This window comes from Streptomyces sp. HPF1205 (assembly GCF_020400825.1).
In the GTDB taxonomy this organism is placed as follows: domain Bacteria; phylum Actinomycetota; class Actinomycetes; order Streptomycetales; family Streptomycetaceae; genus Actinacidiphila.
The window spans coordinates 57,672-422,720 of the sequence record NZ_JAINVH010000002.1; the positions used below are offsets into that span (position 1 = coordinate 57,672).

Genomic DNA, 365,049 nt, shown 5'->3' on the forward strand with positions numbered 1-365,049 from the left:
TACTCGTTGCTGCGCGGAAGTTCGTGAAGGGGTCTAGCTCGTCGGGCCTCGTATCCCAAAAGCGAGAGAGCCGGCAGCAGCAAATCCCTGAGAGGGGCATTCTGCCGATCCTTAGGTTCCCAGATCGCAAGGTTACGCCATTGTTCCAGCGCGTGTGCGGCCCGTGCCGCTTCGTCAGTGGACAGGCGACCATAGTCAAGTGCGGGCAGGTTTCGCACTCGGCTACCATTCCGCGCCGTCGTAACCAACGCCTTTGTGATGCCATCCGACAGTCCGGTCGGTACGGAGGGATAGAAGTCCCTGAGATGCGATTCCCCCGTCAGGATTTCCGGGACCTGCTCGCCCAGTTCGAGAAAGTAGACGAGGTCAGCTGCAGTCGCGAGCCCGTCGGTGTCCAGGTGGCGCAGTACCTGTGCCCGCTCGTCATCGGTGACCTTGGGAAGGGCGTCGAGTCGGGCACGCAGACGGTCGGCAGCCTCTTTGCGGTACTGCGGAAGAGACTGAGCCACCAAGTCGAGGTTGCGTCTGACGCTGCTCAGCTCACGCGGGGTACCGTCCTCTGTGGCCCCGGCGTCGGCGTCAGCCAGCAGCTCCTGTAGCGCCACGTCCTGGTCGTCGGAGAGCGCTCCGTCGGCCTGGGCACCTCGGAGTTCCGTAAGCAATTCCTCACGGCGCCGGGTCAGCTCCGAAGCGCGTCGGGACTCTAGATCCTGCAGCCACGCTCGCCGGGTGGTGTCGGGATACGCCGGAGCCGCGCCGGGCAGCGCACCACACGCCGCCAGGTCGAGTATCCGGTGCCCAGCACTGAAATCGTCCTGTGCTACCTGTAGTTCGAGGGCTTCATCCCACGTTCGATCGACTGCCGCCAGCAGGTCTTCCAGCGAAGGCTGCTGACCTGGGACAGCAGGAATTTTGAGCAATTCGGCATTGATCGCTTCGTACGCATCAACTTCTGTCCCCAGCCGCTGGACAGTGGTGCCGTGCTCGAGTTCACGAAAGAATTCGGTAAGCGAAATGTGTCCCGCAAGCGCCGCGGCGGCCGCAAACGGATACGGTCTGCCGGCCGCACGTTCAAGCTCGCGCAAAGCGTTGTCCTGCCTGTTGAGCACGGACTCTCGCATGGCCGAGATCTCCTGCACAGCCCAGGTGCTGTCCGCTGCCTTACGGTGTTTGAGGGCCTCGGTGACATCGAGCCACGCTTTCGCGCAGTCCACCGAACGCTCGACCAACTGCACTAGGTCCTGACGGCCAGGGCCTTGGAGGGGGCGGCTGCTCGGTCCGCGCAGCTCCCGGTCTGCCTTGTCGATCTCAGCATGGACCTCTGAGAGCCGAGTCAAACGCCCGATGGTCTCCCGCACCACGACATCGGTGTCGGGCAGCCCGTTCGCAATGCTCAGGAGCATCTCCCCGAGCATCCCGTCCTCCGCCAGCCATCGCTTGGCAATATGCGTAGCCCTGTTGAAGCGAAGCCGCGGTGGCTTGCAAAGCGCCTGAACCTGATCGACGGCCTCGCGCAGTCCAGCCTCTGTTGCGGAGACGCCGGCTATCACGGCCATGGGACGGGCAATCAGCAAAGCCCCGCTAAGTGCCCGGTCACCCACCGCTACCGCGATTTCGGCGAGACCTACAGGCAGCCGGGGAGCCAGGGCTCTCAATTGTGCGCCGACCATGTGTTCGCCGGTGATCAGGGCGGACCGGGCGAGCGCGGGCAGCAAGAGAAGCTCTGTCCCCTCCTGGCCACGAGATCCGAGGACATCCCAGCGCTGAAGCGCTTCGTCGACCAACCGGGCACCGCTGCCGGATCCCGGGCGGAGGGCAGCGCCAGCAGCCGCCAAGCGCAACGCAGCCGACTCGGCTTCGGAACGTCCAGCGGCCGACGAGATGTGGGCGGCGAGCCCGAAGCGCCTTTCGGAGACGAGACGGACCACGGCGCCATCGATCACGAGGTGGGCAGCGTCCACGGAAGCCGCCGCCGTGGGCCTCTCATCGGGCAGCGCGGGCTGACGCATGGGCTCAGCACCGTCAGGAGCGGCATCGAGGTTCCCTGATGCGGCGCTGGTGTCCACCTCGGCGGAGGCCTGGGTATCCATGTCGTCGGCGCCCAAGGGCGATTCGAGTGATCCAGGAGCGACAGGAGACGCGGGCAGAGGGGACGGAGTCACCTCTGCCACCGGCCCGGGCGTATCCACAGAAGGCGAGCTGGAACTGCTGCTTTCCACCATGGCAGATGCTGGAGGCAGCTCGGAAACAGTGGACACGACCGGTTCGGTGCGAGCGTCCTCGTTCGCCGTCTCCGCGGGGAGGCTCAACTCCGTGTACATCAGGGCAGCCATGGCGCACTCGGGCAGTGTTCGTCCCACCAGCTGCTGCCGTTTCATGATTTCCGGCAGAGCGTCCGGCCGCCCGCTCAGCTCGACAATCTCAGCAAGTGCGATGAGCGCTTCGGCCTGACTTCGCTCTGACTCGTCCCACAGCGGTTTCTCCCGCAAGTGCAGGGCCAGTTCCTGTGCCGCAAACAGAGCGACTGAAGCTGCCCCGTGACATGTTACGGCTAGCAGTATGTGCAGCCGCTCGCGTACCGCATGATCTCGATCGCGCTCCGCACGGTGTGCCTCGACAGCCTGGGCGAGGTCGTTGAGACGGAGCGGAACGCCACTCGTACCGACTGCCGCCAGGGCGTCTCGGATGCGGACAAAGGCAGGGACCACGGCGGACAGGTCCCGCAGATCCTCTTCGATCGGCGGAGATCCGTCTTCCAGCGCACCGGCGATACGGGTGATCGCATCTTGAGCCGTTGAGACTGATACTTTCAGCGCCTCGTATGCGTGGTATGGGTCGACGTACTCGCCATTGTCGGCAGTCCCGAGCGGGTCACCACTGGCAGTACCGCTTGCTGGCTCGTTCTCGACGGCTTCCGGCAGTGGCTGCGCAGCGACGCTCTCCTTCGCAGAGAGTAGTCGATCGGCTCCGTCCACAACCTGGTGAGTCGAGTCCTGTGCAAATGAGGACGTCACCTCTACGACCCGGGCCGCCGCCTCCCGCACGGCGTCAAGTTTGATGGTATTGATGTCGGCACCAAGGCCGAGCCACTGCCGCTCGGCCGCCCACAGGAGTACCTTCGCGTCGAACGCTGACGCCTGGCACCAGGTGAAGACGGCCAGCCGGGCGAGGGCGGAGTTCCATCGCGTCACCGGATCAACGACGGGGCGTCTGTTTTCCTCCGCCCCAACAGCTGCCGCCACATCGTTCATGACCCGACCCACTAGCACTCGCGTCGCGCACGTGCATCCGTGCTGCTTCAGCTCGCGACGCATCCGGGTCAGCACGTCCTGGCAAAGGGACTTGCTCGCCCGGCGCGGGGCAGCGAGGTTGATGCCCAGGTTACGCAAGAGTCGCTGGCGCTCTTTGGGGTTGATCGAGTTGAAAGCCAACTCGACCAGATCCGGGGTGAGCTCGTCTAACGCGTCCTGGACGAGGTTTCCGCTCGCGTTGAGGGCGTCGGCCAATGCTTCGAGTAGCTCACGTGGGGTGCCCGGCGGTGAGAGTGGTGGGTTCGCGTCGACGTGATAGCGATCGTGCATCCGTACTCCATCCTGGTGCGGTGAGGCGCGCGGGAAGCGTCAGCGGCCTCGGGTGTGCGGGGTGACGAAGGTGTAGCCGGGCGGCAGTTCCCATCCGTCGGGCTTGCCGAGCCTGCGGCAGTGCTCCCGGAAGGCTGCGACCTGTGCCTCACCAGGCGATCCGTCTGCCCCGATGCGCCGCAGGTGGCCGGGCACGTAGTACAGCGAGACTGCGCGGCGTCGCCCGCTGGGCTCGGAAATACGGCGTGCGGACGGCGTGGGCACGGGGTCAGGGTGGTAGCCGACGAGCGGGATGTTCTGCTCGCCGGTGCGAGGCGGGAAGTGCGGATGCCCGTCGACGCCACGGCTTCCCACAGCCCGGAACAGCCTCCCGTCCACGAGGAGCTCGTCCACCGCGCCGTCCAGGGCCTCGGCCTGGGCCGGCTTGGGCGTCTTCCCGTACACGGCGATGGGCAGTGAGGAGCGGTCGAGCAGGGCATGCCGGTCAGGGGTCAGCAGCCCGCAGCGGCGTACAGCCCTCATCACCAGCTCGCGCGGGGCGAGGCCGGCCGCCGAATCACGGGTACGGTCGCTGCCGGGGGCGTCTTCTCGGAGGAGGACGGCGTCGTCGTATCGATGCTCGATGATCCGGTCATCCACGGTTACCGGAGTGTCGAGCGGGGTGGTCGTGGCACGGATGACGCGACCGCCGCGAGGCCATTGCAGGTGGAGTTCGAGCCCGGGGAAGAAGTCCAGTGGCCATTCGACATCGCTCAGGCGGCTGACGCCGTCGTTGAGTAGGACGGTGAGGTCCTGGACCGCCTCGTATTCCTCCAGCTCATAGCCGGGGTGCGCCAGCTCCAGACGTACGGTGCTGTTGTCGCAGCCGAGATATCGCAGCTCGTCGGCGACGACCGGCCGCAGTGGCAGGTAGCCTTCTACGAGGTGAGCGAGCCTCAGGGGGAGGCGCCAGGCGACTTCGCTGTCGCTGATGCGCAGGTCCTGAGATGGCCCGAGAGCTTCATCATCCTCAAGTGGCGTGTCCACCGGTTCGGCGATGAGTTCGATGCCCGGCCCGCTGCCCGCGGATGCGGCTTCGTCAGGCATTAGGGATTGAGCGGTTGCCAGCCAACCAAGCCGTGCAGGCGTCAGCGGATCGCGGTCGGTGTCAGCATCACCCGGGTGGTGCGACCGCCAAACCCCGCCGCCCTCGAAACCGTCGTCAAGACCGACCCGCGTGCCGTCCTCGAAGAGACCGCTCTCGCTCTCGCCGCGGATGATGTCGCCAATTGCCAGATTGGCGCGGCACACTGCCGCCGCGTATCCGACTCCGGTTAAGAGCGGCTCGGCACCGGAGAAGTGCCGCAGCCGGGGGCCGACGGCAGTGTAGGCGGTGGCCCCGCTCGACAGGGCGTAACGGCGCCGCCTCGCCATCGGCTTGGCCGCATGTTGGATGCCCAGGGCAAGGGCGTTCATGTCCCTGCCCCCGAGCGGCCCGTCGTCACGCCAGCAGGCGGCGAGGGCGTCACACGTCATCGCGTACTGTCCCCACATGCGCAGCACGTCGCTCGACGCGAGCGCGCGGGATACCACCTCGAACAACCGGGTTAGCGCACCGTGCAACGTCTCATCGTCCTGCCCGCGTGCCAGTTCTGCGATTGACACGGGCACGAAGGGGCTGAGGAGCTGCTTGCGCGCGGTGGTCAGCAGATAGGCGCTGTAAGCCGCTGTGTCGTCCAGCTCAGCTGCCTCGGGCGAGGAGTATTCAGCGTCGACCAGGACGTGCCCGCGGTGATCGACCCAGCGCTCGCGAGTACGCAGGCGGTTCAGCTGGTTGGCTCCCAGACTCAGCGCGGCGCCGAATGCCTGGCTGTCGGGGACGAGGAGTTCCCTTCGTACCGGCCGGTCATCAGGGCAAGGCTTTCCCGGTGCTTGTGCGCCCGCCGGAGCCCCGGACACCCAGCCTGGCACGTCTCCGAGGGAGTCGATGCGCGGGTGCCGGCCCTCCTTGTAGACGATCTCCGCGTACAACGGTTCTGAACCTGTGGTGATGTGCACCATGGCACCGACAGGCAGCGCGGGAACCCGCTCGCCAAGGGTGACCACGGGAAACTCGTCCGGGTCCAGCGGGCTTGCGCCGTAGCCCTCTCCCCCGAGGTCGAAGCCGAAATAAGCGGCGTTGAAGGCAACAGCGACATGTACTGGGGCGCGGCGGGCCGCGACGACGGCCTCGAGGTATCGGCGCAACCGGTGCAGATCCGCAGCAGGCACGGATTCGTAACCGTCGGCCATGGCCGGGGTCAGCAGGAGGTCCTGTCCGTACGGCTGCCGTATCTCTTGCCGTATCGGCGTGGTCATGGCCTTCCTCCTGCGTTCTGTGTCTGGTGCTGCGGCATCGCGGTCGGTCTGCGACTGGCGCGCCATCGGCCGTCGTCAGTGGGTACGATCGCCGCCGTCTCGGCCAGCCGGACCAGACTTTTCTCGACCTCGCCGAAGGGGAGGCCGGCGCGCCCGCCGAAATGGCGGCTGTCCCGGAGCGATCGCGACAGCGGGATCCACGTCCTGGTCGTCGGCTGGTACGACGCCTCGTCGCCACGCAAGGCGTGCCACAGGGTTCGCGGATGCATGCCACGTGGCGCCAGCCGGATGAGGCGGTACGCCTGACCGTCGAGGCGTCTGGCCCGCACCGCCTGATCAGCCCCGCCGCCTTCGCGGGGAGCAGCGGTCTCGAACGCCTCAGCGACGGCGGGGCGGCGCTCGCTCCTCGGCCAGTCCGGTGTGATCCAGCATGCGGAACATCGGCATCGTTCGTTGGTGCAGCAGTCTTCCGGCAGTTCCGATACTCCGAAGTAGTCCGCAAAGATGCGCTGGGCGCAGGTGGTCGTGTCCTCGAAGAAGTGTCGGAGCTGGGCGAGTTCGGTGGCCGTCCGTGCGGAGCGACGAGTGAGGCGTGCCAGGAAGCCGTCCGGCAGTTGCTCGTGGTTCACGACGAGTCCGGTGACCTGCTTGCGGCTGGGGGCGGCCGACACGTCGAGGAGTCCGCGATCGTGCAGATCAGCGAGGATCTCCCAAGTACCTGCGGGGCCGTCCGACAACTCTCGGTAACCCTCGACGCTTCCTGCGAGCCGGTAGTCGAGGGCGTCGACACGCAGCCGTCCGAGGCCCGGGGAAGCGAGGACGGCCTCAACGATGCGGTGCTCCTGGGAATCGTCGTGCCCTGGCGGGTCCTGCACGGCCTTGACCGCGCACAGCGGTGGGTAGTCGCCGAGATCGGTTACCGCGTCCAGGTCGGCCAAGACGCTGAAGGCGCGCATGACCCCGGTGCGGTAACGGTCCGCGGTGTGACTCTCGCGCAATTCGGCCTCGGTGAGGAACCCCGCTGCCGCGTCCTCGGTCATGAGTCGCTCAGCCACCGCCGTGGTGTCCAGACTTCCCGACGTGCCGAGCACCGCTCGCCCCATCCGGCGCAGCAGGGACAGGGGCAGGTCCTGCCCGGTCATGAACTGCACGGTCCGCAGGCCGCGGCTGGTCGCAAGCGCGAGAGCGGCGTTGACGGGCCACTCGTCCCGCATCTCCTGCCCGGCCGTGTCGCGGCCCGCCCTGCCGATCTGCTGGTACAGAGCGGCGAGGTCGGTCGGCGGTGACACACAGAAGACTGTCCGGATGTCGGGCCGGTTGACGCCGAGCCCGAAAGCGGATGTGGCCACTGTGACGACCGGGGCAAAGCCGTCGTCGCCCTGCCTGGGCGCATCCCGAAACTCCGTCATGACGGCCGACTTCTCCGCCTCGGTGAGCCGCCCGTGGAAACGCAGCACCCTCATGCCTGCGTCGCCCACATACTCACGCAGGTGGGCGTAAAGCGTATTGACCTCCTTGACGGTCAGGCAGTATAAGATCGCGTGCCCGTCGAGCGCGTCTACGACCCGCTCGGCAAGGCCGACTGCTCCGGCGACGCCCGGCTGATGCAATGAGCGCCGAAAAATCGCGAGTTCGGGTCGGATCGGGTTCTCTCGTATGGTGACGAGCCCGCCGCGGGCGTCCGTACGGGTCGACTCCGCATGCTCCGCCTCGGAACCAGCGCCGGGCGGCTCGGGCTCCACGCCGAACAGGTTCTCCCGCAATGCGGCGTGTACAGGGTGGCTCGCGGTGGCCGTGACGGCAGTGACCGGCAGCCCGTAATCGGCACGTAATTCGGCCAGGAACCGCCCCACGCGCTGCATGCTGGGCCGGAAGTCCTCCCACTGGGCCATAGTGTGCGCCTCGTCGACAGCGATGCGCGTGATCCGGCCCGCGGCGACGGCCTGCCGTACAAGTTCTCGGAAACGGCGCTGGCACAGCCGCTCCGGGCTGACGTACACCAGCCGGATACCGTGCTCGGCGCGGCCTTGAAGCTGGTCTGCAACCTCGGTCTTCCCGGCGCGGCTGCTGGATTCCCGCAGTGGTGAGATCAGGGCGCGTACGGCTCCGCCGATGGACCGGTTCAGTTCGAGTGCTTGGTCGTGCATGAGCGCGACGAGCGGGCTGATCACGATGGTCGTGCCGGGCAGGACGAGCGCGGGCAGCTGGAAGGTGAAACTCTTGCCGAATCCGGTGGGGAGCAGCGCCAGGACGTTGCGCCCTTCCGCCGCCGCAGCGATGACCTTCTCCTGAGCAGGCTTGAGGGGGAGGGGGTCGTCGGAGAGGTTGAGCAACCCTCCGATCGTCGCAGCGTGCTCTAGGACGACATCGGCCAGCCGCCCCTCCTTCCGCAGTCGCTCGATCTCATCCTGAGTAAGGGCGAGGTCGCGGATGCGACGGGTGTGCGCGAGCACGGTATGACATTCCAGGGCATCGTCCGTGCACAGTTCGGTGGCTCGGTCGGCGGGCAGAAGGCCCTCGCGGGCCAGAAACTCCCAGATGCGCCGCCAGCCGTCCGCCATGGACGTCACGTTTCCGCCGCCGACCTCCCCAGTGTCCGGATCCGGGCGAAGGAGAGCCTCGTCGAGGCTCCCCAGGAAGGCACGCCGGTAGGAGCTGCGCAGGCCCGTGTGGCCGCCGAGCTTGCGGTCGCTGATGACGACCACCCCGCGGTGCCGGTCGGAGCGAATCAGCCGGCCGACCGCCTGGCGCAGCTGAAGGGCGGCGAGCGGCAGGTAGTACGCCTCGGTCGCGGTACCATCCGGGTCAGGGTCCCCGGCCGCTTCTGCGCGGTTCCGTACGGCGGCACGGCGGGCCTCGATGACCGGTGCAGCGAAGGGCGCGAACGGCAACTTGTTGATCCACACCAGACGCAGCCGCTCCTCGTCGGCGACATCGACGCCCTGCCACAGCCCCTTCGTGCCCACCAGGAATCCGCCCCCGTGCTCCCGGTCGGTGAACTCGGCGACGGCACGGCCGTTGCCGAGGGCAAGCGCGTCGACAACAGGAACGGAGAGCGAACGGGAGCGCAGCTCCCGTTCCAGCAGGTCGCCGATCCCGGCGGCGGTGGCACGGGCAGTGGTCAGCACCATGGCACCCCCGTCGTGTCCTTTGCCATCGGGGCGCCGCCGCGTCATCTCTTCTGCATAACCTGCGAGTTGGTGGGCGACCGTATGCATGGCGCCCTTCTCCTGCTCCGCCCAGGACGGGAAGTCGGTCAAGCAAACGAGCTCCGCCTGCCGCGCCAGGTCGAACGGAGAAGGCAGCGCCAGGGTAGGCAGGTCTTCGGGGAGCCCGAGGCGGTCGCGAACGAACGTCCACTCACGGGCCACACGCAAGGTCGCGGAAACGTAGTGGGCGCGGGCGAATGACTGCAGATAGCGCTGCCATTCGGGGTCGGCGGGCAAGTCAATGGGGCTGGACGCAATACGGAACCGATAGGCGCGCAGGCCCGGTTCGGGCTCGCCGAGCTCTTCCAGGAACACCACCCGCGACGGCGCTGCAGGGCCCTCGGTGTCACCAAGGGGAAGCGCGGCATTCAGGTAGAGGTCGATGTCGCCGGTCAGACGGTCGAGGGATGCCGTAGCGTCGTCCGCGCGGCGAGCGATACGCAGGGCCCGTTCGCGCACAAGGATGTCGAGAGTCCCGGCGTGCTCGCTGGCATAACGGCCAAGGGCTGCGGCGATCGCTCGCACGGCCCGGGAGATTTGGGTGAGGAGCCGCTGGATACGTCGAGTCTCCTGGCTGCCCGACGTGCCGGCGTACGGGCTCGCCAGTACGGCTGTACGACTGCCGATGCGTACGCCGACGCCCCTCGCACGGGCGTCGAACGCGCGAGCTGCCAGGTACGGCAACCGCTCGTCGTCCAGCAAATCCTCCAAGGCGCCGACCGCGGACGCAGTCCGATCGCGGCCAACCGGTTCCCGAGCGTCAGCGAGCCATGCCCGGCACTCGGCAAGCAGGTCCTCCAGATCGCGATAGTCGACTGCGACCGTGAGAGCAGAGGTGGCGGCGTTCTCCAACTCGTGGGCCTCGTCGACCATCAGCAGGGTGTCGGGGCCGAGCGCGCGCAGGTCGTCGAGGTGAGAGAGAGCGAGCGCATGATTCGCCAGGACTAGACGGTGACCGGCGATGGCCTCCCGTACGGAGTCGGTGTGGGCGGCGAGCGGGAGGTCGGCGCCTGGCTGGTAATCGCCGTCCCGCTGCGAGAGCGCCTGGAGCCACAGTGGTAGTACCCGCCCCACGTAGTCGGAGAAGAACGGGGGCAGGTCGACGGGGTCGACGGACCGGGCGGTCCACGACTGCGGTGCCTCGGCGCAGGCGCGCAAACGCAGCAGCAGGTAGAAGGCGAGCTCGCGGAAGCGTGGCCGTTCCACGAAACGTGACCGGCGGCGTGCAGCGCCACGGACCCGGGTGGCCTCGGCGAGCATCGAGGTCAGCCCCGCCAACGACAGCCGGTTGGACTGGCCCTTGACCAGATCAGCTACGGCGAGCACTCCCGGCAGAGCGCGTTCGAGGTCCTTCAGGTCTCGGGCCATCTGGCTCTGGAGTTGCTTGGTAAAGGTAGCGATGACCGCGGTACGGTCCGGCGCGCCGGCCAGCCATTCGAGTGCGGCAGCGAGCACGGCATAGCTCTTGCCCGTACCGGTAGGTGCTTCCAGCAGTCCGGAGGTGCCGTCGCTGGTCCAAGTGTGGAGAGTCTCGGCCATGCGTTGCTGAGCAGGTCTGGGTTCAGACCGGGAACCGTGGACGGCGGCGGCAAGTCGGGTGGGATCGACTCTTCCATCGTCCCCCCGCAGTGAGCCCGGGACAGTGAGTGAGGACCGGCCACCGCCAGATCCGTTCGCTACGCGCCTTGGCAGATGTCCCCCGATCTCGGCACCAACGAGTTCCGCTACGCGCTGGTGATCCCACGTCTGGGCGGCGTGGCTCGCAGCTCCGGATATTTCGATCAGCAGCCGCCACCCAGGGGAATCGGTGCAAGCATCTGCTGCCAGTTGCGTCAGTTCACGCTGCCACCTGGCCACCTCGTTCGATGCCCGCTGCACTAGCCGGACCAACAGTTCGGCATCGTCGGGAGCGCGGTGGCCGTAGAGGTCCGCCATGTGGATACCCACGTCCTCGGCCAGTGCATGAAGCCGGTGAGAGCTCGCGGCGGGCCATATCACGTGCGCCAGATACAGGGCGTCGGCAAGATCACACTTGGCAAACGGGTCTGGGATACCAGCCCGCTCGGCCGCCTCGCGTACCAGCGGGAAGTCCAGCCCAGTGCCGTTGTATGCGACGACGACATCAGCGTCGGCTATGTATGCGGCGAATTCTGCCCATGCCTGACCAGGTTCCAGGCACTCGTCGACAAGCCGCTGTCGTACAGCCGCGTCCCGGATCTCGGCCTCGCCACATGCCGGCCGCACATAAGACTCCCAGTGCGGCACCAGCCCCTTCCACTCCACGTCCGTGCCGAACCGTCTGGCCGCGACCTGGTACACGTGCCGCTCCAGATACGGCTCGGCGGCCACCGTTCGTACGATGCTCTCCAGGTCGATTGCGACGGCCCGCAACCCGCGCCGTCCGGTACCCGACGGCTGTGCCGTGATCTGTTGTGCTTCCTGTGCGGCGGGGGAGACGAGCCGACCGTTCGCTTCTTGCAACAGGCCTGCAGCGACCGCCTGCGCGACCAGCTTCGTCAATCGCGCTTCTGGCAGGCCAGCGTGCCTGCTCCGCGCCACCGCAGCGATGTCAGCCCTAGCAATGCCTTCCGGCGCTTCACCCACCAACTCGACGATCTTGCGGACGGCTCCCGGAATCCGTGCTTCCCCACCCATGGCTCCCCTCCTCCGTCGTGCGGGTCTCCCCACCTCGCAGACGGTGATCACGGCAGGTTATTACCTGTTCCTCACCGAGGGATAGGTTTCGGACATATTTCCTGGCAATGACCCCATCTGACGGCGGCCGCCGCCACCGCCTACTCACCACGGGATCTCCCGCTGGCTGACGGTCGCGCCCTCTCGGCGAGCTCAACGCCCGTTGGCGTTCTCCGGCGCATCCGGTGTGGGCTCACAGTCATCGTCAGGGCTGACGGAGGTCTTGGGCGGGGCGTCAGGCGTCAGAGTTTCCGCCCACTCGTCCCCTGCTTTGCCGACATGAGCGCCGCCGAATCCAACCAGTCAGCTTAGGCGTCGAGTTCGCCAGGTCTTCGAGACCGCGTCCCCGCTGACCGAGACATTGGTGCAGTGCACGATGTCGCCTGAGTGGCAGCCAGTGTGGGGACCCTCACGAGCGGCAGTCATGGACCTCGACCTTATCGGGGGCCGCCCTTCACTCCTACAGCCGATGGTTCGCACCGCGATACGCCTTCATCTCCGTCATCGTGGTCCGCGGGGTCATCCGGGCTGTCCGTTGCCGAGGAGCGACCGCGTCAAGGCAGCCACGGGGCAGCGAGGAGTAGATCGTGCGCGCCGCTGCGGTCGACGTTGCGGCTGCCTCCGTGTATGCGGATGCAAGTGTTGCGAGCTGGGCGCGATCGATGGGGAACCAGCGGTAGCGGACGGGGTGGGTCGGCGGGCGGTAGGTCGCGTCGTCTGTCACCAGGCGGGGGGTGAGGGCGGACAGGAGTTGCGGGGCGCGGGTGGCCAGGGTGGCGGCTGCCGAGGGGATGGGGTGGAGGGCGGCAGTCAGACGGTCGGGGGCGCCCGCTGCGTCCAGGATCTCTTGCGGTGAGCGGGGGATGGCTGAACCCGGGTGTTCGGGGAGCCACTCGCCCGTGAAGAGCAGGCGGCCTACCCGTACGGCCAGGTGATGGGCTTCCGTTATTGCGGGGTGGGCCGGAGGGCGAGGGAGCGGGGTGGGGCGGCCGGAGTGGCCGTATTGGTAGGGCTTCGATGGGTGGGAGGGTAGCTCGGCTGCTCGTGGGTCGCCCAGATCGACGATCCTGCTCCACGCCTGCGCTGTGGACTGCCAGGCCTGAGCCGCTTCCCGCAGGGCGGCACTGGGTTCGCCGAGTTCCGGGCCGATCGTGTGGAGGAGGCGGCTGGCCAGCAGGTGGGCCAGGGCCAACGGGCGGGCGATTTGGGTCAGGTCGGAGCCAGACAGGGCCGGGGCGCTGTCCGAGTGGGCCGCGCGGTCGGCTCCCTGCTGGAGGCGCTGGGCACCTTCGGCGATGAGGCAAAGGAGTTCCGCCGGGGTCTCGTCCGGCCGCAATGCCGCCGGGGTGAGGGACGCGGCCGTCGGCAGGGTGGCCAGCGTCGACGGGGCGCCCCTGGTGGCTGCCCTGACGATCGCGGTCACCCGGTCAAGGGCTTGCGCCCCCTCGGCCACTCGCGGCTGTTCGGCCAGCACCTCTGGCGGGGCTGCGGCCATGATGCGGCGCACGGCGGTCGCGGTGTGTCGGGCCACCTCGCCCATACGGGCCAGGATGTACAGGTGGGCGCCGGGCGTGCCGGCGATGCGGCCGTACGAGGTCAGCGGGGCTCCGTCGGCGTCGAAGTGGGTGCGGACCACGTCACGGCCGAGGCGCAGCAAGCGGGCCGCGTCCGCGAAGGGCTCCGCGACCGGGTGGGGTTCCACGCGGCCGGTCCGGACGGCGACGGACGTACGCAGGCGGGCGTGTGCCGTACGGATCCGGTGCAGCGGCTCGCGGATCACCTCGGCGGTCGGGGTACCGGCCCAGGCGTGCATGCCACTCGTCGGTGGTGCGCCGGCGCGCGAGGCGATCCAGATACGGGCCTCCCTCAGCACCTCGCAGGCGCCGGCCAGCAGGGCGTGGTACTCGCCGACGCTCAGGCGGTTCGAGGCCAAGGTCTGCGGGATCCGCGCCAGCCGATTCACGGCCTCTCCGAGGAAGTCGTCGAGTTCCGCCGTCACTGCGGCTCCGACGCCATCGCGCGCAGGCAGCCCGCCGCGTCCCGCGCGTGCGTCGCCGCGGTGTGCAGGGCCACGACCTGCGACGGGTCCTGCGCGTCGCGAGCCGCCGCGTCGAGTACCGTCGCCGCCCGGTCGAGCGCCCGCGCCACCGCTTCCGCATCGGCCGCCTCCAGCGCCGCCGGACTCCCGCCCGCGGGCAGCGGCAGAAGGTCGCGCCCCGCCGCGCACGCGGCACCGGCAGCCAGCGCGGACGCGGCGTCCACCCCGTCCTGCCAGGCCACCTCATCCGCCAGCCGCAGTCCGAGGTCGAACACCTCCCAGCAGGCGGCCAGCCGTTCGTCCAGGTCAGCCGCTGTCAACTGCCGTTCCATGTCGACGAGGAGTGTCACCATGCCCTCCGGTACGTGAGTTTGATTTCGTGCAGATGTACGTCAGCGTGCGGCCGAGGGCGCCCTGTTCGGAGCGCGTCTGTCCACATCTGTGGAAAACCCGGCCTGTGGCGTGGCGCTTCGGCGGCGCGGGCGTCCCCGTAGTACCTGGCTCACCGCCGCCTGGGCTCCCGCAACCGCACGACCCTCGCGGATCCAGTCCTCCTGCGCGCGCTGGCGCGGGGAGAGCTGGGAACGGCGGTTGACCTCGCGCAGCAGCGCTCCCGCGTGGTGGCCGAGGCCCTGGACGCGGGACCGTACGCGCTCGGCCTGCTCGCGGTAGTACGCGGCGTCCGCCGCCGAAGCCTGCAGCGCCCGTTCGACCAGTTCAGGGGCCGCACCCGAGGCCCGCAACCGCTCTACGACGGGGCCGCCGCCGTCCGCCGCCACATCCCGGTAGTCACGTGCCCGGCCGGCGGCCCGGTCGGCCGCGGCCTGGGCATCACGCAGGTTACGGAAAGTCTGGACAAGTTCGGCGTCCAGCCGCTGCTCGGTCAGCGACGCCGCCGGGCCGCCTGCCGTGATCCGGTCACTGGCCCGGCTGCCTTCGGGCGGCGGGGCGGAGACGGCCGCGTTCCCGAGCGCCACGGCGGCTCGCCACTCGCGGCCAGGTCGGTGCGTCTCCGCCTGGGCGGCCATGGTCCGCAGCACGCCCGCCGCCTACGGGCCGCACTGGGCCGCGACCTTGGCGTAACGGGCGCTGAATCGTACCGACTCCTCCGCCGTCCACGGGCGGATCGCCTCACGCACCGCGGTAGCGGCGGCTTCAGGCTCACGGCTCCACCGCGACGAGCCGTCCGGCAAGCGCGACGCATGGTTGAGGTAGAGGGCGGTGCCGTCCGGACGGAAGACGCTCACCGTGTCGGCGAGCGGCTCGTTGTCCACCAGGCGCAGTACGTCGGGCAGGCGGTCCTCGGGCAAAGGAGGTGGCGGTCCGCCGAGGTCCCTCTGCAGGTGGACGTCCAGGGCTGACAGCCGCCGTTGCGGTTCGCTCAGCGGTACGGCGGCCAGCTCCACCCGGAAGCCGGCGGTCCGGAACCGCCGCATCGCAGCCGCAAGAGCCTCCGGGTCAGCGGCCCTGGTGTGGACGACCGTGTCCAGGCCCTTCGCCCGCACATACTCCTCGGCGACGCGATACCGGGCAGCCGCATCCGCCGTCCCCGACGCATCGACCACCGCGCGCAGGGCATGGTCCGGCGGGAAACCCCGGCCGAGGGTGACCGGTTCGGAGCCGCGCCGGGCCAGCGCATCCCGTACGAGTACGGCCGCCGCCCCCGCGGCAACGGGATCACCCGCCACGAAGACGACCACCGGGCGCGGCCCCGACGCCACCTCCGCCGAAGGAGTCGCCGAAGCAGTCCGCTCCACGGCCGCCTGCAACTCAGCCGCGGCCCGTAGCGCCTCCTCCTGTACGGCGTGGTCGAAGATCCGCTGAGCCAGGTACGCCGCTCCGCCCCCGCCCGCGACCGTCAGGGCTTCCCGGGCCTCGGCGGGGCCGAAGCCCTCCGTCCAGGGCGCCACCGTGTCCGCCTCCGCCACGGCCAGCAGCTCGTCCACCGCCTCGCCCCGCGACCGCAGCGAGCGCACCGCCGCGAAAAGCACGCCGCACGCCCGGTTGGTGAAGCTGTGCGGGGTGAGCCGCTGCACCTCCGGCTCCTCCAGCAGCGCGGGCTCCCGTACAAGGGCAGCCACGAGAGCCGTCTCCCGGAGCATGGCCTCCGTCATCGGTACGGCCCCGGGCCCGCCGGCCACCCGCGCGGCCGTAACCTCCTCCTCGGTCGGCGGCACCTCCCTGTCAAGGGGCCGCCCCTCGTCCGAGAGCACGCCGGCGTCCAGCGCCGACTCCCCCGCCAGCTCGCCCGCCGCCCGCCGCGCGTCCGATGCGCCGACCGCCAAGTCCCGCACCGCCGAGCGGTCGTCGAGGTCAGCCTCCTCTGCCCGCCGCGCCAGCCGAATCGCCTGCTCACCGACCGCCCGGCGCAGTGCGTAGCGCACGACCAGCCGTCCGTAGTGCGGGATGTGGTCGGTACGCGGGCACGCTCCGGCGAGGGCGCTGACGTACGCGGGCGTCGCGCCCGGCACCGCCGCCCGTTCCGCGACCGCCCGGGGCCGATCGGCCGCGCGCTCATCGCCGTCGTCCACGTCCCCGGCGTCCTCAAGGTCGAGCACCGCCCGGTACACGGCCGCGTGCGTCCAGCTCCGGAAGTGCTCAGGGGTCAGCCACGGCCGAACCGCCGCCCGCGCCGCCCTGCTGAGCAACAACCCGCCCAGCAACGCCCGCTCCACCATGTGCGTGACCTGTGCGTGCGCGTCCTCCAGCCCCAGCGCGGCCACGTCCTCGGCTACGGGTTGGCTCACGGCACCTCCCCCTGCGCCGCGCTGACCGCCGCATCGGCCGCGGCCAAAGCCACCGCGTACTCGTCGAGCACGCCGGCCAGCTCCCGCGGCGCCCGCACATACCCGGCGCCGTACCGGACCCACCACTTGTCGCCGTACCGCACCTGCCCGCCGTCAGGAGTGAGCGCCCGAGCCTGGCCGATCGCGAGAGCCCCCAGGACCCGTTCCGTACGAGCGAGCTGGTCGCGGATGGCGAGGCAGCGGTCCCGAACGGCCCGCACGGCGGCACGCCAGTCCGGCCGCATCATGGCCCGGGCTGCGCCAAGTTCCTCGGCAAGAGCCCGCCAACGATCCGCCTCCGGCAGGTCCGGTACGGGCGCGCCGAGCGCCGTCGCCTCCTGAGCCACGCACCCCTCGATCACCTCATCGAGCAGGCGTTGCGCGGCTTCGTACGAGGCCGCGTCCGCGTGCGACCAGCCGGCGGGGCGGACGTCGGCGAGCACCGGGCGTTCGGACGGCCGGTCATACGTGGAGTCGGGTGCTGCCATGGTCACGGTCCCTCCCGAGGTTCAGGTCTGCGCGTCCGCCGGGTGCTGCCGTGCGGCCGCCTCGGGCGCGGGATGGCGGGCGGGCTGGGTGCCGAAGTCCGACGTCCACAGGTACGCGGCCAAGTCGTCCGCGGTCTCCGCGCGGCTCGCTCGCCGTACGGGCGGTTACTGGTGGCCGCCGCTGAGGCAGGTGGCGACCTGCAGATAAGGGGCGAAGTTGTGGAGGGTCGCGATCCACTCGGCTTCGGCGAGGTCCCGCCCTCCCCCGGCCTGGCCGTCCTCGGCGCAGTAGATACGGACCCACCCCACGTACAGCGCGGTCAGGTGCTCCCGTACCGGCGGGTGCAGGTACCAGCAGGGCGGAACCGTGTTGTGCAGCCAGTGGTTGTCGATCAGCCAGTCCACCCACTCGGCGAGCTCGCGCATACGGGCCCGCCGTTCGGCCGGCTCCATGGCGGCCCACACCCAGCCGGTGTGCGGCACGACCTCACCGACAAGCTCGTCGCCAACGAGCCCTTCCAGCTCACCGTCATCCCGCATCCGTCACCGCCTCCCGCTTCCCCGCCGCCACTCGCGGCTCCGGCACCTTCCCCGCCTCGCTCACGTACCGGCGCAGGTCCCGGTCCCGGAAGGTCAGCCGCATCCGCACCTTCACCGGCGGGCGGTTGGCGTACTGCGCGACCGCCGTGAAGTCGGGCATCTGCTGGAGGCTGTGGACGGGGGCCAGGTCAGTCTCGGTCGGGGAGGAGTTGGACGAGAACTCGCCGCGCGAGCGGCCGACCGACGTCCGTAGGACCTCAGTCCGGCCGAGCATTGTCTGGAAGTACCGCAGCGTCTCGGGGTCCGCGCAGCCCGGCAGCAGCATCCGCAGCCCGCTCGCGTTGAGGACCGTGTTGGCCTTCTGCTGCCCGAGCCGGTCGCGGAGCTGCGACAGGTCGTGCCAGACGGTCAGCAGCACGATGCCCATGCCGCGTCCCGTGGTGAGGATGTTGGGCAGCCGCGGATAGCGCAGCATGTTGCCGGCCTCGTCGACGAGCACGCCGAGCGCCGGGGCCAGCGCCTTGCCCGTCGCCGCATAACGCGCCTCCGCCCCATGGATGATCGACGCGATGAGCGAGGTCAGCAGCGGCGCGAAGCGTTCCGCGTCCGCCTCGCTCGCGATCAGGCAGACGGTCCCGCACTCGTCAAGCAACCGCTCGACGGTGAAGTCCGTCCCGGCGGCCGACTTCCGTACCTCCTCGTCCGCGTAGACGCGCGCGATGACGTTGAGGGTGAACTGGACGGAGCCGATGCCGTCCTCGTGCAGCCGCAGCCAGGGGGAGGCGTAGTCGTCGGCGACATCGCCGTAACCGTGGTCCAGCAGCACCGCCCGTACGTGGTCGACGGCGTCCTTGCCCAGACCGAGCCATCGGCGCATGTCGGTGACGCCGCCGCCCGACAGGTGCGCGGCCAGCAGGATGCCCTTCAGGACGCTGCGGGCCTGGTCGACCCAGGGCGCGGCCCGCTTGTCGTCGCCGGACGCCGACGCCTCGGCCATCCACGCGGCCATACGGTCGGCAGCGCGCGCGTCCGTGCAGTAGTCGACGGGCGACCAGCGGTGAGTGCTCCGCCCCGTCACCCCGGCGGGGGCAATCAGCCAGACCGGGCCCAGCGCCCGGCGCCGCTCGTAAATGACGTCGAGGTCGGCGGCCTTGGTGGTCGTGATCACCAGCGGCCCTTGCCACTCCGCCCCGTTCGGGAGAAGCAGCCCCGTCGTCTTCGACGAGCCCGGCGGCCCGAAGACGGTCGCGGAGATGTTCGGCTGGGCGGCGAGGATCCGTCGGGTACGCAAGCCGCGCCCGGCGGTCAGGCGGTTGGGCCGCTGCTCCGGCCGGGCAGGTGCCGCGAGCCGCCGCTCGACCGCCGCCCCACCCCACTGCGCCCCGCCGACGTGCCGCCCGCCTCCCCCGTACCGGACCCTGAGCCCCCAGCCGGCCGCCCCTGCCGCCGCCCACACCACCACCGTCAGCGCCCAGAACAACCAGGCGGGCGGGGCCGGGTCGAACGCCCGCCCGGGCCCATGCCCGAAGACCGTGAGCATGGTCGTCCCCGCGTCGTACCGCCGCCGGGCCATCCCCCGCCCCGCCAGCCACGACGCCACCGGCCCCGTGACCAGCGTGAACGCCACCGCACCCGCCCCGACCAGGATCAGCGCGGGAACCATGAGCGATTCGCCGGCCGCCGCCCGCGGCCTCGACGGGCCGCTCATGTCCGCACTGCCTTGGGCTGGTCGCGTGCAGGGCTGCCCGGATGCCCCGGCAGGCCAGCGCAGACAGGCGCCTCGCCACCGGCGACCGCAGCGCCCCTCCGGCCGGCCCCGTACGCACCAGGGCCGCCGCATACCTCGGCCGCCCGGCCTGCATCCGGCCGACTACCGGCACACCGTCCCGGGATACTGGCGTCGTGGCCGTCACCCAGCAGCTCGCCCGCGTCTCGGCGGAGTACCTTGCCGCGTGCCGCCAGTCCGCCGGCACGTCGCCGGACCGCGACCCTCACTGGGATCCGCCAGCGTCCGACGTGCTGGACCTGGGCTGGGCTCCGACGCTGCTGCAGCGACTCGGCGAGATAGCCGGGCTCGACGAGGTCCATCTGGATGCCCTCCGCAGGGCCACAGACGGCGGCACCGGCCTCGCCCTGGCCTTCCTCAACACCCACCCGCACGCCATCGCCCCCTTTGGGCCCGCCCCCACGGCCCTGTCCGCCCCTCAAGCGGCGCGTGTCTCCGACCTGCTCGGCCACATCGACATGCCCGCCCTCCTCGACACCCTGCCGACCGACGACCGCGAAGCCGCCTCCTTGATCGGGCACGGGGCGGCCAACATCACCGGCGATCCGAGGGCGTACCTGCTGAAGCACTTCCACGCCCTCCGCGACTTCTACATCGATGCGGCAAAGCGCCACCTGCTCGTCGTGCTCTGGTGGGACTGAACGGCGACCAAACCACGAGCTCATACGGTCATCCGTTCGTCCGTATGGAACAGCTCCTGCTCCAGCGCCGACAGGTGCAACTGGACCGGGTGGGAGCCCGCCTTCCCCACCCGCCACAGCGCCCGGCCCACGTGCGCCTTGCCCCACGAGCTGATCAGCTCGCACTCGGCGTCGGTCAGTCCGACCGCGTCCCGGATGGCTGCCAGCGGCCGTGTGTCCTGGGCGAGTTGGACCCGGGTGTCGCAGGAGCTGATCATGTCCTTGGCGATGGCGACCGCCTCGGAGTCGGCGGCGCCCACGCTCTCGAAGTCGGCGAGCCGGTGGGTGGCCAGCACCTGGATCGTGCCGTCGGCCCGCGAGAGCCGCAGGTCAGAGTCGATCTTGCGGACCTGCGAGGCACCGCCGGACCGCATCTGCCGCCACAGCTCGTCCCGTACGACGAGGCGCGGCGGCCCCGGGGTGTCGATCGCGGCCTGCGCCCAGGAGGACACGCAGGTCAGGATCATGGACACGATGTCGTCGCCGTAGGACTGCATGCGGGAGATGTCGACGCACTGGATGGGCGCCTCGAAGTCCAGGGCGGAGCTGGTCTCGTCGTCGAAGAGGCCGCCCAGGTGGCCGGTCACCATCGCGCCGAGGGCGGCCCGGATGGAGCGGGTGAGTTCGCGGGTGGTCTGCACGTCCTGGTCGCGCACGCGGAGCTCGTGGGCCATGGCCGGGGTCGGGTCCATCAGGGCCGCGTGTACGGCGGGCAGGGTCGGTGGGGCGAGGCGGCTGCTGCCCGCCAGCTCACCCGTGACCTCCCGGATGGCGGCCGAGACGGCTTCCTCCTCCTCGGCCAGAAGCGTTCGTCGCAGCTGAAGCTCCAGCAGGGCCTTCAGCAACGACAGGCGCCTACGGTGGATCTCGGTGAGGCGGGTGGCCAGGACGTGGCGGTCGCTGATCTGGTCCAGGCCCTGGCCGAGCGGGCCGGCGTCGAGCGGGTTCAGCCGGCCCGGCATCCCGGGGCCGAGCAGCAGCGGCTCGTGGCCGAGGTGCCGGCAGAGCCCCGCGTACTCGCCCTTTACGTCACCGGCGATCAGCGTCCGCGTACCGAAGGCCATCAGCCGCAACGCCAGCGCCTTGATGTGCGCGGACTTCCCGCTGCCGGGGATGCCGGTGATCATCACGTTGGGGTTGGTGACCAGCCCCGCGCCGACCCAGACCGACGGGTGCGCCGAGAAGGCCCGCATGGTCAGGACGTTCCAGCCGATGTACGCCCCGATGGGCGGCAGCGAGCCCGCGTGCAGGAAGGGGTAGAGGCCCGCGACCTGCGAGGTGTCGGCGCGGAAGACCTCAGGCCGCGCCTCGGACGCCGCCCGGCCCGCGTACGGCCCGGACCAGCCCAGCCGCCCGGGGTACGGGCCGAGGTTCGCCGACGCCGGGGCACTCGTCGGCGCAGGCTGGGCGGCGGGGCGCGGCCGGTCGCCCGCCAGCAAGTGCGCGACCCGCTGCGACGGCAGGACGGTCTCGTCCCCGGCCCTGACCCTCCCCGTACGGGACAGCAGCCGCATCACAGCACCGCCCGCCGCGCCGGAAGGCCCTGCCCGAGCGGCAGTGCGGCCGCCGCGAAGCCCGCGTCCTGCGCGCCCCACAGCCGCCGCAGCTCCAGCCCGGCCGCCGCCCCGTCCTGCTGCAGCTCGGCGCAGGCCGTCTCCAGGTCGGCCGGGTCGGTCACCGTGACCGTGACCAGCCCGGTGAACCGTACGATGCCGTGCCCGGCGGCCCGCGCCATGTCCTGCTCCAGGGCCCGGCTCATGTCTGCCCGTTCGTCCATCGACTCGATGCGGCCGGTACGCGCCCGCAGCCGCCGTGCCACGTCCCGCTTCGTCCGCTCCTTCGACAACTCCGCTCGCGCCCGGCGCGGCCCGAGCGGCTCGTACAGCAGCGTCAGGGACCGGGCGGCCGACGGGCGCGGCCGGAGGAGGGGCAGCAGGCAGGTGGCGTAGACGGAGGCCGCGGGCCAGCCGCGCACCTGGGAGGTGACGCTGATTGCGCCGTCGTGCCGGTACGAGCCCCAGGACGTCTCGGCGGCAGCCGGCCCCGCCAGGTCCGGGTCGACGCCCGCCCGTACCCCCTCCCAATCAGGGGCTCCGACAGCGGCATTGCGCATCGCCAACTCGGCCACCGCGTCCGGGTCGTAGCCGGTACGGATCACCTGGGCGAGCTCGCGCGGGCCGAGCTGGGACACGACGGTCAGGTCCGCCGCGGCCAGCGAGGACTGCATCGCGACCAGCTCCCGTACGAGCACCGCGCACGCGCCCAGCCGGCCGCCGCCCGCGCCCTTGATGGCGAGGCGCGCCCGGGCGGCGGAGAGGGTGATGGTCAGATACGTGCTGCGGTTGTTGGCGATCGGGCCGCCCTGCGCGGCCAGGTCCCTGACCAGGCCGACGGCTTCGGGAGGCGCGGACGGGTCCAGGTGCAGCTCGGTCCAGGACTGGAGCGCGGTCCCGTCGTCGGGCAGGGACCGCTCGTGCACGGCGATCCGTACGATCGGGCCGCCCTCGACGCACTGGGTGCGAAGGAACGCTCCCCAGGCGGCGACCCGGCGGTTGACGGTCTCGGTGTCCTCCAGCGCCAGGCCGGGATAGCGGATCTCGACGACCGCCGAGTACGTGCCCTCCAACGGGTCGTAGACCACAGCCAGTTCCTCGCCACCACCAATGGGGGCGTGGAGGATGCGGAGCCGGGCGAGGACGCCGGGCAGGTCGGTGGGCTGGGCGTCGTGGTCGGTACGGCGGCGCGGGGCGAAGACTCCGGACAGGAACACGCTGCGGCCTCCCGCCACGTTGATCTGATGCCGTACGGCCAGGACCGCCCACTCGTCGGCCGTCATGCCGAAGACCCGGGCCGTGGCGGTGACGAGCAGCAGTGCCGCGACGGGCAGCGCGACCAGCTCGCCGGACCAGTCCTGGGCATAGACGGGCATGAGCACGGTGAGGGCCGCCGACGCGACAAGGGCGCAGCCGGTGAGGGACATCTGGCCGAAGAAGCCGTGGCGTTCGGTCTGCCAGCCGGCGTAGGTGTGCGGTTCGGTCATGGTCAGGGCTCGCCTCCTTGGGTGTCGCTGGCCTGGGTGGGCGGCGAGGCCGGCGGGCGGACCGGCGCGGGCGGAAGCTGGGGGGTCGGCGGAGCCGGGGGGATCGCGGGCGGCTGTGCGCCTGGCGTGAGCTGGTCGTGGGGCGAGGTCCCGGTGATCGCGGTCTGCGCGGGGGGAACGGACAGTGGTGGGGGAGGCGGTACGTCGGGGCGGGGCGGCGTCGGCCTCGCGGCCTTGGTGGGGGCCGGGCGGCGGGCCGCCGGAACGGTGACCTGACCGCCCATGTCCTTGCCGGTACCGAGGTCGGCGTGCGCGGCCATCGCCTCCATGCCGCCCTCGGCCATCTCCTTGCCCGCCTTGGCCGCTTGGGCGACCGCCGCGACGGCGGCCAGCATCCCGGAGGCCGAACTGGCGGCCCTCCCGGCACCCGGCGTACGGGCGGCGCCCCGGGCCCAGGCGTCGTTCTCCGCCTCCACGGCCTTGGTGAATGCCTGCCCGCCGCCGATCGCCCCGGCGCCCGACGGCACTCCGCCACCGGTCCGTCCCCCGAACATGAACATCGACCCGGCCGTACCGCCCGCCGCCCCCAGCAGCCCGGACGCCAGCCCGCCACCGGAACCCACCGAGGTGAACGTCATGAACTTCGCCAGCGAGGGCCACGCCAGCGCCCCGAGCAGGATCGTCAGCAGCCCGACCAGGAACGGCCGCAGGTCCGCCGACTGCCCGGTCTCCCGGAATCCGATCACGAAGATCAGCACGACCACGGGCTTGACGAGGACGAGCGACACGACGGCGTTGCGAGCCTTCGGCCACCACTCCTTCGTGCCGTCCATCATGCTTCCGGCCGTGACCACGGGCATGACGACCAGCAGGACCTGGAGCGCCGCCTGCCGCAGCAGCATCTCGCCCCACAGCACCAGCACGACGAGGATCGCGAGCACCGCGAAGAGGAACACCATCGCGGTGTTCTCCTGCGGCGTGGTGAAGAAGTGCCCGAAGGCGTTGTTGATGCGGCGCTGGAAGTCCTTCTTGCCGTCGGCGTAGTACGAGCTGATGATCGCGTCGCTGACCTCGTCGCTCGCGGTGAGCGCGGTCTGCGTCACGGCGAGCGCGGCGATGCAGATCAGAGCCCACTTGGCGAGGCCCGTGATGGCCGTCGCGGCGGCCGCGCCCTGTCCGGTGAGCGCCAGTTTCGTGAACTGCCAGAGCAGGAGCAGCACGGCGACCGTCGCCGACAGTGCCCACGTCAGGCTGTACGTACTGCTGATCCCGGCGTGCCGTAGATCGATCGTGCTGACGTGGAGGAAGGCGGGCATGAGCTGCCCGAGGATGGCCGTGGCCGCCGACCCGAACTTGCGGGCCACGGCGTCGAACCCGGCCGAGGCGATGGCGCCGGCGGGGTCCTTGGCCACGTCGTACGCCTTCTTGGCGGCGTGGCCGGCGCCTTCGATGCCGTTGCAGACGGAGCCGAGTACGCCGTTGTTGACCTTGCAGCCGCCGTCGACGCCCTTCTGCCACCACCGGCAGACGGCGTTGGTGTCGAACAGCTCGGTGTGGGCCTGGCACTGCTTGACGGCCATGAGCTGGTAGTCGGCGCAAGGGTCGCCCTCGCCGGGGCTCGCCTTGGACTGCGCGCACTTCTGGTCCGTCCATAGCTTGGCGCACCCAGCACCCATGTCCTTGGCCTTGACGCAGTCCGCGAGAGTCGAAGGTGCAGCGGAGGCGCGTACCCCCGCCAGGAGCACCGCAGTGCAGGCGACGAGGAGGACCAGGAGGCGGCGGGCGAGGCTACTTCTCGTACGCAAGGGCCTGCCATCCTTCCCGCGCGGCCTGCGCGCTGCCAGGTTCCGCGGCCCGCGGAGCCGTACCCATCTGCTGGAGCACCGCCATCCGCCAGTCGCCGCCGGCCCAGACCATCACCGCGCCCACGACGCCCGTCCTGCTGTCCGGCAGCCCCTTGTCCGAGGTGCTGTCGTCCATGAGCAGCCACAACGCCACGCGGTCGGGCGATTCGGTGACTATCCGGAAGGCGCGGGCCTGCTGGGCGAAGTAGTCGGCGTTGTCGGAGGTGCCGTCGGGAGGCAGGCCGAAGGCGGTGCGGAGGCGTTCGGCGCCCGCTTTGGCCTGCAGCCCCATGGCGGTGGCGAAGCCGGGTTCGGCGATCACCTCGGCCTGCTGCTGGGCGGCGGCGGGGTCGAGGAGGTCGAGGGCCTCGTAATAGTGGGCGGCCGACGAGACGGCGCCGAGGGTGGTGTGCGGGTAGCCCATGGGGACGCCGTGCACGACGCGCCTCGGCTTGGGAAGGACGGTGACGCCGGTGCTCGGCGCGGGCGGGATGGTCGTTGGGGTGGTCGTACGGGCGGTGGCGCCGCGAGCGTCGGGGCGGTCGCTGTGGCCGTCGGACGTGACGGACAGCAGCGTGATGGCCGCCGCCGCGACCGCCGTCATGCCGGCCCCGGCGGCCACCAGCCGGCGCCTGGCCGTACGCCGGCGCTGCTCGTACTCGTCGGTCGGCGCCATCTCACGACCCCAGCCCGTAGAAGGCCTTGAGCAGCGCGAAGACCATGCCGACGCCCATGGCCGCCACGCAGGACCACATCACCGAGCGTTTGCCGCGCGCGGCCATCTCGGGGCGCTCGGAGTTGTTGCCGACGCCGACCAGGGCCCAGCCGAGGATGAAGCCGAGCATGCAGGCGATGAGGGCCGCGGTGATCGACCAGCCGATCAGAATGTCGGTCGCCGCGCCGAGCTTGCCGGGCAGGTTCTGCGCCGGGCGCGGCTGGAGCGGGTCGCTGCCGTCGGAGGGCGTGACGTCGGGCTTCGCCGTGGCGTCAGCGAGCAGTTGCCACGCGAGGAGTGTCGCGGACACGAGCGTCGGATCCTTCCTGTGGGAGGAACGCCGGTCGGGAGGCGGCGGGAAGCGTGTCACCCCAGGCCGCCCGGGCCAGTCGGCGGACGGCGTCGGCGAGTTCGCGGGCGGCCCGCAGGGTTCCGGGCCGCAGGCGGGCCGCCTCGCGCAGGCCGTACGCGCGGATGCCGGGGTCGTACGGGACGCGGACGACGGCGCCGAGCTTGCGGTCGAGCATGGTCAGAGCGGCCTTGACGGTGGCCGACGGGCGCCCGTTCCCGGGGGAGGAGACGGCGAGGACGGCGCGGTGCAGCGGCAGCCCCTCCGCCTCGGCCGCCATGACGGTGGTCTGGAGGGCGGCAATGTGCGCGCCCGAGGCCGTGGTGGTGAGGACGGGGATCGCGTACGGGAGGAGGCACCAGCGGGCGGTGAGGCCGGACCAGCCCTCGTAACGGGCGGAAACGATGTCGTGCGCGAGGGGGTGGTCGGTGTCGGCGACGACTGCCTGCCAGCCGCCGAGCGCGGCCAACTGGTGCCAGGCCTCAGGCGCGGTGGGGAGGCCGAGAGGTCCGGACTGCCACGGCTGGAGGTCGGTCAGCAGCTCCCAGGTCGTGGCGCCGGGGCCGGCGCACTGGGAAACAGCCGCGCGGATGGCGGCGGGGGTGAGGGGCTGGTCGGGCGGGAGGGCGGCGAGTCCGGCACCTCGGCGGGTGGCCCACTGCGGCCAGGGCGAGGCGAGCCGGGCGGCGGTGTCGAGTACGACGGTGCCACCGACGGCCGCGCTCGCGGCAAGTCCGCAGGCGAGCAGACCCGCGACGGTGGAGCGGCCTGAACCGCCGGTCGCTCCCATGACGGGCATGAGGACGCGGGCCTGCGCGCCGAGCGGGGTGCCGTAGGGCTGCTGCGCGGTCACCGTCTCGCCTCCCCAACACGCGCGAATGTTTGCTATAGCAAATCTAACGGCTTCCATGTGTACTGGATGGGGAACCCTCGCGTCACGGCCTTTCGTTGACCCAAGGGAGGGGCGGCCCAAACTAGCATGGCTCGTCGCGCACTTGACCTCACATGACTCTTACGAGTGAACGGGTGATCACACCACGTCGCCGCGCAGCCGCCACCCGAAGATCTTATTTACAGATGCGAATATCGTGGACTGCTCGCCGACCAACACCGGGGGACGACCTATGCCGAGCAAGGCCCTGACCGGCGCGAGCGCGGCCCTCGGGGTGCTCTTCGCCCTCCTGGTGGGGGTCGCCGTGGAGGCGACGACGGACAACGCCGCCGCCTCGACCGACCCCGCCACCGGCCCTCTCGGCGACAGCCTCAGGCCGGGCAGCGTCCCGGCCCCGTACGCGCTGTGGATCGAGAGGGAGCGGGCGCCTGCCCCGGCCTGCCCGCGCCCGTACTGGCCGCCCAACTCCACCAGGAATCCGGCTTCCAGCCCAACGCCGTCAGCGACGCGGGCGCGGAAGGCCTCGCCCAGTTCATGCCCGGTACGTGGACGGCTTGGGCATCGGACGCCGACGGTGACGGCATCGCCTCCCCGTTCGACCCCGCCGACGCCATCACCGCCCAGGGCCGCCTGATGTGCGCCCTGCTCCACAAGGGCCAGCGCAGCGGCTACCCCGACCCGCCGATCGAGCAGGCCCTGGCCGGCTACAACGCGGGCTGGGCGCGGGTCGTGCAGTACGAGGGCGTGCCGCCCGAGTCCTTCGCGGGTGGCCAGACGTGCCACTACGTCCACAGCATCATGGCGGCCGCCCACAGGTACGCGGGCGTCGCCGCCCCCGCCGACTCCGAGGTCGCCTTGCCCGCGGACTTCACCCTCCCGGGGTCAACCCCGCCCCCGGTCCGTGCCGCGATCGAGTGGGCTCTACGTCAACGCGACGCCCCGTACCGCGAAGGCGGCACCTGCACCGACGCCCACGGCACGGACCCGACCCGCTGGTGCGACTGCTCCAGCCTCGTCCAACAGGCTTACCGTGCAGCCGGCATCACCCTTCCCCGCACCAGCTACGCCCAGGTCCGAGTAGGCCAAGCCGTCACCGCCGACACCCCCCTCCCCGGCGACCTGCTCTTCACCCCAGGCACCAACGGCACCCCGACGACCCCGGGCCACGTCGCCCTCTACATCGGCAACGGCCTCCTGATCGAAGCGCCGCACACGGGCACCCCCATCCGCCTGACCCCGTACGAGGCGGTCCGCAACGCCTCTTCCCCCGAAAACCGCGTCGTCGCGATCCGCCGCGTCGTCCCCCAATGAAGGGAGCCAGCCCCATGCCCACCGATCCGTACTTCCACCCTTGGGGCACCGTCACCCCATCCTTCTGGCAACTCCCACCCACCGCCCCACCACCCCCGCGCCACCCACCCCAGCCCCAGCCGCCGGCCGACATTCCCCCGGACCTGCTCCCGGAGATCCAAGCCATCAACAAGGCGATCAACACGCGCCACTTCATCGAGGCCGCCGACCTCGCCGAAGCCTTAGAGACGCACATCACGACCACGTACGGCGAGACCCACCCCTACACCCACAACATCCGCGACCTGCGCGCCTTCATCATCCGCCTCGCGGAGGGTAGGAGGGGGCCGATCGACGAAAACGGCAGGCCATAGCGGCCAGGAAGCTGGAACTCGTCTCATCAGTCGTTCCCCGCGAACCGCTACCGGTACGGAATCCGGCACCGGAACATCTCAATGAGCTTCTTCGACGTGGCCACCGATCGGGTGACGGTCGGCGGTCTGCGACTGGCCAGCGACCACGGGCACTAGGGAGCGTATTCGGTTGTGATCAAGAGGCCGCTCGTGTGAGGTCCTTGATCCAGATCACACCCTGTTGATCGCCCGCTCGACGGTCTTCCGCTCCTTGTAACCGCTCGGTGCCGTGACTGACGGGCGGCCTCCGCTGCCCTTCTTCTTGCGATTTGGCGGCTTGGTCCTTTTTTCTCCGAGATGACCGCCTTGGTACGGCGTTTGTGCAGGTGGACACGGTTGCCGCGAGGCGAGTAGGCCTTGTCTCCGGTGACTGCGTCAGGTCGGGTGCGGGGCGGCCGACGGGCCCGCGCACCCGCACCTTCGCCAGGACGCGGATGAACTGTGGGCTGTCCGCTGCCTGGCCCGCGGTCAGGATGAACGCCAGCGGGCGACACTTGCGGTCGGCGGCGAGGTGGACCTTGCTGGTCTGCCCGCCCCTGGAGCGTCCGAGGAGGGCGGCCTTCAGCCGGAGTTCCGCCGACGCCGGACGCGTCGGCGTTCTTCCCGCGTGGGATCGCTTTCGGTCTCCTGCCCTCTTTGTCCTTCGAGGCCGCCCCCTTGGACCTGGCCTTCTCCTCCTCCGCGGCGGCTTTCTCCAGGGCGGTGACGAGCGTTGTCCATGATCACCCGGATCGAGCTATGGCCCAGCGCGTCCGTGATCATTCGGGTGTCGGTATCCCGCTCGGCTAGCACTCGCGCAGGTTGGGGAAGGGCGGGAGGCGAGTGGTCAGATCCGCCGCTCGAACGTTGCCCCAATAGTGATCGTTGTACGCCCAGTACCAGATCTTGTTGTCGTAGTCCTTCCCCCAGCAGATGAACGTGCTGGGGGCATCGGGGAGTTTGCCGACGACGTCGTCGGTGTTGCGGTGTCTGTACAACTTGATCCCTGCCGTGCCAGTGCAGGTCAGGTACCAGGCGTTCGTGTCGTCAAGGGCGGTCTTGCACATGGGGGTTTGGGCGGGAACGCTGGTGTCCGGTTGTCCATCAGGTCTGTCGGGCTTGGAAGTTGTAGGGGCAGGAGCCGACGTCTGCGGCGCTGCGTTGCTGACCGGGTCGCCCCCGCCGCCGCCCAACGCGGTAGTGGCAGCACTGACCACGCCGAACATCCCTCCACCGACGGTCGTAATGACAGCTGCGACGAGAGCGACCTTGCTGGCCTCGGTCAGGCCGCCGAACCACTCCCGCGCCCGGCGCAGGCGCGATCGCCGCCGGGGTAACGGCGCTGGTGCGGAACCCGAGTCGGGGGTTGGGTTCGGGCCGCTACCCGGAGAGGGCGATGAAGAGGACAACGAGTCTCCTGGCTTTTCCGTTGGCCGGTCGGGCTCAAGACAGTAGAAGATTCGCGTGACCAAGACCACAAGGCGAGGTCACCGCACGTAATGGGATCTTGGCTCAGAGCTGGAAGCGCCTCCCGGTGGGCTGCCCGATTGCCTCTGGTATTCGCTTTGACGGCGGTGCCTGGCGGAGCGCCCGGTGTAGCGCTAGCCGGCCGGGGCGCGCAGGAGGCGCTCTCGGGTGGCCTCGGACAACACCCGGCGCAGGACCGGTGCGGTCGAGCTGATGTAGGCGGCGAAGGCTGCGACGCGATCTTGCGGGACGCCGGCGGCGAAGGAGGCCGCCCACAGGCACGGTGCACCAAGTGTGGGCTGGGCCCACACCTGCCATCCTGCCGATCCCGCCTCGTCGGCCTCGACGGCCAGGGCGCGCGGGTCGACGTCCTGAAGAGGGGCGGGACCTCGCCGAGGCTGATCTGCGAGGTGAACGTCTGATCCGTCGCTGCCGCCTGGGGCAGGTCGATGTCGTAGAACCACCCGTGTGCTGCGACGGCGTCGAGGACCAGCTCAGGGCCGACGAGCGGAACGGCAGGCAGGAGCTACATCCGGAGGGATGCAAAATTGCCCCGGCGAAAAGGAGTCGGGACCCACGGAACCCGCTCCGGACTTCGACGAGTTGTGCCGTTGAAGCGATAGATTGGTCGAGCGGTGCGCTGTGGTCGGGGGAGGGATACACCGATGGCGAACCACCCAGGGAATGCCGGGGGCAATGGGGGAAGCGGCGGCGGGAACAGCGCCTGGAGCTACGTCATGGGGACCGGGGTGGTGTCCGTCCTGACCGCTCTCATCTACCAGGTGCACGGGTGCAGCGCCCACACTCCCCAGCCCACTCCGACAGTGGCCGAGACAACGACTCAGGACACAGAGGAAGAGACACCGTCCACACCTGCCGTGTCCGCTCATGTCGACAGCATCACCTCGATCGGTACCGACCGAGGCAATACCTCGTACTGGGACGAGAAGGTCGTCGTGTCCTTCACCGGGCTCCAAGGCCAGGACTGCACGGTCAAGTGGGTCTCCTACTATCCCGACGGAAGTGGCCAGGGGGGTACGGACACCGGCTACAGCGGGAAAAAGACGACCGGGCTGCTGCCTTACGACCCCACGGAGTGGACCGACACCATCGCCATGAACAAGGCTGAGTATTCCGGCTGGCGAGTGCACATCTTCGTGTACGGGCCGGACGGCACTTTGCTCACGGAGCGGGACGGTCCCACCGGCTGAGGGGCTCCCCGGGCCGAAACATCACATTCCGGTGGACGGTCCCGAAGTCCCTATCGGTATCGCCTTCGGGGATCACCGACGGAATGAGGAAGGCGCGCGCAAAGGCGTAGCCCTCCAGAAGCCCGCCAGGATCGCGCGTCGCGACCTGACAGAGCACATCCATCCACCGGCCGCCCGCCAGAGCCCGCACCAAGGTCCAGCGCGCGGCCTCCCGCGTGACGGGGTCGGCATCGGGCTGGTCGGCGTCGGCCGCCAGCGCCCGGGCGGTGCGCGCCCAGGCGGTTTCCTGCCGGCCTGCGCTCGGCACCTGCTCCAGGACCTCCCGGGCGGCGGACTGTTCGCCGGCGGCCGCCAGCGCACGCGTGGTCGCGATCGCAGCATCGAGGACGGCTTCCCCGAGGGCGAAGTCCGTGAGCGCCCGGTGGCTGTCCTGGGTGTGCCAGTATGCGGAGAGAAGCTGCGCCGCCTCCTCGGCTCGGCACACCGCCCAGTCCGGGGCGGTGGCCACCGCCCCGGCTGCCACTCCTGACAGAAGGACCAAGCGCACGACGTCCGGTGTGTCGGGGGACAGGCTCTCCACAGCTCGTACGACCCGGCCGAGCCCCTCCGCCCGGCAGAGCACCGCAGCGGCGGTCGCGACAGCGGAGGCCGGAGCCGTACCGAGCGTTCTCGGTGCGAGCGCGGCTGCGGCCTCAAGAGCTCCTTGGGCGCAGTGCGCGGCCGCTTCGCGGTCGAGGACGTCCAGGGCCCTGGCTGCGCGTGCCCACACGGGGAGCGCGGTCGCCGGTGCGTGGTACGTGTGCGCCTCGTCCAGTGCCTGCGTCAGCGTTTCCGCTGCCTTGGCCGTCGTACGGTCGGGAACCCGGCAGTGCTCCAACACCGCGGCCAGCGACTCCGCCCGTCGTATGCCGGAGGGCGTGTGACGCACGGCCCACTCCGCAGCCGCTTCGCGCAGTTCCCGCGCCCGGTCCTGGTCGTCATGCCCGGCTGCCGCCAGGACCGCCACGCATTCGGGGATCACGTCGGCGTCCTCGGCTGCCGAGAGCATGCCGGTGACGAGTCGCCGGGCTTCCTCCGGGCGCCCGGCCGCCACCGCCCCGGTGACAAGGGCCACCTTGATCCGTCGGATCCGCTCGGGGTCACGGACGGATTCCAGGGCGGACCGGGCGGCCTGGGTCTCACCGGCATGTGCCAGGACGACGGCGGCACGATCCCGGAGATCATCGGCGGGCGGGCGACCGTCCTCAGGCGCGTTCAGCCGGGTCGCCGCCCGGGCGGCCTCCGCCGCTTCCGCCGGCCGGGAGGCGAGCAACGCCTCGGCGAAGGCCATCAGCACGCGTGGACCGGATGCCGGGCTGAACCGGCCGGTCCGCGCGGTCGCTCCGGAGGCCGTCCGTTCGGCTTCGTCCGCCAAAGCAGCCGCGTGCTGCGCCTCCCGGTCGGCGATCGCGGCCGCCACGCGGGTGAGCGCGGAAGAGCGGTACTGCGGTGCGTCGATACGTCGCGCGAGGTTCGCGGCGGTCCGCCATTGTCCGAGTCCGGCACAGGCGGATGCCAGGGCGTGACGCCAGGCGTCGTTGCCGAAGACCGGGGACAGGAGGCCGACCGCTTCGGCGACCCGGTCCGGTTGCCGGGCCAGCACCCCGGCGACTTCCTCGGCTGTCAGGGCCGCGCTTCCGCCCTGAAAAGCCACCCAGGGCCAGCTGCGAGCGGCGGCGGGCAGCGTATTGCCGCTCGACCAGTAGGCCGCCAGTTCGCGCCAGCGGCCGGCCCGGGCGAGCGCCGCCGGCACCACCGCGTGCAGGCACTGCTCGTCTTCTTCGGAGAGCGTCCCGGGGAGCGTCGTCAGCAGTTCGTGCGCCAGCGGGGCAGCTCGCGGCTCGCCTTTGCGGGCTCCTGTGTACACCAGGGTCACCGCGGCGCGGACCCAGTCCCCAGGAGGGTCCTGGGCCCGGTAGTCCGCCAGTAACCGCTCGGCCTCCTGCCAGCGGCCGGCTTGCGCCAGGACCGTGAGGATCTGACGCCGTACCTCCGCGCGCGAGGAGCGGTCGTACGGAAGGGACGCCAGGGCCAGGGCCTCCTCCCAGCGGCCCAGGGCGCCCAGCGCCCGGACCCGCCAAGGTGCGCAGGTACCGCCGCAGGCCCACTGCGACGTGACGCCGTCGTGCGGACAGGCTTCCTCGATCAGGGACAACCCCTGACCGGCGCTGGGCATGTCCTTCGCCTGGGCCAGCAGCGCCAGCCGGCGGCGGGCAGGGTCGGCGACGGCCCGGGCCGCCCGCAGCGCCTGGTCCATGTCCCCGGCCCTGACGAAGGCGTCACGCATCGAAGCCAGCACCGCGTCCTCGTGCCCCGGGGGCACCTCCGCCAGCGCCTGCCACGCCTCCGCGCCCGAGCCGGTGGCGATCAGCGCAGGCGGCACGACCGCGCGTACCTCGGCACAGTCGGCGGGGGTGCCCGCCGATTCGCTGCGCAGCCGATCCAGTGCAGCGCGGTGTCCGTGCCGGATCAGAGCGGTGACGGCCGGCAGCAGAGCGGCCTCGCCCGCACCGGTGGCCTGGCGTGCGGCGGACCAGGCGGCACGGATGCCGCCCAGGTCCCCGGCCGAGCCGAAGGCCTGGGCCACCTCGGCGAGCAGCCGACGGTGCCAGGCGGGGTCTCCGGTTGGCGGACCACCGGGGTTGCGTGTGGCGGACCACTTGGCCACCAGGTCGAGTGCCGTATGCAGAGCGGCCGGCGCTTCCGGCGCTTTGAGGGCCAGCAGAGTGCAGCCGACCTGACATGCCGCTTCGGCAGCGACCGCCCGGTTCGACGAGGGTTCTTCGGCCAGCAGGTCGGCCAGCAGGCGTGCCGCTGCAAGCGCCAGGTCGAGCGCACGCTGCGGGTCCCGGCCGAGAAGGCTCTCCGCCAGACGGGCCAGGGCGTACAGCTTGTCCCATCCGTCCGGCCGCGCCGCAAGGAGCGCCTGCGCGCGGTCATCCTGGCGCAGCCTGGCCCGTAGCAACGCCAGGTCCGCGAAGTCCACGTCCCATGAACGGGCCAGTAGCCGATCGTGCGCGACGGCCAGGCGCACCATGGCGTCGAGCGGAACCTCGGGGCCACTGTCCCGCAACGCCCGGCGGGCGGCCCGGATCTCCGCGAGCGCCGGGCCGTCCCCCAGAACTCGGGTTGCCAGCCGGTCGTGCCGTGCGGGATCCGCGATGACCGCGGTGATCCGCTGCGGGTCCCGGGAGGCAAGCACCATGGGCCCGTACCCGCTCAGCAGGTAGTGCGGGGTGTCCTGCGGCCAGCCCTGCTCGCGGTAGGTTGCGGCCCATTGGTGGATCCGCTTCCGGTGCAGGGCCACCTCGTCCCCGAGCAGCCGGACGGCAGCCGACCGGAGAGTGTCATGGGCGAAAACGTGGACGCCGCGCGGCGCGGACAGCCCGTCCACGAAGACGGGCGACCGGCGCACCGACAGGCTGCGTCCCAGCACGGTCCGGATCAGCTCCGTCAGCCGGTGGACGGGCGTACCTGTCAGCTCGGCGAGTTCCTCACGGCTCAGCCCGGCGCCTGAGGCGGCGAGCAGCCCGATGACCTCCCGCGCGAGGGTCCCCTCGGCGAGGAGGCGTCCGAGTTCGTACTCGGCCTCGAAGCGCAACTGCCTGGCGTGCGGGGACGCGGTGAGGGCGCGCGGCTCGCAGGAACGCAGCGGATGGTCGCCCGGCAGGTCGACCGGCAGTCCCGGCTCGGGCCGGCTGGTGACCAGGACCGAGACGCCCTCGGGCAGATGCCGCGGGAGCAGTGACGCGATGCTGGGCAGCGGGGACGGGGCTTTGACCGATTCGTCCTCGTCGAGTCCGTCGACGACGATCAACAGACGCCGCCCGCCGGCGCGCAAGGCGTTCGCGGCGGCAGGCAGCAGCCGCTGCCATTCGCGCGCGTACGCCCCCGCCGTACCGCTCCCCCATACCGGCGACTCCCCCGCCACCGCGGCCAGTTGTTCGGCCATGGCCCGTGCGAAGGCGTCGCTGTCACACTGGTCCGCCTGGCGCCGCGTGACGAAGAAGGCGGCGACGACGGTCCCGGCGGGCGGGTGCGCGGCGAACCAGGCAGCGAGCGCGGTCTTCCCGTGCCAGGGGGGAGCCTGCCACCACTGGTATCCGCCGGGTCCCGCGCAGAACCGCACCAGTTCGCCGACCTCCAGGGCACGGTCCAGCAGCTTCAGCGGGGCGATGGAGCGGCTCTGCGCGAGATACCCCTCGGCCACGCGGCCGACTCCACTCGGCGGCACGACGTCCGGCAGCGGCCTGTCCAGGCCCAATCGCCGTAAGAGCCCGGTTTCGGGGTCGTGGCCCTGCCCGGCCCAGCTGTCGGTCCGGCTGACGGTGAGCGACCCCAGCCCCTCCGCGCGATGGTGCTCGACGACGACCCCGATGATCCGCTCGCCGGCCCACACCGCCGCGCCAGACATGCCCTGCCAGGGCGAGCGCTGCGGATCGGGATCGCGGTCGGGTGCCTCCACCCGGAACTCCAGGGTGCCGGTACGGCGGTTGGAGAGAACGGGGATGTGCCCCCATGCGTGGCACATGTCGCGGGCGCGCGAGCCGTCGTCGGGGTCCACCCGCATCTTGAAGAGCGGGAAGCCGAGCGCACTGCACCGCAGTACGGCGTCCCTCTCGCCCACCGTGCCGAAAAGGGCCGTGTCGACCGGCTGCCGGAACGGCCCGGACTCCGACGTCAGGGCCAGGAGAGCGACATCGGCCCGCTTCGCCCCGCACCACTCCACCCTGGCGTCGGAGCTCCACTCGCCCGGCCGGTCGGCCTCGAAACGCACACGTATGGTGTCGGCACCGCGGACCACGTGCGCTGCGGTCAGGACCAGGCCGCTCGCCACGAGATAGCCCGACCCCCGGCGCTGCCTCCCCTGAGGCAGGGTGACGACGACCTCGGCGGCGCGCTGCGCCTCCAGCCCGGCCACCATCGGGTCACCGCTCCTCGGGCACGCTGTCCCCCGCGATGGTCACCACGGTTGGATCCAGCGCTCCACGGCGGGCTTCCAGCGTGAGCCGCAAGGTCTGCGTGGCGATGTCGTCCCGCCTGGTGTCGGTCCCCAGCTCGGCCACCCAGAACTTCACCTTGCCGCTGCCGGCCACTTCCCGCTGCACGCTGACGGAGAGCTCCAGCTCGATCGGCCCGAGTACGAACCGCAGTTCCTCGTTCTCGCCGTCCGCCATCGCCCTGGCCAACTCGGACCGCAACTGGTGGATCATCTCGGCCAGCTCGACCACGCCACACCTCCGCACCCACCGAGAGCATGCACCCGCATGCTAACAGTGGGCTGCCTCAGCGTTGCCACTTTAGGGTGAGGACAGCCTTGGCGATTGATGTCATGCCCCAACCGAGACCTGCTTCACCAACTTCCATGAGCAGAACAGCTAGTCCTCAATTACCGGTCGGCACGGCGAGAGGAACGGATCGAGCCGGGTATGCACTTCGCCTCTGGCCATGAAGCGTACGCGAAAGGCGCCCGGGCCCGGTGGCTCGTCGAAGTCGTCCGAGCGTTCGTAGAGAACGCCCCAGGACCCTGGAAATCTGGCAGCGATGTACTGGACCAGGGAATTCAGCTCGTCCGCTTCGTCCCTTCGCCTGTTCATGAGGCCATTGACGGTCACAAAATACTCACCATTATGACTCTGCAACTCCACGCTGCCGGTCGCCCATCGGATGCCCTCTACTTGCTCGCGGAGCGAAACCACTCCTTGCGCGAGACTCCCCGAGTCCGATTCTTCGGGAGATTCCGCGATTCCGAACCATCCATGAAATTCGTACATGCCGTCTATCCCAGGGGTGTAGTGTCGATCACCGGCTCGATACCATAGCGCTGCCCGTACTCCAGCAGCTTGGATATCACATCGGGGTCGGGAGGTCCGTCGAAGTGGAAGTAGGGCGTACGGCCCGTTTGAAGTGCGGCCTCGAACGTCGCCTTCGCCTGGTTGCGGAAGGCACTCCCCATCCGGAACCCTGCGGGTTTGGATTGGGCCACATATTCATCGCTGATGGCATCGAACTCTCTGCCGTCGCTCTCGAATCGAACCCGCGATTCGCCGCCTATTCGCTCGGCCAGAGCATCGGCCGCGGGGTCCGGCTTGTTGACTTTCTGCAGCGGACCATCGTACGTGGGGCCGTCGCCACCGCCTGCCCCTCCTCGCCCTCCTCCCCGTCCGCCCGTTCTCGCCGGTGTACGGGCCTCGGTGTCGGCGAGTTCGCGTTCGAGGGTCTGGCTGACCTCGGTGGTTTCGGCGTCGACGGTTTCGAGTTCGGGTGCGCTGTCGGCGGCATCCTGGAGGTAGACCTCCAGGTCGGCGATCATCTCCGTACTGATGGTGCTCACGGCCTCGTCGAGGGCGACCTCGACCTCACCGAGGATGGCCGCAGCCTCGCCTGCGTCCAGGGCGCCCGCGGCGGCGTCGGAGCCGCCGAAGGTGAATACGGTGAGAGCGAAGCCGAGTGCGGTGGTGAAGCCGATGGCAATGCCCGCTTCACCGAGCTTCTGCTCGACCTGGCTGTGGGCGGTGTCGATGGCCTGGGCGAAGGCGTCGCAGGCTTTGGCGAGCTGGTCGCAGGCGTACTTGGCGGTGGACAGCGGGGCCTTGCCGCCGTCCGCGTCGTCCTTCCAGATCCTGGCCCAGAAGTCGGCCATCGCCGTGATCGAGTCCCCGGAGTTGTTGTCGGTGATGGACAGCACATGCCCGTGCAAGGTGGTGCCGAGGGTATCGATCGCGGACGAGGCGGTACGGAACGCGGTGGCGGCCGTACGCAGATTGTCCTGGTGGCCGTTGGGCCAGTATTTGGCGATGGCGTGCGGTACGGATGAGTGTCCCGGTCCGACCGCCGAGGGCGGGTCGGGGTAGAAGATGTCGGCGTAGACCACCGGTGGCTCGAACTGCTCGGGCGGAGTCGCCCCTGCCTTGGGATTGGAGTGGTGGTCGGCCTTGAGGTAGTTGTTCGCGGTCGTCGTCAGTCCGGTGGCGGCTTGCCCGATGGCGCGGTCGGCGGCGGACAGCGCGCCGAACAGTGCCTTGGCCGCCGGGTCGTAGGTGGTGGCGAACCCGTGGCCGTAGCTGTCGTCACCGGCCATGCCGGAGATGTTCTGCAGCGCCGTGTTCAAGGTGGTGGCGATCGTGTCGAGCGTGCTCTGACCGGCGGCGAATCTCAGTGAGACGAGGTAGAGGTCTTCCGGGTAGAGATTCAGCGGGGTGTCGCTGCCCCCGTCGTCGGCGGGGCGGCTCACCGTCGCCCCCACATGCGCAGGTTGGCGGTGTGCGCCGCGGTGTAATTGCCGTGAGCGGTCGTCAGGATCGTGTGCAGGTCGCGCAGAGCGCTGTGCAGATCACCGGAGGCGGTGCGCCACTGCCGGTAGTACGCACTGAACGCGTCCTGCGCCTCGCCCTCCCAGCCCTCGGTCACCCGCCTCACCGCACCGTCCAATTGCGTCAGGTGCTTCTGTAACCGCCCCACCAGGGTATCCAGGTCCTCGGCGTGCTGAGCCAGCTTCTCAACCCGGACCGCTATCCGTCCCGACATCCAGACCCCTCCCCACCGGTCAACTGCCAACTCTTTCAGGGTCGGTCTTTTCGGGACAGCCCAGAGTGGTTTCACAGTCGTAGCAGTTTTGTAAGTGTGCAGGTCGCAGTGCCAACGGTCGTGCAGCTCGACGCGATCGCCGTCACCGCCAATGTCCGCAGACGCATTCCCCGGAGCGCCACGAAGGTGATCCCGCCTGCGTGCAACCAGGACCCAGGACTGATGCCCTCTCAGTCGGCGGGATAGCCGGTTCATCGGCTTGAGGCTTCCCTCCCCCCATGAGTGCGCGGACTACGGAGACAACGGACTCCCTGGGGGCCCATCGCCTCACCCGTTCGGCCCAACATCCACGATCCACTCCTCAAGAGGTCTTGACGAGTCGCCATAAGCTGACACATAGTCATAGCAGGCGAGTCTTCACGAAGACCTGAAGACAGGATGTCTTGGAGAGACTGGCCTGCTGTGCCTGGAGAGCCGGTGACGCGGTGCTCCAGAAGCACCTGCGCCTTGAGAACTCCACAGAGTGCGCGAACGAGCGAGTGCTTTTGATCCCTGCGCGGCCCGCGTCGAATCGGCGCCGGTCGCGCAGGGGGTCATGACCACTCGTCTTCACGCGGGCCGGCGGCGGACGACAGGAGCCGGGTGGCCCGATCCCCTATCTGGAAGGAGTACGACCGTGCGTCTCGCCATCGGCGATGTCGTCCGCAACCGCAATGACCAGGCTCTCGGCACCGTGGCCGGTGTCGCCACGCATCCTGACGGGCCGCTCGTGGCCGTCCAGGTCAACGCCGACTTAGACGCCGTTTCTTATGGTGGGCTCCAGTTCGGGGTTTGTCCTGACAGAGGTCTGTGGGACGATCTGTTCCATGGACATCAAGCGAAAGGTTCATGCCGCGTAGGCGGCCTGGGCGTCTACGTGCCGAGCAACGACCTCGGCACCAGCCCCCGATCCCGCGGCCCGTTTTCCCGGGCTTGTCCTCGATGGCAACAGCTGAGGTCGTCAGGATCGAGCTCAGCCGGAAGTACCTGTGGCCGGGTTCCACGTACGCAGCAGTACTTGTCTGGAGCCGATTCGTACGCAGTCCGAACCGGCGGCTCTGGTCTCAGAACGATGAGTCCAACTGCAACATCTGGGAGTGCTGTGGCAGTCCCTTCGAGGCCCGCTACTTCCTGGAAGCCGTGGTCCGTGGCATGTCTCGGCAACGACGCTCCGAACTGCGCCGCATCGTCGACGAACTGGATGATCTCTACTGCTGACAGCCCCGGACGGCACCGTTCAGCGAACCAGGCGCCGGTAGTTGATGAGCAACGCCGCGATGCCGACGAAGGCGAGGAAGTGCTCGGCTTTGCGTTCATAGCGGCGGTGAAGCTGGCGGCAGCCGGCCAGCCAGGAGACGCTTCTTTCAACCACCCAGCGGTGGCGGCCGAGCCGCTGGGAGGACTCGATGCCCTTGCGGGCGATGCGGTGGCGTATGCCGCGGGCGCGGAGCCATCGGCGCAGATGGTCGTAGTCGTATCCCTTGTCACCGTGCAGCTTTCCGGGCCGCCTGCGGCGCGGGCCGCGGCGGGAGCGGATGGGCGGGATGCCGCTTACGAGCGGCTGCAGACCCTGGCTGTCGTGCAGGTTGGCGCCTGAGATCCCCAGCGACAGGGGCAGTCCGTTCCGGTCGGTGATCAGGTGAATCTTCGATCCGAGCTTGCCGCGATCGGTCGGATTCGGTCCCGTCAAAGGCCCCCTTTTGTGGCCCGGACACTTACGGAGTCGATCGCACATCGGGACCAGTCCAGCTCACCGCGGGCACCGAGTTCGTCGAGGATGACACGGTGCAGCCTGGCCCACACCCGGTCCCGGCTCCACTGCGCGAATCGCCGGTAGACCGTGGGCCACGCAGGGCCGAAGACCGGCGGGAGCTGCCGCCACGTACAGCCCGACGTCGCCACGAAGATGATCGCCGCCAACGTCTCGCGGTCACCCGCCCGGCGCCGGCCACCGCCCTGCGGACGTATGACCTACGTGGGAGGCACCACACGCCGAAACAGCTCCCACAACTCGTCCGGCACCAGCCGGTGCACCAGGTCTGCCATGCCCTGACCAACGACCGCCCCAACCAAAAGAAACGGCATCTTACGGCTGGCCGAGCCCGAGGACCTGGATGTCGTGGCCCGCGTCGCCGAGCCGGCGTTGCCCGGCAGCGGGGCGGTGGTTCAGCTCGGGTACGCCGTCGCGGTGCTGCTCGGCTGCGCTGCCGCGAACTCGGCCCGCGACATCGGTGGCGGCTGGGTGCTCAGCCTGCTCGCCGGGGTCGGCGGCGCCGCGGCCGTCCTGTGGCCGGTGCGCTGGAGCCTGCGGTTCCTCCTCCGCCCGCGCCGCTTCCGGGTCTGAACGGCCCCGAGCCTCAACCTCACCCGCCGCGTCCGGCTGCCTCCCGCTCACCCGTCCACCCGCCCGTACCACGTCAGGAACTCGCAACCATGTGTACGAACCCCTTCCTCGCCCACCCCCAGCCCTTAACTGAACCGCGCTCGCTCTTCCCGCACTTGTTCCTCGGGCCACCAGGTTGCAGGGACAACGCGCTTCCCTCGCTCACGCAGCGGCTGGAGACGGCATGACGCTCCCCGCTCCCACCGCCCGCGGCGTCGTGGCCGTGTACGGGCTCGTCGCCGTCTTCGTCCTCGGCGCCGTCGCTCACGCGGTCCGCACACTCAGCCGGCGCGCGCCCGACCCGGCGCGCACCCGCCGGAGGTGGTCACATGCTGACCTACGACGTGCGGATCTGGAGCGTCCGGAGCCGCCCGAGCAAGAGTTCACCCTTCCAACTGCGCTGGCGCGTGGGCCCCGAGGTCCACTACGAGGTGTTCGCCAACGCCGCCCTCGCCGACGGCCGCCGCTCGGAACTCATGTCCGCCGTCCGCAAAGGCGAGCAGTTCGACACAGAGACCGGGCTTCCCGCGAGCGAGTTACGCGAGCGGAAGAAACCGACCTGGTACGACCACGCCTGCGCTTACGCGCTGATGAAGTGGCCGCGCGCCGCCGCGAAGCACCGCGCCGGCATCGCCGAAGCCCTGACCACGGTCACGCTCGTCCTGGTCACCTCCGACAAGGGGATGCCGGACAAGCGGGTCCTGCGACGTGCCCTGCGCATGTGGGCCTTCCAGCTGTGCCGCACCGAAAGGGGACTGGTCGCGCGAAAGGACGCCGAGCCCGTACCGGAGCCGGAGGCCGCGGCCCTTGCCTGGGTCGCCAAGAACTCCCTCAAGATGACCGAGCTCGCACAGTCGGAGAAGCTCAGGACGGCCTTGACGGCGCTGTCCCTCAAACTCGACGGCACGACCGCCGCCGACAACACCATCCGCCGCAAGCGGACCACCTTCAACAACGCCCTCCGCTACGCCGTCGAACGAGACCTCCTCACAGTCAACCCACTCGCCCGCATCGACTGGGAACCGCCGCACACCGACGACGAAGTCGACTTCCAATACGTCCCCGACCCCGCACTCGCCGGCCGCCTCATCGAAGCCGTACGGGGCCAAGGTCCGCGAGGCGAGCACCTGATGGCCTTCTTCGGCTGCCTGTACTACGCCGCCATGCGACCGTCCGAGGCCGCCGCGCTCACCGGCAAGGCCTGTGCCCTTCCGGACGAGGCCGAGGAGGGAGCGTGGGGCGAACTCATCCTGTCCGAGAGCCGCCCCGAAGTCGGCGCAAACTGGACCGACGACGGCCTGCCGTACGAGAAGCGCGGTCTGAAGCGGCGCGCGCGCAAAGCGACCCGCTCCGTCCCGATCCCGCCCGTCCTCGTCCGCATGCTCCGCGACCACAGGGCGACGTACGGCACGACACCCGACGGACGCCTCTTCCGCGCAGCCGGAGGCGGCCGCGTCCGCTCCACCGAGTACACCGAAATCTGGCAGGCGGCACGGCAGAAAGTGCTCACGGCAGACGAACGGGAGACTCCCCTCGCCGAAGTCCCCTACTCCCTCCGCCAAGCCGGCGTGTCCCTGTGGATCAAGGCGGGAGTGGACCCGGTGGAGGTCGCCAGACGTGCCGGGCACAGCGTCGCCGTCCTGTTCCGGTTCTACGCGAAGATCCTCCGCGGTGGCCGGCAGCAGGCCAACGACATGATCACGCAGGCCCTCGCCGACCAGCAGTGATCGCGCACCGTGGTCACGTCCGGCCCGCCCGGAACCTGACCACAGGTTGGCCACACGCACTGGTCACCAGGGGCACGAAGGGGCACACAGGCGGGACGGGCAAGAAAACGGGGGCGGGTCTCGGTGAACCGAGACCCGCCCCCACCTGCGCGTTTGCTACCTGCGCGGAGGCTGTGGGATTTGAACCCACGGTGACATCGCTGCCACGACGGTTTTCAAGACCGTTCCCTTCGGCCGCTCGGGCAAGCCTCCCCGGGGCGCCCTTGGCCTCGGGAGGGAGGGGTGGGGCGCCGTCGGGGACAGCTTAGTGGAGGGGGTGGGGGGAAGGTCAGTTGGTGGAGTCGCCGACGCGGCTGCCGAGGGTGACGGTGGTGGTGTGGGTGGAGCCGTCACGGGTGTAGGTGACGGTGACCTTGTCGCCGGGGGAGTGGGTCCAGATCTCGCCGATCAGGGTCTGGCCGCTGTCGATGATGGTGCCGTCGAACTTGGTGATGACGTCGCCCGGCTTGAGGCCGGCCTGGGCGCCCGGGCCGCCCGGGGTGACGTCGTCGGCGGAGGGGCCGATGCGGGCTCCGTCGCCGTCGTAGGCGGTGTCGAGGCTGACCTTCATTACCGGGTAGACCGGTTGGCCGGTCTTGATGAGCTGGTCGGCGACGCGCTTGGCCTGGTTGATGGGGATCGCGAAACCGAGGCCGACGCTGCCGCCCTGGCTGCCCGGGGAGGTGTTGCCGGCGGGCTGGATCGCGGAGTTGATGCCGATGACGGCACCGTTGGCGTTCATCAGCGGGCCGCCGGAGTTGCCGGGGTTGATGGAGGCGTCGGTCTGGATCGCGCTCATGTACGAGGCCGGGCTCGACCCCTGGCCGTCGCTGGAGGCGACCGGGCGGTGGACGGCGCTGACGATGCCGGTGGTGACGGTGCCGGACAGCCCGAACGGCGCGCCGATGGCGATGGTCGCGTCTCCGACCCGGGCGTCGTCGGAGTTGCCCAGCGGGAGCGGGGTGAGCTTGACGCCACTGGCGCTCTTCAGCTTGACGACCGCAACGTCGTACCCCTGGGCGCGGCCGACCACCTCGGCGTCGTAGGTGTTGCCGTTGGAGAAGGTGACGGTGAGCTTGCCCCCGTTGGCCGCCGGGGCGACCACGTGGTTGTTGGTCAGGATGTGGCCCTGGGTGTCGTAGACGAACCCGGTGCCCGTGCCGCTCTCCTGACTGCCGCTGGCCTTGATCGTGACGACGCTGGGCAGCGCGCGGTTGGCGATGCCGGCCACGGAGTTGGGGGCCCGGTCGAGCGCCTTGATGCTGCTGGGGGCGGAGATGGTGGTGGAGCCGGAGTTGTCGTTGTTGTGCTTGGCCACCTCGTAGCCGATGCCGCCGCCCACGCCGCCGGCCACCAGCGCGGCCACCACGACCGCGGCGACCAGGGCGCCGACCCCGCGCCGCCGTCCGCCGGAGCCCGAACCGGAGCCGGATCCCGGGCCGGAGCCGAAGCCGAAACCGCCGGGACCGGTCCCCGAGCCGGAGCCGTCGCCGGACGGCACGGGAGCACCCCACACCGGGCCGCCGCCCCCGCCGCCGCCCCCGCCCTCGGACTGCGGCGCGCTCGTACCGCCGTACGCGCCCGCCGACGCGTACGCGGGCGTCGCCGGCACGGCGAAGGGATCGGCGACCGGGTTCGGGCCCGGGTTCGGGCCAGGGCCCGGGTTCGGGTTCGAGGCAGGGCCAGGCTGCGGGCCGGGGCCCGGCTGGGGAGCAGGGCCGGGGGCGGCTCCCGCCCCGTTCGCGTACGCCGAACCCGGCGGCGCGGGCTGAGGGGCGTGCGCCGGCTGGGAGGCCGGCGGTTCGGCCGGCGCGGCGGGCCGGTCCGCGGAACCGTACGCCTGCTTCGCGCCCTCGTACGCCCCCGACGGCGTCCCCGCCAGTTCGCCGGGCGGCGGGCCGTAGGGCGACGGCGGGCCGACCGGCGGCGGTGCCTGCAAGGGAAGCGCCTCGGTTCGCGGCTCGTCCGCCACCCGCGGGTCGGCCGGGGCGGTACTCGCGGGCGGCGCGGACGGGACCGGGGGCGCCTCGGAAGGAGCGGCAGGCGGAGCAGCCGGAGCCTGGGCACCGTCGGACGCGGCACCCTCACGCGCGACCGCCGCCGACTCCGCAGCCGGCTGGGCTGACCCGGCTTCGTTCTCGGTGCTCACAGCGAATCTCCTCAGGTTCAGGACAAAATCAAGGCTGAACACAGCATTTCCCACGGCGTGTCGGACCGCCGTAAGCGGTAGCTGTGCGTTCCGCGGCGGTGCGGCGCGCGCGGAAGCGTACGTGGCGGCACGCGCCGGCGCACCACCGCGCACGCGCGGTGCGGTACAGGTACGTACCACCCGCCGCGGCGGACCACGCCACCGGGCGGCCGCTCTCACCCCCGCCGGTGGCACCATGGCCCGGTGACGTTCGTACGCGCGGTCCCGGAGCCGTACCCCCACGGGCGGCCGGTCCAGGTCGTCGCCCACCGGGGCGCCTCCGAGGACGTACCAGAACATACGCTCGCCGCGTACCGGAAAGCCATCGAGGACGGCGCGGACGGGCTGGAATGCGATGTACGGCTCACCGCGGACGGCGAGCTGGTGTGCGTGCACGACTGGCGGGTGAACCGGACGTCCAACGGCAGGGGCGCGGTCTCCTCGCTGGAGCTGGCCGACCTGGCCGCGCTGGACTTCGGCTCGTGGAAGGGGCAGTACGCCGACCCGGAGACGCCCGAGCGGTACGACCCCGGCGAGCGCAGCCGCGTCCTGACCCTGCGCCGGCTGCTGGAGCTGGTCGCCGAGACCGAGCGCCGGGTGGAGCTGGCCATCGAGACCAAGCACCCCACCCGCTGGGCCGGCCAGGTCGAGGAGCGGCTGATCGACCTGCTGCGCGAGTTCGGCCTGCACCGTCCGCCGCCGGGTGAGCCCTCGCGGGTTCGGGTGATGAGTTTCTCGTCACGTTCGCTGCGCCGGATCCGCGTCGACGCGCCCGAGCTGCCGACCGTCTACCTCATGCAGTACGTCACACCGCGCCATCGCGACGGGCGGCTGCCCGCGGGGGTGCGGATCGCCGGGCCCAGCATGCGGATCGTGCGCGCGAACCCCGGTTACGTGGCCAAGGCGCACCAGCTCGGGCACCGCGTGCACGTCTGGACGGTGGACGAACCGGCCGACGTGGACCTGTGCGCGCGGCTCGGCGTCGACGCGGTCATCACGAACCGTCCGCGCGAGGTGCTCGACCGGCTGGGCCGCTGAAGCGCTGAGCACTGACGCCCTGACCCACTGACGCACTGACGCACCGCCGCGAACGCCCGGGGACGAACGGAGACGATCCGAGACGGCCCGAGACGACCGGAAACACCCGTAAAGGTCTTCTGACCAGCCATTGTCCCAATCACACGGGTAAGGGCGCTTACCGGGAGTGCCGGGGCGCGAGCGGAGCGTGGCGGCTCGCAAAGGATCGTGCCCGGGGCATAGGCATATGGGGGCCTCGCATGGAGTGCGTCAATAGATCGCGGTTGGGCCGTTTCCGGCCGAGTCCCGGAGGGCATTGACCCTGTGGCGTGGGGTGAAGGAGGTATCGGGGGTGTCGTCGATGGTGGCCCAAGAGGTGCCGACGTCCACGACCATGGCCCTGCCCCATGGTCCGACGGGCGTCGCGGAAGCGCGCAGAAGACTGCGTACGGATTTGTACGCGCGGGACGTACCGGAACCGGTCGTCGACGACGCGGTACTCATCCTCTCCGAACTGCTCAGCAATTCCTGCCGGCATGCCCGGCCCCTCGGCGATCGCGGTTGGGCCGGCGGTCGCCCCGGCGGCAGCGGCGAAGGCGGCGGTACGGTCCAGGCGGCGGGCGCGCAGGCGCCCGCCCGGCGTTTGTCCAGGCGCATGACCGGGGGAACGGGCGCGGGCGCGGACACCGGTGCGATCGCGGGCGCGGGTTCCGCCGCTGGCGTGGACATGGGCCTGGACACGGGCGCGAACACGGGCCTGGACACGGGCGCGGACGCCGGCGCGCTCGCGGACACGGGCGCGCGTGCGGAGAGGAGCGGGCGTACGGACAGGCGTGCGCGCCTCGTCGCCGGCACGGACATGGGCACAGGCACGCGCCTGGGCGTCGGCGGCGACGCGGGCGGCGCGCGCCTCATCCCCGATCAAGCCCCGGCCCCTGCCCTGGATCCCGCCCCCGGCGAGGACCCGGAGCCGGCCGCGGGCGGCATAAGGGCGTCGTGGTCGGTCGGCGCGGACGGGCTGCTGGTCCTGGAGGTAACGGACGGCGGCGGGCCCACCCGGCCCCGGCCGGCCAGCCCTTCCCTCACCGCGCACGGGGGCCGCGGCCTCGGCATCGTCTCCGCCCTCGCCCAGCGCTGGGGGGTACGGGACGCCCCGGGCGAAGTCACCGTATGGGTCGTGCTCCCCGTCCGCGGCCGTCACGCGCGCCGGGACGATCCCCCGACCGGCATCGGCCTGCCCCGCGGTGTCCCGCTGGAACTGCCGCTGGACCTGGCGGAGTCACTGGACGACCTGAGCTGACGATCTGAGCTGAGGCGGCCCCTGGCCGGGCGGCACCCCGGCCGGCACCCCGGCCGGCACCCCGCAGCCGGGAGTCGGGCCGGGAGTCGGGCCAGGAGGCCTCAGCCGCGAGCCGCCCGACCGACCGCGAGCCGACCGACCGCGAGCCGCGCCGGGCCGGCCGTGGTCAGGCCGGCCGTGGTCGGGCCTGGGGCGCGAGCGGGCCCCGGAGTGGGCCCGGGAGCGGGCCCCGGAACGGGCCCCGGAGCGGGCCCCGGAGCGGGCCCCGGCCCGAGCCGACCGCAAGGCGTTCACGTACCGCACCCGCCCACCCCGCTAGGCTCCCCCGGGAACACCGCCGTACCGGGAGAGACCCAGCCATGGCCAAGAAGCGCGCGACCACCACCAAGAGCAAGGCCACCAGCGGCACCGCGGGCGCGATCCCCGTGGTGGGCGCGCGGGAGCCCTGCCCGTGCGGCTCGGGCCGCCGGTACAAGGCATGCCACGGCCGCGAAGCCGCCCACGCGGTGACGGAGCTGGTCCGCCGCCCCTTCGAGGGACTGCCCGGTGAGTGCGACTGGGTGGCGCTGCGCGAACTCGTACCGGCCGCGACGGTGGAGCTCACGCTGAAGGACGGCCTGCCGCAGGGCGTGCCGTCGGTGACCCTGGCGACCGTGCTGCCGATGGCCTGGCCCGGCCTGCGCCGCGACACCGGGGGCGTCCTGCTCGGTCTGCAGAACGACGCCACGACCGGGGACATCAGCCGCGACCTGGCCGGCACCCTGCAGCGCACGCTGACCGCCGAGCCGGGCAACCCGGTGGAGGGCCGCCGCCCGGCCCCCGACGGCCCGCGGCTGCAGGACCTGCTCGACCTGGACGCCCCGTTCACGCCCGAGATCCACCCGGGCTTCGAGTTCTGGCTGGAGGACCCGGACGCCGCGACCGGCGAGGTGGCCGCTTCGCTGGAGCGCGCCAACCAGGCTGCGATCCCGACCGTCCGGCTGACCGGTGTGGAGGCTGGCTACTGGTGCCACACCCCGGAGAAGAACCACCTGCGGTGGGTCATGCCGCACCCGGAGGACGCGCTGCTGGACGCGCTGGCCCGGCTGCACGCGGCGGGCGCCTCGTCGCTCGGCGACGGGACGCGGCTGGTCGGCTCGTTCCGCGCGCACGGTCTGATGGTCCCGGTCTGGGACCTGCCGGCGGACATGCCGGCCGACGAGGTCGAGAAGCCGGCCGCGCAGTTCCAGGAGCGGCTCGCCGAGACGCTGGCCAACACCGGCCCGCTGAGCGCGGAGGAGCGCCGCGCCCGCAGCGGCTTCACCAACCGCCAGATCACCTTGAGCTGAACCGCCGGCAGAAGGGGGCCGTCGGCACCCCCGAACGGGGGTGCCGACTGAGCGTTCGCTCAGTGATGTCGATCACAACAGGCCGCAAAACCCCGGGAATTCGGCGGTCCCCTCCGGTTGCGGGATTTGCGAACGGCACAAGTCTTGTTACCGTTTGAGCAGCCCGGTCGCTGGTGCATCCCCCGTCGCCAGCGACCGGGCCTTTTGCTGTCCGCACGCCGCCGCCATTCCTCGTCGCATAGAAAGCCGACGTCACACAGGACGCGGACGTCATGGCGGGCGCGGTCGCCGCATAGGTCGCGGTCGCGAGGGCGCGACACAGCAGGCGGCGTCGGGACTCCGCACAGGGCGCGGATACGAACCCGCCGTATACGAACGGGTGTGGGCGCGCGGCCGCCGGGGATGGGGCGTCAGTAGGTGAGCCGGTCGCCGTCAGGCGCGGTCCGCCCCGCCCGCACCATGGCGTCGACCAAGGTGCCCAGCCTCGGCAGCCAGGGCGCGGTCCCGCCTGGCTCGACAACCGGCGGGCGCACCCAGCGCAACTGCCCCGCGCTGCTGCTGTACGGCGGCAGGGCCACGTACCCCCCGTCGCCGTGGTAGCGCAGGGACGTGGGCACCCACTCCTGGCTGTCGAGGAGCTCGCCCAACTCGGCGAAACGGTAGGGAGCGACAAGGAAGACGTAACGGGTGGGTGTGGCGACCACCGGGCCGAGGCGGAAGCCGAGTTCCTCGATCGCGTCCAGGGCGCGTGCCCCGGCGGCGGCGGGCAGGCTCGCGGCCGACACCTCGTCGCCGGTGGCGAGGACCACGGGTGCGTCCGGACGGTTGGTCCACCACCAGCGGACCATCCGCGGGTCGCGCGTGGCGGCGAGCAGTCCGGGGTCGAGAGGGTGCACGCCCGGCACCGGGCAACTGGGGTGCGGGCAGGCGCACGGAACGGGCCCGGCGGTCCGCCAGGCGCCCCGCCGGTCGAACCCGACACCGGGCACCACGCGCCATTTCCACTGCTCGGCGTAAGTGAGCGCCGCGTTGAGCAACGCGGCCCGCCCCTTGCGCTGGAGCTGGAGTGAGAGCTTGCGTCGCCTTCCGAGGATCTCGCGCATCAGCGCTCGTTCCTTTCCGTTAACGCCCATGGATCTGCCCATTGCACAACGTAATCGTGGAGCACACCGCATACGAGGCAGCGCGGCACGCGCTGCCGGCCGAGCGTGGAACGCGGCGGAGGGTGGCGCGTGCGAGGCGCTCATGTGCGGCGCACACAGCCCACGTCGTGAGCCACTGCCCGTGGTCCCGCTGGGCGCGGCACCCCTCACCACTCGGGGTTGGGTCGGCCGTCAACCGTTTACGTACGTACGACGCTGTAGCCGGACTTGGGGTTCCTACCCACCACCCGCGACATGACGCGCTGTTGGCTGGGATCAGTCGACAGGGCGCATGAACCGGGGGTAGCGGTTTTGAGCCAATGTCCCGTCAACTTACGTCGACCGGACCACGGGCCGCAAGCCTCCGACACCTTTCCGTGTACCGGGACAATCCTGGACATGCCCACGATCGTGCGTGTAGAAGTGGGGTCCTTGATAGCGGCGCAGCACGACATGGGGGTTTGCGATGCTATTCATGCAGTTGCTCCGCGCACCACGGCCGAAAAGCACCGATTGCCCCACTCGCCGTTCGCCCGGTACGCTGGCCGGAAGTCCCCGGCCATGAGTCCCGCGCACGTCAGAAAAGTGGCTGGAACCGAATCACCTTCTTCCGGCACGGCGCACACTGACGCCGTCACGGTGACGCAGGCGCCCGTGTCCGGATTCCCCGCCCCGCCGGCCGGCCACCCCGAGCGCATGCCGGCCCGCGGCACCCCCGATCACTCGCTCGCCGTCCAGGACCGGCTCGCCGCCTGGGTGTGCGACCTGTCGCTGCTCCACGAACTCACCGAGCGGCTCGCCCGCACCTCCCATCTCGACGGCGCCTTGCGCGAGGTGCTCCAGGCCGGCGCCACTCTCGTCGGCGCCAGCCGCGGCATGATCGCCCTCAACCCCGAGGACGGCCTCGGCCCCGAGTGCACTGTCGGCCTGGGGCTGACGCGCGCCGACCTCGGCACCCTGGAGACGGTTCCCGGGGCGGCGGGCGGGTCGTGGACGGCCCCCGCCGCCCCGACCGCGCCCTTGGTCGCGGACGCGCCCGCATCCCTGAATGCGCCCGCATCCCTGGAGGCGCCCGTCTCCCTGGAGGCGCCCGTCTCCTTGGACGCGCCCGCACCCGCGGCAGAGGGCGCGCCTCCTGCCGCGGGTGGAGCCCAGGCACCGCTCCCCACCTCCATCGACGAGATCCTGCACCGCGACCTGCGGGCCGAGCCGGGCCTGGCCCCGCGCCATCGCGAGGTCGCAGCGCAGCTCGGGCTCGCCGCCAGTTACGAACTGCGGCTGGCCGCCGACCCGGTCGGCCCGCTCGGCTCCGCGGTGTGGTTCTACGACGAGCCCGCGGAACCGGCCGACCGCCAGCGCCGCCTGGCAGGCCTGTACCTGCGCTTCGCCGCCGAGCACCTGGCCCGCTGCCTGGACCTGGCCCGCGCCCGGGGCGTCGCCGCGGCCCTCGCCACGGAACTGCTGCCCGCCCGCCTGCCCCGGGTGCCGGGCGTACGCATGGCCGTACGCCACCGGACCGGCCCGCGCGGCGGCGGGGACTGGTACGACGCGTTGCCGCTGCCCGAGGGGGCGCTCGGGCTGGCGGTCGGCGGGGTGACGGGAGCGGGGCCCGGCGCGGTCGCCGCGATGGGGCGGCTGCGGGCTTCGCTGCGGGCCTACGCCGTGATGGAGGGCGAGGACCCGGTCGCCGTGCTGTCCGACCTCGAACTGCTGATGCGGCTGACCGAGCCGGCCAGGTCGGCGACGGCGCTGTTCGCCTATGCCACGTCCGCTCCCGGAGGGCGCCGCCTGACCCTGGCCGGCGCGGGCCACTGCCCGCCGCTGGTGGTGGGCGACCGGCGCTGCGAGTACGTGGAGACCTCGCTGTCCGCCCCGCTCAACATGCTCAGTTGCTGGGAGGCGCCCAGCGTGGAGCTGTGCGCGCGCCCCGGGGAGAGCCTGCTGCTGTTCACCGACGGGCTGCTGCACCGCACCGGCGAGCCTGCCGACCGGGCCTTCGCGCGGCTGCACTCCGCCGCGCAGAGCGCCTCCCGTGCCGTCCGCGCCGACCCCGAGCGGCTCGCCGACCACGTCCTGCACACCATGCTGCCGGACGGCATGGACCGCACCGACGGGGCGGAGGACCTGGTCCTGCTGGTGGCCCTGTTCGACTGAACGGGCGGGGGCGGGGGCCGAGGGCGGACGGGCGAACGCGCGAGCGAGGCGGGGCCGGGCGCGCGCGGCCGGTCGGCGAGGCCGGTGGGCGGGTGCGCGCGGGGTTTTCCACAGGCGGCCGGCCGCCCTCCTCCGCCCCCGCCCGCACGCCCATACGATGGACGAAGGATTCATCGCGAGGAGGCAGGACGTGGCGGAGGCGGACCCGAAGACCCAGGACCAGCGGGAACAGGCACTTCAGGACCAGGGCGACCAGCAGGACCAGAAGGACCGGAAGGACCGGCAGGACGCCGAGGACGAGGCGATCAAGCAGCGCAAGAACCGGCTGTACCCCGCCGTGTCCGACGAGCTGACCGCCGTGATGAAGTCCGGCTGGGCCGACACCGAGCTGCGCGGCCTGGAGCCGGTCCCGCAGGCCGGGTACACGGCGGCGCGGCGCGCCGCGCTGTCCGCCCGCTTCCCCGGCGAGCGGATCGTGGTGCCGGCCGGCAAGCTGCGCACCCGGGCCAATGACACGGATTACCCCTTCCGCGCCGGCACCGAGTACGTCCACCTCACCGGCGACCAGACCGAGGACGGGGTGCTGGTCCTCGAACCGAGCGAGCAGGGCCACGAGGCGAGCCTCTACCTGCTGCCGCGCTCCGACCGGGACAACGGCGAGTTCTGGCTGAGCGGCCACGGCGAGCTGTGGGTCGGCAGGCGGCACAGCCTGGCCGAGGCCGAGCAGCTTGTGGGCATCCCCTGCAAGGACGTGCGCAAGGTCTGCGACGAGCTGCGGGCGGCGAAGGGCCCGGTCCGGGTGGTGCGCGGTTACGACCCCGACGTGGAGGCCGCCCTCACCGACAAGGTGACCGCCGAGCGCGACGCGGAACTGACCGAGTTCCTGTCCGAACTTCGCCTGGTCAAGGACGAGTTCGAGATCGGCGAGCTCCAGCAGGCGTGCGACTCCACGACCCGCGGCTTCGAGGACGTGGTGACGTCGCTCGACAAGGCGGTGGCCACCTCCGAGCGCTGGATCGAGGGCACGTTCTTCCTGCGCGCCCGCGTGGAGGGCAACGACGTGGGGTACGGCTCGATCTGCGCCGCCGGCCCGCACGCCACCACCCTGCACTGGGTACGCAACGACGGCCCGGTCCGCCCCGGCGAACTCCTGCTGCTGGACGCCGGCGTGGAGACCCGCACCCTCTACACCGCCGACGTCACCCGCACCCTGCCCATCAGCGGCACCTTCTCCCCGCTGCAGCGCCGGATCTACGACGCGGTGTACGACGCGCAGGAAGCGGGCATCGCCGCCGTCAAGCCGGGCGCCGCCTTCCGCGACTTCCACGACGCGGCCCAGCGGGTGCTCACCGAGCGGCTGGTGGAGTGGGGACTGATCGAGGGCCCGGTCGAGCGGGTGCTCGAACTCGGCCTCCAGCGCCGCTGGACGCTGCACGGCACCGGCCACATGCTCGGCCTGGACGTCCACGACTGCGCACACGCCCGCACCGAGACCTACGTGGGCTGCACCCTGGAGCCCGGCATGGTCCTCACCGTCGAGCCCGGACTGTACTTCCAGGCGGACGACCTCACGGTGCCCGCGGAGTACCGGGGCATAGGCGTCAGGATCGAGGACGACATCCTGGTCACGCCGGACGGCCACCGCAATCTCTCGGCGGCGCTGCCCCGCGAGGCCGGCGAGATCGAGACGTGGATGGCCTCGCTGCGGGCCCGGTGAGGAGCCGGTAAGGCCGGCAGGCCCCGGGAGGTACGGCTGATACAGCAGGCCCGGTGAGCCGAGCGGGGGCCGGACGGGCCCGGTGAGCCGAGCAGGCCCGGTGGGCCGGTGACCTGCCGGGCCCGGGTGGCCCGGGGTGCCCGTGACCTGCCAGGCCCGGGTGCCCCAGTGCGCGAGTGACCCGGTGGGCCCGTGGCCCGGTGAACCCGGGCCCGGTGGCCCGGGTTCACCCGGTCGACTCAGCGGCCCCGTGGGGCCCGTGGTCCGTGGCGGTGCGGTCGCTGTCCGCCGGCTCCGCGGTCAGGAGGCCTTGAGGAGCGCGCCGTCACGCCATTTGAGCACCTTGTCAAAAGAGACGACCGTCCCGTGTCCGGGACGGTCGTGGAAGTGGACGTGGTCCACCAACGCTTCGATCAGGAACAGCCCCCGCCCGTGCTCGGCGTGCTGGCCCCGGTGGGCCGGCGGCCGGGCCGGATGGCGGAGGAAGCGGTCGCGGGCGAAACCCGGTCCGGAGTCGGCCACCTCGATCCGGCAGCGCTCCCCGTCGATCTGCGCGGTGACGCTGTAGTTGGTGGCGGTTCCGGCGTGTTCCACGGCGTTCGCGCACGCCTCGGTGAGCGCCACCGAGAGGTCGAAGGAGATGTCGGGATCCACCCCGGCGGTCTCCATCGTCCCCAGGAGCAGTCTCCGGGCGAGCGGGACGCTCGCAGCCTCGCGCCGCAAATGGAGGGACCACCAGATGCTCATGCTCCAGCCTCCTGGTTGCGGCTCGACATACGGTTACGTATTGCCGCGAAAGGCAGCCGATAAGCGTGGCGTTGACGTGATACCGCTCATTCGGCCGACGCGGAGGCTCGCGGCGGCAGTGTAGGGACCACCTGGCGTAACGTCCGCGTAACGCGACAACCCACCCACACCGGGCACCCGCTGTGGGCCGCATGGGGCAGCGGTGAGAAGATGGCCGCCGTCATGGCTTCCCCCGCCACCTCCGTGCGCGCAGGCGCCGGCCTGAGACTGCTGCGGGCCGCGGTGTTCACCGCGGTCTGCGTCGTGCTGGCCGCGGCGGGGCACTCACTGGCCGCCGGCCGGCCGGTGCCGGGCACGTCGCTGGCGCTGGCCTGGCTGGCCGTCTTCGCCGTCGTCGCACCGCTCGCCGGGCGGGAGCGGTCGCTGCCGGGCATCGCGACGCTGCTGGCGCTGGGGCAGGTCGTCCTGCACGCGGTCTTCACGATCGGCCGGACGTGCGCCTACGCAGCCGGTGCGGGCGCGGCCGCGGGGACCACCCCCGGCTCGGCCGGGACCTCGGCCGGTGGCGGCCTGGCGGCGCTGGCCGCCCGGCTGACCTGCGGCCTTCACGGACAGCGGCTCACCCCGGCCGCCGCACGCGCCATCGTCAGCCGCGCGGGCCTGGACCCCTCGGCCTATGCGGCGGGTACGGGAGGCGGCCACCTGGCATGGGGGTCCTGGCCGACCGCGATGCCGGGGATGCCGGGCATGCCCTCCCCTTCCGCGGATGCCGACGGCGGCACGGCGGGCGTCGGCGGCGGCGCGTTCCGCGGCGCGCACTCCCTCCTGACCGCGCTCCCCTTCTGCTCGCTGCCCATGCTGCTCGGCCACTTGCTGGCCGCCGTGGTGGCGGGCTGGCTGCTGCGCCGCGGTGAGGCCGCGCTGTGGCGGCTGATCAGGTTGTCCCTGCGGGTCCGCGGCGCCCGTCCGCTGTCCCCGGCCGCCGCCCTGCGGCGCGCCCACGCGCTGCTGTCGGCCCTCGCGAGCCGGTCCCCGTACCCCTGGCCGCGCGGCCGGGCGGGTACGGATGCCGCCGCCCCGGGGCGGCACCGCACGGTCTGGCTGCGGCACTCGGTGGCCAGGCGCGGCCCTCCGGCGTTCGCCCTGGCGGCCTGACGCGGCATCGAATGTCCTGATCCATCCGGGAATCACCACTTTTACTACTGCACGCGGGTGATTCCCGGTCACTTCTCCGTTCCCGGTCGCGGGACGAGGGAGGGGACGGAAGGGACGGCGGCGCGCGGCCGGTCGGTCCGCCACACCACGCCACGCCACCGTCACGTGCCATTCCCCTCTCACCGTGGAGAACCCCTGCCATGAGCAGCTCACGCATGTCCCGTCCGCCCCGCCTCAGGGGCCGGGCCGTGACCGTCGCCGCGCTCGCCGGATCGGCCGTCCTGCTGACCGCGGTGCCCGCCTTCGCGCACGTCACCGTGCAGCCGGACACGGCCGCCAAGGGCAGCTACAGCACCGTGGACTTCAAGATCCCCAATGAGGAGGACAGCGCCTCCACCGTGAAGATCGAGGTCTTCCTGCCCACCGACCACCCCATCGCCTCGGTGTCGCTCCAGCCGGTGCCCGGCTGGACCGCCCAGGTCGCCACGTCGAAGCTGGCCACTCCGCTGAAGACGGACGACGGCACCGTCACCCAAGCGGTCAGCAAGATCACCTGGTCGGGTGGAAAGATCGGACCCGGTCAGTTCCAGCAGTTCCCGGTCTCCTTCGGCCCGCTGCCGGACGACACCGGCGCATTGTCGTTCAAGACCCTGCAGACGTACGACAACGGCGACATCGTGCGCTGGATCGACCTCCCCCAGGCGGGCCAGCCCGAGCCGGAACACCCCGCGCCGACCCTGACCCTGACGGCGGCAGCCCCCACCGGTACGAACGGCGCGCCCGGCTCCCCCGCCGGCGCTCCCGCGGCCGACGCCAAGGGCCCCCGGCAGGCCGCGGCCGGCCCATCGAGCGGCGGCACCGACACCACCGACGACACCGCCCGCGCCCTGGGCATCGCCGGCATCGTGGCCGGGCTGCTGGGCGTCGGCTTCGGCGTGTTCGCCGGCCGCCGCCGCGCCCCCGCCGCCACCTCGCCGGGCAGCACGCCGGGCACCTCGGACCCGTCCGCCTGAGCCGGCGCGGGCCGGGCGGCCGGCGTGCGCGTACACGAGGAGATCTCCTCCCACCCGTACGCCCGCCGGCCGCCCGGCTCCCAGACCGCCCGGACCGCCCAGACCGCCCGGACCGCCCGGATCGCCCGCCGTCCCGGAAGTCCCACGACCACCCGAACAGGACCCTGCACTCATGCGCACCACCGTCAAGCTCGGCGCGGCCGCCCTGGTCGCCGCCACCGCCCTCGCGCTCACCGGCTGCGGCAGTTCCTCCGGCGGCTCCGGCTCCTCCACCGCCTCCGGCGGCTCGGACGCCAATGTCGCCGCCGTCTCCGGCAGCGGCTCGGCCGGCACGCTGCTCGACACCCCGTTCCCCAAGCCGCACCTTGTCCTCACCGACAACCACGGCAAGCCGTTCGACCTGGTCAAGCAGACGGCCGGCCTGCCCACCCTGCTCTTCTTCGGTTACACCCACTGCCCCGACGTCTGCCCGACCACCATGAGCGACCTCGCGCTGGCCAAGTCCAGGCTGCCCGCAGCCGACCAGGCCAAGCTGCGCGTGATCATGGTCAGCTCCGACCCCGAGCGCGACACCCCGGCCCGGCTGAACGCCTGGCTCGGCGCCATGGACAAGAGCTTCATCGGCCTGACCGGCCGGTTCTCCGTCATCCGGGCCGCCGCCAAGTCGGTCGGCGTCGGCATCGACGCGCCGGTGAAGGAGAAGGACGGCAGCGTCACCGTGACCCATGGCGCCGAGGTGCTGGCCTTCTGGCCGAAGGACAACATGGGCCACATCCTGTACATGTCGGGCACCACCGCCGCGCAGTACCAGGCCGGGCTGCCCAGGATCATCAGGAGTGAGGCCCCGTGACGCGCCGCGGCCGCAGGCTCACCGGGGCGCTGACCGGTGCCGTCGCGGGAGGCGCGGCCGTCGCGGCGGCGGCCGTGGTGGCGCTGGGCGGCGGCTCCTCCTCCGCCGCCTCCCCCGCCCGGCTGTCGGTGACCGGCGGCTACGTACCGAGGCCCCTGCTCACCGACGTGGCGGCCGCGTACCTCACGGTGCGCAACACCGGCGGCACCCCGGCCGAGCTGACCTCGGTCACCACCCCGCTGGCGGCGCACGTCACGCTGCACACCACCGTCGGCACCACCATGCGCCAGGTACCCTCGCTCACCGTCCCCGCCCGCGGCCGCCTGTCGCTGGGCCTGGGCGCCGACCACCTGATGCTGGAGAACCTCACCCACAAGCCCGCGGTCGGTGACACGGTGACCCTCACGCTGCGCTTCGCCCATGCCACGCCGGCCACGGTGACCGTCACCGTCCCCGTGCGCCCGACAACGTACCGCCCCGGGGGCTGACCCAACGATGAACACATGGTCGTACGCGACACGCGGTCCGGCGGCGGACCGGCCCGGCGGAGTGGGGGTGAACGCACGGGTCGGCACACGGACCGGCGGACGAACGGGCGCACGGACCGGCGGACGGCGGCACGCGAAACGCCTCGCCGCTTTCGCACTCGCCTTCGGCGGCATGCTCGCCCTGTTGCTCGGCACCGCCGGGCCGGCGGACGCGCACGCCGCCCTGATCCGCGCCGACCCCGCCGAGGGCTCCGTCGTCAAGACGGCGCCGCAGCGGGTGGTGCTCACCTTCTCCGAGGGCGTGCTGCTGTCCGACGACAGCCTGCACGTGTACGACCCGCGCGGTACGGATGTGGCGGTGGGCACGCCGGGCCACGCCGACGGCGGCGGCGACTCCAAGGCGACCGCCACCGTGGCGCTGCGGCCGGGCATCGGCGACGGCACGTACACCGTCGCCTGGCGGGCCATCTCCCAGGACAGCCACCCCGTCGCGGGCGCCTTCACCTTCTCGGTCGGGGCGCCGTCGAGGACCACCGTCGACCTCTCGGGCGTCGCGGCGGCCGGTGGCGGGGCGGCGGCGTTCCTGTACGGGGTCGGGCGCTACGTCTCGTACCTCGGCTTCGCGCTGCTGGTCGGCGGCTCGGTGTTCCTGACCGTGTGCTGGCCGCGCGGCGCCCTGCTCGGCGCGATGCAGCGGCTGGTGGCCGGCGGCTGGGTGGCGATGGTGGCGGGCGCGATCGCGCTGATCATGCTGCGCGGCCCGTACGTCAACGGCAAGGGGCTCGGCCAGGTCTTCGACCCGGGCGTGATGCGCGCCCAGTTGGAGACCCGGCCGGGCGCCGCGCTGCTCTCCCGGCTGCTGCTGCTCGCCGCCGCGGCCGTCTTCCTGGCGGTGCTGTTCGGCAGTTACGCCAAACGGGAGGACCCCGCGGAGCGCGCCGACCTCGCCTGGGGCCTGGCCATCGGCGGCACCGTGGTGGCCGTCGGCATCGCCGCCACCTGGGCGATGGCCGAACACGCCTCGGTCGGCGTCCAGCGCAAGCTCGCGATGCCGGTCGACGTGGTCCACCTGCTGTCCATGGCGGTGTGGCTGGGCGGCCTGATCACCCTGCTCACCGCGTTGTGGGCGCCTTCGACGGCCGGGACGGTCGAACGCTGGGCGGTGCGCCGCTTCTCGCTGACCGCCCTGACCGCGATCACCCTCCTGGTCGGGACCGGAACGTACCAGGCGTGGCGGCAGATCGGCACGTGGCGGGCCTTCACCGACACCTCGTACGGGCGGCTGCTGCTCGTCAAGATCGGGCTGGTGTGTGCGCTGGTGGCGGTGGCCTGGTTCTCGCGGCGGTGGACGGGAGGGCTCGGGGCGGCGGGGGCGGCCGGCAGGGCCGGTACGGCTAATACAGCCGGTACAGCCGGTACAGCCGGTACGGCGAGGGGGACGGGGGCGAAGGCGTCCGCCCGGGTCTCCGCCGAGGCGTCCGGCGCCAAGGTCCGGGCGAAGGGGTCCGCGAAGAAGTCCGATGAGAAGACCGCGAAGCCGTCGGCCGTAGCCGCGGCTCCGGCTCCGGCGGCTACGGCTCCGGCGTCGTCGGCAGCGGCGGGGGAGCCGGATTCCGTCGCCGTACAGGAGTCGGGGGAGCCGGGGGAGCCGGGCGAAGCCGCCGTACCGCGGCAGGCGGGTAAGGCTGCGGACGAGACCCGCGACAAGGCTTCGGGCGAGGCCGGAAACAAGGGCGGCGGCGCAACCCGTGACACGTCCGGCGCCACGTCCGGCGCCACGTCCGGCGCCACGTCCGGCCGGACCGGCGGCACCGTACCGGCCGCCTCTCGCGAGCGCGCCGCGCAGTTGCGGCGTCAGCAGGCGGCGCGCTCGGCCGCCCGGGCGCGCAAGGCACGGGACGCGGATCCGGCGCGAACGGCCCTGCGCCGCAGTGTCCTGGCGGAAGCCGGCATCGCGGTGGTCCTGCTGACGGTGACGACGATGCTCACCGGGTCCCAGCCGGGACGCGCGGCGGAGGAGCAGAAGGGGCTGGCGCCCGCCCCCGCGGCCTCGGCGACGGGGACGCCCGGGACGGGCTCCTCCTCGGACCTCTCCCTCACCGTCCCGTTCGACACGGGCGGTACGAACGGCAAGGGCACCGCGGCGGTCGGCATGTCGCCGGTCGCGGCGGGCCTGCCCGGGGTCGTGCACGTGATCCTCAGCGACCCGGCGGGCAAGCCCATGGAGGTGCCCGAGGTGCGGCTGTCTTTCACGCTGCCCGCCAAGAACCTCGGCCCGATCCAGGTGCCCCTCAAGCGGTTCGCGGCCGGCCACTGGATCGCCTCCGGCGTCCGCCTCCCCCTGGCCGGCGGTTGGCAGATGTCCCTGACCGTCCGCACCTCCGACATCGACGAGGTGACCCGGACGAGGAACGTGCAGGTCGCCCCATGAAGCCGCTGAAGCCGACGAAGCCGACGACAACAGCCACGCCGGCCACGACAGCCACGACAGCCACGACAGGCACGACAGCCACGACAGGCAGGGCAGACGTGGCAGCCAGGGCGGGAACGGCGGGGTCCACGACCGAAGCGTCCCCCTCCGCCGCGATCAGCCGACGGCGGCTGCTCGGTACCGCGGGGGCCGCGGGCGCGGCCGGGCTCGTGGCCGGCGGCGGGGCGGGGGCCGCGGCCGGCCGCGCCGTCGCGGACCGGCCGACCGCGCTGACCACGGTCGGGTCCTCGTACATACCCTTCGAGGGTCCGCATCAGGCCGGGATCGTGGAGCCGGCGCAGGCGCGCGGGCACCTGGTGGCGTTCGATCTGGCGGCCGGTGCGGACCGGCGGGCGGCGGCCGGGCTGATGCGCCGCTGGTCGGACGCGGCACGGGCGATGACGCGCGCGACGCCGACGACCCCGGCGGCGTACGACGACCAGGTCGCGGGGGACGCCGGGCCGTCCTCGCTTACCGTCACCTTCGGGTTCGGGCGCGGCTTCTTCACCCGCACCGGGCTGACCGCGCGGCTGCCCGAGGCGCTCGCCCCGCTCCCCGCCTTCTCCGCCGACGCGCTCGATCCCCGGCGCAGCGACGGCGACCTGTGGGTGCAGATCAGCGCCGACGACGCGCTCGTGGCCTTTCACGCGCTGCGGGTGATCCAGAAGTCGGCCCGGGACACCGCCTTCGTGCGCTGGCAGATGAGTGGCTTCAACCGCACCCCGGGCGCCACCGCGCACCCGACGACCGGCCGCAACCTGATGGGGCAGATCGACGGCACCAACAACCCCAAGCCGGCCGACCCCGACTTCGACCGGAAGGTGTTCGTACCGGCCGGCGGCTCGCCGGAGTGGATGGCCGGGGGCTCGTACGCCGTCGTGCGCCGGATCCGGATGCTGCTCGACGACTGGGACCACCTGCCCGTGGAACGGCAGGAGAAGGTGATCGGCCGCCGCAAGTCCGACGGGGCGCCGCTGTCGGGCGGCACCGAGACGACTCCGGTCGACCTGGACAAGTTCCTGCCGGACAGGTCGCTCGCCGTCCCCGCCGACGCGCACATCCGGGTCGCCGCCCCGGCCTCCAACGGCGGCGCGACGATGCTGCGGCGCGCGTTCTCGTACCACGACGGCATCGGCACGGACGGCGCCCCGGACGCCGGGCTGCTGTTCGTGGCCTGGCAGGCGGACCCCCTGCGCGGCTTCGTACCCGTGCAGCGCAAGCTCGACAGCGGCGACGGCCTGTCCCGGTTCCTGCGGCACGAGGCGAGCGGCCTGTTCGCCGTGCCGGGCGGGGTGGGCCCCGGCGAGTACGTGGGCCAGCGGCTGCTGGAGGGCTGACGGCGGAGTACCGCCGGGTCGCCGGAGTACCGCCCGGTCAGGAGGTGACGGCGCCCCGGGCGTACGGAAGCGGTGTCCCGCCGCGCTGGCGTACGGCGACCGCACCGCGCGCGGGCGTATGTGACAGTGCTCGGGGCGCGGGTGGTCGGGCGGGCGGCGCGTGATGCGGGCGCGCGCCCCGCGCGTGCTCGCGCGACTGGTACGGCCGACGGCGTGCGGGCCGTTAGGCTGATTGCATGTCGCCGGCGAGCCGCTACACGTATCTGGGACCTGAGGGCACGTTCACGGAGGCAGCGCTGCGGACGCTGCCGGAGGCCGCCACACGCGAACTGGTGCCGATGGTGTCGGTGGCCGCCGCGCTGGACGCGGTACGCGGCGGCGAGGCGGGCGGGGCGCTGGTCCCGATCGAGAACTCGGTGGAGGGCGGCATCACCGCCACCCTGGACGAGCTGGCCTTCGGCGAACCGCTGATGATCTACCGCGAGGTGCTGCTGCCGATCGCGTTCGCGCTGCTGGTCAGGCCGGGCACCACGCTCGCGGACGTCAAGACGGTGACCGGGCATCCGGCCGCCCAGGTGCAGGTGCGCAAGTGGATGGCCGAGAGCCTGCCCGACGCCCAGTGGGAGTCGGCGGCGTCCAACGCGGACGGCGCGCGGCTGGTGCAGGAGGGCCGGTTCGACGGGGCCTTCGCGGGCGAGTTCGCCGCGCCGGTGTACGGGCTGGAACCGCTGGCCACCGACATCCACGACGCGCAGAACGCCACCACCCGGTTCGTCCTGGTCGGCCGGCCGGCCCGGCTGGCGGCGCCGACCGGAGCGGACAAGACGTCGGCCGTCTTCTGGCTGCGCGACGACCACCCGGGTGCCCTGCTCGAACTTCTGCAGGAGTTCGCGATCCGCGGGGTCAACCTCATGCGCATCGAGTCCCGTCCCACGGGTGAGGGACTCGGCCGGTACTGCTTCTCGGTGGACGCCGAGGGACACCTGACCGACCGGCGGGTCGGCGAGGCTCTGATGGGTCTGCGCCGGCGCTGCCTGAACGTACGCTTCCTCGGTTCGTACCCACGCGCCGACGAGGTCGCGGCACGGGTGACGCGGGGCACGACGGACGCGGAGTTCCTCGACGCGGCGGACTGGCTGAACCGGGCGCTCGACGGGCGCGCCTGAGCGGAGGCCGGGGCGGGCCTGGTCCGCACCCCCGCGACCGAGGCGGCCCGGGCGGCGGACGCGGCCGAGGCGACCAAGGCGACCGACGCGAGCAAGGCGACCGGCGCGGCCGAGGCGACCAAGGCGGCCAAGGCGGCCGAGGTGCCCACAGACCGTACGGATCGACCGCGCGCCGGCCCCCACAGGCGCGGGGCAAGGGTTCACCCCCCGTCCACCTGCTGTTTCGTCGCCCAGTTGTCCACCGAAGTTATCCACAGGCAGCCCGATCTGCCTGTGGGTAACTGGGGACAAGTCGACAGGCCGGCCCGACGAAGTCGACAAATTGGTACACAGACACCAGCCCCTCCCGGAGTGATGCAGGTCACCCCCCGTCAGCCCAATTCGCCCGATGAATCCTCTTGAGGGAACACTTCTCACTCGAAAGGGAGTGTGGAACGGGTTTGAACGGGGAATCCATCGCCGAACATCTCCCCCTGGAAATGATCTCACCCCTTCTCCACAGGCTGCCCCCGCGACCTGTGGACAACGTGCGGCAATCCGACCCCGGCCTGTGGATAACTCCCCCTGGAATGCGTGATCAATTCCGGTTCTCCACAGGGCCGGTACCCTCGGCGGAGGGATCGGACGAATAGCGTTGACGCGAGGCTTTCCTCGCTCTTTTCCGCATTTTCCTCGCATAAATACCGAAGCGGACATAAGACACATTGCGCCGCTAAGTTGTCGCGCCGTGAGGCCGCGCCCCGGTAGCCTGTGACCGTGATTGACCTTCGCCTGCTCCGTGAGGATCCCGACCGCGTGCGCGCCTCGCAGCGCGCCCGAGGAGAGGACGTCGGCCTCGTCGACTCCCTCCTGTCCGCCGACGAGCGGCGCCGGGCGTCCGGTACCCGCTTCGACGAGCTGCGGGCGGAGCAGAAGCAGTTGGGCAAGCTGATCCCCAAGGCGCAGGGCGACGAGCGGGCCGAACTGCTGCGGCGCACCGGTGAGCTGGCCGCCGCCGTCAAGGCCGCCGACGCCGAGCAGCACGAGGCCGCCGAGGAGGCGCAGCGGCTCCTGCTTCAGCTCGGCAACCTGGTCCACCCCGACGCGCCCGTCGGCGGCGAGGAGGACTTCACCGTCGTCGAGGAGGTCGGAACCCCGCGCGACTTCGCCGCCGAGGGCTTCGAGCCGCGCGACCACCTGGCGCTGGGCGAGCTGCTCGGCGCGATCGACGTCGACCGCGGCGCCAAGGTCTCCGGGTCGCGCTTCTACTACCTCACCGGCGTCGGCGCACTGCTGGAGCTCGCGCTGGTCAACGCGGCGATCGCCCAGGCCACCGCGGCCGGGTTCACCCCCGTCCTGACCCCCACGCTCGTCAAGCCCGCCGCCATGGCCGGTACCGGCTACCTCGGCCAGGTGGAGGACGACGTCTACTACCTGGAGAAGGACGAGCTGTACCTGGTCGGCACCTCCGAAGTGCCGCTGGCCGCGTACCACATGGACGAGATCATCGACGCCGGCCGGCTGCCGCTGCGGTACGCGGGCTTCTCGCCCTGCTACCGGCGCGAGGCGGGCTCGTACGGAAAGGACACCCGCGGCATCATCCGGGTGCACCAGTTCGACAAGGTGGAGATGTTCGTCTACACCGCTCCCGAGGACGCCGAGGCCGAGCACCAGCGGCTGGTGGAGTGGGAGAAGCAGTGGCTGACCTCGCTCGGCCTGCCGTTCCGGGTGATCGAGCTGGCTTCGGGCGACCTCGGCGCGTCGGCTTCTCGGAAGTTCGACTGCGAGGCGTGGATCCCGACCCAGGGCAAGTACCGCGAGCTGACCTCGACCTCCAACACGACCGAGTTCCAGGCCCGGCGGCTGAACATCCGGCTGCGCGACACGGCCGGCACCCGGCCGCTGGCCACGCTCAACGGCACGCTGTGCGCGGTGCCCCGCACCATCGTGGCGATCCTGGAGAACCACCAGCAGGCGGACGGTTCGGTGCGCGTGCCGGAGGTCCTGCGGCCGTACCTGGGCGGGCGCGAGCTGCTGGAGCCGACCGCCACGGCGGCGGGACCCACCGGTTCGGGCCGTTCAGCCGGCACGAGCGGCTCGGCGGGCCCGACCGGCTCCGCGAGGTGAGCGGCCCGCCCTACCGGCTGGTCGCGACCGATCTGGACGGCACCCTGCTGCGCAGCGACGCCACCGTTTCCGCGAGGTCGCGCGAGACGCTCGCCGCCGTGACGGCGGCGGGCGCGGCGCACATCGTGGTCACCGGGCGGTCGGTGCCCTGGTGCCGGCACGTCCTGGACGACCTCGGGTACGAGGGGCTCGCGGTGTGCGGCCAGGGCGCCCAGGTGTACGACGCCGGCGCGCACCGGCTGCTCACCTCGGTCACCCTGGACCGGCAGCTCGCCGCCCTCGCGCTGGCCAAGATCGAGGCCGAGGTGGGGCCGCTGGCGGTCGCCGCGAGCCAGGACGGCCTGACCGGCGAGGTGCTGATCGGCGAGGGGTACGTCTACAATCCCGAGCTGCCGGTCGTGCACATGACGGACCCTGCCGAGCTGTGGGCCGAGCCGATCAACAAGCTCTACATACAGCATCCGGGCGGCCTGGACGACGACGCCCTGGCGGAGGCCGCCCAGGCGGCGGCCGGCGGCCTGGTCGGCGTGACCGTCGCGGGCGAGGGGATCGTCGAGGTGCTGCCGCTCGGGCTCACCAAGGCGACCGGCCTCGCGCTGGCCGCGCGGCGGCTGGGGGTGGCGCCGGGCGAGACCCTCGCCTTCGGCGACATGCCCAACGACCTGCCGATGCTCACCTGGTCCGGCTACGGCGTGGCGATGGCGAACGCCCATCCCGACCTGAAGGCCGTCGCCGACGAGGTCACCGCCTCCAACGACGAGGACGGCATCGCGGTGGTGCTGGAACGTCTCTTCGGCCTCGCCTGATCACCGGCCGTCCCCCCCGCCCCCGTTCCCGCTCCCGTTCCCGTTCCAGGCGTCCTTCCCGTCCCGGTCGCCGTTCCCATCCCGGTTCCCGCTCCCCCTCCCGTGTCCTGCCCGGCGGTGTCAGCACCCAGCAGCCCAGACCGAGCAGCACGGCGGTCAGGTGGCCCAGGTCGGTGAAAGTGCCGTCGTTCGCCACCTGGTAGCCCCCGTACGCGAGGACCGCGGTCAGGTAGCCCCACCGCCACGGCCGCGGCACCCGGTACGTCAGGACGCCGATGACGCCCGCCAGGCCGTAGCTGACCCCTATGTCGACGGTGTGCGCCAGCGAGTGCGGCAGCCGCTGGTCCCTGATGCCCAGACGCACCGCCTTCTGGCTGATCAGGGTCGCGCCCACGTGCGCGACCGCCACGACCAGCAGCCACCGCCAGGTGCCCAGCCAGCGCTCGGCCGTGGCGTGCACCAGCTCGAACAGCGCCACGTAGAACACGAAGCCGGACGGCGTCTCGATCCACAAGGCGCTGCCGATCAGTACCCTGATCGGGTGATGGCGCAGCTCGACCAGGTTGGTGCTCACGCTGTGCAGCAGGTACGACCGCAGGGCCGGCGAGGAGACCGCCACGACGACAGTGGTGACGGCGAGTATCCCCAGCCAGATGTGGGTGCCGGGCGTGGACCGCACCCATTGCCGCGCCCTCCGCGCGGCCGGCCCGGCGCATGGCCCCCGCCGCCCCGCCACCGAGGTCGCGCGGCCGCGCCGCAGGGCGAGCGGCGGGCCGGCGCGGTCCTGCGGGGACGGGGGCTCGGAGGTCTCCGGTATCTGCGGGGCCATCGCCACCAGTGTCGGCCGGTCGGCTGTGAGCCGCCTGGGGGGGATCCGTCAGGCGGCTCACGCGGCCGGCGAGCGGCCCCCGTACTCCTCGTCGCTCCCCTCGTCGCGTCCCGTGCCGCTTCCGGCGTCACTCCTCGCCGGCGATCTTCAGCGTGCGCAGCTTGCGAGTGGCGAACCAGGTGGCCGCGGTGGTGACCACGACCAGCAGCACGACCGCCGTGGGCAGGCTCACGTCCGAGGCGACCAGGTCCCCCTTGGCGACCTTCTGGGCGATGGCCACGGCCCACTGCTGGACGCTAAGGGTGCGGGCGCCGGGCACCACGTTGCCGATCACGCCCTCCCACAGCAGCGCGTAGACCAGGCCGACCACCACGGCGTGCCGGGTGATCACGCCGAGCATCAGGAAGATCGCCGCATAGGCGACGCACGCCACGGCGGCGGCCAAGGCGTACGCGGAGGCCAGCCGCTGCCCGTTGCCGTTGAGGACGTATCCCGCGAGCAGGGTGGGTATCGCGCAGAACGCGACGGTGACGCCTATGGCGACGATCAGCTTGGTGGCGATGATGGTGCCGCGCCGGATCGGTTTGGCCAGCAGGTAGACGATCGAGCCGTCGTCGATCTCGGGGCCGATCGCCCCGGTTCCGGCGATCACCCCGACCAGCGGTACGACGCCGCTGAGCGCGAAGCCCTGCAGCAGGTCGTGCGCGGTGGCGTCGTCGGCCCCGGTCAGGCCGCGCACGGCCCCGGCGATGACCAGCAGCAGCGCGGGCAGCGCGAACAGCAGCAGGGCGCGGCGGCGGCCCAGCAGCGCCCGGTAGGTGAGCCGGCCCACGGTGCGGTGGAACAGCGCGGCGGCCGGGGCGGCGCCCGCGGCCCGGGAGGCGGACGGCTCCGGGGGGCGGGGCGGCCGCGTGGCAGTGGTGGCGGACATCTCGTGCGGCTCCTTATGCCGTGACCAGGTAGGAGAAGACGCTCTCCAGGGACTCGTCCGAGGGCGAGACCGTGAAGAGCCGGATGCCGTGGTCGCGGGCGATCCGGGGCAGGAACTCGGTGAAGCCCGCGAAGTCCACGGCCTGGATGAGCAGCGCCCTTTCGGTGCGGTCCAGCTCGATCCCGGCCGTGGAGCCGTGCGCTATCAGTGCCGACGCGAGCCGCCGGTCGTCGCTGGACCGTACGAGGTAGCGGTGCGGGCGGTCGGTCATCAGGCGGCGGATCTTGCGGAAGTCGCCGGAGGCGGCGTGCCGGCCGGCCACCACGACCTCGATGTGGTGGGCGAGCTGCTCGACCTCCTCCAGGATGTGGGAGGAGAACAGCACGGTCCGCCCCTGCGCGCCCATCCGCCGCAGCAGGTCCATGAGCTGCAGCCGCTGCCTGGGGTCCATGCCGTTGAACGGCTCGTCGAGCAGCAGCACCGACGGGTCGTGGACCAGCGCGGACGCCATCTTGGCGCGCTGCCGCATGCCCTTGCTGTAGGTGTCGATCCGCCGGTCCTGGGCGTACTCCATCTCCACCGTGGCCAGCGCGCGCTGGGCGGCGGCGCCCGGGTCGGGCAGGCCGTGCAGCTCGGCGTTGGCGACGACGAACTCGCGCGCGGTCAGGAAGTCGTACATCGCCTCGCGTTCGGGGACGATGCCGATCTGGCGGTACACCTGCTCGTTGCGCCAGATGGTGGTGCCGTCGAGGGTCACGGAGCCGCTGGAGGGGGCGAGGAAGCCCGCCATCATGTTGATGAGGGTGGACTTGCCCGCGCCATTGGGGCCGAGCAGGCCGGTGACGCCGGGGCCGATGGTCATCGTGATGTCGTTGACGGCCACCACGTTGCCGAACCAGCGGGACACCTTGTCGATGCCGATCGTCGTCATGACAGGCCCACCTTCTTGTAGCGGCGCATCAGCAGGCCGAAGCAGCCCGCTGTGGCGCCGACGAGGACCAGCAGGTAGACCAGGCCGGCGAGCGTGCTCGACGGGCCCGAGGCGTGCGGGAAGGCGGAGGTCGCGCCGAGGAACCAGGTCTGGAAGCCGTCGATGAGGGTGATCGGCGAGAAGACCCCGAGCCAGCCGATCACGTGGTAGCGCTCCTGGTTCTGGGCGATGCCCTGGACGCTGGAGACGGCGGCGTAGGTGATCACGAACACGGCGATGATCGCGGCCACTCCGAAGCCCCGCCGCGGGGTGACGGCCGCGATGACCAGGCTTATCCCGGCGAACAGGAGGGAGAGGAGGAGTGCGGACACCAGGCTCTTCGCAAACCCGGCGGTCTGGTGGGCGAAGCCGAGCTTCGCCAGCAGCGCGCCGACGTAGAGGATGACGAGTGGCAGCGCCGTCAGCAGGAACAGCGCGGTGGCCAGCGCCGCGTACTTCGCCGACACGTAGTCGACGCGCTCTATCGGACGCGAGAAGTACAGCGGGGTGGTCTTGAACCGCAGGTCGCGCGAGACGGACTGCGGCGCCTGGGAGGCGACGAAGAGGGTGATGACGGCCTGGAGCAGCACCGCGTACCGCGTGTACTCGACCGGCAGCTTGTCCATGTGCGTGAAGATCGTGACGGCCACCATGATCAGTGCCGGCGCGCACATCACGCCGAGCAGGATCATCGGCAGCACCTTGGACTTGGCACTGCGCCCCAGGCCGTAGGCACCGCGCAGGCTCTGGCTGAACAGGGACAGCCGGGCGTAGCCGCGGCCGAGGCGCGGGCCGTCGTACGTGCGGTACCCGATGTCGTGGATGACGTCGGCGGGCGGCGCGGCGGCGGGCGCGGGCGCCGGCGGTCCGGCCACCTTCCCCCCTGCCGTCGCGACCACGTCAGGCTGCGACACGGCTTTCTCCTTCCTGTGCTGCGGCTTCCCGGTCGTCCTCGTCGGTGAACAGTTCGGCGATGCGGTGGCGGCGCTGCTCCATGCGGACCAGGCCGACGCCGAGTCCGGCCACGGCGTCCCGGACCGCGTCGTACGTCTCCTCACCCGCTATGTCGACCATCAGCAGGTGGCCGGCCGGCTGGACGGTGAGGCCGGCGGCCTTCAGCACGTCGAGCAGTTCCCGCTCGCGGTCGGTGACCTCGACCGCCAGGGAGGCGGTGGCCTGCGTGAACTCGCTGGTGGAGGAGGCCCGCAGCAGCTTTCCGCCGTCGATGACGACGATGTGGTCGCTGGTGCGCTCCAACTCGCCCAGCAGGTGGGAGGTGACCAGCACCGAGATGCCGAAGTCGGTCCACACCCGGCGGATGAGACCGAGCATCTCGTCGCGGCCCACCGGGTCCAGGCCGTTGGTCGGCTCGTCCAGCAGCACCAGCTTGGGGTCGTGGACCAGCGCTTGGGCGAGCTTCACGCGCTGCTTCATGCCGGTGGAATAGCCGCCCATCGGGCGGTACCGCTCCTCGTAGAGCCCCACGTGGCGCAGGGTGTCGGCGGTGCGCTCGCGCGCCGCGGTCGGCGGCAGCCCCGACATGCGGGCCATGTGGACGACGAACTCCGTCGCCGACACGTCCGGCGGCAGGCAGTCGTGCTCGGGCATGTAGCCGACGAGCCCGCGGATGCGCGCGCCCTCGGTGGCCACGTCCAGTCCCAGCACGGCGGCTCGACCCTCGCTGGCCGGGGAGAGCCCCAGCAGGATCTTGATCAGGGTCGACTTGCCGGCCCCGTTGGCACCCACCAGTCCGGTCACGCCGGAGGTGACGTCCACGGTCAGCCGGTCGAGAGCGGTCACCCTCGGGTACCGCTTGCTCAGACTTTCGGTAGCGATCACATTCACGTGTTCGAAGGTAGTGGCGCGCGCCACACCGGTCGTCCCTCCGTGGTCTGGCATCGCGCCACGCTCAGCTACTCCTCGGGGCTGACCTCCCGTAGGGGAACTCACTCCTGTGGGTGTCAGGGATCAGGGTCGGTGTCGGGAATCGAGTTATCCACAGGCGTGGAGCGGGGCCTTGAAACTCGCATCGGACGATGTCACATTGAGTGATGTCAGTGTGGAACGAGGCCGAGGAAGGCCGAGGAAGGCCGGGAGGGCCGAAGGGCTGGGGGGGGTGAGGACATGGACGGCGTGTCCGAGGGGCTGGACGAGGTCCCCGAAAGCGGGGGCGGCGCGACCGGGCCGGAGCAGGCGGAAAGCCCGCCGGAAGGACCGGCCCGGGATCCGGTGGTCGGGCGGATGCGGGAGCGGTTCGTCGCGGGCGCCGACGGGCTCCGGCTGTGCGTCGTGGAGTACGGCGAGTACGGGGAGAACGGGGAGCCCGGCGAGGACGGGAAGCACGGGACGGATACGGGAGGGCAGAAGCGGCCCACGGTGGTGCTGCTGCACGGCTACCCGGACAGCAAGGAGGTGTGGTCGCCGGTCGCCGAGCTGCTCGCCGAGCGGTTCCACGTGGTGCTCTACGACGTACGCGGGCACGGCCGCTCGGCGGCGCCCTCGCCGCTCAGAGGCGGCTTCACCCTGGAGAAGCTCACCGAGGACTTCCTGGCCGTGGCCGACGCGGTGAGCCCGGAGCGGCCGGTGCACCTGGTCGGACACGACTGGGGCTCCGTGCAGGGGTGGGAGTTCGTCACCGTGGCCGCCACCCGGGGCCGGATCGCCTCGTTCACCTCCGTCTCGGGCCCGTGCCTCGACCACTTCGGCCACTGGATCAGGCGCCGGGTGCGCCGCCCCACCCCGCGCCGCGCCGCCCAGGTGCTGCGCCAGGGTGCCAAGTCCTGGTACGTGTACGCGCTGCAGACCCCGGTCCTGCCCGAACTCGCCTGGCGCGGCGTGCTCGGCAGGCAGTGGCCCAAGATGCTGGCCCGGGCGGAAAAGCTGCCGCTCGATGGCTACCCGACCGCCTCGTTGCCGCGGGACGCCGTCCACGGCGCCTGGCTGTACCGGGACAACGTCCGCCGGCGCCTGGGCCGGCCCCGGGACGACGCCTACGCGCACGTCCCCGTACAGCTCGTGACTCCCACGGACGACGCCTTCCTGTCCGCCCATCTCCACGACGACCTGGAGGAGTGGGTGCCCCGGCTGACCCGGCGCACCCTGCCCGCCAAGCACTGGGTGCCGCGCTCCCGCCCCGGCCAACTGGCCCGGTGGATCACGGACTTCGTGGCCACCGCCGAGGCCGGCGGCGCGCCGGACGCCATCACGGCCGGCGCTCCGGAAGTGCCGTCGGTGCTGGGGAAGGCGCTGCCCGGGGCCAAGGAGCGGTTCGCGGGGCAGTTGGTGCTCGTGACCGGGGCGGCCAGCGGGATCGGGCGGGCCACGGCGTTCGCCTTCGCCGAGGCCGGCGCGCGGATCGTGGCGGTGGACCGGGACGCCGGGGGCGCCGCCCGTACCGCGGAGCTGGCCCGGCTGCTCGGAGCGCCCGAGGCATGGCCGGAGACGGTGGACGTGTCGGACGCGGTCGCCATGGAGAAGCTCGCCGCACGGACCGCCGGCGTCTACGGCGTGCCGGACGTAGTGGTGAACAACGCCGGGATCGGCCTGGCCGGCCGCTTCCTGGACACCACCCCCGAGGACTGGAAACAGGTGCTCGACGTCAACCTGTGGGGCGTCATCCACGGCTGCCGGCTGTTCGGCAGGCAGCTGGTCGAGCGTGGCCAGGGCGGCCACATCGTCAACGTCGCGTCCGCCGCCGCCTTCCAGCCCTCCCGCGCCCTGCCCGCGTACAGCACCTCCAAGGCCGCCGTCCTCATGCTCAGCGAGTGCCTGCGTGCGGAGCTGGCACCGCACGGCATCGGGGTCACCGCGATATGCCCCGGCATCGTCAACACCCCGATCGCCGCCTCCGCCCGGCACGTCGGGGTCGACGACGAGGAGCAGGAGCGCCGCAGGTCTCGCAGCGCCCGTCTCTACCGCCTGCGCAACTACCCGCCGGAGAAGGTAGCGAGGGCGGTCCTGCGCGCGGTGCGGCGCGATCTCGCGGTGGTGCCCGTCACGCCCGAGGCCCGCGGCGCGCGGCTGCTGTCGCGGCTCGCCCCCGGTTCACTGCGGGCCCTCGCCCGCGTCGATCCGCCGCTGTGAGCCCGGCGGGGCCCCGCGCCCGGCCGCCCGGCGCGGCGCCCCGACGCGCCGGGCCCCGGACACGGCGCGGGGCCGGACCGGAGCGGAGGAGGCGCCGGGACCTGTTCCGAAGCAGCCCAGGGGCAGTCACGGAGGAGTTCCGAGGGAATGCCGGAGGAGTCTTGAAGAAGCGCCGGAGGAGTCTGGAGAAGTGCCGGAGAGGGCCGGTGGAGTGAGGAGTGGGAGGTGACGAGGTGAGCATCGCCGCCGGGGAGCGCGCGTACCGGATCGAGGACCTGTCGCGGCTGAGCGGGACCACGGTCCGTACGATCCGCGCCTACACCGATCGCGGACTGCTGCCCAGGCCGGAGCGGCGGGGCCGGGCGAACGTGTACGACGACACACACCTGGCCCGGCTGCGGCGGATCGCCGCTCTGCTGGAGCGCGGGTACACCTTGGCCAGCATCAAGGAACTGCTGGCCGCCTGGGACGCCGGCACCGGCCTGGGCGGGGTGCTGGGACTGGTCGACGAGGTGGACCGCCCCTGGTCCGACGAGACGCCGGTCCGGATCACCTCGGAGGAGCTGACGGCCGTCTTCGGCGGTGTCACCGACCTGACCGCGATCGACGACGCCTTGGAGCTGGGCATCCTGGAACGGGTCCCGGGAGCGGACGACGAGTACCTGGTCCCCAGCCCCCGCGAGCTCGCCGTGGCCGAGGAGTTGCACGCGGCCGGCGTCCCGCTGTCGGCGATCTCCGGCCACCTGCGCGAGCTGCGGGGTCAGGTCGAGCACATTTCGGAGCGGTTCCTGGAGTTCACCACGGAGTACGTCTTCCAGCGGTTCCTCGGCCATCCTCCCAGCGACGCCGAGGCCGCGGAAGCCGCCGACCTGGTCCGCCGTCTGCGCCCGCTGGCCCGGCAGACGCTCGACGCCGAGCTCGCCCGCGCCATGAGCAAGGGCGCCTCGGAGGCGGTGCGCCGTCATCTGGGCGGCGTCCTCGCGACCCCTCCCGCCTCCCCCGCCCCGGCGGCGCCCCCGGCGTCCGACCGGCACCCCGTCGAGCCGCACACTGCCGAGCCGCCCGCGGCTCCTGCTCCCGCCGCGCTCCACGGCACGGACTCGCGCCCCGCCGAGCCGGATCCCGCTCGGCCGGATCCCACCGAGCCGCCCGCGGCCCCGAGCGGTGGGCTGTCGGCCGAGGCGTCCGGCCCTTCCGGTCCGGAGACGCCCGTGTCTCTCCCGGCCGGCACTGTCGCCGCGGTGCGTGAGCTGGTCGGCCCCGACCGCATAGCCGCGTTCGTGGCGGCGGCCACCGAGCGCGAGGTGGCGGCCCGCCGGATGGACGCCCTCGCGGGCGGCCGGTCCGGCGGCGCGGGCGCCCCCGGTTCTCCCGCGCCCCCCTGAGGGACCGGCACGTGGGGCCGCGCGTCGGCGGCCGGCGGGCCGGGGGACGTCGGCGGGCCGGAGGTCCGGCGGGCCGGGGGACGTCGGCGGCTGGGCACATCCCATCCCGCCCCGGCGCTTTACGCGAGCTGGGCGCGCGCCTCCGTGGCGATCGCCTCGAAGACCTCGGGGTCGCAGGCGAAGTCGGAGTCCGGGATGGGCCAGTGGATCACGATCTCGGTGATCCCGGCTTCCGCGTGCCGCCCGGCGAAATCGGTGAACGCGGCGACCGAGCTCAGCGGGTGCTGCCGGTCCGGCGTGAAACCGGTCAACAGGATCCTGGGGAAGTCCTCCGCGTCCCGCCCGGCCTCCGCCAGCGCCGCGGACAGCCGCTCGACCTGCCCGCGGATCGCGGCGAGCGACTGCTCGGGGGTCCCGGTCTCGTACAGCGCGGGGTCACCGGTGGTCACCCACCCCTGCCCGTACCGCGCGGCAAGCCGCATGCCGCGTGGGCCGGTGGCCGCCACCGCGAACGGGATCCGCGGGGTCTGTACGCAGCCGGGGATGGTCCGCGCCTCGTGGGCCGAGTAGAACGTCCCCTCGAACGACACCGCCGGGTTCGTCAGCAGCCGGTCGAGCAGGGCAGTGAACTCGGCGAAGCGGTCGGCGCGTTCACGGGCCTGCCACGGTTCGTGTCCGAACACCTCGGCGTCGAAGCCGGTCCCGCCGGCCCCGATGCCCAAGGTGACCCGCCCCCCACTGACGTCGTCCAGCGTCATCAGCTCCTTGGCCAGCGTCACCGGATGCCGGAAGTTGGGCGAGGTGACGAGGGTGCCGACGCGCATGCGGGAGGTGACGCTTGCCGCGGCCGTCAGCGTGGGCAGCGCCCCGTACCACGGTCCGTCCCGGAAGGTCCGCCACGACAAATGGTCGTACGTGTAGCCGGTGTCGAAGCCGAGGTCCTCGGCCCGCCGCCACACCTCCCGCCCCTGCGTGCCCCATCGGTAGATCGGCAGAATCACGGTGCTCAGACGCAGGTTCATGCGCCGAGCCTACGGCGCCGGACCGGACCGTCCCAGTGCGAAGGCCCGCGCCCCGCCCCGGCCGTGTGATGGCCAGGTCGTGCCCAGGTGATGCCAAGGTCGTGCCCACGTGGTGCCCAGTTCGGGGGCCAGGTCATGGCCAGGTGGTGGCCGTCGGCCGCATGGACGAGCATCGGCAGTGGACGAAAGGCTCGGCACGAGATGACCCGCACCGACTGGACGACGGCACACCTGGCGGCCATGGCTTGGGCGGACCCGGCGTCGACGCTCGTCCCGGGGCCCCGCGACATGGCCGGGCGGACCGTGCGCCAGTCCGTACGGCTGCGGCGCGGCGGCGACGCGCTCCGACTCGTACTGAGCAACGAGTACGGCGACCGGCCCCTGGTCATCGCCCGGGTCACGGCCCGCGCGGGCGGCGTCACCCGGGACGTACGCCTGCATGGCGCCGCACGCTGGGAGATCGCGGCCGGTGAGCGGGCGGCCAGTGATCCGGTCCCGCTCCCCACCACCGCCGGGGACGAGCTGCTTGTCGGCTGCTTCCTGCCCGGGCCCGGTCCGGCCCCCTCCACGACCTTCCTGCACTCCGCGCAGCGCACCGGCCTGCACGCGGCCGGCGACCGGCTGGACGAGCCGGTCATGCCGGGGGCCGAGCCGTTCACGTCGCTGTACTGGATCGCGCGGGTGCTGGTCGACGCGCCCGCGACCGGCCCGGTCGTCATCGCGTACGGCGACTCGATCACCCGCGGGGACGCCACCACCCCCGACCGCGACCAGCGCTACCCCGACCACCTGCAACTCCGGCTGCTCGCGGCGCGAACCCCCGGTACCGACGGCGCGGTGGTCCTCAACGCCGGCCTCGGCGGCAACCGGCTGCTCGGCCCTGGCATCGGCCCGTCCATGGCCGACCGGTTCGCCCGCGACGTCCTGGCCGTCCCCGAGGCGACCCACGTGATCATCATGGGCGGGGTCAACGACATCGCCTCCGCTCCCACCGACCGGCGCAGCCCCGCCGACGGCCAAGCGTCCCTCCCCGGGCGCGGCCCGGCCCGGGTGGACGGCCCCGTCCAGGAGGACGGCCGGGCCGACGAGCACGGCCGCGCCCGCCGCCCCCCGATCCTCGACGCCCGCCGCGACGCCATACTCGGCGGCCTGTACGGGCTGGCCGCCCGAGCCCGGCGGCACGGGATCCGGCCCGTCCTCGGCACCATCACCCCCTTCGGCGGCAGCCTCTTCGCCTTGGGCGCGGAAGAGGGCGAGGAGGTCCGGCGAGCGGTCAACGAGGCCCTCTCAGCCCAGCGCGACTGGCCGATCGCCGACTTCGCGGCGGCCGTCGCCGATCCCGCCGACCCCACCCGGCTCGCCGCGCCCTTCGACTCCGGTGACGGCGTCCACCCCTCCGACGCCGGCGCCGCGGCCCTCGCCGGGGCCGTCGACCTGGCGATACCGGGAATCGGCGGGCGATGACCCGTCGTCCGGCTGGCGGGATCGGGGGAGCGCGAGGAAGGTGGGCAGGGGGTGGTATGTGCCGCGCCGCCGACGGACGCCGGGCAGGGCCCGGGCAGACGCCGGAGAGGCGTCGGAGAGGCACCGTAGAGGCGTCAGGGAGGCGGACGCCGGGCGGGCGCGGTGGACGATCGCTGGGAGAGGGATGGGAGAGTCAGATGCCCGAAGTCACCACTCCGTACGAACCGGGGACGCCCTGCTGGATCGACGTGATGGTGCCCGACCAGCAAGCCGCGCTCGACTTCTACCGCGACCTGTTCGCCTGGCAGGGCACGGTCGGGCCGGAGGAGTTCGGCGGCTACTCGGTGTGCACGCTGAAAGGAAAGCCGGTCGCCGGGATCATGAAGGCCATGGCCATGGGGGACCAGGCCCCGCCCCCGCCGAACTGGACCACCTATTTCTCCACGGCCGACGCGGCCGGTACGCAGGCCGCCATCACTTCGAACGGCGGCAATGTGATCGCCCCGGTCGCCGAGGTCTCCGACCTGGGACGGATGCTGGTCGCCGCGGACCCGCAGGGAGCGGTGTTCGGCGTGTGGGAGCCGCGCGGGTTCCACGGCGCCGGGATCGTCAACGAACCGGGCGCGCTCGTCTGGAACCAACTGGCCACCACCGACCCCAAGGCGGCCGGCGCCTTCTACGAGGCCGCGCTCGGCCTGGCCGCCGCGCCGATGCCGGAGATGCCGGAGTTCACCGGCTTCCAGGTCAAGGGCCGGACCGTCGGCGGTGTCCAGGACATGACGAACATGCCCGAGGGCACCCCGCCGCACTGGCTGGTCAACTTCGCCGTGGACGACACGGACAGCACGGTGGACGCGCTGGTGCGCAGGGACGGCACGGTCCTGGCGCCCCCGTTCGACATGGAGAGGGTGGGCAGGATGGCCGTCGTCGCCGACCCGTGGGGCGCGACGTTCGCGGTCGTGGCGCTTGCTTCCTGACCTCCGTTCCTCCGCCGGACTCGCCCCGAATTGCCCCATCCGGGTGGCGTTGATGTGAATATCGCCGGACTCGGGGTGCGGGTCCGTGAAATCTGTGCTCGCTTCCCCATGATCGGACTAACAGCTCACCGCATCATGGGAAGGCAAGAAGGTCATGGCCACTGCCGACGTCAGGACGTTCTGGAGCGCGTTCGTCCGCGTGCTGCTCGCGTGCATCGCCGCGCTGGGGTTCGCCACCCCGGCCCGCACCCGGACCGCTGCCACCACCGCGGCTACCCCCGCCCCGACCGGGACCCCGGCCCCGGCCGACGCCGCCAACACTCAGGCGCGGACCGAAGCACGAGCCGGAACGCGAGCAGAAGCACGAGCCGAAGCACGAGCCCACGCACGAGCCGGAGCAAGGACCGGCGTCGTACGGGCCGGGGCACGAGCCGGGGCACGAGCCGAGGCCCGAGCCGGCGCCCAAGCGGAGGCCGACGCCCGGCCCGGCTCCCGCACGGTCCCGGCTCCCCGCGCCGCGTTCGGGTACCCGCCGCGCCGCGACCGGCGCAACCGTACCCTCCCGCCCACGATGAAGCAGCGCATCCAGGCCGAGGCACACGGCTCCACCCCCGCCGCCCGCAGCGTCGTCGCCCTCGACCTCCCGGGGGAGGAACTGGCCGCCCTGTCGGCGATGCCGACGGCATCCGGCGCGACCGCGGCGCCGGTCCGGTCCGCCCGGCGAGCCGGCGTCCTGACCGCCCCGCGGGCCCACGTACCCGCCCCCGCTCGTGCGGGCGCCCGTACCGCACACATCCCGGCGCCGCGCCCCCGCGCGCACGAAGCCCTCTGCGACTGACCCCGGCCCGAGCGGGCGTTCCTCCCCCGGAACCACAGGCTTCGGCGCACACCCGAGCGGTCGACCGCACCTTTGTGCGGGAAGCGATCCGCGATACGGGAGGATGGGGTGGTGACCCCAGCCGCTGAGCCCGAGCCGACGCCGAACCGACAGGACCCGACACCGCGAACGCCAGAGCCGACGCGGAACCGACCCGGCCCGACCACGATGGCGACCGAGCCGGCAACACCTGAACCAAAGGTTCCCGAACCAGCACCCGGACCAGCGGCACCCGAACCAGCACCCAGGCCGACACCCGGACCAGCAGCACCCGAACCGGCCCCCGGACCAGCGTCCAGGCCGACACCCGGACCACCGGCACCCGGACCGACAGCGGCCGACCCGGCGGCGTCGATCCCTGCCGTTCCCGCGCCGCGCCTGATCGCGACCGACCTCGACGGCACACTGCTGCGCGACGACAAGACCGTCTCGCAGCGCACGATCGACGCGCTCGCGGCCGCCGAAGCGGCCGGCATCGAGGTGTTCTTCGTCACCGGACGCCCGGCCCGCTGGATGAGCGTGGTCTCGGGCCACCTCGCCGGTCACGGCCTGGCGATCATCGCCAACGGCGCCGCGGTTCACGACCTGCGCGCGGGCGAACTGGTCGAGGCTTTTCCGCTCCCCGAGAGCGACGCGCTGGCTTTCGCGTCCGCGCTCCGCGAGGCCGTACCCGGTACGAGCTTCGCCGTCGAGCGCACCGACAGCTTCAGGCGCGAGCCCGAGTACGAGGCCATCGAGCCGGACCAGGCCCGGCTGCCGGCGCCCCTTGAGGAGCTGCTGATCGCCGATCCGGCCCGGCCGTTGCTGAAACTGCTGGCCAAGCATCCGGTACTCGATCCCGACGACTTCCTCGCCACCGCCGCGGCCCTGGCCGGTCACTCCTGCGAGGTCACCCGCTCCTCCGAATCCGCCCTGCTGGAGATCAGCGGCGCCGGAGTGAGCAAGGCGAGCACGCTCGCCAAGTGCTGCGCCGAACGCGGAGTGACGGCCGCCGAGGTCGTGGCCTTCGGCGACATGCCCAACGATCTGGCGATGCTGGAGTGGGCGGGTACGTCCTACGCCGTCGCCAACGCCCACCCGCGCGTCCTCGCCGCCACCACCCACCGCGCCCGGTCCAACGAGGAGGACGGCGTCGCGCGGGTCATCGAACGCCTGGTGGCCGGCCTCCGCGACTGAGAGCGAGCGGCGAGCCGCACTGTTCCCCGGCCGCCCGAGCCCGCGGGCCGTGGGACTTGGTCTCCGCGAGCCCGCGTCTGCGTGAGGCCGTCACACCGCAGGCAGCCGCGTGACCCCTGTGGGCCCCGGCCTTCGCTCCTGGAGCGGAGGCGGTACGGCGCCGGCGGTCATCCGCGCGCGCCCGCTCCCGCCGGCTGGAGCACGGCGTCGGCCGCGAGTTCCCGCTCCAGCGTGCGGCGGAACGGGCCTTCCGCGGCGGCAAGTTCCTCGTACGTGCCGCGTTGCGCGACCCGCCCGCCCTCCAGGACGACGATCTCGTCGACCGCGCCGTCCGCCAGGCCCGCGAGGCGGTGCGTGACGAGCAGGGTGGTACGGCCGCGGGTGGCCGCCAGCAGGTCGGCGGTCAGGGCGTCGGCCGTGGGCAGGTCGAGGTGCTCGGCGGGTTCGTCGAGGATCAGCACGGGGAAGTCGGCGAGCAGCGCGCGGGCCAGGGCCAGGCGCTGGCGCATGCCGCCGGACAGCCGGGCGCCGTGCTCACCCACTTCCGTGTCCAGATCGATGTCCAGCCGGGCCGCGGCCAGCGCCTGCCGCAGTTCGCCGTCCGACGCGCCGGGACGGGCGAGCCGCAGGTTCTCCCTGACCGTGCTGTCGAAGACGTGGGCGTCCTGCGCGCACAGCCCGACCAGCCGACGCACGTCGTCGCCGGCCAGCGCCCCGGCGGGCCGCCCGGCCAGCGTGTACGAGCCGGCTTCGGCGTCCAGGAACCGCAGGAGCACATGGGCGAGGGTCGTCTTGCCCGCCCCCGAATGCCCCACCACGGCGACCCGGCGCCCCGGCGTCAAGGTGAGGTCGACCCCGTCGAGCGCGAGGCCGCGCTGCCCCGGATGCCGGGCCTTCAGACCGCGTACGACCAGCGGGAACGGCGTCGCGGGCGGTTCCTCCGGCACCGTCGGTTCCGTCACGGGCACGGGCGCGTCCAGCACCTCCCGCACGCGCTCGGCGGCCTGCTTGCCGCGGCGCCTTTCCCGCGCGGCGACGGGCAGCCCGGCGACCGTCTCGAACGCGGCGAGCGGCAGCAGGACGAGGACGGCGAGCGTGACGCCGTGCTGCGCGCGTACCCCCACGAAGGCGGCGGCCGTCACCGTCAGACCGCTGATCAGCGTGGTCAGGCCGCTGCCGAGCGCGGTCGCGGCGGCCGACCGGGCGGCGATGGCGCGCAGCGCGCGGTCCGCGGCCGCGGCCTCCCGCCGGCGGTCAGGAAGCGCACCGGCCACCGTCAGCTCGGCGGTTCCGGTGAACAGCCCCAGCACCCGGGTCGACAGTTCACCCCGGGCGGGGGCCAGCCTGCGCTCGGTGCGCGACGCGACGGCGACCGACAAGGCGGGCACCCCGACCCCCGCGGCCAGCAGCCCGACCGCGAGGACCAGCCCGGCCGCGGGCAGCAGCCAGGCCGTGAACGCCACCGCCAGAGCCGCGGTCACCGCGCCGCTCACGGCGGGCAGCAGCCAGCGCAGGTAGTAGTCCTGCACCCCGTCCACGTCCGCGACCACCCGCGAGAGCAGGTCGCCGCGCGCGGTGCCGAAGCCGGCCGGGGCGAGCCGCTCCAGCCGCCGGAACACCCCGGCCCTGATCCCGGCCAGCCCGCGGAACACCGCGTCGTGGCCCACCAGCCGCTCCGCGTACCGGAACACCGCCCGCCCGATGCCGAACGCGCGCGTGGCCGTGACCGCCACCATCAGGTAGAGCACGGGCGGCTGCTGGGAGGCCCGGCTGATCAGCCAACCCGAGGTCCCCATGAGGCCCACGGCCGACCCCAGTGCCAGCGCCCCCAGAGCGCAGGCACCCGCGAACCGCCCCCAGAACCCCCGCCCGAGCCGGACGGCGTCCCGGCCCCGCCCGCCTGCTTCGAGCCGCTCTTCCTGTCCTTCCTGCCTTGCCTCCCCTGCCCGCGCCGGCTGCCCTTTTTGCCCGGCCACGGACGCCCCGGAAGCACCGGAAGCCGCGGACACGGCCGGTCCGTGCGCCCGGCCCCCGCCGTCCGGAACGCCCCCGCCGTCCGGAAGGCCCTCGCCGTACGCGAAGTCCGCGCCGTGCGAGACCTCTGCCTGCCGGACCCCGCCCCCGCCATCGAGGGGCTGACGGGCCGGTGGGAAGGACAGCCGGAGCACCCGGTCGGCCAGTGGCAGCAGCGCGGGGCGGTGGGCGGTGAAGAGGACGGTTCGGCCGGCCGCCGCCTCCCGCAGCGCGTCGGCGACGCGGCTTTCCGTGCCGGCGTCCAGGTGGGCCGTCGGCTCGTCGAGCAGGAGCAGGGGGCGGTCGGCGAGCAGGGCACGGGCCAGGGCGAGCCGCTGGCGCTGCCCCGCGGACAGGCCGCTGCCGTCCTCCCCGAGCAGGTCACCGGGCGCGGCGAACGCCAGGACACCGGCGGCCGCGAGCACGGCCGTCAGCTCGGCTTCGGAGGCGTCGGGACGCGCGAGCCGCACGTTGTCCGCGATGGTGCCGGCGAACAGGTGCGGCCGCTGCGGCACCCAGGCGATCTGCCGGTGCCAGCCGGCCGGGTCGATGTCCGCCAGGTCCACGCCGTCCACCAGGACGCGGCCCGAGGACGGCACGGCGAATCCGAGGACCGCGTTCAGCAGTGTGGACTTGCCCACCCCGCTGGGCCCGGTGACGGCCAGCACCTCCCCGGGCGCGAGCGAGAACGAGGTCTCGGCGAGTTGCCCGCCTTCCCGTACGGCCAGGCCCTCGACGCTGATCGTGGCCGTCCGCAGATCAGGCGCGGGCAGCAGGTCCGCCCGCCGGTGTCCGGCCGGCCCGGCGGACTCGGCCTCCAGCACGGCGAAGACCTCCTCGGCCGCCGCAAGGCCCTCCGCCGCCGCGTGGTACTGCGCTCCCACCTGGCGCAGCGGCAGATACGCCTCTGGGGCGAGGACCAGGACCAGCAGTCCGGTGCGCAGGTCCAGTTGGCCGTGGACCAGCCGCATGCCGATCCCGACGGCAACCAGCGCCACCGAGATCGTGGCGAGGAGTTCCAGGACGAAGGAGGACAGGAACGCCACGCGCAGGGTCCGCAGCGTGGCCCGCCGGTAGTCGCCGGTGATCCTGCGGATGTTGTCCGCCTGGACCTTGGCGCGCCCGAACACCTTCAGGGTGGGCAGCCCGGCCACCACGTCCAGGAAGTGCCCGGACAGCCGGCCGAGCAGCCGCCACTGCCGGTCCATGCGCTCCCTGGTGGCCCAGCCGACCAGCACCATGAACAGGGGGATCAGCGGCAGCGTCACCGCGATGGTCAGCGCCGAGATCCAGTCGGCGGCGGCGATGCGGGCGATCACGACGGCCGGCACCACAACCGCCAGCCCCAGCTGCGGCAGGTAGCGCGCGAAGTAGTCGTCCAGGGCGTCGATCCCGCGGGTGGCCAGCGTGGTCAGCTCACCGCTGCGCCTGCCGGTCAGCCAGCCCGGGCCCAGGTCGGTGGCACGTTCCAGGAGCCGTCCGCGCAGTTCCGACTTCACGGCGGCGCCGGAGCGGTGCGCGCACAGCTCGGTCAGCCAGGCCACCAGCGCGCGGCCCAGGGCCACGGCGACCAGTGCCCACAGCTCGCCGCGCAACCGCCCCGGCCCGTACCCGTGCTGGAAGCCGCCGACCACGACGTCGGCGATGAGTGCCGCCTGGGCGACGATCAGCGCGGCCCCGATGGCACCGAGCAGCACGGATCCGGCCAGGAACACCCGGGTGGTGCGCGCGTACCGGACAAGCCGCGGGTCGACGGGTTTCACGTGGAACATCCCCTTTCCTGTTCCACGTGGAACATCAGCCGTATTCGCCCGTGTTTCACGTGGAACATCCGGCCGCCGACGCCTCCCGCGCCACCGTCCGCCATCAGTGCGCCGCTTCCGCGATGTGCTGCGTACCGATGCGCTTGCGGAACACCCAGTAGGTCCACCCCTGGTAGAGCAGGACGAGCGGGGTGGCGGTCGCCGCGCACCAGGTCATGATCCGCAGCGTGTACGGGGTGGCCGACGCGTTGCCGACCGTCAGGCTCCAGGCGGGGTCGAGCGAGGACGGCATGACGTCGGGGAAGAGCGCGAGGAAGAACATGGCCACGGTCGCGGCGATCGTCACGCCGGAGAAGGCGAACGACCACCCCTCACGTCCGGCCCGGTTGGCCACCAGGGCCGCGACCAGCGCGGCGACGGCCACGATCAGCGCGGCCAGACTCCGCCCGTTGCCGGTGTGCGCCTGGGTCCAGATCAGGAAGACCGCGGCGAGGGCGGCGGCGAGGACACCGACCCGGGTGGCCAGTGCCCGTGCCCGCTGCCGTATGGGGCCGACCGTCTTCAGTGAGGCGAACACCGCGCCGTGGAAGGTGAACAGTGCCAGCGTCACCAGGCCGCCGAGCAGGGCGTACGGGTTGAGCAGGTCCCAGAAGCCGCCCACGTACTCCTTGTGCGCGTCGATCTTCACACCGCGCACGATGTCGGCGAAGGCCACGCCCCACAGCACAGCCGGCAGCAGGGAGGCCCAGAAGACGGCGTTCTCCCAGCCGCGCTGCCAGCGCTCGTCCGGCCGCTTGGACCGGTACTCGAAGGCCACCCCGCGCACGATCAGGCACACCACGATCAGCAGCAGCGGCAGGTAGAAGCCGGAGAACAGCGTGGCGTACCAGTCGGGGAAGGCCGCGAAGGTCGCGCCGCCCGCGGACAGCAGCCACACCTCGTTGCCGTCCCACACCGGCCCGATGGTGTTGATCAGCACCCGGCGCTCGGCGCGGTCCCGGGCCAGCAGCTTGGTGAGGACGCCGATCCCGAAGTCGAAGCCTTCCAGGAAGAAGTAGCCCGTCCACAGAACGGCGATGATGACGAACCAGGCGTCGTGGAGATGCATTGCTCTTTCCGTTCGCTCTTCGTTCCGCGATCAGTACGAGAAGGCCATCGGACGGTCGCTGTCCGCGTCGTCCGGGTCGCCGCCTATACGGGTGGGGGACCGGCGGTCCGCGTCGGTCAGCTCCGGCGGACCGGCCTTGACATACCTGGCCAGCAGCCGCACCTCGATCACGGCGAGCAGCGCGTACAGCAGGGTGAAGACGGTCAGCGAGGTCACAACCTCGCCGGTGGAGACGCCGGGGGAGACCGCGTCCTTGGTGCGCAGCACGCCGAACACCACCCAAGGCTGGCGGCCGGTCTCGGTGAAGATCCAGCCCCAGGAGTTGGCCAGCAGCGGGAAGACCATGGTCAGCAGGGCGATCCGCCAGTACCAGCGGGCGAGCGCCGGCTTGAGGGCCAGGTTCCTGGTGAGCATCAGCGCGGGCACGTCGTCCTCGCCGGTTCTGCGCTCGGGCGCGAGCCAGAACCGCCGCCTGGTCAGCCACAGCCCTGCCGCGCCCACCCCCATGGAAACGACGCCGAAGCCGATCATCCAGCGGAAGCCCCAGTAGGCGACCGGGATGTTCGGCCGGTAGTCGCCGGGGCCGAACTTCGCCTGCTCGGCCTTGTTCACGTCGTTGATGCCGGGGACGTAACTGGTGAAGGAGTCGTCGGCGAGGAAGGACAGCACGTTCGGGACCTCGACGGCCACCCGGTTGTGGCCCTTGCTGACGTCGCCTACGGCGAACAGGGAGAACGGCGCCCCCTTCTGCCCGTCCCACAGCGCCTCGGCGGCGGCCATCTTCATCGGCTGCTGCTTGAACATGACCTTGCCCAGCGTGTCGCCGCTGATCGCGGTGAACGCCCCCGCCACCACGGCGACGACCAGCGCCATCCGCAGCGAGGCGCGCATCACCGCGATGTGCTGCTTCCTGGCCAGGTGGTAGGCGCAGATGCCGATCATGAAGGCGGCGCCGGTGAGGAAGGCCGCGGACATGGTGTGGAAGAACTGCGCGAGTGCGGTGTTCTGGGTGAGCACCGCCCAGAAGTCGGTCAGCTCGGCGCGCTTCGTCCTCGGGTTGTAGCGGTAGCCGACCGGGTGCTGCATCCAGGAGTTGGCGGCCAGGATGAAGTACGCGGACAGGAAGGTGCCGATCGAGACCATCCATATGCAGGCCAGGTGGATCTTCCTCGGCAGCTTGTCCCAGCCGAAGATCCACAGCCCGATGAAGGTCGACTCGAAGAAGAAGGCGATCAGCGCCTCGAAGGCGAGCGGCGCGCCGAAGATGTCGCCGACGAAGCGGGAGTAGTCCGACCAGTTCATGCCGAACTGGAACTCCTGGACGATGCCGGTGACCACACCCATCGCGATGTTGATCAGGAACAGCTTGCCCCAGAACTTGGTGGCCCGCAGGTAGGTGTCCTTGCCCGTTCTCACCCAGGCGGTCTGCAGGCCGGCGGTCAGCGCGGACAGCGAGATCGTCAGCGGGACGAAGAGGAAGTGGTAGACGGTGGTGACGCCGAACTGCCAGCGGGCGACGTTCAGTGGCTCTAGGGCGAGCTGCACGATACGCCTCCTTTGCGTGCTGCTTGTGAACGTGAACTCATTCACAAGCTAGTATCACGCACAGCAGTTCGCCCCCTGCCACCGGGGGGTGACAAGGGGCGAATGTGCAGGTCAGATGGGGTTCAGATGGTTATGAGTGGAGTGGGCCCGACCTGGCCCGACCCAGCCCAACCAGCCCGGCCGGCCCGACCGCTCAGAGCTCCTTGCGGAACTCCTCCGCCGTACGGAGCAGCAGATCATTGGCCTCCGCTTCGCCCACCGTGATCCGGACGCCCTCGCCGGGGAACGGCCGCACGGTCACGCCCGCGCGCTCGGCCGCCGCCGCGAAGTCCATCGTGCGCTCCCCCAGCCGCAGCCAGACGAAGTTCGCCTGCGTCTCGGGCACGGTCCACCCCTGCCCGGCCAGCCCCTCCACCACCCGGGCGCGCTCGGCGACCAGCCCGGCCACCCGCTCCAGCAGCGCCGGCTCGGCCTTGAGGCTGGCGATGGCCGCGTCCTGCGCGAGCTGGCTCACCCCGAAGGGCACCGCCGTCTTGCGCAGCGCCGACGCCACCGGCTCGTGCGCGACCGCGAAGCCCACCCGCAGCCCGGCCAGCCCGTACGCCTTGGAGAAGGTGCGCAGCACCGCGACATTGGGCCGGTCCCGGTACAGCTCGATGCCGTCCGGCACCTCGGGGTCGGTGTTGAACTCCCGGTACGCCTCGTCCAGCACCACCAGCACGTCGCCCGGCACCCGGTCGAGGAACCGTTCCAGCGCCGCCCGCCGCACCACCGTGCCGGTCGGGTTGTTGGGGTTGCAGACGAAGATGAGCCGGGTCCGCTCGGTGACCGCGTCGGCCATGGCGTCCAGGTCGTGCGTCTCGCCGGGGCCCAGCGGTACCTGGACCGCCGCGGCACCGCTGATCCGTGTGATGATCGGATACGCCTCGAAGGACCGCCAGGCGTAGATCACCTCGTCGCCGGGTCCCGAGGTGGCCTGGAGCAGTTGCTGGGCGACGCCGACCGAGCCGGTGCCGGTGGCGACGTGCGCGGCCGGCACGCCGAACCGCGCGGCGAGCGCCTCGGTGAGCGCTGAGCAGGCCATGTCGGGGTAGCGGTTGAAGCTCGCCGCGGCGGCGGTGGCCGCCTCCAGCACACCGGGCAGCGGAGGGTACGGGTTCTCGTTCGAGGACAGCTTGAAGGCGCGAGCGCCCTCCTCGGCGGCCGGGGGTCGCCCGGGCTTGTACGTCGGGATGCCGTCCAGTTCCGCGCGCAGTTTCGGGGTGGTCATGGCCTCACCCTACGAGGGGCCGGACCGGCTGTGGAGCCCCCTTTTGCGACGGACCGGGGGGGCGCCGCGGACACCTGGCGCGCGCGGCGCGGCAACGCGCCCCGGTGGCGCACGCGGTGGCGCGCATCCCCCGTAGGAGTGAGTTGCCGTTGCCGGTGCCGGTGGGCCAACGGTCGGAATATCGCCAGAACCCTCCCCCTATCCCCGCCGACCTCGCGCTGCCGCCCGCATATTCCACCTTGCATACAGTTTTTGATCTTGCAGAAACCGTTCTTCCGGTCGGTTCAGCCGCTGGCAGCCGGACGGACCAGCCCCGCCCTACTATCGGCTCGCCATGACAGCAGCAGGGAACCATCAGGCGAGTCGACCCGTCGGACGCCGGCTGGAGCGGGCGGGGATCAGGGATGTCGCCGCCGCGGCCGGAGTCTCGATCACGACTGTCTCCGACGCGCTCAACGGCAAGGGCCGACTGCCCGACGCCACTCGCCGCCATGTCCGCGAGGTCGCCGACCGGCTGGGCTACCGCCCGTCCGCCGCCGCCCGCACGCTCCGCACCGGACGCTCCGGCCTGATCGGCCTGACGGTGACGACATACGGCGAAGAACCGTTCACCTTCACCGAGTTCGCGTACTTCGCCGAGATGGCCAGAGCCGCCACCTCGGCCGCGCTCGCCCGCGGGTACGCGCTGGTCATCCTGCCCGCCTCCTCCCGGCACGACGTGTGGGGCAACGTGGCGCTGGACGGCACCGTGGTGATCGACCCTTCCGACCAGGACCCCGTGGTCACCGAACTCGTCCGCCAGGGCGTGCCGGTGGTCAGCGACGGCCGCCCGGCCGGCAGCCTGCCCGTACAGGCCTGGGTCGACAACGACCACGAGGAGGCCGTCCTCGGCATCCTGGACCACCTCGCCGCCGCCGGCGCCCGCCGGATCGGCCTGCTCACCGGCACCAGCACCGACACGTACACCCGGCTGTCCACCACCGCCTACCTGGAGTGGTGCGAACGGGTCGGCCAGGAGCCGGTCTACGAGGCGTATCCCGCGCACGACCCCTGCGCGGGCGCGGTCGCCGCCGACCGGTTGCTCGCCCGCCCGGACCGCCCCGACGCCGTCTACGGCCTGTTCGACCCCAACGGCACCGATCTGCTCACCGCCGCCCGCCGCTACGGTTTACGCGTCCCCGACGACCTGCTGCTGGTCTGCTGCAGCGAGAGCGGCGGCTACGCGGGCACCGACCCGCCGATCACCACCCTGTCGCTCCAGCCGCGCAGGATCGGCACCGCGGTGGTGCAGTTGCTCATCGACGCCATCGAGGGCATCGGCCCCGCGCACCCGGTCCAGCAGGTGATGCCCACCGAACTGATCGTGCGCGCCTCCTCGCAGCGCCGGCTCCACCGCACCACCGTGAGCCCGCCGCGCACACCCGCGCACGGGGACTAAGAGCCGGTTTGTCTGGACCTTGCGAAAACCAGGTGCCTGGGTATGTCACAACGCGACAGCGTCATTCCTATGATGGGCGAATGGCGGCGCGATCGTGGAGGGGTCGATGACTCAGGGGGCAGGTCAGGGGTACGAACCCGGTTCCGGGTACCAGCCCGCGCCCGGCTACGGGTACCGGGCCGGGCACGACGCCGCCTCGTACGAGAACGACCCCGCCGCGTACGAGCAGGAGCCGTACCCGGCGTCCCGTGCGACGTACGAGGAGAGCCCCGCGCCGTACGAGGACAACCGGGTGCCGTACGACGGGCCGGGCGGCAGGCCGTACGACGCGCCCCCGCCCGCGTACGGTGGCGGGCCGGCGTACGACGCCTCCGCGCCCGCCCCGCCCGCGTACGAGCCGACCAGGCCCGATGCCCCGCTGGTCCCGCCGGAGTACACGCCGACCGCCCACGACCTGCCGGTGATCACCGCCGACACCGAGAAGGGCAGTGGCCCCGGGCCGCTCTACGTCGTCGGCGACGTGCACGGCTACCTCGCCGAACTGCTCGCCGCCCTGCGGGAGAACGGCCTGGTCGACGAGGAGGGCCACTGGTCGGCGGGCAGCGCCAGGCTGTGGTTCCTGGGCGACTTCACCGACCGCGGCCCGGACGGGATCGGCGTCATCGAGCTGGTCATGCAGTTGTCCGCCGAGGCAGCCGCGGCCGGCGGCTACTGCCGTGCCCTCATGGGCAATCACGAACTGCTGCTGCTGGGCGCCCACCGCTTCGGCGACACCCCCGTCAACTCGACCGGCGGCACCGCGTCCTTCCTGGCCGCCTGGCGGCTCAACGGCGGGCAGCCCTCCGACATGGAGCGCCTGGAGGACCGCCACCTGACCTGGATCTCCCGGCTGGACGCCGCGCACGTCACCGACGGGCACCTGCTGCTGCACTCCGACACCACGGCGTACCTCGACTACGGCAGCAGCATCGAGGAGATGAACGACGCCGTCACCGGTGTGCTGCAGCGCGGCGACGCCGACGAATGCTGGGACCTTTTCCGCAAGTTCACCAAGCGCTTCGCCTTCCGGGGCGACGGGGGCCCGCAGGCCGCCCGGGAGCTGCTCTCGACGTACGGGGGCAGCCGGGTGGTGCACGGCCACAGCCCGATCCCGTATCTGCTCGGCGAGGTCGGCGGCGAGTCCCCGGCCGACGCCGAGGAGCCGCACCCCATCAACGGCCCCATGGTCTACGCCGAGAACCTCGCCGTGGCGATGGACGGCGGCGTCACCATGGACGGCCGGCTGCTGGTCGCCCAACTGCCGCTCGTCCCCTGACGCGCGGGCCGGTGCAGGGGCCGGCGCGCGGTGGCCTGATTTCCGGCTCCCGAGGGTTTGGCGGGGTGTACATTTCCTGGTTGCACCCTGTCACCACCTGGCGTCCAGCCCTACCATCGGCTTGTATCCATAGCCACGCCGCTCCCCGTGCGTTTCGGGCCGGCGAGCCGGTTCCCCCGCGGGGAACACCCGGCCTCGCACGGGGGAGTCGGAGCATCGGGGGATGCACATGAACAGCGCTCCACACCTGCTCACCGAAGACCGCGCGGATTTCGAGCATGTCCTCGGCGACGCGCTGCGGATCGTCCTCGACGAGCGGGACGGCGGCTCCCCGCTGAACGCCGAGCAGTTGCGCACCAAGGCGCTGGCCGCGGCCGACGCCATCACCGCCATGGTCACACAGGAGTACGACAGCTACGTCACGCTGCGCGCCGGGGCGCGGGAGGCGGCCCGCGAGTCCGTACGGAGCAGGGAGAGGAGGGCGTTCGGCTACGCGGCCCTGGGAGTCGCCGACGGGGCGGGCTCCGGTGCCGGGATCGCCGCCGTCATGGCCGTCCTCACGCCGCTGCTCGCCGGGGCGGCGGCGGTCATCTTTCTGCTCATCGGATACATCCTGGGTGCGGTGTCGCCGGAGCCGGGAATCGCCCACCCGCTGCGTACGGCGGGCTGGTTCTTCGCCGCCGTCGCCGCGGCCGCCGTCCTGCTGGGCGGGGTGGGCCTGCTGCTGACGGCGCTGCGCGACTCCTCCTCCGCCGTCCGCGACGCGGCCGAGGCCCTTCCCCCCGAGGTCGCCGCCGCCCGTGCCGCGTGGCGTGAGGCACTGCTGGCCCGCGGCCTGCTGCCCTTCCTCACCGACGCGCTGGACCGGGCCGTCCCCGGCCCGGCACCCGCGCCCACGCCCGCGCCGACGCCCACATCGGCCCCCCATCTGCCGCGACTCGGCTACTCCCGGCCGGACTTCACCTCGCCCCAGACCCCGACCGCGGACGGCCGCACCGACTGACCGGCCACCGACCGGCCGACTGACCGACCGACTGACCGGCCGGCCGGAGCACAGGGCGCCGCGCCGACGGGGAAACCCGCCGGCGCGGCGCCTTCGAACTGTGGTCGGCGGATCAGGCGCGTCAGTCGGCCACCGGGAGGTAGACGCGGTTGCCCGCGGCCGCGAACTCCTCGGACTTGCGCAGCATTCCGGCCGCGATCTCGTCGTCCGTGGCGGCCGCGTCCGCTTCCCCGCCGAACCGCTCCGTGATGCTCCGGCTGATCTTCATGGAGCAGAACTTCGGCCCGCACATCGAGCAGAAGTGAGCGGTCTTGGCCGGCTCGGCCGGGAGCGTCTCGTCGTGGAAGGCGCGGGCCGAATCGGGGTCGAGGGCCAGGTTGAACTGGTCCTCCCAGCGGAACTCGAAGCGGGCGTCGGACAGAGCGTCGTCCCAGGCCTGCGCGCCCGGGTGCCCCTTGGCCAGGTCGGCGGCGTGGGCGGCGATCTTGTAGGTGATCACGCCGGTCTTGACGTCGTCGCGGTCCGGCAGGCCCAGGTGCTCCTTGGGGGTGACGTAGCAGAGCATCGCCGTTCCCCACCAGGCGATCATTGCGGCGCCGATGCCGGAGGTGATGTGGTCGTAGGCGGGCGCGATGTCGGTGGTGAGGGGGCCCAGGGTGTAGAAGGGGGCCTCCTCGCAGATCTCCTGCTGGAGGTCGATGTTCTCCTTGATCTTGTGCATGGGCACGTGGCCCGGGCCCTCGATCATGGTCTGGACGCCGTGCCGCTTGGCGACGGTGTTGAGTTCGCCGAGGGTGCGCAGTTCGGCGAACTGCGCCTCGTCGTTGGCGTCGGCGATGGAGCCGGGACGCAGGCCGTCGCCGAGGGAGTACGTGACGTCGTAGGCCGCGAGGATGTCGCAGAGCTCCTCGAAGTTCTCGTAGAGGAAGTTCTCCTTGTGGTGGGCCAGGCACCAGGCGGCCATGATCGAGCCGCCGCGGGAGACGATGCCGGTCTTGCGGCGCGCGGTCAGCGGGACGTAGCGCAGCAGCACCCCGGCGTGCACGGTCATGTAGTCGACGCCCTGCTCGGCCTGCTCGACGACCGTGTCCCGGTAGACGTCCCACGTCAGCTCCTCGGCGCGGCCGTCGACCTTCTCCAGCGCCTGGTAGAGCGGGACGGTGCCGATGGGTACGGGGGAGTTGCGCAGCACCCACTCGCGGGTGGTGTGGATGTTGCGGCCGGTGGACAGGTCCATGACGGTGTCGGCGCCCCAGCGGGTCGCCCAGGTCATCTTCTCGACCTCCTCCTCGATGGAGGAGGTGACCGCGGAGTTGCCGATGTTGGCGTTGACCTTCACCAGGAAGCGCTTGCCGATCACCATCGGCTCGATCTCCGGGTGGTTGACGTTGGCCGGCAGGACCGCGCGGCCGGCGGCGATCTCGTCGCGCACGACCTCGGGCGCCACGTTCTCGCGCAGCGCGGCGAATTCCATCTCGGGGGTGATCTCCCCGCGCCGCGCGTACGCGAGCTGGGTGACGGCTTGCCCGCCACGGGCGCGCCGGGGCAGCCGCGGGCGGCCGGGGAAGACGGCGTCGAGATTGCGCAGGCCCCCGCGCGGCGACGTGTGCTTGATCCCGTCGTCCTCGGGCCGCACCGGCCGCCCCGGGTACTCCTCGGTGTCCCCCCGTCCGGTGATCCAGGCCTCCCGTACCGGAGGCAGGCCCCGCCGTACGTCGGTGGTGACGTCAGGGTCGGTGTACGGGCCGGAGGTGTCGTACAGCGTCACGTCGCGGCCGTTGGTGAGGTGCACCCGGCGTACCGGAACCCGCAGGTCCGGCCGGGATCCGGTGAGGTACGACTTGTGCCAGCCGAGCGTGCGGGGCTCCTCGGCCCCTCGCGTACCGGTGGCCGCCTCGGCGTCGCCGTGGTCAGGCGTGCGCGCGTCCTGCATGGTCATGGGACCTACTCCCTACGCCGGCATTACCCGGTAACAGGTTCGGCGGTCGGCGCAGCAGTCGCCCTCGGCGAGTCAGCGCCCTCTCAGCCCGGTGCTCCGAGCTCCCGCGTGTGCAAAGGTGGCCCCACGGTAGCGGTTTGGCCCCGACGCACACCAGGGGCGGTCGACGACCGCCCCTTGGGCCCACCGTCCGCGTCCGGCGCCCGCGCCGGTTCAGCGGGCGGGCGTCACCAGTCGCGCCCGCTGCCGTTCGAGGAGGAGGTGACGCGCTTCACGACGAAGACGAGCGCGCCCACCAGCACCACGAAGACGATCACCTTGAACAGCAGGCCCACCACGAAGCTGATCAGGCTGGCGACCAGCGTGCCGAACACCACGAGGGCGATGACCGGGATGCCGATCCACTTGACCCACCACGGCAGGCTCTTCAGCAGCTTGTCCATGTCGGTGCAACTCTCCTTCGCCGCGACGCGTTCCCGCGTCGGTCCCGACGCGCTCCCCGGCGGCCTTCCGCCGGTACTTCGACTGTAGGGCCACCGGGGACCGTCGCGGGCGGCCGCGAGTCCGGATACGACCCTGAAATCCGCCCCTGAGGTCCCTCAGGACTCCGGGGGCGAGAAGACCACCATGACCCTGAGGTCCTCGCTGATGTGATGGAAGCGGTGCGGGGTGCCGGCCGGGACGTAGACGACGCTGCCGCGCGCGACCGTGGTGGTCTCCTCTCCCACGGTGATCGCCGCCCGCCCGCTGACCACCAGGTAGATCTCGTCCTGTGCGTGCGGCTTCTGCGGGTCGCTCTCGCCGGCCTTGAGCGCGTACAACCCCGCGGACATGGTGCGCTCGCGCAGGAACCGCAGGTAGGCCCCCTGGTTCGCCTCGCGCTGGGCATCCAGGTCGTCCAGCCGGAACACCTTCATCGTCCACTCCTCCGCTGCGGTCACGCTACGGTTCTGTCTCGGCTCTTGCCCTGGTGATCAGGTCTGCGGACGATCCCACCATGAAGAATTTCCTCGTCAAGACCCTGGCCAACGCGGGTGCCCTGGGAGTGGCGGTCTGGCTGGTCAAGGACATCACCTTGTCCGGTGGCTCGACCGCGCACAAGGTGCTCACCCTGATCCTGGTCGCGCTGGTCTTCGGGCTGGTGAACTGGCTGGTCAAGCCGGTGGTCAAGGTCCTGTCGTTCCCGCTGTTCATACTCACCCTCGGCCTGATCACCTTGGTGATCAACGCGCTGATGCTGCTGCTGACCTCGTGGCTGGCGGGCAAGCTCAGCCTGGACTTCCACGTCCACGGCTTCTGGACGGCCGTGCTCGGCGGCCTGATCGTGAGCATCGTCTCCTGGGCACTGCACGTCGTGCTCCCGGACGACGAGTGAGCGGGGTGCCGGGAGAACCGTCCGGGTACGGCGACAGCACGCGCAGTGTGCACGCCGGGCGGCCGCCCGCCGCCGCGTACCAGCCGTCGCTCCCCGGACCCGTCTTCGTCTCGCACTACCATCTGCCGGGCGAGGCGGCGGGCCCCTACAGGTACGGCAGGGACGAGAACCCGACGTGGACGCACCTGGAGCGGGCCATCGGGGAACTGGAGGCGCCCGGCGACCCGGACGTGACCGTGCTCGCCTTCGCCTCCGGCATGGCGGCGGTCGCGGCGGTGCTGCTGTCCCAGGTACGGGCCGGGCAGATCGTGCTGCTGCCGTCGGACAGCTACCAGACGACGCGTTCGCTGCGGGAACGCCTGGAGTCGTACGGCGTGGAGGTGCGGCTGGCGCCGACCGCGGGTGACGGGCAGCTCGCGGCGCTGGAAGGGGCGCGGCTGGTGTGGCTGGAGACCCCGTCGAACCCGGGCCTGGACGTGTGCGACATCCGGCGGCTGGCCGACGCCGCCCACGCGGCCGGCGCCCTGGTCGCCGTCGACAACACCCTGGCCACGCCCCTGGGGCAGCGCCCCCTCGACCTGGGCGCGGACTTCTCGCTGGCCAGCGGCACGAAGGCGCTCACCGGCCACGGCGACCTCCTGCTCGGCTACGTCGCCACACGCGACGCCACCCTGGCCGCGGGGGTGCGCACGTGGCGCAAGACGGTCGGCGCGATTCCCGGCCCGATGGAGGCATGGCTGGCCCACCGCTCGCTGGCCACCCTCGCGCTGCGGGTGGACCGGCAGGCGGCCAACGCCCTGGCGCTCGCCGAGGCCCTGCTGGCGCGCCCGGAGGTCGTGGACCTGCGGCACCCCGGACTGCCCTCCGACGCCGCGCATCCGGTGGCGGCGGCGCAGATGCGGCGCTTCGGCAGCGTGGTGTCGTTCACGCTGCCCGACCAGGCACACGCAGAGCGTTTCCTGTCCGCTCTGCGCGTCACCACCGAGGCGACGAGTTTCGGCAGTGTGCAGTGCACGGCCGAGCGCCGGGCGCGGTGGGGCGGCGACGCGGTGCCGCCCGGTTTCATCCGCTTCTCGGTGGGCGTCGAGGACGCGGACGACATCGTGGCGGACGTGCTGCGAGCGCTGGACGAGGCCGCGGGGGCGGTGGGGGTGTAGCGGTGCGCCGGACTGCGCTGGAGCGGAATCGGCACTCCGATTCGCCGCGGCGGACACGTTTGCCCCCGCCTTCGCCGCGGCAGATGTCTGGCATGCCTCCGGACACGCACTCCAGTCCCACCACCCGCCCGGTGGTCAAGCGCACGGCCCGCGCGATCCTGCTCGACGGTCCCGACCTGATCCTCATCAAGCGCAGCAAGCCCGGTCTCGCTCCCTACTGGATCACCCCGGGCGGTGGCATCGAGAGCGAGGACGCAAGCATCGTGGCGGCTCTCCACCGCGAGGTGGACGAGGAGCTCGGGGCGAAGATCACCGACGTGGTCCCGGTCTTCGTGGACACCGTCGAGCACATCGCGGACGACGGCTCCCACGGGGTGAAGGTGCAGTTCTTCTTCGCCTGCCGGCTGGAGTCGATGGACCTGTCGCTGCGGCACGGCCCGGAGATCGACTCGCCGGAAGGGGAGTACGAGGTGGTCCGGGTGCCCTTCAGCCGACTGGGCATCGCCTCGGTGGACATCGTCCCGCTGACCCTGCGCCACTACCTCGACGCGAACATCGAGGGCGTGCTGGGCCTGCTCGGGCCCGATCTGGGCTGACGGGCGAGCCGATCGCGGGCGACGTGATCGTTCGGCGATGTTCCACGTGGAACACTCAGCGTGAGCACTCCGGCACGCCGCCGGGGGGCAGCGCCGCGGGCGGGAACCGCCGGGTCGGGGGCGGGAACCGCCGGGTCGGCACCACCGAGATAGGTCGGTCACGAGATCATCCCGTAAAGAACCTATTTTGCTACGCTCGACGGCATGACCGCCGAGACCATGCCCCCTCCTCTCGCCGCCGAGGCCTCCGCCACGCCTTCCGCGGGCTCGGGCGCGGCCCCCGACCTGTCCTTCCTGCTGCAGCACACCGCCCATGTGCTGGCCACGCGGATGACGGCGGCGCTCGCGGACATCGGCATGTCGCCGCGGGCCCACTGCGTCCTGGCGCACGCGCGCGAGGCCGAGCGCACGCAGGCGCAGATCGCGGAGCTGTCCGACCTGGACAAGACCACGATGGTGGTGACCGTGGACCAGCTGGAGCGGGCCGGGCTGGCCGAGCGGGTGCCGTCGGCGACCGACCGCAGGGCCCGGATCATCAAGGTCACCGCGCGGGGTGAACAGGTGGCGGCGGACGGCCAGGCGATCGTCAACCAGGTCCACCAGGACGTCCTCGACGCCCTTCCGGAGGAGGAGCGCGCGGTCCTGGTCTCCGCGCTGACCCGGCTGGCCGGCGGCCACCTCGCCACCGCGGTGGAGTGCCCGGAGGGAGCCCAGGGGGCCCGACGGCCCCGTCAGTCCCGAACGTGAGCCGCGACCCCGAGCAGTACATCCGTACGAGATAGTCTTCAACGAAACTATCTGCTACGGTCGCTTCTGGCATCCCCCTTCGCCAGGAGGCGACCTCATGTACACGCGTTCCCGTCCCCCGCGATCCACCGGTTCCTCCGCCGAGTCCGGCGGCGGGCCCGCCGGGCACCCCGCGTCACCCGGCGTCCGGTCCCGCGGCGCGGCCCTCGCCGTCCTCAGCGCGGGCACGCTGATGATCATTCTGGACGGCACGATCGTCAACGTCGCGCTGCCGTCGATCCAGCGTGACCTGGGCTTCTCCCAGTCGAGCCTGGCCTGGGTCGTGAACGCCTACCTGATCGCCTTCGGCGGACTGCTGCTGCTGTCGGGCCGCCTCGGCGATCTGCTCGGCCGGCGCCGCATCTTGGTGTGGGGCCTGGCCGCGTTCACCGCGGCCTCCCTGGCGTGCGGTCTCGCCGACGACGCGGGCGTGCTGATCGCGGCCCGCTTCGTCCAGGGAGCGGCCGGCGCCATGGTCTCCGCGGTGAGTCTGGGCATGGTCCTCGCCCTGTACCCCGAACCGCGCGGCCGGGCACGGGCGATGGGCGTCTACAGCTTCACCCAGTCCGCCGGCGGCACCCTCGGCCTGGTGGCCGGCGGAGTCCTCACCCAGAGCCTCGACTGGCACTGGATCTTCTTCGTGAACCTGCCCATCGGTGCCGCCGCGACCGTCTTCAGCCTGCGGCTGCTGCCCGACGACCGGCCCGCCGCCGGCGGTTCGGCCCGGGGCGCCGACGCTCCCGGCGCCCTGCTGGTCACCGCCGCTTTGATGCTGGGCGTCTACACCATCGTCACGACCACCGACCGAGGCTGGGCCTCCCCGCACACCGCCGTCTTCGGCGCGGTGTCCCTGGCGCTGCTGGCCGCGTTCCTGGTACGCCAGGCCCGCGCCGCGCACCCGCTGATGCCTCTGCGGCTCTTCCGTTCCCGCCTGGTCGGCGGCGCCAACGTGGTGCTCGCGCTGATGGTCGCCGGCGGCTTCGGCTTCCAGTTCATGACCACGCTCTACTTGCAGCGGGTGCTCGGCTACGACGCCTTGCGGGTCGGCCTGGCGATAACGCCCACCGGGGTCGTCATCGGCGTGATGTCGCTGGCGCTGTCCGCACGGCTCGGCGCCAGGTTCGGCGAGCGTGCGGTACTGCTGCCCAGCCTGGTCCTGTTCGGCGGCGGGTTCCTGCTGCTGGCCAGGGCGCCGTCCGCACATGCCTCGTACGTCACGGACCTGCTGCCCGCGCTCCTGCTCTTCGGAGTCTCCTTCGGCCTGGCGATGCCCGCGCTGATGACGCTCGGGATGTCCGACGCGGCCCCCTCCGACTCCGGACTCGTCTCCGGGGTCTTCAACACCGCCCAGCAGATCGGCGGCGCCCTCGGCCTGGCCGTCCTCGCCGCGCTCGCCACCGCCCGCACCGACCACCGGCTGGCGGCGGGCCACTCCCAGCCCGCCGCCCTGACCAGCGGCTACCACCTGGCGTTCGTGGTCGCCGCCTGCCTTCTCGGGGCCGCCACCACAGTGGCGGCGGTACTGCTGCGCCCCTACCCGGTCGCTCTCAGCGCCACCCCGGGAAGCCGCCGGGCACCGGAGCCTTCGGGTCGTACGGCTCGCGCGTGAAGACGAAGGATCCCAGGTCGAGATGGCTGACGGAGCCGTCCTCGCGACGGACCGCCCGCAGCGTCTCCCCCGCGTAGTACCCCTCAAGACCGGTCCAGGTGCCGTCGTGTTCCACGTGGAACCGTGATCCGCGGCCCTGGCCGGTCAGGGGCGCCAGGTGCAGCTCACCCGAGGCGCGGACCCGCACGGCGAACGGCGCGGTGCCCCAGTACCAGGGCCCGGCCAGGTCCAGCAGGCCGGCGTCGAGCGAGGGCGCGGGACGCCAGGGCGCGGGGAAGCCGGGCTCGGCGTCCGCCACGATCTCCAGCAGATCGGCCGCGAGGGTGCCGACCTTCGGTCCCGACGTGCAGTTGGCCAGCGCCAGCGCACCGACCCCGTCCTCCACGCTCACCCACAGCGCCGCCAGGAACCCCGGCATCGACCCGGTGTGCCCGGCGAGCATCCGCTCACGGCGCCGCATGAGCTGCACGCCCAGCCCGTAGCCGTCGTCCGGGTCGGTCGCCTCGGGAGGCGCGGCCGGCTCGCGCATGGCCGCCACCGTCCGCGCGCTCAGCACCTTCTCGTGACCGGCCGCGAGGAAGGCCGCCCACCTGGCCAGGTCCGCCGCCGTGGACCACAACTGCCCGGCCGGCGCCATCCGCCCGGTCTCCTGTACGGCCTCCGGACGCATCACATCCGCCCACGGGTGGACGGCGAATCCACCGGCGGCCGGGTCCCGCGGCAGGAGCGTGGTCCGGGTCATCCCCAGGGGTTCCAGCACCTCGGCACGCAGCGCCTCACCCCACGGCATGCCGCGCAGCCGCTCCACCAGGGCGCCCAGCAGGGCGTACCCGGGGTTGGAGTAGTGGTGCCGGCTGCCCGCCGGATGCTTGACCGGGTCGTCGCCCAGCACATCGGCCAGTTCCGGCCGCAGGTCGCCCGGGGTGCGCTCCCACCACGGGCCCGGCGTCTCCGACGCGATCCCTGAGGTGTGCGCGAGCAACTGGCCCACCGTCAGCTCCCCCGCCACCACGCCCGCGTCCGGCAGATGCCTGCCCAGCGGATCCGTCAGGGCGAGCAGGCCCTCGTCGCGCAGCCGCATCACCAGTACGGCCACGAAGGTCTTGGTGAGCGAACCGATCCGGTACTGCGTGTCGGCGTCCGGCGCGTGCCCCTCGATCATGCTGCGCGATCCGCACCAGACCATCCGCCCGTCCCGTACCACCGCTCCCACCACCGAGGGCGCCCGGCCCTCGGACTGCGTCACTGCGACCCGGTGCAGCAGCGCCCGGCGCGTGGCGGGGAGAAGTTCCTCGGGGATTCCGGAGGTACCGGGGATTCCGGAAGTCCCGGGGGCCGTCGGTGTCCCGGGGGCCTCAGGGGTCCCGGGGGTCGTCGGTGTCCCGACAGCCTCGGGGGTCCCGGAGACCTTTGGGCTCCCGGGGTACAGGGCGTCATCCGTCACTCGTCGCTGCCTTCCCGCCGTCCGGCGTCGTCCCATGATTCCACGGGTCGGCCGCCCGCGCCGTCGTCACGATAATCCGCCCCGCCGAACCGCGCGGAGACGATCGTCATCCGCATCGACCGCAGCCCGGGGACGAGGTGGGAGACGGGAGCGATGGCGTACAGGCCACGGCCCCGGGGCAGCCGCAGGCTGCGGACCCGCGTGATCCGTGGCGAGGCGGCGGCCACTTTGCGGTACTCCGTGACGTCCATCCCCCACTCCCAGCGCGGCGCCCGGTACCCGCCGCCCGGCCCCGCCGTGGCGCCGGGCCCCTCGGCCTCACCGGCCCGGCCCGCCTGACCGGCGCCCTGGGGATCACCGGCCTGGCCGGCCTGGCTGCGGGCCACCATCGCGCGGGGCAGCGCGTCGAACAGGAACCACCCGCCGGGGAAGCGCTCGGCGCACGCGGCGATCAGCCCCTTGGCGTCCCGCTCCGGCAGGTACATCAACAGGCCCTGGGCCGTGACCAGGACGCCCTTGGCGACATCGGCCGGGTCCAGCGCGTCCATCCAGCCCAGGTCGAGCGCGGACCGGGCGAGCGTGCGACGCCTGGGCGGATCGCCGGGCAGCAGCCGGTCCCGCACCGCGGCCGACTCGGGCAGGTCCACGCTCAGCCACCGGACCCGGCCGTCGTCGACCCGCCAGAACTGCGTCTCCAGCCCTTCGCCCAGCGCGACCACCGTGCCGCCCGGACGCTCGGCGAGGAACCGCCGCACCTCGTCGTCCAGGCACCGCACCCGCAGCGCGTGCCACTGCGCCATCCGCTCGCCGAACCGCTCGAAGGGGTAGTCGATCCGCTCGACCAGTTCGACGGCCCGAGGATCGTCCAGCAGCCGCCGTCCGGCCGGCCGCCGGGCCTCCACCGCCCTGTTCCAGAGGTTCCAGAGCATCGTCTCGGGGACACCCGTCAGCTCGACCCCGACCTTCTCCTCCGCCATGACCCCAGGGTGCCCGTTCCTCCGCCCGCGCGGCACGCCGGCGACCGCGGTGGCGCGGGAAACGCCCGGTCGCCACCGCCCGCCGACCCGTCGGCCCATCGACTCCTTATCGCACCAAATACGGGCGTGACCGAGGTACGCACCAAAGGGGCAACGGGATGATCTTGAAGCACTGATCCGCTCGGATTTACCTGCGGCGACGTGCAGCGGGGTCGCGTTCGGCGACGTGCCGGGCGACCGAGTCGACGCCGGGGCGGGCGTAGCGCTCCAGGGAGCGGACGGAGGCGTGGCGGGAGCGGGCCAGCAGCATCGGGGTGGAGGTGCCGTCCTCCGCGTCGTGCGTCAGGGCACTGTGACGTAGCCGGTGAAGCGTCCAGCCGTCCAGGTCCTCGATGTCGTCGGGCGAGGCGAGGGGGTTTGCCAGCAGCCGGGTGTTCTACTCGAAGATCTCCTCGGCTCGGCGGTAGGAGAGTCGGGCCCGGCCGCTGTCGGGACACACGTCGAGCGTGGGTGTTCCGGCCGGGGCCTTGCGGTCGGTGAGGAACAGCGGGCCGCGGGTACGGCGGGCGATGAGGCGTGGCAGGAGCTGGGCGGTGCCGGACTGCCAGTGAATCCACTCGGTCGCCCCGCCCTTGGCGGTGATCCTGCCGCGCTTGTCCTGCGGGTAGAGGTCTTCCACGTTGAGGCACAGCACCTCGTCGGCCCGTGCGGCGGACTCGTAGAGCATCTTCCACTGCGTCTTTTCCCGCAGCGCGACGTCGAGGCGCCACAGGGCGGCGATCTGGTTCTCCGCGAGAGACTTGGTGCGGTCCGGCGGCGCCGGCCGCCGCTCGATGCCGATCGTCGGATCGCACTCGATCCAGCCTTGGCGCTGCCACCAGCCGATCGCCTTGCGCGCGATGGACAGCTCCCGGTTGACGGTGTCGGTGTCCATCTCGTCCGCCCGCGCCGCCGCCAGCTCGGCCAAGACCTCCGGCAGCGCCGGGTCGTCGATCGCGGCGACGGGGAAGACGGGCGGTTTCGCGCCTCGGCGGGCGGGTCCGGTCGGCGGCGGTTCGCCGGCGAGCATCCATCCCCACGTCGTGAGGGAGATCCGGTAGATCCGCGCGGAGGACTTCGCGATGCCCGCGCCGGTGAGGTACCGCTCGACCGCCGCGGTGTACGACGATGGCCGGGCGGACAGAGGTACGACCCGAGCGCGCGGCAACCGAAGTGCGCCCCCGCTCCCGAGTTCGGTCACCGGTTCGACCGTCACGCCGTCCCGCCCTTCCGGTACTGCCGCAGTAAATGCGTACACCTCGCCCCGGCGGCCGGATTGGTCCGCCGCAGGTCGCGGTGATCACGGTAGGGCCTCTGTCGCAGTAAATCCGGTATTTACTGCGGCAGTCATTCGGAAGCGTGGACATCGCCGGATCGCACCCGGCGACTGTCGCCAGCAACCTGCCGGAGGCGGGAGCTATGCAAGCAGGGCCTAGCGTCGCTATCGTTCCTACTGTATATAGTGTGCATGTACAGTTCGAGAGGAACGGAGGGCCGTCGTGCGGGTGGTGTTGTCCAACAGCAGCGGTGTACCGCTCTATCGGCAGATCAAAGAGCAGATCGGCGAAGCCATCCTGTCGGGGGACCTCGCCGAGGGCAGCGCCTTGCCCTCCGTCCGGGCCCTCGCTCGTGATCTGCGGATCAGCATCATCACCACCAACCGTGCCTACACCGAGCTGGCCGCCGAGGGGTTCATCGCCACGGTCCCCGGCAAGGGTGCCTACGTCCTGCCGCTGGACTCGGCGCTCGTGCGCGAGCAGTTGCTGCGACAGGTGGAGGAAGGCCTGCAGACCGCCTTGGATGCCGCCCGGAGGGCCGGCCTCGACCGCGAGGATCTCATCGAGGTCCTGGACGGGCTGATGCAGGCCGAGCACGAGCACGCGTGAGATCAGGAGGATCGGGTCAGTGCACAGTGATCTCGCCTTCGCCCTGCGGGGTGTGGGCTGCGCGGTGGGAGGCGGCTTCGCGTTGCGCGATGTGAGTTTCGAGCTGCCGACCGGCTATGTCATGGGCCTCATCGGCGCGAACGGTGCGGGTAAGACGACGACGATTCGTTGCCTGCTGGGCATGCGCGGGTTCGAGACCGGTGAGATCGAGTTGCTAGGCCACCGGGTGCCCGGCCCGGTCGCGTTGCGCCAGGACGTCGGGGTGGTGCTCGACCGCACCTATCTCGTGGGCGATTGGCGGCTGGCTGAGGTCGAGCGGACGCTGCGTCCCTTCTACGATTGTTGGGACGGCGACCGCTACCGGCAGTTGCTCGCGGAGTTCGGCCTGGATCTGCGGGCCAAGGTCAAGGACCTGTCCCGTGGAATGGCGATGAAGCTCATGATCGCCGTGGCGCTGTCGCACCGGGCGCGGTTGCTCGTCTTCGACGAGCCGACCAGTGGCCTGGATCCGGTCGCCCGGGACGAGCTTGTCGGCATCATCGGGGACTTCCTGCTCGACGAGGGGCACAGTGTCCTGTTCTCCACGCACATCACCTCCGATCTGGACCGCATCGGCGACTACGTGACGCTCATTCATGGGGGTCGCGTCGTTCGGACCGGCTCCAAGGACGAGATTCTGGAGGCCTACCGGGTGGTGCGGGGCGGCCCGGAGGACCTCAGCGGCCTGGTCGGCGTTGAGCTGATCGGCGTCAGACGGACGCAAGCCGGGGCGGAAGCTCTCGTGTCAACCGAGGAAGCCGGCCTGCTCGGCGGGGACGTCCTCGTCGAGGCGCCCACCCTGGAAGAGATTGCCATCCACATCGGATCGCGGTCGACGAAGCCCGCAGCAATGCGGAACGGTCGGCGCGGGGCGATCGCATGAGCGCCGTCGCCCGTATGGCCGTGTTGCACCTGCGTACCGTTGCGCCGTACCGGACCCAGGGCCTGCTCGTGTTCGGTCTGATGGTTCTGGTGCTCGCCCGCAACCCTGATCATGTTGTACCGGCGCTCGCGGTACTGCTCGCCCCGTTGATCGCCGTGCACCCATTCGTGATCGCCGACAAGGCGGGCCTGGAGACGCTGTACGCCGTCCTGCCCCTGCCTCGCCGCACGGTGCTTCTCGGGCACTACGCCTGGGCGCTGGCAAGCTTTGTCGCCACCGTCACCGCAGGTACGGCGCTGGCTGTTCTCCTCGCGCGGGCCGAGGACGTACAGTTCGGCGGTCGCACCATGGTGACGATGCTGACGCTGGCCTGGGCGCTGTTCGCCGTCAACATCGCGATCCAGTTCCCGCTGCTGATCCGGTTCGGGTACGCCCGCATCAGCGTCCTGGGTACCACCATGCCACTGGCGCTGATCATGCTGGCGGTCTACCGGCTGCACCTGACCATCGCCTCGATCCAGGCTTGGCTGCTGCTTGTCTGGGTGGCCGGCGCAGCCGCCATAGTGACGTCCGCAGTCCTGGCGGCGCATGCGCCAGGGCCGCGTACATAGCCGGACCGTGCGTACGGTGGCGGAGACAGCGGAGTCCTTCGGCACTCAGACGGCCTGGCCGAGGCTGGTGGTAGTCAGGTCCTGCTCGCGCAGCGGGGTGAAGTCGACGTCGAGCTTGGGGTCGTACGCGTCGGGTTGGATGCCGAGCTCGTGCGTGGAGTACTCGCCGAACCGGTTGATGTGTTCGGTCAGGTACGGCGAGATGTGGGCCAGGTCCTCCGGGTCGATTTCCCATCCTTCCTCCAGCAGCTGGCGGACGATCTCGGCGATGTCCAGGGCGTTGTGGAAGATAACGGCGTTGGTCAACAAGGCGTTGAACTTCATCGCCTTCTCCTGCTCGATGGGGTCGTTGTCGGCGATGACGCCGCGGTTGCCGAAGCCGATCCACTGGGAGAACCGGTTGAACGACTCGACCTTGTTGGTCGCCGCGGTCACCCGCCGGCGAAGCGGCGCGTCGGAGAGGTAGCTCAGCAGCTGGACGGTGCGGATCACGCGGCCGACCTCTCGGAAGGCTGCGTAGGTGGCGTTCTTCCTCGACCCCGACCGCAGGCGCTTGAGCAGTGTGGAGGAGGAGATGGTGCCCTCGCGTACGGAGACGGCCACGCGCATCAGGTGGCGGAACTGGGACTCGATCAGGTCGAACTCGATGACGTTCTTGCCTGACTCCCCGAACAGGGCGTCGATGTGCACGTACTCGCTCTGCTTGGAGGGCCGGTAGAAGGTCAGTTCCTTCCAGTTCCTGATCCTGGGCATCAAGTCGAAGCCCAGCAGGTGGGCGAGCGCAGAAACCGGGAAGCTCTGGCCCTGGGTATCCGCGTGCACCGTGGTCGGCTGCACCTCGCTGGTGTTCTTCAACAGGCCCTCGATGATGTAGACGGCCCCCACACCCCGCACGGGATGAAGTGCGTGAACAGCGCGATGTAGGTGTCCGAGACGTGGTGGTAGGCGATCCCGCCCGGCTTGCCGTACCTCACGCTTGTCTCGGAGACTGGGTTGTCGAGATACGTGTTCATGTGGGTGCCGTCCGCCGCCACCGTGGTTCCGTCGCCCCACGCCTGCGAGATGTCCAGACGGGCGTGCGCGTTCACCAGGTCGGCGACCGCCTCGTTCAGCAGCACGATCGAGAAGTGCTTGTTGGCGACGTACGACAGCTCGTGCCCGCTCACGCCGGGGATGTGCCGGGCGGCCTCGTACGGGCCGATGTTGGTGCCCTTGGCGAAGGTGACGAGCACGTACCGGCCCAGGGGATCGGTGAGCTTGGGCTCGTTGCCCGACGGCGGGCCGAAGCGGCGCCACCACTCCACCCAGTACGCGGTCCGGGCCACGATCCCCATTAGGGACCGCTCCGGCATCCTCGCCTTGATCTCCTGCTCCAGCCGCTTCGCCGACGGCCGCTGACCGTCAGCCCGGAACGCCTTCAGCGACGGGATGCCCGTCTCCGGATCGATGACCAGGCCGTCGTTCTCCGGATACCCGGCATCCGCTGCGGCGGCGGCGCCGCGCAGCTTGTCCTCCAGCTGCCGGCGAAAGAACTTCGCGTCGAACGTGGCACTCTCGCCCGACTCGGCGAGGCCGACCTCCACCAGGTAGGACCCCAAGGTCTCCTGGACAACCTCCCAGTCCAGCAGCTGCTCGGACCAGTCGGCGTACTCCTCCGAGCCGACCACCGCGACGTCGCCGGTGCGCAGTTCCTCGGCGAGCGCGGTGAAGACCATCGCCTCGAAGTGCTTGCGCACGAACTGCCGTACGGGTCTTGTCGACCACTGCCTTGCGCCAGTTCTGGGTGGCGAAGGAGATGTCGACCTCCTTGCCCTCCTCGTTGAAGGCGGTGATGTACTCGCCGCGGGCCGCCTGGTGTCGCTGGGCGTGCGCGAGGGCGTCCAGGACCGGGCTGTCCTCGCTGGTCGCGGTGAACTTCAGCTTGTCGTTGTCGGCCAGGTCGAACATCACCGCCCGGTCCCGGCCGATCTGGCCGTACAGCAGCACTTCCCAGAAGTTGCCGTGGTGGGCGGAGACCTTCTCAATCTGCTCGTACTGCTTTGCGAACCCTCCGAAGCCGTCCACCGCGCGGGTAACCGCGCCGAACCCGCCAGCCTGCACCACCTGGGCCTTCACCAAGGCGAGGACCGCCGGGGAGACCCTGCCCTCCAGCCGCTTCGCGACCTCGTCCACCGACACCTCTTCGTCCAGACCCTCCAGGGCCTGGCGAACTTCGGCGGTCATGGCCGCGGCCCTCGTGAGCGCCTCCTGGGCCGGGCCGCCCTCATCGATGTGCTTGAGCACCGTGCGGTAGTTCCCGATCAGGGACTCGACGATCTCCCGCTCGGCGAGCCGGATCTCCTCCAGCTCCGCCTTGGCCTTCTTGATCTTCGTCGCCACGCGCTTGCAGAACATCGTCGCCAGGTCGTCCCGCACCCGCATCCTGCGCTTGACAGGGACGAAGTCCCGCAGCTCCAAGGCATCCGCCGCGTCCGCCTCCCCGGCGAAGTCGGTGACCTTCCCCGCGGCGACACCCTCCATCCACACATCGGTGTCGCCGAGACCGTCCAGCCATTCCAGACGTTTGGTCAGGTTCTTGAAGTGCGACCAGGTCGGGCCCTTGGTGGGCTTCTTCAGCCGGTTGAACAGCGTCGTCCCGTCGCTGTCGCGCTCCTCCAGCAGCCGCATGAGCCCCGCCCGCTGAGCAGCGCTCATGCGGTCGTGGATGCCCGTACAGATCGAGGCGTTCACCTCGGTGCGGATCTTCGAGGCCATCTTGTCGAAGGTCGAGCACCCGGGCAGCTCCAGCCCGGCCTCCACCACCTTCTCCAGCGCGATGTTGATCAGATCCGCCGGGCGGTTCTTCGCCGCGGCCTCCTTGCGGATCGACTGCTCGACGATCCCGCGGGCCTTGGCCTGGTCGTACGTCACTCCGGCCTGCTTGCGGACCAGGCCCCGGTGGTGCTTGGCGGTCCGCTCCGCCCGGTACGCCGGCAGCGTGCCCTCCGGCAGCTCCACCGCACGCCGGACGAAGTCCACCACCATCTCAAAGACGTCCTCCAGCGCCGGGAAACATTCCATACGCCGGTACGACTTCAGCATCAGCAGCAGCGCCAGCAGATGCTCATCGCAGTCCGTGGCATCGGCCGCCCACTTCAGCTCATCGCGACTCGGGGAGAAGAACAGATGCAGCTCATGCGCGGTGATCAGCCGCTTGAACCGCGGATACGCGGTCCGTTCAATCGATGTCACAACCCACCCCAGGCCCCAGACGACGCTCAACATCACCACCAACGACACTGAGCCGAATGGGTGGCGGCCGACGGGTGCTCAGGGCTTCAAGATCATCCCGTTGCCCCTTTGGCGCGTATCTCGGTCACACCCCAAATAGGTATGATCCGGGCATGCGGCTGTACGGCAGGGACAGCGAACAGCGCGTGCTCGACGCGCTGGTGCGGGCCGCGGCAGACGGGCGCGGCGGGGCGCTGGCCCTGCGGGGCGAACCCGGCGCCGGAAAGACCGCGCTGCTGGACCACGCGGCCGGCCTCGGCGGCGGCGGCCCGGTCCTGCGGCATACCTGCACGCCGGCCCGGGCCCGGCTCCCGTACTCCGGCCTCGGCCTGCTGCTCCGTCCCCTGCTCCCGCTGGCCGAGCGCCTCCCCGCCCGCCGGCGCGAGGCCCTGCGTACCGCCCTCGCCCTGCCCGGCGCCCACCCGGCCGACGAAGACCAAGACGCCCGCTTCCTCGTCGGCCTAGCCGCGCTCTCCCTCTTGGCGCGAGCGGCGTCCGAAGGCCCCGACGGGAGCGGCGGCGGCCCGGTCCTGTGCCTCGTGGACGACGCCCAGTGGCTGGACGGGGCCTCGGCCGGCGCGCTGGGGTTCGCCGCGCGCCGGGTGGAGGCGGCGCGGGTGGCGATGGTCGTGGCCGTGGAGGACGGTACGGAACCGGACAGCGATCCGGACCGGGAGGCTGTCGCGAGCCCGTGGGACGCGGCGGTGCCCGTACCGGAGCGTCCGCCCGGCGCGCCCTTCGGACCGCCGCCGTTCCCCCGGCTGCCGCGGACCATGCGGGTGGAGGGGCTGGACGCGGCCGCGGCCGCGGCGCTCCTGGCCGGGCGGCGCGACGATCTGGACGAGGCCGCCCGCGAGCGGTTGCTGGCGCAGGCGGCCGGCAATCCCCTGGCCCTCCGCTACCTGCGGCCGGAGGGTGGCACCGAGCGGTTGACGCGGCGGCTGCTGGCGGCCTTCACCGAACGGGTGCGCGCGCTGCCGCCCGGCACGCGCGAGGCACTGCTGCTCACTGCGGCCGAGGGGACGGGCGATCAAGCGGTCGTACGGGCGGTGGGCGCGCCGCCGGCCGATCCGGAGGCGGCGGGCGGACTCCTCACGCCGGCCGGCTCGTTCCGGCACCCGCTGGCCGCCGCGGCCGTCCTTCACCACGCGCCGCCACGCGAACGCCGAGCAGCGCACCGGGCCCTGGCCGCCGCACTGGACCGCCCCGCGGACGCCGACCGGCGCGCGTGGCACCTGGCGTACGCGACTCCCGGCCAGGACGAGGCGGTGGCGGCCGAGTTGGAGCGCGCCGCCGTACGGGCCAGGCGGCGCGGCGCCTGGGAGGCGGCCGCCCGGGCCTACGAGGAGGCGGCCCGCCTCACCCCCGATCCCGGCGGCCGCGCCCGGCGCCTCACCCTGTCCGGTGAATCCGCCCTCAGCGCCGGTCTGCCCGCCCGGGCAAGCGCGGCGGCCGGGCGAGCGGTACTCGAACGGGCAGCGGCGGAAGAGGTGGCAGCGGCGGAAGGCCCGCCGACCCGGGCGGCGACCCGAAGCCCGGCGCCCGGACGACCCGCAGTTGAAGAGGCAGCGGCCGAACAGCCCACAACCGAACAGGCAGCACCGGGCCGGCCCGCGGCTGAACGGCCCCCCCTGACCGAACAGGCAGCATCCAGCCGGCCCACGACCGAACAGGCAGCGGCCGAGGAGGCCGCCGCGGCCCCCGGCCCCTCGACCGGGCCCGCGCGGGCCCGTCGTCAGCCCGTGCTCGCTGGCGAGGCGTGGCCGCGTGCGCGTATCGCGCGGTTGCGGGCGGCCGCGGACCTGGAGCTGGGCCGGCCTCGGCGGGCGCACGCCTTGCTGGTGGAGGGCGCGCGGTGGGCCGCCGACCCCCGGTCGCGACTGCGGATGGAGATCGGCGCGCTCGACGCGGCCTGGGCGGCCGATGACACCGACCTCCTCACGGTGACCGCCGACAGCCTCGCCGCCTTGCGGCTGCCGCACGGCGATCGCGACCCGCTGGCCACCGTACGGGCGCTGCTTCTGCGGCTGGCCGAACTCCCCTTGGACCGGCGGCTCGCGCCCGGCCCGTACCCATCGCTCGCCGAGGTGGTGGCACGGGCACGCGAAGGGGGCGTGCGCTCCTCCCGCGCGCTGTCCCTGATCGTGGGCGCCGGGCTGGTGACAGGGCACGAGCGCGAGACGCGGGACGCGGCGGCCGCGATGGCCGCGCGGTGCCGGGCACACGGCCGGTTCGACCCGCTGGCGGCGATGCTCGCGCTGCGCGCCGCCGCCGACGTGCTGCTGGACGAGCACACAGCGGCCCGGGCGGGCGGCCAAGAGGCCCTGCGGCTCGCCGAGGACACGGGGCAGGAGACCTGGGCACGGTACGCCGCCGGCCTGCTGGGCTTCCTGGCGGCGGTCGAGGGCGACGAAGCGGCGTGCCGGGTGCTGGTAGCACGTGCGGGTGGGGGTGCGGGTGGGGGTGGGGGTGGGGGTGGGGGTGGGGATGCGCCGTCGGAGGGCACCACGGACGGCGGTACGGCCAGCGGCGCCGTGGGATACGGCGGGCGTTCGCCCGGCGGCACTTGGGCCGACCGCGCTTCGGCCCTGCTCGACCTGGGGGCGGGGCGGTGGGAGGCCGCGGTGACCCGGCTCGACCCCGCGGCGGCGGGCCCGGCCGCCTTCTGCCCGCCGCTGAGCCGCGGGCTGCCGGACACGGTGGAGGCACTCGTAGCGCTGGGCCGCACCCCGGACGCCCGCGAGGTGACGGCCCGCGTCTCGGCCTGGGCCCACCGGCTGAATCTGGTGGTGTCGGAGGCGCTGCTCGCCCGCTGCCGCGCCCTGGCCGCCGTGACCGGAACGGAGGCCGAGACCTGCTTCCGTACCGCCCTCGACCTCCACACCGCCGACCCCCGGCCCTTCGAACGCGCCCGCACCGCGCTCCTGTACGGGGAGTGGCTCCGGCGCGGCGACCGCGCCGACGAGGCCCGCCCCCACCTCGCCTCGGCGCTGGCCGCCTTCACCCGGCTGTCGGCCGCTCCCTGGGCCGCCCGCGCCGCCCGCGCCCTCGCCCTCCCCCGCTCCTCCGCCGGGGCCGCCCACGGCAATTGAGCCGCCCTCACACGCGCGGCTCGGGCGTGCGGGGGCGCGCCGGCCAAGCGACGGATCCGCGGCTGATCCGCGGCTGATCCACCGAACGCAAGGACCGCGATGCGAGCTCGGATCGCGCACCGATGAGTTTCCCGCGGCGCGCCGGTCCGTAGGTGTGAGACCGACTCCCGGAAGGCTGGCGCCATGCGGAAACTGATCTACGCCATGAACCTGACCCTCGACGGCTACATCGCCGCGCCCGGCGACGACATCGGCTGGAGCGTGCCGAGCGACGAGCTGTTCCAGTTCTGGTCCGACCAGGTGCAGGCGACCGAGCTGTCGCTGTACGGGCGCAAGTTGTGGCAGACGATGAGCTCCCACTGGCCGACCGCCGACCAGCGGCCGGAGGCCACCCCGGCCGAGGTCGAGTTCGCGCGCCGCTGGCGGGACATGTCGAAGGTCGTGTTCTCCTCGACGATCGGCACGGTCGACTGGAACACCCGCCTGGTCACCGGCGACGCGGTCGCCGAGATCACCCGGCTCAAGGCCGAGGACGGCGGCCGGATGGACATCGCCGGCGCGACGCTCGCCGGGGCGGCCATGCGGGCCGGGCTGATCGACGAGTACGTGCTGGCCACCGCGCCGGTCCTGGTGGGCGGCGGTACGCCGTTCTTCACCGCGCTGGACAACTGGGTGAACCTGAACCTGACGGAGACGCGGACGTTTCCCGGCGGCGTGATCCTGACCAGGTACGAGACGAGGCGCTGAGCGCCCGTCACGCGACGCCGGGCCGCAGGGCGTCCAGCGCCTCGTGGGGTCACAAGCTCGCTGTCCCCAGGGAGCAGCAGGCGGGAGACGGGTCCCGCGTTTCGGCGTTCGCACGGCTGGGCGAGCCGAAGCGCGCCAGGCAATGCCAGACCCTTTTGAGCGCCCGCGGGTCGTACCGGCCTGTCCTGGCGGCGTCCCCGATGACCTCGCTGTCGAACCTGACCGGTCCGTCGATCTGCGCTCCGATATGGCCGTCCAGGGTATCAAAGCCGTCGGTCTCGGCCAGTTCGATGAGGGAGAAGCAGTTCGCGACTCCGAACGCCGAGGGTTCGGTCCACGCAGTGTGCCCGAGCGCCATGCCTTCCGATTACTGCGGCGGGGTGGCGCGAAGTCGTGGCCGGCCCACAGCAACGGGCCTGAGCAGCGCGGACACCCATGGTTTGCTCGGCCGGGCCGATCCGCTGGAACCCCTCCGAGCCAGACGGAGCTGAGCGGACCAGCCCCCGAACGCGCGAGCCACGAGCAGTTCGGTCGCCGGCGCGGAACCTGCAGCCCCGCCTCAGGTCTGGGCCATGTCGACGAAGCGGGAGTAGTGGCCCTGGAAGGCGACTGTGATGGTGGCCGTCGGGCCGTTGCGGTGCTTGGCCACGATCAGGTCGGCCTCGCCCGCGCGCGGGGACTCCTTCTCGTACGCGTCCTCGCGGTGGAGCAGGATGACGACGTCCGCGTCCTGCTCGATGGAACCCGACTCGCGCAGGTCGGAGACCATGGGCTTCTTGTCGGTGCGCTGTTCGGGGCCGCGGTTGAGCTGGGAGAGGGCGATGACCGGGACCTCCAGCTCCTTGGCGAGGAGCTTGAGGTTGCGGGACATGTCGGAGACCTCCTGCTGGCGGCTCTCGGGACGGCGGGAGCCGCCGGACTGCATCAGCTGGAGGTAGTCGATGACGACCAGCCGCAGGTCGTTGCGCTGTTTGAGACGGCGGCACTTGGCGCGGATCTCCATCATCGACAGGTTCGGCGAGTCGTCGATGTAGAGCGGTGCCTCGGTGACGTCGGCCATGCGGCGGGCGACCTTGGTCCAGTCGTCGTCGGTCATCGTGCCCGACCGCATGTGGTGCAGCGCGACCCGTGCCTCGGCCGACAGCAGCCGCATCGCGATCTCGTTGCGGCTCATCTCCAGCGAGAAGATGACGCTGGGCATCCGGTGGGCGATGGAGCAGGCCCGCGCGAAGTCCAGCGCGAGGGTCGACTTGCCCATGGCGGGGCGGGCGGCGACGACGATCATCTGGCCGGGGTGCAGGCCGTTGGTGAGGGAGTCGAGGTCGGCGAAACCCGTGGGGACGCCGGACATCTGGCCGCTTCGGGAGCCGATCGCCTCGATCTCGTCGAGGGCGCCTTCCATGATCTCGCTGAGCGGGAGGTAGTCCTCGGAGGTGCGCTGCTCGGTGACGGCGTAGATCTCGGCCTGCGCGCTGTTGACGATCTCGTCCACGTCACCGTCGGCCGCGTAACCCATCTGGGTGATACGGGTGCCGGCTTCGACCAGGCGGCGCAGAACGGCGCGCTCGTGGACGATCTCGGCGTAGTACTCGGCGTTGGCCGCCGTGGGCACGGCGTTGACGAGGGTGTGGAGGTAGGGGGAGCCGCCGACGCGGGCGATCTCACCGCGCTTGGTCAGCTCGGCCGCGGTGGTGATGGGGTCCGCGGGCTCGCCGCGGGCGTAGAGGTCGAGGATCGCGTTGTAGATGGTCTCGTGGGCCGGGCGGTAGAAGTCCCCGCCCTTGAGCACCTCGACGACGTCGGCGATGGCGTCCTTGGACAGCAGCATGCCGCCGAGCACCGACTGCTCGGCGTCGAGGTCCTGCGGCGGGACCCGCTCGAAACCGCCGCCGCCTTCCTGGAAGCGGCCGTCGTCCTGGGAGTTCTGCGCGGTCCTCTTGCGGAAGGGGCTGACCGCCGGGCGTTCGTCGGGCGGGAGTTCGTCCCAGTGGTCGCCGGCGGACGTGGGCTGGCTCATCCCCGGCACCTCCCCTCCCGTCCGGCCGCATGGCCGGATCCCGCTGTGCGTGTCACTCTTTCACGCACGCCACTGACTTCTGGGCCCCGCCCGGCCCTCCGCTCGCGGCGCGTCGGCGGACGGTCCGCGGCAGCCGGGGAGGCTCAACGGTAGGCCCCCCGGCCACCTCGACCAACCCCGTTATCCACAGGGGGTGTGGACGACGGCGGGATACCTGTGGAGAACTGCCCCCAACCTGTGTACAGCCCTTGGGACAGCGCTGTGGACAACTCGGCCGCTCGTTCCACACAGCCCATCTGACCTGCGACTTCTTCATCCATAGCCTGTGCAGGAGAAAAACTTTTGCCGCCGGCCCAAGATCGCCACAAACAACGCGGAGGAGATCACTCTGTGCAGTCATCAGTAATGAGCGGTACGGTGCTTCACCTCTTACTTGTGGACGATTAGGCTGTGCTTGTGAACCCGGTCGCCGATCCCTCCCAGCTCCCTGCCCGGCGTGGCTCCGCGCGCCTTCCGGCCGCCGTGCGCCGCCGGCACGACCGGGAGATCGTCGCCCTCGCGCTGCCCGCCTTCGGCGCCCTCGTGGCCGAGCCGCTGTTCGTCATGGCCGACAGCGCGGTCGTCGGCCACCTCGGCACCACGCAGCTCGCCGGGCTCGGCGTGGCGGCCGCCCTGCTCACCACCGCCGTCAACGTCTTCGTCTTCCTCGCGTACGCCACGACCGCGGCCGTCGCCCGCCGGGTCGGGGCCGGCGACATGCGCGCGGCGCTGCGCCAGGGCATGGACGGTGTCTGGCTCGCGCTCCTGCTCGGCGCCGTCGTGATCGCGGCCGTCCTGCCCGCCGCGCCCGCGCTCGTACGGCTGTCGGGCGCCTCCGGCACGGCCGCCCCGTACGCGGCGACGTACCTGAGGATCAGCGCGCTCGGAATTCCGGCGATGCTCGTCGTCCTCGCGGCCACCGGCGTCCTGCGCGGCCTGCAGAACACCCGCACACCGCTCTACGTCGCCGTCGCGGGCTTCTCGGTCAACGCCGGACTCAACGCCGCGTTGGTGTACGGCGCCGGGCTCGGGATCGCGGGCTCCGCCTGGGGCACGGTCATCGCCCAGAACGGCATGGCCGCCGCCTACCTGTCGGTGGTGGTACGCGGCGCCCGCGCCCACTTCCGCGAGGAGGTCCCGGGACCCGCGCGTTCCCGTTCCGGCCCGGGCGACTGGACATCCGTGCTGCGGCCCGACCCCGCGGGCATCCGCGCGTGCGCCCGCGCCGGGGTCCCGCTCCTGGTCCGTACGGTCAGCCTGCGCGCCATCCTGCTGCTCGCGACCGCCGTGGCCGCCCGGCTCGGCGACACGGCCGTCGCCGCCCACCAGATCACCCTCACCGTCTGGTCGCTGCTCGCCTTCGCCCTCGACGCCATCGCGATCGCCGGACAGGCCATCATCGGCCGCTACTTGGGCGCCGGGGACGCGGAGGGCGCACGGGCCGCCTGCCGGCGGATGATGCAGTGGGGCGTGGCCTGCGGGATCGTTCTCGGCCTGCTGGTGGCGCTGACCCGGCCGCTGATCGGGCCCATGTTCAGCTCCGACCCGGCGGTGCGTGCCGCCCTCATGTCCGCGCTGCTGGTCGTCGCCCTCGGCCAGCCGGTCTCCGGGGTGGTCTTCGTACTCGACGGCGTGCTGATGGGCGCGGGCGACGGGCCGTACCTCGCGTGGTCGATGCTGATCACGCTCCTGGTCTTCGCACCGGCCGCCTTCGCCGTGCCCGCCCTGGGCGCCGGGCTGACCGCCCTGTGGTGGGCGATGACGCTGATGATGCTCACGCGGCTGACCGCGCTGTGGCTGCGGGCCCGCTCCGGCCGCTGGGTGGTGACAGGCGCGGCACGCTGAGACCGGGCTGACGGGACGGGCGGCGGCCCGGCTGAACGGGGGCTGAACCGGCCGGACGGGCCTTCCCCGCGACAGCGGCCGCCAAGGCCGAAGGGCCCGGCCTCTCCCGTCCGTCGTCCGAACGGGAGAAACCGGACCCTTCGTGTTCCACGTGGAACAGTGGAACATGTGCCGCGTTACGCGGCCACGACCTCCAGGTCGAGGACGGCCTCGACCTCGGGGTGCAGCCGCACCGAGACCCGGTGGGCGCCGAGCGTCTTGATCGGCGCGGCCACCTCGATCCGGCGCTTGTCGACCGCCGGGCCGCCCGCGGCCTTGATCGCCGAGGCGATGTCGGCCGGGGTGATCGACCCGAAGAGACGGCCGCTGCCGCCGGCACGGGTGCTCAGCTTGACCTTGACGTCCTGCAGCTGCGCCTTGACGGTGTTCGCGTCCTCCAGCGAGTGGATCTCGCGGATGCGACGCGCGCGGCGGATCTGCTCGACGTCCTTCTCGCCACCCTTGGTCCACGCGATGGCGAAGCCCCGCGGGATCAGGTAGTTGCGGGCGTAGCCCGGCTTGACGTCGACGATGTCGCCTGCGGCGCCCAGGCCGCTGACCTCGTTGGTGAGGATGATCTTCGACATGCTTGCGTCACCCTCTCCTTATCGAGCCGTCGAGGTGTACGGCAGCAGCGCCATCTCACGGCTGTTCTTCACGGCCGTGGCGACGTCACGCTGGTGCTGCGTGCAGTTGCCGGTGACGCGGCGGGCACGGATCTTGCCGCGGTCGGAAATGAACTTCCGCAGCATGTTCGTGTCCTTGTAGTCCACGTACACGGTCTTGTCCTTGCAGAACGCGCAGACCTTCTTCTTCGGCTTGCGCGGGGGCGGCTTCGCCATGGTGATTCTCCTGTGCGATCAAGAAGTGTGTGAGGGGGCCCGCCCTCTAGAAGGGCGGTTCGTCCGAGTAGCCGCCGGAACCGGAGCCGCCGCCCCAGCCTCCGCCGCCACCGCCACCCTGCCCGCCGGCCGGCGCGCTGGTCGCCCACGGGTCGTCGGCGGGAGCACCGCCGCCGCCCTGCTGGCCGCCCCAGCCGCCGCCCTGGCCACCGCCAGCGCCGCCGCCGTAGCCGCCGCCACCCTGCTGACCGCGGCCGCCGCCGCTGGTCTTGGTGACCTTGGCCGTGGCGCTGCGCAGGCTGGCGCCGACCTCGTCGACGTCGAGTTCGTAGACCGTCCGCTTGACGCCCTCACGGTCCTCGTACGACCGCTGCTTCAGCCGGCCCTGCACGATGACGCGCATGCCGCGCTGGAGCGACTCGGCGACGTTCTCCGCCGCCTGCCGCCAGACCGAGCAGGTCAGGAACAGGCTCTCGCCGTCCTTCCACTCATTGGTCTGCCGGTCGAAGGTACGGGGAGTGGACGCGACGCGGAACTTCGCGACCGCCGCACCGGACGGGGTGAAACGCAGCTCGGGGTCGTCGACGAGATTGCCGACGACCGTGATGACGGTCTCGCCTGCCATTGGGATGACCTCTCGACTGGCTGTGGGCAGTGCTGGTGACTGCTGCTCGGAGTCCGGGACTAGTGCAGTTCCGGACGCAGGACCTTGGTCCGCAGCACCGACTCGTTCAGGTTGAGCTGGCGGTCCAGCTCCTTGACGACATCAGGCGTGGCCTTGAGGTCGATGACCGAGTAGATGCCCTCGGGCTTCTTGTTGATCTCGTAGGCGAGACGACGGCGGCCCCAGGTGTCGACCTTCTCCACGCTGCCGCCGCCGTTGCGGACGACGGACAGGAAGGACTCGATCAGCGGGGAGACAGCGCGCTCCTCCAGATCGGGGTCGAGAATGAGCATGAGCTCGTAGTGACGCATAGGGGAACCCACCTCCTTTGGACTCAGCGGCCACGGCGTTTCCGTGGCAGGAGGGTTTGTCTTGCGTCGCAACGGTAGCGCGGGGCACTGACAACGCCCCCGGACGCCTGTGGACAAGTACTCGGGGGAGAGGGGTCGGCCGGCGCGCACACCGGTGCAGACCGCCCAGCCTACCGGTCTTGGCCCTCCGGGTTGAAATCCGCCCCCTTATGCCCTCAATCTGTACACATCGGGTGTGTACGGCGCTACATCGCGCGACGACTCCGTCACGGAGGTGCCCCATGGCACAGCATGCGGAACGAACCCCCCAGCGAACCCACCACCTCACCTTCAACACCGACGGCCGGCCTCATCCGCTGGAGAACACCCTGGTCGCGGTGACCTTCGTCCTCGGCCTGGTCGCCGTCGTCACCTGCGGTTTCCGCAGCCTGCACATCCTCGCCTCGTGGACCGGGTTGGCCGGCCTCCTCACCGGTGGCTACGGCCAGTTCATCTCGGCCACCACCGCGGAGCGTTTCGCACTGATCATCAGCCTGGGCATGGCCGGGTTCGGCTTCTACATCGGCATGATGCACGGCGGCTTCGTATAAGCCGACCAGCGCCGCGGTTGTCCACAAGGGCTGGCGGGGCGCCTTCCCCCGGGCAGTAGGCTTCGGGCCAGTAGAAAAGCCCGCAGTCGTGAGCATGGGGAGCGCCCCGCATGAGCCTGACCCTGAGGACCATCAGCCGGGAGCAGCACCTGGCCTACATCCGGAGCCTGCCCTCCGCGAGTCACTGCCAGGTTCCGGCATGGGCTGATGTGAAGTCCGAGTGGCGCTCGGAGAACCTGGGCTGGTTCGACGCCTCGGGCCAGCTGGTCGGCACCGGGCTGGTGCTGTACCGGCAGCTTCCCAAGCTCAAGAGGTACCTGGCCTACCTCCCCGAGGGCCCGGTCATCAACTGGTACGCGCCGAACCTGGACGACTGGCTGCAGCCCATGCTCTCCCATCTGAAGAAGCAGGGCGCCTTCAGCGTCAAGATGGGTCCGCCGGTGATAATCCGCCGGTGGGACGCCGGCGCGGTCAAGGCGGGCATCGCCGACCCCGACGTCAAGCGGCTGCGCGACGTCGAGGCCACCTTCATCGAGCCGCGCGCCTTCGAGGTGGCCGAGCGGCTGCGCCGGATGGGCTGGCAGCAGGGCGAGGACGGCGGCGCGGGCTTCGGCGACGTCCAGCCGCGCTACGTCTACCAGGTCCCGCTGCAGAACCGCTCGCTGGACGACATCCTCAAGAACTTCAACCAGTTGTGGCGCCGCAACATCAAGAAGGCCGAGAAGGCCGGCGTCCAGGTGGTCCAGGGCGGTTACGACGACCTGCCGGTGTGGCAGCGGCTGTACGAGATCACCGCCGAGCGCGACCACTTCCGCCCGCGCCCCCTGTCCTACTTCCAGCGCATGTGGACCAAGCTCAACGACGAGGAGCCCGGCCGCATGCGGCTGTACCTGGCGGTCCACGAGGGCGAGGCGGTGGCCGCGGCCACCATGCTCACCGTCGGCGACCACGTCTGGTACTCCTACGGCGCCTCCGCCAACCACAAGCGCGAGGTGCGGCCGTCCAACGCGATGCAGTGGCGGATGCTGCGCGACGCCTACGCGATGGGCGCGAGCGTGTACGACCTGCGCGGCATCAGCGACTCCCTGGACGAGAAGGACCACCTGTTCGGTCTGATCCAGTTCAAGGTGGGCACGGGCGGCCAGGCTGCCGAATACTTGGGCGAGTGGGACTTCCCTCTCAACAAGCTTCTCCACAAGGCACTCGACATCTACATGTCGCGCCGCTGACCGGCCGACTAGTCCCCCGGACCGGGTCCGGAGGAAACCCAGCAGAAAGGTCCGCTCCAGGCCATGGCGCTCACCCTGTACGTCGACACCGCCCGCTGGCGTGCCCACCAGCACACCGTGGTGGAACAGTTCCCCGGCCTCGTGCCCGTGTGCAAGGGGAACGGCTACGGCTTCGGGCACGAGCGTCTGGCCGACGAGGCCACCCGGCTGAAGTCCGACATGCTCGCGGTCGGCACCACGTACGAGGCCGCGAGGACCAAGGACTTCTTCAGCGGTGACCTGCTCGTCCTGACCCCCTACCGGCTCGGCGAGGAGCCGGTGCCGCTGCCGGACCGGGCGATCCGCTCGGTGTCCTCGGTGGAGGGCGTGCGCGGCCTGGTCGGCGCCCGGGTGGTCATCGAGGTGATGAGCTCGATGCGGCGGCACGGCGTCGCCGAGGACGACCTCGGCAAGCTGCACGCCGCGATCGACGACGTGCGCCTGGAGGGCTTCGCCATACACCTCCCGCTGGACCGCGCCGACGGCAGCGACGCGGTCGAGGAGGTCTTCTCCTGGATGGAGCGGCTGCGCACCGCCAGGCTGCCGCTGCACACCATGTTCGTCAGCCACCTGAAGGCCACCGAACAGGCGGCGCTGCAGCAGCAGTTCCCGCAGACCAGGTTCCGGGCCCGGATAGGCACCCGGCTGTGGCTGGGCGACCACGACGCGACCGAGTACCGGGGCGCGGTGCTGGACGTGACCCGGATCGCCAAGGGCGAGCGGTACGGCTACCGCCAGGAGAAGGCCGCCGCCGACGGCCACCTGGTGGTCGTCGCGGGCGGCACCTCGCACGGGGTGGGCCTGGAGGCGCCCAAGGCGCTGCACGGCCTGATGCCGCGCGCCAAGGGCGTGGCCCGCGCGGGGCTGGCGACGGTCAACCGCAACCTGTCGCCCTTCGTGTGGGCGGGCAAGCAGCGGTGGTTCGCCGAGCCGCCGCACATGCAGGTGTCGATCCTGTTCCTCCCCGGTGACGTGGCGCCGCCCGCGGTCGGCGACGAGCTGGTGGCCCACCTGCGGCACACCACCACCCAGTTCGACCGGCTCGTGGACCGGGCGCCGACGGCGTAGGGCGGTGCCCCCGGCCGCCGCGTAACCGCCCCCGGCAGCGGCCGGCGGGCCCGCTGCCCGCTGTCGGGCCGCCTCACGGCCGCGCGTACCGCTCCCGGTCCCCGTACGCGGTGTCCCCGGCTTCCGCGGCGTCCATGGCGTCCCGCGGCTCGTCGTACGGCTCGTGCGGCAGCGGGCCGAGGACGAACATGTCCTCGGCCCCGTCCAGGACGCCGCCGGCCGGGTCGTCCGAGCCGTCCTGCCGCAGCACGTCGTACTCGGGCCGCAGGATGTCGCGCACCACCAGCGCCGACAGGTAGAGGATGCCGAGCAGGTGCACCCCGATGGCCAGGTGGTAGGCGTCCGCGGTCAGGCCGTGGTGCTTGGCGCCGGTGACGTAGGCCAGCCGCATCCAGATGCCCAGGAAGTACAGTGCCTCCGCGCCCTGCCAGATCAGCAGGTCCCGCCAGCGCGGACGGGCGAGGACGGCCAGCGGCAGCAGCCACAGCACGTACTGCGGTGAGTAGACCTTGTTGCTGACCAGCAGCGCGGCCACCACCAGGAAGGCGAGCTGGCCCAGGCGCGGCCGGCGGCGGGCGTACAGGGCCAGTGCCGCGATGCCGCCGCACAGCAGCAGCATCAGGGCGGTCGCGTACGCGGTGACGCCGGTGAGTGGTTCGTGGCTGCGCTCCGCGATGATCAGCCACAGCGAGCCGTAGTCGGTCGGCCGGCTGCGGCTGAAGGTGTAGAACTGCGCCCAGCCCTCCCGGGCGAGCAGGATCACCGGCAGATTGACGGCGAGCCAGGCCCCGGCCGCGCCGAGCAGCGTCTTGCCGAAGGCCCGCAGCCGCCCGGCCCGCAGGCACAGCAGGAACAGGGCGCCCAGCAGCAGCACCGGATAGAGCTTGGCGGCCGTTGCCAGTCCGATCAGCACACCGGCGGCCACCGGCCTGCTGCGCGCCCACATCAGGATGCCCGCGGACGCCAGGGCGACGGCGAACAGGTCCCAGTTGATCGTCGCGGTCAGCGCCAGCGCGGGGGAGAGCGCGATGAACAGCCCGTCCCAGGGCCGCCCCCTGTTGGTCCGCGAGACGCACACCAGCACCACGATCGCGCAGACCAGCAGCATCCCGGAGTTGACCAGCCAGAAGTCCTGCGGCGGGTGCGGCTGGTCGCCGTGCGGGGTCAGCCAGGACGCGACCTCCATGAAGAGCCCGGTCAGCACCGGGTACTCCAGGTAGTGGATGTCCGGCGCCTGGGAGAGCTTCTCCGGGATGCTGTCGGCGTACGGGACCAGGTCCGCGGCGAAGCCACGCGTGGTGTACAGGTGCGGGATGTCGGAGTAGCAGGCGTGGATGTACTGCGGGTCGCCCGGCAGGAACCAGCCCTGGTGGTAGCACGACGACTTCTGGGCCATGCCGAGCGCGAACACGGCGACGAGCACCAGGACCATGATCCGCAGCGGATTCCACCAGCGGTGGCCGCCGGTAAGGGCCCTGCGGCCGGCCGGCCCGCCGAGGATCTCGCTGGCCGACGCGGCCAGCGGGTCCTCGTCCGTGGGACGTACGGAGGCCTCGGGGAGCTCTCGCGGCTCGTCCTGCTCGCGGTCACGCACGCTCGTCATGGCGCCATCCTGCCGTACCGGCCTGTGCGCGCGAGAGTCCCCGGGGCCGGTGTGCCCCGGGGACTCTCGTGTTTGCTCGCGCTCAGCCCTTCTTGCCGGGCGGGCCTCCGCTGGTCCCGTTGGTGGTCCCGCCGGTCGGCGGGGTGGTGCTCGGGCTCGGCGACTGGTTGCAGCCCAGGTTCCACGGCGGGCACGGGCCCGTCGGCGTGCCCGTCGGCGTCGGGGTCGTCGGCGGCGGGGTGGTGGTCGGCGGGGTGGTGACCGGCGTCGTCGGCGGGGTGGTGGCCGGCGTCGTCGTGGGCGGGGGCGTGGTGGCCGTCGGGCTCGGCGTCGGGCTCGACACGTTGCCGTAGACGACCTTGCCGATGTCGCCGGACGGCTTCTGGAAGTCCTCGGCCGGCGTCTCCTTCAGGACCGTGCTCATGTAGTCCCGCCAGATCTGCGCGGGGAACGAGTCACCGTGGACCTTTTCGGCGCCACCGGTCCCGTACATCTTCAGGAACGGGTTCTGGACCGCCTTGCCGGACTTGTCGGTGTGCTGCTGGTCGTCGCGCCGGTACATGACGACCGTGGTGACGAGCTGCGGGGTGTAGCCGTCGAACCAGGCGGACTTGTTGTCGTCGGTGGTACCGGTCTTGCCCGCCGCCGGCCGCCCGTCGGGGAGCTGGGCCGGGGTACCGGTGCCGTGCTTCACGACGTCCTGCAGCATCCCGGTGATGGTGTCCGCGACGTCGGCCTCGAAGGCCGACTTGGTGCGGAGCTGGTGCTTCCACATCACCCCGCCGTCGTGCTTGACCTGGGTGACGGAGAACGGCTCGTTCTGCCGGCCGTGGTTGTCGATGGTCGCGTAGGCGTCCGCCATCCGGATCGCGCTGGGGGAGGAGGTGCCGATCGAGTACGTGACGCTGTTCTTGTAGTCGTCCAGGCCGTTGAACGCGTCCGGCACCAGGCCCGCGGCGAGCGCCTCGTCGTGCACCTTGTCGGTGCCCACGTCCTGGCCGAGCTGGACGAAGGGGGCGTTCAGGGACTTGTCCAGCGCGACGCGCAGGGTCACGCGGGGGAAGTTGTCGCCGTCGTCGTTCGTCTGGCGCCACTGGAAGGGCTGGCCGTGCTGGTCGTGCCCGATCCAGGGTTTGCCCGTGTAGTCCGTGATGAGCTGCTTGTTCTTGCCGCTGAACATGCTGTCCGGCGAGACCTTGGTGCGGGTCTCGGGTCCTTGGACCGGCGGCCCGTTGGGGTCGCGCACCCCGTCCGTCATCGCCGCGGCCAGAACGAACGGCTTGAAGGTCGATCCGACCTGGGCACCGGTCTCGTCGGCGTTGTTGGTGAAGTGCTTGGTGGCGTCGGTGCCGCCGTAGATCGCCTCGATCGCCCCGGTTTTGGGATCGAGGGAGGCGCCGCCGAACTGGACGAACTTGTCCACGTCCTCCTTCTTGCCCGTGTCCGAGTTGTAGTGCATGTGGGTGCCGCCCGGCTTGATGTTCGCCTTCTGCACCCTCTTGACCGCCGCTTCCAGCGCGTCCACCTTGGGCTTCTGGAAGGTCGTGTAGATCTGGTAGCCGCCGTGGGCGAGCTGGTCCGCGGTGAGGATGTGGTTGTTGGTCACGTACCTCTTGGCCAGGTCGACCATGTAGCCGATCTGCCCGGCCATCTGCGCGTTCTTCTTGACCGGCTGCGGCATCGGGTACTTGGTGTACTTGGCGCGCTCGGTCGCGGTCATCCAGCCGTCCTTGACCTCGCGGTCCAGGATCCACCCCCAGCGCTCCTGGGAGCGCTTCAGGTTGGCCTCGGGCGTGGCGGCGGAGTCGATGTCGGCGTTGCCCGCCGGGTCGAAGTACGTGGGGCCCTTGAGTACCGCGGCGAGCACCGCGCACTGGCTCGGGTTGAGCTTGATCGCGTCGACGCCGTAGTACGTACGGGCCGCCGCCTGGATGCCGTAGGCGCCGCGGCCGAAGTAGGAGGTGTTCAGGTAGCCGGCCATGATGTCGGACTTCTTCATGGTCGCGCCGACCTTTATGGAGATGAACAGCTCCTTGAACTTGCGGCTGATGGTCTGCTGCTGGGTCAGCCGGGTGTTCTTCACGTACTGCTGGGTGATGGTCGAGCCGCCCTGCGTCTGGCCGCCCCTGGCCATGTTGTAGAGGGCGCGGGTGATGCCCATCGGGTCGACGCCCTTGTCGGTCCAGAACGTCTTGTTCTCCGCCGAGACGACGGCGTTCTGCATGCCCTTGGGGATGTCGTCGATGGAGACGATCTGGCGGTTGAGGCCGGCGCCGGTGGCGATCATCTGACTGCCGTCGGCCCAGTAGTAGACGTTGTTCTGCGAGGTGGCAGCGAGGTTGACGTTCGGCACGCTCACCATGGCGTAGGCGATGCCGACTATGCCGATGAGGGTGCCGAAGAACCCGACGCACATCGCCGTGACCTGCCGCCAGGAGGGCATCCAGCGGCGCCAGCCGGTCCTGCCGAAGCGCGGGTAGTCGATGAACCGCTTCTTGCCGGGGCGGCGGCCGCGGCCCCGGCCCGGGCCGGAACCCTGCGGGCCGATCGTGGTGGGTCCGCCCGGGCCGCCGGGGCCGCCGGGGCCTGCGGGCCCGCCCGGCCCGCTGCCACCCGCGCCGGCTCTGCGCCGGTGGCCGCGCCCCTGGGACGCGCGCCGGGCGGCGGCGCGGCCCTGGTAGGGCTCGCCGCCCGCGGGGCCGCTCGGGGAAGCGGTGGCCGAACCGCTGGGGACGCCGCCGGGGGAACCGCCGGGGGGCGTACCGCGTGATTCAGGGCGGGGGTCGCCGCCGGCACGCCGACCACCGACAGGAGGGGTCGGCTGCTGCCCGGTCGGCTGCTGTCCCCCGCGCCTTGCGGCTGCACGGCCGCCGGACGGCGACTGCGGCGGCTTGCGACGGTGCTCGCTCATGAACAGCTACTCCTCGACAGGCGGGATCGCCTGCAGGCATCGATGACTTTCGGGTCGGTCCCCCTGCGCGCGGCTGTGTCAGGCCGCACCGCACCGAGGATCAAGACGCACCCAGATGTTGCGGGGTTCCCGGCGCTACGCATGGCGAACAGAGTACGCAGCGCCAAAAGACACGCCATGCGAAGGATCACCGCAAACCGGGCAGTTGACCCCCCGTAGGTCCACGGATGTGACGCCGGTCACCAAGGCGCGCCTTGCGTGATGTGTCGAGCCGTTCTATCGTCGCGATGTATCGGCTCGATACATCGGGCCGACACACACTGCGGAACAAGGTAACCGGGCAGCCGGGTCAGCGGGCAGCCGGGTCGACGCGCGAACCACGGGACGAGGGGACGAGGGATTGAGCAAGCGCTCCGGAATCCTCGAATTCGCGATTCTCGGCCTGCTGCGTGAGTCCCCGATGCACGGTTACGAGCTGCGCAAGCGGCTCAACACTTCGCTCGGGGTGTTCCGCGCCTTCAGTTACGGGAGCCTTTATCCCTGCCTGAAGACGCTGGTCGCCCAGGGGTGGCTGATCGAGGAGACGGCACCGGACATCGATCCGGTGACCACGCCTCTGGCCGGCCGCCGGGCGAAGATCGTCTACCGGCTGACAGCCGCGGGCAAAGAGCACTTCGAGGAGCTGCTCGCCGCCTCCGGCCCGGACGCCTGGGAGGACGAGCACTTCGCCGCCCGCTTCGCCTTCTTCGGGCAGACCTCGAAGGACGTCCGGATGCGCGTCCTGGAAGGGCGGCGCAGCCGCCTTGAGGAGCGCCTGGAGAAGATGCGCGCGTCCCTCGCGCGCACCCGCGAACGGCTCGACGACTACACGCTGGAGCTCCAACGGCACGGCATGGAATCGGTGGAGCGCGAGGTCCGCTGGCTCAACGAGCTGATCGAGACCGAGCGGGCCGGGCGTACCGGACGCCCGGCCGGTGAGCGGGCCAGGACCGACCCCGGCAGCGACAGCGACCGCAGCAACGACAACAGCCAAGAGAACGGCGGCCGACCCGAAACCCGGGGAACCGCGTGACGATTACACAGGGAGCAACCGGTATGGGTTCGGTTCGCGTAGCCATCGTTGGCGTAGGCAACTGCGCCACGTCGCTGGTGCAGGGTGTCGAGTACTACAAGGACGCCGACCCGGACAGCAAGGTGCCTGGTCTCATGCACGTGCAGTTCGGCGACTACCACGTGCGTGACGTCGAGTTCGTCGCCGCCTTCGATGTCGACGCGAAGAAGGTCGGCCTCGACCTCGCGGACGCCATCGGAGCCAGCGAGAACAACACCATCAAGATCACCGACGTCCCGCAGACCGGTGTGACCGTGCAGCGCGGCCACACCCTCGACGGCCTCGGCAAGTACTACCGCGAGACCATCGAGGAGTCCTCCGAGGACCCGGTCGACGTCGTCCAGGTGCTCAAGGACCGCGAGGTCGACGTGCTGGTGTGCTACCTGCCCGTCGGCTCCGAGGACGCGGCCAAGTTCTACGCCCAGTGCGCCATCGACGCCAAGGTCGCCTTCGTCAACGCCCTGCCGGTCTTCATCGCCGGCACCAAGGAGTGGGCGGACAAGTTCACCGAGGCCGGTGTCCCGATCGTCGGCGACGACATCAAGTCCCAGGTGGGCGCGACCATCACGCACCGCGTGCTGGCCAAGCTCTTCGAGGACCGCGGCGTTGTGCTCGAGCGCACCATGCAGCTGAACGTCGGCGGCAACATGGACTTCAAGAACATGCTGGAGCGCGAGCGCCTGGAGTCCAAGAAGATCTCCAAGACGCAGGCCGTCACCTCGCAGATCCCGGACCGCGACCTGGGCGCGAAGAACGTCCACATCGGCCCCTCCGACTACGTGCAGTGGCTGGACGACCGCAAGTGGGCGTACGTCCGCCTGGAGGGCCGCGCGTTCGGCGACGTCCCGCTGAACCTGGAGTACAAGCTGGAGGTCTGGGACTCCCCGAACTCCGCGGGTGTCATCATCGACGCGCTGCGTGCCGCGAAGATCGCCAAGGACCGCGGCATCGGCGGCCCGATCCTCTCCGCGTCCTCCTACTTCATGAAGTCCCCGCCGGTGCAGTACTTCGACGACCAGGCGCGGGAGAACGTCGAGAAGTTCATCCGCGGCGAGGTCGAGCGCTGATCCGATCCCCACGGGGACGAGCGTCCCTACGGGGATGAGCCTCCCCACGGGGATGAGCGGACTACTGCCAGGGGCCCCGGGTCGTACACCCGGGGCCCCTGGCGTGTGAGGGTGTCTCCATGGGTGTTGTGGGCGATCTACGGGTACTGCTGCGACTGCCGGACTTCCGGCGGCTGCTCGTGGTGCGCCTGCTGTCGCAACTGTCCGACGGCGTCTTCCAGGTGGCGCTCGCCGCCTATGTGGTCTTCTCCCCCGAGAAACAGACCTCGGCCGCCGCTATCGCTTCGGCGATGGCCGTCCTGCTGCTGCCGTACTCGCTGCTGGGCCCCTTCACCGGGGTGCTGCTCGACCGGTGGCGGCGCCGGCAGGTCCTGCTGTACTGCAACCTGCTGCGGGCGGTGCTGTCCTGCGGTACCGCCGGACTGATACTCCTGCGTGTCCCGGACTGGCTGTTCTACCTGTCCGCGCTGTCGGTCACCGCGATCAACCGTTTCGTCCTGGCCGGGCTGTCCGCAGCGCTGCCAAGGGTGGTGGACGACGAGCGGCTGGTGATGGCGAACGCCCTGTCGCCCACCGCGGGAACCCTCGCCGCGGCCGCGGGCGGCGGCGTCGCCTTCGTCGTCCATCTCGCGGTGCCCTCGGGCGCGGGTGCCGACGCCGCGACCGTGCTGGCCGGTGCGCTGCTCTACCTCGGCGCGGGCCTGTCCGCGCTCGCCCTGGGCCGCGATCAGCTCGGACCCGACTCGCGTCCGGGCGATGCGGTACGCCTGCGCGAGGCGGTGGTCACGACCGCCCAGGGGCTGCGTTCGGGGCTGCTGCACCTGCGGGAGCGGCCGGCCGCGCGGCAGGCGATGGCCGCGATGACCGCCATGCGTTTCTGCTTCGGCGCCCTGACCGTGACTTTGCTCATGCTGTGCCGGTACGCCTGGGCCGACTCCTCCGACAGCGGCCACGGGCTGGCGCTGCTGGGCCTGGCGGTCGCACTCTCGGCCGCGGGCTTCTTCGTCGCGGCCGTCGTCACTCCCTGGGCCGTCGGCCGCCTGGGGACCGCGGGGTGGATCACCTGGTGCTCGGCCGGCTCCGCGCTGCTGCTGCCCCCGCTCGCCCTGCCCTTCCGGGTGGCGCCCATGATGCTGGCGTCCGTCGTCCTGGGGGTCACCACTCAGGGCGCCAAGATCGCCACGGACACCGTGGTGCAGACCCACGTGGACGACGGCTACCGGGGGCGGGTCTTCTCCCTCTACGACGTCTTCTTCAACGTCGCCTTCGTAGGGGCCGCGGCTGCCACCGCTCTCGTCCTGCCCTCCGACGGCCGCTCCTCCGGCCTGGTCCTCACTCTCGCCGTGTTCTACGCGGCCACGGCCGTCGCCATGGTGCGGGTGCGCGATGTTTCACGTGGAACACAGCGGGCGGGCTGAAGCGGCGGGTTCGTGTTCCACGTGGAACACGAACCCTGCCGATGTTCCACGTGGAACATGCCCCCGGACGCCCTCGCCACTGCCTCAGCCCTGCGCGGCCCACCACTCCCTGAGCGCCTCGGTCGCCCCCTCCTCGCCCAGCGGGCCGTGCTCCATCCGCAGATCGAGCAGGTGCTGGTAGGCCTTGCCGACCAGGGGGCCCGGCTTCAGGTCCAGGATCCGCATGATCTGGTTGCCGTCGAGGTCCGGGCGGATGGCGTCCAGCTCCTCCTGCTCCTGCAGTTCGGCGATCCGCGCCTCAAGGCCGTCGTACGTGCGCCACAGCGCCTCCGCCTTGCGCTTGTTGCGGGTCGTGCAGTCCGAGCGGGTCAGCTTGTGCAGTCGGCTCAGCAACGGGCCGGCGTCCCGTACGTAGCGGCGCACCGCCGAGTCGGTCCACTCGCCGGAACCGTAACCGTGGAACCGCAGGTGCAGCTCGACCAGTCGCGAGACGTCCTTGATCTGGTCGTTGGGGTACTTCAGCCGGGTCATCCGGGCCTTGGTCATTTTCGCGCCCACCATCTCGTGGTGGTGGAAGGAGACCCGGCCGTCCGGCTCGAAGCGGCGGGTCCTCGGCTTGCCGATGTCGTGCAGCAGGGCGGCCAGCCGCAACGTCAGGTCGGGGCCCTCCGTCTCCAGGTCGATCGCCTGCTCCAGCACGGTCAGCGTGTGCTCGTAGACGTCCTTGTGCCGGAAGTGCTCGTCGCGTTCCAGGCGCAGCGCCGACAGTTCGGGCAGCACCCGGTCGGCGAGTCCCGTGTCGACCAGGAGCCGCAGCCCTTTGCGCGGGTTGTCGGACAGCAGGAGCTTGTTGAGCTCGTCGCGGACCCGCTCGGCCGAGACGATCTCGATCCGGTCGGCCATGGCGGTCATCGCGGCGACCACCTCGGGGGCAACCTCGAAGTCGAGCTGCGCGGCGAACCTGGCCGCGCGCATCATCCGCAGGGGGTCGTCGGAGAAGGACGCCTCGGGTGTGCCGGGGGTGCGCAGCACGCGGGCCGCCAGGTCGTCGAGCCCGCCGTAGGGGTCGATGAACCGGGAGTCGGGAAGGGCGACGGCCATCGCGTTGACCGTGAAGTCCCGGCGGACCAGGTCGTCCTCGATGCTGTCGCCGTAGGAGACCTCGGGTTTGCGCGAGGTGCGGTCGTACGCCTCGGAGCGGTACGTCGTCACCTCGATCTGGAATTCCTTGGCCGTCCCGCCGTCACGGGCGCCCTTCAGCCCGCCCACGGTGCCGAACGCGATGCCGACCTCCCACACCGCGTCCGCCCACGGGCGCAGGATCCTCAGCACCTGCTCCGGGCGGGCGTCCGTGGTGAAGTCCAGGTCGTTGCCGAGTCTGCCCAGCAGCGTGTCGCGGACCGAGCCGCCGACGAGGGCGAGCTGGAATCCGGCGTCGCGGAAGCGCCGGCCGAGTTCCTCGGCTACGGGCTCCACCCGGTGGCGGGCCTGCGGGGTCTGGGCGGCATTGTTGGCATTCGGCACAACGTAAAAGGGTACGTGTCCCGGACCGCCCCCCGCGCGCCGGTTTCCCGTACCTTCCATCACGGCTCCCGAACACTGCGGCACCGCCCCGCTCGTTACCATGCGAGCACGCACTTCCGATGGACCGACCGACGACCGAACGAACACCAGGACGGGGCGAACGCGTGGGCGAGGCCGCACAAGCACCCGCAACACCCCCGCCGGCGCCCCGCCGGCGGACGCTGCGGTTCACCGCGCTGCTCGCCGGAGCGACCCTCCTCGCCGGGTTGCTGCAGACGGCCCAGGCCACCGGCTCCCAGGCGCAGAGCGCCACCGGCTCGCACACGGCCACCGTGACCCTGACCCGCCTCGATCCCCCCCTCCCGGCCAAGGGCGGCACGATCACGATCGCCGGCACGGTGACCAACAACAGCAAGACAGCGATCACCGACGCCCACGTCGGGGTGCGGATCGCCTCCGGCGGCCCGCTCACCACCCGCAGCGCCATGAAGGCCACGAGCACCAGGGGCAGCTTCGACGTATTCCTCGACGGCCAGGAGATCAACGGCCACACCGCGAAGGTCCGCACCGTCCCGGCCGGGGCGAGCGCCGCCTTCAGCCTCAAGGTCCCCCTCAGCGCCTTCGGTCTCGGTCAAACGGGCGTCTACCAGCTCGGCGTGACCCTGGACGGCCAGACGTCGGCGGAGCACTGGCAGCACGTCCTCGGCATCAGGCGGACCTTCCTGCCCTGGTACGACACCACGCAGACCCCGCAGCCCGCGCAGACCCGGATCAGCTACCTGTGGCCGCTGACCGACCGGCCGCACATGGCGGCGCGCGGCGACACGGACTCCCAGCAGAGCCCGATCTTCCTCGACGACGGCCTGGCCGCGGAACTCAAGCCGGGCGGGCGGCTGTGGACGATGGTGAGTCTGGCCCAGAAGCTCCAGGTGACCTGGATCGTCGACCCGGACCTGCTCGCCTCGGTCGACGCGATGGCCAAGAGCTACCGGGTCGCGGGTCCGGGCGGCGACGTGACCCGGACCACGCCCGGCACCGGCACCGCGTACGCCAACCAGTGGCTCGACGCCCTGAAGAGGGCCGTCTCCGGCGACCAGGTGGTCGCGCTGCCCTTCGGCGACACCGACATCGCCTCGGTGGCCCACCAGGGGCGGAACGTTCCGGGGACCGTGAGCCACCTCAAGACGGCCGAGTCGCTCGGCGCCATGACCGTCGCCACCGTGCTGGGGGCGACCACCGTGAAGACCCTCCAGGGCGGCAGGATCACCTCCGACGTCGCCTGGCCGGTGGACGGAGCGACCGACTCGTCCATCGTGTCCGTGGCGCGCTCCGGCGGCGCGAAGGACATCATCGCCCGCAGCGACAGCTTCCCGGACAACGCCCTGCGCTACACCCCCTCCGCGGCCCGCTCGCTGGGCGGCGGCACCACCGCGGTGGTCGCCGACGCGGCGCTGTCCACGGCGTTCTCCGGCGACATGACCAACGCCCAGAGCGTGAAGCTCGCGCTGCAGGACTTCCTCGCCCAGACCCTCCTGATCACCATGCAGGCCCCGGCGAAACAGCGCACGCTGCTGGTCGCCCCCCAGCGCATGCCCACGGTTCCGCAGGCGACGGCCCTGGCGAGGGCGATCACCATGACCGACAGCACCCCGTGGGCGGCAACTGTGCCGTTCGCCACGGCGGCGCACACCCGTCCCGACGCCCGCGCCGGGCACAAAGTGGCACCGGCGAGCGCGTATCCGGCGGCCCTGCGCAAGCAGGAGCTGACCCACCACACCTTCATGCAGACCTGGTCCACGCAGCGGAACCTGAACTCCTTCGTGGTGATCCTCACCCGCAAGGACCGGGTCACCGTGCCGTTCGGCAACGCCGTACTGCGGTCGATGTCCACCGAGTGGCGCGGCGACCGCCGGCAGGGCGACGACTTCCGCGCCTCCATCCGCGGCTATCTGCAGGACCTGATCGGTGCCGTCCACATCATCGACAAGACCACGACGCTGACCCTGTCGGGCCACAGCGGCACCATCCCGGTCACGGTCAAGAACGACCTCGGCCAGCCGATCACCGGCCTTGTGCTCAGGCTCACGTCCAGCCAGACCATCCGGCTGGAGATCCGCAGTCCCGAACAGCCGATCTCCATCGACGGCGGACATACCCGTACCCTGAAGTTCCGGACCACGGCCAGCGCCAACGGTCCGGCGCACCTCGTGGCCGGCCTGTACAACCGCAACGGCGGGCTGTACGGCCAGAGCGTCCGCTTCGACGTGAACATCACCAAGGTGACCGACCTGGTGATGCTCATCATCGCGGCGGGCTTGTTGCTGTTGGTGCTGGCGGGGGTACGCATCTACCGTCAGCGCAAGCGGCAGGCCGCGGCCGAGAGCGGCGACGGCGACCCCGGGACCGACGGTCCCGAGGACGCCACGAGCGGCGGCAACGACGGAGACGACGGCACTTCACGCGGCACCGCACCCGGACACCCGGGTGACCCTGCCGCTGACACCGGGCCGGAAAGCCCTGAGCCGTCCCCGGCAAGTGAGAAGGTGGACGGATAGCCAGCGGACATAAGGTGGGGCACTGATGAACGCGCCGTACGACGGTGATCGCGACGCTGCGGGCCGGGTGCCTCCTCCGCCCGAGCAGCACCCGACGCCCGACCCTTATCTGCAGGGCACCTACGCCTACGACCCGTACCGCCGGCAGGACCCCACCGCACAGGACCCGGTCGACGACGCCCTCTACGACCGCGCGGCCCATCCCCCGCCCCCGCCCGGCCCGTACCCCGACGGCAACGGCCAGTGGCAGAACGGCGAATACGTCGGCGTGGACGGGCTGATGGGCGCGCCCGCGCCCGACCAGCAGCCCTACGACGCCTACGACCACCTCTTCCGCGACCAGCGCCCCGCCCCCGCCCAGTCCGCCGCGCCGGACCCGCGCCAGGACTACGGCCAGTACCAGGACCAGCCGCAGGACCAGCCCCAGGGCGGTTCCTACGGCTACTACGAGCAGCAGGGGTACGGCCGGCAGGAGTACCAGCAGCCGGGCTACGACGCCGCTCAGCAGTACGGACAGCAGTACGGACAGCAGCAATACGGCGGCCAGGAGTACGGGCAGGAGTACGCGGGGCAGGAGTACGGCGGGCAGCAGGCGTACCAGGACGGCTACTACGGCGACCAGTACGGGCAGCAGTACGCCGACCCGCGCTACGCCTACCCGTTCGAGCAGCAGTACGGCGACCACCGGGACGGGACCCTGCCGCCACCGGACGAGACCGGGCAGATCCCGATCATCCAGGTGCCGATCCCCGCCCCCGCGCCCGCGGAGGGCGGCAAGGCCGGCGGCATCCTCAAGTCCAGCGCCCTGATGGCCGCGGGAACCCTGGTTTCACGTGTGACGGGCTTCGTCCGCACCCTGGTCATCGCCGCGGGCATCGGTGTCGCGACCCTCGGCGACGGGTACGCCGTGGCCAACACGCTGCCGACGATGATCTACATCCTCACCATCGGCGGCGGCCTCAACTCCGTCTTCGTCCCCCAGCTCGTCCGCGCCATGAAGGACGACGAGGACGGGGGAGCCGCCTACGCCAACCGTCTGCTCACCGTGGTGATGGTGGTGCTGGGCGGCGTCGTCGCGGTGACCGTGCTCGGCGCGCCTTTCCTGGTCCGGCTGATGTCCGCGAAGATCGCCGACAACCCGGACTCGTACAGCGTCGCCATCACCTTCGCCCGCTACTGCCTGCCCACCATCTTCTTCATGGGTGTGCACGTGGTCATGGGCCAGGTGCTCAACGCGCGCGGCAAGTTCGGCGCGATGATGTGGACGCCGGTCCTCAACAACATCGTGGTGATCTTCACCTTCGTGATGTTCATCTGGGTGTACGGCTCCTACAGCACCACGCGGATGGACGCCACCACGATCACCCCGGAGGGCGCCCGGCTGCTGGGTATCGGCACCCTGCTGGGCCTGGTGGTGCAGTCGCTGGCGATGCTGCCGTACCTGCGGGACGCCGGCTTCCGGTTCCGGCCGCGCTTCGACTGGCGCGGGCACGGCCTCGGCCACGCGGCCAAGCTCGCGAAGTGGACGTTCTTCTTCGTCCTGGCCAACCAGGCCGGCCTCATCGTCGTCACCCAGCTCGCCACCTGGGCGGGCGCCAACGCCGACAAGAACGGCTACCAGGGCACCGGCATCACCGCGTACAACAACGCGCTGCTGATCTGGCAGATGCCGCAGGCCATCATCACCGTCTCGGTGATGGCGGCGGTACTGCCGCGGATCTCCCGGGCGGCCGCCGACGGAGACATCTCCGCGGTCCGTGACGACATCTCCTACGGCCTGCGCACCTCGGCCGTGGCGATCGTGCCCGCCGCCTTCGCCTTCCTGGCGCTGGGCGTGCCCATGTGCGGCCTGCTGTACTCCGGCACCAACACCGAGTCCGCCCGCAACATCGGCTTCATCCTGATGGCGTTCGGCATCGGCCTGGTCCCCTACTCGGCCCAGTACGTGGTGCTGCGCGGGTTCTACGCCTTCGAGGACACCCGCACGCCCTTCTACAACACCGTCGTCGTGGCCGCCGTGAACGCCGCCACCTCGGCGCTGTGCTTCTTCGCCCTGCCCGCCCGCTGGGCCGTGGTCGGCATGGCCTTCTCCTACGGCCTGGCGTACGCGGTCGGAGTGCGGGTAGCCGCCAAACGTCTGCGGGCGCGGCTGCACGGGGACCTCGACGGACGCCGGGTGGTGCGTACCTACGCCCGGCTGGCGGGCGCGTGCGTCCCGGCCGCCGCGATCGCGGGCGTGGCCGTGTACATGGTCCTGCGCACGCTGGGCAGTGGCGCCACGGGCTCGCTGGCGGCGCTGGTGGTCGGCGGCGTGGTACTGGCCGTGCTGTTCCTCGCGGCCGCCAAGCGGATGCGGATCGAAGAACTCAACGCGATGATCGGCATGGTGCGCGGCCGCCTCGGACGCTGACCGGACGGGACGGCGAGGCTCGCGAGGCAACCATCACGGCCTGCCGTGTGTCGTGCATAGCGCGGGAGTGCGGGCACAATTGTCATCGGCTTGATGTGAGATCGCGCGATGGATGGGGAGGCAGGAACGACGGTGGCGGATCGGAGCACGGCCGCCGTCGGAGTGGCCAACGAGGGCGGCGCCACATCCGACGGGACGACGACGGACGACCAGACCAGCACCCCATCCGACGGCACCGACACCGCGGGCGCGACGCGGAACGCACCGGAGCGCGCCGCAGAACCGTCCGCCGACGAGTCCGACAAGCCCGAGGAGCGCGAGGAGCCCGACAAGTCCGAGGAGCCGGAGGAGAAGGAACGCGAGCCGGAGCCCGTCGAGGAGACCGTGCGACTGACCGAAGCCGTGGGCGCCGCCGAGCCCGACGCCGCCACCGAGCCCCTCTCCGTCGAGCCCCCGGCCGCGGCCGCCACCACCGTCGCTCAAGCCGCCGACGAAGTCCCTCGTGATCCCGGCGCCCAAGCCGCCGGCGCCCGATCCGAACCGGCACCGGACGCCCCTTCGCCGGCCCCTGTGAACGCGGGCGCCGGATCGGGTGGCCGGACCGACGCGGACACGGTCCCCATGGTTGGAGCCGTTGCCCGCCGTTCCACCGCTTCCGCCTCCACCGCGGCGAGCACCACGGGCACGACGGCCGCCAAGCGGCGTCCCAAGCCGCCCACCACGGCCCCGGACCTGCACAGCGGTCACAAGCTCGCCCGCCGCTACCAGTTGGAGGAATGCGTCACCCGGGTCGACGGCTTCAGCAGCTGGCGCGCGGTGGACGAGAAGCTGCGCCGGGCGGTGGGCATCCATGTTCTGCCCGCCGACCACGGGCGCGCCCGTCAGGTGCTGGCGGCGGCGCGCTCCGCCGCGCTGCTCGGCGACCCGCGCTTCGTGCAGGTCCTCGACGCGGTCGAGGACAACGAGCTCGTCTACGTCATCCACGAGTGGCTGCCCGACGCCACCCCACTCGCCGACCTGCTGGCCACCGGCCCGCTGGAGCCGCACGAGGCCTACCAGATGGTCAGCCAGGTGTCCCAGGGCATGGCGGCGGCCCACCGGGAGGGCCTGGCGCACCTGCGGCTGGACCCCGGCGACGTGCTGCGGACGATGTCCGGGCAGTACCGCATCCGCGGCCTGGCGGTCGCCGCCGCACTGCGCGGCCTCAGCTCCGACCGGCCGCAGCGCCAGGACACCGAGTCGATCGGCGCCCTGCTCTACGCGTCCTTGACCCAGCGCTGGCCGTACGAGGAGGACGCTCACGGCCTGAGCGGACTGCCCAAGGGAGTCGGCCTGGTCGCCCCCGACCAGGTACGGGCGGGGGTCCACCGCGGGCTGTCCGAGATCGCCATGCGGGCACTCGTCAACGACGGAGCGACCGCCTCCCGCGAGGAGCCGCCCTGCACCACCCCCGAGGAACTGGCGAAGGCCGTGGCGGCCGTGCCCCGGATCCGGCCCCCGGAGCAGCCGGCACCCGTCTACCGGCCCACGCCCTTCGCACCGTCCACACCGCCGCCCGGAGCCCCCGGGCGGACCGCCGTGGCCGCTCCGGCGCCACCCCCGGCGCTGCCCGGACGCACCGGTCAGGCCCTGAAGTGGGCGGTGGCCGCGCTGCTGATCGTCGCGATCGGGCTGGGGAGCTGGCAGCTCGCCGACACCCTCCAGTCCCGGGAGAACCAGCCCACCAAGCGGGCCACGCCCACCGGGCAGCGGGGCGGCAAGGACGCGACGCACCCGGCGACCGGAAAGCCGCTGCCGATCGCGACGGTGAAGGACTTCGACCCGCTGGGCAACGGCACCGAGAACCCGACGGACGTGTCGAAGGCCTACGACAACGACCCTTCCACGTACTGGGAGACCAGCTGGTACGCCTCGGCGGACCTCGGCAGCCTCAAGCCGGGTGTGGGCCTCATCGTGGACCTGGGCAGCGCCAGGGCGGTGAGCCAGGTGAAGGTGAACCTCATCGGCTCCACCGACGTGCAGCTGATGGCCGCCCCGGGCAGCTCCGCCACGCCCACCCGCCTCAACGCCTTCACCAAGGTGGCCACCGGGTCCGGCACGAATCTGACGCTCACCCTCCCGAGTAAAGTGACCTCCCGCTACCTGCTGGTCTGGCTGACCAAGCTCCCGCCGGCCGCGGACGGCAGCTACCGAGGCAAGATCTCCGAAATCCACGTCGTGGGCTGAACGAGCGGCGGACGGGGGAATCTGGTCGTGGAGGACAACCGGCTCGGCGGCGTGGGTGACGCCGAGCTCCTCGCCCGTCACGTCGCCGGCGACCCCGACGCCTTCGGGGAACTCGTCCGGCGGCACCGCGATCGGCTGTGGGCGGTCGCCCTGCGCACGCTGGGCGACCGTGAGGAAGCCGCCGACGCCGTCCAGGACGCGCTGGTGTCGGCGTTCCGGGCGGCCCATACCTTCCGCGGCCAGTCGGCCGTCACGACCTGGCTGCACCGGATCACGGTGAACGCCTGCCTGGACCGGGCCCGCAGGGCCGCCACCCGCCGGACCGCGCCCATGGCGGAAGAGGAGACCTTCGAGGCCCTCCTGGAGCCGCACGAGTCCGCCGAGGCGCCCGCCGAGCGGGACGAACTGCACCGGGAGCTGCTGGCCGCGCTCGCCACTTTGCCAGCCGACCAGCGGGCCGCACTCGTCCTGGTCGACATGCAGGGATACCCCGTCGCCGAAGCCGCCGAAGTCCTGGAGGTGCCGACGGGCACGGTGAAGAGCAGATGTGCCCGCGGCCGGGCCCGGCTCCTGCCGCTCCTGGCCCACCTGCGGGCAGGCGGCGGTGCCCGGGAAAACCCCGCCACTGCCATGGAACGGAACCAGGCGGAGGGGACCCCCGTCCCAGAGACGGGAGCGGAGAAGGGCGGAGGTGGCCACCGGTGACATCGACGAAGGGTACGGATGCGCATCCGGAGGTCGACGAGATCTCCTCCCTGTCCGAGGGCCTGCTGGCACCTGAGCGCGCCGCCGAGGTCAGGGAACATCTGGCGGACTGCGACCTTTGCGCGGACGTACTGGCCTCCCTGGAGGACATCCGGGGGCTGCTCGGCGACCTGCCGGAACCGGAGCGGATGCCCGACGACATCGTCGGACGGATCGACGCCGCGCTCGCGGCCGAGGCACACCTGGCAGAGGGCCGGGCCGGTGTTCCACGTGGAACACCGGTCAAGCGTGAAACCCCGGTCGATGTTCCACGTGGAACACCGACCGCTCCGGCAGGCCGGTCCGACGCCCCCACGGGACCAGGCGGTCGTGCCGGGACTCCCGCGGGTCCCGGCCGGACATCCGGTGGGAAGGGCCACCCGGCGGGGCTTCGCCGGCGGGGACGCACCCTGATCGCCTCGGTCTCGGCCGTCGCAGCCCTGGCTCTGGGCGGCATCGTCTACGCGGCCGTGGAGTCCGGGAGCAGCGACGCTTCGCAGGACAGCAGCGTGGCGGCATCGTCCGGCGGCTCCGGAGTGTCCGCGCAGGTCGGCTCCCAGGTGCGGCACCTGCTCGGTGACAGGTCGGCCGGCCGGGCCAACACCCCGATGTTCAGCGACCGCGCCGACGGCACCCCTTATGCTCCGGACAAGGCCTCGCCCGTTCCGGCATGCGTCCTGAAGGCGACCCACCGCATCCAGCAGCCCCTCGCGACCGCGCGTGAGCCCTTCCAGGGGACGGACGCCTACCTCGTGGTCCTGCCGCATCCTGGGTCCGACCGCACGGTGGACGCCTACGTCGTCAACGCCTCGTGCTCCTCCACGAGCCCCGGCACGGTGCTGTTCCGGGCCACCTACGCCCGTTAGGACCCAGGCGAGGACCACCTGCGAGCGGTGCGGGGCCCTGGGAATGCCGGACCCGTAGGATCCGTTAGGCAGGAACGAGAGTCCAGCCAGGGCCCGCAGCAGTTCGCAGAGACGAGGAATACACGTGAGCGACGTCCGTAACGTGATCATCATCGGTTCCGGGCCCGCGGGGTACACCGCGGCGCTCTACACCGCGCGTGCCTCTCTCAACCCTCTGGTCTTCGAGGGCTCGGTCACCGCGGGTGGTGCGCTCATGAACACCACGGAGGTCGAGAACTTCCCGGGGTTCCGTGACGGCATCCTCGGACCGGACCTGATGGACAACATGCGCGCACAGGCCGAGCGGTTCGGCGCCGAGCTCGTGGCGGACGACGTGACCGCGGTCGACCTCACCGGCGACATCAAGTCCGTCACCGACACCTCGGGCACCGTCCACCGGGCGAAGGCCGTGATCGTGGCGACCGGCTCGCAGCACCGCAAGCTGAACCTCCCCAACGAGGACCAGCTCTCCGGGCGCGGCGTCTCGTGGTGTGCCACCTGTGACGGCTTCTTCTTCCGCGACCACGACATCGTCGTGATCGGCGGCGGCGACACCGCGATGGAGGAGGCCACCTTCCTCTCCCGCTTCGCCAAGTCCGTGAAGATCGTGCACCGCAGGGACACGCTGCGGGCGTCCAAGGCGATGCAGGAGCGTGCCTTCGCCGACCCGAAGATCTCCTTCGTGTGGGACAGCGAGGTCGCCGCGATCAACGGTGACGGCAAGCTCTCCGGGCTGACCCTGCGCAACACCAAGACCGGTGAGACCTCCGAACTTCCCGTCACGGGTCTGTTCATCGCGATCGGCCACGACCCGCGGAGCGAGCTGTTCAAGGGCGTGCTCGACCTGGACGCCGAGGGCTACCTCACCGTGCAGGCGCCCAGTACCCGTACCAACATTCCCGGTGTCTTCGCCGCCGGAGACGTCGTGGACCACACCTACCGACAGGCGATCACCGCGGCCGGCACCGGTTGCTCCGCCGCTCTGGACGCCGAGCGGTACCTGGCGGCGCTCGCCGACGCCGAGAAGACCACCGCCGTCACCACCACCGTCTGACCGACCGCGTACCCACCCGCACGAATCACCGTCCGAACACCTGAGGAGACAGCCGTGGCCGGCAACATCAAGCACGTGACCGACGACACCTTCGCCGAGGAGGTGCTCGCCAGCGACAAGCCCGTCCTGGTGGACTTCTGGGCCGAGTGGTGCGGCCCGTGCCGCCAGATCGCCCCCTCCCTGGAGGCGATTGCCGCCCAGCACGCGGACCAGATCACCATCGTCAAGCTCAACATCGACGAGAACCCGGCGACCGCGGCCAAGTACGGCGTCATGTCCATCCCGACCCTGAACGTCTACAAGGGCGGTGAGGTCGCGAAGACCATCGTCGGCGCCAAGCCCAAGGCCGCCCTGGAGCGTGACCTGGCCGACTTCATCGGCTGAGCAACCGCCTCGCACGCGCCCGCACAGGCAGCGTGTCGCACCACACGAAGGCGGGCGATGTTCCACGTGGAACATCGCCCGCCTTCGTCGTTTCCGGTTTCCCACCGGTTCCCCACCGGCCCTGACATCCTCGCCTCTACAGCGGTCGCAGAGCCGGCTCCTTCTGTACCGCGCCCAGCAGCCGGTCGATCGCCATCTCGACGTCTTCCTTCCAGGAGATCGTCGAGCGCAGTTCCAGTCGCAGCCGGGGGTAGCGCGGGTGAGGGCGTACGGTCTTGAAGCCCACCGCCGTCAGGTGGTCGGCGGGCAGCACGCACGACGGGCCCTCCCATTTCGCGTCGCCGAACGCCTCTATGGCCTTGAAGCCCCGGCGGACCAGATCCTTGGCAACGGTCTGCACCAGCACCCGCCCGATGCCCTGGCCCTGATACCCGGGCAGGATCCGGGCGGTCATGAGCTGAACGGCGTCCCCCGAAACGGGACTGGTGGGAAAGGCGGTGGAGCGGGGGACGTAGGCGGCCGGGGCGTACAGAACGAACCCGGCCGGGACCTCGTCGACGTAGACGACCCGGCCGCAGGAGCCCCACTCCAGCAGGACCGCCGAGATCCACGCCTCCTTCTCCAGCTCGGGCCTGCCGGTCTGGACGGCGGCTTCACCGCTGACGGGGTCCAGTTCCCAGAAGACACAGCGGCGGCACGGCTTGGGTAGATCCGGAAGGTTGTCCAGTGTGAGTGGTACGAGCCGACGTCCCATGTGGCCTGGACCCCATTTCTGCCGTGCACCAACCGTGCCCTCAGGCACCCCGGCGGTTCCCACCGGGGTGCCGCCGCCTCATTCGGTGTCGTCCTCGGACTCCTCGTCCAGCGTGCTCTCCAGCACCTTGCCCTCGCCGGGTGCCATCGTTCCCAGGATGCGCTCCAGGTCCTCTATCGAGGCGAACTCCACGACGATCTTTCCCCGCTTTTGACCGAGGTCGACCTTCACCCTGGTGTCGAACCTGTCGGACAGCCGCGAGGCCAGATGGGTCAGCGCCGGGGACACCCGGCGGCCGGCCCGGGGAGCCGCGGCTTTGCGAGGGGCCGTCGGCTCGCTGTTCATGAGCGTGACGATTTCCTCGACCGTACGCACGGACAGACCCTCGGCCACGATGCGCAGCGCCAGCTTGTCCTGCTCCTCGGGGTCCTCCAGGGCCAGCAGTGCCCGGGCGTGCCCGAAGGAGATCACCCCGGCCGCGACCTTCCGCTGTACGGGAGCCGACAGCTTCAGCAGCCGCAGCGTGTTGGAGACCTGGGAGCGCGAGCGCCCGATCCGGTCCGCCAACTGCTCGTGGGTGCAGGCGAAGTCACGCAGCAACTGGTCGTAGGCCGCCGCTTCTTCCAGCGGGTTGAGCTGTGCCCTGTGCAGGTTCTCCAGAAGGGCGTCCAGGAGAAGCTTCTCGTCGTCCGTGTCGCGGACGATCGCGGGAATCCGCTCCAGGCCGGCCTCCTTGCAGGCCCGCCAGCGACGTTCGCCCATGATGAGCTCATAGCGGTCGGTGCCGATCTGCCGCACCACCACCGGCTGCAGCAGACCCACCTCCTTGATGGAGATGATGAGCTCGTTCAGGGCGTCCTCGTCGAAGACCTCACGTGGCTGACGCGGGTTCGGGGTGATGAGCCCCAGCTCCAGCTCGGCGAAGTAGGCACCGGTCACCGGGACCTTCGGAGCCGACGACGGCGAAGCGTCCGGCTCCGTTTCACGTGAAACCGGGATGTCCACCGACGGCGCACCGGCCTCGGGCGGCCTGCGGTCCACCAGGCCGGCCACCTTGGCCGCCGCGACGCCACGATCGGGCGCGAGGACAGGAACGGCCGCGGGTGACGTACTCGTCGACTGCGGCGCGGCGGGGATCAGCGCGCCGAGACCACGGCCGAGCCCTCTGCGTCGATCACTCACTGGATCCCCTCCGACATGCTGTGCGGGTTGTGCTCGCTGTGCTCGCCCTGCGGTGCGTAAGCACCGTTCGGGTCGTATTCGACGGAGACGCCGCCGGGCAGGCCACGCAGGGCCATCTCCCGGGCCGCCTCCAGGTACGACAGTGCGCCGCTGGAGCCCGGGTCGTAGGTCAGGACGGTCTGACCGTAGCTGGGCGCCTCCGAGATACGGACCGACCGCGGAATGCTGGTACGCAGCACCTCCTTGCCGAAGTGGGTGCGCACCTCCTCCGCTACTTGGGACGCCAGCCGGGTCCGGCCGTCGTACATGGTCAGCAGAATCGTGGAGACGTGCAGCCGCGGATTGAGGTGCGCACGGACCAGGTCCACGTTCTTCAGCAACTGGCCCAGTCCCTCCAGCGCGTAGTACTCGCACTGGATCGGGATGACCACTTCGGCGCCGGCCACCAAGGCGTTGACCGTGAGCAGGCCGAGTGAGGGCGGGCAGTCGATGAGGATGTAGTCGAGCGGCTGCTCGTAGGACTCGATGGCCTTCTGCAGCCGGCTCTCTCGGGCGACCAGGGAGACGAGTTCGATCTCGGCTCCCGCGAGGTCGATCGTGGCGGGAGCGCAGAACAGCCCCTCCACATCGGCTACCGGCTGCACGACGTCCGAGAGCGGCTTGCTCTCCACCAACACGTCGTAGATGGAAGGGACTTCGGAGTGGTGGTCGATGCCCAGGGCGGTGGAGGCGTTTCCCTGGGGGTCGAGGTCGATGACCAGGACCCGCCCACCATGGAGGGCGAGCGAGGCGGCCAGGTTGACCGTGGTGGTGGTCTTGCCGACCCCACCCTTCTGGTTGGCAACCACCATCACCCGGGTCTGGGGTGGTCGGGGGAGCCCCGCACCGGCACGGCCGAGCGCTTCGACAGCCAACTGGGCAGCGCGACCGATGGGGGTGTCATCCATGGGAGGCAATGTTTCACGTGAAACATCGCCCCCGAACCCCGGGGGCCCGGACACGGGTCCCCCGGCTGTTTCAGCAGAGCGGGGACCGGGGACCGGATCGGCCATCGGCCCCGCGATGTTGGCGTCGGACCGCAAGGACTCACTCTCCTCGACTTCAGGCTCGCGATGAGAAGAGCCTGCCATGCCTGAGGGGTGCTGAACCAGCGAGCCCCGGCCACCTGTGGATAAATCCCGGGAATTATCCACAGGGCCGGTCGTTTTAGCGGGTCTATTGGCGCGCGCCTCAGCCGCGGCACGACCTCGGCTGAGTACGCCTGGAAGCAGTGAGCGACGTTTCACGTGGAACACGATGACGAGCGCCGCGACCATTTCGACCGCCGACACTCCGATTTATGTCGGTTTGGTCGTTTGTATGGTGTATTTGGCGACCCGGAAACCGCCCCCACGGGACTCCCGGCCCACACCACTACCGTGAGGTCAGCGGCGCCGGCGGCCCGTTCCACCACGGGGTGCCCGGCTCGCACGGGCCGCCTTCGCCCGCCGGGTCGCCGCACGCACTCCGCCCGGGCTCTCGCCCACCACCACTCGTACAACTGTGGACAGCGGGTCCACGACGCCCTCGCCCACCTGGACGATCGTGGCATCCACCGCGCCGAGCCGGTGCAGGGCGGCACGGGCCGCCTTCAGTTCCTCCTCGGCGGTGTCCCCCTTGAGGACGGCCATCTCGCCGTGCGGACGCAGCAGCGGCAGCCCCCACCCGGCAAGCCGCTCCAGCGGCGCCACGGCCCGCGCGGTCACCACGTCCACGGGAGGCAGCTTGCCCATCACTTCCTCGGCCCGGCCGCGGACCACCGTCACATTGGCCAGCCCCAGCAGTTTGACGACCTCCTCCAGGAAGGTCGTCCTGCGCAGCAAAGGCTCCAGGAGGGTGATCGACAGGTCCGGCCGGAGCAGGGCCAGCGGGATGCCGGGCAGCCCGGCGCCGGAACCGACGTCGCACACCGACACGTCCGGGTCGATCACCTCGGACAGCACCGCGCAGTTCAGCAGGTGCCGCTCCCACAGCCGCGGCACCTCCCGAGGGCCGATCAGACCGCGCCGCACACCCGGGTCGGCGAGCAGCTCGGCATAGCGCACGGCATCGGCGAACCGGTCGCCGAAGAGTGTCCTGGCCTGCTCCGGCGGCGCGGGAAGCTCCGCTGCAGCCTCGGTCACGGGGGCGGTCCTTTCCTAGGTTCCACCGGGCTTATACGTTCAGGCTTACTACACGGCGCCGGACTCACAAGCCGCGGCCCCGCCTGCTGAACAGACGGGGCCGGTGGCGACGGCGACGGTTCTCAGGCGGGGAGGACGACCACCCGGCGGTGCGGCTCCTCGCCCTCGGACTCGCTGCGCAGCCCGGCAGCGGCCACCGCGTCGTGCACGACCTTCCGCTCGAACGGCGTCATCGGCTCCAGCTTCACCGGCGCGCCGGTCTCCTCGGCCTCCGCGGCCGCGCTCGTGCCCAGCTTCGTCAGCTCGGCGCGCTTGCGGGCCCGGAACCCGGCGATGTCCAGCATCAGCCTGCTGCGCTCACCGGTCTCCCGGTGCACCGCGAGCCGGGTCAGCTCCTGCAGCGCCTCCAGCACCTCGCCGTCCCGCCCCACCAGCTTGTTCAGCTCACGACTGGTGCCCTCGCCGATGATCGACACCGAGGCGCGCTCGCCCTCGACGTCCATGTCGATGTCACCGTCGAGGTCGGCGATGTCCAGCAGGCCCTCCAGGTAGTCCGCCGCGATCTCGCCCTCCTGCTCCAGGCGGGTCAGAGTCGCGGACGAGCCGCTGTCGGGTGCGGTGCTGGTGTTGACGTCGCTCACGCCTGGACTCTCCTCTTACTTCTTCTTGGACAGGTTGCTCGGCTTGGCCTTGGCGTCACCGGGCTGGCCGGGCTGCTTGCGCGGCGCGCCGCCGCCCTGCTTCCCCGCCCGTGGAGCCCCCGGCTTGCGAGCGCCCTGACCCGCCTTGGGGGCACCGGCCGCCTTCGCGGTCCCGGCGCCGGCGTCCGTACCCGTACCCGAGCCGGAGCTCGCGTCCTCGGCGTTGGCGGAGTCGGCACCGGAGCCGGACTCCGTGTCCGGGGCGTCCTTGGCCGCGCCCGCCCGCGGCGCGCCGCCGCCCGTCCTCGCCGTGCCGGCACCCGACGTCCGCTGCGCCTTGCTCTGCCGCTTGGGCTGGGAGCGGTTCGCCCGGGCTGCCTCGACCGCCGCCTTGGCCTTGACCTCCTCCGGCGGCTCCACCAGCTTGCCCTTGGCCCGCAGCCGCTCCTGGCGCTGCTGGAAGGCGAGGCTGCCCGGGGTCGGGTTGCGCCGAATGACGAACATCTGCTGGCCCATGGTCCAGACGTTGGTGGTCAGCCAGTAGATCAGGACACCGACCGGGAAGTTGATGCCGAAGACCGCGAAGATCAGCGGGAAGACGTACATCAGCATCTTCTGCTGCTGCATGAACGGCGTCTTCACCGTCATGTCCACGTTCTTCGTCATGAGCTGGCGCTGCGTGTAGAACTGCGACGCCGACATCAGGATGATCATCAGGATCGTGACGACCCGGACGTTGGTCAGCGTGGACCCCAGCTCGGCGGCCTTGGCCGCGCTGTCGGTGAACTTCGCCGCCAGGGGGGCGCCGAAGATGTGCGCCGCCTGCCCGCTGTCGACCTGCGCCTGGGTGAGGACGCCCACCTGGTGACCCTTGGCGATGTTGCTCAGCACGTGGTACAGCGCGAAGAAGAACGGCGACTGGGCGAGGATCGGAAGGCACGAGGAGAGCGGGTTGGTGCCCGTCTCCTTGTACAGCTTCATCATCTCTTCGGACTGCTTCTGCCGGTCGTTCTTGTAGCGCTCCTGGATCGCCTTCATCTTGGGCTGGAGCGCCTGCATGTTCCGCGTCGACTTGATCTGCTTGACGAACAGCGGGATCAGGCAGATCCGGATCAGGACCACCAGGGAGACGATCGACAGTCCCCAGGCCCAGCCACTGTCCTTGTCGAACATGAGGCTGTAGAACGAGTGGAACTGGACGATGATCCATGAAACGGCGTCGTACAGGGGGTTCAAGATCCCCACGGTCAGGCTCCTTGGGCGTGAGAGGGTCCGGTGGGCTCGGGCGTGACGGGCCCGTCGGAGCCGCCCCGCAGGTGGCGGCGCAGCAGTTCATGCCACGGCGGTCGCTTGCGCGGCGGGACGTGGTCCACACCGCCCGGCGACCATGGGTTGCACCGCAGAATGCGCCACGCGGTCAGGGCGGTGCCCTTGATCGCGCCGTGCCGGTCGATGGCCGTGTAGCCGTAGTGCGAGCACGAGGGGTAGTAGCGGCACACCGGGCCGAGCAGTGGACTGATCGTCCACTGGTACAGCTTGATGAGTGCCAGCAGCGGATATTTCACCGAGCCACCCTCCCCTCGGCGTCGCCCTGGGCGTCACGGCCCAGAAGCCGCTGGAAGGCGGCGTCCAGGTCGAGGGCCAGCTGTGCGTGGTCCGCGCCGCCGGCTCCTGGCAGCGCGCGTACTACCACAAGGCTACCGGGGGGCAGCAGGGACATCCGCTCCCTGACCAAGTGACGTAGGCGTCGTTTGACCAGATTGCGCTGCACGGCACCGCCGACCGCCTTGCTCACGACGAAACCCGCACGTGCCGGAGGGGCGGTCCCCCCCGGCTCGTGCGGGTGTGTGGCGTCCGTCGCATCCAGGCGGCCGGTCGCGTCGCGGCGCAGGTGTACGACCAGCAGCGGCCGGCCGGCCCGGCGTCCGCGGCGGACCGCTTCCGCGAAGTCCTGCCGCCGCCTCAGCCGATTCTCGGTGGGCAGCACGGCATGAGACCTGGGTGGCGGATCAGGCGGACAGGCGGGCGCGACCCTTGCTGCGACGGTTCGCGACGATGGCGCGGCCGGCGCGGGTGCGCATACGCAGGCGGAAGCCGTGGGTCTTCGCACGACGGCGGTTGTTCGGCTGGAAGGTGCGCTTGCTCACTCGGGGGCTCCAGAAAAGTTCGGTCCGGCGGGGCGTCGCCTGGCTGTCACCGTGCGCCCACGAAAAGCTCGCGGACCAGTCGGGTGTACCGCTTTGACGATCGTCCGGGAGTACCCGGGGATCCTTCGCCCATCAGTAGGCAGGCGGCAGCAGCCATCGACAACTCGACCTCGATACGGTACGTGCGGCTGGGCCATCCGGTCAAACCCGCAGGCACCGCTCCGCCATTTGTACACAGCCTGTGGACAACGACTTGAACCGCGCAGGCCGCCCTGACTACCGTGGCCGGACCGGCCTACCGGAACCCGGAGCCGAACCCCGTACTCTTCCCGCCCCGCATCAGGACCACACTTTCGCGGGAGTTCTCAGCACCACCCAGCGACCGAGAGAGCGTGCACTGTGGCCGACGTGACTGCCGATCTTGCCGCAGTGTGGCCTCGGGTGCTCCAGAAGCTGCTGGTGGAGAGCGAGGACCTCAAGCCCAAGGACGCGGAGTGGCTCAAGCGCACCCAGCCGCTGGCCCTGGTGGCCGGCACGGCGGTGCTCTCGGCGCCCAACGAGTTCGCCAAGAGCGTCCTTGAGGGACGGCTCATGCCGCTGATCACCGACGTGCTCAGCCGTGAGTTCGGTCACCCTGTCGGGATCGCGATCGCGGTGGCCTCCGGCGGCGACCAGGAGCAGGCTCCCGCGCAGGAGCGGTCGCAGCCGCAGCGCTTCGCCCAGCCCGCGCAGCCGGAGCGCGCCGAGCAGCCGCAGGACGACGGGCATCCCGGGCAGCAGGCGTTCCCGCACGGCTCGCCGTCCCCGCAGATCCCGCAGCCGCCGCAGGTCCCGCAGCAGGAGTCGTACGACACCGGCGACGCGCCGCGGATGCGGTCCGCGTACGGGGAACGGCAGGACCACCGCGACCCCCAGGATCACCGCGACTCCCAGGACCGGCCCGACTGGCAGCAGCCGCGGCTCGGGGGCTGGGGGGCGCCGCCGCCGTCACCCGGCTATCCCGACCGCGCGCCGTACGAGAGCCCGCGCGAGGGGTACGAGGGGTCGCACGGCGGCTACGACTTCCCCACCGTCCCGCACCAGGGGCAGCCCGGCGGCCGGCAGCCGTACGGGTCCCCGGCCGCGGGCTACCAGCCGCCCGCGGGCCCGCCGTCCCGGCCGGAGCCGCCGTCCTCACCGGGCGCGGGCGGGCCCGGCCCCGGTGCCGGTCCGATCGGCGCGGGCGCGCCCGGCGGCCCCGGGAACGGGTCGGCCTCCGGGAACGGCTCCGGCAGCGGTGGCGGCAGCGTGGAGCCGACCGCGCGGCTGAACCCGAAGTACCTCTTCGACACCTTCGTCATCGGTGCCTCCAACCGCTTCGCGCACGCCGCGGCCGTCGCGGTCGCGGAGGCGCCGGCCAAGGCGTACAACCCGCTGTTCATCTACGGCGAGTCCGGGCTCGGCAAGACCCACCTGCTGCACGCCATCGGGCACTACGCCCGCAGCCTCTACCCGGGCACCCGGGTGCGGTACGTGAGCTCGGAGGAGTTCACCAACGAGTTCATCAACTCCATCCGGGACGGCAAGGCGGACGCGTTCCGCAAGCGGTACCGGGACATGGACATCCTGCTGGTCGACGACATCCAGTTCCTGGCGCAGAAGGAGTCGACGCAGGAGGAGTTCTTCCACACCTTCAACACGCTGCACAACGCCAACAAGCAGATCGTTCTGTCCTCGGACCGGCCGCCCAAGCAGCTCATCACCCTGGAGGACCGGCTGCGCAACCGGTTCGAGTGGGGCCTGATCACGGACGTGCAGCCGCCCGAGCTGGAGACCCGTATCGCGATCCTGCGCAAGAAGGCGGTGCAGGAGCAGCTGAACGCGCCGCCCGAGGTGCTCGAGTTCATCGCCTCGCGCATCTCGCGGAACATCCGCGAGCTGGAGGGCGCGCTGATCAGGGTGACCGCCTTCGCCAGCCTCAACCGGCAGCCGGTGGACCTGCAGCTCACCGAGATCGTGCTGAAGGACCTGATTCCGGGCGGCGAGGACTCCGTGCCCGAGATCAGCGGCAGCGCCATCATGGCCGAGACCGCCGCGTACTTCGGGCTCAACGTGGACGACCTGTCCGGCTCCTCACGCAGCCGGGTGCTGGTCACGGCCCGGCAGATCGCCATGTACCTGTGCCGCGAGCTGACCGACCTGTCGCTGCCCAAGATCGGCGCGCTGTTCGGCGGCCGCGACCACACGACGGTGATGCACGCCGACCGCAAGATCCGCTCGCTGATGGCCGAGCGCCGGTCCATCTACAACCAGGTGACCGAGCTCACCAACCGCATCAAGAGCTGACGCCCGCGGGCTCTCCCGGCGTCCCGGCGTCCTCTCACACGGTCCCGGCGTCCTCTCACACGGTCCCGGCGTCCCGGCGCCCCCTCCTCGCGCTCTCCCGGCCTCCCCTCGCGCTCACGCGCTCACGCGCTCACGCGGCCGGCTTCTCCCGGCGGCGCGTTCTCCCCTGCTTGCCGCCCCTGCGGCCCCCCGAACCTACGTCCCGCCTGTTCGATTACCTGTCGCCGCGGCCCACTTCTCCACAGGATCGCGGCGATCGCCGTTTCCACACCCTGGGGACATCCGAGTTGTCCCCGTTTTCTCCACAGGCGGCCCTCGTCCCTGATCATCCGCCCTGCTCACCGGGGTGTGGATATGTGGGTAACCGGAATCCACAGACTGTGGACCATGCGGGTGCCCACAGAGGCCCCCGGCCGGTTGTCCACACGTCACCCACAGGATGGAGCCGGTTGTGCACAGGAGAGGCCGGGTTCTCCACACCTTTGTCCACTGTTCGGCAACGAAATGCCGTCTGTCCCACGGGAGAGTGAAAGGCATCACACCAAGGCGGTGGGTTGGCCTGGGGAGAACCTGGGTATTTCTGGGGACACACCTGGGGAGAACTCCGGGCTGCCTGTGAATCGCGTGTGGACAACTTTCGGCTGTCCACAGAGGCAGGTGGTTTTCCACCGCTCCCGTCCACAGGCAGTGTGGATAAAAAACGCGCTCTGACCTGCGCCGGAACCACTTATCCACGGTATCCACAACCCCTACTACTACTGCTACGAGTAGAGAGCCCGGAACTCGATTCGAAGTGGGGGCTGTGCACAACTCGGCCCGGAGCCGTCCCGGACCCTTGCCCCCGGCTTGACGCCAACCGCCACCGAGTGTCAGTCCTGTGCGTCAGACTGGTCCCCGACAGACAGCAACAAGCAGGAGGCGGTTCCGGTGAAGATCCGGGTGGAGCGCGACGTACTCGCCGAAGCGGTGGCCTGGGCGGCTCGCAGCCTCCCGGCACGTCCCCCGGTGCCCGTCCTGGCGGGCCTGCTGCTGCGGGCCGAGGAGGGCAGGCTCAGCCTGTCCGGCTTCGACTACGAGGTCTCGGCCCGGGTCGCGGTGGACGCGGAGGTGGACGAGGAGGGCACCGTGCTGGTCTCCGGCCGGCTGCTCGCCGACATCTCCCGGGCGCTGCCCAACCGCCCTGTCGAGATCTCCACGGACGGCGTGCGGGCCACCGTCGTCTGCGGCAGCTCGCGGTTCACCCTCCACACCCTGCCTGTGGAGGAGTACCCGGCGCTGCCCGCCATGCCCACCGCCTCCGGCACCGTCCCCGGCGAGGTCTTCGCCGCCGCGGCCGCCCAGGTGGCCATCGCGGCCGGCCGCGACGACACCCTGCCGGTGCTCACCGGTGTGCGGATCGAGATCGAGGGCGACACGGTGACCCTCGCCGCCACCGACCGCTACCGCTTCGCGGTCCGTGAGTTCCTGTGGAAGCCCGAGCAGTCCGACATCTCGGCCGTCGCCCTGGTGCCCGCCAAGACCCTGCTGGACACCGCCAAGTCGCTGACCAGCGGTGACACCGTCGCCATCGCGCTCGCCGGGTCCGGCGCGGGCGAGGGCCTGATCGGTTTCGAGGGCGCCGGGCGCCGGACGACCACCAGGCTGCTGGAGGGCGACCTGCCCAAGTACCGCACGCTCTTCCCCACCGAGTTCGCCTCGGTGGCGGTGATCGAGACCGCGCCCTTCGTCGAGGCGGTCAAGCGCGTCTCCCTGGTGGCCGAGCGCAACACTCCGGTGCGGCTGAGCTTCGAGCAGGGCGTGCTGACCCTGGAGGCCGGTTCCAGCGACGACGCACAGGCTGTGGAAAGGGTCGACGCCAAGCTGGACGGCGACGACATCTCGATCGCCTTCAACCCGACCTTCCTGCTCGACGGACTGAGCGCGATCGACTCCCCGGTCGCCCAGCTCTCCTTCACGACCTCGACCAAGCCGGCGCTGCTCAGCGGCCGCCCGGCGGTCGACGCCGAGGCCGACGATGCGTACAAGTACCTGATCATGCCGGTGCGCCTGTCCGGCTGAGCCCGTGCCGGACCGCGGCCGTGCCGGCCTGGCGGGCCGGCACGACGGGCCGGGATCCGGGCGGCCGGGTCGGGGCCGCCCGGGCGCGGCCGATCGGTGCCGCGAGCGGTCGGGCGGCGGCCTCGCCGAGTTCGACCGGGGCGTCCGGTCGAACGGCTCGCGACCGGCCGACGTAGGCTCGTTCTCAGGTCAAGGGAGCAGTTCGCGTCGAACGGTTCGGGCAGTCCGAGCGGTTCGCATATTCCGGATTATTCGGACGTTTCGGACGAAGGGTCAGTGATGGCACAGCTCGGTCTCATCGGTCTCGGCAAGATGGGCGGCAACATGCGTGAGCGCATCCGCCGCGCGGGCCACACCGTCATCGGGTACGACAGGAACCCGGACCTCGCCGATGTCCACAGCCTGAAGGAGCTTGTGGACTCGCTGCAGGCGCCGCGCGTGGTGTGGGTGATGGTCCCGGCCGGCGGCCCCACCCAGTCCACCATCGACGAGCTGGGCGAGCTGCTCTCGCCGGGCGACCTGGTCGTCGACGGCGGCAACTCGCGCTGGACGGACGACGAGAAGCACGCCGAGCAGCTGGGCGCCAAGGGCATCGGCTTCGTCGACTGCGGCGTCTCCGGCGGCGTGTGGGGCCTGGCCAACGGTTACGCCCTGATGTACGGCGGCACCGAGGACGATGTCGCCAAGGCGCAGCCGTTCTTCGACGCGCTCAAGCCCGAGGGCGAGTACGGCGCGGTGCACGCGGGCAAGGTCGGCGCGGGCCACTTCGCCAAGATGGTGCACAACGGCATCGAGTACGCGATGATGCAGGCCTACGCCGAGGGCTGGGAACTGCTGGAGGCCGTGGACTCGGTCACCGACGTCCGCGAGGTCTTCCGCTCGTGGAAGGCCGGCACCGTCATCCGCTCCTGGCTGCTGGACCTGGCCGTGGACGCGCTGGACAAGGACGAGCACCTCAACGAGCTCAGGGGCTTCGCCCAGGACTCCGGTGAGGGCCGGTGGACGGTCGAGGCCGCGATCGACAACGCGGTGCCGCTGCCGGCGATCACCGCCTCCCTGTTCGCCCGCTTCTCGTCCCGCCAGGACGACTCGCCGCAGATGAAGATGATCGCCGCGCTGCGCAACGAGTTCGGCGGCCACGCGGTGACCGCCGCCGAATAGCAGCAGCGAGTAACAGCAGGGAGGTCGGCGCGTCCGGCGCGCCAGCAACGCGATGCACGTCACGCACCTTTCGCTCGCCGACTTCCGCTCCTACGCCCGGGCCGAGGTCCCCCTCGACCCGGGCGTCACGGTTTTCGTGGGGCCCAACGGCCAGGGCAAGACCAACCTGGTCGAGGCGGTCGGCTACCTGGCCACGCTCGGCAGCCACCGGGTCGCCTCCGACGCCCCGCTGGTCCGGATCGGAGCCGAGCGGGCCGTGATCCGCGCCCAGGTCGCGCAGGGCGACCGGCGCCAACTGGTCGAGCTGGAGATCAACCCGGGCCGCGCCAACCGCGCCAGGATCAACCGCTCCTCCCCGGCCCGGCCGCGTGACGTGCTGGGCATCGTCCGCAGCGTGCTGTTCGCCCCCGAGGACCTGGCCCTGGTCAAGGGCGACCCGGGCGAGCGGCGGCGCTTCCTCGACGAGCTGATCACCGCCCGCGCGCCCCGGCTCGCGGGGGTCCGCGGCGACTACGACCGGGTGCTCAAGCAGCGCAACACGCTGCTCAAGACCGCCGCGCTGGCCCGCAGGCACGGCGGCAAGGGCCTGGGGGCACCTCCCGCGACGAAGTCTGCGGGGGATCTCTCCACCCTCGACATCTGGGACCAGCACCTGGCACGGGCCGGCGCCGAGCTGCTGGCACACCGCCTGGACCTGGTGGCGGCGCTGCAGCCGCTGACCGACAAGGCGTACGAGCAGCTCGCCCCGGGCGGCGGCCCGGTCGGCCTGGACTACCGCGGCTCGATGGGCGCGGGCATCCCGCCGGCCGAGGACTGGGGGAGCCTGGCGGGGGCCTCGGGCCGGGAGGACCTGTACGGGCGGCTGCTGGAGGCGCTGGGCGCGGCTCGGCGCCAGGAGATCGAGCGGGGTGTGACGCTGGTCGGCCCGCACCGCGACGACCTGGTGCTGAATCTGGGCCCGGCGCCCGCGAAGGGCTATGCCAGTCACGGCGAGTCGTGGTCGTACGCGCTCGCGCTGCGGCTGGCCTCGTACGAGCTGCTGTGCGCGGACGGCGGCGAGCCCGTGCTCGTACTCGACGACGTGTTCGCCGAGTTGGACGAGCGGCGGCGGGTGCGGCTGGCGGAGCTGGTGGCAGCGGGCGAGCAGGTGCTGGTCACCGCCGCGGTGGACGACGACGTGCCGGGCGTGCTGCGAGGAGCGCGATTCTCGGTGGAGAACGGGGCGGTGGAGCGGCTGTGAGTGACGAGAATCACGAAGTGGCGCGACAAAGCGGACAATTCGGTCAACAGTCGCCCCCTGCCGGACCCGCCGGCCCCCTCGGCCCCGCCGGATCCGTCGAATCCATCGGATCCGCCGGATCCGCCGGATCCCTCGGCCCCGCGGGCCCCGCCGCCTCCGGCGTGGACCTCGCCCGCGTCGCCCTGCGCGCCGCCAAGGAGCAGGCCCGCGCCCGCGGCGCCGCCGCCGTGCAGAAGAAGCAGGCCAGGCGCGGTGGTCTGCGCAGCGGCGCCCGGGCCGACGGCCGCGACCCGCTGCCGCTGGGCGCGGCCATCAACCGCCTGATCACCGAGCGCGGCTGGGAAGCCCCCGCCGCGGTCGGCGGCGTGATGGGCCGCTGGCCACAGCTCGTGGGCCCCGAGGTGGCGCTGCACTGCTCGCCGGACCGGTACGACGAGGAGGCACGGGTGCTCACCGTGACCTGCGACTCCACCGCCTGGGCCACGCAGTTGCGGCTGCTGGCCCCGACCCTGGTGGCCCGCCTCAACGCCGACCTCGGCCACGGCACCGTCACGGCGATCAAGGTGCTCGGCCCGGCGGCGCCCACCCGCTCGTACGGCAGGCTGCGCGCCCCCGGCAGCCGCGGCCCCGGCGATACGTACGGATGACCGCACCCGGCCCCTTACGAGCGATACGGGAGTTCGCCCGGGCCGCGCGCGCACCCGTGCCCGTACCGCCCCGGACCCCTGCCGCGGCCGCGTCCGCACAGGTCGGCGGGCCGGCCGGGGCATCCCTGCACAGCGTAGCCGGGGGTTGACAGCCGGAAGCCCTGAATGCCCGTGTGAGCCGTCCAGGACCCCGGGTCGCGTGTAGGGAGTCGCGCGACCGCGGTTTTGGGCGGCACATGGGAACTCAGGTACCGCCAAAGCCCCATTCATGTCGCCGCTACCGGTAGACTGGTAAGCAACACCGCCCTCCCCTGGCACCAGGCAGGGGTACCCCAGCGGAACATGTCGTACGACACGAGAACGACACCAGATCGACACGGCCGTTCCCGCTGACGCGGGACGTGGGCCGTGCTGTGCCAGAAAGGGCGCTTCGTGGCCGATTCCGGCAACCTCAACGAGAACTCCAACAAGTCCTACGACGCCAGCGCGATCACCGTGCTCGAGGGACTCGACGCGGTGCGCAAGCGTCCCGGCATGTACATCGGCTCGACCGGTGAGCGGGGCCTGCACCACCTCGTGTACGAGGTCGTCGACAACTCGGTCGACGAGGCACTGGCCGGTCACGCGGACACCATCGACGTCACGATCCTCGCCGACGGCGGCGTGCGCGTGGTGGACAACGGCCGCGGCATCCCGGTGGGCATCGTGCCCTCCGAGGGCAAGCCCGCCGTCGAGGTCGTCCTGACCGTGCTGCACGCCGGCGGCAAGTTCGGCGGCGGCGGTTACGCGGTCTCCGGCGGTCTGCACGGCGTCGGCGTCTCGGTGGTCAACGCGCTGTCGACGCGGGTGGCGGTCGAGGTGCGCACCGACGGCTTCCGCTGGACACAGGACTACAAGTTGGGCGTGCCCACCGCGCCGCTGGCCAAGAACGAGGCGAGCGCGACCACCGGCACCTCGGTCACCTTCTGGGCCGACCCGGACATCTTCGAGACCACGGACTACAGCTTCGAGACGCTCTCGCGCCGGTTCCAGGAGATGGCCTTCCTCAACAAGGGCCTGCGCATCTCGCTGACCGACGAGCGCCCGGACCACGTGGACGAGGAGGGCAAGGCGCTCACCGCCACGTACCACTACGAGGGCGGCATCGTCGACTTCGTGAAGTACCTCAACTCGCGCAAGGGCGAGCTGGTCCACCCCACCGTCATCGACATCGAGGCGGAGGACAAGGAGCGGCTGCTGTCGGTCGAGGTCGCGATGCAGTGGAACAACCAGTACAGCGAGGGTGTCTACAGCTTCGCCAACACGATCCACACCCACGAGGGCGGCACCCACGAGGAGGGCTTCCGCGCGGCCCTGACCGGCCTGGTCAACCGCTACGCGCGGGAGAAGAAGCTGCTCCGGGAGAAGGACGACAACCTCACCGGCGAGGACATCCGCGAGGGCCTGACCGCGATCATCTCGGTCAAGCTGGGCGAGCCGCAGTTCGAGGGCCAGACCAAGACCAAGCTGGGCAACACCGAGGCCAAGACCTTCGTGCAGAAGGTCGTCCACGAGCACCTCAGCGACTGGCTGGACCGCAACCCGAACGAGGCGTCGGACATCATCCGCAAGTCGATCCAGGCGGCCACCGCCCGGGTCGCCGCCCGCAAGGCCCGGGATCTGACCCGCCGCAAGGGGCTGCTGGAGTCCGCGTCGCTGCCCGGCAAGCTCAGCGACTGCCAGTCCAACGACCCGACGAAGTGCGAGATCTTCATCGTCGAGGGCGACTCGGCCGGCGGCTCGGCCAAGTCCGGCCGCAACCCGCAGTACCAGGCGATCCTCCCGATCCGCGGCAAGATCCTCAACGTGGAGAAGGCCCGGCTCGACAAGATCCTGCAGAACCAGGAGATCCAGGCGCTGATCTCCGCCTTCGGCACCGGCGTGCACGAGGACTTCGACATCGCCAAGCTGCGCTACCACAAGATCATCCTCATGGCGGACGCCGACGTGGACGGCCAGCACATCAACACCCTGCTGCTGACCTTCCTGTTCCGCTTCATGCGGCCACTGGTCGAGGCCGGGCACGTGTACCTGTCCCGCCCGCCGCTGTACAAGATCAAGTGGGGCCGGGACGACTTCGAGTACGCCTACTCGGACGCGGAGCGCGACGCGCTGATCGAGCTGGGCCGGAACAACGGCAAGCGGGTCCGCGAGGACTCCATCCAGCGCTTCAAGGGCCTCGGCGAGATGAACGCCGAGGAGCTGCGGGTCACCACCATGGACCAGGACCACCGGGTGCTCGGGCAGGTCACGCTCGACGACGCCGCCCTGGCCGACGACCTGTTCTCGGTGCTGATGGGCGAGGACGTCGAGGCCCGGCGCTCCTTCATCCAGCGCAACGCCAAGGATGTCCGCTTCCTCGACATCTGAGTCGGCCCGCACCAGCCCGCATCGAAAGGATTCTGACCAGCAATGGCCGACGAAACCCCCACCGGCGTGCCCGCGCCCGACGACCCCGGCAGCGAGTCGCGGATCGTGGAGGGCACGACCACCGAAACGGACATCGCCCTGCGCGTCGAGGCCGTCGGCCTCGAAACCGAGATGCAGCGCAGCTATCTCGACTACGCGATGTCCGTCATCGTCTCGCGCGCCCTGCCGGACGTCCGCGACGGCCTCAAGCCGGTGCACCGGCGCGTGCTGTACGCGATGTACGACGGCGGCTACCGCCCCGAGCGCGGCTTCTACAAGTGCGCCCGCGTGGTCGGCGACGTCATGGGTACGTACCACCCGCACGGCGACTCCTCCATCTACGACGCCCTGGTCCGGCTGGCCCAGCCGTGGTCGATGCGCATGCCGCTGGTCGACAGCAACGGCAACTTCGGCTCCCCGGGCAACGACCCGGCGGCCGCCATGCGGTACACCGAGTGCAAGATGGCGCCGCTGTCGATGGAGATGGTCCGGGACATCGACGAGGAGACCGTCGACTTCCAGGACAACTACGACGGCCGCAACCAGGAGCCGACGGTCCTGCCCTCGCGCTTCCCCAACCTGCTGATCAACGGCTCGGCGGGCATCGCGGTCGGCATGGCCACCAACATCCCGCCGCACAACCTGCGGGAGGTGGCCGAGGGCGCGCAGTGGGCCCTGGCCAACCCCGACGCCTCCCCCGAGGAGCTGCTGGACGCGCTGATCGAGCGCATCAAGGGCCCCGACTTCCCGACCGGCGCGCTGGTGGTGGGCCGCAAGGGCATCGAGGACGCGTACCGCACCGGCCGCGGCTCGATCACCATGCGCGCGGTGGTGGAGGTCGAGGAGATCCAGGGCCGGCAGTGCCTGGTCGTGACCGAACTCCCGTACCAGGTCAACCCGGACAACCTGGCTCAGAAGATCGCCGACCTGGTCAAGGACGGGCGGGTCGCCGGGATCGCCGACGTGCGCGACGAGACCTCCTCGCGCACCGGCCAGCGGCTGGTGATCGTCCTCAAGCGCGACGCGGTCGCCAAGGTGGTGCTGAACAACCTCTACAAGCACACCGACCTGCAGACCAACTTCGGCGCCAACATGCTGGCGCTGGTGGACGGCGTCCCGCGCACCCTGTCGCTCGACCAGTTCATCAAGCTGTGGGTCACCCACCAGATCGAGGTCATCGTCCGGCGCACCAGGTTCCGGCTGCGCAAGGCCGAGGAGCGGGCGCACATCCTGCGCGGCCTGCTCAAGGCGCTGGACGCGATCGACGAGGTCATCGCCCTGATCCGCGGCAGCGACACGGTCGACACCGCCCGCACCGGCCTGATGGACCTGCTGGACATCGACGAGATCCAGGCCAACGCGATTCTGGAGATGCAGCTGCGGCGGCTGGCCGCCCTGGAGCGGCAGAAGATCGTCCAGGAGCACGACGAACTCCAGGCGAAGATCAACGAGTACAACCGCATCCTGGCCTCGCCCGAGCGGCAGCGGCAGATCATCAGCGAGGAACTGCAGGCCATCGTCGAGAAGTTCGGCGACGACCGGCGCTCCAAGCTGGTGCCCTTCGACGGCGACATGTCCATCGAGGACCTGATCGCCGAGGAGGACATCGTCGTCACCATCACCCGCGGCGGCTACGTCAAGCGCACCAAGACCGAGGACTACCGGTCGCAGAAGCGCGGCGGCAAGGGCGTACGCGGCACCAAGCTGAAGCAGGACGACATCGTCGACCACTTCTTCGTGACGACCACCCACCAGTGGCTGCTGTTCTTCACCAACAAGGGCCGCGTCTACCGCGCCAAGGCGTACGAACTCCCCGACGCCGGCCGGGACGCGCGCGGCCAGCACGTCGCCAACCTGCTGGCCTTCCAGCCCGACGAGCGGATCGCGCAGATCCTGGCGATCAAGGACTACGAGGCGGCGCCCTACCTGGTGCTCGCCACCAAGTCCGGCCTGGTGAAGAAGACCCCGCTGAAGGACTACGACTCGCCGCGCTCGGGCGGCGTGATCGCCATCAACCTGCGCGAGGCGGACGTGGAGGGCGGTTTCGACGAGCTGATCGGCGCCGAGCTGGTCTCCGCCGAGGACGACCTGCTGCTGGTCAGCCGCAAGGCGCAGTGCATCCGCTTCACCGCCACCGACGAGGCGCTGCGGCCGATGGGCCGGGCCACCTCGGGCGTGAAGGGGATGAGTTTCCGCGAAGGTGACGAACTGCTGTCCATGAACGTGGTGCGGCCGGGTACGTTCGTCTTCACCGCCACCGATGGCGGCTACGCCAAGCGGACCCGCGTCGACGAGTACCGGGTCCAGGGGCGCGGCGGGCTCGGCATCAAGGCGGCGAAGATCGTGGAGGACCGTGGCTCGCTGGTCGGGGCCCTGGTGGTCGAGGACAGCGACGAGATCCTCGCCATCACCCTGAGCGGCGGCGTGATCCGTACCCGGGTCAACGGTGTCCGGGAAACCGGGCGTGACACCATGGGCGTCCAGCTCATCAACCTCGCCAAGCGCGACGCCGTCGTCGGTATCGCACGCAACGCCGAGGCGGAGGAGGAAGCGGAGTCGGCCACGGGGGTTGTGGTCGAACCGGAAGCGGCCACTACGGTGGCCGACGCCGCACAGCATGACACTGCGGCCGCGGGCGAGGCGCCCGGGGCCGGCGAACCGGAGGAGTAAGCCGTGAGTGGAGCCACGGGCGCCGCGGGTGGTCCCGGGACGACCGGAGGTGCCCGTGGCCCGTCCCACCGGGGCACTGCGCGCGAAGGGGGTTACTCAGTGACGGACGCCCGTCAGCCGGGGCAGCCGCACCAGCCGCCGTCGGCGTACGCGCCCCCGCCGCCGTCCACCCCGCCGATGAGTTCCGGAACGTCCGGCACGGCCGGCGTGTCGGGCATGGCCGCGGCCTCCGCGGCGTCCGGCGCCGGTACGTCCGGCACGGTCGGCGGGTCCGGATACGGGCAGGCCGCCGCCGGGGTGCGCAAGCCCCGTCCGGCCGCCGCCCGCACCGCCCCGCGCACCCGCAAGGCCCGGCTGCGGGTGGCCAAGGCCGACCCCTGGTCGGTGATGAAGGTCAGCTTCCTGCTGTCCATCGCGGTGGGCATCTGCTCCATCGTGGCGGTGGCCGTGCTGTGGTCGGTGCTGGACACCATCGGCGTCTTCAACACCGTCGGCAATACGATCAGCGAGGCCACCACCTCCAAGCAGGGCGGCAAGGGCGGCTTCGACCTGGTCTCCTTCCTGTCCCTGTCCCATGTCCTGCTCTTCACCGTGGTGATCGCCGTGATCGACGTGATCCTGGCCACCGCGCTGGCCACGCTCGGCGCTTTCATCTACAACATGTCCGCCGGCTTCGTCGGCGGCATCGAGCTGACGCTGGCCGAGGACGAGTGACCGGGCAACCCGGGACCGCGGTAACCGATTTTGGGGCACGGCCCCTGGTGCGCTAACCTTTCGTGCAGCGCGCGGGGCTATAGCTCAGACGGTTAGAGCGCTTCCCTGATAAGGAAGAGGCCACAGGTTCAAGTCCTGTTAGCCCCACCGGTCGAGACGGGCACCTACCCATGGGGTGGGTGCCCGTTCGCGTGTGCCGGGTCGGCGCTGGTGGCCGTGGCCCTGCTGGTCGAGCACCGGGGGCGAGTACCGAGGGCCTGGCACTGAGCTCGGCGCCGGGGGCCCGGCGCCGGGGGCCGGATTTCCCCGGGCTTTCCGCCTTCCGCGGCCCGCGGGATCCCGCGGGATCCCGCGGGGGAGAACGGGAAAAGGGACGCGGTGAAGGGGCGGGAGCCGGCTTCGCCGGGCCCGTTCGCAGGTCACCGTTCGCTATCGGCCGCTGTGTATAGTCGGGCAGGTCCGAAGCTCGTCCTACCCAAGAAGAAGGAGGTCGCGCGGTGAAGAAGTTTCTCCTGGTCGCACTGGCCGCCGTCGCCGGGCTGTTCGTCTACCGACAGATTCAGGCCGACCGCGCCGAGCAGGACCTGTGGACGGAAGCCACTGACGCCGTCCCGGCCGATTCCGGCGCCGGCGCCTGAGGCCGCCCGCGGCGCCGGACGAGCGCCTGCCAGGTCTCCGGGCCCCGGCCGCGTGATGCGACCGGGGCCTTTCTCGTGTCCGGCCGCGGTTTCGGCGGCTTCCGGCGGTGGTTTCGGGGGTTCGGGGGTTCGGGGGATTTCGGGGGCGGTACCGGGCGCTCCCGGGCAGGGAGTGGCCCTGGGGCCTTCGGTGCGGCCCCGGAGCTTGTGGGGGCGGTTCGCCGGGAATGCCAGGGCGTCGGAGTGTCCCCGCACGGTCCCGGGGGTATGTGCCGCCGATGGCCCGGCGGTCGCGGAATGGCCGGAGCCGCCCCTCGACGGGCCCCCGCCTCGTACGCTCTGGTGCCGTACTGGCGTCGTGGGCACGTCGGCGCCCGGGAGGCGCGGACGGGGCCCGCGACCGGACGACAAGGGGTGGGCATGAAGCGCACGATCGTCACCGCGGCGGCCGCCCTGATGGCGCTCGCCGCCCTCCAGGGCCGGGGCCAGGCCCTCTCCGACGACGCCGGGGCACCCGCCGCCCGCCGGCCCGCCGTGTGGCAGCCGTCCGGCGAGCCGCTGGCCGGCCACTTCGCCCTCACCGGTGCGCCGCGGATGCGGGCGGCCGTCACGTACCGCGACACCATCAGGCCCGGTGAGACCAGGTACTACGGCATCAAGCTCGACGGGACCTCCTCGGCGTACGCCTCCGCCTTCGCCGTCCCGCCGCCCGGCGCGCGGGTGACGTACGGCGACGGCATCGAGGTGGAGCTCATCGGCGCGGACGGGACGCTCTGCGACCGGGACGACGCGGCCCTCGACGACCAGGGCGCCCCGCGGCCGGTGGGCACGGCGGTGTCCCGCACGGCCGGCGCCGACTCCCCGTGCGACGGAGCGGGGCAGTACCACCTGCGGGTGCGCCGCACCAGCGGCAGCGGCGGCTCGGACACCACGGCCTGGCCGCTCGAACTGCGCTACGTCGTCGAGCCGCCGCTGCGCCCGGGCGCCACGCCGGAGCCCGCCCCCTACCTCGGCTCGGCCTCGCCCACTCCGCTGACCACCGGCACCGTGGGACACGCCCAGGGCGGCCCCTCCCCGGAGACCGCGGCGCCGGTGCGCACCGGCATCTGGCAGGACCAGGTGCTGCCCGGCGAGACCCGCTTCTACAAAGTGCCGGTCGACTGGGGCCAGCAGGCCACGGTCTTCGCCGACTTCGGCGGCGCCCAGGCGGCGGGCGGCGCGTCGTCCTCGCTCGTGGGCTCCGGCGTGCGCCTGCGCGCGTACAGCCCGGTGCGCAAGTTCATCACCGGCGCCGGCCACTCCTATGACGGCCGCCTCGTACGGATCGGCACGCAGCTCGCGCCGGTGTCGTACACGAACCGCACCACCTCCGACGCGCAGGTGTCGGCGGTGCGGTACGCGGGCTGGTACTACTTCGCGGTCAGCGTGCACCCCAAGGTCGCCCAGGTGGTCGGTGGCGGCCGGCCGGTGGCGCTCACCCTGCGGGTCGACGTCAAGGGCACCGCCCTGCCGGGACCGCCCTACGCGGGCGATCCGGCGAAGGCCGGCATCGGCGTCTCGGCGCACGACGTGACCGGCGCGGACGGGACGCCCCCGACGTCCTCCGCGTCCGCCGCCGCCCCGTCGTCCTCGTCCTCCGGCACGCCTGGGCTGCGCCTTCTCGCCTTCGGAGCCTTCGGTACGGGCACGGTGCTGCTCGCCGGCCTCGCGGGCTGGACGGTCCTGGCCCGGCGCCGGGACCGGGGCCGGCGCGCCATGGACCCGGGGCCGTCGCACGGGTGACGAGGACGCCGCGCTCAGGAAGGCATCAGGAAGCCATCAGGAAGCCATCAGGGCGGCGATCCCGACCGCGAAGCAGAGGGTGGCGAGTACCAGGACCGTGATCACCACCGACGCCGGCGGCCCCGGCTTCCTCCGGGGCGCGGGCACCACGGCGGAGGCGGTCTCGGTGTTGGGCGCGAAGGGGGCGCCGGAATGGCGCGGGTGTGCCGCGGGCCGCGGCTGGATCGGCTGGACGGGCTCGGCCGGCTCGGCCGACCCGATCGGCGCGACCTGCTCGGCCGACTCGATCGCGGGAGGTGCGGCGGACGGTGGGGGTGCGGGGGCGGGCTCCCGTACGGAGCCGGGGCCCGGACCCGGCCGCTGCGGGGCGGGCGGCAGGGGCGTGGCGGCGGGCGCGGATGTCGAGGAGGCGGCGGGGGGCGGCGTGTAGCCGTGCACCTGGGCGTATTCCTGCGCGTACTCCGGTTCCCGCGCCTGGACGCGGGCGTGGGCTCGCGCCTCGGTGGGAGCGGGAGCGGGGGTGCGCGCGGCGTGCGCGGGTACGGCTCCCGGCGACGGCGTCCCCGGGCCGGGCACGGCTCCCGGTACCGGCGGCCCTGACGCCGGCCCTGATGCCGGCCCCGGCGTGTGCGCCGGCGGAGGGCCCGGGGGCGGCGGGGTCCCCGGGGGCGGCGGGGTGGCGGGCAGGGGCGGGTCCGGCCGGGTCCGCGGGTGCGTACCGGGCTGGTAGGTGGGCATGGGCGGCGCCGCGTGCCTGCCCGGGGTGCCCGGGGGGCGCGGGGTGATGGGACGCCGGGCCGGGGCCAGCGGTCCGTCGGGGCCGAAGCCCTCGGGGAGCGGACCGATCTGGTCGAAGATCTCTATCGGCTCCTCGTCGGGCGCCGGGCCCGGGATGAGTTCCAGGGCGGCGGCCAGCGCCTTGCGCGCGCCGGTGGCCGTACGGAACCGGGTGTCCGGGTTGGGCTGCAGCAAGGAGCCGATCACCTGCCACAGCGCGTCCGGCACCCCCAGCGGCGCGGGCGGCATCCCGGCCGCGAGGAAGCGCTCCCTGATGGCGTCGGCGTCCGGCTTCTGCCCGCTGAGCAGGTAGAGCACGACGAGGCCGACCGCGTACAGGTCGGCCGGGAAGTCCGGTTCGGCGCCCATGAGCTGCTCGGGCGCGAAGTAACCGGGTGTCCCCACCACGTAGTTGGTCTCGGTGAGCCTGGCGTCGCCCTTGCGCATGGCGATGCCGAAGTCCGACAGCCGCACGTGCGGGGAGCGGGTGCCGGTGGCCTCCAGCAGGACGTTGGCCGGTTTGATGTCGCGGTGGACCACGCCCTCGGCGTGCACGGCGGCCAGGCCCGCGAGCAGTTGGTCGAGCAGGACGGCGACGTAGTGCGGCGGCAGCGGCCCGTAGTCCCCGATCAGGTGCGACAGCGAGCCGCCGCGCACCAGGTCCATGGTGAACAGCACCTTGTCGTCGTCGGCCGCCCAGCTCGCCGGGGCCAGTACGTGCGGGTGGTCGATGCGCATCGCCTGCTCGCGTACGAAGCGCAGCAGCGCGTGGGCGTCGCTCTGCAGCAGCACCTTGGCGGCGACGTAGCGGCGGCGGCGCTGGTCCCAGGCGCGCCAGACCGCGCCGACGCCTCCGCGTCCGATCGGGTCCACCAGTTCGTAGCGGCCCGCGAAGAGCTCACCCATGGTGTGCCGTCCGTCCCCTTCGCCCTGCCGCGCCCGTCTCGCCGGCGCGTCCTGCCGTGCGGTCAGTCCTGATGCGCCTCGAAATGGGCGACCGCGTCACTGGTCCGCCCGGCGCCGTACACACGGAGGAACTCTGCCAGTTGCGGGTGGCCGGGCGCGAGGGCGAGCGCGGCCCGCTCGATCTCGTCCGCGGCGGCCAGTGACCGCAGCACCGTCTGGATCCCCCGTACCACCTGCGGCGCCGAGGCGTACCCCGCCTCACCCGGCACCCGGCGCATGCCCGCGCTCAGCACCGACGATCCGGTGGACTCGCGGATCTCCGCCATCCGGCCGGCCGCCTCCACGGCGTCGATCCGCCCGTCGGCGACCTGCCCGGCCAGCTCCTGCAGGGCCTGCAGCCGCTGCGCCACGTCGGGGTTGCCGATCTTCGCCCGCTGCCCGCTCATCAACTGCGACAGCATCGGCGCGGACAGCCCCAGCACCGCGGCCAGCCGCGACTGGTTCAGCCCCAGATCCGCGATCAGCCGCCGGAACAGCTCCCCCAGCGGCTCCCCGTACCACCCGCGCTGGAGCTCCCTGGCCTCCTCGGCACGACTGACGGAATCCCGCGTCACCCCATCCATACGCGCTCCCGTCCCCAGCCCGCGAATACGACGAACCATCCTACGGACCCCGATCCCCTCTCCGCCCCGACCACCGGAACCGGTACGCTGTCTGCGACACGGGGCCTTAGCTCAGTTGGTAGAGCGCTGCCTTTGCAAGGCAGATGTCAGGGGTTCGAATCCCCTAGGCTCCACGGTTGTTCCAGCAGGTCAGCGGCCCCTTCGCCCGATGCGGGTGAGGGGGCCGCGGGCGTGTGCGGTGCGTATTCCGTACCCATCGGCTCCCTCGCCCCCGCGGCCGGGCGCACAATTCCTTCACTCGTCCGGGGCGGATCGCTGCGCGGAGCTCCTGAACCGGTGGTACGCGAGGGCGGCTTGCCGGGAGGCGAGGGCGCGGTGGTCGTCCCACCGACTTCCACCCCAAGCCGGTCGGCTCGAAAGCACCGCGGTCAGATGACCCGCAGGCGCACCGTCCAGTCCGGGCCGAGTTCGGACCTGAGCCGTGCGGCCAGGTTCTCGCCGTCCTCGCGGAACTCCTGCTCCTCGGAGTCGGAGGAGAACCCGGCGCTCATGGGGTCTGCCAAGTCGTATGTGGCGTCCCAACGGTCCTGCCAGTCGTTGAGCGCGGCCGTCAGCTTCGGTGAGAGGGGGAGTTCCTCGGGGGCCACGTTCTCGGCGGCGCCGTCATTCTCCAGCCAGGTCGGGTGGCACTGGAACTCCGGGTACAGCCGCAGGTTCGGCACTGTCCGATGTCCTTCCGGTCTCTCTCGGGAGACGGGGCCGGCGCCCACGTCGGAGGAGCGTACCGGGGCATCAGGGACGGTCCGTCCGCTTCGCGCGCCCGCTCGGTTTTCCACCGGGCCGCGAGGCGATAATCCAGGGCGCCGGTGACGTGCCCACGCGGTGCCTGTCGTCCGGCAGCCTGCTCCGGGCTGGCTGGGGGCCGGGGCTGGGGCTGTCGGCTCGGCGTGCGGGGGGAAGGGGTGCGGTCCTACGGTGGAAATGCACGTTGCCGACGCGGAAGAGGTGACTCGGAAATGGCCTCACCCACGGACACCCCGGTTCTCGACACGCTCACCGCCATGACCGTTGATTCCCTGGAACGCTGCGGTCTGGACGATCGGACGCTCATTCTGACCCGCATCGCGGCCTTGGCCGCGATGGACGCTCCCACGATCTCCTACGCCGCGCACGTCGGTCCCGCCGTGCGGTCGGGGCTGTCGGCGGAGCAGTTGCAGGACGTGCTGGTGGCGATCGCGCCCGTCGTCGGCACCGCGCGCGTGATGGCCGCCGCCGGGCACATCACCGAGGCACTGGGCATCGCGATCGCGGTCGCCGAGGAGTCCGGCCAGTCCGGCCAGTCCGGCTAGGGCCTGGCGACCCCTGCCGGCGGTCCCGCGGCAAGGGCTCAACTCGGCCTGGCGCAAGGCCGATCATCGGACCGGCATTAAAGTCCTTCCCTGTGGTGGATCATCGGGAAAGGACCAGGGCGGCCTACGACGGTGTCGTCGAGTTGTACGCGTCGCTGTTCGCGGACCGCCTGGAGGGGCAGCCGTTCGCCCGGGCCATGATCGGCACCTTCGCCGAACTGGTGCGCGCTACGGGCAATCCGCGAGCGGCTGACGTCGGGTGCGGGCCCGGACATCTGACGGCCATGCTGCACGAACTGGGCCTGGACGCCTTCGGAATCGACCTCTCCCCCGGCATGGTCGACCACGCCCGGCGGGCCCATCCCGCGCTGCGCTTCCAGGAGGCGCGGATGGAGTCTCTGCCGGTCGGGGACGGCGCGCTCGGCGGCGTACTCGCCCATTACTCGATGATCCACACCCCGCCGGGGGAACTGCCGCTGCTGCTCGCCGAGCAGGCACGTGTTCTGGCACCGGGCGGCCTGCTCCTGGTCTCGTTCTTCGGAACCGGCGGACCGGAGCCGGTCCGGTTCGACCACAAGGTGACACCTGCCTACAGCTGGCCGGCGGACCGCCTCGCGGACCTGCTGGCCGGTGCCGGGCTCGTGCCGTTCGCCCGGCTGCTCCATGACCCGGCCTCGGAACGGGGCTTCCTCGACGCCCACCTGCTGGCCCGTCGTTCATAGGGCCTGTCCGCCGACGCCCGCCGGGCTGATCCGACCGCGCCTTCCGCGTCATCCCTGCCGCGGGCTCTCCCCGAGGCGGGCGAAGAGCGGGCGCGGCGCGGGCAGGCGGCCGCCGGTCGGGGTCAGTTGCCGGGCGACGCGCTCGGCGGCGTCCGGGACGAAGGGGCCGAGTTCGCCGGCCAGCACGCGGCACGCCGCGACCAGCGTGAACAGCACGGTGTCCAGGCGTTCGGCCGCTTCGCCCGTGCCCTGCCGTTCGGCCCGGGCCAGCTCCCAGGGCCGGTAGGCGTCGACGCAGCGGTTGGCCTCCTCCACGACGCTCCAGAGGGCGCGGGTGGCCCGCCGGAAGTCGAAGTCGGCGAGCGCGGCGTCGACGAGGCCGGGAACGTTCCGGCACACGGCCGCCAGCGCCGCCGCGTCGCCGGACGCGGGGACGGGAACCCTTCCGCCGCGGAAGCGGTGGACCATGGTCACCACGCGGTGGACGAGGTTGCCCAGTCCCCCGGCGAGGTCCGCGTCCGCCCGGGCGATCAGGCGCTCGGCGGTGAAGTCGGCGTCCCCGACCCGCGGTACGTCGCGCAGCAGCCACCAGCGCACCGCGTCGGTGCCGTGGTCCGCGGCCAGCGCGGCCGGGTCGACGGTGGTCCCCCCGGACTTGCTGATCTTGCGGCCGCCCACGGTGAGGTAGTCGTGCACCAGGATGTCGGTGGGCAGCGGCAGCCCGGCCGACAGCAGCATGGCCGGCCAGTACACGGCGTGGAAGCGAACCACTCCCTTGCCGACCAGGTGGACGCGCCGCCCGCCGCCCGCCCACCACCGCTCGTAGGCGGCGTCGCCGGTCCCGTACCCGAGGCTGGTGACGTAGTTGCCGAGCGCGTCCCACCACACGTAGACCACCTGGCCGGGGTCGTCGGGCACGGGGATGCCCCAGCCGCGGGCGCGCTCGTGGGAGCGGGAGACGGAGAAGTCGCGCAGGCCGCCGTCGATCAGGGCGAGGACCTCGTTGCGGCGGACCGCGGGTTCGACGCGCAGGTCGCCGTCCGAGACGAGCCGGCGCAGGCGGTCGCCGTAACGGGAGAGCCGGAAGAACCAGTTCTCCTCGCTGACGAGCTGGGGTCGCGTGCCGTGCTCGGTACATCGGCCGTCGACGAGCTCGCCGGGCGGGTAGAACTGCTCGCAGCCGACGCAGTACAGGCCCTCGTACTCCTTGCGGTAGAGGTCGCCGGCCGCGGCGCACCGGCGCCACAGCCGTTCCACCCCGGCCCGGTGGCGGGGGTCGCTGCTGGTGCGGATGAAGTCGTCGAGGCTCAGCGAGAGCGGCTCGCGCAGCGCGGCGAAGGCGTCGGCGTTGCGCTCGACGAAGGACCGCACGTCGACACCGGCCGCCTCGGCGGCCAGGACGTTCTTCAGCGAGTTGTCGTCCGTACCGCTGAGCAGCCGGACCTCGTCGCCTCGGTGGCGGTGGTAGCGGGCCAGCGTGTCCGCCTGGACGAGTTCCAGGGCGAAGCCCAGGTGGGGGCGGGCGTTGACGTAGGGAATGGTCGTGGTGATGTAGTGGCGTCGTACGGTCATGGGTCCCTCCTGCCGGGAGCGGGGACCTGGAACGCACACCACTCAGGGCCCCGACCCGGGGCCTTGGATGCGGTACGCGTCCGTGCTCAGCGGCCCCGATGGCGGGGCATCATCCGGTGCTGGGACGAATGCGTGATCATGATCCCGAGCGTAGCAAAGGGGACACGCGCTGTCGCTGGCTTTGTGCCCGGCCCCGGGGCGCCCCGATGCCTGCGCCGCCGGGTGGAACCGGAGGCCGAACCCGTGGCGGCGCCGGGGTCGCCCGTGCGGGCGCTGTTCGACACAATCGGCGCGTGAGGTTCGGAATTCTGGGGGCGACGCGCGTACTCGGCGCCGACGGGTGCGAGGTCGCGCTCGGAGGGCCGAGACGCCGGGCGACGCTGGCCTTGCTGCTGCTCGACGCCGGCCGGGTGGTGGGGGTCGAGCGGCTGGTCGACGGGCTGTACGGGGAGGACGCGCCCGCCGGCGTGGGGAACGCCGTGCAGTCGCAGATATCGCGGCTGCGGCAGGTGCTGCCGGTGGCGGTGGAAGGGCATCCGGCGGGCTACCGGCTGGTGGTCGAGCCGGACGAGGTGGACGTCCACAGGTTCACGCGGCTGAGCGCGGCAGGGCGGGAGGCGCTCGCGGAGGGCGCGGCCGAGAAGGCGGAGGAACTGCTGGCCGAGGCGCTGGAGTTGTGGCGGGGCCCGGCCCTGGCCGACGTCCGCGACGCGCCCTTCGCCGCGGCCCAGGTCGTACGGCTGGAGGAGCTGCGGGTGGCGGCCCTGGAGGACCGGGCCGAGGCACGCCTGGCGCTGGGCCGGCACCGGGAACTGGTCGCCGAGCTGGGCGAGCTGGTGGCCTCCCATCCACTGCGGGAACGGCTGCGCGGCCAGTTGATGCGCGCGCTGTACGGGAGCGGGCGGCAGAGCGAGGCCCTGGCGGCGTACGAGGCGGCGCGCCGCGAACTCGCCGACTCCCTCGGCGCCGACCCCGGCCCGGAGCTGGCCGCCGTCCATCTGGCCGTCCTTCGTGGCGACCCGTCGCTCATGCCCGATGTTCCACGTGGAACATCGGCGTCGGCACCGCGTGCGGCGTCGATCCTTGCGTCGACCCCGCCGTCGACCGCGGCATCGGCACCGCGCGCGGTGCCGAACGCGGCCTCCGCGGCCGGCGACTCCCCCGAGCCGCCGCCCGCGCCCCGGCACGAACTTCCCGCCCAGCTCACCAGCTTCGTCGGCCGGGCCGCGGAACTCGGCAGGATCGGCGAACAGTTGGCGAGCGGCCGGCTGGTCACCCTGATCGGCCCGGGCGGCGCGGGCAAGACGAGGCTCGCGGTCGAAGCCGCGGGACGGTACGCGCACGACGCCGCCTTCGTGGAGCTGGCCGGCCTCACCGCGGGGGCCGACGTGCCGCAGGCCGTCCTGGGCGCTCTCGGGCTGCGCGAGGGCGGTCTGCTGGCGCCCGGCGGCCCCGGCGGGCACGCGGCCCATCCACCCGCGGCCGCCGGGCCGCCCGACCCCGTGGCGCGGATCGCCGCCGCCCTCGACGGCCGCCCCGCGCTGCTCGTCCTGGACAACTGCGAGCACCTGGTGGCGGACGCGGCCGCGCTGGCCGAGCGCCTGCTGGCCGCCGTGCCAGGGCTGCGTGTCCTGGCCACCAGCCGGGAGGCCCTCGGCATCAACGGCGAGACGCTGTGCCCGGTGGCGCCCCTGGAAGTGCCGCCGCCCGGCACCGGGACCGAGCAGGCGCTGACGTCCCCGGCGGTGCGGTTGTTCACCGACCGCGCCAAGGCCGTCCGGCCCGACTTCGACCCGGCCGCCGACCCCGAGGCCGTCGTGCGCCTGTGCACCGTCCTCGACGGGCTGCCGCTGGCCATCGAGCTGGCCGCCGCCAGGCTGCGCTCGATGTCCGTCACCGAGATCGCGGCCCGCCTCGGCACGCCGGCCGACGACGCGCTCCCGTACAGCCTCGGCGTACGGCCGGACGCGCTCTTCCGGCTGCTGTCCCGCGGCAGCCGTACCGCCCAGCCGCGGCAGCGCACGCTGCGCGCGGTGGTCGACTGGAGCTGGGACCTGCTGCCCGAGGACGAGCGGGCGGTGCTGCGCCGGGCGTCGGTGTTCGCGGGCGGCTGGACGCTGGAGGCCGCCGAGGCGGTCTGCGCCGACCCGGGGGGCCCGGCGGACTCCCGGGAGGGCGCCGGGATCGCCCCCGACGACGTGCTCGACGTGGTCGCGGCCCTGGTGGAGAAGTCCCTGTGCCTGGCCCAGCCGCCGGACCCGGCCGGACGGGTCCGGTACCGCATGCTGGAGTCGATCCGGGCATACGGCGCCGAGCGGCTGGCCGAGGCCGGCGAGACCGCGGCCACGCGCCGCGCCCACACCGCGTACTTCCTGGACTTCGCGCTGACCGCCGACCCGTATCTGCGCGGGCCCGCGCAGCTGGACTGGCTGCGGCGGCTGTCCGACGACCGCGACAACCTCCACGCCGCCCTGCACCGCTCCCTCGCCGACGGCGACATCCCCACCGCCATGCGGCTGATCGCGGCGCTGTCCTCGTACTGGCTGCTGCGCGGGATGCGGTACGAGGGGGTCGAACCGGCCCGGCGGGTGCTCGCCGCGGTCGGCCCGCACCCGCCGGAGGGCATGGAGGAGGAGTACGCCCTGTGCGTGATGGCCGTGGTCAGCACGCTGCCCGACGCCCGCGAGTACGCGGAGCACGTGGCGGCCGCCGCGGCCGTCGTCGAGGCCGGGCACCGGCTGGCCCGGCGGTACCCGGCGCTCACCTTGCTGTGGGCGCCCTTCGCCGGGGTGCCGGAGCGGTCGCCGGAGACCGAGGCGGGGATCGACCGCTTCCTCCGTGAGACCGGCGACCCCTGGTACCGGGCGCTGATCCACCTCGGCCACGGATTCCAGGCATGGGTCATCGGGGCCGACGCCGAGACCGCGCGGCGCGAGTGCGAGACGTCGCTGGAGGGGTTCCGCCGCCAGGGCGAGCGCTGGGGCATGATCACCTGCCTCGGCGTCCTGGCCGACCTCGCCGACTACCAGGGCGACCTGCGGCGGGCCGTCGCCCTGCTCGGCCAGGCGCAGGTCCTGGCCGAGGAGCTGGACTCGGCCCTGGACATGGCCGACCTGCTCTGCAACCGCGCCGCCCGCAGCCTGCGGGCCGGGGACCACGCGGCCGCCACCGCCTTCTGCGAGCGGGCCGTGGAACTCTCGCGCCGGGCGGGCGCCCCCGAGACCCTCGCCATGGCCCACCTCGGCCTCGCGGAGGCCGCCCGGCTGCGCGGCGACCTGGCCGCGGCCCGGGAGCTGGGCGAGCAGGCGCTCGCCGAGTGCCCGGTGGGCTGGTTCTCCAGCAACGGCACCCGGCTGTCCGTCCTGCTGGGCCTCGGCCGGATCTGCGTCGCGGAAGGGGACGCGGCGGGCGCGCGCAGGTGTTTCGGCGAGGCGGTGGCCGCCGAGCGCCTCGCCGCGCAGTTCCCGCTCGCGGCCGCGGCGGCCGCCGCGGCCGTGGCCGGCCTCGCCCTCCTGGAGGGCGACCCGCGCGCGGCCGCCTGCCTGCTGGGGGTCGCGCGGTCCCTGCGCGGCCGCGCGGCGGGCGGCCCGGACGCCGACGCCGCCGAGGCCGCGGCCCGCGACGCGCTGGGCGGCGACGCCTACGAGGAGGCGCTGGCCGCGGCGCGGGCCCTGCCGCGCGACGAGGCGCTCGGGGTGCTCCACCGGTATCTGGGGGACGCGTGACGCCCGCGGCCTGGGGCCCGCGGCCCGACTGGCGTGGCCTGATGCCGGGGCTGACCGCCGCGCCTGATGCCGGGGCTGATGCCGGGCCTGATGCCGGGACCGACCGCCGGGGCTGACGCCGGGCACGACCCGCGCTGCCCGACGCCGGCCTGATCCGCCCGGCGTCGGCCGCCGCCCGTACCGCGTACGCGGGCCGGCGCGCGGGTCACATGCGGCCCCCGTACGCGGGGCACGTACGCGGCCGGTGCGGCGCGGGGCACGTACGCGGCCGGTGCGCGCGGTCAGGGGGCGGTCAGGACGCGGTCAGGGGGCGGTCAGCGCCTGCCCGCACGCTGCTGGACATGACGACGACACCGAAGAAGAACCCGACCGTACGGGCCGAACCGGCCGCGTCCGGGGCCGCCGGCGACGGCCGCCGCTGGGCCGTGCTGGCCATCTGCTGCGTGGCCGCCGCGCTGCTCGGCATCGACAACAGCGTCCTCAATTACGCCATCCCCTCCCTGTCCCGCCAACTGAACCCCTCCTCCACTCAGTTGCTGTGGATCGTGGACGTCTACGGCCTCGTGCTCGGCGGACTGCTGATCGTCGCGGGCAACCTGGGCGACCGGATAGGCCGCAAGAAGCTGCTGCTCATGGGGGTCGCCGGCTTCGGCGCCGCCTCGGCGCTCACCGCCTACGCCGACAGTCCCGCGATGCTGATCGCGGCACGGGCGCTGCTGGGGCTGGCCGGGGCGACGATCATGCCGTCCACGCTGTCGCTGGTGCGTGCCGCCTTCACCGACCCCAAGGAGCGGACCACCGCGATCGGCGTCAGCAGCGGCGTCGGAGCCGCGAGCTTCGCGCTCGGCCCGGTGGTCGGCGGCCTGCTGCTCGACCACTTCTGGTGGGGTTCGGTCTTCCTGATCAACGTGCCCGTGATGGCGCTGGTCCTGGCCGCCGGGGCTTGGATCCTGCCGGAGTCGCGCAACCCGCGTCCCGGGCGGCTGGACTGGGTGAGCGTGCCGCTGTCCGTCGTGGGCATGTTCGGGATCGTCTACGCCATCAAGACGGCCGCCCGCAACGGCGTCGACGACCGCACGGCATGGCTCACCGCCGCGATCGGCGTGGCCGCGATGGTCGCCTTCCTGCGCCGCCAGACCAAGGTCGCCGAGCCCTTGCTGGAACTGCGGCTGTTCCGCAACCCGGCGTTCTCCGGGGCGATCGCCTCCAACGTGGTCACGATGTTCACCTCGTCCACCCTGTCGCTGGGCTGCTCGCTGTACTTCCAGGTGGTACGCGGATGGTCGCCGCTGACCGCGGGTCTCGCGCTGCTGCCCGGCCCCCTGTCCGCCGCCTTCGCCGCTCCCGTCTCCGCGCTGCTCATCCCCCGGATCGGGCGGGCCCGCACGGTGGCGCTCGGCCTGACCCTGATGGCCGTGAGCACGGCCGGGATCGGCACGGTCACCCCGCACACCAGCTACTGGCAGCTCCTGCCGCTGATCGTGGTCAACGGCGTCGGGGTCATCTTCACCTTCGCCGTCACCTCCGACTCCATCCTGGCGAGCGTGCCGATGACCAGGACCGGAGCGGCCGCGGCCATCTCGGAGACGGCGATGGAACTCGGCGGCGCGCTGGGGATCGCGATCCTCGGCTCGGTGCTCAGCGCCTTCTACCGGTCGGACCTGCGGCTGCCGGGCGGGCTGACCGCCGACCAGACGGCCGCCGCGCGCGAATCGGTCACCGGTGGCGTGCAGACCGGCGCGGGCCTGCCGGGAACGGTCGGCCACACGGTGATCGACGCCGCCCGGGTCGCCTTCACCGACGGCTTCCAGCCGACGATGCTGATCGCCGGCTCCCTCATGCTGGCCGGAGCGGTGGCCGCGCTGATCAGCCTGCGGAACGTCCCGGCGGTGCTCGACGGGCAGGGCCAGGAATAGCGGCAGGAACAGCGGGACGGGGAGCCACGGGAGACGGAGGGGGAGAAGGACACGGCGCAAACACGCCGGTACACCGGGCACGCCGAGGGGGCGCGGGGACCGTTCCCCGCGCCCCTCGCGCTTGCGGCGAGGCGGCGGCGGCCGCCTACTCCTCGCCCTCCTCCTTCTGCTTGGCCTCGACCTCCGGGTCGAGGCCGCCGACCTCGGGGGAGCCGTCGACGCGGTCGACGGCGGGGCCGGAGCCGTTGACGGGGGCGGAGGTCTCGTCCAGCGGGTCGACGACGGTGAGGGTCGTACCGCGCTCGTCGACCTCGGTGGCCTCGGCGGGCTCGACCAGCCAGTCGGTGTTGGTCTGCTTGCTCCACCACTTCCAAGCGGCGATCACGGCACCGCCCGCGAGACCTGTGACCACCATGCCGCGGAAGGCGCGGCCGGTGCGCTCACGGCGCATCCGCCGCCGTACCAGCCGGTCGATCTCCGCTGCCGTGACCTGGCCGCGCAGGGCGTGCAGGGCGGCGGCGCCGCGCACGACGACCTCCTCGCGGGCCGGAGCGGTGACCGCGCGCGTGACCGTGACGGCCTGCTCGACGCGGGGCGCGGTGTACTCGGCGGCGGCCTTGGCGGTCTCCACGGTGCGCTTGGCGGCGGTCTCCACCACTGTCGCGGCCTTCGGCGGTACAGCGGCCCGTGCCTGGTCACGAGCCATCGCGACGCGCTCGGCGAGGCGCGCCTCGTACTGCTGCCTGGCCAGGCGCTGGGCCTCGCGGCCGTAGTGCCTGCCGTAGACACCGGCCTGCCGGCCGTACCGCACGGCACCTTCCTTGGCAGTGCTCGCGTACGGTGCCGCCACCTCCGCGGCGTGCCGCACGCTGTCCTTCGTCACGTCGGCCGCGTGGCGCACGCTGTTGATGCGGGTCACAGGAACCTCCTCCTCGGTGGCGTACGGTTTTCGCCTTTCCAACCGGTTTGAAATCATGCCCGGCCGTGCCGGGTACGGCATGTGCGGCAAGGCATACGGGTCACTGCGTCGTACGGTGGCCGTATAGGCGGCCTCCCGCGTGCGGAAGCCAGGGGGGAAGCGCGCAGGCGAGGGGCGGGCCGTGCGAGTATTTGTGCCCGTCGGGGAGAGCTGTGGACACCCGTTGACCCCCTTGTGGTCCGGGCAGCCGCGGCACGCTTCCGGACGCCTGGCAGGCACCTATGCGGCACCCTATGGAAGGCAGAACGTGGCCGAGCAGCTCTACGCGACCTTGAAGACGAACCACGGCGACATCGTGATCCGGCTGCTGCCGAACCACGCGCCCAAGACCGTGGCCAACTTCGTCGGACTCGCCGAGGGCACCCGCGAATGGACCGACCCGCGCACCGGTGAGCCGTCCACCGCCAGGCTGTACGACGGCACGGTGTTCCACCGCGTCATCTCGGGCTTCATGATCCAGGGCGGCGACCCGCTGGGGAACGGCACCGGCGGTCCCGGCTACGAGTTCCCCGACGAGTTCCACCCGGACCTGTCCTTCGACCGGCCCTACCTGCTGGCCATGGCCAACGCCGGCGCGAACACCAACGGCTCGCAGTTCTTCATCACGGTCGCGCCCACCACCTGGCTGACCCGCAAGCACACCATCTTCGGCGAGGTCGCGGACGACACCAGCCGCAAGACCGTCGACAAGATCGTCAGCGCGCCCACCAACCCGCGCACCGACCGCCCGCTGGAGGACGTGGTCGTCGAGACCGTGGTGATCGAGAAGCGCTGAGCCGGGGCCGGTGAACCGGAAGCGGACCGGGCGGTGGTGACCGGCCGCGGTGACCGGCCGCGGTGACCGGCCGCGGTGGCCCGGGAACGGCGGCGGGGAAGCGGTGGCCGGGCGGGACCGCCCGCACCGCGCGCCCGATCCCGTACCCTTCGGTGAACCGTGTCATCTGGGGAGTGGGCGTGATGGAGGACCAGGCGGTCTGCTGCTACCGGCATCCGGACCGGGAGACCGGCATACGCTGCACCCGCTGCGAGCGGCCGATCTGCCCGGAGTGCATGGTCAGCGCGTCGGTCGGGTTCCAGTGCCCGAGCTGCGTGGGACAGGCGCACCGGGCCACCCCCCAGCCGCGTACGGTCGCGGGCGGGCGGGTGGCGCGCGACCCGTTCCTGATCACCAAGATCCTCATCGGGCTCAACGTCGCGGTGTTCATCCTGGTGCGGGTGATCGGCGACCGGGCGGTGAACGACCTGGCGCTGACCGCCCAGTGCGGCATGGACTTCTCCGGCCGGCACGTGTGCATCGGCGTCGCGGGCGGCGAGTGGTACCGGCTGATCACCTCGGCGTTCCTGCACCAGGAGCCGTTGCACATCGCCTTCAACATGCTGTCGCTGTGGTGGATCGGCGCCCCGCTGGAGCGGCTGCTCGGCCGTATCCGGTACCTGGCGCTCTACCTGGTCGCCGCGCTCGGCGGCAGCGCCGCGGTGCTGCTGCTGGCCCCGGACACCTGGACCCTCGGCGCCTCCGGCGCGATCTTCGGGCTGTTCGGCGCCACCGCGGTGTTCATGCGGCGGATGCGCTACGACATGCGCCCGATCCTGATCCTGCTCGGCCTGAACATCTTCTTCAGCTTCACCTGGGCCAACGTGAGCTGGCAGGGGCACCTGGGCGGACTCGTGGCCGGGACGCTGATCGCCATAGGGATGGCCTACGCGCCGCGGGAGCGGCGGGAGCTGGTGCAGTGGGGGACGCTGGCCGCGGTGCTCGTGGTCTCGCTGCTCCTGTCCGGGATCGCTGTGGCGCAGGTCACGTCCTGACCGCCGTGTCCCGGCCGTTGATCAGACGTTATCCACAGCGTGTAGACAGTCGTTCGCATGGTGTGCCCGGACGGGGGACATGGCGCGGTGCGGCGCGGAAACCCTGCGAAGAGCGTGCGAAAGCCGGGGAAAAGCTGGGCAAATGCCGCATCTCGACCCTCGTGGACGCGTCGTGACATGGAAAGACCGGTGGCCGATGTCGTGGCCACCGGTCGTACCGGCGTCAACCGCGTAGAGGTTATCCACAGATCTTCCGACCTTTTCCCCACTGTGGATAACCATGTGGACAATCCTGTGGACAACTGTGTGGACAGCTGTGTGGACAACCGTCGGACAGCCGTCGGACAGCCGTCGGTCAGTCGTCGCACGGTCACCGGACAGCCAAGGCAACCGCCGGACGGGCGCGCTCAGGCGTCGTTGCCCGCGGTCACTTCCACTGGGTGGAGACGACGAACCCGCCCGCGATGAACCCGAAGCCCACGACGATGTTCCAGTTGCCGAGGGCGTCGACCGGAAGGCTCCCCTGCGTCACGTAGAAGAGGACGATCCAGGCGAGACCGACGATGAAGAACGCCAGCATCAGCGGTGCCACCCAGCCGCGGCTGCCGAGCTTTATGGCCGTGGCGGTCTTCTCCGGTGGCGGGGTGAAGTCGGCCTTCTTGCGGATCCGTGACTTCGGCACGAGGGACTCTCCTGTCGATGCGCGCTGCTACCGCTTCCGGGCGTCGGTTAGCGTAGTGGTTACTCGGGCTTGTAAGGAGACAGGGTACGGTGACGGAAAAAGGTGGAAGCCTTCCCACCCCCTCCTCCCGTCCTGCCCCCCGCACGGTAGCGCTGCGAGTGCTCAGCGCGGGAGTCTTCGCGCTGGCCGGGCTCATCTTCTGGACGAGTTTCGACACCGCCAAGGGCGTCGACATACGCAGCGACGACCCGCTGCCGAAGCTGTCGGACAACGTCCGCGCGAAGAACGCCAGGAACGAGCGGCTGGAGAAGCAGGTCGCGGGCCTGCGCGGCGACGTCGACAAGCTGAGCCGCCGCGGCAGCGGCCTCGGCCCCGCCGAGCGGCGGCGCCTGGACGCCCTCGACCGGGCGGCCGGCACCGAACCGCTGGCCGGCCCCGCGCTGGAGGTCACGCTCGACGACGCCCCGCCGAACGCCGTCGCCCTCGTTCCCGGCGTCCCCGACCCGCAGCCCAACGACCTGGTGGTCCACCAGCAGGACCTGCAGGCCGTGGTCAACGCCCTGTGGCAGGGCGGCGCCCGCGGCATCCGCGTCATGGACCAGCGGCTGATCTCCACCAGCGCGGTCCGCTGCGTCGGCAACACCCTGATCCTCCAGGGCCGCGTCTATTCGCCGCCCTACCGAATCACCGCTGTGGGTGACCAGAACACGCTTCGCAGGGCGCTCGACGCGAGCCCGGCGATCCAGAACTACCTGCAGTACGTGCGGGCGTACGGCCTCGGCTGGAAAGTCGGCGCCGACAGCGAGGTGACGCTCCCCGGCTACGCCGACCCGACCGAGCTGCACTACGCCCAGCCGGTCCCGGCCCCGTAACCCTGCTGACCGAAGCTTTGTCCGGCCCGCACCCTCCGGCGGCCGATCTCCCCTTACTCTGTTCCGGGGACGAACACGAAAGGTGGGGCATGTACGGCTGGATCTGGCGCCATCTGCCGGGCAACGGGTGGGTGAGGGCGGTCATCTCGCTCGTGCTCGTCCTGGCCGTCGTCTACATCCTCTTCCAGTACGTCTTCCCGTGGGCGGAGCCGCTGCTGCCGTTCAACGACGTCACCGTCGACAACAACGACGGACTCGGAGTCCTGGGCGGGGTGGCCGCGGTCCGATGAGCGCACGCATTCTCGTGGTCGACAACTACGACAGCTTCGTCTTCAACCTGGTCCAGTACCTCTACCAGCTCGGCGCCGAGTGCGAGGTGCTCCGCAACGACGAGGTCGAACTGGCGCACGCCCAGGAGAATTTCGACGGCGTGCTGCTCTCCCCCGGCCCCGGCACCCCGGAAGAGGCCGGGGTCTGCGTCGACATGGTCAGGCACTGCGCCGAAACCGGGGTGCCCGTCTTCGGCGTCTGCCTGGGTGTGCAGTCGATCGCGGTGGCGTACGGAGGGGTCGTCGGCCGGGCGCCCGAGCTGCTGCACGGCAAGACGTCGCAGGTGACGCACGAGGGCGCCGGGGTGTTCGCCGGCCTGCCCACCCCCTTCACCGCGACCCGCTACCACTCGCTGGCCGTCGAACCGGCCACGCTGCCCGCCGAGCTGCAGGTCACCGCGTGGACGGAGAACGGGATCGTCATGGGCCTGCGCCACCGGGACGCCGCCGTCGAGGGCGTGCAGTTCCACCCCGAGTCGGTGCTCACCGAATGGGGGCACCTGATGCTCGCCAACTGGCTGGCCGTCTGCGGCGATCCGGACGCCGTCGGCCGCTCCCGGGGCCTGGCACCCGTCGTCGGGTCGGGCGGCCGCGCCGGGAGGGCCGGGGCGTGACCACGCTCCGACCGGAGCGTCCCGCCGACGGCCCGATGTCCTACGAGGACACCGGGCAGTTCCGGGCTGTCGTCGAGTCCCTGAACGACCCCCTCAACGACCCGCTCCCGGGCCGCGGCCCCGCGGCCGCCGAGCCGTCACCGCAAGCGGGGGAGCCGCGCGACGGGCGGGAAGAGCGGCAGGCGGAGTGGCCGGAGCCGGTGGAGCCGGCGGAGCAGCGGGCGGCGCCACAGGTTCCGCCGGTGACGCCGGTGACGCCGGACCTGTCCGTCCCGTCCGCCCCGTCCGTGACGCCGGTAGCTCCGGTCCCGACGGCCCCGCCCGTGACGCCGGTTTCGCCCGTGACGCCCGTGACGCCGGCGCGGCAGGAGCCGACGTCGCTGTGGTTCCGCGCGGCCGGAGCGCCGCCGGCGAGCGCCCAGCCGTACTTCCCGCAGCCGGAGCCCGAGCCGTGGGCGACCGCGGCCCCCGCTTCGGCGCCCGCGCCCGAGGCCGTCCCCGGCCCCGTACCCCCTTCCGTCCCCGGCCCCGTAACCTCTCCCGTCCCCGGTCCCGTGCCCACTCCCGGGGCCGATCTCGCGGCCGGGGCCGTGGGGGAGACCGTTCAAATGCCGGTCGTAGAAGTGCCGGTCGTAGAAGTGCCGGTCGTGGAAGCGACGGGGGTGGGTGGGCCGGTCGGGGAGACGCCGGCGGGGGTGTCCCTTCCGGCGGACGGGGGACGGGCGGCGCGGCGCAAGGCCGCGCGGCAGGGGAGCGGCGGGGGCGGTCACCGGGCCCGCGGACGCGCCGGCGCTACGGCCGCGGCGCCCGCCGAGGCCCCGGGTGCGCCGCCGGCAGCGCCGCTGAGCAGGGTCGAGGCCCGCAAGGCCCAGAGGGCGGCGAAGGAGAGCCCCGCGGTCGTCCTCAGCCGTGTCGCCGGCGAACTGTTCATCACCCTCGGCGTGCTGATGCTGCTGTTCGTCGTCTACCAGCTCTGGTGGACCAACGTACGCGCGCACGCGGAGGCCAACGGAGCCGCCAACCACCTGCAGAAGGAATGGAACTCCGCCGGCAACGACCCCCACGGGGGACCCGGCACCTTCCAGCCCGGCCAGGGCTTCGCGATCATGTACATCCCCAAGCTGGACGTGAAGGCGCCCATCGCGCAGGGCGTTTCCAAGACCAAGGTGCTCGACAAGGGCGAGATCGGCCACTACGACGGCGCGTTGAACACCGCGATGCCCTGGGACAAGACCGGTAACTTCGCGCTCGCCGCCCACCGCAACACCCACGGTGAACCGTTCCGCTACATCAACCACCTGGTCCCGGGCGACAAGGTGGTCGTCGAGACCGCGAACGACTACTACACCTACGTGATCACCAGTTCGCTGCCGTCCACCCCGCCGAGCAACACCAGTGTCCTGCGGCCCATCCCGGTCGGATCGGGTTTCACCAAGCCCGGCCGCTACATCACGCTGACGACCTGCACGCCGGAGTTCACCAGCAAGAACCGGCTGATCGTGTGGGGCAAGCTGATAGAGGAGCGCCCGCGCAGCAAGGGCAAGCCCGACGCGTTGATGGAAGGGTAGCCGGACAGTGGTGGAGCGGTGACGAAGGTCGAGGACCGCGGCGGAGAGCCGGGCAACGAAGAGCGGGGCGACGGGGAACAGCGGGGCGGCGGGCAGCCGAGCGGCGGCGACGGGCAGGCGCGGGAGAGCCGGCACGAGGGCCGGACCCGCGGGCCGATCGCGGCCACCATCAGCGTCATCGGTGAGATCCTCATCACCGTCGGCCTGATCCTGGCCCTGTTCGTCGTCTACTCGCTGTGGTGGACGAACGTGATAGCGGACCGCCACGAGAAGAAGGCGGCCGACAAGGTCCGCAAGGAGTGGGCCCAGCAGCCCGCGGGCGTGCCCGCGCGCGGCCTGGACACCAAGGACGGCATCGGCTTCCTGCACGTCCCGGCGATGGGCAAGCACTTCGAGGTGCTGGTGAAGAAGGGCACGTCCACCAAGGTGCTCAACGAGGGCGTGGCCGGCTACTACACCGACCCGGTCCCGTCCGCGCTGCCCTGGGACAAGGTGGGCAACTTCACCGTGGCCGCGCACCGCGACGGCCACGGCGCCAAGTTCCACAACATCAACAAGATCCACACCGGGGACCCGGTCGTCTTCGAGTCCAAGGACACCTGGTACATCTACAAGGTCTACAAGATCCTCGACCAGACCTCGAAGTACAACGTCGACGTCACCGACCAGATCCCCAAGGAATCCGGCAGGACCCGCCCGGGCCGCTACATCACCCTGACCACCTGCACCCCCGTCTACACCTCGCGCTACCGCTACGTGGTCTGGGGCGAACTGGTCCGCACCCAGAGGGTCGACCCCCAGCGCACCCTCCCGCCCGAGCTCCGATAGGCGGCCAGGGGAACGCGGCAGCACGGGAACACGGCAGTACGGCAGTACGGGGACACGGCAGTCTCGGTAACCCGGCAGCACGGCAAAAGGGGGCGGGCCCGCACGCACTGTGCGGGCCCGCCCCCTTGTCGTTCGTGCCGGTCCTCCGGCTAGCCGTTCTTGCCGCCGAAGGCGATGAGCTGGACCGGCTGGCCCTCGTTGAGAGGCTGGCCCGCCTGCGGGTTGGTGTCGATGACGGTGGCGTTGTCACCGACCGGGTTGCCGCCCGGGCCGACCGCCGAGATCTGCAGGTTGAGGTTCATGTTCTGCAGGATCTGCTTGACCTCGCCGACCGACTTGCCCTTGAGCCCGTCCGGCATCGTGGTCTGCGGCGGCTGCGTGGTCTGCTGCGGCGGACCGGAGGACACGGTCAGCACGATCGGCGTGTCCAGCGACTGCGGGCCCTGGCTCGGGTCCGGGGTCTGGCTGATCACGCTGCCGGCCGGGGTCTCGGTCGACGGCTGGTCCTGCGGGGCCCGGGTGACGTTGGTGAAGCCCTGCTGTTCGAGCTGCGACTTCGCCTGGTCGAAGGGGATGCCCTTCTCGTTCTCCGGCGTGACCTTGTCCGGCGTCTTCGTCACCGTCAGGGTGACCTTGGTGCCGCTCGGCTTGAGGGTGCCGCCGGGCGGGTTCTGGTCGATGACGATGCCCGCGTCCTGGGTGGTGGTCTGCTTGTACTTGATGTCGTACGTGAAGTTCTTGCCCTGGAGCTGGTTCTCGGCGTCCTGGACCTTGTCGTTGGTCACGTCCGGGACGGCGACGGGCGGGGCGCCCTTGGACAGCACGACGGTGACCGTCTTGTCGCCCGGGACCGAGGCGCCGGCGGCCGGGGTCTGGCGGCAGATGAGGTTCTTGTCGACGTTCGGGCAGAACGCCGGGGTCCCCTGGCGCAGGGTGATGCTGACGTTGGCGGCCTTGGTCTTGGCGTCGTCCATCGTGCTGTTCACGAAGTTGGGCACGGTCGCGCTGTCCGAGGGCGAGTGGCCGCCGAACAGGGCCTTGCCCAGGAAGATCGCGCCGACCAGCACCAGGATGCCGGCGACGACCAGCAGCACGGTCGAGGTGCTGCCGCCCTTCTTCTGGCGCCTGCGGTCGGGCCGGTCGTCGTACCCGTAACCCCCGTCGTCCTCGCGCATCGGCGGCAGCATCGAGGTGCGCTGGGCGTCGGGCTGCTGCGGCAGGGCGGTGGTGGGCGCGGCCGAGTCGTATTGGTGCGGGTAGCCGTAGCCGACCGCGCCCATGGCGGCCGTCGCGGCGACCGGCTGGCCGTCGAGCGCGGCCTCGATGTCGGCGCGCATCTCGTCGGCGGTCTGGTAGCGGTAGTCCGGGTCCTTGGTCAGCGCCTTGAGGACGATCGCGTCCATCGCCGGGGTGACCTCGGGGTCGAACACCGACGGCGGCTGCGGTTCCTCGCGCACGTGCTGGTACGCCACCGCGACCGGGGAGTCCCCGACGAACGGCGGGCGTACGGTCAGCAGCTCGTACAGCAGGCAACCGGTCGAGTACAGGTCGGAGCGGGCGTCGACCTGCTCGCCCTTGGCCTGCTCGGGGGACAGGTACTGGGCGGTGCCGATCACGGCCGCGGTCTGGGTCATCGTCATGCCGGAGTCGCCCATCGCGCGGGCGATGCCGAAGTCCATGACCTTGACCTGGCCGGTGCGGGTCAGCATGACGTTGGCCGGCTTGATGTCGCGGTGCACGATGCCGGCCCGGTGGCTGTACTCCAGCGCCTGGAGGATGCCGACGGTCATCTCCATGGCCCGCTCGGGCAGCAGCTTGCGCCCGGAGTGCAGCAGCTCACGCAGGGTGGAGCCGTCGACGTACTCCATGACGATGTACGGGATCGAGACCCCGTCGACGTAGTCCTCGCCGGTGTCGTAGACGGCGACGATCGACGGGTGGTTGAGCGAGGCCGCCGACTGCGCCTCGCGGCGGAACCGGGCCTGGAAGGACGGATCGCGGGCGAGGTCCACCCGCAGTGTCTTCACAGCGACGGTACGTCCGAGGCGCGTGTCATGGGCGAGGTACACCTCGGCCATGCCACCCCGGCCGAGCACCGAGCCCAGCTCGTACCGGCCGCCGAGGCGACGCGGCTCTTCCATAGCTCTGCCCTCTCCTCAAACCCGTCTCAGCCGAGTTCTCATCCCTGTGGTCGTCCCGGTCCCCGCCCGGATCGCCGACCGGTTCCCGGCCGGGTTCCCGTCCGGTCCCGTCCGGTGCGCGACCTGATCCGGTGAACCCCGTGCCTGCGCTGCTCGGCCAAAGGCTACCGGGCGTATCCCACCGGTCCGTCCTCCGGACGGTCGCCGATACCTGACCGGTACCTGGCCGTGGATATTTCCGGACGTGATCCTTGTCTCATTGGCGGCATTTGCGTGGTTTGCCCCGCTTGGTGACGCCGCTTGACGACGCACCCGGTGATCACTTGTTGAGGACCGCCTCCATCACGGACTTGGCGATGGGGGCGGCCAGACCGCCACCGGTGATGTCCTGGCGCTTGGCGTGGCTGTCCTCGACGACCACAGCGACGGCCACCGGCGAGCCCTGGTCGGTCATGGCGTACGACACGAACCAGGCGTACGGCTTCTTGTCGTTGTTGACGCCGTGCTGCGCGGTGCCGGTCTTGCCGCCGACCCGCACGCCGGGGATCTGGGCGTTGGTGCCGGTGCCGGAGGCGACCACGGTCTCCATCATCTGCTGGAGCTTCTGGGCGTTCTCCGGCGACAGCGGCTGGCTCATCTTCTTCGGGCTGGTCTGGGCGATGGTGCTGAGGTTGGGCGCGACGAGCTTGTCCACCTCGTACGGCTGCATCAGCGTGCCGTTGTTGGCGATGGCCGCGGCGACCATGGCCATCTGCAGCGGGGTGGCGGAGGTGTCGTACTGGCCGATGGAGGACTGCGCGACCAGGTCCGGGCTCATGTTCTTGTCGAAGTTGCTGGCGCTGGCCCGGACCGGGATGAACTGCTCCTTGTTGAAGCCGAACTGCTCGGCCTCGTCCAGCATCGTCTTCTCGCCCATGTCGGCGCCGAGCTTGCCGAAGACGGTGTTGCACGAGTACTTCAGGGCGTCTTCGAGGGTCGCCTTCTCACAGGGGATGTCGCCCTCGTTGTTCAGCGGCGTCCTGGTGTTGGGCAAGATGTACGTCTTGGGCGTGTCCGTGTGCGCCTTGATGTCGGTCACCTTGCCGGACTGCAGCGCGGCGGCGGCCGTGACCAGCTTGAAGGTCGAACCCGGCGGGTACGCCTGGCGCAGCGCCCGGTTCTGCGTCGGGTCGTTGGGGTTGTTCTTCTTGTCCAGCGCGACCCAGTTCTTCGTGTCGGTCTTGGAGTTCCCGGCGATGCTGGAGGGATCGTACGAGGGGGTGCTCGCCAGGGCGAGGATCGCGCCCGTGCGCGGGTCGATCGCGGCGACGGCCCCCGTCTTGTCGCCCAGCCCCTTGAACGCGGCCTGCTGCGCCTTCGCGTTGAGGGTCGTGACGACGTTGCCGCCCTGCTTCTCCTTGCCGGTGAGCAGGTCGATGGTGCGGTTGAAGAACAGCCGGTCGTCGTCGCCGGTGAGGAACTTGTCCTCGACGCCTTCCAGCAGGGTGGTGCCGAACGCCTGGGAGGCGTACCCGGTCACCGGCGCCCACATGGGACCGTCCACGTAGGTGCGCTTGTACTTGAAGTCGCTGCCGGTCGTCGTGGTGTGGCCGGTGATGGCCTTGCCGTCCACGATGATGTCGCCGCGCGGCTGGGCGTACTGGTTGATCGCCACGCGGCGGTTGTGCACGTCGTTGGAGAGCTGGTCGGCCTGGATGAACTGCACGTAGTTCACCCGCAGGAGCAGGGCGAGGACGAGCAGACCGCAGAAGACCGCGACCCGCCGCAGGGGCTTGTTCACTGGCTGCGCACCACCTGGGTCGCTTCGGCGTCGGGGGAGGGGGCCGGGCTGGGGGCCGGCCGGCGCGCGGTGTCGCTGATCCGCAGCAGGATGGCCACCAGCGCCCAGTTGGCGATCACCGAGGAACCGCCCTGGGCCATGAACGGCATGGTCATACCGGTCAGCGGGATCAGGCCGGTGACGCCGCCCGCGACCACGAAGACCTGGAGCGCGAAGGCGCCGGACAGGCCGATCGCGAGCAGCTTGCCGAACGGGTCGCGGGCCGCCAGCGCGGTACGTATGCCGCGCTCGATCAGCAGCGCGTAGAGCAGCAGGACGGCCATCAGGCCGCACAGGCCGAGTTCCTCGCCGACCGTGGCGAGGATGTAGTCGCTCTTGGGGGCGATGCCGCCGATCAGACGGGAGTAGCCCTGGCCGAGGCCGGAGCCGAACAGGCCGCCGGAGCCGAAGGCGTACATCGACTGGGCGGTTTCGGTGACACCGCCGTTCGAGGCGAGCTTCAGCGGGTGCAGCCAGTCCTGGACCCGGACCTTGACGTGCGACTCGGTCGAGCCGACGACGAAGGCGCCGCCGGCGCTCAGCAGCAGACCGAAGACGATCCAGCTGGTGCGCTCGGTGGCCACGTACAGCATGATCACGAAGAGGCCGAAGAACAGCAGCGAGGAGCCGAGGTCGGTCTCGAAGACCAGGATCATCATGCTCATCGCCCAGATCACCAGGATCGGGCCGAGGTCGCGGCCGCGCGGCAGGTACAGGCCCATGAAGCGGCGGCTGGCCAGCGCCAGGGCGTCCCGCTTGACCATCAGGTAGCCGGCGAAGAAGACGGTGATGATGATCTTGGCGAACTCACCGGGCTGGAGTGAGCCGATGCCCGGCAGGGTGATCCAGATCCGGGCGCCGTAGACGGCCGGGAAGAAGATCGGGGCGATCAGCAGCGCGAGCGCGACGATCATCGAGATGTACGTGTACCGCTGCAGGATGCGGTGGTCCTTGAGGAAGACCAGCACGGCCACGAACAAGGCCACGCCCAGGGTCGACCACATCAGCTGGTTGGGCGCCATGGCCTTGCCCAGCACCGGCTCCTGGTCAAGCCGCCAGATGAACACCAGGCCCAGGCCGTTGAGCAAGGTGGCGATGGGCAGCATCAGCGGGTCGGCGTACGGGGCGAACTTGCGGACCAGCAGATGGGCGATCCCGGCGAGCGCGCCGAGGCCCGCGCCGTAGCCCAGCAGGCCGGCGGGGACCGAGTTGTTCTTGGCCAGGCCCACGTTGGCGTACGCGAACACCGGGATGAGCACGGCGAACACCAGCAACGCCAGCTCGGTGTTGCGGCGGCTGGGCGCGCCGATGGACGTGATGGTGGTGTTGCTGGCACTCATGACGGGCCGGCCCCTCCTGCTGCTACTGCTGACCCGTGTCGCACTGTTCGGCCAGTTTCTTCTCGTCGGGCGTCAGGGGCGGGGCGGGGGCCGTGGTCGGCGCGGTGGTGGGCTTCGCGGTGCCGGCGGCCGAGGCGCCGGGCTTGGCCGTGGGGGTCGCGCCGGGCTTGACGGTGGTCGTCCTGCCGCCCGTGGACTTCGTGCCCGCCGTGCCGGTGGCACCGCCGCCGCCCGATCCTCCGGACGCGGGGGCCCCCGTTTTGCCCTCGGCGGCCTTCACCTTGCCTGCGAGAGCGGCGGCCTGCTTGGCCTCGGCGACCTTCTTGCAGACACCGGCCTGCAGGGCCAGCTCGTCCGCCTTGTCGTTGGCCTGGCCGAGGCCGCTCACCGCGATCGTGTCCTGGACCTGCTTGCGCTGGTACGCCGGCAGGTACTGCAGTTCGATGTCGGGGCGGTCCTTGTGCACGCGCGACAGGCTGATCCAGGCGAGCTTCTGGTCGATGCCCCGGTACACGGCGACGTGGTCGCCCTTGGCCCCGACGTAGTACTGCGTCTGGGTCCAGGCGTACCCGCCGTACAGCCCGCCGCCGAGGACGGCGAGCACGGCCACCGCGATCAGGGTGCGCTTGAGGCCCTTGCGGCCCTTACCGGACTTGGTGAGGTCGGACTCGTCGTACGCGCCGAAACTGCCCAGCGGGCCGCTGGGGCCCGGGCCGCTTCCGGGCGGGCCGAAGGCGCCCGACGGACCGCCGCCCTGGTGCGGGGCGCGGCCCAGCTCCGAGGCACGTCCGGCGGGCGTCTGCAGATGGCGCGGGTCCTGGAGCGCGTGCTGGTTGTCGGCGACCGCTCCGACGACCACCGGGGTGTCGTTGAACTGCCCTGCCAGCGTGTCGCCGTCGTCGGTGTCCAGAACGTCGGCCACGATGCACGTGATGTTGTCCGGGCCGCCGCCGCGCAGGGCGAGCTGGATCAGCTCCTGCACGGTCTCCTGGGGCGCCTGGTACCCGGCGAGGGTGTCCTCCAGGGTCTGGTGGCTGACCACGCCGGACAGGCCGTCGGAGCAGATCAGGTACCGGTCGCCGACCCGTACCTCGCGGATCGACAGGTCAGGTTCGACGTGCTCGCCGCTGCCCAGCGCGCGCATCAGCAGGGAGCGCTGCGGGTGGGTGGTGGCCTCCTCCTCCGTGATCCGGCCCTCGTCCACCAGGCGCTGCACCCACGTGTGGTCCTGGGTGATCTGGGTGAGCACGCCGTCGCGCAGCAGGTACGCGCGGGAGTCCCCGACGTGCACCAGCCCGAGCCGCTGCCCGGTCCACAGCAGCGCGGTCAGCGTGGTGCCCATGCCCTCCAGCTGCGGGTCCTCCTGGACCATGTGCAGCAGCTGGTCGTTGGCGCGCTGCACCGCGGTGCCCAGCGAGGTCAGGATGTCGGAGCCGGGAATGTCGTCGTCGAGCGTGACGATGGTGGAGATCACCTCGGAGGAGGCGACCTCGCCGGCGGCCTGGCCGCCCATCCCGTCGGCGATCGCGAGCAGACGGGGGCCGGCGTAGCCGGAGTCCTCGTTCCCCTCGCGGATCATTCCCTTGTGCGAACCGGCGGCGAAACGCAGGCTCAAAGACATGCGCACCTCCCCCGTCGGCTCCGGGTACATCCGCACGCCGCCCACCCTCTCGCTCGCGCCTGGTGGCTCCGCTCGCCCATAGTGCGACTACTTCCGCAGCTCGATGACCGTCTTGCCGATCCGGATCGGCGCTCCCAGCGGGACCGGTGTGGGCGTGGTCAGCCGGTTCCGGTCCAGATAGGTGCCGTTCGTGGATCCCAGGTCCTCGACGATCCACTGGCCGTCGCGGTCCGGGTAGATCCTGGCATGCCTGCTGGACGCGTAGTCGTCGTCGAGCACAATCGTCGAGTCGTGCGCCCGGCCCAGGGTGATCGTCTGCCCCTGGAGCGCCACCGTGGTGCCCGCGAGGGAGCCCTCGGCGACCACCAGTTTGGTGGGCGCGCCGCGCCGCTGGCGGTTGTTCTGCGGCTGGTGACGGGGGGCGGGACGGTCCTGCTGGCGCTGCTGCGGGGGCCGGGACCGGTCGTCCCCGCGGCGCACGGCCCGCTGGGTGACCCGGGTCCCGAACAGGTCGCTGCGGATGACCTGCACCGCGACGATGACGAAAAGCCACAGCACGGCGAGAAAACCCAACCGCATGACCGTGAGGGTCAGCTCTGACATTGCCCCCGCATCACCCTTCGGCTTGCCGGTAAACGATGGTCGTGCTCCCCACGACGATGCGGGAGCCGTCGCGGAGCGTAGCGCGCTGGGTGTGCTGTCCGTCCACCACGATGCCGTTGGTGGACCCGAGGTCCTGGACGACGGAGGGTGTGCCGACCCGGATCTCGCAGTGCCGGCGGGACACTCCGGGGTCGTCCACGCGGACGTCCGCCTCGGTGGAACGGCCCAGGACCATGGTCGGACGGGAGATCTGGTGGCGGGTGCCGTTGATCTCGATCCAGCGGCGGGTGGCCGCGGCGGGGGAGCCGGCGGGGACGCCGGTGCCGGGCAGGCGGGTGACGGGAGCCGGACCGCGCATCGGCCCGCCACCGGGGCCGCCGGGGCCGCCGCCGGGGATTCCCGGCGGGGGAGCGGCCGGCATCGGCGGGAGGCCCGCCGGGCGCTGCGGGTAGCCCGGCTGCGGCTGCGGCTGCTGGTAGCCGGGACGCTGGGACGGCTGGGCGTAACCGCCGGGCTGCGGCTGCTGGTACGAGGCCGGCTGCTGGTGCTGCGACTCGCTCGCGGCCAGGGTTCGGCTGCGGATCCGGTACAGCCCGGTGTCCAGGTCGTCGGCCCGCTCCAGGTGGACCTTGACGGCGCCCATGAAGGTGTAGCGCTGCTGGCTCGCGTACTCCCCGACCATCGAGGCCAGTTCGTCCCCGAGCTGCACCGAGTACGGGCTGAGCCGCTCGTAGTCCGGGGCGCTCAGCTCCACGATGAAGTCGTTGGGCACCACGGTGCGGTCGCGATTCCAGATCGTGGCGTTGTTGTCGCACTCGCGCTGCAGGGCGCCGGCGATCTCCACGGGCTGGACCTCGCTCTTGAACACCTTGGCGAAGGTGCCGTTCACCAGGCCCTCCAGCCGCTGCTCAAAGCGCTTCAGTACACCCACCGGGCACCTCCCTCCATGGGGCCTTCCTCCGAGTCGTTTCCGGTACTGCCTACTGGTACTGCTTACTGATCGTATCCACGCGCGGGAAAAACCGGTGGTTCCCCGATCCGCCCGGACCGGGCAGTGTCAACCCTCACACGGCACCGCACCGCCCGCCTCGCGCCCACTGCGATGGTAGAGGTGGCCCGGGGCACCGGTCCCCGGTTCACCGGTCACCGGCCGGTTCCCGCGCCGGCCCCTGCCCGGCCGCTTCTCCCTTGTCCAGTGTCCCCAGTGTCCCGCACCCCATGCCCCCGCATGCCGCCCCCGGTCACCCTCAGGGCCGCTCCCCGGCCGCCGCTCGAAACGGATGTGATTCCACTCCGACCGTCGTGCTAATCTTCTGCATGTCGGGAGGCGCTCCCAGACCCCAGCAGGACCAACAAGTCCCCAGGGGTGCGAGTATCCGAACGGCGACACCCATGCGCGGGTGGCGGAATAGGCAGACGCGCTGGATTCAGGTTCCAGTGCCCGAAAGGGCGTGGGGGTTCAACTCCCCCCTCGCGCACACCACAGCGGGTCCCCGTTGGTGAGAGAAATCACCGGCGGGGATTCGCTTTTTGGCGTGCCTTTCCGCTTTCGGGCGGCGGTCGGCGGGACGGATCGGGCGGCCGGTTGCCGCCCGGACGGCGATCAGCCGACTCCCCGTCACGTCAGCGGCGCCGTCGGCACGGTGCCGGCCGTGCCGGCCGTGGCGGGCGCGGCCGCGCGGGCGCGGACCCGGTCGGTGTACCGGGCGGTGAACGCGGCGGGCAGGACGAAGCCCGCTATCTGGACGGGGATGGACACCGCGCTGCCGGCGTGGGTGGCCGAGACGGCGGTGAGCGCTCCGGCGGTGGCGGTGAAGCCCACCGCCCAGGCGGTGCTGAGTACGACGTTGACCCGCAGGAACACCGGGTTCCGCCATATCTCCCGAGGGGTTTGACGGCGGGCTGCGCCGAGGGTGAAGGGCCGCTTGGCGGCGATGGTGGTCCAGGCGACGGCGGCGAGCCAGGCCATGGACAGCGCGCCCGTGTAGTGCCGCAGCCCGCTGTCGGCGGCGCAGAAGGCCAGGGCGGTCAGCGCGGTGAAGAACAGCACACCGGCGCCCTCCAGGATCAGCTCGTCCGCGGCCGCTCCGACCTTGCGGGACCGGCCGACGACCCACAGGGCGAGCACCAGCCCGGCCAGTGCCCCCCACTGCCGGCCGACCGCGGACACCGCGGCGAACGCGATCCACGGCAAGAACCCGCGCAGGTAGTTCATGTTTCCCCCCGTCCCGCGGCCGGTGGAGCTTTCGCGCCGCGTGCCTTCCATCTTCCTTCCGATTCCGACCTGTCAAACATAGAAGGTCCATGCTTGACCTGTCAAGACTGGAAGGTAAACTGGGGGCATGAGTCTTCGACACGCGGTGCTGGGCCTGCTCGCCGAACGCCAGGCCAGCGGCTACGACCTGATGAAGCTGTTCGAGACGTCGCTCGCCAACGTCTGGCCCGCCACGCAGAGCCAGGTCTACGGCGAGCTGGGCAAGCTGGCCGCCTCCGGTCTGGTGACGGTGGCCTCGGAAGGCCCCCGGGGGCGCAAGGAATACGCCATAACCGACGACGGCTTGGCCGAGCTGCGGCACTGGCTCACCGAGACCGAGCCCGACCGGGTGCGCCGCAGCGAAGTACTCCTGCGCGTCTTCTTCCTCGGCGCCCTCACTCCCCTGGAGGCCACGGCCTACCTGGATCTGGAGGCCGCCCGCGCCGCCCGGCACCACGCCTCGCTGGAGGCCCTCGGCGGATCGGTGGACTGGGGGGACGACCGCCTGTCGGTCCACGGCCGGCTCGCACTCGAGTACGGCCTGCGGCTGACGGCCATGCAGGAGGAGTGGGCGAAGTGGGCCGTCGGGCAGATCGCGGCCCGCCCCGAGTAGGCCGCCGCGCTCGTCCGGCCCTGCCCGGACCCCGGCGGTCCGCCGCGCTTCGGCGGGCCCGCCTCCCGGCGGCGCGCCGCACGGCCCCTCCGTACGACACGCTGCGGCGGGAACGGTGGCATGCCGCAGGGAACCGGGGCAGGGTGGTGTGCGTTGGAGCCATTGGGCAAAGGAATCGTCAAGTGGCGCGGCCCGCGCCGAATCGAGCAGGGAGATCCACCATGGGTGTCAGCCTCTCCAAGGGCGGCAACGTCTCACTGACGAAGGAGGCCCCCGGACTCACGGCAGTCACCGTCGGCCTGGGTTGGGACGTACGCACGACGACCGGTACCGACTTCGACCTCGACGCCAGCGCGCTGCTGCTCGACACGTCCGGCAAGGTGGTCTCGGACAAGCACTTCGTGTTCTTCAACAACCTCAAGAGCCCCGACGGCTCGGTCGAGCACACCGGCGACAACCTCACCGGTGAGGGTGAGGGCGACGACGAGGCGATCAAGGTGAACCTCGCGGCGGTGCCCGCCGAGGTCGACAAGATCGTCTTCCCGGTCTCCATCTACGACGGCGAAACCCGGCAGCAGAGCTTCGGCCAGGTGCGCAACGCCTTCATCCGCGTCGTCAACCAGGCCGGGGGCAGCGAGATCGCCCGTTACGACCTGACCGAGGACGCCTCCACCGAGACCGCGATGGTCTTCGGCGAGCTCTACCGCAACGGGGCGGAGTGGAAGTTCCGCGCCGTCGGCCAGGGCTACGCCTCCGGCCTGCGCGGCATCGCGCAGGACTTCGGCGTCAGCCTCTGACGTTCGCGGCGCACCTCTGACGGGCGCGGCTCCGGGCGACCGGGCCGCGCGCGGTGACAGAGGCGGTGACAGAAGGCGGGACCGCTCTCCACCCGGCGACAACAGCCGTGCCGGGTGGAGAGCGGTCCCGTTCCGTCGTGGCCCGTCGTAGCGTGCGGCGGCGCCTTTCGTCGGCATGCCCGCGTTCAGCGCGCCACGGCCGTGACCGTCACCGGGTCACGGTCATGCGTCGACGGTCACCCGGCGACGCTCACGCGCCGGCGGTCACGCCGCCATTCACGACGGTCGGGCGCCCGGTCGTGTCGACGGTCGGGCGGCGACGGCCACCCCGGCGACCGTCACGCGGCGAAGCGCGCCGCCAGCGACTTGGCCTTCGCCTTCGCGTCCTCGCGGGCCTTGGCCCGCGAGGCGTCAGCGGCCTCGATCAGGCCGGACATCTGCGGTACGACCCTGGCCAGCGTCATCTCCGGGATGATGAAGTCGACCTCCACCGAGAGCAAGCCGGTCAGAGCCTTCTCCAGGTAACGGGTCACGAACTCGTAATCCGCGCGCGGTGTGCCCGGTCCGTAGCCGCCGCCGCGCGCGGCCACCACCGTGACGGGCTTGCCGGCCACGGTGCTCTGCTCGCCCCCCGTCCGGCCGGGAATGATCACCTGGTCGAGCCACGCCTTGAGGGCCGACGGGATCGTGAAGTTGTACATCGGTGTGCCGATCAGCACCGCGTCGGCGCGTTCGAGTTCCTCGGCGAGTTCCGCGCGCAGGGCGAAGGCCGCCGCCTGCGCCGGGGTGTGCGCCTCGGCGGGTGTCGTGGCCGCGACGATCCCGTCCTCGGTCAGGTGCGGAAGCGGGTTCGCCGCGAGGTCGCGGTAGACCACGGTGCCGTCCGGGTGCTGACTCTCCCATTCCCTGCGGAAGATCGCGCTGACCTCGCGGGAGACGGAGGGCTCGTGCAGAGCCGAGGAGTCGATGTGCAGAAGGGTGGCCATGGCAAGCCTCACTTAGGAAATCGGGAGGGTAAGCGGAGCCACCTGAGGCATCATCCGACGTCAGAGGCACCGTAAGTTCGTGCGTAACTAGTAATAACACAGAGGCTTACTTTTCTGCAGTACCTGTTGGCCGGACAGGTACCCTTGGGTTATGGAGCTGGGGCAGCAGGTGGATCCGCACGCGGCGTGCGCGAGCGTCGACGTGGCCCTGACCCGGGTCTTCGAGTTGCTGGGGAAGCGCTGGACCGGCCTGATCGTGGCGGTCCTCACACAGCGGCCCTCGTACTTCGCGGAGCTGCGCCGCGCCATCCCGAGGATCAGCGAACGCATGCTGTCGGACCGGCTGACCGAGCTCGCCGACGCGGGCTTGGTGGTTCGCGAGGTGGATCCCGGCCCGCCGCTGCGGGTGAGCTACGGCCTCACCGAAGCCGGCCAGGCCCTTCGCCCCGCCCTCGACGAACTGGGCAAATGGGCGGAGAGGTATCTGCCCGAAAGCGGCCTGTGCGTGGAGGGCGACGCCTGCTAGGACCCCGCCCGGTCCGGCCCGGCGTCTCGCCCGGTCCGGCCCTGTGCGGCATGCTCCGGCCGCCCCGCGTGCCGCCCGGTCCGGCACCACGTGCCCGCCCGGTCCGGCCCCGCTCCCGCCGCCGTCGCGGGCGAGGCGCCGTTACGGGTGCGCCGCCGCGTCCTCGTTGTACCGCACCAGATACTCCGCGAAGCGCGCGAGGTCGGCCGCCTCCCAGTCGGCCAGCCGCTCCTCGAACGCCTCACGCCGCCGTTCCCGCGCGGCCGCCAGGATCTCGTTGCCCCGTGGGGCGAGATGCAGCGCCTGCACCCGGTGATCGTCGGCGTCGGTACGCCGCTCGATGAGGCCGAGCCGCTCCAGCGCGGCCACCTGGCGGCTCACCGTGGACTTGTCCAGCAGGTAGTACGCGGCCAGGTCGGTCGCCCGGCAGCCCTGCTGCTGCTCCAGGTGGGCGAGGACGGTGTACGAGACCAGGGAGAGCTCGGGGTGCATGCGCGCAGCGGTGGCGCGCGCCCGGCGCGCGAAGGCGGTCAGTTCACGCTGGATCGTGTCCAGCGCCGTGTCCCGCGCGTACGGCGGCGGCATCGCGACCACTCTCCCTCTGCCCCCTCTGCCTGCCCCGGGCCTCTTCCGCCTCGGCCTCGCCCGTGTCCCGGCGTCATCCGTCTCCGCGCGCGCCTCTCGGGCGCACCCCCGGCGCCCCCTTCACAGTTGTATTTTACAACAGAATCAAGGGGCCGAGTGGTTCAGGAGGGGAGCGGGAGCTCGAACCACACCACCTTTCCGACCGCCTTGCGGCTGGTCCCCCAGCGCCGCGACAGGTGGGACACCAAGGCCAGTCCGCGCCCCCGTACGTCGTCGGCCTCGGCCGGCTGCAGTTGCGGCAGATTGTGGTTGTCGTCGCTGACCTCGACCAGGAGCTTGCCGACCCGCATCACCCGCAGCTCGACCTCGTACGAAGCGGCCCGGATCGCGTTGGTCACCAGCTCGCTGACCAGGAGTTCCGCGGTGTCCGCCAGCCGGTCGAGACCCCACAGGCCGAGCTGGTGGCGGGTCAGCTCGCGCGCGCGGGCCACTTCGGAGTCGTCCACGCGCAGCGTCCAGCGCACCACGTCCCGCGGCGGGATGCCCTCGAACCGGGCCACGAGCAGCGCCACGTCGTCCCGGCGGTCCTCGGAGTGCACGCGGGACAGGATCTGGTCGCACACGTCCTCGGGCGTCTGCTGAGGCTCGATCACGTTGGCGCACAGGGCGGCGAGCCCCGCGTCTATGCCCTGGCCGCGCACTTCCACGAGGCCGTCGGTGCACAGCACCAGCCAACTGCCGTCCGGTACCGGGATCTCCACCGTCTCGAACGGCACCCCGCCCACGCCGATCGGCGCGCCGCCCGGGATCCGCAGCAACTCGCTGCGGCCGTCGTACCCGGCCAGCACCGGCGGGATGTGCCCGGCGTTGGCCAGCGTCAAGGTGCGCGCGATCGGGTCGTACACCGCGTACACGCAGGTCGCGAGGTGTTCGCTGCCCAGGCGGTGGGCGAGGTTGTCGAGGTGGCGCAGGAGTTGGGCCGGCGGCAGGTCGAGGGCGGCCATGGTGATCACGGCGGTACGGAACTGGCCCATGACCGCCGCGGCCTGCAGCCCGTGGCCCATCACGTCGCCGACGATCAGGGCGACGCGGCCGCCGGGGAGCTGGATGGCGTCGAACCAGTCGCCGCCGACCTGGGCCTGTCGGTCCCCCGGCCTGTAGTGGTGGGCGATACGGACGCCGGGCAGCCGGGGCGGCCGGGTCGGCATCATCGAGCGCTGCAGGGTGGCGGCGGCGCGCGACTCCAGCCGGTGCAGACGGGCGTTGTCGACGTGGACCGCGCCGCGGCCGACGATCTCGGTCGCGGTGGCGGCGTCGCGTGCGTCGAACGGGCGGCGGCCGGGCCCGCGCAGGAAGCACACCCGGCCCAGCACGGTGCCGCGCGCGGTCAGCGGCGCCACGATGAGGGAGTGCCCGGGCAGCAACGGCCCGAGCGAGGGCACCCCGAGGTCCGCGGCGATGTCCTCGGCCAGGGCGGGGTCCACGACGGGCACGAGGACGGGGTCGCCCAGGCGCGGTACGACGCCGTCGGCGGGCAGCGCCACCAACTCGCCCTCGGGCAGCGCGGCCTCCCACCGGCCGGGCGGCCCCTGGTGGGCGATCGCCACCCGGCGGACGTGCACCGCTTTGGCGGGCCGGTCGTCCTGAGGCGGTTCGTTCTCCGCGAAGAGCTGGTCCACGACGAGGACGGAGGCGACGTCGGCGAACCTGGGCACCGTGACCGAGCACAGCTCGCGGGCGGTGGTGTGCAGGTCGAGGGTGGAACCGACCACCGCGCCGGTCTCGCGCAGGAGGGCGAGTTGCTCGTCGAGCGCGTTGCCCGCCGGCCGTCCGTTGCCGGGTTCCGCGTGGGCGGCGGGGAACGGCGCGGCTTCCGTGCCGCCTGCGGCCCCCGTGCTTCCCGGTCCCCCGGTGACCCGGGTGGCCCCGGTGAGGCCGGGCAGCGGCACGGCGGTCAGGGCGGCGGCGCTGGAAAGGTCGGTGACCGGCGAGGCCGTGCCCATGACGGTGGGGCCGGCCGGCTGCGGCGCGGCCGGGAGCTCCTTGCGTACGGAAGCCGTGCCGGAAGCCGTGCCGGGGGCCGTCGCGGCGATCCGGGCGTACTCGTGCGGGACGACCGGCAGCCGGGTGCCGCCGTCGATCTCCAGCGCCGGGTGGCCCAGGGCGGCTATCTGACGCACGATCCGCCGCAGCCGGCCGGGACTTACGCCGGGCAGCACGCTGGAGAGGTGGGCCGCCGCCGCGGCGTCCGGACCGGTATCGGCACCGTGGTCCGCTGACGTGGTGCCGGTGGCTTCGGTGGGGTCAGGGGTGTCGGGGGTGCCGGGGGTGCCGGCGGATGTGGTGGCTTCGGTGGTGGCTTCGGTGGTGACGGCGGCGGCATCGGGGCCGGGGCCCGAGCGGCGAATGGGACCGGGACCGGGACCGGAACCGAGGCCGGGACCGGAACCGGTGCCGGGCGCCGTGGCGGGGGAGAGCACGGCGGCCACGGCGATGTCCTGCCGCTGCGGGCCCTCCGCGGTGTACGGCAGCAGCCGCCCGCCGAGGGCGATGCGCAGGCTGCCGGTACGCAGCGGCTTGGCGTGCGTGGCGAGGGCCAGGAGGCTGCGGCCGCCCGGCTCGGCGATGCGGTACGTCCACCACAGCACGTCCTTGAGCGTGCCGTCGCGGTCGGTGGCGGCCAGGGCGCCCGCCCACGCGGAGTGGGTGAGGTCGTCCAGCAGGTCGAGTGTGTCCTGGTGCGGGGCGGCCGAGGGCAGCCCGGCGACACCCGCCGGCGGCCGGGCCGCGGTGAGCAGGCCGGAGGCACGCTGGCCGAAGACGTGCTCCCAGCGGTGGCCGAACAGCTCCTCCGCGCCGCGGTTCCAGTACGAGATGCGGCCGTCGGGGTCGACGCACAGGACGGCGAGGCGCAGCAGTGCGGCCACGCCCGGGAACGGGGCGGCGGCCCCGGCGAACCGCGCGGCGGGCGCGGGTGGCCCGGTGCCGCCGTGCGCGGGCCGTCGGCGGTCGGTGGCGGCGGCTCGGGGTGGCCGCGGGCCGCGGGCACTGTCCCTGTCCGGCTGTTCGGGCAGGACCGGGTGAATTGTCCGGTCCTGGTCCTGGCCCTGGTCCTGGTGCTCCTGGTCCTGCACCAGTTCCTGGTCCTTGTGCCGGCCTGGGCCCTGGTCGTGGCCCTGGTCGTGGCGCTGGTCGTGACCGGTGGGACGGTCGGTTCGGTGAGCTGAGTCGGTGGCGGAGTGATGCCGAGTGATCTCGTCCAACGTCGTGCACCTGCGGTTCGGCGCTGAGTGATGTCCTGTGTCAAGGCAAGCACGAGAACCCGGAAAAGCGCGGCCGAATGGCCGATTAGCCCCCGCATCGGGGTCGATGACGCACCATCGGCTGACGCCCGCGGTCGAATGCGGTAGGGAAGGGGATGGCATCCGGGGGGATGTCCGGCCGGGGAACGCGGGCGGCCGTTCGGCGCGCTTCGTACAACAGTCGTACGCCGCTACGGAGGCCGCTGTACGGGTCGGGCGCAGGGAAGATCGTGGCCGCAGGGCCTAGGCTGTCCGGGTGACGAACAGCTCCGGAACCGAAACCCCGGCCGCCGCGGCCGGGGCCGAGCCCTCGTTCGGCTCGCAGGAACGGCTCGCCAAGGCGGTGCGGGCGGCCGAGCAGGCCCTCATCGAGTTCGAGATCGCCGTGGAGACCTTCCGGGTCGAGGTGGAGAACTTCTCCCGGCTGCACCACCAGCGGCTCGGCCCGATGTACGCGCGCCTCGACGAGCTGGACGCGCTGATCGCGGAGGCGATCGCGGCGAACAGCGGCGACCGGGCGGACATCGAGCGCGCCTGGGAGGCCAGGGCGCTGGTCATGCCGATGCCCGGGGTGGAGGAGCTGTTCGGCGGCATGCTGGGTTCCGACGGGGTACGGCCCGCCGACGACCCCAACCCGCCGCGCCGGGTCAGGCCGGGCAAGGAGGCCCAGCGGCTCTACCGCGACCTGGCCCGCAAGGCCCACCCCGACCTCGCCCAGGACGACGCCGAGAAGGAACGCCGCAGCGCCTTCATCGCCCGCGTCAACGAGGCGTACGCCTACGCCGACGAGGACGCCCTGCGGGCCCTCGCCGAGGAGTGGGAGGCCGGGCCGGTGCCGGAGGAGACGATGCCCAGCGAGGCCGAGGTGCTCTACGCCCGGCTGGAGTGGCTCGCCGACCGCAAGGAGAAGCTGGCCGCCATTGCGGTGGAGCTGGACGAGAGCGCCATCGGCCAGATGATGAAGCTCGCGCCCGACGACCCGGACGCCCTGCTCAACGAGATCGCCGAGCAGCTCCTGACCCAGGTCGCCCAGCGCGAGGCCCGCCTCGCCGAACTGGTCCGGCGCCCGGGCGGCGCCTGAGCGCCTGAGCGCCTGAGCCCGGCGGTCCCCGGCAATCCCCGTCGGCTCCGGACCGGCGCCCGGACCGCCGCCCGCTGAGGTAGCGTTTCAGGGTTCCGTCGCGCGGGTCGCCCGCGTGTGCGCCGCACCGCCCGTTCCCCTGTCCGTTCGCCCGCAATCCGGTTAGCACCGCTCAGGAGGCCGCACCCGATGTTCCGCTCCCAGCTCCCCTCGGTGGATGCCGCCGCCGTGCCGGCCGACGCGATCCTGCTGGACGTGCGGGAGAACGACGAGTGGGCCGCGGGCCACGCCCAGAACGCCGTGCACATCCCGATGAGCGAGATCACGGCCCGGGTCGCCGAGGTGCCGGAAGGCGACCGCGTTCACGTCGTGTGCCGGGTCGGCGGCCGGTCCGCCCAGGTCACCCAGTACCTGATCGCGCAGGGGATCGACGCCGTCAACGTCAACGGGGGCATGCTCGACTGGGAGGCGGCGGGCCGTCCGGTGGTGGACGGCAACGGCGGCGACGGCTACATCCTGTAGGCACCCGCACCCGCACCCGCACCCGCACCCGCACCCGCACCCGCACCCGCACCCGCACCCGCACCCGCACCCGCCCGGCGACCGGGGACTGCCGCCCGGGGACCGGGGACTGCCGCCCGGGGACCGGGGACTGCCGCCCGGGGACGGCGTGGACCCCCGGGCGCCCCGGCACCGCTAAGCGTCGAAGTCCACCTCGACCACCGGCGTCACGGGGTGCGACTGGCAGGCCAGCACATAGCCGGCCTCCGTCTCCTCCGGTTCGAGGGCGAAGTTGCGGTCCATCCGCACCTCGCCGGACACCAGCTTCGTACGGCAGGTCCCGCACACGCCGCCCTTGCAGGCGTAGGGCGCGTCGGACCGGTTGCGCAGCACCGTCTCCAGCACGGACTCGCCGTCCACTGCCGGCCAGCCGCCGGCCCGGCCGTCCAGCGTGGCCCGGACGGTCGCCCCGCCCGGTATCGCCCCGACGGGCGCCGCAGGCGCCTCGTCCACGTGGAAGATCTCCTGGTGGACACGGGAGCGCGGCACGCCCAGCGCCCGCAGCGCCCGCTCGGCCGCGGTGACCAGGCCCAGCGGTCCGCACAGGTACCAGCCGTCCACCTCCGCCACCGGCAGCAGCGCCGGTATCAGCGCGGTCAGCCGGTCCTGGTCCAGCCGCCCCGACGCCAGCCCCGCCTGCTGCTCCTCCCTGGACAGCGCGGACACCAGGTGGAACCGGTCCGGCCACCGGTCCTTCAGGTCCGCCACCTCCTCCAGGAACATCGTGGAGGCGGTGGTCCGGTCGCTGCGGATCAGGCAGAAGCTCGCCCGCGGCTCCCGGCTCAGCACCGTCGCGATCTGCGACAGCACGGGGGTGATGCCGCTGCCGCCGACCACCGCCGCGAACCTCCCGGGGCGCGGTTCCAGCACGAACCGCCCCGCCGGGGTCATCACGTCCAGCACGTCGCCGGCCGCCAGTTCCTTGAACGCGTACGTGGAGAACTCGCCGTCCTCCACCAGCCGCACCCCGACCCGCAGACGCCGGGGACCGGCGCCGCCGCTGCCGTCACCGTCGTCGCCGTGCGGTCCGGGACCGGCCGGCACCGGATCGCACAGTGAGTACGTCCGGCGGACCTCGGCGCCGTCGACCCGGCGGCGGATGGCGATGTGCTGCCCGGGGGCGTAGCGATAGGCGGCGCGCAGTTCCTCGGGGACCTCGAAGGAGATGGTCACCGAGTCGTCGGTGAGCGGGCGGACCTCCGCCACCCGGAGCGGATGGAACACTCACACCTCCTTGAAATGGTCGAACGGTTCGCCGCAGGACTCGCAGCGGCGCAGCGCCTTGCACGCGGTGGAGGAGAAGCGGCTCAGCAGTCGCGTGTCGGTCGAACCGCAGTGCGGGCAGCGGATCGCCAGGTCGACCGCCACCGGGCCTCCTCGGGTCCCGCCGGCCGCCCCGGGGCGCGGCGGAGCCACCCCGGCCTCGGCCAGCTTGCGCCGGCCCTCCGGGCTTATCGCGTCCGTCGACCAGGCGGGCGACAGCACCGTCTCCACCGCCACCTCCGACATCCCGTGGGCCGTCAGCACCCCGGTGATGTCGTCGGCCATGGCCGTCAGCGCCGGGCAGCCGGTCCAGGTCGGGGTGAGTTCCACCCGCACCCGGCCCGGGCCGACCACGTGTATGCCGCGCAGCACCCCCAGTTCGGCCAGCGAGACGACCGGCAGCTCGGGGTCGGGCACCTGGCCGGCCAGCCGCATCAGCTCCTTCTCCAGCGCGGTCGGGGCCGCGGCGCCGGCGGTCACCACGACGCCCCCGGATGCGCGCGGTGCAGGTACTGCATCTCGGCGAGCAGCCGCCCGAAAGGTTCGGTGTGCACGCCCTGGCGACCCGCCCCGGCCGCCCACGGTGTGCGGTCCGGCCCTTGCGGCAGCGTCAGGGTGGCGCGGCGCAGGACGTCGGCCACCGTCTCCCGCCACGGGCCGTGCAGGCCGGGCAGGTCCACTCCGAGCCCCTCCAGCGGCTCGAACAGTTCGCCGGTGTACCGCCACAGACCGTCCACCGCCCGCTGCATCCGCTCGTGGCTCTCCGGTGTGCCGTCGCCGAGCCGCAGTGTCCACTGCTCCGCGTGGTCGCGGTGGTAGGCGACCTCCTTGACCGCCTTGGCGGCCAGCGGCGCGAGCTCGCCGTCGCCCGCCGCGAGCGCCCCGTACAGCAGTTCCTGGTAGACCGAGAAGTAGAGCTGCCGGGCGATGGTGACGGCGAAGTCCCCGTTCGGCCGCTCGACCAACTGGACGTTGCGGAACTCGTGCTCCTCGCGCAGGAAGGCCAGTTCGTCCTCGTCCCCGGTCAGCGACAGCAGCGTCCGCGCCTGGCCCAGCAGGTCGAGGGCGATGTTGGTGAGCGCGACGTCCTCCTCCAGCACGGGCGCGTCCCCGGCCCACTCCCCCAGGCGCTGGGCGAGCACCAGGGCGTCGTCCCCCAGCGCGCGGGCGGCGGCGCGCTCGGCCGTGAGCGGCTCGGCGGCGGTCACAGGTGCTTCACCCCTTCCGGGATCTCGTAGAACGTCGGATGGCGGTACGGCTTGTCGGCCGCGGGCTCGAAGAACGGGTCCCGCTCGTCCGGGGAGGAGGCGGTGATCGCGGAGGACGGCACGACCCAGATGGAGACGCCTTCCGCCCGCCGGGTGTACAGGTCGCGGGCGTTGCGCAGGGCCATTTGGGCGTCGGGCGCGTGCAGGCTGCCCGCGTGGCTGTGGCTCAGCCCGCGCCGGCTGCGGACGAAGACCTCCCACAACGGCCACTCGCCGGCCGGCCGGGCGGTCGGTCGCGCCTCCGAGGTGTGTCCGGCGCGCTCGGCGTCCCCGGCTTCCCTCGCTTCCCCGGCCGCCTCGCGCGGTGACTGACCGCTCATCCCTGTGCCTCTCCGTGCTTGGCCGCGTACGCCGCGGCGGCTTCCCGTACCCATGTCCCGTTCTCGTGGGCGGCGCGGCGGCGCTCAAGGCGCTGCTCGTTGCACGGGCCGTTGCCGCGCAGCACCTCCTGGAACTCCGACCAGTCGATCGCGCCGTGGTCGTAGGACCCCCGGTCCTCGTTCCACCGCAGGTCGGGGTCGGGGAGGGTGAGCCCGAGAACCTCGGCCTGGGGGACGCATATGTCCACGAAGCGCTGGCGCAGCTCGTCGTTGGAGTGGCGCTTGATCTTCCAGGTCATGGACTGGGCGGAGTGCGCCGACTCGTCGTCGGGCGGGCCGAACATCATGAGGGAGGGCCACCACCAGCGGTTGACCGCGTCCTGGGCCATGGCGTGCTGCTCCGGGGTGCCGCGGCTGAGGGCGAGCAGCAACTCGTACCCCTGGCGCTGGTGGAAGGACTCCTCCTTGCAGATCCGGACCATCGCCCGCGCGTACGGACCGTAGGAGCAGCGGCACAGGGGGACCTGGTTGGTGATCGCGGCGCCGTCGACCAGCCAGCCGATGGCGCCCACGTCCGCCCAGGTCAGGGTGGGGTAGTTGAAGATCGACGAATAGCGCTGGCGGCCGGTGTGCAGCTTGTCCAGCAGCTCGTCCCGGCTCACCCCGAGGGTTTCGGTGGCGCTGTAGAGATACAGGCCGTGTCCGGCCTCGTCCTGCACCTTGGCCATGAGGATCGCCTTGCGGCGCAGGGACGGCGCCCGGGTGATCCAGTTGGCCTCCGGCTGCATGCCGATGATTTCCGAGTGGGCGTGCTGGGCCATCTGGCGGACGAGGGTGGCCCGGTAGGCGTCCGGCATCCAGTCGCGGGGCTCGATCCTCGAATCGGCGGCCACCGCCGCGTCGAACGCCGCACGCAGGGCGTCCTGGTCCGCCGCGGCCACCGCCGCCTGGCCGGCGGGCGCCGCGGGCTCTGCCGTGGTGGTCATCGAACCCCTCCCTGTCTCTGGCTCTCGCATACACGCGGTGGACAAAGCGGTGTGCACGGGCGGTGCGGGCGGGGCCGGTCCGCTCGCGTCACCCGACCGATCGTTCGGTTGATTCCATGGTCGTCGGCACAAGTACGAGGTGTCAAGCCATTCCAGTGGCTGTGGATAACTCGGTATGGTCGCCGCCGGACGGCTGGGGATGGGTAGCGTGCTCCCCGGCAGCCGTGGCGGGGAGCCAGTGCTGGGAGCGGAGAAGCGATGGATTCGGTGGACGGACCGGAGTCCCGGGCGGGCGCGTTGTCGCTGCCCGGGCGAATAGCGGTCGCGTTGGTGGTGGGCCTCGTCGCGGTGGGGGCCCTCTATCACCTTGCCATGGTGTTTCTGTACGTCTCACCGTCGAACACGCTCAACAAGGAGCACGGAACGGCGGTGAACAACTACATCTATCCGGAGTTCGAACAGAACTGGAAGCTGTTCGCTCCCGACCCCCTTCAGCAGAACATCCACGTCGAGGCCCGCGCGGAGGTGCGCAAGCCCGGCGGCACCCAGGAGACGACCGGCTGGGTCGACATGACCGGCAGGGACATCGCCGCGATGCGGCACGACCCGGTGCCCAGCCACACCCAGCAGAACGAACTGCGCCGCGCGTGGGGCTTCTACACCGACACCCACGACACCCAGGAGCAGCCCACCTCCGGCGACCGCAGCGACCTGAGCCGGACGTATCTGCTGCAGATCCTGGAGAGGCGTTTCGGCCCCACGCTCAACGGCGGTCAGGTGGTGCGCATCCAGGTCCGCGCCGCCACCACCCCGGTGGCCCAGCCGCCGTGGATCGCCGGCAGCTCGCCCCTGACGACGACGTACCGGGTCCTGCCCTGGTGGGTCGTGAACACCTCCGGTAAGGAGAACGCCTCGTGAGCACCTCCGAAGCCGGTTCCCCGGCCCCCGCCGTCTCCGCGCCCGGCAGCCACGCCGCCGGCGCCCCCGTGCCCTCCCCGTTCGCAGACATGGCCGCGGCCGTGGAGCGCGGCATAGGACGCGGCCTGAAGAGGGCGACGTACACCGCTCTCGCCCCCTACCAGAGCGCGATGATACGGATCGGCATCTCGCTGACCTGGCTGCTGTACCTGCTGCGCGAGTGGCCGCACCGCGCCGAGCTCTACGGCCCGAACAGCCCCTGGTCCTTCGACCTGGGCAAGCGGCTCCTGGCGGGCAACCACGCCTTCACGGTGCTCATGTGGAGCGACAGCCGCACCTGGTTCGAATTCGTCTACACGGTCGCCATCGTCTCCGCCGCGATGCTGCTGCTGGGCTGGCGCACCCGTACCGCGAGCGTGCTGTTCATGATCGGTGTGCTGTCGCTGCAGAACCGCAGCGTCTTCGTGGGCGACGGCGGCGACAACGTCATCCACCTCATGGCCATCTACCTCGCCTTCACCCGGTGCGGGAAGGTCTGGTCCCTGGACCGCCGCCGGGCGCTGCGCCAGGCCGAGGCGGCGGCACGCGCCGAGGAGGCGGCTGCCGTCAAGGAGGCGGCTTCCGCCGGGGAGGCGGCTTCGGCCGGGGACGTGGCTTCCGCCGGGGACGGTGAGGGGGCGGGCAAGGCCGCCGTCACGGGCGACGGCCTGGACCCGGTCGGCGTCGCGCTGTGGGTGGTGCTCGGCGCCGCCCTTGTGGCCGCCGCCCTGGACGGCAAGTTCAGCAGCGGATGGGCGCTGATCTTCTGGGCCTGCTGGGCCGGGCAGGCGGTGTGGTGGGCGGTACGGCGTTACGCGCCCGGTGAGCCGCGCACCGTGCTCGACATCGCCGCCAACGTGGTGCACAACGGCGCGCTGCTGGTGATCTGCGTCGAGGTCTGCCTGATCTACTCCACGGCCGGCTGGTACAAGATCCAGGGCAGCCGCTGGCAGGACGGCACCGCCCCCTACTACCCGCTGCACCTGGACGACTTCACCCCCTGGCCCGCCCTGTCGCACGCGCTCGGGCACAACGGCACCCTGATCATGATCATCTGCTACGGCACGGTCATCGCCCAGGTCGCCTTCCCCTTCACCCTCTTCAACCGCCGGGTGAAGAACGTGCTCCTCGCCACGATGATGCTGGAGCACCTGTCGATCGCCATTACGCTCGGGCTGCCGATCTTCTCACTCGCGATGATCTCGGCCGACTCGGTCTTCCTTCCCACCAACTTCCTGCGGTGGGTGGCCGACCGGCTGGTCGGGCTGGTGCGCCCGCGCCGCTCCTCCGCGCTCCCGGTGATCCACGAGCAGCGTGCCGCGGCGGCGACCGAGCCCGCGTCCGAGCCCGAGTCCGAGTCCGCGCCGCCGGGGGCGGTCACGGATCCGGCCTGACCGGCCGGCGCCGTAGGCTGGCGCCATGACCGACGACGAGGCCGCCGCCCTCCGGCGCTGGCGGGCGGCCGCCCCGGACGCCGTCCTGCTGGACGGGTTCCACGCCCTCAAGCACGCCCTGCGCTTCGGGGCCGACGTTCTTGTCGCCGTCACCGGCGACAAGGACGCCATGCTGCGGCTGGCCGCCGGACTCGCCCCCGACCTGGTCGGCGACCTGGCCGACCGGGTGACCGGCGTCCGGCCCGCGGCCCTGCGCGAGCTGGTGGTACGGGTGCACCCGACCGCGGTGGCGGCGCTGGCCGCGCGGCCGGAGCGGGCGGCTGGCCTGGGCGCTCTGCACCGGCTGCCCCGCCGGGCGCCCGTCGTCGTCCTGGACCGGCCGCGCAACCTCGGCAACGTCGGCGCCGTCGTCCGCCTCGCCGCGGGCTTCGGCGTCACCGGCGTCGTCACCACAGGGGACGTCGACCCCTGGCACCCCAACGCCGTACGGGCCGGAGCCGGACTGCACTACGCGACCGCCGTCGAGCGGACCCCGGTGGAGGAGCTGCCCCCGGGACCGCTGTACGTGCTGGATCCCGAGGGTGCCGACATCCGCGACACGATCCTGCCGGACGACGCCCTGATCGTGTTCGGTTCGGAGCGGCACGGCGTCGGCGGCGAGCTGCGCGACCGCGCCGACGAACTGGTGGCGCTCCCCATGAGGGACCTCGTCTCCAGTTACAACCTCGCCACCAGCGTCGGCATGGCCCTCTACCACTGGGCGGCCACGTCCCGCTCCCCGCTGGTCCCGGGACGCCCCTGACCCCGCCGCAGCCCTTACGGCGGTTCACCGACGCTCAGCCGCTCAGCCGCTCAGCCGCTCAGCGGCTCGGCCCGACGACCCGGGTGTCCGGCGGCCGCCAGGCCGCGGCTCAGGCCGGCCTGCGCACCTCCACCATCCGGAAGCGGCCGGCCACGAACGCCCCGTCGCACAGCGTCGCGTTGGCCGCGGGGTTGCCGCCCGAGCCGTGGAAGTCGGAGAACGCCGCCGTCTGGTTGACGTACACCCCGCCGGTCAGATTGAGCGAGAGCTGCGCGCACTCCTCCCAGCAGACCTCCTCCAAGCGCCGCTCCACCTCGGCGGAGGTGGTGTAGCCGGCGACGGTCATGGCGCCCTTCTCGCGGACGGTGCGCCGCAGGAGCTCCAGTGCGTCGGAGGTGGAGTCGACGGCCACGGCGAAGGAGACCGGGCCGAAGCACTCCGACATGTAGGCGGCCTCCGAGTCGGGCTTGGCCCCGTCGAGCTTGATCAGGGCCGGGGTGCGGACCACCGCCTGCGGGAACTCCGGGTGCGCCACCGAACGCGAGGCCAGGGCGACCTCCCCGGTGCCGGGAGCGGCCTCCAGCCGCGCCTTGACGTCGGGGTTGACCAGGGCGCCCAGCAGCGCGTTGGCCCGCGTGTCGTCGCCGAGCAGGCCGTCAACGGCGGCGGCCAGGTCGGCGACCACCTCGTCGTACGACCGCGGGCCGGCTTCGGTGGCGATGCCGTCGCGCGGAATCAGCAGGTTCTGCGGGGTGGTGCACATCTGGCCGCTGTACAGGGACAGGGAGAAGGCCAGGTTGGAGAGCATGCCGCGGTAGTCGTCGGTGGAGTCGATCACCACGGTGTTGACGCCGGCCTTCTCGGTGTAGACCTGCGCCTGGCGCGCGTTGGCCTCCAGCCACTCGCCGAACGCGGTGGACCCGGTGTAGTCGATGACGCGGACCTCCGGGCGCAGCGCCAGCGTCTTGGCCAGGCCCTCGCCGGGGCGCTCCGCGGCCAGGCACACCAGGTCCGGCGCGAAGCCGGCCTCGGCCAGCACCTCGCGGGCGACGGCCACGGTGAGGGCGAGCGGCAGCACCGCGCGCGGGTGGGGCTTGACCAGCACCGCGTTACCGGTGGCCAGGGAGGCGAACAGGCCGGGGTAGCCGTTCCAGGTCGGGAAGGTGTTGCAGCCGATCACCAGGCCGATGCCGCGCGGCACCGCGGTGAAGGTCTTGCGCAGCGCGAGCGGGTCGCGCTTGCCCTGCGGCTTGATCCACTCCGCGGTCTCCGGGGTGCGCACCTGCTCGATGTACGCGTACGCCACCGCCTCCAGGCCGCGGTCCTGGGCATGCGGCCCGCCCGCCTGGAAGGCCATCATGAACGCCTGGCCCGAGGTGTGCATCACGGCGTGGGCGAACTCGTGGGTGCGCGCGTTGACGCGGGCGAGGATCTCCAGGCAGACCATCGCCCGCGCCTCGGGTCCCGCGTCCCGCCAGGCGGGCATCGCCGCGCGCATGGCGGGCAGCAGCACCTCCGGGTCGGGGTGCGGGTACTCGATGCCCAGCTCGATGCCGTAGGGCGAGCGCTCGCCGCCGGTCCAGCCGTCGGTGCCGGGCTGGTCGAGCTCGAAGCGGCGGCCGAGCAGTGCCTGGAAGGCGGCACGGCCCTCCTCCCCGTCCCCGTACGCCTTCGGGTGCTCGGGGTACGGCGACCAGTACTCACGGGTCCTGACGGCCTCCAGGGCCTTGTCGAGCGTGCCGCGATGGCGTTCGATCAAGGGCACAGTGGAGAGATCGGCGGGCATGGGGACCAACTCCTCGTCGAGCTGGGCTGAGTGGCTACGACACCGCTAGATTAACCGAATGTTCGGTCGGGACAAGGTGACATTCCCGGCCTGTGGAAAACTTCCCCGAGCCCCTCGGGGCCGATCGCCGGGAGCCGTGGCAACCGTGACCGCACTCGACCGCAGCAGGACCGTCGCCGTCGTGGGCGCCGGAACCATGGGCCAGGGGATCGCGCAGGTCGCCTTGCTGGCCGGCCACCCCGTACTCCTCCACGACGCGGTGCCCGGCCGCGCGCAGGCGGCTCTCGACGCCGTGGCCGGCCGGCTCGACCGGCTGGTGGACAAGGGGCGGATCGCCGCGGCCGAGCACAAGGCGGCCCTGGCCCGGCTCGCGGCCGCCGGCACGCTCGCGGACCTGGCCGGTGCCGGGCTCGTGGTGGAGGCCGTCGTCGAGGATCTGGCGGTCAAGCAGAGCCTTTTCGCCGAACTGGAGGCGGTCGTCGACGACGGCTGCCTGCTGGCGACCAACACCTCCTCCCTGTCGGTCACCGCGGTGGCCGGTGCCCTGCGGCGGCCCGGTCGGCTCGTCGGCCTGCACTTCTTCAACCCGGCGCCCTTGCTGCCGCTGGTCGAGGTGGTCGCGGGCGCGGCCGGCGAACCGTCCGCCCTCGCCCTGGCCGTCGACACCGCGGCCGCCTGGGGCAAGACCCCGGTGCGCTGCACCGACACCCCCGGATTCCTCGTCAACCGCGTGGCCCGCCCCTTCTACGCCGAGGCGCTGCGGGTGTACGAGGAGCGGGCCGCCGACCCGGCCACCATCGACGCCCTCCTGCGCGAGAGCGGCGGCTTCGCCATGGGCCCCTTCGCGCTGATGGACCTGATCGGCCAGGACGTCAACGAAGCCGTCACCCGTTCCGTGTGGGACGCCTTCTTCCGCGACCCGAAGTTCACCCCGTCACTGGCCCAGCGCCGCCTGGTCGAGTCGGGGCGCCTGGGCCGAAAGACAGGCCGCGGCTGGTTCTCGTACGACGAGGGGGCCGCGGCCTCCTCCGTACCGGAGCCGAACACCGCGGGCGCGGCCCTGGCGCCGGACTTCGTCGTCGTACGCGGATCTCTCGGGCCCGCTCAGGAGGTGGTCCGGCTGGCCGCCGAGGCGGGGATCGAGGTCAGGGAGCAAGGCGGTGAGGACGGCCGGCGGGGGACGATCGTGCTGCCCTCGGGAACGCCGCTGCGGCTCGCCGACGGCCGCTTGCCGGGCGAGCCGTCCGTGCAGTTCGACCTGGCCCTGGACTACGCCGCGGCGAAGCGGATCGGGATCGCCTTCTCGGCCGGGGTGCACGCCGGGGCCGTCGCCGAGGCGACCGGGCTGTTCCAGGCGATGGGCAAGAAGGTCAGCGTGGTGCGCGACGTGCCCGGCATGGTGGTCGCGCGTACCGTCGCCATGCTGGTGGACCTCGCGGTCGACGCCGTCGCCAAGGAGGTCGGCTCCGCGCGCGACGTGGACACCGCCATGCGGCTCGGCGTCAACTACCCGATCGGTCCGCTGGAATGGTGCGAGCGGATCTCCGCCGCCTACGTGCGCGATCTCCTCGACGCCCTCCATGCCTGGTACCCCACCGGCCGCTACGCGCCCTGCCCGGAGTTGAGGCGGCGTGCGGCCGCGGAGGAAGGTGTGATCTCCTCATGACCATGCCCAAGCGCGACACCTATACGCCGGATTCGCTCCTCGCCGTCGCCGTCGAGGTCTTCAACCAGCGGGGATACGACGGCACCTCCATGGAGGACCTCTCCCGTGCGGCCGGCATCTCCAAGTCGTCCATCTACCACCATGTGCGCGGCAAGGAGGAACTGCTCAACCGGGCGGTCGGGCGCGCCCTTGACGGCCTCTTCGGGATCCTCGACGAGGCCGGTGCCCGCGACGGCCGCGCGATCGAGCGGCTGGAGTACGTGACCCGGCGCATGACCGAGGTCCTGACCGGCGAACTGCCCTACGTCACGCTGCTGCTGCGGGTCCGCGGCAACACCCGGACCGAGCGCTGGGCGCTCGAACGCCGCAGGGAGTTCGACCAGCGGGTCTCGGAACTCCTCAAGGCCGCGGTGGCCGACGGCGACCTGCGCGGCGACGTCGAGGCCCGGCTCGCCACCAGGTTGCTGTTCGGCATGATCAACTCGATCGTCGAGTGGTACCGCCCGCACCCGCGGGGCGGGTCCGAAGGGGAGCAGGTGGCCGACGCGGTGGTGCGGCTGGCGTTCGACGGGTTGCGGACGACGCCGGTCGGGAGTGAGGTCCAGTGAACCGTGCCGATGAGCGAGGGCGGCGTCCCGTGACGCCGGGGGGCGGCGGTGTGTCGACGGGCTCGCGTTTCCGTGTCCGCGTGGTGGCCGCCGCGGGGGTCGCGGCGTCGTTACTCCTCCTCGCCGGCTGCGGGGGCGGCGGCTCGGACGCCAAGGGGACGGACGCGGCCTCGCCGTCCGTCACGGCCGACGATTTCGGCTGCCTGTCACCCGAACAGGCGAAAGCCGGCTCCGTGACCTTTCCCGACGCCGACGGCCAGGATGTCGAGGCCTTCGCCTCCGGCAGCGGCAGTACCGCACTCGTCCTCGCCCACCAGGCCGACGGCGACGTGTGCCAGTGGGTGCCGCGGGCCGTGGACCTGGCCAAGGACGGCTACCGGGTCGTCGCCGTCGACTCCGCGGGCAGCGAGGTCGCGGAGCTGACCGCGGCGGTGAAGTACGCCCGGGCGAAGGGCGCCGCCAAGGTGCTGCTCGTCGGGGCCTCCAAGGGCGGCACCGCCGTCCTTTCCGCGGCGGGCGTCATCACCCCCAAGGTGGACGCGGTCGTCTCCCTGTCCGCCCCGGCAACATACGGCGGCATGGACGCCTCCTCGGTCGTGCCCACCCTGACCATGCCGGTCCTCTACATGGCCGCCGACCTGGACTCGTCGTTCGCCGACTCCACCCGGCAGCTGAGCAGGGCCACCACGAGGGCCGCGGAGGACGATCTCGACATCGTGCAGGGCGCCGCCCACGGCGTGGGCATGCTGAGCGACGAGACCAACTACGCGCGGCTCAAGGCGTTCCTGAGGAAGTACGGCCGCTGAGGGCGGGCGGGCCCGGTCAGTCGCCCAGGACCAGGTCCGTCTCCTCGAAGACCAGCAGCGTGCGGCTGCTGAGCACTTCCTCTATCGCCTGCAGCCGGGTCAGCACCAACTCGCGGAGGCTGCGGTTGTCCACCGTGTGCACAAGCAGCAATACGTCGAAATCGCCACTTACCAGGGCAATGTGGACGACACCCGGAAGAGTGACGAGTTTTTCCCGCACGGTCCGCCACGAGTTCTGGACGATCTTGAGCGTGATGTACGCGGACGCGCCCTGCCCGGCCCGCTCGTGATCGACACGGGCGGTGAATCCTCGGATCACTCCGTCCTCTATGAGCCGGTTGATCCGGGCGTACGCGTTCGCCCTCGACACGTGCACACGCTCGGCCACCGAACGCACGGAGGCCCTGCCGTCCTCCTGCAGCAGGCGCAGGATGGTGCGGTCGATCGGGTCCAGAGGTCGGACCGGCTGTTCCTCTTCGGCCATCTGTTCTCTCGCCATCCCCCCGCAGCTCCATACCATGGACGTACTGGCTCCATCTCAGGCTGTGCAGAACCGTTTGTCCACAGGCGGAACGACCCCGTAGCCAAAATGCCTCCGGCGACCGAACAATCGGTAGGGAGAGCGGAACCCGCTCGCGCCCCGACGACGCTTTTCGGTCACCGACCACAAGGAGGTGCTCGCGATGACCGTGCTGGACACGCCTGCTTGGCAACCGCGCACTGATGCCGCGCCGCTGCTGCCCGATCCGGAGCCGTACCGGCTGCTGGGCACCCCGGCCGCCGAGCGGCTGGACGCGGCATGGCTGCGCGGGCTGTACGGGCACCTGGTCCGAGGCCGCCGCTACAACCAGCAGGCCACCGCGTTGACCAAGCAGGGGCGGCTGGCGGTCTACCCCTCCAGTACCGGGCAGGAGGCGGCGGAGATCGGCGCGGCACTCGCCCTGGGCGCGAGGGACTGGCTCTTTCCCAGCTACCGCGACACCCTCGCGGTCGTGGCGCGCGGTGTGGACCCCGTCGAGGCGCTGACGCTGCTGCGAGGCGACTGGCACACCGGTTACGACCCGCGGGCGCACCGGGTGGCGCCGCTGAGCACCCCGCTGGCAACGCAGTTGCCGCACGCCGTCGGCCTGGCCCACGCCGCCCGGCTCAGCGGCGACGACGCCGCGGCGCTGGCGATGGTCGGCGACGGCGGGACCAGCGAGGGGGACTTCCACGAGGCGCTGAACTTCGCGGCGGTGTGGCGGGCGCCCGTCGTCTTCCTCGTGCAGAACAACGGGTTCGCCATCTCCGTGCCGCTGTCCAAGCAGACGGCGGCGCCCACCTTCGCCCACAAGGCGGTCGGGTACGGGATGCCGGGACGGCTGGTGGACGGCAATGACGCGGCAGCGGTGCACGAGGTGCTGGCCGAGGCGATGGACCGGGCGCGCGGCGGCGGCGGTCCCACCCTCGTCGAGGCGGTGACCTACCGGATCGACGCGCACACCAACGCCGACGACGCCACCAGGTACCGCGACGACCACGAGGTGGAGCGGTGGCGGGCGCACGATCCGGTGGCGCTGCTGGAGGACGAACTGACCCGTTCGGGGCTGATGGACGACGCCCTGCGGCAGAGCGCGGCCGAAGAGGCCGAAGCCATGGCCGCGGACCTGCGGGCGCGGATGCACGCCGAGCCTCGGCTCGACCCGATGGACCTGTTCACGCACGTCTTCGCCGAGCCGACAACCCAACTGCGCGAGCAGGAGGCGATGCTGCGGGCGGAGCTGGAAGCGGAGCGGGACGGTGGGCGGGAGACCGCGCACGACGGGGGGCGGCACGCGTGACCACGGCCACCTCGCAGCAGGGCCGCACCGCGGCGGCCACCCGCAAACCCGCCACCATGGCGCAGGCCCTCAACCGGGCGCTGCGCGACGCCTTGGCGCAGGACCCGGCCGTCCACGTCCTCGGCGAGGACGTCGGCACCCTGGGCGGGGTGTTCCGGATCACCGACGGACTCACCAAGGAGTTCGGCGAGGACCGCTGCACCGACACCCCACTCGCCGAGGCCGGCATCCTCGGCACGGCCGTGGGCATGGCGATGTACGGGCTGCGGCCGGTGGTGGAGATGCAGTTCGACGCCTTCGCCTACCCCGCGTTCGAGCAACTGGTCAGCCACGTGGCGCGGATGCGCAACCGCACTCGCGGCGCCCTGCCGCTGCCGATCACCATCCGCATCCCCTACGGCGGCGGCATCGGGGGCGTGGAGCACCACAGCGACTCCTCCGAGGCGTACTACATGCACACCCCCGGGCTGCACGTGGTCACCCCCGCCACGGTGGAGGACGCCTACGGCCTGCTGCGGGCGGCCATTGCGTCCGACGACCCGGTGATCTTCCTGGAGCCCAAGCGGCTGTACTGGTCGAAGGCCGACTGGTCGGCCGAGGAGCCCACCGAGGTGGCGCCGATCGGGCGGGCCGTGGTGCGTCGCCCGGGCCGCACGGCGACGCTGATCACGTACGGCCCCTCGGTGCCGGTCTGCCTGGAGGCGGCCGAGGCGGCCAAGGAGGAGGGCTGGGACCTGGGCGTGGTGGACCTGCGCAGCCTGGTGCCGTTCGACGAGGAGACGGTCGCGGCGGTGGTGCGCGGCACCGGGCGTGCGGTGGTCGTCCACGAGTCGTCCGGGTTCGCCGGGGCGGGGGCGGAGATAGCGGCCAGGGTCACCGAGCGCTGCTTCCACCACTTGGAGGCGCCGGTGCTGCGGGTCGCCGGGTTCGACATCCCCTACCCGCCGCCGATGCTGGAACGGCACCACCTGCCCGGCGTCGACCGCATCCTGGACGCGGTCGGGCGCCTGCAGTGGGAGGAGGGGTGATGGCCGTCGTCAAGGAGTTCACCCTGCCCGACCTGGGCGAGGGGCTGACCGAGGCCGAGATCGTGCACTGGCTGGTCGAAGTCGGCGAGGTCGTGGCCGTCGACCAGCCGGTGGTCGAGGTGGAGACCGCCAAGGCCGTGGTGGAGGTGCCGTGCCCGTACGCGGGTGTGGTCACCGCGCGGTTCGGCGAGGAGGGCGACACCATGGCGGTCGGCCGCCCTCTGGTGACGGTCGCGGTGGGATCGGCGCCGGAGGCGGGACCCGGCCCCGGCGGTTCCGGCCCGGCCGCGGACACCGGCGGCGCGCCCGCAACCGGGAACGGCCCCGCGACCGGCGGCCACGACGGCGAGGGCTCGGGGAACGTCCTGGTCGGTTACGGCACGGGCGCGGCGACGGCCCGGCGGCGCAAACGGGTACGGGCGGTGAGCGCGGCCACCGCCGCCGTGGAAGGGACGGCGCCGGGCGCGGACGGTTCCGCGGTGCGACCCGGTACGGCGGCGCGGCCCGCGTCCTATGGCGCGGGGGCTGGACCCGCGTCCTATGGCGCGGACGCGCTCCAAGGGCCGGTGGCCGTGATCTCGCCGCTGGTCCGGCGGCTCGCCCGGGACAACGGGCTTGACCTGCGGGCGCTGCGGGGCTCGGGCCCGGACGGGCTGATCCTGCGGGCGGATGTCGAGCGGGCACTGGCCGGAGCGACGGCACCGTCGCCGGTCGCCTCGACCGCGGCGGCCACCGCCCCGGCGCCGGCCCGTGTCCAAGCCGAGGGCCGTACGCCCGGCGTCGCCACGCCCGTCCGCACGCAGGAGGAGGCCGTGCGCGTCCCGCTGCGGGGCATACGCGGCGCCGTCGCGGACAAGCTGGCCCGCAGCCGGCGGGAGATCCCGGACGCCACCTGCTGGGTGGACGCGGACGCCACACGGTTGCTGGCCACGCGGGCCGCGATGAACGCGGCCCAGGAGCGCGCGGGCGGCGAACGGATATCGGTGCTCGCGCTGCTGGCCCGGATCTCGGTGGCGGCACTGGCGCGGTTCCCCGACCTGAACGCCATGGTCGACAGCGAACACGGCGAGATCGTGCGGCTGCCGGCCGTGCACCTGGGGTTCGCGGCCCAGACCGACCGGGGCCTGGTGGTGCCGGTGGTGCGGGACGCGCAGGCCAGGACCACGGCCGGGCTGTCCGCGGAGATCGGCCGGCTGACGGCGGCGGCCAGGTCCGGGTCGCTGACGCCCGCGGAGCTGACCGGGGGCACGTTCACGCTGAACAACTACGGGGTGTTCGGGGTGGACGGGTCGACGCCGATCATCAACCACCCCGAGGCCGCGATGCTCGGAGTGGGCCGGATAACGCCCAAGCCGTGGGTGCACGAAGGGGAACTGGCGGTACGGCAGGTGGTGCAACTGTCGTTCACCTTCGACCACCGGGTGTGCGACGGCGGCACCGCGGGCGGCTTCCTCCGGTTCGTGGCCGACTGCGTGGAGGACCCGGCGGTGCTGCTCGCCACGGTGTGACGGCGCCAGGGCGACGGCGGTACGCGCGAGGCGGCGGCGGCCACCTGTGCGACCGTTGCGGCGGGGCGGCCGTTGGGTGCGCGGGTGCGGATAGGGCGGTGGGCCGTGTCGGCCGGGGTGTCCGGGCTGTCGCGTGGAGGTGCCCGGCCGGGTGCCGGCCAGGACGGCCGGAGGCGGCCGCCCGGGCCGTACACGGGGCGCCCGGGGCATACTCGCGGGCATGACGAGGTACGACGCCGTTGTCCTGGCAGGAGGCGCGGCCGGCCGGCTCGGGGGCGCCGACAAGCCCGGCCTGCCGATGGGCGGGCTGATGCTGCTCGACCGGGTGCTGGCCGCGTGCGCGGGCGCGGACCGCACGGTGGTGGTGGGCCCGCGGCGCCCCACGTCCCGGCCGGTGCGGTGGACGCGCGAGGAGCCACCCGGCGGTGGACCGCTGCCCGCCCTGGCCGCGGGGCTGGCCGCCTTGGACGACGCCCACCGCTCGGGGGCGGACGCCGTCGAGGGCCGCCTTTCCGAGGTGGTGCTGGTGTTCGCCGCGGACCTGCCGTTCCTGACCGCCGCCACCGTGGACGCGCTGGCCGCCGCCCTGGCCGCGCGCCTCTCGGGAGCGGCCTCCGGCGCCGAGGACGGCGGTGGGCCGGCCGCCCGGCCGGCGGCCGGTACCGAGGCGCGCGCCGCCGCGGAGAGGACAGGGGGGTCGGTGGATTCGGGGGTATCCGATTGGGACGGGGTGATGCTCACCGATCCCGGCGGGCGGGACCAGCCGCTCGCGGCGGCGTACCGGACGGAGGCACTGCGGCGGGAACTGGCGCTGATAGGGACGGAGCACGGGCGGCTGACAGGGTTGCCGTTGCGGCTGCTGACCGGGGAACTGAGGCTGCTGAGGATGGCCGACCCCACGGGCGAGTCGACGTTCGACTGCGACACATGGGAGGACGTGGCTGTGGCCAGGGCCCGGCTGGACGACAGGTCCGAGGGGTGAGCCTGTCCGACGCGCGGCCGCGGATCGGGGACGATGGGCGTGTGTTGGACGAATGGATGGCAGCAGCCAAGGCCGAACTCGGCCTCGACCTCGATGTGGACACGCAGGTCCTGCTCGACCTGGCCCGGGACGCGGCGCACGGCGTCGCCCGCCCCGCCGCGCCGCTGACGACGTTCCTGGTGGGTTACGCCGCCGGGCGGACGGAGGGCGGTCCGGAGGCGGTACGGGAGGCGGCGGCCAAGGCCGCGGCTCTCGCCCGGCGCTGGGCCGAGGAGGCCGACCCCGAAGCGGACCCGGCGGGATGAGCCGCGACGGCACGGGCGGCCGGGGGCGGCCGGCTTCCGCGGACGAGGCCGACCGGGAACTGGACGACGCCCTCGCCCTGGCCAACGACCGGCGCCCGCCCGAGACCACGAGCCGCAGCGACCCGCTGGCGGTCGCGCTGGCCCTGGGCGAGGACGAGCCCGGGGGGACGGACGGACCCGCGGGGCGGAACGAATCCGGCCGACCGGGAGGGCCCGCCGGGCGGAGGCCCGGGCGCACCCCGGGGCCGGGGACGCCGGTCAGGGCGCGCCCCGCTCCACCTGCGGCCCCCGTGCCGTCGGAGGCCACGCCGGCGCCCGACCCGGCGCTCAAGGCGCGCACCCGCGCCCAAGGCACCCGCGCCCAAGGCACCCGCGCCCAGGGTGACCGCGCCCAAGGCGGCCGCGCGCCGGGCACGCACGCCGAGGACGCCGGGACCCAAGGCGTCCGTTCCCCGGGCCCAGGCGCCCACGGCACGAACAGCCAGGGCGCCGCGACCGGTCGCGCCCATGGCTCACGCCCTCACCACAGCGGCTCCTCCGACATGCCGTGGTCCGAGGCGCGGAGGGTCGCGCGGACGGCGGGGCGGCTGTTGGGGGCGCGCGTGGAGCCGCTGGGGGAGCGCGCGCTGGGGATGGCGCTGGCACGGCCGCTGGTGGCGCTGACGGACCTGCCCTCGTTCGACGCCTCGGCGATGGACGGATGGGCGGTCGCAGGACCGGGGCCGTGGCGGCTGACGGGCCAAGCGCTGGCGGGGCAGCGGCCGGCCGGACAGCCGCTCCCCGACGGGCACGCGGTTCGGATCGCCACCGGGGCCGTACTGCCGTCCGGGGCGACCGCCGTGGTCAGGAGCGAGCACGGGCGGACCGAGCGGCGGGCGGACGGGGAGGAGTGGCTGCGGATCGGCGCGCCGCACCTCGCGCCCGCGCCCGGCCAGGAGGTACGGCGGCGCGGACAGGAGTGCCGGGCGGGCGAGGAACTGCTGGCGGCGGGCACCGTCGTGACGCCGGCGGTGCTGGGGCTGGCGGCGGCGGCCGGGTACGACGAACTGCCGGTCACCGCGCGGCCGACGGTCGACGTGCTGGTGCTGGGCGACGAGTTGCTGGATCGCGGGCTGCCGCGCGACGGCCGGGTCAGGGACGCGCTCGGCCCGATGCTGCCCTCGTGGCTCCGGGCGCTCGGCGCCGAAGTGACCGGAGTACGGCGCCTGGTGGACCGGGCCGACGCCTTGGAGGAGGCGGTCACCGGGAGCGGGGCCGACGTGATCGTGACGACGGGGGGTACGGCCGGCGGTCCTGTCGACCACGTGCACCCCGTGCTGGCCGCCATCGGCGCGCGGCTGCTGGTCGACGGCGTCGCCGTACGCCCCGGGCACCCCATGCTGCTGGCCGGGCTCCCCTCCGGGACCGGCCACCTCATCGGGCTGCCGGGCAATCCCCTGGCCGCCGTGTCCGGCGTGCTCACGCTGGCCGCTCCCCTGCTGCGGACGCTCGCGGGCCGTCCCCTGCCCGCCCCGTACACGGCGCCGCTCACGGCCGATGTGGCCGGGCACCCCACCGACACCCGCCTGGTGCCGGTGGCCTTCGACGACGATTCGGAGGCCCGGCCCCTGCGTTTCGCCGGACCGGCGATGCTGCGCGGCCTCGCGGCGGCCGACGGCATGGCGGTGATCCCGCCGGGCGGCGCCCGCGCCGGTGAGGAGACGGCCGTCCTCGACACCGGGGTTCTCGGCGGCCCGGCCTGGTCGGGCGGGGCCTGAAACGGCCTGAAAACTCCTGACACGGCTGAACCTGAAACGGCCTGAACAGCCTGATACGGGCTGAAACCCGCGGCGGACGGCGCCGGTACGCGGCGCCCGCCGCCTATGTGGCGGGGCTGCCTGTGCGGCGCCGCTGCACAGGCGTCGCCCGCTGCCCGTACGGCGCCCGTCGCCTATGTGTCGCCCGCTGCCCGTGCAGCGCCCGTCGCCTATGTGTCGCCCGTCGCCTTTGCGGCGCCCGGCGCTCGGCGTCCGTGCGCAGGGCGGTCCGTACCGTCCGGAACCGCCCGCCGGGCGTGGGCGGTGCGCGGGCATGGCGGCGTTTCGCGGCGCGCGGAGCGGCGGTAACGTCGGCCGCATGCGTGCGATCACGATTCCGCGGCCAGGTGGTCCCGAGGCGCTGACCTGGAGCGAAGTGCCGGATCCGGTGGCAGGGGACGGCGAGGTCGTCGTCGAGGTGGCCGCGACGGCCGTGAACAGGGCGGATCTGCTGCAGCGGCAGGGCTTCTACGATCCGCCGCCGGGCGCGTCGCCGTATCCAGGGCTGGAGTGCGCGGGGCGGATCACGGAGGTCGGCAGCGGCGTGACCGGCTGGGCGGTCGGCGACGAGGTGTGCGCGCTGCTGGCGGGCGGCGGCTACGCGCAGAAGGTGGCGGTTCCGTTCGGCCAGCTCCTGCCCGTCCCCAAGGGAGTCGACCTCGTCACGGCGGCGGCGCTGCCGGAGGTGACGGCCACCGTGTGGTCGAACGTCTTCATGGTCGCGCACCTGCGGCCCGGCGAAACGCTGCTGGTGCACGGTGGTTCGAGCGGTATCGGGACCATGGCGGTGCAGCTCGGCAAGGCGGTGGGCGCCAAGGTCGCGGTCACCGCGGGCAGCGCGGACAAGCTCGCCGTCTGCCGCGACCTTGGCGCCGACATCCTGATCAACTACCGCGAGCAGGACTTCGCGGAACTCGTCACCGCCGACGTGATCCTCGACATCATGGGCGCGAAGTACCTGGCACGGAACCTGGACGCGCTCGCGGTCAACGGCCGCCTCGTCGTCATCGGGCTCCAGGGCGGCGTGAAAGCCGAGTTGGACCTCGGGGCCCTGCTGCGCAAGCGCGCGGCCATCGCGGCCACGTCGCTCCGCCCCCGTCCGGCGGCGGAGAAGGCGGCCATCGTGGCGGCCGTTCACGAGCACGTGTGGCCGCTGATCGAGGCGGGGACGGTACGGCCGGTGGTCGACCGCGCGCTGCCGGTCGAGAAGGCGGCCGAGGCGCACCGTCTGGTCGAGTCGAGCACGCACGTGGGGAAGGTCCTGCTGACCATGTGATCGTGCGGCAAGCGGATCGCGCGACGCACGGATCGTGTGGCCGTTGACCGTGTGGCCGTTGACCGTGTGGCCGTTGACCGCGTGGCCACTCGCCGCGTGGCCGCGTGCCGGCGATCCGCCCCCGCCCGGGATGCCGGAAATGTCGCATCGTGTGACGCTGTAGGCACACAGGGTGCGGCGGAAGGCGGAGCGCGTGCGGTGGCCAGCGGGAAGTCGGAACGTCATACGTACCGCGGTCCGCTCCACCGCACCGGCCGTGCTCCTGACGGCACTTGCGGTCCCGTCGGCGGCCGCGTCCACCGCGTCCACCGCGTCCACCGCGTCCGTCCCGTCGTACGCGACCACCGAGACCACGGCGACCACCGCCGCCACCACAGCGACCACCGCCGCCCCCGCGTCCCGTGCGGCAGCGGCATCCCCCGCGTCCACCGCCCCCGCGGGGCCCCTCCCAGATTTCGCCCCCCTCTCGCTCCCCGCCGCCCCCGCCGCCCCCGCGGACGTGGGCGCGCGCCTACCGCCGCCGCAGGCCGCGCCGCCCGCTCGGCCGGGTCCCGGCGGGGGCACGGGATCAGGGCCCGGCTCGGGGGGCGGACCCGGCCCGCAGCGTCAGCCGACGCCCGCCGCGCCGCAAGGACCCGCACCACCACCGGTCACGAAGCCGCCACCCGGCCGGGCACCCGACGGCCACGGCCCACCGCCGTACCCCACCGCGACCGCGCCACCGCCCGTGAGGAAGCCGGGACCGGCGCCGCGTCCCACCGCACCGGCGACCGGGCCGAAGAAGCCCGGGAAGCCCGGGAAGCCCGGGATACCCGAGAAGCCCGTGCCGGCGCCCACCGAGGGCGGCCCGCTCCACCCGCCGCCGCCCGGCCCCGTCCCGTACGTGCCGCCGCGCCTGGGCAGGACCGACCGGCAGGACCCGAGGTCGCGCCCGACCGGCCCGGGCCCCGACGGGTACGAGCTCGTCCACCGGTTCGGCCGCGGCGGCCGCGCCCCCTCCCTCCTGCCGGACGAGGACGACGGAGCCGTCGCGAGTGCGCCGGGAGCCTCGCCGTCCGGACCGGTCGCGGGCGGAGGACAGGGCCAGGACGTGGGGCGTGGGCAGGGGGAGGGGCAGGGGCGGGGCCAGGGAGTGGATCAGGGCGGTGACTCCGACGGCGGGTACGGGCCGCGCGGGGCGCTGCGGGTTCTGCCGCTCGGGGCCGGGATGGCACTGCTGGGCCTGGGGCTGGGGTTCCTGGCGATACGGATGCGGCGGCCGTGACGTCCTCTCGTGCGACCGTATGACCGTATGTACGGGTGCGTACGCGGAGTCGACCCGCCGCTCGGGGTCCGGGGGCGGGTGCGGGACAATGGGCCGTATGGAGATGCCGATGAACGAACGGTCGCCGGAGGACCCGCACAACCCGCAGGACCTGCAGTCCTCGCAGAATCCGCAGGTGCTGGTGGTCGGCCCGGACGGGATGGCCCTCGGCGGGGGAGCCGGCGGAACCGGGGGCGAGGGCGAGGAGCCCCGCGAGATCCCCGTGACGGAGATGGTCGAGCAGCCGGCGAAGGTCATGCGCATCGGGAGCATGATCAAGCAGCTCCTGGAGGAAGTGCGGGCGGCGCCTCTCGACGAGGCCAGCCGGGTGCGGCTGAAGGAGATCCACGCCAGTTCCGTCAAGGAGCTGGAGGCCGGCCTGGCGCCGGAGCTGGTGGAGGAGCTGGAGCGGCTTTCGCTGCCGTTCACCGAGGAGAACGTGCCGAGCGAGGCCGAGTTGCGGATCGCCCAGGCCCAGCTCGTGGGCTGGCTCGAAGGGCTCTTCCACGGCATCCAGACGGCGCTGTTCGCCCAGCAGATGGCGGCCCGCGCCCAACTGGAGCAGATGCGCCGCGCCCTTCCGCCCGGCGCCCTCGGGGGCGACGAGGAGCAGCCCGGCCGCCCGGGCGCGCGCTCGGGCCCGTACCTCTGACCCCGCGACCCCCTCGACGCCGAACCGCCGGCCGCCCCCGAGGGCGGCCGGCGGCTTCGTATCAGGGAGAACCCCGCCCGGTCAGGACGACGCCTTGCCCGTGGACACCCAGATGGTGATCGGCGGGGAGGTCTTCGGGTCGTAGTTGTCCAGGTACTTCGGGCTCTGGTTGATCACCGCGCCCTTGCCCCACATCTGCTCGTTCACCCGCACCGTCTTGTACTTCCAGTGAGCGGCGTTCATGCAGGCGATGACCGAGTCGCTGGCGAGGTGGCTGAAGTCCGGCATCGTCATCTCGTCCGGCTTGCCCGGGTTGATCAGCTCGTTGTGCGCCTCGGTGCACTTCGACGGGTCGATGGTGCGGCTCTCGTCGCCCATGACGACATTGGGTGCGCTGGGCGGCTGGGCGGTCGCGGTGGCGGTCGTCGTCGGGCTCACGGGCGCGGTGGAGTGGCCGCCGCCGCCCGCGTTGTCGCCGGAGTGCTTGCCCCGGGTCGCGGCGACGGCGATCACCACGATGACGGCGACAGCCGCGACCGCGGCGATGGCGCCCACGATCAGCCCGGTGTTGGAGCGGCCACCGCCGCCGGAGGGGCCGGACGGGCGCCGCGGTGGCACGCCCACCGAGGGCACCGGCGGCACCGGTGTCCGCGCGACGTTGTACGCGGGGGTCGGCGGCGGCGTCGGGGCGGCGCCCTGCTGGGGGTAGCCGTAGGACGGCGGCGGCGGGGTGCCGGGGGCGTAGGGGCCGGGCGTCGAGGGCGCGTACGGCGTCTGGATCTGCGGCGGCGGGGTCCGCACCTGGCCCTGCACGGGCGGGAAGACCGAGGCGGCGACGCCCTCGCCGCGGCTGGTGACCGCCCCCGGGTCGGAGATCACCGGCATGGTGCCGCGCGCGGTCGCGGCCAGCACCCGGTCGGCCTCGTCGTGCATGGCGTCGGCGGTCGGGAACCGCTCGGCGGGGTTCTTGCGCAGCGCCCGCGCGACCAGCGCGTCCACGGCCGGCCCGAGCGCGCGGTTGAACCGGGACGGGGCAGGCGGGGTCTCCTGGACGTGCTGGTACGCCATCGCCAGCGGCGAGTCCGCGTCGAACGGCAGCCGGCCGGTGAGGAGTTCGAACAGCATGCAGCCGACCGAGTACAGGTCGGACCGCTCGTCCACGCCCCGCCCCAGCGCCTGCTCGGGCGAGAGGTACTGCGGGGTGCCGACCACCATGCCGGTCTGGGTCATGGAGGTGACGCCGGACTGCATGGCGCGCGCGATGCCGAAGTCCATGACCTTGACGACGCCGCGCTTGGTGACCATCACGTTGCCCGGCTTGATGTCCCGGTGCACCAGGCCCATCTCGTGGCTGACCGCGAGCGCCGCCAGCACGTCGCCTGTGATCTTCAGCGCCTTGTCGGCGGGCATCGCCCCGTACTGCGCGATGTCCGCGGCCAGGACGTCGCCGAGCGGCTTGCCCTCGACGTACTCCATGACGATGTACGGGACGAGCCGGCCCTCGATCTCGTCCTCGCCGGAGTCGAAGACGGAGACGATGTTGGTGTGGTTGAGTTTGGCCACGGACTGGGCCTCGCGGCGGAACCGCTCGCGGAAGGACTGCTCGCTGCCGAGGTTGGTGTGCAGGGTCTTGACGGCGACGGGACGGTCGAGCACCTTGTCATGTGCCAGGTGCACGGAGGCCATGCCGCCCTGGCCGAGCAGGTCGCGCAGGACGTAGCGCCCGCCGCCGACCGAGCGTCCCGTGTACCCGCCCTGCGTGGCGTCCCCGCTCATCAGTACCGCTACCCCCGTCAACGAAAACAGGGGCCTGCGCGGCCCCTAGCCTGCCCGCCAAGTCTGGCTGATCGCGCGAGCACGTCAAGTTCGTTGACCATCTCGTCACCTGAAACGCATCGTCCGCGCACAATGCGCTGACCCCCCCGCGTCCGGCCGCCCGACTTCCCTGCCGGGGACGGCGGTAACCCGAAAAGCGGTACGGTGGCCGGGACCGAAGCACGGCACCCTGGCGTGCGCAGCCCCCTCTCACCCCCCCGTGCACCGCGTACGGGGACGAACGACGGCGAGGACTGATGGCCGATCCCAACGAGACGACCACCGGCACCGGAGCGTCGGAGAGCTCCGGCGAGTGGCGCGTCGGCTCCCTGGTCGGTGAGGGCCGCTACCGGCTGGCCCGCAAGCTCGGCAGGGGCGGCATGGCCGACGTGTACGCCGCCGAGGACGTGCGGCTCGGCCGCGTCGTCGCCGTCAAGCTGCTGCGCGGCGACCTGGCGGAGGACCCGGTCTCCAAGGCCCGGTTCACGCGCGAGGCGCAGTCCGTGGCGGGTCTGAACCACCACGCGGTCGTCGCGGTGTACGACTCCGGCGAGGACCGCACGCCCAGCGGGACCGTCCCCTACATCGTGATGGAGCTGGTCGAGGGCCACACCATCAAGGACCTGCTGACCGGCCCCACCCCGCCGCCGGTCGACCAGGCGCTGCTGATCGTCTCCGGCGTGCTGGAGGCGCTCGCCTACAGCCACCAGCACGGCATCGTCCACCGCGACATCAAGCCCGCCAACGCGATCATCACCACGACCGGCGCGGTCAAGGTCATGGACTTCGGCATCGCCCGCGCGCTGCACGGGGCGTCCACCACGATGACGCAGACCGGCATGGTGATGGGCACGCCGCAGTACCTGTCGCCCGAGCAGGCGCTCGGCAAGACCGTCGACCACCGCAGCGACCTGTACGCGACCGGCTGCATGCTCTACGAACTGCTCACGCTGCGCCCGCCCTTCGTCGGCGAGACGCCGCTGTCGGTGGTCTACCAGCACGTCCAGGACGAACCGCAGCTCCCGTCGGCCGTCAGCGGCCGGGTGCCGCCCGAGCTGGACGGCCTGGTCATGCGGGCCCTGGCCAAGGACCCCGACGACCGTTTCCAGACGGCCGAGGAGATGGGCGCCGTCGTCGGCTACGCCTACCAGGCGCTCACCCAGCAGGGCGGCTGGACCGGCGGCATGTGGGACACCGGCGCGGTGACCTCGGTCATGCCGCACGCGGGCGCTCCCGGCGGTACGGGACCGGGCACGCGTGTCGCGCCCGCGGCGGCGGGGGCGGCGGCGGGCGCCATGGGCAGCACCATGGCCACGTCCCGCATCCCGGCCGGCGCCGCGGACGGCGGTGGGTACGGCGAGGGGTACGGTGCCGACCACCGGCCTCCCGGCAACCGCTGGATCAAGCCCGTCCTGTTCACGGTCGCCGCGGTCATGGCGATCGCCCTCGGCGTGTTCCTGGCCACCCGTCACCACGGCAGTGGCAACAATCCCGCCGACACCCGTCCGCCCTCGGCCACCCACGACAGCGGGCAGTCCAGCGGGACCCCCAGCGACCAGCCGACCGACACCGGCGAGGCCAGCACGGCCCCGGACACCTCCGGCAACCAGGCTCCGCCGACCAAGTGGACCACCAAGCCCACGACGGCCACGCCCACCACCACGCCCCCGACACCCACCACGACGCCTCCGACGACACCGACGACCACCGCGCCGACGCCGACCGAGACCACGACGCCGCCCGCGAGTCCCTCGTCCCCCGCCGGCACCCCCAGCGTCGGCACCGTCACCGGCGCCACCAGCGGCGGCAGCACCGGCGGCAGCAAGAACGGCGGCTCCACCGGCGGCACAAGCGGCACGAACGGCTGACGCACGAAGGGCGCCCCGAAAGGCACGCGGCAAGTGGTGCGGCCCCCGGCAACGGCCCGCACCCTTTACGGCGGGTGGCCGCGGGGCGCCTGATGCGCGGCCGGCCGCGCCATAGGGGCGCGGGGAACTGCGCGAGCAACCCAAGGAGCGCGGGCACCCGGCAACGGCCCGCACCCTTTACGGCGGGTGGCCGCGGACCGGACGTGGACGATCGCGCGCCCCCGGCAACGGACCGCACCCCTTACGGCGGGTGGCCGTGACCAGCCCAAGCCGGAAGTGCCCGCACATACGGAGGAGCCCGGCTCCGGCGCCCTACTCCGTAAAGGCGTCCAGCACCGCCCCGTACTCGCGCGTCCACCACACGGCGAGGGCGGAGGCGGCAGGGAAGAGGGGGTCGGAGCGCCGGTCGAGCCGTTCGTAGCGCCAGTCGAGCATCCAGAAGTCGTTGAGGCGCTCCCACCACACGCGGTGGACGGCGGCGGCCATCTCCGCGGGGGACGCGGCGGCGGCGCGGCGGTAGGCGCGGGCGTAGGCACGTACCTTCGGCAGGGCGAGGCGGCCGTCCACGGGGTGGACGAAGAAGATCGCGGCGGCCCGGACCGCCTCCTCGGCGCGGGGGCGCACCCCGAGCCGGTCCCAGTCGACGATCGCGGCGGGCTCGTCGCCTCGGTAGAGCAGGTTCAGCGGGTGGAAGTCGCCGTGCACCCAGCCGTTGACCGCGCCGACGGCGTCCGGCGGGCGGTGGTGGGCGTACTGCCGCAGCAGCGCCCGGCGTTCGAGCAGCCGGTGCTCGGCCAGCGCGTCGAAGGCGGCGTCCAGGGCGTCGTAGGGCCGGTGCCGGCGCACGAGCGCGAGCAGCCGCGCGATGCGGTCGTACGTGCGCGACGGGTGCGCGCTCGGGTGGCGCACGGCGTACGGGGGCGGCTGCACGCGCGCCAGCGCGGTGTGCACCGTGCCGAGCAGCGTGCCGAGCCGGCCGGACTGCGCCTCGCTGAGGTCGGTTCCCTCGCGGTGGCGGCCGTCGATCCACGGGAAGAGGGCGTAACCGTATCCGCCGGACACCGTGACCGTGCGTCCGCGGGCGTCCGGCAGCGGCGCGGCGGCCGGGACGCCGAGCCGCGCCAGGGCCTGGGTGGCGCGGTGCTGGCGGACGATGGTCCGGGGGGCGGCGGTGTCCGGGGCGAGGTACTGCTTGAGGAAGAACCGCCCCCGGGTGGTGGTGAGCCGCCACCCCTGATTGAGCAGTCCCAGCGGGACGGGTTCGCAGGTCAGCGGGGAACCCATGGCCTCGTAGCGGAGCAGGAGCGCGGTCGGCACCGGGGGCTTCGTCGCGGTGCCCGTCACGGGTTTCAGCGTAGATCACATGATGGGCCCGACCGGCCGTGAGAGCTCCCCCGCACCCTTCCGCCCCCGATTCGCCTCCCCGCGCCACCCCCGGGAACGGCGGTGCAAGGGGGCCGCGGAGGTACATCGGGTGGGCGCGGGTGGGCGCGGGTGGGGCACGGACGGGCCGCGGACGGCCGGGGTGCGCCAGACAGGGACCACACCGGGACCACCCAGGGACCGCCCCGGCGCCACCGCGGGGACCGCCCCGGCGCCGCGCGGGCGCCACGCCCGAAAGGACGCGGCCGTCTCGTGATCCTCGCGCCCCTTACGCACATTCCCCATCCGGGATACGGTGCGATTGTCCCGGCGATGGCCTGCGCTGATGCCGCCCAGGCGCGAACTTACTAGGAAATCCAAACAAAACCGCAGGTCAGAAACTATGCGCTCCGCCTACGCGGAGGTGTTCCGTTATGGGTAACGTCTGACTGCAGGCCATGTACCGGGGCTATGTCACGCCTGGCTCGGCCATGCCGCACATACCCCGTGCGCTACGTCGGACAGGTGAGCCGCACTGGTCGCCCGGCGGATCCCGGGGGCCGGACAGACGGAGGAGCGAACGTGAGCGTGAAGAGCACTGCCGCAGGGGGCCCGCCCGCCAAGGGCCGCGGGCGCACGACCCGCGGCGGCGGCACGAAGCGCCGCAGCGGGGACGAGCCCGAGCTCGTGCAGCTGCTGACCCCGGAGGGCGAGCGCGTCGGGCACAGCGAGTACTCCATCGACCTGACGCCGGAAGAGCTGCGCGGCCTGTACCGGGACATGGTGCTGACCCGCCGTTTCGACGGCGAGGCGATCACCTTGCAGCGCCAGGGCGAACTCGGCCTGTGGGCGTCGCTGCTGGGCCAGGAGGCCGCCCAGATCGGTTCGGGCCGGGCCACCCGCCCCGACGACTACGTCTTCCCGACGTACCGCGAGCACGGCGTCGCCTGGACGCGGGACGTGGACCCGCTGAACCTGCTGGGCATGTTCCGCGGGGTCAACAACGGTGGGTGGGACCCGAACGAGAACAACTTCCACCTGTACACGATCGTCATCGGCTCCCAGACGCTGCACGCCACCGGCTACGCGATGGGCGTGGCCATGGACGGCGCCGACAGCGCGGTGCTGGCCTACTTCGGCGACGGCGCCTCCAGCCAGGGCGACGTGGCCGAGGCGTTCACCTTCGCGGCCGTCTACAACGCGCCGGTGGTGTTCTTCTGCCAGAACAACCAGTGGGCGATCTCCGAGCCCACCGAGCGGCAGTCGCGGGTCCCGATCTACCAGCGCGCGGCCGGCTTCGGCTTCCCCGGCGTCCGCGTCGACGGCAACGACGTCCTGGCCGTCCTGGCCGTCACCCGCGCCGCCCTGGACCACGCCCGCAGCGGCCAGGGCCCCATGCTGGTCGAGGCGTTCACGTACCGGATGGGCGCGCACACCACGACCGACGACCCGACCCGCTACCGCAGCGACGACGAGCGCGAGGAGTGGGCGTCCAAGGACCCGATCGCCCGCCTGAAGACGTACCTGGAGCGGGAGGGCCTGGCCGACGAGGGGTTCTACGCCGAGGTCGAGCGGGAAAGCGACGCTCTGGCCAAGCGCGTACGAGAGGGTGTGCGGAACATGCCGAACCCGGACCCCATGGCGATCTTCGAGCACGCGTACGCCGACGGGCACGCGCTCGTCGACGAGGAGCGCGCCGCGTTCGCCGCGTACCTGGACTCCTTCGAGGACGGCGGGCACTCCGCGCACGGCACGCACACCGCAGGCACCCACGCCGGAACGGGGCACTGACATGAGCCAGAAGATGTCTCTCGCGAAGGCGCTGAACGAATCGCTGCGCAAGGCCCTGGAGAGCGACCCGAAGGTGGTCGTCATGGGCGAGGACGTGGGCAAGCTCGGCGGCGTCTTCCGCATCACCGACGGCCTGCAGAAGGACTTCGGGGAGAGCCGGGTGATCGACACCCCGCTCGCCGAGTCCGGCATCATCGGCACGGCGATCGGCCTCGCGCTGCGCGGCTACCGGCCGGTGGCGGAGATCCAGTTCGACGGTTTCGTCTTCCCCGCCTACGACCAGATCGTCACGCAGCTCGCCAAGATGCACGCCCGCGCGCTGGGCAAGGTCAAGCTGCCGGTCGTCATCCGCATCCCCTACGGCGGCGGCATCGGCGCGGTGGAGCACCACAGCGAGTCCCCGGAGGCGCTGTTCGCGCACGTCGCCGGCCTGAAGATCGTCACGCCGTCGAACGCCGACGACGCCTACTGGATGCTGCGGCAGGCCATCGAGTGCGACGACCCGGTGATCTTCTTCGAGCCCAAGCGGCGGTACTGGGACAAGGGCGAGGTCGACGTCGCGGCCGTCCCCGGCGACCTGCACAAGGCGGTCGTGGCGCGGCCCGGCACCGACGTGACGCTCGCGGCCTACGGCCCGATGGTCAAGGTGTGCCTGGAGGCCGCCGCGGCGGCGGAGCACGAGGGCCGCAGCCTGGAGGTGCTCGACCTGCGCTCGCTGTCGCCGATCGACTTCGACACCGTCCAGGCGTCGGTGGAGCGGACCGGGCGGCTGGTGGTCGTGCACGAGGCCCCGGTGTTCTACGGCGCGGGGGCGGAGATCGCCGCGCGGATCACGGAGCGCAGCTTCTACCACCTGGAGGCGCCGGTGCTGCGCGTGGGCGGTTTCCACGCGCCCTACCCGCCGGCCCGCCTGGAGGAGGAGTACCTGCCGGGCCTGGACCGGGTGCTCGACGCCGTCGACCGCGCGCTGGCGTTCTGAGGAGAGGGTTGTGACGATCATGACGGCACAGCAGCCGCAGCGGCAGCGCTTCCGCGAGTTCAAGATGCCCGACGTCGGCGAGGGGCTGACCGAGGCGGAGATCCTCAAGTGGTACGTGGCCGTGGGCGACACGGTCACCGACGGCCAGGTGATCTGCGAGGTGGAGACGGCCAAGGCGGCCGTGGAACTGCCGATCCCGTACGACGGGGTGGTCAGCGAGATCCGCTTCGAGGAAGGGGCCACGGTCGACGTGGGGACCCCGATCATCGTGGTGGACGCCGGCGCGGACGGCGCCGGGCCGGACGCGGGCGACGGCGGGGAACCGGCCGCCCAGGCCGCGGCGGGCCCGTCCGCGGGCCCCGCCGCCGAGCCGCCCGCAGCGGAGCCGGGGCCGGAGACCAAGCGGCAGGCCGTGCTGGTGGGGTACGGGGTCGCGCCCTCGACCACGACGCGGCGGCCGCGCAAGCAGCCGGGCGGCGGCGTGCCGCGGCCCGGGGACGGGCTCAACGGGCACGCGGCGCCGCCCGCGCCGTCCGTACCCGCAGCCGCGCCCGCCGCACCCCAGGCGCCGTCCGCGCCCGCCGCGCCCGCCTCGCCCGCCGCGCCCTCCGTTCCGCGACCCGCCGGCGAGCGTCCGCTGGCCAAGCCGCCGGTGCGCAAGCTGGCCAAGGACCTGGGCATCGACCTGGCCGCCGTCGTCCCCACAGGACCTGGCGGTGTGGTGACGCGGGAGGACGTCCGGGCCGCCGCGGCGCCGCCGGCCACCCTGCCGCCCGCCGTCGGGCCCGCGACCGCTCCGGCCACCGCGCCGGCCGCCGCGCCCGAGCGGGAGGAGCCCGCGGCCGGGCCCGTGCGGGAGACGGCGGCCCGGGAGACCCGTACCCCCATCAAGGGCGTACGGAAGGCCACGGCCGCGGCAATGGTGTCGAGTGCCTTCACGGCGCCGCACGTCACGGAGTTCGTGACCTTCGACATCACCCGGACCATGAAGCTGGTCCAGGAGCTGAAGGAGGATCCGGCCTTCGCGGGGCTGCGGGTCGGCCCCCTGCTGCTGGTCGCCAAGGCGCTGCTGGTGGCGGTCAGGCGCAACCCGGACGTCAACGCGGCCTGGGACGAGGCCAACCAGGAGATCGTGCGGAAGTCGTACGTCAACCTGGGCATCGCCGCGGCCACCCCCAGGGGCCTGATCGTCCCGAACATCAAGGACGCGCAGGACAAGACGCTGCCCGAACTGGCCGCCGCCATCGGTGAGCTGGTCGCCACGGCGCGCGAGGGCCGCACCTCGCCGGCCGCGATGCAGGGCGGCACCGTCACCATCACCAACGTCGGCGTCTTCGGCATCGACACCGGCACGCCCATCCTGAACCCCGGCGAGTCCGCGATCCTCGCCTTCGGCGCGATCAAGCAGCAGCCGTGGGTCCACAAGGGCAAGGTGAAGCCGCGGCACGTCACCACGCTGGCGCTGTCCTTCGACCACCGCCTGGTCGACGGCGAGCTCGGTTCCAAGGTGCTGGCGGACGTGGCGGCCGTACTGGAGCAGCCGAAGCGGCTGATGACCTGGGCGTAGCCGCTCAGTGGGCCGCCACAGGACCGGTCCGCGGAGGACCCGGACGTACAGAATGTACAGAAGTCCGGGTCCTTCCTCTTTCCCGATCTTTGATACTTTGGCCGGGAAAGGGGGAATCGCTACGAGCCGACCGGAGGTGCGTGCCGTGGCAGGCGGGAACGGAGCGCTGAAGGACGCGGTGGGACGGTACGGGATCTGGAGCCGCCACCTGCGTTCGGAGGAACCGGCGGTGCGCGCGCAGATCCCGGCCGCGGCGGCGGAGCTGGAGGAGCTGGGCTTCCGCGCGGTGTGGCTCGGCTCCAGCCCCGGCGTCCAGCACGCGGTGCCGCTCCTGCGGGCCACCTCCGGGCTGACGGTGGCGACCGGCATCCTGAGCATCTGGAATTACGGGGCCGAGACCGTGGCCGCCGAATGCGCCGCCCTGGAGTCCGCGCACCCGGGCCGCTTCCTGCTGGGCCTGGGCGTCAGCCACGCCGGACTGGCCGAGCGGTACCGCCGCCCGTACTCGGCGATGGTCTCCTACCTCGACGCCCTGGACGCCGCCGGGCAGTCGCCCGTGCGCCGTGTCCTGGCCGCGCTCGGCCCGCGCATGCTGGCCCTGTCCCGCGAGCGGGCGGCGGGCGCGCACCCGTACCTGGTCACCCCCGAGCACACCGCCGACGCCAGGGGCATCCTCGGTGCCGACGCCCTGCTCGCCCCCGAGGTGAAGGTCGTCCTGTCCGCCGACCCCGCCCGCGCCCGCACCCTCGCCCGCGCCGCCCTGGCCGCCTACTTGCGCCTGCCCAACTACCTCGCCAGTCTCCGCCGCCTCGGCTTCACCGACGAGGACTTCGCCGACGGCGGCAGCGACCGCCTGGTCGACGCGGTCGTGGCCTGGGGCCCGGACGAGCGGCTCCGCGACCGGATCGGCGCCTTCCGCGCGGCCGGCGCGGACCACGTGGCGCTCCAGGTGATCAGCTCCGCGGCCGAACCGTTCCCCCGGGCGGAGTGGCGGCGCCTGGCGGAGCTGCTGTTCTAGCGCGGACCGCCGGGAACGACGGGGACGCGGGAGCCGCCGGGCACCACCCCGGGGAACCCCGGAGCCGCCGGGTACTCCGGCGCACAAAGTTCCGGTTCATCCCTCTGTGCGAGGTTCCCCCACTTCCCGCCCTGACTGTGCTGCCATCGACCGCATGGTCGTCTCCGTCTCCGTCGTCCTGCTCCTGGTCCTGCTGGCCGTGATGCTCATGCGCAACCACGCGCTCAAGCCGAGCCACGCGGTCCTCTGCGTCCTGCTGGGCTTCTGCCTGGCCTCCACCAGCCTGGCCCCCACCATCCGCTCCACCCTGGCCTCGACGGCCGACCTGGTCTCGACCCTGCGGCCGTAGCGACCGCGGGCTCACACCTGCATGACGTCGATCTCGTAGTGCGCTATCCGCTTGTCACGGCTGATGAGGGTCATCCCCTCCGTCTGCGCCTGGGCGACGAGCAAACGGTCGAAGGGGTCCCGGTGGTGCTGCGGAAGCCTGCCGGCCCTTACGCCGTGACCGGCGGTGATCGGCAAGGACGGGAACTGGCACCTGGCGGCCCCTCGGGGTCGGGAAGAGGTCGGCGCTCACCCCTGTTCGTAGCCCCTCGGCCGATGCAAAGAAGTCCATGCAAAGAAAGGCTTGCAAGGGTTTCTTTGCAACGCTATCTTTGGAGGCATGGAGGAACGCAAGGACCCGCAGGTCCGCACACTCGACGCCCGCTCCCTGCGCGGGCTCGCCCACCCGCTGCGCATGCGGCTGCTGGACGCCCTGCGCTTCGGGGGGCCGGCCACCGCGTCCCAGCTCGCCGAGCGGCTGGGCGAGTCGAGCGGGGCCACCAGCTACCACCTGCGCCAGCTCGCCGCCCACGGCTTCATCGAGGACGCTCCCGAGCAGGGCAAGGGACGGGAGCGCTGGTGGCGGGCGGTCGCCCAGGGCCTGGTCTTCGACGACGCCCTGCTCACGGACGCCAGCCCGGAAGTACGCGGGGCCGCCGACACCTACATCCACGAGGTCGCGACCGCCCAGACGCGGGAGCTGTCGACCTGGATCGGCAACCGCCAGTCGTGGTCGCGGGAGTGGCAGGGCGCCTGGGACATGAGCAGTTCGACGCTCCGTCTGACGCCCGACGCCACCCGCGAACTCGTCGAGAAGATGCACGCGCTCATCGATTCCTACCGCGACCGGGCCGCCTCCGAGGACGACCCCGAGGCGGCGCGGGTACGCATCCACACGCACGCATTCCCGCTCGCCGCGGACTGACCGCGGCCACTCCCCGGCTCCAGGCTCCCGGCCCCGTTCGGGGGCCGGCCATCGACCGCACGCCCACCCACGCACTGAGAGGAAAACCCCGATGCACCCCGACACCGCCCTCGCCCTGCACCACGCCCGCACCGCCGACCTCCGCGCCGAAGCCGACGCCCACCGCCTCGCCGCCGCGGCCCGGCACCCCCGGGACCTGCGTACCCGCCTCGGCTGGACCCTCGTCGAGGTCGGCCTGCGCCTGGCCGCCGCGCCCAAACCGGTCCCGGCGCTCCCGTAAGGCCCGTCCCGGGCACCGGTCCCACTGGCTCACACCCGCGCGAGGGTGACGGCGTGCCTGTGTGCGAATTCCGTCCGCGCCCCCTTGCCGCTCGCGCATCTCCGCTTCCCCGTTCCTCCGCTTCCCCGTTTTCCGCGCTCTCTGTTTTCCGCGTTCGGGATTCCCGCGTCCCGGCCGGGCCGCCGGCGGGGGCGGGAACGGCTGATGGTAACGCCCCTGTCGCCTCACGCGGATGCATTCGCTCATTCTCTTCCGGAGCCCGGGAAAGATCCTGGATCATCAATTCCCGTGCTTCCGGTATTCTCATCGAGCTCAACCCGTGGCTCCCCGCGCACTGGCTGACATGTGCCACAGGCACCCCAGCCACCCCACCTGCCAGCGTGGTTGTGCACGGTGTCACATCGACGCTATATGCGATAAGAATATTCACCTCCTGTGCTGCGGCCCCTGATTGTTCGCGCCTTACGCGCGGACACGTAGTCGGCTTCCGTGGAATCGGAACCACCGCTTCGAATATGCGGCGGTGATCCCACATCCGCTGCCCTCGCCTTTCTTTCGGAAGACGAACAGGCACACGACTTTCCAGGAGCGCACCAGGAGCACATCATGGCAGTCATCACCTCTGCCGGACCCCTCACCCGCATCGAGGTCACCCCCGACCTCAACAACGCCATCAACCACGTGGGCGACGCCGTCGGCGAGTGGTTCGCGAACACGGCGAGCGGCACGTTCCTCGCCGTCAACGGAACCCTCTACGGGCCGGCGTACGTACCGGCCGGCGACTCCGCCGCTCCCCGCACGGCCTTCACCCCCCTCGGCCAGTCGGGGCCGAGCGGTTCCGGCACCGCCGCGAGCCCGTTCACGATCGTGACCATCGTCAGTGCCGGCGCCGGCGTGACGCTGATCCAGACGGACCGCTACGTGGTCGGCAACGAGTACTACGACACCTCGCTCTCGGTCCTGAACAACTCGGGCACCAGGCAGACCGGGTTCGTCTACAGCGCGGGCGACTCGTACCTAGCGGACTCCGACTACAACTACGGGCGGGTGTCCGGGACCTCGCCGGCCGCCAGCACCACCCCCGGCACCGGCGGCCGCATCGAGGCGCTGCTGCCGCGTACCCCCGGCAACACGTACATGGAGGGCGAGTACTTCGAGATCTGGAGGGTCATCGGGCAGCAGCAGCCCTTCCCGAACACCTGCCGGTGCAACGAGTACGTCGACAACGGCATCGGTATCGCCTGGCCGGTCGACCTCGCCGACGGCACGTTCGCGACGTACGAGTGGTCGACGGCGTTCGCGCCGGCCGGGATGACCACGACAACGCTGTCCAGCGACGTGAACCCGTCGGTGTGCGGCCAGCCGGTGACCCTCACCGCCCAGGTCAGCCCGGTGGCTCCGGCCACCGGCACACCCACCGGGCAGGTCGTCTTCCTCATCAGCGCCGACGGCCCCTCACTGACGGCGAACCTCGACGGCACCGGGAAGGCCCAGGTCGTCGTGACCTTGGGGGTGGGCAGCCACGACGTCATCGCCAGCTACCAGGGCGACTTCCACTTCACCGGCTCCAGTTCCAACCTGTACACCCAGGTCGTGAACAAGGCGCCTTCCCGCACCGCGGTGACACTCGACCCGAGTCCGTCGGTGTGCGGTCAGCCGGTCATGGTGTGCGCGACGGTGACGGCTGGGACGCCGGGTTCGGGGACGCCCACGGGTTCGGTGACCTTCACCGGCCCGGGCGGACTCAACCAGCAGGTCAACCTGGTCAGCGGAAAGGCCTGCCTCACGACGAGCTCGCTGGAATCGGGTACCGTCAACGCCGCATATAGCGGTGACGGCTGCTTCCTGAACGGTTCGGGTACGGCGCGGGCGACCGTCAACCAGGCGACCCCGTCGGTGGCCGTGACCGTGGACCCGAGCCCGTCGGTGTGCGGTGAGTCGGTCATGGTGTGCGCGACGGTGACGGCGGCGTCGCCGGGTTCGGGGACGCCCACGGGTTCGGTGACGTTCACCGGTCCCGACGGGCTCAACCAGCAGGTCGACCTGGTGAACGGAAAGGCCTGCCTGGACACCGCCTTCCACTCCTCCGGCACGGTCAACGCCGATTACGGCGGTGACAGGTGCTTCACCCGCGGATCCGGTTCGGCGAGGGTGACGGTGAACCCGGCGTCGTCGGCGATGACCCTGACGGTGAACCCCAACCAGACGGTGTGCGGCCAGTCGGTCAGGCTGTGCGCGACGGTGACGGCGGTGCAGCCGGGTTCCGGGACGCCCACGGGTCCGGTGACGTTCACCGGTCCCGACGGGCTGAACCAGCAGGTCGACCTGGTGAACGGGCAGGCCTGCCTGGACGCCACCTTCGACACCTCCGGCACGATCACCGCGAACTACCGCGGCGACAGCTGCTTCACCGGCGTGACCAGCACGGCATCGGTGACGATCGTTCCGGTCAACACCGTGCTCACCGCGCCCCCCGAGCAGATCCGGGTGCGCGTCAACGGCACCTTCGTCATCCCCGCCATGAGCGCCACGCTCAAGACCACCAGTGGCGCCCCCGTCGCCGGCCAGACGGTCACCTTCCGCGCCAACGCGCTGACCGGCCCGATCGCCCTCGGCTCGGCCGTGACCGACGCCTCCGGCGTGGCGACTCTCGCCCCGCCCCAGGTCACGGTTCCGCCGACCGCGGTGACCGCCCGCACCTACACCGCGTCCTTCGCGGGCTCGACCTGCTACAACCCGTCGTCGGTCTCGGCGAGTCTGACCTCGGTCCTCTTCCCGCCCATCCCGTGACGTGGCACCACCGTCACGCCGACACCCCGTCCCGCCCCGCGGCCCAGAGCCCCGGGGCGGGACCCCGCGTTCCCGCCCCGCCGTCCCGCCCATTGCCTTGCCGCTCATATGCGGCTCGTATCGGACTTCGCGGGTTTCCTACCGCACGACGGCCCAGACCACTTTTCCGGGGCCTTCCCGGTCGCTGACTCCCCAATGCCCTTCGGTCAGTGTGTCCACCAGGGCGAGACCGCGTCCTGATACGGCGTCCGGGTCAGGATCGCGGCGCAACTCCGGCTTGCTGCCGTTGGCGTCGTGCACCTCGATGCGCACCCCGTGATCCAGCCGTTGCAGGCGCGTCGCGATCAGGTTCCCGTACGGCGGGTGGGCGTGGGCCAACGCGTTGGTGACCAGTTCCGACAGAATGAGTTCGGCGCTGTCGGCGAGTTGCGGCAGTTCCCAGGCGTCGAGATGACGAACGAGGAACTTGCGGGCCCGCCCTACCGATTGGGGAGCGGGTGGCCACATCTTTTCCACGGCGGACGGGCCTTGCCCGCTGATCGCGTGCCGAGTGCCCGGCGTTGTCGTGCTGCCCCCGTCAATCCGAACAGGTGGCTTAAGCTCCTGCATGTCAGCGCTCCCATAAGCGTTGGCCGCGCCCCGGGGCCGCTAGCACGGTCGCCGGGGTCTTCGCCTGTGGCGATGCGTACGGGCGCGGCTGCCGGGGATTCGGGTGTCTCAGCGCCGCTAGCACGGCGCATGCGTCTGTCGACTCGCCATGCTGTGGCCCCTTGAGGGTCATTTGGGGCCAAGGTTGAAGACGCCTGGGACGAACGGGCGCTAGTGTGGAGAACGCCTAAACGTCCCATGGAGGAGCCTTGAATACTGCGTTACGCTCTGCTATGGAGGCTGCGAACATGTCACCGCGGCAGCTTGCGGTCAGGGTAGGAGTTACTGGCAAGACCGTGGAACGGTGGGTGGCTGACGCAGAGCTGATCCCGCACGCCAGGAATCGGGAAGACGCTTCCTCCGCACTGGGAGTTGACCAAGACATGCTGTGGCCCCAAGCGGTCAAGAACCGCATCAAGGTAGGCACCGACCGGGAGATCGTCTACTCGTACCCTTACCGGTCGGCGTGCCCTTCTTCGATCTGGGGCGAGGCCATCACCAAAGCGGGTGACGATCTTCTTTTCGCTGGATACACCAATTACTTTCTATGGCTTGAGCAGCCACGCTTCGTGGCGACTCTGCGCGAAAAAATAACGGCCGGGTGTCGGGTCCGCTTTCTCCTGGGTGATCCGGACTGCGAAGTCACCCGCAACCGTGAGCGGATCGAGGACGTCGCGCTGAATGTGTCGACACGTATCCGCATCACGCTTGAGAACCTGGCCAAAGTGGGGACGCATGAGCATCTGGAGGCACGTTACTCAGCGCCGGATGACGCGGCGAATCATGTCTCACTATCGGTGTTCCGCTTCGATGGTGAGGCATTCGTGACCCCGCATCTCGCCCGCCTGGCCGGTCACGACTCCCCTCTTCTGCATCTACGCAAGTCCGGTGACGGAGGCATGTTCGACCGCTTCACGGAGCATGCCGAAGAGCTGTGGTCGCGGGGCATCCCCGTTGAAACGGCAAAGGGTCAGGTTCCGCAGTAGTGGTACCCGGATCCACGAAGGCGCCCCGAACCCGGCACATGGGCGCCTTATCGTCAGGTTCGGTCCGTCCCGCCTGGCGCGGGCGGTGTTCGACCGCGTTATCCGCCTCGGGCTCGACCAGCATGACTCGACCCAGCTCATCGAGCGTATCCGCGACGAGATGTAGGCCACGGTGGACCGTTTCATATTCAGAAAGTCGAGCCACAGCAGTGGCGACCAGCACGGCGAGTGCGTCGAGGTCGCCCGCAACGTGCCCGGCACCGTCGCGATACGCGATTCCAAGGACCCGCAGGGTCCGATATTGACCTTCACGCCGGAAGCCTGGCGGGCCTTCGCCGCTCAGGTGACGGCGGGGCGGTTCGACCGGATGTAGCGCCCCTGTGCCCCGGCGCGCGTACCGCCCCGGCGCGAGCCGGTGTGCACGCCGGGGGCCGGTGCCCCGGAGGGTCAGGCGGAAGGCGCCGGGTCGGAGGGGGACTCGTAGGCGAACCAGTCGAACGCGACCGTGCCCTCGGTCGCGTACATGCCGATGACGCGGCCGGTGAAGCCGGTGGCGACCTCGGTGGACAGGTACCGTCCCTCCAGTTCGGCGAGGGGCTGCGCGTCCGGGGCGTCGGGGTCGCCGAGCCAGAAGGCGAGGGTGTCGGGGCCGGTGGGCTCGACGCCGGCGAACTCCGGGGACGGGGACGTGATGTCGGTGGTGCGGATGGTCACCGCCAGGGTGAGGGGGCCGGGCGGCACCGGGCGGCGGGCCACGGTCTGGTGCAGCGGTCCGATGCGCGCGACGACGCCGACCTCCCCGTCGCCGACCTCCAGGTCGTAGTGGTGGGCCTCGTCCATCCGCACGCTCAGGCCGCCCCGCCCCGCGCCCGGGTCGAGCCGGGCCGTCACGCGGCAGTCGTGGTGCTGCTGGCGGTGGCCGACGAACGTGTGGCCCGGGCGGTCCAGGGTCGGCCCGGTCGCCGTGAGGGTGAGCCAGCCCGGGCGCGCGGTCAGGGACCAAGACGCGGCGGGGCGGGCGTAGGGGGAGATCCAGTGCGGCGCGAGCGCGGGCGCGTCGAAGTCGTCACGGGCCGGCCGCGGCTCGAAGGGGTGCCAGGCGCCGCCGGGTGCGGGGCCGCGCTCGGCCACGGGCGCCACGACGGGCCAGCCGTCCTCGTCCCATTCCACGGGCGTGAGGAACGTTTCGCGGCCCAGCACCTGGAAGTTGGGGGTGTAGCCGCGGGGCCGGGTGCCGAGCAGCACCATCCACCAGGTGCCGTCGGGCGCCGTGACCAGGTCGGCGTGGCCGGTGCTCTGGATGGTCCGCTCGGTGCCGCTGTGGGACAGCACGGGATTGGCGGGAGCGCCCTCCCACGGCCCGCGCGGCGAGCGGGCGCGGGCGATGGACACGCTGTGGCCGCGCTCGGTGCCGCCCTCGGCGATCAGCAGGTACCACCAGTCACCGATCCGGTACAGGTGCGGGGCCTCGGGGTACTTCAGGCCGGTGCCGGACCAGGTGGGGACGGGCCCCTCCAGCACCTCGCCCTTGACCGGGTCGATCCGCGCGATGTTGATGCCGCCCGCGGGCCCGGAGAAGGCGCACCAGCAGGTGCCGTCCTCCTCCCACGCCAGGTCCGGGTCGATGCCGGACAGGTCGAGCCACACCGGGTCCGACCAGGGGCCCTCGGGCCGCTCGGCGGTCACGATGTAGTTGCCGCCGCTGCTGACGTTGGTGTTGATCATCCAGAAGCGGCCGTCGTGGTGGCGGATCGTGGGCGCGTACAGGCCGCGGGAGGCCATGGTGCCGGGCAGGGGCAGCGGGAGCTGTTCCGGGCGGTCGAGCACGTTGCCGATCTGCCGCCAGTGGACCAGGTCCTTGCTGTGGAAGATCGGAATGCCGGGGACGTACTCGAAGCTGGAGCAGACCAGGTAGTAGTCGTCGCCGACCCGGCACACGCTGGGGTCGGGGTGGAACCCGCTGATCACGGGGTTGTCGTAGCTGTGCACGGGGCGGCTCCGCTTCCCGAAAGTTTCGACAATCTTTTCGAATGCAGTCGTCGACCCTATGGCCGCCCCCGGAATTCGTCAACGCCCCCGGAGCCCGCCCGACCCGCCCTCACCTGCGGGAACCGGGGGACCCGGCGGGGGCGCGGCGCTCCGAAAGCGCGTGGGCTCAGGGGGTGCCGATGCCGGGCGAACCCGGCGGCACCGCGTACGGTCGAGCCATGGCGGACACGACACGGACAATGGCCACGTTGCCGACCGAGCGGGTAGCCGAACCGGGCGAACCCGACAACTTCACCTCGGGTCATCCGGCCGAGGCGCGTCAGAGGCGGCACGAGCTGATCGGCGCCGATCTGCTGCGCTATCAGGAGGAGCACGGGGCCTTCTCCGCGGAGGAGTTGGCAGAGGCGCGCTCCCGGATCTTCGGGCCGGCGGAGGCGCGGGGTGCCGTCAGGCCCCGGTGAGGGCCGATTCGACCAGGTCGGCGAGAAGAGATGCGCCGGTGGCCTCGGGGTCGAGGTCGGGGTCGTAGATGGTGAGGTTGAAGCCGACGCAGGCGTCGGAGCGGAGCAACGCGCGCAGCAGCGGGGCGAGTTCGTCGGGGAGGAGGCCGCCGGGGTCGGGGCTGTCGACGGCGGGCATGACGGTCGGGTCGAGGACGTCCGCGTCCAGGTGCACCCAGAAACCGTCGAGTTCGGGGGTCTCCAGGCTCGCGGCGACCTCGGCGCCCAGGCTCGCGGGGCCCTGCTCCCGGATCTCGCCCACCGTGGCGTTCATGATCTTCAGCCCGGTGAGTTCGGCGCGCTGCTCGTCGTAGTCGCGGATGCCCATGACCCGCACGTCCTCGTCCCTCAGGTACGGCCGCAGGCCCTCCAGGTCGGTCAGGTCGGCCTGGCCGCGGCCGGTGCCGAGGGCCAGTTCCTCGCCGCCCGCGGCGCCCACGTACGCGGAGTTCCCCGGGTGCCGGAAGTCGGCGGACCCGTCGATCACGGCGAGGCCGTAGCGGCCGATCCGGCGCAGGGCGAGCGAGGCGCCGAGCTGGATCGAGCAGTCCCCGCCCAGGACGACCGGGAAGTCCCCGGCGCGCACGTGGCGCTCGACGCGGTCCGCGAGTCTGCGCGTGTACGCGGCGAGGGCCGCGGCGTTGAACACGCCGTCGCCCTTCCGCCAGCCGCCCCGGTCGTAACGCGGCGGCACGACGACCCCGCCCTCGTCCGCCCCGAGCCGCCGCAGCAGCCCCTGCTCCCGCAGCGCCCCGGCCAGCTTGTAGCAGCCGGGCACGGTGCCCTCGGCCGGTGGCCTCAGGCCCAGGTTGGACGGGGCGTCGATCACGACAAGGCGGCGCATCCCGCGATTCTTGCCTCACCGGACGCCCGCCGTCCAGGGGGATCACGGGGCCGGACACGGAGCCGGCCTCCGCTCGCCGCGCTCAGGCCGACGGCGGCCACCGCGAGCAACCGGGCCGCTCTCCCCCCTGCCTGCCGCCATGGGAAGCGCGGGGCGACGTAAGGTGCGTGGCATGGCCAGGAACATCGCGACGAACACGAAGGTCACCCTCGACGAACTGCTGGATTTCGTACGGCCCCGGCACCGGGCGATCCTGCTGACCCGGCGGGAGGACGGATCGCCGCAGGGCTCGCCCCTGACGTGCGGGGTGGACGACTCCGGGCGCATCGTGGTCTCCACGTACCCGGAGCGGGCGAAGACCCGCAACGCCCGCCGCGACCCCCGGGTGAGCGTCATCGTCCTGTCGGACGAGTGGAACGGCCCGTGGGTGCAGGTCGACGGCTCCGCCGAAGTCCTCGACGTGCCCGAGGCCGTGGAGCCCCTCGTGGAGTACTTCCGCAACATCTCCGGCGAGCACCCCGACTGGGCCGAGTATCGCGAGGCGATGGTCAGCCAGGGCAAGTCGCTGATCCGCGTCACGCCCGAGCGGTGGGGGCCGGTGGCGACCGGCGGGTTCCCGGCGCGGCTGGCGTAGCCGTACGTACCGGCGTGGCCGCGGGCCGGCCCTCCCCCGCGGTCGGCGGGGACGGGCCGGCCCGTCGAGCGGCGGCGGCGCCTTCGCCGCGTCAGCTCGACGCCGAGGCCGCCGCCTTCGGGGCGGTCAGGTCGTAGACCGTCGTGCCGCCGATGGTCCTGGCGGTGAAGGTCGACGCGACCCAGGAGGCGATCTGCGAGGAGGCGTTGGAGCCGCCCATCTGGTTCATGCCGCCGCCGAAGCCCCCGCCGAAGCCGCCGCCTCCACCGCCGATGAAGTAGTGGATGCGGCCGTCCGCCACGTACTGCTTGAACCGCGCCAGGGTCGGCGAGGGATCGCTGCCGTTGAAGCCGCCGACGGACATGACGGGCTTGCGGGTGGCGAGCTGGTAGCCGGCCTGGTTCTGGGAGCCGACGGCCGCCGCGACCCAGGTGTACTTGTCCGCGTCGGCGAGCAGCGCGGCCTTCAGCGCCGAGCTCACCTGGGCGCCGTCCAGCAGACCGCCCATGCCGCCGCCTCCTCCCGCGCCGGGCCGGAAAGTGCCGCGGCCACCGGTGCCGGCGTGGCCGTTCTGGCTGCTGTTCCGCCCGCCGTTCTGCCCGCTTCCCTGACTGCCGCCCTGGCCGTTCCGGCCCGTGCCGCCGCCCGGGAACCCGGGGAAGCCGTTCTGCCCCTGGCCGCCGGGGCCATTGGGGCCGCCGGGGAAGTTCGGGAAGCCGCCCTGGCCGCGGGTACCGGTCGGCGGGGTGCCGCCGCGGCCGCCGAAGCCGCCGCGCGGGCCGCCGCCCCCGCCGAAACCGCCGCCCGCGACGGCCGGACCGGCCGTCACGATCGAGCCGTGGTGGCCCGTGCCGACCGTGTCCAGGGTGTAGCCGACGGGCCCGCCGAGCACCGCGGCCAGACCCACGCCGGCCGAGACGACGCCGAGCCTCGCGCCGACGCGGCCCGCCGAGGCGGGGCCCGCGGACGACAGGCCGGGCAGGGCGCCCGCCAGGAAGCCGGCAGCGGCGGCGACGCCCGCCGCCACGACGGCGACCCGCAGCCATGGGTGCCAGGACGAGGAGCGGTCGAGCAGTTGGTACGACCAGACGGCCGTGCCCAGGACGGTGGCCGCGAGGACCGCGGCCGCCGCTATGTGGCCGCGCCGCCGCCACAGCAGGCTCGCACCCATGGCGACGAGCGCGGCGATGTAGGGGGCGAGGGCGATGTTGTAGTACTGGTGGAAGATCCCGGACATGAAGCTGAAGGTCGCGAAGGTCATCAGCAGGGCGCCGCCCCACACCAGGAACGCGGCGCGCGCGGTGTCCGTACGCGCCGCCCGGCGGGTGATCCACAGTCCGGCGAGCAGCAGGACGAACGCGGCCGGCAGCAGCCACGCGATCTGACCGCCCATGTCGGCGTCGAACAGCCGGGTGATGCCGGTCCTGCCCCACATGCCGCCCCCGCCTCCGCCGCCGCGCGGGCCGCCTCCGCCGACGCTGCCGGTCTCGTTGCCGGTGATCCGGCCGAAGCCGTTGTAGCCGAACGTCAGCGACAGGAAGCTGTTGTCCTGCGAGCCGCCGATGTACGGGCGGGAGGACGCGGGCCACAGTTCGACGATCGCCACCCACCAGCCGCCGGCCAGCAGCATGGCGCCGCCCGCGTAAAGCAGGTGGAGCAGGCGGCGGGGCAGCCGGGCGGGCGCGCACACGGCGTACACGAGCGCGAGGGGCGGCAGGATCAGCCACGCCTGGAGGGTCTTGGTCAGGAAGGCGAAGCCGAAGGTGACGCCCGCGAGCACCAGCCACTTGGCCCTGGCGTCCTCCAGCGCGCGCAGCACGAGGTGGACGGCCACCACCATGAGCAGGGCCAGCAGCGCGTCGGGGTTGTTGAAGCGGAACATCAGGGCGGCGACCGGGGTCAGGGCGAGCACCGCGCCCGCCAGCAGGCCGGCGCCCGCGCCGAACCGGCGCCGTACGGCCGCGTACAGCACGCCCACCGTGGCCACGCCCATCAGCGCCTCCGGCAGCAGGATCTGCCAGGAGCCGAGGCCGAAGAGCCGGACGGACAGGGCCATCGGCCACAGCGCGGCCGGGGGCTTGTCCACGGTGATGGAGTTCGCCGCGTCGGAGGAGCCGAAGAAGAACGCCTTCCAGCTCTCGCTGCCCGCCTGGACGGCCGCGGAGTAGAAGGAGTTGGCGTAGCCGGAGGAGCTGAGGTTCCAGACGTAGAGCACGAGGGTGCCCAGGAGCAGGGCGAGCAGGGCCGGCCGCGCCCACGCCGGGTCGTCGGTCCGGCCGCGCCACAGGCGGTGGACCGGGCCGGCGGTACCGGTGTACGAGCCGCCGTCGGCCGCCGACTCGGACGCGGGCTCGGGCGACACCGGACGGGAGAAGTCGGGGACGGCGGCCGGGCCCCCGGGTGCCACGCCGGTGGCGGGCGCGGACGCTGGCGCGGGCACCGGCAGGGCGCCCGCGGCCGGGACCACGGAGGAGCCGGCCGGCCGCTCCTGCGGCGGGCCCGCCGTGGGGCCGCCGTCCGGCGGGGCGCCCCGCACCGGCCTCGGGGGGCCCTTGGGTCGGGGGGGGGCGGGGCGGGGGGCGCGCGGCGGGGGGGGGGGGGGGGGGCTTTCCCGGGGGGGGGGGGGGGGGGGGCGGGGGCGGCGGGGGGGGGGGCGGGGGGGGGGGGGGGGGGGGGGGGGGGGGGGGGGGGGGGGGGGGGGTGGGGGGGGGGGGGGGGGGGAAGGGGGGGGGAAGGGGGGGGGGGGGGGGGACGGGGGCCCCGCCCCGCCCCCCCCCCGCCCGCGGGTGGGTCACTTGGTGTTCCGCTTTCCGGTCCCGTACCGGCGCTGGAACCGCTCGACGCGGCCCGCCGTGTCCAGCACGCGCTGGTTGCCGGTGTAGAACGGGTGGCTGGCGGAGGAGATCTCCACGTCGATGACGGGGTAGGTGTTCCCGTCCTCCCACTCGATGGTCTTGTCGCTGGTGGCCGTCGAACGGGTCAGGAAGGCGAAGTCGCCCGCCCGGTCCCGGTAGACGACGGGTTGGTACTCGGGGTGGATGCCAGGCTTCATGACGCTCAGCGCTCCTCTCGGAACTCTACGTGCCGCCCTGCCTGCGGGTCGTACTTACGCAGAGTAAGACGATCCGGGTCGTTCCGGCGGCTCTTGCGGGTCACGTAGGTGTAGCCCGTGCCCGCGGTGGACCGGAGCTTGATGATGGGACGGAGGTCGTTGCGTGCCATGTACCCCTCAGCAATACGGGAGCGGTTTTCATTTCCGAGTGTGGGGTGGCGCGGATCACACGGGCGGGCGCGCCTCGCTTGCAGGCCGCGTTGGCCGCCCGCCGGCCCGCCCGCCCGCCCGCCCGTCCGTCCGTCAGGGGTCCAGGGCGAGGGCGGACGCCTCGATGCCCAGGGCGGCTCGCAGTTCGCGGACGCCGAGGGGAGTGACCCTGACCGCGCGGCCGGTGCCGACACGGGTGGCCCAGCGGCGGGCGAGGACCAGGCGGCACAGTTCCGCGCCGGCGGTGCCCGCGAGGTGGGGGCGGCGTTCGGTCCAGTCCAGGCACGGGCGGGCCAGGGGGCGGCGGGAGGACGGGAGGCGCAGGTCGGCGCCGAGACCGGTGAGCCAGGCCACGCCCTCCTCGGTGAGGGCGAAGCCGGTGTCCTGGCGCAGCAGGTCCCGGTCGGTCATGGCGTCGGTGAGGGCGACGCCGAGGCGGCCGGCCAGGTGGTCGTAGCAGGTGCGGCCGCGGGCCATCGCGCGGCCCGCGCTGTGCGCGCGAAGACCGCCCGCCCGGGATGTCACGGCGGCGGGGCCGGCCGCCCTGCCGGCCAGGTCCTCCACCAGCCGGGCCACCTCGGGGTCGGCGAACCGCACGTAGGTGTGCCGGCCCTGGCGCTCGCGCGCGAGCAGCCCGCCGTCCACCAGCCGCTTCATGTGCTCGCTCATCGTGGAGGGCGCGACCCCGCAGTGCCGGGCCAGTTCGCCGCCGGTCCAGGCCCGCCCGTCGAGCAGGGCCAGGCACACGGCGGCGCGGGTGCCCTCGGCGAGCAGCGCCGCCAGTTCGGCCATCCGCTCCGCGGGGTTCACGCGCGCCCCGCCCGGGGTGTTCGAGGCCGGGCCCGCAGTGCGCGTCGCCGTGCGGGGGACGTCCGGGGCGTCCGAGGTGTCGGCGTGGTCCGGGGTGTCCGATGGGTTCGGGGTGTGCCGGGTCATGCCACCATCGTCGCCCACGGACGTTTCGGCCCGGGCCGAACGATGCCCGGACGGCGAGGGCGGCCGGGGCGGGGCCGGAAGGCGGCCGGGGCGGGCCGGGGGGCGGCCGGGGGGCGCCGACTACACCGGTTCCGGCAGCTCCACCCGGTCGGCGGCCGGGGCGATCCTCGGCTCCCGCGGGACGTAACTGCCGGACGCGCCGCCGTGCCCGCGGTGGACCAGCAGCCCGTTCACCGGGTCGGGCACCGCGTCGAGGGCCGCCCGGGTGCCGGGCAGGTCCCGCCAGGCGAGCCAGGCGCGCTCCTCGTGGAACGCCACTTCGAGCACCACACCCCAGCTGTGCTCGAACCACTTCCAGGACGCCGCCCCGTTGGTGACCAGCGACTCGGCGAGAGCCTGCGCGTGGGCGTCCCGCCATGCCGTGGCCGAGGTGTGCGCGTGCTCGGCGTCCAGAATCTCGATCGACCACCAGTCAGCAGCCTGCATATCTCGACGATAGACATGCGGCAAGGGGGCCGGAAGGGGTTCGGACCCGGTACGGAATGATCGTTTTTTCATGACCTTGTCCGTCTCGGCCCGCGCCTGGCGCCGCGTCAGGTACGCGGCCCCGGGCCGAGCGCCGCCTCGGCGGCCGCCAGGATCTCGGTCACCCGCAGCCCGAAGCGGGCGTCGCACGGGTGCGGACCGCCCGCGATGAGGGCGTCCACCGCGCGGCCCAGGGCCTGCGGCACCTGTCCGCTGAGGTTGCCGGGGAACTCCACCCTGCCGTGCGCGCCGCGGAATTCGACGCTCACCCCGGCGGCCGCCGGTGGCGCCTGGAGGGTCAGGGCGGCCGTGCTCGACGCGCCGCTGTCATGGCGCAGCGTCAGGTGGACCAGGTCGCCGGGACCGGCCGCCGCGTGCACCTCGACGGCGTCGCCCAGCACCGGCAGCAGCACCGACAGCGCGTGCGGGCCCACGTCCCACAGGCCGCCCTTCTCCCGGCGCCACGGCGAGTCGGCGTACGGGCTGGCGTCCGCGCTGAACACCGCGCTGTACCAGTCGGCCCGGCCGGTGAACCAGTCACCGGCCGCCGCCTGCCGCTCGATCCAGGCGGCCGTGCCCGGGTCGAAGCGCAGGGTGAAGAAGACGACGGACGCGACCTGGGCGGCGGCCACGGCGTCGGCCACCGCGCGGGCGTCGGCGACGCTGTCCGCCAGCGGCTTGTCCAGCAGCAGGTGCCGCCCCGCCTTCGCCGCGCGCAGCGCGAACCGGGCCTGGAAGTACGGCGGCAGCGCGATCGCCACCGCGTCGACGTCGGCGATGAGCGCGTCGGCGTCCTCGTACGCCCGCGTGCCGAACTCGGTCGCGAGCCGGCCGGCCACCTCGGGCCTGCGGCCCCACACCCCGGCGAAGTCCACGCCGGGGTGCGCGGCGAGCGCCGGGCCGTGCGTGCGCCACGCCCACGGGCCGGTGCCGAGGAGCCCGAACCGCATGGCCGCCTCAGTCCTTCCGCGGCTCTACGTGGCTGACGTAGCCGACCGGGTCGATCTCGCGCACCTCCACCGACAGGTACGTCTCGTAGTCCGCGGCGGGCGGCAGATACGTGCGCAGCACGTCCAGCGCCGCCTGGCTCAGCCGGGCCTTGACCTCGTCGGTGCGGCCCGCCTTGATCGCGATCTCCACGTGGACGGCCTGCTTCGCGCCCTCCTCCTCGCCGGCGATGACCCACGCGGAGCCCTCGCCCGAAGGGAAGTGGACCCTGCACCCCTCCAGGCGCCCGTCGGCGATCGTGACGACGGCGTCCTGGAGCTGCGCGGCCAGTTCCAGGAGCGGCCGGCCCTCGCCCGAGTCGGCCGGGTTGATCGAGTTGATCGAGTTGATCCCGTCGCTGAACCTTACGGTGATGTGCGGCATGCCCGCAGCCTAGTGCCGTGACCGCGGCGGCGGCACGCCGGTTCCGTACGGTACGGCCGGGGCTCCTGTGGCGTAGTCGCTGGTCACGAGGCCTCGTTCACATTGGGTTAACACAAGGGCAATGGTCGGGAAATCGTCGCTTGCGACCCTGCGATCGGCCCGATCAGCGCTGCTCGGCCGGCACCCGCGACCCCACGTTTCCGCGCAATGAAGGATGGCGTCACCGTGACCTACAAGGCCGAGTACATCTGGATAGACGGCACCAAGCCGACCGCCAAGCTGCGCTCCAAGACGAAGATCATCACCGGCGGCGGCGCGGACCTGCCGGTCTGGGGCTTCGACGGGTCCAGCACCAGCCAGGCCGAGGGCCACGCCTCCGACCGGGTCCTGAAGCCGGTCGCCTCCTACCCCGACCCGATCCGCGGCGGCGACAACCTCCTCGTGCTGTGCGAGGTGCTGGACATCGACGGCACCCCGCACGAGTCCAACACCCGCGCCGCGCTGCGCGAGGTCGCCGAGCGGTACGCGGCGCAGGAGTCGCTGTTCGGCATCGAGCAGGAGTACACCTTCTTCAAGGGCGCGCGCCCGCTGGGCTTCCCCGAGGGCGGCTTCCCCGCCCCGCAGGGCGGCTACTACTGCGGGGTGGGCGCCGACGAGATCTTCGGCCGCGAGGTCGTCGAGAAGCACCTCGACAACTGCCTGGCCGCGGGCCTGTCCATCTCCGGCATCAACGCCGAGGTCATGCCGGGCCAGTGGGAGTTCCAGGTCGGCCCGCTGTCGCCGCTTGAGGTCGCCGACCAGCTCTGGGTGGCCCGCTGGCTGCTGTACCGCACCGCCGAGGAGTTCGGCGTCTCCGCCACCCTCGACCCCAAGCCGGTCAAGGGCGACTGGAACGGCGCGGGCGCGCACACCAACTTCTCCACCAAGGCGATGCGCGAGGACTACAAGGCAATCATCGAGGCCGCCGAGGCGCTCGGCCGCGACGACAAGCCGCTGGAGCACATCAGGAACTACGGGGCCGGCGTCGAGTCCCGCCTGACGGGCGCGCACGAGACCGCGCCCTGGAACAAGTACAGCTACGGCGTCTCCGACCGCGGCGCCTCGGTCCGCATCCCGTGGCAGGTCGAGGTGGACCGGAAGGGCTACATCGAGGACCGTCGCCCGAACGCGAACGTCGACCCGTACGTGGTCACCCGCCTGATCGTGGACACCTGCGCGAGCGCGCTGGAGAAGGCCGGCCTGGTCTGAGCGCGGCACCGCGAACCGGTACGGGAGGGCGCCCGGCGGACTGCCGCCGGGCGCCTTCCCGTCGCTCGCGCGGGGTCAGCCCGCGGTGGTGAACACCGCGACCGTCCGCGCCGGCACGCCGAACGTCCCGGTCGCCGTGTCGTACGTGGAGGTCTTCACGACCCCGTCGGCGCCCGCGGCCTGGACCGGGTGCAGCCGGTAGGGCGTGCCCGCGAGGGCGGCGACCCGCTGGTCCTGGCGCCGCGGCGTGGCGTTGAACACCACCACCAGCCGGCCCAGCCGCATGGTGATCACCCCCGGGGTCTCCTCCGTCCCCGACAGCGGGAACGACAGCCGGCCCTGCACCCGCGCCGCCGTGGTGAGGTGGAAGTCCGGCTCGGCGGTGCGGATGCGCAGCAGGTCCTGGTACGCGGCCGAAGCCCCCTGGATCTGCGCGCAGCCCGGCGTGAGGCCGGGGTCGGTGAGCAGCGGCTTGGCGTACACCCACGTGCTCTGGTTGTCGGGGGCCGGCGGCAGGCCGTGCCCGAAGCCGTTCCCGTCCGCGCAGTTCCAGTGGATCGCGTTGAACCAGTCACCGGAGTCGAAGGAGTTGCGGTCCAGCGACTTCGAGCGCAGCAGGTCCGAGCCGGCCTGGTAGAGCGCCGGGCCCTGGGACAGCGCGCTGACGGCCTCGGCGAGGACCTGCGTACGGGCCCGGTCGGCGGCCGGGGTGCCGGCCGGCAGCTTGTAGGCGAGGGCGTCGTACAGCGACTCGTTGTCGTGCGCGTCCACGTAGGCGAGCGCGTCGCCGGGCGCGTCCGCGTAGCCGGCCGGTGAGCCGTTGTAGTCGACCTGCGCGCCGCTGACCTCCTTGCCGGCCGAGTCGGTGAAGGTGAAGCCCTTGAGGTCGCCGGTCAGGCCGACCTCGATCAGGTCCTGGTAGTGCAGCAGCCGCGCCTTCTGCTCGGCCGGGCTCCCGTTGGCGTTGGACGAGTTGGGGTCGGTGTAGAGGCCCGAGGCGAAGCCCTGCACGCCGGGGTCGGCGTCGAAGGGGCTGCCGCCGCGTACCGCGTCACGGGCCCGGTCGGAGAAGGTGGCGATGCCGGTGCCGGCCATGTTGGCCTGGGTGGCCTGGACGAAGCGGGCGTTGTCGGCGACCTCGCCGAAGTTCCAGCCCTCCCCGTACAGGATGACGTTCTTGCCGTCCACGCCGTCCTTGGCCACGGTCAGCGCGTCCAGCGCCTTGCGGACGGCCAGGATGCCGGCCTTGGGGTGGTGGCCCATGAGGTCGAACCTGAATCCGTCGACCTTGTACTCCTTGGCCCAGGTGACGATCGAGTCCACCACCAGCTTGCCCATCATGGTGTTCTCGGGCGCGGTGTTCGCGCAGCAGGTGGAGTTGGCCACCGAGCCGTCCGGCATCAGCCGCTGGTAGTAGCCGGGCACGATCTTGTCCAGCACCGAGGTGTCGGCCTGCCCGGCGGCGGAGGTGTGGTTGTAGACCACGTCCATCACCACCCGCAGCCCGGCGTCGTTGAGCCCCTGCACCATCCGCCGGAACTCCACGGTCCGGCCGGTGCCGTCCGGGTCCTTCGCGTACGACCCCTCCGGCACGGTGAAGTGGTACGGGTCGTAGCCCCAGTTGTAGGCGTCCTTGGCGGCCGTCCCGGCCACGCACGCCTGCTGCTGGTCGCTGTCGGGGGCGTACGAGGCCAGGTCGCACCCGGGGCTCCGCTGCTCGGCGCTCTTCTCGGGGACGGAGGAGAAGTCGAAGGCGGGCAGCAGGTGGACGTGGGTGATGCCGGCCTTGGCGAGGGCACGCAGGTGGGTCATGCCCGCGGAGGCGGTGTCCGTGAAGGCCGTGTACTTGCCGCGGTCGGCGGCCGGCACGGTCGGGTCGGCGACCGAGAAGTCCCGGATGTGCAGCTCCTGGATCTGGGCCCGGCTCATCGGCACGGCGGCCGGTTTCCGCTGCGTCGCCCACCCCTTCGGCGCGAGCCTCGGGTCGTCGAGGTCCACCAGCAGGCTGCGGGCGGAGTCGGCGGTGAGCGCGACGGAGTACGGGTCGGTCACCTTGTTCACGACGAGCTTTTGCACGCTGGGCGCCCACACGGTCACCTCGTACAGGTACGGCTTCCCGGTCCAGGACCTGGGCCCGGTCACCGACCACACCCCGCTGACGTCGTCGCGGCGCATGGGGACGGTCCTGCCGGCGATGTCCAGGGCGACGCTGTGGGCGGTCGGCGCCCACACCGACAGGGTGGGCCTGCCGCCCGCCCCGAACACCGGGCCGAGCGCGGTGTGCCGCGCGGCATCGGCGTAGACGTCGTCGAGCACACCCTGGGTCTGCACGCCGGTCGCCACCAGCAGGGCCCCGTTGGCGGCCCGCTGGGTGGCGACGACCTGGCCGCGCAGGGCGTCGGTGATCCGGCCCCGGTCACGCGGGTCCACGGTGGCGGCCGTGTAGCCCTTGAGCTGCGGGAACCTGGCGAGTTGGGCGTCGGTGAGACCGCCGGGCACCTGCTCCAGGCGCAACCAGCGGCCCGCGCCGGACAGCGCGCCGTCCTTGACGGTGAGGCCGCCGTCGGCCGCGTACACCAACTGCTGCGAGGCGGACGGCAGTGAGGCCCCGGAAAGGGACGGGGGCCAGGCCACCGTGTAGCGGTCGATCCACTGCGCCTGCGACTTCGTCAGGTCAAGGTCGGCCGCCGACCCCTGCGGCTGGGGCAGGAGGTGCTTCTCGGCCCCGCCCAGCAGCCACACCTCGTGGCCGGAGGAGCGGAAGTCCAGCGACTGGTCGTCGGGCAGGTCCTTGGTGTCGCCCTTGTGGATGATGTAGCTGAGCGAGGTCGCCCCGGCGGCCAGCGGCACCTCGAACACGGCCCCGTAGGAGTCGGTACGGGTCGGCATCAGCGGGCTGAACCAGTCGGTCGGGTTCGCCGCTCCGGTCCACACGTGCAGGCCCCAGCCGGAGTATGTGTGATCGGCCCGGTGGTAGTGGATGACCGCCTTGGTCGTGTCCTGCGGCGGGTACGCGCCGGCCGGCGGGCTGGTGGCGACGTCCGGGCTGCCCTGCTCGACCCACACCTCGCCGGTGGCGGCGAGGTCGATGGAGCGGTCGGCGTCGGTGTCCTTCACGCCGTTCTTGTCGACGACGAGGAAGCCGACGTTGCTCGCGCCCGGTTTGAGCTTGACGTACGCGAAGGCGCCGTAGGCGTCGCGCCCGATGAAGGGGTGGCCGGCCGGCCAGGTGGTGGCCTCGCCGTCGGCGATGTCGCCCCAGGCGTACAGCCCCCAGTCCGCGTAGTTCCCGTCGGTGCGCCGGTAGTGCACGATCGCGTAGTCGCGGCTGACGGCGGTCGGCGGTGCGGTCACCGGCGGGGTGCCGGTGGTGGTCCGCGCCATGGCGTCGGCGGTCCGGCCGGCCGCGTCCACGACGACCGCCTTGTAGCGTACGGGGGTCCCGGCCGGAATCCTGGCGTCAAGGATCTGGGTGACCTTGTACGGGGCGTGGTCCGCCGATCCGAGGACCTGCCACTTGGCGTCGCCGACCTGGGCGGCGAACACCACGCGGTCCGGGCCGCCGCCCGTGACGTCCGCGCTCACCTCGACGGTGCCGGTGGCTCCCTGGGCGGGCGCGGTCAGGGTGAGGGCGGGACCGGCGGCCGGCCGGGGCAGGGGGCGCGCGGCGCGGTAGACCACTGCGCTCAGCGCGGGTACGGACAGGGTCACCCCGGCCTGGTCGCCGGTGGTGGTCACGTCGCCGTCCGCCCCGTAGATGCCCTGGTAGACGGCGCCCTGGGTGTTGCCGGTGGGCACGGTGACGGTGCGGGCCGTGGTGGCGTTGTTGACGGCCACCAGGTAGTCGCCGCCGGTGCGGGTGTCGGTGCGCGAGTACGCGTACACGCCCGGGCCTGTGCCGGGTTCGGCGTAGCGCTCGGTCTGGACGCCGTCGCGCAGCGCCGGGTTGTCCTTGGTGAGGCGGGACAGGGCGGCGATGGCGCGGTAGAGGGGGTGCGTGGGGTCGTAGGAGTCGCTCGCGGCCGTGCGGTCCGTGCCGATCTCGTCGTCGGCGAGGTAGTCGGGGACCTTGGAGGCGAACATGGTCTGGCGGGCGTCCTTGTCGCCGCCGGCGCCGGTGAAGCCCTGCTCGTCGCCGTAGTAGACCACGGGGTTGCCGCGGCCGAGGAACATCAGCGCGTTGGCGAGTTCGTCCCGCTTGAGCAGTTCGGCGTCGCTCGCGCCCGGGTTGTCCTGCTTCAGGAAGGAGCCGATGCGGCCCATGTCGTGGTTGCCGAGGAAGGTGACCTGCTCGTAGGCGTTGGCCTTGCCGGTGGTGTAGCGGTAGTCCTGGGCGTAGACGTCCGCCAGTTTCGAGGGCGGGGCGCCCTGCGAGGCGTAGCCGCGGGCCGCGTCCTGGAACGGGAAGTCGAGCGTGGCGTCCAGCCGCCCCTGCGTGACGTACGGGGAGGTGACCGCCGGGTCGGCGGAGTAGGTCTCGCCGAACATGAAGAAGTTCTTGCGGCCGTGCCGGGCGGCGTACCGGTCGAGGGCGGTGGCCCACTGGGTCCAGAACGGCATGTCGACGTTCTTGACGGTGTCGATCCGGAAGCCGTCGACGGCGTAGTCCCGCACCCAGGTCTCGTAGATCCGCTCCATGCCCTTGACGACCTCGGGACGCTCGGTCCACAGGTCGTCGAGCCCGGAGAAGTCGCCCTGACCGGCGCTCTCGCCGGCGAAAGTGGAGTCGCCGCGGTTGTGGTACATCGTCGGGTCGTTGAGCCAGGCCGGGACCTTGAGGCCGGTCCTGTCCGCGGGGACCGTCGGGGTGCGCGGGAAGGAGGCCGCGGTGACCTTCGGGAACGGCTTGGAGCCGTCGGCGTAGTCGCTGTCGTCGAAGGGCGTGCCGTCCGCGGCGAGGTACGGGAAGGCGCCCTTGGAAAGGTAGTCGTACGTTGCGGGCCGGTACTTGACGACGTCGGCGGTGTGGTTGGTGACGACGTCGAAGAAGACCTTCATGCCTTTGGCGTGGGCGGCGCCGATCAGCGTCCTGAGGTCGTCGTTGGTGCCGAAGTGCGGGTCGACCCGGGTGAAGTCGGTGATCCAGTAGCCGTGGTAGCCGGCCGACGCGTTCGTGCCCGTGCCCTGCACGGGCTGGTTCTTGAAGATCGGCGCCAGCCAGATGGCGGTGGTGCCCAGGCCCTTGATGTAGTCCAGCCTCTGTGTGAGGCCCTTGAGGTCGCCGCCCTGGTAGAAGCCCTTGTCGGTGGGGTCGTAGCCGGTGGTGAGCCGGTCGCCGGCCAGTCCGCCGCGGTCGTTGCCGGTGTCGGCGTTGGCGAAACGATCCGGCAGCAGGAAGTAGAACTGCTCGCGGGTGTCGTCGTGCCGCGCCGGCTGGGCGGCGAGCGCCTTGTCCGACGGGGGCGCGGGGGGCTGCGCGGCGCCGGCCCGCGCGGCGGCGACGGGCACGATGAGCGCGGCGAGCGCGGCGAGCGCGGCGAGCGCCGTCCCCCCGGCGATCCTGGACCGGCGCGTCGCGCGCTCCGGTCGTCCTCTGCGTACGGGCAGCCTGAACTGCAGGGCCACGGGCGGTTCTCCTTGCGGCTGTCCGCCCCCTCGCGACAACGGGGGAACGGTAAAGGGACACCTCCGCGCCCGCCCTCACGCGCCTGAAGCCGGGTGCTCCCCCGGCCTCGGCGCCGGGGTCGTCCGGGAAGGTATCCCCGCGGGCAGCCTTGCAGCAAGACCTTGCAAGGATTTCCACGCCGGCCGCCCAACCGTCCCGCCGAACCCGATGAGCGGGCCCGGCAGTTGAGACGGCCCCACCCCTGGGCCTCGCCGGCGGACCCGCGCGCACCGCTCCCTTTCGCCACCGCCTCACGGCCCGTCAAGACGCCGACGAGATCGCGCGGCTCATGAGCGCCCGCCGCGCGGGATGCTCGGGGCTGCCCGGTGAGCCTCACGCGCGTGCGTCGTGCGGGTCCTCGGCGCATACGGCCCAGACGATCTTCCCGGGCCCTTTCCGGTCGCCGACCCCCCAATTCCCGCGCGTCAGGATGTCGACCAGGGCCAGACCACGCCCCGACTCGGAGGTCGCGCACACCTCTTGGCGTTCCGGTCTCCTGCCGGCATCGGCGTCGTGCACCTCGATCCGCACCCCGCGCTCCAGTCGCTCCAGGCGTGTGGCGATCAGGCGGCCGTACGGCGGGTGTGCGTGGGCGATCGCGTTGGTCACCAGCTCGGAGACGGTCGCGGGGGTCCTGCGCACGGGCACCGTTCTCGCCCAAGGCGAGACGATGACCGTCACGGCGGCCGATCTGATCCAGCCGCCGAGGTACGTTCAGGAGATCTTCGACCTCGACGACGGCCTGCCCGTCGTCCGCCGCCAGTGGCACACCGGACGCGGCAACCAGCGGCTCCTGTTGGCGGTCACCTGGTATCCGGGGCACTTCGCGGGCCTGGTCCCCGAGTTGCTGTCCACCGCCCCCAGCAAGGGTTCGGGCCTGCTCCTCCGGCTCCAGGCGGCCACCGGGCGCAGGCCCAGGAACGGCCGCGACGACATGCACGGGCGGGAGGCCGATGCCCGGGAGGCGAACTTCCTCGGCCTGCGTACCGGCTCACCGATTCTCGCCGGCGCCCATCGACTCTGGGACGATCAGGGAGTCATCGAGTACGGAGAGTGGTGCCTCCCCTACCGACTCGTCGTCGGCTACGAATACACCCTCGGCGCCTCTCTCCGGAGATGCGCTGAGCCCTGCGACCGGCCCGGCCCCGATCGCGAACCCAGGGGGCGCCCCCGTGCGGGGGTGCCCCCTGGGTGTTCCCGGGGGGAGCCCGTGGATGCCGGGGTGGTGCAAGGAATTGCAGGGGTCGATGGGGCGGAGCCCCGCCCGCAGGTGTCCGGTAGCGGGTGGTTCGCGGGGGTTCGGGGGGCCTCGGCGCCCCGTGGAAACGGGAACGTCACATCTCGGTGACCGCGCAGAAAGTCCCTTGCAACCTCTTTCGCAAGACATTGCATCGCTGTTACGGTCCTGCCCAGCCCGAGCCGATGGAGCTGGATCGGGGCGAACCGATCAGGGTCGACGGGCACTTCCCTCAGCAAGGAGTACAGGTATGCGACGCGGCATATCCGCCGTGGCTATGGCCGCGGCCATCGTTCTCGGGGTCACCGCTTGCGGCGGTGGCAGTGGCAGTGGCAGCGGCGACAAGAGCGACGGTGGAGGCAGCGCGAAGGACCCCGCCTCGGTCGCCGGCACGATCACGTACTGGGACACCTCCGACGCCAAGAACGAGGCCCCGGAGTACCAGGCCCTCATCAAGGACTTCGAGGCGAAGTACCCCAAGATCAAGGTCAACTACCAGAACGTGGACTTCACCACGGTGGAGCAGAAGTTCAAGGCGGCGGCGCAGAGCGGCAAGGGCGCGCCGGACGTGATCCGCACCGACGTCGGTCTGATCCCGGAGTACGCCTCGCTGCACTACATCGCCCCGCTGGACGGCACGGCCGCCATGAGCGAGACCCAGGACTTCCTGCCCGGGCCGATGAACACCACGAAGTACGACGGCAAGACGTACGGCGTGCCGTCGGTGACCGACACCCTCGGCCTGCTCTACAACAAGGACATCTTCGCCAAGGCCGGGATCACCAAGCCGCCGGCCACCTGGGACGAGCTGATCGCGGACTCGGCGACCATCAAGCAGAAGGTGCCGGGCGTCGCGGGCACCTACGTCAACCCCGACTCGTACTTCCTGTTCCCGCTGCTGTTCGGGGAGGGGGCGGACCTCGCCGACCCGGCGGCGAAGAAGGTGACGATCAACTCGCCCGAGGCCGTCAAGGCGGTCACCGAGGCGAAGAAGATCTACGACACCTCCTCGCTGAAGGTGGACTTCGCCAGCGCGTACGACAACATGCAGACCTCGTTCAAGACCGGCAAGGTCGCGATGCTGGTCCAGGGCCCGTGGTCGGTGAGCGACGACCTGACCGGCTCGGCGTTCAAGGGCAAGGAGTCCAACCTCGGGTACGCCCCGGTGCCGGCCGGCTCCAGCGGCAAGGCGCTCGCCCCGACCGGCGGCCACGACCTGGCGGTCTACCAAGGCTCGAAGAACCTCGACGCCGCCTACCTGTTCACGCAGTTCATGACCTCCTCCAGCAGCCAGCAGCAGATCGCCCTGAAGAACGGCACCCTGCCGACCCGCGCCTCGGCCTACACCCCCGAGGTGCTCAAGGACCCGAAGATCGCCGGCTTCAAGCCGATCATGGACACCGCCCGGCCGCGGGTGGCGCTGCCGCAGGTGGGCAGCCTGTTCACGCCGCTGCAGCAGGAGTACATCAAGATCCTCCAGGGCCAGACCTCGGTCCAGGCCGGCCTCGACGCCGCCGCCAAGGAGTTCGGCAAGCTGCTGCCGGGCTACACCGTCCAGTAGCCGCGACCGCACAGTTCCGGGCCGGCCGGCCGGAGCCCCCGTGCCGCCTGATACGGGCGGGGGCCCACGCGCCCGGCCGGCCGGTCCGGTCAGCCCCGCGGACGACCCCGAGAGCCGCCGAGAAGCCGCCGAGAAGAACCCGAGAAGAGCCGAGGAGCGATGACCACCGCCACCATGGAAGAACCCGTACGGGAGCCGGCCCGCCCGCCGCGCGCCCGGCGGGGCCCGCTGCCGTCGATCCGGCGGTCATGGGACAAGTACTGGTACGCCTGGGCGATGGTGGCCCCGGTCGTCATCGTGATCGCCGTCCTGGTGCTCTACCCGCTCGGGTACGGCGTCTACCTGTCGTTCACCAACGCCAATGAGGCGAACGTCGCCAAGAACATCGGCGCCTTCCACGTCGGCGCCACGTACCACTTCGTCGGCCTGCACAACTACTGGCAGATCCTCTCCGGCAAGGACGGCGACTTCTACCCGCGGCTGGAGTGGACGGCGATCTGGACCGTGAGCTGCGTGGCCATCACGTACTCCCTCGGTCTCGCGATGGCGATGCTGCTCAACCGGCCGGTGCGGGGGCGGTTGTTCTACCGGCTGGCGCTGATCCTGCCGTGGGCGGTCCCGGCGTTCATCGGCGTGTTCGCCTGGCGGCTGATGTTCAACTCGCAGTACGGCGTGTTCAACGACATCATCACCAAGGCCGGGCTGCCGGCCCAGGACTGGCTGGGCACGCCGTTCGCCCAGAAGATCGCCGTGATCATCGTGAACGTCTGGTGCGGTGTGCCGTTCATGATGGTCGCCAACCTGGGCGGTCTGCAGGCCATCCCGGGCGAGCTGTACGAGGCCGCCGAGATGGACGGGGCCTCGCCGCTGCAGCGGTTCGCCAACGTCACCCTGCCCGGGCTGCGGCCGGTGACCAGCACGGTGATCCTGCTGTCCACGGTGTGGACGTTCAACATGTTCCCGATCATCTACCTGCTGCTGGGCAACAACACCACGGGTGACACGGACATCCTGGTGACCTACGCCTACCGCAAGGCCTTCACGGGGGTGTCCGACTACTCGGGCGCCGCCAGCTACGGCATCGTCATCCTTCTCATCCTGGTGGCCTTCTCCACGTTCTACCGCCGCCAGTTGAAGACGCAGGACTAGGAGCCCTCGATGAGCGCCACGACTCAGCGCGGCTCCGCGGCCGCGCCCGCCCGCACCCGCGGCCTCTCCCGTACCGCCGACCGGCCCCGCCGCCACCGGGGGCGGGGCGAACGAAGCCCGGGCGCGTCCATCGCCCTGCACGCGGCGCTGCTCGGCGCCAGCGCGGTCGCCGCCTTCCCGGTGCTGTGGATCGTCTTCATCTCGCTCGGCCCGGACACCGCGTGGCAGCAGCCCGGCGAGGTGGCCCACCACCTCGGGCTCGCCAACTACCGGTTCGTACTGCTGCACAGCCACTTCCCGCGCTGGATGCTCAACTCGGTGATCGTGGCCGCGGCCACCACCGTGCTGGGCGTGCTGATCGCGGCGAGTTCGGGCTACGCGATCTCCAGGATGCGCTTCCCCGGCCACAAGTCGCTGATGTGGACCTTCCTGCTGACCCAGATGTTCCCGGTCGCCGTGCTGATGGTGCCGCTGTACAACCTGCTGGCCCGGCTGAACCTGATCGACACCTACGTCGGGCTGATCCTGGTGTACTGCACCATCGCGGTGCCGTTCTGCGCCTGGATGCTCAAGGGGTACTTCGACACCATCCCCAAGGAGATCGACGAGGCGGGCCGGGTCGACGGCCTGACCCCGTTCGGCACCTTCTGGCGGCTGGTGGTGCCGCTCGCCCGGCCGGGCCTGGCGGTCACCGCGTTCTACACCTTCCTGACCGCGTGGGGCGAGGTCGCGTACTCCAGCCAGTTCATGTCCGAGCGCCACTACACGCTGGCCGCCGGCATCGGCACCTTCGCCTCCAGCGAGCGGGCCAACTGGGGCGCGATGACCGCCGCTTCCGTCCTCATCGCCGTGCCCGCCGCGGTCGTCTTCCTGCTCGTCCAGAAGCACCTGGTGACCGGCCTGACGGCCGGCGGCACCAAGGGCTGACAACCCCGCTTCCGCACACCCATAAGGGAATCCATGAGCCAGCACCTCTCCGACGCGCCCAGCTCCGCCGTCGCTCCCGACGCCGCCGCGGCCCCGGACGCCGCCGTCGACGCCGCTGCCGCAGCCGACGCCGAGCGCAGAGACTGGTGGCGCGAGGCGGTCATCTACCAGGTGTACCCGCGCAGTTTCGCCGACGGGAACGGTGACGGCATGGGCGACCTGCCGGGCATCACCGGCAGGCTGCCGTACCTGCGCGACCTCGGGGTGGACGCGGTGTGGCTGTCGCCGTTCTACGCCTCGCCGCAGGCCGACGCGGGCTACGACGTGGCCGACTACCGGGCGGTCGACCCGATGTTCGGCAACCTGACGGACGCCGACGACCTGGTGCGGGCCGCGCACGGGCTGGGCCTGCGGGTGATCGTGGACGTGGTGCCCAATCACTGCTCCGACCAGCACGAGTGGTTCAAGCAGGCGCTGCGCGGCGGCCCGGGCTCGGACTTCCGCGGGCGGTTCCACTTCCGGCCCGGCAAGGGCGTGCGCGGCGAACTCCCGCCGAACGACTGGGAGTCCATCTTCGGCGGCCCGGCGTGGACCAGGACCACGAACCCCGACGGCACGCCGGGCGAGTGGTACCTGCACCTGTTCGCCCCCGAGCAGCCGGACTTCAACTGGGACCACCCGGCGGTGCACGAGGAGTTCCGCTCGGTGCTGCGGTTCTGGCTGGACCTGGGCGTGGACGGGTTCCGGATCGACGTGGCGCACGGGCTGGTGAAGGCCGACGGACTGCCCGACATCGGGCACGCCGAGCAGCTCTCGCTGCTGGGGTCGGCGCCCATGCCCTACTTCGACCAGGACGGCGTGCACGAGATCTACCGCGGCTGGCGGCGGATCCTGGACGAGTACGGGGCCGAGCGCATCGCGGTGGCCGAGGCGTGGACGCCGACCATCGAGCGGGCCGCGCTCTACCTGCGCCCGGACGAGCTGCACCAGGCGTTCAACTTCGAGTACCTGGGCACGGCGTGGGACGCGGCGGCGCTGCGCCGCGTCATCGACTCGTCGCTGACCGCCATGGGCGCGGTGGGCGCCCCCGCCACCTGGGTGCTGTCCAACCACGACGTGACCCGGCACGCCACCCGCTTCGGCAACCCGCCGGAGCTCGGTACGCAGCAGCGCGTGCCGGGCGACCGGCGGCTGGGGCTGCGGCGGGCCCGCGCGGCCACGCTGCTGATGCTCGCGCTGCCCGGCTCGGCGTACCTCTACCAGGGCGAGGAGCTGGGCCTGCCGGACGTGACCGACCTGCCCGACGAGGTGCGGCAGGACCCCTCGTTCTTCCGCGCGGCGGGGCAGGACGGCTTCCGCGACGGGTGCCGTGTGCCGATCCCCTGGTCGGGCAGCGAGCCGCCGTACGGCTTCGGGCCGGTGCCCGGCGGCCCGAGCTGGCTGCCGCAGCCGGCGCAGTGGGCGGAGCTGAGCGTCGAGGCGCAGACCGGCGACCCGGACTCCACCCTTGAGCTGTACCGCTCGGCGCTGGCGGTGCGCCGGGAGCACCCGGCGCTGGGCGCGGGGCGCGCCGTGGAGTGGCTGGACGCCCCCGAGGGCGTGCTGGTCTTCCGCCGCGAGGGCCCGGCCGGCGAGGGCTTCGTCTGCACGGTCAACCTCACCGGGGAGCCGGTGGCGCTGCCGAGGCCGGGACGGCCGCTGCTGAGCAGCGCGCCGGACGCGGTGGCGGACACCGCCGCCGAGGCTTCCGCGGCCACGTCCGCGGGCACGTCCGCAAACCCCTCCGCAGGCACTTCCGCGGACGGCGGCGGGGCCGGTACGGCGGCGGTCGGGTCCGGTTCTGGCGCCACCGTCACGATCGCCGGGGACACGGCAATTTGGTGGGCGATCTGACGTGGTGGCCTTCCGTCCCCTAGCATCCGGTGCTGTGACCGCGCGGCTCGCTGACATCGCAGCACAGGCGGGGGTCAGTGAGGCGACCGTCAGCCGGGTCCTCAACGGCAAGCCGGGGGTTTCCGCGACCACCCGCGAATCCGTGCTGGCCGCTCTCGACCTCCTGGGGTACGAGCGGCCGGTGCGGCTGCGCCAGCGCAGCGCCGGCCTGGTCGGTCTGATCACCCCCGAACTGCAGAACCCGATCTTCCCGGCCTTCGCCCAGATCATCGGGCAGGCGCTGACCCGGCAGGGCTACACACCGGTGCTGGCCACCCAGACGCCCGGCGGCTCCACCGAGGACGAGCTGGTCGAGATGCTGGTGGAGCGGGGGGTGGCCGGGATCATCTTCGTCTCCGGCCTGCACGCCGACTCCACCGCCGACACCGAGCGGTACGCCAGGCTGCACGGCCAGGGCGTGCCGTTCGTCCTGATCAACGGCTTCTCGGAGAAGATCGACGCACCCTTCGTCTCACCCGACGACTGCGCCGCGGTCCGGCTCTCGGTCACCCATCTGGCCGCGCTCGGGCACCGCAGAATCGGTTTGGCGGTCGGGCAGAAGCGTTTCGTCCCCGTCCAGCGCAAGATCGAGGGGTTCATCGCGTCGATGGGCGACATCCTCGGGCTGGCCGAGGAGGAGGCGCGGGCGCTGATCCGGCATTCGCTGTTCACCCTGGAGGGTGGTCTTGCGGCGGCCGGCGAGCTGATCGCGGCCGGCTGCACGGCCGTGGTCTGCGCCTCGGACATGATGGCGCTCGGCGCGATCAGGTCGGCGCGCCAGCGCGGCCTGTCGGTGCCCGGCGACGTGTCCGTGGTGGGCTTCGACGACTCCCCGCTGATCGCGTTCACCGACCCGCCGCTGACCACGATCCGGCAGCCGGTGGACGCGATGAGCCAGGCCGCGGTGCGCGCGCTGCTGGAGGAGATCGCGGGCACGCCGGCGCCGCACAGCGAGTTCATGTTCCTGCCGGAACTGGTGGTCAGGGGCTCGACGGCGGCGGCGCCCGCCGAGCCGGCCGCGAAGCTCCCCGCCCAGCCCGCCTCCTCCTCCGGGAGGAGCGGCGACGTGGCGGATACGCCAGGGGTCTGATCGAAACGGCAGCGTACTTCTGGCAGACTGGTGTCCTATGGGGGACCCGACCGCTGACACGATGAAGGGCCGTTCGGCCAACCGGTCGCACTCCGCCCGTACCGAGGGGGCCGGCGCCGGGGAGGGCACCGGGCAGCCGACCGCCGCCGGGCCGCGGGGACGGCGTGAGCTGCTCAGGCCGCGGGTCCTGCTGACCCGCTTCCGCACCCCGCGCCACCCCAAGCTCTGGTTCGAGATCGTGCTGATCGGCGTGAGCTACTGGGTGTACTCGCTGATCCGCAACGCGGTGCCGGAGGAGCGGCGGACGGCGCTGCGGCACGCCGCGGACGTCTGGTCCCTGGAGAGCCACCTCGGTCTGAACGTGGAGCGCTCGATCAACCACGCGATCAACAAGGTCGACTGGCTGATCGTGGGGATGAACTACTACTACGCCACCTTGCACTTCATCATGACCATCGGGGTGCTGGTGTGGCTGTACGTGAAGCATCCCGGCCGGTACGGTCCGGCCAGGCTGGTGCTGTTCGTGACCACCTGGCTGGCCCTGGTCGGCTTCTGGGCGTTCCCGCTGGCGCCGCCGCGCCTGATGACGGGCGGCCACTTCATCGACACCGTGCTGGTGCACCGCACCTGGGGCTCGATGTCCCAGGGCAGCCTGTCGCAGGTGTCCAACCAGTACGCGGCCATGCCGTCGATGCACATCGGCTGGTCGCTGTGGTGCGGCATCACCATCGTCACGCTGGCCAAACCGCTGTGGGTGCGGATCCTGGGCGCCCTGTACCCGGTGGCGACGCTCCTGGTCATCATCTCGACCGCCAACCACTTCTGGATGGACGCGATCGGGGGCGCGCTGTGCCTGGCCGTCGGCTACACGGTGGCGTACCTCGCGTACGGACGGTGGGCCTACCGGCTCCCGGTCGCGCCGGCGGCCGAGTCGGCCACGGCGTCGCTGCCGCAGAAGTGACCGGCCGGCGGGCCCGTGCGGCCCGCCCGTGAGCCGGCCGCCCGTAAGCCTTGAGGCGGGCCCTTGTGCCCGGGGCCGGCTCAGCCTTCGTACAGGATCCGCTCCACCACCGCGCGGGCCCGGCGGGTGCGGCGGCGGTAGTCGTCCAGCATGTCGCCGACGTGGCCCGAGGCGTGGCCGAGGTAGCGGGCGACGGCGGCCAGTTCGCGGCTGTCGCCGGGGAAGGTGTCGCCGGGCCGGCCGCGCACCAGCATGACGGCGTTGCGCACCCGGGTGGCCAGCACCCACGCCTCGTCCAGCACCTGGGCGTCCGCGGCGTCGACGAGCCCCTCGGCGCGGGCGGCGGCGAGCGCCGGGCGGGTGCCGGTGGTGCGCAGCGACGGCAGCCGGGCGGCGTGCCGCAGCTGGAGCACCTGGACGGTCCACTCGATGTCGGACAGCCCGCCGCGGCCGAGTTTGGCGTGGATGGTGCGGTCGGCGCCGCGCGGGATCCGCTCGGACTCCATGCGCGCCTTCAGCCGCCGGATCTCGCGCACCTCGTCCTCGCCCAGGCCCCCGCTCGGGTAGCGCAGCGGGTCGATCAGCGCGATGAACCGCTCCCCCAGCCCCCGGTCGCCGGCCACGGGCTCGGCCCGCAGCAGCGCCTGGCTCTCCCATCCCAGCGACCAGCGCCGGTAGTACGCCTCGTACGAGGCCAGGGTGCGCACCAGCGGCCCGCTCTTGCCCTCCGGGCGCAGGTCGGCGTCCACCAGCAGCGGCGGGTCCGAGGTGGGGATCTGCAGCAGGCGGCGCATCTCGTTGGCCACCGCGAGGGCGGCCCGGCCGGCCTCCTCGGGGTCGGCGCCCTCCAGCGGCTCGTGCACGAACATGACGTCGGCGTCCGAGCCGTAGGCCATCTCCCGGCCGCCGAGCCGGCCCATGCCGATGACCGCGAAGCGGGTGGGCAGCGGGTGGGCGTCGCCGCCGGTCACCGCGTTGACCGCGGCCCGCAGCGCGCCGGCCAGGGTCGCGGCGGTGAGCGCGTACACCGCGGCGCCGACCCGGTCGGCGATGGCGCCGGGGTCGACCGGGCCGCCCCCGCCGGAGCCCTCGGCCCGGGAGGTGCCCTCCGCGTCGTCGCCGAAGGTGTCGATGAGGTCGCCGGCGGCGGTACGGAACAGCTCGCGCCGCCGTACCCCCCGTGCCGCGGCGATGGCCTGTTCCGGGGTCCCGGCGCGGTCCACGGCGGCCAGCACCTCCTGTTCCAGCGCGGCCTGGTCGCGGGGGGCCAGGCCGCCCGGGGCGCCGAGCATCGCGACCGCCTCGGGGGCGCGCATCAGCAGGTCGGGGGCGAGCCGGCCGGAGGACAGCACCCGGGCGAGCCGCTGCGCCGCGGCGCCCTCGTCGCGCAGCAGCCGCAGGTACCAGGGGGTCTTGCCGAGCGCTTCCGAGACCTTGCGGAAGCCCAGCAGCCCGGCGTCGGGGTCGGCGGAGTCGGCGAACCAGCCGAGCAGCACCGGCAGCAGGGTGCGCTGGATGGCCGCGGCGCGGCTGACGCCGCTGGCCAGCGCCTCCAGGTGGCGCATCGCGGCGGCCGGGTCGCCGTAGCCGAGGGCCTGCAGCCGGGTCCTGGCGGCGTCCGTGCTCAGCCGGGTGTCGCCGCCGAGCTGGGCGACGGCGTCCAGCAGCGGCCGGTAGAAGAGCTTCTCGTGCAGCCGCCGCACCTCCATGGCGTGCCGGCGCCAGTCCCGGTTCAGGTCGGCGACCGGGTCGGCGCGCAGGCCCAGGCCCCGGCCGAGCCGGCGCAGGTCGTCCTCGTCCTGCGGGACGAGGTGGGTGCGGCGCAGCTTGTGCAGCTGGATGCGGTGCTCCATCAGCCGCAGGAAGCGGTAGGCGTCGTCCAGGGCGGCGGCGTCGGCGCGGCCCACGTACCCGCCGGCTGCCAGGTCCGCGAGGGCGGTCAGCGTGGTCGGGCTGCGCAGCGAGGAGTCGGTGCGGCCGTGCACGAGTTGCAGCAGCTGGACGGCGAACTCCACGTCGCGCAGGCCGCCGGGCCCCAGCTTCAGCTCGCGGTCCACTTGGGCGGCGGGGATGTTCTCCACGACCCTGCGGCGCATCTGCTGCACGTCGCCGACGAAGTGCTCCCGGTCGGCGGCCTCCCAGACCATGGGGTGGATCGCGGCCATGTACTCGGCGCCGAGCGCGGCGTCCCCCGCCACCGGCCGCGCCTTGACCAGGGCCTGGAACTCCCAGGTCTTGGCCCATCGCTTGTAGTACGCGAGGTGGCTGGCCAGGGTGCGCACCAGGGGGCCGTTCTTCCCCTCGGGCCGCAGGTTGGCGTCCACCAGCCAGATGGTGCCCTCGGCGGTGGAGTCCGAGCAGATCCGCATCATGCGGGCGGCCAGGCGGGTGGCGGCCTGCAGGGCCGCGCCCTCGTCGCCGTACTCGCCCGTCTTGCCCGCCTCGCCCACCTCGCCTGCCTCGGGCGCCTCGGGCGCCTCGGCGACGAAGATGACGTCGACGTCGGAGACGTAGTTCAGCTCCCGGCCGCCGCACTTGCCCATGCCGATGACCGCCAGCCGGCAGGCCCGCGCGTCCTGCGGCCGCTCCTCGGCCGCGATCGCCAGCGCGGCGCGCAGGGTGGCCGTGGCGAGGTCGGCGAGTTCCGCCGCGGTGCGGACCAGGTCGCTGGTGCCGCACACGTCGCGGGCCGCTATCCCGAGCAGGCACCTGCGGTAGGCGGCCCGCAGCGCGTCGGGGTCGCGGGCGTCGCGCAGCCCGCGCTCGAACTCCTCGACGCCGGGGTGCAGATCGTCCGATTCGTAGGTGACGAGGGCGTGCCAGTCGCGCGGGTGCCGGGCCAGGTGGTCGCCGAGCGCCTCGGACGCCCCCAGGACGCCCAGCAGCCGGTCGCGCAGGGGTTTCGCGGTGGTGACCGTGTCGAGCAGGGTGCGGCGCTCGGCCTCCTCCAGCTCCTCGACGAGCCGTACGAGCGCGCGCAGCGCCTGGTCGGGGTCGGCGGTCGCGCCCAGGGCGTCCAGCAGGACGGGGTCGCCGCGCACCCCCGTCAGCACCGGGGAGCCGAGCAGTTCCTCGGCCGCCGCGGGGTCCGTGAAGCCGTGCCGGAGCAGCCTGGTGAAGGTGCTGCTGCGGCGCCCCTGCGGCAAGGTCATGGGCCCTCCGTCCCGCTCCGGTTCGCCGTCCCGGCGGCTGACCCGAGATTAACCGCCGGGTGCGCCGCGGGCCAAAGGGGGGACGGGGGGCGCGAAGGAGCGGCGGCCCCCGTGCACCGCGCCGACGGGCCACTGCGTGCGACGGCCGGGTCACGCACCGCACCCAATCGTTTGGCGGCCGTTCACCGGGGCACGGTGCCCGGCGAGGCCGGCCGACTCTACGGTTTGGCATGCACACCGCATGCGGCAAGGCACCGCGGGTGGCGACACCGCACGCGGCACCGCGCGCACACCGTCCGAGCCAGCTCCTCACACCCACCGGAGGTCAGAAGTGTTCGGCTGGACCACGACCCACCGCCGTACCGCGCTCGTCTCCTCGCTCGGCCTCGCCGCCGCGTCCGCCGGCGTCTGGGCAGGCCTCGGCGGCCAGGCACAAGCGGCCGGCGCCGTGCCCACCCCCGACCACACCGTCGTGGTGGTCATGGAGAACCACGCCTACAACCAGGTGATCGGCAGCTCCAGCGCCCCGTACATCAACAACACCCTCAAGGCGGGCGGCGCCAACCTGACGCAGAGCTACGCCATCACCCACCCGAGCCAGCCGAACTACTACGACCTGTTCTCCGGCTCGAACCAGGGCGTCACCACCGACGGCTGCGTCACGCCGGGCTTCAGCTCGGCGGCGAACCTCGGCTCCGAGGTGCTCGCGGCCGGCGGGACCTGGGACAGCTACAACGAGAGCCTGCCGAGCCAGGGCTCCACCGTGTGCACCAGCGGCGAGTACGCGCGCAAGCACAACCCGTGGTTCGGCTTCAGCAACGTGCCGACCTCGACCGCGAAGACGTTCGCGCAGTTCCCGACCGACTTCTCCACGCTGCCGAAGATGAGCTTCGTCATCCCCAACCTGTGCGACGACATGCACGACTGCTCGGTGAAGACCGGCGACACGTGGCTGCAGAACAACCTGGGCGCCTACGCCACCTGGGCGAAGACCCACAACAGCCTGCTGGTCGTGACCTGGGACGAGGACGACTCGGGCAGCTCCAACCACATCGCCACGGTCCTGTACGGGCAGCCGGTCACCCCGGGCAGTTCCACCGGCACCAAGTACACCCACTACAACGTGCTGCGCACGCTGGAGGACCTGGCGGGCACCTCGACGCACGCCGGCCAGGCCGCGTCCTCGGCCGACATCAGCGGGATCTGGGCCGGCTGACGGCGCGGACCGCCGGGGAGGGCTTCGGCGGGGCCTGATCGCCGCCCCGCCGGACGTCCTCCGCCATGGCCCGCAGCTCGCCCTCCGGCCACCGCCCGGCGACGCCCGGGCAGCGCGCGAGGTGGCCGGCGACGGCCGCCGGGTCCCAGGGGCCGGCCTCCAGCAGGCCGGCCACCAGGTGGCGCAGATACGCCACGGAGGGCGCGGCGGCGGCCACGTCGGCCATCCGCCAGGGCGCGGTCAGGGTGAGCAGCGGGTGGCCGTCGAGGCGGCCGGGGCACACCACCGTCTCGTACCGCCCAGGGCCGAGCACCTGGCGGCCGGTGGCCAGCGCCTCGGTGAGGTCCAGGTCGGCGCCGGGCGTCCCGTACATCTCCTGGGCGGCGAGGTCGGCGAACTGCCCGGCCGTGACGAGGTGCGCCCGGGCCGGCGCCGTGCCGGGCGCGAGCGGGTCGTAGAAGGCCCGGCCGCCGCCCCACACGGGCGAGTGCGTGGCGAAGTAGACCGCGCCGGGCAGCTCCACCGCCGCCGTGCCCTCGGGCGGCGAGGCGTCCCGGCACCCGGCGTACACCCGCGCACCGCCCTCCGGCCGCCCGCCCGCCAGGTAACAGGCGAGGCGGGCGCCGTGCATGTTCGACCCGTAGGCGGCGTACCAGACCCGCACGCGGCTTCCCTCAGAGATTCGGCAGGTTCTTGCGCAGCTCGAACGCGGTGACCTCGCTCCGGTACTCCTCCCATTCCTGCTTCTTGTTGCGCAGGAAGAAGTCGAAGACGTGCTCGCCCAGGGTCTCGGCGACCAGTTCGCTGCGTTCCATCAGCTCGATGGCCTCGCCCAGGTTCTGCGGGAGGGGTTCGATGCCCAGGGCGCGGCGCTCGGCGTCGGACAGGGCCCACACGTCGTCGTCGGCGCCGGCCGGCAGTTCGTAGCCCTCCTGGATGCCCTTCATGCCGGCCGCGAGCAGCACCGCGTACGCCAGGTAGGGGTTGGCGCCGGAGTCCAGGGAGCGGACCTCGACCCGCGTGGAGCCGGTCTTGCCCGGCTTGTACATCGGCACGCGGATGAGCGCCGAACGGTTGTTGTGGCCCCAGCAGATGTACGAGGGGGCCTCGCCGCCGGCGCCCGCGGTGCGCTGCGAGCCGCCCCAGATGCGCTTGTAGGAGTTGACCCACTGGTTGGTGACCGCGGAGATCTCGCCGGCGTGCGCCAGCAGGCCCGCGATGAACGACCGGCCGACCTTGGAGAGCTGGTACTCGGCGCCGGACTCGTAGAAGGCGTTGCGGTCGCCCTCGAACAGTGACAGGTGGGAGTGCATGCCGGAGCCGGGGTGCTCGGAGAACGGCTTGGGCATGAACGTGGCGTGCACGCCCTGCTCCAGGGCGACCTGCTTCATCACCAGCCGGAAGGTCATGATGTTGTCGGCGGTGGACAGCGCGTCGGCGTACCGCAGGTCGATCTCCTGCTGGCCGGGGGCGCCCTCGTGGTGCGAGAACTCCACCGAGATGCCCATCGACTCCAGCATGGTGATGGCCTGGCGGCGGAAGTCCATGCCGACGTTCTGCGGGGTGTGGTCGAAGTAGCCGGAGTTGTCGGCGGGGGTGGGCGCGGTGCCGTCCAGTGGCTTGTCGCGCAGCAGGTAGAACTCGATCTCGGGGTGCGTGTAGAAGGTGAACCCCAGGTCGGAGGTCTTGGCCAGGGCGCGCTTGAGGACGTAGCGCGGGTCGGCGTAGGAGGGCGAGCCGTCGGGCATCAGGATGTCGCAGAACATCCGGGCGGTGCCGGGGGCCTCCGCGCGCCAGGGCAGCACCTGGAAGGTCCCGGGGTCGGGCTTGGCGATCATGTCGGACTCGTAGACCCGGGCGAAGCCCTCGATGGCCGAGCCGTCGAAGCCGATGCCCTCGTCAAAGGCCTGTTCGAGCTCGGCGGGGGCGACGGCGACCGACTTCAGGTAGCCGAGCACGTCGGTGAACCACAGCCGCACGAAGCGGATGTCCCGCTCCTCCAGGGTGCGGAGCACGAACTCCTGCTGCTTGTCCATATCGCCAGATCCATCCATCCTTGCCGGTCAGGCACCTCGGTCCCCCGTCGCGAAGGGCGCCGCGGGATCACGAGCAGCATTGCACCACACCGTTACGCCCGCGTTGCCGGCGACGATGGCTCCCCGTGCCGCTGCTCACCCCCATAGTGCCGGTCATGGGTGTCCGGGCGCGAGCGCCGGCCGCGCCGGTACGGGCCGCACGGCCGGAACGCGCCGGTACGAGCCGGTACGGGCCGGGGCACGGCGGCCGAGATCGGCCGAGGTCAGGAGAAGGTGTCGATGGACGCGATCTTCCACGTGCCGTCCTGTTCGACGGCGTCCACCGCGAACATCGCCGCCGCGTACGCGGTGTCGCCGGCGGAGCCCTTGGCGGTGCCGGTGTTGCGCTGGTCCGCGTAGAGCAGCAGACGGGCCCGGTCGCCGTCGATCATTTCCACACCCGCGTCGGTGACGGTCGTGGTCAGTACGGTTTTACGGGCGGCGGCCTGGGCCTTGACCCGCGCGATCATGCTCGCGTACTGCCGCACCGCCCGCCCGGTCAGCACCTTGGCGGCGGCCTTGTCGGTCCGCGCCGTGTCCGCGTAGTCGTAGGAGAAGACGGCGTCGACCGCCTGGCTGACGCTGCCCTTCACCTCGCTGGTGCGGGTGTTGTCGGTGAGCGCGGTGTTGCGGTCGGCGAGCGAGCCGCGCAGGTCGGAGGCCCTGCCCGCGGCCCAGGCCGCGAAGCCGCCGAGCAGCACGGTGAGCAGGGCGAGGACGGCGACGGCGACGGCGGCGGGCGTGAGGTACGCGGCCGGGCGCCACCGGCGGGCCGGGCCGGAGGCCACCGGCTCGGGCGGGGCGCCGGAGCCTGCGGCCCCGGGCGCCGCAGTGGCGCGTGGGGACCGGGCGCGGGCCGGGACCGCGGCCCTGGAGGCGCCCGCGGCCGGGCGGTCGCCGCGTACGGTGCGCGCGCCCGGCGCGGCGGAGAGCGCGGCGAGCCTGCGGCGGCGGTTGATCAGGTGGCGGGTGGTGGACATGGCGGCGGCGGTCCTCTCGGCGGTGCCTCAGTGGCCGGCGGTGGGCTGCGGGGTGGCGGGCGGCGTGTCCGCCGTGGTCCCGGTGGAGGCCGCGCTGTCGCCCAGCGGTGCCTGGCCGAGGGCGCTCAGTTTCCAGCCGGCGGGGGTGCGGGTCAGTTCGCCGAGCAGGCGGCTCTCCTTGACGGCCGGCTTGCCGCCCGGGGCCGTCACGGTGATCCGCAGCGCGACCATGACGGCGGCGCGGCCGGTCCTGGTGTCCAGTTCGGTCACCGCGCCCGACAGCACCTTTGCGGTGCTCACCGTGCCCGCCTGCCGTACCTGCCTGGCGAAGTCGGCGCGGCCCTGGACGAGTTGGGTGTGCAGGTCGCCGGTGGTGGAGCTCTCCCAGACGTCCAGGCCGCGGTCCACGTCGTCGTGGTCGAGGGTGTTGAGGTTCTGCACGGCCTGCTCGCCCGAGGCCAGGACGGTGTCCCGGGTACGGGCGAAGGCCGCGTCGCCGTCGTGGGCGGCGCCGTACCAGGACCAGCCGGTCAGGGCGGCGGCCACCACCGCCGCCGTGAACAGCGCGAGGGCGGCGGCGAGCACCGGATTCCGGGTCGCAGCGGTGGCGAGGCGTGTCATGGTCCCTCCTACCGGGCCTGAAGTTCGGTGATCCGCCAGTGCCCGCCTTCCAGGCGCGCGGTGACCGACAGCTGCGCGGCGGCGCCGGTGACCGGGCCGCCCGCCCGCTGGGCGCTCTGGTCGAGGAAGACCAGCAGCCGCGCCCGGTCGGCGTTGAGGAAGACCACGCCGGCGCGTACCACCCGGGTGGTCAGCGTCAGCCGCTGGGCGGCCACCTCGCCCCGTATCCGCGCGAACAGCGCGCGGTACTGCCGCGCCGCCGTACCGCCCAGCACCTGGTCCGCGGCCTGGGCGGTGGACTGGGTGCCGTCCGGGGTGTAGGCGAAGATGCGGCTCAGCGCGCTGCTCACGTCCCCGGTGACCTGGTCGGTCGCGGCGGCGTCGGTCAGCGCCCTGTTCCCGCTCGCCGCCGGGTCGCGCGCCGCGAGCCCGGCCCCGAACAGCCCCGCCCCGGCCAGCGCGAGGGCCGTGACGCAGGCGGCCGCGGCGATCCGCCGCCCCGTCAGCCGCCGCCCCGTCAGCCGCCGTGCCGGCCCCCGTACCAGCCTCCGTGCCGGCCCCTGCGTCGGCCGCCGTGCCGGCTCACGTGTCCGCCGGAGTGTGGGCCATCGCGTCCCCCGCCGTGGCGGCGGGTGGCCGTCCGCCGCGTCCCGTACGGGCGCGCCCGCGGCCTCCCCGGCATCGGCCCCCGCGGCACTCGCGGCACTCGCGGCGTCGGCGTCGGTGTCAGCCGCGTCCACCGCCTCCACCGCGTCCGTCGCCTCCACCGCGTTCTCGTCGACCGTGCTCAATGCGTCTCCTCCTCAGCTCGCGCCGCCGGCCGGGACCGCGGTGAGGGCGGTGAGCTTCCAGCCCCGCGGGGTACGGGCCAAGGTGGCCTCGAAGCGTTTGCGGTCCGTCGCGGGCGCGCCGGTGCGGGGGGTCGTGCGGACCTCCGCGGTCGCGATGAGCCGGGCCGTGCCCGCGCGGGTGTCGAGTTCGGTGACGGCGGCGTCGGTGACGGTGCCCCGGGTGGAGGCGCCGGACCGCCGCAGCGAGGTCTCGTCGGCGGTGTGCGTACGGGCGAGGGTGTCGTGCAGCGGGCCGGTGGTGACGGCGAGCCACGTGCCGAGGTCGCGGCCGAGGTGACCGGAGTCCACGGTGGTGAGCGCGGCGATGTCCCGCCGGCCGTCGCCGAGGGCCGCGTCCCGCGCCTTCGCGTACCGCAGGTCGCCGTCGCCGCGGACGTGGACGAAGGTCCAGCCTCCCAGCGTGCACACCAGGGCGGCGAGCGCCCAGGCGGTGGCCCACAGCGCGCCGGCGCGGCGCCGGGGCGTCACCGGGCCGCTCCCGGGTCGAGGAGGCCGGCCAGGCCCCCGGGCGCGGACCGGGGCAGCGAGGGCAGGCCGAGCGCGCCGGGCAGGGCGTCGGCCGCGGCGGCCCCGGGGTCGCGGGCTCCGTCGGCGTACGTCCCGGTGGGCAGTACGGAGCCGGGTACGGCGGGGTCGGGCACGCCGCCGGAGGGGGCGTGCGCGGAGCCGCGGACGTCGACGTCACTGGAGGCAGGGGCGGTGCAGCGCGCGGCGGTGTTCAGGGCGGTGGCCGGCGCGCTGGTGTCCAGGCCGTTGCGGTAGACCGTCCCGCCGTATCCGGAGGTGCACGGCAGCGGCGAGAAGAAGGTGACCGCCATGCCGAGGTGCACCCCGTCGCGGTCCACCGCGGTGGACCCGGCGGAGACGACGGCGGGGGTCCTGACCAGGAATTCCTGGATGCCGTGCTGCCGGGTGACGGCGATGTCGGACGTGGTGAGGAGGTTGGCCAGGACGACGCTGAGGGACGGGCCCGTGTCGCGCAGCAGCGCGGCGACCTGCTCGGCCGCGTCCGGCGCGGTGGTGATGAGGCGGCGCAGGTCGGTGTCGGAGTCGTCGAGCCGGGCGGCGAGGAGGCGGGCGCTGGTGGCGAACGACCGGATGGCGGCGCCCTCGTCGGCCTGGGTGCGCAGGACCGTACGCCCGTCGGTCACGAGGTTCAGGTCGGTGGGCAGGTTGGTGTCGGCGGCCGTGACGAAGCGTCCGCCGGAGTCCAGCAGCGACTGAAGGTTGCCGGCCTGGCCGTCGAAGGCCTGGCCGAGTTCGTCGACCACGGTCCGCAGGCTGTCCAGCGGTACGGAGGCGGTCAGGTCGTCGACGCTGGTGAGCATGTCGGTGACCGGCGCCGGCACCTGGGTGTCGCGGCGGCCGATGCGTGAACCGTCGTGCAGGTACGGGCCGTTGTCGGTGCCGGGCCGCAGGTCGATGTACTCCTCGCCGACGGCGGACAGGTCGGCGACCGTCGCGGTGAGCCGTTCGGGGATGCGCGGTGCGGAGTCGCGGATCCGCAAGGAGGCCTCGACGCCGTCGTCGGTGAGCCGGACGGCGCCGACGCGGCCGACCGACACGCCCCGGTAGGTGACGTCGGCGTGCTCGAACAGGCCGCCGGCGTCGGGGAGTTCGGCGGTGACGGTGTAGTAGCCGCGCAGGCCCGCGTACCGGCCGAGGTCGGCGTACCTGACGCCGATGTACCCGAGGACGAGGACGGCGAGGACGAGGAAGGCGATGTTCTTCACGATCGCGGACCTGGGCAGCATCAGCGGCCTCCCGTCGCGGTGACCGAGGGCAGCGGAAGCGGGAGGGAACCGTGGCCGCGGGCGCCGGCGCCGCCCTTCATCGCGTCGGGCGGCGGGGTCGGGGCGGGGCCCGGGTCGGGGTAGACGCTGTCGCCGGGCAGCAGGGCGGGGATGACGCGGGTGCCGGGCGCGGCGGTCAGGTCGAGGTAGACGTTCAGGTAGTCCCCCTTGACGCCGTTCAGCACCTCGTCGGTGAACGGGTAGGTCAGCAGGACCTGCAGCGAGTCGGGCAGGTCCTTGCCGGCGTCGGCGAGCCGCCGCAGGGTGGGGGCGAGCGAGCGCAGGTCGGCGACCATGTCGTCCTTGCTCCGGTTGACGGTGTCCACGGCCACGCCGGACAGGGTGTCCAGCGAGCGCAGCATGGTGACCAGCGACCCCCGTTGCTGGTCCAGCACCTTCAGCCCGGGGCTGAGCGTGGTGAGCACCGTGCCGATCTGCTGGTCGCGGGCGGCCAGGGTGGCCGAGAGCCGGTCCATGCCGTCGAGGGCGTCGGTGATGTCCTGCCGGTGGGTGTTGAGGTCGGTGACCAGGGTGTCCACCCGGGTGAGCAGGTCGCGGATCCGCGGCTCGTTGCCGCCGAGGGCCTTGTTCAGTTCGGTGCTGATGGTCCTCAACTGCTGGATGCCGCCGCCGTTCAGCAGCATCGACAGCGCGCCGAGTACCTCCTCGACCTCCGGGTCGCGGTCGGTGCGGCCGATCGGGATCACGCCTGTGCCGCGCAGGTCGCCGCCGGCGGGTTCCCCCGCGGGCGGGGCGGACAGCTGCACGTACTTCTCGCCGAGCAGGCTCGACTGCTCCAGGCGGGCGTAGGCGTTGGCGGGCAGGTGGACCTTGCCGTTGACCTTCATCGTGACGACGGCGGACCAGCCGTCGGGGGCCAGGCCGATGCGGGTGACCCGCCCGACGGCCACGTCGTTGACCCGCACCGAGGCCTGCGGGACGAGGTCGAGCACGTCGGCGAAGGTGGCCCGGACGGTGTAGGGGTGGGCGCCGAGGTTCGCGCCGCCGGGCAGCGGGATGTCCTGCACGCCGCCGAAGGAGCAGCCGGTCAGGAGGAGCGCGGTCAGTGCGCTGCCGGCCGCGAGGGCGGGTTTCCTCATCGGGTCCCGCCTTTCGCCGTGGCCGGTCCGCTGCCGTAGACGGTGCCGACCGCCGGAAGCGGCAGCGGGAGGGCCGCGGAGGGGCGCGTGACCGGTGCGAGTCCCGCGGGTGCCTGTCCCGCGGGCGTTTCCTGGGGGGCGGCCGTGGCGGGTGCCGGTGCGGTCGCCGTCGTACCAGACGTCGTGCCAGCCGTCGTACCAGCCGTCGTCTCCCCAGCCGTCGTACGCGCCGTCGTACTCGCCGTGACCGGGTACGAGCCCGGGTCCAGCTCGTTGATGTCGGCGCGGCCGGTGAGGGTGCCGTTCGCCGGATCGTAGGCGCGCAGGAGGTTGTCGGCGGCCAGCGGGGCGGTGTCGAGGAGTTCGGCGAGGGAGGCGCGCTGGTCCACCAGGGTCTGCGTGATCGGGGCGAGCGCGTCGACACTCGTCTTGAGGCGGGTGCGGTTGTCCTGGATGAACGTCTTCACCCGGCCCAGGGCGACGGACAGTTGGCGCAGGGCGCCGCCGAGGTCGTCGCGGTCGTCGGCGAGGAAGCCGGTGACGGTGGAGAGCTTGTCGGCGGCGGTGCGTACCCGGGTGTCGTTGTCCTTGAGCATGGCGGTGAACGTCTGGAGGTACGACAGGGTCGCGAACAGGTCGTCGTGGTGGCCGTCCAGGGTGCGGGCGGCCCGGCCGAGCTGGGCGATGCTGTCGCCGATCGGCTTTCCGTTGCCCTTGAGGTCGGCGGCGCCGGTGTCGAGCAGCCGGGACAGGGCGCCGGTGGCGTTCGCGCCCTTCGGGCCGAGGGCGTCGCTGAGCTCGGTGACGCTCCGGTAGAGCTGGTCGATCTCGACGGGGGTGGCGGTGCGGCTCGCCGGTATGACGGCGCCGGAGCGCAGGAAGGGGCCGCCGGTGTACGCGGGGGTGAGCTGGACGCAGCGGTCCGCGACGACGCTGGGGGCGACCACCACGGCTCCGGCGCCCGCGGGGATCTTCACGCCGTGGCGCACGGTGAGGGTGACCTTCACCGTGGTGCCCCGGGGCTGGACCGAGTCGACGGTTCCGACCTTCACGCCGAGGACGCGCAGGTCGGATCCGGCGTACACGCCGACGGTGTGGTCGAAGTACGCGGTGAGGCGGGTGCCGCCCGGCCCGCCGAGGCGGACCAGTCCCGCGGCGAACGCGGCGCCGGCGGCGAGGGCGAGCACGAGCACGGCCGCCAGGGCGCGTCGTACGCCGCGCCGGCCGGTCGCGGCGGCCGTACGCGCCCACAGCCCGGTGCGCGGTCCGGCCGCCGTACGAGCGCGCGGCCCGGTGCGCAGCCGGGCCGCCGTACGAGCGCGCAGCCCGGCGGCGCCGGCCCGCGGGCCCGCCGCCCGTACTCCCAGGTTCGCGGCCCGGACTCGCGGGCCCGACCCGCGGGCGCGGGGGCCCGCCGCTCGGGGCGGTCGGAAGGCGGTCACGAGGTCCCTCCCTTCGCCTTGGGCGGCATGCAGCCGGTGGCCGGGGGCGTCCCGGCCGGCAGGTAGTTCCTGGGCACCAGGCCGCACAGGTAGCTGTCGAACCAGCGGCCGCTGCCGAGGGTGTTGCCGACCAGCCGGTAGTAGGGGCCGGCCAGGGCCAGGGTGCGGTCCAGGCTCGCCTGGTTGGCGCGCAGGACCGCGGTGACCCGGTCGAGGGCGTCGAGGGTGGGGGCCAGTTGCCGCTCGTCGTCGGCGACGAGTCCCTGGAGCTGGGTGCCGAGTTGCTCGGTGCCGGTGAGCAGGCCGTGGATGGCCTCGCGGCGGCTGTTGATCTCGCCGAGCAGGAGGTCGCCGTCGGTGAGCAGGGCCTGGACGCGCCCGCTCTGGTCCGACAGCGTCCGGGTGAGCTGCCTGCTGCCGCTGAACAGGTTCGCGAGCTGCGCGTCGCGGCCGGCGATGGTGCGCGACAGCGACGACAGCCCGGTCGCGGCGGAACGCACCGAGGCCGGGGTGTTCTTGAAGGTGTCGGACACGGCCTGGAAACTCGCCGCGAGCTTGCCGGTGTCGAGGGCGCCGAGCGTCCTGCCGAGCCCGTCGAAGGCCTGCGTCACGTCGTACGGGGAGATGGTGCGGTCGGCCGGGATGCGGCGGCCGGGGTCCTGCGGGCGGCTGCCCAGCGGGTCCACCGCCAGGTACTTGTCGCCGAGCAGGGTCTTGATGCCGATGGCGGCGGTGCTGGCGTCGCCGATCCAGGTGTGCCGGACCCGGAAGACCACCTTGACGCTCGCGCCGTCCAGGGACACCCCTGTGACCTTGCCGACCTTGACGCCGGCCACGCGCACCTCGTCCCCGGACCGCAGTCCGGCCGCCTCGGTGAAGGTGGCGGAGTACGTGGTGCCCGAGGCGGTCAGCGGCAGGGCGTCGGCGTCGTAGGCGATCAGGGACACCAGTGCGAGCAGCGCCAGGCCCACGGCGCCGACAGCGGCCTGGTTGCGTTCGCGCAGCGGCCGGAAGAGCGGCCGGCCGCGGCGGGCGGGGGCACGCAGCCGCAGCCGCGGGCGCCGACTCACAAGTGCACGCGGGCGTGCGCCGGCGCGGGGCAGGAGGCGTCTCATGAGCGGCACCTCGGTTCGTCGACGGTGATGCCGGTGGGCGGCGCGCTGCCGTCGGAGGTGGTCACGCCGGTGACCGTGGCCTGGCACAGGTAGAGGTTGAGCCAGGACCCGTAGGAGGCGAGCCGGCCGACGGCCTGGAGCTTCGCGGGGCTGGTGCGCAGGAACTTCTCCAGCTCGGGGCTGTTGTCCGCGAGGTTGGCGGACACCCGGCCCAGCTGGGTGATGGAGTCCTTCAGCGGCTGCCTCCCGTCCTGCAGGAGCCCGGCGGTGCTGGTGGTCAGCGCGGAGATCGCGGACAGCGACCGGCCGATGGGCTCGCGGTCGGCGGAGAAGCCGCTGACGAGCTGCTGGAGGGTGGTCACCAGGTCGTTCAGGCCCGCCTCGCGGGAGTTGACGGTGCTCAGTACGTCGTTGAGGTTGTCGATGACCTGGCCGATGACCTGGTCCTTGGCGGCCAGGGTGGTGGTCAGGGAGCCGATGTTGCTCAGCAGGCCGTCCACCGTGCCGCCCTCGCCCTGCAGGACCTGGACGATCTCCGTGGCGAGCTGGTTGACCTGGCCGGGCGACAGGCCCTCGAACAATGGCTGGAAGCCGTTGAACAGCTGGGTGAGGTCCAGCGCCGGCGTGGTGCGCCGCACCGGGATGGTGCCGCCGGGCGGCAGGACGCGGCCGACCGGGCCGGTCCCCCGGCCGAGGTCCAGGTAGCGCTGCCCGACCAGGTTGAGGTATTTGATCGTGGCCGTGGCGGAGGCGGGCAGCGTGCGTCCCCGCTGTACGGAGAACCGCACCTGGGCGAGGCGGCGGTCGACGACCTTCACCGAGTCGACCTGGCCGACCTTGACCCCCGCGATCCGCACGCCGTCCCCGGGGTTGAGGCCGGTGGTGTCGGTGAACCGGGCGTAGTAGGCGACGGTGTCGCCGACGTCGGCGCCCGCGATGCTGATCGCCAGGGCCGCGGTGGCCAGCGCGGTGACGACGACGAAGACCAGGGACTTCAGCAGCGGCCCCGCGATGCTGCGGCGTCTCATCGCACCGTCACCTCCGCGCCCCGGAAGACCGGCCCGGTCAGCAGGCCGGTCCAGTCGGGCAGGGACCGCGGCGAGGTGTGCATGCTCGGCGCGAGGAGTTCGTCGAGCAGTTCGTTCTCCTGCGGGGAGTCGGCCGGCGCGGGGGTGCCCCGGCCGGTGTACGGGACGGGGTAGCACTCGGGCCCGCCGGCGGCGTCGTAGACGGGGGTGTCGCGCCCCGGCAGGTACTTGCCCGGCGAGGGCACGGTGGTGAGGTCCACCCGCAGGCCCGGCCGGCCCGTGCCCTTGCCGAGCGCCTTGTCCATGACGGGGACGAAGTCGGCGAGGGTGCGCAGGGTGCAGGGGAAGGAGGGCGCGTAGCGGGCCAGCAGGCCGAGGGTGCCGCGGCTGTCGGCGGTCAGGCGGATGAGGTTGTCCTGGTTCTGCCGCAGGTAGGCGGTCAGGTCCCCGGCGGTGGTGGTGACGGTGCCGTAGAGCGTGCCGAGGCCGGCGCGCTGCTGCGCGAGGGTGCCGCTGGTGCGGGTGAAGTCGGTGAGGGCCCGCACGATGTCGGGCGCGGCTGCGTCGTACACCCGGCTGACGGTGACGAGCTGCTTGATGTCGTCGTCGAGGGCGGGCAGTTCGGGGTCGAGCCGGGTGAGGTAGCGGTCCAGCTCGACGAGGGTGGTGCCGAGCTGGGTGCCGCGGCCGTCCAGGGCGGTGGCGACGGCGTTCAGGGTGGCGGCGAGCTTCTGCGGCTGGACGGCGGTGAGCAGGGGCAGCACGTGGCCGAGGACCTGCTGCAGTTCGACGGCGTCGGCCGAGCGGTCCTGCGGTATGACGGCGTGCGCGCGCAGCGTGGGGCCGCCGGGGACGCGGCTGGCGGCGGGGACGAGGGCGACGAAGCGCTCGCCGAACAGCGTGGTGGGCAGCATCTGGGCGGTGACGTCCGCGGGGATGTGCCGCAGCTGGCCGGGGTCGATGGCCAGGGTGAGGCGGGCGCCGGTGCCGTCGGCGTGGATGGCCGAGACGCGGCCGACGACCACGCCGCGGACTTTCACGTCGGCGCCGGGGTGCATCTCGTTGCCGACGCTCGCGGTCTGCACGGTCACCGTGGCGGAGTCGGTGAACGCCTTGTCGTACACGGCGACCGCGAGCCAGGCCAGCAGGGCCGGTACGAGCAGGAAGACGACGCCCGCGGTCCTGCGGCGGGCGGTGGCGCCGGACGGGCGGCGCGGCGGCGCGGCGGCCGGGGCGGCGGGGCGGGTGCCGGTGGCGGTCATCCGGCGACCCGCACGGTGGTGGTGGCGCCCCACATGGCCAGGCTGAGGAAGAAGTCGGTGAGGGAGATGATCACGATGGCGTTGCGTACCGACCGGCCCACCGCGATGCCGACGCCCGCCGGGCCGCCGCTCGCGGTGTAGCCGTAGTAGCAGTGGGCGAGGATCACGATCACGCTGAAGATCAGCACCTTCAGCCCGGACAGCAGTACGTCCTGGGGGGACAGGAAGAGGCCGAAGTAGTGGTCGTAGGTGCCCGGTGACTGCCCGTTGACCCGGACGGTGACCAGTCGGGAGGCCGCGTAGCTGCTGAGCAGGCCGACCCCGTAGAGCGGGACGATGGCGACGACGCCGGCGACGACACGGGTGCTGACCAGGTACGGCATGCTGCGGATGCCCATCCCCTCAAGGGCGTCCACCTCCTCGTTGATGCGCATGGCGCCGAGCTGGGCGGTGAAGCCGGCCCCGACCGTCGCGGACAGGGCCAGGCCCGCCACCAGGGGGGCTATCTCGCGGGTGTTGAAGTACGCGGAGATGAAGCCGGTGAACGCGGTGGTGCCGAGCTGGTTCATGGCGGCGTAGCCCTGCAGGCCGACGACCGTGCCGGTGGCGAGGGTCATGCCGATCATCACGCCGACGGTGCCGCCGATGACCCCGAGGCCGCCGCTGCCGAAGGCCACCTCGGCGAGCAGGCGCTGCACTTCCTTCCGGTAGCGGCGAAGGGTGCGCGGGATCCACAGGACGGCGGCGATGTGGAAGAGGAAGTGGTCGCCGGTCTCGTCCAGCAGCCGCAGCCAGCGGCCGGCGGCGATCCGGCGGGGGCGGCCGGGGCGCCGGGGGCCCTCGTCGCCCCCGCCCGGCGCCTCGTGGGCGCCTTCCTTGTCCAGCAGGGCCATCTCACGCTCCCTTCTGCGGTACGAGCCGCAGGTAGACGGCGGTGATGACCACGTTGACCACGAACAGGAGCAGGAAGGTGATGACGACGGACTGGTTGACGGCGTCGCCGACGCCCTTGGGACCGCCCTTGGGGTTCAGCCCGCGGTAGGCGGCGACGATCCCCGCGATGAAGCCGAAGACGACCGCCTTGAACTCGCTGACGTACAGGTCCGGGAGCTGGGCGAGGGCGGAGAAGCTGGACAGGTAGGCGCCCGGGGTGCCGTGCTGGACGACGACGTTGAAGAAGTAGCCGCCCAGCGTGCCGACCACCGAGACCAGGCCGTTGAGGAAGACGGCGACGAGCATCGTCGCCAGCACCCGCGGTACGACCAGCCGCTGGACCGGGGAGACGCCCATGACCTCCATGGCGTCGAGTTCCTCGCGGATCTTGCGGGAGCCGAGGTCCGCGCAGATCGCGCTGCCGCCGGCGCCCGCGATGAGCAGCGCCACGATCAGCGGACTGGCCTGCTGGATGACCGCGAGCACGCTCGCCCCGCCGGTGAACGACTGCGCGCCCAACTGCTGGGTGAGCGAACCGACCTGCAGGGCGATGACGGCGCCGAAGGGGATCGACACCAAGGCGGCGGGCAGGATCGTCACGCTCGCCACGAACCAGAACTGCTCGATCAGCTCCCGCGTCTGGAACGGCCGGCGGAAGGTGTCGCGGACGGTCGTCGCGGCGAGCGTCATCAGCCGGCCCGTCTGCCGCAGGGCGCCGGTGCCCGGCAGGGGCGGGCGCAGGCGGCCGGCGCCGGGGTCCGGCGGGGGCGGCGGGGAGGACACCGGGGCCGTCATGCCGTCTCCTCCGGCACGGGTGCCGGTACGGGCGCCGCAGCGGCTGCTGGAGTGGCCGCCGAAGTGGCCGCCGGCACCGTGCGCAGGGCCTCGCGGGCGGTCTGCGGCAGCCGGTCCCACATCGCCAGCACCCGCTCCCTGCGCCGCGGGACCGCCGCGCGGGGCGGCAGGCCGGGGCTCGGCTCCAGTTGCGGCGCCACCGGCCGGACCGGCGGCGGGGACTGCGCCTCGCCGAGCCGCTCCAGGACGAGCGTCGCCTCGTCCTTCTCCTCCGCCATCCCGATGGGGCCGGTCCTGCGCCCGCTCAGGAACTGCCGCACCACCGGCTCCTCGCTGGTCAGCAGCACCTCGCGCGGCCCGAACGCGACCAGCCTGCGGCGGAAGAGCATGCCCATGTTGTCCGGCACCGTCGAGGCGATGTCGAGGTTGTGCGTGACGATCAGCATGGTGGCGTCGATCTGCGCGTTCAGGTCGATCAGCAGCTGGGAGATGTACGAGGTCCGCACCGGGTCCAGGCCGGAGTCGGGCTCGTCGCACAGGATGATCTGCGGGTCGAGCACGAGTGCCCGGGCCAGCCCGGCGCGCTTGCGCATCCCGCCGGAGATCTCGCCGGGCAGCTTGCCCTCGGCGCCGAGCAGGCCGACCATCTCCATCCGCTCCATGACGATGCGGCGGATCTGCGACTCCTTCTTCCTGGTGTGCTCGCGCAGCGGGAAGGCGATGTTGTCGAACAGGTTCATCGAGCCGAACAGCGCGCCGTCCTGGAACATGAGCCCGAACATCTTGCGGGCCTCGTAGATGTCCCGTTCGGGGCTGTTGACCATGTCGACGCCGCCGACCATGACGCGGCCGCGCTCGGGCCTGAGCAGCCCGATGATCGACTTGAGGAACACGGTCTTGCCGGTGCCGGAGGGGCCGAGCATCACGCTGATCTCACCGGGCGGCAGAGTGAGCGTCACGTCCTGCCAGACGGTCTGCGTGCCGAAGGACTTCGTCAGGCCCTCGACGATCACTTCTCTTCCCATCGCACCTCCCGGTGGGCTTCGTCGGTACGGGGTCGGGGCAGCGGCCCGGTCCGGTTCCGGACCGGATTCCGGTTCAGTGGCTCACTTGCGGTGGGGCAGTTGCGGAATCGGGATCTCCGGTTGGCACAGGTAGGGGGCGTTCAGCGGGTCGCAGATGCGCCCTTGGACGAGGTTCAGGGAGTTGCCGGGGCCGGACAGGGCCGCGGTGAACAGGGCGTTCAGGTCCTCGCCGTGGGCGGCGCAGCCGGTGAAGGGCGGGATGACCAGGTTGTCGTCCGTCAGCGGGCCGCCGTCCTGGATGTCGTAGTCGGGCTTGCCGTCGTCGTCGGGCAGGCCCGCGTCCTTGCGGCCGTTCAGCACGATGTCGAGCGGGCGCACGGTGTGGCAGTCCCGGCCGACGTCCAGCGGCGTGCCGTTGATCCGGACGTCGTGCAGGCGGATGTCCTGGTAGCCGCCGATGGTGGTGAGGATCGGCTGGCCGAAGAAGTCGTCGCCGGTCTGGACGACGGTGAACAGGCCCCGGGGGACGAAGTCCACCCGCGCCGACGTCGGCATGAAGCCGTAGGTGACGAACGTCGCCCGCGAGGGCGGCAGTTGCAGGGAGAGGATCGAGTCGACCTCGACGTACTGGTTGGTGTAGTCGAGGACCTTGCGGCGGCCGGAGTTGATCTCGGCGAGGGCGGGGTGGGCGTACGGGTCGTTGACGATCATGGCGCCGCCGAGCTTGCCGACGTTCGAGAAGCCGTCGGCGAAGGCGCACTGCGGTGACGGGGGGAAGTCCGGCATGCCGGGCAGCGGCAGGACGATGGCCGTCTGGCTCACGGGCGGGAGCCGCTTGGGGTCGAGGGCGCCGGTGGGCGTCTTGCCGCAGGTGGTGATGCCCGAGTGCGGCGGTGTCGGCTCCGGCGTGACGGTGATGGTGCCCGTGTCGGTGCCGGGGCCGCCGCCGGCCGTCGCGTGGGGCCGGATGTTCCCGCCGCTCGCGCCTGGGGTGACCGCCGAGGGGCCGGACGCGGCGGACGGTGCCGGGCCGCCGGGTACCGGGACGGTGGCGAGGGTGGTGGCGGCGCCGGCGGCCGGGACGCAGGTCACGGTGACGCCGCCGGAGGAGCCCGAGCCGGAGGGGCCGGACGGGCCCGAGGGGGTGCCGGCGGCGGACGGGGACCCGGCGGACGGCGTGCTCGCGGAAGCGGCGGACGGGGTGGAAGGGGCGGCGGCCTCGGGCACGGACGGGGACGTGGACCCGGGTACGGGCGCGGCGGACGGGGTGGCGGACGAGGGGTTGCCGGGCCGCGGGGCCAGGGACAGGACCAGGTCCCCCATCGCGAAGGTCACGTCGCCGGGCCCGCTCACCGACACCGCGGGCACGTTCCCGGTGAAGACGAGCACCAGGTCGCCGGTGTCGGGGACCCCGGTGCGCGCGGCCGTCAGACCCGCCCAGTCCGCGGTCGCCCGCGAGGCGCCCTGGGTGACACGGGCCGTCAGGTCCGCGGTCCCGGTAACCGCGGCCGTGTCCCCGGGGAGCAGCGCCGTGACGCCCGCCCGCGGCACGGTCACGGTGGCCGTGAGCGCTCCCGGCCGGATGGGGGCGCCCGGCGTCCCGCTGCCGGGGTAGCGCTGCTCGAAGCCGACGGTCACGTCCTGACCCGCGCCCGGCGCCCGGCCGGCGGACGCGCACTCGTACGACAGCGAGAGGCGGCCCTGCTCACCGACGGCCGCGGAGTTCATGGCGGACAGCGCCGCGGCCGTGAGGGCGGCCGTCACCACGGACCCGAGCCATACCGACCGGCGCGGTTTCGTTCCACCCCTCATCGTCGAACTCCTTGAGCAGCCTGAGCAGCCTGAGCGGCAGGACATTACGTGCCGGTAATGGTCCGGACAAGTGATCGAACGGCACGGAATTCGGCGGGCCGTCCGGCGCGGGTTTTTTTGTCACCGGACGACAAAAGCGAAGCGGAATTTTGTCCTCCGATGAGTGGCCGGCGGCCGTCGCGCCACGCGGCCCCCTCACGGGACGCGCATACCCGTCCCGCGCGTCCCCGGGTACGCGGCAGGGGCCGCCCGGGCCCGGGGTCGCCGGGCGGGACGGCCCCCGCGTACCTCAGCCGGGGCCGGTCGGCTGCCGGGTCGGGCACCGGGTCACGGAGAGGTGATCTGGAGGGTGGCGGGCGACAGCACGTAGGACGCCGTGTAGGTGGCCGCGTCACCGCTGTTGATCAGGCCGAGGCAGGTGCCGGACACGTTGTAGGCGTGCAGGTTGCCGCCGCTGACGGCCAGGGTGTGGGTGCTGTTGTTGTAGGTGGCGTTCAGGGTCGCGGTGCTGCCGGAGGTGGCGCCGCCGAAGTCGGCGGTGCAGCCGAGGCCGCTGATGTGGGCCTTGACGCCGGTGAGGGTGCCGGTGGTCACGCCGCCGCTGTAGGAGGCCGCGTTGACGGCCCAGGGCAGGCCCTGCGCGGTGACGGAGAACGTGATGCCCAGCGGGCCGGAGCAGCTGGTCCACGACACGCTGCTGATGCTGCCGATGGCGGTACCGGACAGGCCGGTCCCGTTGGCGGCGGAGCCCGCGGCGGACGAGGAGGAGCACTTCAGCTGGGTACCGGTCCTCGTGTCGGTCAGGATCGGGTTGGTGGCCTTCGCGGTGAACGAGCCACCGCCGGTGACGGTCCACGTGCCGGCCGCGGAGGCCGGGGCGGCGGCGAATCCGACGGCCGCGGCGATGGCGGCCCCGGCGACGAGGGAGCTCTTGGCAGCTTTGCGCACGAGCTGATCCTTCCTGGGGGGAGTTGGCGTGCCTGATAACCGAAAACCCGCGCGTCGACGGCGGGAATTCGGTTGCGACTCACTACCTGGAACGCGGCGACCGATGCTGGTCGGTCCCCTTGCGTTCGGGACGCTACGCACGGGTAACCGGCGGCGCAACAATCCCGTTCAAGATTCTCCGCCGGACCTTACTGGCGGGTAATTTTCTGTCACCGGAGCAACAATGGCCCGCGAATTGTTGTCACCGAATGAGCAGCGGGCGGAAATCGCCCCGCGGTAATGCCGCACGGCGTCCCGGTGCGGTACGGTCGCGCCGCGGACCGGATCGCGGACGGCCGGCGGCCGCGGATCGCGGGCGGCTGCGGCCGCGGATCGCGGGCCGTCCGCGGCCCCCTGGACCGCGGCGGGACGCCTGCGGCAACGTTTGCGTGTTCGCGGTGCTGCGCTCCGTGCATGTGTGGTCTATGTTGCAGCAGGGCCACGGCGCGACGCCGCGCGGTGGAGAGGGGGTCGTCGTGACCGTCATGCGTCAGACACCGGAGCAGACCGAACCGCTGGGTCCGCTGCCACGCGAGTTCGCCGCCGTCATGCGCCCCGAACTGCCCAGCCTGCTGCAGGAGATGGCCGCCGAGATCGTGGCGGCCATCCCGGAGTACGCCGAGCTGCTCCAGGGGCCCAACGCCCGCGTGATGCGGATCGGCATCGAGCAGGCCATCGCCACCTTCGTGGACCGGGTGGCCGCGCCCGCCGCCACCACGGCCCTGCGCGACGAGCTGTGCCGGCAGTTCGGCAGGTACGAGGCGTTCGAGGGCCGCAGCCTGGACAATCTGCAGGCCGCGTACCGGATCGGCTGCCAGGTCGCGTTACGCAGGGCGCGTACGGTCGGCCGCCGCTACAGCCTGTCGGCGTCCTTCATGCTCAGCTTCGCCGACGCGCTCTTCGCGTACATGGGGGACCTGGCCGCGCTGTCCCGGGAGGGGTACGTCCAGGCTCTCGCCGAGCTCGGCGAGGAACCCGACAACCGGCGACGGCGGCTGCTGCGCCGGATCGTGAAGGGCGCCCCGATCGCCCGCGGCACCCTCGTGGAACTCGCCGAGCACTGCGGGTGGCAGCTCCCCGACCGGGTCACCATGGTCGCCCTGTCCTCCGGCACCCGCCCGGCCCGCTCGGCTCTGGACCGCGACGTGCTGCTCGACCTCGACACCGAGCCGCACCTGCTGATCCCCGGCGCCTTCACCGACCGCAGGCGCGAGACGCTCACCGCCGCCCTGGGCCGGGGCGGCCGGGCCGCGGTGGGGCTGACCACCGCCCTCGCGGAAGCCGGGGACTCGCTGCGCTGGGCCCGCCAGACCCTGTCCCTCGCCGAGGCCGGCGTCATCGAGGACTCGCCCGTGGCGCTGAGCGAGGACCACCTGCTCCCCCTGTGGCTGCTCGGGGACACCGCCCTGGCCCAGCAGATGACCGGGAAGTACCTCGCCCCCCTGGCCGGGATGACCGCCACCCGGCGGGCCCGCCTGGTCGACACGCTCCAGCTGTGGCTCACCACGCGCGGAACCGCGGCCCAGATGGCCGAAACCCTCGGCGTCCACCCGCAGACGGTCCGCTACCGCATGCGCATCCTGGAGCGCGCCTTCGGCGCCCAGCTCACCGATCCCGACGACCGTTTCGCCACCGAGATCGCCCTGCGCTCCCTCCACCTGCAGGGCCGCCGCGCGGGCTGAGCCACCCGCGGCCCCGCGCCCGCCGCGGCCGGCCGGCCGGAGCCGGGTCGTCGCCGGCCGTGCGGCCCCCGCGGCTGTGAGCCGGGCCACCCTGCCATCGCGTCGGTCTGACGATAAAATGGGGGCGTGCCTCAACTACGCCTCGCCCTGAATCAGATCGACTCCACGGTCGGCGACATCGCCGGCAACGCGGCGGAGGTCCTGCGCCGGACCCGGTACGCCGCCGAGCACGGCGCCCACCTGGTGGCGTTCCCCGAGATGATGCTCACCGGCTACCCGGTCGAGGACCTGGCGCTGCGCTCCTCCTTCGTGGAGGCCAGCCGCGCCGCCCTGGTGGACCTCGCCGCCCGGCTCGCCGCCGAGGGACTGGGCGAGCTGCCGGTCGTCGTCGGCTACCTGGGCCGCAGCGAGCACGCGCAGCCCAGGTTCGGCCAGCCGGCGGGCGCGCCGCAGAACTGCGCGGCGGTCCTGCACCGCGGCGCCGTGGCCCTCCGCTTCGCCAAGCACCACCTGCCCAACTACGGCGTCTTCGACGAGTTCCGCTACTTCGTGCGCGGCGACACCATGCCGGTGGTCCGGGTGCGCGGCGTCGACGTCGCCCTGGCCATCTGCGAGGACCTGTGGCAGGACGGCGGCCGGGTGCCCGCCGCCAGGGCGGCCGGCGCCGGACTGCTGCTGTCCGTCAACGCCTCCCCGTACGAGCGGGACAAGGACGACACCCGTCTGGACCTGTGCCGCAAGCGCGCCCAGGAGGCGGGGTGCACCCTGGCGTACCTGGCCATGGTCGGCGGCCAGGACGAGCTGGTCTTCGACGGCGACTCCCTGGTGGTCTCCGAGCGCGGCGAGGTCATCGCCCGCGGCGCGCAGTTCGCCGAGGAGGTCCTGCTGCTCGATCTGGACCTGCCCGCCGCGCCCGCGCAGGCCCCCTCCGGGCGGGTCGACGACGGCCTGGAGATCGTCCACGTGACCTTGTCGGACACGCCCGTCGAGCGTTACGAGCCGCTGTACACCGGCGGCGCGGCCGAGCGGCTCGGCGACGAGGCGGAGATCTACGCGGCGCTGGTCACGGGCCTGCGCGCGTACGTGCGGAAGAACGGCTTCCGCTCGGTGCTCATCGGCCTGTCCGGCGGCATCGACTCGGCGCTGTGCGCGGCGATCGCCTGCGACGCGCTGGGGGCCGAGAACGTCCACGGCGTCTCGATGCCGTCCGCGTACTCCTCGGCCCACTCCCGGGAGGACGCCGCCGACCTCGCCCGCCGCACCGGCCTGCACTTCCGTACCGTGCCGATCGCCCCGATGTTCGACTCCTACATGGGCGCGCTGTCGCTGACCGGTCTCGCCGAGGAGAACCTGCAGTCGCGGCTGCGCGGGGTCGTCCTGATGGGCATCTCCAACCAGGAGGGCCACATCGTGCTCGCCCCGGGCAACAAGAGCGAGCTGGCGGTGGGCTATTCGACACTGTACGGCGACTCGGTCGGCGCGTACGGCCCGATCAAGGACGTCTACAAGACCACCGTCTTCCGGCTGGCCCGCTGGCGCAACGCCGACGCCGAGGCCGCGGGCCGCACCCCACCCATCCCGGAGAACTCGATCAGCAAGCCGCCCAGCGCCGAACTGCGCCCCGGCCAGGTCGACACCGACTCGCTGCCGGACTACGACGCGCTGGACCGGGTCCTGGAGCTGTACGTGGACCGCGACCTGGGCCGCGACGAGATCATCGCCGCCGGGTACGACCCGGCCCTGGTCACCCGCGTCCTGAAGCTCACCGACACCGCCGAGTACAAGCGGCGCCAGTACCCGCCGGGCACGAAGATCTCCCCGAAGGGCTTCGGCAAGGACCGCAGGCTGCCGATCACGAACAGGTGGCGCGAGGGCGAGCGTTCGTAACCGCCGCGCGCCGATCCGAGCCCGCGTCAGGGCAGTTGGAGGCGGGCGGCGACCGGGAGGTGGTCGCTGCCCGTCCTCGGCAGGGTCCAGGACGACCTGGGCTCGATGCCCTTGACCATGATCTGGTCGATCCTGGCCATCGGGAACGACGCCGGCCAGCTGAAGCCCATGCCATTGCCGGCCGCGCCCTGGGTGGAGCGCATCTGCGAGGTGACCGAGGCCAGCGCGCGGTCGTTCATGGTGCCGTTGAGGTCGCCGAGCAGCACCACGCTGTGCAGCGTCTCCCCGGCGATGGCCCGGCCGAGCGCGTCCGCCGCCCGGTCGCGCTGGCCCGCGGTGAACCCCGCGTCGAACTTCACCCGTACCGACGGCAGATGCGCCACGTACACCGCGACCTGCCCGTGCGGGGTGCTCACCGCGGCCCGCATCGCCCTGGTCCAGCCCATCCTGATGTCCACGGGACGCACTCCGTGCAGCGGGTACCGGCTCCACAGCCCGACCGTCCCCTGGACCGAGTGGTACGGGTAGGCCGCCGCCAGATCCCGGGCGTAGCGCGGCGCCTGATCCTCCGGCAGCTCCTCCAGCGCCACGATGTCCGCGCCGGCCGCGGCGACGTCCCGTGCGGTGGCGTCGGGGTCGGGATTCTGCGCGTTGACGTTGTGGGTGAGGACGGTCAGGTCGCCGCCGGGCCGGGACTTGTCGGTGAGCAGCCCGCCGAACATGTTGAGCCACAGCGCGAGCGGCAGCACCACGGCGGCCAGCGCGGTCGTCGAGCGCCGGACCAGCGCCAGCACCAGCAGCACCGGCACCGCGAGGCCCGACCAGGGCAGGAACGTCTCGGACAGGCTGCCCACATTCCCTATCCGGTTGGGCAGGCGGGAGTGGAAGGACAGCAGCAGCGCCAGCAGCACCGCGACCGCGGCCAGCACGATTCCCCGCCGCCACATGCCGCGCGGCCGCCACCACCGCAGGAACGGCTCGACGAGTCCGGCCCGCAGCTTCGGTACGGCGCCGCGTTCGGGCCTGCCGGTGCCGTCCGTCGTCGCGTCCGTGCTGCCGTGCGCCTGGGTCATGTGGAACCTCGCTGCCGTGCCGGTTGCTCTGCCGACCTTAGGGGATCGGTATGAGAAGCGACGGACCGCGGGGGGCGGTGGGTTCCGGGCAGTGCTGCGTTCGGGTGTGCTGTGACGAGACGGTCATACGGGAGGGCACGGGCACGCCGCGGGGCTCATGCGGCCCTCGCGCCCTCCAGGAAGGCGTTCACGATCCGCTCGGGCAGGGTCTCGTCGGTCAGGCGGTCGGGCCGGATGGTCGCCCGGTACAGCACGGGGCCGACCACCATGTCGACGGCGAGTTCCAGGTCCTCGCCGATAGCGGGCCGCAACTCGCCGGTAGCGACACCGTGTTCGAGCAGCCGGGCCAGGACGCGGCGGCGGGGCACGATGGCGCCCTCGTAGTAACGCGCCCACAACTCGGGGCTGCTGTGCAGGTACATCAGCATGTTGCGCAGCAGCGCGTTGCCCTGCTTGGCCAGGTTCCGGCGGCGGGTCCCGTCGACCTGGGCGATCAGGTCCTCGCGCAGGTCCCGGCCGGCCGGCTCGGGCGGCGGCTCCTCGACGGCGGTGAGCACGTCCAGCAGCAGCGCGCCCTTGCCGGGCCAGCGGCGGTACACCGTCGCCTTCCCGACACCGGCCTCCTTGGCGACGCTCTCCATGGACAGCTCCGCGATGCTCGTGCCCTCCGACACCAGCCGCAGCACCGCCTCGATGACGGCGCTGTCGACGGCGGCGTTGCGCGGCCGTCCGCGGCGGCCGCCCGCGGGCCCCGCCGCGTCCGGCCGCCGCGGGTCAGGCGGCGGCGCGGCCGGTGGAGGCGGGGCCGTACCCGCCGCGACGGCGGACGAGGCGGCGAGGCCCGCGGCGGAGTCCGTCACTGCTCGGCACCCACCTTCTCCGGCTCGGGGGCGGCGCCGGGGGCCACGGCGGCGTCGGCCTGCCTGCCGGGCAGGAACACCAGGGAGGTGACCGCGCCGAACAGGGCGACCGCGGCCGCGGCGACGGCCGTGATGTGCATGGCGTGCAGGAAGGCGTCGTTGGCGGGCTGGATCAGCGCCTGACCCTTGGGCCCCATGCGTTCCGCCACGGCGAGGGTCGCCTCGATCGACTCACCGGCCGAGTGCCGGGCGCCGGGCTGCAGCACGCCGAGGTGGTCGCGGACGCCGTTGCGGTAGAGGGTGGACATCACCGAGCCGAGGACGGCCACGCCGAGGGCGCCGCCGACCTGCCGGAAGGTGTTGTTGACCGCGGAGCCCGAGCCCGCCTTCTCCCGCGGCAGCGACGACATGATCATGACGGTGGCCGGCGGCATCACGTGCGCCATGGCCGTGCCCATCAGGAAGAACGTGACCTCCAGCACCCAGATGGGCGTGCTCCGGCCCAGCAGCAGGAAGCCGAGGAAGGACACGCCGGTGAGCGTCATCCCGCCCACGCAGACCGCGCGGGCGCCGAACCGGTCGACCAGCAGCCGTGCCCTGGGCGCGAAGACCAGTTGGGCGGCCGCGAGCGGGAGCAGCAGCAGGCCGGACTGCAGGGCGCTGTAGCCGCGCACCGACTGGGTGTAGAAGACCACGAAGAAGGTCACGCCCATCAGCGCGAAGAAGATCAGGCCGATGGCGGCGACGGACGCCGAGAACTGCCGCTTCCTGAAGTACGCCATGTCCAGCGCCGGGTGGTCGCTGCGCGACTCGTAGGCCACGAAGGCGGCCAGGACGGCCGCGCCGCCCAGCGTGGTGCCCCAGACCTCGGGGCGGCCGAAGTCGCCGTACTGGCCGCCCTTGATGATGCCGTAGACCAGCAGGACCAGGCCCGCGATGGACAGCAGCACGCCGATCGGGTCCAGCCGGCCGGGCCTGGGGTCCTTGGAGTCGGGTACGAGGACGGCCATCCCGATCAGGCCGACGATCACGACCGGCACGTTGACCAGGAAGACCGAGCCCCACCAGAAGTGCTGCAGCAGCAGGCCGCCGGTGATCGGGCCGACCGCGATGGCCAGGCCCACCACGCCGGACCAGATGCCGATGGCGCGGGGCTGCTCCTCGCGCTCGAAGACGTTCATGATGATCGCGAGGGTGGCGGGCAGGATGAGCGCGCCGCCCAGGCCCATCACCGAGCGGAACGCGATCAACTGCGCGGCCGAACCGGCCGTCGCGGACGCGGCCGACCCGGCGCCGAAGACGAACATGCCGGCCAGCAGCACCTTCTTGCGGCCGAGCCGGTCGCCCAGCAGCCCCGCGGTGAACAGCAGGCCGGCGAAGACGAGGGTGTAGGAGTTGATCGCCCATTCGAGTTCGCTCTGCGAGGCGCCGAGGCCGGTCGGAGCGGGCTGGGCGATGGTCTTCATCGCCACGTTGAGGATCGAGTTGTCCAGGACGACCACGAGCACGCTGAACAGCAGGGTGACCAGGATCGCCCAGCGGCGGCGGTGGATCGTCCCGGAGACGGATATCTGAGATAGCTGAGATGCGGCCATGGAAGCAGCGTACGTCGATTAACGATACGGAGCCGTCTCGTATCGTAAAGCCGTGGTAAAACCCGTCTCCCCTTTCCCGGTGCGGGCGGTCGTGCCAGCATGGAGGTGGTCCGGGGACGCCGTGAGGGCGCCTCGAGATGACATGAAGGAGCCGTCACCATGACGCAACTTCCTGCTGCCCAGAAGCCCCCGCGGGACTCCGCGCGGGCCACCGACAACCCCAGGGCGCTCTACGGGGGCGCCGGCACGCGCCGGGTCACCGTGCGCGACCTGCTCGCCGCCAAGGAGCGCGGCGAGAAGTGGCCCATGCTCACCGCCTACGACGCGATGACCGCGTCGGTGTTCGACGAGGCGGGCATCCCCGTCCTGCTCGTCGGGGACTCGATGGGCAACTGCCACCTCGGCTTCGACACCACCGTGCCGGTCACCATGGACCACATGGCCATGCTGTCTGCGGCGGTGGTGCGCGGAACCAGCCGCGCGCTCGTCGTCGGCGACCTGACCTTCGGCTCGTACCAGGAGGGCCCGGTCCAGGCGCTGCGCAGCGCCACCCGGCTGATCAAGGAGTCCGGGGTCGGCGCGGTCAAGCTGGAGGGCGGCGAGCGCTCGCTGGCCCAGACCGAGACCCTCGTCCAGGCGGGCATCCCCGTCATGTCCCACCTGGGCCTCACCCCCCAGTCCGTGCACACCCTCGGCTACCGCGTCCAGGGCCGCGGCGACGAGGCCGCCCACCAGTTGCTGCGCGACGCGAAGGCGGCCGAGCAGGCGGGGGCCTTCGCCGTCGTCCTCGAACTCGTCCCGGCCGAGGTGGCCGCCGAGGTCACCCGCTCCCTCCACATCCCGACCATCGGCATCGGCGCCGGCCCCGACACCGACGCGCAGGTCCTGGTCTGGACGGACATGGCGGGCATGACCGGCGGAAAGGTGCCGCGCTTCACCAAGCAGTTCGCGAACCTGCGGCAGGTCCTCGGGGACGCGGCCCGGGCATACGCCGACGAGGTCGTCGGGGGTGCCTTCCCGGCCGAGGCGCACACCTTCCACTGACCGTCCGTCGTCGGTGGACGCCTTCCACCGGCCTCCCCCCGTCGGTGGACGCCTTCCGCCGACGGCTCCGCCGGCACGGGCCCGGCCCGGCGGCGGCGCCGCGGTCATCAGCCGCGCCGCCGCCGCGACCGGGCCCGCCGGCCCGCTCCCCGCACGGCGTCCGAGTGGTTCCGAGTAATTCGGCCCCCCGTTCCGTATATGTCGCCGAGCGCCGCTTCGGCGGCGGAGGCACCGGACACGGGAAGTCGCCATGACCGTTTTCACTCGCCGGCACGCCGCGGTGGCCGGAGTGTTCACCGCGGGCATCCTGGCCGCCGCCACCGCGCGCGGCACGTCGTCGGGATCATCGGGATGGTCGGGATCGTCGTCCGCGTCTTGCGAAGGCGGATCTTCCGGGTCGCCGGCCGGGGGCGCGGCCGTGGCCGGCGGCACGGCCGTGGCCGGCTCGGGCTCCGGCTCGGGCTCCTCGCCGACGAACGCGCCGTCCAGCGGCGGCGGCTACGGGTACTGATCCGATGGCACGTGCGGCACTGCGCGCATTCGACCGGGAGCGGCGCGTACGGCAGGATGCGGGCGTGGACGGACCACCCCCACCTCCCCAGGACGGCCCGGCGGCGGGAGCGGACGCGGCTCCGGAGGAGGAGCTGATGCGGGCGCTGTACCGCGAACACGCCGGCGCCCTGTACGCCTACGTGCTGCGGCTGGTCGCCGGCGACCGCCACCAGGCGGAGGACGTCGTCCAGGAGACCCTGCTGCGGGCCTGGAAGAACGCCTCGAAGCTGGACGCCTCGGCGCGGTCGCTGCGGCCGTGGCTGGTGACCGTCGCCCGCCGGATCGTGATCGACGGCCACCGCGGACGCATGTCTCGGCCGCGGGAGACCTCTCCCGCCGCCCTGGAACAGCTTCCGGCGCGGGACGAACTGGAGCGGTCGCTGCGGCTGATGACGATCTCGGACGCCCTGCGGGACCTGTCGGACGCCCACCGCGAGGTGCTGGTCGAGACGTACTTCCGGGGCCGTACCGTCAACGAGGCGGCCGAGGAGCTGGGACTGCCGCCCGGCACCGTGCGGTCCCGGGTGTTCTACGGACTGCGCGCCCTGCGGAACGCGCTGGAGGAGAGAGGGGTGACCACCTCATGACACCCCATGCGGACGTGGGCGCCTATCTGCTCGGGGCGCTGGACGACGAGGAGATGTCCCGGTTCGAGGAGCACCTGGCCGGGTGCGAGGAGTGCGGCCGGGAGCTGGACGAGCTGAGCGGGGTGCTGCCGGTCCTGGAGGAGCTGCGCGCGGACGGCATCTGGTACGCCGAGCCGCCCGGCGGCGACGCGATGCTGGACCGGCTGCTGGCGCGGGTGTCGGACGAGCGCCGTACGCGCAGGCGACGCCGGCTGGCGGCGGTGGCCACGGCCGCGGTGCTGGTTGTCGGTGGTCCCGCGGTGGCCGTGGTCGCCACGTCGGCCGGCGCGGGCGGCGGAACCGCCGCGGCCCCGGTGCTCGCGTCCGACCGGCACTCGGCGAGCAATCCGGCAACGGGCGCGTCGGCGGTCGTGGGGGTCGCCGACAAGGCCTGGGGAACCGCCGTCGACCTGCGGCTGAGCGGTGTACGCGGCCCGCTGACCTGCAGCCTGGTCGCGGTCGGCCCGCGCGGCGCCCGGCAGACGGTCGCCACCTGGTCGGTGCCCGACGCCGGCTACGGCACGAGCGCGCAGCCCACCCCGCTGACCGTGCACGGCGCCACCGGCCTGCGCAAGAAGGACATCAAGCGCTTCGAGGTCCGCGCGTCGGACGGGTCCTTGCTGGTCAGCGTGCCCGTGCAGCCCGCCTGACCGGCCGGCGCGCGTCCCGCCGACGTCCCCGTCCGGGTCCGCTCACGTCCCGCCCGCGTCCCGCTGGCGTCCCACCCGCGTCCCGCCGACGTCCCGCCTACAGGGCACCGACACGGCACCGACGTGGCGGGCACGCGGCGCCGCGGGGGCGTGTCGGCGGGATATGGGCGCGGTGTCGGCGGGCCCCGTCATGGTGGTGGGCATGACGACGCGACGGATGACGGACAACGGCGGGACGGCCGCCGTCGAGGTACGGGGGCTGGTCAAGCACTACGGTCCGACGAAGGCCCTGGACGGGGTGGACCTCGACGTGCGCCAGGGCACCGTGCTCGGCGTGCTCGGCCCGAACGGGGCGGGCAAGACCACACTGGTGCGGGTGCTGTCCACGCTCGTGCGGCCGGACGCGGGCACCGCCCGTGTGGCCGGTTACGACGTGCTGACCCAGCCCCGGCAGCTGCGCCGGGCGATCGGCCTGACCGGCCAGTACGCCTCGGTGGACGAGAAGCTGTCCGGCCGGGAGAACCTGTACATGATCGGCCGGCTGCTGGACCTGTCCCGCAAGGACGCCAGGGCGCGGGCGGACGAACTGCTGGAGCGGTTCTCGCTGACGGAGGCGGCCAGGCGGCCGGCGATGCAGTACTCGGGCGGGATGCGGCGCCGCCTGGACCTGGCGGCGAGCATGATCGGCCGGCCGGCGGTGCTGTACCTGGACGAGCCGACCACCGGTCTGGACCCGCGCACCCGCAACGAGGTGTGGGACGAGGTCCGCTCGATGGTCGCCGACGGCGCGACCGTCCTGCTCACCACCCAGTACATGGAGGAGGCCGAACAGCTCGCGGACGAGCTGACGGTCGTGGACCGCGGCCGGGTGATCGCCACCGGCGGGGTCGCGGAGCTGAAGGCCAGGGTCGGCGGGCGCACCCTGCGGATCAGGCCGGCCGATCCGGCGGACGTCCCGGCGATGGCCGCCGCGCTCGCCGGGGCCCGGCTCGACGGGGTGGCGGGCGCCCAGCCCGACCCGGCCGAGGGCGTGGTCAACGTGCCGATCGCCAGCGACGAGCAACTCACCGCCGTCGTGGCCCTGCTGGGCGCGCGCGGCTTCTCCCTCGCCGGCATAGGCACCCATCTGCCGAGCCTGGACGAGGTGTTCCTGGCCATCACCGGCCAGAAGCCGGAGAGCACGCGGCAGCCCGACGGCGGCGGCGCCGACGGCACGGACGGCACGGACAGCAGGGACGGCACCCGTGCCGCCGAGGAAGCCAAGGACGAAGTGGAGGTCGGGGTATGAGCGCGGCGACAGTGACGGCGGGCGCGCCGGCGAAGGCGGCGGCGGCCGGCGAGGGCCGGATCGGCCTGCGGAACAACCTGCGGCACATCGGCGCCCTCGCCCGCCGCAACATGCTCCAGATCAAGCAGGACCCGGAGTCGATGTTCGACGCGGTCCTGATGCCGGTGATCTTCACCCTGCTGTTCGTGTACGTCTTCGGCGGCGCGGTCTCCGGCAAGGGCCACCAGCAGGAGTACGTGAACTACGTGATACCCGGCCTCATGGCGATGATGGGCATGAACATCTCCATGGCCGTCGGCACCGGTATCAATGACGACTTCCAGAAGGGCGTCATGGACCGGTTCCGGACGATGCCCATAGCGCGGTCCTCGGTGCTCATAGCCAAGATCGTGGTGGAGCTCGGCCGGATGATGATCGCCACGGCGATCCTGCTGGGCATGGGCTTCGCGCTCGGCCTGACCATATCGACCGACATGTTCCACCTGCTGGCCGCCATCGCCTTGTCCGCGGTCTTCGGCGCCTCGCTGATGTGGATCTTCATCCTGCTGGGACTCACGATGAAGACGGCCCAGGCGGTGCAGGGAGTGGCCATGCTGGTGCTGATGCCGCTGCAGTTCGGCAGCTCGATCTTCGCCAAGCCCACCACGATGCCCGGCTGGCTGCAGAGCTTCACCAAGGTCAACCCGCTGTCGAACCTCGCCGACGCGGCACGGGCGCTGATCAACGGCGGCCCGGTCGCGCACTCGGTCTGGGTCACGCTGGCCTGGTCGGTGGGCATCACGGCGGTGACCGCACCGCTGGCGGTCGCGCGGTTCCGCAAGAAGACCTGACCGACCCCGGCCCCGGTCCCGACCCCGGCCGCGTCCCCGACCCCGGTACGGCGGTGCCGCGGGTCGGGCCGCAGGTCGGGCCGCGGGCGTCAGTCCACGTCGCGCATGAGGGGGGCGGCCTCCTCGCTGGTGAGGCCGCCGCCCTCGGCGTACGCGGCCTCGTACGCCTCGTCACCGAGCAGCGCCCGGACCCGCGTCACGACCGCGTGGAGGGACCGGGTCTCGGCCGGCGGTGCCGCGGTGGGCCGCAACCGGTCGTGGGCGCCGGCCAGAACGGCGGCGCGGCGCGCCCTGGCCAGGGCTTTCGCACCGGCCGCGTCGCCGCCGTGTGCTTCGGCTCCGCCGGCCGCGTCGCCGCCGTGTGCTTCGCCTCCGCCGGCCGGGGCGGTATCCCGCTCGGCGAGCAGGACCAGCAGCTCGATGGCGCCGGGCGTGAGCAGGATGCCGATCCTTGGGGTGATCACCTCGGCCAGCGGGTGGGCGACGAGATCGTTCATGGCCGAGGTGAAGAGGGCGATGCCCGCCTCGGGCTCGCCCAGCCGCCCGATCAGCGTTCCCTTCATCGCGTACAGCAGGCTGCTGACGAAGCCCGGCACCCCGCTGCGGCCCTTGCCCGTCTCATGCGTCGTGATGGCGGACTCGATCACGTCCAGCGCTTCGCCGTACGCGCCGCGGTTGCGCAGCAGGTTGGCCAGCAGGACCCGGCCGTAGAAGGCTGTGCCGTCCGCGGTGGCGCCGAACCCGTCGGCCTCCTCTATGGCCTGGCGCAGCAGCCGCTCGCCCTCCTCGACCTGGCCGCAGTTGGCGAGGGCGTCGCCGAGCCGGACGGTGAAGACCGGGACATGCTGGTGGGAGCCGATCGCGCGGGCCAGTTCGCCGCCCTCGCGGCAGCAGGCGGCGGCGCGCTCCCAGTCACCGCTGTTGGACGCCGCCTCGGCCTCCGCGGCGAGTGTCTCGGCGGTGCCCCACTGGTCGCCGAGCCGCTGGAAGATGCCGCGGCTCTCCTCGATGTCGCGCAGCGACAACGGCAGGCGTTCCGCGGCATCGTTGTTGATCTTGGCGCGCAGTTGGAGGGAGAAGGCCAGCTCCCAGTCGCGGCCGTGGAGGCGGCAGGCTTCGACGGTGTCGTCCACGAGTGTGCGCAGCCGGTCGAAATCGCCGGAGAAGAACGCACCGTACGCACGCAGGATGCCCGGCGGGCGGGCGGACTGCGGCAGATGCGGCGGGTAGGCCGCGATCATGCTCTGGCCGACGGCGACCAGGGCCGGGTCGGTCCACCATTCGACCTCGCCCTCGGCCGCGGCCATGTCGACCACCCGCACCCATCGGCGGGCCTCGATCAGCCGCTGTCCGGTCAGCGGCGGCGGGTCGTCCAGCGGGCCGCGCTCGACCGGCTCCAGGGCCGGCGGATGCTCGAACGGGTCGGGGCCCATCGCCGCCACCGCGGCCGGCCAGCGGCGGCGCTCGGAGACGTAGTTGCGCACCTCCCAGAACCAGGCGCAGCTCAGCGTGAGTACCAGCGCCTCCTGCTCGTCACCCGCGGCCACGGCCCGGCGCAGCGCGGCCCGCAGGTTCTCGTGCTCGCGCTCCAGCCGGTCGAACCACACCCGCTGGCCGGCGCCGCGCAGCCGCGGGTCGGCGGTCCTCGCGTACTCGCGGTAGTACGCGATGTGGCGACGCTCGACGGCCTCGCGCTCCCCCGACTCCTCCAGCCGCTCGGCCGCGTACTCGCCGATGGTCTCCAGCATCCGGTACCGCCCCCCGTCGGGCGTGAGGTCGGCCAGCACCAGCGACTTGTCGACCAGGGAGGCCAGCAGGGCAGCAGCGTCCGCTGCCTCGATCCGGCCGGGGCCCGCGGCGGCGGGACCGGCCGCCGCGACCACCGGCTCCCCCGGGTCGGCGCAGATCGACTCGACGGCCTCCAGGGTGCAGCCGCCGCGGAAGACGGCCAGGCGGCGCAAGAGGACGCGCTCGGCGGGGTGCAGGAGGTCCCAGGACCAGTCGACGACGGCGCGGAGGGTCTGCTGGCGGGGAAGCAGGGTGCGGCTGCCGCCGGTCAGCAGGCGGAAGCGGTCGTCGAGGCGGTCGGCGAGCTGACGCGGTGACAGGCTGCGCAGGCGCGCGGCGGCCAGCTCGATGGCCAGGGGCAGGCCGTCGAGACGCCGGCAGAGCTCGGCGCAGGCCACCGGGTCGTCGTCCACCCGGAAGCCGGGCCGGGCGGCCGCCCCCCGGTCGGCGAGCAGCCGCAGCGCGGTCGGGTCCGGCAGCGGGTCCAGCGGGCGTACCAACTCGCCGGGCACGCCGAGGGGTTCGCGGCTGGTGGCCAGCACGGACACTCCGGGGCAGGCGGCCAGCAACCGCTCGGTGAGGGTGGCCGCCGCGTCGATCACGTGCTCGCAGTTGTCCAGCACCAGCAGCAGGCTGCGGCCGGCGCAGTAGTCGGCGAGCTGACTGGTGGGGTCCTTCGGTTTGATCTCGGCGGCGATGGCCGCCTCCGCCGCGCCGCCGGCGTGCAGCAGCGTCTCGCGCAGGCCCAGCGAGCTGATCACGGCCTCCGGCAGGGTCCGGGGATCGCTCACCGGGGCCAGCTCCGCGTACCACACGCCGTCCGGCCAGCGGTCCGCCACCTGGTCGCCGGTCTCCTGCGACAGCCGGGTCTTCCCGGTGCCGCCGGGCCCGGTGATCGTGACCAGCCGGGCATGCTCCAGGTCCTCCCGCACGGCGGCCAGCTCGCCTTCCCGGCCGACGAAGCTGGTCAGCCGTGCCCTCGCGTTGCCCACCGGGCGGGGTCCCGCGCCCGGCCGGCGCTGCCCGTCCGGCCGCCCGCTCGGCCCCGAACCGTCTGTCCGCGGGCCCACGGCCGCCCGGCCGCCCGCCACCGCCCGGCCCGTCCCGTCCGCCGTCCCCTCCGCCCAGGAACTGCCCGCCCAGGAGCTGCCCGCCCAAGCGCCGCCCGCCCCTTCGGCCCAGGCGCCGTCCGACCCGCGTGGCCCGTCCGCCCGCGGCCCGGGGGACGGCGGGGCCCCGGTCGTACCGCCCGCGCTCGCGATGGAGTCCCCTCCCGCCAGCCCGGCGGCGGCCCGCCCGGCCGCGGCCCACGGTGAACCGCCCGGCGCGCCGGCCGCGTCCCGCGGGTTGAGCAGTTCCGCGTGCAGGGCGCGCAGTTCGGCCGAGGGATCGGTGCCGAGCCGGTCGGCCAGCTCGACCCGCACCGCCTCGTACGCCGCCAGGGCGTCCGCGGTACGTCCCACCGCGCGCAGGGCGCGGATGTGGAGGGCGCGCAACGGCTCGTCCAGCGGGTGGGCGGCGACGAGTTCGGCCAGGTCGGGCAGCACACGGTCGGCGCGGCCCAGAGCCAGCTCGGCGGTGATCCGGTGCCGCGCGGTGTCCAGCCGGAGCGACTCGGTGCGCACGGCGGCGGTCGCGCGGTCCGGCAGGTCGGCGAGCGCGGGGCCGCGCCACAGTGCCAGCGCGTCGCCGAGCAGGCCGACGGCCTTGACCGGGTCGCCGTCGGCCAGTGCCCGCGCCCCTTCCTCGGCGAGCCGCCCGAAGCGGTGGAGGTCGACGTCCTCCGGCGCGGCCTCCAGGCGGTAGCCGCCGTCGACCGAGCCGACCGCCTCGTGCCCGATCGCCTTGCGCAGCCGTCCGACCAGCGCCTGCAGCGCGCCGGTGGCGCCCGCGGGCGCCTCGCCGTCCCACACCTCGTCGATGAGCGCATCCGCGCCGATCACCCGGCCGGGCCGCAGCGCCAGCGCCGTGAGGAGCGCGCGCAGCCGCCCGCCCGCGAGCGCGACGGGCGTCCCGTCGTCCCGCAGGACCTGAGTCGTACCGAGGATCATGTATCGCACAGCCCCATTGTTACGGAGTCGGCCGTCCGCCCGCCCCGAGTTGTCCACAGGCCCGGCGACCGGGCCGAAGGCGCCCGGGCGCGCGGCGGTCCGCCCCGCGCGGCCGGCCGGCGGCCGGTCCCGGCCCGGTCGCCGGCCGCGCGGAACCCCGCCCCGGCGCCGAGCGTTTTCCGGGCACGGCCTGTGCCGTCACCGCCGCGGATGACATGATCGGGCCCGGCCCGGTCCTGTCCGGCGCACCGAACCGCCCGTCCCGACCCCGCCCCGTTCCCGTCTCCGTTCCGCCCCCGTCCTGACCCCGACCCGCCCCGACCCCCACACCCCTTTCCCCCTCCCTCGTCGCAGCCTCCGGAGAGCCCGTCCCATGAGCGTCACCCCGATCCGCCGGACCCAGCGCGGCGACGACAGCAGGATCAGCCCGATCTTCCTCGCCATCGCCGCGGTCATGATCGTGTCCGGCTGGGCCGTGTGGCGCGAGTTCGCCTCGAACAAGGGCTTCGCGGTCTTCCTGTTCGTCGTCTCCGGCTGGGTCGTCTCGCTGTGCCTGCACGAGTACGCGCACGCCCGCACCGCCCTGCACAGCGGCGACATCTCCATCGGCGGCAAGGGCTACCTGACGCTGAACCCGATGAAGTACACGCACGCTCTGCTGTCCATCGTGCTGCCGGTGATCTTCGTCATCATGGGCGGCATCGGGCTGCCCGGCGGCGCGGTGTTCGTCGAGCGCGGCCGTATCCGCGGGCGCTGGCGGCACAGCCTGATCTCGGCGGCCGGCCCGCTGGTCAACCTGGTCTTCGCCGTCGTGCTGATGCTGCCCTTCGCCCTGCACAAGGCCGACACCTGGCCGACGGACTTCATGGCGGCGCTGGCGTTCCTGGCCTCGCTGCAGGTCACCGCGGCGGCCATCAACCTGCTGCCGGTCCCGGGTCTGGACGGCTACGGGATCTGGGAGCCCTGGCTGTCGTACAACGTGCGCCGCCAGATGGAGCCCTTCGCCCAGTTCGGGCTGCTCGCCGTCTTCGGTGTGCTGTGGATCCCGTCGGTCAACGTGAAGTTCTGGGACGCCATGGACACGGTCATGGGCTGGTTCAACGTGCCCACCATGTACGTCGACTACGGCTACACCCTGTTCCGCTTCTGGAAGAACCAGGGCTGAGCGCTCCGGGCGTACGTCCCGCGGGCGCTCCCGGCCCGGCCGTACGTGCTCAGCGGGCGGTGCGCGCCGCCTCCTGCGCCTTGTCGCGGCGCCGGTAGAACCACCACATGTTGCTGGTGACGCCCGCGAGCAGCACCCACACGATGCCCAGCCAGCTCCCGTGCACGAAGGAGACCACCGCCGCGGCGACGGCCAGCAGGCACAGGACCAGGGCGTAGGTGGCGAGGCGGGGCATGGCGGGAGGGCTCCTGTCGGCGGGCGTCGGACGCAGGACGTACGACGTCGCGAGGGGTCGCGGAGGTGGGACGCAGGACGTCCCCTCTCCGGTTCCGCGACGCCGTCGCCGTACGACGGTCTTCCCCTATTGTCACCCACCGCCCGCGTACCCCGGCACGTGCCCGCGCCGTAGGACGCGGGCCGGCCGATCAGACGTCCGTGAGGCGCAGGCCGGCGTGCGCCTTGTAGCGGCGGTTGACCGAGATCAGGTTGGCGACCAGCGACTCCACCTGGTGGGCGCCCCGCAGCCGGCCGGCGAAGACGCCGCGCATGCCGGGGATGCGGTTGGCGAGCGCCTGGACCAGGTCGGTGTCCGCGCGGGAGTCGCCGAGCACCATCACGTCGGTGTCGATCCGCTCGACCCGCGGGTCCTGCAGCAGCACGGCCGACAGGTGGTGGAAGGCGGCGGTGACCCGGGAGTCCGGCAGCAGTGCGGCGGCCTGCTGGGCGGCGCTGCCCTCGTCGGGCCTGATCGCGTACGCGCCCTGTTTGTCGAAGCCCAGGGGGTTGACGCAGTCGACCACCAGCTTGCCGGCGAGTTCGTCGCGCAGCGCTTCGAGGGTCTTGCCGTGCCCCTCCCAGGGCACGGCCACGATCACGATGTCGCTGCGCCGCGCGCACTCGGCGTTGTCGGCGCCCTCGACGCCCTCGCCCAGCTCGGCGGCGGCTGCCGCGGCGCGCTCGCCGCTGCGCGACCCGATGACCACCTTCTGCCCGGCCCGGCCGAGCCGGTACGCCAGCCCGCGGCCCTGGTCGCCGGTCCCGCCCAGCACCCCGACCACCAGCCCGGACACGTCCGGCAGGTCCCAGGGGTCCTTCGCGGGGGCCTTCTTGCCTTCCTCAGGGTTCGTCATACCCGCGATCCTGCCAGCTCCGGTCGCCGCGATACGGAACCGGGACGGTGTTCTGACACGGCGCGAGCGGCGAAATTGCGTTGCCGCCGCGGGAAGGGGCCGGGGACAATCCGGCCTCGTGACCGACCCGCAGGAACCCGCGCCACCTGGGAAGACCTCCGCACCCGAGGAGCCCGTGTCGGGGCGGGCGGCGTCGCGCTCCCGCCGGGCCCGCGCCCTTCTGCCCGACCTGACGCCTTGGCGGCATTCGCGGGACTTCCGCCTGATGTGGCTGGCCGGCGTCGTCACGAACTTCGGCAGCTTCCTGACCTTCGTCGCGCTCCCGGTGCAGCTGAAGGACCTGACCGGCTCGGCCGCGGCGGTGGGCGCGGTCGGCGCGGTGGAGCTCGTGCCGCTCGTCGTGTTCGGCCTGTACGGCGGCGCCCTGGCGGACGCGGTCGACCGCAAGCTGCTGATCACCGCGACGGAGGCCGCCCAGGGGCTGCTGGCGGCCGTACTGCTGGCCGACACGCTGCTGCCGCACCCGATGGTGTGGCCGCTGTACGTGGTGGCCGCCCTGTCCAGCGCCCTCACCGGACTGCAGCGGCCCGCGCTGGACGCGATCGTGCAGCGGATCGTGCCCAGGGACCAGCTAGCGGCGGCCGCGGCGCTGAACGGTCTGCGCTGGCAGGTCGGCGCGATCGCGGGCCCCTCCGTCGCCGGCCTGGTGATCGCGTGGGCCGGCACGGGCTGGGCCTACGGCCTGGACACGGCCACCTTCGCCTTCTCGGTCGCCTGCGGCCTGATGCTGCGCCCCTCCCCCGCCTCGCACGACGCGCCCCGGCCGAGCCTGCGCAGCATCGCGGAGGGCGCCAGGTACGCCTGGAGCCGCAAGGAGTTGCTGGGCACGTACGCGATCGACCTGGCGGCGATGTTCTTCGCGTATCCGGCGGCGGTGTTCCCGTTCCTCGCCGACGAGATCGGGGCGCCGTGGTCCCTCGGCTTCATGTACGCCGCCGGGTCCGTCGGCTCCTTGGTGGTCGGCGTGACCAGCGGCTGGACGTCGCGTGTGCGCCGGCACGGCCGGATGGTCGTCCTCGCCGCCGCGGGCTGGGGGATCGCGATGGCCCTGGCGGGCTGGGCCGGCTCGGTGTGGTCGGTGCTGCTGTTCCTCGGGGTCGCCGGAGGCTGCGACATGGTCAGCGGGATAGGCCGCGCCACGATGTGGAACCAGATCGTCCCCGAGGGTCTGCGCGGCCGTCTGGCGGGTATCGAGCTGCTCTCGTACTCCCTGGGCCCGCAGCTCGGGCAGGTGCGCAGCGGCGGGGTCGCCGCGGTCACCGACGCGCGGGTGTCGGTCTGGTCCGGGGGGCTCGCCTGCACCGCCGCCGTGGGCCTCCTGGCCGCGGGCCTGCCTGCCCTGCTCGCCTACACGGCGGCGGATCCGGCGGGGCCTTCCGCGCGGCCGGGCGCGCCGGACCCGGCGGAGCGGGCCGGGACCGGCTGAGCAGGCGCGGGTCCCCGGGCCGGAAGTCCGCCGCGCCCGCGGCGCGTCAACCTCTGTCGTTCCACCTGGGGTCGTTGTCCCACTCCCTGTTCCGCTCCTGCGCGGACTCCATCGCGTGCTCGGCCTCGGCCTTGGTGGCGTACGGGCCGAAGCGGTCCTTGGCCGGGCACTCCGGGCCCTCCTCGGCCTTCTTGTGCTTCAGGCAGTAGAACCACTCGCCGGGCTTGCCGGCCGGTTTCCGCTCCTTGAAGAGCGCCATCTCGTCCTCCGTGGTCAGGCGGCGTGTCCCTGCCGCCAGCCTGCCCCATGCGCCGCCGATACACTCGTCGGCATGTCTGGTCGCCCGCCGCTCGTCCCCGGCACGCTCTCCCCCACCCGCCGGGTCCCGGCCTCGATCCCCCGCCCGGAGTACGTCGGGAAGCCGGGGCCGTCCCCGTACACCGGCCCCGAGGTGCAGGACGAGGAGACGGTCGAGAGGATGCGGGTCGCCTCCCGGATCGCCGCGCAGGCGATGGAGGCGGCGGCCAAGGCGATCGCTCCCGGGGTGACCACGGACGAGCTGGACCGGATCGCCCACGAGTACCTGACCGACCAGGGTGCCTATCCCTCCGACCTGGGCTACCGCGGCTTCCCCAAGTCGATCTGCACGTCGGTCAACGAGGTGATCTGCCACGGCATCCCCGACTCGACCGTGCTGCGTGACGGCGACATCGTCAACCTGGACGTCACGGCGTACATCCACGGGGTGCACGGCGACACGAACGCCACGTATCCCGTCGGCGAGGTGGACGAGGAGTCGCGGCTGCTGATCGAGCGCACGAGGGAGTCGCTGGACCGGGCGATCAGGGCGGTGCGGCCGGGCCGGCAGCTCAACGTGATCGGCCGGGTCATCGAGTCGTACGCGAAGCGGTTCGGCTACGGCGTGGTGCGGGACTTCACCGGGCACGGCATCAACACGTCGTTCCACTCCGGGCTGATCGTGCCGCACTACGACGACCCGCGGGCGACCACCGTGATGCGGCCGGGGATGACGTTCACGATCGAACCGATGCTGACGCTGGGCACGCACGAGTACGACATGTGGGACGACGGCTGGACGGTGGTCACCAAGGACCGCCGGCGCACGGCCCAGTTCGAGCACACCTTGGTGGTCACGGCGCAGGGCGCCGAGGTGCTGACCCTTCCCTGACGGGCGGCGTCCCTTCGCCTGCGGGTACCGGCCCTTCGCTGACCGGCGGTCCTGGCGACCGGTAGGGTTGGCGCGTTCCGGCGCCCCACCGCACGCCCGGGACGGCGTGCACCGCAGGTACGAAGGAGCCCAACGCGCCATGATCCGACGCAGGTTGTGCCTCGGGGCAGCCGCCGTCGCGCTGAGCCTGCCGCTGGCGGGGTGTGTGACGGTGCACGGCGAGCGCGCGTACATCCCGTCCGTACGGCCCGGTGAGGCCGCCAAGGTGCTGGCCGGCTTCACGGCGGGCAACAACGCGGCGGTCAGGGCGTACGACGCCGGTCGGATCACGAAGGGCGAGGCGGGCCCGCTCGGCGCCATCGACGAGGCGGGGGTGCGGGCCAAGCACGCCGCCAGTCCGCAGGGCAACCCCTCGTACTCCCCGCTGCGGCTGTCCGGGGCGAAGTACTGGATACCGCGGCAGCGCGGCTGGCCGAAGTTCTTCGTGGCCGACACCGCGAACAACCGCGGCCCGGACCGCTGGCTGCTGGTGTTCCGCCGGCAGTCGGCCGGCGCGCCGTGGAAGGCGGACTTCCTGGCGGTGTACGCGGCGGGGCAGGGGCCCTCGTTCGCCACGGACAAGGACGGTTACGCGCAGGCGCTGCCGCTGGCCGGGACGGACCTGCTGATCCAGCCGGGGCAGATGAGCGCGGCCTACACCTCGTACCTGCAGCACGGCACGGGCACCTCGTTCGCGCCGGGCGCGCTGACCACGCAGCTGCGCGCCGTGCGGGCCCGCGACGCGCGCACCGCCAACTCGGTGACGCAGTACCTCGACCAGCCGGCACAGGGCGGCGACTTCGACCCGGTGGCGCTGCGGACGAAGGACGGGGGCGCGGTGGTGTTCTTCGCCACCCGCCACCAGTCGCGCTCCACCTATCGCGCGGGCTACCGGCTGACCGTCGACCCGGACACCCGGGCCCTGATGACGGGCACCCCGCACACGTCGGTGACGCTGTCCCGGGTGGCGCAGGAGGCGGCGACGGTGCCGGGCGGCGGGGGCACCGGCCAGGTGGTGGTCCTCAGCCGGCTGGTCGGCCTGGTGGCGGCGAAGGGCGAGTAGCCCGGGAGCGGCCGGGGAGCGGCCCACGAGCGCGGGGCGTCCCCGGCGTTTCCGGTCGGCTCGGCGTCCCCGTCCGCCTCGGCGTCCCCGGTCGGCTCAGCGTCCCCGGCCGGCCGGCGCGGGGTCGACGTAGGGATCGGGGTCGGGGTCGGTGCCCTGGTCCGGCTCGTCGGCGGCGGTACGGGCGCAGGCGTCGGCGAGGATGTCGAGCACCGGCAGCGGGTCGGGCAGCGGCAGGTCGGGGCCGAGCGCGTCCAGCCAGGTGACGGTGTCGCCGGAGGGCAGCCGCGACGGCGGGAGCAGTACGTAGCTGCCGCGGCAGTGCCAGCGGATGCCGGGGTGCTCGTCGGCGGTCTCGGGATGGCTGTCGAGGGCGCACGGCCACCACTCGTCCTCGTCGGCGGTGGCGCGGGTGAGGGTGAAGAACAGCATCCGCTCCTCGCCGAGCGCGGCGACCGGGCCGAGGGTGGCCTCGTCGGCGGTGAGTTTCTCCAGGGCGAGCCGTCCCGCCTCGGCCGGGACGTCGAGCACGTCGTGGTTGACGCCGGTGACGGTGACGAAGTTGGCGAGCGGCTGGGTGCGCAGCCAGTGGTCGACGCGCTGGGGGTCGGTGGTGGCCTGGGTCTGCCAGGCGGGCGACACCGGGTGCAGGCCGGGGATGGGACAGCCGACACGGTCGCACGAACAGCCGAAGCCGTCCGGGTGGGCGGCGGGCGCCAGCGGGAATCCGGCGCGCGCGGCGAGGCGGGTCAGTTCGTCGCGTGAGGGTGCCGGGCCGTCCTGGTGCGCGCCGCGGGCGGTACGGGAGCCGCGGCCGCCGCGGACCGCTCGGGCCGGTCGGGCCTGGCGGGCGGAACCTGTCCCACTGTCCGCGCCGCGTCGCAGCCACCCGGACAATCTGCTCCTGCCTGCCATCGAGCTCCTTCCCTCGCCCCCGGCCCCGTCGCGGTACACGGTACGCGGACGGTGGGGACCATCGTGCCTCTTGGCCGTAATGAACACCCACCCGGGGTGGAACGCTTCCCGGCCGCGCCGGACCGGCGACGGGCCCACGCCGGACCGGCACCGCGCCCGCACCGGACCGGCATCGCGCCCGCACCGGACCGGCATCGCGCCCGCACCGAGGGGAACCGCCCGGCGCGGATATTTTGCGGTCCCGGCGCCCGCCGGGTGGACGATCAGGCCCCACAATGCACTCGTACGCCCAGGCGTCCTCCCGGCGGGCCGACCGTCCGAGGGAGGGCGCCTGTGTGTCCCCGCACTCCCCGGAACGCCGACCGGCGCTCCGGGGCCGTACCAGGACCGCACCTCAACCACCCTCCGAGGAGCTCCCGTTGCGCACTTCCACCCCGCGGCGGTATCTGATGTGTCCGCCCGCGTACTTCGCCGTCTCGTACTCCATCAACCCGTGGATGGACCCGACCAAGCCGGTGGACCCGGCCCTCGCCCTCTTCCAGTGGGAGGACCTGCGCGACCGCTACCGGGCACTGGGCCACACCGTGGAGGTCCTCGATCCGGTGCCGGGGCTGCCGGACATGGTGTTCGCGGCCAACGGCGCCACGGTGGTGGACGGCCACGTGCTGGGCGCGAGGTTCGCCAACCCGGAGCGGACCGGGGAGGCGCCCGCGCACCTGGCGTGGTTCCGCGCGCACGGCTTCGCCGAGGTGCGTGAGCCGGTCCACGTCAACGAGGCCGAGGGGGATTTCGCGGTCACCACCTCCTGGATCCTGGCCGGTCAGGGCTTCCGCAGCAGCCTGCTGTCGCACACGGAGGCGCAGGAGTTCTTCGGCCGCCCGGTGATCGGCCTCGAACTGGTCGACCCGCGCTTCTACCACCTGGACACCGCGCTGTCCGTGCTGGACGGCGCGGCGGACGAGGTCATGTACTACCCCGGCGCCTTCTCCCCCGGCTCGCGCGCGGTGCTGGCCCGGCTCTTCCCCGACGCCCTGCTGGCCGACGAGGAGGACGCCGCCGCCTTCGGCCTCAACGCGGTCTGCGACGGCCTGCACGTCCTGCTGCCCCGCGCGGCCCGGGGCCTGCGGGCGCCGCTGCGCGAGCGCGGCTTCGACCCGGTCCCGGTCGACATGTCGGAGCTCCACAAGGCGGGCGGCAGCGTGAAGTGCTGCACGCTGGAGATCCGACCCGCGCCCGGGCGGTAGGTGCGGGGGCGGCGGCGCCGTATCGTGGCCGCCCATGAACGTTCCCTCTCGTCCCGGCTACGACGCCGTGATCGTGGGCGGCGGCCACAACGGCCTGGTCGCCGCCGCCTACCTGGCCCGGGCGGGCCGCTCGGTGCTGGTCCTGGAACGGCTGCCCGGCACCGGCGGCGCGGCGGTGTCCACCCGCGCCTTCGCGGGGGTGGACGCGCGGCTGTCGCGCTACTCGTACCTGGTGAGCCTGCTGCCGCGGAAGATCGTGGCGGACCTGGGCCTGCGGTTCGAGACGCGGCGCCGGCGGATCTCCTCGTACACGCCGTACGGCGACGGCGGCCTGCTGGTGGACGCCGGGGACGAGGCCGCGACCCGTGAGCGGTTCGCGCTGCTGACCGGCTCCGACCGGGAGTTCGAGGCGTGGCGGCGGTTCTACGCGATGACGCGGCGGGTCGCCGAGCGGGTGTTCCCGACGCTGACCGGGCCGCTGCCCGGGCGCGCGGAGCTGGAGCGCGCGGTCGGCGACAGCGAGGCGTGGGAGGCGCTGTTCGAACGGCCGCTGGGCGACGCGGTGGAGGCGGCCTTCCACGACGACGTGGTACGCGGGGTGGTACTGACCGACGCGCTGATCGGCACCTTCACCCACGCGCACGACCCGTCGCTGCGGCAGAACCGGTGCTTCCTGTACCACGTGATCGGCGGCGGCACCGGCGACTGGGACGTGCCGGTCGGCGGTATGGGTGCGCTCACCGACGCGCTCGCGGAGGCGGCCAGGGCGGCGGGCGCGGAGATCGTCACGGGCGCCGAGGTCACCGCGGTGGCGTCCGACGGCAGGAAGGCGGAGGTCACCTATGGTGACGGCCGTACCGTCGGTGCCAAGGACGTGCTGGTCAACGCCTCCCCGTACGCCCTGGCCGGGCTGCTCGGGCAGGAGCGGCCGGACAAGCCGGAGGGCGCGCAGCTGAAGGTCAACATGCTGCTGCGCCGGCTGCCGAGGCTGCGGGACGCGCGGACCGACCCGCGCGAGGCGTTCGCCGGTACCTTCCACGTCGCGGAGTCCTACAACGGGCTGCAGCGGGCGTACGAGCAGGCCGCCGCGGGAAGGGTGCCGGACGCGCCGCCGTCGGAGATCTACTGCCACAGCCTGACCGACCCCTCGATCCTTTCGCCCGGGCTGGCCGCGCGGGGCTTCCACACGCTCACCCTGTTCGGTCTGCACGCCCCGGCCCGGCTGTTCGCGGCGGACCCGCGCGCGGCCAAGGAGGAGCTGCTGGAGGCGACGCTGACGCAACTGGACGCGGTGCTGGCCGAGCCGCTGGCGGACTGCCTGGCACTGGACGCCGACGGGCGGCCGTGCCTGGAGGCGAAGTCGCCGCTGGACCTGGAGAACGAGGTGGGGCTGCCCGGCGGGCACATCTTCCACCGCGACCTGTCCTGGCCCTTCGCCGACGACGGCGACGGCGACGGTGGCGACGGCGCTGTGACGCGCGCCACAGGGCGCTGGGGTGTCGGCACCGGTCACGCGAACGTCTACCTCTGCGGTGCGGGTGCGGTTCGCGGCGGAGGCGTGAGCGGGGTGCCCGGGCACAACGCGGCGATGGCGGTACTGGAGAAGACACGATGACCCACAAGCCCACGATCGGCAAGGCGGTCCCGCGGGAGGCGCCGCCCCCGCGCGGCGAGGCGGACGGCAGCCGTGGTCGCGGCCGGAACCGGGACGGGAACGCGGACCGGGACCGGGACCGGGACCGCGACCGGGACCCCGGCGGTGACGGCCGCGACGGCGGCGACGGCGGTTCGCGGATGCGGCGGGTCGGCCGGCAGTGGCGGCGCGGCGGCAAGTGGCACGCCCTCGACGAGGACGGCGGCGCGGCACGGGAGCCGCGCGTCACCGCCGACGTGGTGGTGGACTGCGCGGTGTACGAGCGGGGGCTGCGGGCGGCGACCCTGCCGCCCCAGGAGGCCCTCGCGCGGGCCCGCGAGTGTCCCGGCGGCTTCGCGTGGATCGGGCTGCACGAGCCGGATGCCGGGCACCTGGAGGAGATCGCGCGGGTCTTCGGGCTGCACCCGCTGGCCGTCGAGGACGCGGTGAAGGCCCACCAGCGGCCGAAGCTGGAGCGCTACGGCGACACGCTGTTCCTGGTGCTGAAGACCATCGTGTTCGTGGAGCACGAGAAGCTGACCGCGACCAGCGAGGTGGTCGACACCGGCGAGGTGATGATCTTCCTCGGCGCCGACTTCGTGGTGGTGGTGCGGCACGGCAGCGCTCCCGGGCTCGCCCGGGTGCGCAAGTCGCTGGAGAACCGCCCGGAGATGCTGGCGCACGGCCCGGCCGCGGTGCTGCACGCGATCACCGACCGGGTGGTGGACGACTACCTCGACGTGGCCGACGCGGTCGAGCTGGACGTGGAGGAGCTGGAGTCGGACGTCTTCTCCGCCTCGCACGGCGACGACGCGGAGCGGATATACCAGCTCAAGCGGGAGCTGATCGAGTTCAAGCGGGCCGTGAACCCGATGGCCAGGCCGCTGCAGCGGCTCAGCGAGGAGGAGGACGAGCTGGTCGGCACGGAGATGGGCCGCTACTTCCGCGACGTCGCCGACCACCTCTCGCAGGTCCGCGAGCGGCTGGTCTCCTACAGCGAGCTGGTGGACGGCCTGCTGGCGGCCAACCTCAGCCAGCTCGCCGTGCAGCAGAACGTCGACATGCGCCGGATCAGCGCGGCAGCGGCGATCCTGGCCATCCCCACGATGATCGCCGGCTTCTACGGGATGAACTTCGACCACATGCCCGAGCTGCACTGGGAGTTCGGCTACCCGATCATGATGGGCGTCACGGCGGTGCTGTCGGGGCTGTGCTACCGGCTGTTCCGCAAGTACGGGTGGCTGTAGGCCGGCCGGCCCCGGGACCGGCGCGGGCTCACTCGCCGGCGCCGGTCCACTCCTCTCCCCAGTCGGCGTCGCGGGCGGCGCGGTAGAGCGGCCCCTGGCGCTTGGTGACCGTGGAGCGGGTCAGGCCCGGGGGGCGGACGCACAGGTCCAGCAGGACCTGGCCCTTGCGGATCTGCGGGTGGCGCACGACGCGGGCGGCGGCCGGGCCGGCGGCGGGGAGGGCGCCCGGCCGGGCGGCCGCCACGTAGCTGAACTTCTCGTCCTCGTACGGCAGCGAGCCGCCCTTGACCTGCCGGTGCAGCGAGGACCGCTGGACGCGGGCCGCGAAATGGCACCAGTCGGTGCCGCGCATCGGGCATTCCTCGTCGTGCGGGCAGGGCGCGAGGACGGTCAGTCCCGCCGCGACGAGCCGGTCGCGGGCGTCCAGGACGCGGGCGTAGCCCTCGGGGGTGCCGGGCTCGGCGACGACCACCGCGCCGCGGGCCGCCGCGGCGGCGGCCGTGAGGAGCGAGGCGCGGTCGCCGGGGGTGAGTTCGCCCAGGACGTAGGAGACGGTCACCAGATCGGTTTCCGGCAGATTCGGCGCGGCCCCGCCCAGCGGCGACCGGGTCCACCGCGCCTGCCGCACGCAAGCGGCTCCGGCGTGCCCGGCCAGCGCCCGGCCGAGCGTGAGCGCGGCCTGTGACCAGTCCAGCACCGTGCTGCTGTGCTCCCCGCCGGGCCAGGCGTCGGCCACCGCCCAGGTGGCCGCGCCGGTTCCGCCGCCGAGGTCCAGGTGCGTGCCGGGTGCCCATTCCCCCGCCCGCTCGCGGAAGGCGCCCAGCGCGGACCGGACGGCGGCATAGGTCGCGGGCATCCGGTACGCGGCATAGGCGGCGGCGTCCCCGGCGTCCCGCACGATGGGCGCTTGGGTGGGCGTGGCCCCGCGGTAGTTCTCGATCAGCCGCTCCACCTGCGCGGATGCCTGGCTCGGCGCAGTGGCGTGCAGATGGTCGAGGAGGGCCGCCCGGAGGTCGTCGGGCAGGTGGACTGTGGACACAAGCCCCCACTGTAAGGGGCGTCCTTCTGGTCCCGCGCCCCTTACCGCCGGTGGCCGGAACGCACGCCTCCGGCGCGTGGCGGCCACCGCGGAACCACCCCCAATCTCCGCAATCCGCAGCGCGGGCGGACCGCGGTGCCCTACCGTTCCCATTTGTTACGGAGTCGCCGCACTTGGGGAAGTGCGGCGCTCCATTCGGTCGCTATGTGCCAGGGGGGTCCATGCGGCGTGTCGAAGAGAGTCCGGCCGTACCGGCCGGATCCACGGAAAGCGAACCGAGACAAGGGCGGCGGGCCTTCGCCTCGCACGCCGCCACCACCGTCGACTCCATGGGGACCGCGGAGCCCGGCGACCGCGACGGCTCCGCGGACCGCCCCGATCGGGCCGATCCCGCCGATCGCACCGACCATCCGGATCCCGCGGACGCCGTCGGGGTCATACGCTCCGTCGAGCCCGCACGTTCACTCGACTCCATACGTTCCGCCGAACCTGTACGTTCAGCGGAATCCATACGTTCCGCCGAATCCATACGTTCCGTCGGCTCCAGGGCACCGGGTGGCACCGGTGCCCTCGGCGTACCCGGGCATCCGCCGTCCGGCGGGGACGCGGGCGCACCCGCTCCGGTGCCCGGCGGGCCGGCCGCGGTCGGCGACGACGCGGCGCGCGGCAGGCGCGCCAGGCACGGCGTGCACCGGGCCCACCGGGCCCACCTGGTGCACAGGGCGCACAGCACCTACGGCGAGAAGTCGGCCTGGTACCTGCCGCTGACGCTGGCCACCGACGTCCTGGGCCCGGCCCTGCCGGTGCTGCTCGTACTGCGTCATTTCCGCGAGCCGCACCCGCTGGCCTGCGCGGTCGTCGCCGCGGCGGTCTGGACGAGCGTACGGGCGCTGCGCCGCCGGTACGCGGCCGACGTCATCGGCGAGAGCCGCGGCGTGATGGCGGTGCTCGGCGACTGGCTGGTCCTGCTGGGGGTGCTGGCCGTCCTGCGGACCGCGTTCGGCGAGATCGTGGCGCCCGCGCACGCGCTGCTCGGGGTGACCGCGGCGCCGCTGCTGACGATGGCCGACCGCACCGTCACCCACCGGCACCTCATCGCCGACCGGCGCTCGGCGCAGGCGGTGCGCCGGGTGCTGGTGATCGGGGAGCCCAGCAGCGCCGACCACGTGGTGGGCCACCTGGCCGCCAGGACGGAGCACGCCTACGTGGTCGTCGGCGTGGTCCCCGTCGGCGGGGCCGGGCTGGCCTGCGGGGCGCCGGTGCCCGCCCGGCTGGGTCCGCTCGACCCGCGGCGGCCGGCCGAGGACGCCTCGGTGGTGCTGGCCGCGGTCGCCGAGGTGGGAGCGGAACTGGTGCTGATGGCGCCCGGCCCGCGGCTGTCGGCGGAACGGCTGCGCCGCCTGTCCTGGGCCCTGCACGACGCGGGCATCCCCCTCGCCGTGCTGCCGGGCCTGGTGGACGTCGCGGTGCGCCGGGTGCAGCTCGACGCCCCCGCCGGCCTCGCGATGCTGCACATCGCGCCGCCCGCCCGGCGCGGCCTCCAACTGGCCCTCAAGGGCGCCTTCGACCGCCTCGGCGCGGCCGTCGGCCTGCTGCTGCTGGCCCCGCTGTTCTGCGCCATCGCGGTGGCCGTCCGCTGCACCTCGCCGGGCCCGGTCTTCTACCGCCAGACCCGTTTCGGGCGGCACGGCAGGCCGTTCACCATGTGGAAGTTCCGCACGATGGTGGCCGACGCGGACGCCCGCAAGGCCGAGCTGAGGGCAGCCAACGAGAACGACGGCCTGATGTTCAAGATCCGGCGCGACCCGCGCGTCACCCGCGTCGGCCGCTTCCTGCGCCGCTGCTCACTGGACGAGCTGCCGCAGCTGCTGAACGTGCTGGCCGGCGAGATGTCCCTGGTGGGCCCGCGCCCGCCGCTGCCGGACGAGGTCGCCCACTACGACGAGGTGGAGCTGCGCAGGCTCTCGGTCAAACCCGGCATCACCGGGCTCTGGCAGGTCAGCGGACGCAGCGAGCTGTCCTGGGACGAGACGCTCGCGCTGGACCTGCGCTACGTCGACAACTGGTCCCTCATCGGGGACGTGGACGTGATGGCCCGCACCTTCCGGGCCGTCGTCGACGGCCGGGGCGCGTACTAGGTACTCCAGCAGGATTTCGCTGCCTGACCTGCGGGTTTCGCTGGGCGGGTGGAGTGTGGCGGGCGATGGCCCGGTCAGGGGCGGTCTACGGAGACCGCCCCTCGATCGTGTGGCAACGCCGCAGGTAATGACAGCGGCGGGCGACCGCTTGGCGTCGTCGGCGCCAGTTCGACCGGTTCGACCGGTTCAGCGCATGGTGCCGGCCTCGGTGTCCGCGCAGGTGCGGGGGCCGGGGACGACGAGTCGCCGGGAGTCGCCGAACCTCCGCCACCGTGAGCTCGACCGACAGCATGCTCGGTGATCACACGGGACGACTTCCCTTGCCGCCGCCATTACCTGCGGCGTTGTCACACGATCACGGGCATTGGCACGGGAGCGCTCCCATGTCGCCGTCAGGGAACACTTCTGGAACCGGTTCCCGCGTGCGGACTCAAGGATGTTGTGAATCATAAGAGCAGGTAGCAGAGCTCTTTACACCGATGATGGTTGTGGGTACTTTCTGATGGCCGGTCACTACTGACATCAGCGCGAAACCGCTTCGAAACGATCTCTCGGGGGCGATGACGGGGCACGTGGCCGACCAGTCGGCCGGTGGGACTCAGCCCCGGCAACGCCCATGGCACCGCACCACCCGAGGAACTGGGAGAGGGCCAGATGACGGTGACCATCAGGGACGTGGCCCGGCTCGCCGGTGTGTCCGCGTCGTCGGTGTGCCGGGCGCTCGCGACGCCGGACAAGGTGCGAGCGACGACCAGGGAGCGGGTCCAGAAGGCCGCGGCGCAACTGGGCTATCACCCCAACCGCGTCGCCCGGGGACTGAGTACCGGCCGTACCGGCAATCTGGGTCTGGTTGTCCCCGACATCGCCAACCCGTTCTTCGCCGGCCTCGTCAAGGCGGTCCAGAACCGGGCACACGAGTGCGACTTCCTGGTTCTGCTGGCTGACACCGACGAAGATGTCGCCGCGGAGATGGATCTCATCCATACCCTGACGAAGCAGGTGGACGGCTTTCTGCTGTGCTCGCCTCGTGCCGGCGACGAGGATCTCCGCCTGGTCGGCGCCGACCTTCCCGTTGTCATGCTCAACCGCCGCGTGGGTCAGATCCCGTCGGTCATCTTCGACAACGCCGACGGCGTGCGGCAGGTGATCACCCATCTCGTCGCCCTGAACCACCGGCGCATCGGCTATGTCGCCGGCCCGAAGACATCGTGGGTCAACCGCGAACGTCTCCGTGCCGTGCGGACGCTGGCCGCGTCGATGGGCCTGGAACTGGTCGAAACCGGCACCGTGTCCCCCACCTACGTCGGTGGCGTTGCCGCCGCCGACGTCCTGCTCGCCGCGTCGGTCACCGCGGTGATCGCCTACAACGACATGATCGCCCTCGGCCTGATCAGCCAGATCACCGCGCGCGGCGTCCGCGTACCGCAGGACATCAGCGTCGTGGGATTCGACGACATCCCCACCGCCGGCCTCGTGAATCCCGCGCTGACCACCGTCAGCGAACCGAAGGAGCAATGCGGCCGGGCAGCCGTCGACCTCCTCGTCGACCTCCTCAACGACCGTGAAGGGCCCGGCAACTCGCGCCGGGTCGCGCCCATGCAACTCGTCGTACGACAGACGACCGCTCCCAGCCCGGTCTGACGGGCCGGCTGACGCGGACAGCTACTTCCGGCCGCTCAGCCACCACAACAATTCCCCCCACAAGGACTCGCCATGAGACAGAAGCTACTGGCCAAGCTACTGGCCTTCGTACTGATCGCCCTTGGCGTCGGCATCGGTACGAACGCCCTCAGCGCACCCGTGTTCGGCGCCACTTCCGCCACGAGCGCGGGCGCAAACGGCTCGGCCGACCTGGCCGCGGGCGGCTGCGTCGCCGATCCCGCTCTGCCCGGCGCCACGAAAAGCTCTCTCTACACCGTCACGGCGGACAGCGCGCCGCTGTTCGTCGAGAAGATAACCAAGTACGCACCCGACAATCAGGTCAATTACGCGCACTGTTCGATGGCGAGCGCGGGCACCGCGACGTTCTCGGTCAGCGTCTCTCAAAGCTTCACCTCCTACACCGTCAGCCCCAAGAGCCGGAACCTGGCGGTCACCCGAAGCGGCAACACGATCACCTTCGACAGCGGCCCGAACTACCTGATCCTGCAGTTCGACTCAAAGGATCTGCTGTTCATCCTCATCGACGCGCCCGAATCCTCCCCGCCCCACCTGGGGGACGCCAACGTCAAGAACCTCGCGGACTACGGGGTCGACAACACCGGCGGCACACTGGTCACCTCGAAGATCCAAAGCGCCATCAACGCCGCGTCCGGGGCGACCCAGAACATCCTGTATGTACCGGCGGGCAAGTACTTGGTCGGTGAACTCTGGCTGAAGAGCAACATGACGCTGTACCTGGCGGCGGGGGCGGTGCTCTACGGCTCGAACAACAAGGCGGACTTCAACACCGGCAGCGGTGGAGTCAACATCGAGGGCATGCAACACGCCTTGCTGCGCGTGTATCAGGTGAGCAACGCGAAGGTGCTGGGTCGCGGTGTCATCGACGGCAACGGCACGTCGTTGCGGGCCCAGGGCCTGAACCTCGCCGTGGTCAAGATGGACAACAGCTCGAACATCCAGATCGACGGGATCATCTCTCGTGACTCCAGCTACTGGAACACGCTGATCTACCGCAGCAACAACGTGACGATCAAGAACTACAAGGTGATCAACCACCGGCCCAACACCGGATACAACCAGACCGACGGTGTGGACTTCGACGAGTCGACCAACGGCCTGTTGTCCAACGCGTTCCTCTACACCGGCGACGACAACATGGCGACCAAGAACGAGAACGCCACCGGCACGATCAACACCAAGAACATCACCCACGAGAACATCGTCTGTTACAGCAACTCGGGCTGCGCGAAGATCGGCACCAAGACCGAGGGCACGTCGATGGACGGCATCACCTTCCGCAACCTCGATGTGGTGAAGGCGGGACGTTCGATGGTGATCGACGCGGTCGACACCGCCGTCATCTCGAACATCCGATGGGAGAACGTCCGCGTCGAGAACACCGACAACCTGATCGACTTGCAGGAGGACAGCCCGCCGTCCTGGCGAACGGCGCTGAACACCGCAACGATCCGCGACGCCTACTTCACCAATGTCGCCTCAGACGTGAAGAAGGTTGTCACCCTGCACGGCCGCAACTCGACCGTCAATATCGTCGGCGTGCACTTCACCAACTTCACCGTCCAGGGCAAACCCGTCACCAGCCAGACCGACTCGGACGCGAGCTGGGACATCAACCCCTACGTCTCCAACATCACCTTCGAAACGGCCCCGACCAGCCCGCCGCCCACCAGCGAGCCGCCGACCAGCGAGCCGCCCACCAGCCCGCCGCCCACCAGCGAGCCGCCGACCAGCCCGCCGCCGAGCCAGTCCAGCGCGTGCGACGTCGGTTACACGATGAACTCCTGGAACGACGGGTTCACCGCGAGCATCCACATCACCAACCGCGGCACCTCCACGATCGACGGTTGGACCCTGGCGTTCACCCTGCCGAGCGGTCAGACCATCACCAGCGGCTGGAACGCCACCTACACCGGCTCCAGCGGCGCGATCACCGCATCCAACGTCTCCTACAACGGGACACTGGCAGCCGGCGCATCCACCGACATCGGCTTCCAAGCCACCCACACCGGCAATACCAGCAAGCCCGCCGATTTCACCCTCAACGGCGTCAACTGCACCATCTCCTGACCCAACCTTGAGCCGGTCATGGGGACCGCACCCCAGAGGCGCGGTCCCCATGACCGGCTGGGCTGTCATCCCGGAAAAGATCGGCCGGCAGGCCAACCGGAAGAAGCCGGAAGAAGCCGGAAGAAGAAGGGCTCGGCAGGTGGGCGGCCCGTCACCCCGTGCTCAGCCAGTGCTCGTAGAGCCCGGCGATCCCCTCCCTGAGCGGGATCGTCGGGCGCCAGCCCAGGCCGGTCAGGCGGGAGACGTCGAGGAGCTTGCGGGGGGTGCCGTCGGGCTTGGTGCGGTCCCAGGTGACGGCGCCCCCGTACCCGACGACCTCGCGCACCAGGTCCGCCAGTTCGCGGATGGACAGGTCCTCCCCGCAGCCGACGTTCACCGGCTCGTCCCCGTCGTACTCGCGCAGGAGCACCGCGCAGGCCGAGGCGAGGTCGTCGACGTGCAGGAACTCGCGGCGCGGGGAGCCGGAGCCCCACAGCATCACCTCGGGGGCGCCCGAGCGCGCGGCCTCGTGGAAGCGGCGGACCAGGGCGGGCAGGACGTGCGCGGTGGCGAGGTCGAAGTTGTCGCCGGGCCCGTACAGGTTGGTGGGCATGCAGGAGATGTACGAGGCCCCGTACTGGCGGCGGTAGGAGCGGACCTGGACGAGGCCGGCGATCTTGGCGATCGCGTACGGCTCGTTGGTGGGTTCCAGCGGCCCGGTGAGCAGGGCGTCCTCGCGGATCGGCTGCTCGGCCAGACGCGGGTAGATGCAGCTGGAGCCGAGGAAGAGCAGGCGCGGCACGCCCGCCGCGTGCGCCCCGGCGATCACGCTGAGCTGCAGGGCGAGGTTGTCCTCCAGGAACTGCACCGGGTACGTGGAGTTGGCCATGATCCCGCCGACCCGCGCGGCGGCCAGCACGACCGCGTCGGGCCGGGTGTCGCGCAGGTACGAGGCGGTGGCCGCCGCGTCCCGCAGGTCGAGCAGGTCACGGCCGCGGGTGAGGACCTCGTGCCCGTCGGCGGCCAGACGCCGGGCGACCGCGCCGCCGACCAGGCCCCGGTGGCCCGCGACGAAGACCCGCGCCCTGGCCGGAAGGAGGTCTGCCATGCTAGGTCATTCTGCCAGCACCTGAACCATGGCCGACACCAGGGCATTTGGGGGGACGACACGTGGGAAGGACCGCCCTCGTCACCGGCGTGACCGGGCAGGACGGCTCGTACCTGGCCGAGCTGCTGCTGTCCAAGGGCTACACCGTGCACGGCATCGTGCGCCGCTCGTCGTCGTTCAACACCGAGCGGATCGACCACATCTACCAGGGTCCGCAGGAGCGCGACCGTTCGTTCGTCCTGCACCACGGCGACCTGACCGACGGGGTCGCCCTGGTGAACCTGCTGCGCGACCTGCGGCCGGACGAGGTCTACAACCTGGGCGCGCAGTCGCATGTGCGGGTCTCCTTCGACGCGCCCCTCTACACCGGGGACGTCACGGGCCTGTCGGCCCTGCGCCTGCTGGAGGCGGTGCGGGCCAGCGGCACGCAGGCCCGGGTCTACCAGGCGTCTTCCTCGGAGATGTTCGGCTCGGCGCCGCCGCCGCAGAACGAGCGCACGCCCTTCCACCCGCGCAGCCCCTACGGCTGCGCGAAGGTCTTCGGCTACTGGGCGACCGTCAACTACCGTGAGGCGTACGGGATGTACGCGGTGAACGGGATCCTGTTCAACCACGAGTCGCCGCGCCGGGGCGAGACGTTCGTGACCCGCAAGATCACCCGTGCGGTGGCCCGCATCAAGGCGGGCCTGCAGGACGCGCTCTACCTCGGCAACCTGGACGCGGTCCGCGACTGGGGCTACGCGCCGGAGTACGTGGAGGCGATGTGGCGGATGCTGCAGCGCGACGAGCCGGACGACTACGTGGTGGCCACCGGGCGGGCGGCGACCGTGCGGCAGTTCGTGGAGATGGCCTTCGCGCACGCCGGACTGGACTGGACGCGGTACGTCCGCTTCGACCCCAAGTACCGCCGCCCCGCCGAGGTGGACGCCCTGATCGGCGACGCCGCCAAGGCGCGCGACCTGCTCGGCTGGGAGGCCCGGGTCCAGGTCGACGAGCTGGCCGGGATCATGGTCGACGCCGATGTCCGCCAGCTCGCCGACCAGTTGGCCGGCGCGACCGTACGGATAGACCGTTGACCGCGCCCGCGGCGGACCCGCTGCCGCTCGCCGTGATCATCCCGACCAAGGACGAGGCGGAGAACATCGCCCGTACCGTCTCATCGGTCCTCGGCCGGGTCGAGGCGGTCGTGGTGGTCGACTCGGACTCCTCCGACGCCACGGTGGCCATCGCGCGGGACCTGGGCGCGCAGGTCGTGGCGTACGCCTGGGACGGCCGGTACCCGAAGAAGAAGCAGTGGTGCCTGGACCGGGTGCGGCCCGAGATCCCGTGGGTGCTGTTCCTGGACGGCGACGAGACGCCGAGCGCGGAACTGCTCGCGGAGCTGCGGGAGTTGTTCGCGGCCGGGCCGCCGCCCGCGGGGGCGTACGACATCCCGCTCGGCTACTGGTTCGGCGGCCGGCGGCTGCGGCACGGCCACACCATCGTCAAGCGCGCCCTGGTGGACCGCACCCGCTGCCGCTTCCCCGAGGTCGGGGACCTGGACGCGCCGGGGATGGGCGAGCAGGAGGGCCACTACCAGCCGGTGGCCGACGTGGTGGGCCGGCTGCGCTCCCCCATCGAGCACGAGGACCTGGACCCGGTCCGTACCTGGTTCGACCGCCACAACCGCTACTCCGACTGGGAGGCGTGGCTGGAGGTCCACCCGGACGTACGGGAGGGGGTGCGGCTGGCCAAGACCCGCCAGGGGCAGGTCTTCCACCGCGCCCCGTTCAAGCCGCTGGTGTCCTTCGCCTACGCCTACCTGTGGAAGCGGGGCTTCCTGGACGGCCGGGCGGGCTTCGACTACGCGGTGGCGATGAGCTTCTACCGGTGGCAGATCGGGGTGAAGGCGCGCGAGGCGCGGCGGCTCGGCCGCGCCACCTCCTCGTAGACCGCCGTCAGCTCCTCGACCACGGCGTCGATGGAGAACCGGTCGCGCACCAGCCGCCAGGCGGCGTCGGAGGCCTTGGCGTTCTCCGCCGGGTCCAGCAGGTCGAGGACGGCGCGGGCGATCAGGGGGCCGTTGTCGGCGTCGGGCCGGCTGGCGGTGAGGCGTCCGGCGCCGGCTGCCTCGACCTCGGGCGACAGGCCGCCGGTGCGGGTGACCACGACGGGCAGGCCCACCGACATCGCCTCCAGGACGGACACGGCGAAGGGTTCGACGACGGACGGCAGGACGTAGACGTCGGCGGCCCGCAGCCGGGCGAGCACCTGGTCGTGGGCGAGCGGTCCGGTCAGGTCGAGGGCGTGGGAGACGCCGAGGCGGGCGGCCTGGTCGCGCAGCGGTCCGGTCAGGCCGCCGGTGTCGGGCCCGGCCAGGACGAAGCGGGTGTCCGGGCGCTCGGCGAGGACGCCCGGGACGGCGGAGACGAAGTCCTGGGGGCGTTTGCGCTCCTGGACGCGGGCGAGGTAGAGGACGGTCGGGGGGCGGCCGGCGCGCGGCGGGCGGCGCTCCTGGGGGGCGACGCCGTTGACGAGCCGGTGGAAGGTGCGCAGCGGGGTGCGGGGGACGACGGCCTGCACGCCGTCGCGCTCCTCGCCGGTCAGGTGCAGCACGGCGTCGGCCCGGCGCAGCACCCGCTTGAGGCCGAGCAGGTCCACGGCCTTGGCGAACAGCTTCTCGGTGGGGTCGATCATGCCGTGCGTCTGCAGCACCAGCGGTACCCCGCTGTCCAGGGCGACCAGCGCGAACGGCAGCGTGATCAGATCGCGCATGAGGTGGACGTGGACCACGTCGGCGCCCCGCACCAGCCGCCGGGCGCGGGCCAGCAGGCCGGGCGAGGTGATGCCGCTGACCTCGAACGCGGGCAGCAGGTGCCGGGCCTGGTGGACGAAGGAGGGCACGCCCTCGATCGCGGCCGGCAGCGGTCCGGGGAAGCCGTCGCCGAGGGTCGCGATCCGCGCGTCCACGCCCCGGGCGCGCAGGCCCCGGGACAGGTTCAGCGCGACCCTGGTCGGCCCGCCGAAGTCGTTCGTCGGCGTGTGCAGCGTGACCACGTGCAGGACCCGCACGGCCGGCCCCCTCCCCTGACGATCCCGCCCGCCCCCGGTCGGCCCACTGTACCGGCGTGTCACCGGGCGACCGATGAGTTTCGGGGCGAGCGTCCGTCTTACCCGACGACAAACCTGACGGACGACGGCGGCACGCGCGCCGCACCCGACACACCCGTGGAGGCGGAGATGGTCACGAAGGGCTTCACCACGTCCCTGTGGTTCGACGGACAGGCCGAGGAGGCGGCGGACTTCTACCTGTCGGTGTTCAAGGACGGCGAGAAGGGGCGGATCGGCCGCTACACCGACGCCGGGCCCGGCGAGCCCGGTTCGGTGCTGGCGGTGGAGTGGACGGTGAACGGGCAGCGGTTCGTCGGCATCAACGGCGGCCCGCAGTTCCACTTCGACGAGGCGATCTCGTTCCAGATCCACTGCGACGACCAGGACGAGGTGGACTACTACTGGGACAAGCTCACCGAGGGCGGCGGGGAGCACGGCGACTGCGGCTGGCTCAAGGACAGGTTCGGCCTGTCCTGGCAGGTCGTGCCCGCGGAGCTGATCGGCCTGATCAGCGACCCCGACGCCGGGAAGGCGGCGCGCACCACGCAGGCGATGCTGGGGATGAAGAAACTCGACATCGCGGCGCTGCGCCGGGCGCACGAGGGCGCCTGAGACGACGTCAGGGCGCGGCGCCGGGACCCGGGAAGGATCACGGGCACCGCACTAGACTCGCTGCCGGGCGCTCGGAGGGGGCGGTGGCGTGGCGGGTGTGCTGGGCGGGAGCGGCGGCGTCCGCGCGCCCGCGGCCGAGGACCGGCCGCGCGCCCGGGCGGGCGGGCCCGCGGGCCCGACGGGCGGGGTCGGCCTGTCCCGCGCCTTCGCCGTCCCCCTGGTGCTGGGCCTGGTCGTCCTGCTGCCCGCGTACGTGACCGCCCAGCCCGGCACGGGAGAGCGGGACACCGCGTTCTGGCTGCAGCTCACACTGACGGTGTACGCGGGCGGGCGGCTGGCCGCGATGGTGCTGGCCCGCGGGCGGCAGCTGGTCCAGGGCGCGTTCTGGCTGTTCGTGTACGTGGCGATGGGGGTGGCGCCGCTGGCCCAGGCGGTGATCGGGCAGGTGCCGACGCCCGTGGTGGGGCCGCCGTCCGACACGGCGTGGGCGGTCGCCCTGGTGCTGGTGGGCTGTCTGGCGTTCGACACGGGCGCCCTGCTGGCCCGGCACCGCCCCGCGCCCAGGTGGCGCAGGCCCCGGCCGCAGGCGGCGGTGTCCCGGCGGCGGCTGTGGCTGCTGGTCGCCGTGGCCTACGCGGGCGGCGTCGTGTGCGTCGTGAAGCTCGGCGGGCCCGCGGTGTTCTTCACCAGCCGGCAGGGCGTCAGCGACTCGCTGCGGGCGAGCGGGCTCACCGGCGGCTCGGGCACCAGCCAGGTGGGGGCCGCGCTGGTCCGCGGGTTCGGCACGGTGCCCGCCCTGCTCGCGCTTCTGGTGCTGGTGCGCTGGACGGCCACCTCGCGGCCGGCCCGCCGCAGCCCGGCCGTGGTCCTGGCGCTGGCCGGTCTCGTGGTGCTCAACGTGATCGTCAACAACCCGGTGTCCAACCCGCGCTACTGGTTCCTGACGGTCGTCTTCTCCCTGCTGTTCACCGTCTTCCCGCGCAGCCCGGCGGTCTACCGGGCCGCACTGGTGACGGGGGTGGTGGCGGCGCTGCTCCTGTTCCCGTTCCTGGACCGCTTCCGGTACGACTCCGCCCCGGCCCACCGGGTCCCGGCGGGCTCGGTGCTGGAGCCGCTGACGGTCAAGGACTACGACCAGGTGGGCATGTTCGCGAACACGCTGACCTTCGCGGAGTCCGGAGCGGGGCACTCCGGCGGCCGCCAGCTCGCCTCCGACGTGCTGTTCTTCGTGCCGCGCTCGGTGTGGCACGGCAAACCGCTGGACTCGGGGGTGCGGGTCGGCCAGTGGATGGGGATGACGAACACCAACCTGTCCTCGCCGCTGTGGGCCGAACTGTGGCTGGACTTCGGCCCGCCGGGCATGGCTGCCGGGTTCCTGGTGGTGGGGTACGCGGCGGCGCGCACCGACCGCCGGTACGTCCGGCGCACGGGCCCGGAGGGCCGGCCCGGCACGCTGGCGGCCGTGGTGGTGCCGCTGGTGGCGGGCTACTCGTTCATCCTGCTGCGCGGGCCGCTGCTGCAGGCGGCCGGGCGGATCGGTATCGCGGCGCTGTGCCTGGCGCTGGTGGCGACGGTCAGTGAGGACCGGCGGAAGCTGCTGCCGTGACGTGGCCGGGGCGGTCGGCGGCGGGGTCCGCGGCCCTGCGCACGACGGCGATCCGCCGCCACAGGGCGGCGGCCTTCAGCGCCGAGCCCGCGCACAGGCCCCAGGCGGCGCCGGGGACGCCGTCGAGCGCGTAGCCGCCGAGCATGCACACCACGGAGGCGAGCGAGAAGACGACCTGGATGGGCAGGGTCGCCCGGGGCCGCAGCACCCGCAGGGTGAGCAGGGCGCTCGTGCCCAGCGCGATGCCCGCGTACTGGCTGCCGGACGCCGGCAGCAGCGCGGCGGAGGCGGTCCAGGTGTCGCCGAGGAGCTGGCGGCCCACCCGGTCGGGCAGCAGCATCAGGACGGCGGTCCAGGCGGCGGCCGTCCACGCGAGCGCCAGGGCGAGGACGGCGGTGGCCCGTACCTTGTCGTCGGTGCCGCGCACCCGGTTCAGCAGCGGCGGGCCGAAGGCGGTCGCGGAGTTGTAGAGGACGTTCATCGGCCCGTACAGGGTGGTGGCGCCGCGCAGCGCGCCCACCGCGAGGGGGGCGGCGAACAGGCCGAGCCCGATCACGGCGAGCTGGCTGGTGGCGTTGCCGACGCCGAACTCGACGACGAACCGCTGCCCGAGGTGCCCCCTCCTGAGGTACGTGCCGACGTCCGCGCGGGCGCCCGCCAGCCGCGGCCGCAGCAGGACGGCCCCGGTCAGCAGGGCGGGCACGGCGGACAGGCCCCAGACGGCGACCAGCCGCACCGCGCCGGCCCCCTGCGGCTGCGCGGCCAGCGCGGGCACGGCGACCAGCAGCCGTACGGTGTCCGCGGCCAGCGCGTGGTGCGGCAGGCGCAGGGCGGAGAAGCAGTAGCGCATGCCGTCCTGGGTGAGGACGACCGGCAGGACGAGGCCGAGGACGGCCACCGCGCGGGCGGTGGGGCCGGTGGCGAGGAACAGGCCCGCGGCCATGGCGGCGCCGATCACCGAGGAGGCGAGCGCGGTGAAGGCGACCGCGGAGCGGCAGGCCGCGCGTACCCGGTCCGAGCCGCGCTCCAGCACCAGCGCCTGGCCCACGTACGACACGTTCATGCCCAGCAGCACCGTGAACACCATGTACACCATGGAGAACACGGAGAAGGCCGCCGCTGAGGACAGGCGCGCGGCCACCACCAGGACGGCGATGTTGGTGAGGGCTGCCACCGCCTGGTCGGCGACGGAGCTGACGATGGCGGAGCGGGTCCGCAGACCGGCGACGTCGCCGTCGGAGGCGAAGCCGGCAGCGGAACCGGAGCCGGCAGCGGGATCCGCGTGTTGTACGGGCGCGGCGGGGTGGGCGGGATCGGCCCCGGGGGCCGCGGCGGACGGGGCGTGCCGCGGGGCGGGGCCGGTCAAGGGACCGGGTGCGGCTCCGGGGGTCCGGGGAGGTTGCCGGGCACGTCACCGGGGGTGCCGGGGACGGCGGGGCCGGGGAGCGGCGCGGGGAGGGGTCCGTCGGCGGCGGGGTCCCGGCGGCGCGTCCCGCGGCCGCCGGCACGGCCGGAGCCGGGGCCGGCGGACCGCGTGAACCGGGAGAAACGGCCGCCCGCGCCGGGTTCGGCGCCGTGCAGCACGGCGCCCAGCACCGACCCGCCCGCCCCTTCGACGAGTTCGCGGACCCGGACCAGGTCGGCGCGGTGCACCGCGCGCGGATCGCAGACGACCACCACGCCGTCCACCCGGTCGGCCAGTGCGAGGGCGTCGGCGTAGGCGAGGACCGGCGGGGCGAGGACGACGACCGCGGAGCCGGGCTCGTCGGCCTCGTCGAACAGCCGCGTCGCGGGGGCGGAGGTCAGCGCCCGCGCCACGTTGCGGACCCGGCGGCCCGGCACCAGGTCGAAGGAACCGGAATCGCCCGCGTCTATGGGTACGTGCAGGCCCCCGGGCCAGCCGCCCTCGGCCGGGCCGGTGCCGCGGGCCCAGGCGGGCCGCACGCCCTGCGCCGTGCGCAGCCGCGCGGACAGCGAGGGGGCCCGCAGGTCGGCCTCGACCAGCAGCACCTCCATGCCCATCTCGGCGAAGGAGGCGGAGACGTTGACGGCGACGCCGGCCGCCGCGTCGCCGGGGCCGCGCGGGGCCACCACGAGCAGCCGGCGCCGCGCCGCGAACCGCTTGTCGTGCCCGATCCGGAAGGCCACCGCCCGGTACTCCTCGGCCAGCCGCCCGTCCCCCTCGGCCAGCAGCTCCCCCGGATCGCGCCGGGTCCTGGGCAGCGTGCCGAGCACGGGGGCGTCCAGCGCCCGCGCCACCTCGGACTCGGAGCGTACGGACGGGTCGAACACCAGCCGCACCCACGCGGCCAGCAGGCCGAGCGCGATCCCGAGGGCCCCGCCCATGCCGACCAGCACCGGCAGCCCGGGACCGGACGGCGAGGCGGGCGCGACGCCGGGCCTGATGACCACGCCGGGGGTGGTGTCCAGGGCCTTGAGGCCGCTGATGTCCCCGTTGAGCTCGGTGATGCGGGAGAGCAGGTTGGTCTGCTCGGACACCAAGGTGCCCTCGATCTCCACGCTCTTGGCCCGCTGGATCTGGGTGAGCAGGTCGCTGCGCTGCCTGACCAGGGGGGTGAGCTGGGCCCGGTAGCCGGAGATCATGCGGGTGATGGTCGCCCGGGTCTGCGCCTCGCGGGCCCCGAGGTAGGCCGAGGTGAGCGCGTCGACCCAGTCGGCGGCCTCGTGGGCGTCGCCGGTGGTGCAGGTGAAGCGCAGGACGAGGGTGTTGGGCGGATTGGTGACCCGCAGGCAGTGCGTCAGGCGGACGGCCGGCTGCTTGACCCGGGCGGCGGCCGCGTCCGCGACGGCGCTGCTCATCGCGTTCTGCCGCTCGGTGCCGATGTTGATGCCCTTGTCCGCGGTCGCGCCGGTGGCGAACGGGTCGGCGGTGGCCGCCCTGACCATGACGTCGCTGGTCGCGCTGTACGAGTCCGCGCCCGACAGGGCGAGCAGCGCGCCGCCGATCAGGCCGATCAGCAGCCCGGCGGCGATCAGCGCACGGTAGCGCAGCAGCTGCCGGAACTGCTCGCGCAGCAGATCCGGTTCGTCCGGCGGCAGGCCGCCCGGCCCGCCGCCCGGTCCGCCGCCCAGCTCGCCGCCGGTCATCTCCCCACCGCCCCCTTGATCCCGTCCGGCGCCCCGGAGTCCGCCCGGCCGTCGGGAACGGTACCCGTGTCCGGGCCGTCCGTACTCCCGCCGTCGCCGCCGTCCGTGCTGCCGTCCGTACTGCCGTCCGTTCTCCCGGCGTCCGGGCCGTCCGTGCTGCCGCCGTCCCGGCCGTCCGTACTGCCCTCCGTACTCCCGCCGTCCGGGCCGTTCACGCCGCCGCTGGTCCCGCCGGGCGCTGGACGGGCGGGCTCGCCGAGGGCCTCCGCGAGCAGTGCGTCGACGCGGGCCAGTCCCGCCTCGCGGCCGAGGCACGCGGCCGCGTAGACCGGGCCGCGAGCGCCCAGCGCGTCGGCCCGCGCGGGGTCGGCGACCAGCGCGCGCACCGCGTTCAGCAGCGCGCGCGGGTCCTCCGGGGGTACGACCACCCCGGCGCCGGAGCGGGTGACCTCGGACGCGCTGCCGCAGCCCGCCGTGACCGAGGCGACGACCGGGCGGCCGGCCGCGAAGTACGAGGTGAGCTTGGACGGCACGCTCATGTCGACCACGGAGGCGCGCTGGGTGACCGCCAGCACGTCGGCGGCGGCCAGCACGTCCGGGAAGTCCTCCTCGGCCGCGGGCGGCAGGAAGTCCAGGTTGGGCAGGTCGCCCGCCAGCGCCTTCAGGTGCTCGCGCCGGCTGCCGTCGCCCATCAGCACCACCCGCACCCGCGGGTCCAGCCGGGCGGCCTCCACCAGCACCTCCAGGCCCTGCTTGAGACCCATGTTGCCGCAGTGCAGCACGACGGTGCCGCCGGGCGGCCAGCCGAGCCGGGCCCTGGTCTCCTCGCGGGGACGCGAAGGGGCCCTGACGTGGGACCAGTTGGGGACGACCCGGATGCGGTCCGCGGGCACGCCGCTGCCGACGAGCGCGGGCACGAAGGTCTCGTGGATGACGCCGACGAGGGCGGCGCGGCGCAGGACGTACCGCTCGGCGGCCCCGGCGACCGCGGCGGCGGCCCGGCCGCCGCCGCGTATCCCGCTCTGCCGTGCCGCCGCGCCCATCAGGTCCTGCACGATCGGCACGAAGGGCACATCGTGGCGGCGGGCCAGCCGGGCGGCGGCGACCGCCCCGGCCAGGCTGGGCAGTTGGGCCACCACTGCGTCGGGGCGGCCGGTGTCCGGCGGGTACCGTACGGCGCCGGCCAGCACGGACGCCTCGAACAGCGCGCGGGTCAGGGCGGTCTGCCGGGACGGGACGGTGTGCGCGCGCCGGTGCACGGTGACCCCCGCGCGCTCCTCGGTCACCCGCCGCACGCCCTCGTACGCCGGGTCCAGGCGCCACGCCGGGTAGTGCGGCATACCGGCCAGGACGTGCACCTCGTCGCCGCGCCGCGCCCAGTGCTCGGCGATCTGGGTCGCGTACGGCCCGATACCGGCGTGCTCCGGCGCGTAGTTGGTGGACACCAGCAGCAGCCGTCGCGCACCGGATCGCCCCACGGAAAACGTCCCTTCCCCCGCGCCGGACTCGCGCCCGCTCGGACGCCTCACCCCTTAGACTCCCTGACGCCGACGGGCGTTGTACGGCTGGGGGGTCGTCTGATGGTGTCGCACCGGGTGGGTTACGCGCCGGGGGTTTACGACCTTTTTCACGTGGGTCACCTGAACATCCTGCGGCACGCCCGTGACAGATGCGACTTCTTGGTGGCGGGCGTGGTCTCCGACGAGATGGCCGAACTCGCCAAGGGCAGGCGGCCGGTGGTGCCGCTGGTCGAGCGGCTGGAGATCGTGCGCAGCGTGCGGTACGTGGACGCGGCCTTCGTGGAGACCGTACCGGACAAGCTGGAGACCTGGCGCCGGGTGCGGTTCGACGTGCTGTTCAAGGGCGACGACTGGCGAGGCACGGACAAGGGGCGGCGGCTGGAGCGGGACCTGGCCTCGGTCGGGGTCGAGGTCGTGTACTTCCCGTACACCGTGCACACCTCCAGCACGCAATTGCGCCGGGCGCTCGACGTCCTGACGGCGCGGGAGGGGCCGCTGCCGCCGGTCAGCCCGGAAGAGGACGGAGCGAGCGGAGCGCTCTGAACCAGCGGGTGAGAAAGGCGGCGAGGAACAGGGCGTGCACCGCGAACAGGGCGGTGTAGGCCCAGCGGAACGCGCGCTCGCTGCCCAGGAGCAGGAAGACGGCGCAGAAGACCCCGTAGTCGGCCGGCAGGAGGGCGACCGCGCGCAGGGTGGAGGGGGCGGGGCGGGCGGCGCCGGGGGCCTTCGGGGTGAGCTTGTCGGCAAGCAGGCCGCCGAAGAAGATCAGCACGGCGGTGAGCTGGAAGCCCAGGGGGACCAGCAGCCAGGCGGCGTCCGGCAGGGCGAAGTGCCGGTAGAAGGTGATCAGCACGGCCGCGTGCACCGCGGTGATCTTGGCGCAGTCCACCACGTGGTCCAGCCACTCCCCGGCCGGGCCGCCGGCCCCGAGCAGGCGGGCGAGCTGCCCGTCGGCCGCGTCGAGGGCGAACCCGGTCACCAGCCCGGCCCAGACCGCCACGGCCAGGCCCCAGGACGGCTCCGCGAGCGCCACGGCGGCCACGGCGGCGGCGCTGAAGGCCGCGCTGGCCAGGGTCACCTGGTTGGGGGTCAGTCCCGTCCGGTACGCGGCGGCGGCCAGGACGCGGCCGAGCGGCCGGTTGACGTGGCGCGAGTACAGCGAGACGCCCTTCGCGCTCTTCTGGGCGTCACGCAGGCGGGCCAGGGCCTCCCGGAACCCGAAGGGCCGCTCGGGCCGCGCCCTCCCGGCCTCCCGCGCCGTCCGGTCCACCACCGGCTCCACCCCCCTGCTCCCCACGCTCCCCGCGCGCACCACGCGCGCCCCCTCGGCGGAGCCCCCATGATGCCAGCCGCCGGGACGCCACCGGATGCCACCGGGACGCCACCGGATGCCGCCGGGGCACCACCGGAACGCCGCCCGGCGCGCGGGCCGGGCCGCCGCCGGGGGCATTCCGCGCGACGCGACCCACCCAAAGCCCAATAAATCGGACTTTACGTTTTATGGTGAGCGCGATGTCCAAGCCGATCTCCCGCCGCAACCTGCTCGTGACCGCCTCGGGTTCCGCCCTGTCCGGCTGTCTGGGCAGCCCCCACGCGCCCTCCGCCGCCGCGCCCGGCCATCCGGCGGCGGGCGCGCGCACGCCCGCCCCCGGGCGGGACAAGCCGCTGCCGCCCGGGCTTCCCGACCAGATCGAGCACGGGCCCGGAGACCGCGACGAGGTGGCGCTGACCTTCCACGGGCAGGGCGATCCCGGGCTCGCCACCGCGCTGCTCACGGCCGCGGAGAAGGCGGGCGCGCGGCTGACCGTGCTGGCGGTGGGGACCTGGCTGGACGCCCACCCCGGGATGGCCGAGCGTGTCCTGAAGGGCGGCCACGAGCTGGGCAACCACACGCAGAACCACCTGGACATCGGCGCGCTGGAGGAGACCGCCGCCACCGCCGAGATCGAGCGGTGCGCGCGGCGCCTGGAGGAGCTGACCGGCTCGCGCGGCCGCTGGTTCCGCCCGTCGCAGACCCGGCTGGCCACCCCGCTGGTGGTACGGCTCGCCCGGCAGGCCGGCTATCCGCACGTGCTGTCGTACGACGTGGACTCCCTCGACTGGACCGATCCGGGCCCGGCCGCGGTACGCGCCCGGCTCGCCGGGCAGGCGCGTCCCGGCTCGGTGGTCTCGCTGCACCTCGGGCATCCCGGCACCGTGGCCGCGCTGCCCGGCATCCTCGACGACCTGCACCGCCGCGGCCTGCGCGCGGTCACGACCTCGGAGCTGCTGACCTGATGCGCCGCCACCTGTCATCCGCCCTGTTCGCGTCCGCGGCGCTGCTGAGCGCCGCGTGCAGCGGGGGCGGCACGCACCCCGCGCCCACCCCGGCGCGCACCACCGCCAGGGCCGCCGTCGTCCGCCCGGAACCCGCCGTCCAGGTCCTGCCCGGCATGCCGCCGGTGCTCGATCGCCGGGACGTGTACTCCGCCGACCGGCCCGGCGCCCTGTCCCCGGTGGTGCGCAAGTTCCCCTCGCTCGTCTACGTGCCGAACACCGAGTCCGACACGGTGACGGTCATCGACCCGAAGACGTACAAGGTGGTCAGGACGATCCCGGTGGGGACCCAGCCGCAGCACGTGGTGCCGTCGTGGGACCTGAGGACCCTGTGGGTCAACAACGACCTCGGCAACTCGCTGACCCCGATCGACCCGGCCACCGGCAAGGTCGGCGACGAGGTGCCGGTGCACGACCCGTACAACCTGTACTTCACCCCCAACGGCAAGTACGCGGTGGTCATGGCCTCGATGGACCGCCAGCTGGTGTTCCGCGACCCGCACACCATGGCCGTCAGGAAGGTCGTCCCGGTGAGCTGCTACGGCGTCAACCACGCGGACTTCTCCCCCGACGGCCGCTACTTCATCGTCTCCTGCGAGTTCTCCGGCGAGCTGCTGAAGGTGGACACCGCCAGGATGGAGGTGGTCGGCCAGCAGACGCTGCCGTACGAGGGGGCGATGCCGCAGGACGTGAAGATGTCGCCGGACGGGAAGACCTGGTACGTCGCCGACATGGTCGCCGACGGGGTGTGGGAGCTGAACGGCGACACCTTCTCCAAGCCCGTGCTGCTGCGCACCGGCAAGGGCGCCCACGGGCTCTACGTCTCGCGCGACTCGAAGTCGATGTACATCTCCAACCGCGGCGAGGGCTCCATCTCGGTACTGAACTTCGCCACCGGCCGCCTCACCGCCAAGTGGTGGATCGACGGCGGCGGCAGCCCCGACATGGGGGGCGTCTCGGCGGACGGCAAGGTGCTGTGGCTGTCCGGCCGCTACGACGGCGAGGTGTACGCCCTCAGCACCGACGACGGCCGCACCCTGGCCAAGATCCCGGTGGGCGCGGGCCCGCACGGCCTGTGCGTCTACCCGCAGCCGGGCCGCTACTCGCTGGGCCACACGGGGATCTTCCGCTAGCGGCCGACGGGTGGGCGGGACCGGGCGGCGTGGCCCGGTGCCGCGGCGCCCTGCTTCGGCGCACCCTCTCAGTGCCCTGTCGCGGCGCTCTGTTTCAGTGCCCGCGCCAGGCGGGTCCCGGCGGCCGCCCGGGGCCCGCTGCCGTCGCGCCAGGTGCGCGAGGGGTGGACGGAGTTGGCGAGCAGCACCAGGAAGGCGCCGCTCGCCGGGTCGAGGACCAGGCTCGTCCCGGTGAAGCCGGTGTGGCCGACGGCGCCGCGCCCGGCGAGCTCGCCCATGAACCAGGGCCGGCCGGCGTCGAAGCCGAGCGGGGCGGCGCTTTTCCCGTCCGGGCCGGGCGCGGTGCCCAGCAGCAGCGCCGCGCAGGGAGCGGTGAGCAGTGCGCCGGCCGTCCCCTCGCCGGCGTCGAGCAGGGCGCGGGCGAACAGCGCCAGGTCCCAGGCGGTGGAGAACAGGCCGGCGTGCCCGGCGACGCCGCCCATGGCGTACGCGTTCTCGTCGTGGACCTCGCCGTGCACCATGCCGCGCTCCAGCTTGCCCCAGGGTGCGCGCTGGTCCTCCGTGGCGGCGATCCGCGGCAGCCAGGAGGCGGGCGGGTTGTAGCGGGTGGCGGTCATGCCGAGCGGCCCGGTGATGTCCTCGGCGATCAGCCGGTCCAAAGGCCGGCCGGTGACGCGCTCCAGCACGGTCTGGAGCAGCAGCAGGTTGAGGTCGGAGTAGAGGCGCGCGGTGCCGGGCGCGGCCAGCGGCTCCTCGGCGGCCAGCCGGGCGGCGCGCTCACGCGGGCCCGGCAGGTCGTACAGCGGCAGTTCGGGGCGCAGGCCCGAGGTGTGGGCGAGCAGGTGGCGGGCGGTGACGCCGTGCGCGGCGGCGGCCGTCAGCTCCGGCGCGTACCCGGCGACGGGCGCGTCGAGGTCGAGCGTGCCGCGCTCGGCCTGCTGGACGGCGGCGACGGCCGTGAAGAGCTTGGTCAGCGAGGCCAGGTCGACGACCGTGTCCGGCCGCATCGGCACCCACCGCTCGCGCGGCAGATCCACCCCGCGGTCCGTGTGCTCGTCGTACCCGCCGTAGCGCACGGCCCAGCCCATGGCCTCGTGGAGGGCGACCACCGGCCCGCGCCCGGCCAGGACGACGGCGCCCGCGCACCAGGGGTGGGGGCTTCCGCCGCCGTCCGGGCCGCGGCCCGGCCCACCGGTTCCCGGTTCCAGCCACCGCGCCAGTTCCGGGACGATCCGGTTCAGCTCGTCGGTGTCGAGACCGGCCTCAGGGCAGGTACCTCTCGACAGCGGCGGCGCCATGCTCCTCCAATGCCTTGCGGGCCTTCTCGATCAGCTCCGGGGTCGGTTCGCGGCCGGAGAGCCGGACCAGGTCCTCCGGGTCCACGGCGTGCTCCGCCCCGGTGTGCAGGGTGCTGTCCGCGGTCTTGAAAGCCCACTTGCTCTCGTCCGGAACGTCGGACTTCGCTTCCATCGGGTCCTCCCGGCGGTCACTGCGACGGTCTACGGTTCCTCCACCGTACGCCGCCGCCGCAGGCAGAGCCCGACGAAGGCCGCCGCGGCCACGAGGACGCAGGTCAGCTGGGTCACCGCCATCGGAACCGCGGTGCCGTCGCCGGCCACGCCGCCCAGCGGCGCCACGATCGCGCCGATCAGGAAGCCCGAGGTACCGATCAGCGCGGACGCCGATCCCGCGGCGCGCTCGGTGCGCAGCAGCGCCAGCGTGTTCGTGGTCGGCAGCACCAGGCCCATCGCCGACATCAGCACGAACAGCGCGGCGGCGATCTGCCACAGCGAGGCCCGGCCGAACACCCCGGTGGTCAGCAGCACCAGCGCGGCCGAGGCGGCGCCGATGAGCGCCAGGCCCACCGCCAGCACCCGGTGCATGTCCACCCGGCCGATGAGCACCTTGCCGTTGAGCTGGCCGAAGCCGACGATGCCGACCGAGTTCAGGCCGAACAGCAGGCTGAAGGTCTGCGGCGAGGCCCCGTAGATGTCCTGGACGACGAAGGAGGAGGCCGACACGTAGGTGAACAGGGCCGCGAAGGCGAAGCTGCCGGCCAGGACGTACCCGGTGAAGACCCGGTCGGCGAGCAGCCCGCGCATCGCGCCGAACGTCCCGGAGAGCTGTCCCGCGTGCCGCCGCCGCGGTGGCAGGGTCTCGTGCAGGCAGCGCCACGCCACCACGGTGAGCAGGATCCCGATCACGGTGAGGACCGCGAAGACGCCCCGCCAGTCGGTCAGCCGCAGGATCTGGCCGCCGAGGGTGGGCGCGACGATCGGCGCGACCCCGGAGATCAGCATCAGCGTGGAGAAGAAGCGCGCCATCGCCACGCCGTCGTACAGGTCGCGGACCACCGCGCGGGAGATCACGATGCCCGCCGAGCCGGCCAGGCCCTGGAGCAGCCGGACGGCGATGAGCACCCCGGCCGACGGGGCGAAGACGCATGCGGCGGTGGCCAGCACGTAGACGGCCATGCCGGCCAGCAGGGGGCGGCGGCGCCCCCACCGGTCGCTGAGCGGACCGACGACGAGCTGGCCGAGCGCCATGCCGGCCAGGCACGCGGTGAGGGTGAGCTGGACGGTGGCCGGCGGGCTGTGCAGGGCGCGGGTGACCTGCGGCAGCGCCGGCAGGTACATGTCCATGGACAGCGGCGGCAGGGCGGTGAGTCCGCCCAGGACGAGGGTGACGAGCAGGCCGGCGCGGCGGGCGTCCCGGCCGGCGCCGGCGGCCTGGAGGGTCGGACCGGCCGGGACGGCCCGGCCGGTCCGGATGGCGCGGGCGGGTCCGGCCGCCTTGGCGGACCGGGTGATCTCACCCGGGAGGGTCGTGGGGAATCCGGGGCCGGCGTCGTCGGCGGCTGCGATGGGGGCGGGCGGGGCGGTGGATCTGTGCGCGGGTATGGTCGGCCCGGCGTCCTGCACGGCAGCACTCTCCAGAGAAGTAGTTGAATCAGCGCCTATTCTCTCAGGGTCCGAGGGCGGCGAGAAACAGCTTTTGACACGAGGAGCGGGGCGGCATGAGCGAGCGTTACACCAAGGTGCGCTGGGGGATCCTGGCGACCGGCGGAATCGCGGCGACCTTCACGGAGGCGCTGCAGACGATGCCCGACGCCGAGGTGGTGGCCGTCGCCTCGCGCCGCCCGGAGTCCGCGAAGGCCTTCGGCGAGCGGTACGGCATCGGCCGGACGTACGGCGACTGGGCGCGGCTCGCCGCCGACGACGAGGTGGACGTGGTGTACGTGGCCACCCCGCACTCCGCGCACCGGGCGGCGGCGGGCCTGTGCCTGGAGGCGGGCAAGCCCGTGCTGTGCGAGAAGGCGTTCACCCTCAACACGCGCGAGGCGCAGGAGCTGGTGGACCTCGCCCGGGGCCGCGGCCTGTTCCTGATGGAGGCGATGTGGACGTACTGCAACCCGCTGATCCGGCACATGGTCACGCTGGTCGCCGAGGGCGCGGTCGGTGAGGTGCGGCACGTGTCCGCGCACTTCGGCTTCTCCGGCGTCTTCGGGCCCACCCACCGGCTGCGCGACCCGGCGCAGGGCGGCGGCGCGCTGCTCGACCTGGGCGTCTACCCGGTCTCCTTCGCCCACCTCTTCCTGGGCGAGCCGGACCACGTGGCCGCCTGGGCCCACCTGACCCCCGAGCGGGTCGACGAGAACACCACGATCTCGCTCGGCTGGAACAGCGGCGCCGTCGCCTCGCTGAGCTGCTCCATCACCGCCGACACGGGCGCGCCCGCGGTGGTGGCGGGCACCGGCGGCCGGATCGAGATCCCTGACGGCTTCTTCCACGCCGACCGCTTCGTGCTGCACCGCCCGGGCCACGCGCCCCACACCGTGCACCTGTCCGACGTCCACCCCGACCCCGACCGCTCCACCATGCGGCACGAGGCGGCCGAGGTCGCGCGCTGCCTGCGCGCGGGCCTGACCGAGTCCCCCCTCGTCCCGCTGGACGGTTCGCTGGCGGTCATGCGCACCCTGGACGCGATCCGCGACCGCGTCGGAGTGCGCTACCCGGGCGTCGACTGACCCGCGCCCGCCCGGTCCCAAGGGCGCGCCGGACGCTCAGGCGACGGCGGCGCCGTGCCCGTCGGCCACGCCCGCGATCCGGCCGGCCAGCTCGAAGTCCTTCCCGGTGAGCCGGCCGCCGGCCGCGTGCGTGGTGATGGCGACGGCGAGCGTGTCGTAGCCGAGCGTCAGGTCCGAGTGGTGGTTCAGCTCGTCCTGGATGCCGGCGATGTGCAGCGCGAAGATGGCGGCGGGCAGGTGCGCCAGCCGGTAGGCGCACCTCAGGGTGCGGCCGTCGTCCGACAGGCCCCATCCGGGCAGCCGCGCGAGCCGTTCCTCGATCTCCGCGGGCGGCAGGGGCTCGGCGTACGGCATCACGTACCTCCATCGGGCGCCACGGGCAGCAAGCGGGCCGCGCCCGGCGGGAAGCCCGGGCAGGAGCCCGGTGGGCCGCCGGCGGGTGGGGCCCACCGCCATCCGTACCACGCCGCGGGCCCGCGCGCACCGGAACCCGGCGCGGCGTCGCCTACCCTGCGAAGCCATGACCGACGACTCCCCGAAGATCGCGATCGTGACCGGCGCGGGCAGCGGCATCGGCCGTGCCGTGGCGGTCGAACTGGCCGCCGCCGGCTGGACGGTGGCCCTGGCCGGCCGCCGCCCCGACCCGCTGCAGGAGACCGCCTCGCTGGCGCCCGGCTCCTTCGCCGTGCCCTGCGACGTCACCCGCCCGGGGGATGTCGCGGCGCTGTTCTCCGCGGTACGCAGGCGGTGCGACCGCCTGGACCTGCTGTTCAACAACGCGGGCGCCGCGGGCCCGGCGGTCCCGCTGGAGGAGCTGGAGTACGAGCGGTGGCGCGCGGTGGTGGACGTCAACCTGCACGGCGCCTTCCTGTGCGCGCAGGCCGCGTTCCGCCGGATGAAGGAGCAGGAGCCGCGGGGCGGGCGGATCATCAACAACGGCTCGGTGTCGGCGCACGTGCCGCGCCCGCACAGCATCGCCTACACCGCGACCAAGCACGCGGTCACCGGCCTGACCAAGTCCCTGTCCCTGGACGGGCGGCCGTACCGCATCGCCTGCGGCCAGATCGACATCGGCAACGCGGCCACCGACCTGACCAACCGTATGCGAGCCGGGATCCTGCAGCCCAACGGCACGACCGCGGTCGAACCGGTGATCGACGTCGCCGACGTGGCGCGTACGGTCCGGCACATGGCCGAGCTGCCGCTGGAGGCCAACGTCCAGTTCGCGACGGTGATGGCGACCACGATGCCGTACATCGGCCGGGGCTGAGGCCGCGGGCGGGGACGGCCCCGGGGGCGGTACGGGAATGCGCCCGGCCGCGTTCGGGTTCGCTTCGGCATGACGACTTCCGGCCGTACCGTGCCCGAAACCGAGCCGCCCGCGCCGTCCGGCGGCGACGACGCCCCCGCGGTCCTGCGCTACACCGCCTTCTCCACCGACCCGGCCGGCGGCAACCTCGCGGGAGTGGTGCTGGACGCCTCCCGTCTCGACGAGGCGCGGATGCTGGCGATCGCCGCCGAAGTGGGCTACTCGGAGACCGCGTTCGTCACCGCGGCCGACGGCCGCACCCTGGACGTGCGCTACTTCAGCCCGAAGGCCGAGGTGGCCTTCTGCGGCCACGCCACGGTCGCCGCCGCGGTGGCCACGGCCGAGCGGACCGGCCCGGGCGACCTGCTGTTCCGCACCCGGGCGGGCGAGGTCCCGGTCACCGTCGAGGCCGGCCCCGACGGCATCCTGCGGGCCACCCTCACCAGCGTGGAGCCGCACACGGAACCGGTCGCCGACGCCGTGCTCACCGAGGCGCTGGCCGCGCTGCGCTGGCCGGCCGGCGACCTCGACCCGGCCTTCCCGCCGCGTATCGCGTACGCGGGCAACCGCCACCTGGTGCTGGCCGCCGCCGACCGCGCCCGCCTCGCCGACCTCGACTACGACTACGACCGGCTCACCGCCCTGATGACCTCCCTGGACCTGACCACCGTCCAGCTCGTGTGGCGGGAGAGCGCCGCCGTGTACCACGTACGCGACCCGTTCCCGGTCGGCGGTGTGGTCGAGGACCCGGCAACCGGAGCGGCGGCCCTCGCCTTCGGCGCGTACCTGCGCGAACTCGGTCCCGTACCGGCCCACCTCACCCTCCACCAGGGCGAAGACCTGGGCCGCCCCGGCGTCCTGCACGTCGAGCTGCGCCCCGGCGACACCCGGGTGCGGGTCTCGGGCGCGGCGGTGGCGATCGGCTGACACGTGCGGTGACCGGGAAGGTTCACCGGTTCGCGCCCCCTCCGGCACGGTGGCTGGGAGGTGCCCACCAGGCAACGGCGCCTCCCCCTGCCTGCGGCGGGAGCAACGCCACCTGCCCGCGCGGGGGCACCCCAGCACCGGGCGCCGCTCCCTGGCGGGCAAACCTTGGCCGGCCCCGCACCTACGCCTGTGCGCCTCCCGGTACCACCGCCGCGTCGAGCAGCGGGCCGAGTTCGCGGGCGACGGTGGTCAGGGCGCGCGCGTCGCATTCGGCGCGGGCGATCAGCAGCGCTCCTTCGAGGGAGCTGATCATGAGGGTGGCCAGGGCCGGGGCGCGTCCGGCCGGGACGCCCATGCCGGTCAGGGCCTCGGCGACGGGCGCGGCCCAGGTGGCGAAGGCGCCGGCGGCCGCGGCCCTGGTGGACTCGGCGGTCCGCGACCGGTCCACGGTGGCCGCGGCCACCGGGCACCCCGCGCCGAAGCCCGCGGCCCGGAACTCCTCCGTCCACTGCCCCACCATGCCGGCGAACAGTCCCGAGGGGGTCGGCTGGTCCATGGCGGCCATGAAGCGCGCGACGCGCTTGCCCGCGTACCGCCCGGCCCAGGCGACGGCCTCGTTGACCAGTTGCTCCTTGCCGCCCGGGAAGTAGTGCTGGAGCGAGCCGCGCGGCGCCCGCGCGTGGGCGGCGACCTCGCGCATCCCGGTGGCGCCGACGCCGTCGCGGCGGATGAGCTGGGCCGCGCTGAAGACCATGCGCTCGCGCGGCCCGTACGCGGCCTCGGGGGCCGCCGCGGAGGGCCCGGACGCCCCGGAAGGCTCGGACCCCGCGGGCGGGCCGGGCACCCGTGGGGCCTGCGGCGCCTGCGGTTCCTCGGACCGCCCGGGCGTTCCGGGTTCCTCGGACCGCCCGGGCTCCCCTGGCCGCGCGGGCCCCTCGCCCGGGACCGTTTCCGTGCCCCCGCCGGTCACCGGTCCGGTCATCGCCGCGGTCTCCCTCCTGCGAGCAGCCGGTGTCAGAGCAGTCGGTAGACGCCGGTACGGGCGTCGCGGGTCACGCTGCCGCCCACCATCACCAGTTCCGGACGGCGCCCGAGCGCCGCGAGCAGCGCGGCCCGGTGTGGCAGGACGGAGGCGGCCACCCGCGTGACACCGCGGTCGCGGGCCCGCGTCAGCAGCGTACCCGTCATGGCGCCGCCCAGCCCGCGCCGCTGCCAGTCGTCGGCGACCAGGACGGCGAGCTCCGCGACCCGGTGACCGCCGCTCCCGTCCCCCTCTTCGTGGGGGCGCGCGACCAGGCCGGCCAGGCCGACGGGCCGGGAGCGGTCGCCGCGGTGCCCGACGACGGCGTCGTGGAGGTCGGGCCGGCCGGCGAGGGCGTCGTCGACGTACGGCCGCGGGAACGCGCGCGGCAGGCCGAAGAACCGCAGCCGCACGGTCTCCGGCGAGCAGCTCGCGAACAGCGCCTCCAGGCCCGCGCGGTCCCGCGGGCCGGCCGGCTCGACGTACCACCGCCCACCGGGCCCGCGCGGGCCGCCGGACGCGCCGGACGCGTCAAAGGCGTCGGATCCGGGAGCACCACTTCCTATGACCACTGTCATAGGACCAGTATTATGACGACCGTCATAGAACGGCAAGCCGCGGCGGGCGCGCGGGCGGCGGGGCGACTCCCCGGGAGCAGAAGGCGGTGCGGCATGGAGATCGGTTTCCTCGGCCTCGGCATCATGGGCCGGCCCATGGCCCTCAATCTGGCCCGCGCGGGCACACCCCTCACCGTCTGGAACCGGACCGCCGGGCGCGCCGAACCGCTGCGCGCCGCCGGCGCCCGGGTGGCGGCCGGTCCCGCGGAGGTGTTCGAGCGCGCCGGAACCGTCCTCCTGATGCTCGCCGACGAGGCGGCCGTGGACGGCGTGCTGGGCCGGGGCACCCCGGCCTTCGCCGCCATGGTCGCCGGGCACACCGTGGTGCACATGGGCACGACCGCGCCCGCGTACTCCCGCCGTCTGGAGGCCGATGTCCGCGCGGCCGGCGGGACTTACGTCGAGGCGCCCGTCTCGGGTTCCCGCCGCCCCGCCGAGGACGGGCACCTGGTGGGGATGCTCGCCGGGCCGCGCGAGGCGGTCGACGAGGTGGCGGCGCTGCTGAAGCCGGTGTGCGCCGCGACGTTCGCCTGCGGGGACGCGGCTCCGGCGGCGCTGCTGATGAAGCTCGCCGTCAACCTCTACCTGATCACCAGCGTCACCGGCCTCACCGAGGCCTTCCACTTCGCCGAGCGGCACGGCCTCGACACCGACCGGTTCCTCGCCGTCCTCGACGCCGGGCCGCTCGCCAGCGCCACGACCCGGGTGAAGGCCCCCAAGCTCCGGGCCCGCGACTTCACCGCCCAGGCCGCGGCCCTCGACGTCCTGAAGAACACCCAGCTCATCGCCGAGGCCGCCATGGACGCGGGACTCGCCGCCCCACTCCTGGACGTCTGCCACGACCTGTTCACCGAGACCGTCCGCCAAGGCCACGAGGCCGGCGACATGGTGGCCGTGCTGCACGCGATCGAGGCCCGCACCGATCGCGGAACGCGGCCCGAGGGCTGAGGCCCGGCCCGAACCCGCGGCCCGGCCCAAACCCTAGGCCAGGCCCGAACGCTGAGGCCCGGTCCGTACCCGGGACCCGTCCCAAGCCCGAGGCCCGGCCCGACCCAGGACCCGGCTCGCACGCCGAGGCGCGCCGGCGCCGAAACCCGCGTGCTCCCGCCGGCCGCGGCCTCCTAAGCTCGCCGCATGCGACCTTCCGCCGTCCATCCGCCCAAGCCCCGGCCCGGCGACCGTATCGCCGTCGTCTCGCCCTCCGCCGGACTGCCCGGCGTGTTCCCCGCGCCCTACGAGCTGGGACTGCGCCGGCTGCGCGAGGAGTTCGGGCTGGAGCCGGTGGAGTACCCGACGACGCGCAAGCCGGGGGCGGGCGCGCGGGAGCGGGCGGACGACCTGCACGCCGCCTTCGCCGACCCCTCGGTCAAGGCCGTGATGGCGAGCATCGGCGGGGACGACCAGATCACGGTGCTGCCGCTGCTCGACCGGGAGTTGATCGCCGCGAACCCCAAGCCCTTCTTCGGGTTCAGCGACAACACCAACCTGCTGGTGTTCCTGCGCGAGGCCGGCGTCGTCGGCTTCCACGGCGCCACGGTGATGGCCCAGCTCGGCCGTCCCGGGCGCGTCCACCCGATGACCGCCGACTCGCTGCGTGCCGCGCTGTTCACCCCCGGCCCGTACGAACTGCGCCCCGCCGACCGCTTCCGCGACACCGACGCCGACTGGGCCGACCCGGCCTCCCTCGCCGCCGAACCGCCCTCCGAGCCCGGCGCCGGCTGGATCTGGCACCGCCCGGACCGGGTCGCCGAGGGCCCCTCCTGGGGCGGCAACCTGGAGGTCCTGTCCTGGCTGCTGATGGCCGATCGCGGGATCGACCCGGATCCCGCGGCTTACGAGGGCCACGTCCTGTTCCTGGAGACCTCCGAGGAGATGCCGCCCGCCCGCGAGGTCTTCCGCGTCCTGCGGTGCATGGGCGAGCGCGGGCTCCTCGCCCGGTTCCCCGCCCTGCTGATGGGCCGCGCCAAGGCGTCGTTCCTCGACCGCCCGCCCGTCACACCCGAGTCCAGGCACCGCTACACCTCCGACCAGCGCGCCGCCGTCCTGGACGCGCTGTCCCGGTACGCCCCCGGCACGATGGCGGTGTTCGACGTGGACCTCGGCCATACGGACCCCCAACTCGTCATCCCCTACGGCGGCTCGGTGCGCGTCGACGGTCCCGCCCGCCGGATCACCGTGACGTACTGAGACGTCCTCCGGCCGCGGGCACCTCGGCGCGGGGCGGACCGTTGTCCCCCCGGAAGGCCGGCCGTTCACCGGGGACGGCCCGGCGCGGGTTCGGGTGCCGGTTCACGGCGAGGAGGCCGGATGCGGCTGGAATCGGTCAGTCTGCGGTACGCGCGCCGCGGCCCGTACGTGCTGGACGAGGTCGCGCTGGAGCTGGCGCCCGGCACCATCACCGCCGTGGTGGGCGGGAACGGCAGCGGCAAGTCCTCGCTGCTGAAGGTGGCGGCCGGCCTGCTGGCGCCGACCGCGGGCCACGTACGGCAGCGGCCGGCCGCGGTCGGCTACGTACCCGAGCGCCTGCCCGCGGACATGCGCCTGTCCTCGCGCGCCTACCTCGCCCACATGGGGCGGATCCAGGGGCTGGGGACGCGGGAGGCGCGGCGCCGCGGCGGCGAACTCCTGGAGCGGCTGCGCGTGGAGGGCGACACCGAGGCGCCGATCGGCACGCTGTCCAAGGGCAACGCCCAGAAGGTCGCCCTGGCCCAGGCGCTGCTCGCCGAACCGCGGCTGCTGATCCTCGACGAACCGTGGTCGGGCCTGGACGCCCCGACGCACCGCGTCCTCGTCGACTGCCTCGCCGAGCAGCGGGCCGCGGGCGCGATCGTCCTGCTCACCGAGCACCGTCCGGGCGCGGTCGCGGCGAGCGCGGACGCGGTGCACCGCCTGCACGCGGGCCGGCTGACCGAACAGCCCGGGCCCCTCGTCCCGCCCGCCCCGCGACAGGCCGGGGACCCGGATCCGGATGCGGATGCGGATGCGGATGCGGATACGGCCGGTGATCAGGGCGCGGACCCGGCGGGGGGCTTCGACCTCGTCCTCGGCCCGCCCCCGGCCGCCGGCGGCGGAACCCGGTCCGCCCGTGCCGCCGTGGAACCGCTGCGCGGCCTGCCGGGCGTCCTGAGCGCGTACGCCGACGGCTCCCGCGTACGCCTGCGCACGACCGCCGGCCGCCGGGACGCGGTCCTGCTGACCGTCTTGCGGGAGGGGTACGCGGTGCTCGACGTACGGGCCGCCGCCGGCGACGTACGGGCCGCGGTCGCCGAACCGCAACCACCTGGCGGCCCGCGGCGCCGGACCCCCGCGGTGCCGGGCCGGCCCGGCCCGGCACCCGAACCGACCGGGGAGGTCCGGTGACCGCCGTAGCCCGTTACGCGCTCGCGGACTACCTGCGCTCCCAGCGCTTCCTGCCGCCGCTCGTGGCCTACCTCGGCTTCCTGGCGATCCTCCACGCCGACGACGGCCCGGTCCTGTCCGGCTACGGCGCCTCGTCGGCCGCCCTGCTGCCGGCCGCCGTGTGGCTGACCCTGAGCCTTCACAATGCCGAGGACCCCGTACAGGCGGCGATCACGGTCGTCAACGCGGGCGGTCACCGCCGCGCCCTGGCCGGGAAGACGTACGCCGCCCTCACCGGCATGCTCGCGCTGGCGGCCCTGGCCCTGGCGTGGTCCGCGCTCGCCGCCGCGCACCCGCTCCGGCCCGGCGAACTCGCCCACGACTGCGCCGTTCTGGCCGTCGGCGTCTGCGCGCACCTGATCTGCGGTCTGACCGGCGTCGCGCTCGGCACGTGCTGCTTCCGCCCGCTGATCAGGCGTCAGGGGTACGCCTTCGCCACGGCCGCCCTGCTCAGCCTGGCCGCCCTGGTCGCCAGGTGGCCGACCCCGGTCAACGAGACCGTCCGGCTGGTGAACGCCGCCCCGCCCCGGCCCTCCGCGACCGCCCTGCTCCTCCTGGCGGCCTGGGCGCTCGTCCTGCCGCCGCTCGCGACCGCCCTGGTCGCGCGCCTGACGCGAAGGCGTGTGTGAGCGGGCGTGTGTGAGCCGGCGCGTGTGAGCCGGGGTCTGCGCTGTGGGCGTAACAGGCGTACGGCACCGTCCCCGGGCCGTGCGCGGCGCCTACCGTGGCCCCCATGGAGATCATCGACCTGCTGCCCGACCTGCGCATGCTGCGGTTCGAGGTCGGCCACGCCTACCTGTGGCGCGATCCCGACGGACTCACCCTGATCGACACGGGCGTCGCCGGCTCCGGGCCGGAGATCGAGCGGGCGGTCCGCGGGATCGGCCACGAGCGCGGCGACGTCCGACGCGTCGTCCTGACGCACTTCCACGAGGACCACACCGGCTCGGCCGCCGAGGTCGCGGGCTGGGGCGACGTCACGGTGATGGCCGGCCGGGCGGACGCCCCCGTCGTCCGCGGCGAGGTGCCACCGCCGCCGCCCGTGCTCACCGACGCGCCCGCCTGGGAGAGGGAGTTGTACGAGAACAAGCCGCCGCTGCCGCCCGCCCCGCCCGTGCGGGTCGACCGGGAGCTCGCGGACGGCGACGTACTCGACTTCGGCGGCGGCACCCGCGTGGTCGGCGCCCCCGGCCACACCGAGGGCAGCATCGCCCTCTACCTGCCCGATCCCCGCGTGCTGTTCACCGGGGACGCCGTGGCGAACGTCGGGGGCCGCACCGTCCTCGGCGTGTTCAACCTCGACCGCTCCCGCGCCCTCGCCTCTTTCCGCCGTCTGGCCGAACTCCCCACCGACATCGCCTGCTTCGGCCACGGCGACCCCGTCGTCGGCGACGCGAGCGCGGCCCTGCGCGCGGCGGCGGCAGCCGCCCGATAGTACGGCGGTCGCCGTGCGGCCCCGGAGCCGTCCCTCCGCCCGCACGGCGGAAACCCCTGGAGGGACGGTGCGGGGCGTGCCTACGATCGCCGGGCACCGCCGGGCACCGCCGGGCACCGCCGCGTGGGCGTGCGTGGAACCGCGCGGACCGGGTACGCGGCGCCGTGCCATGTGCCGACGAGGGAAAGGCGGAAGCCGTCGTGGAGTCCCAGGCGCACCAGGACCCGTACCCCGAGCCCGGGCCGGGGCCCGGGCCAGGTCCCGAACGCGGGCCCGGGCCCGAGCCGTTCGACGCCCTGCGGGACGCCTACGCCGCGTTCGGCTCCGTCGTCGCCGCGCTCGGCGAGGAGGAGTCGTGGGCGCCCACCGGGTGCACCGGGTGGGCGGTGCGTGACCTCGTCTTCCACTGCGCGCTCGACGCCCAGCGGGCCCTGGTCGCGCTGCACACCCCCGCGCCGCCCGGCACGGAACCGGACCGGGACGCGGTCGGTTACTGGGCGGACTGGCGGCCCGGGACGGAAGGGGCGGCCAACGGACGGCGGTTCTCGCGCGTGAACGGCTCGATGTTCCTGCGCTTCGGGCAGTTGCGCGAGCTGTACCTGGAGACGGCCGCCGCGGCGGTGGTGGCGGCGGGTCGCGCGGACCCACGGGACCGGATCACGACACAGGGCCACGTCCTGACCTGCGGGGACCTGATGGCGACCCTCGCGGTCGAGGCGAGCGTCCACCACCTCGACCTGACCGCGCACCTGCCGGACGCCGCGCCGCCCTCCCCCGCCGGCCTGGCCTGCGTCCGCGCCACCCTCGACGGCCTGCTCGGCCACCGCCCGCCGCACGACCTCGGCTGGGACGACGCGCACTACGCCCGCGCGGCGACCGGCCGCCTGCCCCTGACCGACGCCGAGACCCGGCTCCTCGGCCCGGCCGCCGCCCGCTTCCCCCTCTTCGGCTGAGCCGCGACCGGCTCCCGCCGGAGTCCCCGCAGAACCCCCGCGCGCCTCCGCGGCCGGGACCGACGGCAGCCGCGCGGCTCGCACGCCCCACCGACCCCAACCAACCCCACGGGCCCGCCAAGCGGAGCCTGCCGACGGTGTCCGGCCGGAAAAGGCGCGGCCGGATTCTTGAAGTGCCCCGCCGGGTTTGGCAACGTTGTCAGCCATGCCAGCACTGGTCTCTCCAACTCTCGGAAACGGAGCGGCGTACATGCCCGCGAACCCTCCTCACCTGTCCAGAACCACGCGGCCCTCCGTGGGGGGCACCGTGCTCCCGGGGCCGGACCCCGAGGGGGCGGACGCGGTGGTGTCGTGGCCGGCGCGGGCCGCGGACGGTTACCGCGCCGCCGTCGAGGCCCGGCTGGGCCCGGCCGGGTCGGAGCCGGACTTCGCGCGCAAGGCGCAGTTCGTCGAGTACGAGGTCATGCGGGCCCTGTGCGAGGCGTGGCGGGCGCAGCGGCAGGAGTGGCCCGGGGGCGGTCCGGTGGGCGACCTTCCGGGGACCGGCGGCCCGTACCGGCTGGACGGCGGGTACTACGGCGCCCGCAAGGGCTGCGAACCGCTGCACGCCCAGGTCGACCAGCGCGACGGGAAGGTGCTGGTCGTCAACGGCACGCCGGCGGCCGTGCGGGGCCTGACGGTCACCGCTCAGGCGTACGACCTGGGCGGACGTCCGCTCCGTGAGCCGGTCGCGGCCCGGGTGGACGTCGCGGCGGGGGACGGCGCGGAGGTGGGGGCCGTTCCGTTCGACCGCGGGCTGCCCGCCACGCACCTGCTGCGGCTGCGGGTGACCGACGCCGAGGGCCGTGTCCGCTCGGTGAACGACTACTGGCGTTACCGGACCCCCACCGACATGCGCTCCCTCAACGGCCTGCCCGGCGTGCGGCTGTCCCTGGCCGCCCACCCGGCGGACCGGCCCGCGGAGGGCCGGACGGCGGACGGCCGGACGGCGGTGACCGCGACCGTACGCAACACGGGCACCTCCCCCGCGGCGATGGTCCGGCTGATGCTGCTGGACGCGGACGGCACACGGCTTCGGGCGGCCGCGGACGACAACTACTTGTGGCTGCTGCCCGGCGAATCGCGGGAGGTCACCGTGACCTGCCCGGCCCCGGGCCCGGACGGGCGGAGGCCGATCGTGGCGGCCGAGGCGTACAACGCCGGACCGACCCGGGCCGCCCACCACGGCGCCGCGACGGCGGGAACGGGGACCACGGCCGCCGGCTGAACCGCGGAGCCGGCCCACCCGGCGGCTCCGGCCGCCCCCGCCACCTCCCGCACCCCCGCCACCCCCGGCACCCGACCGCGACCGGAACGCGACAGGACGGCCGGCGGCCACCCCGCGACCGGAACGGCCGCCGGACCAGCCGCCGGTCCAGCCACCGAACCGGCCGCTGGACCGCCCGTCAGACCCGCCGCCGAACCCGCCGTCAAACCGTCGTCACCGTCACGCCCGCCTCCTTGAAGCGTTCGACGGCCTCGGGCGGAAGGCCGTCGTCCGTGACGAGGGTGTCGACCATGTCGATGCCGCAGATCCTGGCGAAGGCCCGGCGGCCGACCTTGGAGGAGTCGGCGGCCACCACGACCCGGTTGGCCCGCTCGGCCAGAAGGCGGTTGATGCTGGCCTCGTCCTCGTGGTGCGCGTACGCGCCCTGTTCGGGGTCGATCGCGTCGATTCCGAGCACGGCGATGTCGAGCGTGATCTCGCGCAGCACACCGCGCGCGAGCGGACCGGTGAGCTCGTAGGACTGAGGGCGGGCGACGCCGCCGGTCACCACGATCTTGATCTGCGGCCTGATGACCAGTTCACCGGCGATGTTGAGGGCGTTGGTGACGACGGTGAAGGCGGGCCGGCGCATGGCCCCCGCCGTGCCGTCCGGGGCCGTGTCGCCGCGCAGCGCCAGCGCGCGGGCCACTTCGGTCGTGGTGGTGCCGCCGGTGAGGCCGACCACCTCACCGGCGGCCACCAGGGCGGCCGCGGCCTTGCCGATCCGCTGCTTCTGCGAGGGGTGGCGGGCGGTCCTGTACCGCAGCGGGAGTTCGTACGAGACGCCGTGCGCGACGGCGCCGCCGCGGGTGCGGGTGAGCAACTGCTGCTCGGCCAACTGGTCGAGGTCCCGGCGGATGGTTGCGGTGGACACGTTCAGCGCCGTGGCCGCCTCGTCCACCTCCAGCCGGCCGCGGTCGGCCAGCAGGTCCAGCAGGGCGGTCCACCGGGCGTCCCTGGACACGGTGCTCCTCTCACGGGGTCGGCGGCCGCGCGGGCCGTCCGGCCGGGCGGTCCGTACGGGCCGGAGCGGTGTCGCGCCCGCGGCCCGCACAGCCTCGCACACAGTCGCGGGACGGGCGCGGGGGCTGCGCGTGGCGTGCTTGAAGCCGCTCCGGACACGCGCCTACGATGCATGGCCGCTCGTCGACACTGATCGACACTCATCGACACTCGTCGTTCGCGTGCGCGCAGGCTCGGCGTCACCGCGCAGGCGTTTCGCCGCTCTCGCCCGCACGTACACTCCGCACGACCCTTCTCAGCGCAGAGGAGTTCCCGTGCCCCGACCCCCACGCACCCGCCGCCGCTCCGGCGCCCGTACGGTCCTCACCGCCCTCGCCGCGGCGCTGCTCGCCCTGCCCGCCACGGCCTGCTCCGCGCACGCCGCGCCGGCCGCGGCACAGGCCGCCACGTCGGGAAAGGCCGCCGCGGGCAACGCCTCGCTGTCGGCCCCGACCCCGCCGATGGGCTGGAACGACTGGGCCCACTACCGGTGCGGTGTCACCGAGCGGATCGTCACCGCCAACGCGGACGCGCTCGTGTCGTCCGGGCTGGCGGCGAAGGGCTACACCACGGTCACCGTGGACGACTGCTGGATGGCGGCGTCCCGGGACGCGCAGGGACGGCTGGTCGCCGACCCGGCGAAGTTCCCGCACGGCATGGCCTGGCTCGGCGCGTATCTGCACGCCCGCGGGCTGAGGTTCGGCATCTACGAGGACGCCGGTTCGGCCACCTGCGAGGGCCGCCCCGGCAGCGGCCGGCCCCAGGGCGGCGGCGCGGACCACTTCGCGCGGGACACCGCCACGTTCGCCGCCTGGGGTGTGGACTACCTCAAGCTGGACGGCTGCAACATGTACGTGGCGCCCGGCCAGACCAAGGAGGACGCCTACCGGCAGGCCTACGACGCGCAGGCCGCGGCCCTGCGCGCCTCCGGCCGGACCATCGTGTTCTCCGAGTCGGCGCCCGCGTACTTCCAGACCGGCCAGTGGGGGAACCCGGACTGGTTCGACGTCCTGTCGTGGACGGGCTCCGACGGGCAGTTGTGGCGCGAGGGCCGGGACATCGCCGTGTACGACCCGTCCAGGCCGGAAGCGAGCCGGTGGCCGAGCGTCCTGTACAACTACGGCTACAACCGCTGGATCGGCCGCTACGCGGCGCCGGGCAACTGGAACGACCCGGACTTCCTGATCGCCGGGGCGGGCGGCCTGACCGACGACGAGTCCCGCAGCCAGGTCGCCCTGTGGGCGATGATGGCCGCGCCCATGATCCTCTCCTCCGACGTCGCCCACCTGACAGCGGCGGCCCGTTCCGCCCTCGGCGACAGCGACCTGATCGCCGTCGACCACGACAGCCTCGGCCGCCAGGCCGGCGTGGTGTCCGCCGACGGCACCACCGACGTGCTGGCCCGCCCCTTGTCCGGCGGCGACCGCGCGGTCGCGGTCCTCAACCGCGGTACGACGGCCAGGAGCATCAGCACCCCGCCCACCGTCGCCGGCCTGCCCGGCTGCGCGGTGACCGCCGAGAACCTGTGGACGGGCGCCCGTACGACCGTGGCGGCCGGGGGCGCCCTGACGGCGACGGTGCCCGCGCACGGCACCGCGATCTGGCGCCTGACCCCCGGCACGGCCTGCGGCCCCGCCGTCCCCACCGGCCAGCTCACCGGTGACGGCGCCAAGTGCGCCGACGTCTCGCACAGCGGCACCGCCGACGGCACCCCGGTCATCCTCTACACCTGCACGGGCAACCCCAACCAGCGCTGGACTCTGCTCCCCGACCACACGGTGCGCGCCCTCGGCAAATGCCTGACCGCGAGCGGCACCGCACGCGGCGGCCATGCCGTCCTGTCCGCCTGCTCCGGCTCGCGCGCGCAGACCTGGACCGCCGCTCGCGACGGCACCCTCGTCTCCTCCGCGTCGGGCCTGTGCCTCGACGTCTACGGTGGCGCGACGGCCAACAGCACCCCCCTGGACACCTGGACCTGCGGCCACCTCCAGGCCAACCAGGTGTGGTCCCTGCCCGTCTGACGGCGACGAGGGTACGGGCGGGCGCGCCGGCCGCCGGCCCGTACCACCGGGGACGGCGGACCCGCGCGGACCGGCGGTCGGGTCAGCCCCCGGCCAGCGCCTGCTCGGCCCAGATCGTCTTCCCCGTCGCGTTGTACCGGCTCCCCCACCGGGTGGCGAGCTGGGCGACCAGGAACAGGCCGCGACCGCCCTCGTCGGTGGAGCGTGCCTGGCGCAGCCGCGGCTGGGTGTTGCTCGGATCGGAGACCTCGCACACCAGCACTTTGTCGCGTACGTCGCGGATCAGCCGCAGCTCGATGGGGCCGCCGGCGTAGCGGATGGCGTTGGTGACCAGTTCGCTGACCATCAGCTCGGTGCTGAACGCCAGGTCGTCCAGGCCCCATTCGGCGAGTTTGCCGAGGGCCATCTCGCGGGCGCAGGTGACCGCGGCCGGGTCGTCGGGGACGCGCCAGGTGGCCAGGTCGGCGGGCGCGGTGGCGCGGACCCGGGCGAGCAGCAGGGTGACGTCGTCGGCGAGCCCGGCCGGGGTGATGCCCGAGACCATGCCCTCGGCTGTGGCCTGCAGGTCGGCTTCGGGACGCAGGGCGCCGAGCTCGCGGGCGAAGGCGTCCATGCCGACCGCCAGGTCCCGGTCGTGGCCGTACTCGACCAGGCCGTCCGTGTAGAGCACGAGCAGGCTGCCCGGCTCCAGCTCCATTTCCGTGTCCTCGAAGGGCAGGCCGCCGACGCCCAGCGGCGGCCCGGGCTCCACGGGCGCGAAGGAGAAACTGCCGTCCGGGCGCAGGATCCCGGGCGGCGGATGACCGGCGCTGGCCATGGTCAGGCGGCGGGCGACGGGGTCGTACACCGCGTACAGGCAGGTGCTGGCCAGGACGTCCTCGTACGAGGCCTCGGTGGTCTCGCCGATGCGCAGCACCAGATCGTCCAGATGGGTGAGCAGGTCGCCGGGGCCCAGGTCGAGGTCGGCCAGTGCCTGGACGGCGGTGCGCAGCCGGCCCATGGCGGCGGTCGCGCGCAGGCCGTGCCCGACCACGTCGCCGACGACGAGGGCGGCCCGCAGCGAGGACAGCGGGATCACGTCGTACCAGTCGCCGCCCGCGCCCTGGCCGCCGGCGGTGGCGGGCAGGTAGACGCCGGCCGCCTCGACCGCGGCCGTGTCGGTGCCGGCCGGCGGCAGCAGGCTGCGCTGGAGGGCGACGCTGGCGGTGCGCTCGCGGGTGTAGCGGCGGGCGTTGTCGATGCTGAGCGCGGCCCGAGAGGCGACCTCCTGGAGGAGTTGCAGGTCGTCCTCGCTGAACGGGTCGGCCTCCTCGGTCCGCCACACCGACACGCCGCCCAGGATCAGCCCGCGGGCGAGCAGCGCACACTGCATGACGGTGGTCGCCTTGGGCGGCACCAGGCGGCGCATCAGTGCCGGGTCGCCCTCCATGGCCTCGCTGATCGAGGCCAGGTCGGGAAGGATGTAGGGCTCGCCGCGCTGGAAGCGCTGCACGGCGGGGGTGCGCGGCATCCGCGGCAGGTCCATGCCGGTCCTGATGTAGTCGTCCGGCCGGGCGCGGTCCTCCGGCGCCATGGCGGCGCAGCGCAGCCCCAGGTCGCCGCTGGAGACCCTGGCGGCGGGCTCCTCGCCGGCGAAGACCTTCCTGACCAGGTAGACCGTGGATTCGTCGCCGAGGGCGGGAGCCAGCGCGGTGGCGAGCTGCTGGGCGGAGTCGGCCACGTCGAGCGAGGCGCCGATCAGGGCGGCCGCGTCGAAGAGGAGGTCGAGCCTGCGGGTCTCCTTGGTGGCGTTGACCAGCACCAGCACGATCCCGGCGGGCCCGGCGCCGGAAGGGGCCAGCGGCATCGCGGAGACGGTCAGGGCGACGCCCGTGCTGTCGTCCATGCGCTGGCGGTGCGAGATCAGCGGTTCGCCGGTGGTCTGCACCCGCCGCAGCCGGGCGGCCAGGCCCTCGGCGTCCTGGGGCCGCACCAGGTCGGTCAGCCGGGCACCGGTGGGCAGCACGAGCCCCTGGAAGCATTCGGAGTCCAGACGGCTGCCGGTCACGCGGAGGTCGGCGTCGAGCGCGGCGACGCCGATCGTGGGCTGGAGGGCGAGGGCGTCGAGCAGGATCCGATCCAGCTCGGCGTCCGGGCGGGCCCGGTCGCCGACGTGACCCGCAAACCCGTCCATAGCCAGTGATCGCCTCGCTCGGCCCCGCGCAGACCTCGGGTGCGTCCGACACCCTCATGGTACGGGCGGGTGCCTGACGGCGTTCAACACGAGCGGAAAGGCGCAGGTCACGGCGCCGGACAAGGGTGAAGGGCCGGGGTGGGCCGACGCGGGTGGCGGGCCGGGCCGCCCCGGCCGGAGGGTGGTTGACCGGGCAACGGCCCCGGGGATCCGGCCGCGGACGCGGGCAGGACGGGCGGACCGCGGCGGCGTCCCGGACCGGACCCGCCGCCGTACCCGCCGTGCTTGCCCGCCGCACCCCCCACCGCGCCGGACCCCGCGCCCGCCCGCGGCCACGCGGCGCAGCCGCCCCGCTGGCCCGCGCGGGTGAACGTGTGCCGCCGCCCGCGCGGCCTTGCGCCCGGGGCCCGGAGTGCCCCGGCAGGATGCGTGGGGTGCTGTTCCCCTCGCGCGCCGCCGCCCTGCCGTTCGCGGCCGTGGGCGGCGGCCCCTCGCAGCTCCTTCCCGCGCGCGAGCAGATGGCGTTCACACTGGGCTTCCACATCGTGCTGGTGCCGTTCGGGGTGGCGCTGACCACGCTGATGCTGATCGCCGAGTACCGGGGGCTGCGGCACGGCGACCGGGACGCGATGGTGCTGGCCAGACGCTGGTCGAAGGTCTCGGCGGTGCTGTTCGCGGTCGGCGCCGTGTCCGGCACGGTGCTCACCTTCGAGCTGGGCATCCTGTGGCCGCGCCTGATGGGCGGGTACGGGGCCGCGTTCGGCTTCCCGTTCGCCATCGAGGGGATCTTCTTCTTCCTTGAGGCGATCTTCGTCGGGATCTACATCTACGGGTGGGACCGGCTGCGCCCCTGGCCGCACTTCTGGTCCGGCGTCCCGGTGGCGCTGTCCGGCGTCGGCGGCACGGCCTCGGTCGTCGCCGCGAACGGCTGGATGAACCAGCCCGGCGGCATCACCATGAGCGGCGGCCGGGTCACCGCCGTGCGCCCGGCCCAGGTCTTCTTCAACGGCGCGTTCTGGTACGAGGCCACGCACATGCTGCTGGCCGCGTACATCGTGGCGGGTTTCTGCGTCGCCGGCGTCTACGCGGCCGGGATGCTCAAGCGCCGCACCGACCGCCACCACCGGGTCGGTTTCCTGACCGGTTTCGTGGTGGCCGCCGTGGTCCTGCCGGTGCAGATCTACGTGGGCGACGTGATCGCGCGCGAGGTGTACGACCGGGAGCCGGCCAAGTTCGCGGCGCTGGAACTGCTGCCGACGAGCGGGACGCACGTGCCGGAGACGCTGCTCGGCGTCCTCACCGGCGGGCGGGCGCGGTACGGGCTGCAGGTGCCCGACGTGGCGTCGCTGCTGGCCGGGTTCTCGCCGTCGACGCGCATCAGCGGGCTTGACGCGATCGCGCCCGCGGTCCGCCCGGACGACGCGGCGGTCAGCGTCGTCCACCTGGCCTTCGACGTGATGGTCGGCTCGTCGTTCGCGCTGCTGGCGCTGGCGGTGTGGTTCGGCTGGGCGTACTGGCGCCGCCGCGAGGTGCCCGTCAACCGCTGGTTCCTGCGGTGCGCGGCGGCGAGCGGGGCGCTGGCGCTGGTGGCGCTGGAGAGCGGCTGGGTGGTCACGGAGGTGGGGCGGCAGCCGTGGACGGTGGTGCACGTGCTGCTGACCCGGGACGCGGTGGCCACCCAGGGCAACCTGTGGCCGTTCTTCGCCGCCGCTCTGGGCATCTACGCCCTGGTCGGCGCGGCCGCGGTGTTCGTGCTGCGCGGCATGGCGCGGCGGTGGCGGGCCGCCGGGGACGAGGCGGTGCAGGTGCCGTACGGTCCGTCCGGCGGGCGTCCGGCCGCGGCTTCCGAGGGCGGCGCGACGTGAACGCCGCCATCGCGGCCATCATGTTCGCGGGCGTGGTGGCCTACGCGGTGCTGGCCGGCGCGGACTTCGGCGCCGGGTTCTGGGACCTGACCGCGGGCGGCGCCGAACGCGGCCGGCGGCCCCGGCATCTGGTCGACGTCTCCCTGGGTCCGGTCTGGGAGGCCAACCACACCTGGCTGATCTACTGCCTGGTGGTGCTGTGGACCGGCTTCCCCCGGGCGTTCTCCGCCATCACCACGACGCTGTTCATGCCGCTCGGGCTGGCCGCGCTGGGCATCGTGACCCGCGGCGCGGGCTTCGCCTTCCGCAAAGTGACCGTGACGACCCCGCAGCAGCGGGCGTACGGGGTGGCGTTCGCCCTGTCGTCCGTGGTCACCCCCTACTGCCTCGGCGCCGTCGCCGGCGGCATCGCGTCGGGCCGCGTCCCGTCCGCGGGCAACGGCGACTCGGTGCGGTCCTGGAACAACCCCACCTCCGTACTCGGCGGTGTGCTGGCCGTCCTGGTGTGCGCCTACCTGGCCGCCGCCTACCTGACGGCCGCGGCGCCCGACACGTCCTTGCGCGCGTACTTCCGCCGCCGGGCGCTGGTGATCGCGGCGGCGACGGGCGCGGTCACGGCGGCCGGGATCTTCGTCCTGCGCTCGGACGCACCGCGCCTGTTCCACCAGCTGAGCCACCGCGGCCTGCCGCTGCTGATCGTGGCGGCGCTGGCCGGGGTGGCCGGGGTGGGCCTGCTGCTGGCGGACACCACCCGGGCGCTGCGCCCCACGGCGGCGCTCGCGGTGGCCACGGTGGTCTGCGGCTGGGGCGTGGCGCAGTACCCGTACCTGCTGGGCACCCACCTGTCCCTGTCCGCGGCGGCCTCACCGCGGCCCTCCTTGTGGGTCCTGGTCGCGGTGGCCTGCGCCGCCGCCGTCCTCATCGTCCCCTCCCTCGCGCTGCTGCTGACGCTGGCCGGGCGCGCCCGTCTCGCCTCCCCGGAGGAGCGGCCACCTTCCTGACGGGCAGTCAGCCATCGCCGGCCGCCACGCCGGCCCGCGCAATCGGAGGAACTTCCGTGACGACCTCACCCCAGCAGAGACGGAGGGCCCTCCGGTAGTCCGGGCCGGGCGGCTGAAGCGGTTCATGGACAGGTGGGGCCGGTTGCGCCTAAGTTGGGGGCGGAAATGTCGCGCCCCCTCGGGAGGCGCCGGTACGGGGACGGGAGAGCCGAGGGTGCACAAGGAGTACGGGCGGTGACGGCGCCGGCCGGACGGCGGACCGGACGCAGGATCACCATCCGTGACGTCGCCAGGAAGGCGGGGGTCTCCTCTGCCGCGGTGTCGCTGGCGCTGAACAACCGCCCGGGCGTCTCGGAGTCCACCCGTACCCGCATCATGGGCGTGGCCAAGCAGTTGGGCTGGACGCCGAACACGGCCGCGGTGTCGCTCTCGGCGGCGCGCGTGCACACGGTCGGCCTGGTACTGGCCCGTCCCGCCCCCATGCTGGGGCGCGAACCGTTCTACATGGACTTCATCGCCGGCGTGGAGGCGGTGCTGCACGAGCGCGGCTACTCCCTGCTGCTGCGGCTGGTGGACAGCGTGCAGGAGGAGACCGAGGTCCACCGCGAGTGGTGGCAGGGCCGGCGGGTCGACGGCAGCCTGCTGGTGGACCTGCAGACCGCGGACCCGCGGATCGAGGAGCTGTCCCGGGCCGGACTGCCCGCCGTGGTCGTGGGCCACCCGTCGCTGGCCGGGCCGTTCCCCGCCGTTTGGACCGACGACGCCGTCGCCATGACCGAGGCCACCCGCTACCTCGCGGCACTCGGCCACCGCTCGATCGCCCGCGTCGGCGGTCCGTCCGCGCTGGGCCACTGCGCCATCCGTACCGAGGCGTTCCTCTCGGCCGCCGCCGAACTCGGCATCGAGGACGCCAAAGTGGTCACCACCGATTTCTCCGGCGACGGCGGCTCGCGCGCGACCCGCTCCCTGCTGCTGTCGGCGAACCGGCCGACGGCCATCATCTACGACAACGACATCATGGCCGTGGCGGGGCTGGGCGTGGCCACCGAGATGCGGGTCCGCGTCCCCCAGGACCTCTCGTTGCTGGCCTGGGACGACTCGCAGTTGTGCGCACTTGTGCGGCCCCGGCTGTCGGCGATGAGCCACGACGTCTTCGGCTTCGGCGCCCAGTGCGCGCGGCTGCTGTTCGAGGTGCTCGGCAAGCGCGAGGCCGTCTCGGAACCGGCCCCCGGGCCGGTCCTGGTGCCGCGGGAGTCCACGGCGCCGCCCACTGCCTGACCGGCGGGGCGTACGGGGGTGGTGCGGGGGCGCGCCGGAGGGTGCCGGGCGCGCGGGTCACGTGGGGCGCGGGCCCCGTACCGTGCAGGAGAGGCCCCAGGAGGAGGGCTCTCGTCCCGTCGTACGGCAGCCGCGAGCGCGCTAGACCGTTTCAGGCGTTTCGGCCGTTCCAGCCGTTCCGGCCGTTTGGGCCAGGGCGGCGGCACCGATCAGGCCGGCGTCCGTGCCCAGCGCGGCGGCCTTGATCTGGATGCGGGCGAAGGGGAGGGCGGCGTACTCGTCCAAGTGCTGCTTGACGGCGGGCAGCAGGAGGTCGGAGGCGTGCATCACGCCGCCGCCGAGGACCGCCACCTCCAGTTCCAGCAGGGTCGAGCAGCCCGCGATGCCGGCCGCGAGGGCGCGCGCTGCCCGGTCGAAGGCGGCCAGCGCCGCCGTGTCGCCCTCACGCGCGGCGGCGGCGACCGACGCCGTGCCGGATTCGGCTCCGGGGGCCGGGCGCCAGCCGAGCGCGAGGGCGTGCCGGGTGATCGCGCCGCCGGAGGCCAGGCGTTCCAGGCAGCCGCGCGAGCCGCACGGGCAGGGCTCGCCTGCCAGGTCGACGCTGACGTGCCCGAGGTGGCCCGCGTTCCCGGTGGGTCCGGGTCTCACCCGGCCGTCCAGGACCAGTCCCGCCCCGACCCCGGTGGACACCACCATGCACAGCGCGTCGGCGTGGCCGCGGGCCGCCCCGTAGCGGTGCTCCGCGGCGGTCATGGCCACCGCGTCCCCGGCGAAGACCGTGCGCAGCCCGGCCAGTTCGGGCAGTCCGGGCACTTCGCCCAGGTTCCGCAGCAGCGGGTGGTCCCGCCAGGCCGGGATGTTGACCGGGCTCGCCGTACCCCGGGCCCGGTCCACCGGCCCGGCGCTGCACACGCCGAGCGCGGTCACCCGGCGCCAGCCGGGATGTCCGGCCAGTTCGCGCAGGCACGCGGTCACGGCGGCCTGCACCTCGGCGGCGTGCGGGGTGGCGGGCGTGGGCCGCCGGGCGCGGGCGACGACTTCGCCGCCGGCCGTCACCAGAGCGGCGGCGATCTTGGTGCCGCCGATGTCGAGGGCGGCGGTCAGCGGCGCACCACCGGAGGCGCCGCCGGGACCGCCCGTGGGGGATGTCCCGGATTGGTCCGTCGTCGCTGGTCGCTCGGGCATGGGGTCACCTTTCGTTGCATCCATGGGTCCTCGGGTCCTCGGGGTGGGCGCTGGGGGATGTTCGGTACGAGGGTGTCGGGCGAGTGGGGGTTGGACCGGTTAGCCGTGGCGCGCCCGGTTCGGCGCGAGCGGATGACGCCGGGCGCGACTGGGAACGTTGACCGGTCGGCGGCCCCGCGCGGGATCGGCCGCGCGCAGCTCCGAGGGGCAGCATAACTAGACCGGTTTATGAACAGCAGGGGTACGGCGGACCGGATTTGCGCGCGGAGGCCGCCGGCCGGCCGGACGCCTGGGGGAGCACCACGGAGCACCCCGGGCCCGGCCCCCGTCACACCCGCGGGCGCGGCCAGGACGCGCGCGAACCGCGTGAAAACGGCGGGGAGCACCATCACCTGGCCGCGGACAGCGGACCCCGACCTTCGGACCCCGGCCCCCGGACCCCGGACCCCGGACGGCAGCAGCCGCCAGGGAGACGGGGGCCGGTCCGCGGTTCCGGGACAGGGGGCGCGGGCGGGGAAGGGGGCGGTCTACGGTTCCGTGATCGGCCGCGGGCTCCGGTAGCGGTCGGGCTCGACCGCGACGGACAGGCCGTTGAGGACGAGCCGCGTGCCGCCCTTGAGGTGCGCCACGTCCTGGGCGCCGTCGCCGGTCACCACGAGGTACGCGTAACTCTCGGTCCAGCTGAGCGCGGACCCGGGGGCCTGGTCGGCGAGTTCGACGGTGACCAGGGATATCCAGCGGCGGACGTCGTTCACCCGGGCCTCGTAGGACAGGACGATCCGCTCGTCGGCCACGATGTCGAGGAACCGCGAGCGGTACTCCAGGCGCTCCTCGACGTCCCCGGAGACGAACACGTTGCGGGCCGTCTCGCCGCCGCCCACCCGGAAGTCGAGTTCGTGCTCGGCGGTGGCGCCCCGGCCCGGCAGGCGGAACCACCGCGCGCGCAGGGACGGTTCGGCGAAGGCCCGGAAGACCGCCGCGCGCGGCACCGAGAAGCCGAGTGTCACGCGGAACGACCCGTGCAGAACCGCCCCGGACGCCGCGTCCGCGGGGGGACTGCCCGGTTCCGCCTCGGCGGCGGGAGGTGCGTCCATCCCGTCACGCTAACACGCGACGAGGCACCGGATCCGGGCCGCGGGACGCACGGGCCGGCGCCGATCGCGCGGCGCCCCCGTACCGGGGCAGGCACCCCGGCGGGCAGAGGCGCCGCGCGACCAAAGGGCGCGGCCGGTCAGGGCCGGTGGTGCTGCCGGTCAGCTCACCGTCCACTTGAAGGCGGCCTGCCCGCCGTTCTCGTCCTCGGCGTAACCCAGGACCTCGCCCTGGTCGGTGAGCCAGGCCGCGGTGGTCGTGACGTAGTGGTCGCTCGGCGGGTCCAGGGCGATCAGTTCGCCGCTCCGCCACAAGAACGCCCGCCTGGCGCCGTCCGCGGTCTCCGAGGTGCCGGCCACCTCCCCCAGGTTGTTCACGGCAGCGGCACCGGCGTCCGTACCGCCCAGGGTGCCCAGGTCGATGGAACGGCCCTGGTGCCACAGGAACGAGCGGGTGGCGGTGCCGTCCTGGTACGTGCCCGTCACGTGCCCGAGGTCGCTCAGGGGACGGTTCACGCCGCCGGTGAGGGTCCAGCCGATCCAGGCGTCGCCGCCGGACGGGTTGGTCACCGTGGTCACGGCGCCCCGGTCGTACAGGTACACGGGATGCACCGGGTCGCCGCCCAGGCCGTAGTGCCCGAGCACCACCTGGCCGAAGGCGTTGGAGTCCGCGTACAGCAGCGAGTGGTCACCGGTCAGGGCGCACAGGTCCGCCACGACCGCGCCGTCGCGCCACAGGTACGCGCCGCCCGACGGATTCCCCTCGCTCGGCCCCCAGCGCAGCAGGACCGTACCGCGGTCGTCAAGGTCCGTGGCGCGGCCCGTGGGCGTGTTCGGCGGGGCCTCGATGGGCACCGCCTGGCCGCCCTCGTAGATATACGGGCTGGCCAGCGCGCCTTCCTGGCCATAGCTGTCCCAGCCGGCGCCCACGATCTGGCCGCGGTTGTTGACCGCGGACGCCACCGCCTCCCGCCGGCCGAAGTCCACCTCACGCGGCTCGGCGTCGAACCGGTCCCAGACCAGGGCGCGTTCACGGTTGTCGGCGGCGGATACGTAACTCCCGGCCAACTGCCCACCGTCACCGAGGAACGTCACCCAGCCGTGCGGGGAGTATGTACTGATGCCCGGTGGCATCTTCGGCACGACCGGGCCGCCGGGAGTCCAGATCATCGGGACGTCGTCGGTGTCGCCGACCGAGCCGAGGCCGAGGATCAGGCCGTGCCGGTTCGCCGACGTGATCCGGTCCAGCTCGACCGAACCGTCCGGCGTGGCCAGCCGGGTGGCCCGGATCCGGTGGCGGCCCGCGGCCCGCGCGCCGGCCACCGGGCCCACGGCCAGGCCGGCCGCCGTCGACAGGGCCCCGGCGACCAGGCCGCGTCTGGTGAGACGTCCTCCCGTGCTGCCCGGCCGGTGGCCGGTTGCCTCATCGCGCATGATGGATCCCCCTCGTGTCATGTGGTGAGCGTCGGACGGTCGTTTCCCCGGGGGACCTCTGTGTACGGGGGTTGCGGTGGTTCCGTCAACGGCGGGGAAAGATTTGACCAAAACCCTCCACTGTGACGCGAGGGCCGGCGGCGGCGCGGATGGACCCGGCCGGACGCGGATGGACACCGACGGACTTCGACGGACACCGACGGACACCGACCGGCCCTCTCGGTCGAAACTTTCGATGATGCGATGTTGACGTTTCGATTACGGAGGTCCACACTTGCCTCCGTTTCATGCATCGACATCGCTCGGGCAGTCAACCCCCTTTGGCTGCCGAGTCCCCTCGCGAATGGTCCCCCCACCGTGTCCGGCCGGGCACGAATTGTTCGGCACAGCCCGGCGGACCGCCAGGAGATGAGGTTGAAGTGACCCCGGAGTTCCCCCACGCTCCCGCGCCACCGCCACGCCGAACCCCCGCGGGGTACCGGCGGCGTGTGCGGCTCGCGTTCGTGACCGCCACGGAGAGCGCCGCGGCTACGGCCGGCCTCTGAGCGCTCGGACCGCGTCCCCGACCGGCCACGTCCCGGACCATCACCGGACCACGTCCCGGACCATTCCCGGACCACGTCCTGGACGGACAGCGCCCTGCATCGACCCCGTCATCCGAACCGTCACCGCGCCCTTCGGCGGCGCGGTGGGCCGCAACACCGTGCCACCGCGAATGTGAGCGCTATCAATCGCGCTCGTCGTCCCGTTCCCCGCGACTCAGGGAGTGTGTTCCGTGAAACGCAAGTTCAGGCATTATCGGCTCTTGCTGACCGGCCTGGTGTCGACGGCCATGGCCGCCGTGGGCATATCGGTTGTGGCCACGTCGGCCCAGGCCGCGACCGGCTGCAAGGTCGACTACACCATCACCAGTCAGTGGTCGGGCGGCTTCGGCGCCAATGTGAACGTTACCAATCTGGGTGATCCGGTCAGCAGTTGGCAGGTCGGCTGGACCTTCGCCTCCGGACAGACCGTCACCCAGCTGTGGAACGGCTCCTACACGCAGTCCGGCTCCCAGGTCACCGTGACCAACGCCTCGTACAACGGCAGTCTGGCCACCGGCGCCTCCACCGCCTTCGGCTTCAACGGCGCCTTCACCAGCAGCAACCCGGTGCCGAGCTCCTTCACGTTCAACGGCACCGTCTGCACGGGCAGCACCACCACGTCCGGCGGGACCACCACGGGCGGCACGACCACCGGCGGCACCACCACGGGCGGCACGACCACCTCGGGCGGCACCACGACCGGCGGCACGACCACCGGCGGGACCACGACCGGCGGGACCACGACCGGTGGCACCACCACGTCGGGCGGGACGACGAGCGGCAGC

Annotated in this window: 295 protein-coding genes, 4 tRNA genes, 8 pseudogenes and 1 riboswitch (1 of these 308 cut by a window edge); of the genes and pseudogenes, 159 read left to right on the plus strand and 148 right to left on the minus strand. The window is 72.5% G+C overall.

Translation table 11 applies throughout. The features are described from left to right. The 10 genes from K7G61_RS02555 to K7G61_RS02600 all read right to left on the minus strand — a co-directional run. On the minus strand, positions 1-3,581 hold the 5' portion of the coding sequence (locus K7G61_RS02555; protein ID WP_225844916.1) for a hypothetical protein. It extends 2,452 nt beyond the left edge of the window; only the first 3,581 of its 6,033 coding nucleotides appear in the window; the start codon lies at positions 3,579-3,581; the stop codon falls past the left edge of the window. Between the two features lie 39 nt (positions 3,582-3,620). Continuing rightward, the gene (locus K7G61_RS02560) at positions 3,621-5,918 is read right to left on the minus strand and encodes a hypothetical protein (protein ID WP_225844917.1); all 2,298 of its coding nucleotides are present in this window, start codon (positions 5,916-5,918) and stop codon (positions 3,621-3,623) included. Beyond that, positions 5,915-11,782: a DEAD/DEAH box helicase gene (locus K7G61_RS02565; protein WP_225844918.1), complete on the minus strand. Its 5,868-nt coding sequence runs from the start codon at positions 11,780-11,782 to the stop codon at positions 5,915-5,917. The genes K7G61_RS02560 and K7G61_RS02565 overlap by 4 nt, the downstream gene beginning before the upstream one ends. A gap of 499 nt (positions 11,783-12,281) precedes the next feature. Then, positions 12,282-13,820, minus strand: a complete 1,539-nt coding sequence (locus K7G61_RS36260) for a hypothetical protein (protein WP_263983811.1) — start codon at positions 13,818-13,820, stop codon at positions 12,282-12,284. Then, on the minus strand, positions 13,817-14,212 hold the full coding sequence (locus tag K7G61_RS02575) for a hypothetical protein (RefSeq protein WP_225844919.1): 396 nt from the start codon (positions 14,210-14,212) through the stop codon (positions 13,817-13,819). The genes K7G61_RS36260 and K7G61_RS02575 overlap by 4 nt, the downstream gene beginning before the upstream one ends. A gap of 39 nt (positions 14,213-14,251) precedes the next feature. Next, positions 14,252-14,899, minus strand: a complete 648-nt coding sequence (locus tag K7G61_RS02580) for a hypothetical protein (protein ID WP_225844920.1) — start codon at positions 14,897-14,899, stop codon at positions 14,252-14,254. 9 nt (positions 14,900-14,908) lie between these two features. Continuing rightward, positions 14,909-16,606 (minus strand): DnaB-like helicase N-terminal domain-containing protein, encoded by a 1,698-nt coding sequence (locus K7G61_RS02585; RefSeq protein ID WP_225844921.1) that lies wholly within the window; start codon positions 16,604-16,606, stop codon positions 14,909-14,911. After that, positions 16,603-17,133 carry a hypothetical protein gene (locus tag K7G61_RS02590; protein ID WP_225844922.1) on the minus strand — a complete coding sequence of 177 codons (531 nt, stop codon included), beginning with the start codon at positions 17,131-17,133 and terminating at the stop codon, positions 16,603-16,605. The genes K7G61_RS02585 and K7G61_RS02590 overlap by 4 nt, the downstream gene beginning before the upstream one ends. A gap of 165 nt (positions 17,134-17,298) precedes the next feature. Continuing rightward, entirely contained in the window at positions 17,299-17,673 is a 375-nt protein-coding gene (locus K7G61_RS02595) for a hypothetical protein (protein ID WP_225844923.1), read from the minus strand. Further along, positions 17,663-19,381, minus strand: coding sequence for a type IV secretory system conjugative DNA transfer family protein (locus tag K7G61_RS02600; RefSeq protein ID WP_374204028.1), 1,719 nt, complete (start codon positions 19,379-19,381; stop codon positions 17,663-17,665). Before K7G61_RS02600 ends, K7G61_RS02595 begins: the two co-directional genes overlap by 11 nt. 194 nt (positions 19,382-19,575) lie before the next feature. Between K7G61_RS02600 and K7G61_RS02605 the strand changes: the two genes are divergently transcribed. Then, positions 19,576-20,100, plus strand: a complete 525-nt coding sequence (locus K7G61_RS02605; RefSeq protein ID WP_225844924.1) for a DUF1877 domain-containing protein — start codon at positions 19,576-19,578, stop codon at positions 20,098-20,100. Positions 20,101-20,120: 20 nt separating this feature from the next. Here K7G61_RS02605 and K7G61_RS02610 read toward each other — a convergent pair whose 3' ends face one another. From K7G61_RS02610 to K7G61_RS02635, 6 genes are read right to left on the minus strand one after another with little or no spacing between them, the layout of a single operon-like run. Then, complete coding sequence (locus K7G61_RS02610) at positions 20,121-21,653, minus strand: type IV secretory system conjugative DNA transfer family protein (protein ID WP_225844925.1); 1,533 nt, start codon at positions 21,651-21,653, stop codon at positions 20,121-20,123. Next, complete coding sequence (locus K7G61_RS02615; protein WP_225844926.1) at positions 21,653-23,179, minus strand: SCO6880 family protein; 1,527 nt, start codon at positions 23,177-23,179, stop codon at positions 21,653-21,655. The genes K7G61_RS02610 and K7G61_RS02615 overlap by 1 nt, the downstream gene beginning before the upstream one ends. 2 nt (positions 23,180-23,181) lie before the next feature. Beyond that, positions 23,182-24,984 carry a hypothetical protein gene (locus tag K7G61_RS02620; RefSeq protein ID WP_225844927.1) on the minus strand — a complete coding sequence of 601 codons (1,803 nt, stop codon included), beginning with the start codon at positions 24,982-24,984 and terminating at the stop codon, positions 23,182-23,184. After that, the gene (locus K7G61_RS02625; RefSeq protein ID WP_225844928.1) at positions 24,968-25,699 is read right to left on the minus strand and encodes a hypothetical protein; all 732 of its coding nucleotides are present in this window, start codon (positions 25,697-25,699) and stop codon (positions 24,968-24,970) included. The genes K7G61_RS02620 and K7G61_RS02625 overlap by 17 nt, the downstream gene beginning before the upstream one ends. Before the next feature lies 1 nt (position 25,700). Beyond that, the gene (locus K7G61_RS02630) at positions 25,701-26,048 is read right to left on the minus strand and encodes a hypothetical protein (protein WP_225844929.1); all 348 of its coding nucleotides are present in this window, start codon (positions 26,046-26,048) and stop codon (positions 25,701-25,703) included. Beyond that, on the minus strand, positions 26,011-26,940 hold the full coding sequence (locus K7G61_RS02635) for a hypothetical protein (protein WP_225844930.1): 930 nt from the start codon (positions 26,938-26,940) through the stop codon (positions 26,011-26,013). Before K7G61_RS02635 ends, K7G61_RS02630 begins: the two co-directional genes overlap by 38 nt. Positions 26,941-27,384: 444 nt before the next feature. Between K7G61_RS02635 and K7G61_RS02640 the strand changes: the two genes are divergently transcribed. Together K7G61_RS02640 and K7G61_RS02645 are read left to right on the plus strand one after the other, a co-directional pair. Continuing rightward, positions 27,385-28,290: an NlpC/P60 family protein gene (locus K7G61_RS02640; protein ID WP_225844931.1), complete on the plus strand. Its 906-nt coding sequence runs from the start codon at positions 27,385-27,387 to the stop codon at positions 28,288-28,290. Positions 28,291-28,304: 14 nt separating this feature from the next. Beyond that, positions 28,305-28,643, plus strand: coding sequence for a hypothetical protein (locus K7G61_RS02645; RefSeq protein ID WP_225844932.1), 339 nt, complete (start codon positions 28,305-28,307; stop codon positions 28,641-28,643). Positions 28,644-28,853: 210 nt separating this feature from the next. Here K7G61_RS02645 and K7G61_RS02650 read toward each other — a convergent pair. From K7G61_RS02650 to K7G61_RS02660, 3 genes and pseudogenes are all read right to left on the minus strand, one after another. Next, positions 28,854-29,232, minus strand: a pseudogene (locus K7G61_RS02650) (transposase); the annotation flags it as partial. 235 nt (positions 29,233-29,467) lie between these two features. Beyond that, positions 29,468-29,659, minus strand: a complete 192-nt coding sequence (locus K7G61_RS02655) for a hypothetical protein (RefSeq protein ID WP_225844933.1) — start codon at positions 29,657-29,659, stop codon at positions 29,468-29,470. Positions 29,660-30,262: 603 nt separating this feature from the next. Next, a pseudogene (locus K7G61_RS02660) lies at positions 30,263-30,648 on the minus strand (DUF317 domain-containing protein); the annotation flags it as partial. Positions 30,649-30,793: 145 nt separating this feature from the next. On the opposite strand from K7G61_RS02660, the gene K7G61_RS02665 reads away from it, so the two are divergent. After that, positions 30,794-31,339, plus strand: a complete 546-nt coding sequence (locus K7G61_RS02665; RefSeq protein ID WP_225844934.1) for a hypothetical protein — start codon at positions 30,794-30,796, stop codon at positions 31,337-31,339. Here K7G61_RS02665 and K7G61_RS02670 read toward each other — a convergent pair. The 6 genes and pseudogenes from K7G61_RS02670 to K7G61_RS02695 form a co-directional block, all read right to left on the minus strand. Further along, on the minus strand, positions 31,311-36,302 hold the full coding sequence (locus tag K7G61_RS02670) for a trypsin-like peptidase domain-containing protein (protein ID WP_225844935.1): 4,992 nt from the start codon (positions 36,300-36,302) through the stop codon (positions 31,311-31,313). The genes K7G61_RS02665 and K7G61_RS02670 overlap by 29 nt on opposite strands. Before the next feature lie 4 nt (positions 36,303-36,306). After that, on the minus strand, positions 36,307-36,609 hold the full coding sequence (locus K7G61_RS02675; protein ID WP_225844936.1) for a trypco2 family protein: 303 nt from the start codon (positions 36,607-36,609) through the stop codon (positions 36,307-36,309). 147 nt (positions 36,610-36,756) lie between these two features. Next, the gene (locus K7G61_RS02680; RefSeq protein ID WP_225844937.1) at positions 36,757-37,152 is read right to left on the minus strand and encodes an Imm7 family immunity protein; all 396 of its coding nucleotides are present in this window, start codon (positions 37,150-37,152) and stop codon (positions 36,757-36,759) included. A gap of 5 nt (positions 37,153-37,157) precedes the next feature. After that, positions 37,158-38,612: a restriction endonuclease fold toxin gene (locus K7G61_RS36835; protein WP_225844938.1), complete on the minus strand. Its 1,455-nt coding sequence runs from the start codon at positions 38,610-38,612 to the stop codon at positions 37,158-37,160. Then, positions 38,609-38,905: a WXG100 family type VII secretion target gene (locus K7G61_RS02690; protein WP_225844939.1), complete on the minus strand. Its 297-nt coding sequence runs from the start codon at positions 38,903-38,905 to the stop codon at positions 38,609-38,611. Before K7G61_RS02690 ends, K7G61_RS36835 begins: the two co-directional genes overlap by 4 nt. 1,276 nt (positions 38,906-40,181) lie before the next feature. Further along, positions 40,182-40,990 (minus strand): annotated as a pseudogene (locus K7G61_RS02695) (IS5 family transposase). A 73-nt stretch (positions 40,991-41,063) separates the two neighbouring features. On the opposite strand from K7G61_RS02695, the gene K7G61_RS02700 reads away from it, so the two are divergent. Next, positions 41,064-41,288, plus strand: a complete 225-nt coding sequence (locus K7G61_RS02700; RefSeq protein ID WP_225844940.1) for a hypothetical protein — start codon at positions 41,064-41,066, stop codon at positions 41,286-41,288. A gap of 368 nt (positions 41,289-41,656) precedes the next feature. Then, positions 41,657-43,054, plus strand: a complete 1,398-nt coding sequence (locus K7G61_RS02705; RefSeq protein WP_225844941.1) for a site-specific integrase — start codon at positions 41,657-41,659, stop codon at positions 43,052-43,054. A gap of 165 nt (positions 43,055-43,219) precedes the next feature. Here the strand turns inward: K7G61_RS02705 and K7G61_RS02710 are convergent. After that, positions 43,220-43,306 (minus strand) — tRNA-Ser (locus K7G61_RS02710). A 76-nt stretch (positions 43,307-43,382) separates the two neighbouring features. After that, entirely contained in the window at positions 43,383-44,705 is a 1,323-nt protein-coding gene (locus tag K7G61_RS02715; protein WP_374204029.1) for a S1C family serine protease, read from the minus strand. Positions 44,706-45,485: 780 nt separating this feature from the next. Between K7G61_RS02715 and K7G61_RS02720 the strand changes: the two genes are divergently transcribed. The 3 genes from K7G61_RS02720 (at position 45,486) to K7G61_RS02735 (ending at position 48,926) form a co-directional block, all read left to right on the plus strand. Beyond that, positions 45,486-46,319 carry a glycerophosphodiester phosphodiesterase gene (locus K7G61_RS02720; protein WP_225844943.1) on the plus strand — a complete coding sequence of 278 codons (834 nt, stop codon included), beginning with the start codon at positions 45,486-45,488 and terminating at the stop codon, positions 46,317-46,319. Between the two features lie 331 nt (positions 46,320-46,650). After that, positions 46,651-47,598 carry a hypothetical protein gene (locus K7G61_RS37240; RefSeq protein ID WP_374204030.1) on the plus strand — a complete coding sequence of 316 codons (948 nt, stop codon included), beginning with the start codon at positions 46,651-46,653 and terminating at the stop codon, positions 47,596-47,598. A 359-nt stretch (positions 47,599-47,957) separates the two neighbouring features. Next, on the plus strand, positions 47,958-48,926 hold the full coding sequence (locus tag K7G61_RS02735) for a DUF5926 family protein (protein ID WP_225844944.1): 969 nt from the start codon (positions 47,958-47,960) through the stop codon (positions 48,924-48,926). Between the two features lie 410 nt (positions 48,927-49,336). Here the strand turns inward: K7G61_RS02735 and K7G61_RS02740 are convergent, their stop codons facing one another. Then, positions 49,337-50,029, minus strand: coding sequence for a bifunctional DNA primase/polymerase (locus K7G61_RS02740; RefSeq protein WP_225844945.1), 693 nt, complete (start codon positions 50,027-50,029; stop codon positions 49,337-49,339). 735 nt (positions 50,030-50,764) lie between these two features. On the opposite strand from K7G61_RS02740, the gene K7G61_RS02745 reads away from it, so the two are divergent. Beyond that, complete coding sequence (locus tag K7G61_RS02745) at positions 50,765-52,222, plus strand: PP2C family protein-serine/threonine phosphatase (RefSeq protein WP_374204046.1); 1,458 nt, start codon at positions 50,765-50,767, stop codon at positions 52,220-52,222. Positions 52,223-52,379: 157 nt separating this feature from the next. Then, on the plus strand, positions 52,380-53,939 hold the full coding sequence (locus K7G61_RS02750) for an aminopeptidase P family protein (RefSeq protein ID WP_225844947.1): 1,560 nt from the start codon (positions 52,380-52,382) through the stop codon (positions 53,937-53,939). Between the two features lie 300 nt (positions 53,940-54,239). On the opposite strand, the gene K7G61_RS02755 is transcribed toward K7G61_RS02750, so the two are convergent. Beyond that, complete coding sequence (locus K7G61_RS02755) at positions 54,240-54,686, minus strand: ATP-binding protein (RefSeq protein ID WP_225844948.1); 447 nt, start codon at positions 54,684-54,686, stop codon at positions 54,240-54,242. Between the two features lie 222 nt (positions 54,687-54,908). On the opposite strand from K7G61_RS02755, the gene K7G61_RS02760 reads away from it, so the two are divergent. The 9 genes and pseudogenes from K7G61_RS02760 (at position 54,909) to K7G61_RS02800 (ending at position 66,077) form a co-directional block, all read left to right on the plus strand. Beyond that, on the plus strand, positions 54,909-55,841 hold the full coding sequence (locus K7G61_RS02760) for a hypothetical protein (protein WP_225844949.1): 933 nt from the start codon (positions 54,909-54,911) through the stop codon (positions 55,839-55,841). Between the two features lie 200 nt (positions 55,842-56,041). Beyond that, complete coding sequence (locus K7G61_RS02765; protein WP_225844950.1) at positions 56,042-56,854, plus strand: YcnI family protein; 813 nt, start codon at positions 56,042-56,044, stop codon at positions 56,852-56,854. A 172-nt stretch (positions 56,855-57,026) separates the two neighbouring features. Further along, a complete protein-coding gene (locus K7G61_RS02770; protein WP_225844951.1) occupies positions 57,027-57,704 on the plus strand; it encodes an SCO family protein in 678 nt (225 codons plus the stop codon). Next, positions 57,701-58,192, plus strand: coding sequence for a copper chaperone PCu(A)C (locus K7G61_RS02775; RefSeq protein ID WP_225844952.1), 492 nt, complete (start codon positions 57,701-57,703; stop codon positions 58,190-58,192). The genes K7G61_RS02770 and K7G61_RS02775 overlap by 4 nt, the downstream gene beginning before the upstream one ends. Before the next feature lie 67 nt (positions 58,193-58,259). Beyond that, positions 58,260-60,623, plus strand: coding sequence for a copper resistance protein CopC (locus K7G61_RS36270; protein ID WP_308190580.1), 2,364 nt, complete (start codon positions 58,260-58,262; stop codon positions 60,621-60,623). Continuing rightward, positions 60,620-61,999 (plus strand): iron uptake transporter deferrochelatase/peroxidase subunit, encoded by a 1,380-nt coding sequence (gene efeB, locus K7G61_RS02785; protein WP_225844953.1) that lies wholly within the window; start codon positions 60,620-60,622, stop codon positions 61,997-61,999. The genes K7G61_RS36270 and efeB overlap by 4 nt, the downstream gene beginning before the upstream one ends. Before the next feature lie 236 nt (positions 62,000-62,235). Continuing rightward, positions 62,236-63,165 carry a prephenate dehydratase gene (gene pheA / locus K7G61_RS02790; RefSeq protein ID WP_225844954.1) on the plus strand — a complete coding sequence of 310 codons (930 nt, stop codon included), beginning with the start codon at positions 62,236-62,238 and terminating at the stop codon, positions 63,163-63,165. A 756-nt stretch (positions 63,166-63,921) separates the two neighbouring features. Then, positions 63,922-65,193 (plus strand): annotated as a pseudogene (gene serS / locus K7G61_RS02795) (serine--tRNA ligase); the annotation flags it as partial. A 74-nt stretch (positions 65,194-65,267) separates the two neighbouring features. Then, positions 65,268-66,077, plus strand: coding sequence for an HAD family hydrolase (locus tag K7G61_RS02800; RefSeq protein WP_225844956.1), 810 nt, complete (start codon positions 65,268-65,270; stop codon positions 66,075-66,077). On the opposite strand, the gene K7G61_RS02805 is transcribed toward K7G61_RS02800, so the two are convergent. From K7G61_RS02805 to K7G61_RS02825, 5 genes are all read right to left on the minus strand, one after another. Next, positions 66,013-66,906 carry a rhomboid-like protein gene (locus tag K7G61_RS02805; RefSeq protein WP_225844957.1) on the minus strand — a complete coding sequence of 298 codons (894 nt, stop codon included), beginning with the start codon at positions 66,904-66,906 and terminating at the stop codon, positions 66,013-66,015. The genes K7G61_RS02800 and K7G61_RS02805 overlap by 65 nt on opposite strands. Before the next feature lie 127 nt (positions 66,907-67,033). Beyond that, complete coding sequence (locus tag K7G61_RS02810) at positions 67,034-67,837, minus strand: ABC transporter permease subunit (RefSeq protein WP_374204031.1); 804 nt, start codon at positions 67,835-67,837, stop codon at positions 67,034-67,036. 13 nt (positions 67,838-67,850) lie between these two features. Further along, a complete protein-coding gene (locus K7G61_RS02815) occupies positions 67,851-68,768 on the minus strand; it encodes an ABC transporter ATP-binding protein (RefSeq protein WP_225844958.1) in 918 nt (305 codons plus the stop codon). Then, a complete protein-coding gene (locus K7G61_RS02820; RefSeq protein WP_225845174.1) occupies positions 68,765-69,682 on the minus strand; it encodes an ABC-2 transporter permease in 918 nt (305 codons plus the stop codon). The genes K7G61_RS02815 and K7G61_RS02820 overlap by 4 nt, the downstream gene beginning before the upstream one ends. Before the next feature lie 25 nt (positions 69,683-69,707). Then, complete coding sequence (locus K7G61_RS02825; protein WP_225844959.1) at positions 69,708-70,706, minus strand: ABC transporter ATP-binding protein; 999 nt, start codon at positions 70,704-70,706, stop codon at positions 69,708-69,710. A 342-nt stretch (positions 70,707-71,048) separates the two neighbouring features. Here K7G61_RS02825 and K7G61_RS02830 point away from each other — a divergent pair, with 342 nt between their 5' ends. After that, complete coding sequence (locus K7G61_RS02830; protein ID WP_374204047.1) at positions 71,049-72,890, plus strand: SDR family oxidoreductase; 1,842 nt, start codon at positions 71,049-71,051, stop codon at positions 72,888-72,890. Between the two features lie 233 nt (positions 72,891-73,123). Further along, positions 73,124-74,275, plus strand: coding sequence for a MerR family transcriptional regulator (locus K7G61_RS02835; RefSeq protein WP_374204032.1), 1,152 nt, complete (start codon positions 73,124-73,126; stop codon positions 74,273-74,275). A 119-nt stretch (positions 74,276-74,394) separates the two neighbouring features. Here the strand turns inward: K7G61_RS02835 and K7G61_RS02840 are convergent, their stop codons facing one another. Further along, a complete protein-coding gene (locus K7G61_RS02840; RefSeq protein ID WP_225844961.1) occupies positions 74,395-75,297 on the minus strand; it encodes an LLM class flavin-dependent oxidoreductase in 903 nt (300 codons plus the stop codon). Positions 75,298-75,498: 201 nt separating this feature from the next. Here K7G61_RS02840 and K7G61_RS02845 point away from each other — a divergent pair, with 201 nt between their 5' ends. From K7G61_RS02845 to K7G61_RS02860, 4 genes are all read left to right on the plus strand, one after another. Next, positions 75,499-76,761: a GDSL-type esterase/lipase family protein gene (locus K7G61_RS02845; protein ID WP_225844962.1), complete on the plus strand. Its 1,263-nt coding sequence runs from the start codon at positions 75,499-75,501 to the stop codon at positions 76,759-76,761. A 197-nt stretch (positions 76,762-76,958) separates the two neighbouring features. Then, positions 76,959-77,738, plus strand: a complete 780-nt coding sequence (locus K7G61_RS02850) for a VOC family protein (protein WP_225844963.1) — start codon at positions 76,959-76,961, stop codon at positions 77,736-77,738. Positions 77,739-78,309: 571 nt separating this feature from the next. Next, positions 78,310-78,576, plus strand: coding sequence for a DUF6344 domain-containing protein (locus K7G61_RS02855; protein WP_225844964.1), 267 nt, complete (start codon positions 78,310-78,312; stop codon positions 78,574-78,576). 207 nt (positions 78,577-78,783) lie between these two features. Next, entirely contained in the window at positions 78,784-79,791 is a 1,008-nt protein-coding gene (locus tag K7G61_RS02860; RefSeq protein WP_225844965.1) for an HAD family hydrolase, read from the plus strand. A 167-nt stretch (positions 79,792-79,958) separates the two neighbouring features. Here K7G61_RS02860 and cydD read toward each other — a convergent pair whose 3' ends face one another. The 4 genes from cydD to hisC form a co-directional block, all read right to left on the minus strand. Then, complete coding sequence (gene cydD / locus K7G61_RS02865) at positions 79,959-83,576, minus strand: thiol reductant ABC exporter subunit CydD (RefSeq protein ID WP_225844966.1); 3,618 nt, start codon at positions 83,574-83,576, stop codon at positions 79,959-79,961. Positions 83,577-83,670: 94 nt separating this feature from the next. After that, complete coding sequence (gene cydB / locus K7G61_RS02870; RefSeq protein ID WP_225844967.1) at positions 83,671-84,675, minus strand: cytochrome d ubiquinol oxidase subunit II; 1,005 nt, start codon at positions 84,673-84,675, stop codon at positions 83,671-83,673. A gap of 30 nt (positions 84,676-84,705) precedes the next feature. Then, complete coding sequence (locus tag K7G61_RS02875) at positions 84,706-86,220, minus strand: cytochrome ubiquinol oxidase subunit I (RefSeq protein WP_225844968.1); 1,515 nt, start codon at positions 86,218-86,220, stop codon at positions 84,706-84,708. A gap of 193 nt (positions 86,221-86,413) precedes the next feature. Further along, entirely contained in the window at positions 86,414-87,490 is a 1,077-nt protein-coding gene (hisC, locus tag K7G61_RS02880; protein ID WP_225844969.1) for a histidinol-phosphate transaminase, read from the minus strand. Between the two features lie 334 nt (positions 87,491-87,824). On the opposite strand from hisC, the gene K7G61_RS02885 reads away from it, so the two are divergent. The 3 genes from K7G61_RS02885 (at position 87,825) to K7G61_RS02895 (ending at position 91,246) form a co-directional block, all read left to right on the plus strand. Continuing rightward, complete coding sequence (locus K7G61_RS02885) at positions 87,825-88,928, plus strand: LacI family DNA-binding transcriptional regulator (protein WP_225844970.1); 1,104 nt, start codon at positions 87,825-87,827, stop codon at positions 88,926-88,928. A gap of 106 nt (positions 88,929-89,034) precedes the next feature. Further along, on the plus strand, positions 89,035-90,243 hold the full coding sequence (locus tag K7G61_RS02890) for a metallophosphoesterase (RefSeq protein ID WP_225844971.1): 1,209 nt from the start codon (positions 89,035-89,037) through the stop codon (positions 90,241-90,243). A 229-nt stretch (positions 90,244-90,472) separates the two neighbouring features. Continuing rightward, positions 90,473-91,246 (plus strand): hypothetical protein, encoded by a 774-nt coding sequence (locus tag K7G61_RS02895; protein ID WP_225844972.1) that lies wholly within the window; start codon positions 90,473-90,475, stop codon positions 91,244-91,246. A 121-nt stretch (positions 91,247-91,367) separates the two neighbouring features. On the opposite strand, the gene thiC is transcribed toward K7G61_RS02895, so the two are convergent. The 3 genes from thiC to K7G61_RS02910 form a co-directional block, all read right to left on the minus strand. Continuing rightward, on the minus strand, positions 91,368-93,185 hold the full coding sequence (gene thiC / locus K7G61_RS02900; RefSeq protein ID WP_225844973.1) for a phosphomethylpyrimidine synthase ThiC: 1,818 nt from the start codon (positions 93,183-93,185) through the stop codon (positions 91,368-91,370). Continuing rightward, positions 93,178-93,303: riboswitch (TPP riboswitch) on the minus strand. (Overlaps the previous gene by 8 nt.) Positions 93,304-93,412: 109 nt before the next feature. Then, a complete protein-coding gene (locus K7G61_RS02905; RefSeq protein ID WP_225844974.1) occupies positions 93,413-93,628 on the minus strand; it encodes a DUF5326 family protein in 216 nt (71 codons plus the stop codon). Between the two features lie 156 nt (positions 93,629-93,784). Further along, positions 93,785-94,102 carry a cupin domain-containing protein gene (locus K7G61_RS02910; protein WP_225845176.1) on the minus strand — a complete coding sequence of 106 codons (318 nt, stop codon included), beginning with the start codon at positions 94,100-94,102 and terminating at the stop codon, positions 93,785-93,787. Positions 94,103-94,182: 80 nt separating this feature from the next. Between K7G61_RS02910 and K7G61_RS02915 the strand changes: the two genes are divergently transcribed. The 5 genes from K7G61_RS02915 (at position 94,183) to K7G61_RS02935 (ending at position 98,708) form a co-directional block, all read left to right on the plus strand. Then, positions 94,183-94,560, plus strand: coding sequence for a phage holin family protein (locus tag K7G61_RS02915; protein WP_225844975.1), 378 nt, complete (start codon positions 94,183-94,185; stop codon positions 94,558-94,560). Between the two features lie 5 nt (positions 94,561-94,565). Continuing rightward, positions 94,566-95,717: a cystathionine gamma-lyase gene (locus tag K7G61_RS02920; protein WP_225844976.1), complete on the plus strand. Its 1,152-nt coding sequence runs from the start codon at positions 94,566-94,568 to the stop codon at positions 95,715-95,717. 92 nt (positions 95,718-95,809) lie between these two features. Beyond that, complete coding sequence (locus K7G61_RS02925; protein ID WP_225845177.1) at positions 95,810-96,313, plus strand: NUDIX domain-containing protein; 504 nt, start codon at positions 95,810-95,812, stop codon at positions 96,311-96,313. Between the two features lie 219 nt (positions 96,314-96,532). Further along, on the plus strand, positions 96,533-97,060 hold the full coding sequence (locus K7G61_RS02930; RefSeq protein WP_225845178.1) for a MarR family winged helix-turn-helix transcriptional regulator: 528 nt from the start codon (positions 96,533-96,535) through the stop codon (positions 97,058-97,060). A 97-nt stretch (positions 97,061-97,157) separates the two neighbouring features. Then, positions 97,158-98,708, plus strand: coding sequence for a DHA2 family efflux MFS transporter permease subunit (locus tag K7G61_RS02935; RefSeq protein WP_225844977.1), 1,551 nt, complete (start codon positions 97,158-97,160; stop codon positions 98,706-98,708). Here K7G61_RS02935 and K7G61_RS02940 read toward each other — a convergent pair. The 4 genes from K7G61_RS02940 to K7G61_RS02955 form a co-directional block, all read right to left on the minus strand. Beyond that, entirely contained in the window at positions 98,647-99,954 is a 1,308-nt protein-coding gene (locus tag K7G61_RS02940; RefSeq protein WP_225844978.1) for a serine hydrolase, read from the minus strand. The genes K7G61_RS02935 and K7G61_RS02940 overlap by 62 nt on opposite strands. A 194-nt stretch (positions 99,955-100,148) precedes the next feature. Next, on the minus strand, positions 100,149-101,129 hold the full coding sequence (locus K7G61_RS02945) for a class I SAM-dependent methyltransferase (RefSeq protein WP_225844979.1): 981 nt from the start codon (positions 101,127-101,129) through the stop codon (positions 100,149-100,151). Between the two features lie 187 nt (positions 101,130-101,316). Next, entirely contained in the window at positions 101,317-101,439 is a 123-nt protein-coding gene (locus K7G61_RS02950) for a PmrA (RefSeq protein ID WP_102937725.1), read from the minus strand. Between the two features lie 126 nt (positions 101,440-101,565). Further along, a complete protein-coding gene (locus K7G61_RS02955) occupies positions 101,566-102,369 on the minus strand; it encodes a site-specific recombinase (RefSeq protein ID WP_225844980.1) in 804 nt (267 codons plus the stop codon). Between the two features lie 298 nt (positions 102,370-102,667). Here K7G61_RS02955 and K7G61_RS02960 point away from each other — a divergent pair, with 298 nt between their 5' ends. The 3 genes from K7G61_RS02960 to K7G61_RS02970 are packed head-to-tail and all read left to right on the plus strand — an operon-like array spanning position 102,668 to position 104,587. Beyond that, complete coding sequence (locus K7G61_RS02960) at positions 102,668-103,054, plus strand: GntR family transcriptional regulator (protein ID WP_225844981.1); 387 nt, start codon at positions 102,668-102,670, stop codon at positions 103,052-103,054. Positions 103,055-103,073: 19 nt separating this feature from the next. After that, positions 103,074-103,976: an ABC transporter ATP-binding protein gene (locus K7G61_RS02965; protein WP_225844982.1), complete on the plus strand. Its 903-nt coding sequence runs from the start codon at positions 103,074-103,076 to the stop codon at positions 103,974-103,976. Beyond that, the gene (locus K7G61_RS02970) at positions 103,973-104,587 is read left to right on the plus strand and encodes an ABC-2 transporter permease (RefSeq protein ID WP_225844983.1); all 615 of its coding nucleotides are present in this window, start codon (positions 103,973-103,975) and stop codon (positions 104,585-104,587) included. Before K7G61_RS02965 ends, K7G61_RS02970 begins: the two co-directional genes overlap by 4 nt. A gap of 45 nt (positions 104,588-104,632) precedes the next feature. Here K7G61_RS02970 and K7G61_RS02975 read toward each other — a convergent pair. Both K7G61_RS02975 and K7G61_RS02980 read right to left on the minus strand, forming a co-directional pair. Beyond that, a pseudogene (locus K7G61_RS02975) lies at positions 104,633-105,939 on the minus strand (transposase). Positions 105,940-105,988: 49 nt separating this feature from the next. Next, positions 105,989-107,851, minus strand: a complete 1,863-nt coding sequence (locus K7G61_RS02980; protein WP_225845179.1) for a DUF4158 domain-containing protein — start codon at positions 107,849-107,851, stop codon at positions 105,989-105,991. 119 nt (positions 107,852-107,970) lie between these two features. Here K7G61_RS02980 and K7G61_RS02985 point away from each other — a divergent pair, with 119 nt between their 5' ends. Next, positions 107,971-110,949, plus strand: coding sequence for an ATP-binding protein (locus K7G61_RS02985; RefSeq protein ID WP_225844984.1), 2,979 nt, complete (start codon positions 107,971-107,973; stop codon positions 110,947-110,949). A gap of 183 nt (positions 110,950-111,132) precedes the next feature. After that, the gene (locus K7G61_RS02990) at positions 111,133-111,696 is read left to right on the plus strand and encodes a dihydrofolate reductase family protein (protein WP_225844985.1); all 564 of its coding nucleotides are present in this window, start codon (positions 111,133-111,135) and stop codon (positions 111,694-111,696) included. Between the two features lie 49 nt (positions 111,697-111,745). Here the strand turns inward: K7G61_RS02990 and K7G61_RS02995 are convergent, their stop codons facing one another. Together K7G61_RS02995 and dnaB are read right to left on the minus strand one after the other, a co-directional pair. Further along, positions 111,746-112,054, minus strand: coding sequence for a hypothetical protein (locus K7G61_RS02995; protein WP_225844986.1), 309 nt, complete (start codon positions 112,052-112,054; stop codon positions 111,746-111,748). 201 nt (positions 112,055-112,255) lie between these two features. Further along, a complete protein-coding gene (gene dnaB, locus K7G61_RS03000; RefSeq protein WP_225844987.1) occupies positions 112,256-113,713 on the minus strand; it encodes a replicative DNA helicase in 1,458 nt (485 codons plus the stop codon). A gap of 522 nt (positions 113,714-114,235) precedes the next feature. On the opposite strand from dnaB, the gene K7G61_RS03005 reads away from it, so the two are divergent. Beyond that, positions 114,236-115,597 (plus strand): MATE family efflux transporter, encoded by a 1,362-nt coding sequence (locus K7G61_RS03005; RefSeq protein WP_225845180.1) that lies wholly within the window; start codon positions 114,236-114,238, stop codon positions 115,595-115,597. Between the two features lie 176 nt (positions 115,598-115,773). Here the strand turns inward: K7G61_RS03005 and rplI are convergent, their stop codons facing one another. The 4 genes from rplI to rpsF are packed head-to-tail and all read right to left on the minus strand — an operon-like array spanning position 115,774 to position 117,453. Further along, positions 115,774-116,223, minus strand: coding sequence for a 50S ribosomal protein L9 (gene rplI, locus K7G61_RS03010; protein WP_225844988.1), 450 nt, complete (start codon positions 116,221-116,223; stop codon positions 115,774-115,776). A gap of 18 nt (positions 116,224-116,241) precedes the next feature. Next, a complete protein-coding gene (rpsR, locus tag K7G61_RS03015) occupies positions 116,242-116,478 on the minus strand; it encodes a 30S ribosomal protein S18 (RefSeq protein WP_031512678.1) in 237 nt (78 codons plus the stop codon). Positions 116,479-116,524: 46 nt separating this feature from the next. Continuing rightward, a complete protein-coding gene (locus tag K7G61_RS03020) occupies positions 116,525-117,103 on the minus strand; it encodes a single-stranded DNA-binding protein (RefSeq protein WP_225844989.1) in 579 nt (192 codons plus the stop codon). Positions 117,104-117,162: 59 nt separating this feature from the next. Beyond that, complete coding sequence (rpsF, locus tag K7G61_RS03025; RefSeq protein WP_225844990.1) at positions 117,163-117,453, minus strand: 30S ribosomal protein S6; 291 nt, start codon at positions 117,451-117,453, stop codon at positions 117,163-117,165. A 281-nt stretch (positions 117,454-117,734) separates the two neighbouring features. Here rpsF and K7G61_RS03030 point away from each other — a divergent pair, with 281 nt between their 5' ends. From K7G61_RS03030 to K7G61_RS03040, 3 genes are all read left to right on the plus strand, one after another. Further along, positions 117,735-118,043 carry a hypothetical protein gene (locus K7G61_RS03030; protein ID WP_225844991.1) on the plus strand — a complete coding sequence of 103 codons (309 nt, stop codon included), beginning with the start codon at positions 117,735-117,737 and terminating at the stop codon, positions 118,041-118,043. Between the two features lie 110 nt (positions 118,044-118,153). Next, positions 118,154-119,272 carry a peptidoglycan bridge formation glycyltransferase FemA/FemB family protein gene (locus tag K7G61_RS03035; RefSeq protein WP_225844992.1) on the plus strand — a complete coding sequence of 373 codons (1,119 nt, stop codon included), beginning with the start codon at positions 118,154-118,156 and terminating at the stop codon, positions 119,270-119,272. A gap of 63 nt (positions 119,273-119,335) precedes the next feature. After that, positions 119,336-120,379 carry an alanine racemase gene (locus K7G61_RS03040; RefSeq protein WP_225844993.1) on the plus strand — a complete coding sequence of 348 codons (1,044 nt, stop codon included), beginning with the start codon at positions 119,336-119,338 and terminating at the stop codon, positions 120,377-120,379. Between the two features lie 73 nt (positions 120,380-120,452). On the opposite strand, the gene K7G61_RS03045 is transcribed toward K7G61_RS03040, so the two are convergent. Both K7G61_RS03045 and K7G61_RS03050 read right to left on the minus strand, forming a co-directional pair. Continuing rightward, positions 120,453-121,982, minus strand: a complete 1,530-nt coding sequence (locus tag K7G61_RS03045) for a glycosyltransferase family 87 protein (RefSeq protein WP_225844994.1) — start codon at positions 121,980-121,982, stop codon at positions 120,453-120,455. Between the two features lie 82 nt (positions 121,983-122,064). Then, complete coding sequence (locus tag K7G61_RS03050) at positions 122,065-124,893, minus strand: transglycosylase domain-containing protein (protein ID WP_225844995.1); 2,829 nt, start codon at positions 124,891-124,893, stop codon at positions 122,065-122,067. Between the two features lie 400 nt (positions 124,894-125,293). On the opposite strand from K7G61_RS03050, the gene K7G61_RS03055 reads away from it, so the two are divergent. From K7G61_RS03055 to K7G61_RS03065, 3 genes are all read left to right on the plus strand, one after another. Then, on the plus strand, positions 125,294-125,965 hold the full coding sequence (locus K7G61_RS03055) for a PadR family transcriptional regulator (RefSeq protein ID WP_225844996.1): 672 nt from the start codon (positions 125,294-125,296) through the stop codon (positions 125,963-125,965). Positions 125,966-125,988: 23 nt separating this feature from the next. Next, the gene (locus K7G61_RS03060; protein WP_225844997.1) at positions 125,989-127,071 is read left to right on the plus strand and encodes an inositol-3-phosphate synthase; all 1,083 of its coding nucleotides are present in this window, start codon (positions 125,989-125,991) and stop codon (positions 127,069-127,071) included. A gap of 119 nt (positions 127,072-127,190) precedes the next feature. Further along, positions 127,191-128,489, plus strand: coding sequence for an MFS transporter (locus K7G61_RS03065; RefSeq protein WP_225844998.1), 1,299 nt, complete (start codon positions 127,191-127,193; stop codon positions 128,487-128,489). Positions 128,490-128,573: 84 nt separating this feature from the next. On the opposite strand, the gene K7G61_RS03070 is transcribed toward K7G61_RS03065, so the two are convergent. Further along, the gene (locus K7G61_RS03070) at positions 128,574-130,013 is read right to left on the minus strand and encodes a CCA tRNA nucleotidyltransferase (protein WP_374204033.1); all 1,440 of its coding nucleotides are present in this window, start codon (positions 130,011-130,013) and stop codon (positions 128,574-128,576) included. 164 nt (positions 130,014-130,177) lie between these two features. Between K7G61_RS03070 and K7G61_RS03075 the strand changes: the two genes are divergently transcribed. From K7G61_RS03075 to trxA, 7 genes are all read left to right on the plus strand, one after another. Beyond that, positions 130,178-132,568, plus strand: coding sequence for a DUF6049 family protein (locus K7G61_RS03075; RefSeq protein ID WP_225845000.1), 2,391 nt, complete (start codon positions 130,178-130,180; stop codon positions 132,566-132,568). Between the two features lie 25 nt (positions 132,569-132,593). Beyond that, positions 132,594-134,978 carry a murein biosynthesis integral membrane protein MurJ gene (gene murJ, locus K7G61_RS03080; RefSeq protein ID WP_225845001.1) on the plus strand — a complete coding sequence of 795 codons (2,385 nt, stop codon included), beginning with the start codon at positions 132,594-132,596 and terminating at the stop codon, positions 134,976-134,978. 570 nt (positions 134,979-135,548) lie between these two features. Beyond that, on the plus strand, positions 135,549-137,204 hold the full coding sequence (locus K7G61_RS03085; protein ID WP_374204048.1) for a protein kinase family protein: 1,656 nt from the start codon (positions 135,549-135,551) through the stop codon (positions 137,202-137,204). Between the two features lie 27 nt (positions 137,205-137,231). After that, positions 137,232-137,909 carry an RNA polymerase sigma factor SigM gene (sigM, locus tag K7G61_RS03090; protein WP_225845003.1) on the plus strand — a complete coding sequence of 226 codons (678 nt, stop codon included), beginning with the start codon at positions 137,232-137,234 and terminating at the stop codon, positions 137,907-137,909. Beyond that, positions 137,906-138,814 (plus strand): anti-sigma factor, encoded by a 909-nt coding sequence (locus K7G61_RS03095; protein ID WP_225845004.1) that lies wholly within the window; start codon positions 137,906-137,908, stop codon positions 138,812-138,814. Before sigM ends, K7G61_RS03095 begins: the two co-directional genes overlap by 4 nt. Before the next feature lie 124 nt (positions 138,815-138,938). Then, positions 138,939-139,907, plus strand: coding sequence for a thioredoxin-disulfide reductase (gene trxB, locus K7G61_RS03100; protein WP_225845005.1), 969 nt, complete (start codon positions 138,939-138,941; stop codon positions 139,905-139,907). A gap of 54 nt (positions 139,908-139,961) precedes the next feature. After that, positions 139,962-140,291 carry a thioredoxin gene (trxA, locus tag K7G61_RS03105; RefSeq protein ID WP_225845006.1) on the plus strand — a complete coding sequence of 110 codons (330 nt, stop codon included), beginning with the start codon at positions 139,962-139,964 and terminating at the stop codon, positions 140,289-140,291. 136 nt (positions 140,292-140,427) lie between these two features. Here the strand turns inward: trxA and K7G61_RS03110 are convergent, their stop codons facing one another. The 9 genes from K7G61_RS03110 to rpmH form a co-directional block, all read right to left on the minus strand. Continuing rightward, positions 140,428-141,045 (minus strand): GNAT family N-acetyltransferase, encoded by a 618-nt coding sequence (locus K7G61_RS03110; protein WP_225845007.1) that lies wholly within the window; start codon positions 141,043-141,045, stop codon positions 140,428-140,430. A 78-nt stretch (positions 141,046-141,123) separates the two neighbouring features. Continuing rightward, positions 141,124-142,227 carry a ParB/RepB/Spo0J family partition protein gene (locus K7G61_RS03115; protein WP_225845008.1) on the minus strand — a complete coding sequence of 368 codons (1,104 nt, stop codon included), beginning with the start codon at positions 142,225-142,227 and terminating at the stop codon, positions 141,124-141,126. Then, positions 142,224-143,357 carry a ParA family protein gene (locus K7G61_RS03120; RefSeq protein WP_225845009.1) on the minus strand — a complete coding sequence of 378 codons (1,134 nt, stop codon included), beginning with the start codon at positions 143,355-143,357 and terminating at the stop codon, positions 142,224-142,226. Before K7G61_RS03120 ends, K7G61_RS03115 begins: the two co-directional genes overlap by 4 nt. A gap of 294 nt (positions 143,358-143,651) precedes the next feature. Continuing rightward, complete coding sequence (gene rsmG, locus K7G61_RS03125) at positions 143,652-144,389, minus strand: 16S rRNA (guanine(527)-N(7))-methyltransferase RsmG (protein ID WP_225845010.1); 738 nt, start codon at positions 144,387-144,389, stop codon at positions 143,652-143,654. 122 nt (positions 144,390-144,511) lie between these two features. Next, a complete protein-coding gene (locus K7G61_RS03130) occupies positions 144,512-145,030 on the minus strand; it encodes a R3H domain-containing nucleic acid-binding protein (RefSeq protein WP_225845011.1) in 519 nt (172 codons plus the stop codon). Positions 145,031-145,045: 15 nt separating this feature from the next. Beyond that, on the minus strand, positions 145,046-146,275 hold the full coding sequence (yidC, locus tag K7G61_RS03135; protein ID WP_374204034.1) for a membrane protein insertase YidC: 1,230 nt from the start codon (positions 146,273-146,275) through the stop codon (positions 145,046-145,048). 2 nt (positions 146,276-146,277) lie between these two features. Beyond that, entirely contained in the window at positions 146,278-146,595 is a 318-nt protein-coding gene (yidD, locus tag K7G61_RS03140) for a membrane protein insertion efficiency factor YidD (protein WP_225845012.1), read from the minus strand. Beyond that, the gene (gene rnpA / locus K7G61_RS03145) at positions 146,592-147,017 is read right to left on the minus strand and encodes a ribonuclease P protein component (RefSeq protein ID WP_225845013.1); all 426 of its coding nucleotides are present in this window, start codon (positions 147,015-147,017) and stop codon (positions 146,592-146,594) included. Before rnpA ends, yidD begins: the two co-directional genes overlap by 4 nt. Positions 147,018-147,039: 22 nt before the next feature. Next, positions 147,040-147,177: a 50S ribosomal protein L34 gene (gene rpmH / locus K7G61_RS03150; RefSeq protein WP_016906158.1), complete on the minus strand. Its 138-nt coding sequence runs from the start codon at positions 147,175-147,177 to the stop codon at positions 147,040-147,042. A 399-nt stretch (positions 147,178-147,576) separates the two neighbouring features. Between rpmH and dnaA the strand changes: the two genes are divergently transcribed. From dnaA to K7G61_RS03205, 11 genes are all read left to right on the plus strand, one after another. Further along, positions 147,577-149,502, plus strand: a complete 1,926-nt coding sequence (gene dnaA / locus K7G61_RS03155) for a chromosomal replication initiator protein DnaA (RefSeq protein ID WP_308190581.1) — start codon at positions 147,577-147,579, stop codon at positions 149,500-149,502. 927 nt (positions 149,503-150,429) lie between these two features. Further along, positions 150,430-151,560 carry a DNA polymerase III subunit beta gene (gene dnaN / locus K7G61_RS03160; protein WP_225845015.1) on the plus strand — a complete coding sequence of 377 codons (1,131 nt, stop codon included), beginning with the start codon at positions 150,430-150,432 and terminating at the stop codon, positions 151,558-151,560. A gap of 279 nt (positions 151,561-151,839) precedes the next feature. Then, positions 151,840-152,721, plus strand: a complete 882-nt coding sequence (gene gnd / locus K7G61_RS03165; protein WP_225845016.1) for a phosphogluconate dehydrogenase (NAD(+)-dependent, decarboxylating) — start codon at positions 151,840-151,842, stop codon at positions 152,719-152,721. Positions 152,722-152,773: 52 nt separating this feature from the next. Further along, positions 152,774-153,961 carry a DNA replication/repair protein RecF gene (recF, locus tag K7G61_RS03170; RefSeq protein WP_225845017.1) on the plus strand — a complete coding sequence of 396 codons (1,188 nt, stop codon included), beginning with the start codon at positions 152,774-152,776 and terminating at the stop codon, positions 153,959-153,961. Between the two features lie 104 nt (positions 153,962-154,065). Beyond that, on the plus strand, positions 154,066-154,608 hold the full coding sequence (locus tag K7G61_RS03175; protein WP_225845182.1) for a DUF721 domain-containing protein: 543 nt from the start codon (positions 154,066-154,068) through the stop codon (positions 154,606-154,608). A 408-nt stretch (positions 154,609-155,016) separates the two neighbouring features. Further along, the gene (gyrB, locus tag K7G61_RS03180) at positions 155,017-157,017 is read left to right on the plus strand and encodes a DNA topoisomerase (ATP-hydrolyzing) subunit B (protein WP_308190582.1); all 2,001 of its coding nucleotides are present in this window, start codon (positions 155,017-155,019) and stop codon (positions 157,015-157,017) included. A gap of 42 nt (positions 157,018-157,059) precedes the next feature. Next, positions 157,060-159,726, plus strand: coding sequence for a DNA gyrase subunit A (gene gyrA, locus K7G61_RS03185; protein WP_225845018.1), 2,667 nt, complete (start codon positions 157,060-157,062; stop codon positions 159,724-159,726). A gap of 3 nt (positions 159,727-159,729) precedes the next feature. Beyond that, positions 159,730-160,440 carry a DUF3566 domain-containing protein gene (locus tag K7G61_RS03190; RefSeq protein ID WP_374204035.1) on the plus strand — a complete coding sequence of 237 codons (711 nt, stop codon included), beginning with the start codon at positions 159,730-159,732 and terminating at the stop codon, positions 160,438-160,440. A 73-nt stretch (positions 160,441-160,513) separates the two neighbouring features. Further along, positions 160,514-160,587 (plus strand) — tRNA-Ile (locus K7G61_RS03195). Between the two features lie 350 nt (positions 160,588-160,937). Further along, positions 160,938-161,078: a DLW-39 family protein gene (locus K7G61_RS03200; RefSeq protein ID WP_225845020.1), complete on the plus strand. Its 141-nt coding sequence runs from the start codon at positions 160,938-160,940 to the stop codon at positions 161,076-161,078. A 420-nt stretch (positions 161,079-161,498) separates the two neighbouring features. Beyond that, positions 161,499-162,860, plus strand: coding sequence for a hypothetical protein (locus K7G61_RS03205; protein ID WP_225845021.1), 1,362 nt, complete (start codon positions 161,499-161,501; stop codon positions 162,858-162,860). Positions 162,861-162,896: 36 nt separating this feature from the next. On the opposite strand, the gene K7G61_RS03210 is transcribed toward K7G61_RS03205, so the two are convergent. Then, entirely contained in the window at positions 162,897-164,543 is a 1,647-nt protein-coding gene (locus tag K7G61_RS03210) for a serine/threonine-protein kinase (RefSeq protein WP_225845022.1), read from the minus strand. Between the two features lie 62 nt (positions 164,544-164,605). Then, complete coding sequence (locus tag K7G61_RS03215; protein ID WP_225845023.1) at positions 164,606-165,166, minus strand: helix-turn-helix transcriptional regulator; 561 nt, start codon at positions 165,164-165,166, stop codon at positions 164,606-164,608. Positions 165,167-165,266: 100 nt separating this feature from the next. On the opposite strand from K7G61_RS03215, the gene K7G61_RS03220 reads away from it, so the two are divergent. After that, a tRNA-Ala gene (locus tag K7G61_RS03220) sits at positions 165,267-165,339 on the plus strand. Positions 165,340-165,594: 255 nt separating this feature from the next. Here K7G61_RS03220 and K7G61_RS03225 read toward each other — a convergent pair. Next, the gene (locus K7G61_RS03225) at positions 165,595-165,888 is read right to left on the minus strand and encodes a hypothetical protein (RefSeq protein ID WP_225845024.1); all 294 of its coding nucleotides are present in this window, start codon (positions 165,886-165,888) and stop codon (positions 165,595-165,597) included. A 294-nt stretch (positions 165,889-166,182) separates the two neighbouring features. On the opposite strand from K7G61_RS03225, the gene K7G61_RS03230 reads away from it, so the two are divergent. Together K7G61_RS03230 and K7G61_RS03235 are read left to right on the plus strand one after the other, a co-directional pair. Then, positions 166,183-166,515, plus strand: a complete 333-nt coding sequence (locus K7G61_RS03230; RefSeq protein WP_225845025.1) for a carboxymuconolactone decarboxylase family protein — start codon at positions 166,183-166,185, stop codon at positions 166,513-166,515. A gap of 92 nt (positions 166,516-166,607) precedes the next feature. Further along, positions 166,608-167,237 (plus strand): class I SAM-dependent methyltransferase, encoded by a 630-nt coding sequence (locus tag K7G61_RS03235; RefSeq protein WP_225845026.1) that lies wholly within the window; start codon positions 166,608-166,610, stop codon positions 167,235-167,237. A gap of 48 nt (positions 167,238-167,285) precedes the next feature. Here the strand turns inward: K7G61_RS03235 and K7G61_RS03240 are convergent, their stop codons facing one another. Then, positions 167,286-168,809, minus strand: a complete 1,524-nt coding sequence (locus K7G61_RS03240) for a methionine--tRNA ligase (RefSeq protein ID WP_225845027.1) — start codon at positions 168,807-168,809, stop codon at positions 167,286-167,288. A gap of 293 nt (positions 168,810-169,102) precedes the next feature. On the opposite strand from K7G61_RS03240, the gene K7G61_RS03245 reads away from it, so the two are divergent. Further along, on the plus strand, positions 169,103-172,534 hold the full coding sequence (locus K7G61_RS03245) for a BTAD domain-containing putative transcriptional regulator (RefSeq protein ID WP_225845028.1): 3,432 nt from the start codon (positions 169,103-169,105) through the stop codon (positions 172,532-172,534). A 341-nt stretch (positions 172,535-172,875) separates the two neighbouring features. Further along, a complete protein-coding gene (locus tag K7G61_RS03250; protein WP_225845029.1) occupies positions 172,876-174,450 on the plus strand; it encodes an MFS transporter in 1,575 nt (524 codons plus the stop codon). A gap of 145 nt (positions 174,451-174,595) precedes the next feature. Here the strand turns inward: K7G61_RS03250 and K7G61_RS03255 are convergent, their stop codons facing one another. Next, a complete protein-coding gene (locus K7G61_RS03255; RefSeq protein ID WP_225845030.1) occupies positions 174,596-175,369 on the minus strand; it encodes a DUF5324 family protein in 774 nt (257 codons plus the stop codon). Between the two features lie 307 nt (positions 175,370-175,676). On the opposite strand from K7G61_RS03255, the gene K7G61_RS03260 reads away from it, so the two are divergent. Both K7G61_RS03260 and K7G61_RS03265 read left to right on the plus strand, forming a co-directional pair. Continuing rightward, the gene (locus tag K7G61_RS03260) at positions 175,677-176,204 is read left to right on the plus strand and encodes a peptidylprolyl isomerase (RefSeq protein WP_225845031.1); all 528 of its coding nucleotides are present in this window, start codon (positions 175,677-175,679) and stop codon (positions 176,202-176,204) included. Between the two features lie 182 nt (positions 176,205-176,386). Continuing rightward, positions 176,387-177,238, plus strand: coding sequence for a rhomboid family intramembrane serine protease (locus tag K7G61_RS03265; RefSeq protein ID WP_225845184.1), 852 nt, complete (start codon positions 176,387-176,389; stop codon positions 177,236-177,238). Positions 177,239-177,665: 427 nt separating this feature from the next. Here the strand turns inward: K7G61_RS03265 and crgA are convergent, their stop codons facing one another. Beyond that, positions 177,666-177,920 (minus strand): cell division protein CrgA, encoded by a 255-nt coding sequence (gene crgA / locus K7G61_RS03270; protein WP_225845032.1) that lies wholly within the window; start codon positions 177,918-177,920, stop codon positions 177,666-177,668. A 158-nt stretch (positions 177,921-178,078) separates the two neighbouring features. Here crgA and K7G61_RS03275 point away from each other — a divergent pair, with 158 nt between their 5' ends. The 5 genes from K7G61_RS03275 to K7G61_RS03295 all read left to right on the plus strand — a co-directional run bounded on the left by K7G61_RS03275 (position 178,079) and on the right by K7G61_RS03295 (position 182,131). Then, positions 178,079-178,792 (plus strand): DUF881 domain-containing protein, encoded by a 714-nt coding sequence (locus K7G61_RS03275; protein ID WP_308190583.1) that lies wholly within the window; start codon positions 178,079-178,081, stop codon positions 178,790-178,792. Positions 178,793-178,881: 89 nt separating this feature from the next. After that, positions 178,882-179,082: a hypothetical protein gene (locus tag K7G61_RS03280; RefSeq protein ID WP_225845033.1), complete on the plus strand. Its 201-nt coding sequence runs from the start codon at positions 178,882-178,884 to the stop codon at positions 179,080-179,082. Next, positions 179,079-179,735, plus strand: a complete 657-nt coding sequence (locus K7G61_RS03285; protein WP_225845034.1) for an aminodeoxychorismate/anthranilate synthase component II — start codon at positions 179,079-179,081, stop codon at positions 179,733-179,735. Before K7G61_RS03280 ends, K7G61_RS03285 begins: the two co-directional genes overlap by 4 nt. Then, a complete protein-coding gene (locus tag K7G61_RS03290; RefSeq protein WP_225845035.1) occupies positions 179,732-181,303 on the plus strand; it encodes a class E sortase in 1,572 nt (523 codons plus the stop codon). The genes K7G61_RS03285 and K7G61_RS03290 overlap by 4 nt, the downstream gene beginning before the upstream one ends. A gap of 18 nt (positions 181,304-181,321) precedes the next feature. Continuing rightward, the gene (locus tag K7G61_RS03295; protein ID WP_374204036.1) at positions 181,322-182,131 is read left to right on the plus strand and encodes a class E sortase; all 810 of its coding nucleotides are present in this window, start codon (positions 181,322-181,324) and stop codon (positions 182,129-182,131) included. A 149-nt stretch (positions 182,132-182,280) separates the two neighbouring features. Here the strand turns inward: K7G61_RS03295 and pknB are convergent, their stop codons facing one another. The 6 genes from pknB to K7G61_RS03325 all read right to left on the minus strand — a co-directional run bounded on the left by pknB (position 182,281) and on the right by K7G61_RS03325 (position 190,586). Then, positions 182,281-184,272: a Stk1 family PASTA domain-containing Ser/Thr kinase gene (pknB, locus tag K7G61_RS03300; protein ID WP_225845036.1), complete on the minus strand. Its 1,992-nt coding sequence runs from the start codon at positions 184,270-184,272 to the stop codon at positions 182,281-182,283. A 319-nt stretch (positions 184,273-184,591) separates the two neighbouring features. Then, entirely contained in the window at positions 184,592-186,052 is a 1,461-nt protein-coding gene (locus tag K7G61_RS03305; protein ID WP_225845037.1) for a penicillin-binding protein 2, read from the minus strand. After that, entirely contained in the window at positions 186,049-187,431 is a 1,383-nt protein-coding gene (locus K7G61_RS03310) for an FtsW/RodA/SpoVE family cell cycle protein (protein WP_225845038.1), read from the minus strand. The genes K7G61_RS03305 and K7G61_RS03310 overlap by 4 nt, the downstream gene beginning before the upstream one ends. A 22-nt stretch (positions 187,432-187,453) precedes the next feature. Continuing rightward, on the minus strand, positions 187,454-189,052 hold the full coding sequence (locus K7G61_RS03315; protein WP_225845039.1) for a Stp1/IreP family PP2C-type Ser/Thr phosphatase: 1,599 nt from the start codon (positions 189,050-189,052) through the stop codon (positions 187,454-187,456). A gap of 87 nt (positions 189,053-189,139) precedes the next feature. Continuing rightward, entirely contained in the window at positions 189,140-189,655 is a 516-nt protein-coding gene (locus K7G61_RS03320) for an FHA domain-containing protein (RefSeq protein WP_225845040.1), read from the minus strand. Between the two features lie 10 nt (positions 189,656-189,665). After that, the gene (locus K7G61_RS03325; protein WP_225845041.1) at positions 189,666-190,586 is read right to left on the minus strand and encodes a DUF3662 and FHA domain-containing protein; all 921 of its coding nucleotides are present in this window, start codon (positions 190,584-190,586) and stop codon (positions 189,666-189,668) included. Positions 190,587-191,049: 463 nt separating this feature from the next. Between K7G61_RS03325 and K7G61_RS03330 the strand changes: the two genes are divergently transcribed. Continuing rightward, positions 191,050-191,133: transfer RNA gene (locus tag K7G61_RS03330), tRNA-Leu, on the plus strand. A 140-nt stretch (positions 191,134-191,273) separates the two neighbouring features. Here K7G61_RS03330 and K7G61_RS36275 read toward each other — a convergent pair. Further along, positions 191,274-191,870 (minus strand): hypothetical protein, encoded by a 597-nt coding sequence (locus tag K7G61_RS36275; protein ID WP_263983815.1) that lies wholly within the window; start codon positions 191,868-191,870, stop codon positions 191,274-191,276. Positions 191,871-191,997: 127 nt separating this feature from the next. On the opposite strand from K7G61_RS36275, the gene K7G61_RS03340 reads away from it, so the two are divergent. Together K7G61_RS03340 and K7G61_RS03345 are read left to right on the plus strand one after the other, a co-directional pair. After that, a complete protein-coding gene (locus K7G61_RS03340) occupies positions 191,998-192,522 on the plus strand; it encodes a PadR family transcriptional regulator (protein ID WP_225845042.1) in 525 nt (174 codons plus the stop codon). 221 nt (positions 192,523-192,743) lie between these two features. Next, the gene (locus tag K7G61_RS03345) at positions 192,744-193,319 is read left to right on the plus strand and encodes a TerD family protein (protein WP_225845043.1); all 576 of its coding nucleotides are present in this window, start codon (positions 192,744-192,746) and stop codon (positions 193,317-193,319) included. Between the two features lie 338 nt (positions 193,320-193,657). Here the strand turns inward: K7G61_RS03345 and K7G61_RS03350 are convergent, their stop codons facing one another. Further along, the gene (locus K7G61_RS03350) at positions 193,658-194,305 is read right to left on the minus strand and encodes an FMN-dependent NADH-azoreductase (protein ID WP_225845044.1); all 648 of its coding nucleotides are present in this window, start codon (positions 194,303-194,305) and stop codon (positions 193,658-193,660) included. 151 nt (positions 194,306-194,456) lie between these two features. Between K7G61_RS03350 and K7G61_RS03355 the strand changes: the two genes are divergently transcribed. After that, positions 194,457-194,831: a helix-turn-helix domain-containing protein gene (locus tag K7G61_RS03355; protein WP_225845045.1), complete on the plus strand. Its 375-nt coding sequence runs from the start codon at positions 194,457-194,459 to the stop codon at positions 194,829-194,831. A gap of 141 nt (positions 194,832-194,972) precedes the next feature. On the opposite strand, the gene K7G61_RS03360 is transcribed toward K7G61_RS03355, so the two are convergent. Together K7G61_RS03360 and K7G61_RS03365 are read right to left on the minus strand one after the other, a co-directional pair. After that, positions 194,973-195,416: a MarR family winged helix-turn-helix transcriptional regulator gene (locus tag K7G61_RS03360; RefSeq protein ID WP_225845046.1), complete on the minus strand. Its 444-nt coding sequence runs from the start codon at positions 195,414-195,416 to the stop codon at positions 194,973-194,975. 161 nt (positions 195,417-195,577) lie between these two features. Further along, positions 195,578-198,343, minus strand: coding sequence for a SpoIIE family protein phosphatase (locus K7G61_RS03365; RefSeq protein WP_225845047.1), 2,766 nt, complete (start codon positions 198,341-198,343; stop codon positions 195,578-195,580). Between the two features lie 153 nt (positions 198,344-198,496). Between K7G61_RS03365 and K7G61_RS03370 the strand changes: the two genes are divergently transcribed. From K7G61_RS03370 to K7G61_RS03380, 3 genes are all read left to right on the plus strand, one after another. After that, complete coding sequence (locus tag K7G61_RS03370) at positions 198,497-198,643, plus strand: hypothetical protein (protein WP_225845048.1); 147 nt, start codon at positions 198,497-198,499, stop codon at positions 198,641-198,643. A gap of 331 nt (positions 198,644-198,974) precedes the next feature. Beyond that, entirely contained in the window at positions 198,975-199,799 is an 825-nt protein-coding gene (locus K7G61_RS03375; protein ID WP_225845049.1) for a hypothetical protein, read from the plus strand. A 189-nt stretch (positions 199,800-199,988) separates the two neighbouring features. After that, on the plus strand, positions 199,989-200,321 hold the full coding sequence (locus K7G61_RS03380; RefSeq protein ID WP_225845050.1) for a rhodanese-like domain-containing protein: 333 nt from the start codon (positions 199,989-199,991) through the stop codon (positions 200,319-200,321). Between the two features lie 174 nt (positions 200,322-200,495). On the opposite strand, the gene K7G61_RS03385 is transcribed toward K7G61_RS03380, so the two are convergent. The 5 genes from K7G61_RS03385 to paaA all read right to left on the minus strand — a co-directional run bounded on the left by K7G61_RS03385 (position 200,496) and on the right by paaA (position 204,197). Beyond that, positions 200,496-201,584, minus strand: coding sequence for a 2Fe-2S iron-sulfur cluster-binding protein (locus K7G61_RS03385; protein ID WP_225845051.1), 1,089 nt, complete (start codon positions 201,582-201,584; stop codon positions 200,496-200,498). After that, positions 201,585-202,058 carry a 1,2-phenylacetyl-CoA epoxidase subunit PaaD gene (paaD, locus tag K7G61_RS03390; protein ID WP_225845187.1) on the minus strand — a complete coding sequence of 158 codons (474 nt, stop codon included), beginning with the start codon at positions 202,056-202,058 and terminating at the stop codon, positions 201,585-201,587. It lies immediately after the preceding gene. Positions 202,059-202,099: 41 nt separating this feature from the next. Further along, the gene (paaC, locus tag K7G61_RS03395) at positions 202,100-202,831 is read right to left on the minus strand and encodes a 1,2-phenylacetyl-CoA epoxidase subunit PaaC (protein ID WP_225845052.1); all 732 of its coding nucleotides are present in this window, start codon (positions 202,829-202,831) and stop codon (positions 202,100-202,102) included. Continuing rightward, complete coding sequence (gene paaB, locus K7G61_RS03400) at positions 202,828-203,094, minus strand: 1,2-phenylacetyl-CoA epoxidase subunit PaaB (RefSeq protein WP_225845188.1); 267 nt, start codon at positions 203,092-203,094, stop codon at positions 202,828-202,830. Before paaB ends, paaC begins: the two co-directional genes overlap by 4 nt. Before the next feature lie 113 nt (positions 203,095-203,207). After that, positions 203,208-204,197 carry a 1,2-phenylacetyl-CoA epoxidase subunit PaaA gene (gene paaA, locus K7G61_RS03405; protein WP_225845053.1) on the minus strand — a complete coding sequence of 330 codons (990 nt, stop codon included), beginning with the start codon at positions 204,195-204,197 and terminating at the stop codon, positions 203,208-203,210. A gap of 258 nt (positions 204,198-204,455) precedes the next feature. On the opposite strand from paaA, the gene K7G61_RS03410 reads away from it, so the two are divergent. From K7G61_RS03410 to K7G61_RS03420, 3 genes are read left to right on the plus strand one after another with little or no spacing between them, the layout of a single operon-like run. Next, the gene (locus K7G61_RS03410) at positions 204,456-205,115 is read left to right on the plus strand and encodes a DUF5819 family protein (protein WP_225845054.1); all 660 of its coding nucleotides are present in this window, start codon (positions 204,456-204,458) and stop codon (positions 205,113-205,115) included. After that, positions 205,112-206,548, plus strand: coding sequence for an HTTM domain-containing protein (locus K7G61_RS03415; protein WP_374204037.1), 1,437 nt, complete (start codon positions 205,112-205,114; stop codon positions 206,546-206,548). The genes K7G61_RS03410 and K7G61_RS03415 overlap by 4 nt, the downstream gene beginning before the upstream one ends. A gap of 25 nt (positions 206,549-206,573) precedes the next feature. After that, positions 206,574-207,350: an RNA methyltransferase gene (locus K7G61_RS03420; protein WP_225845055.1), complete on the plus strand. Its 777-nt coding sequence runs from the start codon at positions 206,574-206,576 to the stop codon at positions 207,348-207,350. Between the two features lie 109 nt (positions 207,351-207,459). On the opposite strand, the gene paaN is transcribed toward K7G61_RS03420, so the two are convergent. Next, positions 207,460-209,136, minus strand: coding sequence for a phenylacetic acid degradation protein PaaN (gene paaN / locus K7G61_RS03425; protein WP_225845056.1), 1,677 nt, complete (start codon positions 209,134-209,136; stop codon positions 207,460-207,462). Positions 209,137-209,281: 145 nt separating this feature from the next. Between paaN and K7G61_RS03430 the strand changes: the two genes are divergently transcribed. The 3 genes from K7G61_RS03430 (at position 209,282) to K7G61_RS36840 (ending at position 212,216) form a co-directional block, all read left to right on the plus strand. Further along, positions 209,282-210,802, plus strand: coding sequence for a 3-hydroxyacyl-CoA dehydrogenase (locus K7G61_RS03430; protein WP_225845057.1), 1,521 nt, complete (start codon positions 209,282-209,284; stop codon positions 210,800-210,802). Then, positions 210,799-211,410: a TetR/AcrR family transcriptional regulator gene (locus K7G61_RS03435; RefSeq protein WP_225845058.1), complete on the plus strand. Its 612-nt coding sequence runs from the start codon at positions 210,799-210,801 to the stop codon at positions 211,408-211,410. The genes K7G61_RS03430 and K7G61_RS03435 overlap by 4 nt, the downstream gene beginning before the upstream one ends. An 80-nt stretch (positions 211,411-211,490) precedes the next feature. Beyond that, complete coding sequence (locus K7G61_RS36840; protein ID WP_225845059.1) at positions 211,491-212,216, plus strand: S9 family peptidase; 726 nt, start codon at positions 211,491-211,493, stop codon at positions 212,214-212,216. Positions 212,217-212,232: 16 nt separating this feature from the next. On the opposite strand, the gene K7G61_RS03445 is transcribed toward K7G61_RS36840, so the two are convergent. Then, positions 212,233-212,715, minus strand: coding sequence for an Lrp/AsnC family transcriptional regulator (locus K7G61_RS03445; protein ID WP_225845060.1), 483 nt, complete (start codon positions 212,713-212,715; stop codon positions 212,233-212,235). A gap of 184 nt (positions 212,716-212,899) precedes the next feature. Here K7G61_RS03445 and pdhA (K7G61_RS03450) point away from each other — a divergent pair, with 184 nt between their 5' ends. The 8 genes and pseudogenes from pdhA (K7G61_RS03450) to K7G61_RS03495 all read left to right on the plus strand — a co-directional run bounded on the left by pdhA (K7G61_RS03450) (position 212,900) and on the right by K7G61_RS03495 (position 222,886). Next, the gene (gene pdhA, locus K7G61_RS03450) at positions 212,900-214,036 is read left to right on the plus strand and encodes a pyruvate dehydrogenase (acetyl-transferring) E1 component subunit alpha (RefSeq protein WP_225845061.1); all 1,137 of its coding nucleotides are present in this window, start codon (positions 212,900-212,902) and stop codon (positions 214,034-214,036) included. 56 nt (positions 214,037-214,092) lie between these two features. Then, entirely contained in the window at positions 214,093-215,064 is a 972-nt protein-coding gene (locus K7G61_RS03455; RefSeq protein ID WP_263983865.1) for an alpha-ketoacid dehydrogenase subunit beta, read from the plus strand. Then, positions 215,064-216,572, plus strand: a complete 1,509-nt coding sequence (locus K7G61_RS03460) for a dihydrolipoamide acetyltransferase family protein (RefSeq protein ID WP_225845063.1) — start codon at positions 215,064-215,066, stop codon at positions 216,570-216,572. Before K7G61_RS03455 ends, K7G61_RS03460 begins: the two co-directional genes overlap by 1 nt. Positions 216,573-216,792: 220 nt before the next feature. Next, positions 216,793-217,859 (plus strand): annotated as a pseudogene (locus tag K7G61_RS03465) (DUF6457 domain-containing protein). Continuing rightward, the gene (locus K7G61_RS03475) at positions 217,856-219,616 is read left to right on the plus strand and encodes a molybdopterin molybdotransferase MoeA (protein WP_225845066.1); all 1,761 of its coding nucleotides are present in this window, start codon (positions 217,856-217,858) and stop codon (positions 219,614-219,616) included. Before K7G61_RS03465 ends, K7G61_RS03475 begins: the two are co-directional and overlap by 4 nt. 358 nt (positions 219,617-219,974) lie before the next feature. Then, on the plus strand, positions 219,975-220,931 hold the full coding sequence (locus K7G61_RS03480; RefSeq protein ID WP_225845067.1) for an NAD(P)H-quinone oxidoreductase: 957 nt from the start codon (positions 219,975-219,977) through the stop codon (positions 220,929-220,931). An 823-nt stretch (positions 220,932-221,754) separates the two neighbouring features. Further along, on the plus strand, positions 221,755-222,195 hold the full coding sequence (locus K7G61_RS03490) for a hypothetical protein (protein WP_225845208.1): 441 nt from the start codon (positions 221,755-221,757) through the stop codon (positions 222,193-222,195). Positions 222,196-222,292: 97 nt separating this feature from the next. Then, on the plus strand, positions 222,293-222,886 hold the full coding sequence (locus K7G61_RS03495; RefSeq protein ID WP_225845068.1) for a bacterial proteasome activator family protein: 594 nt from the start codon (positions 222,293-222,295) through the stop codon (positions 222,884-222,886). A gap of 81 nt (positions 222,887-222,967) precedes the next feature. Here the strand turns inward: K7G61_RS03495 and K7G61_RS03500 are convergent, their stop codons facing one another. Further along, on the minus strand, positions 222,968-224,662 hold the full coding sequence (locus tag K7G61_RS03500; RefSeq protein WP_225845069.1) for a protein kinase: 1,695 nt from the start codon (positions 224,660-224,662) through the stop codon (positions 222,968-222,970). Positions 224,663-224,958: 296 nt separating this feature from the next. Between K7G61_RS03500 and K7G61_RS03505 the strand changes: the two genes are divergently transcribed. Then, complete coding sequence (locus K7G61_RS03505) at positions 224,959-226,569, plus strand: protein kinase (protein WP_225845070.1); 1,611 nt, start codon at positions 224,959-224,961, stop codon at positions 226,567-226,569. Between the two features lie 312 nt (positions 226,570-226,881). On the opposite strand, the gene K7G61_RS03510 is transcribed toward K7G61_RS03505, so the two are convergent. Next, positions 226,882-227,853, minus strand: coding sequence for a phosphotransferase (locus K7G61_RS03510; protein ID WP_225845190.1), 972 nt, complete (start codon positions 227,851-227,853; stop codon positions 226,882-226,884). Between the two features lie 660 nt (positions 227,854-228,513). Between K7G61_RS03510 and pdhA (K7G61_RS03515) the strand changes: the two genes are divergently transcribed. From pdhA (K7G61_RS03515) to K7G61_RS03535, 5 genes are all read left to right on the plus strand, one after another. Further along, the gene (gene pdhA / locus K7G61_RS03515) at positions 228,514-229,722 is read left to right on the plus strand and encodes a pyruvate dehydrogenase (acetyl-transferring) E1 component subunit alpha (RefSeq protein ID WP_225845071.1); all 1,209 of its coding nucleotides are present in this window, start codon (positions 228,514-228,516) and stop codon (positions 229,720-229,722) included. Between the two features lies 1 nt (position 229,723). Next, complete coding sequence (locus K7G61_RS03520; RefSeq protein ID WP_225845072.1) at positions 229,724-230,701, plus strand: alpha-ketoacid dehydrogenase subunit beta; 978 nt, start codon at positions 229,724-229,726, stop codon at positions 230,699-230,701. Between the two features lie 19 nt (positions 230,702-230,720). After that, complete coding sequence (locus tag K7G61_RS03525; protein ID WP_225845191.1) at positions 230,721-232,268, plus strand: dihydrolipoamide acetyltransferase family protein; 1,548 nt, start codon at positions 230,721-230,723, stop codon at positions 232,266-232,268. A gap of 145 nt (positions 232,269-232,413) precedes the next feature. Further along, entirely contained in the window at positions 232,414-233,286 is an 873-nt protein-coding gene (locus K7G61_RS03530) for an LLM class F420-dependent oxidoreductase (RefSeq protein ID WP_225845073.1), read from the plus strand. 154 nt (positions 233,287-233,440) lie between these two features. Beyond that, positions 233,441-233,635 carry a hypothetical protein gene (locus tag K7G61_RS03535; RefSeq protein ID WP_225845074.1) on the plus strand — a complete coding sequence of 65 codons (195 nt, stop codon included), beginning with the start codon at positions 233,441-233,443 and terminating at the stop codon, positions 233,633-233,635. 11 nt (positions 233,636-233,646) lie between these two features. Here K7G61_RS03535 and K7G61_RS03540 read toward each other — a convergent pair. Next, positions 233,647-233,823: pseudogene (locus tag K7G61_RS03540) on the minus strand (type II toxin-antitoxin system VapC family toxin); the annotation flags it as partial. A gap of 130 nt (positions 233,824-233,953) precedes the next feature. On the opposite strand from K7G61_RS03540, the gene K7G61_RS03545 reads away from it, so the two are divergent. The 3 genes from K7G61_RS03545 (at position 233,954) to K7G61_RS03555 (ending at position 237,608) form a co-directional block, all read left to right on the plus strand. Next, positions 233,954-234,538, plus strand: a complete 585-nt coding sequence (locus tag K7G61_RS03545; RefSeq protein WP_225845076.1) for a transcriptional regulator — start codon at positions 233,954-233,956, stop codon at positions 234,536-234,538. A 91-nt stretch (positions 234,539-234,629) separates the two neighbouring features. Then, a complete protein-coding gene (locus K7G61_RS03550; RefSeq protein ID WP_225845077.1) occupies positions 234,630-234,818 on the plus strand; it encodes a hypothetical protein in 189 nt (62 codons plus the stop codon). A 606-nt stretch (positions 234,819-235,424) separates the two neighbouring features. Next, complete coding sequence (locus K7G61_RS03555) at positions 235,425-237,608, plus strand: Ig-like domain-containing protein (protein WP_225845078.1); 2,184 nt, start codon at positions 235,425-235,427, stop codon at positions 237,606-237,608. A gap of 138 nt (positions 237,609-237,746) precedes the next feature. Here K7G61_RS03555 and K7G61_RS03560 read toward each other — a convergent pair whose 3' ends face one another. After that, entirely contained in the window at positions 237,747-238,115 is a 369-nt protein-coding gene (locus K7G61_RS03560; protein ID WP_225845192.1) for an ATP-binding protein, read from the minus strand. A 449-nt stretch (positions 238,116-238,564) separates the two neighbouring features. Here K7G61_RS03560 and K7G61_RS03565 point away from each other — a divergent pair, with 449 nt between their 5' ends. Continuing rightward, positions 238,565-239,242, plus strand: coding sequence for an XRE family transcriptional regulator (locus tag K7G61_RS03565; RefSeq protein WP_308190584.1), 678 nt, complete (start codon positions 238,565-238,567; stop codon positions 239,240-239,242). Positions 239,243-239,414: 172 nt separating this feature from the next. Further along, positions 239,415-239,615, plus strand: a complete 201-nt coding sequence (locus K7G61_RS03570) for a DUF397 domain-containing protein (RefSeq protein ID WP_225845080.1) — start codon at positions 239,415-239,417, stop codon at positions 239,613-239,615. A gap of 74 nt (positions 239,616-239,689) precedes the next feature. On the opposite strand, the gene K7G61_RS03575 is transcribed toward K7G61_RS03570, so the two are convergent. Next, entirely contained in the window at positions 239,690-241,231 is a 1,542-nt protein-coding gene (locus K7G61_RS03575; protein WP_225845081.1) for a glycoside hydrolase family 43 protein, read from the minus strand. A 218-nt stretch (positions 241,232-241,449) separates the two neighbouring features. On the opposite strand from K7G61_RS03575, the gene K7G61_RS03580 reads away from it, so the two are divergent. Next, entirely contained in the window at positions 241,450-241,692 is a 243-nt protein-coding gene (locus K7G61_RS03580) for a hypothetical protein (protein ID WP_225845082.1), read from the plus strand. On the opposite strand, the gene K7G61_RS03585 is transcribed toward K7G61_RS03580, so the two are convergent. Further along, complete coding sequence (locus K7G61_RS03585) at positions 241,679-242,575, minus strand: arginase family protein (protein WP_225845083.1); 897 nt, start codon at positions 242,573-242,575, stop codon at positions 241,679-241,681. The two genes, K7G61_RS03580 and K7G61_RS03585, sit on opposite strands and share 14 nt — an antisense overlap. Positions 242,576-242,747: 172 nt before the next feature. On the opposite strand from K7G61_RS03585, the gene K7G61_RS03590 reads away from it, so the two are divergent. After that, complete coding sequence (locus K7G61_RS03590; protein ID WP_225845084.1) at positions 242,748-243,209, plus strand: PPOX class F420-dependent oxidoreductase; 462 nt, start codon at positions 242,748-242,750, stop codon at positions 243,207-243,209. A gap of 91 nt (positions 243,210-243,300) precedes the next feature. Here K7G61_RS03590 and K7G61_RS03595 read toward each other — a convergent pair whose 3' ends face one another. The 7 genes from K7G61_RS03595 to K7G61_RS03625 all read right to left on the minus strand — a co-directional run bounded on the left by K7G61_RS03595 (position 243,301) and on the right by K7G61_RS03625 (position 249,303). Continuing rightward, entirely contained in the window at positions 243,301-245,745 is a 2,445-nt protein-coding gene (locus K7G61_RS03595; RefSeq protein WP_225845085.1) for a glycosyltransferase family 39 protein, read from the minus strand. A 255-nt stretch (positions 245,746-246,000) separates the two neighbouring features. Further along, entirely contained in the window at positions 246,001-246,261 is a 261-nt protein-coding gene (locus K7G61_RS03600; RefSeq protein WP_225845086.1) for a type B 50S ribosomal protein L31, read from the minus strand. Positions 246,262-246,266: 5 nt separating this feature from the next. Next, the gene (rpmG, locus tag K7G61_RS03605) at positions 246,267-246,431 is read right to left on the minus strand and encodes a 50S ribosomal protein L33 (protein WP_225845087.1); all 165 of its coding nucleotides are present in this window, start codon (positions 246,429-246,431) and stop codon (positions 246,267-246,269) included. A gap of 133 nt (positions 246,432-246,564) precedes the next feature. Beyond that, entirely contained in the window at positions 246,565-247,263 is a 699-nt protein-coding gene (locus tag K7G61_RS03610; protein WP_225845193.1) for a helix-turn-helix transcriptional regulator, read from the minus strand. Positions 247,264-247,527: 264 nt separating this feature from the next. Next, entirely contained in the window at positions 247,528-247,893 is a 366-nt protein-coding gene (locus K7G61_RS03615) for a hypothetical protein (RefSeq protein WP_225845088.1), read from the minus strand. Positions 247,894-248,000: 107 nt separating this feature from the next. Next, positions 248,001-248,882: a Gfo/Idh/MocA family protein gene (locus K7G61_RS03620; RefSeq protein WP_225845089.1), complete on the minus strand. Its 882-nt coding sequence runs from the start codon at positions 248,880-248,882 to the stop codon at positions 248,001-248,003. A 7-nt stretch (positions 248,883-248,889) separates the two neighbouring features. Next, positions 248,890-249,303 carry a 5-carboxymethyl-2-hydroxymuconate Delta-isomerase gene (locus K7G61_RS03625; RefSeq protein ID WP_225845090.1) on the minus strand — a complete coding sequence of 138 codons (414 nt, stop codon included), beginning with the start codon at positions 249,301-249,303 and terminating at the stop codon, positions 248,890-248,892. A gap of 225 nt (positions 249,304-249,528) precedes the next feature. On the opposite strand from K7G61_RS03625, the gene glnII reads away from it, so the two are divergent. Then, complete coding sequence (glnII, locus tag K7G61_RS03630; RefSeq protein WP_225845091.1) at positions 249,529-250,551, plus strand: glutamine synthetase; 1,023 nt, start codon at positions 249,529-249,531, stop codon at positions 250,549-250,551. Between the two features lie 75 nt (positions 250,552-250,626). Here the strand turns inward: glnII and pulA are convergent, their stop codons facing one another. Both pulA and K7G61_RS03640 read right to left on the minus strand, forming a co-directional pair. After that, positions 250,627-256,116: a pullulanase-type alpha-1,6-glucosidase gene (pulA, locus tag K7G61_RS03635; protein ID WP_374204038.1), complete on the minus strand. Its 5,490-nt coding sequence runs from the start codon at positions 256,114-256,116 to the stop codon at positions 250,627-250,629. Between the two features lie 373 nt (positions 256,117-256,489). Continuing rightward, positions 256,490-256,798 carry an ATP-binding protein gene (locus tag K7G61_RS03640; RefSeq protein ID WP_225845092.1) on the minus strand — a complete coding sequence of 103 codons (309 nt, stop codon included), beginning with the start codon at positions 256,796-256,798 and terminating at the stop codon, positions 256,490-256,492. A 28-nt stretch (positions 256,799-256,826) separates the two neighbouring features. Here K7G61_RS03640 and K7G61_RS03645 point away from each other — a divergent pair, with 28 nt between their 5' ends. From K7G61_RS03645 to K7G61_RS03675, 7 genes are all read left to right on the plus strand, one after another. Next, positions 256,827-257,504 carry a UTRA domain-containing protein gene (locus tag K7G61_RS03645; RefSeq protein WP_225845093.1) on the plus strand — a complete coding sequence of 226 codons (678 nt, stop codon included), beginning with the start codon at positions 256,827-256,829 and terminating at the stop codon, positions 257,502-257,504. A gap of 139 nt (positions 257,505-257,643) precedes the next feature. Next, positions 257,644-258,954, plus strand: a complete 1,311-nt coding sequence (locus K7G61_RS03650; protein WP_225845094.1) for an extracellular solute-binding protein — start codon at positions 257,644-257,646, stop codon at positions 258,952-258,954. 159 nt (positions 258,955-259,113) lie between these two features. Further along, complete coding sequence (locus tag K7G61_RS03655) at positions 259,114-260,103, plus strand: carbohydrate ABC transporter permease (protein WP_374204039.1); 990 nt, start codon at positions 259,114-259,116, stop codon at positions 260,101-260,103. A 9-nt stretch (positions 260,104-260,112) separates the two neighbouring features. Further along, positions 260,113-261,030, plus strand: a complete 918-nt coding sequence (locus K7G61_RS03660) for a sugar ABC transporter permease (protein ID WP_225845095.1) — start codon at positions 260,113-260,115, stop codon at positions 261,028-261,030. Between the two features lie 33 nt (positions 261,031-261,063). After that, positions 261,064-262,923, plus strand: a complete 1,860-nt coding sequence (locus K7G61_RS03665; protein WP_225845096.1) for a glycoside hydrolase family 13 protein — start codon at positions 261,064-261,066, stop codon at positions 262,921-262,923. Positions 262,924-262,957: 34 nt separating this feature from the next. Next, positions 262,958-264,052: a LacI family DNA-binding transcriptional regulator gene (locus K7G61_RS03670; RefSeq protein WP_225845097.1), complete on the plus strand. Its 1,095-nt coding sequence runs from the start codon at positions 262,958-262,960 to the stop codon at positions 264,050-264,052. Positions 264,053-264,089: 37 nt separating this feature from the next. Beyond that, the gene (locus tag K7G61_RS03675; RefSeq protein ID WP_225845098.1) at positions 264,090-265,013 is read left to right on the plus strand and encodes a phosphatase PAP2 family protein; all 924 of its coding nucleotides are present in this window, start codon (positions 264,090-264,092) and stop codon (positions 265,011-265,013) included. An 80-nt stretch (positions 265,014-265,093) separates the two neighbouring features. Here K7G61_RS03675 and K7G61_RS03680 read toward each other — a convergent pair whose 3' ends face one another. Next, positions 265,094-268,165, minus strand: coding sequence for a bifunctional [glutamine synthetase] adenylyltransferase/[glutamine synthetase]-adenylyl-L-tyrosine phosphorylase (locus K7G61_RS03680; RefSeq protein ID WP_225845099.1), 3,072 nt, complete (start codon positions 268,163-268,165; stop codon positions 265,094-265,096). Positions 268,166-268,496: 331 nt separating this feature from the next. On the opposite strand from K7G61_RS03680, the gene K7G61_RS03685 reads away from it, so the two are divergent. Further along, entirely contained in the window at positions 268,497-269,381 is an 885-nt protein-coding gene (locus K7G61_RS03685) for an alkaline phosphatase family protein (RefSeq protein WP_225845100.1), read from the plus strand. Here K7G61_RS03685 and K7G61_RS03690 read toward each other — a convergent pair. From K7G61_RS03690 to K7G61_RS03770, 17 genes are all read right to left on the minus strand, one after another. Then, the gene (locus tag K7G61_RS03690) at positions 269,359-270,012 is read right to left on the minus strand and encodes a histone deacetylase (RefSeq protein WP_225845196.1); all 654 of its coding nucleotides are present in this window, start codon (positions 270,010-270,012) and stop codon (positions 269,359-269,361) included. The genes K7G61_RS03685 and K7G61_RS03690 overlap by 23 nt on opposite strands. A gap of 43 nt (positions 270,013-270,055) precedes the next feature. Further along, positions 270,056-271,417, minus strand: coding sequence for a type I glutamate--ammonia ligase (glnA, locus tag K7G61_RS03695; RefSeq protein WP_225845101.1), 1,362 nt, complete (start codon positions 271,415-271,417; stop codon positions 270,056-270,058). A 263-nt stretch (positions 271,418-271,680) separates the two neighbouring features. Continuing rightward, positions 271,681-272,436 carry a hypothetical protein gene (locus K7G61_RS03700; RefSeq protein ID WP_225845102.1) on the minus strand — a complete coding sequence of 252 codons (756 nt, stop codon included), beginning with the start codon at positions 272,434-272,436 and terminating at the stop codon, positions 271,681-271,683. 27 nt (positions 272,437-272,463) lie between these two features. Continuing rightward, a complete protein-coding gene (locus K7G61_RS03705; RefSeq protein WP_225845103.1) occupies positions 272,464-273,057 on the minus strand; it encodes a nuclear transport factor 2 family protein in 594 nt (197 codons plus the stop codon). Between the two features lie 8 nt (positions 273,058-273,065). Then, entirely contained in the window at positions 273,066-273,848 is a 783-nt protein-coding gene (locus K7G61_RS03710) for a hypothetical protein (RefSeq protein WP_225845104.1), read from the minus strand. Between the two features lie 12 nt (positions 273,849-273,860). Next, positions 273,861-274,376 carry a hypothetical protein gene (locus K7G61_RS03715; RefSeq protein ID WP_225845105.1) on the minus strand — a complete coding sequence of 172 codons (516 nt, stop codon included), beginning with the start codon at positions 274,374-274,376 and terminating at the stop codon, positions 273,861-273,863. Beyond that, on the minus strand, positions 274,373-275,662 hold the full coding sequence (locus K7G61_RS03720; protein ID WP_225845106.1) for an MCE family protein: 1,290 nt from the start codon (positions 275,660-275,662) through the stop codon (positions 274,373-274,375). The genes K7G61_RS03715 and K7G61_RS03720 overlap by 4 nt, the downstream gene beginning before the upstream one ends. After that, the gene (locus K7G61_RS03725) at positions 275,662-276,801 is read right to left on the minus strand and encodes an MCE family protein (RefSeq protein WP_225845107.1); all 1,140 of its coding nucleotides are present in this window, start codon (positions 276,799-276,801) and stop codon (positions 275,662-275,664) included. The genes K7G61_RS03720 and K7G61_RS03725 overlap by 1 nt, the downstream gene beginning before the upstream one ends. Further along, a complete protein-coding gene (locus tag K7G61_RS03730; RefSeq protein WP_263983872.1) occupies positions 276,798-278,003 on the minus strand; it encodes an MCE family protein in 1,206 nt (401 codons plus the stop codon). Before K7G61_RS03730 ends, K7G61_RS03725 begins: the two co-directional genes overlap by 4 nt. A 236-nt stretch (positions 278,004-278,239) precedes the next feature. After that, positions 278,240-279,358, minus strand: a complete 1,119-nt coding sequence (locus K7G61_RS03735) for an MCE family protein (protein ID WP_374204040.1) — start codon at positions 279,356-279,358, stop codon at positions 278,240-278,242. Then, positions 279,355-280,386, minus strand: coding sequence for an MCE family protein (locus K7G61_RS03740; protein WP_225845108.1), 1,032 nt, complete (start codon positions 280,384-280,386; stop codon positions 279,355-279,357). Before K7G61_RS03740 ends, K7G61_RS03735 begins: the two co-directional genes overlap by 4 nt. Further along, positions 280,383-281,648 carry an MCE family protein gene (locus tag K7G61_RS03745; protein WP_225845109.1) on the minus strand — a complete coding sequence of 422 codons (1,266 nt, stop codon included), beginning with the start codon at positions 281,646-281,648 and terminating at the stop codon, positions 280,383-280,385. The genes K7G61_RS03740 and K7G61_RS03745 overlap by 4 nt, the downstream gene beginning before the upstream one ends. After that, positions 281,645-282,541 (minus strand): ABC transporter permease, encoded by an 897-nt coding sequence (locus K7G61_RS03750; RefSeq protein WP_225845110.1) that lies wholly within the window; start codon positions 282,539-282,541, stop codon positions 281,645-281,647. Before K7G61_RS03750 ends, K7G61_RS03745 begins: the two co-directional genes overlap by 4 nt. A gap of 1 nt (position 282,542) precedes the next feature. Continuing rightward, the gene (locus K7G61_RS03755; protein ID WP_225845111.1) at positions 282,543-283,376 is read right to left on the minus strand and encodes an ABC transporter permease; all 834 of its coding nucleotides are present in this window, start codon (positions 283,374-283,376) and stop codon (positions 282,543-282,545) included. Next, positions 283,373-284,401: an ABC transporter ATP-binding protein gene (locus K7G61_RS03760; RefSeq protein ID WP_225845112.1), complete on the minus strand. Its 1,029-nt coding sequence runs from the start codon at positions 284,399-284,401 to the stop codon at positions 283,373-283,375. Before K7G61_RS03760 ends, K7G61_RS03755 begins: the two co-directional genes overlap by 4 nt. Positions 284,402-284,482: 81 nt before the next feature. Beyond that, on the minus strand, positions 284,483-286,213 hold the full coding sequence (locus K7G61_RS36285) for a DUF6801 domain-containing protein (RefSeq protein ID WP_263983821.1): 1,731 nt from the start codon (positions 286,211-286,213) through the stop codon (positions 284,483-284,485). Positions 286,214-286,540: 327 nt separating this feature from the next. Continuing rightward, positions 286,541-287,161 carry a hypothetical protein gene (locus tag K7G61_RS03770; protein WP_225845113.1) on the minus strand — a complete coding sequence of 207 codons (621 nt, stop codon included), beginning with the start codon at positions 287,159-287,161 and terminating at the stop codon, positions 286,541-286,543. Positions 287,162-287,676: 515 nt separating this feature from the next. Between K7G61_RS03770 and K7G61_RS03775 the strand changes: the two genes are divergently transcribed. Continuing rightward, positions 287,677-288,882: a helix-turn-helix domain-containing protein gene (locus tag K7G61_RS03775; protein WP_374204041.1), complete on the plus strand. Its 1,206-nt coding sequence runs from the start codon at positions 287,677-287,679 to the stop codon at positions 288,880-288,882. 126 nt (positions 288,883-289,008) lie between these two features. Next, entirely contained in the window at positions 289,009-290,769 is a 1,761-nt protein-coding gene (locus K7G61_RS03780) for an NAD+ synthase (protein WP_225845114.1), read from the plus strand. A gap of 26 nt (positions 290,770-290,795) precedes the next feature. On the opposite strand, the gene K7G61_RS03785 is transcribed toward K7G61_RS03780, so the two are convergent. From K7G61_RS03785 to K7G61_RS03795, 3 genes are all read right to left on the minus strand, one after another. Beyond that, on the minus strand, positions 290,796-291,716 hold the full coding sequence (locus tag K7G61_RS03785; protein WP_374204049.1) for an endonuclease/exonuclease/phosphatase family protein: 921 nt from the start codon (positions 291,714-291,716) through the stop codon (positions 290,796-290,798). Between the two features lie 281 nt (positions 291,717-291,997). Then, the gene (locus tag K7G61_RS03790; protein ID WP_225845116.1) at positions 291,998-292,702 is read right to left on the minus strand and encodes a TetR/AcrR family transcriptional regulator; all 705 of its coding nucleotides are present in this window, start codon (positions 292,700-292,702) and stop codon (positions 291,998-292,000) included. Then, positions 292,699-294,297, minus strand: coding sequence for an MFS transporter (locus K7G61_RS03795; RefSeq protein ID WP_225845117.1), 1,599 nt, complete (start codon positions 294,295-294,297; stop codon positions 292,699-292,701). Before K7G61_RS03795 ends, K7G61_RS03790 begins: the two co-directional genes overlap by 4 nt. Before the next feature lie 159 nt (positions 294,298-294,456). Here K7G61_RS03795 and panB point away from each other — a divergent pair, with 159 nt between their 5' ends. From panB to K7G61_RS03825, 6 genes are all read left to right on the plus strand, one after another. After that, a complete protein-coding gene (gene panB, locus K7G61_RS03800) occupies positions 294,457-295,341 on the plus strand; it encodes a 3-methyl-2-oxobutanoate hydroxymethyltransferase (protein WP_225845118.1) in 885 nt (294 codons plus the stop codon). A 250-nt stretch (positions 295,342-295,591) separates the two neighbouring features. Continuing rightward, the gene (locus tag K7G61_RS03805) at positions 295,592-295,852 is read left to right on the plus strand and encodes a hypothetical protein (RefSeq protein WP_225845119.1); all 261 of its coding nucleotides are present in this window, start codon (positions 295,592-295,594) and stop codon (positions 295,850-295,852) included. A 4-nt stretch (positions 295,853-295,856) separates the two neighbouring features. Next, positions 295,857-296,480 (plus strand): sigma-70 family RNA polymerase sigma factor, encoded by a 624-nt coding sequence (locus K7G61_RS03810; RefSeq protein WP_263983822.1) that lies wholly within the window; start codon positions 295,857-295,859, stop codon positions 296,478-296,480. Continuing rightward, entirely contained in the window at positions 296,477-297,169 is a 693-nt protein-coding gene (locus K7G61_RS03815) for an anti-sigma factor (protein ID WP_225845121.1), read from the plus strand. The genes K7G61_RS03810 and K7G61_RS03815 overlap by 4 nt, the downstream gene beginning before the upstream one ends. A gap of 217 nt (positions 297,170-297,386) precedes the next feature. After that, complete coding sequence (locus K7G61_RS03820) at positions 297,387-298,457, plus strand: ATP-binding cassette domain-containing protein (RefSeq protein ID WP_374204050.1); 1,071 nt, start codon at positions 297,387-297,389, stop codon at positions 298,455-298,457. Further along, entirely contained in the window at positions 298,454-299,287 is an 834-nt protein-coding gene (locus K7G61_RS03825) for an ABC transporter permease (RefSeq protein ID WP_225845123.1), read from the plus strand. The genes K7G61_RS03820 and K7G61_RS03825 overlap by 4 nt, the downstream gene beginning before the upstream one ends. An 89-nt stretch (positions 299,288-299,376) precedes the next feature. Here K7G61_RS03825 and K7G61_RS03830 read toward each other — a convergent pair whose 3' ends face one another. Beyond that, positions 299,377-303,126 (minus strand): BTAD domain-containing putative transcriptional regulator, encoded by a 3,750-nt coding sequence (locus tag K7G61_RS03830; RefSeq protein WP_225845200.1) that lies wholly within the window; start codon positions 303,124-303,126, stop codon positions 299,377-299,379. Positions 303,127-303,499: 373 nt separating this feature from the next. Between K7G61_RS03830 and K7G61_RS03835 the strand changes: the two genes are divergently transcribed. Further along, complete coding sequence (locus tag K7G61_RS03835) at positions 303,500-304,291, plus strand: site-2 protease family protein (protein WP_225845124.1); 792 nt, start codon at positions 303,500-303,502, stop codon at positions 304,289-304,291. 49 nt (positions 304,292-304,340) lie between these two features. Here K7G61_RS03835 and K7G61_RS03840 read toward each other — a convergent pair whose 3' ends face one another. Both K7G61_RS03840 and npdG read right to left on the minus strand, forming a co-directional pair. Then, positions 304,341-304,526, minus strand: a complete 186-nt coding sequence (locus K7G61_RS03840) for a hypothetical protein (protein WP_225845125.1) — start codon at positions 304,524-304,526, stop codon at positions 304,341-304,343. A gap of 190 nt (positions 304,527-304,716) precedes the next feature. Beyond that, positions 304,717-305,421 (minus strand): NADPH-dependent F420 reductase, encoded by a 705-nt coding sequence (gene npdG / locus K7G61_RS03845; RefSeq protein WP_225845126.1) that lies wholly within the window; start codon positions 305,419-305,421, stop codon positions 304,717-304,719. A gap of 118 nt (positions 305,422-305,539) precedes the next feature. On the opposite strand from npdG, the gene K7G61_RS03850 reads away from it, so the two are divergent. Continuing rightward, the gene (locus tag K7G61_RS03850; RefSeq protein WP_225845127.1) at positions 305,540-306,907 is read left to right on the plus strand and encodes an MFS transporter; all 1,368 of its coding nucleotides are present in this window, start codon (positions 305,540-305,542) and stop codon (positions 306,905-306,907) included. Positions 306,908-306,953: 46 nt separating this feature from the next. Here the strand turns inward: K7G61_RS03850 and K7G61_RS03855 are convergent, their stop codons facing one another. Next, positions 306,954-307,166, minus strand: a complete 213-nt coding sequence (locus K7G61_RS03855) for a hypothetical protein (protein WP_225845128.1) — start codon at positions 307,164-307,166, stop codon at positions 306,954-306,956. 72 nt (positions 307,167-307,238) lie between these two features. Between K7G61_RS03855 and map the strand changes: the two genes are divergently transcribed. After that, a complete protein-coding gene (gene map, locus K7G61_RS03860; RefSeq protein ID WP_225845129.1) occupies positions 307,239-308,096 on the plus strand; it encodes a type I methionyl aminopeptidase in 858 nt (285 codons plus the stop codon). 139 nt (positions 308,097-308,235) lie between these two features. Beyond that, entirely contained in the window at positions 308,236-309,198 is a 963-nt protein-coding gene (locus K7G61_RS03865) for a hypothetical protein (RefSeq protein WP_225845130.1), read from the plus strand. A 96-nt stretch (positions 309,199-309,294) separates the two neighbouring features. Here the strand turns inward: K7G61_RS03865 and K7G61_RS03870 are convergent, their stop codons facing one another. Then, the gene (locus K7G61_RS03870; protein ID WP_225845131.1) at positions 309,295-310,113 is read right to left on the minus strand and encodes a bifunctional DNA primase/polymerase; all 819 of its coding nucleotides are present in this window, start codon (positions 310,111-310,113) and stop codon (positions 309,295-309,297) included. Positions 310,114-310,532: 419 nt separating this feature from the next. On the opposite strand from K7G61_RS03870, the gene ddaH reads away from it, so the two are divergent. The 3 genes from ddaH (at position 310,533) to corA (ending at position 314,237) form a co-directional block, all read left to right on the plus strand. After that, positions 310,533-311,357 (plus strand): dimethylargininase, encoded by an 825-nt coding sequence (gene ddaH, locus K7G61_RS03875; RefSeq protein WP_374204042.1) that lies wholly within the window; start codon positions 310,533-310,535, stop codon positions 311,355-311,357. Positions 311,358-311,391: 34 nt separating this feature from the next. Then, positions 311,392-312,972: an NAD(P)/FAD-dependent oxidoreductase gene (locus K7G61_RS03880; protein ID WP_225845132.1), complete on the plus strand. Its 1,581-nt coding sequence runs from the start codon at positions 311,392-311,394 to the stop codon at positions 312,970-312,972. Between the two features lie 179 nt (positions 312,973-313,151). Then, on the plus strand, positions 313,152-314,237 hold the full coding sequence (corA, locus tag K7G61_RS03885; RefSeq protein WP_374204051.1) for a magnesium/cobalt transporter CorA: 1,086 nt from the start codon (positions 313,152-313,154) through the stop codon (positions 314,235-314,237). A gap of 28 nt (positions 314,238-314,265) precedes the next feature. Here corA and K7G61_RS03890 read toward each other — a convergent pair whose 3' ends face one another. After that, positions 314,266-315,276: a small ribosomal subunit Rsm22 family protein gene (locus tag K7G61_RS03890; protein WP_374204043.1), complete on the minus strand. Its 1,011-nt coding sequence runs from the start codon at positions 315,274-315,276 to the stop codon at positions 314,266-314,268. Positions 315,277-315,899: 623 nt separating this feature from the next. On the opposite strand from K7G61_RS03890, the gene K7G61_RS03895 reads away from it, so the two are divergent. The 3 genes from K7G61_RS03895 (at position 315,900) to K7G61_RS03905 (ending at position 321,164) form a co-directional block, all read left to right on the plus strand. After that, positions 315,900-317,414 carry a sugar transferase gene (locus tag K7G61_RS03895; RefSeq protein ID WP_374204044.1) on the plus strand — a complete coding sequence of 505 codons (1,515 nt, stop codon included), beginning with the start codon at positions 315,900-315,902 and terminating at the stop codon, positions 317,412-317,414. Positions 317,415-318,068: 654 nt separating this feature from the next. Beyond that, a complete protein-coding gene (locus K7G61_RS03900) occupies positions 318,069-319,055 on the plus strand; it encodes a LacI family DNA-binding transcriptional regulator (protein WP_225845134.1) in 987 nt (328 codons plus the stop codon). A gap of 72 nt (positions 319,056-319,127) precedes the next feature. Continuing rightward, entirely contained in the window at positions 319,128-321,164 is a 2,037-nt protein-coding gene (locus K7G61_RS03905) for a cellulose binding domain-containing protein (protein WP_225845135.1), read from the plus strand. Between the two features lie 151 nt (positions 321,165-321,315). Here the strand turns inward: K7G61_RS03905 and K7G61_RS03910 are convergent, their stop codons facing one another. Further along, positions 321,316-322,251 carry a GDP-L-fucose synthase gene (locus tag K7G61_RS03910; protein WP_225845136.1) on the minus strand — a complete coding sequence of 312 codons (936 nt, stop codon included), beginning with the start codon at positions 322,249-322,251 and terminating at the stop codon, positions 321,316-321,318. A 62-nt stretch (positions 322,252-322,313) separates the two neighbouring features. Between K7G61_RS03910 and gmd the strand changes: the two genes are divergently transcribed. Both gmd and K7G61_RS03920 read left to right on the plus strand, forming a co-directional pair. Continuing rightward, positions 322,314-323,327 carry a GDP-mannose 4,6-dehydratase gene (gmd, locus tag K7G61_RS03915; protein ID WP_225845137.1) on the plus strand — a complete coding sequence of 338 codons (1,014 nt, stop codon included), beginning with the start codon at positions 322,314-322,316 and terminating at the stop codon, positions 323,325-323,327. Continuing rightward, positions 323,324-324,181, plus strand: a complete 858-nt coding sequence (locus K7G61_RS03920) for a glycosyltransferase (protein WP_225845138.1) — start codon at positions 323,324-323,326, stop codon at positions 324,179-324,181. Before gmd ends, K7G61_RS03920 begins: the two co-directional genes overlap by 4 nt. Here the strand turns inward: K7G61_RS03920 and K7G61_RS03925 are convergent. Next, positions 324,115-325,302 carry a glycosyltransferase gene (locus tag K7G61_RS03925; RefSeq protein WP_225845139.1) on the minus strand — a complete coding sequence of 396 codons (1,188 nt, stop codon included), beginning with the start codon at positions 325,300-325,302 and terminating at the stop codon, positions 324,115-324,117. The two genes, K7G61_RS03920 and K7G61_RS03925, sit on opposite strands and share 67 nt — an antisense overlap. A 168-nt stretch (positions 325,303-325,470) precedes the next feature. Between K7G61_RS03925 and K7G61_RS03930 the strand changes: the two genes are divergently transcribed. Both K7G61_RS03930 and K7G61_RS03935 read left to right on the plus strand, forming a co-directional pair. After that, positions 325,471-325,953 (plus strand): VOC family protein, encoded by a 483-nt coding sequence (locus K7G61_RS03930; protein ID WP_225845140.1) that lies wholly within the window; start codon positions 325,471-325,473, stop codon positions 325,951-325,953. Positions 325,954-326,041: 88 nt separating this feature from the next. Further along, entirely contained in the window at positions 326,042-327,559 is a 1,518-nt protein-coding gene (locus tag K7G61_RS03935; protein WP_374204045.1) for a hypothetical protein, read from the plus strand. Here K7G61_RS03935 and K7G61_RS03940 read toward each other — a convergent pair. The 3 genes and pseudogenes from K7G61_RS03940 to K7G61_RS03950 form a co-directional block, all read right to left on the minus strand. Beyond that, the gene (locus K7G61_RS03940; protein ID WP_225845205.1) at positions 327,528-328,778 is read right to left on the minus strand and encodes a hypothetical protein; all 1,251 of its coding nucleotides are present in this window, start codon (positions 328,776-328,778) and stop codon (positions 327,528-327,530) included. The genes K7G61_RS03935 and K7G61_RS03940 overlap by 32 nt on opposite strands. 143 nt (positions 328,779-328,921) lie before the next feature. Next, positions 328,922-330,667, minus strand: a complete 1,746-nt coding sequence (locus K7G61_RS03945; RefSeq protein ID WP_225845141.1) for a lipopolysaccharide biosynthesis protein — start codon at positions 330,665-330,667, stop codon at positions 328,922-328,924. A 239-nt stretch (positions 330,668-330,906) separates the two neighbouring features. Beyond that, positions 330,907-332,115: pseudogene (locus K7G61_RS03950) on the minus strand (glycosyltransferase); the annotation flags it as partial. Between the two features lie 132 nt (positions 332,116-332,247). Between K7G61_RS03950 and K7G61_RS03955 the strand changes: the two are divergent. Further along, positions 332,248-332,730 (plus strand): adenylyltransferase/cytidyltransferase family protein, encoded by a 483-nt coding sequence (locus K7G61_RS03955; protein ID WP_225845143.1) that lies wholly within the window; start codon positions 332,248-332,250, stop codon positions 332,728-332,730. Here K7G61_RS03955 and K7G61_RS03960 read toward each other — a convergent pair. Beyond that, a complete protein-coding gene (locus tag K7G61_RS03960; RefSeq protein WP_225845206.1) occupies positions 332,693-333,382 on the minus strand; it encodes a CDP-alcohol phosphatidyltransferase family protein in 690 nt (229 codons plus the stop codon). The genes K7G61_RS03955 and K7G61_RS03960 overlap by 38 nt on opposite strands. Before the next feature lie 317 nt (positions 333,383-333,699). On the opposite strand from K7G61_RS03960, the gene K7G61_RS03965 reads away from it, so the two are divergent. Both K7G61_RS03965 and K7G61_RS03970 read left to right on the plus strand, forming a co-directional pair. After that, positions 333,700-334,464: a polysaccharide deacetylase family protein gene (locus K7G61_RS03965; RefSeq protein ID WP_225845144.1), complete on the plus strand. Its 765-nt coding sequence runs from the start codon at positions 333,700-333,702 to the stop codon at positions 334,462-334,464. Next, positions 334,464-335,636, plus strand: coding sequence for a YncE family protein (locus tag K7G61_RS03970; RefSeq protein WP_225845145.1), 1,173 nt, complete (start codon positions 334,464-334,466; stop codon positions 335,634-335,636). Before K7G61_RS03965 ends, K7G61_RS03970 begins: the two co-directional genes overlap by 1 nt. Before the next feature lie 68 nt (positions 335,637-335,704). Here K7G61_RS03970 and K7G61_RS03975 read toward each other — a convergent pair whose 3' ends face one another. Genes K7G61_RS03975 through K7G61_RS03985 form a run of 3 tightly spaced genes read right to left on the minus strand, consistent with a single transcriptional unit; the run spans position 335,705 to position 338,407 of the window. Continuing rightward, positions 335,705-336,934, minus strand: a complete 1,230-nt coding sequence (locus K7G61_RS03975) for a serine hydrolase (protein WP_225845146.1) — start codon at positions 336,932-336,934, stop codon at positions 335,705-335,707. Next, entirely contained in the window at positions 336,900-337,106 is a 207-nt protein-coding gene (locus tag K7G61_RS03980; RefSeq protein WP_225845147.1) for a hypothetical protein, read from the minus strand. The genes K7G61_RS03975 and K7G61_RS03980 overlap by 35 nt, the downstream gene beginning before the upstream one ends. A 29-nt stretch (positions 337,107-337,135) precedes the next feature. After that, positions 337,136-338,407, minus strand: a complete 1,272-nt coding sequence (locus tag K7G61_RS03985; protein ID WP_225845207.1) for a multidrug effflux MFS transporter — start codon at positions 338,405-338,407, stop codon at positions 337,136-337,138. Positions 338,408-338,652: 245 nt separating this feature from the next. On the opposite strand from K7G61_RS03985, the gene K7G61_RS03990 reads away from it, so the two are divergent. After that, complete coding sequence (locus K7G61_RS03990; RefSeq protein ID WP_225845148.1) at positions 338,653-339,663, plus strand: Gfo/Idh/MocA family protein; 1,011 nt, start codon at positions 338,653-338,655, stop codon at positions 339,661-339,663. A gap of 36 nt (positions 339,664-339,699) precedes the next feature. On the opposite strand, the gene K7G61_RS03995 is transcribed toward K7G61_RS03990, so the two are convergent. Further along, on the minus strand, positions 339,700-340,017 hold the full coding sequence (locus K7G61_RS03995; RefSeq protein WP_225845149.1) for a 4a-hydroxytetrahydrobiopterin dehydratase: 318 nt from the start codon (positions 340,015-340,017) through the stop codon (positions 339,700-339,702). Between the two features lie 166 nt (positions 340,018-340,183). Between K7G61_RS03995 and K7G61_RS04000 the strand changes: the two genes are divergently transcribed. Together K7G61_RS04000 and K7G61_RS04005 are read left to right on the plus strand one after the other, a co-directional pair. Continuing rightward, positions 340,184-340,933, plus strand: coding sequence for an SDR family oxidoreductase (locus K7G61_RS04000; protein WP_225845150.1), 750 nt, complete (start codon positions 340,184-340,186; stop codon positions 340,931-340,933). 69 nt (positions 340,934-341,002) lie between these two features. Then, the gene (locus K7G61_RS04005) at positions 341,003-341,899 is read left to right on the plus strand and encodes a PhzF family phenazine biosynthesis protein (protein WP_225845151.1); all 897 of its coding nucleotides are present in this window, start codon (positions 341,003-341,005) and stop codon (positions 341,897-341,899) included. Positions 341,900-342,080: 181 nt separating this feature from the next. Here K7G61_RS04005 and K7G61_RS04010 read toward each other — a convergent pair whose 3' ends face one another. Further along, a complete protein-coding gene (locus tag K7G61_RS04010) occupies positions 342,081-342,653 on the minus strand; it encodes a TetR/AcrR family transcriptional regulator (RefSeq protein ID WP_225845152.1) in 573 nt (190 codons plus the stop codon). Between the two features lie 260 nt (positions 342,654-342,913). Continuing rightward, complete coding sequence (locus K7G61_RS04015; RefSeq protein WP_225845153.1) at positions 342,914-343,498, minus strand: GNAT family N-acetyltransferase; 585 nt, start codon at positions 343,496-343,498, stop codon at positions 342,914-342,916. Between the two features lie 93 nt (positions 343,499-343,591). Here K7G61_RS04015 and K7G61_RS04020 point away from each other — a divergent pair, with 93 nt between their 5' ends. The 7 genes from K7G61_RS04020 (at position 343,592) to K7G61_RS04050 (ending at position 350,591) form a co-directional block, all read left to right on the plus strand. After that, complete coding sequence (locus tag K7G61_RS04020; protein WP_225845154.1) at positions 343,592-344,485, plus strand: NAD(P)-dependent oxidoreductase; 894 nt, start codon at positions 343,592-343,594, stop codon at positions 344,483-344,485. A gap of 186 nt (positions 344,486-344,671) precedes the next feature. Further along, positions 344,672-345,724 (plus strand): S66 peptidase family protein, encoded by a 1,053-nt coding sequence (locus K7G61_RS04025; RefSeq protein WP_225845155.1) that lies wholly within the window; start codon positions 344,672-344,674, stop codon positions 345,722-345,724. A 120-nt stretch (positions 345,725-345,844) separates the two neighbouring features. After that, positions 345,845-346,897, plus strand: a complete 1,053-nt coding sequence (locus K7G61_RS04030; protein ID WP_225845156.1) for an ATP-binding cassette domain-containing protein — start codon at positions 345,845-345,847, stop codon at positions 346,895-346,897. Further along, positions 346,894-347,565, plus strand: a complete 672-nt coding sequence (locus K7G61_RS04035) for a hypothetical protein (protein WP_225845157.1) — start codon at positions 346,894-346,896, stop codon at positions 347,563-347,565. The genes K7G61_RS04030 and K7G61_RS04035 overlap by 4 nt, the downstream gene beginning before the upstream one ends. A 104-nt stretch (positions 347,566-347,669) precedes the next feature. After that, positions 347,670-348,371, plus strand: a complete 702-nt coding sequence (locus tag K7G61_RS04040; protein ID WP_225845158.1) for an MBL fold metallo-hydrolase — start codon at positions 347,670-347,672, stop codon at positions 348,369-348,371. 200 nt (positions 348,372-348,571) lie between these two features. After that, on the plus strand, positions 348,572-349,324 hold the full coding sequence (locus K7G61_RS04045) for a maleylpyruvate isomerase N-terminal domain-containing protein (protein ID WP_225845159.1): 753 nt from the start codon (positions 348,572-348,574) through the stop codon (positions 349,322-349,324). Between the two features lie 295 nt (positions 349,325-349,619). Further along, positions 349,620-350,591, plus strand: a complete 972-nt coding sequence (locus K7G61_RS04050; RefSeq protein ID WP_225845160.1) for an FxLYD domain-containing protein — start codon at positions 349,620-349,622, stop codon at positions 350,589-350,591. Between the two features lie 202 nt (positions 350,592-350,793). On the opposite strand, the gene K7G61_RS04055 is transcribed toward K7G61_RS04050, so the two are convergent. After that, positions 350,794-351,594 carry a DeoR/GlpR family DNA-binding transcription regulator gene (locus K7G61_RS04055; protein ID WP_225845161.1) on the minus strand — a complete coding sequence of 267 codons (801 nt, stop codon included), beginning with the start codon at positions 351,592-351,594 and terminating at the stop codon, positions 350,794-350,796. Between the two features lie 313 nt (positions 351,595-351,907). Between K7G61_RS04055 and K7G61_RS04060 the strand changes: the two genes are divergently transcribed. After that, on the plus strand, positions 351,908-353,653 hold the full coding sequence (locus K7G61_RS04060) for a ricin-type beta-trefoil lectin domain protein (RefSeq protein WP_225845162.1): 1,746 nt from the start codon (positions 351,908-351,910) through the stop codon (positions 353,651-353,653). An 82-nt stretch (positions 353,654-353,735) separates the two neighbouring features. Here K7G61_RS04060 and K7G61_RS04065 read toward each other — a convergent pair whose 3' ends face one another. Beyond that, positions 353,736-355,826, minus strand: a complete 2,091-nt coding sequence (locus tag K7G61_RS04065) for a SpoIIE family protein phosphatase (protein ID WP_225845163.1) — start codon at positions 355,824-355,826, stop codon at positions 353,736-353,738. A gap of 434 nt (positions 355,827-356,260) precedes the next feature. Between K7G61_RS04065 and K7G61_RS04070 the strand changes: the two genes are divergently transcribed. The 3 genes from K7G61_RS04070 to K7G61_RS04080 all read left to right on the plus strand — a co-directional run bounded on the left by K7G61_RS04070 (position 356,261) and on the right by K7G61_RS04080 (position 359,970). Further along, positions 356,261-357,691 carry a cytochrome ubiquinol oxidase subunit I gene (locus K7G61_RS04070; RefSeq protein ID WP_225845164.1) on the plus strand — a complete coding sequence of 477 codons (1,431 nt, stop codon included), beginning with the start codon at positions 356,261-356,263 and terminating at the stop codon, positions 357,689-357,691. Then, positions 357,688-358,692 carry a cytochrome d ubiquinol oxidase subunit II gene (locus tag K7G61_RS04075; protein WP_225845165.1) on the plus strand — a complete coding sequence of 335 codons (1,005 nt, stop codon included), beginning with the start codon at positions 357,688-357,690 and terminating at the stop codon, positions 358,690-358,692. The genes K7G61_RS04070 and K7G61_RS04075 overlap by 4 nt, the downstream gene beginning before the upstream one ends. A 234-nt stretch (positions 358,693-358,926) precedes the next feature. Then, a complete protein-coding gene (locus K7G61_RS04080; RefSeq protein WP_225845166.1) occupies positions 358,927-359,970 on the plus strand; it encodes a LacI family DNA-binding transcriptional regulator in 1,044 nt (347 codons plus the stop codon). A gap of 141 nt (positions 359,971-360,111) precedes the next feature. On the opposite strand, the gene K7G61_RS04085 is transcribed toward K7G61_RS04080, so the two are convergent. The 3 genes from K7G61_RS04085 to K7G61_RS04095 form a co-directional block, all read right to left on the minus strand. Then, positions 360,112-361,155, minus strand: a complete 1,044-nt coding sequence (locus K7G61_RS04085) for an ROK family protein (protein ID WP_225845167.1) — start codon at positions 361,153-361,155, stop codon at positions 360,112-360,114. 527 nt (positions 361,156-361,682) lie between these two features. Further along, the gene (locus K7G61_RS04090) at positions 361,683-362,249 is read right to left on the minus strand and encodes an SRPBCC domain-containing protein (RefSeq protein WP_225845168.1); all 567 of its coding nucleotides are present in this window, start codon (positions 362,247-362,249) and stop codon (positions 361,683-361,685) included. Positions 362,250-362,408: 159 nt separating this feature from the next. Beyond that, positions 362,409-363,680 (minus strand): hypothetical protein, encoded by a 1,272-nt coding sequence (locus tag K7G61_RS04095; RefSeq protein WP_225845169.1) that lies wholly within the window; start codon positions 363,678-363,680, stop codon positions 362,409-362,411. 775 nt (positions 363,681-364,455) lie between these two features. Between K7G61_RS04095 and K7G61_RS04100 the strand changes: the two genes are divergently transcribed. Continuing rightward, a partial coding sequence (locus K7G61_RS04100) for a cellulose-binding domain-containing protein (protein WP_225845170.1) occupies positions 364,456-365,049 on the plus strand: 594 nt, incomplete at its 3' end.

Bases quoted from the DNA above. Each gene is read 5' to 3' on its own strand.
- K7G61_RS02615 (WP_225844926.1), bottom strand. From the start codon at position 23,179: ATGACCGAACCGCACACCTACGCCGGCTGGCAGACCGAACGCCACGGC.
- K7G61_RS03345 (WP_225845043.1), top strand. From the start codon at position 192,744: ATGGGTGTCAGCCTCTCCAAGGGCGGCAACGTCTCACTGACGAAGGAG.
- K7G61_RS03250 (WP_225845029.1), top strand. From the start codon at position 172,876: ATGACGACGACACCGAAGAAGAACCCGACCGTACGGGCCGAACCGGCC.
- K7G61_RS02690 (WP_225844939.1), bottom strand. From the start codon at position 38,905: ATGTCGGGACGGATAGCGGTCCGGGTTGAGAAGCTGGCTCAGCACGCC.
- K7G61_RS03655 (WP_374204039.1), top strand. From the start codon at position 259,114: ATGACCACCGCCACCATGGAAGAACCCGTACGGGAGCCGGCCCGCCCG.
- hisC (WP_225844969.1), bottom strand. From the start codon at position 87,490: ATGACCACCCCGAAACTGCGCGCGGAACTGGACGGCATCCCGACGTAC.
- K7G61_RS03750 (WP_225845110.1), bottom strand. From the start codon at position 282,541: ATGGCCCTGCTGGACAAGGAAGGCGCCCACGAGGCGCCGGGCGGGGGC.
- K7G61_RS03805 (WP_225845119.1), top strand. From the start codon at position 295,592: ATGACCGTTTTCACTCGCCGGCACGCCGCGGTGGCCGGAGTGTTCACC.
- K7G61_RS03905 (WP_225845135.1), top strand. From the start codon at position 319,128: ATGAGACAGAAGCTACTGGCCAAGCTACTGGCCTTCGTACTGATCGCC.
- K7G61_RS03455 (WP_263983865.1), top strand. From the start codon at position 214,093: ATGGCGCAGGCCCTCAACCGGGCGCTGCGCGACGCCTTGGCGCAGGAC.
- K7G61_RS02895 (WP_225844972.1), top strand. From the start codon at position 90,473: ATGAACAGCGCTCCACACCTGCTCACCGAAGACCGCGCGGATTTCGAG.
- K7G61_RS03830 (WP_225845200.1), bottom strand. From the start codon at position 303,126: ATGATCCTCGGTACGACTCAGGTCCTGCGGGACGACGGGACGCCCGTC.
- paaN (WP_225845056.1), bottom strand. From the start codon at position 209,136: ATGCCCGCCGATCTCTCCACTGTGCCCTTGATCGAACGCCATCGCGGC.
- cydB (WP_225844967.1), bottom strand. From the start codon at position 84,675: ATGCATCTCCACGACGCCTGGTTCGTCATCATCGCCGTTCTGTGGACG.
- K7G61_RS02910 (WP_225845176.1), bottom strand. From the start codon at position 94,102: ATGAAGGTGTTCCGGCTGGACGACCTGGATGCCCAGCGCGAGGCGAAC.
- K7G61_RS03645 (WP_225845093.1), top strand. From the start codon at position 256,827: ATGACCGTCACGGCGGCCGATCTGATCCAGCCGCCGAGGTACGTTCAG.
- K7G61_RS02980 (WP_225845179.1), bottom strand. From the start codon at position 107,851: ATGTTGAGCGTCGTCTGGGGCCTGGGGTGGGTTGTGACATCGATTGAA.
- glnA (WP_225845101.1), bottom strand. From the start codon at position 271,417: ATGGACAAGCAGCAGGAGTTCGTGCTCCGCACCCTGGAGGAGCGGGAC.
- K7G61_RS02840 (WP_225844961.1), bottom strand. From the start codon at position 75,297: ATGAACCTGCGTCTGAGCACCGTGATTCTGCCGATCTACCGATGGGGC.
- rpmG (WP_225845087.1), bottom strand. From the start codon at position 246,431: ATGGCACGCAACGACCTCCGTCCCATCATCAAGCTCCGGTCCACCGCG.
- K7G61_RS02830 (WP_374204047.1), top strand. From the start codon at position 71,049: ATGCGGGAGCGGTTCGTCGCGGGCGCCGACGGGCTCCGGCTGTGCGTC.
- K7G61_RS02705 (WP_225844941.1), top strand. From the start codon at position 41,657: ATGCTGACCTACGACGTGCGGATCTGGAGCGTCCGGAGCCGCCCGAGC.
- K7G61_RS02745 (WP_374204046.1), top strand. From the start codon at position 50,765: ATGCCGGCCCGCGGCACCCCCGATCACTCGCTCGCCGTCCAGGACCGG.
- K7G61_RS03060 (WP_225844997.1), top strand. From the start codon at position 125,989: ATGGGTTCGGTTCGCGTAGCCATCGTTGGCGTAGGCAACTGCGCCACG.
- pknB (WP_225845036.1), bottom strand. From the start codon at position 184,272: ATGGAAGAGCCGCGTCGCCTCGGCGGCCGGTACGAGCTGGGCTCGGTG.
- K7G61_RS04020 (WP_225845154.1), top strand. From the start codon at position 343,592: ATGGAGATCGGTTTCCTCGGCCTCGGCATCATGGGCCGGCCCATGGCC.
- K7G61_RS03420 (WP_225845055.1), top strand. From the start codon at position 206,574: ATGACCGACGACGAGGCCGCCGCCCTCCGGCGCTGGCGGGCGGCCGCC.
- K7G61_RS04090 (WP_225845168.1), bottom strand. From the start codon at position 362,249: ATGGACGCACCTCCCGCCGCCGAGGCGGAACCGGGCAGTCCCCCCGCG.
- K7G61_RS02755 (WP_225844948.1), bottom strand. From the start codon at position 54,686: ATGAGCATCTGGTGGTCCCTCCATTTGCGGCGCGAGGCTGCGAGCGTC.
- K7G61_RS02845 (WP_225844962.1), top strand. From the start codon at position 75,499: ATGACCCGCACCGACTGGACGACGGCACACCTGGCGGCCATGGCTTGG.
- recF (WP_225845017.1), top strand. From the start codon at position 152,774: ATGCACGTCACGCACCTTTCGCTCGCCGACTTCCGCTCCTACGCCCGG.
- K7G61_RS03035 (WP_225844992.1), top strand. From the start codon at position 118,154: ATGAGCCTGACCCTGAGGACCATCAGCCGGGAGCAGCACCTGGCCTAC.
- npdG (WP_225845126.1), bottom strand. From the start codon at position 305,421: ATGACGAACCCTGAGGAAGGCAAGAAGGCCCCCGCGAAGGACCCCTGG.
- K7G61_RS02815 (WP_225844958.1), bottom strand. From the start codon at position 68,768: ATGACGACGATCGGCATCGACAAGGTGTCCCGCTGGTTCGGCAACGTG.
- K7G61_RS02565 (WP_225844918.1), bottom strand. From the start codon at position 11,782: ATGGGTGGGGAAGCACGGATTCCGGGAGCCGTCCGCAAGATCGTCGAG.
- K7G61_RS02645 (WP_225844932.1), top strand. From the start codon at position 28,305: ATGCCCACCGATCCGTACTTCCACCCTTGGGGCACCGTCACCCCATCC.
- K7G61_RS03110 (WP_225845007.1), bottom strand. From the start codon at position 141,045: ATGGGACGTCGGCTCGTACCACTCACACTGGACAACCTTCCGGATCTA.
- K7G61_RS03675 (WP_225845098.1), top strand. From the start codon at position 264,090: ATGGGGGACCCGACCGCTGACACGATGAAGGGCCGTTCGGCCAACCGG.
- gyrA (WP_225845018.1), top strand. From the start codon at position 157,060: ATGGCCGACGAAACCCCCACCGGCGTGCCCGCGCCCGACGACCCCGGC.
- K7G61_RS03040 (WP_225844993.1), top strand. From the start codon at position 119,336: ATGGCGCTCACCCTGTACGTCGACACCGCCCGCTGGCGTGCCCACCAG.
- K7G61_RS03360 (WP_225845046.1), bottom strand. From the start codon at position 195,416: ATGCCGCCGCCGTACGCGCGGGACACGGCGCTGGACACGATCCAGCGT.
- panB (WP_225845118.1), top strand. From the start codon at position 294,457: ATGACGCAACTTCCTGCTGCCCAGAAGCCCCCGCGGGACTCCGCGCGG.
- K7G61_RS03740 (WP_225845108.1), bottom strand. From the start codon at position 280,386: ATGAGACGCCGCAGCATCGCGGGGCCGCTGCTGAAGTCCCTGGTCTTC.
- K7G61_RS02825 (WP_225844959.1), bottom strand. From the start codon at position 70,706: ATGCCAGACCACGGAGGGACGACCGGTGTGGCGCGCGCCACTACCTTC.
- K7G61_RS03355 (WP_225845045.1), top strand. From the start codon at position 194,457: ATGGAGCTGGGGCAGCAGGTGGATCCGCACGCGGCGTGCGCGAGCGTC.
- K7G61_RS02850 (WP_225844963.1), top strand. From the start codon at position 76,959: ATGCCCGAAGTCACCACTCCGTACGAACCGGGGACGCCCTGCTGGATC.
- K7G61_RS03240 (WP_225845027.1), bottom strand. From the start codon at position 168,809: ATGACCGTACGACGCCACTACATCACCACGACCATTCCCTACGTCAAC.
- K7G61_RS03495 (WP_225845068.1), top strand. From the start codon at position 222,293: ATGGAGATGCCGATGAACGAACGGTCGCCGGAGGACCCGCACAACCCG.
- pdhA (WP_225845061.1), top strand. From the start codon at position 212,900: ATGACCGTGCTGGACACGCCTGCTTGGCAACCGCGCACTGATGCCGCG.
- K7G61_RS03310 (WP_225845038.1), bottom strand. From the start codon at position 187,431: ATGAGTGCCAGCAACACCACCATCACGTCCATCGGCGCGCCCAGCCGC.
- K7G61_RS03965 (WP_225845144.1), top strand. From the start codon at position 333,700: ATGTCCAAGCCGATCTCCCGCCGCAACCTGCTCGTGACCGCCTCGGGT.
- K7G61_RS03760 (WP_225845112.1), bottom strand. From the start codon at position 284,401: ATGGGAAGAGAAGTGATCGTCGAGGGCCTGACGAAGTCCTTCGGCACG.
- K7G61_RS03320 (WP_225845040.1), bottom strand. From the start codon at position 189,655: ATGTCAGAGCTGACCCTCACGGTCATGCGGTTGGGTTTTCTCGCCGTG.
- K7G61_RS02950 (WP_102937725.1), bottom strand. From the start codon at position 101,439: ATGCTGCTGGCCCGCTCCCGCCACGCCTCCGTCCGCTCCCTGGAGCGC.
- K7G61_RS36285 (WP_263983821.1), bottom strand. From the start codon at position 286,213: ATGAGGGGTGGAACGAAACCGCGCCGGTCGGTATGGCTCGGGTCCGTG.
- K7G61_RS02905 (WP_225844974.1), bottom strand. From the start codon at position 93,628: ATGGACAAGCTGCTGAAGAGCCTGCCGTGGTGGGTCAAGTGGATCGGC.
- K7G61_RS03615 (WP_225845088.1), bottom strand. From the start codon at position 247,893: ATGCAGGCTGCTGACTGGTGGTCGATCGAGATTCTGGACGCCGAGCAC.
- K7G61_RS03840 (WP_225845125.1), bottom strand. From the start codon at position 304,526: ATGCCCCGCCTCGCCACCTACGCCCTGGTCCTGTGCCTGCTGGCCGTC.
- K7G61_RS02575 (WP_225844919.1), bottom strand. From the start codon at position 14,212: ATGGTGACACTCCTCGTCGACATGGAACGGCAGTTGACAGCGGCTGAC.
- K7G61_RS03505 (WP_225845070.1), top strand. From the start codon at position 224,959: ATGGCCGATCCCAACGAGACGACCACCGGCACCGGAGCGTCGGAGAGC.
- K7G61_RS03480 (WP_225845067.1), top strand. From the start codon at position 219,975: ATGCGTGCGATCACGATTCCGCGGCCAGGTGGTCCCGAGGCGCTGACC.
- K7G61_RS03900 (WP_225845134.1), top strand. From the start codon at position 318,069: ATGACGGTGACCATCAGGGACGTGGCCCGGCTCGCCGGTGTGTCCGCG.
- K7G61_RS02735 (WP_225844944.1), top strand. From the start codon at position 47,958: ATGGCCAAGAAGCGCGCGACCACCACCAAGAGCAAGGCCACCAGCGGC.
- K7G61_RS02680 (WP_225844937.1), bottom strand. From the start codon at position 37,152: ATGTACGAATTTCATGGATGGTTCGGAATCGCGGAATCTCCCGAAGAA.
- K7G61_RS03910 (WP_225845136.1), bottom strand. From the start codon at position 322,251: ATGGCAGACCTCCTTCCGGCCAGGGCGCGGGTCTTCGTCGCGGGCCAC.
- K7G61_RS03585 (WP_225845083.1), bottom strand. From the start codon at position 242,575: ATGCGCCGCCTTGTCGTGATCGACGCCCCGTCCAACCTGGGCCTGAGG.
- K7G61_RS03625 (WP_225845090.1), bottom strand. From the start codon at position 249,303: ATGCCGCACATCACCGTAAGGTTCAGCGACGGGATCAACTCGATCAAC.
- K7G61_RS04010 (WP_225845152.1), bottom strand. From the start codon at position 342,653: ATGGTCTTCAGCGCGGCCCAGCTCATCCGCCGCGACGGCGTCGGCGCC.
- K7G61_RS03510 (WP_225845190.1), bottom strand. From the start codon at position 227,853: ATGGGTTCCCCGCTGACCTGCGAACCCGTCCCGCTGGGACTGCTCAAT.
- K7G61_RS03410 (WP_225845054.1), top strand. From the start codon at position 204,456: ATGGATTCGGTGGACGGACCGGAGTCCCGGGCGGGCGCGTTGTCGCTG.
- K7G61_RS03855 (WP_225845128.1), bottom strand. From the start codon at position 307,166: ATGGCGCTCTTCAAGGAGCGGAAACCGGCCGGCAAGCCCGGCGAGTGG.
- K7G61_RS04065 (WP_225845163.1), bottom strand. From the start codon at position 355,826: ATGGACGGGTTTGCGGGTCACGTCGGCGACCGGGCCCGCCCGGACGCC.
- K7G61_RS02610 (WP_225844925.1), bottom strand. From the start codon at position 21,653: ATGCGGCTGCTGTCCCGTACGGGGAGGGTCAGGGCCGGGGACGAGACC.
- K7G61_RS03755 (WP_225845111.1), bottom strand. From the start codon at position 283,376: ATGACGGCCCCGGTGTCCTCCCCGCCGCCCCCGCCGGACCCCGGCGCC.
- K7G61_RS03205 (WP_225845021.1), top strand. From the start codon at position 161,499: ATGAAGCGCACGATCGTCACCGCGGCGGCCGCCCTGATGGCGCTCGCC.
- K7G61_RS03265 (WP_225845184.1), top strand. From the start codon at position 176,387: ATGGAGGACCAGGCGGTCTGCTGCTACCGGCATCCGGACCGGGAGACC.
- K7G61_RS02915 (WP_225844975.1), top strand. From the start codon at position 94,183: ATGAAGAATTTCCTCGTCAAGACCCTGGCCAACGCGGGTGCCCTGGGA.
- K7G61_RS03610 (WP_225845193.1), bottom strand. From the start codon at position 247,263: ATGGCCGAACTGGCGGCGCTGCTCGCCGAGGGCACCCGCGCCGCCGTG.
- K7G61_RS03475 (WP_225845066.1), top strand. From the start codon at position 217,856: ATGAGCCGCGACGGCACGGGCGGCCGGGGGCGGCCGGCTTCCGCGGAC.
- K7G61_RS03820 (WP_374204050.1), top strand. From the start codon at position 297,387: ATGACGGACAACGGCGGGACGGCCGCCGTCGAGGTACGGGGGCTGGTC.
- K7G61_RS03120 (WP_225845009.1), bottom strand. From the start codon at position 143,357: ATGGCAGGCTCTTCTCATCGCGAGCCTGAAGTCGAGGAGAGTGAGTCC.
- K7G61_RS03535 (WP_225845074.1), top strand. From the start codon at position 233,441: ATGGTCGTCTCCGTCTCCGTCGTCCTGCTCCTGGTCCTGCTGGCCGTG.
- K7G61_RS02930 (WP_225845178.1), top strand. From the start codon at position 96,533: ATGCCCCCTCCTCTCGCCGCCGAGGCCTCCGCCACGCCTTCCGCGGGC.
- K7G61_RS03815 (WP_225845121.1), top strand. From the start codon at position 296,477: ATGACACCCCATGCGGACGTGGGCGCCTATCTGCTCGGGGCGCTGGAC.
- K7G61_RS02925 (WP_225845177.1), top strand. From the start codon at position 95,810: ATGCCTCCGGACACGCACTCCAGTCCCACCACCCGCCCGGTGGTCAAG.
- K7G61_RS03285 (WP_225845034.1), top strand. From the start codon at position 179,079: ATGAGCGCACGCATTCTCGTGGTCGACAACTACGACAGCTTCGTCTTC.
- K7G61_RS03460 (WP_225845063.1), top strand. From the start codon at position 215,064: ATGGCCGTCGTCAAGGAGTTCACCCTGCCCGACCTGGGCGAGGGGCTG.
- K7G61_RS04025 (WP_225845155.1), top strand. From the start codon at position 344,672: ATGCGACCTTCCGCCGTCCATCCGCCCAAGCCCCGGCCCGGCGACCGT.
- cydD (WP_225844966.1), bottom strand. From the start codon at position 83,576: ATGTTCCACGTGAAACCCGTCGACCCGCGGCTTGTCCGGTACGCGCGC.
- K7G61_RS02600 (WP_374204028.1), bottom strand. From the start codon at position 19,381: ATGAGCGGCCCGTCGAGGCCGCGGGCGGCGGCCGGCGAATCGCTCATG.
- paaA (WP_225845053.1), bottom strand. From the start codon at position 204,197: ATGACCACCACGGCAGAGCCCGCGGCGCCCGCCGGCCAGGCGGCGGTG.
- efeB (WP_225844953.1), top strand. From the start codon at position 60,620: ATGAAGCCGCTGAAGCCGACGAAGCCGACGACAACAGCCACGCCGGCC.
- K7G61_RS02665 (WP_225844934.1), top strand. From the start codon at position 30,794: ATGGCGAACCACCCAGGGAATGCCGGGGGCAATGGGGGAAGCGGCGGC.
- K7G61_RS02740 (WP_225844945.1), bottom strand. From the start codon at position 50,029: ATGCGCGAGATCCTCGGAAGGCGACGCAAGCTCTCACTCCAGCTCCAG.
- rpsF (WP_225844990.1), bottom strand. From the start codon at position 117,453: ATGCGTCACTACGAGCTCATGCTCATTCTCGACCCCGATCTGGAGGAG.
- K7G61_RS02885 (WP_225844970.1), top strand. From the start codon at position 87,825: ATGACAGCAGCAGGGAACCATCAGGCGAGTCGACCCGTCGGACGCCGG.
- K7G61_RS03650 (WP_225845094.1), top strand. From the start codon at position 257,644: ATGCGACGCGGCATATCCGCCGTGGCTATGGCCGCGGCCATCGTTCTC.
- K7G61_RS03315 (WP_225845039.1), bottom strand. From the start codon at position 189,052: ATGTCTTTGAGCCTGCGTTTCGCCGCCGGTTCGCACAAGGGAATGATC.
- K7G61_RS03560 (WP_225845192.1), bottom strand. From the start codon at position 238,115: ATGTGGCCACCCGCTCCCCAATCGGTAGGGCGGGCCCGCAAGTTCCTC.
- K7G61_RS03865 (WP_225845130.1), top strand. From the start codon at position 308,236: ATGATCCGACGCAGGTTGTGCCTCGGGGCAGCCGCCGTCGCGCTGAGC.
- K7G61_RS04085 (WP_225845167.1), bottom strand. From the start codon at position 361,155: ATGCCCGAGCGACCAGCGACGACGGACCAATCCGGGACATCCCCCACG.
- K7G61_RS04005 (WP_225845151.1), top strand. From the start codon at position 341,003: ATGACGACTTCCGGCCGTACCGTGCCCGAAACCGAGCCGCCCGCGCCG.
- K7G61_RS03955 (WP_225845143.1), top strand. From the start codon at position 332,248: ATGGTGTCGCACCGGGTGGGTTACGCGCCGGGGGTTTACGACCTTTTT.
- K7G61_RS03340 (WP_225845042.1), top strand. From the start codon at position 191,998: ATGAGTCTTCGACACGCGGTGCTGGGCCTGCTCGCCGAACGCCAGGCC.
- K7G61_RS03030 (WP_225844991.1), top strand. From the start codon at position 117,735: ATGGCACAGCATGCGGAACGAACCCCCCAGCGAACCCACCACCTCACC.
- K7G61_RS02890 (WP_225844971.1), top strand. From the start codon at position 89,035: ATGACTCAGGGGGCAGGTCAGGGGTACGAACCCGGTTCCGGGTACCAG.
- K7G61_RS03870 (WP_225845131.1), bottom strand. From the start codon at position 310,113: ATGGCAGGCAGGAGCAGATTGTCCGGGTGGCTGCGACGCGGCGCGGAC.
- K7G61_RS03735 (WP_374204040.1), bottom strand. From the start codon at position 279,358: ATGAGACGCCTCCTGCCCCGCGCCGGCGCACGCCCGCGTGCACTTGTG.
- K7G61_RS03380 (WP_225845050.1), top strand. From the start codon at position 199,989: ATGTTCCGCTCCCAGCTCCCCTCGGTGGATGCCGCCGCCGTGCCGGCC.
- K7G61_RS03970 (WP_225845145.1), top strand. From the start codon at position 334,464: ATGCGCCGCCACCTGTCATCCGCCCTGTTCGCGTCCGCGGCGCTGCTG.
- K7G61_RS02810 (WP_374204031.1), bottom strand. From the start codon at position 67,837: ATGTCCGCCACCACTGCCACGCGGCCGCCCCGCCCCCCGGAGCCGTCC.
- K7G61_RS03745 (WP_225845109.1), bottom strand. From the start codon at position 281,648: ATGACCGCCACCGGCACCCGCCCCGCCGCCCCGGCCGCCGCGCCGCCG.
- K7G61_RS04015 (WP_225845153.1), bottom strand. From the start codon at position 343,498: ATGACAGTGGTCATAGGAAGTGGTGCTCCCGGATCCGACGCCTTTGAC.
- K7G61_RS03825 (WP_225845123.1), top strand. From the start codon at position 298,454: ATGAGCGCGGCGACAGTGACGGCGGGCGCGCCGGCGAAGGCGGCGGCG.
- K7G61_RS03705 (WP_225845103.1), bottom strand. From the start codon at position 273,057: ATGACACGCCTCGCCACCGCTGCGACCCGGAATCCGGTGCTCGCCGCC.
- K7G61_RS03065 (WP_225844998.1), top strand. From the start codon at position 127,191: ATGGGTGTTGTGGGCGATCTACGGGTACTGCTGCGACTGCCGGACTTC.
- K7G61_RS02805 (WP_225844957.1), bottom strand. From the start codon at position 66,906: ATGGCCCCGCAGATACCGGAGACCTCCGAGCCCCCGTCCCCGCAGGAC.
- K7G61_RS04000 (WP_225845150.1), top strand. From the start codon at position 340,184: ATGACCGACGACTCCCCGAAGATCGCGATCGTGACCGGCGCGGGCAGC.
- K7G61_RS03720 (WP_225845106.1), bottom strand. From the start codon at position 275,662: ATGCTGCCCAGGTCCGCGATCGTGAAGAACATCGCCTTCCTCGTCCTC.
- K7G61_RS02760 (WP_225844949.1), top strand. From the start codon at position 54,909: ATGGCTTCCCCCGCCACCTCCGTGCGCGCAGGCGCCGGCCTGAGACTG.
- K7G61_RS04040 (WP_225845158.1), top strand. From the start codon at position 347,670: ATGGAGATCATCGACCTGCTGCCCGACCTGCGCATGCTGCGGTTCGAG.
- K7G61_RS02860 (WP_225844965.1), top strand. From the start codon at position 78,784: ATGGCGACCGAGCCGGCAACACCTGAACCAAAGGTTCCCGAACCAGCA.
- K7G61_RS03810 (WP_263983822.1), top strand. From the start codon at position 295,857: ATGGCACGTGCGGCACTGCGCGCATTCGACCGGGAGCGGCGCGTACGG.
- K7G61_RS03020 (WP_225844989.1), bottom strand. From the start codon at position 117,103: ATGGCAGGCGAGACCGTCATCACGGTCGTCGGCAATCTCGTCGACGAC.
- K7G61_RS03660 (WP_225845095.1), top strand. From the start codon at position 260,113: ATGAGCGCCACGACTCAGCGCGGCTCCGCGGCCGCGCCCGCCCGCACC.
- K7G61_RS03620 (WP_225845089.1), bottom strand. From the start codon at position 248,882: ATGCGGTTCGGGCTCCTCGGCACCGGCCCGTGGGCGTGGCGCACGCAC.
- K7G61_RS02855 (WP_225844964.1), top strand. From the start codon at position 78,310: ATGAAGCAGCGCATCCAGGCCGAGGCACACGGCTCCACCCCCGCCGCC.
- K7G61_RS03045 (WP_225844994.1), bottom strand. From the start codon at position 121,982: ATGACGAGCGTGCGTGACCGCGAGCAGGACGAGCCGCGAGAGCTCCCC.
- K7G61_RS03520 (WP_225845072.1), top strand. From the start codon at position 229,724: ATGAGCCAGAAGATGTCTCTCGCGAAGGCGCTGAACGAATCGCTGCGC.
- K7G61_RS03945 (WP_225845141.1), bottom strand. From the start codon at position 330,667: ATGACCGGCGGCGAGCTGGGCGGCGGACCGGGCGGCGGGCCGGGCGGC.
- pheA (WP_225844954.1), top strand. From the start codon at position 62,236: ATGTCGCCGGCGAGCCGCTACACGTATCTGGGACCTGAGGGCACGTTC.
- K7G61_RS03700 (WP_225845102.1), bottom strand. From the start codon at position 272,436: ATGTCCACCACCCGCCACCTGATCAACCGCCGCCGCAGGCTCGCCGCG.
- paaD (WP_225845187.1), bottom strand. From the start codon at position 202,058: ATGCGGCTGGCCGGCCAGGTGCCCGACCCCGAGCTGCCGGTCGTCTCG.
- K7G61_RS03550 (WP_225845077.1), top strand. From the start codon at position 234,630: ATGCACCCCGACACCGCCCTCGCCCTGCACCACGCCCGCACCGCCGAC.
- K7G61_RS02990 (WP_225844985.1), top strand. From the start codon at position 111,133: ATGCGGAAACTGATCTACGCCATGAACCTGACCCTCGACGGCTACATC.
- K7G61_RS03680 (WP_225845099.1), bottom strand. From the start codon at position 268,165: ATGACCTTGCCGCAGGGGCGCCGCAGCAGCACCTTCACCAGGCTGCTC.
- K7G61_RS03930 (WP_225845140.1), top strand. From the start codon at position 325,471: ATGGTCACGAAGGGCTTCACCACGTCCCTGTGGTTCGACGGACAGGCC.
- K7G61_RS04095 (WP_225845169.1), bottom strand. From the start codon at position 363,680: ATGCGCGATGAGGCAACCGGCCACCGGCCGGGCAGCACGGGAGGACGT.
- K7G61_RS03230 (WP_225845025.1), top strand. From the start codon at position 166,183: ATGGCCTCACCCACGGACACCCCGGTTCTCGACACGCTCACCGCCATG.
- K7G61_RS04030 (WP_225845156.1), top strand. From the start codon at position 345,845: ATGCGGCTGGAATCGGTCAGTCTGCGGTACGCGCGCCGCGGCCCGTAC.
- murJ (WP_225845001.1), top strand. From the start codon at position 132,594: ATGAACGCGCCGTACGACGGTGATCGCGACGCTGCGGGCCGGGTGCCT.
- K7G61_RS02935 (WP_225844977.1), top strand. From the start codon at position 97,158: ATGTACACGCGTTCCCGTCCCCCGCGATCCACCGGTTCCTCCGCCGAG.
- K7G61_RS03690 (WP_225845196.1), bottom strand. From the start codon at position 270,012: ATGCACGGCGCCCGCCTCGCCTGTTACCTGGCGGGCGGGCGGCCGGAG.
- K7G61_RS02985 (WP_225844984.1), top strand. From the start codon at position 107,971: ATGCGGCTGTACGGCAGGGACAGCGAACAGCGCGTGCTCGACGCGCTG.
- K7G61_RS03350 (WP_225845044.1), bottom strand. From the start codon at position 194,305: ATGGCCACCCTTCTGCACATCGACTCCTCGGCTCTGCACGAGCCCTCC.
- dnaB (WP_225844987.1), bottom strand. From the start codon at position 113,713: ATGAGCCAGCCCACGTCCGCCGGCGACCACTGGGACGAACTCCCGCCC.
- map (WP_225845129.1), top strand. From the start codon at position 307,239: ATGTCTGGTCGCCCGCCGCTCGTCCCCGGCACGCTCTCCCCCACCCGC.
- K7G61_RS02595 (WP_225844923.1), bottom strand. From the start codon at position 17,673: ATGCGGGATGACGGTGAGCTGGAAGGGCTCGTTGGCGACGAGCTTGTC.
- K7G61_RS03665 (WP_225845096.1), top strand. From the start codon at position 261,064: ATGAGCCAGCACCTCTCCGACGCGCCCAGCTCCGCCGTCGCTCCCGAC.
- K7G61_RS03500 (WP_225845069.1), bottom strand. From the start codon at position 224,662: ATGAGCGGGGACGCCACGCAGGGCGGGTACACGGGACGCTCGGTCGGC.
- K7G61_RS02970 (WP_225844983.1), top strand. From the start codon at position 103,973: ATGAGCGCCGTCGCCCGTATGGCCGTGTTGCACCTGCGTACCGTTGCG.
- K7G61_RS03445 (WP_225845060.1), bottom strand. From the start codon at position 212,715: ATGGCGAGAGAACAGATGGCCGAAGAGGAACAGCCGGTCCGACCTCTG.
- K7G61_RS03590 (WP_225845084.1), top strand. From the start codon at position 242,748: ATGGCCAGGAACATCGCGACGAACACGAAGGTCACCCTCGACGAACTG.
- K7G61_RS02590 (WP_225844922.1), bottom strand. From the start codon at position 17,133: ATGGCAGCACCCGACTCCACGTATGACCGGCCGTCCGAACGCCCGGTG.
- K7G61_RS03525 (WP_225845191.1), top strand. From the start codon at position 230,721: ATGACGGCACAGCAGCCGCAGCGGCAGCGCTTCCGCGAGTTCAAGATG.
- K7G61_RS03795 (WP_225845117.1), bottom strand. From the start codon at position 294,297: ATGGCCGCATCTCAGCTATCTCAGATATCCGTCTCCGGGACGATCCAC.
- K7G61_RS02750 (WP_225844947.1), top strand. From the start codon at position 52,380: ATGGACGAAGGATTCATCGCGAGGAGGCAGGACGTGGCGGAGGCGGAC.
- K7G61_RS03995 (WP_225845149.1), bottom strand. From the start codon at position 340,017: ATGCCGTACGCCGAGCCCCTGCCGCCCGCGGAGATCGAGGAACGGCTC.
- K7G61_RS03050 (WP_225844995.1), bottom strand. From the start codon at position 124,893: ATGAGCGAGCACCGTCGCAAGCCGCCGCAGTCGCCGTCCGGCGGCCGT.
- K7G61_RS03725 (WP_225845107.1), bottom strand. From the start codon at position 276,801: ATGAGGAAACCCGCCCTCGCGGCCGGCAGCGCACTGACCGCGCTCCTC.
- K7G61_RS03555 (WP_225845078.1), top strand. From the start codon at position 235,425: ATGGCAGTCATCACCTCTGCCGGACCCCTCACCCGCATCGAGGTCACC.
- K7G61_RS03210 (WP_225845022.1), bottom strand. From the start codon at position 164,543: ATGGGTGAGCTCTTCGCGGGCCGCTACGAACTGGTGGACCCGATCGGA.
- gnd (WP_225845016.1), top strand. From the start codon at position 151,840: ATGGCACAGCTCGGTCTCATCGGTCTCGGCAAGATGGGCGGCAACATG.
- K7G61_RS03215 (WP_225845023.1), bottom strand. From the start codon at position 165,166: ATGGATGGGGTGACGCGGGATTCCGTCAGTCGTGCCGAGGAGGCCAGG.
- K7G61_RS03545 (WP_225845076.1), top strand. From the start codon at position 233,954: ATGGAGGAACGCAAGGACCCGCAGGTCCGCACACTCGACGCCCGCTCC.
- K7G61_RS03280 (WP_225845033.1), top strand. From the start codon at position 178,882: ATGTACGGCTGGATCTGGCGCCATCTGCCGGGCAACGGGTGGGTGAGG.
- K7G61_RS03835 (WP_225845124.1), top strand. From the start codon at position 303,500: ATGAGCGTCACCCCGATCCGCCGGACCCAGCGCGGCGACGACAGCAGG.
- K7G61_RS02560 (WP_225844917.1), bottom strand. From the start codon at position 5,918: ATGACCACGCCGATACGGCAAGAGATACGGCAGCCGTACGGACAGGAC.
- thiC (WP_225844973.1), bottom strand. From the start codon at position 93,185: ATGACCATGCAGGACGCGCGCACGCCTGACCACGGCGACGCCGAGGCG.
- K7G61_RS02945 (WP_225844979.1), bottom strand. From the start codon at position 101,129: ATGGCGGAGGAGAAGGTCGGGGTCGAGCTGACGGGTGTCCCCGAGACG.
- corA (WP_374204051.1), top strand. From the start codon at position 313,152: ATGCGGCGGGTCGGCCGGCAGTGGCGGCGCGGCGGCAAGTGGCACGCC.
- K7G61_RS03580 (WP_225845082.1), top strand. From the start codon at position 241,450: ATGGCGGACACGACACGGACAATGGCCACGTTGCCGACCGAGCGGGTA.
- K7G61_RS02995 (WP_225844986.1), bottom strand. From the start codon at position 112,054: ATGGCGCTCGGGCACACTGCGTGGACCGAACCCTCGGCGTTCGGAGTC.
- K7G61_RS03980 (WP_225845147.1), bottom strand. From the start codon at position 337,106: ATGGAAGCGAAGTCCGACGTTCCGGACGAGAGCAAGTGGGCTTTCAAG.
- K7G61_RS02770 (WP_225844951.1), top strand. From the start codon at position 57,027: ATGCGCACCACCGTCAAGCTCGGCGCGGCCGCCCTGGTCGCCGCCACC.
- K7G61_RS03600 (WP_225845086.1), bottom strand. From the start codon at position 246,261: ATGAAGCCTGGCATCCACCCCGAGTACCAACCCGTCGTCTACCGGGAC.
- K7G61_RS03975 (WP_225845146.1), bottom strand. From the start codon at position 336,934: ATGGCGCCGCCGCTGTCGAGAGGTACCTGCCCTGAGGCCGGTCTCGAC.
- rpsR (WP_031512678.1), bottom strand. From the start codon at position 116,478: ATGGCGAAGCCGCCCCCGCGCAAGCCGAAGAAGAAGGTCTGCGCGTTC.
- K7G61_RS03785 (WP_374204049.1), bottom strand. From the start codon at position 291,716: ATGTGGCGGCGGGGAATCGTGCTGGCCGCGGTCGCGGTGCTGCTGGCG.
- K7G61_RS02670 (WP_225844935.1), bottom strand. From the start codon at position 36,302: ATGGTGGCCGGGCTGGAGGCGCAGCGCGCCGCCGAGGTCGTCGTCACC.
- K7G61_RS03880 (WP_225845132.1), top strand. From the start codon at position 311,392: ATGAACGTTCCCTCTCGTCCCGGCTACGACGCCGTGATCGTGGGCGGC.
- K7G61_RS03990 (WP_225845148.1), top strand. From the start codon at position 338,653: ATGAGCGAGCGTTACACCAAGGTGCGCTGGGGGATCCTGGCGACCGGC.
- K7G61_RS02625 (WP_225844928.1), bottom strand. From the start codon at position 25,699: ATGGCGCCGACCGACGAGTACGAGCAGCGCCGGCGTACGGCCAGGCGC.
- K7G61_RS36275 (WP_263983815.1), bottom strand. From the start codon at position 191,870: ATGAACTACCTGCGCGGGTTCTTGCCGTGGATCGCGTTCGCCGCGGTG.
- rplI (WP_225844988.1), bottom strand. From the start codon at position 116,223: ATGTCGAAGATCATCCTCACCAACGAGGTCAGCGGCCTGGGCGCCGCA.
- K7G61_RS02765 (WP_225844950.1), top strand. From the start codon at position 56,042: ATGAGCAGCTCACGCATGTCCCGTCCGCCCCGCCTCAGGGGCCGGGCC.
- K7G61_RS03435 (WP_225845058.1), top strand. From the start codon at position 210,799: ATGACCATGCCCAAGCGCGACACCTATACGCCGGATTCGCTCCTCGCC.